Below are 461,373 nucleotides of genomic sequence, written 5' to 3' on the forward strand. Positions count from 1 at the left end.
TGGATGACTTGTGGATAGGGGTGAAAGGCCAATCAAACTCGGTGATAGCTGGTTCTCCCCGAAATATATTGAGGTATAGCCTCGGGAAATTGTCTTGCGGAGGTAGAGCACTGACAGGGCTAGGGGTCTCACCAGATTACCAAACCCTTTCAAACTCCGAATGCCGTAAAGATGTACCCCGGGAGTCAGACGGCGGGTGCGAAGGTCCGTCGTCAAAAGGGAAACAGCCCAGATCGACAGCTAAGGTCTCCAAATCCATGCTCAGTGGTCAAGGTGGTGGAGTTGTTCAGACAGCCAGGACGTTGGCTTAGAAGCAGCCATCGTTTAAAGAAAGCGTAATAGCTCACTGGTCTAATGACTCTGCGCCGAAAATGTAACGGGGCTAAGCATGGTACCGAAGCTTCGGGATCGCTTCGGCGATCGGTAGGGGAGCGTTCCCTGCGGGCAGAAGGTGTGCCGGAAGGCATGCTGGACTGCAGGGAAGTGATTATGCTGACATGAGTAACGATAAAACAGGTGAAAAACCTGTTCGCCGTAAACCCAAGGTTTCCTGGGTAAAGGTAATCTTCCCAGGGTTAGTCGGTCCCTAAGGCGAGGGCGAAAGCCGTAGCCGATGGAAAACGGGTTAATATTCCCGTACTTGCGCGAGTGTGCGATGGAGGGACGCAGGAAGGTAGGCAGGCCGGCTGTTGGCTTAGCCGGTGCAAGCAGGTAGGCTTGAGGGTAGGCAAATCCGCCCTCTTCAAGGCCGAGACGCGAGTCCGTGACCGCAAGGTCTGAAGCTGTTGAGCCTCTACTGCCTAGAAAAGCTCCTAAGTTTAGCGCGTGCGAACCGTACCGGAAACCAACACAGGTGGGTGGGGTGAATAACCCAAGGCGCTCGAGAGAACTCTGGCCAAGGAACTCGGCAAAATAACCCCGTAACTTCGGAAGAAGGGGTGCTCTTATGGGTGAAAGGATTTACTCTCCAAGCCCGCGAGAGCCGCAGAGAAATGAGGGTGGCGACTGTTTACTAAAAACATAGGTCTCTGCTAAGTCGCAAGACGACGTATAGGGACTGACGCCTGCCCGGTGCCGGAAGGTTAAGAGGAGAGGTCAGCGCAAGCGAAGCTTTGAATCGAAGCCCCGGTAAACGGCGGCCGTAACTATAACGGTCCTAAGGTAGCGAAATTCCTTGTCGGGTAAGTTCCGACCTGCACGAATGGCGTAACGATCTCCCTACTGTCTCGGCCAGAGACTCGGTGAAATTGAAGTCGCGGTGAAAATGCCGTGTACCCGCAGAAAGACGGAAAGACCCTGTGCACCTTTACTATAGCTTGACATTGGGTTTTGGGCTTGCATGTGTAGGATAGGTGGGAGGCTGTGAACTCTGTACGCCAGTATGGGGGGAGCCATCCTTGAAATACCACCCTTGCAAGTCTAAGGCTCTAATCCATGCCCGTTACCCGGGATGGAGACAGTGTCTGGTGGGTAGTTTGACTGGGGCGGTCGCCTCCCAAACAATAACGGAGGCACGCAAAGGTTCCCTCAGCCTGATCGGAAACCAGGCGTCGAGTGCAAACGCATAAGGGAGCTTGACTGCAAGACAGACATGTCGAGCAGGGACGAAAGTCGGCGTTAGTGATCCGGTGGTTCCGCATGGAAGGGCCATCGCTCATTGGATAAAAGGTACGCCGGGGATAACAGGCTGATCGCGCCCAAGAGTTCATATCGACGGCGCGGTTTGGCACCTCGATGTCGGCTCATCACATCCTGGGGCTGAAGCAGGTCCCAAGGGTACGGCTGTTCGCCGTTTAAAGTGGTACGCGAGCTGGGTTTAAAACGTCGTGAGACAGTTTGGTCCCTATCTTCTGTGGGCGTAGGAGACTTGAGAGGGCCTGTCCCTAGTACGAGAGGACCGGGATGGACGCACCCCTGGTGGTCCTGTTGTCACGCCAGTGGCACAGCAGGGTAGCTATGTGCGGAAGGGATAACCGCTGAAAGCATCTAAGCGGGAAGCCTGCCTCAAGATAAGGTCTCCCTCTCTTCGGAGCTGAAGGGCCCGGGTAGACAACCCGGTTGATAGGCTGGAGGTATACATGCGGTGACGCATTCAGCTGACCAGTACTAATAGCCCGTGCGCCTTGTTTTCTTCTCTACACTTCCTTTCCACCCTGTTTGATTACATCTTTCGGTCCCGGCCGATGTGGCGGCGCTCAATAGCCAGCCTTGCCGGACGGTGACCAGAAATTTGTGCTGGTGTCCATGGAGGAGGGGGTACACCCGATCCCATTCCGAACTCGGAAGTTAAGCCCTCCATCGCCGATGATACTGCGTACTCTTGCGTGGGAAAGTAGGCCGATGCCAGCACTTATTTTCAAAAGGGATGCAACAAACCGCATCCCGACCCATCACGCGAAAGGCCCCGGTGAGAAATCACCGGGGCCTTCGTGCGTTTGCGACAGGGGGGAAGCCGAGAGAGACGGGAAAGGCGGGAGCGGTCATTGCGGTCATCGCGGCCGTCACCATTGTCGTGCGCAAGGCCCCTTGCCTCCCCTGTCTTGACGCTGCTACGCCGCCGGTGCTAGCACCGGGCCTTACCCATTTCATTCCGCGCGACTGGCGAGAAAGTGGAGCAACACCACGAGGGAGCGCGGAATTGGTCAGCGCCGCTCGCCTGGGCCGCATCGGACACGATGCCGACATCGACCTTCCCCGTTCGAACGGGGAAGCCTGTCCGGAGGCCCCCCATGTGGCCATTCATGGTTTTTCGCCCACTTTGTTCCCCTTCATGCAGCGGCGGTGAGGCCGCAGGCGGCCGCAGCGCGCCCGCGCTTGCGGCGTTCCGTGCTGGCGCGTCGTGTTGCGCGGATGGCGGCTTTGGCCGTGACGGCGCGAGCCGACTCCTGATCCGCGTTTCCTTCGCGCATCTGTTCGCAGGCATCTCCTCTGCCCTCTCCAGTTCCGTTTCCGACCCCGACTGCAGGAGGTCCGCATGCTGAAGCGCACCCTGTCCGAATCGTCGCTCTCCGCGCTCGTGGCGGGCCTTGTGGCGGTCATCGTCTCGTACGCCGGACCCGCGGCGCTGATGTTTCAGGCCGCCGACGCGGCGCATCTGTCGCAGGGCCAGCTTTCCAGCTGGATCTGGGCCATTTCCATCGGCAGCGGGCTGACGGGCATCGGCCTCAGCCTGCGCTACCGCGTGCCTGTGATCACCGCGTGGTCCACCCCCGGCGCGGCGCTGCTGGCCGCCGGATGGACCGCCTACAGCTACCCCGAGGCCATCGGAGCGTTCATCGCCGTGGGCGTGGGCATCACCGTGTTCGGGGCCACCGGGCTGTTCACCGCGTTCATGGACCGCATTCCCAAGCCGGTGGTGTCGGCCATGCTGGCGGGCATTCTGTTCCGGTTCTGCGTGGACGTGTTCACCCGGGCGCAGGCCGCTCCGTTGCTGGTGGCCCCCATGCTGCTGGTATGGCTGGCGGCCCGGCGACTGGCCCCGCGCTATGCCGTGCTGTTGCCGCTGCTGGCGGGTCTGCTGGTGGCGGGGCTGACCGGGCAGCTGTCATTCGGTGCGGTGAGCGCCGCGCCCGCCATGCCGGTGCTGACCGCGCCGCACTTCACCGTGGGGGCGCTGCTGGGCCTTGGCGTGCCGCTGTTCGTGGTGGCCATGGCCGGGCAGAACGCCACCGGCCTTGGGGTCATGCGTGCGGCGGGCTATTCCACGCCGGGCAGCCCGCTGGTGACGTGGACCGGGGTCGCATCCACCCTGCTCGCGCCGTTCGGCTCGCACGGGGTGAACCTTGCGGCCATCACCGCCGCCATCTGCACCGGGCCGGAAGCCCATGCGGACCCGGCCCGCCGCTACTGGGCGGGCATCTTCTGCGGCGGTTTCTACGTGCTGGTGGGCACCTTCGGGGCCACGCTGGTGGGGCTGTTCACGGCCCTGCCCCAGGCGCTGGTGGCCGTGGTTTCCGGCCTTGCCCTGCTGGGCGCGTTTCTGGGCGGGCTGACCCAGGCCACGGAGGACCCGGTGTACCGTGAAAGCGCCATCGTCACCTTTCTGGTCACCGTGTCCGGGGTGAGCCTGCTGGGCGTGGGCTCGTCGTTCTGGGGGCTGTTGGCGGGCCTGCTGACGGCCGGGGTGCTGGTGGGGCCGCAGGCGCGGATGCAGGCGGCCATGCAGGTGGCGGCAAGGAAGTAGGCCGGGATTGAACGGGCGGGGCTGGAGGCGGAAACGCTACGCCCCTGCGTATGCCGCACAAGATGAAATGATCGGCGGCGTGGACGGGAACACCGTGCACGCCGCCGTGGTATTTGCGGGAAGGGAAAAAACGGGCGAAGTGAGCGGGTTGCGGCTGGAGTGCGTGCGGCCTGTGGCGCGGGGCCACTCCGGCTCCGGGGCCGCGCCGCCGGTCAGGACGCCTCGTCTCCGAACAGGGCCTGCTCCATGGCCTCGGTGTCGGCCAGCACGTGCCCCACCAGCGAGGAAAACGCCGCCGGGGTCAGCGGCAGCCGGTCCAGCGCGCCGAGGGCGGGCGGCCGCAGCAACTCGTCGCCCGGCATGTGGTGCCCCAGGGCCACGGCCATGAAGTCGCCCAGATGCACGTGCACGGTGATGTCGCTCCAACCGGCGGAATCCGGCTCGTGGTGCAGCCCGGCGGCCTCGGCCACGGCATCGCCCAGCCGCCAGTGGTCCAGCAGACGGCGGCCGATGTCGCAATGGTCGTAGCCCAGCAGTTCGCGTTCCGCCGCCTGGATGGGGACGCCCCCTTCAAGGGCGCGCCGCGAGATATGGGCGGCGATGTCCGGCAGGTTGCCCATCAGCAGCAGATGGCCGATGTCATGCAGCATGCCCGCCACGAAGGCCCTGCCTGGATCGCCCCCGCAGGCCAAGGCCAGGGCGCGGGCGGCGGTGGCCGAACAGGCGGCGTGCCGCCAGAAGGTACGCCGGGCGGCCGCGTCGCGGGGGGACATCAGGCGCATCAGCGACGCGGCGGCGACCAGGCTGAGAATCTGGCGCATGCCCAGCAGCATCACGGCGCGCCGCACCGACTCCACCGGCACCAGCGGGGCGTGCAGGGGGCTGTTGGCGATGCGCAGCACGGCGGCGGTAAGGTAGGTGTCGTGCTGGATGATTTCGGCCACGTCGTCCGGCGTGGCGTCTTCGGAGCTCACCACGGCGCTCAACCGCTGCACCACCTCTGGCGGCGTGGTCAGGGCCGGGCGGCGGGCCAGCAAGGCGGCCAGCGACGGCGTTTCCGTCAGGGGCGCGGGGGGGCGTGATGGCCGCGTGACGGCGGGTGTTACGGCGGATGCACCGACTCTCGCAGCTCCCGTGGTCCCCGGCATGCCTCCCGGCGGCGGCGATTCGCCCTGCCGGGCGGCTGCCTCGGCGTCGCGCAGCAGCCGTATGCGGGCCCAGGCGGCCAGTTCGGCCAGCAGCGGATGAGCGCGGTCCACCCTGGAGAAGCGGCGCGCCAGCACATCGTCGGCCCATGCGCCATGGACGGACGCGCTCTCGCCCTGGGGGCCTGGCGCACCGGGCGGGCTTGCCGGGCCGTTGCCGGGCCGCGCGTCAGCATCCCGCCCGTGGCCGGGCGAAAGAGTGGCGGCGTCCGACCCGGAGGCGGAAACAGTGGTATTGGTAGCGGAAGCGCGGGGCGCTCCGCTGCGGAAGAAACGCATGCTATGGCCGGGCGTGCCGCGCGGGGCGCGGGCAGAGTGTGTCCGTCAGACTGACGGATATCGCAGAGTGCGTTGCTTGAAAAGTATGTCCGTAGGGTATGGCGGGGCACACAACGCAGAACGGCTTGCGGACCGCCCGCAAGCCGATTTCTGCGTCATGCAAAGAAAGGAAGGATGTCTTGTTTAATGCACGCAGCGTGCCAAAGGTTGCGGGAGGGCCATGTTTTTGTATAACATGCTGATGCGAATGATGTTTTTCGCTTCTTGCATTCTCGCCGACATGCGGGCTGCGCGTGCAGGAAGTTGAACCTGCCGTGCCGGACCCTGCGGAGCGGCCAAGAAATTTGACCACCGCTCCGGCCCGGCGCGTGTCCACCCCGTGCCTGCCCCGCGTCTGCCTGTCTGGTAGCCTGTATGGCCGCCTACTGCTCCACGTACAGGTAGCGCTTGATCTTGTGGGTGGGCGTCTTCTCGAAGGGTTCGGTCTGCTCGATGACCTTGTGCAGCCGCGCGAAGGTGGACACCTTGGTGTTCACGTCGTTGCGCAACTCTTCCAGCAGGGCCTCCACCTTGTCGCGGGCCTTGGTGGCGGGCAGGCCGCCGAACTCTTCGTCCAGCCGCGCGTAGTCCAGGTGGATGCGCGCCGCCAGCCGCCCGTCCAGTTGGAACACCAGCGATTCCATGACGTAGGGCGACTGCTGGATGACCGCCTCCACCTCTTCGGGGTAGATGTTCTCGCCGCTGGGGCCGACGATGACGTTCTTCAGCCGCCCCTTGATGTACAGGTAGCCGTCGCGGTCGAACTTGCCGAGGTCGCCGGTGCGGAACCAGCCGTCTTCGGTGAAGACGGACGCGGTGATTTCCGGTGCCTTGGCGTATTCGCGCATCACGTTGGGGCCGCGCACCAGTATTTCGCCCTCGCCCGTGGCCTGGTCCGGCGCGTCGATGCGCACCTCTACCCCGGTCAGGGGCCAGCCGGTGGCGGTCAGGCGGGTGTCCGCCGGGCCGCAACCCGCCACGAGGGGAGACGTTTCGGTCAGGCCGTAGCCGATGGCGTACGGAAAGGACGCCTCGCGCAGAAAGCGTTCCACGTCGGGGGCGATGGCCGCGCCGCCGATGCAGAAGATGCGCAGCGCGCCGCCAAAGGTTTGCAGCAGCTTCTTGCCCGCCATGGCATGCAGCTTGCGGCGCACGAAGGGCAGCGCGTACAGCCGCCGCTTCAGCCAGGTGTCGGTGAACTTGGGCAGCACTGCGGACTTGAAGATCTTCTCGATGACCAGCGGCACCGACAGCATGGCCGTGGGCCGCACCTGGGCCAGCGCGGGCAGCAGGGCGCGCGCCGTGGGCGGCTTGTCCATGTAGTGCACGTGCGCGCCGTTCAGCACCGGCAGCACCAGGCCCAGGGTGCATTCGTAGGTGTGCGACAGCGGCAGGATGGACAGCATGCGGTCGCCAGGGGCCAGTTGCACGATGGTCTTCACCGTGTCCGCGTCCCACACGATGTTGCGGTGGGTAAGCACCACGCCCTTGGAATGGCCGGTAGTGCCCGACGTGTAGATGATGGCCGCCACGTCGTCCTCGCCGGGCTCTTCGGCGGCCAGGTGGGTAAAGCGCATGGCCTTGTCGCGCAGGCGGCGGAATTCGCGCAGGCCGCGTTCCTTCAGGTCGCGCAGCTTGTCGCGCGTGGCTCCCTGCTGGACGGGGTGGAAATTCTCTATCTGGATGAGTTCCGGCGGGGTGTCGAACTGGCCGTCTTCCAGCTTGGTGAACAGCCGTTCGGACACGAACACCACCTTGGATTCCGAATGGCGGATGATGTGGTGCACGGCATCGGCGTGGAATTCCGGCAGGATGGGCACGGCAACCGCGCCCATGGCGGTGATGCCGAAATAGGCGATGCCCCAGTTGGGCATGCTTTCCGAAAGGATGGCCACCCGGTCGCCGCGGGCCACGCCTTTTTCCGCCAGCAGGGCGGAAACCGTGGTGGCGTGTTCGAGCAGTTCGCGAAAGGTTATCGGCGTGCCGCCAATCTGCGACAGCGCGGGCTGGTCGGCGAACAGTTCGGCGCTGCGTTCCAGCACCCGCCTGAGGGTAAGCGTCTGCAACTCCATGCAAGCTCCTTCATGTGGGACTTCACGGATGTACGGCAAAGCCGGATTCGCCGCAATCCCATGCGACGCGGCAGGGCGCGCGGGGTGCGGCGTGCCGCCGAAACGTCACGCGGGCGAACGGGCGGCACCATGAAGGGGCGGGCAGAAATTGGCCAGGGGCTGGGCGGCCGTGTGCAAGGGGAGGTTGCGAACGCGCTTTTTCTGGATGGGGCGTGCGCAGCCGTACGCTGCGGTGCGCACGCATGCCCGTGCCGGTTGACCGCGCAGCCCGTCGTGTCGCATACCGGAAGGACCATCCAAACCCCAACGCCGCACGAGGTTTCCCATGCTCAAGCACATCGTCTGGTGGACCCTGAAGGACGAGGCCGAAGGCGCCTCCGCCGCCGAGAACGCCGCCAAGATGAAGGCCATGCTCGACCCGCTCATGGGCAAGATTCCCAGCCTGAAGGGGCTGGAGGTGAGCACCACCTTCCTCGGCACCACCACCGAGCCGGTGCAGATCATCCTGGTGTCCACCCATGACGACGCCGAAGGGCTGAAGGCCTATGCCGAACACCCCGAGCACGTAAAGTGCGTGGACTTCATCAAGAAGATCGTGGCCAGCCGCAAGGCCATCGACTTCACGGTGTAGCCGCGCGGGCCGGGCGTGCCCGGCGGTGCTTTTTTCGGGGCGGAAGAGCGCGGGCTCTTCCGCCCCGTGCCGTTTCGGAGGCGGGATGACCAACGGCGGCCTTACCGGGTGCCCGAGGCGACGAAGATGGCGATGCTGGCGCTGTCGCACCCGCAGGCGGATGTGGCGCAGCACGCGCCGCCCGCGTCCTCCACGCGCACGTCGCGCAGCCCGGCCTCGCGCAGCCAGCGGGCCATGTCATCGCGCCGGAAGCCCGGCCAGCGGTCGTGGTGTTCGCGCAGCAGAAAGGCGTTGTCGTGCAGGTCGAGGTCGGTCAGCACCACCCGGCCGCCGGGCCGGACGATGCGGGCCATTTCGCCCAAGGCAGCGCCGGGGTCGTCGGCATGGTGCAGGTACATGTTGGCGAAGGCGTGGTCCACCGCGCCGTCGGGCAGGGGCAGGGCGTTGCCCTCGCACACCCGGCAGTCCACCGGGGGCAGGCCGGGGCCGCCCGCCGCGAAGGGCTTGCGCCGCAACACGTCCAGCATGGCCGCGTTGGCGTCCAGGGCGATGACGCCCACCCCGCGCGCCACCAGTGCCTCGGTGACGAAGCCGGTGCCCGCGCCCACGTCCGCCGCCGTCTGGCCGGGGGCCAGCGGGGCGCGCGCGCAGGCGGCCTCGCGCACGGCCTCGGAAAAGAACCCCGCGCGCAGGGTGTCCCAGTTGTCCGCCACGGCGTCGAAATAGCCCTTGCATCCCATTTGCGTCCTCCTGCATGTTTCGTGTGGCCGTCGGATGCCGGAATGTACGCCCTCCCCGACCGAGCGGCCATTCGCATGTTCCGGGGGCGGGTTCGGAAAAGCAGAAGACGGGCTATGGCACGGGCCAGGCCCAGGGGGATGCATGGAACTCTATCAGCTGCGCACGTTCGCCGTGGTGGCGGACACCGGCAACCTGACCCGCGCGGCGGAACGGCTGCACGCCAGCCCGCCCGCCGTCAGCGCGCACATCCGCGCGCTGGAGGACGAACTGGGGGTGGCCCTGTTCCGGCGCACCCCGCGCGGCATGGAACTGACCGACGCCGGGCGCGACCTGCGCGAACGGGCGGGGGCGGTGCTGGCCGGGGCCGAGGGGTTGCGGGCGCGCGCCCTGGCCCTGCGCGGCGAGCCGGAGGGCGAGGTGACCATTGCCCTGCACGCGGCATCGAACCTTTTGCGGGTGGACGCGGCGCACGCCCTGCTGCGCGCATCCGCGCCCCGCGTGCGGCTGCGCCTGTCCCGCGCCATGAGCTGGGAAGTGGTGGACGCCCTGCGGACCGGGGAACTGGACGCGGGGTTCCTGTACCTGGCGGATCAGGGGGCGAATGACGGAGGCGCGCCAGTGCCGGAAGGGCTGGCCGTGACGCCGCTGGCGCGGGTGGGGCTGCACGTCATTGGCCCGCTGGAATGGGCGGATTTGCTGCAAGCGGGCACCCTGGCCGAACTGGCGGCCCTGCCGTGGCTGTGGGTGCCGTGCGAGTGCCCGTTCTGCCCGGTGATGGAACGGCTGTTCGCCGCTGTGGGCGTGGAGCCCACCGTGGCCGCCGTGGCGGAGCAGGAGGACGCCCTGTGCGCCCTGGCCGCTGGCGGAGCGGGGCTGACGGTGATGGTGGAGGCCGAGGCGCGCGCCGCCGTGGCCGAAGGCCGCCTGGCCCTGCGCGAACGGCCCGTGGCGCACGTGACGCTGGCCTTCGCGGTGCCCGCCGCCCGGGCCGAGGAGCCCGCGCTGGCCGCACTGCGCGACGCGGTGTGCGCCGCGTGGGATGCGGGACGTGGGGACGCCGCCCCTACAGCACGCTGACGTAGGAATACATGACCACGAAGTGGCAGAAGCTGCCCGCCATCACGAACAGATGGAATATCTCGTGGAATCCGAAGTGCCGGAAGCGGTTGGGGCGCTTGCGCGCATAGATCACCGCGCCCACCGAGTAGAACGCGCCGCCCGCCACCAGCCAGGCCAGGGCCCCGGCCTGCAGGTTCATGACCAGCGGGTAGATGCCGACCAGGGCCATCCAGCCCATGCCCAGGTAGATGCCCGTGGACACCCAGCGCGGCGCGTGCAGCCAGAATACCTTGGTGAAGATGCCCGCCACGGCCACCGCCCACACGCAGCCGAACAGCGACCAGCCCCATGGCCCGCGCAGCGGGATGAGGCAGATGGGCGTGTAGGTGGCCGCGATGTAGACGAAGATCATGGAATGGTCCACGCGGCGCATCAGGCGCACGCCCCGTTCCCGCAGCGGCAGCCAGTGGTACAGGGTGCTGGCCGTGTACAGCAGCACCATGGACACCCCGAAGACGGAAAACGTCACCACATGCCACGGCAAGAGGGGCGAGGCCGCGCGCACCACCAGCAGCACCGTGCCCAGCACGGCCAGCAGCGCGCCGATGCAGTGGGTGAGGCCGCTGACCGGGTCGCGCAGGCTGGATGCCATGCGGCGCAGCAGCGAGGCGGTGGGGGAGGGATGCAGGGCTGCGGTCATGCGGGTGTCCTCCTGGCGGGGGCACGGGGGAAGGGGCGCGGCGCGCGCCGAAACGGGCCGGACCTGACGGGCTGAAAATGGCGGGCGGACCACGCCGCCCCGTGCAGTTGGCATAGCCGGTTTCCGGCCCGCCGTCACGTGGGACGCGCGGGGGAAACGAAAGGGCGGAACGCCCGCGCCCCGTACCGGGTTTGCGTGCATTCCGCCCGAAGATGCGTTGCGGGGAGGCTTTCGGGCTATTCGGCCCCGGCTTGGCCTTCGTCGCGGCCCACGCCCAGCAGGGCCAGGGCAAAATCGCCGCCGTCGAAGGGGCGCAGGTCTTCCATCTTTTCGCCAAGGCCCACGAAGGTGATGGGAATGCCGAACTGCATGGCCACCGCCACCACGATGCCGCCCTTGGCCGTGCCGTCCAGCTTGGTCAGCACGATCTCGTCCACCCCGCAGGCTTCGTTGAACAGCTTGGTCTGCGAAAGGGCGTTCTGGCCGGTGGTGGCGTCGATGACCAGGATGGAGCGGTGCGGCGCGCCGGGGTGCTTGCGCTCCAGAATCCTGCGGATCTTGTGCAACTCTTCCATCAGGTTGACCTTGGTGTGCAGGCGGCCCGCCGTGTCCACGAACACGATGTCGTAGCCGCCCGCCAGCGCCACGTCCATGGCTTCGAAGGCCACCGCGGCCGGGTCGGACCCGGCGGACTTGGCGTGGAAGTCGGCCCCCACGCGCCTGGCCCACACTTCCAGCTGCTCGATGGCCGCCGCGCGGAAGGTGTCCGCCGCGGCGATGAGCACCTTCTTGCCCTGCATGCGGGCGCGGTGGGCCAGCTTGGCGATGGTGGTGGTCTTGCCCACGCCGTTGACGCCGATCATCAGCACCACCTCGGGCGGGGTCACGGCGGCGATGCGGCGAGGCGCGCGGAAGATGTCCTGCAATTCCTCGCGCAGCAGGTCGCGGAAGGCGGCGGGGTCGTCGGTGCCCGCCTTGCGGGCGCGTTCCTTGAGCCGCGTGGTGAGCTGCGTGGCGGGCTCGAAGCCCACGTCGGCCATGATCAGGATTTCTTCCAGCTCTTCCCAGAACTTCGCGTCGATGCGGCCATGCGAGGCCAGCAGGGCGTCGATGCGGCCGGTGATCTGCTCGCGCGTGCGGGCCAGGCCTTCGGTCAGCTTCAGGAACAGGCGGTTGCGCTCGTCTTCCTCGTCTTCCAGGTCAAGGGCAAGGGCGAGGCGGTATTGCAACTCGGAGCGAAAGTCGCGGACGTACTGGTAGTCCATGGCGGCAAGCCAGCGCCGGAAGTCGGCGATGAAGGCGTCAGCCTCGGCCTCCGGGGTTTCCAGCGCGGCGAACAGAAAGCGCAGCCGTTCCCACAGCGCGTCGCCGGCTTCGTCCACACCCGTCAGCACGTGGCCCAGCCACACCGACAGGCGCGGCTCGGACTGGCGCAGGGCGCGGGCCAGGTCGGCCCGCCACGGGGCGTCCTGTGGGGCGCCGGGCGCGGCGTCTTGCGCGGGCGCGGCTTCCGGGGCCGGTGTGGCCGGGGCCTGGGCCTCGGCTGCCGGGGTTTCCGGCGTGGGCGCGTCCGTCTCGCGGGGCGTCCACAGTTTCTTGATGGCGCTGAAGAAACCCATATGTCGTCCTCCAGATGCGGGGGAAGTGGCGGTGGGAAGCGTTGATGCCGCAGGGTCCGGCTGGCCGGGGGCGTGCCGGTTGCGGGGCCGCCACAACTTTGCCCAGAACCCCCGGCGAGTCAAGGTTGATGGGGCGCGCGGCAGCGTGCCCGGCGGGCGGGGCCTCGTCCCGTCCCGTCCCATCGTCGGCCCCATCACGTCATGCCCGGTTCAGTCCGGAACCATGCCGCCCCCTCCGGTCTCATCCGGGTTCGCCGGTACAGGCGCGCGCATCGCCCCACCGTGCCGCCCCCCTTGGCCGCGCGGCCCGCTTTCCGCTGCGGCGCGGGCCATCCGCATTTCCGCCCCGTCGTTGCCCTGCCGCTCTTTCCATCGCATGTCGCATCGTGTACGTTGTGGGAAACTGGAAGGCCGATGCGCCGCCGCCCGCGTTCCGGGCGGATGCGGGTGCGACAAGGTCTGGAACAGGCGACGGGGACGTGACGCGCGCATGAGCAACACAACCACCAGCAAGGGGCTTTCCGTCCCGGACATCATCAAGGGGCGTTCGCTGTCACGCGACCTCACCGTGAGCCTCGTGGTGATGGTGCTCGTGGTGGTGGCGGCGCTGTTCTCGTTCGTCTACGTGCAGATTTCGCGCGACATGCTGCACGAGGTGGACCGCAAGGCCGACGAATACATCACCCGCCTGGCGGACATCCTGTCCATACCCATGTGGAACTTCGACGCGCGCACCATGGACCAGATCGGCTCGGTGTTCGCGCAGTACGAACTCATCAACGAACTCCACATCGAAGACGCGCAGGGCAACACGCTGTTCCGCGTGCGCAAGGGCGCGGACCCCGACGCCACCGTGTTTCGCGACCGGGCCGTACGCTTCGAGTCCGAGACCATCGGCCGCGTGTCCATGGTGGTCACCCTGCAGGACTACCGGCGCAGCCTGGAGCGGCTGCTGAAGGCCAGCGCCCTGATCATGGGCAGCGTGCTGGTGGTGCTGCTGGCCTCCACCGGGGTGCTGTTGCGCGTGTTTTTGCGCCGCCCGCTGGAGGCGCTGCAATCGGGCATGGACCAGATAGCCCGGGGCGACTTTGCCTACGACATGCGCACCATCGCCCATGCCGAGCTGGCCCAGATCGCCGAAAACTTCACCCGCATGTGCAATCAGGTGGAGCAGCGCGAGAACGAACTGCACGCCATCAACACCCAGTTGCAGGGCGAGATACAGAACCGCCGCCAGACCGAACGGGCCCTGCGCGCCAGCGAGGAACGCTACGCCCTGGTGGTGGGCGGCACCAGCGACGGCATCTGGGACTGGGACCTCGTCGCCAACACCGTCTATTTTTCGCCCCGCTGGAAGTCCATCATCGGCTACGACGACCACGAGGTGCCCAACCGGCTGGACGAGTGGAAGACCCGGGTGCACCCCGACGACCTCGATACCGTGCTGCACGCCCACGACGACTACCTTGCGCGCCGCCTGCCCGAATTCCAGGTGGAATACCGCATGCGCCACAAGGACGACAGCTACCGCTGGATTCTCGGGCGCGGCGCGGCCCTGTGGGACGCCAACGGCGTGCCCGTGCGCATGGCCGGGGCCCACACCGACATCACCACCCGCAAGGAAGTGGAGCAGGAACTGCGCGAGGCCAAGAACAACCTCGACAACATCCTGAACGCCATGCCCTCGCTCATCGTAGGGGTTGACCAGTCCGGCAGCATCGCCCTGTGGAACCGCACGGCGGAACGCATCACCGGCCAGTCGCGCGACGCGGTGCTGGGCCGCCCCGTGGTTGATGCCCTGCCCGATTTCGGCTTTCTGATGGACGAAATCCGCCGGTCCATCGCCGAGGGCGGCACCATTTCGCTGGACAAGACCCCCGTGCCCGGCCCCGGCGTCACCCGCTACTTCGACATCGTCATCTATCCCGTGGTCTCGCGGGGCAGCTTCGGCGCGGTGGTGCGGCTGGACGACATCACCGGGCGCATCCGCATCGAAGAGATGATGGTGCAGACCGAGAAGATGCTTTCGGTGGGCGGGCTTGCGGCGGGCATGGCCCACGAGATCAACAACCCCCTCGGCGGCATCCTGCAGGGGGCGCAGAACATTCAGCGCAGGCTGGACCCGGACTTTGCCCCCAACGTGGTGGCTGCGGAAGAGTCGGGCTGCTCCATGGACGCCATCCGCGCCTACCTCGACAGGCGGGGCATCCTGCGGTTTCTGGACGGCATCCGCGAGTCGGGCAACCGCGCGGCCAACATCGTCTCCAACATGCTGGAGTTCAGCCGCCGCAGCGAATCGCGCTGGCAGCGGGTGTCGTTGCCCTATCTTGTGGACCGCACCCTGGAACTGGCCGCCAACGACTACGACCTGAAGAAGAAGTACGACTTCCGGCATATCGACATCGTGCGCGACTTCGCGGCCGACCTGCCCGACCTGCCGTGCATGCCCACCGAAATCGAGCAGGTGCTGCTGAACCTGTTCAAGAACGCCGCCCAGGCCATGCACCTGCGCGGCGAACGGTCCGACCCGCCGCGCATCTCGGTGGCGTTGCGGCGCGAGGGCGGCATGGTGCGCATCGACGTGGCCGACAACGGCCCCGGCATGGAAGAGGACGTGCGGCGCAGGGTGTTCGAGCCGTTCTTCACCACCAAGAGCGTGGGCGAGGGCACCGGCCTTGGGCTTTCGGTGTCGTACTTCATCATCACCACCAACCACGGCGGCACCTTTACCGTGGATTCGGAGCCGGGCCGGGGCACGGTGTTCACCCTGCGGCTGCCGGTGGATCAGCGCCACGTGACCACCTAGCGCGCAACCGCCGTCTTGCCCGACGCCCGTTTTTTTAGCGTCTGCCCGTTCCCGTTTCCCCGTCCTCGCCATTTGCCGGTCACGCCGCGCCTTCACGCGCGGCGTTGTGCGTTGCGCCGCCCACACCTGCCGGGCATCGGGCTTTCGCTTGCCCGGCGGGGCGGCGTCTTCTCGCCCTGTCCCCGCTGCAACGCCGCGCCCGCCAACGCCTTCTTCCTTGCCATCACGGGCAAATGTTTCTACATGTTTCCGCTCGGCACAACATGATGTGGACAGGGGCGGCGCAGGCCGCCCGCCTTCGGCGCGCGAGGGAACGCGGCCCGGTTTCGGGCGGCGTGCGCGCCGGGCTGTCGCACGGCCGTGTCCGGCCGCATTCCAAACCGGAGGCTACGTGTTCCGCGTTCTCTTGGCCGCGATGCTTTGCGTCGCGGCATGGTCGTCTATTGCCCAGGCCGCGGGCTTCGCCATGTACGAATTCAGCGCGCGGGGCAATGCGCTGGGCGGCGCCATGACCGCCCGCCGCGCCGACCCCTCGTCCATCGCCTTCAACCCCGCCCTGGTCACCCAGCTGGAAGGCACCCAGACCCTGGCCGGGGTCACGGTGGTGGCCCCGCAGGTGTCCGTGGACGTCAACGGAAGCACCACCGATGCGGAGTCCAACCTGTGGACCATCCCGCACGCCTACGCCACCACCCAGATCAACGACAACCTGTTCCTGGGCGTGGGCACCTTCTCGCGTTTCGGCCTGGGCACGGAATATCCCAGCGACTGGGCGGCCCGTAACGACCTGCAGTCGGTGAGCATAAAGTCCATGTCGGTGAACCCGGTGCTGGGCGTGCGCCACGGCAACTTCGCCCTGGGCATGGGCATCGAGGCCATGTGGTTCGACTACGACCAGCGCCAGGCCACCACGGTGGGGGCCACCGACATCGACGGCCGGGTCCGGGGCGACGCCACCGGCTTCGGCCTGAACGGCGGCGCGTGGTGGAAGGCCACCGACAGCGTGGCCCTGGGGGCCAGCTTCCGCACGCCCATCAAGCAGGACCTGGAAGGCCGGGCCACCTTCGACAAGAACGGGGCGGCCGTGCCGTCCACCTGGTTCAACAGCACGGGCGCGGAAGGCTCCGTGACCCTGCCGGGCGAAGTGCGCTTTGGCGTGGCGTGGGAGCCGGACAACCGCTGGAGCGTGGCCGTGGACGTGACGCGCACCTTCTGGAGCAGTTACGACGAGTTGCGCATCCGCTACAATGAGCCCGTGACCCCCGTGACCACCGAAAGCCTGAAGACCACCGAATGGCGCGACGTGTGGCGCTTGGGCGCGGGCGTGGAATACCGCCTGACCGACATGGTGGATCTGCGCGCGGGCTACGTCTACGACTGCGAACCCGTGAACCCCGACCGTCTGGACTTTCTGGTGCCCGCCAACGACCGCCAGTTGTACAGCCTGGGCGTGGGCGTGCACGACGGCCCGTGGCGGGTGGATGTCTCGTACACCTACCTGTGGATCAAGGGCCGCGACGGCGAGGTGGAAGGCAAGAACACCATCTACGACGTGCGCTTCCACGACGGGGATGCGCATCTCGTGGGCCTCTCCGCTGGCTGGGAATTCTAGGGGGTGCGTCACGAGCGTCCTTTTGCCCTCTGCCTGTGTCAGAACAGTTTTTTATTCCGGTCGAGTACGAGAAGAGTACACTCCCTCCATAAAAAACTGTTCTTCCTTGGCAGAGAACAAAATTCCTGCTTGTGACGCACCCCCTGCAAACAACCAGCACGACGGGGTTTCCGAGTCTGGTGAAAAGTGATGTATCCCTTGGAAATGAAAAGGGGAGGAACCTTACGGTTCCTCCCCTTTGTCGTATCGTGCGGTGCTAGGGGCTGATTGCAGCCCGAGCCTAGATCAATTTGTCGAAGATCAGCTTGTACGTGGCGCGGATGTGCAGGGCCAGGCGCAGGCGCAGGGCCTTGGCCTCGGCGTCGCCCAGCGAGAGCAGCGACACCAGGTGGTGCGCCGCCTCGGAGAAGTCGGCGTCGCCCTTGTGGTCCAGCATGTCCACGTAGGCGCGCACCTTTTCCACCATGGCGGCGGCGTCCTTGCGGGCGGAATCCCGCGAAGGGTTCTGCTGGTAGCGCTCCAGAAACGTTTCGAAGATCACATCGCCGTCGTCCGGGAATGACTTGCGCAGGGCCAGCCGCCACAGGGCGATGAACAGGGCCCGCAGGTCCTGCAGCGCGCGTTTGCGCCGCAGGAACTGCATGCGTCCGATGCCCATGGCGTCGATCTCCGGCGTGAAGTCGAAGGAACCGAGCAGGGCGGCGAAGTTGTCCAGCACCTCGTCGATGGTGTAGGCGGGCGATGCGCTGATGCCCGGCAGTGGACCGGCGCTCATTCGGCGTCGGCCTCCGTGTCGCGCGCTCCGGCGGTCTTCTCGCCATCGGTTGCCCCGGCGGGCTTCTTGCGGCGGCGGCGTCTGCGGCGCTTGGCGGGCGCGGCCTCGTTGCCGGGCATCGCGGTGTCCCCGCCATCGGGACCGTCGAATCCGTCATCAAGGTCGTCGTCCGGGTCGTCGAAGGCGTTCAGCGCCTCGGTCAGCACGGGCTGCACGGGCTGCACGGTGGTTGCCTTGGGCTTGGCCGCCGCGCGGGACCTGGGCTGGGGCTGCGGCTTGGCCCCCGTGGGAAGCCGTTGGCCGAACACGCTGCCCACCGCCGTCGAGGACCCGCGAACGTCGTCCAGACGATCGTCGTCGTCTTCGTTCAGGTAGTCCTCCAGCAGCAGGGGCATGGCGTCGTCATCGTCTTCCACCGGCTTGCGGGCCGGGGACTTGGCCTGCGAGGGCTTGGCGGATGCGGGCCTGGCGTTTTTTCCGGCCCTGTCGCCCTTGCCGCCCTTGTCCGCCTTGTCTGCCTTTTCAGCCTTTTCAGCCTTGTCGGGGGCATCGGCCTTGCCGCCCCTGCCGCGCCGCCTGCCGCGCGCGGGCGCGGATTCGGCGTCGTCATCCTGTGCGGCGGCAGCGGGCGTGGCTGCGGGCGCATCGGCATCCGCCGCTTCGTCAGCCGCCACGGAGGCCTTGGCTGCGCGGCCCGAGGCCTTGCCCCTGGCCGGGCGCTTGCCCTTGCCGGTGGATTCGCTGGCCGGGGCGTCTTCGTCCTTGGGGCCCTTGGGGGCCTCGGGGGTCTCGGCTGTCTCGGACGCGGCGGCTTTCGGCGCCCTTGGGGCGACCGGAGCCGTGTCCATGTCCGTGTCCATGTCCGGGATCATGTCGGGGACGTCGAACTGGTCGTCGTCCGCGGCTTCGGCCGCTTCGCCGTCATGCAGGGCCAGTCCGGCATCCTGCCCGGCGCGGGCTTCCGCCTCGCGGCGGCGCTTGCGCCCCCGGCCTCGCCGCGAACGGCGGCGGCCTTCGCGCGGGGCCTGCCCGTCTTCGCGCGGTTCCGCATGGTGTTCCGGGCTTTCAGCGCTGGCGGGGGCATCCGGTGCGGCCACGGCGGGCGCGCGTTCGTCACGCCGTCCGTCCGGGCGTTCGTCACGACGCTCGTCCCGGCGGTCGCGGCCGCGGCGGTGCCCGTCACGCCCATCGCGCTCATCGCGTCGGGCATCACGCCTGTCATCGCGCCGTTCGTCCCGTCTCCCGTCGCGTTCGTCCCGTCGGCCTTCCTCCCGGCGTTCGTCGCGGCGGCGGTCCGTGCGCGGGGCCGGGGCCGTTGCGGGCATGGGCGGGGCCGCGTGCAGGCTTTCCTGGTAGTACTGGTCCAGCAACATGGCCAGCAGCGCAAGCTGCTCTTCGTCACCGGCCAGGGCGCGGGCCAGCGGCGCGAAGCGCTGCTGCCGTTCGCGTTCCAACCCGGTGCGCGCGCGCAGGCGCGCTTCCAGCAGGGCGGTCAGCCGGTCACCGGCGATGCGCGCCACGGATTCGTCGTCGGGCGTGGGCCGGTGCTGGATGTCGATCTTGTAGTGCTTGGCGATGCGCTGCAATTCCAGCTTCTGGATGATGTCCACCAGCGAGATGACCGTGCCCGCCGAACCGGCGCGCCCGGTGCGGCCCGCGCGGTGGATGTACGATTCGCGGTCTTCCGGCGGCTCGTACAGGATGACGTGCGAAAGGTCGGGAATGTCGATGCCGCGCGCGGCCACGTCGGTGGCCACCAGAAAGCGCACCGCCCCCTGGCGCAGCTTGCCCAGCACCTGTTCGCGCTTGACCTGGGTAAGGTCGGCCGAAAGTTCGTCGGCGTTGTAGCCGAAGCCCTGCAGCACCGCCGTCACGTAGTGCACGTTGGCCTTGGTGTTGCAAAACACGATGGCCGCCGTGGGGTTCTCGGACTCGATGATGCGCACCAGGGCCCGATCCTTGTCCATGGGCTTGGTTTCGCAATACAGGTGCTGCGTCTGGGCCACGTGCACCTGCTGGTGGCTCAGGCTGAGCATGCGCGGGTCGCTCAGGAACTCGCCCGCCAGGTTCAGCACGTGCGGCGGGTAGGTGGCCGAGAACAGGTACGCGGAAATGCGGCGCTTGGGCATGTAGCGCTGGATTTCCTTCATGTCCGGGTAGAAGCCGATGGACAGCATGCGGTCGGCTTCGTCGAACACCAGTACCCGGATGCGGTCCAGATTCATGGTGCGGCGCAGCAGGTGGTCCAGCACGCGGCCGGGGGTGCCCACCACAAGGTGCGCGCCCTCGCGCAGGGCGTCCATCTGCTTGCCGTAGCCCACGCCGCCGTACACGGCGGCCACGTTCAGGCCCGTGCCCTCGAACAGCATGCGGGCCTCGTATTCCACCTGCAGGGCCAGTTCGCGCGTGGGCACCAGGATCAGGGCCTGCACGGCGGGCTCGTCGGGGGACAGGCGTTCGAGCAGCGGCAGCAGGAAGGCCCCGGTCTTGCCGCTGCCCGTGCGCGACTGCACCATCAGGTCGCGCTTGGCGAAGATGTACGGCAGGGCACGGGTCTGCACCGGCATCAGGTTGGTCCACCCGGCGCGGGCGGCGGCCTCCTGCATCATGGGCGGCAGGTCGGTCAGCGCCACCGGGGGCAGCGCGTCCTCGGGCTCGTCGATGCGGGTGACCTCTGCGGCAAGGCGCAGGGCGGGGTCCTCGTCATACGCGAGGTCGGCGGCGAGGTCGGCGGCTGGCTCGTCGGCAGACGTGTCACCGGGCATGGCTTGGGGCGCGGAGGCGGAAATTTCGGCGGGGGCGACGGTTGGGTCGGGGGTGCCGGGGGTAGCGGACGTTTCTGGGGCGTCGGGCGCTTCGGGCGCGGCTGCGACGGCGGATGCGTCAGTGACGGCAGGGGCGGGCACGTCGGTGGCGGAGGGAGCGGCCTTGGGCGTTTCGCCCGTGTCCGCAGCCGAGTGCGCGTCGCCCTCAAGGCGTGGGTCGTGGGTCATGCAGATTCCTTGTTGGACCGGCTGTGCCGGCGCGGTGTGGCCTTCGTTCCGGCGAGGGAACGGAATGCCTGTCCGCCAGAATAGCAAATGGTGCACCGGTTGTGCAAGAACGTGCGGCGGGGAACCTCGGGCCGTTCCCCGGCGGTGCGGCGCGGCCCGTTATCCCCGCCCGCGCAAGGCGATTTCGGCCAGCGCGTTCACCGTGGCCGCCGCCAGGGGCGATCCACCCTTGCGGCCGCGCAGGGCGAGGCAGGGCAGCCCGTGCGGGCCAAGGTGCGTCAGCAGGGCGGCCCGTTCCAGGAACAGCGCCTTGGATTCCTCCGCGTTGACGAAACCCACGGGCATGGCCACCACCAGCGCCGGGGGCGGGCCGCCCGCCGCCAGGTGGTCCAGCAGGGCCAGCAGCGCGGTGGGCGCGTTGCCTACGGCCACGATGGCCCCGCCCAGCCGGTCCCCGGCCAGTTCCATGGCCGCGCGGGCGCGGGTGGTGGCGCGTTCCTGCGCGCGTTCCGCCGTGCCGGGCAGGGCGTGCAGGCAGGCCACGGTGCAGCCCAGCGGGCTGAGGCGGCGCAGGGGCATGCCCGCGCGGGCCATTTCCGTGTCGGTGTAGATGGCGCAGCCGCGCGCAAGGGCGGTCACCCCGGCGGCGATGGCCGCGTCCGGCAGGTGCAGGTGGGGCAGGATGTCGAAGTCGGCGCAGGTGTGCACCAGCCGCCGCGCGATTTCCCACGCATGGCCGGGGAAGGGCTTGGGTTCGCCCGCTTCCGCGTCGATGATGGCGAAGGAGCGGGCCTCTATCTCGCCGGGGGTGAAGGCGGGTTGCAGGCGCGGGTCGGCGTCTATGGATGGCGGGGCATTCCCGCGGGCAGGGTCGGGGGTCAGGGGCATGCGCTGTCTCCGTATGCGGCATCGAAAATGGGGTCCGGCGCGGCGCAGGCGGCCACGAAGGCGCGCGCCACGGCGGGGTTGGAGCCGAAATGCAGGTGCACGTAGCTGCCGGACACCGACCCCGCGCACACCCCTTCCCGCCCCAGTGGCGCGCCGTTGCGGTCGCGCAGGGTCCAGACGGAAAGGGCGGAAGGGGCGGGGCGGGCGGCCTCTGCCGCTTTTGCCGTTTCAGCCGCTCCGGCCAGTCCGGCGGTTACGGCGGGGTCCAGGTGCGAGTAGTGGAATTCGTGGCCGCGCAGCACCGTGCCCGCCGGGCCGAAGGGCGACGGGCGCAGGGTTTCCGCCTCTCGGTAGCCCAGGGCGCGCAGCCGGGCATCCATGCGGCAGGCGGCGGGCAGGCAGCCGGTCATGGCATGGGGCGTGCCCTCGGCATCGGTGATGGACCGCATCAGGTACATGAACCCGCCGCATTCGCCATGCACCGGGCGGCCCAGCGCGGCGAAGGCGCGCACGGCGGCCAGCATGGGGGCGTTGGCGGCCAGGCGCGCGGCGTGCAGTTCCGGGTAGCCGCCGGGCAGCAGCAGGCCGCCGATGTCCGGGGGCAGGGCCGCGTCGGACAGGGGCGAGAAGAATGCCGGTTCGGCCCCGGCCGCCTCCAGCAGGAACAGGTTTTCCGGGTACAGGAACGAGAACGCCGCGTCGCGTGCGATGCCGATGCGGATGCGGCGCGGCGCGCCCTCGGAAAGTTGCTTCGCGGCACGGGGAACGGCGGCGGTGCCGACCGTGGCGGCGTGGTTGCCGGACGCGGGGGTGGCCAGGTCTTCCGGCGTCGCAACCATGTCGTCCGCCGGGGCCATGGCCGCGCAGCGGGCCAGCAGGCCGTCCAGGCTCTGCCCCGCCGCGTCCAGCCCGGCCTCGAACCAGTCGGCCAGCCGGGCGGACAGTTCCGGCCAGGCGGCATGCTCGTGCGCCTGGGCCAGGCCCAGGTGGCGCGAGGGCAGGCCAAGCGTTGCGTCGCGCGGCAGAAGACCCAGCAGGGGAATGTCCGGGCAATGGGCGGCCAGCGCCCCGCGCAGCAGGTCGCGGTGGCCGGGGCCGCCCACCCGGTTGCAGACCACCCCGGCAAAGCGCAGGGCCGGGTCGAACCGGGCGTACCCCCCCACCAGCGCCGCCGCAGAACGCGACATGCCGCGCACGTCGGCCACCAGCAGCACCGGGGCGTGCAGCAGCGCGGCCACTTCCGCCGTGGAGCCTGACGGCCCGTCGCCCGACGCGCCGTCATGCAGGCCCATGACGCCCTCGATGATGGCGATGTCCGGCGTTCCGTGCGGTTCGCCTGCCCGCACGGCGCGGGCGAACGAGCGGCGCACCCCTTCCGGGCCGCACATCCAGCCGTCCAGGTTCCAGCCGGGGCGGCCGGTGACGGCGGCATGCAGGCCGGGGTCGATGTAGTCCGGCCCGGCCTTCATGGGTTGCACGCGCAGGCCGCGCCGGGTCAGCGCGGCCATCAGGGCCAGCGCGGCCGTGGTCTTGCCGCAGCCGCTGTGGGTGCCCGCAACCACCAGCACGGGCAGGGGCGCGGACCGCGCCGGGCGCGTCATGCGATGTCGGCCTCGCCGGGCAGGCGGGGGGCGAACTTGGCGGCGATGACGGCCGCGTCCTCCGGACGGGCCGAAACCTGCAATTCCGGCGCGCCGCCGTGGCAGCGGAACGCGCCGTCCACCATGTCCACGTAGCCCGCGGAAAGCACGCGCGTGTAGGGCAGTTGTTCGCGCATGTCCGCGTGGTCCACCCGGTGCGGAAAGATGAACGGCACGGGGTGGCCGGAAAAGTCTTCGAAGATGATGTATTTCATGCGGGACTCCCGTCGGGTTTGCCGCATGGTACGGGCTTTGGCGGCGAAGGTCCACCGGGCACGGCCTCGGGCGCGGGCGGCGCGCGGCATGCGGAACCATGCGCATGCCCGGTGACGGGCGGCCGGGGGCGCAGTGCGAGTGCGGCGTCGTCCGGCGGGACCGTGGCAGCGGTCCGTGCAGATACCTGCACATGCCGCAAGCCTGCATGCGTCACTGCGTCAGTGATTGCTCTGCATCATCCAGGCGACGCGGTGGGCGATCCTCCATTCCGATGTGCGTCTTGCTGCACCGCATGCAAGCGCATCCGATTGTAGTTGACCCTGAATGACGTGTTGACGTAGGTTTGGAACGAGTTTCGTGCACGCCTCATGTTCATCATTCATCAAAGGAGCGGCAATGACGGATAATTATCTGAAGGAAGCGCTTGACATCGTGAAGGCCCAGGCCAGTGTCCGGACCATGACCGAAGACGAGATAACCACCATGGTTCGGCGCCTTGCGGAAGGCATCCGGACCTTGAGCGAAGGTGGTGCGCTGCCTGAAAGCGCCGATGGCGCGGGCATGGACCCCAAGAAGGCCATCAAGGAAAAGTCCATTACCTGTTGCGAGTGCGGCAAGTCCTTCAAGATCCTGACCAAGAAGCATCTGGGCACGCACGGGCTGACCCCCGAAACCTACCGTGAAAAATGCGGTTACAAGAAGGGCACGCCCCTGGTCTGCAAGTCGCTGCAGCGCGAACGGCGCAAGAAGATGCGCGACATGAAGCTGTGGGAGCGGCGCGGGGCCTAGCCCTGACCAACCCCTCGGGCTGGCAAGGACAACGCGGGCGATTTGCGGCGCCCGCGTTTTTTTTGGTCGGCCTTTTGCCGTACTGCTGATCGCGCTCCATGCGCCGCCACCCGTCTTGCCCTGTCTTGCCCCTGTTTCACGCCGTCGTCCGAGGGCGTCCTGCGCAGAGGTCTTCGAGCAACCTCGCCGCTTCAAGCGTCATGTGAAATCCTTGCCGCCGACTAAAGTTTGTGTGGGCAACCTGCCGATAAGCACCCATGGAAACAGGCTCTTGCAGGAGGCATGCGGTGCATGACGTCGGCGTGCTTGTTGACAGTGATTCCTGATAGAGCTAGGTCCGCGTGAGGCGCGCCGAAAACACCCGGCGCGCATTGTTTCGTCATCCCTGGGAGGGGCTATGTTTCGCGATCTCAGCCTGAAATGGAAAATCCTCATCGTGGCGCTTGTCGGGCCGGTCATCGTGGCCGCCATCATGGCCTGGCAGCGCGTGGACGACATTCGCACCGGGGCTGAAGAAGCGATTCTCCAGAAAAGCCGGGCCGTGGTGCTCATGGCCGAGGCCACCCGCAACGAGATGGGCCGCAAGCTCGAAATCGGGCTGATGCGCCCCCTGGCGGAACTGCCCCGCGACAAGATCATGGACGCGGTGCCCGTGGTCACCGCCATGCGCATGGCCGCGCAGAACGCGGCGCAGGCGGGGTACGAGTTCCGGGTGCCCAAGGTGCAGCCGCGCAACCCCGCCAACACCCCGACGCCGCTCGAGCTTTCCGCCATGCAGGAAATGGAGCGCGGCAACCTGCCGGAAAAGGTCATCCACACTCCGGACAAGATTTATTATTTCAGGCCCATCAAGCTGACCCAGGAATGCCTGTTCTGCCACGGCGACCAGGCCGGGCAGCCCGACGTGGTGGGCGGCACCAAGGAAGGCTGGAAGGTGGGGGAAACCCACGGGGCCTTCGTGGTCATCAGTTCGCTGCAAAAGGCGCACGAGCAGGTCACGCAGGCGCGCATGGCCGTGGCCGGGTGGACCCTGCTGGTGCTGGCGCTGCTGTTCGCGGCGATCTGGGTGATCCTGAACCGGGGCGTCATCGGCCCGCTGTTGCGCATCCGCCAGTTCGCGGGGCAGGTGGCCGCCGGTTCGCTGGACGCCCGCGCCGAGGGCGACTATTCGGCCGAACTGGGCGAGGTGAAGGGCGCCATCGAAACCATGGTGGGCAACCTGAAGCAGAAGATGCACGAGGCCGACCAACGCCGAGCCGACGCCGACGCCCACGCGGCCCGCGCCGAAACCGCCCTGGCCGAAGCCCGCGAGCAGGAAGCCAGGGTCAACGAGTTGTTGCGGCGCATGACCTCGGTGGCCGGGGAGGCATCCACCATCGCCCAGCAGGTTTCGCTGGCGGCGGAAGCCCTGTCCGCGCAAGTGGAACAGGTTTCCGCCGGGGCGGAGCAGCAGTCGGCCCGCGCGGGCGAAACCGCCACCGCCATGGAAGAAATGAACGCCACCGTGCTCGAGGTGGCGCGCAGTTCCGGCAGTTCCGCCCACAGCGCCGAAGAAGCCAAGTCCAAGGCCCAGGAAGGCGAAAAGGTGGTCGGCGGCGCGGTGGAGGCCATCAGCCAGGTGCACGAGCAGGCCCAGACCCTGCAGGGCGAAATGTCGGCCCTGGGCAAGCAGGCCGAGGACATCGGCCGGATCATGGACGTGATCAGCGACATCGCGGACCAGACCAACCTGCTGGCCCTGAACGCGGCCATCGAGGCGGCCCGCGCCGGCGATGCCGGGCGCGGCTTTGCCGTGGTGGCCGACGAGGTGCGCAAGCTGGCAGAAAAAACCATGAACGCCACCAAGGAAGTGGGCCAGGCCATCCAGTCCATCCAGGCCGGGGCCCGCAACAACATCAAGGGCATGGAGACGGCGGCGGCCGCCGTGGACGAGGCCACCCGCATGGCCCGCCAGTCGGGCGAGGCCCTGCAGCGCATCGTGGCCCTGTCGGAGGAAAACTCCGACCAGGTGCGCTCCATCGCCACCGCTGCCGAGCAGCAGTCCGCCACCAGCGAGGAGATCAACCGCGCGGTGGATGACATCAGCCGCATCGCCTCGGAAACGGCCGAGGGCATGAACCAGGCCGCCGGGGCCGTGCTGAAGCTGGCCGGGCTGGCCAAGGCGCTGGAAAAGCAGATCGACCAGCTGACGGCGGGCTCTGCCGACAAGGCCTGACGCCCGGCGCGCCGTGGCGGCGCGCCCCGCCGGATGCGTGAAGACATGAACACGGCCCGCGCCCTTTTGGGGGTGCGGGCCGTTTGCGCGTGACGGCGGCCCGTCTGGCGCAGACGGACGGACGCGCGCGGGGGGGCGTGCCGGGCTTGGGAGCATGGCGGGAAACGCCCGTCCCGTGCGCATAAACCCGTGGCGGGTGCGGGAGAAACCGTGTAGGGGAGGAGCCATGTCGCACGTGAAGACCATCCGCGCCATCCGCCGCTTCTGCCTCGACTGTCAGGGCGGTGTCGCGCGCGAGGTGCGGCTGTGCCCGGACACGGGCTGCGGCCTGTATGCGTGGCGGCTGGCTGGCATCGTGGCGGGCGGCGTCAATGCCGGTAAGCATGATCCGACCGGGGACGGCGATGCCGACGCGAATCCCGCGGCCGGGGATCCCGTCGATCCGTCCGCCGGAGACCCGCTGCCGGGCGCGCTGCCGCTCATCGCCCAGACCCTGCCCGACGAACGCCCGGTGCGGGCCATCCGCCGCTACTGCGTGGCCTGCTGCGGTGGCGAGCGGAGCGAAGTGCGCACCTGCGACGCGCGCGACCGCTGCGCCCTGTGGTCCTACCGCTTCGGCGTGCTTCCCGAAACCTACCGCCGGGTCAAGGCCCGCCTTACCGGCCCCCGCGCGCTGGTGCTGCCGGGGCTGCCCACGGGCTAGGCCGACGGGTTCCGGATCGCAGCGCCAAGGCGCGTTGCCCCATTTTTTTCGGCCGGTTCGTCCGGGACCAGGTCGTCTTTCCTCCGGCTTTCCGCCCGTGGAAGCTGGCCTTCACCGTCCCGTGTTCACGTGCCGCATCCCCCGCCCTTCCTTGCTCGGGCCTTTCTTTGCCCGCGCGTTGCATCGCCGCGCGAAACGCGCCACAACGGCGGGAACACCGGAGGTGCCCATGCCCGCCGCCTACCTGTCCCTGCCGCCCGGAGAGTTGACCCGCCGCGCCCATGCGCTGGTGGCGCGCCTTGCCGCCTGCGACATCTGCCCGCACCGTTGCGCGGCCGACCGCCAGCACGGTGAGCACGGCCTGTGCGGGGCCGGGCGCATGGCCGAGGTGGCCGACTACTGTCTGCACCACGGCGAGGAAGCGCCGCTGGTGGGGGCCACCGGCTCCGGCACGGTGTTCTTCGCCCATTGCAACCTGTCCTGCGGGTTCTGCCAGAACCGCGACATCAGCCAGCCCCCGCAAGGCTACGAACGCGAACAGCCCCCGCGCGCCCACCGCGCAACGCCCGAGCAGCTGGCCGCCGTGTTTCTGGACCTGCAACGGCAGGGGGCCGCCAACATCAATCTGGTTTCGCCTTCGCACGTGGCCCCGCAGATCATGGAGGCGCTGGCCGTGGCCGTGTCCGCCGGGCTTGCGCTGCCGCTGGTGTGGAACAGCGGGGGGTACGACGCGCTGTCCACGCTGCGCGCCTTCGACGGGGTGGTGGACATCTACATGCCCGACGTGAAGTTCTGGGATCCGGCCGTGGCCGCGCGGTGGTGCGGCGCGCACGACTATCCGGAGCGGGCGCGCGAGGCCGTGGCCGAGATGCACCGCCAGGTGGGTGATCTGGTGCTGGCCAAACAGGCCGGACAGGACGAAGGGGCCGGACAGGCCGGGCGGGGCATGGCCGTGCGTGGTCTGCTGGTGCGGCATCTGGTGCTGCCGGGCGGCCTTGCGGGCACCCCGCAGTGGATGCGTTTTCTGGCCGGGCTGTCACCGCGCACCTACGTCAACGTCATGGGGCAGTACCGGCCGTACGGCCGGGCCGTGGGGAACGCGGAAATGGGCCGCCACCCCACCGGGGCGGAACTGCGCGCGGCGCGGCAGGCCGCCAGCGACGCCGGGCTGACACGGCTGGACCGCCTGGACTGGCGGGAAGAGGACCTGGCCCGCCATCTGTACGAGCGCCTGACGGGGGGCGATGCCCCGGACTAGCCCTTGGCGGTCAGGCCACGGGCGCGCCCCGGCGCAGCCGGGCGCGGATGTCGGAAAGCTGGTCCTCCATGGCCGCAACGTGCGCCAGCAGGCGCGCTTCTTCGGCAGTGCGGCGCAGCGCCGCGCGCACGGCCCCGTGCTCGAACACCAGCCGCCGGTCGGCGGACAGGGCCAGCACCGGGTCGTGGGTGGCGATGACCACGATCTTGTCGCTGCGCAGCAACAGGTCCAGCGCGCGCCGCTTGTCCACCCCGGCGTTTTCTATCTCGTCTATCAGCAGCACCGGCGACCAACTGAGCAGGGCCGCGTCCGCGATCATCAGCGCGCGCGACTGCCCGCCCGAAAGCTGGGTGAGCTGTGCGTCGTCCCCGAACGGTTCGCCCGCAAGGTCGTTGGCCGCCGCCAGCACCGCGCGGGCCGTGGCGTCCGGGTCGGGCACGGCGCGGCTTTCGGCGTGCATGCGGATGAACGGCAGCACGCGCATGTCCAGCACGAAGTTCATGTTCTGGGTCAGCTGGGCCACCAGTCGTCCTTGCAGGGCAAAGCGGCGGTCGGCGTCGGGAACCGCGTCGTCCAGCAGGATGCGCCGTCCCGAGGGGGTGTCCGCGGCGGCCAGCGATTCGATGTCGTGCAGGAAGCGGCTCTTGCCCGATCCCGTGGGGCCGAGCAGGGCCGTGACCTCGCCGGGGCGGAAGGCCACGTCCGCCTGTTCCGCGCGGCCCGACTTGTCGTGCCCGGCCAGCACGGTGAGGGTGCGCAGCACCGGGGCGTCAGTTGCCATGGGGATGCTCCCTGAACGTTGCCGTGCCCGCGCCCGCGTCGCCCTCTCCCCCCGCCGCGTAGGCGGCCTCGCCCTCCGGGTCGCGCGGGGGCGTGGCGGCGAACTCGGCCTTGCGCACGTTGCCCTTCTGGTAGCGCGCGCCGATGCGGGTCTCGCTCAGGCAGTACGAGCACACGGCGGCGGGCATGGCGAAGCGCAGCCGCATGTCCGTCACCGTGGCGATGTCCGGCGCGCGGGACAGCACCGTGGCCAGTTCCTGGCAGCCCTGCCCGGTCAGCCCGTTGATGTGGCGGATCAGCGCGCGGCCGTTCATCTGGCGGATGCGGTGGCGGTACACCTCGCGTTCGGCCTGCGAGACCAGGTCGCCCTTGGTCACCAGCACCATGTCGGCCAGGCGCAGCATGGGGCCGATCTTTTCCGGCGCGTCGATGCCCATCAGGTTGTCCACCACGCACAGGGCCAGCGCCCCGCGCAGATGGGGCGAGCAGCGGTTGCACAGCCCGGCCGTTTCGATGACGCAGCACTCCGCCCCTGTCCCGGCGGCCCAGTCCCAGGCTTCTTCCAGGTTGGTGGCGAAGAAGTGGTCCGGGCACAGCCCGCCGGACAGCGCGGCCACGGCGGTGATGCCCGCCGCCGCGTAGGCGTCGGCGTCGCGGGTTTGCAGGCAGTCGAACTTGACGACCGCCGTGTGCATCCCCTGCGCGGCCAGCAACCCGCAGGCGCGGGCAAGCACCGATGTCTTGCCGCACGAGGGAGGCCCGGCCACGGTCACGAGGCGCATGGGGCGCCCCCCGTGCCCTGTTCCGCGCGCGCCTTGACCAGCAGGCGGAATTCGCCGTTCAGCCGGTCGCGCAGGGCGGTGATGTCGGTGGCGCGGATGTAGTCCCAGCCGATCCATTTGATGGCGGCCCCCGGGGGCAGGCTTTGCGGCAGCGGCCCGGTGAGCGGCAGGAACCAGCGCGCGCTTTCTATCTGGCCGAACCCGGTGGCGAAAAAGTCGATCAGCCGGTTCAGCCGGGGCCGGGCGGTGCGCTTGGCCAGCATGTACAGGGGGCTGGCCGCCGCGCCGTCTTCCGGCCAGACGGTCTGCATGTGGTCTGGCTGGCGGGTGGTTTCCGCGAAGAAGTACGGCAGGATGTAGATGCCCCCGGCCTGCGGCGCGCCGCCCGACTTGGCCATGCGCGAGGAATGCATGAGCCCGCGCGTGTTGGCCGCGAACCGGGCGATGCCCTGCATGCCGAAATCCTTGTGGATGGACAGCAGCACCGCGTCGGCCATGTCGTCGCCGTCGCCGCACATGTTCACCTGCCCGGCGTAGCAGGGGTCCAGCAGGTCGGCCCAGCGGCGCGGCACGGGCAGGTCGCCCAGCCGCTTGCGGTCGATGAGGAAGATGTACGGGGTCAGCCCGTAGACCAGGTAGCGGCCCGCCGGGTCCACGATGCCCGCCGCGCGGTGCATGGGGGTGACGGCGGCGGGTTCCGGCGCGGCGAACACCCCAGCGTCCACGAAGCGCTCCACGAAGCCGTGCCGGAAGAAATCGCCGAAGCCGATGGAGGCGATGACCTGCGGCAGGAGGTCGGGATCGGTTTCGCGGTGCAGCGGGTCGTACGGGTCCACCGAGGTGCATCCCATGGGAATGTGCACGGCCAGCGTATCACCGTCACCAGCGTGCGCGTGAGCCAGCGCGTCCGCCAGCGCGTCGAGGGCGTCCTTCACCGCCAGTTTCACCGGGCAGGGGGCGTAGCACAGCAGGTCCGTCGGGGGCGGGGGCTGGCGGTCTTCCCCGTCCATGTGGCCCATGCGGCTCACTGACAGGATGAGGTCGTCGAGGCTTTTCATGGGGCGGCTCCTGATGTCGGAAACGACAAAAACGGCGCGCGAAACGCGGAATGTCGCGCCATGCGACGAAAGTGTCGCGGCGTGGGGCAAAAGAACATGACAGCAAGGGGCATGCCGCGGGGCGACAGGGCGACAGGGTGACAGGGCGGTGGGGTGGCGGGTTGGCGCGGCCTAGCGTCCTGCGTCCTCGCGGCGGCGGGCCAGCACCCCCACCAGCAGGGCCACCCCCAGGGCGGCCAGCCACCCCAGGCGCAGGGCGTGGAATTCCACGGCGCGCGGCGTGGGGGCGGGCTGGCCGGGTGTGCCCGGCGCGGCCGCGCCTGGCGGCGCCGCATCCGCCGGGGCCCATGCGCCCAGCCAGTAGTCGGTGCCGGGCACGGCCAGGGTGTAGGCACGGCGCGCCTCGGTGCGGCCGTCGCCAAGGTCCGCCATCCATTCGGTGAAGCCGCCGCCCGCGCGGGCCGTGTCCATCATGCGCCGCACGAAGGGCGCACCGTGCACGTCGGCGGCCCCGCCAAAGTCCACGCCGCCCGCATCGGGCAGGGTGGGGGTGTGCACGTTCACCGTGCCGCGCGAAAGGAACACGTAGTCCCAGTGGGCGGCGCTGGTGCGCACCGGGTCCACGGCGCGCACCAGCAACTCGCGCCGGGCGGCCTCGTCGGGCTGGGTGGCGGCCAGTTCGCCTAGGGCCTGGGCCAGCGCGGTCACCGTGGCGGCCAGGCGGCTGTCGCGGGACTCGGCCAGCAGGGCCTGCTCGCGGGCGGCGGTGACGTTGGCCAGCGGGGCCATGGTGCACTGGGCCAGGAACAGCCCCGCGGCGGCGGGCAGCAAGGCCCGGAAAAAGGCCCGGCCCGACACGTGGCGCGCCAGAAAGCCGCCCGCCCGGCAGGCGATCCGCCGTGCTTGGGCGGCCAGCCGGTGGGCGACTTCCAGCAATTGTTCCGGAAAGGGTGGGGGAAACGACGGCGTCGGCGAAGGTTGGGGCATGGCGGCCTCCTGTCGGCCTGCACTGTAGCCGGGATGGGCCGCAAGGTGAAGGTGCGGCGGAAACAGAAGGGCAAACCGCCCCGCGCGGCAGGTGCGAAAACTCATGCGGCCGGAAACGCAACCGCCCCGCATCGGTCCGGGCCGTACTGGCAGTACGGGGTGGAACGATACGGGGCGGGAGAAAGCGGAACGAGGACGGTTGCGGCAGCCGGTGCGCGTCTTGGCGCGGGGCGCCCGCTATTCGCCCTTCTTCTTGTGCGACGAGCGAAAACGCACCCGCATGGGCGCGTGCTCGATGCGGAACATCTTGCGCAGGGCCTTTTCCACGTAGCGGGCATACGGCGTCTGGATGCGGTCGGCATCGTTGACGAAGAACACGAACGTGGGCGGGTTGGTCTCCGCCTGGGTGAGGTAGAAGAACTTGGGCCGCAGGCGGCGCACCACCGGGGGCTGGTGGCGGGTGAGCACTTCTTCCATGGCCCGGTTGAGCTGGCCGGTGCCCACGCGCACGTGGCACTCGGCGCGAATGCGCTCGGCCATGGCCAACACCGGGGCAAGCCCCTTGCCCGACTTGGCGGAAACGTACAGCAGCGGCACGTGGGAGCAGAATTCCAGCATGCCCTTGAACGACGCCTCCAGGTCCGGCATCAGCTTGCGCGGCACCAGGTCGATCTTGTTCACCAGCACCATGAACGGCGTCTTGCGTTCGTCCAGCAGGTCCACCAGGCGCTTGTCCTGCTGGGTGACGCCTTGCAGCGCGTCGAGCACCAGCAGGGTGACGTGGGCCTTGGTGGTGCTTTTGAGCGAGGCGTTGACGCTGAATCGCTCCACCGAATCGGTGATGCGCGAGCGGCGGCGCACCCCGGCGGTGTCCACGAAGGTGATGGTTTTGTCGCCCGACTCGAAGCTGACGTCTACGCTGTCGCGGGTGGTGCCCGCCAGATCGCTGACGATCATGCGCTGCTGGCCGGTAAGGGCGTTGACCAGCGACGACTTGCCCGCGTTGGGGCGGCCCAGCATGGCCAGGCGCAGGTGGGCGGGGTCGTAGGGAGGGCCTTTGGGTTCTGCGGCGGGTTCGCCGCCTTCTTCACCCTCGGCGCTGTCCGCGTCGTCTTTTGCACCGGAAAGGCCGAAATCGTCCTCGTTATTTGAATCCACGCCGTCGCCGTCTTCCGCGCCTTCTTCTTCAGGCTCGTCGGGCAGCATTTCGCGCATTTCGTCTTCCAGCACGCGCACGTTGTGCCCGTGCGCGGCGGAAACGGGCAGCAGCGGAAAGCCCAGGGCGTGGAATTCGGCGAGCATCTCGTCTTCGCGCTCCACGCCGTCCACCTTGTTCACCACCACCAGCACGGGTTTGCCCGCGCGGCGCACGTGCGCGGCCAGGTGCTCGTCGAAGGGGGTCAGCCCGTCACGGCCGTCCACCACCAGGCAGATGCCCTCGGCCTCGGCCATGGCGGCTTCGGCCTGGCGCAGGATTTCCGCCTCGAAGCCGCGGATGCCTTCCGGCCCTTCGGCCACGGCGGCGTGGGCGTCCAGGGTGATGCCGCCGGTGTCCACGATGGCGAAGGTGCGCTTGCCGCGCGAGCGCACCTGGCCTTCCATGCGGTCTCGCGTGACGCCGGGCCGGTCGTGGGTGATGGCCCGGTTGGCGCGGATGAGCCGGTTGAACAGGGTGGATTTGCCCACGTTGGGGCGGCCCACCAGCGCGATCTTGGGCAGATGCGTGGTGACGGGCGCGGACGGGGCGGGGGGCTGGGCTATGGGCATGGCGTTCTCTGACTGTGGGATGACATGGGATGACAGGAGGGCGGCAGGGCCGCCGCTGGGGCACAGCGTAGCCCGGCGGGGCGCGTCGCGCAATGCGGCACACGGGGCCGGGCGGGTGCGTGCGGAAATTTTCGATGTGCCGGCGGTTGCAGCCGGGGCGCGGGCCTTGGGCGGCGCCTGCGCCGCTGTCTGGCGGGCGCGTTTACGATCGCCCGGCGAACTCTTGGCGAACGTTTGGCGATAGTTTGGAATGCCGGGCGCGTAACGGGAGTGTGCCCATTACCCCAAGCCCGGCATGATGGCAAGGACTAGATGCGGCGCGGGTGACGGCGCGCCCTGATGCCGCATGATGCGGTGTCGCCGTGGCGGTGCCGCGCTGCGCGGGATGGCTGGGGTAGCGGCGGGGCGGCAATCCGGCCCCATGCGTTGCACCGTTGGCCGAGTGCGGCTACATTGGCCGCCAAGGTGGCGCGGCTTCGAGCCCTGCCGGTAAGGTCTTGGGCCTTGCCGGGCAGGTCTTGTTGGACCGCGCATCGAACTCCCTCCGCTCCCCGTCCGCAAGCCCGCAGGAGGCGCATCCGTGAAGCAGCTGCTTTCCACCCGCGAGGTGGCCAAGGTGCTCGGCGTCAACGAGAAGATGGTCTACAGCCTGATCACCGAAAAGGGCCTTCCGGCCACCAAGGTGACCGGCAAGTGGCTGTTCCCCGCGCATCTGGTGGAACAGTGGCTGGAAAACAACACCGTGAACCATCCGGAGCGCGCGGGCGGGGCGGTGCAGCCGGGCGGCGGCGTGCTGGTGCTGGCGGGCAGCAACGACCTGCTGCTGGACAAGGCCATGGGCCTGTTCGCGGACTTGAACCCCGGCCACATCGCGGCCTTCGCCAACCTGGGCAGCCTGGGCGGCATCCGCGCCATGCGCGAGGGGCTGTGCCACATGGCGGCCAGCCACCTGATGGAGGGCGACCCCGGCGCGGACCACGCGGCGGAGCCCGCCCTTGCGTCTGCTGATACCCGGAGCGAAACACGGGGTGACAACCGGAGCGGCCGGGGCGGCGGCAAAGCCGTCCGCGACTATAATTTCAGCCATGCCCGGCGCGAGTTGGAAGAAGCCCCGGCAGTGGTCAATTTCTGCATCCGCGAGCAGGGCTATCTGGTGGCCCCCGGCAACCCCAGCGCCGTGCGCGACGCGGGCGACATCGTGCGCAAGGGTCTGCGGGTGGTCAACCGGCCGCTGGGCACGGGCACGCGGCTCTTGTTCGACACCGAGCTTGCCCGCGTGGGGGCGGACCCGGCCCGCATTCCCGGCTACGGCATCGAGGTGCGCCGCCATCTGGACGCGGGCATCGAGGTGCTGGCGGGCCGGGCCGCCGCCGCCCCCGGCATCCGTGCCGTGGCGGGGTTGCTGGGTCTGGGCTTCGTGCCGGTGCAGCGCGAGCGGTTCGACCTGCTGGTGCCGCGCGCCCGGTACTTCGACCGGGGGGTGCAGCTGTTTCTGGGCATGCTGGTGGACGCGCGTTTTCGTGCCTTGGCAGACGGCTTCGAGGGGTACGACCTGGCCAAGGCCGGGCGGGTGGTGTTTCCCGGCGACGCGCCCTAGGGGGGACGGGACGCGGCATCGCTGGCGGGGGACGATCTTGCCCCGCGTGGCGAGGGCATGTTCCGCAAAACGCCAAGGGGCACTCCGGCTGTTGCCGGGGTGCCCCTTGTTTTTTGGATATGCGCGAGATTATGCGTCGTGCTCGGCATCCGTCGTGAAAGCGTCAGGCGTGTCGGTGTCGCGGGCAGCGGTGTTGGAAGCTTCGGCTTCCAGCCCCTGGCCGCCGCGCGGACCATGCGGGCCGAACCCGTCGTGGCGTCCCCGGCCGCCCTGTCCGCCTTGCCCGGCCTGCCCGGCCTGCCCGCCATGCCCCCGCCCTCCGTGCCCGCCCCGGCCATGGCCGCAGCGTCCACCGCGCCCCTCTTCCGCATCGGCGCGGGCTTCGGAACCATGCGCCGCGTGGCGGCAGCCCTGGCCGTGCGGGCCGTGCCCGTGGGGACCATGCCCATGGCGTCCGCCGTGCCCGCCTTCAACCTCGGTGTCCTCGCTCCCGCAGCAACCATGACGCCCCCGGCCCCGGCCATGTCCATGACCGCCCGTGCGGCGGCATGCGCCGTCATCGCCTTCCCTGGCCTCCAGCGAGGCGATGAGCTTGTCCAGCAGCCCGGAAAGGGCCGCCTGCTCCTCGTCCGACAGTCCGGCCAGGGTGGCCTCGGCCGCGTCCTTGCGGGCCTGGCGCACCTCGTCCACCATGGCCCGCCCCTTTTCGGTCAGGAACACGGCGCTCATGCGCTGGTCTTCCTCGTGGCGGCGGCGTTCGATGCTGCCGTCGCGCGAGAGCTTGTCCAGCAGTTCGCTGAGCGAGGGGGGCTGCACGCGCAGCAGGGCGGCCAGGTCGCGCGGGCTTTGTCCGTCCTGCTCGGCCAGCAGGGCCAGAACCCGGCCCTGCCCGCGATGCGCGCCGCCGCGCCCCCCGTGTGGGCCGTGCGGGCCGTGGCCCCGGTGCAGCAGGTTCATGCAGTAGTGCAGTTGGTGGAACAGCTTTTCGGTGTTGGAAATATTCATGTGCGTCTCCTTGATTGCTTTTTGTTAGGTGCCTAACAAGCTGGATATAGGCACCCGGCGGGCGAGGTCAAGGAGAATTTGTTAGGTGCCGAAACATTTTTGCGCGGCGCAGGGAATGCACGAAGCCCCCGGCTGTCGCAACCGGGGGCTTCGTGGAGTTCTTCAGGGTGTTGCAGAAAGAGGCTAATACCCCAGCAGGCTTTCCCGCCCGGCCACCGACGGCCGCATGTCGCGCTTGCCGGGCTTGGCCCCACCTTCAAAGCGCACCAGGATCATGCCCGCGAACTTTTCGCCCCGGTACACTTCCACCCGGTAGATGTTGCCGGACTTGTCGATGGAAAAGCGGTTCTGGAAGTCCTTTTTCTTGATGGGCACGTTGCATTCGCTGTCGTCGCGCGCGTCGGGGCGGGCCACCTGCGCGCCGATGGCGTTGACGCGAAAGCCGTCCACGGGGTGCACGGTGAAGGTGTCGCGTACGGTGACCATCCGGCCGAAGGGCACGGTGAGCTTGCGGCCGTCCACGTCCAGCGAGAGCGCGCCGGGGCCGTCGGTGTATTCGCGCCACTCGGGGGTGATGCGCGTCAGCGCCCGGTTGCCGTAGAACACCCGGTAGCCGTCGTCCTCGTCCACCACGGCCAGGATGGGCTTGGTGGCGGTGAAGGAGACCTTTTCGCCCTTCTTGAGCGGGATGTACCCCAGCGATGCGCGCACGTCGTCCAGCGGCAGGTACAGCCGCTGGTCGAAGAAGGCCACGGCCACGTCGCTTTCCAGCGCGGCCAGCACGCCGCGCGGGGTCATGGCGAAGTCGCGCCGAAAGCCCACGCCCATCTGGCGCAGGAACGATTCCAGCACCCGCAGGTGGTAGTAGGCGCGCTGTTCGGTGGAAAAGTCCTTGCTGGCCTCTATGCCGAAGGCGGGCTTGCCGTGGCGGATGGCGAAGAAGGTCAGGGTCTTCTCCATCTCGTGGTCGCCTTCGGCGGTGCGGGTGTTCTTCAGGTGGTATTCGTGCATCGGGCTCAGCAGGCCGCCGTTGGCCTCGCGCACGGCTTTCTGGCCCATGGCGGCAAGGTCTCCGTGGCGTGCGCCGGGCAGGGATGCCTGGTCGATGATCACGCTTTGCCCCCAGCGCATGGGATTGCGCATGGGGCCTTCGTTCTTGGGCCGGTAGAACCCGCTGCCGTCGTGCAGGTTCAGGATGATGTCCACCTGCTTGTCGAGGATGATGTCCTTGATGCGGCAGACGGTGTCGTATTCCGGGTCGTCCTTGCGCAGGGCGGCGAACTTGCGGTTCATGTCGCCGCTGGGGCCGCGCGAGCGCTTGACCATGCTGGGAAAGTTGAGGTTGGGCACCACCCACACCGAGCCATTGGTGATGGCGTAGTGGGTGACCAGCAGCGACGCGGCGGAAAAGCCGCCCGGTTCGTCGCCCTGGATGCCGCCCACCACCAGCACGGTGGGGCCGCTGCCGGTGCCGAGCTTGTACAGGGTGAAGTCCAGTTCGGTGTGGCGGGCCGGGGCCTTGGCGAGATCGGCGGCAGTGCTGACGGCGGGCACGGGGCTGGCCGAGGCCACGGCCTGCGTCGTGGCGGGCCGCTTGGCCTGGGCGGGTGAAGTCGCCAGCGCGGGCGCGGCATGCAGGCAGAGCAGCGCGGCAAGACAGTACAGCCAGGGGCGGACGCCGTGGCGGTGCGCGGTGGAGCGCGGTGCGGTGCGGTGCGTCATCATGCGGTGGCGACCTTGATGTGCCAGGGCTCGAAGCGGACCCCCAGCATGTTGTCCTGCGGGTAGCGCAGGGTGATGTAGCCCAGTTCCTCCAGCCGCGCGAACACCGGCGTGGTGGTGAATGCCGAGGTGAAGTTGCGCGCGCCGTAGCCGCGCTGCCCCACGTCGAAGTCGCCTATGCCGTGGAACGAATACCCCGGCGGGGCCAGCGAGCGCGAGGCCAGCGACAGGTTGCCGCCGTTGGTGGCGGCCTTGGTGAGAAACAGGTGGAACTGCTTCATGATGCCGCGCACGCCGGATGTCAGCACCACGTCCTCGCCCAACAGGCGGCGGATGGTTTCCCAGGTGGCGCGCGACTCGCCCTGGTAGACGTAGTTGCCCATGCCCGGCACCTTGTACACCTCGCGGGCGGGGATGGTGGCCGTCAGCGAGTTCAGCGGCTTCATGCCCATGAACCCGTAGGCGGATGCGTCGGCGTGGAAGAGTTCGTCGATGAGGGCCAGTTCCTGCGGGCTGAAGGCCCCCACGGCCGGGTAGCCGCGCGCGATGCGCACCGCCTCGTCGAAACCGAGCAGGTAGAAGAAGCCGTGCCCCACGGTGCGTTCCAGTCGGCCCAGCCTGTCGGTGGCGGCGCGCAGTGCGGGCATGCGCTGCGGCGGCAGAAGGATGTCGCTGGCGTGGGGACTGTCGAACCGGCGCATCTTGGAAAGGTAGTCGCGCAAGGCGGCGTCGAGGTTCGGCGAGGTATCGGCGTCGTCGGCCACCGGCATTTGCTGGGCGGCCAGGTCGTCGTCGAGGGGGGGGCTGGAACCTTTGGCGCCGGGCACGGGCTGGCCGGACGGGGCATGGGAAGGCCCGGCGCCCGATGCGCCCGATGCGCCCGATGCGATTGGCGGGGACGTGGCGGACCCCAGGGGGCCGCCGCCGCGCCGCAGGGCGGGGCGTACGGTTGGCCCGGCAAGGGCGGAACCCATGGCGGCCAGGTGCAGCGCACACGCGCACGCGGCGATGAGAAACCGTCGTCTGTTCATGTGCCCGTTGCGTATCCCCGAAAGTATGTCCCCGATGCCCAAGGCATAACGCGGCGTTGTCCCGGCGCGGCATGGCCGTCCGGTGGCTTTGGCGACTGCGGCGTCTTCGGCGGGCGCAGTCCGGTTTGGTCCGGTCCCCTCCGGTCTGCGGCGGCCCGCACCGGGGGAACCGTATCCGAAAAACGGGCGGAACTCAAAGGGCGGGCGTGGTCCCGTGCGCGCCGGACGCACGGCGGCCGTCATGCCGGAACCTTTCATCCGCTCCCCGTCCTCCTGCCCCGCCGCGTCTTGACCTTGCCGGGTGGCTTGATTAGCGTGGCACGTCTTCACTCCACGCGGCGCGCCGGGGGCCCGGCGCGCGAGAACCGTCACCACCAAGGCGCGGCCGTGCCGCCAACGCTGGCCGCAACGCGCCCGCCAGCGCGGCCCGCCAACATGCCCTGACACACGCGGGGCGCATCATTCCGAGAGGTAGGAACAATGGTCCAGAAAGCGGAAACCATCTGGTTTGACGGCAAGCAGGTGCCCTGGGACGAAGCCAACGTGCACGTGCTCACCCACACCCTGCATTACGGCGTGGGCGTGTTCGAGGGCATTCGTGCGTACAAGTGCGCCGACGGCGGGTCCGCCGTGTTCCGCCTGCGCGAGCACATGCAGCGCCTGCTGAACTCGGCCAAGATCCTGCGCATGGTCATTCCCTACACCGTCGACCAACTCGTGGACGCCGTGGAAGAAACCCTGAAGCGCAACAAGCTGGCCGAAGGCTACATCCGCCCCCTGTCGTTCGTGGGCGCGGGGGCCATGGGCGTGTACCCCGGCGACAACCCGGTGCAGACCATCATCGCCACCTGGCCGTGGGGCGCCTATCTTGGCGCAGAGGCGCTGGAACACGGCATCCGCGTCAAGACCAGCTCGTTCTGCCGCCACCACGTCAACGCCATGATGACCAAGGCCAAGGCCTGCGGCAACTACGTGAACTCGGTGCTGGCCAAGATGGAGGCCAAGGCCGACGGCTACGATGAAGGCCTGATGCTGGACACCCAGGGCTATGTTTCCGAGGCCACGGGCGAAAACATCTTCATCGTGCGCGGCAAGCTCATCAAGACCACCCCGCTCACCTCGGTGCTTGACGGCATCACCCGCAACAGCCTGATCACCCTGGCCCGCGAACTGGGCTACGAAGTGGTGGAACAGCAGTTCACCCGCGACGAACTGTACATCGCCGACGAGGCGTTCTTCTGCGGCACCGCCGCCGAACTGACGCCCATCCGCGAGGTGGACCTGCGCGTCATCGGCCAGGGCACCGCCGGTCCGGTGACCAAGCACCTGCAGGGCGAGTACTTCAAGGCCGTGAAGGGTGAAAACCCGGCCTACGCCCACTGGCTGCACCGCTATACCATCTAGGGTCCGTCCGTGTATGATCGCCGCACGCCGGGCACCCGTCCCGGCGTGCGGCGTGCGTTACGGCCCCAGCTAGCCCGGAAAACCTGGAATCGCCCGTAGCGCACCGCGTTTACTGCCCCACGGCACGCACCAACCCGCGCCCCGTCCGGCGTCCCGTCCTTCCGCGCGAAGGCGGGCGGGACAGGTGGCGCAGCAGGCCCGCACTTCATGAGCAACGCCCCCCTCACCGCCAGATACCGCCCGCAGACCTTCGCCGAGGTAGCCGGGCAGGAGACGGTAAAGGCCATCCTTTCCCGCGCCGCGGCGGAAGACCGCGTGGCCCCCGCCTACCTGTTCAGCGGCACGCGCGGGGTGGGCAAGACCACCATCGCCCGCATCCTGGCCAAGGCGCTGAACTGCGAAAAGGCCCCCACGGCCGAGCCGTGCAACACCTGCGAGCAGTGCCGCAAGGTGGTCATGGGCAACCACGTGGACGTGGTGGAAATCGACGGCGCGTCCAACCGGGGCATCGAGGACGCCCGCCGCCTGCGCGAGGCCATCGGCTACGCGCCCATGGAGGGCCGCTACAAGGTCTTCATCATCGACGAAGCCCACATGCTGACGCGCGAGGCGTTCAACGCCCTGCTGAAGACGCTGGAGGAACCCCCGCCGCGCGTCACCTTCGTGCTGGCCACCACCGAGCCGCACAAATTTCCCGTGACCATCGTCAGCCGCTGCCAGCACTTCACCTTCAAGCGGCTGCCCGAGAACGAGCTGGAAGCCCACCTGACCGGCGTGCTGACCCGCGAGGGGCAGGACTTCGACCCGGCGGCCGTGCGGCTTATCGCGCGGCGTGCCGCTGGCAGCGTGCGCGATTCCATGTCGCTGCTGGGCCAGGTGCTGGCCCTTGGCGGCGAGCGCCTGACCGTGGAGGGCGCGCGCGGCGTGCTGGGCCTGGCCGGGCAGGAACTGTTCTTCGAAGTGATGCAGGCTCTGGCCTCGCAGGATTGCGTGGCGGTGTCCGCCGTGGTGCGCGACCTTCTGGACAAGGGCGTGGACATCGGGTTCTTTCTGCGCGAGCTGGCCTCCACCTGGCGCAACCTGTTCATGCTGCGCCAGGCGGGCGAGGCCGCCCTGCCCGCGCTGGACCTGCCGGAAGAAGAGGCCCGCCAGTGGCTGGAATGGGCCCCGAAGTTCGAGATTTCGCACATCCACGCCTGCTGGCAGATGACCCTGGAAGGCCAGCGCCGCGTGCTGACCAGCCTGGAACCGGCCATGGCGCTGGAGCTCTTGCTGTTGAACCTGGCCCTGTTGCCGCGCCTTGTCTCGCTGGAACAGCTGTCGCGCGGCGGCGGGGCTGGCCCCGCTGGCGGGCGCGGCGTGCCCGGCGGGAGCGGAGGGGCTGGCGGGCAGCCCGGCGGCGCCGGTGGCTACGGCTCCATGCCGCCCCGGCAGGCTGGCGGCCAGGGCGGCCCCGGCGGGTATGGCGCCCAGTCCGCCCAGTCCGGCCAGTCCGGCCAGTCCCCCCAATTTGGCCAATCCGCTCAAGCTGGCGAATCGTTCCCGCAGGCCCAACCCCCGCAGGGGAGGTATCCCGGTCCCGGGCAGGCGCGGCCCCAGGCTGCGTCGTCGGCGTCGGCGTCGTCCGCATCCTCCGCAGTCGGCACGGCCTTCGGCTCGGGCGGCTTTCCCCGTTCGGAGCGTTCCGCGCCCGTGGCGGATGCCGGGCCCGCGCGCGGCGGTGCAGACACCTCGCTGCCGTGGGACGACGTGCCATATCCCGCGCCGGGCGCTGCGGCCGCCACCCCGGTGGCGGAGCCTGTGCCGGTCCCCCAGGGTCCGCAGGATGCGCCGCAGGACGGGGCCTTTCCCGTTGCGGGCGGCACCGGCACCTGGGACGGCTTCGTGCAGTATTGCGCGGAGCGCAGCAACGGCGGCAACGGGCTGTCCGTGCTGGGGCAGGCGCGCGGCCGCATGGCCGCTGGCCGCCTGACCGTGGAGACGCGGTACCGCACCCAGTACGAGCACCTGTGTTCAGCCAACAACCACAATGCCCTTGCGGAATACGCCCGCGCCTACTTCGGCGCGGGGACCACGGTGGAGGTGCTGCCCCCCGCCACCCGCATCAAGACCCCCTCGGAACTGCGCGCCGAGGCCGAACGGCATCCCGCCGTGGGCCTGCTGCGCGAACAGTTCGGGGCCACCATGCTGTCCTGCAGGCCGCTGGCCGACGGGCAGCCCCAATAGAACCATCCGGAGGAATCCATGCGCGGTATGAACGACCTCCTGCGCCAGGCGCAGGTCATGCAGACCAAGATGAGCAAGCTCCAGGCCGAAATGGCCGACCGCACCCTTGAAGCCACCAGCGGCGGCGGTATGGTCAAGGTCACCGTTTCCGGCAAGCAGGAAGTGAAGGCCATCGTCATCGACCCCAAGGCCGTGGACCCCAATGACGTGGAAATGCTCCAGGACCTGGTGCTGACCGCCGTCAACGAAGGGCTGCGCCAGGCCAAGGACATGATGGAGAAGGAGATGGGGGCGCTCACGGGCGGCCTCAAGATGCCCGGCCTCTTCTAGGAGACGCCGCCACATGGGGGCTTTTGCCCTCTGCCTGCGTCAGAACGCCTTTTTGCTCCGGTCGAGTACGATAAGAGTACACTCCCTTCACAAAAAGGCGTTCTTCCTTGGCAGAGAACAAAATCCCCTCTTGTGGCGACGCCTCCTGCGGCGTCCCCTGCGCATTCTGTCGCGCGGGGAAACTACGCCACACCATCACTCCCTTCGTCTGACAGATTCGGATTGATTTTTGGACCACAACCCGGAGTGTCCGTGCAGCGACTGCCCGAACCGTTGAAGGCGCTGGTGGAGCAGCTCTCCCGGCTGCCCGGCCTTGGCCCCAAGTCGGCCCTGCGCCTTGCCATGACCCTGCTGAAGTGGCCCGCCAGCGAAACCCGCCGGTTGGGCCGCGCCGTGCATGACCTGCGCGACAACCTTCACCTGTGCGGGCGCTGCGGCGCGCTGACCGACGTGGACCCCTGCGGCATCTGCACCGACCCGGCCCGCAGCGGGGAGACGCTGTGTCTGGTGTCGGAGTGGGATTCCCTGCTCACCCTGGAAGAGGGCGGCTTCTACAAGGGCCACTACCTCATCCTGGGCGGCCTGCTGGCCCCGCTGGACAACCTGCACGCCGATTCACTGGAACTGGAGCGGCTGACCAGGCGGCTGGCAGAGGGCAACGTGCGCGAGGTGGTCATGGCCCTTGGCACCACCGTGGAGGCGGAAAACACCGCCACCTACATTCGCAACATGATCGCCCGGCAATACCCGCAGGTGCGCGTGACCCGGCTGGCCCAGGGCATTCCGCTGGGGTCCGAGGTCAAGTTCATGGACCGGGAGACGCTCAGGCAGTCGATGCAGTACCGCCAGGATCTCTAGGCTCGAAAAGAGGATTTTTGCCCCCCGGCGTCGTCAGGCTCGCTCCGTGCGCGGGTCGAGTATGCCTGAATACACTCCCCACGCTCGGAACTCGCCTTCCTTGCCGGGGAACAAAAATCCTCTTTTCGAGCGGCTTCCGCCCTTGTCGCGAGCAAAGGCGGAAAGAATTGAAGTTCGCAAAAATATCCCGCCCGTCTTCGCAGTGAAGGCGGGCGGGGTTTGTTTTGTACGCGGTGTGGACGTTGTGGGAGCGCTTGGCCTTGTTCGGGGTGGCCGTCAATCAAGGGGGTCCGGGGGAAGATGTTCCCCCGGCGGGGTACGGGGCGGGGCCCCGTTTCCCATTTGTCGCGGTCTTGCCCGGCGGCAGCCGTCTACAATTGCCGTGCGGGCCTACGCCGCCGTGCCCTTGGCGTCGGCGTCGGGCGTGGCGTTGCCCGTGGGCGGCAGACACTGGGTTTCGATGCGCTGTGCGGCGCACTGGGCCAGTTCGCCCACGGTGCACAGCAGCACGCGTCCGCGTTCGAAGTGTTCCACCGGGGCGTCGCAGGTGCGCAGTTCACGCAGTGCGGGCAGCGCCCCGGGCGCGGCCAGCACGCCGAGCGACCAGGCCGCCGTGCCGCGCGCGGGCAGGTCGCAGTCGGCAAGGCCCGCCAGCAGGGCGGGCACGGCGGTTTCGACAAAGCCGGGCAGGTGGGGCCGTTCCTGGGCCAGGCGGCCGATGGCCCAGTACACGCCGCGCCGCAGGGGGGCGTGGTCGCAGTAGTTGTCGTCCTTGCCCGTCTCGCGCACGTACGAGACGAGGATGCGGTGGTATTCGTCGGCCAGGCGGGGGTGGCAGGCCAGTATTTCGCCGAAGGCCTCGGGGATGCCCCAGCCGATGTTGCCTGATTCCTCGTTCATGTGCCACATCAGGCGGCGCATGATGATGCGGGCGTCTTCCATGTTGGCGTCGGCGATGCGCGCCACCACCCGGCCCAGGGCCACCACGGCGCGCCATTTGGCCTCGCCGCCCAGCAGCAGGAACGACAGCAGCGGGCCCACGGCCCCCTTGCCGGGCAGGGCCACGATGTCGTCCAGGTGTTTTTCCCACTCGGCGGAAGCGAGCAGCGCGCGCAGTTGGGTCTTCAGCGATCTGAAGCGGGGCATGCTCTCCTCCTTTCCCGTTTCGTGGTGGGCGACGGCTTCGCCCACCCATGCAGCGTTCACCATAACAAGGTGAGCGCATGATGCAACCCCGGGTTGCCGTCCCCGGCCGGGCGCGTTCCTTTCCTTGCCGACGCGGCGGCTCCAGGCCCGCCCCCCGCGCGTGGCTGCGGGTTTCGCCTCGTTGCGCGGCCCGTGGCGATTGGCTATGCTGCACGCCTGTCTGCTTCCCGGCGGCAACGCCGCCCCCAAAGACGCCGAGACGCCGCCCGAGGCTCCGCATGTCCAGCGCCGCAGCCCACCACGCCATCCCCGTCGCGCAGCGCGCGCGCCGGGTGGCGTCCCGTGGCGGCGGGGGGGCATGCCCGTGGCGCGTGCATCCCGCCCCGGCCTGGTCCGATGGAGCGAAGTCCGGGATTCCGTCCGGACGCTTTCCGTTCGGGCGCGCGCCGTCCGGCTCGCCCCGCGTGTCCTGCCTGCCCGGCGCGGCGCGCATCCTTCCCTCCCGTTCCCCTTCCTTTTTCGTTTGGTCATGATCGGTCGACTGCGCACCGCCCTTGCGCGCTGCCTGGCGTGTTTTCCCCTGCGGCATCTGCTGTCGCGCGCGGCGCCGCCCACGCCGGGTCTGCGCCTGCGCCTGGTGGGGTGGTGCTTTCTGGTCTGCCTGTTGCCGCTCGGCATCGTCAGCGCGGTGTTCGTGCAGGTGACCACGGTGCAGACCGACAGTTACCTGCATGCACAGGGCCGCACCTTGGTGGACGCGGCCTCTTTGCAGCTCACCCGCCTGTCGCGCACGGCAGATGCCCTGGCGCGGGTGGTGGCCGGGCTGCGCGCCGAATACGACGGCGACATGCCCGGCCTGCGCCAGCGGCTGTCCGAGTTGCACGGCCTGTGGCCGCGCGCCTGCATCGAGGTGTTCGATATGGGGGCCGAACCCGTGGTGCGGTTGCTGCCCGCCGGGGGGCCGCCGGACGGCGTGACGCTGGATGGGGCGTTGGTGGTGCGGCAGGCCCTGCGGGGGCTGTCGCGGCGCGACGTGTTCCGTTCCGCGGACGGGCTGGCCATCAAGGCGGTGGTGCCGGTCATCGTGTCCCAGGGGGACAGGGGCAGCGCCGGGGCGGAACGCAACCGCCCGTCGCCGCTGCCCGCGCCCATGGGCCCGGCCGCGCTGCCGGAATCGTCCATGTCCACCGTGCCCCAGATGTCGCAACTGTCGCCGATGGCCACCTTCGCGCCGTTTGCCCCCTTGGCGTCGGACGTGGAGGACATGGCCGGGCGGGTGGACATGGAGGGACTGGCGTCACGCCAGCAGGGGCGCATCGTGGGGGCGGCGGTGGTGTCGTTTCCCATGAACAGGGAGCTGTTGCGCGGGCTGGGCGACGCCGTGCGCGCCGACGTGGCGGTGTTCGACCTGGGCGGTCAACGGCCGCGCGGCACGCTGTTTCCAGGCGACGGCACGGCCGACGTGGCCGATTGGCCGGATCGGCCCGATCTTGCCCAGGGGCTGGGCCAGAGTATGGGCCAGGGCGCGTCGCCGGTACCCCGGTGGGGGGGGGCGGGGCCGGGCCGGGGAGGTGCAGGGACGTCGTTTTTCCCCATCGGGTGGCCGGGCGGGCGGTCCGGGGCGTCCGGCCTGTTGCCGGGCGGTACCGGCCAGGGGGCGGAACTGCCGTTCCTGCAACGCTACGAACAGGTGGCGGGCAGGCCGTACCTGGTCAGCTACCAGCCCCTGCCGGGCGGCAGCGGCATTCCGGCCGGGGCGCTGGCGGTGTTCGTGGACGTGGAGCCGCAGCGCTCGCGGTTGCGCACCGCCGTGGAATACACCCTGCTGGCGGCGGCGGTGGCCCTGGGGCTGTCCATTTGCACGGGGTTTCTCATCGCCGACCGGGTAGTGCGGCCGCTGCACGAACTGCTGCACGCCCTGCGCCGCATTTCGCTCGGCAACTACAGCGAGCGCCTGCCTCCGGCGGGCATGGCCGAAATCGGCCAGTTGGCCCAGGCCGTGAACCACATGGCCTCCACGCTGGAGGAAAACCGCACCAGCCTGCTGGGTGCGTTGCAGGAAAAGGTGGAGTCCGGCGAACGCCTGGCCCGCGCCAACCGCGAACTGGAACTGCTGAACTGGGAACTGACCCGCGCCCAGGCCAACTACCGGCGCATTTTCGAAGAATCGGCCCAGGGCATCTACCAGTCCACGCCGCAGGGGCGCTTTCTGCGGGTGAACCCGGCCATGGCGCGCATGTTCGGCTATTCCTCGCCTTACGAGATGGTATCGTCGGTGACGGACATCGGCGAACAGCTCTACGTGCGCCCCGGCGAGCGCGAGGAACTGCTGCGCCGCCTGCGCCACGAGGGACGGGTGTCGGTGGAGACCTGCCTGCGCAGGCGCGACGCCAGCGTGGTGTACGTGGCGGTGACCGCGCGCGCGGTCACCGGCGAGACCGGTGAGCAGTTGTACTTGGAAGGGGCGGTGCACGACATCACCGAGCGCGTGGAGCGCCACCGCGCCGAGCGTGAACGCGAGGCCGCCGAGGCGGCCAGCCGGGCCAAGACGCAGTTGCTGGCCCGCATGAGCCACGAGGTGCGCACCCCCCTCAACGCCCTGCTGGGCATGGCCGACGTGCTGGATCGCACGCCGCTGGCCCCGGAGCAGCGCGGCTACCTCGACGTGCTGCGCAATTCCGGGCATTCGCTGCTGGCGCTTCTGAACGACGTGCTGGACTTTTCCCGCCTGGAGGCGGGGCGGGTGGTGCCGGAACGGGTGGGCTTTCGGCTGGGCGAACTCATGGAGCAGGTCTGCCGCCAGATGGAGCCCGCCGCAGGGGTGGACGGATCAGGCGGGCGCGACCTGCGCCTGAACTGGGCCGTGCTGCCCGGCGTGCCGGATGCGCTGGTGGGCGACCCGCTGCGGCTGCGGCAGATTCTCGGCAACTTGGTGTCCAACGCGGTAAAGTTCACCCCCGCAGGGCGGGTGATGGTGCTGGCCCAGCCCGCCGACGGCAACGTGCCGGGCCGCGACGGCCCGCTTTCGCCAGACGGGTGCGGACCGGACGGGTGCGGTGAGCCTGCTGTCGGTGCGGTCTGCGGCGATGCGGCATGTCGTGCGCCGCAGGGGCGGAAGGTGGCGGTGCTGTTTTCCGTGGCGGACACGGGCATCGGCATTCCGCCGGAACACCAGGAAGTGGTGTTCGAAAGCTTCATGCAGGCGGATTCGTCCATCACCCGGCAGTATGGCGGCACCGGCCTTGGGCTGTCCATCTGCCGGGCACTGGTGGAGATGCTGGGCGGGGCCATCTGGCTGGAAAGCGCCCCCGGCCGGGGCACCACCGTGTATTTCACCCTGCCCATGCAACCCGCGCAAGAGGCGGCGTGCGGGAACGCCGCCGGCGTTGCCGGGGATGCGGAAACGGCGGGCGCGGCGGGTGCGGACGGCGGCGGGGCAACCGATGGACGCGGCGCCCCCGCGCGGGCGGGCGTGCCCGACATTGCGGGCGATGCGCCGGATGGTCGGGCAGACGTTCGGCCGGACGCGCGGGCGGACATTCGTGAAGACGTGCGGGCGGATGCCCCCGATGCCGGGGGGAGCGGGGAATGCTCCCCTGCGGCGCGGCCCCTGTCCGTGCTGCTGGTGGAAGACAGCCCCAGCAACCGGCTGCTCTTTTCGCTGTACCTGCGCGGGCGGCCCTGCGCCATCACCGAGGCCCACAACGGCGAAGAGGGCGTGGCCGCCTATGCCGCCGGGCGGTTCGACCTGGTGTTCATGGACATCGAAATGCCGGTGATGGACGGCTACCGGGCCACGCGGGCCATCCGCGCCCTGGATCGCGAGCGGGGGCTGCCGCCCGTGCCGGTCATCGCCCTGACGGCGCATGTGGTGGGCGAATTCCGCGACGATTGCGCGGCGGCGGGCTGCACCAGTTTTCTGGCCAAGCCCTTCTCGCGCGGCGAACTGCTGCGCTGCATGGCCCTGTATGGGCCGGATGGCGAAAGGAATGGCGAGGCCGCCTTCGCCGGTGCTGCTGGCAGGCCCGCCGGAGATGGCGGTGCGGCCGGGCCTGATGGACTGGACAGGGGGGATGATGCCGAAGCCGCCGAGGCCGCCACAACCGGCGACGGCGGGGCGCACGAAGGACGCGCGACCTGATGGGGAGCGGGCGGACGCCCGATCCCACGGGAAAGGCTCCGGTCTTCGGGGGCGCTTCTAGCCCAGCCCGGCCACGGACAGCACCAGATCCGCCGCCATGCGGCCGCCGCCCCGGCGGGGGGCCATCCATTCCTCGAAGCGGCGGCACACCCCGTCACGCTGCAGGGGGGTGCGCAGCTGTTGCAGCAGGGCCTCGGCCAGCGCGTCGCCGTCGGCCACCTCCGTCAGCAGCCCTGCTTCGGCCAGGCCGCCGCCCACCCACGCGAAGTTTTCCCGCGACGGCCCCACGCAGGGCGCCACGCCGTGCGTCAGGGGTTCCAGAAAGTTCTGGCCGCCCAGCCGCGCCAGCGAACCGCCCACGAACACGGCGGTGGCGCTGGCGTACAGCGCGGCAAGCTCGCCGAACACGTCCCATACCAGCACCATGCCCCGCGCGGCAGGCTCGCCGCCGGGCGCTCCCGTGCGCCGCGAGCGCAGTTCCCACGGCAGACCGGCCTGTTCCAGCGCGTTCACCCAGGCGGGCACGCGGTGCATGTGGCGGGGGGCCACGGCGATGTCCGCGTCGGGCCGCTCCTGCAAGAGGCGCTGGATGACCGGCAGCAGGGCGGTTTCCTCTTCCTCGCGCACCGAGCCCAGCACCACCAGCGGGGCGGACGGACGCAGCACCGTGCCGGGTAGGGTCGGGGCCGGGGTGGGAGAGGGCGCGGGCGACGTCTGGGGTGACGCTTGGGGCGACGGTTGCCCGGCAGGCGGGGGCACGGCCCGGTCGAACTTGATGTTGGGCATGATCGAGGTCAGGTCGTGCCCGAACAGCAGGCCGAAGCGCTGGGCGTCGTCGGGCGAGATGGCGGCGATGCGCGCCGGGGCCATGGACCGCCAGAAGTCCGGCGTGAGCAGGTACCCGGCCAGGGTGCGCGGGGTCATGCGGCCGTTGACCACGGCCACGGGAATGGACCGCGCGGCGCAGGCGGACAGCAGGCCGGGCCACAGTTCCGTTTCCAGCAGGGCCACGGCGCAGGGCCGGGCCTGGTCCAACGCCCGGCGCATCAGGTGCGGTTCGTCAAAGGGAAAGTAGCGCACCTGCACGTGCAGCCCCGGCCGATGCTCCGCGGCCCAGTCCCGGGCCTTTTCCAGCACGTCCACCCCCTGCCGGGTGCACGAGGTGAGCAGCACGGACAGCTTTCCGTCAGCGGCAAAGGGCGGGCAGGACCGGGAGCAATCCCCGGCGGCCGGTTCGTTGTCGGCGACAGCGGCAAGGCCGCCGTCCAGATGGCGCAGCAGTTCCCACGCCAGGTACGCCTCGCCGCCCGAGGCCGCCTGCACCCACAGGTGGGCCTCCTGGGTCCAGCCATCGGGCGCCAGACGCTGGTCGTAGCCTTCGGCCAGGCGGGCGTTGCGGCGCAGCAGGGGGCGCGCCATGCGCCACACGCCGCCGTAGACGGCCAGCAGCGCCGCGTGCAGATGGTCGGGCTTCATGCGGGAACCTTTTTGCGGAACAGGAAGAAAGAGGTGTTCGGGGAGGGCGCGTTCAGCCCGCGCTCAGTCCGCGTTGACGGCCAGTTCGCCGTCGCGCGGCGCGGCGTGGTGCAGGGCAATGCCCAGCCGCTCGGACAGGGCGCGTTCGATGTCCACGGCCTGCTCGTGCGATTCGCGGATGCGTTCGCGGACGCGCTCGGTGCGCCCGTACCGCTCGACGAGGTCGTCGAAGCGTTCCTCCAGCGTCACCAGCCGGTCGTGCTTCACGCGCTTGTCGGCGTAGATGATGATCAGCGGCAGGAACCATTCGGTCACGGTCACGTCCACCCTCCACGGCCAGTGCACGTGGTGCATCACCCCCTGGGCGATGTGCGGGTTGCCCGTCTCGTGCAGGGTCCACGCGCCGCCGAGCTGGGCGTGGTTGCCCCCGTGGCGGATGGTGTAGTCCTTGGCGATGTCGTGCAGCAGGGCGCTGGCCAGCACCGAAGGCAGGTGCAGGTCCGCCCCGCCACTGCTGGCCAGGGCCGCGCGGGCCAGCGCCATGGCCATTTCGGCCACCATGCTGCTGTGCGCGCGGATATGGTCGGGCATGGCGTAGCGGTCCCACAGGGCGTGGCAGGCGGCCACGTCGGGCACGGGCCAGGCGTGCGAGGGCGCGAAGCTGATCGGCGGCAGGTCGTCCACGGTCATGCAGCGGCGCGCCGCCGCCTCGCGCGGGGTTTCCGCGTCGCCCGTGAAGGACATTTCCACGGTGGCGGTCATGCAGTCTCCTCTGGCGGGGCGCGGGCGGGGCGGACCGCAGGATGCCGGTCCCGTGCGATGCGCCGCGCGTCGCCATACCCACAACCATAACCACTGGCCGGGCAAAAGGCAAAGCGCGGGCCGTCATGCTTTTCCGGGTGTCGGCGGGCGCTTCCGCCGCCGGACGTGGCCCCGTCTCGTTGACAGCAGCCCTTGGCACGGCGTAGCACCATCGGGACACGGTGCGGAGGGCATGGGGTTGCCCGCGCGAAACCGTGCGGGCGGCGGGCCATGCCCCAGGGGCGGTTCCGCCGTCGTGTCGCGCCGCTCCGGCATGCAGTGTCCGGCGGCGCATCATCGTCCGGCGGGCGGCCCGCAGGGTCCGGCCCACAGCGGCCATCCGGAACCATCCGGGTTCACCGCCGACGCATCGAGAGGCAGGAAGACCAACGTGAGCGTGAATTTCTCCACGGCCTTCAAGGACCCGGACCTTTCCCGCAGCCTCGTCGAGCGGCTGCACCGTGAACTGGACCGCCCCCTGCGCTTCATGGAAGTGTGCGGCACCCACACCGTGGCCATCTTTCAGAGCGGCATGCGCCCGCTGCTGCCTGCCGGGGTGAAGCACCTGTCCGGCCCCGGCTGCCCGGTGTGCGTGACCCACGAAAGCGAGGTGGCCGCCTACCTGCAACTGGCCGAAAAGCCCGGCGTGATCATCGCCACCTTCGGCGACCTGATGCGCGTGCCCGGCCCCGGCGGGGCCAACCTGAAGCTGGCGCAGGCCCAGGGCGCGCGGGTGGAGATCGTCTATTCCGCCCATGACGCGCTGAAGCTGGCCGCCGACAACCCCGGCGACACCGTGGTCTTTCTCGGCATCGGGTTCGAGACCACCGCCCCCACCGTGGCCGCCACCGTGCTCATGGCGCGCGAGCAGGGGCTGAAGAATTTCTGCGTGCTCTCGTTCCACAAGCTGGTGCCGCCCGCGCTGCGCGCCCTGCTGGCCGACCCGGACTGCGCCGTGGACGCCTTTCTGCTGCCGGGGCACGTGTCCACCATTCTCGGCGTGGAGCCCTACCGCTTCGTGGCCGACGAATTCCACACCCCCGGCATCATCGCCGGGTTCGACCCCGTGGACATCCTGCAGGCCCTCTTGATCATGGTGGAGCAGCGCAAGTCGGGCCAGTTCGCCATCGTCAATTCCTACCGCCGGGCCGTGGACGACGCGGGCAACCCCCGCGCGCGCGAGATTCTGGATACGGTGTTCCAGCCTGCGGACGCCCTGTGGCGCGGCATCGGGTGCATTCCCGGCAGCGGGCTGGTGTTCCGGCCCGAATTCGCGCAGTTCGACGCCATGGCCCGCCTGGGGCTGACGCTGCCCGAGGCCAAGCCCATCGCGGGCTGCAAGTGCGGCGACGTGCTGAAGGGCAAGATGCAGCCCAGCGACTGTCCGCTCTTCGCCAAGGCCTGCACGCCCGCCAAACCCGTGGGGCCGTGCATGGTTTCCACCGAGGGCAGCTGCGCCGCCTACTTCAAGTATCACGTGGAGGCATGACCGCATGGCCGGGGATACGCTACTTCTCGACTACGGCAGCGGCGGCAAGGCCGCGCACCGGCTTATCGGCGAACTGTTCCTGAAGCACTTCGACAACCCCGTGCTGCGCACGCTGGACGACGCCGCCCGGCTGGAAATGACCGGCCCGCTGGCCATGAGCACCGACAGCTACGTGGTGGACCCGCTGTTCTTTCCCGGCGGCGACATCGGCACGCTGGCCGTGCACGGCACCGTCAACGACGTGGCCATGCTGGGCGCGCGGCCCCGTTACCTGAGCTGCGGGTTCATTCTGGAAGAAGGGCTGGACATGGAGGTGCTGGAACGCATCGTCACCTCCATGGGCAACGCCGCGCGCGAGGCCGGGGTGTGCATTGTCACCGGCGACACCAAGGTGGTGCCGCGCGGCATGGCCGACAAGGTGTTCATCAACACCACCGGCATCGGCGAGATCATCGTCAATCCTTCGCCCAGCGGGCATTCCGCCAGGCCGGGCGACGCCGTCATCATCAGCGGCACAATGGGCGACCACGGGCTGACCATTCTCTCACACCGCGAAGGGCTGAACTTCTCGGCCGACGTGCGCAGCGATTCCGCCGCGCTCAACGGGCTGACCGAACGGCTGCTGCTGGAGGTGGGCGACATCCATGTGCTGCGCGACCCCACGCGCGGCGGCCTGGCCACCACCCTCAACGAGATCGCCGGGCAGTCGGGCGCGGTGCTGCGCATCGCCGAGCGGGACATTCCCGTGCGCGACGCCGTGCGCGAGGGCTGTTCGTTCCTCGGTCTGGACCCGCTGTACCTCGCCAACGAGGGCAAGCTGATCTGCATCCTGCCGCAGGAAAAGGCCGACGCCGCCCTTGCCGTGCTGCGCCAGAGCCCCCTTGGCGCGGACGCCGCGTGCATCGGCACCGTGCTGGCCCCCGATGGCGCGGGCCCCGGCCGGGCCGGGCAGGTCATTCTGGAAACGCCCATGGGCGGCCACCGCCTGCTCTCCATGCTGGAGGGCGAGCAGTTGCCAAGGATCTGCTGACGGCGGCGGGCTGATAGATAAGAGAAAAGAGTTTGAATACGAGAGAGGGGGGCTTTGAAAAGCCCCCCTCTCTCGTGCTCTCACCCCGCAAACTTTTTGGTTGGGGGTGCGCAGCATATGCGGCGGATGCCGTCACGTCCGGCAGGTGTCCGAGAACGGCGTCAACTCCACTTCCTTCTTGCCCGGCAGTTGCGCGGTGATGCGCAACGTGCCGCCAAGGGCGCGCACGATCTGGCACAGGGTGCTGATCTGCATGTCGCCGCTGCGCTCCTGCTTGGAGACGGTGGCCTGGGAAACATCCAGAGCGGCGGCCAAGTCCTTTTGCGAAACGCCAAGTTCCCGGCGCAGTTCTCGCAGGTTCATTTCAAGGCGCAACTCGTCGGTGCGCTTGCGGATGGCCTCGCGGCGGGCCTCGGGCAGCGCCGCGATGATCTCGTTGAGCTTACGGGCCATGGTTGCCCTCCTGCGGTTGCAGCGTGGCAAGATGTCTGTCGTACCGGTCATCGGCAATGGGAATGAGCCGTTCGTAGAACCGGGCGTCACCAGCCTTGCTCCCGCCGACCAGCACCACGGCATTTCGCAGCGGGTCGAAAGCGAACAGGAACCGGTAGGGTTGCCGACCAAGACTGAAGCGCAGTTCCTTCATGTTGGGATGCCGGGAACCCTTCAGGGTATCCACGTGGGGACGGCCCAGCGATGGGCCGGTTTCCCCGAGCAAGGAAAGACGTGCCAGCAATTCGTTTTGAAGCGGAACGTCGAATTCTTGGAACTCGACATCGAATGCATCGCAGAAGCTGACGTCCCATTTCATGTCCTGAAAATATAGATTTAAATGCATATCGTCAAGCGGGTGCGCAAACGAAAAGGCCGGCCACCCATGGGTGGCCGGCCTTTGGCGTTCTGAAGGCTGAGCCGCTTACCGCGCCCCCTTGGGGAACAGGATGACCCCCACGGTCTTGAGCACGATCTTGAGGTCGAGCAGGGGCGACATGTTCTTGATGTAGTACAGGTCGTACTCCAGCTTGTAGCGGGCGTCCTCCACCGATGCGCCATACGGGTAGCACACCTGCGCCCAGCCGGTGACGCCCGGCTTCACGGTGTGGCGCACGTAGAAATAGGGGATGACCTTTTCCAGTTCGCGCACGAATTCCATGCGCTCGGGGCGCGGGCCGATGAGCGACATGTCGCCGCGCAGCACGTTCCACAGCTGGGGCAGCTCGTCGATGCGCACCTTGCGGATGAACTTGCCCACCTTGGTCACGCGGGTGTCGCCCTTCTGCGCCCACACCGCGCCGTGCTTTTCCGCGTCCACGGTCATGGAGCGGAACTTCAGCACCGTGAATTCCTTTTCGTGCAGGCCCACGCGCTTCTGTTTGTAGATCACCGGGCCGGGCGATTCCAGCCGGATGACGATGGCGGCAATGGCCATGATCGGCAGGGTAAGCACCAGCAGCACGAACGACGTCAGCACGTCGAACACCCGCTTCAGGCGCTGCATGGACCCCTGCGTGTTCAGGTTGAAGCCGTCTTCCATCAGCAGCCACTCGTCGCGGATGAGGCTGACGGGAATGCGCCCCACCACGTGTTCGTACAGGGTGCGGATGTCCACCACCATCAGGCCGCCCAGCTTGGCGCGCAGCAGTTCGCGGGCGATGTCCTCGTCCAGGGGGGCGTCGGGCAGCATGATCAGCATGGTGGCGTCGTGGGCGCGGGCCACCCCCAGCGGGTCGTACGAGGGGCCAAGGCACGGCCCGGCGTCGGCGTCCATGTCGCCCTCGCCCACGTAGCCCAGGATTTCGGCGTGGGGCATGCTCTGCGCCAGCAGGCTGCGCACCTTGCCCGCGCGGTCCACGCCCACCAGCACCACCCGCTGCCGGGTGACGAACCGCTTGCCGATGCGGTGCCACACCACGCGCCAGGCAAGGCACAGGGCCACCACCAGCACCAGCAGCAGCACGAAGGTGGACCGGTCGAAGCGCCAGCTTTCAAAGGAATAGAAGGTGAAGCCGGTGGCGATGACCCCCAGCACGGAGGCCACGCCCACCCGGGCCACGGAATCGCGGAAGTCTTCCTCGCCCACCGAGTAGCAGTCGAGCACGTAGAACGACAGCAGGAAGAAGAAGGTGGTGAAGAACGAGGCGCCCGTGTAGTCGATGAGCACGCTGTACTCGTCGGGCAGCATGGTTTCGCCGACCACGTACAGCGCGATGAGGATGCACAGGGCGTCCAGCAGGCGGAACAGGCTGTTGCGGATATTGTCGTTCACGCATTCCTCCCGGAATGGATGGGAAATCTTTCGTGGCGGGGGGCTGTCGCACCCAGGCTGGTCCCAGGGGCTGTTTCCAAATTAGGATTTTCGTTCGTTGGCAAGGAAAACAAGCCCGCCATGAGGGAGTGCCCTAGCCGTTAGGTGAGCGGAGCGAACCTTACGGATAGGGACCGCAGCGCGTACTCTTATCGTATTCGACCGACATGGTGGGCGAAGTTTGACGTAGCCACCGGGCGAAAGGACAATTTGGAAGCAGCCCTTACGCCAGCCGCATAACCCGCAAAATATGCTCGCTCACCTTGTCGGCGTCGAATTCCGTTTCCGCCAGCCGCCGTCCGGCCTGCCCCATGCGGGTGATCAGGGTGCGGTCCGCGATGAACCGCTCCATGGCGGCGGCCAGGGCCTTGGGGTTGCGCAGGGGCACGCGGAAGCCGTTCACCCCTTCCTCCACCACCTCGCGGCAGCCGGGGGCGTCCGTGACAACGGCGGCGCGGCCCATGCTCATGCCTTCCATCACCGAGCAGGGGGTGCCTTCGCGCCACGAGGGCAGCACCACCACGCTGGCGTTGGCCACATACGGGCGCACGTCGCGGGTCTGGCCAAGATACTCTATGATCCCCTCGCGCGACCAGCCCTCCACCTCGTCCAGCGGTACGCTGCCCGGCCCGGTTTCCGGCGGGCCCAGCACGCGGAAGCTGGCGTCGGGGTGCTTGGCCTTCAGCAGGCGGGCGGCGTCGGCGTATTCGCGCAGGCCCTTGGCCTCCAGCAGGCGGCCCACCAGCAGGAACGAGGGCGGGTCCAGCACCGGTTCGGCCTGGGCGAAGTGGTCCAGCGCGACGCCGGTGCCCCGGCACATGGCCACGGAGGTGGAGTGCGGGATGATGTGGTTGTCCTCGAACACCCGGCGGTCTTCCATGTTCTGGAAGAACACCGTGCGCACACAGGAGAGGGCCACGCGATAGAGCAGGGCGGCCACCTTGGTCAGCACGCGCTTGACCGGGGTGTCCGCCTCGAACATGTAGCCGAGCCCGGTGATCATGGCGTAGCGGGCGGGCACGCGCGCCAGCGCCGCCGCCGTGGCCCCGTAGATGACCGGCTTGATGGTGAAGCAGAAGGCCACGTCGGGCCGTTCCTGCCGGAAGACGCGGTACAGCGCGGTGAAGGTGGCGGCGTCGCGTACGGGGTTCAGCCCCTTGCGGTCCAGCGGGTAGCCCGCCACGCGGGCCCCCATGGCCTCGAGCGCGGCGCGGCCCTCGGCGTCGGTGTCGGCGTCGGGCACGATGCACAGCACTTCGTGGCCCAGCGAACGGAGCCTGCGGATGAGCACGCTCCAGAAATTGACCATGGCCCGGGCCTGATTGCCCAGAATGGCGACCTTCATCTGATGCCTCGCTGGCTGCGCGCCCGGTTTGGTCCGGGCGCTGGTCCCGGCAGGGCGCCGGGGGGTGGTTCGTGCCGCGCGGCGCGGAACGCCGGGGCGGAAGAACGCGCACCTTGTAACAGGACGGCAGGTTGCTGAAAAGGGGGCCGGGGGCCGCGCGCCGCCGTGGCCTTGGGAGCCTGGTCCCGGCGCGCGGCGGGGGGCGTCATCATCCTGTCGTCATTGGATCATGGCGGAAAATCCATTCACGTTCCGTGCCGGGCGGCGCGGTCCCGTGTCGCCCCTTTACAGGGTTGGGCGTTGGGAGTAGAAGCGCGCACGTTGCGGTGGTGCGCGGCGACCCTGGCCTCAAGGCCGGGGCATCACCCAGGCCAAAAGGCCGAGACATCACCGACCCGCAAGCCCGACGTCCCGTTGTCCCGCCTTGCCGCACCCCGGCCCGCAGCCCATCCTTTGACGCCGTGCCCCGGCGCACGTACAATACCCGCTCCATCAGAAACCACCACTCCCTTGGGAGGATGATCCATCATGACCCGTTATACCGCCCTGTTGCAGGAACTGGAAGCCGCCCCCCGCACCTGGCTCGTCACCGGGGTTGCGGGCTTCATCGGCTCGAACCTGCTGGAAACGCTGTTGCTGCACGGGCAGAAGGTGGTGGGGCTCGACAACTTCGCCACCGGCTACCAGCGCAACCTGGACATGGTGCGCGAAATCGTGGGCGCGGACCTGTGGCGCAACTTCCGCTTCAAGGAAGGCGACATCCGCAACCTGGACCACTGCCGCGAGGTGTGCGAGGGCGTGGACCACGTGCTGCACCAGGCCGCCCTGGGTTCCGTGCCGCGCTCCATCGAAGACCCCATCCTGGCCAACGAGAGCAATATTTCCGGTTTCGTGAACATGATGGTGGCCGCCCGCGACGCCAAGGTGAAGACCTTCGTCTATGCCGCGTCCAGTTCCACCTACGGCGACGAGCCCACCCTGCCCAAGGTAGAGGACAAGATCGGCAAGCCGCTGTCGCCCTACGCGGTGACCAAGTACGTCAACGAACTGTACGCCGACGTGTTCGCCACCTGCTACGGCATGAAGGCCATCGGCCTGCGCTACTTCAACGTGTTCGGCAAGCGGCAGGACCCCTTCGGCGCGTATGCCGCCGTCATTCCGCAGTGGTTCGCCTCGCTGCTGCGCGGCGAGACCGTGTACATCAACGGCGACGGCGAAACCAGCCGCGATTTCTGCTACATCGACAACTGCGTGCAGGCCAACCTGCTGGCCGCCGTGGCCACCGACGAGGCGGCGCTGAACACCGTGTACAACGTGGCCTTCGGCGAGCGCACCGACCTGAACCAGCTGTTCGACCTGATCCGCGAGGAAGTGAGCCGTCACAAGCCCGATGCGGCCAACGCCAGGCCGGAGCACCGCGAATTCCGCTTCGGCGACGTGCGCCACTCGCTGGCCGACATCAGCCGCGCCCGCACCCGCCTGGGCTTCGAGCCCGCGTACAACGTGCGCCAGGGCCTGCGCCTGTCCGGCGACTGGTACGCCGCCAACCTGTAGGCCGCCGTGCGTGCGGCGGGCGTTGCCCGCGCCCGTGCCGTTCGCCAGATTCGTCCCCCTCGCCCCGCCGCAGCCCCTGCGGCGGGGCGCTTTCTTTCGTCGCGGGGCCTTGCCTAATCCGGCCCGAAGGAGTATTTGGCGAAACATGCAAATGATTGCACCGGAACATGTCGCTGCCCACCGCAAGCTCATCGAGGCGCAGGCGGACATCTTCAAGGCGCTGGGGCATCCCAGCCGCCTGCTGATGGTCGAGGAACTGACGCGCGGCGAACGCTGCGTGTGCGAGTTGCAGGCGCTGGTGGGGTCGGACGTGTCCACCGTGTCCAAGCACCTCGGCATCCTCAAGGGCGCGGGCGTGGTGCGCGACGAGAAGCGCGGGGCCAACGTCTACTATTCGCTGGCCTTGGGGTGCGTGCGGTCGTTTCTGGATTGCACGGGGCACCACATCGACAACGCGGCCCACGATCTCGCCCGGCTGGTGGCGCTGCGGCCCAAGGGGTAGGCGGCGGTTGCGCCGAAGCCGACCGGGGCGGCAGCCTCGCGGGCTTTTTTTTGGAAACCGAATTTGCACATTATGCCAAATAGGCAATTAAAAAGATCCGGGGCGGCTGCCCCGCGGTAAAAGGACGACAACATGGCTCACGGGCACGACGACACAGGATCGGGCGCGGTTGTTTCCGCCGTTGTCACGGACATGCGCAGCGGGCAGGACGTGGATTACGAGGCGCAGAGGGCGGCGTCCGGTGACGAATGCGGGGGCGCGTCTTCCGGCTGCGCCTGCATGGCGGGCGCGTCGACCGTGCCCCACGGCGGCCATGCGGCCGGGCTGCGGCCGTTGCAGCCCTTTGCCCCGCAGCCCGCGTCCGGCGGTGGCGGCTGTGGGTGTTCCGCCCCTTCCGTGTCTGCCGGGGCGTTGGGCACGGCGGGCGCAACGCTGACGCCCCTTGCCCCGCGCGCGTCCCTGTCCGGCATCGACGCCTCGCCGGGGGGCGGTTGCGGCTGCGCGGCGTCCCCCACCTCCTCCGACCTGCCTCTTGAACAGGAGCGCGCCGGGCTGGCGCGCCGCCTGGCGGTCATGGCCGTGGCCCTCGTGGCGTGGTGGGCGGTGTACCTGAACCTGCCCGCCGCCTCGCGGGCGTTGACCTACGACGTGCTGGGGCTCACGCCGTCCTCGCATCTGGGCGAGGCGGTGGAGTTCTTCCTGTACGACACGCCCAAGGTGCTGATGCTGCTGGCGCTGGTGGTGTTCGGGATCGGGGTGGTGCGCTCGTTCTTTACGCCGCAGCGCACCCGACGGTTGCTGGCCGGGCGCAACGAGGCCGTGGGCAACGTGCTGGCGGCCCTTTTGGGCGTGGTCACGCCGTTCTGCTCCTGCTCGGCGGTGCCGCTGTTCATCGGCTTCGTCTCCGCCGGGGTGCCGCTGGGGGTGACCTTCTCCTTCCTGGTGTCCGCGCCCATGATCAACGAAATCGCCGTGGTCATGCTGTACGGGCTGCTGGGCTGGAAGGTGGCCGCCCTGTACGCGGGCACCGGCCTGGCCATCGCCATCGTGTCCGGCTGGGTCATCGGCCGGCTGGGCATGGAACGCCACATTGAGGGCTGGGTGTTGCAGGTGCGCGCCGACGCCGAACAGCAGCACGACATGGACCTGTCCTGGTCCGGGCGTATCGACTACGGCGTGCAGGCCATGCGCGACATCGTGGGCAAGGTCTGGCCGTGGGTGGTGCTGGGCATTGCCGTGGGCGCGGGCATCCACGGCTACGTGCCGGAGGGTTTCATGGCCTCGATCATGGGCCGGGGCGCGTGGTGGGCCGTGCCGCTGGCCGTGGGCATCGGCATTCCCATGTATTCCAACGCGGCGGGCATGATTCCCGTGGTGCAGGCCCTGCTGGGCAAGGGCGCGGCGCTGGGCACGGTGCTGGCGTTCATGATGGCCGTCATCGCCCTGTCGCTGCCAGAGGCGGTGATGCTGCGCCGCGTGCTGAAGCCCCGGCTGGTGGCCGTGTTCTTCGGCGTGGTGGGGCTGGGCATCATGCTGGTGGGGTACCTGTTCAACGCGCTGGTCTGATCCACGCAGGTTCCGCGCGGCAAGGGCCGGGCAGAGGGCGTCCTCCCCCTCCTGTCCCGGCCCCTGTCCCTGTTTCGGCCCACGTTCGGCCGCCACCGTCAAAAAAGGTGACGGGCGCATGGCGCTCCCCGGGGGAGCGCCATGCGCCCGTACTGCGTTTCCGCTCCCTCTCGCCGTCCGAGCGTTGGCAGAATGACGGCGAAAGGTGATTTTCCGGCCCCTAGCGCCAGCATCGGGGCCGGAAAATCGTATGGGGAGGGGAGTATCTTGCCGTGACTTGCCGCGTGTGGGCGGCGTTGCCCCGGCTACCCGAGCAGGGCGTACATTTCGCGGGCGTCGGCGTGGTCGGGCGTGCGGTCGAGAATGGTCTCGAGTTCGGCCCGCGCCTCGTCCTTGCGGCCAAGGGAGATCAGGCACCCGGCCAGCGAGAAGCGCACGTTGTCCTTTTCGGGGGAAAGTTCCAGGAACGCCCGCAGGTGGGCGACCACTTCGTCGATGCGGCCAAGGTGGTAGCCAAGGCGCAAGAGGCCGTTCATGGCCACCAGGTTGCCGGGGTTCATGCCCAGCGCGGCCACGAAGTGGTTGAAGGCCTCGGCGTGCGCGCCGGTTTCCATTTCCACCAGGCCCATGCCCGCCAGCGACTTGTCGGTGGCCTCGATGGCGGCCGCCTTGCGGTACAGCACCAGGGCGGCATCGAGGTTGCCGCGCTGCACGGCGATGGTGGCGAGGCCCAGGTACGGGTCCGGGTGCACGCCATTGCTGCCGGCGGCCTTGCGGTAGTACTCCTCGGCCTTTTCAAGGTCGCCCATGAAAAGGTAGCACTCGCCCAGTTCCTTGTTGATTTCGTAATCGAGATGGTTGCTCATGTTCTCCCCTCCATGCCGTAAGGCATTGCGCTTCTGTGTCGCCCCGCGCTGCGCGGGGCGGGCGCCGTGCTGGCGGCGCCGGAGCGGTTCGCGGGATGGTTTCGCGAATGCTCCCGGGAAAGCTGTGCCCATGCCCTCCGTAAGCACGATGCGTGCCATTGCTGGCGACGGAGTTTTCGTGGGCGCAGCGAGCATAGCAAGCCCCATGCCATGCCACTTTTGCAGAACCTGTGCATGGCCGCAATATATGAATATATAAGATGTATTTTTGAAGGTTAAGGCGCCCGCCGGGTCTTCACCGTGCAGGCCGCCACACCCGGTGGGGGCACAAACCGCCGGTTTGCCGTCTCCACCCACCGAACCGAGGGGGCAAAACCTGCCGCCGCCCGGCCCATCGCGAGATGGTCGGGCGGCGTCGTCATTCCGGCGGCGGCAGGAAGGGTGAAAACAGGATTTTTGCTGGCAATACGCTGAAACAAAAAATCTTCCTTCGGCTGGAACGTCTCTTGCTCAACCGGGGGTGCATCCACGGCCTGCATCGGCGGCCACCACCCCCTGCGCGGCGCACGCCCCAGGGGCGAACGGGGAGGAATCCCGCATGAAAAGCCTGTACGAACCGCATGTGAACCTTGTCGGCAAGGTCATGAACATGCAGCTCCAGCGTCAGAATGTCGTCATGAGCAACATCGCCAACGTCCGGACGCCCGGCTACAAGCCGCGCGAACTGGAGTTCGAGAAGCAGTTGCAGGCGGCGCTGAACCTGGACGCCAAGGGCCGGATGACCCGCACCGAGGATAACCACATGCCCGCCGTGTTCGACCCGGAAGGCTTCAACGCCGATTGGGACAAGGCGGCCAAGCCGCGCATCGTGCACGGCGAAGACCGGGTCAACCTCGACAAGGAAATGGCCAAGATGGCCAAGAACTCCATGCATTACACCGCCCTCTCCACCGTCATTCGCGGCAACTTCGAGGGCGTCAAGACCATCATACAGGAAGGGCAGAAGTAATGGACTTCATGACCGCCATCGATATCGGCGCTTCCGCCCTCAGTGCGGAACGCACGAACATGAACATCATTTCCATGAACCTCGCCAACGTGAAGACCACCCGCACGGAGAACGGTGGTCCTTACCGGCGCAAGACCACCATCATGGCGGCGCAGGACGTGGACGACCCCTTCTCCAAACACATGCAGGGCGCGCTGGACCGCGAACTGAAGGGCGTGCGCGTGATGCACGTGGCCACCGACTCGCGCCCCATGAAGCGCGTGTACGAACCCGGCCACCCCGATGCGGACCAGGACGGCTTCGTGGCGTACCCGGACATCAACGTGGTGGAGGAAATGGCCAGCCTGATGACCGCCCAGCGCGGCTACGAGGCCAACGTGACCACCATCGACACCGTCAAGGCCATGTACACCAAGGCCTTGGAAATCAGCCGCTAGCATCCGGATGGTGCGTTCGTCGGCTGACCGCGTTTAGGCGCGTCTGGGCGCGGCGCGGCACCGAGGTCACATGCGAAAAGGCATGCTCCCTCGTGCCGATCACGCCCCCCTCGCCAGCCGACGAAACTCCGCATCCGGCAAGAACACCAGGGAGACACGGCCATGACCATCCAGGCGGTAGGGCTGAAGGCGTACTCCAACGCCCTCGGCAACTTCACCAAGGCCGAACAGGCCACCCGCGCCACCGCGGCGCCCACGGCATCCGGCATTCAGGCCAAGTCGTTCACCAGCACGCTTTCCGAGTCGCTGACCAAGGTCAACGACATGCAGGCCGAAAAGGCCCAGATGATCCAGTCCTTCGCCGCCGGGGAAACCCAGAACGTGCATGAGCTGATGATCACCCTGCAGAAGGCCGGCCTTGCCGTCAGCATGACCTCCGCCGTGCGGAACAAGGTCATGGAGGCGTATAAGGAACTCAGTCGCATCCAATTCTAGGCATTCGGCCCTTCCCGCCGCTGCCTTCGTCAGCCGGCACGGTTCATTCGGTCACGCACGGAAGAGTGCGCTCCCTTCATGAACCGCTTGGCTTCCTCGGCAGACAGCGGGAATCATCCGAATGCCCCGGCGCGTGACTTTGCCGGAGAACGAAAATCCGACCGCGCCAGGCGCCCGGCAGGCGACGGAAAGCACCGGATGCCCCGGCGCGGTGCCTGAAGAAACAACCCGCACGCGCACCGCCCGACATCACGCATCACGCCTCGCAGCCCAGAGACCACCCGGAGGAAGAACACATGGCTCCCGCTCTCGCAGACGCCGTCCAGAAGGCCAAGGGATTCTGGTCGCGCATTTCCACCTCGCAGCGCATCTTCATCGCCGGGCTGTCCGTGGCCGTGGTGGGCGTGTTTTTCGGCCTGGTGTTCTGGATCAACCAGCCCGACTACCGCGTGCTGTACTCCAACCTGCCGCCCGAGGACGCCAGCCGCGTGGTCAAGCTGCTGCAGGCCGACAAGGTGGCCTACAAGCTGGAGAACAACGGCGCTTCCGTGCTGGTTCCCGCCGACAAGGTGTACGACCTGCGGCTGAAGGTGGCCGGTGAAGGCGGCCTGGTGGGCCAGGGCATCGGCTTCGAGATTTTCGACCAGATCAAGGTCGGCCAGACCGACTTCGTGCAGAAGATCAACTACCAGCGCGCCCTGCAGGGCGAACTTTCGCGCACCATCTCCGAATTTCCCGGCATCGAGAGCGCGCGGGTGCATCTGGTCATTCCGCACCGCAGTCTGTTCATCGAGGAACAGCAGAAGCCGTCCGTCTCGGTGGTGCTGAAGCTGCGCGACAACAAGAAGCTGGAGCCCAAGGACGTCCAGGCCATCGTCAACCTGGTGGTCATGGCCGTGGAAGGGCTGGACAAGAACAAGGTCTCGGTCACCGACACCAGCGGCAAGATCCTGTACGCGCCCAACGAGGACGGCAGCGTCGACGGCATGACCTCGACCCAGCTCGAGCACAAGCTGCGCATGCAGCAGAACCTGGAGCGCCGCATCGAGGAGCTGCTCTACCCGGTCATCGGCGCGGGCAAGGTCATCGCCAAGGTCAACGCCGACCTCGACTTCAGCCAGCGCACCATCCGCAAGGAACTCTACGACCCCGAAAAGACCGTGGTGCGCAGCGAAAGCCGCAGCGAGGAATCGCAGCGCGGCCGCTCGAACCTCGAGGCGGGCTCGCCCGACGCCAACTTCCGGGGCGATTCGCCCACGGGCGGCGCGTCCACCCAGGAGGGCAACCGCGAAACCCGCACCACCAACTTCGAGATCAACAAGGAAGAGCAGAACATCGTGGCGCAGGTGGGCGACATCTCCCGCCTGACCGTTGCGGTGATCGTGGACGGCACGTATGAGAAGGGTGCCGACGGTCAGTGGACCTTTGTGCCCCGCAAGGCCGAGGACATCGAGCGCATCCGCCAGCTGGTCTCCAACGCCGTGGGCTTCGACCGCGCGCGTGGCGACACCATAGAGGTCAGCAACATTTCGTTCGGCGGCCCCGACGCGCCGCAGGAATCGAGCCTTGCCCAGTTGGTCATGGATTACGCCCTGCGCCTTGGCAAGCCGCTGCTCAACGCGCTGCTGGTCTTCCTGTTCCTGCTGCTGGTGGTGCGGCCGGTGGTGCTGGCCATGATCCGCCCGCGCGTGGAAGGCGAGATGATCGAGGGCCTGGAAGGCCTGCCCGCCGGCGAAGAGCGCCTTGCGCTCATCGAGGGCGACGAGGAGATGGACGCGCTGGACGCGCTGAAGAAGATCGAGGACATCAAGGCTCACGCCCTGCAGATGGCCGAACAGAACATGGACCAGGCCGTGAGCATCATCAGGAGTTGGCTGAAGCATGCCGAAGGATCCAAGGTCGGAGCAGCTTAAGGGCCCCCAGAAGACGGCGATCCTGCTTCTCGCGCTGGGTGACAAGTTCACCTCGGAAGTCTTCAAGCGCATGGAGCGGCAAGAGATCGCCGCCGTCTCCAAGGCCATCGTGGAACTGGACACCGTGCCCAAGGAGCTGGTGGAGGAAGTCCTGCGCGAATTCCACACCGCCCTGGTCACCGGCCAGGACATGATCGCCGGCGGCGCGGAAGCCGTGAAGCGCATGCTCATGAAGAACCTGGACAGCGAGACCGCCAAGTACATCATGGACTCGCTGAACCTCGACTCCGGCCCCGCGCCCTTCCGCGAGTTGGGCAACGTCAGCCCGCGCCTGCTGTCCCAGATCCTGCGCAACGAACACCCGCAGACGCTGGCGCTCATCCTGGGGCACATGCACCCGGACAACGCCGCCGAACTTCTGACCAACCTGCCCGCGGGCGTGCGGCCCGAGGTGCTCATGCGCCTCGCAAGGCTCGAAGCCGTGCCCGAGGACATGCTGATGGAAGTGGACAAGGTGCTGCAAAGCCAGCTCATCGCCATGGGCGGCAAGGAAGGCAAGAAGGTGGGCGGCGTGCCCGCCGTGGCCGAGATCCTCAACGCCGTGGACCGCGCCACCGAAGAGGAAGTGCTGGCCGAAATCGAGGAAGAATCCTCGCAGATGGCCGAAGACATCCGCAACCTCATGTTCGTGTTCGAGGACGTGAAGGCCCTGGACGACCGGGGCATCCGCGAACTGCTCAAGGAAATCTCCAACGAGGACCTCACCATGGCCCTGCGCGGGGCATCCGACGACCTGAAGGAGAAGTTCTTCAAGAACATGTCGGAACGCGCGGCCACCATGATCCGCGAAGACCTCGAGATCATGGGCCCCACGCGTCTGTCCGACGTGGAGGGCGCGCAGCAGAACATCGTCAAGACGGTGCGCAGGCTGGAAACCGAAGGCCGCATCATGGTGGGCCGCGGAGGCGGCGATGTCTTCGTCTGATGCCGAAAAGCCCGACCGCTGGGGCACCATCTTCATGGGGCCCGGCCCCCTTGGCGAAACCACGCTGACCGGCATGGAGGGCGCTTCGGCGCGCCCGCTGTGGGACGAGCACACCGAAGAGGAATACATGGAGCGCGTGCGCGCCAAGGCAGAGGCCAAGGCGCGCGAGATGCTGACCCAGGCCCGCATGGAGGCCGAGGTCATGCGCGCCGCGGCCCATGACGAGGGCTACAACGCGGGCATGGCCCAGGCCCACCGCGAGCTGGAGGAATTCCGCGCGGCCATGGGCGAGTCGGTGTCCGCCGTGCTTTCCGCCATCCAGGGGCAGTGTTCGTCCATCTTCGCCGGGTGGCGGGCCGACCTGGTGGGGCTGTTGCGCGCGGCGGTGGAGCGCGGGGTTGGCCTGGTGGTGGACGCGGAGCGCGCCGCCGTGCTGGAAACGCTGTTCGTGAAGTCAGTGCAGGCGCTGGAGCAGCGCCGTACCCTCACCGTGCGCGTGAACCCCGAGGACGAGCCCGCCGTGGCCGACATCATCGCCGCCACCAAGGAGCGCTTTCCGGGCCTGGAGGCCTGGACCGTGCGCGGCGACGCCGCCATCGGCCCCGGCGGCATGGTGGTGGAAAGCCGCGACGGCATGGTGGACAACACCATCGAGACCCGCCGCCGCATCGTCGAAGAAGTGCTGGCCGGGCTGACCCTGCCCGAGGACCGCCCGTGAGCCCGGCCGAAAGCGCCATGTCCGGGCTGGACCCGGCCGCCTGCCTGCGCCTGCTGGGCGAGGTGCAGGCCATGCAGACCTACGGCAAGGTCACCAAGGTGGTGGGCCTGGTTGCCGAAGGCTGCGGCATAAAGGCCCCGCTGGGCGCGGTGTGCCACATGCTGCCCGAGGGCTGCGAATCCGGCGCGGGCGGCGCGCCCGAACAGGCGGACCCCGCCTCGTGCGGGGGCATCGCCGCCGAGGTGGTGGGCTTTCGCGACGGCAACCTGCTGTTCATGCCCTATGGCGACCTGCGCGGCATCCGCCCCGGCAGCCTCATCCGCAACACCAGCCTGCCCCCCGTGTTTCCCGTGGGCGACGCGCTGCTTGGCCGAGCCTTCGACGCCTTCGGCGTGCCGCTGGACGGCGGCGCACCCGTGCCCACCGTGGATTTCGCCCCTCTGTACGCCTCGCCGCCCAACCCGCTGGCCCGGCCGCGCATTTCCGACCCGCTGGACGTGGGCGTGCGCGTCATCAACAGCCTGCTCACCCTGGGCAAGGGGCAGCGCGTGGGCATCATGGCCGGTTCGGGCGTCGGCAAATCGACGCTCATGGGCATGATGGCCCGCTACACCGTGGCCGACGTGAACGTCATCGGCCTCATCGGCGAACGCGGCCGCGAGGTGGTGGAGTTCATGGAAAAGGACCTGGGGCCGGAGGGGCTGGCCCGCTCGGTGCTCATCGTGGCCACGTCCGACCAGTCGCCGCTGGTGCGCATGCGCGCCGCCTATGCCGCCACCGCCGTGGCCGAACATTTCCGCGACCAGGGCAAGGACGTGCTGCTGATGATGGACTCGGTGACGCGCTTCGCCATGGCCGCGCGCGAGGTGGGCCTTGCCGTCGGCGAACCGCCCACGACCAAGGGCTACACCCCCACCGTGTTCGCCCAGCTGCCCAAGCTGCTGGAACGCGCGGGCCGCAGCGAGAAGGGCACCATCACCGGCATCTACACGGTGCTCGTGGACGGCGACGACTTCAACGAGCCCATCGCCGACGCGGTGCGCTCCATCCTGGACGGGCACATCGTGCTCACCCGCGACCTTGCCGACCTGGGGCACTTTCCCGCCATTGACGTGCTGCGCTCCATCAGCCGCCTGCGCAGCGACATCTGCGCGCAAAACGTGGTGGACGCGGGCCGCGTGATCACCCGGCACATGGCCACCTTTCGCAAGGCCGAGGACATGATCAACATCGGGGCCTACGCGCCGGGCAGCAACCCGGACATCGACAAGGCCATTGCCATGAACGGCCCCATCAATGCCTTTCTGCGCCAGGACGTGACCGACGCCGCGCCGCTGGCCGATTCGTTCGCGCAGTTGCAGGGCTTGGCCGCCGGGTAGCGCGGGCCGCAAGGGTGTCGGCAATTTTTCGAAACGAAGCGGGCGGGGCAGCAATGCCCCGCCCGCTTCACATGATGGCGATGTGCGTTTCAGGATGCCTCCGGCGACCAAGGACGGCAGCCGTTATGCGAGGCTTCGAGCATTACGGATGGCGATCGCAGCGCGGCTGTCGCCCCTTGGCCCCCCGCTTCAAAGCGGCCGCCTTGCAGCGCGAGAATCTTCGTCAGGCCGGGCTGTTGCGTTGCCCCGTGGCCTTCCGCCACGCCCACACCGCCGCGCAACCGGCAAGCAGACCCACCAGCCAGCCGCCCAGCACGTCGGAAGGGTAGTGCTTGCCAAGGTACAGGCGGGAATAGCCCACCATCAGCGGCAGCAGGAAGACCAGCCGCAGCGCCGGGGACGGGCGGGGAGCGGCGCATGCCGTGGAACCGGCGGCCGGTGCGGCCGGTGCGGCCGGTTGGGCCAGGGCTTCCCGTTTCCGGGCCGCGCCAAGGCCCGGCAGCATGGCGTACAGCGCCACGGCCACGGCCATGGTGTTGGCCGCGTGGGACGAGACGAAGGAATCCCCCGTCGATTTGCCTTGCGCGAAATCGGCGGGGTTCTGCTTCCATGCGCCGTCGTCGCGGTGGTGCACCAGCGGCAGGGCGTTCAGCGGGCGCACCCGGTCCGTGGATTTCTTGAACACGTTGCCCGCGCCGTCGGCCAGCCCGGCGGCCACGCCCACCACCAGCAACAGGGACAGCAGCGGCCGCAACCCGGGCTTGCCCGTGCGGGCAAGGTACAGCGCCGCGCAGGCGGCGATGGCCACCCACAGCAGCAGGGTGCTGGAAACCAGCGGCATCAGCAGGTCCAGCGGGGTGTTGCGCCAGTCCACGTTGACGCGCAACAGCCATTCGATGTCCCACTCGAAGGGGGTGTCGAAGATATGCAGCATGGGGTGGGTGCGGAAAGAGGGTGGGGGACCCGGATGGGCTGGATGTCGCTGGCTGCGGGACCGAAGCCGTGCGTGCGTCTAGTTCAGGATGTAGCGCATGGGATTCACGCACACCCCGTTCAGCCGCACCTCGTAGTGCAGGTGCGGGCCGGTGCTGCGCCCCGAATTGCCGATGTAGCCGATAAGGTCGCCCCGGTTCACGCTCTGGCCGTCCCGGATCACGAATCGCTGCATGTGCGCGTAGCGGGTGGACAGCCCCCCGCCGTGTTGCAGCACCACGCAGTTGCCGTAGGCGCCGTCCACGGCGGCGAAGGTGACGGTGCCGCGCGCGGGGGCATAGATGGGCGTGCCGGGGCGGTTGATGACGTCGATGCCCTTGTGGAATTCGCCCTTGCCGGTGAACGGCGAGACGCGCATGCCGAAGGTGGAGGAAATGTAGCCGTCGGCGGGCCAGATGGAGGGGGTGGCGGCCAGCACCTCGCGGTTGTCGCGCAGGGCGCGCACCAGTTCCTGCTGGCGCACCTCTTCCAGCCGCACGTCGGTGGAAAGCTGCTGCAAAAAGCTGTGCATCTTGCGGGCCAGCAGTTCCTGGCGGTGCAGGGGCAGGTAGCTCTTGGAGAAGTCTTCCGAGCGGGAGCCGCCCATGGAGGCTGCTTCGCCGGGGTCCTTCTCCATGTTCATCATCAGGCGCAGCTTGGAGTCGAACTGCTGCACGCGGCCAAGGTCGGCCTGGAGGCTGCGCACCTTGCCCACCATGTTCAGCATCTGCCCGTTCTGTTCCTCCACCGTGCGCTCGGCCTCGGCCAGGCGGCGTTGCAGGTTCAGGTTCTCGGTGTAGAAGCCCCACAGCCACACGTTCAGCCCGGCCAGCGCCAGCCCCAGGCAGACCACGGCGAAACCGAACCACCCGCGCATGCGCAGGTTGCGGTGGGCGCCGTCGCGTTCCTTCAGGATGACGATGTGGTACTTGCCGAGCAGCATGTGTCGCGTGCGGTCCTGCGGGTTGTGGCCGGTCAGGCCGGTCCTGTGGAACCGGTGGGTCCGGTGCGGCCGGAGAGTGCGGTCGGTGCGGAAGATGGCGTCCGGGCCGCGCGTTGCGGCTGGCGCTAGAGCCTATCGCGTTGTCTAGCGTTATTGGTCCGAGGGTGTCAACCCAAGCTGCCAACGAATCAACCCGTTGAAAATATTTGCCTTCGCGAATTTGCTGCCCTTGCACAGTTCCTTCACTTCGGCGGTCATCTCGCTGCGGCGCGAATCGGTGGCCGACGGGCAGGGGTTGGACCACACGGGCAGGTTCCACTGGTTCACGGCGCGGGCGATGACCGGTTTTTCCACCAGCATCATGGGACGGATGACCGTCAGCCTGCCGCCGAAGAAGGCTTCCTTCATGGACATGCCGTCCACCCGCCCGGTCTGGACCAGGTTCATGAAAAAGGTGGTCACCAGATCGTCGGCATTGTGGCCGAAGGCCAGGTGGGTCAGTCCGTACTGCTTGCACAGTTCGAACAGCCGGGTGCGGCGCAGCTTGGCGCAGTAAAAGCACGGCGAATTGCGCAGGTTGGCGGGCGAATGGGCCACCGGCCCGTGGTCGGTGACCTCGATGTGCGAGGCCACGCCGTTGGCGCGCAGCCAGGGCAGCAGCGGGGCGTGGTTGTGCGGGTCGAAGCCGGGGTTCACGTGCAGGGCCATGATCTCGAACTTGAAGGGCACGATGCGCTGTCGCAGCTTCAGCACCTGCAACAGCACCCAGCTGTCCATGCCGCCGGAAACGGCCACGCCGATGCGCGCGCCGGGGTGGATCATGGCGGTCTGCTGCATCAGCTTGCCGGTGGCGGTGACGCACTGCTTCTGGGCGTAGGAAAGTTTTTCGCGGGGCATGGAATTCTCCGTCGGACGGGATCGGGCCGCGGCCGGCCGGGACCGGTCGGGGCGGGGTCGGCGCGCATCCGCAGGGGCGGGTCGGCCGGGTGCCCAGGCAAAAAAGCGGGATGAAGGACCGCCGGGCCGCCCCCCGATACCCCGGCGGGCACGCGGAAGCAACCGCTGACAGGCCGAGTGCGCCACGCCCCGTGCATGGGCCGCGCGCGTGCATCAACAAACAGTGTGCGTTCTTGCCAGACGGGACCAGGTTGTTTGCGGTTCCGGCGGCGTTCGGTCGGCGCGGCCCCGGTGCTGGCCTGGCGTGGGGCTGGTGCTGGCCGGGGGCGGACAAGTCGCGGCGGCATGCCCGCACGCAGGGTGACGTTTGACGCCCCTCGTGAAGTCCCCCGCGAAGTCCTCTTGACGCCTCTTGACGGGACGGGTATGTTGCGCAGCTTGGCGTGGTGCGTCCTCGTGCCGCCAACGTGCCGGAAGTCGATCGCCGCCCCCCGGAATCCGGGTGGGGGCTGGACAACCGGCCCTGCCGCATTACCTGAAAGAGGCGTTGCGCGCACCCGCGCCGCTGCGCCCATCATCCTTCCGCAAGGAGCTCCCATGGCCCGCATTACCGTTGAAGATTGCCAGGAACGCGTGGACAACCGCTTTCTGCTGGTGCAGATGGCCATCAAGCGCGTGCACCAGTACCGCGAAGGGTACGAGGCGCTGGTCGATTCCCGCAACAAGGAAGTCGTGACCGCCCTGCGCGAAATCGCCGCCGGCAAGGTGCTGCCCGATGAAGAGGCGCGCTACGTGGAGACCGAGGACGACTTCCGGGCCGAATAGCCAGCCATGAGCCAGCGCGACTATTACGAAGTGCTCGGCGTCGCCCGGGACGCGTCGGAGGACGAGATCAAGCGGCAGTATCGCAAGCTTGCGCTCCAGTACCACCCCGACCGCAACCCGGACAACCCCGAGGCCGAGCAGAAGTTCAAGGAAGCCGCCGAGGCCTACGACGTGCTGCGCGACGCCGACAAGCGCGCGCGGTACGACCGGTTTGGTCACGCGGGCCTCAACGGTAACGGCGGCGGTCACGGGTTCGACAACGCCGAGGACGTGTTCGCGCATTTCAGCGACATTTTCGGCGATCTCTTCGGCTTCGCCACCGGTTCGTCGCGCATGCGCGGGCCGCGTCCCCAGGCCGGGGCCGACCTGCGCTACAACCTGTCCATCACCTTCCGCCAGGCGGCCAAGGGCGACGAAGTCACCCTGCGCCTGCCCAAGAAGGTGGCCTGCGACGAATGCAACGGTTCCGGCGCGGCCCCCGGCACGCGGCCCGAGGCCTGCCGCCACTGCGGCGGCAGCGGGCAGATCCGCCAGAGCCAGGGCTTCTTCCAGATCGCCGTGCCCTGTCCCGTGTGTCGGGGCGAAGGCCAGGTCATCCCCACCCCCTGCCCCAAGTGCAAGGGTTCTGGCATCCTGCAGCAGGTGCGCGAGCTTGCCGTGCGCATTCCCGCCGGGGTGGACACCGGCAACCGCCTGCGCCTGCGCGGCGAGGGCGAGCCGGGTCTGCACGGCGGCCCCCCCGGCGACCTGTACGTGGTTGTCAGCGTGGAGCAGGACAAGACCTTCCGCCGCCAGGGCCAGGATCTGGTGATCACCCACGAGGTAAGCTTCGTGCAGGCCGCACTTGGCGACCGCATCGAGGTGCCCACCCTGGACGACCCGGTGACCCTGGACATTCCCAAGGGCACCCAGAGCGGCGAGGTGTTTCGCCTGTCCGATCAGGGGTTGCCCTACCTTGGTCACCACCAGAAGGGCGACCTGCTGGTGGAGGTGCGCGTGCTGACGCCCGTCAGCCTGACCAAGAAGCAGGAAGAGCTGCTGCGCGAATTCGCCAAGCTGGAAGAAGGCAAGCCCTTCGAGAAGGTCAAGAAGGTGGCGCGCAAGATCGGCAAGGCCATGGGCATGGAATAGGGCGAAGGCGGCGGGGTGATACACCCCGTGGCCGAGGCTGCGTTCATGCTGCCGATCCGCATGTTTCATCCGCCCCCGGCGCAGTTGCGCCGGGGGCGGACGTTTTTTCGGGCGGCGGATAATTCTTTGCAATTTTTTAGGTAGGGATTTACCTACCTGTGTGTGCGGGTTGCGGGGAAATCCCCTTCGTAGCCCTCCCTGAACAGTCTTGACGCCTCGCAAAAAGGCATGTCAGAACGCACTGGCGCGCGCCGGGTTTGCAGCGGAATCCGGCGTTCGACGCAGAAGCGCCCGACAGCATGCGACTGCCGACGCATCCGGGCTGTTGCATCGCGCCGAAGTGGCCGTTTTTAAAATACTCATTCAGCAGGGCTGTACCAGCCGGGGGGCGTTGCGCCGATGGACCATGCACGAGAGTGGTGCGACAGTTGCGTGCCGTGATTGCAGTATTCAGCCGCGAACACGGCCCGCGTGACGTGAAGCGCTCACGCTCGTCCGTCACTGCGCCATGGTCTGGCTGGCCGATGCACCCAGGCCGCATCACCGCCATACTGTTGGCGGTGCTGCCGTGGCTTGCGCTGGTCATGGCGTACCCGGCCATGGCGGCGGACACCCCGCAGCCGCTCACCCTTCCCCAGTGCATCGCCATCGCCCTGCGCGACAACGCCGCACCGGCCGCCGCCCGCGAAGGACTGGCCATCGCCGAGGCGCAGCACCGCCAGGCCCTGTCCGCCTACTGGCCGCAACTCAAGCTTTCCGCCACCCAGACGCGCCTGGACAGCGACCCGGTGTTCGTCTTTCCGGAAGAAACCTCGGACTACACCGTGGACATGGGCGGCGGCCCCATGACCACGCGCACCACCGTGCCGGAGCGGCGCATCCCGCTCATGGACCGTGACCTTGGCGAATACCGGGCGGAGCTTGGGCTGCTGCTGTACGACGGCGGCCGCCGCGAGGCCCGCGTGCGCGAGGCCGGGGCGGGGCGCGACGCGGCAACGGGCGAGGCGCGCCATGCCGCGCTGCAACTGGTGCACGATGTGACCACCCGCTACCACGGGGTGGTGCTGGCCCGGGCCCTGCGCGACATCGGCCATGAAACGGCGCAGCGCCTGGAGGCCGCCCGCGACGTGACCGAACATTTCTACAAGGGCGGATCGCAGCGGGTGCGCAAGACCGATTGGCTGCGCGCCAGGGTGGCCGCGCTGGGCGTGCGGACCATGCTGGCGGAACTGGATTCCAACGTGGAACTGGCCGAGGCGGCCCTGGCGAACACCATGGGCCTGCCGTGGAACGCCGACATGCGGGTGGCCGACACGGAACTGCCCGCCGCGCCGGAGCCCGGTCCGTTGGCGGAGTCCGTGGCCGGAGCCTACCGCCTGAACCTCGACCTTGCGCGCTTCGACGCCGGGGTGCGGGCGGCCGAGGCGCGGCTGGACGACGCCACCGGCGAATACCTGCCGGTGGTTTCGCTGTTCGGCACCCTGTCTACGGTGACCAACACCTACGATGGGGGGCTGGTGGCAGAAGATGAACGCACCCACGGCGCGGCCGGACTGACCGTGGAACTGCCGCTGTTCGAGGGATTTCGCACCCAGGCCCGGGTGGAGGAGATGCGCGCCCGGCTGCGCCAGTTGGCCCACCAGCGCGTGCTGCTGCGCGAAGGCGTGGCCCTGCGCGTGAAGGACGCGGTGCTGCGCGAGCGCCGTGCGGCCCGGCAGGCCGCGCTGGGCGCGGAAGCCGTGGCCGTGGCCGCAGAAAGCCGCGCCCTGACAGAGCGCGCCTACCGCGAAGGGCTGGTGGACACCCGTGAACTGCTGGAAACGCAGGTGTACGAGGCCCTGGTGCGCGCCGCGCGCCAGCGGGCGCTGTACGAGGCCCAGGCCGCCGTGGCCGCGCGCAACCTTGTGGCCGGTACGGAAATTCTCGACCGCTTGCGTGAGGTGGGCTATGGCGCCCGCGCCCTGCCCTGACCTTGGAACCGGCATGATCCCCGCCCCGCCCGCGCACGGCGCGTGGCGGGCCACGGCGCGCGGGATGGCCGCCGCGTTGCTGGTGCTGCTGGCGAGCGCATGGCTGCTGCCGACCGCACCCGCCGTGGCCACGGAACTGCGCCTGGGCTACGTGGAGTATTCCCTGCCGGGCGTGGACCGCAAGGACGTGGCCCTGGCCGTGGAGCTGTGGGCGCGCCGCTACGTGGAGACGGAACGCGGCCTTGGCGTGCGGCTGACCGGCTACCACTCGCGGAACGAGATGCGCAAGGCGCTGGCCAAAGGCCAGGTGGACGTGGTGCACCTGCCCACCGTGGATTACCTGCTGCTCTCGCGCGAAATGGACCTGAAGCCGTTCGGCGTGCCGGTGACCGACGGCGAATACGGCGAACGCTATGTGCTGGTCGCCGCCAAGGGGTCTGGCATCACCCAGGTCAGCCAGTTGCGCGGCGCGCGCCTGCTGGTGCAGGCCATGTCCGCTGGGCCGGAAAGCCTGCCCCTGCGCTGGGTGGAGCGGCAGTTGCGCGACCAGGGGCTGCCCGTGGCCGCCAGACATTTTTCGGGCGTGGAGTTCGAGGTGCAGGCCTCGCGCGTGCTGCTGCCGGTGTTCTTCGGGCAGGCCCCGGCCTGCGTGATCACCGAGCGTTCGCTGCGCACCATGGTCGAACTCAACCCCCAGGTGGGCGCGCAGTTGGAGCGCATCGCCGTATCCCCGCCGCTCATAGATTTCGTGATGTGCCTCGCCCCGTCGGTGGATCCTTCGCTGGCGCCGCGTTACGCGGAGCTGGGCCTGGGGCTGTCCGACAACCCGTGGGGCAGGCAGATGCTGCTGTTGCTGCAACTTGACGGCATCGCGCCGTTCCGCGCCGAGGCCATCGAACCCGCGCGCCGTCTGGTGGAGCAATGAGCACCCCCCCTCCCAGCTGCTTGGAGCCCGGCGCCGTCGCCGGGACGGAAGCCGCCTGTGCGGCGGGGGCGGCGGCCGCTGGCCCGGGCGTTGCCGACCGGCCTGACCGACTTGGTCGTACTGACCGGCCTGATCGCGAAGACGCCCGCCCGCGCCGCCCACGTCGCCGCTTCGGCATCGCCTTCAAGGCGGGGGGGCTGGCCTTCGTGGCGGGGCTGGCCATCATCGCGGCCATCCTGGGCATGATCATTCCCTACCAACAGGGCGTGCTGCGCCGGGGCCTGGAATCGCAGGCCGACAGGCTGGTGGCCTCGGTGGGCGAGGTGGCGGCCAGCGCCCTTGCGGCAGAGGATTACGCCGCGCTGGTGGATCATTGCACCGGCGTGCTGCGTCGCCAGCAGGGGCTGGAATATCTGGTGGTCACCCGCGCCGACGGCTCCGCCTTCGAGTTCCGCCGGGGCGGCTGGGCGTTCCGCCCGGCGCTGCCCGGCCACGCTGCCCCGCCCGATGCGGGCAACGGATTTCGCGACGGCCCGCAGGATGCCCCGCGGGGGGGGGCGCAGGGTGCGCCGGACCCCGGCGCGCCCCTGCCGGAATCCGCCGGTCCGGGCGTCTATCACCACTCCGCCCCGGTGGATCGGGCGGGCATTACCATCTGCACCGTGTCCGTGGGCATTGCGCTGGACGGCTACCGGGCCGAACAGCGGGCCGCGTGGTGGCACATCGCCGCGCTGACGGTCACGGCCCTGCTGGTGGCGCTGGGCACCGCGCTGCTGCTGGCGCGCACAGTGACCCGCACGGTGCTGCGCCTGTCGGGCTGGGTGCGCTCCATAGGCCCCGGCAACATGGGCCAGCGCATCCGTATCGACACCGGCGATGAACTGGAAGGGCTGGCCAACGCCTTCAATGGCATGCTCGACCTGCTGGAAGCCTCGCAGCGCGAACTGAACGAGATCCACCGCGACCTGGAACGCCGGGTGCGCGAGCGCACCGCCCAACTGTGCGACGCCAACGCCAAGCTGCACCTGATGGGCGAGGTGTTCACCCACGCGGTGGAGGGCATCTTCATCACCGACAGCGCGGGCTCGGTGGTGGCCGTGAACCCGGCCTTCGAGCGCATCACCGGCGTGGACGCGGGGTCCATGGTGGGCCGCCCCTCGCCGGTGCTGGGCATGACGCCCATGGGCGGAAGCCGCAGCGTGTGGGACGAGATGCTGGAGCACGGTTCGTGGATCGGCGAGACGCGCGGGCCGCACCGCGACGGCTGGCAGATTCCGCAGTGGCTGAGCCTTGTGTCCATCCGCGACGAGGCCGGGGCGATCCTGAACTGCGTGGGGGTGTTCTCGGATATTTCCGACATCAAGCAGAAAGAGGCGCAGATCACTTACCAGGCCAACCACGACGACCTGACCGGCCTGCCCAACCGCAAACACATTTTTGAACTGCTGCGCGAGGCCATCGGCAAGGCCGCCGTGCGCGAGCAGCAGCTGGCCGTGGTGTTCATCGACATGGACGGCTTCAAGTTCATCAACGATTCCTATGACCACGCCACCGGCGACCAGTTGCTGTGCGACGTGGCCCGGCGGCTGCGCGCGGCCCTGCGGCCCGGCGACATCCTGGGGCGGCTGGGGGGCGACGAATTCGTGGCGGCGGTGGGCGGCATCACCGACAAATCGCACCTGGACGGCATCATGCGGCGGCTGTTCGCGACCTTCGCGGAGCCGTTCGCCTACGGAGGCATGGGCTTTTCGGTCACGGCCAGCTTCGGGGTGTCGGTGTACCCGGACGACGGCCAGACGGCCAACGAACTGCTGTCGCGCGCGGACATCGCCATGTATCGCGCGAAAGACATGGGCAAGAACGCCATTGCCCTGTTCTGCGAGGAACAGTGCCTGGAATTCACCCGGCGCTACCGCATGGACCAGGAGATCAAGGCGGCCATCGCCGGGCGGGAATTCCGGCTGGTGTATCAGCCCATCGCTGACGCGCGCGCCCTGCGGGTGCGCAAGGTGGAGGCGCTGCTGCGCTGGGAGCGCGACGGCACGGTGGTGGCCCCGCCCTCGGTCTTCATACCCGTGGCGGAAACCTCCAACTCCATCCGCGAAATCACCAAACTGGTGGTGGAAATGGCCTGCGCCCAGCACGCCGCGTGGCGGCTGGAGGGGCTGACCCTGCCGGTGGCGGTGAACATTTCCTCGCGCTGCCTGACCAGCGACGAGACCATCAGCCACATCGCCGCGTGCCTGAACGCCTACGACGTGCCCGCCGACGCGCTGGAAGTGGAGATTACCGAAACCTCGCTGATGCAGAACTACGAGCGCGGCAACGCCATGCTGTGCACCCTGCGCGACCTGGGGGTGCGGGTTTCTCTGGACGACTTCGGCACCGGGTATTCCTCGCTGCAATACCTTGCGCGCATGCCCATCCACGCCCTGAAGATAGACCGCACCTTCGTGCAGGAACTGCTGGACGAAGGGGGCAGCCTGGAGATCGTGGAGACCATCCTGGGTCTGGCCCGCAGCCTGCGCCTGGCCACGGTGGCCGAAGGGGTGGAGACGGCGGCCCAGCTTTCCGCCCTGCGCGGCATGGGCGTGGACTACCTGCAGGGCTACTGCCTTGGCCGCCCGCTGCCCGCCGACGACATCCTGACCCTGTGCCGCCGGGGCATGCGGCTGGTGCCCAAGGACGTGGAGAGATAATCCGCCAGGGCGCGCGGGCGGCGGGCTCCCCCGTCTGCCCGAACTGGCCCGAACTGGCCCGAACCGGCCTGACCCGCTCTGGCCCGGCGCGACTTGGCCCGACTCAGCCATGTCCCCGCAGTCCGGATTCTTCCCTCGGCGGCCATCCCCCGCTTCTCGTGACCTTTCGACGGACGCCGCATTGGCGTCCGTTCTGTTTTGGGCTACAGCGAAGGGGTATGGGACAGCCCGCGCGGGGCCGCGCGAGCGCCATCCCTTTGTCTTGTTCCAAGATCGGCAGGAGGTTATCCCCATGTCTTCCGATATGCCCAAAATGCCCGATTCGCCTGACTCGCCCAACTCGCCAGACGGGGGCGCGCCCACCGTCCGGCTTGACGATATGCCCGACCCCCTCGACTACGACGAAGACGGCCCGGACCTGCCCAACACCGGGTGCGGCTGCGGATGCGGCGCGCCCTCCGCGCTGGAATGCACCGGCGGGTTGGGCAAATCCGTGCCCGAGTCCGACGACGCGGAGGCCGCCTTCAGCCACATGACCGAGGACGGCAGCGTGACCATGGTGGACGTGGGCGCGAAGGCCCCCACCCAGCGCACCGCCATCGTGCGGGCCGTGGTGGAGGTGAACGCAAGCACCCTGGATCTGCTGAAGCGCCGCGCCCTGCCCAAGGGCGACGTGCTGACCACCGCCAAGATCGCGGGCATCATGGCCGCCAAGCGCACGGCGGAGCTGATTCCCATGTGCCACCCGCTGGCCATCAGCTACGCGGACGTGCGCTTTGCCGTGGTGAATGCGCCCCCCTCCATCGAACTGGAGGCGGAAGTGCGCACCACGGGCCAGACCGGCGTGGAAATGGAAGCCATGGTCGCCGCGCAGGTGGCCGCGCTGACCATCTACGACATGTGCAAGGCCGTGCAGAAGGACATCGTGCTGCGCGACTGCCGTCTGGTGTTCAAGTCCGGCGGCAAGAGCGGCACGTTTCGGGCGGGGTAGGGCGGCTGGCAGTTCCCTTCTTTCCTGAGACGTTAGGGAGTACAAAGCAGAGAGGCCGCATGGGCGGCCTCTCTGCTTTTTTTGAGGTACGCAGTTCCCGTCCGGTTTTCAGCGGCTGGCATCCTCCAGCCGGGCGGCGATGAACCCGTCCACCGCGTCGGTGTAGGCTCCGGGCAGGCCCAACAGGTGGTTGATCTCGCCGTGGGTCAGTGCTTGCGGCAGCACCGGCGTGTTGCGGCCGGAGCGCGCGGTCTTGGCCGCGAAGGCCTCGGCGGCCACGCAGGGCTTGTCGGCCCGCTTGGTGGAGCACACCAGCAGCATGGGCACGGCCTTGGGCGACCACTGGTCCTGCGGCGAGGTCTTGGCCCAGTAGGCGGGGTTCTTGCCGAAGGCATCGTCGTAGAAGCCCGGGTGCCGGTGCTTCATGATGGCGGGCACGTCCATGGCCGCCGAATCCAGCACCACGGCGCCCGCCACGGGGCGGTCGAGCAGGGACGGCGCGGACGCCGCCAGCGCCACCAGATGCGCCCCCGCGGAATGCCCCATCAGGATGATGCGCGACGGGTCCGCGCCCCAGCCGGGGGCGGCGTCCGCCACGCGGCGCACGGCGGCGGCCACGTCCTCGGCCTGTTCCAGGGCCATGGCATCGGGAAGCAACCGGTAGTTGATGCTCACCAGCACGAACCCCTTGGGCAGCCAGCGGGCCAGCTTGTTGTCCATCAGGCCGGGGTTGGCCTTGTCGCCGATCTTCCACGCGCCGCCGTGCACCATGACGATGACGGGCGCGTGTTGCGGGTTGGGCGGCAGGTACACGTCCATGACCTGGGCGGGGTGCGGGCCGTAGCTTTCGGCCAGCCTGCGGCTGCCGGGCACGATGGCGGCGGGGTCCGGCGGCGTGCTGCCCCGGCGGGCGGCGGTGGAACCTGCCTGCCGGGTAGACGTGCCATTGCCCGAAGCCGTGTTGCCCGATGTGGTGCTACCCGACGCGGACCGCTCGGCGCGGCGTTCGCGCAGCATGTCAAGGATGGGACCGGCGGCAGCGTTGGGCGCGGGGCAGGCGAGGACGGCGGTCAGCAGGGTGGCCAGCAGCAGGAGCAGGACGGGAAATCTGGTGCGACGGGCAGGCATGGGGTGCCCTCCGGATGAGGGGCGGTGGCGGTGTTGCGGCGTGGCGGGCAGAGTGCGGCCAGCCGTCGCGGCTGTCGCCTCTTGGAATTCCATTCTGTGTGTCCTCGTAATATGCAGGTAATATGAATAAAAGTTTTGGGGGGAGGGGGCGCGGGGGAGGAGACCCTTTTCCAAAAGGGTCCCTCCCCCGCAAGAAGGAAATCTTTCAGCAGGCTGCCAACGGGCAAAATACCCGGTTGGCTACCAGACCATGCGCAGCTTCGCCCCCATGCCCGAAATCTGCCGCTTCAGGTCCGGGATGGTGTACTGGCCGTAATGCACGATGGAGGCGATGAGCGCGGCGGTGGCGCCGCCCTTGGTGATGGCGTCGTACATGTGTGCCGGGCTGCCCGCGCCGCCGGACGCGATGACCGGAATGGACACCGCGTCGGCGATCATCCGGGTAAGGGTCAGCTCGTAGCCGTCCTTGGTGCCGTCTGCGTCGATGGAGTTGACGCACAGTTCACCGGCCCCCAGCGCCTCACAGGTCTTGGCCCATTCTATGGCGTCCATGCCCATGAACTTGCGGCCGCCGTGGATGACGATCTCGTAGCCCGAGGGGATGGTTTCGGACTTCTCCACCTGCTTCACGTCCATGCCCACCACGATGGCCTGCGACCCGAAGGCCGCCGCGCCCTGGCTGATGATGTCCGGGTTCTTCACCGCGCCGGAGTTCACCGACACCTTCTCCGCCCCGGCCACCAGCACGGCCCGCATGTCTTCCACGGTGTTGATGCCGCCGCCCACCGAGAAGGGGATGAAGATTTCCGAGGCCACCCGCTCGACCACGTCGAGAAAGATGCCCCGGTCCTCGTGCGAGGCGGTGATGTCGTAGAACACGATTTCGTCCGCGCCCTGTTCGTAGTAACGGCGGGCGGTTTCCACCGGGTCGCCGATGTCCACGTTGCCCTCGAACTTCACGCCCTTGGTCAGCCTGCCGTTGCGGACGTCCAGGCAGGGGATGATGCGCTTGCTAAGCACGGCTGGCCTCCTTGCAGTAGGCGTAAAAGTTGCGCAGCAAGGCAAGGCCGGGGCGGCCGCTCTTTTCCGGGTGAAACTGCACGGCCCACAGGCCGGGGCCGCCGTGGATGGCGCAGAATTCCTCGCCGTAGGTGCACGTGGCGATGACGTAGCTTTCCGGCGGGGCGGGGTAGTAGCTGTGCACGAAGTAGAATTCCGCCTCCGGCTCGATGCCCTTCAGCAACTCGCAGGGGCGCTTCTGCACGATGCGGTTCCAGCCCATGTGCGGCACGCGGATGGGCCTGCCGTCCTCTTCGGTCCAGGCGGGGTTGAACAGACGGCATTCGCCGGGCACGATGCCGAGGGCCTTGGTGTCGTTTTCCTGGCTGTAGTCCAGCATGATCTGGCAGCCCACGCAGATGCCCAGCAGCGGCTTGCCCGCCTGCACCTGGTCCTTCAGCACCTTGTCGAGGCCCGTGGTGACCAGTTCGTTCATGGCCTGCCCGGCCGCGCCCACGCCCGGAAAGATCACCCCGTGCGCCCCGGCGATGACCGCCGGGTCCGCCGTGATGGCGCAGGGAATGCCCAGGTGGTCCAGCGCGCGGCGCACGCTGGTCTGGTTGCCTGCCTTGTAGTCGAGGATCGCGAGCATGTTCCTGTCCCTCGTGTTGCTTGGCGGCTGGGCCGCCGTCCGCGTGCAGGCCCGTTGGTCCCGTAACTGTCCGGGTGACACTATTCGGCTGTCACTGTCCGGGTGACGGAATCCGCATGACAAAATTAGGAAAACAACCCGCCGGGGCCGGATGAACGGTGCGGGGCGGCGGCCGGAAGTGGCGCGGGGCGCGCCCGCGCGGCCTGCCGCCCCTTTCGGCCGGGGCATGGTGAAGGCAATGCGGTAGCATCAGCGGGTGGTGGGGCGCAAGGGGCGGCGCGCGGCGAGGCGCGGTGCGGGGTTTGGCGGCGACCCGTGCGCGGGGCGGGACGGGGAGGAGCGGATGCTTCCTCGCGTGGTGGCGCGTGCTGCCGTTGGGGGAATGCGGCGTCCTGCGGGTTCGGGGCATTTCGCCTTGCCGTTTCCCATCAATGTCAAAAAGCGGGGTCCCGGCCCCTTCGCCACCCCGCGCGCGGCTTGCCAAGCGCGGGGGTGCGCGATATAAGAGCCGGATTGCTGACGGCGCGTGGGTTCAAAGACGCATGTTCCGCAACAATCGCGGGTGGATGGCCGTTCCCCCGCGCCTCGCCGCGCCGGAACGCCCCGCACATTCCTCCCGCCTTTGTCCCGGTCGACTTCCCGTCTCCCGCCCCTGCGGGGCAACCCTGTTACCAGACAGAGTCCAATGCCCAAACGCACCGATTTGAAGCGGATCATGGTCATCGGTTCCGGCCCGATCGTCATCGGGCAGGCGTGCGAATTCGACTATTCCGGCACGCAGGCCGTGAAGGCCCTGAAGGAAGAAGGCTACGAGGTGGTGCTGGTCAACTCGAACCCCGCCACCATCATGACCGACCCCGGTCTTGCCGACCGCACCTACATCGAGCCCATCGAGCCCGAGACGGTGGCCGCCATCATCCGCAAGGAGCGGCCCGACGCGCTGCTGCCCACCCTGGGCGGCCAGACCGGCCTGAACACCGCGCTGGCGCTTGCCGCCATGGGCGTGCTGGAAGAATGCGGCGTCGAACTCATCGGGGCCAACAAGCAGGTCATCGAAAAGGCGGAAAGCCGCGAACTGTTCCGCGAGGCCATGGCCAACATCGGCCTGAAGGTGCCTGCCAGCGGCATTGCCCGCACCATGGAAGACGTGCGCCGCCTTGGGACGGAAATGCCCTTCCCGCTCATCATCCGCCCCGCCTTCACCATGGGCGGCACCGGCGGCGGCATCGCCTACAACATGGAGGACCTGGAAGAGATCGCCGCGCGCGGGCTCGCCGCCTCCATCAAGCACGAGGTGATGATCGAGCAGTCGGTGCTGGGCTGGAAGGAATTCGAGATGGAGGTGATGCGCGACAAGGCCGACAACTGCGTCATCATCTGCTCCATCGAAAACTTCGACGCCATGGGCGTGCACACGGGCGACTCCATCACCGTGGCCCCGGCCCAGACCCTGACCGACGTCGAGTACCAGATGATGCGCGACGCCTCCATCGCCATCATGCGCGAAATCGGCGTGGAAACGGGCGGCTCCAACGTGCAGTTCGGCATCAACCCGCTGAACGGCGACATGGTGGTCATCGAGATGAACCCCCGCGTGTCGCGTTCGTCCGCGCTGGCCTCCAAGGCCACCGGCTTCCCCATCGCCAAGATCGCGGCCAAACTGGCCGTGGGCTACACGCTGGACGAGATTCCCAACGACATCACCCGCGAGACGATGGCCAGCTTCGAGCCGTCCATCGACTACTGCGTCACCAAGATTCCGCGCTTCACCTTCGAGAAGTTTCCCGGCGCCAAGGACGAGCTGACCACCTCGATGAAGAGCGTGGGCGAGGCCATGTCCATCGGCCGCACCTTCAAGGAATCGCTGCAGAAGGGCCTGCGCTCGCTGGAAGTGGGCGCGCCCGGCCTTGGGTCCGCCTTCCGCTGCAAGGGGCCGGAGCGCGAGGACATCATGCGCAAGCTGCGCACGCCCAACTCGCGCCGCATCTTCTACGTGCGCCACGCCATGCTCGACGGCATGACCGTGGAGGAGATCCACGAGGCCACCGCCATCGACCCGTGGTTCCTGCGCCAGATGAAGGACCTGGTGGACATGGAAGCCGAACTGCGCGATTTCGCCCTGGGCAACGCCATGACCGTGGACAACGCGGAACTGGTGGCCCTGATGCGCCGCGCCAAGGAATACGGCTTTTCCGACCGCCAGCTGGCCGAAATGTGGAAGCGCCCCGAATCGGACGTGCGCACCCTGCGCAAGGCCATGGGCATCGTGCCCACCTACTACCTGGTGGACACCTGCGCCAGCGAGTTCGAGGCGTACACCCCGTACTACTATTCCACCTACGAGACCGGCCACGAAGTCACCGTGGACGACCGCAAGAAGGTCATCATCCTCGGCGGCGGGCCCAACCGCATCGGCCAGGGCATCGAGTTCGACTACTGCTGCTGCCACGCCTCCTTCGCGCTGAAGGAAATGGGCGTGCAGGCCATCATGGTCAACTCCAACCCCGAAACGGTCTCCACCGACTACGACACCTCCGACCGCCTGTACTTCGAGCCGCTGACCTACGAGGATGTCATGAACATCATCGAGGCCGAGCGCCCGGACGGGGTCATCGTGCAGTTCGGCGGGCAGACCCCGCTGAACCTGGCCGTGCCGCTGATGCGCGCGGGCGTCCCCATTCTGGGCACCTCGCCCGACTCCATCGACCGCGCCGAAGACCGCGAACGCTTCCAGGCCCTGCTGCAGAAGCTGGGCCTGCGCCAGCCCGCCAACGCCACGGTCATGTCCCTGCCCGAGGCGCGCAGCGCCGCCGCCCGCATCGGCTACCCGACGGTGGTGCGGCCCAGCTACGTGCTGGGGGGGCGGGCCATGGAGATCGTGTACGACGAGGAACAACTGGCCGAATACTTCGCCAATTCGGTGGGTGAAAAGCCCAAGCACCCCATCCTCATCGACAAGTTCCTGGAAAGCGCCATCGAAGTGGACGTGGACGCCCTGTCCGACGGCACCGACGTGTACGTGGCGGGCATCATGGAGCACATCGAGGAGGCGGGCATCCACTCCGGCGACTCCGCCTGCGTCATTCCGCCGCACACCCTGCCCGAGGCCATCGTCAACGAGATCGCCCGGCAGACCGTGGAACTGGCGCGCGAACTGCGCGTGGTGGGCCTGATGAACATTCAGTTCGCGGTCAAGGACGGCCTTATCTACATCCTTGAAGTGAACCCGCGCGCCTCGCGCACCGCGCCCTTCGTGTCCAAGGCCACGGCGGTGCCCCTGCCGCGCCTGGCCACCCAGATCATGCTGGGCGCCACGCTGAAGGAACTGGACCCGTGGTCCATGCGCCGCACCGGCTACTTCTCGGTGAAGGAATCGGTGTTCCCGTTCAACCGTTTCCCGGGGGTGGACATCCTGCTCGGCCCCGAAATGCGGTCCACGGGCGAGGTGATGGGTATTGCCTCCAGCTTCGAGGAAGCCTATCTGAAGGGCCAGCTTGCGGGCGGGCAGCGCCTGCCCGAAAGCGGCAAGATCTTCATCTCCGTCAACGACCGCGACAAGCTGCTGATCACGGAAGTGGCCAGCATGTTCGCCGACCTCGGCTTCGAGGTGCTGGCCACCAGCGGCACCGCCAAGCTGCTGCGCGAAGGCGGCGTGCCCGCCACGTCGGTGCACAAGGTGTACGAGGGGCGGCCCAACATCGTGGACTTCATCAAGAACGGCGACATTGCCCTGGTGCTCAACACCGCCTCGGGCAAGCGCACCGTGCAGGATTCCAAGTCCATCCGCCAGGCCACGCTGATGTACGGGGTGCCCTACAGCACCACCGTATCCGGGGCCAAGGCCATCGCGCAGGCCATACGGGCCAGCCGCTGCTGCGGGGTGAACGTGAAGAGCTTGCAGGAATACTACGGAACCAACTAGACAACCGATAACGGGACCGGGCCTAAAGCCCGGTCCTGCGCTTTGGGGCCACGCGCAATGTGGCGGGCGACAGGCATATGGCTGGGCACATGGCGGCACATGGCTGGCGCACGTGATGACCACGACATGACCATACTGGGCGCGTAACGGACCGTCTGCATCGAGGTAGAGCATGATCAAGCATTACTGCGGCATCTTCGGCATCTACAACCACGTCGAAGCGGCGCGCATGGCATATTTCGGCCTGTACGCCCTGCAACATCGCGGGCAGGAAAGCGCGGGCATTGTCACCTGGGACGGCCAGAAGCTGCGCGAACATCGGGGCATGGGCCTGGTGCCCGACGTGTTCAACGAACGGCACCTGGGCAAGGAGCTGAAGGGCAACATCGCCGTCGGCCACATCCGCTATTCCACCACCGGGGCCTCGCTCATCCGCAACGCCCAGCCGTTTCTGGTGCGCTTCAAGGGCATGGAAATCGCCATCGCGCACAACGGCAACCTGACCAACACGGTGGAACTGCGCGACGAGTTGGAGCGCAAGGGGTCCATCTTCCAGACCTCCATCGACAGCGAAGTGTTCGTGCACCTCATCGCGCACAACATGAACGGCAAGACCTTTGAGGAAGCCGTCATGGCCGCGTGCAAGCGGGTGCAGGGCGCGTATTCGCTGATCATTCTCGCCAACGACAAGCTCATCGCCATGCGCGACCCGCACGGCATGCGCCCGCTTGCCCTGGGCCGCCTGGCCGGTTCGCCGGTGCTGGCCAGCGAAACCTGCGCCTTCGACCTGATGGAGGCGGAATTCATCCGCCCGCTGGACCCCGGCGAAATGCTGGTCATCGAAGGCAACAGCGTGAAAAGCTACAGCCTGATGGACGAGGACAACAAGCCGCCCACGCGCCAGTGCATCTTCGAGCTGGTCTACTTCGCCCGGCCCGACTCCATCGTGTTCGGCGAAGACGTGTACCAGTGCCGCAAGGAGATGGGCCGCCAACTGGCCATGGAATCGGCCCCGGACGTGGACTTCATCATGCCCTTTCCGGATTCGGGCATCTACTGTGCGGTGGGCTTTGCCCAGCAGTCGGGCCTGCCGTACGAGCACGCCATGATCCGCAACCACTACGTGGGCCGCACGTTCATCCAGCCCTCGCAGGACATGCGCGACTTTGGCGTGCAGGTGAAGATCAACCCGGTCAAGAGCATGATCAAGGGCAAGCGCATCTGCATCGTGGACGATTCCATCGTGCGCGGCACCACCATCCGCACCCGCGTGAAGAAACTGCGCGAACTGGGCGCGAAGGAAGTGCACTTCCGCGTCAGCTGCCCGCCCATCAAGCACCCGTGCTTCTACGGCATCGACTTTTCGTCCAAGGGCGAACTGATCGCGGCCAACCATTCCATTGCCGAGATCGAACGGTTCATCGGGTTGGATTCGCTGCACTACCTGTCCATCGACGGGCTGCTGCGCTCGGTGTCGCACCCGGAAAAGTACTGCCTGGCCTGCTTCAACGGCGACTACCCCATCCCCTGCGCGGGCGACGGGTGCAGCCGGGCGTGCCTGGAAGTGACGGATTAGGGCGAGAGAAAGACGCGTGCCGCGCACCTCGCAAGCGCGGGAGCTGTGACCATACTGTGATTCAAAGGGGGCCTTGCAAAAGGCCCCCTTTTCCATTTCACAGTTTCCTCATCATGCCCCCTGTTGACCCGCCCCGCGTTTCGGGGGAAGAGAAGGTCGCCGCGCCCGCGCGGCCCATCCGCAACATCCACAGGATTTCCACGGCATGAGCGATTGTACCTGCGGCGAACGCCGCACCGACTGGATACCCCTCGGGCGCGACGTGCTCGATATCGAAATAGAAGGATTGACGGCGGTACGCGACAGGCTTGGCCCCTCGTTCGAGGCGGCCTTGGCGCTGCTGGCGGGCTGCCGGGGCCGCGTGGTGGTCACCGGGCTTGGCAAGTCGGGCCTGGTGGGCCGCAAGCTGGCGGCCACCCTTTCCTCCACCGGCACCCCGGCGTTCTTCCTGCACCCGGTGGAAGGCGCGCACGGCGACATGGGCAGCCTGCGGGCGGAAGACGTGGTCATCGCCATCTCCAATTCCGGCGAGACGGACGAGCTGAACGCCATCCTGCCCAGCCTGCGGGCCATCGGCACGGCCATCATCGCCATGACCGGCAAGGCGCAGTCCACTCTGGGCCGCGCCGCCGACGTGGTGCTGGATTCCGGCGTCCCGCGCGAGGCGTGCCCCCACAACCTGGCCCCCACGGCATCCACCACGGCGGTGCTGGCCCTGGGCGACGCCCTGGCGGTGTGCCTCATCCACTGGAAGGCGTTTACCGAAAACGACTTTCTGCGCTACCACCCCGGCGGTTCGCTGGGCCAGCGGCTGCGGTTGCGGGTGCAGGAACTGATGCACACCACCGGCATTCCCGTCACCCAGGACGACGTGGGCCAGGAAGAGGCCGTGCGCGTGCTGGACAAGGGCGGCTTTGGCGCGGTGGCCGTGGTGGACGGCAGCGGCAGGCTGATGGGCATCCTGACCGACGGCGACGTGCGCCGCGCGGTGATCAAGGGCGATTACGCCCCGCGCACGCCGGTGACGGCCATCATGACCCGCAACCCGCGCAGCGCCCGCAGTGACCAATCGGTGGCGGAACTGCTGGACGTGATGGAGCAGAAGGCCATCACCGTGCTGCCCATCGTGGACGACGCGCACCGCCTGGTGGGCCTCATCCACCTGCACGACCTGCTGGGCAAGGGCGGCGTGCGCTTCGCCGGGTAGGCCCGGCAGCCGCCATTCCGCACCGCCCTCCCTTTCAACCCGCCCGGAGCCAGCCGCATGGACGCCAAGCGCGTGCACGACAGTGAAGTGGTGATGACCCACCGCCCCCTGCCCGAGGATGCCAACCCCGCGGGCAACGTGCACGGCGGGGTCATTCTGAAGCACATCGACCTTGCCGGGGCAGTGGCCGCCATGCGGCACTGCCGCACCGCCGTGGTGACGGCCTCCATCGACCGCATGGACTTTCGCGCGCCGGTGCACGTGGGCGAGCTGATGCAGCTGAAGGCCAGCGTGAACCTTGCGGGCGGCACCTCCATGGAGGTGGGCGTGCGGGTGGAGGCGGAAAACCTGCTCACCGGCGAATCGCGCCACGCCGCGTCCGCCTACCTGACCTTCGTGTCCATGGGGCCGGACCGCAAGCCCACGCCCGTGCCGGAGCTGCTGCTGGAAACCCCGGCCCAGCACCGCCGCAACCGCGAGGCGCAGCGCCGCCGCGAACAGCGGCGCGACGAGCGCAAGCGTGAAAAGGCCGCGCAGGAAGCGCTGGCCACGGCCACCGTGGAAGAGGTGGAACACTATTACTGACGGGCGCTCCGCCCCCCGTGGATGCAGCCACGGGGCAGCGCGCCGAATCCCTTTTCCGCCGCCGCATGCGGCGGCGTCCAACGCGACCGCACAAGCCAGGTCGCATCCGTTCACATCCGGCCCGTGGTAGTGCGCCACGGGTCGTCGTGTTTCCGGCGTCCGCCTGCGCCACGGGCGCGGCCTGCGCGCGCGCCATCCCGTGATAACGCTGGCCTGCGGCGCGCCGGTCGAGGTATGCTGAACGGAAGTAGCCGCGCCCGCTTCCGCACGCGGGGCGGCAGTCGGTATCCCCCCCCACACACCAAGGAGGCATCATGCGATACGGGCGATGGTTGGCCGCACTGGCCGCGTGGCTGTTCCTGCTTTCGGCGGGCCTGCCCGCGCACGCCGCCCCGGCGGCGGAGGACAAGGATGCGCCCCTGTTCATCAACCTGACCAGCGACGAGGGCCACCGCACCCTGATGGCCATCGGCTACGGGGCCAACCAGTTGCAGCGCGGCCACCCGCTGACGCTGTTCCTCAACGACCGGGCCGTGGTGCTGGCGGCCAGGGGCAACGAGGCCAGGTACCCGGAACAGCAGCGCATGCTGGCCAAACTGGTGGGCAGCGGGGCCACGGTGTACGTGTGCCCCATGTGCATGAAGCAGTACGGCGTGCAACAGGCCGACCTGCTGCCGGGGCTGGCCGTGAGCACGCCGGACCTGACCGGCGCGGCGCTGTTCCGCGAGAATACCCGCACCCTGTCGTGGTAGGGCCGGGCTGAACGCCCACGCGATACATGAAGACAAGGGGGATGCCGCTGGCGCGGCGTCCCCCTTTTGCCGTGTGGACCGGTCTGCGGGAAGGCGGCGGGGAGCGCACCTGCACGGGGTTCAGGGGCCGTGGCCGGATGTCAGGCCGTGCAGGTGGGCCGGGACTGCGCCGAATGCTGGCCCGAATGCTGGCCCGAATGCTGGCCCGGACGCTGACCCGGACGCTGGGCCGTCAGGGGGCGCGGCGTGCGGTGGTCCGGCGTGGGCGCGCCATGCCGCCCCAGGCGCATGTGGTCCATCACGACCCATGCGCCGCCCACCGCGAGGCATGCGGTCAGCAGCCACAAGGTGGCCGTGATGGAGGGCGCGTCGGTGGACAGCATGTGCACCAGTGGCCGCAGCAGGTCCGCCAGGGCGGCGGCGTCGGGCGCGCTGGCGTCTGCGGGGCTGGCGGCAAGGGCGATGGCCGGGCCGGGCACTTGCCCGGGCATCAGGCCGGACATAAGGCCAAGGACAAAGCCGGATATGGTGGAGGCGGACATGGAACCCCCTGCCCATCAGGCTGGATGCTGGTGGGGCTTGTCCCATATCTAGGGCTTCAAGGCGACGGATGCGTGGCGATGGGGTGACGAAGCGGTGTCGGCGCGTCCGCCCGCCCGGCCCGTCCGCCCGGTCCATCCGTTCGGTCGCGCGGGACGGGCACGAGCGGCATGGGGACGCTGCCGGATCAGGGCGTGCGTTCCAGCAACTCCAGCACCGTTTCCGCCAGCCCGGCTCCATTGGTGGCCGGGTTGGAACCCGCGTCCGCCCGGTCGCGGTAGGTGTAGCGCACCCGCAGCCACGGGCGCTCGATGCGGATCAGCCGGTCGAGCCGCACCGGCGTGCCCAGCAGCACCAGATCGCACGGGGTGGCGTTGATGGTGGCCTCCAGGTCTTCCAGTTGACTGCGCGAATACCCCATGGCGGGCAGGGCCTTGCCCAGGTGGGGGTAGTTTTCGAAGACCTGCTTCAGCGAACCCTGGGCGTAGGGACGCGGGTCGGCCATGCGGCCCGCGCCGTGCATTTCCGCCGCCGCCTGCGCCGCGCCGAAGGGCAGCCCGCCGTGGGTCAGGGTGGGGCCATCCTCCACCAGCAACACCCGCGCCCGGCGGATGGCGGCGGGGTCGTCCACCTCCACCACCGAATCGGCCAGCAGCACCCGCGCCGCGGGATTGGCGGCGGCGATGCTGGCGCGCACCGTGGCCACCTGGTCCGGCGTGGCCGTGTCCACCTTGTTGATCACTGCCACGTGGCACATGCGCAGGTTGGTTTCGCCGGGGTGGTAGGTCAGCTCGTGCCCGGCGCGCAGCGGGTCGCACACGGTCAGGTGCACGTCGGGCCGGAAGAAGGGGGTGTCGTTGTTGCCGCCGTCCCACAGCAGCACGTCGGCCTCGGCCTGCGCTGTCGCGAGGATGCGCGCGTAGTCCACGCCCGCGTACACCACGATGCCTGCGTCCACCAGGTGCTCGTATTCCTCGCGCTCCTCCACCGTGCAGTCGGCGGCGTCCATGTCCGCGTGACTGGCGAAGCGCTGCACCGCCTGTTTTGCCAGGTCGCCGTAGGGCATGGGGTGGCGCACGACAACGGGACGCATGCCCCGTTCGAGGAAGGCCGCGCACAGGTGCCGGGTGACCGGAGACTTGCCGCAGCCGGTGCGCACGGCGGTGACGGCCACCACGGGCTTGTCCGCGCGCAGCATGGTGGCGGCGGGGGACAGCAGGCGAAAGTCCGCTCCGGCGGCCAGCGCAAGCGAGGCGGCGTGCATGACCGCCTCGTGCGCAACGTCGCTGTAGGAAAAGATGACTTCGTGCACGCGGTTGTCGCGGCACAGGGCGGCCAGTTCGCGTTCGGCCAGTATGGGCACCCCGTCCGGGTAGCGCGGCCCGGCCAGCGCGGCGGGGTAGCAGCGGCCGTCGATGTCCGGAATCTGGGCGGCGGTGAAGGCCACCACGTGCACGGCCGGGTCGTCGCGCAGCAGCACGTTGAAGTTGTGGAAGTCGCGCCCGGCCGCGCCCATGATGACGACGTTGCGCACCCCGGCCCCGTCGGCGGGGGCGGGCGCGCGGCAGGTGGCGGGCAGGCGCGCCGGGGAAGCCGGGGCGGATGCGGTGGGGGGCGGGGCAGAGGTGGGCGCGGCGCTGTGGGGCGAGGTCATGCGGGCGGGCCTCCTGTGGTGGCGGTGCTGCGCAAGAGGGAAAGCGGGCGCTGACGCGTGGTGATGCTGCGTGACATCCCGCATGGGTTCATGGGGGATTTCCCTTATGCTATGGCAGGGTGCCGTGGCGGAGTCAACCCGGCTGCGGGGCCGGGCAGCCGGATGCGCGGCGGCGGCCACGCCGACCGAAACGGCTGAACGTTTGGGGGCACCGTGTGTCCGTGCCCGGAACGCGCCCGGCCCGATGCGACCAGATGCGACCAGATGCGGACGGCCCGAGTGCCGCAGCTGTTCAGGCGGTGGCGGTTATGGCCCCCCGTTCCACGGTGAACAGGGCGGCGTCCGGCGCGGCCGTGCGCAGCATGTCCACGGTATGCGGGTGACAGGTGAAGAACAGTATCTGGTGCGGCTTTGCCGTGCCGGGGGCTTCCGGATCGTCGGGGGTGTCTGGGATGTCGGGGGCATCCGCTTCGGCTGCGTGGCCGGGCGCTTCGCCGGACTGTCCGCCGGTCCCGGTCCCGCACAGGGCGGCCAGCGCGGCGGCGGTGCGGGCCGCGCGTTCCGGGTCGAAGTTCACGAGGATGTCGTCCATGATCAGGGGCAGCGGCTCGGCGTGCAGGGCATGGGTGCGCACGTAGCCCAGGCGCAGGGCCAGGTACAGTTGCTCGCGGGTGCCCCGGCTGAGGTGCTCGTGCGGCACCGGTTCGCCGTCGGCGGGCACGGCGCGGGGCACGCCGTCTTCCAGCGAGGCGGCGATGGACTGCCAGCGTCCGCCGGTGATGGTCCGGAAGATGGCGGCCGCCTCGCGGATGACGTGGGGCTGGCGTTCACGCTCGAAGCGCCGCCGCGCCGTGTCGATGAGGTGGCGGGCCAGGGCGTTGCGGCTCCATTCCAGGGCCATCTGCCGGGCCGATTCCAGCAGGGCGGCCTCCTGTCTGCGCAGGGCGGCCACCTCGTCGGCAGAGGCCACCTGCTCGCGCTGCACGCGCAAGGCGGCGGCCTTGTCCACCAGTTCCGCCTCGTGCGCGGCCAGTGCGGTGAGTTCCGTGGCCAGTTCGTCGCAGCGGGTCTGCATGGCCTCGCGGTCGGCGGCGGCCAGTTCGGCGCGCAGCAAGGCCAGCGGGTCCGCCAGGCGGTCGGCGGACGCCTCGCCGGGTGTGTCGGAAACCTCGGGCAGGGCGGCGGCCAGGTGGTCGGCCAGGTCGCCCTTGCGGCGCAGCAGGTCCTGCCGTTCGGCGAAGAACGCGGCGCGGCGCAGGAAGTCTTCGGCGTCGGCCGCGTCCCCGGCGGCCAGCAGTTCGGCCATGGCTGCTGCTGCGGCGGCGTGGGCGGCATCCGCCTCGCGCAGTTCGGCCTGCAGTTCTCCGTGCCGGGCGGCCAGTCTGTCCCGTTCGGCGGCCATGTCCTCGGCGGCCTTGGCGGCGGCGGCAAGCCCGTCCAGCGTGGCCACGGGGTCGCCGGAGCGGATGCCCTCGGGCAGCACGCTGGCGCAGTCGGCGGCAATGCGGGCCAGCGGGGTTTCCAGCGCGGCCAGTTCCGCGTCCAGCGCGGCGCGGCGCGCGGCCAGCCCGGCGGCCTCGTTGTCCAGGCGCAGCCAGTCGTCCATCACGCCAAGGGCATCGCGGGCCGTGGCCGGGGTAAGGTCCGGGGACAGGCCGCGTTCGGCCAGCCAGGCGCGCCATGCGGCGCGTGCGGCGTCGGATGCGGCGGCGGCGGTTTCAAGCGCCGCGTCGGCCTCGGCCAGCACCGCGCGTGCCTGCTGCTCCCGCTCCCGCCGGGCGGCCAGTTCCGCCGTGGCGCGTTCCCGTTCCTGCCGCCGGGCCTCGGCGGCGCGCAGGTCGGCCAGCAGGCGGTCCACCCCGCTCAGCAGGGCGGAGGCGGCCTTGTCGGTGATGTCCTCTTCCGGGGGGCACAGCGTGGCCAGGGCGGGCACGGCGCGGGCGGCATCGGCCAGCGCCGCCGTTTGCGCCGTCAGCGCCGCCACGCGGGCGGCCAGCGCGTCGGCCTGCGCCGCGCGGGCCGCGCAGGCCTCCACACGGTCGAACAGCCCGGCCGCCGCTTCCGGGGCGAAGGTTTCCGGCAGGCCGAGTCCGTTGCAGCATGCGGACCAGTCCGCGCGGGCCGCGCGCAGTGCGTCGTCGGCCGCTTCGCGGGCTTGCAGGGCCTGGAGATGGCGGGCACGCTGGGCGGCGCAGTCGGCCTCGCGGGCGGCGGCCTCGGCATCGGCCCGGTCGCGCCGGGCGCGGTCCTCGCGGGCGCGTTCCAGCGCACGCTCGGTCATGTCCACGCGGTCGGCAAGGGCGGGGCCGTCAAGGCCAGATACGCCAGGGGCAGATCCGTCAGGGGCGGCATAGGCTTCGGATATTCCCGCCTCGCGCAGCAGCCGTGCCGCGTCGGCGCGCAGACCGTCGCGGTGGTCCGCAAGTTCGTCGCGCCGGGCGGCCAGTTGGGCGGCGCGGGCCGCGTGCGCCGCCAGTGCGGCGGCATCGCGCCGGGGCAGGCCCGCCACCAGCAGGGCGAGGCCGCACAGCGCGGCCACCGCGCACAGGTACACGGGCGCAAGGCCCATGGCCGTCAGGGGGGCCAGCCCGGCCAGGCTGGCCAGCCCAGTGAGCGGCGACGCGGCGGAAATGTCCAGCGCACCCCGCAACGCCGCCAGCAGCAGCCCTGCGGCAATCGCGCCCGTTGCCAGCAGCACGCCGCCAAGAAGCAACAGTGTTGTTGACTTGCGGACCAAGGGCGCGTTGGCGGCGTGGTCGCGCTCGGCGCGGGCGGCTTCGGCCGTGCGTTCGGCCTCCAGGGTCAGCCCGTCGGCCACCCGGCGCAGGCGGCGCACGGCCTCGGCCCGGCGGTCCAGTTCCTCGCGGGTGGGCGCGGCAATGGCCCGCGCGGCCAGGATGGCCTGATTGCAGCGGTCGGAAAGGTCGTCCAGTTGCGCGGCCAGTTCGTCGACGCGGCGGGCGGCGTCGCGGGCGGCCTCGGCGGCGTCGGTGACGGTGCGGGCGCGTGCGGCCAGCGCCTCGCGGGCGCGGGGCGACGTGTCGAATTGGCGCAGGGTGTCCGGGGTCCAGCCGGGGGAAATGTCCGTCAGCGACCGGACCAGCGCGGCGGCCTGCACGCCCAGTTCGGCGCGCAGCCCCGGCAGTTCCGCCAGCGCGGACCCGGCCTGCGCGCGCAGGGTGCGCAGCCGTTCGGCCTGCTCCGCGTCCAGGGTGGCGGCGGGGTCCGTGCCCAGCGCATCGGCCTGGGCCTGGGCAAGTTCCGCCGCGTGGCGGGCGGCCTCGTGCTCGGCGGCGCGGCGGTCGCGTTCGGCGCGGGCCTGGCGCAGGTCGGCCCCAGCCGTTTCCATGCCCGCCTCGTGGGCGGCCACGGCCTCTCGCGTGAACAGTGAACGGTCGAACCCGCGCACCCGCTCCGGGGTCCAGTCCGCGCCAAGGACGGCCAGCAGACGTTCGCGGTCGGCGCGGTTGCGCTCCATGTCGGCCAGCAGGGCGGGCAGGGCGGCGCGGGCGTTGCGATGGCTGGCCTTGCGTTCCAGCAGCGCGCGCAGTGCGGGCGCGGCGGCCAGCAGCCGGGCGTCGGGCGCGTGCCCTGCCAGCGCGGCTTCCAGCGCCGTCAGTTGGTCGCGCAGCCCCTGCGCCCGCAGCCCTCGTTCGGCGGCGCGTTCGCGCTCGCGCTCGAAGCGGACCTTGCCGTCCTGCGGAAAGCGTTCGACCACCACCTCCAGTCGGGCAAGCTGCCCTTCCACGGCCACCAGTTCCTGCCACTGCCGCCATACGCCCAGGCGGCGTTCCAGCGCGCGGTGCTCGGCCTCGCGGGTGGCGCGGTCCGCGCGCACCCCGGCCAGCCGGGCGGACAGGTCGTCCAGTTCGGCCGACAGGGCGTCGTAGCGGGCGGTGTCCCGCTCGTGGGCGCGCAGGCTGGCGCGCAGGGTTTCCAGTTCCTTCAGCGCGTCGTTGAGCGGCGGCTTGCGGCCGTCGGGCAGGAACAGCGCGGCCATGCGGCCGGAAAGGTCGTCCAGCAGTTGGCTGGGCGGGCGCAGCCCCTGCCCTGCCCCGGCCCCCAGCAGCACGTTGCGTGCGCCTTCGGCGGAGAGCGAGGAAAATTCCTGCAATTCCGAAAGGCTGAATCCGTAAATATTGCGGTAGAGGTCGGGCGTCACGCCGTGCAGCAGGGCGGCGGCCAGTTCCGCGTCCAGCGGCGTGCCCTGGGCGTCGGTGAGGGTCAGCGGGCCGCCGTGCGCGCCGGGGCGGCGGGTGAGCCGCACAACGCCGCAGCGGTCGGTGTGCAGGGTGAGCGTGCCGCCCGCATCCGCCGCGCGGCCCGAAAGGGGCACGCGGTGCGCGGCGCGGCTGCGCGGGTAGCCCGCCAGCATGGCCCGGAAGAAGTCGAGGCAGGTGGATTTGCCCGCCTCGTTGCTGCCCAGGAAGATGGACAGCCCCGGCGGCAGTTGCGGAATGGTCTGGCCCGCCAGAACCCCGAAGCCGTCGATGTGCGCGCGCTGGATGTACATCAGTCGGCCTCCAGCATGTCGCAGCAGATGCGTTCGGCGTCGTCCAGCAGGGCGGCCAGGTCTTCGGGCGTCAGGGCGTCGGTGGGGCCCAGGAAGCGGCGGCCGCGCGGTCCGTCGTACAGCGGGGCGAGCACGGCGGCGGCCAGGGCGCGCAAGGCGGCTGGGTTCGGTTGGGGGGGCACGTCGGGTGGTTGCCCGTTCGTGGACGCGGCGGCAAGGCCCCCCGCAGGGCAGGCTGTCGGGTCGCCCGCAGGCGGTTCCGGCAGGCCCCGCGCGGCGGCGGCCACGCGCAACACCTCGCCCAGCAGGTCGTCGCGCTGGCGCAGCGCGTCCATGTCCACGTCGGGCCGGGTGCGCAGTTCGATATCCTTGACCCAGGCAAGGGGGGCCAGCGAGGCCCCGGCCTCGCGCAGCATTTCCAGCAATCCTTCGACGACGCCGGGGCGGCGCAGGTGGCGGTCCAGCGGGCCGCGCCCGTGCAGGACGACCCGGAACAGGGTGGCTTCCACGGGTGAGAACGCGGAAGGCATGCCGGACGGCGCGCCCGCTGCCGCATCGTCCCCGGCGGCGCGCTCCATGGCTTCAAGGATGCGGCCGTGCAGCGTTTCGAGGGAGGCAGCGCCGTTGCCGTCGTCGTCATTGCCGCCATTGCCGCCAGTTCCGCCATTGCCGATGGTTACCTCCACCACCTGCCAGCGCACCGGGGCCAGCGGCCGGAACTCCAGTTCCACCTCGCCGTCGTCGTGCACGGTGACCAACTGGCAGCCGCGCGGGCCATCCTCGTTGATGTGCAGCCCCTGCGTGGAACCGGGGTAGACCACGTGGGGCCGCGTGCGCAGCACCTGCGGCAGATGGATGTGCCCCAGCGCCCAGTAGTCCAGGCCCGTGGCGGCCAGGTCGTCCAGGGTGCACGGGGCGTAGCGGCCCGCGTCGCGACTGCCCGGCGTGGTGCCCACGTTGCAGTGCAGCACGCCGATCTGCGGCGCGCCGGGGGGCACGTCCATGTCCTGAACCGTGCCCTGAAGCAGGGCCTGAACCGTGGCGGCGCGGGCAAAGCGTTTGGCCAGGTTGCGGCCTTCGCGGTCGGTCTCGTGGCTTACGCCGTGCACCACGGCCACCACGCGGCCGTCGCGGGTCACGGGGTACGCCTCCGCCTGCGGGCCGAACACGGTGACCCCATCCGGCCAGCGCAGCGATTTCACGCGCGAGGTCAGGGGGTCGTGGTTGCCGTGGGCGATGAACACCCGCACGCCCGCTTCCGCCAGCCGCGCGCAGCCGTCGCGCAGGGCCACCTGGGCGCGCAGGCTGCCGTCCTCGTGGTTGTGCACGTCGCCCGCGATGAGCAGCGCGTCGGGCAGCTCGGCAAGGCACAGATCCACCAGCCGTTCCCACGCGGTGAAGGTGGCGCGGTGCAGCCGGTCGGCCAGGCGGGGCGGAAGGTCGCGCGAGACGCCCGCGAAGGCGGCGTCGAGGTGCAGGTCTGCGGCGTGGACGAAGCGGAATGCTGGCATGGGTGACCGATGGTTGGGGTGATGCAGGAAATCCGCGTGGCGTGGCCCGTGTCCGGGGCGGCGGTCGAAACGATGCGGCCCGCGCCCGGCCCCGCGTGATGGCGGCGCGCGTACCTGTCTAGCACGGGGAGCGGCGGGCCGTCACCGTATCCGGCGCGTATGGGCCGGGGCATGGCGGAAGCGGATGTCGGCGCTACCCGCGCCGTTCCGCCGCGTACACCCCCGGCGAAATGCCCATGAGCCGCCTGAAGGCACGGTTCAGGTGGCTCTGGTCATAGAACCCCGCCGCCTGGGCGACCTCGGGCAGGGGCAAGGGGCCGTCCAGCAAGGCGCGCGCGTGGCGGATGCGCTCGCCCTGCTGGTACTCGTGCGGCGAAAGGCCGGTATGCCGCTGGAAGACCCGCTGGAAGTGGCAGGGCGACAGCCCGGCCAGCGCGGCCAGGTCGGCCAGCCGCAGCGGATCGGCATGGTGCGCGCGGATGTGGGCGGCAACCCGGTTGATGGCCGACGCGTGGCGTTCCGGCGGCAGTATCTCAGGGGGGGCGATGTCGGCATGGCGCAGCAGCGCGACGAGGAAGGCCAGCAGGGCCTCTTCGCGTTCCAGCGTCGAGGCGGGCCGGGTGAGCACGCCCAGCAGGCGGCGGAACTGCCGGGCCAGGGGGGCGTCATCCAGCACGGGGGACGCGAAGCGCGGGTGCGCGTTCGTCGTGCCCGTCAATTCGGAAGCCAGGGCGTGCACCCGTTCCGGCGGCAGGCTGAGCACGCGGTAGCAGTGCGGCCCCGTGGCCTCGCAGGCATGGCGCTGGCCGGGGGCGATCACGAACAGACCGTGCGCCGGAATGACGCACGACATGTCCGGCAGGCGCAGCACCCGTTGTCCCGCGTCCACCACCCCCACGCAGTAGCTGCCGTGGGCGTGGGCCGGAAAGCGCGCCTCCACGCCCCGGCCCAGCACGAGCTGCACGTCCGGCAGGTCCGGCACGCGCGGAAAACGGATGTGGGGATGTTGCGGCGTCATGCGCCTCCGGAGGCGGGCATGGGGTTACAGCAGCGCCGGAAAGAACTTGGCCAGCAGCCACAGGCCCTCGTCGCCTGCCTGAACGCGGTGGGCCGTGCCCATGGGAATGACGTTGACCGAGCCGGGGCGGTATTCCATGCCCTGTCCGGATACCTCGGCCCGGCCGGACCCGTGCATGACCTCGTGCAATTCCCATTGGCCTTCGTGGGCGTGCGTTTCAAGGGTGCACCCCGGCGCTACCCGCACCATGTGGCAGGACAACCGCCCCTCGGTGGACGCGCCGCGCACGAGGTGCTTCATTTCCACGCCCCGGAAGGACGGGTGTTGATTCCACGCCATGCCGTCGGCGTCGCGCCGGCCTTCGGGGCAGCCGATTTCCGCGTGGTCCATGCACTCGCCGAGATTTTCTGCCGTCTTCATCCGGTATTCTCCCGTGTATGGGCGCAGGGCGTCTTGCCCGCACCGGGGAAACCATACGTTCGGCGTGTGCGTGCGTCTTGGACGATCATGCGATCTGGAACCCTCCGGCAGGTTCCGTGTTGCCTGCCACATTCCGCTCCGTCCCGTCCACCGCCCGTCCCGCGGCCTGACCCGCGCCAGCCCTGCCAATCCTGCCAATCCTGCCAGTCCTGGCGGTCCTGGCGGTCCCGACGTCCGCGCCCCGCTTCCGGCCCCGCCCCCCCTCTGCTAGAAGATGGGCATGGCGCAACGCTGGATCATGCATATCGACATGGACGCCTTTTTCGCGTCCGTGGAGCAGATGGACGACCCTTCCCTGCGGGGCAAGCCGGTGGCCGTGGGCGGCTCGCACCGGGGGGTCGTTTCCGCCGCGTCGTACGAGGCGCGGCGCTTTGGCGTGCGTTCGGCCCTGCCCATGAGCACGGCGCTGCGGCTGTGCCCGCATCTGGTCGTGGTGCCGGGGCGCATGCGCCGCTACGCCGAGCTTTCGCACCGCATCATGGATGCGCTGCGCGAATTCTCGCCGCTGGTGGAGCCCGCCTCCGTGGATGAGGCCTATCTGGACGCAACGGGCCTGGAACGCTTGTTCGGCCCGGTGGAGACCATGAGCATGGCGGTGAAGGCCCGCGTGCGCGACGTGACCGGCGGGCTTACCTGTTCGGTGGGCGCGGCCCCGGTGAAGTTTCTGGCCAAGATCGCCTCGGACGTGAACAAGCCGGACGGCCTGTTCATCCTGTATCCGGAAGACGTGGCGGAATTTCTGCGCACCTTGCCGGTGGGACGCATACCGGGGGTGGGCAAGCGGTCGCTGGCCGCGCTGGAACAGCTTGGCGTGCGCTGCGCGGGCGACGTGTTGCGCTATTCGCGCGAGTTCTGGGAACGGCGCTTCGGCAAGGGCGGGGCGCACCTGCACGAGCGGGCCAGCGGCGTGGACCCGCGCGGGGTGGAGCCGTATTCCGAGCCCAAGTCGGAAAGCGCGGAAAATACCTTTGCCGAGGATACGAGGGACCGCGCCGTGCTGCGGCGCTGGCTGCTGGCGCAGGCCGAGCGGGTGGGGGCATCGCTGCGGCGGCAGCGGCTGGCGGGCCGCACCATTACGCTGAAGGTGAAGTACGCCGACTTCCGGTCCATAACCCGCAGCCACAGCCTGCCCGAGCCCACGGCGTCCACCGAGACCATCTTCGACGAGGCGTGCCGCCTGCTGGACGCGCTGGAACTGGCGGACAAGGTGCGGCTGATCGGGGTGGGGGTGTCCAACTTCGGTCCGGCCAATCACGGGCCGCGCCAGCTCACCTTGCCGCTGGACATTCCCGGCAGGGGAAAGGGTGGGAAGGAGCCTGGCAGGGACGTCGTGGTGCGGGGCGCGGCCGGTGCATGCCGCGTGGGGACATCCGCCGAACATGATGAACTGGATGGGCCAGATGCGTTGGACGGGCCAGGTGGGCCGGACGGGCAGATCGCCTCCACCGTCGCAATTCCCACCGAATTCATCCCCGCGCCGGACGAGAACCGCCGCAAGAAACTGGACGCTGCGCTGGATGCCCTGCGCGACCGGCATGGACGCGAGGCCGTGGTGCGCGGACGCCTGTTCGGGTTCGATCCCCGAAAGAAGTAGATCGCGCCCGAGCGGGAAACAGAAGTGACCCTGTGGGGGCAGTGCGGCTGCATCGCGGTAACATGCAAGGTTTTTTTCAGTATAGCATCATTGAGAACGTTTTGGGGAAGATGGGAGGGGGTGCGGGGGAGGGAAGGAACCCCTTTTCCAAAAGGGGTTCCTTCCCTCCCCCGCATTGTGTTCATTCCCCAAGCAACACCGGGTTGCACCGCTGGCAGGTGGCGAAATCGGGCGCGAAGGCGTGCGCGCCGATGACGGTCACCGGGCGCATGCCTTGCAGCGAGTTCAGCAGGTAGGCGTGGCGGAAGGCGCGCAATTCCCCGGCGCGCACGGTGCAGTCGCGCACGGGCAGCAGGTCGCGCGCGGCGGCCAGGGTGGTGCTGGGCAGGCGGCAGCCGCCAGTGGGGGTGCAGAAGCATTCGCCGTCGCCGAACAGCAGGGCGGCGGTGGTGGCCTCCACCACGATGCCGCCGGGCTGGGTGAGCACCGCATCGTCCTGCCCCAGGGCGCGGGCGGCCCGGCGTTCCAGATAGCACAGCATGTAGTTCATGGATTTGTGCACCGCCAGCGAGCCTTGCGTGGCGGGCGCGGCCAGGCGCAGGCTGTAGGTGCGGTCCGGCGCGGGAGGGTCGTAGGGGGCGGCGGTGACGATGGGCGCGACGGCGGCGTCCTCTTCCTCCACCGGGGCGAAGATGTTCACCCGGGCCTGCCGCCCGCCAAGGCCGTTGGCCTGCACCACTTCCGCGATGACGTAGTCGTAGTCCACGGGCTGCGCGGAAAGGCCGAAGTGGGCCAGGCTGGCCTCCAGCCGCGCCACGTGCGCCGCAAGGCGGCTGGGCGCCCGGCCGTTCCACAGAAGGGTCTCGAAGAACCCCGCCCCGTACCGGAAGGCCGGACTGCCGATGTCCAGCCGCACCCCGCCCTCGTGCAACGCGCCGCCTTGCCAGTGGATCATGCGCATACCTCCCGGAAGTTGGCCCCCTTGGCCCATGTCTCCTCGTATTCGCTTTCCGGGTCCGAGTCCACGACGATGCCGCTGCCCGCGCAATGTTCGAGGCGGCCCGTGGCCGCGTCGTGCCAGCCGGTGCGGATGGCGATGGAGGCGTCCATGGCGCGGGCGTCGGCCATGGCCAGCAGGCTGCCGCAGTATACCTCGCGGCTGTGCGGCTCCCCGGCCTCGATGATCTCCAGCGTGCGCCGCTTGGGGCAGCCGGTCACGGAGCCGCCGGGAAAGGCGGACAGCAGCAGGTCCAGGCAGGTGCGGTCGGGCCGCAGGGTGCCGGTGACGTCGGAATACATCTGCACGAGGCCGCTGGCCGCGCCGCCCACCCGAAAGGTGGCGCAGTGGCGGGCCACGGCCACGCTGCCGTAGGCGCAGTCGGCCGAGATGTCGTTGCGCACCAGGTCCACGATCATGGACAGTTCGGCGCGCTCCTTGGGGGTGGCGGCCAGCAGGCCGGGCAGGCCGGAATGCCAGACAGGATGCGGCGTGCCGGGGCCGAAGGCCAGGGTGCCCTTGATGGGCTGCGAGAGCACGCGGGCCGGGCCGCCGCCCGGTGCATCCACGCGCAGGAAGCGCTCCGGCGAGGCGGAAACCACGTGGCGCGCTCCCACCCGGAACAACCCGTGGAAGGGGGCGGGCCGGGTGCGCCACAGGTGCAGCGACAGGGCCGCCGGGTCCAGCCCCGGCGCGTGCAGGCCGAAGCGGGTGGACAGGTTGCACTGGTAGGTGTCGCCCGCGCGGATGCGGCGCAGCACCTCGCGCACGCCCGCCGTGTATCCGGCGCGGTCCAGCGAGGGCGGCAGGGCGATGCAGTCGGTGGGGGCGGTAAAGGCGGGCGCGGGGCCGTCGGCCAGCAGCCGGGCGCAGCGGGCGGCAAGGTCCGGTGGCGCGTCCGGGTGGACGGAAAGGGTCAGCGCGCCGGTGGCCGGATTCCAGCGGGCCATGCCGTGGTAGCGGCGCAGCAGGGCATGCGGCAGCACGCGGGGCTTGGCGCTGCGGATGCCGAAGCGCGGCAGGCCGTAGGTGTAGGCCAGAAAGCCGAGGGCGATGTCGTGGTCGGCGCGGGCGGGCTGCCAGGGGAGGGAGGCGTCGTGGCGGCCACGGGCGGTTGCCCGGCCATCGCCGGGCGGCGAAAAGCCGAGAAAGCTGGCCAGCGCGGCGTCGGTGTGCGGGCCGGGCTCGTGGTCCGGGGGGGGGGCGCCGGACGTGGGGCCAGCCGTGTCGCCGGATGCGGGGTCGCCCAGGCACAGTTGCTCGCGCGGGCCGATGCCGACGAGGCAGCACGGGCCTTCACCCTCGCCGCCGGGCCAGACCGTCCAGCCGGGGGGCATGGCGGTGTGGACGTGGGGGGTGGCTGGCGCACCGGGGAACTGGGCAGAGGGGCCGGCATCCGCCGCGCCGGGGTCCGCGTGGTCGGGGTCCGGGTGGCACAGCAGCAGGTCCGCACCCTGCCGGGCGCAGGCCAGGGCAAAGGCCGCGAAGGCGTCGGCGTCAGCGCAGGCCGAGAGCGTGCAGCGCATGGCGTATCCACCACACCCCGTCCGGGGTGAGGAACGATTCGGGGTGAAACTGGTAGCCCAGCAGGGGCAGGCATTCGTGCCGGGCGGCCATGACCGCTCCCTGCCCGTTGCGGGCCAGCACGCGCATGCCCGCGCCCATGGCGGACAGGTGCAGCGAATGGTAGCGGGCCACGGTGCGGACCTGCCCGGCGTAGTGCAGCGTGTCCGGCTTGCCGTGCACGCAGCCCGGCAACGGCGCGGTGGCCCCGCCGAAATGGGCGTTGATGATCTGCAGCCCCAGGCAGATGCCCAGCACGGGCACCGGCACGGGACAGGGGGCGGCGCACGGGGGAGACGCCGGGGCTGCGGACGAGGCAGCGGCCGGTACGGCTGGCGGACGGGCGTCCCCCCCTTCGTCCGTGGCGCAAGGCGCGCGCGCCACCCGCGTGGTCTCGCCGCCCAGCAGTGGCCCGTACTGCGGATATTCCTCGGGCGTGCCGGGACCGGGAGAGATCACCAGCAGATCCCAGCGGACGGCGGGATTCGTCTCGCCGGGGACATGGGGCCAGCCGTCCGTGATCTCTTCCAGCCGATCCACCGGCACGACCATGGGCACGCAGCCGGTGGCGCCCACCAGCAGGTGTTCGAGATTGCGCGTGAAGCTGTCGTGGTTGTCGGCAAGCAGGATGCGCATGCGGTGGTGGTGCGGCCTCCGGTGGTGGCGGGCCGGTCTACCCCTCCATCCAGATGATGGACGCCTGCCGCCCGGTGGTGGCGGCGCGGCGGTAGGAGAAGAAGTCGTCGGCCAGGGTGTGGGTGCACAGGTCCAGCCCGTAGATGCGCTCCGGCAGCAGGCCCGCTGCGGCAAGCTGGTGGCGGGTCAGGGTCCACAGGTCCATGGTGCGGCTGGCCGAGCGGAACCAGCGGGCGAAGTCCTGCCCCCATTCCGAGGCGAAGTTGACGAATTCCGCCGCCGCCGGGCCAAGGCTGGGGCCGCGCACGGCCAGCACCTCTTGCGGGGGAAACCCGTAGCGCTCGCAAAAGGCGCGCACGCCCGACTGCGGAAAGCCGATGCGGTTGCCCCGCCACCCGGCGTGCAGCGCGGCCACGTACCTGCCGCTTTCATGCGCCAGCAGGATGGGTTGGCAGTCCGCCGTCTTGATCACCAGCCCCACGCCGGGGCGCGCGGTGGCAAGGCCGTCGGCCTGGGCCACCGGGGTTGCGGCCAGCGCGGCGGCAAGCTGCACCGGTTCCGGGTCGATGATCATGGCATCGCCGTGCACCTGCTTGGCCTCCACCCATTCGGCCAGGTCCAGGCTGGCGGCCAGGGCGGCGCGGTTGGCGGCCACGGCGGCGGGGTCGTCGCCCACCTCGTAGGAAATGTTGCCCCCGGCCCACGGCCCGTCAGAGATGCCGCCGCGCCGGGTCTGGAAGGCGCAGTGCACCCCCGGCACGCCGGGAAAGGCGAAGCGGATGCAGCGCGGGGTGACGTTATCAGGATTGGCGGCGGGGCCGCCGGAACGGGAAAGCGGCGGAAAGGCCAGCGACGGAGTGGTTACAGCCATGTCAGTCCCTCCTCGGTGCACAGTGCGTGGACGGGGCGGTCCCATGGGGCCACGGGCAGCGCCGGTACGATCTGGAACGCGTAGGCCAGCCCCACCAGCGCGGTGCGGGCCATGGCCGGGTGGGCCAGGAAACGGTCGTAGTAGCCAGCGCCGTGGCCAAGGCGGTTGCCCTGCCTGTCGAAGGCCACGCCGGGGATGACGGCAAGGTCGGGCGCGAAGGAGGACGCGGAACCGGACTCGGCGTCCATGTCGATGGCCGGGCAGCGGTCGGGGTTCGGCTCGGCGATGCCGTAGCGTCCGGGTTTGAGATCCGCCGCGCAGGCGCAGGGGGCCAGGCACATTTCGTTGTCGCAGTTGGCGGCGGGGGACGCGGAGCCGGATGTGTGGCCGGATGCGGGAGAAGATGTCACGCAGCGCGGCAGCAGCACCTGCTTGCCATGGGCCCAGGCGGCGTCCAGCAGGCGGGCGGTGGCGGTTTCGTTGCGCACGGCCACGTACAGCAGCACCTGCCGGGCGGCCTGCCACGCGGGGGATGCCAGCAGGGCTTCCTGCGCGGCATGGCCCAGGCGGGCGGCCTCTTCGGGGGGCAACGCGGCGCGCCGGGCCAGCATGGTGCGGCGCAGGGCCTGCCGGGCTTCGACGTCTGGCGGGGTGGAGTGCGTCATGATGGGTGCCAGGTTGGTGCCGCGCTGGTGCGAGGGGTTGGTGCCTGCCGGGCGGTGTGCCGGGTGCGTGGTGGAAACCGGGTGGGGCGGTGGACCGGAATCGCCGCCGATACGCCCCCGCAGGGTGTTTTGTCAGGTGGCGGGTGCGTGGTGTAGAGTGCGGGCGCGGGCGGTACCCGCGTTCCACTTCCCCCTCCCCGTCGCGCAATCTAACAAGGAAGGCACCGCATGCAAAGCGCACCCTACTGGATAGCGTTCGGCGACATCCACGACGACGTTTCGCCCCTCGCGGACATTCCCGGTCTGTCCGAGGCGGCGGGCGTGATCATTACCGGCGACATCACCGTGGTGGGCGGCGTGCGCCAGGCCGAGCGCGTGCTGGCGGCCGTTGCCGCGCGCAACCCGGCCATCCACGCCCAGATCGGCAACATGGACAAGGCCGAGGTGACCGACTGGCTGGACGGGCGCGGCTGGAACATCCACCGCGCCGCGCGCGAGCTGGCCCCCGGCGTGGGCCTGCTGGGCGCGGGCCATTCCACGCCCACCCCCTTCGGCACGCCAAGTGAGGTGCCGGAAGCGCGGCTGGCCGAATGGCTGGACGCGCTGCGGGCCGAGGCGGGCCGCTGGCCCCGGTTGGTGCTTGCCATACATACCCCTCCGAAAGACAGTCTGTGCGACAAGCTGGGCAACGGCGCGCACGTGGGCAGCCCGGCGGTGCGGGCGTTCATCGAGGCGGTGCAGCCGGACGTGTGCCTGTGCGGGCACATCCACGAATCGCGGGCGGTGGACCGCATCGGGCGGACCGTGGTGGTGAACCCCGGCGCGCTGGGCGCGGGCGGCTACGCCGTGGTCACCGCCCCGGAAGATGGCCCGCTGACGGCGGAACTGAAAGTGCTGCGGGGGTAGGCGGCCAGAGGCAGGAGGGCGGCGGGGACGCGCAGATTGTGCCGGTTGCCCCGGCGAAACGGCAGGGCGACCGGGAGCGAATGCCCGAGCCGGTGATTGTGCCGACATGCTGGCGCTGGCGGCAGACCGTTGTGAAGATTTTTATTCTGTGACACCAGTGTGTTGTCGCTCGTCGGCAGTCTTTTTTCGATTTTCTGTTGACACCGGGGGGCGACGGGCATACTTCTAACGACCCGACGGCAAGGCCCTGCCTACGCCGCCGGACCCGAATTCCGCAGGTGACGCGGGGTGGAGCAGCTCGGTAGCTCGTCGGGCTCATAACCCGAAGGTCGTCGGTTCAAATCCGGCCCCCGCAACCATATTTGAAGGCCCTGAAAGGCAACTTTCAGGGCCTTCTCCTTTCTCGTTTTTCACAAAGCATTCGGGTGCGGAGAATATGCAAGGTTATCTCCGCAATATTTGCGGTGAATCTCTTGTCCCTGCGGCGAATCTCCCCTATATTCTCCGCACGAGGTGCGGTGAATGTGCCCTTTTATCCACGAACTTCTTGATTGGCCCGACTTCCGTTGGGATAGCGAGCGCCTGGCCGCGCCGCTGGCTGCCGTGCGGCATCGGCAGGGGCGGCTTTTGGGGCGCATGGAAGCGCTCGGCTTTGCGTTGCGCGAAGAAGCCGTGTTGCGGACGCTGACCGAAGACGTGCTGAAATCCAGCGAGATCGAGGGCGAGGCCCTGGACCGGGAACAGGTGCGGTCCTCCATTGCCCGGCGGCTGGGCATGGATGTGGGAGCGCTGCTGCCCGCCGACCGGGACGTGGAAGGCGTGGTGGAAATGATGCTCGATGCCACACAGCAGTTCGGGGCCGCACTGACCGAGGACAGGCTGTTCGGATGGCATGCCGCCCTGTTCCCGACCGGGCGCAGCGGCATGCGCAGGATTGGCGTGGGTGCCTGGCGCACCGATGCCACCGGCCCCATGCAGGTGGTGTCCGGCCCGGTGGGGCGCGAGCGGGTGCATTTCGAAGCCCCCGCCGCCGCCCGGCTTTCCGCCGAAGCAGCGGCGTTCCTGCACTGGTTCAATGATGGACCGCCGCTGGACCCGGTGTTGAAGGCAGCCGTCGCGCATTTGTGGTTCGTCACCCTGCATCCGTTCGATGACGGCAACGGGCGCATGGCCCGCGCCATCGCGGACATGCAGCTTGCCCGCGCGGAGGGCAGCCCCCAACGCTTCTACAGCATGTCCGCGCAGATACGGCAGGAACGCAACGCCTATTACGCCATTCTGGAAAAGACCCAGCGCGGCGACATGGACGTTACCGGGTGGGTGCTGTGGTTTCTGGAGTGTCTGGGCCGGGCCTTTGACGGCGCGGAGCGCATTCTTTCCACGGTGCTGGGCAAGGCGCGGGTATGGGACGCGCTGGCGGGGCACCCTCTGAACGAGCGCCAGCACAAGGTCATCAACAGGCTGCTGGATGGATTCGAGGGCAAGTTGACCACGTCCAAGTGGGCGGCGCTGGCCAAGACATCGCCCGATACGGCCTTGCGCGACATCAGCGATCTTGTGGTGCGCGGCATTCTGGTGAAGGATGCGGCGGGCGGGCGCAGCACCAGCTATTCGCTGGTGGAGTTTGCCGACGGGTAAGCCAGTGATGTGTTTTGGCGATGCAATGTGAACGGGCCTTGCGGTTGATGCCGCAAGGCCCGTTGCTTTCGCATACCAGCGTGTGGGGTTGATCGATCGTGAGGCAGGATTGTTGCGCACCCCCTCGGCGGTATGCCCCCCCTGCCCCCGGCCGCACTACGCCCGGAACAGCTTCACCACGCTGGTCAGGTTGGCGTCGCCAAGGCCCTCGTCCATGCCGCGTTGGAATACCGAGCGCGCGGCGGCGATGGTGGGTGCGGCATCGGGCGAACCGGCGGCCTTGAGCGCGTAGCCGAAGTCCTTTTCGATCAGTTCCACCGGGAACATCACGGGGGCCTCGCCCGAAAGCAGCGCGCCAATGGCCCGCTGGGCGTAAGGGCTCCACACCGCCGTGGTGGCGATGATGCCCATGATCTTCTGCGCGTCCGCGCCGTTGCGGCGCAGCATGCCGATCAGTTCGGCGATGGCGGTCACCTGGATGCCCAGCAGGGCGTTGGTGGCCAGCTTGGTCAGCGCGCCCGTGCCGATATCCCCCGTGTGGTTCACCGCGCTGCCCATGGACAACAGGACAGGCTCGGCCTTCTGGCAGGCGTCCGCGCTGCCGCCCACCAGAAAGATGAGCTGCGCGGCGTCGGCCTGCGGCAACGACCCGGAGACGGGGGTTTCCAGCAGGGGCACGCCCCGGCTGGCCGCCTCCGTGCCCAGTTTCTTGATCCAGTCCACCGACAGGGTGGAACTGTCCATGGCGAGGGCGCCGGGCCGCATGCCCGCGAAGGCTCCGGTTTCGGCGTCCAGCCAGACCCTGGCGGATGCGGCGTCGTCGCGCACCATGGCCAGCACGAAGTCCGCCCCGGCGGCGGCATCCCTGGGAGTGGCGGCCTGCGTGGCCCCCAGGGCAATCAGCGGTTCCGCCGCCTTGGCGGTGCGGTTCCAAACAGTGACCTGATGCCCGGCCTTCAGCAGGTTGGCGGCCATGCGCCTGCCCATGGCTCCAAGGCCCAGTACGGCGATATGCGACATGATGGTGCTCCTTGGCTCGATGATGATTGGCCGCGCCCGTGCGGGTGGACGGCATGGACGGGGCGGGCGGACGGGAGACGATGACAAGTGCCCGTGGCGTGCCGCCGCATCGAGTAGCGGCCTTCGTTCAGTATAGGACGCCTGACGCGCTTTACAATACGAAAAGGCGGACCGTGCGACTTTGTGCCCGTATGAACGGGGGGAAGCCGTGCGGTCCGCCTTGTGTGCGTGTGTGGTTGTCGCCGGGATGGCGGTGGCGAGGGCCATGCCGTCTCGAACGGGCAGTGCGTTCTGGCTGTGGCGTGCGCCCTGTGCGATTTATGCCGTAGTCGCGCCGCGTCCGGCTGACGGGGCGTGGGCCGTCCGCCGCGCGTGCCGTTCACGGTCCCGCAAGTGCTGGAGCAGGGCCAGGGCCTCTTGCGGGGGGCGCTGTTCCACGCGGCGGTACTGGCGGCCATCCGGGGTGCGGGTGGCCATGCCCAGGTCGCACAGCCAGCGGCGCAACAGGGCATGGTCGCCGAAGTGATGGCAGGCGCGCAGGGCGTCGTCCATCTGGGTGCCGGTCAGCTCCTGCCCGGCGGGCAGGCGCGACCACACCCACCACAGGCAGAGCCGTTGCAGGCTGACCTTGCCGGGCCAGCGGGCCAGCAGCCCGTCCGGGCCGAAGTGGCGGGCGGCGCGTTCCACGCGGCGCAGGTCCACCGGTTCTTCCGGGGCGGCGGGTTCCGGCGCGGCAAGGCGCTCCAGCCGTTCCTGTGCCGCGAACTGGGCGCGATAGTGCTGGAAGTTGCGATACCCCACGGCGCGGACCAGCATGTTCAGCAACAGGACATGGCTGACGGGGCTGACGTGGCCGGGGGCGCGGGGGGGGGTATGGGCCGGGCCGGACGCGCCAGATGTGGGGGGCGCATCCGGTGCGTCAGTTGCGCAAGGCGCGCCGAGTGCATTCGCGGGAACGCACGCGGCATCACCGGCGGAACCGACAGTGGGGCCGCCAGTGACATCGTGGGCGGGGCTGCCGCACGCATCGTCAGTCGGGCGGGCACCACGGCCTGCCTGTTGCGACGACATGCCACAGGCCGCCAGTTCGCGGTGCAGCGAACGGGCCAGCGCGGATACGTCCTGGGCGATGAAGGGAAAACGGGGTCTGGACATCACCTATCCTCTCGACGTGCCGATCCGGATGGGGTGTCGATGGTCACTGGCTTTCGACGCGGCACGAGGCAGGTGCGTGTCGGGATGGAGAGATGGCAGGTTTAGCTTCCCGCAGGGGGACAGTGACGCCTTGGTGAACTGCCGACCGGTTCACTGTCTACACCGGGGCGCGGGGTTTTTCAAGCGGGGGATACGCCACGCGCCAGTTGGCCGGGGGGAGCACCTCGCTATGGTTGCAGGTCGGACGTCCATGAGAGGATATCCTGGGAAGCAGTCACCTCGTGCGTATCTTTTAGCTCTTCTTCAAGCCGTTTATATAATGAGAAACATTCCTGATGAATCGCCAGATCAAGGGTTGTATTTGCTTGGGCATCTGAAAAGCCGGAATCCGGAGGGTATCTTTGGTCAAGCATTGCCTGGTATATTCTGTCAAATTTCATGATGTCATGCTTGAGGTTTGCGCTGATGGGCAGCGAAGCTGGGGCAATGGGTTCATATATTCCATTTGGAGTGTCTTCCAGCTTCCATATGGGCCATGTACACCATTCCGGCATGAACTTGATGCGAATACGCTTTGAGTTGTTCAGGATAGTGCCATTGTTTGCTTCATCTTCATTTTCATATTGTTTTTTGTGGAAATAATGCCTTAATATGTATTTTATCATGGTTTTAATTGTGCGGTCTTTTATATAATTCTACTGTATAGTTCTAGATCTATTCTGTTCTTTACACGAAAGAAAAGGCGATGGTCTTGCTCTTCGTATTCATTTATTCCATAGTAGTGCTTAATGCTGCATGTAAGTTCATGATATCCGATCAAGCAAGTTATTTCACAGTGTTCGTAAAGATGATAGTAATCACTGTCATACATAGGATTGCATATTTGAAATTCCTTTGGAAGTGTCGGCTCTGTGATTTCGAAGAACTTTGACGGAACGAAGCATGGTGACCATCCAGTTCTGCATATGAGGTATTCGACACGGTTTTTTATGAACAATATTCCGTATACTCCGTATGGCACGCCATCCCTCTTCAAGAAATAATACATGCCCGTGTCGTCGGAAATTTTGGGCATGGGTGGCGTTCGCGTCTGTGAATAGTGCAGTGCAGTTACAAGCATGTTTTATCCTTTTTGACGTGTGCTTCGCATTGTACCCCGTGATGGGTGGCTGGGGCGCGGGGCGTGGCTGGCGAAGTGCCGCGTTCGGCGCGCCCAGCCTATCCGCAAGGCGCGGATAGGCTGGGAGGCAGCCGGTCATTTTCTTGGGGAGTAGGTGATGCGCTGCATCCGTTCCACGTTGGCGGCCAGAGTGGCCTCGTCAGCGGGCCAGGCCGGAGTGCCCCTGTCCTGGCTGGGGGCACGCCATGCCTGATAGACCCTGACGTATGAATTGCCGGTGCGGGTCATGAGCAGGACGCCGCTTTCGCTGTCCTTGCCGTCCTTTGCCAGTCCGTCGGCCAGGGTGTCGCAGTCGAACGTCGCGATGGCCTTGTCCTTTTCGGCGGTTACCTGCTTGATGCGCGCCTGCGTCTTGCAGCCCTTGGCCAGGGCGTCCGTCGACTCGGCGATGAAGTGCGGCATGTCGTATCCGGCCTTCTGCCATCCGTAGACACCGTAAAGTGTGGACCAGTTCTCGAATTCCTGATCCTTGGGAATCTGTTCAAAGGTGTAGCTGCTGGCGCTCTGGTTGCGGAACGTCTTGATGTTGGCGAGATCCTTGATGGTGGTTACCCAGTGCGGCGTGGGAAAGGCCAGAACCCCTTCATAGATGGCCATGGTCATCATGATCGAGAAGGGGGCGTTAGGGGTGGTTGGGGCCGCGCTTGCCGTGGCGCCGTTTTTCTGGGTGTTGGCCACGCAGGCGGAAAGCAGCAGGCATGCCGCCGTGGCAAGGCACAGGATTGTGCGCGGCATGCGGAGCGGATTGCGTAACATGGATATCTCCTTGCGGCAGGGTGAAGGCTGGCCGGAGTACGGCCTGGGTCGCTTAGTTGTTTTCTGGTGAAGCCGTGTGTAAGCGATTACTTTTGTGTGTTGCTAAATGTCAAGGCTGTGCGATATTTCATTGCATTGATCTATGTTCAGGGGTGACGTAGGCGGAGACCCGTCAATGCCAGGATGCAATTTTCGTAATTGCATGGTCTGATGCCGTGCGGTTCAGCCCCACTGCTGTAATTAACGCGCGGGGCATCCGGCATGCTTGGCCCACCCTTTCAGTTTCAGAAAACACAACACGGGGCATGCACCCCCAATGGCGCATGCCCGTGCATTCGTGGTGCTGTGGCGGTGCGTGGCGCGCCGCCGCTCCTTTTTCTGCTCTTTCCTTCCCCCTCCCCGCTACTTGGCGTTCGCGGGGGCCAGCGACGCCAGCGGCGCGCCGTAGTACGCCTTCAGGTACAGCTCGCGGATTTCGGCGATCAGCGGGTAGCGCGGGTTGCCGCCGGTGCATTGGTCGTCGAAGGCCTGCTCGGCCAGCAGGTCCACCCCTGCCAGAAAGTCCGCCTCGATGATGCCCGCCTCGCGCAGCGAACCGGGCACGTTCAGGTCGGCCTTCAGTGTTTCTATGGCCTGCACCAGCCGGGCCACCTTGTGGTCGCGGTCGTCGCCGCAGCCTTCGGTCAGTCCCAGCATGTCGGCGATGCGTGCGTAGCGCCCCTTGACGAAGGGGTAGCGGTACTGCGGCATTAGCCCCTGCTTGGTGGGGGTGTCGGTGGCGTTGTACTCGATGACGTGCGAAAGCAGCAGCGCGTTGGCCAGGCCGTGCGGCATGTGGAACGCGGCCCCCAGCTTGTGCGCCATGGAATGGCACACGCCCAGGAAAGCATTGGCGAAGGCCATGCCCGCAATGGTGCCCGCGTAGTGCATCTTTTCGCGGGCCATCACGTCGCGCGCGCCATCATTGTACGCCCGGCGCAGGTACTTGAAGATCAGCCGGACGGCCTCCAGCGCGTTGCCGTCGCTGAAGTTATTGGCATAGGTGGAGGTAAAGGCCTCCACCGCGTGGGTCAGGGCGTCCAGCCCGGAATGCGCGGTAAGCGTCTTCGGCATGTCCATGACGAATTCCGGGTCCACGATGGCCATGTCCGGCGTCAGTGCATAGTCGGCGATGGGGTACTTCATGCCCGTGGCGTCGTCGGTGATCACCGCAAAGGGCGTCACCTCAGACCCGGTGCCGGACGTGGTGGGCACCGCCACCATCACCGCCTTCTTGCCCAACGCTGGGAAGGCGTAGACACGTTTGCGGATGTCCATGAAGCGCATGGATATTTCCTCGAACTTCAGGTCCGGCTGCTCGTACATCAGCCACATGATCTTGGCCGCGTCCATGGGCGAGCCGCCGCCGAGCGCGATGAACATGTCCGGCTGGAACGAGCGGATGGAATCGAGCACGGCATAGGTGCTCGAAAGGTCGGGGTCGGGCTGCACGTCGCTGAACACCCGATACTGGATGCCCAGCTTTTCCAGAACGCTCGTCACCTTGCCCACGTGACCCAGGGCTTCCATGGTGCGGTCGGTGACGATGAAGGCGCGCTTTCTGTCGCGCATGTCTTCCAGCGCCAGGCGCAGCGCCCCCATCTTGAAGTAGATTTTCGGGGGCACCCGGAACCACAGCATGTTCTCGCGCCGTTCGGCCACGGTCTTCACGTTCATGAGATGCTTCACCCCGATGTTTTCGCTGACGGAATTGCCGCCCCATGAACCGCAGCCCAGCGTCAGTGAGGGCGCCAGCTCGAAGTTGTACACGTCGCCTATGGCCCCCTGCGACGAGGGCATGTTGATGAGTGTGCGCCCGGTGGTCAGCACGTCCTGGAAGTGGACGATGCGGTCGCGGTTGGCTTCGTCGGTGTACAGCACGGATGTGTGCCCGGCCCCGCCCAGTTCCACCAGGCGCTGGGCCATGTCCACGGCGGTGGCGAAGTCGGGCGCGCGGTAGAAGCCCAGCACGGGCGAGAGTTTTTCGTGCGCGAACGGGTCCAGCGGGTCGATGGCGTCGCGTTCCGCGATGAGGATCTTGGTGGCTGGCGGCACGCTGATGCCCGCCATGGCCGCGATTTCCGCCGCAGAGCGGCCCACGATGGCCGCGTTGAGCCTGCCGTCGGTGAACACCACGCCCGCAAGGGCCTCCGCTTCCTGCGGCGAGGCGAAGTGGCAGCCGCGCGCCGCGAATTCGGCTTTCACCGCGTTCGCCGCCGCGTCTTCCACGATCACCGCCTGCTCGGAGGCGCAGATCATCCCGTTGTCGAAGGTCTTGGACAGGATGATGGAATTCACCGCCATCTTCACGTTGGCGGTGGCGTCCACCACCACCGGGGTATTGCCCGCGCCCACGCCGATGGCGGGCTTGCCCGAGCTGTAGGCGGCATGCACCATGCCCGGCCCGCCGGTGGCCAGAATCAGCGCCACGCCCCGGTGCTGCATGAGCTGGCGGGTGCTGTCGGGCGTGGGGGCATCCACCCAGCCGATGACCCCGTGCGGCGCGCCCGCGGCCACGGCGGCCTCGTGCACGATGCGCGCGGCCTCCACGGTGCATTTCGCGGCGCGCGGATGCGGCGCGAAGATGATGCCGTTGCGCGTCTTCAGCGCCAGCAGGGCCTTGAAAATGGTGGTGGAGGTGGGGTTGGTGGTGGGGATGATGCCCGCGATGACCCCGATGGGCGCGGCCACCTCGCGGTAGCCGTTGGCCGGGTCGTCGCGGATGACCCCGCAGGTCTTGTCGTCCTTGTACTTGTTGTAGATGTACTCCGAGGCGAAGTGGTTCTTGATGACCTTGTCTTCCAGAATGCCCATGCCCGTTTCCTGCACGGCCATGCGGGCAAGGTGGATGCGCTGCGCCGTGGCGGCGGCAGCGGCGGCGTGGAAGATGGCGTCCACCTGCTGCTGGGTGAAGGTGGCGAAGGCGCGCTGCGCCTCGTTGACGCGGGTGACGATGTCGTCAACTGAGATGTTGTTTGGTGAGATGTCGTTTGGGGAGGTGGCGTCCGGCGTAGCGGCCGGTTCCGGGTGTCGTGCGTTGGGCTTCTTGCTCATGGGGGCTCCTTGCCGACGGAAAGGGCGGCGCCTGCCCGGCGGATGGGTTCCGGCGTCCGTTGCGCCGCTTGCGGGTTGCCCGTTGCCGCCGCCGAATTGGGATGGCGGGGGCTGCGTCTATATTTGTGCATGCAATCACTCTTGGGCAGGGGCGTCAAGACCGTCATGGTCCGGAATGGGCTGCGTGTCGGCGAGTGCAGGCTTGCCAGTTGGGAGTTGTGTAACCGTTTTGTGAATTGCGCTCCTTGCGGTATGTTTCGCGGGAGAGGCGCAGAAAATTCAGTATGATGAAATATGCACACGGTTGGCTGGCACCTTCCGCTCCGGATGGGGACAGTCCATTTTTGCTCGACGGGCGGGCGCGGGTTTGGCATGCTAGATGTGTGGATTCACGTTTTCGGCAAGTGGTGACGATGGGCGCATATAACCTGCCTGCCGTGCGGAATGCCCGCGTTTTAGGGCGGCCACGGGCCATGAGAGGCGGCAACGAAACAGCCAGGGAGGCCACATGAGCAACCATCAGACAGCGCAGCCGGATGTCACGGCGTTTCCGGGCGCGGTGGTGCAGTGCCTCCATCCGGGCGGCAGTCCGGCCGAGGTGCTGTTGGAAGTACGGATCGAACTGCCCACTCCGGCGGGCGTGCTGGTGCCCCAGTACGAGCCGGAAGACCCCCGCAGGCAGCGGGTGCAGCCGGTGGAACTGCACCCCGGCGGCGGGCTGAAGGCGGTGTCGTTGCAGGAACCGGCCGTGGTGGAAACACCCGTGGGCCCCATGACGGCGGAGCGGGTCACCTTTCACCCCGGCGGCGAGCTGCGCCGGGTGTTTCCGCTGGACGGCAAGATTTCCGCCTACTGGAGCGTGGAGAACGAAACGGCCCTGGCCGGGCCGCAGCGCATGGAAACGCCCATCGGGGTGGTCAGCGCGCGGATCATTTCGGTGCACTTCTTTCCGTCCGGGGCGCTGCGCAGCGTCACCCTGTGGCCGGGCGAGCGGGTGACCATCGCCACCCCGCAGGGGCTGGCCAGCGTCAGCGTGGGGTTTTCGTTCCACGAATCGGGCGCGTTGCGCTCGTTCGAGCCGGACGCACCCTTCGAGGCCAAGACCCCCGTGGGCACCGTGCTGGCCTTCGACACCGACCCCGAAGGCGGCATGGCCGCCGACCTGAACTCGCTGCAATTCGACGAGGCAGGCAACGTGACGGCCCTGACCACCGCCACCGACAAGGTGGTGGTGACCTGCAAGGCCGTGGCGGATGCAGTGCCGGATGGGAATGGTGCTGGCGGGAAGGGCCCGAACGGAATTGGCGCTGGCGGGGCCGGTGGGGACGCCTGGCCCGTCTGCTGCCCGGACTGCGCCCGCTGGGCCGCCGCCACCGGCAAGCCTGTGCGCCAGCCCGGACGGCTGGCCCTTGGCCCCGGCTTTCGTGAAAGCCTGTGCGGCACCACGCCCACCGATCTCGTGCCCCTGCGCATGGGCTTTACCGCCGATGCCGTGAGCCTGGACGGCCACGTTTTTTCCCGCGTCGGGCACGGGTTTTCCGTGTTGCGCGGGCTCATGCCCGTGGCGCGCACCACCTATTCGTGCTGAAGGGGCAGGCACCGGACAGGTCCACCGGAAGTCGCCCGGCAACATTCCGGTATCAAGCGAGATAGAACATGACGCGAGGCCAAGCTGAAGAACATCGCTTCGCCCCGTTGCGTGGTGCTGCTGCCCGCGGCACGGCGTGGTGTGCGCCCGCCTATTCCGCCAAGCCGCGCCGTGCCTGCATGGCGCGCAGGATGGCCCGGCGCAGCATGTCCATTTCCACGGGTTTGGCCACGTAGTCGTCCATGCCTGCTTCCAGAAAGGTTTCGCGGTCGCCCACCATGGCGTGGGCGGTCATGGCCACCACGGGGATGGCCGCGCGGGCGGCGAAGGCCGGGTCGGTGCGGATGGCGCGGGTGGCGGCAAGCCCATCCATGACCGGCATCTGCACGTCCATGACCACGCAATCGAACGTGGCGCGGCGCAGGGCGTCCAGCGCCTGCTGGCCGTCGGTGGCCAGGGTCACGGTCATGCCCGACTTTTCCAGCATGCGCTGCACGGCCAGCTGGTTCACGGCGTCGTCCTCCACCAGCAGCACGTGCAGTTCGGTGGGCGTTTCGGGTGGGGCGGCTGCGGCGTCCGCATCGCCCGCCCCTTCGGCCGGATGCCGGGTCCGCGCTGCAACACCCCGCGTGGCCTTGCGCCGGGCCGGATTCCGGTCGGGATGCGGCCCGGCGCCGGGCAGGGCCGTGGCGTCGGCGTGGCGGGCGGGCATGCCCCTGTCATCCCTGTCATCCCTGTCATCCCCATCATCCTTGCCGTGCCCGTCAGTCCTGACCTTCCCGGAGGGGGCATCGCTCCACAAGGCCTCGAAAGGCAGCGAGACGAAGACCGTGGTGCCCGCGCCTTCGACGCTTTCGAGCGAAAGTTCGCCGCCCAGCAGCGCCACCAGCCGCCGCACGATGGACAGGCCAAGGCCCGCCCCGCCGTGCCGCCGCACGTGCGAGCCGTCCAACTGGCTGAAAGGCTCGAAGATGCGCTCCTGGTGCGATTCCGGAATGCCGATGCCGGTGTCGCGCACCTCCAGCAGCAGGTGCAGCCTGGCGGGCCGGGGGACGTCCTGCGCGCCGCCGGGTCCGTTCGCGGCGGGCAGGCCCAGCGGGGTCAGCTCCACGGTCACCGAACCCGTGTCGGTGAACTTGATGGCGTTGCCCACCAGGTTGAAGGCGATCTGGCGCAGCCGGGCCTCGTCGCCCACCAGCCGCGCGGGCAGGCGCGGGTCGAGCCGGATGTCCAGTTCCAGCGATTTTTCGCGCGCGGGCAGCAGGAAGATGTCGCGGATGGACGCCGCCACCCCTTCCAGTTCGAAGGGCGCGCTGCGCAGGGCCAGCCGCCCGGCCTCCACGCGCGAGAGGTCCAGCACGTCGGACAACAATTGGGTGAGCCGCCGGGCAGAGGTGATGGCGCTGGTCAGGTAGTCCTGCTGCTCGTCGTCCAGCGCGGTGGTCTGCAGCAGTTGCAGCATGCCCAGCGCCCCGTTGAGCGGGGTGCGGATCTCATGGCTCATGTTGGCCAGGAATTCGGACTTGGCCAGGTTGGCGGTCTCGGCGGCGGCCTTTTCGCGCAGCAGCGCGGCCTGGGCCTCCTTGCGTTCGGTGACGTCCACGGCCATGCGGATCACCGCGCGGCGGCCGTCGGGCAGCGATCCCAGCGGCGCGGAGCTGAAATCCCACACCCGCGCCGCGCCATCGGCGCAGAGTACCGGGTGCTCGCCGTCTGCCCGGCGCGCGCCCAGGGCGTACAGGCTGTCGGTGTCGGCGGTGGCGTGGCCGGACGCCCTGCCCGCCATCCCGCCCGACAATGCCCCCCCCGCGCCCTCCACGCCATCGGACGCCCCGCCGCCAGGGGCGTGCACCGGGTCGTTGAGCATGGCCAGTGCTTCCCAACGGGCCAGGGTGGGCAGGCTTTCGGGGGGATAGCCGGAAAGTTCGCACCAACTGCGGTTCAGCGCCAGCACCGCGCCGTCTTCGTCATGGATCATCACCGGCACGGGGGCTTCCTCGATGGCGGCGCGGAACTGCCGCTCGCTGGCCAGCAGCCGCTGGCGCGCGGCGTACTGGGCGCTGACGTCGGTGAACACCAGCACCGCGCCGGTGATGTCGCCCGCCGCGTCGTGGATGGGGGCGGCGCTGTCCGCGATCTGGTACTCCGCGCCGTCGCGGGCCAGCAGCAGGGTGTCGTTGTGCAGTTCCACCACCTTGCCGGAGCTCACGGCGCGGGCTACCGGGTCCGCCACCGGCTCGCGGGTGCCGCCCGCGACGATGACGAACACCTCGCCGATGTGCCGCCCCCTGGCCGCGCTGAAAGGCCAGCCGGTCAGCCGCTCGGCCACGGGATTCATCAGGGTGATCCGCCCGGCGCGGTCGGTGGCCATCACCGCGTCGCCGATGGAACGCAGGGTGACGGAAAGGTTCTCGCGGCTGACGCGCAGGGCTTCTTCGGCCTGTCTGCGGGCGGTGATGTCGGAATGGGTGCCCACGAAGCGCAGGGGCGAACCTTCTGCGGTGACCGACATCACCTTGCCCCGCGCCAGCACCCAGATGTACGAGCCGTCCTTGCGGCGCATGCGGTATTCCGACTGGTAGACTGGGGTGCTTCCGGAAAGGTGCAGGTCGATTTCCGACTGCACGCGCGGCCTGTCGTCGGGGTGCACGCGGCCTTCCCACTCGCGCGGGGAGTTGCCGACCTCATGCTCCTCGTGGCCCAGCAGCCCCTTCCAGCGGGGGGACACGAACAGCTCGCCGGTCTGGAGGTTCCAGTCCCACACGCCGTCGCCCGGTCCTTCCAGGGCGAACTGCCAGCGCTCCTCGCTTTCCACCAGTGCCATCTCCGCCGTGCGGCGGCGGTCGGCGGCCAGCTTGAAGAGCAGGGTGAGCCCGCACAGAAAGCCCATCCACAGCACGAAGACAACCCGTGTCAGGCGGCTCTGGCGTTCGGTGTCCTCCACGAAGCGGGAAAAGACGCTGCGCTCCAGCGCGTCGCCCAGCCTGTCCAACTCCGTGAAGGCCCTTCGCTGCTCCAGGGCCAGCAGGGGGTGTTGCTGTTTTGGCGCGGCGAGGCGGGCGGTGGTGGCGCGGTCCAGCGCGGCGATGCCGTCGGCGTAGATGCGCAACTGGGCCACCAGCATTTCCGGCCCGTCCCCATGCAGGCCAAGACCGTCCAGGATGGCGCTGTCCGGCACCAGCAGTTCGTCCACCGCGTCGTACAGCCTGCCCGCGCCCTGTTCGAAATAGGCCCCGTGGATGCCTGGGGGAAGGCCGGAATCGCCCGCCAGCTGGCGTTCGGCGGCCAGTTGGCCCTTCAGCAGGTCCGCGCGGGCGATGCGCAAGGCCTTCACCACCGGCAGAAAATCGCGCAGGCTGGCGTGCCAGCCGTGATTCACCCACAGCAGCAGCATGCCGGAGCACACCAGCGCCAGGATGCCCCCGGCGATGGCGATGTTGCGGCTTTGCGAGATGGCGGGGCGTCTGGTCATGCCGTTGGGTCCTGTGGTCCCCGTGCTGCCCTTGCTGCGTGTGGGGCCTGCGGGTCTGGAGGTGCGGCGGGACGTCCGGGACGTCCGGGGTGGTCGGGGCGCCTGGACACGGGGGCGTCAGTCGCCGGGGTTGCGCCCGTCCCGGATGGCCCAGGGGGGCAGGGCGTGCTCGTCGAAACCGAAGGGCCGCACCAGTTCGAGGTGTTGCGGCGTGCCGATGAAGGAATGCAGTTGTTCGTTTACCTTTGCCGCCAGTGTGGTGTCGCCCTTGCGAAAGCCGAAGGCGCACAGCCCCGTGGCGGGTTTGCCCTCGATGAGCGGCTGGGTGAAGGGCTGGGCCGCCTCCAACTCGTCCGGATGCTGCCGCGCCAGCAACACCACCGTGGGGCCGGAGAGTGCCAGCCCGTCCACGCGGCCCTTGCGCACCGCGTCCATGCCGGCGTGCGCGTCGGACACCATAAGCAGCCGGTCCGGGGGCGTGCCCAGCAGCAGCAACTGGCGGTGTTCCACAGCGCCGTCCAGCACGGCCACGGTCACGTCCGTGCGCCCGGCCAGCCCGGCGTAGTCGTGCAGGCCGCGCGGGTTGCCCCGCCGCACCAGCATGCCCTGGCCCACGACGCTGGTGGGCTGGGAAAAGGCGATGCGCGCCTCGCGCTCGGGCGTGATGAACATGCCCGCCGCGATCATGTCGATGTGTCCGGCCAGCAGGTCGGGAATCAGGGCGTTGAAGTCGCCGAGCACCCAGCGAATGCGGGTGACCCCGGCGCGGGTAAGCACCGCGCGGGCCACCTCTGGGGCTTCGCCCGTAACGATGCCCTCGGGCGTGCGGTAGGCGTAGGGGGGTTCCAGCGCGTAGCCCACGCGCACGGTGCCTTCCCGCCATGCCGCGTCGGTGGGGGCGGGCAGTTCGACCAGCACGAAGAGCAGCGACGCCAGGGCGCAGGCCAGGGCGACGAAGCCGAGCAGGGAGGGGCCGGGGCCCGGAAGTCTGGGCATGACGTTTGCCGTGTCCTTGTAAGGGGCGTGCCGCGCGCGGCGTCGGCCGGAGCCGGTGATGCCGCCGCTGTGCCATACGGTGCCGTGCCGGAACATTATTCTTTGCCGCAGCAGGGGGCGGCGTCAATTGGGGTTTGCGCGTCTTTCCCCCGTATGCGCCCATGGGGTGGGTAGGGATAGCCCGACATGTGGCATGGGCTTTCCCGTAATGTTGCGTAACGGCCTTGACACAAGGGGTAAGGCAATGAAGTATGCGACAATCCACTGCCCCGGGGAGGGCAGTACACCGGGCGCGCGTGGCGCGCCGCAGGGGAGAATGCGTGCACGACGAACAGTATCCGATCATACTTGGCGTCTATTCATTGCAACAGGATGCCGTGGTTGGCATAGGCGGCACCGCGTCGCAGCAGCGGCAGGTTACCTATTGGTATGCACGCAAGCTGGACGCGAACACCTGCGAAGTGCAACCGCTCAACGTGCATCACGTACCCTCTGGCATCCGCAAGCACATGGAAGAGTTGGAGTTCTTGCGGGCGTACATGCCCGAGCCGCTGTACTACAAGAACCACACGGTGCCCGCGCTGGCGTCCCTGCACCGCAAGCTGGGCGAAGGGGAAGCCTGCCTTTCCGCGTTGCGCCTGGACGATGCGGAAAAGGCGTTCATCAAGGCGTTGATGATCGACGACCTGAACGTGCCCGCCAACTTCGGCCTGGGCGAGGTATACGCGGAGAAGAAGGACGCGGCCCGGCTGCGCAAGGTGCTGAACGTGCTCATGGGCAGCGACGAGGCGTTCCTGATGGAGCACCGGGTGCGCTTCAACAAGTTCGGCATCAGCCTGCGCAAGAACGGGCATTTCGACGATTCGCTGCGCTTCTACCACAAGGCGCTGGAATGCCGCGAGGACGAGCACCTGCATTTCAACATCGCGCGGGTGCACTTCGACAAGGGCGACACCGGGGCCTGCGTGGACCACCTGACCAGGGCCCTGGCCATGCGGCCCGACTTCACCGAGGCGCAGCGCTTCCTGACCTTCTGCGGCGGACGGGCCTACCCCGGCATGTAGCGGGGCGCGGCAGCGCCCAATTTTTTGCAGGGAACGGCAAAGGCCGCCACATCATGTGGCGGCCTTTGTTGCGTTGCGGGGGGGCGGTTTAGCTTCCGTTTTTGATGCGAATGTGCAGGTCCATGTTGCCGCTTGGGCGGGCCAGGGTCGCAAGTTCGAACTGGCCAGGGAAGGCGCGCACCAGTCCTCCGAACTTGGCGTGGCGGTACAGGCGCGCGTCGAACTGGGGATAATTCTTTAGAATATTCTGTGCTACGCTAGGAAGCACTGCCCATCCGTTTTCATCCGATGTGGCCTCTACCGCCTGTCGGATAAGCTGCACGGGATCGGGAAGTTCGTCTTGTTGCGGGGTGTTCCCTTCCGTCCTCCCCACGGCGTTGGTCTGTTTTCGGGTGGTGTTTTTGACTGTGGCGTCGGGCAAGGGAACGATTTGCTGCGCGGCCTCGGGGAGCAGCAATTCTACGTATATGAACCGCGTGCAGGCTTTGACGAAAGCTTCAGGGGTATGTCGGCGGCCAAAGCCGTAAACAACAAGTCCTTCCTCGCGCAGGCGGGCCGCCAGTCGGGTGAAGTCACTGTCGCTGGACACCAGGCAGAAACCGTCAAAGCGCCCGGTATGCATCAGGTCCATGGCGTCGATGATCAGGGCGCTATCCGTTGAGTTCTTGCCCGTGGTGTACTGGAACTGTTGGACAGGCAGCAGGGAATGGGCGTGCAGCAGGGCTTTCCAGCCAGTTAGGTTCGGTTGCGTCCAATCTCCATACACACGGCGGACACAAGCAACGCCGAACTTGGCAATTTCGACCAGCAGGTTTGGTGTGGCGGAGGGCTGGGCATTATCGGCGTCGATGAGCACTGCAAGTTTTCGCTGGGGCGCGTCCTCGGACAACGGCGTGAAGTCACAGGCTGCCCGTTCCGCGGGAAGAGAAGGCGTCATGCATACCTCGCATGGCATCGGCGTGTTGTGTATGTATTATTCTGTCATGGGGTGCGAGGTAGGGCAAGGTGCGATTGCGCGCGCTGTGTGGCACGGTTGAAGGTGATGTTCCGGTCGTGTCGCATTGGGTTGGTCGGTTCGGAGTAGGTTGGGGGGCAGGCTCAGTCCTCGGCGTCCCACGGGCATTTGCCGGACCGGGTGCCGCCAGGCGGCAGGTGGCGGCGTATGAACCGGGTGTCGATGGCCCGCTTGAGCAGGAAGGCGAGACGGCCACTAAAGCACAGCGCAGGAACGCCGGGGAGCGCAGGGATTGGCCGGTGCAGCACGCCTGTGCCCGCGCCGGTGTCCAGCACCAGCAGGTAGCCGGGCCGGGGGATGTACGGGGCGAGGCCGGGCTGGCCTGAAGCCCGTGATTTCCCGGTGGTCCGCCGCGCATGGCCATCCAGGCGCGCCGCCAGGTTGGCGGCCAGCACCGGTCCCTGGCGCACGGCATGCACGCCCACGCGGGCAAGTGGCGCGGGGGTGAAGTGGATGCAGTCGCCGCCGCCGAACAGGTCCGGGTGGTCGATGGATTGAAGGTGAGCATTCACCGCAAGCCCGCCGTCCGGTCCCACGGGCAGGCCGGATGCAGCGAACAGCGGCGGCGGGGCCACGCCGGTGGCCAGCAGGATGACGCTGGCGGGCAGGGTGCGGCCGCCGTCCAGCAGCAGGCCGTCCTTTGCAACGCGCACGGCGCGCGCACCCTCGATGATGCGCACCCCGCGCGCTGCGGCCGCGGTCCGGCACAGCAGCCGTGCCCGTTCCGGCAGGCGGGGCAGCAAGGTGCGCCCGGCGACAAGGGTCACCGAATCTCCTTCAGGCACGGTGGCTGCTCCATGGCCCCGCGCCCGTCCAAGACACACGGCGGCGTTGCAGGCCACCTCCAGCGCGGCCGGGCCGCCGCCCGCCACCACCACGTGCACCGGCCCGTGCGCGGCCTGACGCAGCAGCGCCTGCCGGGCGCGGTACAGGTTCTCGATGGGTTTTACCGGCAGCACCAGTGGGCCCCCGCCCCCGTCGCCGTCAGGCTCGCCAGGCCCGCCAAGCTCTTCAGAATTGTCAGGGCCGTCATTAGCCTGCCCTCGGCCGCCGGGAAGGGCGCGCGCCACCACAGACCCCACGTTGCACGAGCAGACGTCGTAGTCCAGCCGCAGGCCGGAGGCGAAGCGCACCGCCTTCTCCGGCGCGTCGATGCGCACGGCCGTGTCGGTGACGAAGGTTCCCCCCGCCGCCTCCACCATGCGCCGCACCGGCAGGGCCATGGCCTGCGGCGGGTACGTGCCGCCCAGCACGCCGGGGCCCATGCCGGAATAGCAGTGGCAGGGACCGGGGCCGACCACGGTCACCGCATGCCCGCGCGCCGTCAGCGTCGGAATGGCGCGGATGGCGTCGAGGTGGGCGTGCCCCGCGCCGAGCAGCAGCAGACGGGCCATGGAGCCTCCTTGGATGGCATGGGAAGGACTGCCCGACCTTAACAGCGGACGCCGGGCGCGGCAACGCGATGCATGGGGGCACGCCGCGCTGCACATGCCGCCTTTCCCCGCCAGTTCCCCGCCGGTCCCGCGTCGGCCCACGGCAACGCGACCGCCCCGCACTCCATGCGGAATGCGGGGCGGCGTGCGGGAGGGTGCGGGGATGCGTGGAGGCTACGGAAACAATGTATGCCTATGCGGCGTCGCGGTCGCGATACATGGCCCACTGCTGCAAGAAGGCCGCCTCAAAGGACCGGCTTTCGGCGTAGGCGCGGGCGTCGGCGCGCATGGCGTCCAGCCGGGCCGGGTCGGCGGCCATGTCCAGCATGGCCTGGGCCATGGCGGTGGCGTCTCCTTCCGGCACGATGGTCCCGGTGCGGCCGGGCAGCAGGTTTTCCTGCGGCCCGCCCTTGTCGGTGACCACCACCGGCAGGCCCGATGCCTGCGCCTCCAGCACCACGTTGCCGAAGGTGTCGGTGCCGGAGGGAAACACGAAGATGTCCGACGAGGCGTAGGCGTTAGCCAGGTCGTCGCCGGTGAGGTACCCGGTGAAGGTCACCGGCAGGCCGCGCAGGGTTTCTTCCAACTCGGCGCGGGCCGGGCCGTCGCCCACCAGCACCAGCCGCAGGTGCGGGGCGCGGGCCGCCACCAGCCGGTAGGCGTCGGCCAGCACGTGCAGGTTCTTTTCGCGCGACAGACGCCCCACGTACAGGAAGCGTACCGGCTGGGCCGCGTCGCGCGTTGCCGCCCGGCCTGGTCCTGCCGCCCTGGCCTCTTCGCTGTTCAGGAAGGTGCGCGGCAGGGTCACGGTGTTGCCGTCGTAGCGGCTGAAGAACCCGTTACGCCGCGCCGGGGTGAAGGTTTCGGTATCGATGCCGCGCGGGTAGAAGGCGATGCGCTCGCGCGCGATGCCCCGTTCGGCCAGTTCGTCGCCGGTGGCGTGCGAGGGCACGTACACCCGGTCCATCTGGTTGTAGTACCAGATCATGTACCGCCACATGGCTTCTTCCAGCCCGGCGTCCTCGGTCAGCATCATCACGTACTGCGGGAAGGCGGTGTGGTAGGTGGCGTGGATGGGCAGGCGCAGGATGCGCGCCGCAGCCAGCGCCACCAGCCCCACCGGGCCGGGCGTGGCCGAGTGCAGGTGGGTGAAGCCCTGGCGGTAGCAATGGTCCAGCATCTTCAGCACCGGCGGGTAGTACAGGGCAAGGCCCGGGTACTCCGGCATGGCGAATGAGCCGATGGGCGAAAAGGTGAACACGTCGGAGCGGTCGGCCAGTTCCGGGTCGGCCACGCCGTCGGGCGCGCAGGTGATGACCTGAAGGCGCTTGTCGTTGCGGCGGGCGATGTCCAGTTGCATTTGCAGGGTGCGGGCCACGCCGTTGACGTCGTAGAAGGTGTCGGTGAAGTGGCCCACGTTCAGGCGACCGGAGGCGTGCCACTCGTCCGTGTCCATGGAAAGGGGGACATGGGGGCGGCTGCCGGATGCGGCCCCGGCCTGTCCCAGCGGCCCCAGCGCCGCCTCCGCCTCGTGCGGCAGGAAGTGGTCGCGGCAGGCGCGGGCAAAGGCGCGGTCCTTGGTGAACAGGGTGTACCCCACGAAGTACGGGGCCAGGATGGCGTAGAGCGACCCGGCCGAGCCCACCACGTTGAACACGCTGAACAGGTCCGCGCCCATGGCGTTGTCCAGCAGGGTGTCGGCGAAGGTGCGCAGCACCTTTTCCGATGCCTGGTCGGCAAAGCGCATCCAGGCCTGTTCGGTGCGTTCGCCGGTGATGTCGGCGGCGGGGCCGTCCAGCAGCCCGCGCAGTTCCGGGTCGCGGCGGATGATTTCCGCCGCCTCGGTTTGCAGGTGGTCCTGCACCGTGCGTGGGGTGGTCGCGGAAAAGGACAGGCGCGGGCGGCGGTACCCGATGAGCCCGTGCAGCCTGGTCAGCAGGCCGCCCTCCGGTTCCGGCGCGCCGGTCAGCACCCTGTCGGCGAAGCGCAGCACCGTGTCGCGGTTGACGTGGCGGGCCAGGCCGAAGCGCTGTTTGTAGAACTGGTAGGCGATGGAATACAGGTTGTGGGCCATGGTCACCGGGGTGGCGGCGCTGCCCTGCGGCGTGCCGCGCCCTTCCATCACCCCGCGCAGGGCGTCGCGCACGCGGCCATGCCCCACGCCGGAAACCCCTTCGATGATCGTGTGGCTGCGGGCGATGTTCAGCGAGGAATGGTCGTCCGACCCGGCCATGAGGTGCTTTACCCACGCCCGCTCCATGCGCGGGGCCATGTCCTGCCGGTCGGCCATGGCGTCCATGTCCGCCGGGGTCAGCCCCTGCACGATGGCCCGCAGAATGCCGTTCTGGAAATCGTCGCGCGAGCCGTTCAGCTCGAACACCCGAAACAGCAGCAGCAGCCGTTCCATGTGGTCCAGCGTCAGGCGCTCGTTCAGCGAGTACATGGCGTGGGCGCAGGCGTGGGGAATGCCCGAGACGGTCAGGTAGTCCACCAGGTCGTAGATGTTCTCGCGCAGGCGGGTGATGTCGGCGTGGTGCGTCTCGGTCAGGTCCCAGGCCAGCACGTGGATCTTGCAGCGGTCTTCGGGGAAATAGGCGGTGATTTCCTCGCTGACGAAGGTGTTGTCGAGGTGGGCGATTTCAAGGCTGCCCGCCAGGGTGTTGTGGTCGGTGATGGTGACCAGGTCCATGCCCCGGCGGCGGGCGATGTCGTACAGCGCCTTGGGGTCGGTGTAGCTTTCCGCGCAGCCCAGCTTTTGCAGAATCCACTGCGAGGGGCGGGTGGAGTGGCGCGAGTGCACGTGCAGGTCCACCGCCAGGGTGGAGCCGCGTGCGCCCGCGCGGGGTGTGGATGCGTCCGCGCCAGCGGATTCCGACGATTGGTCGGCGGGGGCGTTGGCTGCGGCCGTGGCGGTGCGGGACGCGGAACGGGGTGCGCCAGAGGATTTTCCGGTGGCCATGGGGGCGACCTCCTGCGGGTTCCGGGGCCGCGCGGGCGGTGCGAGCGCGCTGGCGCGGCGGCGGGTTGGGCGATTCTGGAGTTTTTCTACAGATCGCCTGTAGGTGTTGCAGGAGATTCGCGTCCCACCGATGGCGCGTGCGTGACGCTGCGGTGAATCTTGCGCACGGTTGGGTGACGTTGCGGCGGCGGGGAGGGGGGCGGTGGGTGCGGCGCGCCGGAGGCTGCCAGGCTATGCCGCCAGAATGTAATCCCGGCCCTGCACGTAACCCGCGCCGTCCAGGAATTCCGTCAGTTCCTCGGCAGCGCCGTGTCCGGCCAGATAGGCCACCAGAAACCCCTTGCCCGGCGCGGGCATGGCCTCGCGCCCCAGCACGGGCAGGCCGTCCACCCGGTTGCCGATCTTGCGCGGGTCGATGTCGATCCATGCCCGCACCGTGATGCCCTGTTCCATCAACTGGTGCGCCCGGCGGCGGCTGGTGCGGCCCGCGCCGACCACCCACACCTCGGGGTGGCGGGGGTTGTGCCGGGCCAGCCAGCGGGCCAGGTACAGCCCCTTCAGGGTGTAGAAGCCGTCTTCCGCGTAGTTGGGGTGGGTGCGCGAAAGGCGGCCCGGCGGGTCGTTCCAGGTCAGCAGGGTGTGCGGCAGCTTGGCCATGGCCACGCCCGCGTCCATCCAGCGCAGCCACAGTTCGTAGTCTTCCGGAAAGGGGCCGTCGCTGTACGCGCCGTGCAGGCCGGGCAGTTGTGCGCGGAACATCACGGACGGGTGCGCGAAGGGCGATTCGCGAAAGCGGGCCAAGGCGATGTCCGTGGGGTCCAGCAGGGTGTTGGTCCAGTCCACGTGGCGGGCGTAGCCGCCGCAGCGTTCGCGGTCGCCGCCGAAATCCACGCGGCAGCCCACCAGCCCGATATGCGGGTGGGCGTCCAGGTAGGCGCATTGCAGGGCCAGGCGCTGCGGGTGGCAGGTGTCGTCGGCGTCCATGCGGGCGATGTGGCGGCCACGGGCAAGGGCAAGGCCGTGGTTCAGCGCGGCCACGATGCCGCCGTGGGCGATATGGGCCGGGCGGATGCGGGCGTCCCGCGCGGCAAAGGCGGCGAGCAGGGCGGGGGTGGCGTCGGTGGAGCCGTCGTCCACGGCCACCACCTCGAAGTCCGCGTCGGTTTGCGCCAGCAGGCTTTCCAGCGTGGCGGGCAGGGTGGCGGCGGCGTTCCAGACGGGCAGCACGACGCTGACGGCGGGGCAGGGCTGGGGCATGGCGGCGCGGGTTGAGGTGGAAATATCCGGGAGGGGGAGTTGCCGGGGGAAGGAACCTTTTGGAAAAGGTTCCTTCCCCCGGACCCCCATCCTCCCAAACTTTTTCAGTGTGGGGGAAGCGATGGGGCTATGAGGGGAAGGGAACGCGGATTCTTCCGCACTGTGTCCGTCTATTCCGCCCCTGCCGCCCCATCTGCCTTGTCGCGCAGGGCGTCGCGGATGCGGCACACCCCGCACACCTCGTTGGAGGTGGGGTAGCCGCAGCGGGTGCAGCCGCTCAGGTCCACGCCGTCCTCGTTGTCGGCGCGGGCGAACACCGGGCGGCCGCGTTCCAGGAAGCCCTGGTAGAAGTCCAGCTTGCGGCCGGGCATTTCTTCCTCAAGGTCGGTCCACAGCTTCTTGTAGAAGGTGAAGCTGGCCCCGCCGGAATAGGGGCAGGGCGCGTAGTGGTGCTCGATGCCCATGAGGAAGGCGTAGTTGGCGGTCTCGAATTCCGACAGCCGCCACAGGGGCTTCACCTTGCGGGCAAAGCCGCCGTCGGCGGCAAGGTCCGGGCCCTGGTCGCTCAGGTAGGCCACGTCCCAGCGCAGGGTGTTGCTGAACAGGCGGGCGATTTCGTCGTCCAGGTTGTGCCCGGTGGCCAGCACGGTAAAGTTTTCGTCCAGCGCGGTCTTGTTGAAGAAATAGCGTTTGATCTTGCCGCAGGCCGAACACACCGGCCGGTTCAGCCGGGCCTTCACATCGGGAATGGCCAGCCCTTCGGCCCCCATTTCCTTCACGATCAGGTTCAGGCCGTGCTTTTCGCAGAAGCGTTCCACCACCCCGCGCGCGACGGGCGAGGAACCGGGAATGGCCAGGTCGATGTGCAGGCCGGTGACGTCGTAACCCAGCCGCGAAAGTTCCAGCATCAGGCCCAGCGAATCCTTGCCGCCGGAAAGGGCGACCAGGATGCGGTCGTCATGAGTGAACAGCTTGCGTTCCTTGATGCCGCGCTCCACCTGCCGGGTGAAGAACAGCAGGAAGCATTCGGCGCAGAAACCGGTATGGTGGCTGGGCAGGGCGACGACGGCCGTCTCCTTGCAGCGTTTGCATTTCATGGTGTGTGATCCTTTGGGGTTGCGGTGCGTGCGGTGCCCGTTCTGAAGGGCGCCGGCCACAGCCTGAGAAGTAAAGACGGTTCCAGTCTATCGGAAGCGAAGGCGCGCCGCGTGCGGAAGGGCTGTTGCCAAATCAGGATTTTCGTTCGTTGGCGAGGAAAACAAGCCTGCCATGAGGGAGTATGCGGCAGCCGTTATGCGAGTTTTCGAGCATTACGGATGGCGACCGCATCGCGCTCTTGTCGTATTCGACCGAGTCTTAGCCGTTAGGTGAGCTTGCGAACCTTACGGATAAGGACAGCAGAGCTATGACAGGCGGCGTTTGACGAAGCCAACGGGCGAAAGGACGATTTGGGGACAGCCCTTACCCGCTGGAAGTGACAATGCGGATCAGAAGCTCATCATCGGGCAGCACTTCGCGGTCGGGGGTCAGCAGGCCGCCGTCGCGCACCACGATGGCCGTGGTAGGGCGGATGCCCAGCTTGCGCAGCACCTGCAGCACGGTCTTCTCGCGCGGCATGGTCAGCAGCTGTTCCTTGGGTTGCAGGCGCACCGTGATGGTGCGCGGGGCGAACGCGCGGCGTTCGCGGGGGGCGGTTTCCGGGGTGTGTTCCATGTTCCGTCTCTTGGTGAAGGTTCGTGGGAGGGGCGCGGCCGCAACGTTTTCCACGGCGGCGCCCGGGCCGCGTACCGGAAGGGCACCATACCCGTTTGCGTCCCGATGGCAAGGCGCGGCGCGGGCTGGCGGCCCGGCGGGGGCGCAGCCCGTCCCTTCCCCCCGTCCTGATGTGAAGATGCCGCGCTGCCTGGGCGGATTGCTTGTCTTCATCGCGCGCGTGTACTATTGTTGACGAAGGTCCGGGGATGCCCCGCCGCCAGCACGCGCTGTGCCCCCAAGGCCATGTCGCGTTTTGGCCGGGCCCCGCAGCCTTCCGTCCCCCAGCGCACCAGCCTTCGGAGGTGAACCATGTCGGCCAAGAAGATTCTTGTGGTGGACGATGAAAAGCACATCCGCATGCTGTACCAGGAAGAACTGGAGGCCGAAGGCTACACAGTGGCCGTGTCCGACGGGCGCGAACCCATTCTCGACGTGGTGGCGCGCGAAAAGCCCCTGGTCGTCGTCCTGGACATCAAGCTGGGGCCGGACCTCTCCGGGCTCGACCTGCTGCAGGAAATCCGCCGGGGCGACCCCAAGTTGCCGGTCATCCTCTCCACCGCCTACGATTCCTTCCAGCACGACCTGAAGTCCGTGGTGGCAGACTTCTACGTGGTCAAGTCCGTGGACCTCGCGGAGCTCAAGTCCAAGGTCGCCCTGGCCATCGCAAAGCGCGTCTAGCCGCGTTCCGTTCCCACCTTTCACGCCCCGTCCGGCCCGGCCCGCGTCGGGGGCGTGGCGTTGCCCGTGCAACTGCGTTCTTCGCGCAGATGGCATGCCCCTTGCTTTTGTCTGGTGGGGGCGGGCCGTGGCTTGCGCGATATTGCGCGATAGCCTTGCGCCGCCCGGCCGTCACGCGGTTTGCGTGCCGCGTGCGCCTGCCCGCGCCGGTCGGCGTGGCTCGCCCCCCGTTTTTGCATGTCTTCCGATGGAGGGCATCGCGCCGCCCGCGCCTTGCGCCGTCGCCCGGTGGGGGGCAGCGCCAACAACGAGGTCCGCATGCAAGATTCCCTGTTCCCCGTCGGCCGCCGCGTCGCGCTGAACCGGCTCATCTACATGGGCATCCTGGTGGCGTCGGTGTTGCCGCTGGTGCTGATACTGGGGGTCATGAACCTGCACCTGGGGGTATCGTTCCGCGAGATGGTCTTTGGCCAGGTGCGCGAGATAGCCGACCGGCACAGCCAGAAGATCGACGACTTTCTGCACGAGCGGCTGGCCAGCGTGCAGATGCTGGCCGAAGCCCAGGGCGCGGGGCTGCTGGACGCGGACACCCTGAACCGCAAGCTGGCCGCGCTGCGCAACGCCTACGGCGGGGTGTACGTGGACCTCGGCATGGTGGACGATGCGGGCATCCAGCGGGTGTATGCCGGTCCCCATCGCCTTGAGGGCACGGACTATTCCCACGAAAACTGGTTCCTGCAGGCCGGCGCGCGCGACGTGTTCATCAGCGACGTGTTTCTGGGCGTGCGCAAGTCGCCCCACTTCATCGTGGCCGTGAAGCTGCTCGTGGACGGCAAGGCGTGGATACTGCGCTCCACCATCGATTTCGCCAGCTTCGTTTCGCTGGTCGAGGACATTCGCGTGGGGGCCACCGGGCAGGCCTGCATCATCAATCGCGGCGGTGAATTCCAGACCTCGGGCGGCCGCCATTCCGCGGGCGACGGCACCCTGCTCGCGGAATACGCCCGGCGGGTGTTTGGCGGCGGCATCGGCGGCATGGAGCAGGAGCGCGCCTTCGAGGAAGGCGAAATGATCTACGCCATGTCGCGCCTGAAGGGCGGCGACTGGGTGCTGGTGTTCCAGCAGTCCACGCGAGAGGCGCTGCAAGGGCTGCACGCCGCGCAGCGCACCCTGTTCCTGGTGCTGGGGCTGGCCTCCATCGCCGTGCTGGTGCTGGGCATGTTTCTGGCGCAGCGCATCATCGAACGCATCGACGGGCTGGAGCGTGAAATGGCCGCCCTCAACGCGCAGGTGGTGGAGGCGGGCAAACTGTCCGCCCTTGGCGAGATGGCGGCGGGCATCGCCCACGAGATCAACAACCCCGTGGCCATCATGATGGAAGAGGCGGGCTGGATAGAGGACGTGCTGGGCGAGTTGCAGGAACAGGACGCCGTGCGCGAGATAGGCGACAGCGCCCGGCAAATCCGCACCCAGGGCGTGCGCTGCCGCGACATCACCCACAAGTTGCTCAGCTTCGCCCGCCGTTCCGACCGCGAGGTGCACGCGGTGGACATCAACGCGCTGGTCATGGAAATGGTGGAGCTTTCCGGCCAGAAGGCGCGCACCGTGAGCGTGCACGTGGTGACGGCCCTGGCCGAGGGGCTGCCCCCGGTGGCGGCCTCGCCTTCCGAATTGCAGCAGGTGTTCCTGAATCTGTTCAACAACGCCTTCGACGCCATGGAAGGCTCGGGCGGCACCCTGAAGGTGGCCACCCTGATGAGCGACAACGGCATGGTGGCCGTGAACGTGGCGGACACCGGCCCCGGCATGCCGGAAGCCATCCTGCAGCGCATCTATGATCCGTTCTTCACCACCAAGCCGGTGGGCAAGGGGACGGGGCTCGGGCTGTCCATCTGCTACGGCATCATCAACAAGATGGGCGGCGAGATAAAGGTGAGCAGCATCGTGGGGGTGGGCACCACCTTTCAGGTGCTGCTGCCGCCGTTCGACCCGGCGGTACACGCGGCCCATGCGGCGCAGCACTCCGGCAGGCTGGCGGGCGGGGCAACGGGCATGGCCTCATGCCCCGCGCCGCGCGCCATGCAGCCCCGCGCCGCCGAACCGGCCAAGACCCCCGGCATGCTGGCGGGGGGCAACGGTTCCAGCGCCAATCCCCCCGGCGACGGGGGCAGGGAGGATACGGCATGAGCGATGCGCACTCGACCTCTGTGCCGCCCGGTTCCCCGTCAGGTCCGCCGTCTGGCGGAGGTGCGGGCAACGGGCCGGATGGCGGCCCCCCGCCCGTCCGCCTGCTGCTGGTGGACGACGAGGCGGGGTTCATCCGGGTGATGCAGAAGCGCCTTGCCCGGCGCGGCTACGTGGTGGACACGGCGGGCAGCGGCGGCGAAGCGCTGCGCACCCTGCGCGGGGCCACCTATGACGCGGCGGTGTTCGACCTGAAGATGGACGACATGGACGGCTTCGAACTGTTGCGCGTGGTGCGGCGCATGGCCCCGGAAATGGCCGTGATCATGCTGACCGGCCACGGCGGCGCGGAAGAAGCCCGCGAGGGCATGCGCCTTGGCGCGGCCGGGTACCTGCTGAAGCCGTGCGAGATGGAAGACCTGGTCTGCGCCATCGAGCGCGCGCTGGGGCGCCAGGCCGCCGGGTAGCCCCCCATTCGCGGGGAACGGCCGTAAGCCCGGCGGTGGAGGTCCGCCCTGGCGGCCCGCCGGTGCGGCGGTCTTTCGCCTCTCCGGTGGCTCGCCTCGCCACACCCTTGCCCGTATCGCCCGCCGCACGGCTTGCCCGGCCGAGCGCCCCTTGCCCTGCCCCCGCCTTCGTGGTAGCCGCAGGGGTCATGTTTGAAACCGACATCGCCGCGAAAATAAAGCTGTTGGCCGCCGCCTTCGTGCCCATGCTGCTCGGCATGGTCTGCCACGAGGTGGCGCACGGCTGGGCCGCGTGGAAGCGCGGCGACCCCACCGCCAAGATGCTGGGCAGGCTGACCCTGAACCCCCTGCCGCATCTGGACGTGATGGGCTCGCTGCTGTTCGTGTTCACCGCCCTCACCAGTCCCTTCATCCTCGGCTGGGCCAAGCCCGTGCCCGTGAATCCCCGGTACTTCAAGTCCATCCGGCGGGACATGGCGCTGGTCTCGGTGGCCGGTCCGCTGACCAACATGCTGGTGGCCCTTGGCTTTGCGGCATGCCTGCGCCTGCTCACGCTCGCGCTGCCCGTGGAACAGTGGGGCGGCCACGGCGCGTACGACTTTTTCCTGTACATGTTCTTCATCGGCATCAAGGTGAACTTCATGCTGGCATGGTTCAACCTTATCCCCATTCCGCCTTTGGACGGCGGCAGCATCCTGGCGGGTGTCCTGCCGCGCTCCATAAGCTGGCACTATCAGAAGATGGAACGCTACGGGCTGCTCCTGCTGGTGGTGCTGTTGGCGACCGGGGTGCTGTTTCCCGTATTGTCCCCGCTGGTGCAGCATTCGCAGGCGTTCGCCCTGTGGCTGGTGGGATTGGATTAGCCTTTCCGCCGTCCTGAACCGCCGCCGCCCCGCCGCTGCCCGCGCATGGCCGGGCGGCGCTGTTTCCGACGGTTGGCGGGCGCGCCACGCCGCCCGTTCACCCCATATTTCGATATTCCATTCCCTCCCGGAGGAGCGATAGACCATGACCACTCCCGACAAGCGCACCGTTTCCGGCATGCGGCCCACCGGGCCGCTGCACCTTGGCCACTACTTCGGCGTGCTGAAGAACTGGGTCGAGATGCAGCATGAAATGGAGGCGTTCTTCTTCGTGGCCGACTGGCACGCCCTGACCAGCGACTACGCCGATCCTTCACGCATCCGCGAGTTCGTGCCCGAACTGGTCACCGACTGGGTGGCCGCCGGGCTGGACCCGGAAAAGTGCGTGATGTTCCAGCAGTCCCACATCAAGGAACACGCGGAGCTGCATCTCATCCTGTCCATGATCACCCCGGTGAGCTGGCTGGAACGCAACCCCACCTACAAGGAACAGAAACAGGAAGTGGTCAACAAGGACCTCGGCAACTACGGGTTCCTCGGCTACCCGGTGCTGATGGCCTCCGACATCCTGATCTACCACCCCAAGTGGGTGCCCGTTGGCCAGGACCAGCTGCCCCACCTGGAGCTGACCCGCGAGATCGCGCGCCGTTTCAACTTCCTGTACGGCGAATACTTCCCCGAGCCGGAAGCGCGCCTGACCCCGGCGGCCAAGTGTCTCGGCCTGGACGGTCGCAAGATGTCCAAGAGCTACGGCAACTCCATCTACCTGCGCGACACCATGGAGGAAATCACCCCCAAGGTGCGCGGCATGTTCACCGACACCAACCGCCTGCGCAAGAGCGACCCCGGCAACCCCGACGTGTGCAACCTGTTCCCCTACCACGAACTGATGGCCACGCCGGACCAGCAGGCCGAGATCCGCAAGGGGTGCACCACTGCCTCGCTGGGCTGCGTGGATTGCAAGAAGATCTTCCTTGAAAACCTGGGGGCGTTCCTTGGTCCGCTGCACGAACGCCGCGCCGCGCTGCTGGCTAACCCCAAGGGCATTCAGGACATCCTGGATGCCGGGGACGCCCGCGCCCGCGCCGAGGCGTCGAGGATCATGGGTGGTGTCCGCGACCGACTCAACTTCTAGCCTACCCTCGGGCGACGCACGCCGCTGCAAGGCGGGGCGCGTCGCCCGGTGCTGCGTTGCGCGGACAAACCCCTTCCTTGACGTAGCGCTGCTGCGCCTGCGTCGGCGTTTATCCACGCGCCTTGCCCCGAACACCGCGTCCGCCTTTCGCGTGGCGCGCGCCGCCCTCGGGCAGGCTGTGGGAGGGCGGGTCGGGTATCCTGCAAGAAGTCAAAAGGTGTTGATGCTTTTGGAGCCAGACATCATTTTGTGAGTTTTGAATGACCGCGCCGGACATCCGACGCACTGCCCAAGCGAGGCGACGATGACCGGCGAGATGAACGACTGTAGCGGGTGTGGCGGTAACGCTGCGCAGGGCGACGAAACGCAGAATTTTCTGGAAAGCCTGCCGGAACTGCATGCGGGCCAGATGTTCCGGTTCGCCTGTCACCCCGGCGTGCGCTGTTTCAATGCCTGCTGTTCCGACCTGAACATGCCGCTCACGCCCTACGACGTGTTGCGGCTGCGCCGCAACCTAGGCATGGGCAGCGAGGAATTCATCAATGCCCATGCCCGTGTGGGCCAGTACCCGGACACCGGCTTTCCCGCCCTGTTCCTGCGCATGAGCGACCACCCGCTGAAGCTGTGCCCGTTCGTCAGCGACAAGGGCTGCACCGTGTACCCCGACCGTTCCGGCGCGTGCCGCACCTACCCGCTGGGCCGCGCCACCAAGGAAGACGAGCAGGGCAACGTGGTGGAACAGTTCTTCGTGGTGCGCGAGGAGCACTGCCGTGGCTTCGACGAATCCGGCGAATGGTCCAGCGCCACATGGCTGGCCGACCAGGGGCTGGAGCCGTACAACGCCTCCAACGACCGCTACATGCGGCTCATGGCGCGCTGCAAGCGCCAGGGCGCGAGCATCAGCCCCAAGCAGGCCACCATGGTGCTGCTGGCGTGCTATCAGGTGGACCGCTTTGCCGATTTCATCCGGGGCGTGAGGCTGTTCGAGCGGCTTGATATCGACGCGGCCCGCCAGCAGCGTGTGCTGGACGACGAGGAAGCCCGGCTGGACTTTGCCTACGATTGGGCGGAACTGGTGCTGTTTGGCGATTGCGCCGCGCTGCGCATGAAAGGATAGCATGGCGTTCGCAGCCTGCCGGGCCGCGCCCGTGGCGCCACATTGGCGTGTATTTGGGAGGTGGGGCTAGTTCGTTCTGCCTTGTTTCCGCACCGGTCCAATGTTCAACAAATGTCCAATGTCCGCCAGGCCTGTTCGCCACACGCCCGGCGGTCAACCGGAGTCATCCATGGACGCGCCCCATACTGACCTGCCCCATCCCGCCGTGGTGGACCGGCCCGCGTTGCCCGGCCTGCTGGCGTCCCGCCGCGCCGCCGGGCAGCGGGTGGTGTTCACCAACGGCTGTTACGATATCCTGCACCCCGGCCACGTGGACCTGCTGGCCCGTGCCCGCGCCGAGGGCGACCTGCTGGTGCTGGGCCTGAACTCCGACGCCTCGGTGCGCCGTCAGGGCAAGGGCGCGGACCGGCCCGTAAATCCCTTCGCGGTGCGGGCCTACGTGTTGGCGCACCTTGCCTCCGTGGACTATGTGGTGGAGTTCGACGAGGATACCCCCCACGCGCTTATCGCGGAAATCCAGCCCGACGTGCTGGTGAAGGGCGGCGACTGGTCCGTGGACCGCATCGTGGGGCGCGACATCGTGCAGGCCCGTGGTGGGCGGGTGCTCAGTCTGCCGCTGTTGCCCGGTTTTTCCACAACCGGGCTCATCCAGCGTATCCGGTCCGGATTGTCCGCCTGCGCAGCCGGGGAATAGCCCCGGCGCGCATTTCTTTCAGTCATGTGCATGGCGCAAACAATAAACTCCTGATGTTCCAAAGGAACGTCAGGAGTTTATTGTTTTGTGCAAGTCATTCGCGCAAGAAAGAAGTCCGCTGTCGCGTCTCGCGTGATCGCGCAAAAGCATGCGCGATCCGGGCGCGCTAGTGGTAGCGGCCGTGCAGGAAATTGTCCGCGAAGCGCTGCACCGCCGCCTCGTCCACCATCAGCATGTCCAACTGCCGGGTGACGATGAGCAGCCGCCCCAGTTGCACAAGCCGCTCGGCGATCTGCGCGGCCGCGAATTTCTGGAAACGGGCGGTGACCATGTCGCCGCGAACCTCCACGTGAAAGCCCAGGGCCTCCAGAATGATGCCGATGCAGCGTACCCGACGGTTCTTGCGCGTTTCGTCCGCCGCCCCGCCCTTGAATTGGAAGGTAATGTAGTTCTTGTTCATGGTCTGGCCGCAGTAGGCATCCAGCACCCCGTAGTGGTAGCCCACGCGCGAGCTGAAATTCAGGTACTTGTCAGAGACCAGGGCGTAGCTGCGGTCTCCGAAGCGCTGGCCGTGCATGGTGGGCGGCTCGATCAGGTGGCGGCTCATGACGGACAGAAAACCGCTCATGTCCACCGGGCGCGGGCCGCGCTGGTGCACCGCCGGGTCCAGCATGCCTTCCAGCAGGGCCTTGAACGGCGCGGAAGACGCCTGTTCCGGCCACACATAGGGGCCGTCAACATCCACGAGGCCGCCGCCAAGGTCGATGACGTGCAGATCCAGCGGCACCGGGGCCTTCATTTCCACGGCAACGGCCCCGGCGTCGGATACCGTGTCCGACAGCCGGAACATGTGGGCATAGGACAGTTCGTGCACGAAGCGCATCACGTCGTGGATGGTGCGGCAGGATTTAGGCGCGAAGTCCGCGGCCTTGGGGTCGTGCAGGTTCAGCGGTGATATGCGGGCGGCCACCTGCTTGAGCAGGTTGTGAATGGGCGTGTCGCGCAGGCACACGGCGCGCTCCTCGCGCAGGGGCAGCAACTCCTCCACCCGTCCCGCGTAGACCCGACAGGAAAAGGCGTCCACGGTCACCTGTTGGCCCACGGACAGCGCGGCCATGGCCCCCGGAGCATTGACGATGGTGGGCACCCCGAATTCCCGCGCCAGCGAGGCCATGTGCCCGGTGATGCTGCCCGCCTCGGCCACGATGGCCTGGGCGCGCTGCATGACCAGCACGTAGGACGGCGAGGAATGCGTAGCCACCAGCACGCCCCCTTCGGGGAACTGGGCCAGTTCTTCGGCGTCCTTCGGTTGCAGCACCGGCCCGCAGCCCACGCCGGGACAGGCGGGTTCGCCGCCATGCAGCAGCAGCGGGTATCCTTCGATCAGCGGGGTGGTGCGCGCGTCGCCGCGCGGGGTGGTGGTCAGCGGCCGGGCCTGCAGCAGCAGCAGCCGTCCGTCTGTGTCCAGCGCCCATTCCACGTCCTGCGGCACGCCGTAGTGCGCTTCCACCTGCATGCCGATGCGCGCCAGTGCGGCGGCCTGGACATCGGTCAGGCAGGGGGCGTCGCGCTGGGCCTCGGGCACGTCTTCCTCACGCAGGCGGCCGTCGTCGCCGGGCAACAGCCGGTGTGCCTTGCAGACGACATTGCGCGATAACGGGCGGGGCTCGTTCTCGCGGCTGAACAGCCACGTGTCCGGCTCCATTTCCCCGTCCACCACGGCCGCGCCCAGCCCCCAGGCGGCGTTGATGACCAGTGAATCGGACAGCAGGTCCACCGGGTGGCGGGTGAACAGCACCCCGGCGGCCACCGAGTCCACCATTTCCATGCAGGCCACGGCCATGGCGCTGGCATCAAGCGTGATGCCCTGGTGCAGCCGGTACACGATGGCCTGGGGCATGAACAGGCTGGCCACCACCCGCTTCCACGCGTCCACCACGTTGTCGCGGCCAACGTTAAGCACCGAAAGGTACTGCCCGGCGAAGGATACGTGACTGTCCTCGCTGAGGGCGCTGGAGCGCACGGCCAGCCGCAGGTTGTGGCCCATCCCTTCCGCGTGCTTGCCGTTCGCGCCTGCAGGGCCGAAGGCCTCGTCGCAGGCCGCGCGCAGGGCGTCCGCCAGGTCTGGCGGCACGCTGGCGGCGGCGAACAGGTCCTGTATGTCCTCGGCCACGTCCAGCACGCTTTCCGGGTCTTGCGGGTCCACTTCGCGCAAGCGTTTGCGTATTTCGCCCATGAGCCCGCCGTGCTCCATGAAGGCGTAGTAGGCGCGGGTGGTTATGGCGAAGCCGCGGGGAACGGGCGCGCCCACGCGCGAGGTCAGTTCCCCCAGGTTGGCGCACTTGCCGCCCACCCAGTCCACCATGTCCCCGTTGATGTCGGTGAAGGGCAGGGCGTAATTCTCCACCGTGGCTTGGGGGCGGCTTTCGAGCAGTTCGGTGATTTCGCCGTTGATGCGTTCCACGATGGCGGGCAGCGTCGGGTACGCATCGTTGGATATGGCGTTGAGGCCGGTGACCATGCGCATGGCGTGGAACACTGAGCGCGTAGCTTGCGAGCGTAGCCAGGTGGCCCCGAAGATGGTGCACCCCGCGATTTTTTCGTCGATGTCTGCAAGGATGCGCGCCAGTTCGGCGTTGGAGTCCAGCAGGTCCTTGAAATGCGCGTAGCGAGAGCGAAACACGCGCATGACCCGTTCGCGCGATTCGGCATCCACGGCGCGTCGGCCCCCGCCAAAGAGCGAGCGCAGGCGCTCCAGCAGCGATGCGGGGGGCGGCGCGGCCAGCATGGCGTTACCTCCGTGACGGGGCCTGGGCGGCGCCGTCGGTCAGCACATACCTGGTGGCGGGCCCCTTGCCCACCTTGCGGATGAAACCCTTGCGCACCATGTCCTGCAGGTCGTACTGCGCCGTGCGGATGGGTATCTCGTTGCCCACGATGTCCTGGTACTGGGTGCGGGTGATGCCGCCGTTGCGGCTGATGAATTCCCATGCGGCGCGCTGGCGCGGGTTCAGCGCGGACAGGGGCGGCATGGCCTCCGCGCCCGGCCGGGCATTGCGGCCGTTGGCGCCCGGCGCGCCGGAAACATCAGCCCAGTCCGGGCCGCCCGCGCCGGAGGCGGCGGACACGATGCGCCCTGTCACAGGGTCGTACACGGTGCCGCCGGGCGCGCCATGCGATGCGCCGTCAACCGGGGCAGGAGGAGGCGGGGCCGACGGCCCGTAGCCCTGCCCCCCGGCGGGTGCGGTGGGCTGGCCCATGCCGGGCTGCATGGCCGGGGAAGGCGGCAGCAACGCGCCGTGGGACAAGGTGGGATCCAGTTCCGCGCCAAAGCGCAGATCCTCGGCGTACAGGGTGTCGCCTTCGGCGAAGGCCACGGCGCGGGTGATGCAGTTCTTCACCTCGCGCACGTTGCCGGGCCAGTCGTAGGCCAGCAGCTTTTCCAGCGCCCCGCGCGAAAGGCCCATGGCCGGACGCTTCAGGGTTTGCGCGGCCTGCTTCAGGAAGTAGTCGGCCAGGGCGGGGATGTCCTCGCGCCGATCACGCAAGGGGGGGGTGTTGATGGTGATCACCGCCAGCCGGTAGTACAGGTCTTCCCGGAAGGTGCCCTGACGCGCGCAGTCCTTCAGGTCCACGTTGGTGGCCGCGATGATGCGCGCGTCGAAGGGGATTTCGTCATCGCTGCCCAGGGGCCGGATGCGCCGCACGGAAAGGGCGCGCAGCAGCGCCTGCTGCACCTTGGGCGAGGCGTTGCCTATCTCGTCGAGGTGCAGCGTGCCGCCGTCGGCCGCCACGAACGCGCCCTTGCGTTCGCCCCGCGCCTCGGAAAAGGCCCCCTTCACGTGCCCGAACAGGGCGTCCAGCAGCAGGTTTTCATCCAGCGCCCCGCAATTGATGGAGATGAACGGCCCGCCCGCGCGGTCGCTGGTCATGTGGATGGCCTCTGCCGCCAGTTCCTTGCCGGTGCCCGTCTCGCCGATGATCAGCACGTCCGCTTCCACGCCGGATGCCTTGCGTATCAGGCCGCGCAAGCCCCGCACGGCCTCGCTGGTGCCCACGATGCCGGGCATGGTGTCCTGCGGCGAAAGCTGGCTCTGCGGCTGCTGTTGCGCGATTTCCGTATCCAGGCAGACCCGTTGCCGTCGCCGGGCGGTCTGGAAGTGCTCCTCGCGCTGGCGCAGGTCTTCGTTGCGCACGCGCAACGCCGCGAGCAGGTCATTGGTGGTCTGGCGCAGGGCCTCGGCCTCGGGGTGCACCCGCCCGAGTTCGATGGGGGTCATGTCGCCCGCCTCCAGCTTGCCGCTGGCTTCCTCGGCGATGTGGTGCAGGGGCCCCGCGATGCCGCGCCCCAGCATGCCCAGGATGAACGCCGAAACGGCGCTGGCGCACAGCCCGAACACGAACAGCGCGCCATACAGCTTGTACGACGCGGCCATGGCCAGGAAGCTGGTGTCCGTATAGGCGATGCCCCCCACCACCACGGTGCTGGCGCCCGGCCCTTCGCTGAAGGTGACTGGCGCGTAGCTGATGTAGAAGGCCCGGTTCATGGGCGAGGGGTCTTCCAGCATGGTGCCCAGGCGGCTCTGGCCGGAATTGCCGGACTGCACCTCGGTGACCATGCCCCAGTAGCGTTCCTGCTCCGGATTGGGGCGGAAGGCCGCCTCGAAGCCGGGGCGGCCGAAGTCGCCGCGCATGCCCGAGCGCACCGTGTCGGTGGAAAGTTCCAGGTTGGGATGTTCCGGCGATTCCGACTGGAACAGGATCCACCCGTGCGCGTCGAAGAAGAAGCTGCGGTGCTTTTCCGTCTCTTCCGGAAAGATGTACAGCGGCGACCTGCGCGACGCATACACCGAGAGCACGTTGCGCAGGGCCAGCATGTCCACCGAAAGGGTGAGCAGCCCGGTCTGGTTGCCCGCGGCGTCCAGTACCGGGGTGGTCAGCCGCAGCACGTGCATGGACAGCCCTTGCACCGTGCCCGCCGTGGGCACGGAAGGGTAGACCACTTCCGTGGGCGCGGAAATGCGCACGAAGCCGGATTTCGGCTCTTGCGCGTTCTGGCGGGTCAGCGGGCCGAAACGGGTGGCCAGGGCCTGTTCCAGCGGCACCATCCACACATCGCGGCCGGTGTTCAGCAGCACCATGCGGTTGTCCGGCGTGGACCCCTGGTAGGCGATCTCGCGGTACAGGGTGCCCATGGTCTCGGCGCGGGTGCGCAGGTGGTGGGCCAGGGACGCGGCGGAAATGTCGGTGCGGGCGAGGTACAGCAACTCGCGTCGGGCCTGCTGCAGCACCTGCTCCATCTCGTGGGCCTGCGCCAGCGTGGCCAGCAGCGAACTGCGCCCCAGCGCGTCGTGCAGGAAGTTCTGGGAAATGCGGTGAGCGATGACCCCGCTGATGACCAGCAGCAGCATGAACGCGGGCAGCGCGGCGAAGAGCAATCGCTTGGCGATGCTCCATTCCGCGAAGTTGCCTTCCAGCCGAAAGAGGGTGCCGAACAGCGGTGGCCTGTAGTAGCGCATGCCATCTCCCTGTGTGGGTGGTGGCGGACGGGTGTCCGGGGTGAAAGGCGGGCCGCCGGGCGGGCGCACCGCAATCGCGTGGCTGCTTCCGCCCGCCTCGCCGGGGGCCGGGCCGTGCGGAAATTGCGGTGGCGGGTGCGCCGACGCACGCCGCGCCTCGTTGGTGCGAGGGGGTACGGTATTGCTTATGGGCGCTTCCTCTGCCTTTCGCAACCTGTCGTCGCCAACGGCGGGTGCGGCTGAAAGCGGAGGCGCCCCGTTGCGGCATCGCTTGAGAAATTAGGTACAATGCTTTGCGCAATCATGCAAGCGCGACTTGCGCGAATGTCATTTAGTTAATTAAAATAAGACAATTGAAAATAATGGCACGCGGGTTGCTATGTCCTTTTCGCGCGGCGGCTACCGCGCAACGGACAGGACCAAAACCGCACTCCAAGGGGGGGTGCGGGTGGACGGAAAGGCGGGCTCCACCGCCGGACGGGATCGCGAAAGGCGAGGACGGGCCGGAGGCGGAAGCCGAAAAGGGCGGCAGGGGCTGCCCGCAACCTGGAGGATGCACATGAGAAGGATCAAGACGCTGTTCATGTCGCTGCTGACGTTCGTGCTGGCCATTCCCGGCCTGGCGCTGGCCGCTGGCGGCGGTGGCGCACCCGTGGTCATCGTGGCCGACACCCGCAAGCTGGACGGCATCATGGCCTGGTGGGCCAACCTGTACAACGAAAGCCACGTGCAGTTCACCACCCTCACCATCATTCTTATCCCGCTGGTGGGCGTGATCTTCGGCGTCATCGCCGACATCGTGATGAACTGGATCGGCATCGACCTGAAGTCCCGCGAACTGGCCGAGCACTAGGCCGCGCCCGTACCAAAGGAGAACAACGATGGAATGGCTCTATATCCTCATGCCCATCGCGGGCGTTAAGATCTTCTGGCCCGGCCTGATCATTCTCGGCGTGGGCGTCGGCATCATCGGCGGCTTCTTCGGCATGGGCGGCGCGTGGATGGTCACCCCCGGCCTGAACATTCTCGGCTTTCCCATGGCCTTCGCCATCGGGACGGACATCGCCCACATGGCGGGCAAGTCGCTCATCTCCACCATGCGCCACGGCAAGTTCGGCAACGTGGACTACAAGCTGGGGATGATCATGCTGGTGGGCACCGTCGTGGGCTTTGAAGTGGGCGCACAGATGGTCATGTGGCTTGAGCGCGTGGGCAACGTCGAAAAGGTCGTGCGCTGGATCTACATCGCCCTGCTGACCATGATCGCGTGGATGGTCTTCCACGACGTGGCCAAGCGCCGTGAAAAGGAACGCCAGGCCGCCGCAAAGGGTGAAACGCTGGCCGCCGGCACCACCGGCGTCGAGTGGCACAAGACCCTGCACAAGATCAAGATTCCCCCCATGGTGCACCTGAAGGAAGCCGGCATCTACTGCTCCGCCTGGCTGCCCATCATCGTCAGCTTCGCCACCGGCTGGCTGGCCGGCATCCTGGGCATCGGCGGCGGTCTCATCCGCATGCCCGCCCTCATCTACCTCATCGGCTGCCCGACCCACGTGGCCGTCGGCACCGACCTTTTCGAAGTCATGATCTCCGGCCTCTACGGCGCCGCCACCTACACCTACAAGGGCCGCACCGAACTCGTCGCCGCCATGATCATGCTGGTGGGCGCTTCCGTCGGCGCGCAGGTGGGCGCGGTGGCGACCAAGTACATCAAGGGCTACGGCATCCGCATCGCCTTCGGCCTCGCCGTGGTCGGCTGCGCCATCTCCATCCTCATGAAGCTCGTGCAGCCCTGGCTGCCGCAGTTCAAGAGCGTGCTCGACGCTGGCGCCACCGTGCTGGTGCTGGGTCTCGTGACCTGCATGTCGCTCTACATCTTCGTGCGCATGGTGCAGGGTGTGAAGGTTGAACTGGCCCGCAAGAAGGCCGCCTAGCCGTATCGCACGAGAGAAGGAGAAAACATATGAGACGCTTTCTGCTGATGCTGCTCGTGGTGGCGCTGCCCCTCGGCCTCGTGGGCTGCGGCGAATACGGCAAGGTGGACCAGGGCCGGGTGATCGCATACGACAAGAACGCGAAAACCGTCACCCTGATCCAGGACAAGGCCATGGAGCCGCTGAACCCGGACTACTCCATTCTGCCCCCGCACACCTACAAGCTGCCCACCGACCCCGCCGAAATGGGGCCGGAGCCCAGGGCTGGCCAGCGCATGAAGCTGGACACCAAGGCCAACATCATCCGCATCTTCAACACCAAGACCCAGGCGTTTGAAGACATTGCCTTCAAGATGGTGGACCTGCAGGAGAACATCGACCGCAACCATCCGCTGGTGTACGACAAGGCCACGGAAACCGCGAAGAAGTTCCCCATGGTGGACCGCGACAAGAAGACCGTGACCATCTACTCCGGTCGCCAGAAGATGCTGTGCACCATCTCGATGCCTGACGAATACTTCGCCCTGCCCGATTCCACCTGGGACGCCGGCGACGAAGTGCGCGTGTACTACAAGGTCGAGGGCGTGTCCCTGCGCTTCATGAACATCACCAAGACCGACATCTTCAAGAAGTAGCCAGACGGCGGCGGGGCTGGCGACAGCCCCGCCGCTTCCCCCCCTTCCGCCCCGCCATCCCCCCCGCACGGGGAGTGATGATGGCGGGCCGGAACGGGCGGAAGAAGCCCGGCGGACATCAAGACAAGGAGCGACACCGTGGAAGACCAGATGGATTACGCAACCACCGTGGCCCACAAGCTGCTGGTGCTGACCATGAACCTGCTGGCCATCGCGGCGGTGTGCGCGGGCATGTACCGCGCCTCGTTCGCGCCGGACGAATTCACCCCGGTGTTCTTCAAGACGTTCTTCGCGGTGCTCGCGCCCTCGCTGGTGCTTGGCTGGTGCTGCAAGCGCTGGCTGCGCGCCCGGGGGCAGGCGTGACCAGATCGGTGCATCTGGCGCGCCTGCACCGGCGTTCCGGAAAGGTGGCGTTGCTGCTGCTGCTGGTCTGCGCCTTCAGCCTGGTGGACGGGCTGGCGGGCAGGATGCAGCAGGGCTTCAACAGCACCAGCGCCCTGCCCGGCGGCGAATACCCGGTAAGCGGGCCGCTGCCGCCACAGACCGAAACCATAGAGGACATGGTGATCGAAGGCGGCACCGATGACAGGCAGGTGCGCCTTGTGCCCTATGAGATCTATTCCGGCTACTGGCTGGGCGGCAAGATGTGGCGCGGGGCCATCAAGGTGGGGGCCAACCCGGCCTCGGGCGAATACGTCATTCGCGTGCGCGACAAGTTTGGCGAAAAACAGAACCCCACACTGATCTTCGTGGTGCAGGTCTGGCCCGACGAAGCCACCATGAAGGCCAACGCGCCGGAACGGCTTACCCGTTGGTTCGGCATAGATCCCTTCGGCCTGGCCGTACTGGTGCTGCCGTTCGCCCTGCTGGCCGGGTTCGGCAACTTCATGCTGGGCCGGGCCTGGAGCCGGGCGCTGCTGGCCGAACGCAGCGCGGAAATCTACAAGCTGCTGCCAGCGCCCGACGGCGGCGGCAAGGACGTGACCTTCGGGCTGGGGGTGCAGCACGGGGCAAGCCCGGGCATGCGCTGCCGCATCCGCAGGCCGGACGGCGCCCCGGTGGGCGAGGCGCGGGTGGTGGAATGCACCGCGCGCGACTGCGTGGCCCGCGTGCCGCATGAACTGGACGTGCGGCCCGGCGACGTGGTGACCCTGCCCGAGTTGGCGGAGCCGCCCGTGGCAACGCTGGGTGCGTGACGGACGCGGCGACCTGGCCAGACCGGCCACCGTGGCGGCCACGATGGCTGACGGACGAGGAGACGAGCATGGATTGCCCTGAACTGCTGAAGCGTTGCCGCATCCTGCTGGTGGACGACGAGGACGGCTTTCGCGACGCGCTGCTGCGCCGCATGCGCAAGCGCGGCGTGACCATGGACGGCGTGGGCAGCGGCCGCGCGGCGCTGGATTGGCTGGCCCGCCAGGCCGTGGACGTGGTGATCCTGGACATCCAGCTTGGCGACATGGACGGCCGCGACGTGCTGCGCGAAATCCGCAAGTCCGGCGGCGAAGACCCGGCGGTGATCATCCTGAGCGGGCACGCCTATACCGACATCGCCCTGGACGCCATGCGCGCCGGGGCCAGCGACTACCTGCTCAAGCCCTGCCCGGTGGAGGAATTGCTGGAGCGCATCGAGACCGCGTTCGAGCAGGTGCTGGAGCGGCGCGCCGCGCAATAAAGGCAGGGGGCAGAGGGAACAGCCTCAAGGGGCAGGCACATGAATTTCGCCGGGTAACCCCGGCACGGCGGAAAGCCGCCGCACGTGTTCCACGACAGCAGCATACGCCCATCCCCCCTCGCGGTCCGGGGCGGAACCTTCGCAGCAGACGGTTCCGCCCCGGACTCATTTTTCGGGGGCGGCGTCTGGCCCGGAGTGGAGGTGGCGGGGGGAGCAGTGCGGGAGGGCGGCGGGGGGATACGGATACGCGGCGCGCCATCCGCCCCGGTGGTGCGGATGGCGAAATGTCATGGGGGCAGGGTTGGGACAGCCGGCGGGCATGCGGGCGCGCCGCATGCGCGGGGTCAGTCGCGCAGCAGCACCCAGGTCAGTTCGTGCTTGTTGTGGGCAAGGTGCAACAGGCGCGACCCTGGCACCGCCGCGAAGGCGCGGGCCGTGGCGTGGTCCGTTTCCGCCTGGAACTTCAGGGTGCACACGAAGTTGCGGCACTGGCCCAGTTCCAGCCAGCGGCCCACGGTGGCCAGCAGCCTGTCGGGGTAGCAGATCACGTCCGAGAACAGCCAGTCCACGGCCCCGGCGTGGCGCGGGTCCAGCCCGAAGGCGCTGCCGGTGCAGAAGTTCACGTTGGGGTGGCGGGCGATGTGCGGGGCGATGTCCGCCTTGTCCACGCTGAACACCCGCGCGCCCAGTTCCGCCAGCACCCAGGTCCAGCCGCCGGGGCAGCTGCCCAGGTCCAGGCACAGTTCGCCGGGGCCGGGCCGCTTTCCCAGGATGGTGAACAGTTCCCACAGCTTCAGGTAGGCGCGGGTGGGCGGCACGGTGCGGTTTTCCTCAAAGCGGGGTTCACCGTCGGGAAAGGGGCTGGAACACCGGGCGGAGGCCAGCACAAGGTCCGGCTCCCACAATGTCCACGAGCCCAGCGGGGCCGTGGGCGGCGCATCGCCAAAGGCCACGGGGCGGGCGGCCACCCGGGGCAGCTGCTCCTGGACCAGCGCGGCCCGGCGGTGGTGGCCGGTGGCGTGCAGGTGCCAGTTGCGCTGGATGGCCTTCAGCTTGCGGGCCGCGTCGCCGATGGAGGCCACGGGCATGGACACGGGCTCCAGCCACACGTTCTGGGCCCAGGCCGCCGGACGGGGCGGCCCCTGCGCGACGACCAGCCGCCCGCGCACATCCAGCACCCGCGCGCCTTGCAGGTCTTCGAGTTCATGGACGAGGTCGTCCGTGAACCCGGCGGCGGCGATGTAGATGGTGCGGTCGGCGAGCGGCGTGGCGGTCATGGGTGTCCTGTGGCGGCGTTGGCGATCGGTGCGGGTTGCAGTATGCGGGAATGGCCGCGGCAGGTTCGGAATGGGCCAGGCGCCCTGCGGCGGCGTGGGCGTGGCTGTAGCGCGGCGCGGCGCGTCTGGCAAGCCGTGGGGCATTGGCGAGGCCGAGCGCGTTACAAGACGCCGCCGACGGGCGGGTGCATGGCGGCTGCATGGCGGATGGTGACCGGGGCTCTTACCCCACCCAACGTTCGCGGATGGCTTCGATGGCGTCCAGATTGTCCAGAAAGGCACGCACCACGGCGGGGTCGAATTGGGTGCCGGAACCGGCCGCGATGGCGTCGCGGCATTCCTCGCGCGAAAAGGGGCGCTTGTAGGGGCGTTCGCTGCGCAATGCGTCGTATACGTCCACCAGCGACACGATGCGCGCCTCCAGGGGCACGTCGGGACCCGGCAGGCCGAAGGGATAGCCGGTGCCGTCCCACCGTTCGTGGTGCAGCAGGGCCAGGGTGCGGGCCAGGGCCAGGAAGGGGTTGCCCTCATCCTCCTGCGCCACCCGGTGCGACGTGCACGAGGCGCGCGCCTCGCCCCGTTCCAGCGGGCCCAGCAGTTCGCATCCGAAGGAACAGTGGCGGCGCATCAGCTCCCATTCTCCGCTGTCCAGCGCGCCGGGCTTCAGCAGGATGCTGTCCGGGATGCCGATCTTGCCCACGTCGTGCAGCGGCGCGCACTGGCGCAGCATGTCGCAGCGGTCTTCCGGCAGACCCAGCGCCCGGCCCAGCAGCGCGCTGATCTCGCCCACCCGGATGACATGCATGCCGGTCTCGTTGTCCTTGTATTCGGCGGCCCGGCTGAGCCGCTGGATGATCTGGCGGCGGGTGCGCTCTATTTCGGCGGTGCGTTCGCGCACCATGGATTCCAGCCGCTGCTGGTAGGCGCGGTTTTCGCGCAGCAGGCGTGCCCGCTCCAGCACCTTGTCCAGGGTCAGTTGCAGGATGTTGAAATCGTGCAGGGGCTTGGTGATGAAGTCCCACGCCCCGGCGCGCATGGCCCGGATGGCGTCATCCACCACCCCCACCCCGGAAAGGACGATGGTGGGCAGGTCCGGGGCGCGTTTGCTGGCATGGGCGAGAAAGGCGTACCCGTCCATGACCGGCATGTTCAGGTCCACGATGACCGCCTCCACATCGGGCAGGTGGGTGTCCAGCACCTCCAGCCCCAGGCGGCCGTCGGCGGCTTCGAGCGTTTCGTAGTCCATGTCCTCGAGGTACGCGCACAGCGAACGCCGCAGGCCCTCCTGATCATCAATGACCAGCACGCTCATTCGGGTATCCTCTCGCGGGTCGGCGGCTCTCCGGGGGCCGGGCCCTCCGCGTCTGCCACGCCCTGCCCGCCGGAGCCGTCGCACATGCCCAGCACCCGGTGGATGCGGCGCAGCAGCAGGGCGGCGTCGTGGGGTTTCACGAACACGTCCTCCGGCCCCACCCCGGCCGCGCGCAGGGCCTTGCCCGGCGTCATCGCCACGGACCCGGTGTGCACCAGGAAGTGGCGGCACAGCCCCCGGGCGGTCGCCGTGAGGATGAACTGTTCCCCATTGATGCCGGGCAGGCGCATGTCCACCACGCACAGGTCCGCGTGGCGGGCGGCCAAAGCCTCCAGCGCGTCTTCCCCGGACGCGGCCGTGCGCACCAGGAATCCGTCGAGGTCCTCGAAATAGGCCGCCAGCAGACGGCGGATGGGTTCCTCGTCGTCCACGATGAGCACTTGGCGGGGGGCCGGGGCGTGGCAGGGGGGCATCAGGGCGAAACCTCCGGCGTGCTGTCGGCGGGCGGGTCCACGGGCAGTTCGATGATGAAGCGGGTGCCCTGGCCCGGCGACGATTCCACCTCCATCCGGCCGCCGTGCCCCTTGGTGACGATGAAATACGAGACCGACAGGCCAAGGCCCGTGCCGACCCCTGGCGCCTTGGTGGTGAAGAACGGCTCGAAGGCCCGGTGCAGGATTTCCGGGGGCATGCCGGGGCCGTTGTCGGCAATGACGATGCGCACTCCCCCCGGCAGGGCGGTGACCTCGATGTCGATGCGCGGGGCTTCCACGGGCGGGTCGGCCGTGGCCATGGCCTGGGCCGCGTTGCGCAGCAGGTTGATGGCCACCTGCTCGATTTCCGTTTCCGTGCAGTTGATGGGCGGCAGTTCGTCGTCCATGCGCAGCGAAACATCTATCTTTTTGAAGTCGTAGCTTTTCTTGAGGTCGTAATCGCTCTGGGCCAGGCTCAGCGCGCGGTGCAGCACGCCCGGCAGATCGCAGAGTTTGCGCTTGGATTCGCTGCGCCGACTGAATTCGAGCATGTGCCGGATGATGGCCGAGGCGCGCAGGGCGGCGGCCTGGATGTCCGCCAGGAACACGTCCAGCTTGCGTTCGCGCATGTAGCGGGCCAGCAGTTCCATGTCGAGGCCCATGTCCTGCGCCACGGCCACGTTCTTGGCGAAGTCGGGCCGGGTGCGTTGCGCCATGTTCTGCGCCGCCTGCAGCACGATGCCGAGGGGGTTGTTGATTTCGTGCGCGATGCCCGCCGCTATGCCCCCCAGCGAAACCATCTTTTCGGTCTGGATGATCACTTCCTGCATCTTCTTGATCTGCGTGATGTCGCGCAGCACGGCCACCACGTGGTCTTCGCCGTCGATGGGCAACAGCGCGCACGACAGCAGGCAGTTCATGGGCGTGCCATCCTTGTGTCGGGCGGAAAACTCGTGGTTGCGCACCGCGCCGTCCCGCCGGGCCTGTCCGTACGGGGCGCGCAGCGTGGCGCCGGGGGGCACGATGGCCAGTTCGCTGGCGGGGGTTGCCAGCACCTCGTCGCGGGTGAAGCCGAACATGTGGATGAACGCCTGGTTCACGTCGCGCACCGTGTCGTCGGCCAGCCGGGCCACCACGATGGCATCGGGGCTGAGATGGAACAACTGGAAGAACTTCTGTTCCGACTGGCGCAACTGCTCTTCGGCCTGCTTGCGGATGCTGATGTCCTCTATGGTGCCGTCGAGGAAGGCGGGGTTGCCGTCCGCATCGGACTGGAGCGAGGCGTTGATGATGGCGTGGAAGGCCGACCCGTCGCGGCGCAGCAGTTGACATTCCATGCGCACGCCCTGCGGGGTTTCCCGCAGCATGTCCAGCAGGCGCTGGCGCTGTGCCGGGTGGGGGTGGAGGGCCAGCGCGCGGTTTTCGTTCAGGCCCAACAGTTCCTCGCGGGCGGCGTAGCCCAGCATGCGCGCCAGGGCCGGGTTGGCGTCGAGCAGGCTGCCGTCGTACCGGGTGCGGAAGATGCCGATGGGGGCGTTGCTGAAGATGGCGCGGTACTTCTCCTCGCTGGTTTTCAGGGCTTCTTCCGCGGCCTTCATCTCGGTCACGTCCACGGTGATGGACAGGATGGCCTCTTCGCCGCCAAAGGACACCGGAACCGAAGAGAAGATGATGTGTCCGTACGTTCCGTCGCCACGCAGGATGCGGGTTGCCACGTTGTGCAGGCCGCCCTGGTTGCGGACCGCGCGGCGGAAGGCCGTTGCCTCTTCGGGCGACGCGCCCGAAAAGCGCAGGGGATCGCCGCGCCGCGCCTCTTCCCGGTCCACGCCCTGCGAAGCCAGAAAGGCCCGGTTCACGTCAAGGTAGGCCCCGTCGGACATGCGGTTGATGACGATGGAGTACGGGGCGTTCTCGAAAATGGTGCGGAAGCGCCGCTCGCTCTCCAGCGCGGCCTCACGGTGCTGCTTGAGGTTGTGGATGTCCATGTTCAGCCCGATGACGCGCGTTGGGCGGCCGCTGTCGTCCCATGCCACGGTCTGGCCCTTGCCCAGCACCCAGCGCCATTCCCCGTTGGCATGGCGCATGCGGAATTCCGACTCGTAGTCGCCCCTGCTGCCGGATGCCATATACGCCTCGAGCCCGGCGGTCGCGCGTGCAAGGTCGTCCGGGTGCGTCAGGCTGGCCCACCCTTCGTAGGTGTGGGGGGGGGCGTCGGGCTGCCGCCCCAGCATGGTGTACCATTCCGGGCTGTAGTAGATGGACCCGGTTTGCGGCTCATAGTCCCAGATGCCCGCGTTGGTCGCCCCCAGCACCAGGGACAGGCGGGTGGCCTGTTCATCGGCCTTGCGGCGGGCATGGTCGAGGGCTGCCACCTTTTCGCGCAGCCTGCGCCGCAACACCCAGGTGACCAGGGCAAGCCAGGCCACCATCACTGCCGCTGCCACGGCCGCCACGCGCAGCAGACGGCGCTGGTCGGGGCTGAGCAAGCCCCCGGTGTCCAGGCGTATCCAGCGTGCCCTGGTGCGTTCCATTTCCTCGGGTGGAATGGCGGAATATGCCTTCAGCAGTGCGCTGCACAGCAGGGGATATTTCCTGCTGACGGCGAAACCGAGGGGGTAGGCGAGGTCTGTCATCCCCACCACCTTCAGGTTGGGCAGCTGTTCACTGTCGATGTAATGGGCCGCCACTGCCAGGTTTTCCACCATGGCGTCCACCACTCCGAAGGACACGTCGCGCAGCCCGGCCTGCACGTTGGGTACTGTCACGACCTCGATGCGGCCATCCCGCGAGCGCTCGCGTACATATGCCTCGCTGACGTAGCCCTTGACCACGGCCACGCGGCGGCCGACGTAGTCGTCAAGCTGCCTGTTTCCCGGTTCGTTGCGCCTTCCGATGATGGCGGTGGGCACGTCGCTGTATGGCGGCGTGAACTGGGCGTAGCGTTCGCGCTCGGCGGTGCGCACGATGACGGGCACCACGGGGGTTTCGCCGCTTTCCAGCATCCGGAGTTGCGCGGGCCAGTCGGCGGCGGGGATGGCCGTCAGGCGCGCGCCCATCCGCTGCTCGACGAGGTGGAGGATGTCGGCGGTAAGCCCGCTGAATTTCCCGTCCGGCGAAAGGAACTCGAACGGCGGAAAGTTCCGGTCGAAACTGAGGGTCAGCTTGTCCGGATTGGCGGCCAGCCAGGCCTTTTCCTCTTCCGTCAGCAGGGCCTGGGCCGGGGCGGGGGAGGGATGCAGCAGGCACAGCGCGGCGATCGCGAGCAGCAGCGCGGCCGCCAGCACGCCACGCTTGCGGGGGTGGCTGTCGGGCCGGGCGGTGGGCGCGACATGACAGGTGCGGAGCATCTGTGATCCTGTGTTGCGCCGTCGGTTTTCCGCGCGGCGGCATGGTGGACGATGCTGCCAGTATGACCAAGTTGGCGGGGCCGCGCAATGTCCGGAAGGCCCTAGCGTTTCTAATGCGGTCGCGGGTCCGGCGAACATCGGCGGGTGCAACGGCATGCCGCGGGCTGGACGGCGCGGGGACCGGAGAGCGGAAGGGAACGGTCCGCTTGCGAACCATCTGTGCTTGGCTGTACACCTGCCATACCTGCCCACCAGCCTTCAGGAGTCCCCATGCCCCCGCGCGATCACAACCTCGATGCCGCCGCCGGTTCCGGACGCCGTCCCGCGTTGGCGGTGCGCACGGCCGCGCTGTGCCCCCTGCTGGTGCTGCTGCTGCCGTTTCTGGCAGGCGTGGCGCTGACGGCGGCCCAGTCCGTGGGCTGGCTGCTGCCGGTCCAGTACGGTCCGGAGCAGGCCGAGAGTGGGATTGTTTCACCGGATGCATGGGCGGGCTGGCGGCAGCTGGCGCAGCCGCACATGTTCGGCTCGCTGCTGCTGGGGCTGCGCGTGGCCGGGGCGGCGGCCCTGTTTTCCGTGGCGGGCGGCACGCTGCTGGCCTACGGGGTGTGGCGGTTGCCCGCCCGCATGCAACTGGCGGCGCTGGTGTTTCGCGTGCCGCTCATCCTGCCGCACATCGTGGTGGCCTTTCTGGCCATCGTGTTCTGGAGCCGTTCGGGCCTGGTTTCCGCCGCGCTGCACCATGCCGGGCTGATCGCCGGGCAGGCGCAGTTTCCGGCGCTGCTCTGGGGCGGCGACGGCCTGGGCATGGTCATTGCCTACACCTACAAGGAATTGCCCTTCGTCATGCTGCTGGCCGTGGCCTCGTTGCGGCGGCTGGACCCGCGCCTGACGGAGACGGCCCGCATGCTGGGCGCCGGGCGCTGGGCCGTGCTGCGCGACGTGGTGATCCCCCACCTTGCCCCGGTGCTGCACGCCTCGTTCCTCATCCTGTTCCTGTATGCCTTCGGCGCGGTGGAAATTCCGTTGCTGCTCGGCGAATCCACCCCGGCCATGCCGGGGGTGGCGGCCTACGACCTGTACTTTCTGCGCTCGCTGGAGGACCGCCCGGCGGCGGCCGCGCTGCTGACACTGCTCTTGTTGTGCTGCGCCGGGTTCGTGGCGGCCTACGTGCGGCTGGTGGCCGGGCTGCGCGGCCGGGAGCGGCAGCTGTGACCCCGCGCGCCGGAGTGCGGGCGAATGCCCGCCAGCGCGATGCGCGCACGGGCTCCCGGCTGTTCCTGGGCCTGTTGTGGCTGCTGTTCGGCCTGCCGCTGCCGGTGCTGGCCCTGTGGGCCGCCGCGCCCGGCTGGGCGTGGCCCGACCTGTGGCCCGCCGCCCTTGGCGGGCGCACGGCGGCCTTCGTGTTGGCCAACCGGCAGTCCATCGCCGGGGCGCTGGCCTCGTCCACCCTGTATTCTCTGGCCGTGGTGGCTGTGACCCTGTGCGCCTGCCTGGCCCCGGCGCGGCTGCTGGCCTTCGGCCGGTTTCGGGGACGGGGGGCGCTGGAGGGGCTGCTGCTGGCCCCGGCCCTGCTGCCCGCCATGGGCTGCGCGCTGGGGCTGTACGGTACTCTGGTCCGCCTGGGCCTTGCGGACACCCCGGCGGGCGTGGTGCTGGTGCTGTCGGTGGTGTCGTACCCGTACATGCTGCGGGCGCTGGCCTCCGGCTTCGAGACCGTGGGGCAGGAGTATGGCCGCTGCGCCGCCAACCTGGGCGCGGGGCCGTGGACGCGCCTCGTGGTGGTGGAACTGCCGCTGCTGCTGCCCGCCGCCGTGGCGGGCGGCTCCGTGGTGTTCCTGGTGGCCTTTTCCGACTATTTCCTGGTGCAACTGGTGGGCGGCGGGGTGGTGCCCTCGTTCACCGGGTATCTGTTCCCGGTGTTGCAGTCGCCGGACAGGGGCCTTGCGGCCATGCTGTCGCTGGTGTTCCTGCTGGTTCCGGTGGCGCTGTTCGTGCTGGCGGAGGGGCTTGTGCTGGCCGTGTACCGGCGGCGCGGCATGTAGCGGCGTGGCCGGTTGCGGGGGGCGGAACGCCATGCCCCGGTGAAGTGATGCCTTGCAGACGTCATGCCGCGTGCAATCGGTTGCGCGGCATGATATGCTGCATCATGGCCGTCTGTACCCGCCGTGCTCCGGATGCCGCCGGACGCCGAAGGGAGGGGCCACTGCGAGGGCGAGGCCCGCGCGAGGCGCACATGACGGGCCATGGCCATGGCCGTGGTCTGTGCGGCCTTGCGGCAGGGGGAAGCCGGAACGGCACGCGGGTGCGCGCGAGGGGGGAACGAGTATGGACTTCATTAATATCGGCGAACGGACGCAGGCCCGCTGGCAGCAATCGCTGGACACCCTGGCGCGCGTGCTGGGCATCCGGGTGGCGGCCATCATGCGGCGGCACCCCGGCGGGCTCACCGTGTTGCTTTCCAGCAATACGGCGGGCAACCCGCTGGCTCCGGGCATGCGCATTGCCGCCACGCCGGGCGGTTCCTACTGTGACGCGGCCATCGACGCGCGCGAGCCGGTGTACGTGCGGAACGCGCTGGACGACCCGCGCTGGCGCGACAGCACCATGGTGCGGGCGGGGTTCGTCTCGTATCTCGGCTACCCGCTGCTGCTGCCCGACGGGCAGGCGTACGGCACGCTGTGCCTGCTGGGCACGCGCGAATGGCCGCTGCCCGAGGTGCACCGCGCCATCGTGGACGACTTTCACAGCCAGGTCGAGGACACCCTGGCCCAGGCCTACGAGAACGCCCTGTTCGGCGCGCAGCAGGACACCCTGCCGTCCGCCGCGCTGACCGTGGACGCCAGGGGCGCGGTGGCGCGGGCCAACCGCCGCTTTCCGCAATTGTGGGGCATCGAGGCCGACGCCGCCAGCCTGGCCGGCCGCCCGCTGGAAGAGGTGCGCGGGCTGCTGGCCTCCCGACTGCGCGACCCCGCGGACATCGACGACGCCCTGCCGACCGACGTCCCCGGCCATGGCGCGGAAGTGCCCGCCCAGTCGGCCCGTGGGCCGGGCAGCCGCCCGGTGCCGCTGGCCGATGGCCGGATGCTGCGGCGCACCTATCGCACCCTGCGCGACGAGCACGGCCGACCCTGGGGCAGCGTGTGGCTGTTCGAGGACGTCACCGCCGAGGTGCGCGCCCAGGAGGCCCTGGCCCGCAGCGAGGAACGGCTGAAGCTGGCCCTGGACGCGGCCAGCGAGGCCCACTGGGACTGGAATTTCGAGACCGGCGAGCTGTATTGCAGCCCCCGCTACTACGAGATGCTGGGCTATGTGCCGGGCGAGTTCGAGTGCACCCACGAGGCCCTGCGCGACCTGATGCACCCCGAGGACATGCCCGAGGTGGCGGCCGCCCTGTGCGTGCCCGAAACCGGCCTGGCGGTGGCGGGCATGGCCACGACGGACCCTGCCATGGCGCATGCGGTGGCGGGGGAGTGCGGCGTGGGCCAGTTCGAGGTGCAGTTTCGCCTGCGCACCAAGGACGGCGGCTGGAAGTGGATGCTGGCGCGGGGCCGCGTGCTGGCCCGGCGTGAAGACGGTTCGCCCGCGCGGGTGGTGGGCACGCACATGGACATCACCGCCGCCGTCAGCCAGCGACTGGCCCTGGGCCGCAGCGAGGAACTGTTCCGGGGCATCTTCAGCACCGCCTCCGTGGGCATCGTGCTGCTGGACCGCTTCGGCCTGCTGGTGCGCGTCAACGACGCCTGCGCGCGCATGCTGGGCTACGCCACCGACGAGATGCGCGGCCAGCACTTCAGCCGCTTCATGCACGAGGACGAAACCACCCTGGCCGCCACCACCCTGACCCGACTGCTGGACCGCACCCAGACCACCAGCCGCCTGCAGCACCGCCTGCGCGGCAAGGACGGCGGCTACCTGTGGACCGACATCAGCGCCTCGCCGCTGGAAGGACCCAACGGCGAAGTGGAAGCGGCGCTGGCCATCATCGTGGACATCAACGAGCAGCGCAGCGCCCAGCAGGCCCAGGAGGACAGTGAGCGCCGTTATCGTGCCCTGTTCGAGAACGCCCAGGTGGGCATTTTTCGCACCCGCATTTCCGACGGCAGATTCCTGGAGGCCAATAGCCGGATCATCGAAATGTACGGCTGGCCGGACCGCGCGGAATTCATGGACAAGATGCGCTCCACCGAATGGTACGTGGACCCCGAGGCGCGTGGCCGCATGGTGACCACGCTGCTGCGCCGGGGCGAATTCCGCAACATGGAAGTGGAAATGCGCCGCCGCGACGGCAGCACGGTGTGGTTCGAGTATTCCGGCAAGCTGGACGGCGACACCATCGTCGGGGTGGCCCAGGATGTCACCCAGCGCCGGGCGGCGGAGGCGGCGCGACAGCGGTCAGAGGCGCACTACCGGCTGCTGTTCGAGGCCGCCGCCGACGCGATCTTCCTGCACGACCCCGAGGGACGCTTTCTGGACGTCAACGAGGTGGCCTGCCGCCGCCTGGGGTACACCCGCGGGGAACTGCTGGCCATGACCCCGGAAGAACTGGAAGCGCCGGAGTTCGCCGAGCACGTGCCCGAGCGCATCCGGCGGTTGGACGAGGAAGGCTCGCTGACCTTCGAATCGGCCCACCGCACCCGCAACGGCATGACCCTGCCCGTGGAAATCCACGCCAAGATACTCGACTTCGACGGCAGGCCCGTGGTGCTCAGCATCGCTCGCGACATCACCGACCGCAAGCGGCTGGAACAGGCCCTGATGCGAGAGGCCACCACCGACCCGCTGACCGGCATCCGCAACCGGCGGCAGTTCTTCGTGGAGGCGGAGCGCGAAATGGGCCGCGCCGCGCGCTACGGCCGCCCGCTGGCCGTGTTGATGCTGGATCTTGACCGGTTCAAGCGCATCAACGACCGGTTCGGGCACCACGCGGGCGACGCCGTGCTGCTGGGGTGCGTGCAGGCCTGCCAGCAGTCGCTGCGCGACACCGACATTCTGGGGCGGCTGGGCGGCGAGGAATTCGCGGCCGTGCTGCTGGAGACGGACCTGGACGACGCCCTGGCCGCCGCCGAACGGCTGCGCAGGGCCGTGGAGGAAATGGCCGTGCCCTTCGGCGGGCAGGACCTGCGCTGCACCGTGAGCATCGGGCTTGCCCTGCATGTGCCGGGCGATACGGCGTTTGACGACATCCTGCGCCGGGCGGACGCGGCGTTGTACGCGGCCAAGGAGGCGGGCCGCAACCGGGTGGTGCTGACGCGCGCCGCCAACGGCGGCGTGGAGGATCAGAATCGCCGCTGGAGCAGCGGCGGAGCGCCCCGGCAGGAGGGCTGAGCGCGGTTTCCGTTGCGCCGCGAGCAAGGACGCGGTGGAGCGGTGTTGCGGTGGAGTTGTCGAGAGATAGCGAAACGGGCGCTTTCCGGAGGGTTTCCGGAAAGCGCCCGTCTGTTTTGCGAAAGAGCAGGCCTGGCGGCGGTTGCCCGGAGGCGGCCGGGAAATGGCCGGGGTACGGGTTACGGCGCGGCCGGGGCGGCAGCGGCGGCGGGCGTTTCCGGGCTGGTGGGCGCTGGGGCAACGGGGACCGCCGGAGGGGCGGGCGTGGCGGTGGGAGCCGGGGGGCCTGGGATGGAAAGCGCCTTGGGTGCGCCCTGCGTTTCCGGCGTGCCGCCTGTCGTGCCGCCAGACGTGCCACTTGTCCGGCCGGGCGCGGCCCCGGAAGTTGCGCCATCGCCGGGTTGCGCGGTCTCGCGCGGGGCGGTGGGGGCGCGGACGCCCGCGTTTGCCGCGGGGGTGGCGTCCTCCGCCTTGGTCCCCGTGTTTTTCGCCTTGCGGGGCAAGGGTTCTGCGGCGGGTTTCGAGCCGGGCGAGGTCTTGGCGGGCAGGGGGGAGGCGGCCGGTGCTTCCGTGCCGGAGGTTGGCGCTGCCTGTGCCGGTGCGGCGGAAGCGGCTGGCGCGGCGGGCGCATCGTCCTTGCCGGGCGCGCCTTCGGTCCCGGCCTTCGCGCCCGTTGCTTCGGCAGCCGGGGGCGGGAGGGTTATCCCCGTTGCGGCGTTGCCGCCGGTGTCGGCGTCCGTGGTCGCCGCTGGTGCCGTCCGCTCGTCCTGGGCGGCGGTTGGCCCGGTCTGAGGGGCTGGCGTGGCGGCATCCGTGGGCGTGCCCTGCGCGGTTCCCTTGGCGCGACCGGCGCGCTGGAAGCGGTTCACGGCGCGGTTGTGTTCGTCCAGCGTGGCGCTGAACTGGTGCGAACCATCGTTGCGCGAGACGAAGTAGAAATAGCCGTGTTTTTCCGGCGTGGTGGCCGCGCGCAGCGATTCCATGCCCGGCGAGCAGATGGGGCCGGGGGGCAGACCGGGGCGGCGGTAGGTGTTGTACGGGTTGGCGGCGTCCTGCAGATGCGGGCGGCGCAGGTTGCCGTCGAAGGTTTCGCCCAGGCCGTAGATGGTGGTGGGGTCCGCCTGCAACAGCATGCCGGTGCGCAGCCGGTTGGCGTACACCCCGGCCACGCGGCCGCGTTCGGCGGGCAGGCCGGTTTCCTTTTCCACGATGGAGGCCAGGGTGATCAGCCGCCGCAACTCGTCGCGGGCGGGGCGGCCCTCGGGCCAGACCTGCGCGGCTCGCCGCCAGAAGGTGTCCACCATGCGTCCGGCCACGGCGCGGGCCGATTCCCGGTCCGGCACGGGGGGCTTCTTGATCAGGTAGGTGTCCGGAAACAGGAAGCCTTCCGCCGTGTCGAAGGGGATGCCCCAGTGGCGCAGGAAGGCCGGGTCGGTGATCACCGCGCGGAAATCCTCGACGGTGACGAAGCCCTCGGCCTCCAGCAGGCGGGCGGTTTCCCACCAGGTCAGCCCTTCGCGCAGGGTGATGCGCGACAGCACCGGCTGGCCGTTCACCAATTGGTCCAGCACGCGCAACGGCGTCCAGTTGCTGTGCACCAGAAAGCGCCCGGCCTTCAGCGAATTTTCCCAGCCATGGTAGTGGGCCAGCAGCTTGAAGCGCCAGTCGCTGGTCACCGCGCCCTTGTCCACCAGTTGCTTCGTCACCCTGTCGAAGGTGGCGCCGGGTTCCACGTCCACGTAGACGTCCGCACCAGGGGACGCGGGTGGGGTGCGCAGAAAGCGCCAGGCATCATAGCCTGCGTAGCCGCCCGCCAAAAGGCCCAGCAGGGCCAGCGCCGCCAGCGCGCGCAACAGGATGCGCAGCATGGGGCGGCCGGAGGCTGAAACGGCCGGGGACGGCGTGCCCGACACGGGAGACGGCTCGGGGGACGCCACGGGAGTGGCGGCGGACGGCGCGGGGACTTCGGGAGTGGGCGGCGCAGGGGCGGACGGGGCGGACACGGGGGCTGCCGTGGAAGATGCGGGTGCTGCGGGATCGGATGCTTCTGCTTCCGTGGCGGGGTGCGCCGGGGGAGTTTCCGCTGCCGTTACGCTGGCGGCGAGGTCGGACGCCGAGGCAGGGGAAGCGCTGGCCTCGTCCTTGGAGTTGGAGCCACCCGACGCGGCCACGGGCGTATCGGATGGCGCGGCGGCTTGCGCGTTCGTGGAATTTGGGGGGACGGGAGAGTCGGCGGAGCCTGCGGCGTCAGTGGAGCCCGTAGAGTCCTTGGGATCTGGGGTCTTCGGGATCGCCGCGCCTTCGGGAGCCGACGCCGCAGGGGCGACCGTTGGCGTGTCTGTCGCCTCGCCCGCCCGCGCCGTGGGGGTGGCGGCTGTGTCCGCCGAACCGGTCGTCGCGGTCACCTCGGCACTGTCGCCAGTGCCAGACAACTGCGCGGTGTCGGCGGCGCTGGACTCACCGGTTTTGCGTTCGCCGTCCGGCGGTTGCGGGGGCACGATCGTGGACGCGTCAGAAGCCGCGTCAGAAACAGCATGGGGGACAACGCTGTGGGCAGCGTCCTGGGCCGCGTCCGGGGGGGACGCGGGCTGCGCGCCCTGCTCTTGTGGGGACGTTTTGGGGGAAATTTCCGGGGATGCTTTGGGGGTATCGCTCATGCGGTGATGCTATCCGGTCAGGCGGGGGTACGCCGGGATTCGGGCTGGTTGAGGAACGATTGCAGGATGCGCACGGCCGCCTGCTGATCCACCACGGCCTCCAGCGCCCTGCCGGAAAGCCCGGCATCGCGCAGGTCGTCCTCGGCCTCGTAGGAGCTCAAAAATTCCTCCATGAGGTAGACGGGCAGGGTGGTGCGGCGCTTCAGCCGCTCCACGAAGTTGCGCACCTGCCGGGTGGTCAGGGTGTCCGTGCCGTCGTGCAGCAGGGGCAACCCCACCACGTAGGCCTCGGCGCGCTCTTCCTCGGCCACGGCCAGCAGTTCGGCAAAGAACCGGTCGCGGGTGGTCATGACGATGGTGCGGCGCGGAAAGGCCATGCTGCCGCCTGTGTCGCTGGCCGCGATGCCTGTGCGCCTGGTGCCATAGTCTATGCCAAGGTACTTCATGGGTGGCCGGATGCTACGCCAGCGGGCGCGGCTGGGCAAGCTGCGGGGTGGTGGAGAGTATCGGGGGAGGGAGGAAGGAACTTTTGAAAAAGTTCCTTCCTCCCTCCCCCGAACCCCCTCCCTTCTTCCTCAAAACGTTTCAACGGTGGGGCGCAGGGGCAAGAGGCTGGGACGGTTTTGTTCAGAGCGGGATGGACCCTCGTCGCGTCAGGGCGTGGTCCCTATTGAAAAGTTTGAAGGGGTGGAAGGGGTCCGGGGGAGGAGGGGAAACTTTTTAAAGTTTCCCCTCCTCCCCCGGTTCGTTCTTTCAGTCTTTCGTTGCTTCTTACAGCGTGGAATCGTCCACCACGCGCACGCCGCCGTCGTCTTTGGCCTGGTCGGCGGCCTTGCGCAGCAGCTTGCGCCAGTCCGCGCCCTTGGCCAGTTCCGCCAGCCATTCCAGGGTATGCAGCACGGGGCGCTTGTCCTTCAGGGCCATCATGGTGCGCTTGATGCCCACCTTGCACGAGGGACAGCCCACGATGACGGGCGCGCCGTCGGCGTAGGTCATGAAGTCCGCCTCAAGGCGCATGCGCTTGCGGGCGCGCAGCTTGTTGTAGATGGCGGGCGAGGTCATGGCCCCCATGCCCGATTCGCCGCAGCAGCCGGGGTTGACGCGCACCTTGGCGCCGGTGAAGGCGGCCACGGCCTGCGCGTAGATGTTGGCGGCCTTGCCCTTGTGCACGCCCACCCATTCCGCATGGCACGAGGGGTGGTAGAGCACCTCGGTTCCGGCGGCGGGCGTGACCGCGCCGGTCAGGGCGTCTGCGGACAGGGTGCTGGGGGGCAGCCGTTCGAGCAGGAACTGCACCATGTCCTGATGGCGCATGGCCGGGGCGTCGCCGCGCGCGGCGAGCAGCTCGTGGCGCTGGATGCCGTCGCGGCACGAGCCGCAGGCGGTGATGACGTGGGTGACGTTAAGGCCCGCCGCGCGCGCCTTGTCCAGCGAGTGCTGGATGGCCTGCACGTTGCGGTCGCGGTTGGCGGTGAAGGCGTTGTCGGCCCCGGCGGACAGCAGCGGGTAGCCGCAGCACAGGTGCTGTTCCGGCATGACCACGGCCACGCCGGACTTCAGCATCAGCATCAGCCCGGCTAGGCCGATGTTGCGGTAGAACAGGCCCGCGCCGCAGCCGGGGAAGTAGAACACCGCTTCCACGGGTTCGCCGGTGGCCGCCGCGCGCTGTTTGGCGCTGGCGGGCACGAAGATGCCGCCCTTGCCGAGGTGCAGGGTTTCCGCAAGGTTCTTGTAGCCAACTTCGGGGCCGGGACCGGCGAACAGCGGGCTTTCAAAGCGTTCGCGCCACCCGGCGGGCACAAGGCCCACGAAGCGGTTCTGAAAGCGCTGGCCCATGGACGCGGCCTTGGCCGCGCGGGGCGCGCGCGACGACGGATCGGCGGACAGCCATTCCAGCACCTTGCGCTTGATGGGGTGGCCGCCCGCGTTCTCCGATTCCAGGAAGGCGCGCATGGCCAGCGCCACGCCGGACGAATCGATCTTCACCGGACAGACCGAGGTGCAGCGGCCGCAGCCGGTGCAGTGCTCCATCATGGTGCGCAGCTCGCCCAGCAGGAACGGGTCGGGCCGACCCTTGTTGACCTGCGAATAGTACACCGCCTCCACCAGCGCGCCGAGGGCGATGTTCTTGTTGCGCGGGTGGTATTGCAGCGACTGTTCCGGGTAGAACATGGGGCAGACCTGCTTGCACTTTCCGCAGCGGGTGCAGATCTGCACGTTGGCCAGCAACTGGATGAGCCGTTCCTTGTCGGGCAGGCCGCTCTGGCGGATGTCCTCGATGAGCCGGTTGAACGAGAAGGTGAACGGGCGCACCGGCAGTTCGCGCTGGGTCAGCTTGGCCGGGTTCAGCACGTTGCGCGGGTCCACGCGCTCCTTGAAGGCGCGCAGGGCGTCCATCTTCTCCTTGCGCAGGAAGGCGATCTTGGTGATGCCGATGCCGTGCTCGCCGGAAACCTCGCCGCCCACCTCCTGGGCTTTCGCCATGACGCGGTGGGCCACCTGCTCGGCATTGTGCAGCATGACCGGGTCGTTGGAGTTGACCGGTATGTTGACGTGGCAGTTGCCGTCGCCCGCGTGCATGTGGCTGGCCACCTCGATGCGGGTGGCCTGCATGTGGTCCTTGATGCGCTCTATCTTGCGGGTCAGATTGGGGTGCACGTTGCCCAGTTCGCCCAGAAACACCACGGAGCGGATCTGCATTTCCTCGTCCGAGATGTCCTTGGCCGAAACCTCGCCCTTGGCCACCTTGGAGGCGTAGGTGAACTCGCGGTTGAATTCCTTGTCGTCCAGCGGCATGCCCGCCAGGCGTCCTATTTCCTGCAGCGCCGTGCGGTAGGCGGCGGCCGCGCATTCCAGGTTCACCTGCTCCAGAAAGTCGGCAAACTCGGGCACGCCGTCGATGGGGATGACCACGTCCTCGTTGATCTTGAAGCCCGAGGTGCGGCGGGCGATGGCGGACAGCTTGTGGCGGTCCTCCCAGAAGGCTTCCGCCTCCTTCTCGTCGCGCGCGGCAAAGATGTCCGCCCCGTCATAGGGGTTCACGATGTCCAGGATCTGGTGCACGGCGCGGTCCAGATGGAACTCGTCGTCGCCGTCCAGTTGCACGATGAGCACCGAAATGGGGTCGCCCTCGTACTCCGCGGACTTCTTCTTGTATTCTATGGCCTTGACGTACTTGGAGTTGAACTCCTCCAAGGCCGATATCTTCACGTGGTCGCCTTCGCGGCGGATGGTGTCGCGGTAGCCCACCACGTCCTTGATGACCTGCATGGCGCTGTTCATGGAGCGCCCGAAGAATTCCAGCACCAGCACGCGCGAGTGGGCGGGCTTCTTGTGCAGCACGAAGCAGGCCTCGACGATGATGCCGTCCACGCCTTCCTTCTGCATGCCGGGCAGGCCGCCCAGGGTCTTGTTGGTAACGTCCTTGCCAAGGCCGGGCAGGCGGATTTCGTCGCCGCGCAGGGAAACCACGTTGCGCACGCCGCCGCTCAGGTCGCGGATCTCGAAGGTGGCCGTCTCGCCGGGCATGATCTTGTGGCGCGGGTGGTTCACCCGGGCCACGTCGATGATCTCGCCGGTGGGGGTGACCATGCGCCACGAGAGCAGGTTGTCCAGGGTGGTGCCGTACTCGAAGGCAAAGGGGCCGCCCGCGTTTTCGGCGATGTTGCCGCCGATGGACGAGGCCAGCTTGGAGGCCGGGTCCACGGTGAACAGCAGGCCCTTCTTGCCCGCCGCCGCGATGGCGTCGTTGGTGATCACCCCCGCCTCGCAGCACAGCACCCGGTTCTGCTCGTCGATGCTGACGATGCGGGTAAGGCGGCCAAGGCTGAGGATGACCGTGCGCTTGCGGGCGGGCACGGCCCCGCCGGTCAGGCCCGATCCGCCGCCGCGCGGGATGATGGCGAACTTCATCTCGTTGGCCAGCTTGACCACCGCGCTGACCTGTTCGGCCGTGGCGGGGCTGACCACGAGCATGGGCAGTTCCATGCGCAGGTCGGTGGCGTCCGTCGAGTTTTCCACCAGCGCGCCGGGGCGGGTGTCGATGCATTCGCGCGGCATGACGGCGGCCATGCGCTTCACCAGTTCGTCGCGGAAGGCCACCTCGGCCTCGTGCGCGCTCCAGAACATGGTGATGCCTTCGCCGATGCTGGTGGCGTAGTGGTGGGCCAGTGCCGCCTTTTCGCCCTCGAAACGCGCGCGAACGCTCGCTTTCACCGTTTCCGCGTCGATGAACGGGTTGTACACGACGAGAAACAGTTCTTCCGCGATTTCAATGGCGAGATGGCGCACGGATTCCGGCCAATCCTCGAACTCGTCGAGGTTGATGCGCAGGATCCGGTTGACGACGAAATCCGCGGAAATGGAGATGTGCGGGCCTTTATGGGGCATGGGCGGGCTCTCTCTCGGGTTGCGGTGAGAGGAAGCCGTTGACTATAGGCGCGCGCGGCCCGGTTGGCAAGTTGAGTGAGCGCACGATTCTGCGGCGGGGGCCAGCGGGGGCCGGTTGGGACCGGTTGGGGCCGGTTAGGGTCGGTTCGAAAAGGACGGGCGGCGAAACGGGGGTGCGCGGGAATGCATCGCCCGGCTGGTCGGTGCGTTGCCGACAGGTGCGCTGCCGTGCCGGATGCGGTGGGGGCAGGGCTGCTCGGCGCGCCGCCGAAAAAAATTGCCGGCCTTTGGGGCGTTTGCGGGGCTATCATCAGGCGGATGATGCTACGTTAGTACATGGATACTCTCTTGTGCATCAATGTGTTGTCTATAGTTTGTGCAAACGAACAATGCATGAGAGCAGCATCGTACGGGGAATGTTAACTGTAAGATCAATCAATTGATTGTAATTGACACTTCAGCGCGATTGGTGTGTAGCGTGATGCAAGCTCCAGGAAAGGAGGGACGTCATGTCACACGCACTGCCACGCGCCGATGTCATGGGACGCCTTGCCGCGGACAATCCGTGGTGGTCGGACGAACTGGCCCGGCCCTTTGCGGCGGAATTGCCGCAGCGCGACCATTTCGCGCCGTTTTTCGAGCTTGCCGCAGACTGTGCGCTGCACCGGGCCGTGGTGCTCATGGGGCCGCGCCGGGTAGGCAAGACGGTGTTGCTGCACCAGGTGGTGGACAACCTGCTGAAGCAGGGGGCGGAACGCCGCCAGATTCTGTTCGCCACTCTGGACGCCCCGGCCTACACCGGGCTGGAACTTCTGGAATTTGTGGAACTGGCCGCCGAGTTGGCCGGTTTCGACCCCTCCCGGCCGGGGTGGGTCATCTTTGACGAAATCCAGTACATGCAGAACTGGGAGCATGGACTGGATGCGCTGGCCGCGCGCTGGCCCGCCCTGCGCTGCACCGCGTGCGGCTCCGCCGCGCCCGCCCTGCGCCGCATGGGCGACGCCGAGGCGGCCGGGCGCTTTGCCGTGTACATGCTGCCCCCGTTGTCCTTCGCCGAGTTCCTGCGCCTGTCCGGCGGGCAGCGCCGCGACATGAAGCAGCTGTTCACGCCGGAGCGCATGGGCGAGCTGAACGAGTTGCTGGTGCGGTACATGAATTTCGGGGGCTACCCCGAGGCCGTGGTGTCCGAGCGGGTGCGTTCGGACATGACGCGCTTTCTGCGCAGCGAGATCATCGACCGCGTGCTGTGCAGCGACCTGCCCGGCCTGTACGGCATCTCGGACGTGCAGGAGCTGAACCGCCTGCTGGCCGTGCTGGCCCTGAACAGCGGGCGCGAGGTGACCCTGGAGGACCTGCGCGGCGAATCGGGCATCGCGGTGAACACCCTGAAGCGCTATCTCGACTATCTGGAAGCCGCCTTCCTGGTGGTGCGGCTGCGCCGCATCGACGACGCGGGCCGCCGCTTCCGGCGCGACCGCAGCTTCAAGGTATATCTGGCCAACCCCTCCATGCGCACGGCGCTGTTCGCGCCCATCACCGGTCCGGACGACCCGGCCCTGCAACCGCTGCTGGAGACCGCCGTGGTGGGGCAGCTCTTGTGCAGCCCGGCCCTGTCCAGCAACACCTGCTACGCCCGCTGGGACGGCGGCGACGTGGCGCTGGTGGGCCTGCACCCGGTGCACGGCAAGCCGGTGCTGGCCTTCGACATCCGCTGGAGCGACGAGGGCATCGCCACGGGCAACGGGCGCTGCGGCGTGCGCAACGACGCGGCCGCAGCCGAGGACGCCACGCGCGCTTCGCGCAAGGCGGGCGGCAACGGCAGCGGGGCCGCGCCCCTGCGGCCGCTGTTCGAGTTCGCCCGGCGGCACAACGTGCGCAAGGCCTACGTGACCACCCGCTCCACCTTCACCGTGGGCGTGCAGGGGAATACGGAGTTTTCGTACCTGCCTGCGGGCATGCTGGCGTTCACTCTGTCCAGCCAGGCTGCGGAGCGGATTTTCGCCAAGCTGGTGACGGTGGAGTAGGGGGCGGAAAAGGGCAGGGAAGATATTCGGGAAAGGGACAGGCAAGAGCGGAGTACGGGTGCCCGTCGCCCTCCCCATCGGCTGTGGGGCGGCGGCGGGACGAAAGCACGAGTACGGGGCGGTGCGCCGGTGGTGGAGCTTCTGTGGGGAAGCGATGCCGCAGGCGCACCGCCCGCATTTTTTGGGGGGGAGGGGAAAGCGTTGGCGATGGGGGGCGGCGGGGTTACCCCCGTCCCGCTGGTGCTTGTCTGGCCAGGACCCGGCGCGCCCAGGCGGCCTGCCCCAGCGAGATGCAGCCGTCGCCGGGGGGCAGTTCCGCGTGGGTCAGCACGGTCAGCCCGCGCGCGGCAAGGGCCTGCGGCAGGTGCACGGACAGGGTGAGGTTCTGCATCACCCCGCCGGACAGGGCCACCACGGGCACGTCCATCACCCCGGCCACGGCGGCGGCCATGTCGGCCAGGCCCGCCACCAGCCCGGCGTGGAAGCGGCGGGCCACTTCGCCGGGCGGGGTGCCGCGCGCCCAGTCGTCGTGCACGGCCCGGAACAGCACGTGCGTGTCGAGCACCAGCGTGTCGCTGCCGTCACGTGCAGCGCGCAGGGGGCAGGGGTAGGCGTGGGTGAAGAAGGCGTCGTGGTCGCCGCCGTGCGGGGCGATTGCATCCTGCGCGTGTTCCAGTCGGATGGCCGCCTGCCCTTCGTAGGTGATGGTGTCGCACAGGCCCAGCAGGGCGGCCACGGCGTCGAACAGCCGCCCGCAACTGGAGGTGAGCGGGGTGTTCACCCCCCGTTCCAGCACGCGCGGCAGGAAGGCGGCGGCCTGGGCGTGGCGGTGCAGCCACGGCCACGGGCGGCCGCCGTCGCTGCCGGACTCGTGCAGCCCCAGCCGCCACAGCAGGCCCTGGGCGATGCGCCACGGTTCGCGGATGGCGGCGTCGCCCCCCGGCAGGGGGATGCGGGCCAGCCGCCCCAGCCGCTGGTGGTCCAGCGCCACGTTGTCCACGTACAGCAGCTCGCCCCCCCACACCGTGCCGTCCTCGCCGTGGCCGGTGCCGTCCAGGGCAAGGCCCAGGGCCGGGCCGTCGTGGCGGTTTTCGGCCAGCACGGCGTGGATGTGCGCGAAATGGTGTTGCAGGGTCAGCACGGGCAGGCCGCTCTGTTCCGCCTCGGCCGTGGTCATGTAGTCGGGGTGCAGGTCGCGCGCCACGGCCTGCGGGGTTACCTGCAGGATGCGCGGCAGGTGCGCCGCGATCTCGCGGTGAAAGCCCAGGGTTTCCAGGTTGTGCATGTCGCCGATGTGCTGGCTGACAAAGGCCTTGTCGCCCCGCGTGACGCACAGGGTGTTCTTGAGCTCCGGCCCCATGGCCAGCACGCACGGGCCATCATCCGCAAGGAACACCGGCCGGGGGGTGAAGCCGCGCGCCCGGCGCAGGAACTGCGGTTGGCCGGTGGCCGGGTTGATCCGCGTCACCGAGTCGTCGGTGCGGATCAGGATGTCGCGGTCGTGCAGCAGGAACACGTCGGCGATACCGGGCAGGCGGCGCAGGGCTTCGCGGTTGCCGAGGCAGATGGGCTCGCCGCCCGCGTTGCCGGAGGTCATCACCAGCGCGGCCGCACGCCCTTCGGGCAGCAGTTCGCCGTACAGGCGCAGCAGCACGTGGTGCAGGGGGGTGTAGGGCAGCATCACCCCCACGAAAGGGGTGTCGGGTGAGACAAGCGGGGAGATGGGCGGTGGGGCGCAGCCCGCCTCTGCAACACCTTCGGATTTCACACGATCGGCCGTTCCGGCCAATCCGCCCACCAGACCTTCTGCCAATCCGCCCGCCAGCCCGCCAGCCAGACCGGCCAGCGCGCGGCACAGCACGATGGGCCGTTCGCGCCCGGCCAGCAGGGCTTCTTCTTCAGGGGAAACATGCACGATGCGCCGGGCCGTGGCCAGGTCCGGCACCATGATGGCCAGCGGCTTGTGCGGCCGGTGCTTGCGGCGGCGCAGTTCGCCCACGGCGGCGTCGCTTGCGGCGTCGCAGGCCAGATGAAACCCGCCCAGCCCCTTCACGGCGGCGATGCGCCCGGCGGCCAGCGCTTTTGCCAGGGCCAGGATGGCCGGGGTGCCCGCAGGGCGGCCCGCGTCCTGCGTCGCATTGGGGTGGGTTTCGGGCGTGGGGCCCAGCGGCGCGCCGTTCACGTACCACACGCGCGGCCCGCACACCGGGCAGGCGTTGGGCTGGGCGTGAAAGCGCCGGTCCAGCGGGTTTTCGTACTCCGCCGCGCACTCCGGGCACAGCGGAAAGCAGGCCATGGAGGTCTTGTCGCGGTCGTAGGGGATGAACCGGGTGATGGTGTAGCGCGGCCCGCAGTTGGTGCAGTTGGTGAAGGGGTACAGGTGGCGGCGGTTGGCCGGGTCGTTCATGTCGGCCAGGCAGTCGTCGCAGGTGGCCACGTCGGCGCTGATGAGCACTTCGTGTCCGGCCCCGCCGTCGCCGCTGGCCACTATGCGGAATCCCTCCTCGTCTCGCACCACGGGGATGTCCTGGTGCGTGCACGAGACCACCCGCGCCAGCGGGGGCAGCTTGTGGGCCAGGTCGTGCCCGAAGGCGGCGACCGATTCCGGCGGCCCCTGCACCTCTATGAACACCCCGGCGGCGGTGTTGCTGACCGTGCCGGTCAGCGCATGGTCGGCGGCGATGCGGTAGACGAAGGGGCGAAACCCCACCCCCTGGACCTGGCCGGAAACGGTGAACTTGCGGCGCGCGAGAACGTCTGGCATGCGGCGACCATAGCGGAAGACCCGGTGGGTGAAAAGGCGTGCGGCGGTATGGGCCGCAAGGACCGCAACGACCGCGAACATCGGGCCTGCCGCCCTGGCCGTACCGGCTCCGTCCGGCGACGCGGGCGACGCGGGCGACGCGCGACCGGGCTGCCCGACGCGCGCCATGTCGGCCGCGCACTGCCGCGCCCGCACCGGTTGCGGTGCGCGCCTTCATAACGCGGTTGTCATGGGGGCGGCGCTCTTATAATGTGCCGCAACGGTCGCGCCGCTTCCGCGCGCCACGGTCACTTTGCGTCACGTGGCCCTGGCCGTTCCGGGGGGCGGCGCGGCCGGGCCCCCCACACGGTGGGTGCGGGGGCGCGTGGTTCGTTTGGTCCGTTTGGTTCGTTTGGTTCGGGCGGATGCTGTTCGCGCGCGCAGTCCGGGGCATTTCCCTTGTACAGCGCGCGCCGGTCGGATAGGTAGAACGATTCCCGCCACATTCAGTCGCAGGAACGGCGGCGCAGGCAGCGCCGCCCGTCCCGAGGGCGCGGGCGAGGCCGTGTTTCGCCGCCGGATATCGCCATGGGTCGCCAGGGGACGCGTTGCAAAATCAATCGCTGCAAGGAGGAGCCATGGGCGCTGACAAGCTTGGCGCGCGCGTGCGCAAGTACAGGGAAGACCGCAGCCTGACCCGCGAGGAACTCGCGGACGCGGCCGGTCTGAAGACGGAATTCATCGCCGCCCTCGAGGACGACAACCTGTATCCGTCCATCGGGCCGCTACAGAAGCTGGCCCGCGCCCTGAACGTCCGCCTTGGCACCTTCATGGACGACGCGGTGAGCCGCGACCCCATCGTGAGCCGCCAGGGCGACCGCGAGGCGGACCTGACCATGCAGAAGGCGCGCAACAAGTGCGCGGCCTTCCGCTTCCACTCGCTGGGCAAGGGCAAGAGCGACCGGAACATGGAGCCGTTCTTCATCGAGATCTGTCCGGAGCCCGTGGAGGACCGCAAGCTGTCCTCGCACCAGGGCGAGGAATTCATCCTGGTGAACAAGGGCACCATCCGTGTCGTGTACGGCAAGGAAGAGCACGTGCTCGGACCGGGCGACTCCATCTACTACAACTCCATCGTGCCCCACTACGTGGGCGCCGAAGGGGAGACCCCGGCCGAGATCTACGCCGTCATCTACTATCCCTAGGAGTGGAAGGGGCATGGACGAATTCGCAGTGCGCGAACGCACCCTCGGCCAGATTCTGGACGAGACCGTCGCAAAGTATCCGGACAACGACGCGGTCATCTACGTGGACCGCGACTACAGGCAGACCTACCGGCAGTTCGCGGAGGTGGTGGACGACCTGGCCAAGGGGCTGATGGCCCTTGGCGTGCAGCATGGCGAAAAAGTGGCCGTGTGGGCCACCAACGTGCCCTACTGGGTGGCGCTGCAGTTCGCCACGGCCAAGATGGGGGCCATCCTGCTCACGGTGAACACCAACTACCGCGAGCACGAAATCCGCTACCTGCTCACCCAGTCGGAGTGCGAGAACCTGTTCATCATCGACGGGTTCCGCGACCACGACTACGTGCAGACCATCTACAACATGATCCCCGAGCTGAAGACGCAGCCGCGCGGGCAGTTGCGCTGCGCCACGCTGCCGCATCTCAAGCGGGTCATGTTCCTGGGCGCGGAAAAGCACCGGGGCATGTATTCCGTGCCAGAGATCATGAGCATGTCGGCCATGGTCTCGGACGAGGAATACGCCGAGCGCCAGCGCGCGCTGGACCCGCACGACGTGGTGAACATGCAGTACACCTCGGGCACCACCGGGTTTCCCAAGGGGGTCATGCTCACCCACGTGAACATCGGCAACAACGGGTACTGGATCGGCAAGAACCAGCACTTCACCGAAAAGGACCGGGTGTGCCTGCCGGTGCCGCTGTTCCACTGCTTCGGCTGCGTGCTGGGGGTGCTGGCCGCCATCAACCACGGGGCCGCGCTGGTGATCCTGGAAAGCTTCAGCCCCATGCACGTCATGGCCTCCGTGGACCAGGAAAAGTGCACCGCCCTGTACGGGGTGCCCACCATGTTCCTGGCCGTGCTGGAGCACAAGCTGTTCGAGCGGTTCGACTTCAGTTCGCTGCGCACCGGCATCATGGCCGGTTCGGTCTGCCCGGAACCGCTGATGCGCCGGGTGGTCGAGAAGATGTACATGCGTGAGATCACCATCTGCTACGGCCTTACCGAAGGTTCGCCGGTGATGACCCAGAGCCTGGTCACCGACCCCTTCGAGCGCCGCGTGCAGACCGTGGGCCGGGCCATGCCGTGCATCGAGGTGCGCATCGTGGACCCGGAAACCAACGAGGAAGTGCCTCGCGGCGCTCAGGGCGAGGTGGTCTGTCGGGGTTACAACGTGATGAAGGGCTACTACAACATGCCCGAAGCCACGGCTGCCGCCATCGACACGGAGGGCTGGCTGCATTCCGGCGACCTTGGCGTCATGGACGAGGAAGGCTACGTGGTCATCACCGGCCGCATCAAGGACATGATCATCCGGGGCGGCGAAAACATCTACCCCCGCGAGATCGAAGAGTTCCTGTACGGCATGGACGGCGTGCAGGACGTGCAGGTGGTGGGCGTGGCCAGCCGCAAGTACGGCGAGGAAGTGGGCGCGTTCATCATCCCCAAGCCGGGCGTGGAACTGGCCCCCGAAGACGTGCGCGACCACTGCCGGGGCCGTATCGCCTGGCACAAGGTGCCGCGCTACATCAGCTTCATCGACGCCTATCCCATGACCGCCAGCGGCAAGATCCAGAAGTTCAAGCTGCGCGAGATGGCGGCGGAGTTGTTTCCCGAAGCCATGAAATAGGGCCTCGAACGGTCTTTTCGTCCGCTGGCTGCGGCGCATCGTAGCCGGACGACGGGCGGGAAACATTCAAGCATGCATTGTCAGCGCCCTCGAAGCCTCGGCTTCGGGGGCGCATTGCGTATGGCTGGCACGCTTGATTTCCGGCGCGGTTCCACGCACAGTAAAAATGACCTTCAAAGCATCCCTCGGCGGGGGCGAGATTTTTCGCCCGCCAGCCGTGGCCGCCCCCGCGCGCTAGGTGCGGTGCGGGGCACGAAACGAACTGCGCAGCGGGCTGCGCACCAAGAGAGAGCCGCATGTCGCTGGAAGCGGATGTCCTTGTTGCAGGGGCCGGGTTTGCCGGTTTGCGCGCCGCCATCGCCGCCGCCGTTTCGGGGCGCGGCCTGCGCGTCATCGTGGTGGCCCCGCACGAGGGACCGGGCGGTTCGTCGTTCGCGGGGCATGCGGGCTCGCTGGGCGTGCTGGCCCCGGACAGTGACGAGGAACGCGACGCCATCTACGAGCGCGCCCTGACCATCGCCCACCCCGGCACGGCCGACCCGGCCCTGGTGCGCCTGCTGCTGGAGCACGGCGAGGCGCGCCTGCGCGAATTGTCCGAATGGGGCGTGCCCCTGGCCACCGGGCGGGGGGGCGAGCGGCTGCGCCGCGCCGCCTGTTTTCTGCCCGAAATGGCCGTGGCCGCCGTGATTCCCGACTGCGTGTCCGCCCACGCGGCCCTGATGCGCGTGGCCCTGGCCGCCGGTGTGGAGGTGCTGCCGGGGTTCACCCTGGCGGCGCTGGGCGTGGAGGGCGGCCCCCCCGGCAGCGCGCTGTGCCTCGACGCCTTCGGCGGGGTGGTGCCGGTGCGCGCCCGGTCCGTGGTGCTTGCCGTTGGCGGCCCCGCCGCGCTGTTCGCCGGTGACGTTTCCGTGCTTGCACGAACCGGCCCGGGCCAGACGGATGCCGGGCAGACCGGCGCGGGGCTGGGCCTTGCGCGTTCCTGCGGGGCGCGCACGGGCAATGCCTCGTTCCTGCAGTTCCTGTGGTATGAGGGGGCGCAGCCCTTCGCGTTTTTGCCCGAACGGGCCCACGAACTGGAAGTTGCCGGGCAGGACGGCGTGCCCGCCCCTCTGCCGCGCGCACAGCGCGAGCACATGGCCGCCCGCGCCAGCCACGCGCCGTGGGGATGGGGCCTGCCGGACGCCGCGCTGGACTCCTACCTGCTGTCGCTGATGACGCCAGCCGGGGTGGTGCCGGTGCGCTACCGTGGCGAGCGGGAGCCGCGCCTGCTGTCGCTCATGGCCCATGCGGGCAACGGGGGCGCGCTCATCGACGGGGACGGGCGGACCACCGTTCCGGGGCTGTTCGCGTGCGGCGAATGCGCCACCGGCATGCACGGGGCCAACCGCATCGGCGGGGCCATGGTGCTGGCCGCGCAGGTGTTCGGCCACCGGGCGGGCATCGCGGCGGCCCTGCACGCCCACTCCGCGCTGCTGCCCCCCCCGCCCGGCGTGCCCGACGGCACGGAACGCCAGCCTTCCCACCACCCCCTGCGCCTGCGCGAAGCCATGCAGCGCAACTGCCTGCCGGGCTTTCCCGGCGAGGCGCTGTCGGCCGCGACGTCCGCAACGCCCGGAACGTCCGTTGTATGCGGTGCAGAGCGGCAGCTCCGTGAACTGGAACTTTTCGTGGAGCGGCTGAAGGCCCTGTTGCTGCTGCCCGCCGTGGATCTGCTGGACCGTGTCCGCGTGCTCTCCGCCCTGACCGTGGCGGAACACCGCCTGCGCCGTCTGCGTGCCGAGTGCGCGGCGGCGGTCACGGCCGTGTCGCCCGCGTGAATGCAGGGTGGCACCGGCCGTTCTGCCCGCGTCCGCATCCGTCCCACCTCGCCCCGTCCTGTCCTGACCTGTCCTGTCCCGCCGCGGATTTTTTCATCGCCCTTCATGCGTCCGGCGCGTGGCACGCAGTCATGCCGTATCATGTGCGGTTCCGCACTGGGATGCCGCGCTCCATGCCTCCCCTGCCAGTCGGCCGTAGGCGCGCAAAACAGCAAGGCCGCCCCCGCGAACGGGAGCGGCCTTGAAAAACAGGCTGTACCGGAAACTACTTGATGATCTTGAACTCGCCGCGGCGGTTCTTCGACCAGGCAGCTTCGGTGTGACCTTCCACGGCGGGACGTTCTTCGCCGTAGCTGATCATTTCCAGCTGGCCAGCGTTGACGCCGGACATCACCAGGTACTCGTAGGCGGCGCGAGCGCGGCGTTCGCCGAGGGCCAGGTTGTATTCCTGGGTCCCACGTTCGTCGCAGTGGCCTTCCACCAGCACGCGGATCGAGGGGAACTTCTTCAGCACGTCGGCCTTCTGCTTCAGGACTTCCTTGGATTCGGCCTTCAGGTCGAACTTGTCGAAGTCGAAGTAGACTTTGGCGTCGGTGATGATCTGCTGGGCCCGGGCAAGGGCTTCCAGCTGGGCACGACGAGCGGCGTCGTCCTCGGTGGCCATGGGGGCACTGGTGCCCTCGGGGGTGGCGGCGACCTGCTTCTTGGCGCAGCCGAAGCCGGTGGCGAGAACCAGGGCCAGAGTCAGGACAAGCCCAAAGCGCTTTGCGGTGTTCATTTGATTCCTCCTAGACAGCTCTTCGCTCCAATAGAATTATGCAGAGAACGGTTCCTTTCCTTTATCCCTTTCCGTCGGCTTCGGCCGCAACCCTACACCCCCGGAGTGGGACAGCAGTAATGGTATCTCTACGCCGTTTTTTGTCAAGATGGGCGATTGCGGTATCTCCACTTTCCTGCACGATTTTTTCCGGTTTGGGCGATTCGGGCGAGGCCATGCCCCTTCACGAATGTTTCCCGTCGGCATCAGGCGTCACGAATTCGTGAAACACCAAGCCCGGCGGCAGGCCGGCAGGCTGGAAAGCGGAGGCCAAACGCAGGCGTCCCATTCTTTCGTGCGTCCTTCTAGTCTGGAATCATGCCCCAGTCCGGAAACGAGGCGTCGCCCGCGCCCGTGGGCACACGCTTGGCGTCGCCGCCGTGCCGGGTGATCAGGTATATCTGCTTCGCGCCGCTGCGGGTGGAGGTGAAGGCCAGAAAGTAGCTGTCGGGGGCGAAGGACGGGGTTTCGTCGGTGCCGGGCCCGAAGGTGACCTGGCGTTCGGACTGGGTGACCATGTCGTACACGAAGATGCGGTGCCCGTAGTCGGTCATGCGGGCAAAGGCGATCAGCGTGCCGTCGGGGCTGATGGACGGGGCGGTGTTGTAGTTGCCGGAACGGCTGATGCGCGTCACCTGCCCGGTGGTCAGGTCCTTCAGGAATATCTGCGGGCCGCCCAGGCGGCTGGAGCAGAAGGCCATCTTGGTGCCTGTGGCGTCGAACGAGGGCGAAACGTCGATGGAGGCGCTGTCCTCCAGCGGGCGTTCCTTCTGGAACACGTGGTTCAGCAGGAAGATGCCGGGGTTCTTGCCGGTGGAAAGACTGACCGCCACCTTGTTGTCGGGCATGAAGGTGGGCCCGATGACCGTGTTGCCCGGGAACTTGATGCGCTGGGTCTGGCGGGTCAGGCGGTCCCACACCCCCAGGGCGTGGGTGCGGTCGTCCATGTGGCTGAACACGATGAACCGCGAATCGGGCGACCACGACGGGGACAGGGCCTCTCCCGGCAGGTTGGTGATCTGGCGCAGGTCGCGGCCGGTGGGCTTGCTGAGCCACACGTCCTTCTTGTTCTTGCCGCCGGCCTTCACGAAGGCCAGGGTGGACTTGAAGAACTCGCCCCGGCCGGTCAGGGCCTTCATGAGGTCGGAGCAGAAGCGGTCGGCCACGTCGGCCAGCTGCGCTTCCTGGATGTCGTAGTAGCCCTTGCCGAACACGAGCTTGCCCGAATACGCCTCGTACACGCGCAGTTCCACAAAGGGCTTGCCGGGGGCGTCGCCCTGGGGCCAGCCCGCCGTGACCACGAGGTCGGTGCCCGCGATCTGGAAGCGCTTGAAGTCGATGTCCGGGGCCTTGTAGCTCTGCAGCACCGAGCCGCCCAGGATGGCCTTGGGGTCGGTCAGGCGCAGGAAGGGCAGAAAGCTCAGGTTCTCGCGGATGATTTCGTTGAGCTTCGCGCCCTGCCCGGTCACGGGCGTGCCGGGGGTGGGGCCCAGCGGGTCTGCCAGGGCAAGGTTCAGGCTGCCCTGGCCGGGGCCGTAGATGTCGATCTGCACGGGGCCCGCCGCAAGGGCCGGGGCCGCCAGCGCGCAGCACACGATGAGGCACACTGCCGCCAGAAGGCGGTGGATGGCATGATGCTGTCTCATCTTTTTCCGATCATTTCCTGAAGGTTGAAGTTGAGCAGAAGGTCCTGGAATTCCGGGCTGGGCGGCGGCGGCAGCATGCCGGTCTTGCCCAGCGCCTTCAGGGTCGACGAGTCGAAGTCGGCCCGGCCCGAGGACTGCTCCACGTTGAAGTCCTGTATCTGCCCGTTGGGGGCTATCTTCACCCGCACCCGTACCTGAAGGTTCTCGCGGTTGGCCAGGGCGGGGAATTCCCAGTTGCTGCGCACGATCTGCATGACCTGCATGGTGTACACGCCAGCGATGCCGACGCCGCCGGAGCCTTCGCCCCCGCTGCCGTCGCCGCCGCCCGCGGCACCGCCGCCCCCGCCGCCCTTGACGGTGGCCTGCAGGGCGGACAGGGCGTTGGCCACGTCCTTGGCCCCTGCCGCGCCGGATGTGACGCCCGCCTTGGCCTTGCCCTGTTCGGGCGCGCCGCCAGCCTTGGTCTGCACGTCGGCCAGGGCCTGCTTCAGCACGTCCTTGGGGTTGGGCGCGGGTTTCTCGTCCTTGGGGGGCGCGGGCTTGGCCGGGGCTGCCGCCGTGGCGTTCTTGGAAACGTCCTTGGGAGGTTCCGGCTTGGTCGGCTTCTCGTCCTTCTTTTCGCTGATGGCCTTGGCGTCCGGTTCCGGCTTGGGCTTGGGCTCTGGCTTCGGTTCCGGCTTGGGTTCCGGTTTCGGCTCCGGCTTGGGTTCGGCCTTGGGCGCGGGCTTTTCCTGCACCTCGGGCGTGGCCACGGGCGCGGCCTTGGGCGAGGCCGCCGTTGGCGCGGGGGCCGGGGCGGCCTGCGGCTGCGCGGGGCCTGGGGCGGGCGCGGGCGGGGCCTTGGGGCCGCCGGGCGCGCCCAGGCTCACCAGGTCCACCTGCACCACGGGCATGTCCAGACGCACCGGCGGCGACGAGGGCCAGAAAAAGACCAGCAGCACGATGGCGCAGTGCAGCGAGAGCGACAGCAGAAAGCTTGTGTAGCGCATGTCGACCCCGGCCTACCGCGCGGCCTTGCCGCGAGTGATGTGGAACCGGACCGTGCCGTCCCTTCGTGATGACGGGCTCATTTCTTCTTCGGGTCCTCGCGTTCCGCCACGACGCCGAGCTTTTCGATGCCCGCCGCCTTGATGTGCCCCATCACGTCCACCACCACGCCGTAGGGCACGGCCTTGTCGGCCTGGAGGAAGAGCAGCTTGTTCTTCTCCTTGACCAGCCGTTGCAGGTAGCCTTCCAGTTCCTCGATGGTCACCTTGTACTCGTCGAGGTACATCACCCCATCCTTGCGTATGGTGAGCAGCAGATGGTCGCTGTCCGCGGGCAGCACCTGCACGGTACGCGTCTGGGGCAGGTCCACTTCGAGACCTTCGGTCATCATGGGGGCCGTGACCATGAAGATGATGAGCAACACCAGCATCACGTCCACGAAGGGCGTGACGTTGATCTCGGCGACGAAGCCGCCCTTGTTGCCGACGGAAGCGCCCATGGGCTAACCCCGATCGGCGCGGCTGGCGGGCTGGGCCGCCCCGCGATGGGCGTTGATCTCGCGCTGCACGCGGTTGAGGAACGCGCCCGCGAAGTTGACCAGCTGCACCTCGATGCCGCTGATCATGCCCAGAAAGACGTTGTAGCCCACGGTGGCCGGGATGGCCACGAACAGGCCGATGGCCGTGGCGATGAGCGCCTCGGAGATGCCGGGGGCCACAGTGGCGAGCGAAGCGCTCTTCATCTGGCCGATGGCGTGGAACGAATTCATGATGCCCCACACCGTGCCGAACAGGCCGATGAACGGGGCGGTGTTGGCCGCGGTGGCCAGGAAGGACAGCGAGCCGGAAAGGCGGGTCATCTCGTTGCCCACACCCTGGCGCAGCGAACGGCGCACGTTGTCGGCCACCACGTCGCCCGAGCTGCCCGCCTCTTTCAATCGGTTGAATTCGGCCACGCCCTGCTGGGCCACGTGGTACAGGGGCGAGGCGGCGTCGCCGCCCAGCGACTGCACGGCCTCGCGCAGGTCGCGGGCCTTCTGGAAGCGGTCCAGGCCGTCGGCGGCCTTGCGCTGCGCGGCTTTGAGGGCAAACCACTTCTGGAACATCAACGTCCAGCTGCCGATGGACATGAGCACCAGAAGGACGAGCACGAACTTGGCCACCAGGGTGGCCTGGGCAAGAATAGAAAGAATATCCATGACGTTGGGTGTCTCCACCGTGAGTTGAGTTGTACAGTGCGGCTGGCTGGCGGCAGGGCGTCGCGCGCCATGCGTGGCCGGGGGGGTGGGGGGCGTGCTGCGCGGCGCCGCGGGCATTGCGGCTTGCGGCACCGTGGGCGCGTCCGGCACCCCGCCCTCCATTTAGTCGTCTCGGGCCAAGGATGCAATGGGATTCCGGGCCCCGGCCGCGAAAAGGGGCGCACTTTTCGGCCAGCGGCTGCGGCGCGGCGCGCAGCGGAACCCCGGCGGCCAGCGCCGCCGCCATTCCGGACGTGCGCAAGCGCACCGTGTATGGCGGGGGCGCGGCAGGGGCGCGGCGGGGTTCGCCCTCTGGCGTGCGGGGTTACGGGGCGATGCGCAAGGCGCGCCCCGCTCGCGGAGCAGGCATGCACAGTGTTGCAAGTGCGCCCCGGCCCGGCTACACTTCGCCGCGTATCCGCTCCGGCATCATCGCAGCGGCCCCGCCCCGTTTCCGTCACGTTCAGGCGCCTTCCCCGGCGCACGCCGGACACACTCCCCACTCCACGAAGCCTCCGCAAGGAGTATCCATGCATCGCACCCACGTCACTGGCCCGTCGATGACGCCGTGCCGCACGCGCCGCCCCGGACGCGCGGTCCTTTTGCCCCTGGCGCTGTGCGCGGCCCTGTCCGTGTCCGGCCTGATCGCGCCGGGCTTGCTTTCGCGTGGCCTGGCCGCCGACGCGGCGTCCGCCATGCCGACGGAGGCCGTCGGCAGCCCCGCTTCGCCATCGGCCGGGGAACAGGCCGCCACGGCCAGGGGCGGCGAGTACGACATGCGCCGCGCCGTTGAATCGGCCCTGCGCGACAACCAGGGCGTGGTGGCCGCCCGCGCCGGGCGCGACGCGGCGGAAGAAGGCCGCAAGTCGGCGCGCGGGGCGTTCGGCCCGGCCGTGTCCACCACCTACGGCTACGACCGGCTGAACGAAAAGCCCACCTCCATGTCGCGCGAGCTGGACGACGACACCTATACCTGGACCGTGGGCGTGAGCCAGCCGCTGTTCACCGGGCTGCGGCTGCTGTCCACCTACCAGAAGGCCGCGCTGGAAACCGAGCGCCAGGCCCTGACCCTGGACAAGTCGCGCCTGGACCTTGCCGTGCAGGTGCAGGAAGCCTTCCTGGCCTACCTGAAGTCGGGCGAGAACGTGCGCAGCGCGGGCGACGCCCTGAGACGCCTGCGCGAACAGGCCAAGGTCACCCGGGCCTTCTACGACGTGGGGCTGCGCCCGCGTCTGGACGTGCTGCAGGCCGAGGTGGACGTTTCCAACGCCGAATCGCTGCTGATCACCGCCGAAAGCAACCATGCCACCCAGCATGCCCGGCTGAACACCCTGCTCACCCTGCCCGTGGCCAGCAATGCGAGCTACGTGGGCAGCCTGGTGCCCGTGGGGTTCGACATGACCCTGGAGCAGTGCCTGGAGCGCGCCTACCGCAACCGGCCCGACGTGCGCATTGCCGGCAAGGCCGTGGAGATCGCGGGCAAGGACGTGCGCATCGCCGACAGCGGGCTGTACCCGCAGGTTTCGGCCAATTTCAACTGGGCCACGGAGGGCGACCGGCCGGAGGCGTCGGGCAGCACCCTGAGCCCCACCGGGTTCAGCCAGTGGTCCACCGGGCTGAAGGCGGAGTGGAGCGTCTTCGAGTGGGGCAAGACGTGGTATTCCGGCCAGCAGGCCCGCCAGGTGGAAACGCAGGTGCGCGCCGAAGAGGCCAACCTGCGCCACGAGGTGGCCTACGAGGTGCAGTCGCGCCTGCTGACCCTGACCGATTCCTCCAAGCGCATCGTGGTGGCCACCAAGGGGCTGGTCCAGGCAGAAGAGGCCTACCGCGTGGCCGTGGCCCGCTACCAGGCCCAGGTGGGCACCAACACCGACGTGCTGGACGCGCAGGCCAAGCTGACCGCCGCCGAGGCCACCCTGACCGGGGCCAAGGCCGAATACCTGGACGCGTTGTCCAAGCTGTGGGCGGCCATGGGTGAGCTGAAGCCTTCGCTCGTCGACGGCTAGCGCTGCCGCGCTCGCGGAAATTCCAAGGCCGCCGGGGGTGCCCCCGGCGGCCTTCGTCGTGCCGTGCGCACGCTTTTTACGGCTTTTTCCAAAGGGGTCTTGACATGGGGCCATCCAAACAGTAACCATTACCAATAAACCATGTGAGGTTCCACATGCCCCAGCAGTCTCCACAGACCCGTATGACCAAACAGCGGATGGTCATCCTTGAAGAACTGCGCCGCGTGCATACCCACCCCACGGCGGACGAGATTTACGGCATGGTCCGGCAGCGCCTGCCGCGCATCAGCCTGGGCACCGTGTACCGCAATCTGGATCTGCTGGCCGAATCGGGCGACATCCTGAAGCTGGAATCGGCCGGGTCGCAGAAGCGCTTCGACGGCAACGTCACCCCCCACCAGCACGTGCGCTGCACCCAGTGCGGCCGGGTGGGCGACGTGGTGGAGCCCGTGCGCGTTCCGGACATTTCCGCGGCGCGCGCCCCCGGCTTTCTGATTCTTGCCGGGCGCATCGAGTTCGAAGGGGTGTGCGAACAGTGCGCCTCGCGCAACTGAGCCTTCGGCATCACCAAGGCCAGGACTGCCCGGACGCCCTTGCGCCGGGCGGGCAGTAACGGTACGTCACGCATGGGTAAGCCGCTGCATGGCGACTCGGTGCGTGCTGCCCCCCCCTACGGATTGAGGGCACGAACCGCGCACACAGGTGGTGCTTGCGCGCCAGGCGCGCGGACATGGCCGGGCTGCCCCCGGCACGGTATTGCCTGTCTGCGCGAGTCCGATCCCCGCACAGAATCCCAGTGTTCAGGCGCGCGCCCCCGGGCGCGACGCTTCATGTCTTACGGCGCACCGGCCGCGCGGCCGTGCGTCTCTGGCTACCTCCCCTTTTCACCCGGAACGAAACGACACACAAGGAGCAGTCATGAAGGCCCTGAAAGGCACCAAGACCGAACGCAACATCCTGACCGCCTTCGCCGGCGAATCGCAGGCCCGCAACCGCTACGACTATTTCGGCGCCCGCGCCAAGAAGGACGGCTTCGTCCAGATCGCGGACATCTTCGCCGAAACCGCCAGCCAGGAAAAGGAACACGCCAAGCGCCTGTTCAAGTTCCTGGAAGGCGGCGAGGTGGAGATCGTCGGGGCCTTCCCGGCCGGGGTCATCGGCGACACCCACGCCAACCTCATCAGTTCGGCGGCGGGCGAAAACCACGAGTACACCGAGATGTACCCCTCGTTCGCGCGCATTGCCCGCGAGGAAGGCTTTGACGAGATCGCCAAGGTGTTCATGAGCATCGCCGTGGCCGAGGAATTTCACGAACGCCGCTTCCTGGGCTTTGCCAGGAACGTCAAGGAAGGCCGCGTGTTCGTGCGCGAATCGTCCGTGGTGTGGCGCTGCCGCAACTGCGGGTACCTGCACGAAGGCAACGAGGCCCCGCACCTGTGTCCCGCCTGCGCGCATCCGCAGCCGCATTTCGAGCTGCTGGGCATCAACTGGTAAGTCGTCGCGCGGTGGGCGCGGGCGGCCGCGAACCAGCGTTACCGGCGCGCCAGGCGCGCCGGAGTCAGTACGGGCCGAACTCCGGGGGGAAGGAGGCGCAATGGCCGATCCGAAAGACATGTGGCGTTGCCAGACCGTCAACTGCGGCTATGTCTACGATCCCGACCGGGGCGACCGGAAGGGCAAGGTGGCGCCGGGGGTCCGCTTCGAGGACCTGCCCGATGACTGGCGCTGTCCGGTGTGCGGCGGCACCAAGCGGTGCTTCCGTCCCATGGCCGGGCCCGGTTCGACTGAGCAGCCTAACTGCGAACTGCCCACGGACAAGTAGGGCCGACCAGGCGAACCTCCTCGGCAAGGCCGGGCTGTCCCGTGCATGCTCGTGTCGGGCCGCCCCCAGTTGAGGGATGCAGCCGTGGGCCGTTTACGCCCAGCGTATTGAAGACCCCGCCGGACCATGATGCTCCGGCGGGGTCTTTCGTGTCTCCCGCACCCGTTGCCGGACGCCAACGTATAATCATCGTGTCCCGGTACCCTTCTTTTTATCATGGTTCAGGCTTGGAAATTCCAGGGAGGGCAAGCAGCCCGGCGTACCCGCGCGGGCGGACCATGACGCGGCATTGCCGCAGGGAGGTTGCATGCGTGACGACATGATACCGGCCGCCGTTGCGCTATGGCGGTCGCGGCCCGTCTGGGCCGCGGGGTTAATGCTGATGGCATGGATGGCCGGGGTGTTGCCCCCGCTCCCCGCCCTGGCGGGCACGACCCTGCCGACACCCAAATCCGGGGCGGTGCTGAAGGCCCAGGTGGCGGAGGGCAAGCAACTGTTCGCGGAGCACTGCGGCGGGTGCCACACGGTGGGCGCGGCGGGCAACGACATCCTGCCCCTGACCGGGCACATATCCACCCTGGGCATGGAGGCGTACATTGAAGGGCAGGGCAAGGTGCTTGATCACATGCCGCCCTTTGCGGGGACGCGGACCCAGCGCGACGCCATCGCGGCCTATGTGGCCGTGGGGTTGCATGGCAAGAAGCCGGACCGTTTCGACGAGGTGCGCATCCGGCCCCTGCGGCACGAGGTGCCGCCCTTCGACCCGGCCACGTCGGCTCATGTGTTGCTGGCCTGGAACACCCTGGGCATGAAGTGCATCACCGACTGCGACGTGGCCTATTCCAACCTGCCGCCCGGCAACGCGCTGGTGGCCCTGCTCATCCGCCGGGGAAGCGGCGACGGCATGGGCGAGGGCAGGCCGCGCATCGTGTCCGAAGGCGTGCAGATGTCTTACGCCGCGCCGCCGGACATGCGCCGCCCGTCCACCCAGGTGGAATACTGGAAGTACGCCAGATCCATTTCCGGCAAGGAGTTGCCCCCCGACGTCTCGGTGACCGGCAGGGGCATGCTGGGCAACATGGACCTGAACCCCAAGACCGGGGCGCTGGAGGCCCTGGGCATACCCCTGACGCCCTATACCGACACCGGCGGGCTGAACCCGTACCCGGTGTTCTCGGTGCTGGCGCGCGATGCGGCATCGGGCCGCGAACTGGCCCGCACCGGGGCGGTGCTGCCCAACGGCACGGAGATGGGATGCTGGCGCTGCCATGGAGGCAACTGGGGCAGGCTGGGGGTTACCGGCATCTCGCCGGTGACGGCCCGTTCCATCCTGGCCACCCATGACAAACGCAACAGTACCAACCTGCTGGCCCGGTCCGATGCAGGCGTGCCGGAGCTGTGCCAGTCGTGCCACCCCGACCCGCTGCTGAACGCCAAAGGCCGCGAAGGGGTGGTGAACCTGCCTGCCGCGCTGCACGGCTTTCATGCCAACTATCTGGCCGGGCGCGGGGCGGAGGTCTGTTCCTTCTGCCATCCGGACAGCCCCATCGGCGTCACCCGCTGCCTGCGCGACAGCCATGCCGCCAAGGGGATGACCTGCGTGACCTGCCACGGGCATCTCGAGGACCACACCATCTCGCTGCTGAAGCGCGAGGTGGAACTGGGCAAGCCCGCCGCGCCTGGCCTGCTGCGCAACCTGACGGCACAGGGGCCGCAGGGCACGGCGGCCATCCTGCCGCGCACCCCGTGGACCCAGGAGCCCGACTGCATGACCTGCCACAAGGGCTATACGCGGCCCACCATGCCGGTGAGCGCCTTCAACGTGTGGACCGAAGGCGGGCCGGGCCTGTACCGCAACCGCATGGACGGCACCGGCAAGGTGCCGTGCGCGGCGTGCCACGGCAGCCCCCACGCCACCTACCCCAGCCGCAGCGACTACGGCGCCGGGCGCGATTCCATCCAGCCCTTCCAGTATCAGAAGGTGGACGCGCCCATCGGCGCGCGCGGCAACTGCATCGTCTGCCACGGCCCCACGGCCCGGCTGGACGCGGCCATGTCGCCGCACCACCCCATGCGCTGAAGCACGGGAAAACAGCAACGGAAAGGGGCCGGTCCACTGGACCGGCCCCCTCGTGCATGCTGGCGTATGAGAAGCCGAGCGCCGCGCCCCATGGCCGGGGCGTGGCGCCGATGGCTATTTGCCCATCTGGCGGGTGGCGAATTCCAGCATCTTGCGCGCCTCGTCGAAGTCGGGCTTCAGTTGCAGCGCGGCCGAGGCGGCCTTGGCCACCTTGTCCCACTTGCCCCAGTCCACGTACAGGCGGCCGATGTTGAAGAACAGGTTGGGGTCGCGCCCGGTGTACTGGGCGGCCTTGAAATAGTACTTTTCCGCCACGTCGAACTTGCCCAGCTTGCGCAGGGCGATGCCGATGCGGTTGTACAGGTGGACGGATTCCGGGCTCTGGTCCAGGGCCTGGGACAGGTAGTCGAAGGCTTCTTCGTACCGCCCGGCCTTCAGGAACCGCTCGCCGATGTCGCCCTTCAGCGCCGGGTCGTCGCTGAATTCCACCACCAGTTGCCGGAACACTCCGTTGGCCGCGTCGTAGTCCTTGTCGTCCAGCAGTTGCTGGCCGCGTTCCAGTTCGGCGGCCTTGCGGGCGGCCAGCAGCCTCAGGTGCTCCTGCGCCTCGTTCACGGCGGCCTCGTTCACCGCCTTGACCAGTTCGCGCACGGTGTCCAGCACCTGGCGTTCCGCGCCGGGCTTGTAGTCGATCTTGAGCGGAAAGACCTTGCGCAGTTCCGGGTCGTTGTCGAGGTAGGCGGCGGCGTCGCCCAGCATGCGCTCGAATTCCTCGCGCTCGGCCTTCATCAGCGGGTTCTTCAGCACCAGCACCAGCGCTTCGTGGAAGGACTGCGCGGCGGGCATGACCTTGCCCTGGCGCAGCAGGGTGCGCACCTGGGTAAGCAGTTGGCGTGCCTTGGTGAGATCGTTGGACATGCATCGCCCCCGGAATGGCGTCGCGTGGAAGGCACGGAGGCTGGTATGCGAAGGGGCGCGGCGTGCCTGTACCGCGCCCCCTGCGTCAGATCGTCTCTCTTGGTGGCGGCAGGCCCGCTAACGGCCCACGGCCTCTCGCACCATGTTCCTGAACCGGGCAAAGAAGTACCGGCTGTCGGTGGGGCCGGGGCTTGCCTCGGGGTGGTGCTGCACGGCCAGGATGGGCCTGGTCTTGTGGGCGAACCCTTCCAGCGTGCCGTCGTTCAGGTTCACATGGGTTATTTCTACGTCGGGCAGGCTTGCGATGTCCACGCAGAAGCCGTGGTTCTGCGAGGAAATTTCGATGTGCCCGGTCACCAGGTCCTTGACCGGGTGGTTGCACCCGTGGTGGCCGAACTTCAGCTTGTGGGTGGTGCCGCCAAGGGCGTGGCCCAGCAGCTGGTGGCCAAGGCAGATGCCCGCCACGGGCATGCGCTCGGTCATCACGCGGATTTCGCGCACCTCATCGGTAAGGGTGGCCGGGTCGCCGGGGCCGTTGGAAAGGAACACCGCCTCCGCGCCGCTGGCCGCCACCTGCACCGCCGTGAACGACGGGGGCACCACGAGGAGGTCGAAGCCCTGCTCGGTGAGCAGGCGCAGGATGTTCCACTTGATGCCGTAGTCGTAGACCACCAGGCGCGGGCCGGGGCCGGGCCAGGCGTACGCGCCGTCGGCGGCCAGTTCCACCGGCCGCGGGCGCGTGCCGTCCCAGCGGTAGGGAGCACCGGGGGCCACCCTGGTGACCAGGTTCTGGCCTTCCATGGTGGGCAGTGCGCGGGCGCGGCGCACCAGTTCCTCGCGGTCGTCCGTCTCGGTGGAGATGATGCCGCGCATGGCGCCGTTGATGCGCAGATGGCGGGTAAGCGCGCGGGTGTCGATGCCCTCGATGCCCATGACGCCGTGCTGCATCAGGTAGTCGGGCAGCGACATCTTGGCGCGCCAGTTGGAGGGCGTCTTGCAGCATTCCTTGACGATGAAGGCCTCCACATGGACCTTGCCGGACTCCATGTCCTCGGCCGTCACGCCGTAGTTGCCGATGAGAGGGTAGGTCATGCAGACCATCTGCCCGGCGTACGAGGGGTCCGTCAGGACCTCCTGGTAGCCTGTCATCCCGGTGTTGAAGATGACCTCGCCGCCCGATTCACCGCGACCGGTGAACGAGCGTCCCTCAAGCACGAAGCCGTCTTCCAGGGCCAGGAAAGCTCTCATCCTTCGTTCTCCCCAAGCAGGTTGATGATGATGCCGATGTCTTCGGGCCGGTCCACCCCGTGGGTACGGTAGGTGGTGGGCACGACCCGGATGGGAATGCCGTTTTCAAGCAGCCGCAGCTGCTCCAGTCTTTCACGCCGCTCGAGCCGCGAGGGCGGAAGCTGCGTGAAGGCGCGCAGCGCCTCCAGCCGGAAGGCGTACAGCCCCACATGGCCAAGATAGGCCGGGCCTTCGCCGTTTTCTCCGGTGTGCGCGCCGCCGTCCCGTGCGAAGGGGATGGCCGCGCGCGAAAAGTACAGCGCGTCGCCGTTGGCCGCCGTGACCACCTTCACCCGGTCGGGGCTGGCGGCCTCTGCCGCGCTGATGGCCATGGCCAGGGTGGTCACGCGCACCTCGGCGGAACCCGGCCCGGCGGCGAACGGGGCCACCAGCTGGCTGAGCATGCGCGGGTCCAGCGCGGGTTCGTCGCCCTGGATGTTCACCACCACCGCGTCGTCAGGCAAGGCCGCGTTCCCGCCCAGCAGGCAGGCCGCCTCGTACACCCGGTCGGTGCCGCTTTCGTGGTCGGGCCGGGTCATGACGAAGGGCACGTCGAGCGTGCGCGCGGCCTCCGCGATGCGTTCGTCGTCCGTGGCCAGCACCACCCTGGCGAATTCCGGGCAGCGGGCCGCGCGGTGGTACACATGCCAGAACATGGGCATGCCCGCGATGTCGGCCAGCGGCTTGCCGGGAAAACGGGACGAGGCGTAGCGTGCGGGGATGATGCCGTAACAGGTGGGGGATGCCGTCATCTCGTCGGGGGCAGCCTGCGGGTCGGCCTGCGGTTGGGGGTGCGGAGCGGTCGGGTCGGTGCTCCGGTCGCGAAACTTTCGGAGAATAACCGAAAACATCCAGCCGGGAAAGCATGTTGTGCGGATTTTCGCATCACCCCGGAATGTCTGACGAAAATGTAAAACAAGCAGTGGTGCCCGCGCGCAGTTCGCCTCAGGGGCCGTCCGGCGTGGGCCGAGGAGAGGGTGGCGGGCGTGGCCTTGCGGGGCGGGGCGGTTGACCGCTCTCTTCAGGTGTAGCATAACTCCGCTTCTCGCGCGGGCAAGGCCCATCCCCCTTTTTTGTCGCGCCGCCGCCTGTTTTCGTGGGGGCGCGCCGCCCATGCCCGTGCCGCACTTGCGTCCGCCAGCCCGGCAGGACGCCTGTCCAGCCCCCGGCCGCCGGACCACCGGGCCGGACCCGCGTTGTACATTTCGGCACATTGCCGCAAGATATCCCCGACTCATCCCCAGATCCATCCGAGGACCATCGCCGTGAGCAGCAGACTGGAACGCGAGGCCGCGCGCCGCCGCACCTTCGCCATCATCAGCCACCCCGACGCGGGCAAGACCACCCTGACCGAAAAGCTGCTGCTGTTCGGCGGGGCCATCCAGATGGCCGGTTCGGTCAAGGCCCGCAAGGCTTCGCGCCACGCCACCTCGGACTGGATGGCCATGGAGCGCGAGCGCGGCATTTCCGTGACCACCTCGGTGATGCAGTTTCCCTACCGCGACCGGGTGGTGAACCTGCTGGACACCCCCGGCCACCAGGACTTTTCGGAAGACACCTACCGCGTGCTCACCGCCGTGGACTCGGCCCTCGTGGTCATCGACGCGGCCAAGGGCGTGGAAGCCCAGACCCGCAAGCTGATGGACGTGTGCCGCATGCGCGCCACCCCGGTCATGACCTTCATCAACAAGATGGACCGCGAGGCGCTGCACCCGCTGGACGTCATGGCCGACATCGAGCAGCACCTGCAGATCGAGTGCGCCCCCATGACCTGGCCCATCGGCATGGGCTCCACCTTCAAGGGCACCTACGACCTGCTGCACAAGCAGTTGCACCTCTTTTCCGCCACCCACGGCGGGCGCATCCAGTCGGGCATCGTCATCCACGGCGTGGACGATCCCCAACTGGACGAATATCTGGGCGACCAGGCCGAGCAGCTGCGCATGGACCTGGCCCTGCTGGAAGAGGCGGGCACCCCCTTCGACGAGGCGCGCTACCTGAAGGGCGAACTGACCCCGGTGTTCTTCGGCAGCGCCATCAACAACTTCGGCGTGCGCGAGATGCTGGACATGTTCGTGGAGTTCGCGCCCGGCCCGCAGCCGCGCCCGGCCGCCACCCGCGTGGTGGAGCCCGGCGAGGAGGCCTTTTCCGGCGTGGTCTTCAAGATACAGGCCAACATGGACAAGGCCCACCGCGACCGCATGGCCTTTCTGCGCATCTGCTCCGGCACGTTCACGCGGGGCATGCGCCTGAAGCACCACCGCACCGGCAAGGACGTGACCGTGGCCAACGCCACCATCTTCATGGCGCAGGACCGCACCGGCGTGGAAGAGGCCTTCCCCGGCGACATCATTGGCATTCCCAACCACGGCACCATCAAGATCGGCGACACCTTCACCGAGAAGGAAGTGCTGAAGTTCGTGGGCATTCCCAACTTCGCGCCGGAGCACTTCCGCCGGGTGCGCCTGAAGAACCCGCTGAAGGCCAAGCAGTTGCAGAAGGGGCTGGAGCAACTGGCAGAAGAGGGCGCTGTGCAGTTGTTCCGCCCGCTGGTGAACAACGACTACATCCTGGGCGCGGTGGGCGTGCTGCAGTTCGACGTCATCGTGGCGCGGCTGGCCGACGAGTATGGCGTGGATGCCGTGTACGAGGGCGTGGGCACGCATACCGCGCGCTGGGTGCACTGCGAGGACAAGAAGATTTTTGCGGATTTTCAGGATTACCATCGCGGCGAGCTGGCCGTGGATGCGGAGGGCGCGCTGGCCTATCTGGCTCCCAACCCGTGGCGGCTGGAATCGGCCATGGAGCGGTATCCGAAGGTTGAATTCCGCACGACGCGCGAAATCAGTTAGTTTTTTTGCGGGGGAGGGACCCTTTTGGAAAAGGGTCTCCTCCCCCGCGCCCCCTCCCCCCAAAACTTTCAATTGTCTTTAGGCACGCCCCGTGTGTTGAAAGCGGGCATTTCGGGTGGGCAGCCCACGGTTGGTTTTGTGGTTGCGGGAGGCGTTCGGAAACGGACGTTGGCAGTCCCCACAACGCACGAAGGCCCGGCATATGCCGGGCCTTCGTGCGTTGTGGGGAAAGTGCGGGAAAAGGGGGAATGCGCGCGGGCCGCCAACGGCTATGCCGCGCCCGTGGAGCCGCCCGTGCCGTGGCCAGTGCCGCCGCGCTTTTCGCGATAGCGTGCCACCTGGGTTTCGATGGCCGCGAACAGGGCGTCGCGGTTCACCGGCTTGGCCACGAAGTCGTCCATGCCTTCGGCCAGGAAGCGGTCGCGGTCGCCCTGCATGGCGTGGGCGGTAAGGGCGATGACCGGCACGTCGGCCCATGCGGCCCCCTGGGCCGCCGCCTCGCGGATGCGCCGGGTGGCTTCCAGCCCGCTGACCACGGGCATCTGTACGTCCATCAGCACCACGTCGAAGGGGACGCGGCCCGCCGGGCCGTCCGCCATGGCATCGGGAGCGGCTTGCACCATGCCGCCCACTGCGTCCTTTACCATGCTGCCAACTGCGGCTCCTCTCATGCCGCCCATTGCGGCTTGCGCCGGGCAGCCCTCGCGCAGGCGGTCAAGGGCCTCCTGCCCGTCGATGGCCAAGTGCACTTCGTAGCCGTGTTCCTTCAGGAAGAAGGTAAGGAATTCGCGGTTCAGGTCGTTGTCTTCGGCCAGCAGCACGCGCAGGGGGCGGGCCTCGTCCGGTGAGGGCGCGCCATCCGCCGGGTGCGGGAAGTGCAGTTCGGTGGCGGCGGGCGCGCCTTGGGGCGCGTCCTTGTCCATGGGCAGCGTGAACCAGAACCGGCTGCCCTTGCCGGGAGTGCTTTCCACCCCGATGTCCCCGCCTTGCAGGCGCACGATGTGCCGCGAGATGGCGAGGCCCAGGCCGCTGCCGCTGTGCCGCCGGGTGTGCGAGCCATCGGCCTGGGCAAAGCTTTCGAACAGCAGGGGCAGCTTGTCCGCCGCGATGCCGGGACCTGTGTCCTCCAACGTGAAGCGCAGGCAGCCGCCCGGCCGGGGGCAGGCTTCGTTGCGGCGCACGTCCAGGCGCACCCAGCCCGCGTCCGTGAACTTCACGGCGTTGCCCGCCAGGTTCACCAGTATCTGGCGCAGCCGCAGCGGGTCGCCCTGCAACTGGGTGGGCGCCGCGGCGTCGATGTGCACGGTGAGCGACAGGCCCTTGCGTTCGGCCTGCACGGCCAGCGGGGCCAGCGCGTCGTTCACGGCGGAGCGCAGGTCGTATTCTACCCGGTCCAGCCCCAGCCGCCCGGCCTCCATGCGCGAGAAGTCGAGCAGGTCGTTGATCACGTGCAAGAGTCCCTCCGACACGTTGCGGATCATGGAAAGGTAGCGGGCCTGCTCCTCGTCGCGGGCGTTGGGCGTGGCGTCGTGCAGGCGCGAGAGCGCAACGTCCGCGATGCCAAGGATGCCGGAGAGCGGCGTGCGCATCTCGTGGCTGATGTTGGCCACGAACTGGCTCTTGAGTTCGTTGGCGCCCTCGGCCTCTTCCTTGGCCCGTTGCAGGGCCTGCTCCGCCTCATGCAGGCGGCTGATGTCCTGAAAGGCGCCGCGCGCCCGCACCGGCCTGCCGTCCGGACCGCGCTGCACCACGGCCTTCATCTGGCCCATCATCCGCCGCCCCTTGGCCGTAAGCAGGGGGATGTTGTCCCAGAAGACGGATTCAGGCTCGGCGGCGGGTTCGGTGATCATGCGTTCGAACTGCGCGGCGTAGTCCGGCGCGTAGATGCGGCAGCCCTCCAGGGGGCGGGGCAGGGGCGTGCCGGGCTCCACCTCGAGCAGGGCGTACAGCCCCGGCGACCAGTAGGTGGCCACGTCGTTGGCGAGGTCGAAGTCGAAGCTGCCGATGCCCGCGATGAGCTGCGCCTCCAGCAGCCGGGCCTCGCTGTCGCGCAGGGCTTGTTCGGCTTCGTGCAGGCGGGTGATGTCCTGGAAGGTGCCGCGCATGCGCACGGCCGCGCCGTCCGGCCCGCGCTCGATCACGGCCTGCATGTGGGCCACGCCCCGCCTGCCGGTGGCCGTGATGTAGGGCACGGTCTCGGAGTGGATGGTTTCCGGCGTGGTGTCGCGCGAGGTCCGCAACTCTTCGAACCATGCGGCGCGCTCCGGCGAGTGGACGGCGCTGCCCCGCGAGGGCGGCGGCGGGGGCAGGGCCGGGTCCAGTTCCAGCAGGGCGTACAGGCCGGGCGACCAGTAGTCGGCCCTGTCTTGCATCAGGTCGAGGTCGAAACTGCCCATGCGCGCGATGCGCTGCGCTTCCTGCAGGCGGGTTTCGCTGGCCCGAAGGGCCTGTTCGGCCTCGTGCAGGGCGGTGATGTCCTGGAAGGTGCCCCGGATGTGCTGCGGCAGCCCATCCGCGCCGTGGCGCGCCATGAGCTGCAACCGCCCGAAGCCCCGCCGCCCCGTGGCGGTGACGTAGGAGAACGAACGCTGGATGGTGGTTTCCGGTCGGTCGGCGGGGGTGGCCAGAAACGCCTCGAACCACGGGGCGGTTTCCGGCGCGTGGCGGCGGAAGGCCTCGCCCGGCACCAGCGGGCCGTCCTGCGGGTCCAGGTCCAGCAGCCGGAACAACCCGGGCGACCAGAACGCCTCGCCGTTGCGCAGGTTTACCGAATAGCTGCCCATGCGGGCGATGAACTGGGCCTCGCTGAGCCGGGCTTCGCTGTCGCGCAGGGCCAGTTCCGCCTCGCGCTGGCTGGTGATGTCCTGAAAGGTGCCCCTGGCGTGCAGGGGCAGTCGGTCCGGTCCGCGCATCACCCGGCAGCGGAACTGGCCCCAGCCCTGACGGCCGGAGAGGGTGCGGTAGGGGAAGACTCGTTGCAGTTCGGTCACCGGCTCGTCCGAGACGATGGCCACGTGTTCGTGGTACCAGCCCAACTCCTCCGGCGCGTGGATGGCGAACACCTCTGCCGGGGGCGGGGGCGGCAGCGACGGATCGTGGCCGAGCATCTCGTACAGCCCCTCGGACCACAGGAACGTCCCGGTGTCCAGGTGCAGTTCGAAGCTGCCCATGCGGGCGATTTGTTGCGCCTCCTGCAGCCGGGCCTCGCTTTCGCGCAGGGCGTGCCGGGCCGCCTCGCGCAGGGTGACGTCCTGCAACACGGCCATGCACCGGGCGGGCATGCCGGTTTCGCACTCTTCGCGCAGGGGGCGCAGGCGCACCTCGTGGATGCGCTCGCCCACGGCCATGGTGAAGGTGGTCTCTTCGCCGTCGATGGCCGCCTGCAACTGCTCCTCGAAGGGCAGGGCCGCCTGCGGGGGCAGCACGTCGGAGGGCATGGCCCCCTCCAGCCGTTCGCGCGGGGCCACCAGCCCGGCCAGTCCCAGCCCGTCGGCCAGCAGGCAGCGCATCCGCTCGTCGAACAGCATGATGGCCCCGTCCGGGTAATTTTCGGCCAGGGTGCGGTAGCGGGCCTCGCTGCGGCGCAGGGCTGTCTCCGCCTCCAGCCGCCGCCCGCGCTGGCGGCTGGCCGACCAGGCCAACAGCGCCACGGCCGCGCACAGGGCCAGGGTCAGGCCCGCGTTGGCCACCGCCTGCCGCCGCCAGGTCGCCAGCACGAGGTCGAGCCGGGTGTGCATGGTCATGCGGAAGGGAAAGTCGCGCAACTGGTACACCGCCACCAGCGCTTCCGGCGTTTCCACGATGCGCAGGCCCGACTCGGTGGCGTCGTCGTCGGGCGCGTCGGCCATGGGCATGCCGTCAAGGCTCGCCTCCGGGCGAGCGGCGGCGTGTTCCCGTCTGTCCGGAGGCCGTGGCGACCCCGATGGCTGGGACGTCTGGGGCGACTGGGGCGACTGGGACAAGCGGGGTCCCCCGTCATCGCCGACGGCACTGGCGGCCGCCGCGATGGAGGCGCGCACGCAAACCGCCCCGGCGTCCAGCGGCCACGAGACCAGCGGCGCGCCGTCCTCGCCGAGCAGGAGGGTGCATTCGGCCTCGTTGGGGTCGTAGTCCTGATAGCGGTCGTGGAAGGATGCGGGGGCAAGCAGGGCCACCAGCGCACCGGCAAAGCTGCCGTCGGCGTGCGAGACGCGACGGCTCAGCAGCATGCGGGGCGGTGCCGCGCCAAGCGGGCCATGAAGGGCGTCCGACAGCCGGACCACGTGGACGTCGCGCAGCAGGTCGCGATGGGCGGCCAGCACGGAGGTGGCCGGAAACGGGGCGGGCAGTTGCCCCGTGGCGGCCACGGGACGCCCGTCCGCGCCGAACCAGGCCAGTTCCACGGCGTGGGGCCGCAACAGGTCCAGCCTTCGGCGCAGAATGGCCGCGAGGGCCTCCGGGCCGTCCTGCCGGTGCTCATCCATGTCCGAGGCCAGGGCCGCCAGCGAAAGGTCCATGTCGTGCAACACGCCGCCCACATGTTCGCCCATCAGGCGCAACTGCCCTTGCAGACGCAGGCTGGCCAGTTCCATATGGCGTTCACGCTCGCGCAACACGTGGGTGGCGCTGGCCGCCACCACCGCCGCCAGCACCACCAGCAGCACCCAGCCGAGCATGCTGTCGCCGAGGTGGGTGGCGGGCACGCGCGGCCGCGTATCGCGCGGGGCGGGCTTGCCGGGTGGCGGGGCGGCGGGGGCGTCAGTCATGGCCGTGGCCGTTGTCGGGGGTGGGGGGCGAGGCGGAAGGGACGGAAGGCGAGGGCGCGGCAACGTCGTCCACTGCGTCATCCCGGCTTGGGCGGTCGGGCTTGCTGGCCCCGCCCAGTCCGGTCGGGGCTTGTGGCGGTGTATCGGCGGGCAGGGCCATCAGCGCCTCGGTGTCCTCGAACAGGCGTTCAAGGATGGAATTGGAAACCAGCATGCCGTTGCGGGTCAGCCGCAGGTAGCCGTCGCGGATGCGCAGCAGCCCTTCGCGGTGCAGCATGTGCACCAGCCGCTTGTGGTCACGCAGGAAATCGCGGCCCGTCAGTTCGCGGTAGGCCTTCACCCGCAGGCCGCGCGCGGTGCGCAACCGCAGCATGATCAACTCCAGCACCCGTGTCTGGGGGGTCAGCCGCTCGGCCTCGGTGCCCACGCGGCCCTCGTCCACCTGGCGCGTCCAGGCGGCGTGGTCCTCCGGATTGCTCCAGCGCAGGCCGCCGATGGTGGACGCCGCCGACGGGCCAAGGCCAAGGTAGTCCTCGCCTTCCCAATACCCCAGGTTGTGGCGGCACTGGAAGCCCATGCGGGCGAAATTGGAAATTTCGTAGTGGATATACCCTTGCGATTCCAGAAATTCCGCCCCGTCCAGAAACATGGCGGCCTGGGCGCGTTCCGGCGGCAGGGAAAGCCGTTCGGCCGCGCAGTCGTCTTCCAGCGGGGTGCCCGGCTCCAGCGTCAGCCCGTAGCACGAAAGGTGGTCCGGCCGCAGCCGCACCACCTCTTTCAACTGGTTGGTCCACTGGCGCAGGGTCTGGCCCGGCAGCCCCCATATCAGGTCCATGCCCACGTTCTGGAACCCCGCCGCGCGCACGGCGCGGAACGCGTCCAGGGCCTCGCGCGCGCGGTGGGGCCTGCCCAGGGTGTGCAGCAGCGCATCGTCCAGGCACTGCACGCCCATGGACAGCCGGTTCACCCCGGCGGCCAGCAGGGTGCGCAACTCCCCCGGTTTCGTCAGCGATTCCGGATTGCCTTCCATGCTGATTTCCGCGCCCGGCTGCACCGCGAACGCCTTGCGCACCCGGTCCAGAATGGTGCCGATGGTCCGCGCGGGCAGCAGGCTGGGCGTGCCCCCGCCAAAGAACACCGAGGTCACCGGCACGTTGCCCATGCGGTCGCCCCACAGGGCCAGTTCGCGCAGCAGCGTTTCCACGTAGTCGCGCACGGCCGACGCCGCCCCCATCTCCAGCGAGTGGAAGGCGCAGTACCGGCACTTGCGGCGGCAGAAGGGCACGTGGATGTACAGCAGCATGGTGGTGGCGGTGTTTTGTATGCCTCCGGCGGGCAGGGGGAGTTGCCCCCTGCACCCCCGTTCAGCTTTGCACGCCTGACGGGATAATGAGCCAGTGGACCCATGTCCTGTGCAGTCCCCCCGATTGAAAAGTTTGGGGGGATGGGGGTGCGGGGGAAGGAGACCCTTTGCCTCAGCCGTTATGCGAGTCTTCGAGCATTACGGATGAGGACCGCAGAGCGTAAAGGGTCCCTTCCCCCGCGGATTCGTTATTTATTGCCCCGCTCTTCTTTCACCCCCGTAACCTTGGCGAAGTCGCGGGCGAAGCGTTCGGCCTCGCTGTACAGGCAGCCGCAGTAGTTCTGGCGGTGGATGCCCCATTCCTTGGACGTGTCGATGCCTTCCTGCCAGCCGGTACGAAAGTCGCGGTACAGGAAGGGCACGGGGCCGCTGGAGGCGATACCGTGCCCCACCTCGGCGATCATCTCGTGGCGTTGGCGGCGCGAGTAGAGCAGGCTGGTGCTGAAGGCGTCGTACCCGCCGCGTTCGGCGATGGCGCGGGTGCGTTCAAGGCGGGTGGCGTAGCACACCCGGCAGCGCACGCCGGGTTGTTCGCGCCAGGCCATCTGGCGCATCCACGCGGCGGGGTCGTACTCGGCGTCGCGCCAGATGACGGGCAGGTCAAGCCGCCGCGAGACCTCAAACATGGCCTCGCGGCGGCGCAGGTATTCCTGCATGGGGTGGATGTTGGGGTTCAGGAACAGGGCCGTTACCTCGTGTCCCTCGTCGCGCAGCATCCGCACCGTGGCGATGGAGCACGGCCCGCAGCAGACGTGCAGCAGGACGCGCATGGCGTTACCGGGCGGGCCTGATGTCGATGTGCACGCCGAACTGGCGTTCCATGTCGAGCAGGCGTTCGCGCTTGTGGTTCAAGAGGTGCATGGCCAGCTCGGCCCCGGTCTCGAACATGAACACGGGCGTGCCGTGCGGCAGGGCGCGCAGCTGGCGGTGGATTTCGCGCAGGGCCTGCAACGACTGCCATTCCATGTTGCGGCGCAGGCCGGACCCCTTGCAGCAGGGGCAGGTTTCCATGGTGATGGACAGCGCGGACGAGCCGGTGCGCTGGCGCACCACCTGCAACAGGCCGAAGCGGCTCATCTTGCCCACGTCGTGGCGGGCGCGGTCGTTCTTCATGGCGTTGCGCAGGATCTTTTCCACCTCGCGCCAGTGGTTGCGGTCGCGCATTTCGATGAAGTCGATGACCACCTGGCCGCCGATGTCGCGCAGCTTCAGTTGCTGGGCCACGGTTTCGGCCGCTTCCATGTTGGTCTTCAGCGCCATGGATTCGAAATTGGTCTTGCCCGAGATCTTGCCCGAGTTGATGTCGATGGCCATCAGCGCCTCGGTCTGGTCGAACACCAGGCGGCCGCCGGAGGGCAGGGTGACCTCGCGCGAGTAGATCTGCTCCAGCTGGCGCTGGATGCCGAAGCGCTCCCACAGGGTGCGGGTCTGGTCCTTGTAGACCTTGACCAGGCTGCCCTTGCGCGGGAACAGCAGCGAGGAATAGTCCTCGATGAGCTTGGCGGTGTGCTCGTCGTCCACCCACACTTCGGCCACGTCGTCGCTCAGGTAGTCGCGCACCGCGCGCGAGGCGAGATCGGGCTCCTTGTAGATCAGGCAGGGGGCGGATTCTTCGGTGCCCTTCTTGCGGATGTCCTTCCACAGGCGCTTCAGGAATTGCAGGTCGCGCTGCAGGGTGGTCTTGCTGGTGCCCGCGCTGACGGTGCGCACGATGACGCCAAGGCCGGGGCCGGGGTTCAGCCCTTCCAGCATCTCGCGCAGGCGGCCGCGTTCCTCGTCGTCCTCCACCTTGCGCGAAACCCCGATCTGCTCGCGCCCGGGGGTGAGCACCAGAAAGCGGCCCGGCATGGAAAGGTAGGTGGTCAGGAACGCGCCCTTGCTGCCGGTGGGTTCCTTCACCACCTGCACCAGCACTTCCTGCCCGGCCTTCAGCACCTTCTGCATGAGAGGGTACTTCTTGCCCTTGGTGGCGTCGTGCGGGGTGTTGTAATATTCGGGGTGCACCTCGTCGATCTGCAGGAAGCCGTTCTTTTCGGCCCCGTAGTTGACGAAGGCGGCCTGGAGGTTGGTGTCGACGTTGTTGATGATGCCGCGGTAGATGTTGCCCTTGGTCTTGGCCTGGTGGACCATCTCCACGTAGTATTCCTTGACCTGGTTCTCTTTCGCGCCTTCCTCGGCAAGGGCGACTTCCACCTGCTCGCCGGGCAGCACGCTGATGAACATTCTCAGCTTGCTCTTTTTCGTTGTCATGCAGTCCTCTGCGGGAAAAAAGTGTAAAATTTCAAAAATTCCGAAACATGCTGCCGTGCCTGCGGCGGGCCCGCGCGATTTCTCGCGCGGTGTACGCAGCGCATCCGGGGCGGTGCGGACGCGGGGTGCGCGTCTCTTCCCTGAATCGGGCGCGCATGGGCGCGTTCCCTTCCGGGCGGGCGGTTGGTGCGCCCGTGCACTTCCGGTGCGGCGGAATGCCCTTTCTCGCGGCATCCCCCTGCGACGCCCCGTCTTGCGACACCCTGTGGCGGGGTTCCCCTATTCGGGGCGGGGCCGTTGCGTCGCCGCGACAGCGGCCGCCCGGCGCTACCCGTTGCGGGGTGAGCGCCCGGCGTGGAAAATTTCGCCATCCGTATCGCGCGGCAGGGCCGTTTCGGCCACGGGTGCGCATGCGCCCCGCGCCGCCAGTTCCGCCAGCGCCGCGCGCACCGCATCCAGCGGGGCCCCCAGGGCCTTGGCCAGTTGCGGCGCGGTCTGCGGCCTGCGCGTTATGGAGCGCAGCACCGCCTCTTGCAGGTCATCCGGGTTCGCCACGGTGTCCGGGCGTTGCGGCTGGCTTGCGTCTCGCGCACGGCGGGCTCCGTCGTCCGGCAGCGCCGTCGTGCGCAGGTGGTCCGCCGCCGTGTGTCCGGAGCATCCGGCGGCCGCGTTCAGTTCGTCGCTCCAGCGGGCCAGCACGTCCCTGTCCACGGGCAGGGCGCGCGGGCTTGCGCCCGGCCGCGACAGGGTGGTCACGTCCACCCGGTGGGGGGCCAGCCGGCGCACGTAGTCACGCAACAGGGCGAGGTTTTCCGCCGTGTCGTTGATGCCGCGCGCAAGCAGCACCTCAAGGTAAATCCGCCCGCCGAACCCGCGCGCGAACCCCAACAGGCCGTCGGCCACGCCGCGCGCGGTCACGCCCTTGCACGGGCGGTTCAGCACGCGGAACTCCGATTCGACCAGCGAATCCAGCGAGGGCAGCACCACGTCCGCCCCGGCAAGGTCGGCGCGCACGTCGTCCCGGTGGAGCAGGGTGGAGTTGGTCAGCACCGCCACGGGCACGCCGGGCAGGATGCCCCGGCAGCCCGCGATGATGCGGGCAAGGTCGCTGTTCAGGCAGGGTTCGCCCGAGCCGCCCAGCGTCACGTGGTCAAGCAGGACAGGAGCTGGCAGGACAGCAACCGGCCGCGCGGCAGGCGTCTGGCCGTCCGGCATGGCGTCATGCTTCGCGGCCTCGGCGTCGCGCCAGCGGGCCAGTTCGTCCAGCAGCACGGGGGCCGGGACATAGGGAGCCCGTTCGCAGGTGTGCACGTCGGTCGCGCCCACCTCGCAGTACAGACAGTCCATGGAACACACCCGCCCGCCAAGCAGGTCGAGGCCGAGCGAACGACCTAGGCGGCTTGAGGCCACCGGACCGAACACGTGGGCAAGGGGCATGCTGTCCAGAAAAACGTCCTTGTGCGAGAAAGCGTGCGATGTCGAATGCACGGCGCGGCGTGGGCCGCACCTTTCACCGTGGGGTGCATCAAAACGGGTTTTCAGGAAAAAAGCAAGCGGGGGCGGGAAACCGGTGGGGTTCTCTGGCCATTTTTGCGGGCAAGGGGCGCACTACCACGCGCCGGACCTGTCGTCCATTGATAATGTTGCATGCGGCGGCGACGCCGCCGACGACACGATGCGCGCGCATGGCTGCCGACGCCCCGCGCCCTGCACGCGCGGTCGTGGCGTGCGGACCCGCGCGGTGGTCCGTGCGACGGTTCGGGCCATGGCCCGGGCGGAGGTTCGCGAGGGCGTGCCGCCTCGTCGCCGGGTGTTTCCCCGGCCCGTTCCACCCGGCTGGTCGGGGCCGCCTTGACACCGCACCCCCGGCCCGGTAGGCCCTTCGTTCCATAGGGCCGGGACCGGGTCTGCCATTGGCGGCAGGCGCGGCCCCGGGCGCGCGCATGGCGCGCGCCGCCCGGCTTCGCCCGCGCGATGCCGGTTGCCGACGAACCATCAGGAGGAATTCCCATGCCCGCATACGGAGATCTGGTCATTCTGCAAAGCCCGCGCGGCAAGCGCTACCTGCGCCGCGTCGAAGAGGGCAACGACCTGCACTGCCAGGAAGGCGTGCTGCCCATGGCCGACTTGGCCGCCGCCGAGTACGGCACCGAAGTGCGCACCCGGCAGGGCGTGCCCTTTCGTGTGCAGCGCCCCACCATCACCGACCTGGTCAAGGGCGTGAAGCGCCAGACCCAGATCATCTATCCCAAGGACATCGCCTACATCTGCATGCGCCTTGGCGTGGGCCCCGGCCGCACCATCATCGAGGCGGGCTCCGGTTCCGGCAGCCTGACCGTGGCGCTTTCGTGGTTCTCCGGCCCCACCGGCCGCGTGTGCACCTACGAGGCGCGCGAGGAGTTCTACAAGCTCTGCCGCCGCAACCTGGAATGGGCGGGCGTGGGCCAGAACGTCACCCAGTTCAACCGCGACATCATTGATGGCTTCGAGCAGACCGACGCCGACGCCCTGTTCCTGGACGTGCGCACCCCGTGGGACTACCTGCACCACGTGGTCCGCGCCGTGAAGCCGGGCGCGGCCCTGGGCTTTCTGGTGCCCACCGTGGACCAGGTGTCCAAACTGCTGCACGGCATGGAAACCGGCCCCTTCGACGACATCGAGGTCTGCGAGATCCTGGTCCGCCGCTGGAAGCCCGTGGCCGACCGCCTGCGCCCCGAAGACCGCATGATCGCCCACACCGGGTTCCTCATCTTTGCCCGGCACCAGGAACGCTCCGATGAATGGGACTCGTTCCGCACCCTGGGCACCCGCGAACGCAAGCAGGAAGCCGCCCGCCAGGAACGCCTGGCCGCCGCGCGCGGCGCCGTGGACGCCGCTGATGCCCCTGCCGACGATGAAGCCGGGTTTGAAGAATAATATCTGGATATAACGGGGAAGGGGCACCCTTTGACGCTCTGCGGTCCTCATCCGTAATGCTCGAAGACTCGCATAACGGTTGAGGCAAAGGGTGGCCCCTCCCCCGTACCCCCGCTTTGCTGTCGCCATCCGTAAGGTTCGCGCAAGCGCTCACCTAACGGCTGCCGCTCCCCTCCCAAACTTTTTGGTTGGGTGGTGATTTGCGCAGGCTGGCATGTGTTGCTATCTGCATGTCACCCCAATTGAAAAGCTTTGAAGGGATGGAGGGGGGTGCGGGGGGAGGAAGGGGAACTTTCCCGAAAGTTCCCCTTCCTCCCCCCGCATAATATTCCAGTTTTCATAAATTTTATGTCGGAACCGTAATGAACTTCACCATCCAGAGTCTCAGCAAGTCCTACAACGGCCAGGATATCCTGTCCGACTTCTCGCTTGAGGTGCAGTCGGGCGTGCGGCTGTGCGTATGCGGCCCCAACGGGTGCGGCAAGTCCACGTTGCTGCGTATCATCGCGGGGGTGCAGTCCGCGGACAGCGGCAAGGTGCTGCTGCCCAAGGGCTGCCGCCTGGGCTACGTGCAGCAGGAACTGGGCGACGACGTGCTGGACCGTCCCCTGCTGGACTGGGTGCTGGACGTGCTGCCCGCGTGGCATGACTTCTGGGCGGAGTGGGAGGCGGCTACCCGCGCCGGGGACGAGGCGGCCATCCGCAGGCTGGGGGCCAGGCAGGCCGAACTGGAGCAGGTGTATGGGTACAACCCGGAACACCGCGCGCGGGCGGTGCTGTCTGGCCTGGGGTTCGCGGAGCGCAAGTGGAGCCTGCCCATCCGCAAGTTGTCGGGCGGCTGGCGCGAGCGCGCCAAGCTGGCCCGCGTGCTGACGGCGGGCGCGGACGTGCTGCTGCTGGACGAACCCACCAACCACCTGGACCTGGAAGCGGTGGAGTGGCTGGAAGCCTTTCTGATGGACTACAAGGGCGCGCTGGTGTTCGTGGCCCACGACCTGGTGTTCATGGACAAGGTGGGCACGCACGTCCTGTACCTGGGGGCCAGCAAGCCCATGTTCCGGCGCGGCACGTTCAGCCAGTTCGTGGCCCTGCAGGAGGAAGTGGAAGGCCAGCGCGAGCGCGAGGCCCAGCGCCTGCAAGAGGAAATCGCCCGCAAGATGGATTTCGTGCGGCGCTTTCGGGCCAAGGCCACCAAGGCGCGGCAGGCCGGTTCGCGCCAGAAGATGGCCAAGAAGCTGGAAAAGGAACTGGAAAACTACCGGCCGGAGCAGAAGCGGCGCGAACTGGGCTTCTCGTGGCCGGAACCGGCGCGGGCGGAAAAGACCATCCTCAGCGTGGTGGACCTGGAATACACGTTTCCGGATGGCACGGCCCTGTGGCCCAGCCTGACCTTCAACCTGTACCGGGGTCAGAAGATCGCGCTGGTGGGGCCCAATGGCTGCGGCAAGTCCACGTTGCTGAAGGTCATCGGCGGCAGGCTGGAGAAAAGCGGCGGCTCGGTGGTCATGGGATCGCTGGTGCGCATGGGTTTTTTCAGCCAGCACCAGTTGGAGACCCTGAACCCCTCGGGCACGGTGCTGGGCGAAATCCGCCGCCTGTCCGACCCGCGCACCACGGAAGAGGAGCTGATGAGCGTGCTCGGGCTGTTCCTGCTTGGGCAGAACTACTTCGAGCGCGTGGTGGGCGGCCTTTCCGGCGGCGAGAAGAGCCGCCTGATCCTGGCCACGCTGTTCCTGGCGCGGTGCAACTTCCTGGTGCTGGACGAACCCACCAACCACCTGGACCTGGAAAGCCGCGAGGCGCTGGTGGAGGCGCTGCAGAGCTACGAAGGCACCATCCTGATGGTGGCCCACGACCGGCACCTGCTGTCCACCGTGGCGGACGAGGTGTGGGCGCTGTCGCCCACGGGCGTCACGGTGTACGAGGAAGGCTTCGAGCAGTATGACGCGGCGCGCCGCCAGCAGGGGGATGCGGGCGTGCTGACGCCGGGCGCGGGCGAACCGAAACGCGAGACGGCGTCCCTTTCGCGCGACGACATGAAGCGCATCAAGCGCGAACAGGCCGAGCAGCGCAACGCCCTGTACAAGGAACTGAAGCCCCGGCAGGACGCCTACGCCAAGCTGGAAAAGCAGCTGGAAGCGTCGCTGGCCGAGCAGGCCGAGGTGGAACAGACCCTGGCCGACCCGGCGGTGTATGGCGATTCCGCGCGGGCCACGGAACTGCTGAAGCGCTTCGGCGAGTTGCAGCGGCAGGGCGAGGACCTGTTCGAGAAGATGAGCGAACTGGAAGCGGTGATCGCCGATCTTGAGGCGCGGCGGGCGGCGTTGACCGTGGAGGGTGCGTAAGATGGGTGAGGCAGGGGCCATTCCCGCGTCCATTCCCGCATCGGACTCCGCATCGGGCTCCGCCCGGCGCATCGCCGTGGTGGCGGGCATCCTGTGGGACGGCGAGCGGTTTTTGGCCGTGGAACGCCCGGAGGGCAAGCCGCAGGCGGGGTTCTGGGAATTTCCCGGCGGCAAGATCGAACCGGGCGAAGCCCCGGCGGACGCCCTGGCCCGCGAACTGCGCGAGGAACTGGGCGTGACCCCGGTGGACGCCACGTTCTGGCGCATCGTGCGGCACGACTACCCGCACCTGTCGGTGGAACTGCACTTCTTTCACGTCACCGGGTTCACCGGCACGGTTACCGCGCTGGAGGGCCACCGCTTTGCGTGGCTGACCTGGGACGAGGCCATGCGCCTGCCGTTTCTGGAGGCGGACCTGCCGCTGGTGGCCGACCTGCGGGACGGCCCCGTTCCAGGCGGCGGGCCGGGCTAGGGCGCTTCCGAAAACTGTCCGGACGGAACACTGTTTTTCGGGGGAACGGGGCGCGCGGCGCTTCGTTCCCCCGCAACGCCTTTTGCGGAACTTGCTGGTAGAATGGAGCGTGGACGCCCGGCGGCGTCCAGCGGCATTCGGGGACGTCCGGGAACATCGGGGACATCCGGATGCATCGGGGGGCGGCGGCGTCGCGTCGCGGCCGTTCAGGGTTGCATCAAAAGACAGACACACGCCGGGAGGGCGTATGGAACAATTGTTGTGGATCGTGCTGGCCCTGCTGGCGGGGGCGACCCTGCCCACGCAGGCGGGCATCAATGCGGCATTGCAGGCGGATTGGGCGCGCCACCCGGCGCTGGCCTCGCTGATTTCGTTCACGGTGGGCACGGCGGCGCTGGGGCTGTACGTGCTGGCCTCGCGCATTCCGTTTCCTTCGGTGTCCTCGTCGTCGGCGTGGCAGTGGACGGGCGGCCTTCTGGGGGCGTTCTTCGTCACCGTGGTCACCTTCCTGGCCCCGCGCCTGGGGGCCACGGCCATGATCACGCTGGTGCTGGCCGGGCAGATGGCGGCATCCGTGACGCTGGACCACTTCGGCCTGCTGGGCTACCCGGAACGCCCGCTGGGGCTGGTGCGCTTTGCCGGGCTGGTGCTGGTGGCCGTGGGGGTGTTTTTGGTACGCAGATTCTAGCTGGGGATAGGCTCCCGCGCCCTACCCCGCGAGGTCAATTGCGTTCCGCCGCGCCTCGGCATATGGTGGGCAATTCCGGCTGCGCGGCAGGCCCCGTAACGGGCAGCGCGCGGCAGGTGCAAGCATTCCGGCAGGGTGATGGCAGGGGTTGCCGGGCCTTTTCCGAGGGGGAAGGCCCATGCGGCGGGTTGCTGCATCCGTTGCCGACATGGCGGGCGGTCGCCATGCACGGCGCCCCGGCGCGGGCTGCGCCAGGGCAGGGAAGTCGAGGGAAGCGAAAGAGGACGGGCCGTTGCCCGACTCCAAGCGCAAGGAGTGCATCATGTCCAAGGAAAGACTTGTCGTCGCCGTGTGCGGGGCCACCGGGGCGGTGGGCCGCGAAATGCTGAACACGCTGGAACAGCGCGAATTTCCCGCGGCGGAGGTCATCCCCTTCGCCTCGGCCCGTTCCGCGGGCAACAAGGTGCCCTTCATGGGCGGCGAACTGACCGTGCGCGAACTGACCGAAGAATCCTTCCGGGGCGTGGACATCGCCCTGTTCTCGGCCGGTGGTTCCACCTCCGAGAAATTCGCCCCTCATGCCGTGCAGGCCGGGTGCGTGGTGGTGGACAACTCCAGCGCGTGGCGCATGGACGAGCGCTGCCCGCTGGTGGTGCCCGAGGTGAACGCCCACGCCCTGGACGCTCACAACGGCATCATCGCCAACCCCAACTGCTCGACCATCCAGATGGTGGTGGCGCTGAAGCCGCTGCACGACGCGGCCAAAATCACCCGCGTGGTGGTTTCCACCTACCAGGCCGTTTCCGGCACCGGGCAGAAGGCCATCGACGAGCTGGAAAAGCAGGTGCGGCAGATGTTCAACATGCAGGAGCCGGACGTTGCCGTGTACCCGCACCGCATCGCCTTCAACTGCCTGCCGCAGATCGATGTCTTCATGGACAACGACTACACCAAGGAAGAAATGAAGATGGTGCTGGAAACCGTGAAGATCATGGAGGACCCCTCCGTGAAGGTCACCGCCACCTGCGTGCGCGTGCCCGTCTTCTACGGCCATTCCGAGTCGGTGAACATCGAGACCGAGCGCAAGCTTTCCGCCAAGGAAGCCCGCGCCATCCTCGCGCAGGCCCCCGGCGTGCGGGTGTATGACAACCCCGCCCAGAAGATGTACCCCATGCCCATCGACGCGGCGGGCGAGGATGACACCTTCGTGGGCCGCATCCGCGAGGACGAGACCATCGCCAACGGCCTGAACATGTGGATCGTTTCCGACAACATCCGCAAGGGCGCGGCGCTCAACGCCGTGCAGATCGCCGAGGCGCTGGTGGAGCGCGACCTGTTGAAGGTGCGCGACCCGCAACTGTTCCTGCGTTAGGGCCAACGTCCGACATCGCAAATCCATCACGCGGCCATCCGACCCCGGTATTGCAGACCGGACGGATGGCCGCGCGTCCGCCCGGCGCAGGGTGTTTCCCCCCGACGCGCGGGCACATCGCCATCCACCGCAATAAGGAGTGGTCACGCCGTGATCCCCGTGCTGGATACCGACGACTACGTCACCCGCCTGCTGTCCCGCGAACGCCCCGGCGAAGCGGGCATCATCGCCTTCTACGAGCACCGCGTGGGCGCCATATGCCGCAACCCCCGCCTGATGCTCATGCCCCTCGACGACCATCTCGCCCATCGCGGCGACGGCATCTTCGAGAGCATGAAGTACCTGCACCGTCGCATCTACCAACTGGACGCGCACCTGGAGCGCATGCGCCGCTCCGCCGCCGGGCTGTACCTGGCCCCGCCGTGCACGTGGGAGCGCATGCGCGAGATCATCATCGAGGTGGCCCAGGCGGGCGGCGAGGCCAACGGCTCCATCCGCGTGCTGGTGGGGCGCGGCCCCGGCGGTTTCGGCATCGACCCTGCCGAATGCCCGGAACCCAGCCTGTACGTGGCCGCCTACCATTTCACCCCCAAGCCCGAGGCGTGGTTCGACAAGGGGCTGACGGCCTTCCGCAGCTCCATCCCCGCCAAGCAGGGCTACCTTGCGCGCATCAAGAACGCCAACTACCTGCCCAACGTGCTCATGACGCGCGAGGCGCACGAGCGCGTCATGGACGTGCCCTTCTCGTTCGACGACGAAGGCTGCCTGGCCGAAACCGCCATCGCCAACGTGGCCCTGGTGGACGAAACCGGAACCCTGGTGGTGCCGGAGTTCACCAACGCCCTGGCAGGCACCACCGTGCTGCGCGCCGTGGAACTGGCCCAGGGCGAGGTGCCCGTCAGCTTCCGCAAGGTGCGCGAGGAAGAACTGCACGCCGCCCGCGAAATCCTGGTGCTGGGCACCAGCTCCGACTGCGTGGCCGTGGTGGCCTACGAAGGCCGCCCCGTGGCCGACGGCCGCCCCGGACCGGTTTCGCGCCGGTTGCGGGCGCTGTTGCAGGCGGATTTGATGGAGAACGGGATTCCATTTTGAATTCGTTGAGAATATGAACGCATGTGGGGGGGCAGGAGGGAAACTTTTCGCTCTGCGGTCGCCATCCGTAATGTTCGCGCAAGCGCTCACATAACGGCTGCCGCAAAAGTTTCCCTCCTGCCCCCCCACACCCCCCCTCCTCCCTTCAAAACGTTCCATTTGGGGTGGGTGCTGGGCGGAGCAATTCGGACAGGCCCCCGTTGGCCTCCATGTCTTACCAATCGAAAAGTTTGGGGGGATGGGGGTCCGGGGTAAGGGACCCTTTTCAAAGGGTCCCTTACCCCGGTCGCCTTTACCTGAAACATCAGTGGGATCCACGTTGCCATGACCACCGACACCGCCATGCACATCATCCTGCTGGACCTGGGGCGCGAAATGCGCGGGGGCCAGTTGCAGGTGTTCTACCTGGCGCGCGCGCTGCACCGCAGCGACGAGTTTTCGGTGGTGGTGGCCTGCCCGGCGGGCGCGCCGCTGGCCCGCGAGGCGGCGGCGGCGGGCATTGCCGTGCTGCCGCTGCCGGGCCGTCGCTCGTGGAGCCCTCGCGCCCTGCTGGCCCTGCGGCGCGAGGCGCGCGGCCATGCCGCCGTGGTGCTGCACACCCACGACGCGCGCGCGGCGTCCTTGGGCGCGCTGTGCAAGGGCACGTGGGGCGGCAGCGTGCCGCTGGTGCACACCCGGCGGGTGTCCTATCCCCTTGGCCGGGCGCTCAGCCGCCGCAAATACCTGGCGGCCGACGCGGTGGCGGCGGTCAGCGCGGAAACGGGCGGCGTGCTGGCGGCGGCCGGGCTGGACCCGGCGCGCATCACGGTCATCCATTCCGGCATCGACCCTTCCCGCTACTACCCCCGGCGTGAGCGCGGCGACGGCCGCTTCGTGTTCGGCATGGTGGGCGCGCTCACCCCGCAGAAGGGGCATGCGGTGCTCATAGAGGCGCTGTCGGTCCTGCAGGCGCGCGAGGCGGGTGACGCGGCGGGTGAAGCCACTGGCGGTGCGTGGAACGGCGCGCCCCTTCCCCCGTGGGAAGTGCGCGTGGTGGGCGAAGGACCGCTGTTCGGCATTTTGCTCGACCGCGCCGACGAACTGGGCGTCTCGCCGCGCCTGGCCTTCCTGGGGCGGCAGGACAGCCGCCGCATTCTGCCCGATTGCGACGCCCTGCTGGTGCCGTCCGTGCATGGCGAAGGCAGCAGCGGGGTGATCAAGGAAGCCTGGGTCACCGGGCTGCCGGTGATCTGCTCCGGCCTTGCCTCCAACCTCGAGCTGGTGCGCGACGGCGAGAACGGGCTGGTGGCCCCCCCCGGAGACGCCACGGCCCTGGCCGACGCCATGCGCCGCGTCGCCACCGACCTCGCCCTGCGCGCCCGCCTGGTGCGGGGCGGTGCGGTCAGCGTGGCCCACTACACCGACACCCGCATGGCCGAGGCCTACATGGCCCTGTACCGCCGTTTGCGGTAGACGCCGCCCGGTTCGCCGGTTCTCTGGCCTCCCCGTACCCCGCCTTCCCTGTCCTTCCCCGCCTGTGCCCGCGCCGCCAGCGTGTGGGTTTTCATCTCGCGGTGTCCTCCCCCCCCCGCCTTGTGCCTCCGGAAGAAACTCCCCCGTGCCTGGGTTGACGTGCCCACGGCAACTGTCATGGGTGATGGGCGTGCGTTGCATGGTCGCCGTGGGCATGCAACGAGTGTTCGCGCCAATGTCGTGCCGCGTTCGGAACGGGTGTCGCGCTGCCGCACCGTGAGGCACGGTGCGCTTCATGTTGCATCTTTGCCCCGGTCGGCGCGGCTCTGGCTTTACATACCTTGACGGCATGCGCCAAAGGTAGGGTTTTCCCGCAGTGACAGGAACGCGCCGCGCGGTATAGAAAATCCGCAAGTGAGCCGCGAGGGGGATTCTCCATGACCTGGGTGTTCATGATCGTGGCGCTGGCGGTGCTGGTCATTCTCATCGCCCGCGACCGGTGATGTCCCTGCGGCAGCCGTGCGCCAGCGGCGGAACGGAAGCAAAGGGGCTCAGCCCGAGAGAAAGGGGCCGGACGACGTATCGTCCGGCCCCTTGGTTTTGGGCGTTCGGGTTGTTTTGGGCCTGATGTCCCGGCGTCAGGCTAGCTGGCCGGGGTCGCGGCGGGCGCGGGCGGCGGCACAAGACGCTTCTGGCCGTCCCACACGCGCGGGGCCTTGGGAGTGACCGGCAGGTACTTGAACCACTTGTGGGTGGCCATGTGGGCCGGGTCCATTTGCAGTTCGCGGCTGTGCTTCAGGATGGGCGGGACGAGCTTCTTGATGTCGCCGTCCAGGTCCTTGGCGGTGGTGAAGGCCGCCGCGCGGATGGCCACGTCCACGGCCTTCTGGCTGTACTGCTGCGACTGGGCCAGGGTGTTCAGGGCCTTGGTGGGGTTGTGGAAGCCCACGCTGTTCTCGGCGGAGATCAGATCCCAGAAGAACTGGCCCTTGCGGCACATCTGGCGCGCCTCGATCATCAGGTCGTCGTAGTCGGCGGGCTTGGGCCCGGCGTATTCGGCGGCCATGCGGATGGCCTCGTGCGCCTTCACCGAGATGTCCTGGGCCACCATCAGCTGTTCCCACACCTTGTTCTGGGTGAACAGCACGCGCTGGCGCAGGTAGTCGGGGGTCTTGTCGGTGTGGCACTGGCGGCAGGCGCGCAGGTCCGGGTCCTTGAGCGGCGACGTCCAGTGGTGGGTGGACATCTTCTTCTTGCCGTCAAGCCGGACGTACGACATGTGGCAGTCCGCGCAGGTTACCCCGGCAGCGCCGTGCACGCCGTTGATCCACGTTTCGTATTCCGGGTGCTGGGCCTTGAGCATGGGGGTCTTGGACACCGGGTGCACCCAGTCCACGAAGTTGCCCTCGAAGCCCTTGGTGGTCGTGTTGCCGTGGGTCTTGTAGTACTCGAACATGTCTTCGGGGTCGAAGCCGTTGGCCCAGGGGAACACCGGCTTCTTGGCCGCGCCGAATTCCTTGTCCTGGAAGTAGTATTCCACGTGGCACTGCCCGCAGACCAGCGCGCGCTTTTCGTTGCGGGGCAGGTTCTTGAATTCCTTGTTCTGGGTCTTCAGGTAGTCCTTCAGCGGTTCGCTGTACAGGCGCAGTTCCATGGTCTGCGGCTCGTGGCAGTTGGCGCAGCCGATGGTGTGGTCGTCCACGTCCAGCTTCTGGCGAAACTCGTGGAAGTCCTTGGCCCAGAAGGCGTCGCCGTTTTCCTTCACCCATTCCATCATCTTGGGCGTCTTGCAGTTCCAGCAGGTGGAGGGCAGCCCCGCCTTTTCGCTGTAGTTGTTCAGCCGGTCGATGTGCAGGATGTCCTTCACCGCGTAGGTGTGGCCGCGCGCGGCGCGGTATTCGTAGCTGAAGGGGTACCCCAGCCACAGGTTCTTCAGGTACGGCTGTGCGTGCTTGTACCCTTCGGGCAGGGGGGTCACGTTGTCGTTCTTGTTGTACGCAACGGACCCGTTGTACTCGGTCATGATCTGCGATTCGTTGTTGCGCAGGTAGGTTTCGTAGTGCAGCGGGAATTCCGCCTTGAAGGCGGAGTTCTTCATTTCCTCTGCGGAAAGCTTGGTCTTGTACGTGGGCGTCATGGGTTCCGAAACGTCGGAACAGCCCGCCAGCACGGCGAGCGCCATGGCCACCAGCGCGACGAGGGGGCGACGGCTAGACATCGGCGGCACTCCTTCTGGCGATGGGAAGCTTGGGGGTGTGGGGCACGTGACGGTGGCAGTCGGTGCAGTACTTCTTGGTTTCCATGGACACGGTCATGGTGGTGGCCACGTGGCAGCGCCGACAGTTGGCCTGTACCACGTCCCTGGTTTCCCCGCCGGGGTGGATCAGGTCGGGGATGGTGCCAAGCGTGGTGGCATAGATGTCGCGCGCGCCTTCCTTGGCCTTGAACGGCAGCTTGGCGGCCAGGTTGTGCGGCGCATGGCATTCGTTGCAGGCGAACTTCGCGTGCGGCGAGCGCTTGTGGGTCAGCGCGGCCTCGGACATGGAGTGGCAACTGCCGCAGAACAGGGCCTGGTCCGTGGCCGTCATGGCCAGGGCCGCGCCCACGGTTACTGCAACGCCCGCCAGTGCGGCCACGAGCATGATGCGCCATGGTCGCCCCGGGGAGTTGCTCCGCAGTGCATGCATGGTTCCTCCTCCTGTTGGTGTGTCATGCGTCTGCCCGGCGCGAATGCCCGTGCGGCATCCCCGGAGGCTCGGACATGTCGTTTGGCCTTTCGCGCCGGACTCGGCAAGGATTCCCATCCCATTTTATGGGAAAACAACATCCCGTGATACAATGATTTTTTGGTTGAGCGAAGAAGTTGGAACTTTTACAATTTTCTGATTAACAGCGTAGCATGCTGTTTTGGCAGGATAAAAAATGCGACTTTGGTGCGCCGCACAATGCGTGGCGCTTCGAGTGCGCCGTTGCCCGCGCCTGACGAAAGTGGCGGCAGGCGTGGCTCAAGGGGGGATTTGGGGTGTTGTGCGGCGCATCCATCCGGAATGGAAAGGGAAAGCTGTGTGAGTGAACAGCCTGCGGCATTCGGCGCAATACGGCGCACGGCGTGCCGCCCGCGAAGCGTGGAGGCACCCTGTACTTGTCGATTTTTTTGTGGAATTATCCTGCTATAACAGAACATTAAATATCATCTAATTCCAAAATTGTTATTTTCAGCATGACGAATATGTAATAAAAAATTCAATGTGACTGCCGTCAAACTCGTTATCTTGCCGTTTTTGGAATTTTCCGCTATCGCACGTGGACCCGCTGCGGATTGCGCATTCGTGTCATTCCGGGGCGGAGTCCACGCCATCCGGAGAACGCGTCCATGTGTCGATTGTTCGCCTTGACTTCGACAGAGCCCGTCTCCCCCATGGTGGCCATCAATGCCCTGAATGTAATGAAGGAAGGGCATGACGGCTCCGGGGTCGGGCTCTATCTATCCGGTCTGTCGGGACCCTTCGCGGAGCATCCCGAATATCCCATCCTTTCCGGCATCTTCACCGAGAAGGGCCTGAAGCGGCTCGACGGGATCATGGACGACCTGGGGTTCCGGCCGTTCCATTCGGTGTCGATCATCAAGTCCACTCCGCCCGCGGGCACGCCCAAACGCGGCGTGTACCTGGCCCGCGCCTACGAGCCGCCCAAGGCCTGGGCCGACCTGCCCGAGGCCGAGCGCACCGCGCAGCTGGTGCAGGCCCGCGTGGCCATCCGCCAGCAGGGCGAGGCCGAGCGCGACATGATGGCCTTCTCGTTCTGGCCGGGCGTGGTGATGATCAAGGAAGTGGGCGATCCGCTCACCGTGGGCGAGTACCTGGGCCTTGACCGGCCCGACCTGCACGCCCGCCGCATCCTGTGCCAGGGCCGCCAGAACACCAACTACGCCATCAACCTGTACGCATGCCACCCGTTCTTCATCGAGGGCGTGTGCACCATGACCAACGGGGAAAACACGGCGTTCATCCCCATCCGCGAATATCTCTCGTCGCGCAACGTGCCCGGCTACATGGGCTACCAGTCCGACTCCGAGGTGTTCACGCACATCATGCACTTCACGCACTACAAGCTGGGCCTGCCGGTGGAGGCGTACAAGCACGTCATCACCCCGCTGTCCGACGCCGAAATGGCCGGTCACCCCGACCGCGACATGCTGGCCCGCCTGAAGGTGCTCTGCCGCAAGATGATCATCGACGGTCCCAACTGCGTCATCGGCTGCCTGCCCGACGGCACCATGTTCATGGCGCAGGACCGCAAGAAGCTGCGCCCCGGCGTCGTCGGCGGCAAGCCCGGCATGTACGCCTTTTCGTCCGAGCTGTGCGGCCTCGACGCCGCCATCCCCGACCGGGACAAGACCCTCGACTTCCAGCCCATGCATCTGGACACGGCCTACGTCCGTCCCGAATGCCAAGAGGTGACCATATGCAGCCAACTGCAGGCATTACCCCGTCAACGCTGAGCGTGAAGGACCTGCCCTGGCAGGTCGAGTGGAACAAGGACACCTGCACCCTGTGCGGGCGGTGTACCTCCGTGTGCCCGGTGAACGCCATCGAGCTTGCCGTGCACAGGAAGCGCGTGGTCGAAACCACCACCGGCCTCTTGCAGAAGCCCAGGAACGCCTATTCGGTGTTCCACGGCATCCGCCAGCGCACCGACGCGGCCTACGCCTGCATCGGCTGCGCCATGTGCACCATGGTCTGTCCCAACAACGCCATCCGGCCCATGCGGCTGGACGAAGGCACCGCGCTGCGCTTTCACAACAACCGGGGGGGCCACGCCCGTACCCGTGGTGGTCGCCGCAACGCGCCGGACAGCCTGCTGGACCAGATCAAGTTCATCCGCATCTCCATGCTCACCGACCCCGCGCTGGACGCCGGGCGGCACGAGTTCGAACTGCGCACCCTGCTGGGCCGCGTGCTGCCGCCCGAACAGGGCCTGAAGGCCTTCCAGGAAAACGGCTGGGTGCCTGCGGTGCGCGAAATCTACCCGCTGGTCATCGGCTCCATGTCCTTCGGCGCGCTGTCCCCCAACATGTGGGAAGGCCTGCAGATGGGCGTCGCCTACCTGAACGAGGAAATGGGCATGCCCGTGCGCATGTGCACCGGCGAAGGCGGCTGCCCGCCGCGCCTGCTGCGCTCGCGCTTCCTCAAGTACGTCATTTTGCAGATTGCCTCGGGCTACTTCGGGTGGGACGAAATCCTGCACGCCATCCCGCAGATGAAGGAAGACCCCTGCGCCATCGAGATCAAGTACGGCCAGGGCGCCAAGCCCGGCGACGGCGGCCTCTTGATGTGGCACAAGGTCAACAAGCTCATCGCCACCATTCGCGGGGTGCCGCCGGGCGTGTCGCTGCCCAGCCCGCCCACCCACCAGACCCAGTATTCCATCGAGGAATCCGTGGCCAAGATGATCCAGTCCATGAGCATGGCCTGGGGATTCCGCGTGCCCGTCTACCCCAAGATATCCGCCACCACCACCTCGCGCGCGGTGCTGAACAACCTGGTGCGCAACCCCTACGCGGCGGGCCTTGCCATCGACGGCGAGGACGGCGGCACCGGGGCGGCCTACAACGTGTCCATGAACCACATGGGCCACCCCATCGCCTCGAACATCCGCGACTGCTACCACGACCTCGTGCAGCAGGGCTGCCAGAACGAGATCCCGCTCATCGCGGGCGGGGGCATCGGCAAGAACGGCAACCTCGCGCACAATGCCGCCGCCCTGATCATGCTGGGCGCCAGCATGGTGCAGGTGGGCAAGTACGTGATGCAGGCCGGGGCCGGGTGCGTGGGGTCGGAAATCGACCGTTGCAACATCTGCAACCTGGGCCGCTGTCCCAAGGGCATCACCTCGCAGGACCCCCGCGTGTACCGCAGGCTGGACCCGGAAAAGGTGGCCGAACGGGTGGTGGACTTCTACCTGGCCTTCGACACCGAGCTGCGCAAGATCTTCGCGCCGCTGGGCCGGTCCACCTCGCTGCCCGTGGGCATGTCCGACGCGCTGGGCATTGCGAACAAACACGCTGCCGACCGGCTCGGCATCCAGTACGTCGTTTAGCATCCGGGGCCTTTCGCCTTCGGGCTTCGTCAGGCGGTCTTCTCCTTCGGGTCACGTACCGAAGAGTACGCTCCCCTCGGAAAAGCCCCGCCTTCCTCGCCGGAAGGCGAAATTCCTCCGGATGCCGGATGCCGGAAGCACCGTGTGAAGAAAAGATTCCGCGCGGCAGACAGGAAATGAAGCTGCGGCGCGGCGAATGAAGATAACGCCGGAAAGGCAACCATACAGCAGCGGAGTGACGCCATGTCCCCCAGCGAAGTGGTCCGCGTAAGCGGCATGGAAGACGGAAAGCGCATCGAATCGCGCATTCTCGAAGAGCGCCTGCAAGGCGTGGTGCGCGACGGCGCGCGCAACGTGGAAGTGGATGCCTGCGGTCAGCACGGCATCGGCGGGCGTTTGTGGATATCGGAACAGGAGCCCGTGCACGTCACCGTGCGCGGGTCGTCGGGCCAGCGGCTGGGGTCGCTGGGCAGCACCGGCACCACGGTGGAAGTGTTCGGTCCCGCGTCGGACGACGTGGGCTGGCTGAACGCTGGCGCCAACATCGTCGTGCACGGCAACGCCGGCAACGGCGCGTGCAACGGCATGGCCCAGGGGCGCGTGTACGTCGGCGGCAACATCGGCTCGCGCGGCATGACCATGACCAAGCACAACCCGCGCTTTTCCGCGCCGGAACTGTGGGTGCTGGGCGGCGTTGGCGACTACTTCGCCGAGTTTATGGCGGGCGGCACCGCCGTGGTCTGCGGCGTGGGCGCGCAGAACCCCGCCAACGTGCTGGGCTACCGTCCCTGCGTGGGCATGGTGGGTGGGCGCATTTTCGTGCACGGCCCGCACGAGGGCTTTTCGCAGGCCGACGCCAAGCAGGTGGCCATCGACGATGCCGCTTGGGCGTGGCTGACCGAAAACCTGGCCGGGTTCCTGGCCGCCATCGGCAAGTCGGACCTGCTGGCCGGGCTTTCGGTGCGCGAGGACTGGCAGTGCATCGCCGCGCGCGGCCCGTTCGAGAAGACGGGCAAGACGCGCCGCGCCATCGCCGATTTTCGCCGCAACGTGTGGGAGAAGGAACTGGGCATGGGCGGCCTTGTGGGCGACCTGACCTCGGTGGACCGCAGCCCCATTCCGCTCATCACCACCGGTGAGCTGCGCCGCTTCGTGCCGGTGTGGGAAAACGGCCAGCACATGGCCCCCTGCCAGTCCAGCTGTCCCACCGGCATGCCGGTGCAGGAGCGCTGGCGGCTGGTGCGCGAAGGCCTCATCGACGAGGCGGTGGACGTGGCCCTGGCCTACACCCCCTTCCCGGCCACCGTGTGCGGCTATCTGTGCCCCAACCTGTGCATGCAGGGCTGTTCGCGCAGCCTGCAACGCATGAAGCCCGTGGACATCACCCAGATCGGCAAGGCGGGCGCTGCATCGCGCGCGCCCAAGCTGCCCCCGCTGACCGGCACCAAGGTGGCCGTCATCGGCGGCGGCGCGGCGGGCATTTCCGTGGCGTGGCAGCTGCGCATGCGCGGCATCGCCGCCACCGTGTACGACATGGACAAGGAACTGGGCGGCAAGATCAGCTCGGCCATTCCCGGCAGCCGCATCCCGCAGGACGTGCTGGACGCGGAACTGGCGCGCGCCCGCGAGGTGCTGCCCCATGTGCACCTGCAACAGCGCCTGGGCAAGGACGAGTTCGCCCAGTTGAAGTCCGACAACGACTTCGTGGTGCTGGCCACCGGGGCCAACACCCCGCGCATGCTGCCGGTGCCCGGCAAGGAACTGGCGCGCACCGCGCTGGAATTCCTGAAGTCGGCCAAGTCCGGCTCCGGCACCGTGGGCAAGCGCGTGGTCATCGTGGGCGCGGGCAACGTGGGCTGCGACGTGGCCACCGAGGCCGCGCGGCTGGGGGCGGAATCCATCACCCTCATCGACATCCAGACCCCGGCGGCCTTCGGCAAGGAAAAGGAAGAGGCGGAACACGTGGGAGCCACCTTCCGCTGGCCCTGCTTCACCAAGGAGATCACCCCCGAAGGGCTGGTGCTGACCACCGGCGAGCTGCTGCCCGCCGAAACGGTCATCTTCTCCATCGGCGATGCGCCCGGCCTCGACTACCTGACTGACGACATCGCCGTGGAGCGCGGCCACGTGGTGGTCAACGACATCCAGCAGACCACCGACGCGCGCGTCTTCGCCATCGGCGACGCGGTGCGCCCCGGCCTGCTCACCCAGGCCATCGGCATGGGCCGCAAGGCCGCCGAAGCCATCGTGGAGATGGCCGAAGGCAAGCGCCCCGTGTCCGACACCCGCAAGATGATCGACTATTCCCGCGTGAAGCTGGAATACTACGACCCGCGCATCGACAACTTCCAGGACCTCGGCCAGTGCGGCGACGCCTGCGCCAGTTGCGGCGCGTGCCGCGACTGCGGCATCTGCGAGACCATCTGCCCGCAGGCGGCCATCAGCCGCCGCGAAGTGCAGGGCGGTTGCGGCTTCGAGATGGCCGTGGACGCCGAAAAGTGCATCGGCTGTGGTTTCTGCGCCGGGGCCTGCCCGTGCGGCATCTGGAACCTGGTGGAGAACACCCCGATGGAATAACCGGCCTCGCGGTCGGTTTGCCTGAAAGAAAACGGGCGGTCCTTCCTTGCGGAAGGGCCGCCCTTAAATTTGCCGACAAAGGTTTTTTTCGTGAAGAGTGGGGGTCTGCCCCACGCCCCGCAAGGGGGCCGCGCCCCCTTGACCCCTTTTGGGGTAGAACTGCCTGGGGGGGGGCGGTAATCTCAGGGCGATCCTTCCGAAGGGAGGATCGCCCGTTTTCATTGCGGACGGGGCGGACGGGGAACTGCGCGAAGGGGGAGGTTCCCGGTCGGCTTTCCTGCCGGTTGGCAGTGGTCCCTACCGCAAGATGAACCCCATGGCCTTCAGGTCCTTGGCCCAGCAGCCCCACGGCCCGGTCAGGAAGGTGGCCTGCATGGTCTTGGGGTTGAAGCGCACCTTGGCGTCCTGGTCCAGGTGGCACTGGCGGTCGTAGTTGGTGTGGGTGATGCGCAGGGTCCACGTGCCGTCCTTGTTGGGGCAGGTTTCCTCCACGTACACCGGGTGGCCGGTGGGCATGCCCCGGCCCTTGTTGGCATCCAGCACCATCACCGATCCCGGCGTGGGCGTGCGGGTGGTGGCCCCGTTGCGCTGGGCGCAGGTGAACCACTGCACCGGGCTGGTATCGCCCAGGCGGCAGGTGTCGATGCCGGTGCGGCAGCGGGCGTAGATCAGGCTTTGCGGCTGACAGCGCCCGGCGACCTTCACCGTCTTGCCCTTCTTGTCCCTTTTGGTGGTGGTTGCGCCGGGCCGCAGCGAATAGCACTGGCCGCGCACCTTTTCCTGGTTCATGGACACGCACTGGCCTTGCAGTACGCCGGTCAGCGGATCGCACGCGGCGTCGTCGGAAAGGGGCGGCGTGGTGGGCGAGTGGGGCTTGCTGGCCGTCTCGCGCATTTTGGCGGCCTCGGCGTCCTGAACGGAGCCGGGCGCGGGTTGCGTCTGGGCCGTGGATGCAGGGGGCGTGGCATCGGCCACGGGTGCGGGCTTGGCGCACCCGGTGAGCAGGAGCGCCGCCAGCAGCAGGGCGGAAACGGCGGCGGACACGGGGGCAGGCAGGGAATGGCGAAGAGCGAGTGTGCCGGGCACGGTTCCTCCGGTAATGCGTGTAAGGGGCGGGCCGTCTGGCCCGTGCGCGTGGCGGCGGGGGCATGCCGGTGGCGCGCCATCCGTTGTTGTCGTCTATCCGGGAGGGTGGTGTGCGTCAATGTGACGGGGGGGGTGATGATGGGTGATGATGGGCGATGCGGACAATGGAGGCGGGGAGGGGGATGGGGACAGGGCGCGGCGGGCCTCGACCCGATTCCGCCGGTTTCTGGGACTCCGTGGTGCGGCGGGGGGTTGCGGCTGGCTGCCACTGCGGTATGGTGGAGACAAGTACCGCAAGGCAACCGACTGCATGGGGTGAACGATGCACGGAACGGAGCAGACAGGCCGGATGGACGGGGGAGGCGGGGCGGAACAGCGTCTGGCGTGGCAGGAGCGGGGAACGGTATGCGCCGCGCGCGGCCTGTTCCGGCTGCCGGTGGCCCTGCTCGTGCCGGTCGTGGTGATGGGGCTGGTGGCGTTGGCCGTGCCTGCCCGCGCGCTGGACGACATCGCCAACCTCAAGGGCATGGGCGTGGTGGCGGCCGGACAGGTCAAGCGAATGGACTGCCCGGCCTCGGGCCGCTTCAACTGCAACTCGTGGCCCAGCAATTTCCTGAAGTTCGAGTACGAGAGCATCTGCTTCGCCACCGACCCCGGTGTGTGCGGCGCGTACTGCAAGGGGATTCTGGCAACGGATAAAAACAAGTCCGTGTATTTCTTCGAATCCGTTCCGGGGGGCGATCTGGCCCAGCGCCGGGCGCGCGGCTACGAGTGCCCGCCCGGCTTTTAGGGCGGGCGTGACTCCTCCCCGTCGTCCGCCTCGTTTCGCGGGAGCTCGAAGTGATGGCGTGAACGGCTCGCCGCCCGGCAGTGGCGGTGGCTGCGGCGGTTTGCCCCATCCACTCCTTTTTTTCGCCTGGCGGACTCCCGTTGTCCGGCCCGTCGCGTTCAAGCTGCCCGATCCCTCTCCGGCCCCCCTGCCCAACGGTCCTGCCCGGCGCGTGCCGCCAGCGCGGGCCGCTTTGCCCGGGGCGGCGGATGTGCTACGGAACCCGCACATCCTGCCCGTTCCGCACACCCACCGGAGGTTCCATGCCCGCCACCGACGCCCCCCTCGCCAAATGGATGTTCCTGCACCTGCTGCACGGCTTCAGCCAGTCGGGCTACGCCATGGCCGGGGCCAACGAACTGCTGGGCGAACTGGACAAGCTGCACCCCCAGCAGCGCAAGGCGCGGGTGCTGTTCGGCACGGGGCTGCTGCGCCAGGCGCTGCTGCTGAACCCGCTGGATGCGGGCCTGCGCGGGCTGGTGGGGCAGCTGGGCGGCATGTCGCCGCAGTCGCCCGCCTACGCCGCGTGGCTGAAGGCGTCCGCCGCCGTGCTGGACGGCCAGCCACAGGTGCCCGCCAACGAAGCCTTCGGCCGGGCCTGGGACCTGCCCGCCGACCCGGACGCGGTGCTGGCCGCGTGCCGCGAATCCACCGCCCCCGGCGACGTGTTCGCCTGCCTGATGCGTCTGTGGGAAATGGGCGTGTGGGAACAGACGGCGGCGGGTATCGCGCAGTTTCTCGCATCCCCGGCGGCCCCGGCGGGCGCGGGCGTGCTGGCCCACGCCGCTCATGCGGCGGGTGACGCCGTCCTGCGCGACGAACTGCTGGCCAAGGCCCTGCCCTGCCCGCTGGTTACCCTGCTGCGCGCCCGCATGGTCGAGGCCGCCGCCGATCTTTCCACGGCCCGCGCCCTGTACATGGAAGCGCTGGACGCAGAGCCCGCCCTGCTGTTCCTGGTGCGCCACCTGGCCCAGATGGGCAGGCCCGAGGCCCCGGCCTCGGTGCTGGAGGCGCGGCGCATCGGCGTCGGTTTCTACACCTGGAACAAGTTGCAGGTGACCCTGGACACCCTGGCCAGCCTGCTGGCCTCGGACATCGGCGGTGCGCATGTGGCGCTCATCAACAACGGGTCCACGGCCTTTTCCCGCGACGAGTTCGAAGCGGGCGTGCGCGCGGTGGCCGCCGGGCGGCAGGTGGAACTCATCCAGTTGCCCATCAACATCGGCGCGCCTGCGGCCCGCAACTGGCTGTGGCACCTCGACTCCATGCGCGACAGGGACCTGTTCGCCTTCCTGGACGACGACGTGCTGCTGCCGCGCACATGGCTGCGCAACTACGTGCAGGACATGGACGAGATGCCCGGCACCGTTGTCGTCGGCCCGCAGGGGGTGAACCCCGGCACGCTGCCCACGGTGCAGTACGTGGCCCGCTTTTTCGAGAAGACCGGCAAGCACCTCATCCGGTTCACCAACAATGCGCCGCTGGTCATGGATTTCGGCCAGTACGGGCAGCGCCGCCCGTGCCTTTCGGTGATGGGCTGCTGCCATCTGCTGGACAAGGCGGCCTGCGCCCGGCTGGGCGTGCCCGATTTCGACCTGCGCTTCTCGCCCTCGCAGGTGGATGACCTGGAGCACGACATCCAGGTGTGGAAGGCGGGCGGCCGGGTGGTCTACGACGGCCGGGTGCGCGTGGTGCACCGCCAGGACGCCGGGCGCGCCGCGCCGCTGTCCGAGGCATCGTGGGGGCACGTGTGGGGCAACCATTACAAGATGGAGCGCAAGTTCACCGAACAGGAACTGGCCAGCGTGGACAAGGCCACCCGCGCCGCCGACGTGGCCGACCTGGTGGACGCCTACGAGGCCGTGGCCGCGCAACTGCCCCCGGCCGCGCGGTCGTACGTGGGGCTGTGCGTGCGCACCCTGCAGGCGGCGGCCGCCGAGAACGCATTGTAGGCAGGCCCCGCGTCACGTCGCGGAACGTTGAAAATGACGGCGGCGCGCTCCGGAAGGGGCGCGCCGTTCCTGCGTCGGGCGGGGTGAGGGAGCGGGGAGGCCGAGCTTCTATGCGTACCGGGCGCGTACGGCCCGGAACACTTCGGGCATGCGGTCGTACTGGTGCACCATGACGGCGGGCACGCCCGCGTCGTTCAGGATGTCGCCGTGGGCATCGGCGGCGGGCGGGGTGGCCTTGTAGCCCAGGGTCAGGATGGGCCCGGCGTTGTCGTGCACGGTGACCTCGGGCAGGTGGCCGCCGTGCAGCAGGTGGTTGTGCACGCCCTGGTCGTACCCGGCCATGCCGGTGGGCGGCGGGGGCGTGCCGTCCGGTACTGGCGGGGGCGGCGCGGGGGAGAACGGCAGCAGCAGCCCGGTCAGCCGTTCCAGATAGTCCAGCATGGCCGCGTGGCCGCCCACGGTGGTGCCGGAGCAGGATATGCGCCGCCCGGCCAGCGCCCGCCACGCCGCCTCGCCCAGGTGCCCGGTGGTCCAGCGGGTCATGTACGGGCACGCGCCGATGGTCATGCGGGCGTCTTCCAGAGTGACGTTGAGCCCTTCTGTCCACGGAAAGGAGAACGGGTCGCGCTGAAAGATCACGTCGCGCACGTCGGTGATCAGGACCCGCGCGTACGGGCGCGGGGCCTGCCGCAGCAGGTCCAGGTACAGGAAGTAGCGCAGCGCGTTGTAAGGCAGGTGGGCCAACGCGGGCGGCCGCTCGAAGGGCAGGACGTCCGCGCCCATGTCGGCCATGCGGCCGGTGTCGCGGGTGGTGGGCGAGGCGAACAGCACGCACCGCCCCGCGAAGCCGGTGGCCCGCAGGGACGCGAGGAACGGGCGTACGTCGCCCGCGTGGTATCCGGCGGCAAGGCCCATGACCAGTGTGGGGCCGGGCGTGGAATCGGGCTGGGGGCCAGCCGCGTCGCGCGTGGGCGCGTCTTCCGGCCCGGCGGAGGGGGCGTCCGGCAAGGCGTGGGAGATTTCGGGGGCGAGGGGCGTGGTCACGCCACAGGCTTGCCCCGCGCAGCGCCAAATTGCAAGTGCGGCGCGGCAAGGGGGGGGCGGGCCGTGACGGGGGGGCGGGGGCGAAACCCGTCCGCGTCCGCCTACACAGGCACGGCCACGATGCCGGTGATGTCGTTCTCGTAGTCGCCGGAATTCTTGTATTCGCGGTACCCGCACGAGGGGGCCGCGCCCAGGGCATGGCGCCGCCCCAGCATGTCGTGGATGCAACTGACCCCGGCCGGGTCGCCGGTGCGGGCTTGCGGCGGCAGGGTCAGCATGTGGCCGGGCAGGATGTCCGGGCTGGTGGAGGACACCACCGTGCCGCCCGCGTCCACGTACAGGCCAAAGGCCCCGCGCAGGGGGGCCTGCGCCGCGTCGCGGGGCAGGGCGTCCGCCAGCATGGCCTCGAACTGCGGCCCGGAATCGAACACGATGCCGATGCCGCCCACCGTGGTGCGCTCGTCGTCGGGGTGCATGATGGCGGCGTTGTAGATGTAGGTGGGCCGCCCGCCGTACAGGTCGGAGGGGGCAAAGGGCGACACCCGGTATTCCTGCTGGTTGCGGATGGATTGCACGGTCTGGCGCACGAAGTCGCACCCCGAAAGGTCGCGCCCCACGCAGCCCTCGTTTTCCGGGTTGGAGACGGCCACCACCACCCCGGCGGCGTTGTACACGCACAGGTCGTGGTACACCGTGTACAGGCCGTGGATGTAGCGCAGTATTTCCGTCATGCCGCGCCGGGCCGCCTCGGGCGGCAGGGCCCGGCCGTGGCCCGCGGCAGCCAGCACCTGGCGGAAGGCGGGCGTCAGCGCCCACCAGCGGCAGTCGTTGGCCCGCTCGTACAGGTTGCGTTCCATGATGTCGCAGGCCAGCGCGGCCTTGAAGCGCAGGTCGCTGAGCAAGGCCGAGGAAACCGTGGCGTACAGGTCGTCGATGGACTTGACGAACATGTCCTTGGTCTTGTGGCCGATCTTGCGGATTTCGTCGAGCACCGGCAGGAATTCCTGGGCGTTGCGCTGCACGGCGATGATCTGGCCGTTGATGACCACAAGGCCCAGATCCTGGTTCACGTCCTCGGACGTGGCGGCGATGTCCAGCAGGTCGTCCGAGAAGATGCACGAAGGCTCGGCGCTGTCGTCCTTCCGCGTCCCTCTGTCGCCGTCCGTTACGCCCTCCCTGTCGGCGGGCGGGTGCAGCCCCTGGGCCATCCGGGCCAGGTTCGCGCCGTCGCCGGTGCCGCCGTCCTCTCCGTCACAGGCAAAGGCGGCGTGCGGCGGAGTGGCCGCGCAGCCGCGCCAGCCCAGCCCCAGGTACCCTTGGTAGCCGTTGGTGGGGGTGCTGAAGGCCAGGTATTCCTCGCTGCCGCTGCCCAGGGATGTCAGCGCGCCGGGAGCCCGGTTGCCCAGGCACGAGCCCACCCGGAAATCGCCGGGCGCGCTTGACGCGATGACCGTGCCCGCCTCGTCGGTAAGACAGAGCACCACGTCTTGCCGACCGTTGACCAGCTTGCGGAAGATGCCCTCCATTTCGTCCTCGAAGCGGAAGCACAGACACAGCACCCCCAGCGGGCGGCCCGTCTCCGGGTGCAGGATGCGGTGCGAGAAGATGTGGGCCGCGGGTCTGCCGGGGCGCAGGTCGGACGGGCGGAAGGTTTCCAGGTAGCCGTCGTCGGCCAGGGTTGCGGCCACCAGCGGGTCTGCCGAGGCGCGCACCGGGGTGGCCTCGTCAAGCTGGGCGCGCACCCGGCCGTGCGTGTCGAGCACGAGGATTTCGTCGTAGACGGTGTACTTGGCGCGGTAGTCGCGCAGTCGGCGGCGCACGGCGGCGCAGGCGTCGTCCCCGGTGACGGAGGGCATGAGGGGCATGGCGGTCGGGGGGGCTGCGGGGGAGGGTGGGGGCGCGTGCTCGTCATTCCCCATGCCCGCCGCGCAGGTGTCGGTATCGCCGTCGCTGGCGGCCAGAAAGTCAACCAGCACCCCGTCGGTGGCCAGAAACCCCACGTCCGCTGTGCGCTCGAACAGGTTGCGCACCACGATGTCCACGGCCACCTGGGCCATGGCCCCCAGTTCCAGCGCCACCTTGCGGGTGTTTTCGCGGGCCAGGCTGTCGATGAGCCGTTCCTGCAATTCCTGGAACTTGCGCTGGGCCTGGTCCATGGAATCCAGCAGGGTGGCGGCCACGGAAAGGCTGTTGATCTTGCCGGTCAGGGAGACGCGGGTCCACCATTTGGAGAGTGAACTCAGCGAACTGCGGTATTCGCCTATGCCGGGCATGTGGTGCAGGTACTTTCGCAACTCCGCGTCTATGCTCATGTTTTTGTTCCGCTGGTGTTATTTTTACGAGAACGCAAAAAAGCGGGCGATAATTCTAGCGTCATATCCCTTGTATTGCCATGATTGTAAATATCATTATTCCCTTGACTGCTGCCAGATTGCAGTGTGCACTCGAATAATGCTTTGCAATCACATGGCTTTCCTGAAGCTGAAAAATGTAAAAAATCCCCCAGGCGAGCCTGGGGGTGGGATGAAGACGGGTAGGGTTGCCGGTTCGTTAGGTGGGGAGGCCCGTGGGCGCGCACGGGGAATCGTCGCAAGGAGGCGCGCGCCTGCATCACGGGTCGCCCTGCGCGGCCCGTGGGTGCGGGGCAAGGCGCGCCGCCCGACCGCCCGGTCGCGTGGTTGCGGCGGGCGGCGGAAGGCCCCGTTACAGCGGCGCGTCAGCTGGCATGGCGGGCAGGATGGCCGCGCGCAAGGCATCGAAGGCGGCCTGATGCGGGGCTTGCCGCGCGCAGGCATGGCCCCGGGCGTGCATGTCCACCGGGGCCACGCAGCCCTCCGTGAGCACGGCGGCCTCGTCGCAAAACAGCGGGATGAGACGCACGTCGTGCGTGACGAACAGGTAGGCGGTACCGGTGGCGCGGCGCAGTTCGGTCAGCAGGTCCAGGATGCGGGCCTGCACCAGCATGTCCAGGCTGCTCAGGGCTTCGTCCAGCAGGATCAGCCGGGGCCGGGGGGCCAGCGCGCGGGCTATGCACACCCGTTGCAGTTGCCCGCCGCTCAGGCGGTGGGGCAGCCGGTCCAGCAGGGCCGGGGAAAGGCGCACCTGCTCCAGCAGTTCACCAGCGCGGGCGCGGCGCTGGCGGCGGTCGAGCGTGGTGAAGTTTTCCAGCGGCTCGCCGATGATGCGCTCCACGGTCAGGCGCGGGTTCACCGCGTTCACCGAATTCTGGAAGACCACCTGCACGTGGCGGCGGTCCTTGCCGAGTCCGTGGCGGGTATCGCGCCCCCAGGCACGCCCCATGAAGCGCACCTCGCCGCCATCGGGCCGTTCCAGGCCCAGGGCGATGCGGCACAGGGTGCTCTTGCCCGCTCCGCTGGGGCCCACAACGCCGGTGCACCCGCCTTCCCGCACGGTCAGGTCCACGCCTCGCAGCACCTCGCGCACCTGGCTCGGGGCAAACCACCCGCCGGTGCGATAGCTGCGGGTGACGCCCCGCAGTTCCAGCAGGGGCGGGGCGTCGTTGCCGCCGGTGACGCCGGGGCGGTTGGGGAGCACGGAAGGGGCGGTGTCGGCGGGATGCATGGTGGTGTCCTTCATGGGCGGCCTGCGGGGGCGGAAGGAGGGGCAGGATGCTGCTGCACGCTGCCGTCCCCCTGCGGCGGGCACTGGCCGTACAGCCGGTGGTGCGCGGCCAGCAGGGCCTGGGTGTAGGGGTGGCGGGGCGCGGCGAACAGGGCGCGCGCGTCGCCCTGTTCCACCACGCGGCCATGGCGCATGACGGCCATGTGGTCGGCCATGCGGGCCGCCACGCTGAGGTCATGGGTCACCAGCAGGATGGCCGTGTTCCGGGTGCGCCGCACCTGGTCCAGCAGGTCCAGCACGAGGGCCTGCGAGGGCAGATCGAGGTCGGTGGTGGGCTCGTCGGCAATGAGCAGTTCCACGTCCAGCATCAGCGCCAGGGCGATCATCACCCGCTGGAGCATGCCGCCGCTCATCTGGAACGGGTAGTGCCGCAGGATGGCGTCCGCATCGGCAAAGCCCACCTCGCGCAGGGCGGACAGCGCGGCCTTGCGCCAGCCGGTCCGGCTGTCGCCCGTGGCTGCGTCGGGCAGATGCGCGGCCAGGGTTTCCTGGAAATGCGCGCCAATGGTGAACACCGGGTCGAAGCAACTGGCCGGGTTCTGCAGCACGTAGGCCGCGTTGCGCCCGCGCAGCAGGCGCAGCCGTTCCGGCGGCGCGCCGTCCACGGCTTGCCCGGCCACGCGGATGGAGCCCGCCGCCCGGACCACCCCTTCCGGCAGCATGCCCAGCAGGGCCATGCAGGTCAGCGACTTGCCGCACCCGCTGGGCCCCACCAGGCACACCACCTGGCCGCGCTCCACTGTCAGGTCCACGGGGCCGACCAGCGGGGGTGCCGCATCCGTGACGCCCGATCGTGGGACGGCGCGGCGCAAATCCAGCCCGCGCACGGCCAGCGCGGGGACGGTGACGGGAGTCCCTGCGCTGGCGGGAACCTCTGGTGTCATGCCGCTCATGCCGCCTCCTCGCGTGCGCCCGTGCCGATGCCGCCGAAGTCCGGCGCACCGGGCTCCGCATCCTCATGCTCTTCCATGCCGTCCATGCCATGCGGCCCGGCGGGGCCCTGCGGCGCGCAGTCCGTCTCGCGCGCGGCGGCGGGGTCCAGCGCGTCGCGCAGGGCGTCGCCCAGCAGGTTGAATGCCATCACCGTCACGAAGATCATCAGGCCGGGGTACAGCAACAGCTCCGGGTGGGTGCCGATGTATTCGCGCGCGTCGCCGATCATCACCCCCCATTCCGGCGTCGGGGGGCGCACCCCAAGCCCCAGGAAGGACAGCCCGGAGACGTGCAGCAGCATGTGGCCCACGTCCAGCCCGGCCATGACCAGCATCTGGGCCAGCACCGGTGGCAGGATGTGCCGCAGCACCAGCCGCGCGGGTCGGGTGCCCGCCGCGCGCGCGGCCAGCACGTATTCGCGCTGCTTCAGCCCCAGCACCAGCCCGCGCGCGAACCGCGCGTACCAGGCCCAGTGGGTGCAGGCCACGGCGATGACCACGTTGCTCAGGCCCGAGCCCAGCAGCCCCACCAGGAACAGCGCAAGGATGAAGGTGGGAAAGGTCATGAACACGTCGCAGGCGCGCATGAGCAGGCCGTCCACCCGGCCGCCCGCGTAGCCCGCCACGCAGCCCGCTGTCAGCCCCACGGCCACGATGCAGGTCAGGATGGCGGCCACGGCGAACAGCGAGACCCGCGTGCCGTGACACAGCCGGGCCAGCACGCTGCGGCCCAGGTGGTCGGTGCCCAGGGGTTCCTCCAGGCTGGGGGCCTCGAACTTGCGGGTGATGTCCACGTCGTCCGGGGCGCGGGGAGAGAAGGCGGGCGCGAACACGGCCATGGTCAGGATGATGCACAGCAGGGCCAGCGCGGCCAGGGCCGTGGGCCGCGACAGCAACTGGCGCAGCAGGGCGCTGCCGGGGGGGGTGTCGAAAGCGGCCGGGGGGGCCATGGAGGGCGTTTCGGCGGCGAGGGTTTCCGTACTCATGCGCGGTCCTCCCCCAGGCGGATGCGCGGGTCCGCCCATGCGTACAGGATGTCCACGGCCAGGTTGCACAGCACGAAGATGGCCGTCATCAGCAGCATGAAGCACTGCAATATGGGGTAGTCGCGGTTGTACACGGCGGACACGGCATAGCGGCCCACGCCCGGCCAGGCGAACACCGTTTCCACGATCACCGCGCCGCCCAGCAGTTCGCCCACGTGCATGCCGAGGGATGTCAGCACCGGGATCAGCGAGTTCTTGAACATGTGCCGCCACACCACGCCGCGTTCGGAAAGGCCGCGGGCCCGTGCATACATGATGTGCCGGGCATGCATGTTTTCGAGCAGGCTGGTGCGGATGAGCCGGGTGTTGATGCCCATGGACATCAACGACAGGGTGACGGCGGGCAGCGCCAGATGCTCGATGCCGCCGCGCCCCAGCGCGGGCAGCCAGCCCAGCTTGACCGCGAACAGCCACACCAGCAGGAAGCCCAGCCAGAAGTTGGGCAAGGATACGCTGGTGTAGGACAGGGCTCGGGCCGCGTTGTCCAGCGGGCGGTCGCGGTGCAGGGCCGCGCCAACCCCCAGGGGCACGCTGACGGCCAGGGTGAGCAGCAGGGCCGCCCCGGCCAGTTGCAGGGTGGCGGGCAGGTAGTGCAGCACCTCGCCCAGCACCGGGCGGCCGGTGACGTAGGAGTTGCCGAAGTCACCGGTGACGGCGCGGGCCAGCCAGCGGGCGTACTGTTGCCACAGGGGCAGGTCCAGTTCCAGCATGCGGCGGGCGGTGGCCAGGGCCTCGTCGGTGGGGGGGATGCGCGAAAGGCGCAGGTAGGCCATGGCCGGGTCGCCCTGGGCGGCGCGCAGCAGCAGGAAGACCACCACCGAGACCAACAGCAGCAGGGGAATGAGCGCGGCGAGGCGTTTCAGGATGTAGGCGGGCATGCGTGGTTTCCGGGGCTGGGGGAGCAGCGGTATCGACTGTTGGGGGGACGTGTTCGCGCCAGTCGGCCGCATCAGCCATCCGCGCCGGAAAGACCGGCGCGGAGTATAAGGACGAAAGGCCTATCGATTGATTGGAAAAGGGCCTTCGGGGTGTTGGCGGGGTCTGTAGCGCGCCCCCGGCGGCAGGAAAATGGGAAGGCGGCGCGTGGCCGCCCTCCCGCTTCTCGCTTCTATTTCAGGCGCATGTCCTCGAAGGGGATTTCCGTGTCCATGGCGCCGAAGTGCACCCCGTTCACGCGGGCGGTATGCACCACCATGCTGGTCTGGTAGGTCAGCGGCAGGTACACGGCCTGCTCGTGCAGGGTGGTCAGGATGTCGCGGTACAGGTTCTGGCGCGTGGTTTCGTCGGTGGTCAGCAGCACCTTGCCGATCTTGGCGTCGATGTCGGCCTTCATGGGCAGGCCGATCTGGGCCTGGTAGTCGGCGTGGGTGGGCACGCGCATGCCGCTGACGAAGGAATGCGGGTCGTAGGGCGCGCCCCAGGTGTCTCCGAAGACCATGCCGAACGCGCCGCTCTTCTGTCGTTCGCCGATGGCGTCTTCTTCCTCGCCGATCAGGTTGGCCTGCACGCCAACGCGCGCCAGTTCCGATTGCAGGAATTCGGCGATGGCCTTTTGCAGGGCGTCATTGCCCACGAAGCACAGGTCGACGGACAGCAGCTTGCCGTCCTTCATGCGCGGACCCTTGGTATCCTTGGGGTTGGCGCGCTTCCAGCCAGCCTCGTCCAGCAGGGCTTCCGCCCTGGCGGTGTCGTGGGCGTAGGGGGGCAGCTTCAGGTCGCAGTAGGGGGACGTGGGCGGGAACAGGGCGTCGGCGCGCGCCTCCGCGTTCAGGAAGATGCCCTTGACCATGGCGTCCTTGTTGATGGCGTGCAGGATGGCCTTGCGCACGGCGATGTCGGAGGTGGGGCCGCTCTTGCTGTTCAGCGCGATGACCCGGCTGGCCTGCGGCGGCGAAAGGTAGGTGGCGTAGGTGCCGCCCTTCTTCAGGGCGCCGAAGGCTTCCAGGCTGATCTGGCCGCCGCCGTGGCCGCCGCCGCCAAAGACCAGATCAAGCTCGCCAGCCTGCAGGGCCACCAGGCGGGTGTTGGGGTCCGGGATGACCCGGACCACGATGCGCTTGATGGCGGGCTTTTTGCCCCAGTAGGCGTCGTTGCGCTCCAGCACGTCGTATTCGCCCTTGCGGGTTTCCACCAGCTTCCACGGGCCGGTGCCGATGGGGGCCTTGATGCCGTCATTGGTGTTGCCGGACGCGGGGAACGCCGAGGGCGACAGGAAGCGCACGGGCCGGATCAGCGCCAGTTCCTGCAACGTGGGGTAGTAGGCGTTTTTCAGCACCAGGCGCACGGTGCGGGCGTCGGGCGTTTCCACCTTGTCGATCTGGGCCACCAGTTCCAGCCAGTCGTGCCGGGCGCGGTTGGCCAGCACCGTCTCGAAATTCATGCGCACGGCCTTGGAATCGAAGGGCGTGCCGTCGGAAAAGGTCACGCCCTTGCGCAGCGTGAAGGTGTACACCTTGCCGTCGGGCGAAGTGGTCCAGCTTTCGGCCAGCCAGGGCTCGATGGCCCCGCCCTTGGCGTATTTGACCAGCGGTTCGTACACCATGCCCTGCGCGAACATCTGGTTGGGCGAATACTTGTGCGGATTCAGCTCGCCCACGTTGGAAGGCCAGGAATAGCGCAGGGTGTCCGCCGGGGTGTCGGCGGCGTGCGCGGCAAAGGGGGCGGCCAGGCCGCCCGCCACCATCAGGACGGCGAGCAGCGGCAGCAGAAGCGCCCGCAGCCAGTGGCGCGGGAACGGGGCGACAGCGAATGGCGACCGGGTCGGCATGTCGTTCTCCGGAATTTGAATGTGTATTTCGGATAAAAAAAAATAAAGTGTGCCACTCCGAATGCCAGAGTGGAAAATTCATGTCAACGATACAGCGGGCAGATTGCTGTTTCATTTTGTAATCCTGATGAATTTACTTGGTTTATTGCGTGCGCGGTCGCGTTGAGGCCAGCGAGGGAGATTGCACGACTGGGGGCCGGGCGTGCCTGGGGGGCGGACGGTATGCGGATGTCTTGCCGGGCTAGGGCCATCCGCAGAGCCGGTGCGGTGGGGTGTGCCCTGCGGGCACGGCTGCGCCGAGCCCGCAGGGCGGGGAAGGGGGACATGATATTTCCGCCAGAGGATGCGGTAACGCGTTCATACGGTGTGCGGCAGATGTACAATGGGGCACAGTAAAACGCAGAAACAGTCACGAATTTTCAGGACGCACGACAGTCACGATAATTTCATTTTGCATGACTCTTCACAGGTGGTATCTTGTACGCATGAATTCCCCTGCGACGAACCGTTCGCGCAGGAAATTGCATATCCACGCACAGTCATGACAGGAGAACCATCATGAAAGTCAGCGCTCGCAACCTGATTCCCGGCAAGGTCAAGGAAATCACCGTCGGTGCCGTGAACTCGGAAGTGATCATCGAAGTGGCCCCCGGCATCGAGATGGTGTCCATCATCACCAAGCGCTCTGTGGAAGACATGGGCCTCAAGAAGGGCTCGGACGTGAAGGCCATGGTCAAGGCCTCCAACGTCATGATCGTCACCGACTAGCACGTTCGGCGGGGAGAGCGCGGCATTTCGCCGCCAGGCCCCGCCAGCATCAAGCGGCGCTCTGCGGAACGCCAAGTTGACCCGAGGCGTGCCCGCTGACGCCTGATATCCTCTGATGCAAAGACGGCGAAGCCCCCGCTCCGAACGGAGCGGGGGCTTTTGCGCGTGCCGGGTAAGGTGCGCTACCGTGTCAAACGTCGCGCGCGTACACCACGGGCGGCCGATGCGCCCGGTGTCGCGATAACGCAAAAAAGGGTTGGAACGTCTGTTCCAACCCTTTGCTGTCTGCGTGGTGCCGAGGGAGAGACTCGGAAGTCTCCCCAGTCAACATTATGATTTTTCGAGGCTTCTGCTCTTTGCCAGTTCGCTTTCCTCGAACTTTGTACGTGGGAAATGTACCATTGAGCACCCAGGGGCGCAACACGGTGAATAGTGCAGAGAGAGTGTGGGAGGGGCAACGGTGCTGAGCCCAAACGGTTCGAAAGGGCGAGGCCGGTGGTAGCGAGCTTACCCGTGTGGTTGCGCATCGAATGCGCGAAGTTTTTCTTTTAGCATGGCGTTCTCCGTGTATGCTTCGGCAAGCAAGCTCTTGAGAACGACTATTTCATTCACTGGCGGGTTAGGGGGAGTGTGAGGAGTTTTGCGTGCTGGAGTATCTTTTGCAACGCTTTCCCTTGATATGCAGAATCCATACACAGCTAGGCCAAGGAAAAAGAGAAACCACAGCGTCATGTATGTATTTGGGGACATGACTTCCTCCTGGATTACATAGCGTGGCGGCTGGGATTGAGTGGCGGGAGGTGAGGCAGCTTGGAAGTCGGCCAGCGGGGCTCATTCGCAAGCTACTGCTATTCAAGGTGGTGGAGGCGGCGGGAGTCTATGTACCCGTTCATCTCTACTGTAACACCTGAATGCTAAGGAGATGCCAAGGAGGTTGTATCCCCGGTTTGTATCCGCATTTTGTACCCATTTGGGTAGCCGGTTCATCCCCGAAATGCAAGAAGGGGCAGGGTAGAGATAAGGGGAACAGCGATCCCCAGGCTGAGTGACCTGCCCCACCCCTAAACCTGTGAGCCATGGATTTTGTTAGTCTCTGGCCAACGGAGGGAAGGCAATGGGCAGGAAGGGGCAAGCACCGTGAGCGGCAAGAATATAACACGTTCAGGCCGCATAGCTCACTGGGGCAATGTCCGCCAGCGCCGGTCGCCACCCTGCCCCTGGAGACCACCTCTGGACTCAAGCAGACATCACAGGCTAACACAGTGAGTGGTACAACTCGTGGGGGGGGCAGTCAGCGGCTTAACGCAAACCTGTGTCCAGAAAACCGGGTACGGTACAATCTGTGCTATTGTCGTCTGTTTGCGAGCCATTAGTCTGAATCTGTATATAAGGGGGATTGCATGGCATACCAAGATGTCTCAAGAGACGATGTGCTTCGGGCTATTGAGGAGTGTGATAGGCGCGGCGCACAGAATTTTCTTGAAACGTATGGTTATGAACCAGCGCGGCAATATCATCTGTCGTACAACGGCAGGCTCTATGCTTCCAAAGCAATAGTGGGGGTGGCGCACAAGTTTTCGCACAACAAGCCGCTTTCCCCCTATGATTTCAGTGGAGGAAGACAGACGGTGCAGCGCCTATTGGAAGGCCTCGGCTTCACGCTGGTGGTGGCGAATGCTTCCGGGTTTGCCCGTACGTCCTCCGGCTTGAGGCAAGGTGAAATCTATTCCAGAGATCAGCTCAAGGCGATGTTCGGGATAGCCGATGCGACCATCAACACCGGAATTTTCATTCCCAAGGGGCATCACTCCATTTGGCTGTTCGTCACGGAGAATAAGACGGCAGATCGGACCCCATATCTGGATCGGTTGGAAGGGGATACGCTGACCTGGCAAGGTCAAACAAAGGGCCGGAAGAACGGCTTGATCGTCACGCACGCTCAGGAGGGCTTGGAGCTGCTCCTTTTTTACCGCAAATCGAAGAACGAACACCCCCACGGTGGATTCCGGTACGAGGGGGTGTTCAAGTATGTGAGTCACTCAGGTGCGACCCCCGCAACCTTTGTTCTGCGTCGGGGGCAAGCCGGAGAGGCCATAGACGCTGTCGAGGCGAAGATTGAGGGTGATCCTAATTTTTCGCTTGCAGACCTTCCTAATGAGCGGGAGAAGGTGCTGGCCACTATCGTGCAGCGGCGCGGGCAGGCGGCTTTCAGAGGCGCTTTGCTGCGGGCGTATGGCGGGCGATGTGCCGTGACTGGCTGTGATGTCGAGGAGGCCTTGGAGGCAGCGCACATCCATCCTTACCAGGGGGAAGAATCTAACGCTGCCCAAAACGGGCTCCTGCTGCGCGCGGACATCCATACGTTGTTCGACCTAGGCCGCTTGACCATCGACCCCAAGACTCTGGCCGTGCGGCTATCGTCCGATGTGCGCCAGGGGCATTACGGGTCACTGGATGGCCGCGTGATCAGCACGCCAGGCAATACGCCCCCCAGTCGAGAGGCGCTCAAGTGGCATAATGACAACGTGTTCCGAGGATAGGGGATGATTGTCAGGTCTTCGACGTTTACTGCGGAAATCCTCCGTTCAGAATATCTGCGATGCCCCCCCCCTATCAGGTAGATAATGGTGATGAAAGTGGTCACGTTCCGATAAGCCCCCGGCCCGCGAACGGACAGCCTGAAAGGGGCCATTGAGGCCTTCCATTCGTGCGCTTGAGGGTAGGGAGCCCCATCTCTGCAGGATTCTCGGCAAATGCTCCTGAAACGTATTCAGCGCTTTGCGAACCGGTTCGAGCAGAGCTGACTCTGTTTTATTGCCCTGAAAGGCGCGATGCTTCCGACATATTACCTAGGTTTAAAATCCCTCTCCCTCACGGCTGTGTGGGTTCAATCCTCGCTCCGGGCACCAGGGAATGATAAGGCCCCACTGGCGAACGATAGATTTGCGTTGGTTTTTGATGGAGGGGCTCCAGCGTGCAAAACGTCTGTGCCCGCCTTTCTTTGTTCTGCCGTGCCTGAAGTGGATGGCCAGCACTCAAATAGAGTCGCGATTAAGGTAACGATGGAGTGCGCGCCAGTATAATAAGCTAGTGTGGGGGCTAGCTCCCTACGCTAAGGAGTTCCTCGATTTCATTTTTACAAACACCTGGAATGTTGAGGCTTGTGATGTTTGTTGAGGCGAGTAGCCCTAAACAGGTTTCGGGAGTAGGGCTGTCCGGAAATTTTACCTTTCCTTTAAGCATAAGCGCCGTTGTACGTGTCAGCCCTATACCCATTAGGCTTAAAATGATTGGGTTTGAAGATCCACATTCCAGGTATAAGTCGATCGGGATAATCTCAGCAGCCTCTTTGTGTTTTCCTGTGTTTATAAGTTGGTGTGTGAGAATTTGTTTGTAAGCGCGTATGTTTTTAACATATTTAAAGCGTATTCTCTGCTGAAGTGAGTCTAAAATTGAGTTAATTTCAATTTTAGTTACTGGTGGTTCTTTATTTTCTCTTTGTGCTTTTTGTGTAAGATATGTGATGCGTTGATCGATTATCGATTTAAGTGGTGTGTCGTGTAGCCATGAATTTGCCAGCCAAGAATCAAATTTAAAAGAATTGTTATCTTCTTTTTCCAAGTAAATCGATATGATCCTGAATATTTCTTTAAGTCTATCGTTCGCGCCTTTATTTTGAGGATAAATTGGCAGTAAATCGATTGGATTTTGCTGAATCATGTGATTGTATAAATTTTGAAGACGCACGGGATGAACGCTTGGATTTAGAGAGAGAATTTCTTTTGGAATTGTAAAATCTGTCTTCTTGCATTCATTCTGAAGATTTTCGAGAATAAGTGCAGCTTCTGGTGATTTTGCATATGCTGAAGGAAGGTTAATGCCAGGAATTATAAACTCGCTGAATAACTTACAAATTGTTGCAACGCCCAATTCGAAGCTTTCTTTGTCACCAGAATGGCTGTCTCGTAGTATGTTTAGCAGCAATTCCCCGTCGTTGCTTAAGGATTCAAAGAAAGACATCTTGATGTCCTGGGTGTCCGCACCCCTGAAGCAGGGATCACTGACGCCTTCAGGGGTGTCCCATGTATCGGGTCGTAAGCACCAGACGTTGCCTTGAAATTCGTGCAACAATCGACCGGCACGCCCTGCTAGGTTTAAAAAGTCTGCCCTGCCCATTGGCTTGGTTTTGCCTTTTCGTGGGCGATCAATGATGATGTGTTTTGCAGGTAAGTTTATGCCTTGCAAGAGTGTGCTTGTGCAGCAAATATACTTCAGTTTTCCTTGTTTGGCTAATTGCTCAATGCGCGATCTGACAATGTTTGGCATTGATCCATAGTGGTACGCAACTCCTTTTGGCAGAGTGTTAATCAGAGAATATTCTTCGTGAATGTGCTCTCTTATGAATTCTAAAAAATCATATACATCTTGATCCGCGTCATCTTCTGACGTTGAGCATATTTCAAGTGCTGTTTCTTCTGTCTGTGATGGAGTGTTGCAGTATATTATTGCAGATTCATTGTGCTTTGTGACATTCTTTGCAAAGTTTGATTTTATTTCCGATAATGTGCCTCGGAATTTAAAGCTTAGAACAGCTCTCCCTATGCTGTGCTCGCCAATATCGTCCAGAACGAAGAATTCGGCTTGTTTGACCTCCCTGTGTACGTCTCTTGCGAGAATGATATTTTGTAGAACTGGAGAGTGTTTCTCTTCAAGAATTTTTTTTGATACTCCTGTGCCGAAGTGGTCTAGGAGAAGGCCTGGGTTTCGTGTAAGAGGGCTTGCAAAAAAAATGTTAACCTGAGGATTTAGGCGTCTTACACTTTCTATTGCTGTTTGTAGTAATACACCGCGAGACCCGTCTCCAACTGATTGAGCTTCGTCAACGATCATTATGTTTATGGTCTGGTTTTTTGTGAATGATTGTAAAAGACTGATTAGGCGTTCCTGTGTCAACACATATATGCATCCAGATTTTGCTTCTGGGTCAAGAGGTATTGGAACACAGCGAACTGGTGTTGATAGTTGTGCTTTCTTGAGCAACGCTAATAAGCTTCTTGTGACCTGTCCCAATAGTGCTCGTGTTGGTACTACATATACTATGTTAGAGTTATTATTCTGTGATACTTTTTTTATTATACCTAAGGAGAGGACAAATGATTTTCCAGCAGACGTTGGCGCAGAAACGCTGGCAGAATCGGAGTTTTCAAGCAATTCAAAAAAGTCCATTTGGAAGTCAGTTAAGACTTTGGACTCGCCAGCCACGTGAACGGTATTTTCCATTTCTCTTGCAAAAGATTCAATGTCGAGTAGAGGGTGCTGGGGTTTGTCTTGCGCGCCACTGGCGTATCTATTTGCAACTAATTGCCTGCCTGGAAAGTTGCCGAGCCTGCTCATGATGAATGACGCGGCAGGTATGAGGCTTTGATCATTGGATGTGGTTTCAACGATTCGGGCTGCAATCTCGTATGCAAGACTGCGTTCTTCTGGAGCGTCGGATAGTGCCAAAGTCGCCGCATGGGATATTAACTGGAGTTGTTTTTCTCGTGCGAGTGGGGCTGGTGGCGCAACGAGTTGACCTGGGAGTTGGGCTGCAATGTCCAGGCGTAAGAGTTGGAGAAGTGCCTCGCTGATGGCTTCGTTAGTAATTTTCATTGCTGTTGCCTATGATGTCGCGCGTATGAATTCGTCCCGGAAAGCCTGAACGCTTTCAAAGGGGAGTAAGAAAATTTCAAAACGAAGGTGTTTAAGGTGAAAATTTTGAAATTTGTTGTTTATGAGCCGTGCTATTCCGGATGCTCTTAGTTTGTATATATCTTCGAAATTTTTGATGAAGGCATCTCTGGCTTTTGTTTGGAGCTTTTGGTATTTGGACCAATTCCAGCCAATGAGGCATGCGTGATTGTAGCGACAATCTTGATCTGGACTATGCTTGTCTATGTATTTTAAAACTTCTGACTTTAATTCATCACTTGCCCATTTAAAGTGTCCAGTTACCATTGCAAGTTCATGCTCATCTAATCTGTTTTTATGAAAATCTTTAATGCTTATTAGAGCATGATCAATTGCATCTGATAAATTCCTTTCGAGCTTTGATTCGCCAAAATATATATCAAGTATATTTTCTTTTTCATCCCACTTGAAATGTATGCCATCGGAGCCATTTATTTCTAGTGATGGATTTGTCTTTAAATCCATTTTTGCTACAAGTTGTGGCGCTTTGAGAACAGCCTCAATTAGATAGTAAAGAAGAATTTCACCTGACTCTCCGCTAGTGGCTATGCGGCGTAGAAGGTTTTTTGCTTCTCGGTTGAGTCGGTTGTAGTCGGCGAATGATTGAGGATTTCTTCTTCTCTGGATCGAAAAGCAGAACTGTGTAATGTGGTCGGCGAGGACTTCTGCAAGAGTTGTGAATTTCGGGCACCCGTTCCCGTCAAATTTGACGTATTTAAAGCGTAAGTTAGCGGAAACACCTTCAACTTCGAAGTTTGTGTCTAGGCGTTTGATGCACGCGTTGTACTGGGGCTCGCTGGCTTCTAGATAGGCATTGAGGGTTTTGATGGTGCCACCTCTCGATTGCGTTTATTAAGCACTCTAAAGCAGTCGGGCGCTTCGTACAAGTATTGCGTACTCATCATGAGATATTGGGACAGGGTGTTTCGCCGTGGTAGTATGGGTGTACCCTAATTGGACAGCTGGAGTTTGCTCCAGCTGTGTCATTTTAGGGTTATTTTCCTCTTTGTTTGACATGTGTCCGGCAATCTCTTAGAAGCTTTTTTGACAATTCACTTCTAGGAGGGCACCGCCATGGCAATCACGGGACATGATGTAGGCTACCTGCGTGTAAGCTCTGTCGACCAGAATCTTGAGCGACAGCTGGAAGGGGTGAGCCTGGATGAGCGGTTTGAGGATCACGCCTCAGGCGGGTCCACAAACAGGCCGGGCTGGAAGGCATGCTTGGCGCATCTGAGAGCCGGAGACACGCTCCATGTCCATTCGATTGACCGGCTCGCGCGCAACCTGAATGACTTGCTTTCTATTCTGACGGTGCTTCTTGAGCGTGGTGTGGCGGTGAGGTTCCACAAGGAAGGTTTGCACTTCACGGGCAAGGATGAGCCATTCCAGCGCCTCCAATTGCAAATCATTGGGGCGGTGAGCGAGTTTGAGCGCTCCATGATCCGTGAGCGTCAGCGTGAGGGGATTGCCCTGGCAAAGGCCAAAGGCAAGTACAAGGGCAGAAAGCCCGCCCTGAGCGATGAACAGGCCCAGGTGATCAGGAGCAGGATAGAGCAGGGCGACAAGGTTTCGGCGCTGGCCGCTGAGTACGGTGTCTCACGCCAGACGATCTATGCCCGTGTAATCGGGATGTAGCCGTATGTTCAGTTGCCGCTTAGCTTGAAATTGTCGTGGTTGTTTGGCTGGTTGCAGAAGGTGAGCGCCTTTGAGTGTGTCGCGGGGGTGGTTGCGTATGTGTAAATTTCGCACCAGGATCGATCCTGAGGCGCGATCAAGCTTAAGGGTAGCCTCGCGTATGTGTTGAAATCTTTCGCGCCTTAAATTCAATCCTAGTGCGTTTTTTGCTTTTGTGCAGTGCTAGGTGAGAATTTTCATGGTTGCTGTAGCGAATTATCGCTGAGGCAAGTTCAGTCTGTATGAGTAATGATATTCCCTCCCTTTCCCGCTTCAAGAAGAACAAGAGTATTTAAAGTAAAAATACACTTCTTTGTTTTCAATCGTTTGGTAAAGGTCAGTCAGAGACGAAGTCCATGGCTCGGCGCGATAAATCAGCCTTCTTTCCGTGCCCCATAGCCAACCACCCAAACATCGTAAAGAGAGAGCTTGTTTAGCTGTGTCAGACGCCGCATCCTACCCAAGCATTCCGTTTGATATTCTCAAGTGGTCAGACCATCCAGAATCAAACCCGCTCGTTGAGTATGTTGGAATGCTCATCTGCGAAGGCGACGAGAAGCGATACCAAAAGCTTCGACCTACAATCAAGAATGTCCTCTTGAACCTGTACGCCTGCTGGCTTCGTTCCCCTGAAATGTATGTCGCATACTCACGCGACAAGAATCATTACAGCAAGGGCAAGAGATACAATAAGCTGTTCATAAAGTATGAGAGGTTGGTCAGTGTTGTTGATCGACTCGCAGAATTTGACTTCATTGAACACGTGGCGGGCTTCTATGACAGGGGGTATGGCGCTGGAAAGCGTTCTCGCATGCGTGCCAGTAGCAGACTGCTTCCGCTGTTCAAAGGGATTGAAGGGATTGAACTCTCGCCGCCAGAGGATGCTGAAGTCATCATTCTCAAAAAGGATGGCCAGCAGGTAGACTATGACGACACTGCCGCTACGTTGAAGATGCGTGAGCGTCTGCGCATTATTAACAAGACCCTGAAGGCCAGCAAGATTGAGCTTGGTGTGTCACGAGAGGAACTGGAAGCGCTCCAGGCTGAATCGGTTGCGCGTCAGCTGGAAGGGGACGACGAAGACTCACGGGCGTTTGACTTGCACAGCAAGACTCTTGTCAGAATTTTCAATGACAAGTTCACGCGGGGTGGTCGTCATTACCGTGGCTGGTGGCAGGTCATCCCAAAGCAGTTGCGGGCAAAGGTTCTGATTGATGGCGAGGGCGTCGTTGAGCTTGACTACAAAAGCATTCATCCCAACCTGCTCTACATCAAGGAGACAGGCGCACCATGCCCAGGTGATCCCTATGTGTTGCCTGGATCAGAGGGTGACAAGCTCATGCGGGATGTCTGCAAGTTCGCCTTGCTGGTGCTCATCAATGCCAAGACGCTCTCAGAAGCGAAGGCGAGCATTAAGCGCGAAATTCGCAACAAGGTTGCCCCTGAGTTCCATGAGCGCCTGAGAGTCATCGACATGGATTCAGTCATCGCAAGGTTGTTGGAGAGGCACGAAGTCATATCCAAACACTTTGGGGCTGGGGCGGGCTTGCGCTTGCAGAAAATGGATGCCGACATAGCGGACGAGATCATGTCCAGGCTGGCCGCCCAGGGGGTGACATGCTTGCCTGTGTTTGATTCCTTCCTGGTGAAGCGGAGCGAGGTGGAGAAGCTGCGCTATGCGATGGCCGAGGTGGTCAATGCAAAATATGGGTGCTACATCCCCGTCGAGGCTAAATAGGCTGACTCTAAGCCTCCAGTGGGCAGTATCTGGAGCCTGAAGAGTGCTCTTTCCCCGTTCCTAGGATTCATGGCCCCCCATTTCTTTGAAAATGGGGGGCCAAAAATTTGCCCACCATATCTCGCCTGTTAGTCCATGGTCATTTTTTTACAGGGGGGGTAGGCGCTGAAGTCTACAGGGAAGGACAGCTTCGATATGACGTCGCGCATTAAAAGCCTTGGGTCGTGTTGTTGTTTGTAGTTCTGAGGGATTGGCCCAGTATCAAGACCTTTGTGGCCTGTTGCGGATGCAATGACTTCGTTCATGATTCCCTGGTTGCGAAGGTTCATGATGAAGGTGTGTCGAAAGCTGTGATAGGATTTTTTCTTAAACTCTCCGAGGGTTGCGAGGTAGTCGCTGAAATATTGTGAAGGCTTGCCTGATCTTCTGAAATTTCTATACGGCAATTGGGGGAATATGAAGTTCCCGCCGTTGTCTTTTACATCTTGAACGTAGTTTGCAAATCCGAGATCTATGATCGTCTGATGAACAGGGACAATCCTGCATGTATGGTGGAGTTTAACGCTTTGTTCTTCATCTTCTTCTGTGATGTCTATTACAAGTATTCCACTTTTTTCGTATACATCAACTGTTCTGATTTGGCTAAGTTCGTTTAATCTGGCCCCAGTGAACAAACCAAGGATTGGTAGCCAGTATTTCGCTGAGTCACCTGCGCAAAATGTGCTGTATGTAGATATATCAAATATTTGTTTGAGGTCGTCGTCTGTAAAAGGATCGCGTTTGCGGTCTGCCGAAACGTCATCTGCTATTGTGGTGTTTTTGAATATGTTAACTGTAGCTTCCCTGCGCGTTACGGCGAATTCAAAGAGGGAACTCGCCATTATTAACTGGTCATTAATTGTCTTTATGCTAGGCCGCGCCTCGCCTTCAAGGGCAATGAGTTCTTCAATTGATTTGTTTTGAAAGCGCTTAGCATCCAGCCTGAGAGGAAGTTTCAGCATGATGTCGCGCGCGCGAGTTGCATCCGTATGATCAAGACCTGCAACTGGTACATTGCCGAGGATTCTTTTGAGCCGGTCAAATTTGCGAGCTGACTCAGTCAGTCCGCGCCGCTTCCACAGCTTTCTCTCAATCCTGTCTGTGCAGTAGGCGTTAATCAGGTCGAACAAGAGGGTAGGTTTTTGCTTGGTGTTCGAGTCTGAGGTGTCTTGGCGCTGTGGCGTTGCATATGCCGCCATAATGTTTTCTTCGTCTCTGTGGTTGCCCTTGAGGCGGAGAAGCAGGACTTCAGCGACATCAACATACACCTTTAGAGCTTCGACTCCCATTCGTGTGTAGTCTCTGCTGTTTTTTTCTATATCAAGGTCGTTTGTAGTGATAATCTCATCAACAGCCTTGATTGCAGATTGCGTATTTCGCAGCGCATAATTTGTTTTTGCCTGATTCTTGAATTGAGTAACGTTTTGGATTGTCTTCTCAAGTTCGTCCGTGCTTGAATGAGGCTTGTCAAGTAAGTCGTCCCACATGCTTTCAAGAATCTTGTTGAAATACGCAGATATGTATTCTTTCATTTCATATGGGGTGAGGTCAGCCATAATGTCACTTCTTATGATGTTGAAAAGCTTGTGCTTTGAGGCATCCAATGAGGTTGCGTATGCAGACGCAATTCGCGCATAGCCTGTTCTCAGGCTGAGCCGTACTTCCCTTTTGCCTGAACGGTTGCGGATGTCGGCTGGCAAGGCCAGCCGGAAATACCAAATGCCCGCCTTCAAGAGAAGGTGCTTTCCATACCCTCTTTGCGCAGCCATGAGCCCCTCTGGTGTGCGATTGGACCAGCAGATTGGACCAGTTTGTACCCAGAGCGAACAGAGCGCCGTGGCAGGGGCCTGAAAAATCAAAAAGAAAAAGGCTTCAGCTGTTTAGCTGAAGCCTTGAATTCGTGGTGCCGAGGGAGAGAATTGAACTCCCGACACGGGGATTTTCAGTCCCCTGCTCTACCAACTGAGCTACCTCGGCGTCGCGGAGAACCTGAATAGGCAAAATGGATGGGCTTGGCAAGCACTTTTTGGCTCGGGGATGATTTTTGTGACGAACGGGGAGCGGGGGGCTGAAAATCCTCGGTTTGGGTAGCGCGGGAGGTCACGCGAACACCGCGTTGCTCTTCTCGCTTGGCAGTCGTTGCCTATACTCCTGCCGTGGTTGCGCCGTAAGGTCGGTAGTTGTCCCTGCCTGGCTAGGCTTGTGCGATTTTTGCCAGAATTTGTTTTGGCACGTCACGCCCCTGCGCGTCTTGCCTCAAGGCCATCAGGAATAATGCCTTCCTATCGCTTTTTGCCTCCCAGAGAGCCCCAATGCTTTCTTTTTCCTTGGTGTCGGTTCCGCTGGCAAGGTGCTCGCCTTTGTACTCCACGACAAGAAGCCGACCGTCTTTGAGCTTTGCGACGAAATCGGGATAGAATTTTCCGTTGGAAAGCGGAAGGCTGAAAGACCCCGGTTGTCGGTCCACGTTGCGGACCCACCATTCAACCTGTGGGGTTGCGTCGATCACCCTTGCGCATTCATATTCCTCGCCCGTGTTTTTCAGGCCCCGCACATGGCGGTAGAAATGTTTTTTGAATGTATATCCACCAGAGTACGGTGGAATGCTATCCGCATAACCGGAAGGCGGAAACGTGTGCGGGTAGTCGAAGCGGGTCTCTACCTTGGATTGGTTGCCAAACAGCAGGAGCTGATACCCGTCTTTAAGACCAAGCTCACGAAGGCGGTTGAGTTTTGCTTTGAGCGCGGCGGCAAGGCCGTATTTTGCACGGCAGAGCGTGGACAGGTGAAACGCCTTGCGCTCAAGTAGCGCGGCGATGCAGCGGCGGCAGAATTCCAGCATGTCCGCCTGACGAACGTCATCGCGGCGGCATTGCCTGTCGAGCCACCGTGCCAACTCCAACTCGCCCCACGCGGGCGGTGTTGCCAGCAGGGAAAGTTGAACCTGGGTGTCCGCCAATTCGTACTTCATCCGTTCGCCTTCCAGATCGAAGCGGAAGGTGCGCGCGGCCTCGTCATAGTCGAATTCTCCCGGCTCCATGCGCACGGGGTGCTTCAAGGGCGACCATTCCGTTGCCAGAAGAATGGTTTCCGGCTCCGGAATCTCCAGGGCTCCCCATATCTCGACCATAAGCCGGGGAACCGCGAATGCCTTGCCAAGCTCGGCAGGGTGTGGCGGCAGAACGGCGCGTACCTTCGCCTGATGCAAGGCGACGCGGCGGCGGATTTCTCCTTCCTGTTTCGGGGCTGCGGCAACCATCGCCTCCGTCAGCTCCACGGGGACCATGCCGGAACATTCCACCACAATCGATCCGTCGGCATTCTGCGTCACGGTCACGGACTTGCGGGTGTCCTCGTCAAGTACGGTCAGGTCCGGCACCGCAGGCAGCACCATGGTGAGGGGCGGTGGTGTTTTTTCTTCTCCCCTGAAAAGCGGCAAGGTAGAGATGTCAACGCCCGGAAGCGGCATTTGCGGCTGAATGATGTTTGCTGCTGCCTCGTCCTCATGAAAGCCCATGTTCATCAGCCGGGCGTGCATCCCGTCTGCGGCTTCCGCGAAGGAGGGTGAAATGACATGGGCATAGGCGTTGTTGAGTTCCGCGATGGTTCTGCGTTTGGCGTACGGCATGCGCATCACGCGGCCCAGAAGCTGCTCCACATCCGTCGCTGAACGAATATTCGCCACAGAGCAGAATACATACGCGAAAGAGCAATCCCAGCCTTCTTTCAGGGCTTCGATGGTGAGCACAAAGTTGATCGGGCAGGTCTTGTCGAAAAGATTGATGTCGTCCAGTTCCCGCTGTTCACCCGTGGCGATGGCTATTTCAGCCTCTGCCACGCCTTCGTTTTCGATAAGGTGTTTTTTTATCACCTCGATAGTGTGGGTCTGGTTGCTTTTCTCGGCCTGAATGAGCACCAGCGGGCGGATGTAGTTGTCCGGATCTTTTGCGGCGAGTTCAGTGAGTCTGTTGCGGGTTTGTACCGCGCCGTTGATGGCCTGCTCCCAGTTTTCATGCTCTGTCAGCATGAAGGGCAGCTTGACCATTTCCTCGGCCTTCAGCTCAGAGGCGAACACCCTGAACAGCACGTTGCTTTCAACGGGCGTGGCCGTCAGTTCCAGCACGCATGCAGGGTTGATGCGCTTCATCATTTCGCCGGTCAAACCGGTTACGGCCTTGTGCGCCTCATCCACGATGACCAGCGGCTTGAGCTGATGCAGGATGTTGACGAAAGAAAACACCACGCTGCCGTCCTTGCGGTCCAGACCCGGCGCGGTGTTGGGCAGTGCGGTGAAGTGCGGTTCGAAGTTCTCGTTGTGTTCGTATACCTTGCGAGCTTCCTTGTTGCCTTCGGCTACGCGCAGGGTCTGCATGGTGGCTACGATGATGCAGGCTTTTTCGGAAAAGTCCTTCGGGCGGATGCTCTCGACCTGCGAAATGTCGAACACGGCAACCCGATCCTGCCCGTACGCGGCGTCCAGTGCCTCGCGGTAGTGGTGGGCGCGATTGGAGAGAGCTTCCAGGGTCTGCTGCCGAATGGTGTTCGTGGGGACAAGCCACAGAACAAGAGGGTAATCCCGCTCCATGAAGGTGCGACCGGCAATGTCCACGCTGTGGGCGGCCAGCAGGGTCTTGCCGCCGCCGGTAGGCAGTCGCAGGCAGACGTAGGGTACGTCCGTCAAACCCCAGCGGTGGGCGTATGCCTGGCTGGTCGTATCCGTGGGGGTTGCCCGCACGAACCGCTCGAAGGCTTCCTTGGGGCCGATGACCCGCGCCAGGGTGAGGTACTGTTCAAGGGCGGACAGGGTGCGTTTCTGGTATTCCTTCAGGGTGAACATGGCGACGTTCCTTACCGGCCCTTGATGTCGTAGGGAGTGTGCTTGAAGGTAATCCGTTCGTCCCGCAGGCGGTCGCCCCCGAAGAGGCAGCGTTCGCCGTAGATGACCCGTGGGCCGTCATGGGGCGGCAACCCTTCCAGGATTTTTGATGTAAGCACGTTGCCGCCGCCCACGCTTTTGTCCTTCAGTATGCCGTTGAACAGCAGGTAATAGGCGGTGCCGTCGTGGACGCCCAAAAGTGGCGATTCCGGCTTGCCGGTCAGGGGCGTTTTGGTTTCCGAGAACCAGACGTGGGCGGCAAGTTGGGCAAAGGTGATGCCTGCGCGGATGCTGCCGTCTTCTTCGAAAATGGGGTCGCCCAGCCTGAAGAAGCGGAACCCGCCGCCGCCGTGCCAGTTCATGGCTTCGGAAATGCCGCCCTGCTCACCGTCCACCACCTTGCGGAGCCGGGGGGCGCAGTGCGTCACGGCATGTTCCCCCATCTCGATGCCGATGAAGCGGCGCCCCATCTTTTGGGCAACTGCGGCAGTGGTGCCGGAGCCGAGGAAGGAGTCGAGAATCAAATCGCCAGGATTCGAGGCGATATGAAGAACGCGTTGGATTAGTCGCTCTGGCTTTGGCGTGCCGAAACTCACATCGGCACCAAAGATTACGTTGCATTCTTTTTTGGATTCGTCCGTGTGGCCGACCTCTTCATGTGGCCACCATGTCCACGGAACCATGCCGTCAACTTCTGATAAGTATCGGATGACGCTGGGCTGGGCGTTGCCGTTTTTTCCCCAGTATATTCGTCCAGATCGGAGTAGTTTTTGAAATTCTGATTCGATCATAGACCAGCAGCGTCCCTCGGGGGGAGTATGCAACCTGCCGTTGGGTGCAGTAATCGTATACATTTGATTTGGGCGATAACCTTGGGCTGTCATCGGCAAACCGCGCCACCGTTTAGTAGGATCTGTTTCGCGGGGATTTTCTGGGTTTTTATATATTTTTGCTTGTTGAACATCCACTGGGAGGCGATTTCTTGACGCTTTGAAAAGATCTCGATTTCTGGTGTAGATCAAAATGTATTCATGCACATCGCCAATTGCTTCTCTGTTCTCCCGGGAATATCTCTTCTGCCAAACTGGAGACGCGATAAAACAACCCCGTCCAAAAATTTCATCCATAACGACTTTGAGATAATGGGCTTCATGGTCATCAATGGATACCCATATGGAACCATCTTCCGCCATCAATTCTCGCAGAAGTTCAAGGCGTGGGTATATCATCGACAACCATTTCGTGTGCTCAAGATTGTCGTCATAGTGTTCGAAGGCGCTGCGGGTGTTGTACGGCGGGTCAATATATATGCACTTCACCGCGCCTGCGTAGTAGGGCAGCAGGGCCTTCAGGGCATCCAGGTTGTCGCCTTGGATGAGCATGTTTCCGGTGGACAGATCGCCGTAGGAAAGCTCGTCCATGGTTTCAAGCAGGCGATAGGGGGCGTTGCCGGAGAGCTTCAGATCGGTTTCGCGCGTGAGCCAATGCAAAATGGGCATCTGTTCCGTTCCTCTTGAGTGCCAGACTGCGCTGCGGGTCTTGTCGAAGCCAGCGGCGGGGTTCGGTCAGAACTGTATAGAAACCGGGGATGTCTGGCTAGAGACGGGGCGGGTCCCCGTTATCGCGGGGGCGGGATACAGGCAGCCTAGACCAACCCGCACAGTGCCTTGGTGAGGCTGTTTGCGCCGCTGGGTTCCGTGTGGTGTACAGGGAATATGGCGGAGGAGGTGCTGGGAGTGTTGGTCAGGCACGCAATGGGGCGGAGGCCCTGTGTTGTCACAGTGCGCGCCCCGTCTTTGCCGCCCTACAGCAGCATGCGCTTGGCCTGACGCATGGCGTTGCGGCAGTCGCACACGAAACGGAAGGCCGCCCGGTGCCGGGGCGTTGCGTCGCGCGGCAGCGCGCCCGCTTCGGCCCACTTGAACAGGTCGTCCATGGGCGCGGCCACGCTGAACCAGAAGCCCTGCTCCATGGGCACCGGGCTGTGCGCGTAGTGGCCGAACAGGATGCGGTCGTCCACGATGACGCACGGCGCGCAGGGCAGGGCGTGGGTTTCGTACACCTCCACCAGGCCTTCGTGGCGGGCGGCCAGCCGCACAATGAAATCGCGCGAGGCGGCGAACTCGTGTTCCATCTGCACCGCCGTCAGGTCCGGCCGCAGGGCGTGCAGGAATTCGTCCACCCAGTTCCGGCGAGAGGACAGCGGCACGGTGATCACCTGCAACCGCCGGAAGGCGGGCTGGGTGAGGGCGGTGTGCAGCGCCTCGGCCAGCGCGGGCATGCGGCCGAATTCGGCGTACAGGGCCATGTGCAGCACGATGCGCTGGCGGGCCTCCGCCAGTACCTGCGGCAGGCTTGCGGTATGCAGGCCGACGTACATCCGTCGTTACTCCTCGTAGATCATCCGGCGGGTCATGCCGCCGTCCACCAGCCAGTTCTGCCCGGTGACGAACCCGGCGTCGTCCCCGGCCAGAAAGGCCACCAGCGCGGCCACGTCGCGCGCCTCGCCCACGCGGCCCACGGAGTGCTGGGCGCGGTCTGCGTCCGAATGCACCGGCGTTTCGCGTTGCGCCGCCTTGCGCAGGTGGCGCACTTCTATCCAGCCCGGCGAGATGCAGTTCACCCGCACCTCGGGGCCAAGGCTCACGGCCAGGGCGTGCGTCAGGGCCACAAGCCCCCCTTTGGACGCGGCGTAGGCTTCCGTGTGCGGCTCGGACTGCACGGCGCGGGTGGAGGCGATGTTGACCACCGCCCCGCGCGCGGCCCGCAGGTGGGGCGCGGCGGCGCGCACCATGCGCATGGGGCCGGTCAGGTTCACGTCCAGCACGCGTTGCCAGCGGTCCATGTCCATGGTGTCCACGGCCCCGGAATGGGGATTGGCGATGCCCGCGTTGTTCACCAGCAGGTGCAGCCCGCCGAAGCGGGCCACCGTGGCGGCCACGCAACGGTCGGCATCGGCCTGATCGGCCACGCTGCCGTGCAGGGTCAGCAGGGGAGGGGCTGGGGGACGGGGCGTTGCCGGGGCATCTGGACGTGCGGGAAAAGGTGCGCCGTTGTCAGCGAGCAACTCGGGGGCCAATGCGTCAGCCAGTTCGGCCAGCGCCTCGGCGTCGGCGTCCATGGCGGCCACGCGCATGCCGCAGGCCAGCAGGTGTTCCACGATGCCCCGGCCAATGCCCTGCGCGCCGCCGGTGACCAGCGCCACGCGGCCCGCCAGCGCATGGGCGCGGGCGAAGGCGTTGGGTTTCGGAGAAGGGGCGGGGCGTTTCATGGGGCTCCTGCGGCGGCGGGCAGGTGCGGTCCATGCGGTGCATTCCTTGTGGACGGACGCGACGCGCCACCGGCGCTCGAACATTCTAGCCCGCCCGCGCGGCCGTGGCAACCGCGCGGCCCGTCACCATCAGTCACCACCAGTCACCACCAGTGCCGGGGGTAGCGCCGCCCGCGCGGAATGTTGTTCACCAGCAGGGCCACCACCAGCAGGGCGGCGGCCCCGGCGGCCACCGGAACCACGGCGTACTTGTAGCCCAGCGCTTGTATCTGCGGGCTGCCGGTGACGGCGATGAGCGCCGTGGCCCCGCCCGGCGGGTGCAGGGTGTCGGTAAGGTGCATCAGCGCGATGGCGGCGGCCACGGCCACGGCCGGGGCCAGCCAGGCGGCGGCGGCTGTTTCGGCCCCCGGCATGCCTGGCACGCCAAGGTTGCGCCCCACGAACACCCCCACCAGCGCGGACAACACGTGCCCGCCCAGCAGGTTGCGCGGCTGGGAAAAGGGCGCGCCCGGCGCGCCGTAGGCCAGCACCGCCGATGCCCCGAACGAGCCGATGAGCACGAAGCCGTCGCCCGGCGCGGCAACCCGGTCGCACAGCCACGCCACCACGCCGATGCCGCACAGCGCGCCGATGAAGGACCACAGGGTTTCGGAAACGTCGGGTCTGGGCAGCAGGCCCAGCAGGCCGGGGCGGCAGCCGTCGCGGCCGCAGCCGCACATCTTGCGGAAGTAGTCCATGGTGTCGCCGGGTGGGAGGGTAGGGGATGCAGGATGGGACGGGGCAGGCCAGGGGGCGCAGTGCCGTGGCCGCCGCAAAGGGCATGGCCGCAGACTATCCGGAACCCGCCGCGCCCGCCGTGACCGGCGTCACATCATCGGAGATGGGGGCGGGTTGCGCCGTATCACCATGAAAAGGAACAAGTTGTCGTGACAATGTGCAGGCAGCCCCCGGCAACCCGTCGGGCGCGTGTTGATAACCTGCCGGATAGCGGGCTTTTTTTCTTTCTGCCGCGAGGGCTGTGTTTTCCACAGTTTTCATCAACATGTGAATTTTTGTGCATCATGCCGACATGAAACAACTTTAAAAAATATTCTTGCCAACCCGCATCGCGCGGGCTATGGCCGAATCCTGCAAATCCATCGGGCGTCGCGCCCCCCTCGCACGGGGCCGCGCACACCGCACGCCACGATACCAAGGAGCCCACCACATGACGCGCAAGGACCGTACCGAAGGCATCTACAGCCGCCGCGAGGTGCTCGACGAGAGCGAACGCAGGCAATACTACCTCATTCAGCTGAAAGACCTGCTTTCCTACGCCTACCGCTATTCCGAGGACGTGAAGAAGCGCTTCGACCGCGCCCAGTTCAACGTGGAGAAGTTCAAGACCCTCACGGACCTCAAGCACATTCCCATCCTCAAGAAGAAGGAACTCATCTTCCTCCAGTCCATGGGGCCGCGCCTTGGCGGGCTGCTGACCAAGGACCTTGGCGAGCTGAAGCGCGTGTTCCTGTCGCCCGGCCCCATCTTCGACCCCGAAGACCGCGCCGACGACTACTGGGGCTACACCGAGGCCTTCTATTCCGTGGGCTTCCGCCCCGGCGACGTGGCCCAGATCACCTTCAACTACCACCTCGCCCCGGCGGGCCTGATGTTCGAGGAACCCCTGCGCAACCTTGGCTGCGCCGTGGTGCCCGCGGGCCCCGGCAACGCGGCCACGCAGCTTGAGATCATGTCCAAGCTGCGCGTGTCCGGCTACGTGGGCACGCCCAGCTACCTCTTGCACCTTGCCCAGAAGGCCGAGGAAAAGGGCATGAACCTGCGCAAGGACCTGTTCCTTGAAGTGGGCTTCGTCACCGGCGAAAAATTCTCCGAAAAGCTGCGCGCGCAGCTCGAGAAGAAGTTCGACCTCATCATGCGCCAGGGCTACGGCACGGCGGACGTGGGCTGCATCGGCTACGAATGCTTTCACAAGACCGGCCTGCACATCGCCAACCGCTGCTACGTGGAAATCTGCCATCCGGACACCGGCATTCCGCTGAAGGACGGCGAAGTGGGCGAAATCGTGGTCACGGCCTTCAACAAGACCTACCCGCTGATCCGCCTGGCCACCGGCGACCTCTCGTACATCGACCGTTCGCCCTGCCCCTGCGGCCGCACCAGCCCGCGCCTTGGCTCCATCGTGGGCCGCGTGGACACCACCGCGCGCATCAAGGGCATGTTCGTGTACCCGCACCAGGTGGAACAGGTCATGTCGCGCTTCGAGGAAATCAAGCGCTGGCAGATCGAGGTCACCAACCCCGGCGGCATCGACGAGATGACCCTGTTCATCGAGGCCAGCAACTTCAAGCGCGAGGACGAACTGCTCCACCAGTTCCGCGAGAAGATCAAGCTGCGCCCGGAACTGAAGATCCTTGCGCCCGGCACCCTGCCCCCGCAGATCCGTCCCATCGAGGACAAGCGGGTATGGGACTAGCCGGAACCCGGCATATGGCCCGGCCTATCGGCGGACGCGGGGCGGGAGTTTTCCTGCCCTGCGTGCCGCTGCTTCTGCTCGTGCTGCTTGCGGGCGGCTGCGCCGTGGCGCGGCCGTCCGACAGCGGCGGCACGGGGCGTGCGCCCGTTGCCGCTCCGGTGACCGCAGCATCAAACGCGCCGGTTACCGTGACAGCCACCACACCGGGGGACGCGCGCATGGGCATGACCACTCCCCGCCTGCCCGACGGCACGCTGTTGACGGTGGCCGCGTCCGGCGAAATCCGCACCCTGGACCCGGCCGACGCCGCCCGTCAGGCCCTGCGCCACGACTACATCCTGCTGGGTGAATCGCACACCAGCGCGTGCGACCACCGGGCGCAGGCCGCGTTCATCGCCGCCATGCTGGCGCAAGGCGCGCGCCCGGCCATCGGCTTTGAAATGGTGCCCCGCGACGGGCAGCCCGCGCTGGACGAATTTTCGCGGGGGGCCACCCCGCTGGCAAAGCTTCCCGACACCCTCGACTGGGGCAAGACGTGGGGCTACGACTTCGAACTGTACAAGCCCGTGTTCGCCGTGGCCGACTGGGCGCGCTTGCCCGTGCACGGTCTGAACGTGCCGCAGCGCGTTGTGCGCCAGGTGAGCCGGGGCGGGCTGGAATCCGTGGCCGAGGCCGACCGCGCCTGGCTGCCGCCGTCCATCATCGCGCCCGCGCCGGAGCAGCGCGCCACGCTGACCGCCATCTTCCGCGAGCATGCGGCCATGCGGGCCGGACGCGTCGGGCAAGGCGCAGTTCAGGGGCAGCAGCCCGCCGCGCCGACAACCGCCACCGGGGTGAGCCCGGCGGCTCCGACGGTCCCTGCCGCCACGCCATCCCCTGCGCCATCCGCCCCCCCCTCCGTCCCCATGGGCAGCACCGACGAAGCCCTCGAACGCTTCCTGCTGGTGCAGTCGCTGTGGGATTCGGGCATGGCCCACCAAGCCGTGCGGGTGCGCGTGGCCCACGGCGGCCCGGTGGTCATCCTGGCCGGTGGCGGGCATGTGGAATTCGGCTGGGGCATCGCCCGGCGCATCCGGTTGCTGGACCCCGACGCCCGCGTGCTGCTGGTGATGCCGTGGCGCATCGCCCCGGACGCGGAGGGTGCCTCTCCGGCCGCCGGGAACAGGCCCGCAGCAGCGGCGGACGCCCCGCCCGATGCGGCGCAGGCCGATCTTTTCTGGGTGTGCCGGGCCGAGCCGGAACCCCCGCGCCCCATGCCCGGCATGCCCGTCATGCCTGACGGGGGCGGCCCCGCGCGGCCCCGTCTGGGCCTGCTGTTGCAGCAGGAAGCGGACGGCGCGCGCGTGCAGCAGGTGGAGCCCGGCTCCGTGGCCGAGCGCGCCGGATTCCGCCCGGGCGACCTCATCCTGCGTGTGGGCGACCGCGTGGTGGACAGTATGCGCGTGCTGCACGAGGCAGGCGCTGCGGCCGTGGCGGCCGGGCAGGACGTGCGCTTCACGGTGCGCGGCCCCGGCGATGCCGACGGCGAACGGGTGCTGACCGTGCCCGGCCTGAAGTAGGAATTTTCCGCGTCCGCCCGCGTTGTCGCGGTGCCTGGCCAGTCCGGGCGCGCGTCCGCGCATGGGGAGGGCTGCGTCGCGGAATCGGACGGATTGGAGTTTGATCGCTCCGCCCCGAATGCCGGTGCACTGGAGCGAGATTGTCCGGCGCACCGGCGCCATCACGAGCAAGAGCAAGAGTACGAGCATACGCCGGAAACCCCGGCCGGAGGATAGAATGCTGTATTGCGCCGTCCTGACCCCCCTCGGCGATGATGGATTCGCCGTGGCCTTCCCCGACTTTCCCGACGCGGCCCCCGACGACGTGGGGGCCGACACCCTGTGCGAGGCCTACGGCATGGCCGAGGAAGCGCTGGCCGAACATGTGCGCGGCCTGCTGGCCCGTGGCGAAACCCTGCCCGAACCCACCCCGCCGGACCAGTTGCCCGCGGCCCCGCCCGCCGGAGCCGCCCTGTTCATGGTGCCCGTGCGCCTGGAGCCGCGCCGGGTGGTCAAGGTGACGCTGACCATGACCGAACAGGAAAAGGACACGCTGGACGCCGTGGCCGCCGACTGGAACATGAGCCGGTCGCAGGTGGTGGTGGCGGCGATTCGTGATCTCTGCGACCGCATGGGCTGCCCCTGACGCAGGCGGCGCCTTGCGGCCGATGACTGCGTCAGGCGGCCCTTTCGCTCCGGTCGGGTACGAGAAGAGTACGCTCCCGTCGCGAAAGGGCCGCCTTCCTTGCCCTCGACACACAATTCGCCGCCTGCGCCGGTTGTGCCGTGGGCCGGTAAATGCAATGTCCTGGGGACAAACGCCCTCACGTCAGGGCCGCCTTCCTTGCTCTCGGCACGAAATCCACGGCAAACGCCGGGTTGTGCCGGAGGCCGGAAAGACGATGGCAGTGGGGCAAATGCCCTCGCGCGCGATGTCATGCGAGGGAGTGTCACCTTCCTTGTTTCTCCCGCCAATCCCGCCCCGTCATGCACGGGCCTGCTGACAGGCCGCGTCGGCGTGCCTATGGTGTGCCGATGCGGCGTTTTTTGTGCATCGCACGTCAGTCACGCGGAGTTGCCCATGCCTGAGTTGCCAGAGGTGGAGACCATTGCCTGCGGTTTGCGGCCCCAGTTGACGGGGCGGCGCATCGTGTCCGTTTCGGTGCGCAACGAAGGGACCGTACAGGGTGATGCGGCAGCGTTTGCTCGGTGCGTGCCGGGGCGCGTCATTTCTGGGGTGGGTCGGCGCGGCAAGTTGCTGCTGATGGAACTGGCCCCGCCGGACGGCCCGGACAGCCCGGACGGCCCGAACAGCCCGGACGGCCCGAACAGCCCGGACGCCGCAGACGGTGGGGCGCGTGGGGCCGCCGGGGCAGGGGCCGATGCTTCGTCCGAAGCGCCGCCCGACGCTGCCGACCTGATGGCCTGCCGCGACGCGGCGGGAAAGGCAGCGGGAACTGGCGGCACGGGCGGCAACCGCGTGCCCCATCTGCTGGGCGTGCACCTGAAGATGACCGGGCGGCTTTTCGTCTACGGGCCGGAGGTCGCGCCCAACGCGCACACCCGCGTGGTGTTCGGGCTGGACGACGGCAACCGGTTGTTCTTCGACGATGCGCGCAAGTTCGGCTACGTGCGCGCCCTGTCCGATTCGGATCTGGCTACGTGGGACTTCTGGCGTTCGCTGGGGCCGGAGCCGCTGGAAATCGCCGCGCCGGGCTTCGCGGAGTTGTTCCGGGGGCGGCGGGGGCGCATCAAGGCGCTGCTGCTGGACCAGACGGTCATTGCGGGCATCGGCAACATCTACGCCGACGAATCGTTGTTCCGGGCATCCATCCGGCCGGATGCGCAGGCTGGGGAGCTTTCGCCGGATCGGCTGCGCGTGTTGCACGGCCATCTGGTGGACGTGCTGCGGGAATCCATCGCCGAATGCGGCAGTTCCATCCGCGATTACCGCGACGCCCACGGCGATGCCGGGGCCTTCCAGAACCGCTTTCGGGTGTACGGCAGGTCCGGGCAGCCGTGCGTGGCCTGCGGGCGCACGCTGGCCACGGGCAAGGTGGCCGGGCGCACCACGGTGTACTGCGAGCGCTGCCAGAAGCCGAAGTAGGTCGGGAGTACGGGCCGTTACTGCCCGCCGTCCGCGTCGTCGCCATCCGTGTCGCGGGCCGTGGTGACCGTGGCGGGGCCGGGCCATGCGCCCGTTCCGCTCACGCCATGCGCCCCCGCCGCATCCCAGCGGGCCAGCACCTGGCCCGATTCCGCCGTCACCAGCAGGGGAATGAACCGTTCCGCCAGCGCGGCGCGGGTGTCCGCCACGGGAAAGCCCCAGCGGTTGCGGTAGCCCGCGCTGGCGATGGCCACGCGGGGGCGCGCCGCGTCCAGCAGTTGCGGCAGCAGCTTCCGTTTGCCGCCGTGGTGGGGCAGCACCAGCACCTCCGCAGAAAGGTCCGCGCCGGACGCCAGCAGCACGCGCAAGGCCGGGTCGCCCGCATCGCCGGGGATCAACGCCAGGCCGCGCCGGGCGCCGTCGCCGTCCCGCGTGGTCAGCCGCAACACCAGCGAGGCGTCGTTGTCCTGGAAGGCCGGGCCAGCCGCCTCCGGCAGCGGCGGGTGCAGCACTTCCAATTCCAGCCCGCCAGCGAGGGGAATGCGTTGCCCGGCATGCCAGCGTTCCTCGCGCAGGCCGGTACGGCTCAGGATGGCGGCCAGCCGCGTGCCGTCCTCGCCGTGCGGCTGGTCTCCGTTGCCCGCCACCCGGCGTACGGCGAAGGTGTCGATGACGTACAAGAGGCCTCGCAAATGGTCGCGGTCCGGGTGCGACCAGGCCACCGTGTCCAGGCGGGGCGGGCGGTTGTCGGTCAGTGCCGGGGCCACCACGCGGCGGCCCGTGTCCCATGAGCGCGAGGCCGTGCCTCCGCCGTCCACCAGCATGCGCCCCTGCCCCCAATCCAGCGCCACCGATTGCCCTTGCCCCACGTCCAGCACGGCCAGCCGCACGGCAGGGTCCGTGGCGGCGGCAAGGCGCGGCCACACCGGGCCCAGCACCAGCAGCACCCCGGCGGCCAGCAGCAGGGCGGCGCGGCGGCGTGCCTCGCCCGTCTGGTGCAGAACCGCCGCGCCCAGCAGCACCCACAACCCCAGCATGGCGGCGGGGTGCGGGCGCAGCAACTGGGGGTTGCCCAGCAGGCCCGCGCCATCCAGCCAGCGCAGCACGACCAGCAGCAGGTCGAACGGCCAGCGGGCTACCAGCAGCAGCCATCCGGCCGCGTCCGGAAGGGCCGGGGCCAGGGCCATGCCCGCGAGGCCCAGCGGCAGCGCCACGCCGTCGATGAGCGGCAGGAACAGCAGATTCAGCGCGAACCATGGGCTGGACGTGCCGAACACGCGCGCGGACAGGGGCAGCAGGATCAACTGGATGCACAGGGTCACCCACAGGGTGCGCGCGGCGAACATGACGAGGCGGGTGCGCCACGTGCGGGACGTCGCGCGGGTGGCGGAGCGGGATTGCGGTGCGGCCCCGGCACCGTGTCCGGCCGTTTGTCCGGCCGGGTTCCCGTCCCCACGCCCATCCTGGGGCCACAGTTCCCCGATTTCGCGCAGCCGCCGGGGCAGAAGGGCGGCCAGCGGCCTGGCCAGGGCGATGCCCGCCACCGCGCAGGCGGAAAGCTGCAACGACAGGTCGTCCGCCGCGCCGGAGTCGAACAGCACGATGACGCACACCGCCCACAGCAGGCCGTCCAGCAGCACCTGGGGCCTGCCGCGCCAGTACAGCCACCCCCAGAACACCAGCATCAGCGCCGCGCGCACCAGCGATGGCGGCGCGCCGCCCAGCCACACGTAGGCCAGCGCGGGCGGCAGGGAACAGGCCAGGGCCAGCTTGCGGCGGGGAACGCGCAGGTACACGCCGGGGGCCACGCGCCCGGCCAGCAGCGCGGCACCGGCCCCCAGCGCCGCCGCCGCGCACAGGTGCATGCCCGACAGGGCGATGGCGTGGATCAGCGAGGCGCGGGCCACCAGGTCCAGGTCGCGGCTGTCCAGATGAAAGCGGTCGCCCAGCACCAGCGCGGGCAGGAAGGCTCCGGCCGGGGTGGGCGGTTCGGGCGCGTCGGCGGGAGCGGCATTGGCGGCGCTGATTTCCGTCCGTGGCCCTGAACCAGCAGGGTCGGCATCAGTGTTAGGCTCGCCATGCAGGGCGATGGCCCGCAGCATGGCGGTGCGCAGGTTTTCGCGCAACGTCCATCCCGTGGACGGCTCGCCTTCCACGCGGGGCGCGCCCTTGGCGTGGGTGGTCCAGGCACGGAAGCGCACCTCGCGCGAGGCCCAGAACGCCGCGCTGTCGTCCCCGCCGGGGTTGGCCAGCCCGCGCATGGGAGCCACGGCGGCGGTGACGGCCAGGCGGCTGCCCGGCGCGGGACGCAGGGGCGGGTTCTGCCACGAAAGGGCCAGCAGGCCGGGCAGGGGAGAAGGGGCGGGAAGAGCGTCGGAGAAATGCGGGGATGCGGCGGAGCCCGCCGTCCCGGCGGGATTGCCCCCGCCTTCGGCGTGTCCGCCATCCGGCCGCACATCCGCCAGAAGCAGGCGGATGCGCCCGTCGGTGGTGGGGGTGCATTCGGCCACAGTGCCGGTGAAGCGCACCGGGCGGCCGGTGTCGGCCCAGGCAGGAGTTGGCGGTGGCGGGCCGGGTTGGCGCAGCCAGGCCGCCCCCAGCCCCGCGCCAAAGCACAGCGCGAAGACGGTTACCCGGGCAAGGCCGCGCGCCCGCGCGCCCATGCCCAGCCACAGCAGCGCGGCCGCCGTGGCGGCCCATACGGGTTCGCCCCGTGGCGGCAGCGCGGCCAGCCCGGCCAGCGCCGCCAGCAGGCAGGCCTGCCGGAACAGCAGCGGGGGCAGCGGGGAGAAGGGCAGGGGCTGCGGAGATGGCTGGGGCATGCGGCCCGCCGGACCTGCGGCGCAGGCGTGCGTGGGGGTGAAACGAAACGGGCGGGACCGCGGCGTGGCGAACCCGCCCGGAGGCGCGCGTCTATTCGGGCATGCGCGTGATGCGCGCGCCCACGGCGTTCAGTTTTTCCTCGATGCGTTCGTATCCCCGGTCCAGGTGGTAGATGCGCTGGACGTGGGTTTCGCCCTGCGCGGCAAGGCCCGCCAGCACCAGCGAGGCGCTGGCCCGCAGGTCGGAGGCCATGACCGGTGCGCCGATGAGCCGCTGCACGCCGCGCACCATGGCGGAGTGGCCGGACAGCTTGACGTCCGCGCCCATGCGCACCAGCTCCGGCACGTGCATGAAGCGGTTCTCGAAGATGGTTTCCTCCACCACGCCCGCGCCGCTGGCGATGGTCATCAGGGCCATGATCTGGGCCTGCATGTCGGTGGGAAAGCCGGGGAAGGGGCGGGTGGTCACGTCGCGGGCGCGCAGGTGGCCGTTGTGGGTCACGCGCACGTCGCGCGCGCCTTCGCGCTCGATGATCAGCCCCATGTCGCGCAACTTGGCGATGACCGCCTCCAGTTCCTCGAAGGGGCAGTCGGTCAGCAGCAGGTCGCCGCCGGTGATGCCCGCCGCCACCATGAAGGTGCCCGCCTCGATGCGGTCGGGCATGATGCGGTATTCGCATCCGCCAAGGCGCGGCACGCCCTGCACCTTGATGATGCCGGAGCCGTGCCCCTCGATCTTCGCCCCGCAGGCGATGAGGAAGTTGGCCAGGTCCACCACCTCCGGCTCGCGGGCGACGTTTTCAAGAACAGTTTCGCCCTCGGCCAGGGTGGCGGCCATGAGCAGGTTCTCGGTGCCGCCCACGGTGGGGAAGTCGAAGTGGATGTGCGCGCCGCGCAGCTTCTTGCAATGGCCCTGGATGTAGCCGGATTCCAGGTCGAAGGTGGCGCCCATCTTTTCCAGCGCGGTCAGGTGCAGGTCCACGGGCCGCGCGCCGATGGCGCAGCCGCCGGGCAGTGCCACGCGGGCCTCGCCCAGGCGGGCCAGCAGCGGGCCAAGGCACAGCACCGAGGCGCGCATGGTCTTCACCAGGTCGTAAGGGGCCTCGGGCTTCAGGTCGCACGGGGTGACGGTGACGGTGTGCCCGTCGAATTCCGCCGGACAGCCCAGGATGGCCAGCAGTTTGTTGGTGGTGAAGATGTCGCGCAGGCGCGGCACGTTGGTGTAGGTAATGGGTTCTTCGGCCAGGATCGAGGCCATCAGGATGGGCAGCGCGGCGTTTTTGGAACCGCTGACGGCGATGGCGCCGCGCAGGGGCGCTCCGCCGTGGATGACAAGCTTGTCCATGTGGTGAGGTGTGTCCTTTTACGGGTGTTCGCTGTGCGTATGTTCGCGGCGGAACGTGATCCGCGCTGGTGATTGCTGTGTGCCGCCGGGCTGACGGAGCCGGGCGGCAAGTCCGGAAATCGGGCGTTGACGGGGAAATGGGCCGATTGCCTCTTGACCGGTCCCGACGCCGGGTGTATATGCGCTCTCTCTTACGGCGGATGTAGCTCAGTTGGCAGAGCACCTGGTTGTGGCCCAGGTGGCCGTGGGTTCAAGTCCCATCATTCGCCCCATTGATTCCGTGCCCCGCGAAAGCGGGGCTTTTTCGTTTCCGGGACCCGGCGCGGGGTGGGATGGCCAACGATTTCACGGCGTGCCGGAGCATGGACGGGCGGGCGTGTTTTCTGTGCGCGCGCCGCGTTCATGGAGGCCGGACCATACCCTTCCCGGCCCGGAAACGGAACCCCCCCGCCTTGGGTGGCGTCGGTCGGCGCTGCCGCCAGGCCGTCGCCCCGCATCCATGAAACCGGTATGAAATGTGGTGGTTTCTGCCATGGCGGCGAGCCGCCGTCACTGCCCGTGGGCGTCGAGCAAGGTGCGGATGCTGCGGCAGGCGGTGCGCACCGCCGCGTCGAAGCGTTCCACCAGCCCCTCGACGGCTTGCGGCCCGCCCTGTTGCTTCGCGCCGCCCGTGGGCATGCCGTCGGGCGCGTCGCCATGCCCGTCTTCGGGCAGTTCCCCGGCCAGGATGAGGGCGGTGCGCTCCAGTTCGCGGGCGGCCATATACACCTCGGTGGCGGAAATGCTGCCCGCCGCGCCAGCCACGGCGTGGGCTCGTTCGGACAGGGTCCGCCATGCCGTCACCGGGCTGGCCGCGCCCTTTTGCGCGGTCGTGGCAAGCCCGCGCAATTCCTCTCCCGCCTTCGCATAGGTAGCCACGAAGCTGCCCAGCACCCGCAGGTACAGCCAGGCCTTGCCGTTCATGCGGCGCACGCCGCCCGCCACGTCCAACCCGGGCAGGGATGCGGGCAGGTCTTCGGGCGCGGGGCGGTGGTCCCGCGCGCCACGGGCGGCCTGCGAGTTCGGGACGTCATGAACGGCCGGTTCGGGGCGGTGCGGCATGAACCGGCGCAGGGTGGACAGCAGTTCCCCGCGCTCCACCGGCTTTGGCAGCCGCGTGGCGATGCCCGCCTCGCGCAGGGCGTCCTCGTCCTCGCCCTCCACCCGCGCGGTGAAGGCGATGACCGGCGCGCCCGGCCGCAGGCGCAGGCCGTTCGCCGCGCCGCGCTCGCGAATGGCCGTGGCCACCTGATAGCCGTCCATGCCGGGCATCTGGATGTCCAGCAGCACGGCGTCGAAGGGCGCGTCCATCGCCGCATCGGGCCCTGTCGGAGCCCCGATGCCGTGGACCAGTGTCGCCAGCGCCTCTTCACCCGAAGGGGCAGTTTCCACGGCCACCCCCGCCGACGTCAGCATTTCCAGCGCCACGGCGCGATTGATGGGGTTGTCGTCCACCAGCAGCACCCGCGTCCCGAGCAGGGCCGGGTCTGCCTTCTCGGAGGACGGGCCGCGCGCGGCGGGATCGCCCGCCGGGCTCGCGAGCGGACCGGGGACGGATGTGGCTGCCGCCGCGCCCGCGGCGGTGCGGTGCGGCCTTGGCGTGACGGCAACAGCTGGGAAAACCGGGGAATCGGGGGGCGGGGAGGGCGTTGCCTCGCCGCATGCCGCCGTGGTTTCCTCGGGCCTGGCGACGGCTCGCAGGGCCGCATCGCGCAGGGCGTGCAGCTTCACCGGCTTGATGAGCACCGCCAGCACCCCGAGGCGGGCGGCGGTGGCCGCATCGGGTTCGCGGCCCATGGCGGCCGCCACCAGCAGCGGCGGCACGGCCACGCCTTCTTCGCGCAGCCGCATGAGAATGGTGGATGCCGCGCAGACGCTGGGTATGTCGTCCTGTCCGGGCGTGCAGTCCGGGGGCGCGTCGGCCGGTGTGGCCAGCCCCTCGTTGGTGGCCCCGATCAGCGGCAGGTACAGGCCGCAGAGCACGAAATCCCAGGATGCGGCCCGTGCCGCGCTTCCATTGGGGGCGGGTTGGCCGCTGGCGTCCGCGCCGTCTGAATTCGTCGGGTCATGGCCGCCTTGCGGGCCGAGCTGCGCCGTGGGGCCGTCGTGCAGCGCGGCCCGCAGGGCGGCCACGTCCGGGGCCACCTGGCAGCGCACGCCCAACTGGGCCAGCAGCCGGGCCAGCACGCGGGCGCAGGTGGGATTGGCCTCGGCCACCAGCGCCAGCCGTCCGGCCAATGCCGGGTGCGGCGTTTCGGCCGCTTCCTGCTCCGGCGGCAGGCCGAAGCGGGCGGTGAACCGGAAGGTGCTGCCCCGGCCAGGCTCGCTCTCCACGTCCACGTCGCCGCCCATGAGGTGCACCAGCGCCCGGACGATGGACAGCCCAAGGCCGGTGCCGCCGAAACGGCGCGACACGGACGCGTCGGCCTGGCTGTAGGATTCGAACAGCCTCGCGCGCGCCTCGGGCGCGATGCCGATGCCGGTGTCGCGCACCGAGAAGGCCAGCGTCGCGTCTGTCCGCGCGTTCGGCCCTTCCCCCGGTCCGGCTTCCGTTGCGGGCAGGGCCACGCGGATGACCACCTCGCCCCGTTCGGTGAACTTGAAGGCGTTGGCCGCCAGGTTCACCAGCACCTGGCGCAGGCGCAGCGGGTCGCCCACCAGCACCGGGGGCACGTCGGTGTCGATGTCCACCACCAGTTCGATGTCCTTGACGGCCAGCCGGTCGTGGAAGAGATCAATGACCTCCTCCAGCAGGTCGCGGGTGCGGAAGGGAATGGCTTCCAGGGTAAGCCGCCCTGCCTCCAGCTTGGAAAAGTCCAGCACCCCGTTCACCACCCCCAGCAGTGAACGGGCCGAAGATCGAACCAGATTCAGGTATTCCCGCTGCTTGGGCGAAAGGTCCGTGCCAAGGGTGATGTCCACCATGCCGATGACGGCGTTCATGGGGGTGCGTAGTTCGTGGGTGACCCCGGCCAGGAATTCGCCCTTGGCGTGGCTGGCCCGCTCCACGCGCGCCCGCGCCGTGTCCAGGGCGGCCGTGCGTTCGCGCACCGCGCGCTCCAGTTCGCCCTGCTGGACGGTAAGCTGGCGCTCGTGGCGTTCCACCTGTTCGAGCATGGCGTTGAAGGCGTCCACCAGTCGACCGATCTCGTCGCGGCCGTGGCGGGCGGCGCGAAGGGAATAGTTGCGCTCTTCCGCGACCTTGCGGGCGATGAGGGCAAGCCCCGCCACGGGCATCACCACAGTGCGCCGCAGAATGAGGATGATCAGCACAACCAGCGTCATGCCGATGACCGTGACTCGCACGGCGTTCTCGCGCACCATGGCCGACAGGGCGTCGTTGACGCCGCGCGGCGAAACCATCACCAGCACGCTGCCGATTTCCTCGCCCTGGTGGGCCAGCACCTCGCGCTCGATGATGAAATCGTCGCCCGTGGTCCCGCTCCACGGCACGGCCCGCCAGTCCTCGTCGCGCTGCATGCCGCCGAGCAGGGTTGCGCCATCGCGCTCGAACAGGGCCACGGCGTATACCCGCTGGTCGTCCATTTCCGCCTCGATGACGGCGGCCATGGAGGCGGCGTCCAGGTTCCACGCGGGCGTCTGAAGCTGGCGCGCCGCACGTACGGCCAGGCGGCGCGCGAAATCCTCGATCTCGCGGTGCATCTTGCGGCTGGCGGCGCTGTAGTCCGTGACCATGAACACCAGCAGCATCACCGTGGTGACCAGCGCGATGAGCAGGCCGAGGCGGGTCTGGATGCCGGTGAGGGGGCGGGGAGCCTTGTCGGGCATGCGGCGTCCTTTGTGGGGGCTCCGGACGGGGGTGCGGCGGCGGTTTTCCGTGCGCTTGCCGCAGTGCGCCCGTGCCCGGCGCACGGGGGCGAAGACGCGGGGCGCGTGCTCCGGCCAGCCTACCCGGTTTTGCCGCCCCGCACAACGCGCAGCAGGGCGATGGCGTCACGGCTGCGGCAGCACAGGGAAAGGCCCAGATACAGCCCTGCGGCCAGGGGTACGCCCAGGGCCAGGCGCGCGGCCGGGGGCAGCGGGGGGGGCGCCCACGCCGTTTCGGCGAACGCGCCTGCAAGCCACCACGCGGGCAGGCAGGCCGCGCAGGCCAGCGCGGCGTGCAGCAGGGCGGAACGGCCGTGCAGATCCACGGCGACGCCCGCGCGCCGCAGGGCCAGGACCAGGCAGAGCGTGTTGGCCCAGGCCCCGCAACTGGCCGCCAGCGCGGGCCCGGCAACCCCCATGGGCCGCAGCAGCAGCGCGCCGAGCCCCAGCGTGACCAGCACGGACGCAAGACCAGCCGCCACCGGCACGCCCGTGGCCTGCCGGGCATTGCAGGCGGCCAGCAGGGGGCGGGTGACGGCAAAGGCGGGGATGCCCGGCGCGTAGGCCAGCAGCGCGGCCACCGTGGCGTCCACGGCCTGGCGGTCGAAGGCCCCGTGTCCGAACAGCAGGGCGACCAGCGGCACGGCCACGGCGGCAAGGCCCATGGCCGAGGGCAGGCTGATGAACAGCGAAAGGCGCAATGCGTCGCCCAGCACCCGGCGGAATTCGTCGTGGGGGTGGCGGGCCGCGCCGGGGGCAGGGCCTGTGGGGCCGGGCCGCGCGTCCGCGCTGGCGGAAAGCGCGGGCAGGGCGGCCACGCCCACGGCCACGCCGAACACCCCGAGGGGGAATTCCATCAGCCGTTCCGCGTAGTAGAGGGCGGTGACGCTGCCCTCGGACAGGAACGAGGCCAGCAGGGTGCAGGCCAGCACGTTGAGTTGCTGGGCGGATGCGCCGAACACCCCTGCGGGCAGGGCGCGCGCGGCCTCGCTCGCCTGCGGGTCGCGCACGGGCAGGGGGGCGCGCCAGCGCAGGCCAAGGCGGGCCAGCGCGGGCAGTTGCAGGGCGAGTTGCGCCACGCCCCCCGCCAGCACGCCGCAGGCCAGCAGGGTGGCGGCGTCGCCGAATCCGGCCAGGGCCAACCCCCCGGTGGCCATGACGGCCAGGTTGAGCACCGCCGGGGCCAGGGCGGGCGGCAGGAAGCGCCCGTGGGCGTGCAGCATGCCCGCGCACAACGCGACGCATGTGGCGGCCACCCCGTAAGGCAGGCAGATGCGCAACAGGCTCGCGGCGCGCTGCGCCACGCCGGGCGGCGCGCCCGCCGCGCCGAAGCCGGGGGCCAGCAGCAGGGCAAGCGGATGTGCCAGGGCCATGCCCAGCAGGCACAGCAGGGCCAGCGGCAGCAGCGCGCGCCAGAGTACCCCGCGCCCGAAGGCGAAGGCCCGCGCGTCGCCTTCCCGTGCCCGCAGGCGGACGAAGGCGGGGGTGAAGGCCAGCGACACCGCGCCTTCTCCGAGCAGGCGGCGCATCAGGTTGGGCAGGCGGAAGGCCACGAAGAAGGCGTCCGCGCCCGCTCCCGCGCCCAGGATGTGGGCGGTCAGCGCGTCGCGGGCGTAGCCGAGCAGGCGCGAGGCCAGCGTGGCCCCGGCTACCGTGGCGGCGTTGCGGGCAAGGCCATCGCGCGTCGCGTCGCCGTGCCCTGTCCCGGCGGGCGGAGGCGGCGTGGCGGTGTGGTTGGCGGGCGGGGGCGTCATGCCGGGGCCTCGTGCGGTGAAAAATGCGGGGCACGACCGCCCCGCGCGCAGTGTAGCGCAGCGCACCCGGCCTGGGAACCCGGCACGGCGGGCGGATTCGGGACCAGTCGCGCCCGGCCGTCCCTTGCAGGCACTGTTGGCCTCCGCCCCGCGCGCCGGTTCCGGCGGCGTGGATGCCGACGAGGTCGGGGCCGTGATCGGGGCGGCGGATACCGGAAAACCGTCCGGAAATTCCGGATCACGATGCACGGCCTGCCGGGCAGGGTATCGCGCGCCTGTGTGAAATCAAATAAATATGAAATGTTATGAACGTATTGCGGGGCCTGTCGGTCCCGAGGCAGGAGTTGTTATTTCCGGCGGCTTGTATTACGCCCACGTGACGGGTCGCTGCGGCCCGGAGAACACTCATCCTTCGGCCGCCCGCGTGGTGGGCCGCACGCGCGAGGCACGCGCGGCAAGCTGGCATGGCATAGGGGGTATGCCGCGTGAGCGACCAGAAGGGACAAGACGCCGCAGGGAACATGCGGCGAGGCGCAACCACGGGCCAGGGCCAGGAGCCGGACCCGCAGGATGCGCACGCCCCCCGGTCCGGGGCCGCGTCGCCGGGCCAGGCCGCTGCGGCGCACGCTCCGGAGCATCCCGCCGGTCCGCCCACTTCGCCCACTTCGCCCAGTCCGTCCGGTTCGTCTGGTCCGTCTGGTCCGTCCGGTCCGGCCCATCAGGCGGAGCGGGAACGAGACGCCCTGCCCGACATTCCGCCGCCCGCCGCGCCACTGGGGCCTGCCGCCAGCGAGCGCCCCGCGCCCGCCCGCCCACGGATTTCCCCGGTGTCCGCCACCCTTGGCACCCCTGGCGCCCCTGGCGACCCTGGCGACGCCGCAGACCCGGACGCGGCGCCCACCCGCGCCCGCCACGCCGTGCCCTTTCCGCATTCCCCGGCCCCGCTGCCGGATGGCGACGCCGCGCAGAGCTTTCGCGTGCTGGCCGAACACCTGGCCGATTGGGAAAGCTGGGAGGACGCCAGCGGCAAGGTGGTGTTCGTCACCCCCGCCTGCCAGCGCATCACCGGGTATTCCCTGGAATCCTTCCGCGCCAACGCCCGGTTCATCGAGGGCATCATGCACCCCGAGGACCTGCCCCTGTGGCGCAAGCACCGCGAGATGGTGGCCTCCGGGGCCGAGATGGTCGAGGTGGAGGTGCGCGTGCGCACCCAGGACGGCCGCGAACGCTGGCTGGCCTGCACCAGCCGCCGCCTGCACGAGGAGGACGGCGCGCCCGGCGGCATTCGCTTCAGCGGGCGCGACGTCACCGACCGCAAGATCATGCTCACCCAGATGAAGCACCAGGCCTGGCACGACCCGCTCACCGGCCTGCCCAACCGCGCCCTGTGCCTGGACCGCATCGACCGTTCGCTGCACCGCGCGCGGCGCGGTTCCGACAACGTGTGCGCCGTGGCCTTTCTGGATCTGGACCGCTTCAAGGTGGTCAACGATTCCATGGGCAACCCCGCGGGCGACCAGGTGCTGCGCGAGGTGGCCCGGCGTCTGGCCGAGAACATCCGCACCATCGACACCGTGTCGCGCCTTGGCAGCGACGAATTCATCCTGCTGCTGGACGAGGTGCGCTCGGAAGAAGAGGCCCTGGTCACGGTGCGGCGCATCTGCACCTCGCTGGAACCGCCGCTGGAGGTCGCCGGGCGGCAGATCCGCATTTCCGCCAGCGTGGGCGTGGTGGTGACCCGGGGCGGCGGCTGCGCCGACGAGATGCTGCGCAACGCCAACATCGCCATGCACCACGTGAAGGAGCACGGCGGCGACGGCATCGCGGTGTTCCAGCCTTCCATGCTCGAACAGGCCATGAACCTGATGCAGCTGGAAATCGACCTGCACCGGGCGCTGGACAACAGCGAATTCTTCCTGGTCTACCAGCCCATCATGTCGCTGCATGACCGCAAGCTGACCGGGTTCGAGGCGCTGGTGCGCTGGAACCACCCGGAACGCGGCATCGTGGGGCCGTCGGAGTTCATTCCCGTCTCCGAGTCCACCGGGCAGATCCACCAGGTGGGCCGCTGGGTGCTGGCCGAGGCGTGCCGCGCGCTGGCCGCCTGGCGCGCGCAGCAGGCCTCCATGCGCGGCGTGGTCATGCACGTCAACCTTTCGGCGCGCCAGCTTTCGCAGCCGGGCCTGGTGGAGCAGGTGGCCGCCGTGCTGCGTGAAACTGGCCTGCCCGCGCGCTGCCTGAAGCTGGAAGTGACCGAAACCATGCTGATGGAGAACCCGGACTACGCCAACCTGGTGCTGCGCAGGCTCAAGGAGATCGGCGTGCGGCTGTGCATCGACGACTTCGGCACCGGGTATTCCTCGCTCAGCTACCTGCAGCAGTTCCCCATCGACACCCTGAAGGTGGACCAGAGCTTCGTGGCGCGCATGTGCCGCGAGCCGGGGCATTTCAAGATCGTGCAGGCGGTCGTGGCGCTGGCGCACAGCCTTGGCCTGGACGTGGTGGCCGAAGGCGTGGAGGAAGAGGAGCAGCGCATCATGCTCTCCGAGCTTTCGTGCGAAGGCGGCCAGGGCTACCTGTTCTCGCGCCCCATGCCGGGCGAGGACGTGCCCGCCATGTTCGCGGACCGGCCCAAGGGCCACTAGCCACGGGCCAACGCCCGCCCGGCTCATGAAGGTTCCCGGCCACCAACGGGGGGGCGGCCCCCATGCGGCCCCCATGCATCGGAAAGGCGGCTAACCCCCTTTCGCTGCGGCTCCCCCAGGGTGTATGCTCGCCGGACGCGGGAAGGCCCATGCGCCCCGCGCCACGCATCCCAAGGAGCCCTCATGCGTCACGTGGAGTGGTCGAACCGGTTCAGCGTGGGCGTGCCGGAACTGGACGCCCAGCATGTCCGCATCATCGAACTGCTGAACGACATGGCCGAGGCCGCCGCCTGCCCCGATGACGGCAGCCGCCTGCGCGCCGTGCTTTCGGGGCTGAAGGCTCACGCCGCCGCCCATTTTTCGGCCGAAGAGGCCGTGGTGCGCCAGGTTGCCCCGGAACTGCTGGCCTTTCATCAGGGCGAACACCTGAAATTCCTCGCGCAGGTGCGCGAATTCACCCTGGCCCTCGACGCGGACGACCATCCGCCCATGCTGCCGCTGGAGATGTTCCATTTCCTGAAGTCGTGGTTCGAGGACCACATCGGCGGGGTGGACATGCACTACGCGGCCCGGCTGCGCCACGGCGGCGTCACCGCCCCCACGGGGCAGCCCGGCGGGCCGGAATAGCCTTTCCCGGCTGAGTATCCTGTTGGCGGGAGGGGACCGCCCGCGCCGCCCGCCGTCACGCACATTTCCCGCACCATCGCGCGCGGCCCCGCCTGACGCGCCTTACGTGACTGGCGCGCCTGACGTGGCTGACATGGCTGACGTGACTGTCGTCATGCCCGCCCATCCGCACACTCCGGAGGATACGTGCTGCTCAAACTGTATTCGTGGAACGTCAACGGCATCCGCGCCTTGAGCGGCAAGCCGGAATGGAACTGGTTCGCCGGGTGCGACGGCCACATCGTGGGCCTTCAGGAAACCAAGGCCGAGCCGGAACAGGTGGCCGCCGCCCTGCGAGAGCCCGAGGGCTGGCAGTCGTGGTGGCTGGCATCGCGGGTGAAGAAGGGCTACTCCGGGGTCGCCACGTTCAGCAGGGTGCAGCCGCTGGCCGCGCACCTGGACATGCCGGACCCCGCCTGGCAGGGCGAAGGCCGGTGCATCCATCTGGAATTTCCGGCCTTCCACTACTTCAACATCTACTTTCCCAACGGCGGGCAGGGCGAGCAACGCCTGAACTACAAGCTGGGCTTCTACGACGCCTTCCTGAACCACGCCGAAGACCTGCGCCGCCACAAGCCCATCGTGGTCTGCGGCGACTTCAACACCGCCCACAGGCCCATCGACCTCGCCCGGCCCAAGGACAACGAGGACGTCTCCGGCTTTCTGCCCATCGAGCGTGCGTGGATGGACCGCTTCACGGCGGCGGGCTACGTGGACACCTTCCGGCTGGTGCAGGGCGACACGCCCCACGCCTATTCGTGGTGGTCGTACAAGACTCGCGCCCGCGAACGCAACGTGGGCTGGCGCATCGACTACTTCTTCGTTTCGGAGGAACTGCGCGGCGCGGTGCGCGACGCCTGGATAGACATGCACGTCATGGGGTCGGACCACTGCCCGGTGGGGCTGGCGCTGGACGTGGACATGTAGCGGCCGCAAGGGCGCGTGGGATTCGCGCGCGGCCGGGGCCGGGGCGATGCCCGTGAGAAAGGCTCGCGTCAGGAGCCCGCGCCAAAGGGGCGCGGCACGCCCGATTGTACCGGTCGCACCCGTTCGCCCCGGCGAACGCCTGTTCGGCGGGGGGTGCGGCGCGTACGGAAAATCAAGGGGCATGCCCGCCATGATGGTGGCGGGCATGCCCCTTTTCGCGTGCGCTATTTCGTGCAGGCGGCCGGAACGGCAACCCCGCCGAGCCCGGCGAGGATGTGGTTCAGCGCTTCGCACAGGTCGGGCGAGAGGTGCGTGTCGCTGCCAAGCAGCCGCACCACCTCGGTGACCGAGGCGTCGGGCGGAACCGGAATGCCCGATTCGCGGGCCAGCCGGATGAGTTCTTCGCGTATCTCGCGCATGAGGACCCCCCTCAAGGAAGATATGGCCGCCGGAGCGCCGGCCGGTGCAGGGCCGACGGTTGGAAGGGACGGCGTGTGGCTGGCGTTGGCTGAACGCCCGCTGGCCATGCCGTGCCGCCCGGCGGTGTCGGGAAGTTTCCCCCCTATCCGCACCGGCCGCGAATTGCAAGCGCGGGCGCATTCCGCCCGTGGCGGGGTGTGGGGGGGGCACGCCGGGCCTGGGGGCGCTTTCAGGTCCGGTTGTTTGAAAAACGCCCGCGTTTTTGTCCATCGCGTTTTGGTCCATCCGCGCGGAGCAGCCGGACAGGCCCCCTCCTGCCTGTTTCGCCCCCTGCTCCGCGCTGTTCCGTCCTTGCTTCTCGCCCCTGCCGTTCCCGGCCCCGGCTGCCACGCCCCCCGAATTTTTCCGCCAGACTGCGCAAACCCCTTGCCCCGCCTGCATGTTTGACATGCGGGTGCGTGTCGGCCATAGTCCCCGCACAGGAAAAGGTATGGAATTTGGGTGGTTGGACGTTCAATCCGTCGCCCCGCGACAGGTGAATTCCAACCCGGACCGTGGCGCGCCCGCTTCGCCGCATGCCTTTCGCCGCCCGGCCTTTCCGCACGTTGGCCCCTTTGGCCGTCCGCCCGCCCGGCTTGCCCCGTGCGGCGCTGGTCGGCGTCGTGCCGCGCGCCCGCTTCCATGCCCCGCCGCCCGTCATCCCCGGCCCGGCTTTGCCCGGCTCTGACCGCTTGTGTTCGCAAGGAGGCTCAATGGAAACGGACTGCATCGCCCCGGCCCGGCCGCGCTCTCGTGCCGATGGCCTGCTCGACTGGGTGCAGATGGGCACGGGGGCGGCGCTGGCGCTGTTCGCCTGCATGCACATGATCTTCCTGTCCAGCGTACTGTTTGGCGCGGGGGCCCTGAACGGGCTTTCGGCCGTCATGGACGCGCTGCACATCGAAACTCTGGGCGGCATCGGCATTGCCGTGGTGTTCTGCATCCACGCCACCGTGGCCGCCCGCAAGATTCCCTTCAAGGCCGCGCAGGCCGTCACCGCCTGGCGGCACGCCCGCCTGCTGCACCACCCCGAGACCTGGGCGTGGGTTGCCCAGGTGGTCACCGCGTTCATCCTTGCGGTGTTCATCACCATCCACATCTGGACGGGCCTTACCGACCTGCCGGTGCAGGCGCTGAAAAGCGCCGTGCGCGTGCAGCTTGGCGGCTGGTTCTGGGCGTTTCTGCTGGTGCTGCCCGCGCTGGCGCTGCATCTGGTCATCGGGGCGTGGCGCGCCGGGGTGAAGTGGGGCCTGATTACCCGCGAAAACCGTGCGGACATCACCCGCAAGGGCCTGTACCTGCTTGGCGGGTTCCTGTGCCTGTCGCTGCTCACCCTGCTGCGCTTCCGGCTGCTGCCGCTGGAATAGGAGACGCACGCCAATGCAGATCATCCACACCGATCTTCTGACCATAGGCGCGGGCCTTGCCGGAGAGCGCTGCGCCATAGAGGTGGCGGGCGCGGGCTTTTCCGTGGTCTGTCTCTCCCTGGTGCCCGCGCGGCGCTCGCATTCCGTGGCCGCGCAGGGCGGTATGCAGGCCGCCCTTGGCAACGCCATCATGGGCGACGGCGACAGCCCCGACGTGCACTTTCTGGACACCGTGAAAGGCTCCGACTGGGGCGCGGACCAGGAAGTGGCCCGCATGTTCGTAGAGGCGGCCCCCATCGAAATGCGCCGCCTGGCCCACTGGGGGGTGCCGTGGAACCGCGTCGTCGCGGGCACGCACACCTACTGGAAGGGCGGCAAGCCCTTCGAGGCCACCGAAAAGGCGGAAAACCACGGCCTCATCCACTCGCGCGCCTTCGGCGGCACGGCCAAGTGGCGCACCTGCTACGCGTCGGACGGCGCGGGCCACGCGGTGCTGTACACCATGGACAACCGCGCCGCGCAGCTTGGCGTAACCGTGCATGACCGCTCCGAGGCCGTTTCCTTGATCCACGATGGCGAAACCTGCCACGGGGCCATCGTGCGCTGCCTGCGCACGGGCGAGCTGCGCGCCTATCTCGCGCGGGCCACGCTTGTCGCATCCGGCGGGTACGGGCGCATCTACCGCGCCTCCACCAACGCCATCATCTGCGAGGGGACGGGCCTGTCGCTGGCGCTGGACACCGGCGTGGCCAAGCTCGGCAACATGGAGGCCGTGCAGTTTCACCCCACCGGCACCGTGCCCACCGACATCCTGGTCACCGAAGGGTGCCGGGGCGACGGCGGCACCCTGCTGGACCGCGACGAATACCGCTTCATGCCCGACTACGAGCCGGACAAGGCGGAACTGGCCTCGCGCGACGTGGTCTCGCGCCGCATGATCGAGCACATGCGCACCGGCAAGGGCGTGCAGAGCCCCTACGGCGAGCATCTGTGGCTGGACATCCGGCACCTGGGCGAGCAGCACATCCGCACCAAGCTGCGCGAGGTGGACGAAATCTGCCAGAACTTCCTGGGCATAGACCCGCTGCACCAGCTCATCCCCGTGCGGCCCACCCAGCACTATTCCATGGGCGGCGTGCGCACCGACAAGACCGGCGCGGCTTACGGCCTGAAGGGGCTGTTCAGCGCGGGCGAATCGGCCTGCTGGGACCTGCACGGCTTCAACCGGCTGGGCGGCAATTCGCTGGCCGAAACCGTGGTGGCGGGCGGCATCGTGGGCCGCAACATTGCGGAATTCCTGCAGGGGTATGACACCACCTTCTCCACCGCCCACGTGCGCGAGGCGGCGGCGCGGGACGATGCGCGCATCAAGCGCATCGTTTCCGGCGCGGACGGCAGGGAAAGCGTCTACGCCGTGCGCGAGGCCATGTACGACATCCTGGAGCGGGCGGCCTACGTGTTCCGCAACGGCACGGACCTGACCTGGGGCGTGCAGGCTCTGCAAGAGGTGCACGAGCGGGCGCAACGCATCGGCCTTGCCTCCGACGGGGTGGGGGCCAACGCGGAACTGGCGCTGGCCATCCGCATGCCGGGCATGGTGCGGCTGGCGCTGTGCGTATGCCACGGCGCGCTGATGCGCACCGAAAGCCGGGGTTCGCATACCCGCGAGGACTTCCCGGAGCGCAACGACCGCGACTGGCTGAACCGCACGCTGGCCTCGTGGCGTCCGGGGGCGGATTTGCCGCACCTCGACTACGAACCGGCCACCAGTTACGTCGAACTGCCCCCCGGTGACAGAGGGTATGGCGGCGGCAAGATCATCAGTGCGTGACGCACATGGGGCCTGTCGCCCGATTGCGTCGTCAAACGCGCATTGTTTCTCGGTCACGTACGAGGGGAGTACGCTCCCTTCGCAACAATACGGTTTTCCTCGCACTCGGGACGACATTCCCGCATGTGCCAGGTCGATAGGGAGCCCGACATGCAACGCTCGCTGACCTTCAACATCTTCCGCCACAACCCGCAGGACCCGGCGTCCGTGCCGCACATGGACACCTACCGGCTGGACGAAACGGACAGCATGACGCTGTTCATCGCCCTGCACCGCCTGCGCGAGGAACAGGACCCCTCGCTGAAGTTCGACTTCTGCTGCCGCGCCGGTGTGTGCGGCTCGTGCGCCATGGTCATCAACGGGCGGCCCGGCCTTGCCTGCCACACCAAGACGCGCGACCTGCCGGACACCATCACCCTGTTGCCCCTGCCGGTGTTCAAGCTGGTGGGCGACCTTGCGGTGGATACGGGCACGTGGTTCCGCGCCATGTACCAGCGCACCGAATCGTGGATTCACACCCGCGCGGAATTCGACCCCGCCGCGCAGGAAGCGCGCATGGAAAACGAGGTGGCCAACGCCATCTACGAACTGGACCGGTGCATTGAATGCGGCTGCTGCGTGGTAGCCTGCGGCACGGCCAACCTGCGGCCCGACTTCCTGGCCCCGGCCGGGTTCATCCGCGTGGCGCGCTTTGCCGCAGACCCGCGCGACCAGCGCACCGACGCGGACTTCTACGAGATCATCGGCTCGGACGAGGGCATCTTTGGCTGCATGGGCCTTTTGGCCTGCGAGGATGTCTGTCCCAAGCATCTGCCGTTGCAGACCCAGCTGGGGTATTTGCGGCGCAAGATGGGGCTGACCGTGCTGAAAAGACTGCTGCCGTTCGGGGGGTAGTGGGGCAGGGAAGGATAGGGATGGGGCCGACGCATGGTCTGAAGCCCTTGGTAACGAAGGAGCGCGCGACTCGGCATGGTTGGGCCGCCTCCGGCGTGGGGTAGGGGGGCCTATAGCGAGGCCCCCCTACCAACCCCCGCGCTTCGGGGGCTGCGCCCCCGATCCCCCGGCCTCATGCGCGCATTCCCCGTGCCGGGCAGCTTCCCTGCGGCGCAGTGCGCCTTCGGGTGATCTGTCCGGCGGGAATGCCATGCGCGCGGTGCTCCCGCCGCCTTGGCCGCACGCGTGCGCGTGCCCTGTCCGTAGCGTTGTTCCCGGTGCGCCCGCTAAGCCGGAGCTTCCGCCGCATGCGCGGCGGCGATCTCCGTCGGCGGGCGCAATCCGTTCGGTGGTTGGCACTGTCGGGTGACGCGGGAAAGGCCGCATACCCGCCGGGGCTTGCGCTGTCGTGCGGTTGCGGTGTTGCGTTGCGGGTGTTCCGGTCCTTGGTCACGCGGGCATCCGCACCGGCATCCGGCTGTTGCCGCAGGGCCGCGCCGCTTGCTAGGGTGGCGAGGCGGCGGCAGACCGGCCCGCCGGTCGCCCATCCGCAACCGAAGAGAAAGTCAGGAGGAACGGGGCCATCCCCCGGTTTCTCCCCCGTTCATACCGGACAAAGGAGCCAGACATGCGCCGCATACCGGCGACACGAGTTGTGGAGGAAGTGGCGCGGCTGTGCGTGGAGTGCAACCGCTACCTGCCCAAGGACGTGCGGTGGGCCTTCAGCCGCGCGCAGGCCGAAGAAGACAGCGACGTCGCCAGGGAAGTGTTCCGGCAACTGCTGGAAAACGCCGACCTTGCGGCCACCACCGGCCTGCCGCTGTGTCAGGACACGGGGCTGGCCGTCTTTTTCGTGGAGCTTGGCGAGGACTGCCGCGTGGACGGCATGACCCTGCGCGAGGCCATTACCGAGGGCGTGCGCATCGGCTATGCCGAAGGCTACCTGCGCAAGTCCGCCTGCGACCCCATGACCCGCAAGAACACCGGCGACAACACCCCGGCGGTCATCCACATGGACCTGGTGCCCGGCGACCGGCTGCGCATTGCCTTCATGGCCAAGGGCGGCGGCAGCGAGAACATGTCGCGCGTGACCATGCTGGCCCCCGCGCAGGGGTGGCAGGGCATCAAGGACTTTGTGGTGCAGCGCGTGCGCGAGGCGGGGCCGAATCCCTGCCCGCCCACCATCATCGGCGTGGGCGTGGGCGGCACCTTCGACTACGCGCCCATCCTGGCCAAAAAGGCGCTGCTGCGCCCGCTGACGGACATCCACCCCGACCCGGACATGGCCGCCAAGGAAGCGGAGCTGCTGGCCGCCATCAACGAACTGGGCATCGGCCCCATGGGCCTTGGCGGCAAGACCACCTGCCTTGGCGTGAAGATGGCCTTTGCCCCGTGCCATCTGGCCAGCCTGCCGCTGGCCGTGAACGTGCAGTGCCATTCGGCCCGGCACGGCGAGATTGAACTGTAGCTAGGGCTGCGGGCCGGGCCGGGAGCCGGGCGGGACAGGCGGACGGACTAGTCGGGCAGAACAACCCGGCGGACGCTTTCCGGCAAGTGGTCGGCAAGCTGCGCAACCGTTGCGGACCTGTTGAGGCCCAATCGCGACACGGTCGTGAGCCAGTTGCGCTGGCGATGCGGCCTGATTGCGGTGATGGTGCGACCCGGTTGTTGCCCCTTCGTTGCGGGATGGCGCGGCGATGCGAACCGACTTGGCACGGGTGACGAGCACGTGCGGATGCCCGCACCTCGTTGCCCGGCGAGGGATGTCCCCCGCAACCGTCCGTCATCCTCAATAGCCCCATTGCGGTCCCGCTTCGGGACATGTACGGAAATACAAGGAATCAGATATGGCTACCCACCACCTTACCACCCCCCTGACCGACGAGGCCGTGGCGCAACTGCGCAGCGGCGATGTGGTCTTTCTGTCCGGCGCCATCTACACCGCGCGCGATGCGGCCCACCGCCGTCTGGCCGAATCGCTGGACCGGGGCGAAGACCTGCCCTTCGACCTGCGCGGCGCGGTGATCTACTACGTTGGCCCCAGCCCGGCCCCGCCCGGACGGCCCATCGGCTCCGCCGGTCCCACCACCAGCTACCGCATGGACAGCTACGCCCCGCGCCTGCACGCGCTGGGGCTGAAGGCCACCATCGGCAAAGGGCGCCGCAACACCGAAGTGCGCGACGCCCTGAAAGAGCATACCGCCGTCTACCTGGGGGCCACTGGCGGCGCGGGCGCGCTGCTTTCGCAGTGCATCACTGCCGCCACCGTCATCGCCTACGACGACCTTGGCCCGGAAGCCATACGTGAATTGACCGTGAAGGATTTTCCGCTGTTGGTGATTAATGATTGTGTGGATGGGGAGTTGTACGTGTAAATTATTCGATGGAGTGTGGGATGATTCTAAATGAAATAATTGCTTGGGCTAAGAGCAAGCTGCCGGATTGGCAATTTAACGTAGTTGTAAATCTTGCCTCAAATCAAAGTGTCGACATTGATTTTGTTTTTGATGAATGTCTTCGGCATGTTGTTTTGGGTGGTGATGCGAAATGTGAATGTGATTTAAGTGCGTGCTGTGCTGAAAGTGTCATGGCTAATCGTGTTTCACTATTAGAAATTAAAGATATTAAAAATGTTAACGCGCTTGCAGCAATTTCAAGGATTAAGTTTTTGGAGTCAGGTGTATCAGTTGTATATGGAGATAACGGGTCGGGTAAAAGTAGTTATTCGAGAATATTTAAGAGTGCCTGTCGGTGTGTCGGCCCTAAGGAGAGAGTTCTTGGAGATGTTTTCAGTGAAAATTGTGGCGGAGAATCTTCAGCGGCTATCGTGTATAGGTGTGGAGATGATGTTAAAAATTTCAAATGGAGTGACGGATCTTCTAATGTTGATTTGGCGGCGATTGGTGTCTTCGATTCTAAGTCGGCATCCGTATATGTGACGAAAGAGAATAAAATTGCTTTCACACCGTTTGGTATAGATATATTGCCTCGGTTAGCTGAGATATGTGACGAAGTGTCTTGTAAAATTAATGATAAAATGAAGCAGTACAGGATTGATAGGATTAAGTTCCCAGATTCATGTGCTAAATCAGATGTTGCAGAGTGGTACGGGAAAATTTCTGGAAGTACATCTAGTGATGATTTAACGTTAAATACTGAGTTTTGCGGAGAGGATGATGAAAAGATTGACAGGCTAACACGGGCGCTTAACGATAGCGACCCTGAGCGCGCGATAAAAAGGCTTCGTGGTGTAGCTGAACGTGTAATGTTGATGAAAAATTCATTCGAAGAAGCTTATCTTCATATTTCACAGGAGGGTGTTGATAGTATTTTTAGCGCATATAGTGAATATTGTAGTTCAAAAAAGGCGAGAGATGCGCTTTCTATGTTTTTTTTGGATGGTAGGTTTATTCCTAATACGGGAGGAGATGAGTGGCGGGCGCTTTGGGTGGCAGCTCGAAATTTTTTTGATTCTGCTTATGGGGATGGGGCATTTCCTCTTGGCGGTGATACGCGGGTGTGTGCATTGTGCCAGCAAGATTTGAGTAGTGTCGCTGTTAACAGGTTTGAGCAATTTGAAGCGTATGTGGCAAGTGATGTTGAAAAAAGTTTTTTATATTATGAAAAGGTGTATAAAGATAAAATTTTAAATTTAGAGAAACTTGCAAAGTATTCAATCGCCATGTATCCAGTTCTGTTGGAGCTTGACGATGAATATTCAAGAGTGTTTAGTTCGTTTATAGATGAAGTTGCTGGTGTCGCAAATAGTGTGATGGATGCCTTAAATCGTGGTGAAGTTATAAGTGTGGCGGGGATTCATGATTTTAAGAATTTTTATTTTGAAAAATTGAAACGTGATATTGAGCAAGAAATTTCAGAGTATGTAGGAATATCTGACGGTGAAGTGCGACGTCAAGTCATAGCAGAGCGTGCGAATCTTGAAGCGCGTAAGATTTTGTCGGTAAACAAAGATCATGTATTCGAAATCGTTCAGAAGTTAAATATGAAGGCTGCTCTTGAGGCGGCTCTTGAGTCTGCAAAAACACACGCAATTACAAGAGCTGCGAATAGTTTTACGGAAAAGTATATTACAACCCCTGCCACGAAGTCATTTGATAGATATGTTGGTATATTGCTTGGTGAAAGGAAAAAAGTTGTTTTAGAAAAGGCTAAAACGAATAAGGGGGTCGTTTATTTTCGGGTAAAATTAAAGGATATGCGGCTTCCCGCTTCTGTTGAAGATATAGTGAGCGAAGGTGAATTTCGTGCCATCGCGTTGGCATGCTTTTTGGCGGAAATTGATCAATCACGTGAGAAGCATGCCGTGATTTTTGATGATCCAGTTTCGTCGCTCGATCATAAAATTAGGAAAAGTTTTGCTGAAATAATTGCAACGCTTGGTTCCGACAGGCAAGTCGTCGTTTTGACGCATGATATTTATTTCCTTGCGCAAGTTTTGGCTATGGCTAAAACGAAGGCGGTTGGTGTTTCAGAATTTCAAACTAAACAACTGGGAAATAAATTTGGGTATATTGTTGATGGTGTTCCTGTTTCCGCAATGCCACTTGACGATAGGCTTAATTCTATTGAGTTGAAGGCAAAAGCTGCAATTGCAGCGTATAGTAGTGGTAATGCTGTTGAGGCTGAAGCCTTATCATCTTCAGCTGGCGTATTTATGCGTAGAGCGTGTGAACATATCGTGGAAAAGGTACTTCTTGGAGGTATCGTTTTGCGGTTTGATGAGGCTATCCATACAGGAGTTCAACATTTTGAAGAATTTGGCTTGCTAAAAATAAATAGAGGCGACATTTCTATGATAGTTGAAATGATGACTGAATATTCAAAATATCTTCACGATTCCGCGCCTGCTAGTGATGTAGTCACTCCCGATCCTCATGCAATTTTAAATGATGTTGTAAAGATCCGAGATTGGAGGCGTGAATTTAAGAAGAGGGCTGTTCCAAGTGTCGCAGATTCCAGTTAATCTTGTGGCAGTAGCTATTGCCCCCGCCGACGGCGTAGCCCCCGACAACTATCATGCCACGTCCATCTATCCGGAGTTCGTGCAAGTGGAGCCGGGGCGCTGGGTGCTGCTTGCGGAATCGCGCATGGATTGCGTTATCCGCAAGAACCCGGAGGGCACGCTGGAGGTGGTGGAGTTCCGGCGGCTGAAAAAGGGCGATCTGGTGGCGGTGGGCCGGGGCGAAAACGGCGAGGACGGCATCTACGTGCATGCCGGGCCGCTGGACCAGTTGCCGGATTTTCTGGCCGGGTGGACCCCGGCCAACGTGCCCGCTGAGATGGCTTCCGTGTCCGGCTTAACCGCATCCGGCGCAACTCCGCGAACCTCTGCCGGTCCTGCTCCCGAAGCAGCCGCCGCCCCTGCCGACAAGTTCGCCTTCCGTACCGGCGTCAGCCGCGAAACATCCTTTTCGCTCGATTACGACACCCTGTATCAGGTGCTGCGCCACGACAGGGACAACGGCCACATCGTGTGGGTGGCCGGGCCAGCCGTGGTGTTCGATGCCGACGCCCGCCGCGCCTTTGCCGGGCTGATCGACGCGGGCTACGTGCATGCCCTGCTGGCGGGCAACGCCCTTGCCACGCACGACCTGGAGGCCGCCCTGTACGGCACCGCGCTGGGGCAGGGCCTGTACGACAAGCGGCAGGCCCCGCGCGGGCACTACCACCATCTGGACGCCATCAATACCATCCGGGGCTGCGGGTCCATCCGCGCCGCCGTGCAGTCGGGCCGCGTGCGTGACGGGGTGATGCACGCGCTGGAAACGCGCTCCGTGCCCTACGTGCTGGCCGGGTCCATCCGCGACGACGGCCCCCTGCCGGAAGTCATCGCAGACGTGTACGCCGCGCAGGACGCCATGCGCGCCCACGTGCGCCGCGCCACCACCGTGGTGGCGCTGGCCACCGCGCTGCACACCATCGCCACCGGCAACATGACCCCCTCGTATCAGGCCGGGCCGGGGGGCAGCCTGCGCCCGGTGCATTTCTTCATCGCGGACATTTCGGAATTCGCGGCGGGCAAGCTGGCCGACCGTGGCTCGCTGACCTCGCGCTCCATCCTCACCAACGTGCAGGACTTCGTGGTCAACGTGCACCGGGCGCTTACCGGTGCGTGCCGCACGGAGTAGCCTGCCGTTCTGGGCCTGTTCTGGGCCTGCTCTGGATTGTCGGGGCGTGTTGGCGGCCCGTGCCGTCCGGCCCGTTGCGGCGGGGGGGGGCGTTGTCGTTCCGCCGCGTTCGCCGTGCCGCCCGCTCGTCTCCTGCTCCTTCCCTTCCTTCCAGGCCCCCGCTCGACCCTGCCCTGCATTTCGCGCGGGCCGCGTGTTTCCGGCGTGTTTCCGGTTCGTCAAGCCGCTTGCAAAGGTGTGGTCCCGCTTTGCGTGGGGCTACGCTTCTTGATGCGTATTTCACTATCATTACGCGTAGTTATTTAAGCGTCTCGCACGCCGCGCCGATAGGAAGGGTGCAATGCAACGCATTTCGCGTTGGAAGGAGGCACCATGATGGAAGGCATCGGCACCGCGCAGGGGCTGTTGGGCCTTGGCGGCTTCACCGAGGCAACGGGGACCATGGGAATGGGGGGAGCGGGGGGGACGGCAGCGACCGGCTCCACCACGTCCGGCGCAACTACGTCCGGCACGCAAACAACCACCACCAGCAGCGGCGACACCGTGTCCATCTCGGACGAGGCGCGTCGCAAGGCGGCCCTGCTGGGTGGGTCGGGAAGCTCCGGGGGCGAATCGCAGTCCTCGGGCAGTTCCGACGCAACGCAGACCCTGCAGGACGACGTCTCGCAGTCGGACATCTCGGCGGCGGAATCAGAGGTGTCGGACCTGCGCCAGAGCCTTAGCGATGCGCAGGACGAACTGGCCGAACTGCAGGATGACACCGACATGGACGAGGAAACCAAGCAGGAGCAAGTCCAGCTTATGCAGGCCAAGATTTCCATGCTGGAAAGCCAGGTCTCGCAGGCCCTGACCGAAAAGGCCAACCTGGAAAAACAGCAGCAGGAAGCCGAAAACAGCGGCGGGGACGACGCCACTGCCACCAGCACGGCCGAGGCGGAAACCGGCGAGGAATAGCGGGCCAGCGGCCCTGCCGCATGCCGCGCGGCGGGCCGACACGAGACGGGATACGCATTTTCCGTGGCGAGGGCCACGGATGCAGCGCGGCAACCGGACCAGACACATGACATGTGCACGCTCAAGGACGCGGCCCATGCTTCGGCGGGGCCGTGTTCGCGTTTGCGGGTGCTCGCGTGTGGTTGATATGCGGCTGGCGTGCAGAGGCTGAGGCAGAAGGGGGAGGAGAGCAATATTCAGAAATCGCAAGTAGTGTTGTGGTGTGCAACGAAATGTGAGTGCGTGCCATAAACTCTTCATGTGCTGCGCCGATAGGTTGACTGAAGGTCGCGCACCCGCGCGAAAGGAGGTCCCATGGTCGAAGCACTGGACGGAACCCAGGTCGGCACCGCCTACAGCACCTTGCAGGTGCAGGCGGGCACGGAACGCACGGGCACGTTGCGCACCGCGTCCACGGATGCGGCGGAAAGCGGCGGCGACACCGTGTCCATCTCCGAGGAGGGGCGGCAGAAGGCGGCGGGCATGGCCAGCAGTGGCGCTGGCGGCTCGCAATCCACCGAGGAAACGGACGACAGCGACGAATTGGCATCGTTGAAGGAACAGATTCAGAACCTGCGCGAACAGATCAAGGAAAAGCAGCAGGAAATGGAAGAAATCCAGCAAGATGCCAGTCTTGATGACGAGCAGCGGCAACAGCAGGTGGCCATGAAGATGTCTGAAGTCTCCATGCTCCAGAGCCAGTTGACGGAATTGCTGGACCAGAAGGCCAAGCTGGAGGCGGCCAGCGGAGATTCCGGCTCGTCCGGCGGCGCTGCCGGGGTGAGCATCAACGTGTAGCGCGGGCCTGCCCGGCGCGTGGTGAAGGGGCGCGGGCACGGCGCGCCCCGGATGTGGCGGCGGATGTCGCGGCGGATACCGCCCCGGAGTCGCGGCGGCTGTAGCGGCGGGTGCTGCGGTTGCGGCTGGTTTCGCGCGCCCGAAAGGCGCGGAGCGGGGCGGGGTTGGCGCGGGCCAGTCCGGTCAGTCCGGCAAGCCCGGTAGCCCGGCAAGCCCGAAAAGTCCCACGGACGAGGGATGCACGGCGACAGGCCGGGCATGGGAAGGAATGTACGGATGCGGCCCCGGCCGCACGGCATGGACGCGGTTTCCGCCACGGCGGGGACCGCGTTCGTCGTTTGCGCGCGGGGCGGGGCGGGAAACGGCGGGCGAAGGGGTGGGGACGGAGAAGGCGCAGGGCGGCGAGGGCGCGGGATGCGGCAGTTGCGGCGTGCTTACTTCCACACGGCGCGGGCGGCCTCCACCAGGGCGCGCAGGGCCGGGTCGTCGCTGCGGTCGGTGCGGTGGGCGATGCACAGCGGCACCACCAGCGGTTCCGGCCACACGTACACCCCGTGGTCGCGCACCATCTGGGCCGTTTCATCGGCGCGCAGCACGGCCACGCCCTTGCCGGTGGCCACCAGCTGCTTGACGATGGGCTCGTCGATGGCCACGGCCGCCGTGCGCGGGCGCAACCCGTAGGGGGCCATGCGCGCGGCCACGGTGCGGTGGAAGGGGCAGTCGCAGGTGGGCCAGATCCACGGCAGTTGCGACAGGGCGTGCCAGGCGCTGGCGTCGTGCACGGGCAGGCGGGGCAGGTCGGCCGGGGCGTAGTCCGGCCGGGGTGCGGGCATGCCGCCGCAGCGGGCCAGCAGGGCGGAAAGCAGGCCGGTGGCGGCTGCGTCCGCCGGGGGGGCTTCGGGCGGCGTTCCGTTTCCGCCGGAAAGGGGCGCGGCAGGGGGGACGGCAAGGGCATCTGACGCGTTGGCGGACTGCGGCGCGCCGTGACGGCGCACGGCGTCGGTCCATTCCGGGCGTTCCGGCGGAGGGTGGGCGGCGGCGCGGGCACGTCCCTTGCGCCGGGCGGGTGCGGAAACCGGGGCGGCAGCCGCTTGGCCGGGCGGCGCGGGCACCATGCCCGCCGGAATCACGATGCGTATTTCCACCTCGCGCAGGGGGTGCTCCACGATGTCGGGGGCGAAGTCCTGCCCGTAGCGGTAACCCGCGTCGATGACCGATTCGCGCAGCAGTTCGGCGGTGGTCATGGTCTGGGTCATGGTGAATTCCAGCGCCACGTCGGGGCAGGCCGCGCCAAGGGCCTCGTGCAGCGCCACCATGCGCAGGAACGAAGGGTCGGTGTTCAGGCCCAGCACCAGCCGCCCGGTGGGCTGGGCGCGCAGGCGTTCTGCCTTGCGGCGCAGGGCCGTGGCGGCGTCCAGCGCCTTCTTTGCCAGGGGCAGCAGGTCCGCGCCCGCGTCGGTCAGGTCCATGCCGCGCGCGCGGCGGCGGAACAGGGTCACGCCCAGAGCGTCTTCCAGCGCGCGAATCTGCCCGCTGAGGGCCGACTGGCTGAGATGCAGCTCGGCGGCGGCGCGGGTGAGCGTGCCGGATTCGGCCACGGTGGCGAAGGCGCGGAGCAGGTGCAGTTCCATGTCGGTGCGCGGGGTTGCGGAAGGGGAAGGGGGCCGGTGTCGCCGGTTGTGCCGGTTGCGCCAGTTGCGCCAGTAGCGCGGGGAAGTCAGCGGGCCAGTGGCCGGTAGGGCGGTCGGCCGGATGCGCGGGCTGGTCGCGGCGGGTGCGCCGCGCGGACCGTTCGGCCCGGCAGAACGCTGCCTTCGGGAAATACCGTTGGATTTCCGGGCGCTATGGGGCCAAGGATGGCACGGAAACAACAGGAGGGCAACCCCATGCGCAACGCGCAACTTGGACCGTGGCTTCTGGCGGGGCTTATCGTGGGGCCGGTGCTGGGATCGGGCATCATCATCCTGCCGCCCGTGGTGTTGGGCGTGGCCGGGGCGTGGGCGCTGCCCGCGTGGCTGGCCATGATCGCCGTTGGGGTGGTGTTCGCCCTGGTGTTCGGCGAGCTTTCCGTGCTGTTCCCCGGCGACGGGGGCGTTTCGGTGGCGGTGGGGCACGCCTTTGGCCCGGAAGGGCGGCGGCTGGCCTCGCTGTATCTGGTGGTGGCGGTGCTGTTCGGCCCCGTGGCCGTGCTGCTGACCGGGGTGCGCTACCTGCCGCTGGGCGGGCTGCCCCCGGTGGGCGTGGCCTACGGGCTGCTGATGGTGTGCGCCGGGTTGCTGCTGCGGCAGGTGGCCGCGCTGGGCCGGGTGGCGCTGGTGCTGTCGTCGGTGTCGGCGGGGCTGCTGTTCGCCGGGGGCGTGGCCACGCTGGGCGATGCTGCGGGGGCGTTGTGGCGCGGTGCGGGCGGCGGGGCTTTGCCCGCCCCCGGCCTGTCCGCCTTCGGTCTGCCCGCGCCCGACTGGGACATGCTGGGCCACGCGCTGCTGTTGCTGTTCTGGATCGTGGTGGGCTGGGAGGTGGTGGGCAACTATAGCGCGGAAGTGCGCAACCCGCGCCGCACCATCCGCAAGGCCGTTGTCCGCGCGGTGGCGGCGGTGACGGCGGTGGACCTGGCCGTGGCGGGCGGCATGCAGTGGGTGGCGGTGCGCGACGCGGCCCCGGTGGGGGATGGCGCGGGCGGCATCCCCGCCGCGCTTGCCGCGCCGCCGGACGGCGTGGCCGCGCTGCTGACGCCGCTGTTCGGCGCGTGGGGCGGCCCGGTGCTGGGGGCGCTGGCGCTGGCCCTGTGCGCCACCACCTACCTGATGTTCGTGGGCGGGGTGGCGCGGCTGGCGGCATCGCTGGCGGCGGACGGCATTTTGCCGCGCGTGGTGGGCCTGCGCGCCAGCAGTGGCGCGCCCGCCGGGGGCATCGGGCTGCTGTGGGGCGCACACGCTGTTGTGCTGGCCGCCGTGGGGCGGGGCGTCATCGACGTGACCGGGCTGGTGGCCCTGGCCGACGGCTTTCTGCTGGCCAACGCCCTGTGCGGCGTGCTGACCGCCGTGCGCCTGCTGCGCGGGCCGCTGCGATGGGGGGCCGCCGGGCTTGCGCTGGTGCTGGGCGCGGTGCTGGCCCACGCCGCGTGGTGGGTGCTGGCCGTGGTGGCCGGGCTTGCCGCGTGGCTGTACCGGGCACGCCTGGCGGGCTGGCTGCGCGCGGCGTGCTCCGCGCGGGGGCTGCGGTGCCTGTGCGACTGGCTGCTGCCCGACCCGCGCCGCACGCCGCTGCCGGATGCCCGTTCCGTCGAGCGCTCGCTGAAGTAGGTCACGGGCTGCATGGGGCGGGATGTCGGCGATGCTGCCCGATGCCCGGCGGTGTGCCACGCCAGTGCGAAGAAAACGATGAAGGGGAGGCCCATGGGCCTCCCCTTCCAGTTGTCATTCTTTGCGTCCCTTGCCCTGCCATTGGCTATCCCGTGTGGGCCAGCGGGCAAGAAGACAATTTAGAGCGGCCTAGTAGGCGTGCTCGTCTTCCAGGTCTTCGTCGGTGATCTTGTGGGTGAACACGGAATACACCCAGGCCTGGTACGCCAACACGATGGGCACGAAGATCGCCACCACGGTGAGCATGATCTTGAGCGTCAGCGGGCTGGACGCGCCGTTGGCGATGGTGACGCTGAAGGCCGGATCCATGCTGGACGGCAGCAGCGCCGGGTACATCCCGAACACCCCGAAGAAGGTCACGCACACGATGAACACCGCGTTGCACACCCAGGCCATGCCCACCGAGTTGGAGGCGATGAAGAACCGGGTGGTCAGCAGCGAGGCCACGGCCAGGATGGGGAACACCAGCAGCGGCGGCAGCTTCAGGTAGTTGGCGTAGAGGTTGGTGTACACGGCGGTGGCCGCCAGGAAGGCCAGCGCGGCGCACAGCAGCAGCGGCCAGATGCCGCGCGCCAGGGCCACGGCCCGGTCGTGCAGATCGCCCGTGGACTTGATGGCCATCCACAGCGCGCCGTGCAGGGCGAACATGAGCACGAAGAACACCCCGCCCAGCAGGCCGTACAGGTTCAGCAGCTTCAGCAGGTTGCCGTGGTACACGCCGTTGCCGTCGATGGGAATGCCCATGAACAGGTTGGCGAAGGCCACGCCGAACAGCAGCGCGGGCACGAAGTTGCCCAGGAACTGGAACACGTCCCACACCTTGCGCCAGCCGGGGCTGTCGATCTTGTTGCGGAACTCGAAGGACACCGCGCGAAAGATCAGCGCGAACAGCAGGATCAGCAGCGGCGCGTACAGCGCGCTGAACATCACCGCGTACGCCTTGGGGAACGCGGCGAAGGTGACGCCGCCCGCAGTGATCAGCCACACCTCGTTGCCGTCCCAGAAGGGACCGGCGGCGTTGTAGATGGTGCGGCGCTCGGCTTCGTTGCGCGCGGCGATGGGCAGCAGGGTGCCCATGCCGAAGTCGAAGCCGTCAAGGACGAAGTATACGGCCCACAACAGGCCCCACAGGACGAACCAGATTGTCTCCAACATGTTTCCGATCCTCTCGGTTAGCTGTTCATGCGGCTATGCGGCACGTCGTGCGGGCTAGGCGGCAGGGCCTTTGCGCGCGTACTTGCGAAGCAGGTAGATGTCGAGCACGCCGAGCAGGGTGTACACGGCCCCGAACGCCAGCAGCGATATGGCCACGGACGATGCGGGCACCGGCGACACGGCGTCGGTGGTGCGCATCATGCCGTACACGATCCACGGCTGGCGGCCAATTTCGGCCACGGCCCACCCGGCCATGATGGCCACGTAAGGCAGCGGGATGGCCCAGGGCAGCGCCTTCAGCAGCCACGGCTTGTCCTGCAGGCGGTTGCGGAACAGGAAGGCCGCGCCGGCCAGCAGCGGGAACAGCGTGCCAAGGCCCACCATCACGCGGAAGTTCAGGAAGGTGAGCAGCACGGGCGGGCGGTCTTCCTTGGGGAAGTCCTTCAGGCCCTTCACTTCGGCGGAAGGATCGTTGAAGGCCAGCAGGCTGAGCACGCCGGGAATGCCGAAGGCCTGGATGGCGTTGCCTTCCGCGCTTTCATTGGGCACGGCCAGCAGGTACATGGGCGCGGACTTCTGGGTTTCCCAGTGCGATTCCATGGCCGCCAGCTTGGCGGGTTGCAGCTTGGCCACGGTGTTGCCGTGGTTGTGGCCCTGCACCGCCACCAGAAGGGCCAGCACCAGGGTGAACCCGGCGGCCAGCTTGAACGAGCGGTTGAAGAAGTCTTCTTCGTTGCGGCGCAACAGGTGCCAGGCCGAGATGCCCAGCACGAAGAAGCCCGCCAGCATCCACGAGGCGAACATGTTGTGGAAGAACTGGCCCCATGCGTAGGGGTTGCTGAGCACGGTGAAGAAGTTGTCCAGTTCCGCGCGGTTGTTGCGGATCACGTAGCCCACGGGGTTCTGCATCCAGCCGTTGGCCAGGATGATCCACAGGCCGGACAGGTTGGAGGCGAACGCCACCGCCCAGATGGCGAACAGGTGCATCTTTTTGGACACCCGCTCCCACCCGAACACCCACACGGCCAGGAAGGTGGATTCCAGAAAGAAGGCCAGGGTGGCCTCGATGGCCAGCAGCGAACCGAAGATGTCGCCCACGTATTCCGAGTAGCGCGACCAGTTGGTGCCGAACTGGAATTCCAGGGTGATGCCGGTGACCACGCCCAGGGTGAAGTTGATCAGGAACAGCTTGCCCCAGAACTTGGCCATGCGTTTGTAGGTTTCGTTGCCGGTGCGGTAGTAGATGGTCTGCATGACCGCGATGAGCACCGAAAGGCCCAGTGTCAGCGGCACGAAGATGAAATGGAAAAAGACGGCTACTGCGAATTGCAGCCGTGACAGCATGACGACATCCATGCTTTCCCCCTTTGCGGGTCCGGCGGTGTGGCCGCCCGGAACCCCGGCAAGGTTAAACGGTGAAATCGGCGCGCCGCCCGGTCTGCTTCCGCCGAAGGCCGGGCAACGTGTGTGCATCAAGCGATAATGGTTGCTACTACCACTTTCCCGCCAAGATGCAAGCATTTTGGGGGAATTTTTACATGTGGAAAGGGAGAGACTGTCGGGAATCTAGCACGGTTACGCCGAAACTGTCAGCAAAAAATACATGGCGGCGGCAAGTTGCCGGTGTTGGCCGATTTCCGAGGGGGGCGGTGGGCCGGGGGTCGTGCGGGGCAGGCCTGCGGGAATGGGAGATGGGCGCGCGGGGCGGGCGATGGCGCTCACACGTTCGCGGGGCGTGAAGCATCGCAAGGCCACGGGCGTATGCATGCCTGATCGATGGCGCACCCGAAGGGCCATCGGTGGGGAAACAGGGCTTGCGACGCAAGACGGGCGCCGACCTCGCGGTGGGCGCCCGTCCGTTTGTTGCGGCAATGCGCGCGGCTACGGCTTGCCGAAGCCGTACTTGTCCAGCACGGCCATGCCTTCGGGGCCGGTGACGAACTTGATGAACGCGGCGGCGGCGGCCTTGTCTTTCGAGGCGGCAAGGATGGCGATGGGGTAGGTGATGGGGGCGTGACCCTTGACGGTGGCCACCACCTTCACCTTGTCGCCCGCGATCCTGGCGTCGGTCATGTACACGAAGCCAGCTTCCGCCTCGCCGCGCGCCACGTAGTCCAGCGCCTGACGCACGCTTTCGGCCAGCACGGCCTTGCCGGAGATGGCGTCCCACGAACCGGCGGCGGTCAGGGCGGCCTTGGTGTAGCGGCCCACGGGCACCGAGTCGGGGTTGCCCACGGCGATGCGGGTGACGCCCGCCTGCTTCAGGTCGTCCACGCCCTTGATGGTCAGCCTGGAGTCGGCGGGCACGATGAGCACCAGGCTGTTGGACACGAAGTCGATGCGGGTGGCCACGTCGATGAGCTTGCTTTCCACGGCCTTGTCCATGGTGACCTGGTCGGCGGAGGCAAACACGTCCACCGGCGCGCCTTCCTGCATCTGCTTCAGCAGCGGGCCGGAAGCGGCAAAGTTGGTCTGCACCTTGCTGCCGGGGGTGGCCTTTTCGAACATGCCCTTGATGTCGGTAAAGGCGTTGGTCAGGCTGGCGGCGGCGGACACGGTGATCTCGCCCGCCTGGGCGGCCAGGGGAGAGCAGACCAGCGCCATGAGGGCCAGGGCGGCGAACGCGCGGCGGCCGGTGCGGAAGGAACGGAAAGCAAGGGTCATGAAGCGCCTCCTGTCTGGGGTTGAGTGGTGTCTGCGGGGATGAAGCGGTCGTCGGCCCTGCACTGCACGGCGTTGTCCGCCACGGTGGCGAACCAGCCCGTCCTGTCGGCGTCCCAGACGTCGAAGGTGGGGACGTAGGGCTTGATATCCAGCACCGGGGTGCCGTCCAGCATGTCCACGTTCTCCACGTGCAGCCGGTTGCCGCGGACGCCGGTGAGCCGCAGTACGGAAATGCCGATGGGGTTGGGCCTGCGCGGCGAACGGGTGGCGAACACGCCGTGCTCGTCGTTGTCCAGAAAGGGCTTCACGCGCAGGGTGAAGCCTTGGCATTCGTGCAGATGGTAGATGACCAGAAGGTGCGAAAAGCCCTCGATGTCGGCAAGGCCAGCCGCGAACTCAGGCAGCACGTCTATGCAGCCCGCCACGCCGCGCGCGCCCACGGGCTGGATGGGCATGCCGCGCACGTCGGTGAACGGGGTGCGCATGTGGGCCACGGGCGCATAGGCGATGCCCGGGACGGCCGTGGTCTGGGCGGACGTGGGTTGGGCGGTGGGGCCGGTCATGGCGTGGGCGACGGCGGGGGCGCGCAGCAGACGCAACGCGGCAGCCACGGCCAGCAGGGTCACCCCGGCCTCCGGTTCCGGCCACAGCAGGGGCAGGCCCAGCCCGACCAGCATCAGGGCCAGCGGACCGCCGCACACTTCGCGCACGCGCAGACGCAGGCCAGCGCCGCGCCCCGTGGGCAGGGCCAGTTCGCCGTCGTGGGCGTTACCCTGCGGCGTCAGGGCCGTCTCGAAGGCCAGCAGCATGGCCAACGCCACCAGCGCGGCCAGCGCCACGAGGACGAGCAGGGCGGGGAGGAAGGAAAATGGGAGCATGGGCTTCTCGTGCAGGGCGCAGGGAAACGGGCGGGGGGGAACCTGTCGGCAACCGGGCTGGACGGGGTCGGACATGCTGCGGGCGTTGCCCGGTCGCGGCCCGATAGTGCTCCGGATGGGAAAGGCGAAGGAACGAGGTGCCGGCCCGGTGCGCATTCCGGGCCGGACTTCGTCGGGGCGCCGGCGCGGCAGGCACGTGCGTCCGGGCTCCTTTCATCTTTCGCGTAGCCCTTGGCCATCCATGGCGCAACACGGTCACCTGGGTTGTTTTTTTCGTGACTGTATTCCCTTTCCGGCCAAAACCGACCAAGACTTCCGGCAGGGTGGCGGCGGCAACGACACTGCGGAGGCAGATGGATCATGCATGCTCCTTTGGCCGGTATCGTGGGCGCGCTGGACGAGGCGCAACTGGAATTGATGCGGGCCTGCATCGAGCGGGAACTGGAGGCGCGGCTTGGCGGCGGCGCATCCGGCACGCCCGCCGTCGATCCCGCAGGTGCTGATGGTCTTGGCGCGGCAACGCTGCACTCCATCGTCACCGCGCTGTCTGGCGTGCCGGGCATGGGCGGCGGCGCCGCCTGCCCGCGCGGCGCGGCCAGACCGGGGGGTGAAGTCTCCCTCTTGCCCGCGCCGAAGGCGGCAACGGACGCGCCCTGCCCGGCGCAGAGCTTTCAGGTGCCCGAGGGGGTGAAGCATCTCACCTCCGAACAACTCGACGAACTCACGGCCACCTTCCACGCCTGGTTCGGCGCGGCGTCCACGCCGGTGCAGCGCCGTTCGCGCGGGCGGCTGTGGGTGGCGTTCCTGATGATGCGCCACGGCGCGCTGCGCCTGGGCGAGGTGCTGGCCCTGGACGACGGCACGGACCTGGACCCGCTGCGCCAACTGGTCATCGTGCGCGGCCATGGCGGCCGCGAGATCCAACTGCCGGAACCGGTCATGCGCGAGGTGCGGCGGGTGCTGGACGACCCCATGCTGTTCGGGCTGCGCGGGCGCGTGTTCCGACTGGACCAGGGATACGTGCGCCGCAAGTTCTACGAGCGCGCGGCGGAATGCTCCATCCCCAAGGAATACCTGAACCCGCGCGTCATCCGCCATTCACGGGCCGTGGAACTGTTGCGCGGCGGCGTGCCGCTGAAGATCGTGCAGGGCATCCTGGGCCACCAGAGCATGAACCAGACGGCCAACTACCTGCGCTTTTCGGACGATGAGGTGCGGCGTATCGTGCATCATTACCTGAACAAGGAGACCCGGATGAAGACCAGCGCACGCAACGCGTTCACCGGCAGGGTGACCTCCATCGTCAAGGATGGCCTGCTGGTGGAGGTGGAACTGACCACCAACAGCGGGCTGAAGGTGGTTTCGGTGATCACCGAGGAAAGCGCCCAGACCCTTGGGGTGAGCACCGGCAAGGTGATGACCGCCACCGTGAAGGCCCCGTGGGTGATCCTGGCCCGCGAGGAAAACCGCCTGAAGACCAGCGCCCGCAACCGCTACGCGGGCAAGGTGGCACGGGTGAACCTTTCCGAGATCGCCGCCGAGGTGGTGGTGGACCTGCCCGAAGGCACCACCGTGTGCGCCCTGCTGACCGTGGAAAGCGTCAAGGCGCTGGACCTCGCGCCGGGTACGGACATCCTGGTGATGTTCAAGGCGTTCTCGGTCATCCTGAACGTGGAATAGCGCGGCGGAAAGCGTCCAGCCGTGCGAGCATGCCGCCTGCCTGCGGAAAGGGCCGCCATCCTTGCGGGGATGGCGGCCCTTTCACATGGAGGGGCGGACGAACGGACGGGCGGAGGATGGTCTCCGAAAGCCCGTGGAGAACCGGACGCGCGAGGCGGGCGCGCCAGGTGGAGCACCCGCCCGGCCATGGTGACGCGCATGGCCCGGCGGGAAATGACGTGCAGGAAGGAAAAAGCGCGCTGCGCTAGCTCATCAGGGCCATCAGCAAGCCCAGCGCGGGACGCCCTTCCGCGCGCAGTTCCCGGAAGTTCAGGCGGTGCCGGATGCGGCCGTCCTCGTACAGCACCAGGGTGTCGGCGAAGGCGTCCACGTCGTCCGGGTCGTGGGTGATGATGATGGCCGGAATGTCGAAGTGCGCGAAGAGCCTGGTGAATTCCTTGCGCATGCGTACCCGCAGCAGCGGGTCCAGGGCAGAGAACGGCTCGTCCAGCAGCAGGGCGCGCGGGTTGGTGGCCAGGGCGCGGGCCAGGGCGGTGCGCTGGCGCTGCCCGCCGGAGATGTTGCCCGGCAGGTTGTGCGCCACGTGGTCTATCTCGAACAGCGCCAGCAGTTCGTCCACCCGTTGCCGGTCGCTGCGTTCGCCCTTGCCAGCCCCAGTCCCGGCCCTTGCGGCAGTGTCCCCCGCGCCGCCGCCGTTGCCCGCAACGGATGCGTGACGGCCCGCGTTTAGCCCGAATTCCACGTTGTTGCGCACCGACAGGTGCGGGAACAGGGCGTAATCCTGAAACACGTAGCCAAGCCCCCGGTTGCGCGCCGGAATGTCGATGCCCGCCGCCGTGTCCAGCAGGGTGGCCCCGTTGATGACGATGCGTCCTGCGCGGGGGTGCATCAACCCGGCGATGGTTTGCAGGGTCAGGGTCTTGCCGGAACCGGAATGGCCGAACAGCACCAGGGTGCGGTCTTCGGTGGAAAAGGACACGTCGAGCTTGAAGCCCTTGCCGCCCGAACCCTTGGCCGGGGGCAGGCGGTGGGTGATGGAAACGTCGATCATGCCGTGCCCCCCCTGCCGAAGGACAGGCCGCCCGTGGCCAGCTTGTCCGCCAGGATGAGGATGCCCATGCACAGCAGCGAGGTGACGATGACCAGCGTCAGCGCCTGCGCGTCGTCACCGGCCTGGAAGGCGGAATAGATGGCCAGCGACAGGGTTTGCGTGCGGCCCGGCAGGTTGCCCGCGATCATCAGGGTGGCCCCGAATTCGCCCATGCCCCGCGCGAAGGCCAGCATGACCCCGGCCAGAATGCCGCGCCACGCCAGCGGCAGCGAGACGCGCACGAACACCTTCCATTCCGACGCGCCCAGGGTGCGGGCCGCGTTCTCCAGGTTGTGGTCCACCGCTTCCAGCGCGGCGCGGGCGGACTTGTAGATGAGCGGAAAGACCACCACCGTGGCCGCAACCACCGCGCCCTGCCAAGAGAACATCAGGTTGATGCCGAACTCGGCCAGCCACGGCCCGACCAGGCCGCGCCGCCCCACCAGCAGGATGAGGTAGTAGCCGATGACGGTGGGCGGCAGCACCAGCGGCAAGGCGCACAGGGCGTCCACCCAGGTGCGGCCCGGAAAGGGACGGCGCGCGATGCACCACGCCGTCAGGATGCCGAGCACCGAGGACACCACAGTGGCGATGCCCGCCACCTTCAACGTGAGCAGGATGACGGAAAGGCGCAGCGTGTCCGCCGCGAGGAGGGGGGAAAGGAAATCCATGGCCCGACTGTGGCGAAAAGGCCGAGGGGCCGCAACAGAGGCACGAAAACTTACGTCTTGGTGACCGTGACACGGGGCACTGACACGGTCATCGCGACGGCATCGGCCCCGTAGCTTCCATGAAGTCTCCCTGTCCCACGGCTACGAATATCCGGTGCAGGGAGGTTTTGGCACCAACGGCCAGCGGCATGCCATATATGGCGTATTCCTGCCCAGCTTCTCCACGCAATGTGTGGGGCGGGCCGGAAAGGATGCGTATACGCATCATGCCCAATGCGCGGTCCTCTGGCGTGGGATGCCGGGCGTCCGGGAGTCCGGCTGTGTCTGCAAGCAGCCTGTGGATGGCTTTTGCGAATCGTCCGTTTGGCGGCGAGGGTGCGGCCAGAACTCTCAGCTCCGTCTGTGGAAGGGGGACGGGGGAGCGGAGGAACAGCCAGAAATCCGCGTAGGTGGGGTTGGGGCCCGGCACGACGTGGGGGGGTAACCATACGGCCAGTTCCGTCCCGGACAAGGGGTGCCATTGGGGTTCGCCCGTGCGGGCGGTTGTTCGGGCCAGTTCAAAGGCCGCCCCCGCGCTGAAGGGCTCTGCAGCGATGCTGCGCAAGCCGAAGAGAGTGGCGATGTCCTTACCGGGCCAGATGTCGGCGGCAACCGGGATGGGGTCGCCAACGCAGGCCGGGAATGGGCACAACCCCAGCGGGGCGACGCGCACGTCTTCTCCGGTGCCCTGCTGCAATGTCTTCATGCGTAACAAGCTAAAACATTTGTACTTTTCAAAGCCTCCGGAAACGATGCCGTGTGCCGTCCCGTGCAGGTTCTGTGATGCCATGGCCGCCAGAAGGACGGGCATCAACAGCAATTCCACCCGTACTGCCGCGAGTCGCGTGCGCAACGGCCCCAGCAGGCTGATGCAGAGAAAGGAAATGGGTAGCGCCAGCAGCAGTTGCAGGCTGGCGACAAGTTTTTGCACGCTGGTCAGCGGGACATCACTGGCGGCATGGATGGCGATGATGCCCACGGCCATGCACAGAAAGACCAAACATCCGGCAAGCGCCATTTGGAGTCGGGGAATGCTCTCGGTCAACGGGTGCCGGGTGGGGCTGACGATCACGCCCGCCAGTACCGAGAGCAGCGCTGGCAAGCCCGTGAAAGCGGGCAATGCCGCTACGACGAACGTGTGGTTCATCGCCAGAAGCTGTTCAAGCATGGAGACTGAAGATACGCCCCGCAGCCGTTGTCTGCGGAAGTTGCCCGGTGCCAGGAACGAGAAGAAAAAGCAGGTCAGGCTGGCGCCGAACACAAGCAGAAACCTGCGTCTGGCGGGATGGCCGCTGCGGTATGCCATCCACAGTGCGGCCGTGGCGGCACACAGGGTGGCCAATGCCGCATGCTCGTAACAGCCGATGGCAAAAACCGCAGCGCCGACGGCCAGGCCCGTATCGCGCGTTTCGGTTCCGGCGCAGTGCCATAACCTGCACAGCGCGAAAACGAACCAGAGTACGGCAGCGTTGCCAATGCCTATGCCCAGCGCGTCTGTGAGCAGGTAGTATGTGCCGCCAAGTGCCCGGTGTCCGCAGGCCAGCGCCACCAGCCCTGCCAATGCGAACAGCAGGCGCAGACTTGGGGGAAGGTCGCGCGCGATGGAACTCAGGATTCCGTAGAGTGCCCCGCCGTAGGACAGGAAAACGACAAGCAGGACGGCCGTGTAGGCCGGGCGGTTCAGGGCCGCGTCGCCCAGAAAGACCACCAGGAAATGGTGCGTGTACCGCCCGCTCCAAAAGAACCAGCTTCGGGCGCTATCGAGAACTGCCCCTCGCAGATCGAAGAGCCCGTTGGCAAGCAGGGCGCGGGGAAAGTCGTCACCGAGCGGAAACGTGAAGGCCATGGCATACAGGAATGGAAAAAGCACGATACTGCACGCCACAAGCAGGGTGATGCGGAGTTTCATCGTTGCCACATGGGGGATTGGCGGGCGGGGTGAGTTCATGATGTTGCCTGGTCCAGGGGGCGTATTTCCGCGCAGCCCGGTCTTTTTCCGCAGGTTCAGTCATGACGAAAGGGTGCATGAAACCATGCACCCTTTCGTTTGTTGCCTGTATTCGGGGGGCTATCCCCCGCACTTGGCGGTCAGCGCGGCGGCCACGGCCTTGCCCAGCTCGAAGCACTTTCCGTAGGTGTCGTGGGTGGGCACGTGCTTCACCTTCACCGGTTCGGCGGGCAGTTCCATGCCCATGGATTCCAGCCATTCGGTGATGGCCTTCACCGATTCGCCGGACCAGCCGAACGAGCCGAACGCCGCGCCGATGCGGTTTTGCGGGCGCAGGCCCTTCATGTAGGTGAGCATCTTGGCCACTTCGGGCAGGATGCCGTTGTTGTGGGTGGGCGAACCCACGATCACCGCGCCGCAGTCGGCCAGTTCGGTCATCACCGCGCTGTGGTGGTTGGCCTTCAGCCACATGATGCGGGTGGGCACGCCCCCCGCCTCCAGCCCGTCGGCGATGGCGTGGGCCATCTTCTCGGTGGAGTGCCACATGGTGTCGAACACGATGACGGCGCGCTTCTGGGGCTTCTGTTCGGCATAGCGGCGGTAGGTGTCGAAGGCGAATTGCACTTCGTCGTACCCGCGAAAGATCAGCCCGTGGTCGGGGGCCAGCATGTCGATGTCCAGCTTCAGCTCGGCGATGGCGTCCAGCGTCTTCAGCACGATGGGCGAGAAGGGCAGCACGATGTTGTGGTAGTACTCCTTCATGGCGTGGAGCAGCGCGGAACGGTCGATCTCGTCGGCGTAGCGCTCGGTGCTGGCGATGTTCTGGCCGAAGGCATCGTTGCAGATCAGCAGCTTGTCTTCGGGAATGTACGACACCATGCTGTCGGGCCAGTGCAGCATGCGCGTTTCCACGAAGGTCACGGTGCGCTTGCCGAGGCTGATGGAGTCGCCCGTCTTCACCACCTGCACGGGCCAGCCGGTGATGTCGAAGTGGGCTTCCATGGCCTTCAGGCCCATGGGCGAGCAGAATATCTTCTCGGGCTTGCAGCGGGCCACCATGTCGGCCAGGGCGCCGGCGTGGTCGGGCTCCAGGTGGTTGCAGACGATGTAGTCGATCTTTTCGGGCGCCACCACCTGCGACAGGCGGCAGAGCATGGTGGGCAGGAATTCGTGCTTCACCGTGTCGAACAGGGTGACCTTTTCGTCCATGACCACGTAGGCGTTGTACGTGGTGCCCTGGGGCGACAGCGAGTAGCCGTGGAAGTCGCGGCTGTTGTGGTCGACAACGCCGACCCAGTGGATGTCCTTTTTTATTTCAAGGGCGTGCATGTTCTACCTCGCGATGCGGGTGCGGTGGGTGTGCGCGGGGGGCGCGGCATGCCGGCGAGCATGCGCAAGAGGGCTGACCAAAGGAGTAAGGAAATTCCGCGGGTGGGGCAAGGGGGGCGATGCCTGATGTGCGCTGCGGGCTGACGCGCAGTGCGTGTGGACACCCGGCTGCCGTCCGGACTGCCTCGCCGTGCCGGACCCGGTACCGACCCCCGACGCCGGAATCCGGAAAACGGCGCGGACGCAAAAGGGAGGCGCACCACCTCGCGGCGGCGCGGCCTCCCCTGATGGTCGAAAGCTCGAACGCCCTAGGCGGGTTCGAATTCGGACTTGGGCGCGCCGCAGATGGGGCACACCCAGTCGGCGGGCACGTCTTCAAATGCGGTGCCGGGCTTCACGCCGTTGTCGGGGTCGCCTTCGGCGGGATCATACTCGTAGCCGCAAACGGTGCAGACGTATTTCTTCATGATTCGGTCCTCGTTGTCGGGTGGTTGCGTTGCGGGCGCGCGCCGCTGGCCTGACATCAGGCTGCCGTCCGCCGGGTGCGGCGGGGGGGGCGGTTGCCGGCGTGCGGCGCGGGGACGGGCTTACGCCTTCCAGTGCCCGTGCAGGTTGCAGTATTCGCGGGCGGAAACCTCGGTGGCCTGGATGCAGAATTCGGCCTCGGGAGCGTCACCGGGCTTCAGGAACTTGGTGTAGCTGCGGCCGTCGGCGATGAGTTCGATCCACTCGATCCAGTGGGTTTCCTCCATGGGGTGGGCCACGGAGCCGACCTTCACCTTGTAGCCGGTGGCGGTCTTTTCGATGACCGGCACGTGCTTTTCCTTGGCGCCGTCGCTGGTGCCTTCCTTCATGAACTTCATGGGTTCGCCGCAGCAGACCAGGTCGCCGCCGCCAGCGTGCATGACTTCAACGATGTTGCCACAGTGGATGCACTTGTAAACTTCGAGCATGTTCGGCACGGAAGGCCTCCTTGGTGGTCCGGGGATGGACCGTGTGATGTTCGTGTGGTGTCGGCGAGCCCGGCGGCACTGGAGGATGCGCCCGCCGGGGAGGCCGGGGTGTCTCGCTGCGCCGCGCGTCTTCGGCGGCGACATGGCCGGTCGGAGAAGACACGCGGTATTGCCACCTATACATCAGGTCGATGGACTGTTCAATCATTCTCCGCGAAACGGCGGGAAGATTGCGTGAAATTCCCGGGGTGGGTCCGGCGGGTCCGGAGCGTCCGGCATTTCGCGGGTGCGTCAGGCCGTGCCCGCAGGCTACTGGCGGAAGCGTTCCACCAACTGGCCCAACCGCCGGGCCATGGACGACACCTCGCGGATGGATGCCTCGGCCGTGCGGATGCGGTCGGCGATGTCGCGCGACAGGTCGTTGATGCGCGTGACGTTGCGGTTGATCTCGTCGCTGGTGGCCGACTGCTGTTCGGAGGCCGTGGCGATGTTGCGCACCATGTCGGCGATGCTCACTGCCCGCCGCACGATGCGCCCCAGCGCCTCGCCCGTGGCCCCGGCCTTGTCCGCCGTGGTCTCCACCTGGCCCTGCGTGCGGGTCATCTCGTCCACGGCCAGGGCGGTGCCCGACTGGATGTCCTGTATGGCGCGCTCCACTTCCTTGGTGGCGGTCATGGTCTTTTCGGCCAGCTTGCGCACCTCGTCGGCCACCACGGCGAATCCCCGTCCGGCGTCCCCGGCGCGGGCCGCCTCGATGGCGGCGTTCAGGGCCAGCAGGTTGGTCTGGTCGGCGATTTCGTTGATCACGTCGATGACCCGGCCGATGTTGTCGGCCCGGGCGGCCAGGTCGTTGAGCGATGCGGCAAGGCCCGCCGCGCGGTCGGCCACCTGGCGCGTTTCCGCCACGGTGGACTGCATTTCCTCGCCGCCCTGCTGCGCCTCGCGGTTGGCCAGGTCCGCCGCTTCGGCCGTGGCCGAGGCGTTGCGGGTCACCTCCATGACCGTGGCGTTCATCTCGTCCATGGCCGTGGCCACCTGGGCGGTTTCGTCGGTGGATTCCACCACGTTGCGCGCCAGTTCCTCCATGCGCACCGAAAGTTCACCGGCCGCGTCGGACAGGGCGCGGGCCACCCCGGTCACCTCTTCGGCCACCTCCAGCAGGTTGCGCCGCTGCGCCTCGATGTGGGCCTTGTCCTCTTCTTCCTGGGTCAGGTCGATCATCACGGCAATGACGCCCACGACCATGCCGTCGGTGTCGCGCAGGGGTGATGCCTCGTAGTGCAGGGGAAAGGCCACGCCGTCCCGGCGGACGAAGCGCAGCATGCCGCTGGTGCTGGCGCCCGTGGAAAGCACCTGCGCCACCGGGTCGCATTGCAGGTGACAGTCGCGCCCGCCCTTTTCCAGCACCTCGCGCAGCGAAAGCCCCATCAACTCCTTGCAGGGGGAGCCGAGGATGGCGCACATGGGCTGGTTGGCGAATTCGATGCGCCCCGCCTTGTCCATTACCGTCAGCGGCACGATGATGCCGCCGAGGACAGATTTGTTGTATTCCAACTGGTTGCGGATGGTGGCGACCATGGCCGCCAGGTTCGCGGACAGCACGCCCAGTTCGTCGCGGGAATCGTCGGTGAAGGACACGGCGTAGTTGCCGCGTTCGATCTCGCTGCTCACCTGGGCGATGGTGCGCACTCTGCCCACCACGGCCCGGCGCATGAACAGCGAGAGCACGGCGGTGAGGGCCAGCATGCCGCCCAGCGAAAGCGCGCCGCCCTGCCACTGGCGCGTGCGCAGCAGGGCCGCGTCTGCCGAGATGTCCTGCAACATGACCATGGCCCCCAGGATGGGCTGGCTGCCGCCGTGGCAGTGGTGGCATTCCGGCGCGTTGGGGATGGTCTTGAGTTCGGTGTAGTAGGGGGTGCCGCCCATTTCCAGCAACTGTCCGTCGTTGATGGGCTTTTGCAGCGCGGCGTCGAACAGCGCGGCAAAGCGCGCGTCGCGCACCACGTCCTTCACGGGTTTGCGGATGGCCTCGTGCCGGGTGGAATAGGTGATGGAGCCCCGGAAGTCGGTAAGATGCACGCTGACGGTGGGATAGCGCGCTGCGATGGCGTCGAATTTTTCCTCGGTGCCTTCGTCGTTGCCCTTGGACATGGGGTCGCTGATGGCTTCGAGCAGGATCTGGGCGGTGCGCGCGGAGGATTCGTGGATGAGGTGGAGGGTGGTTTCCCGTTGCCAGTACGAGTTGGCGAGGAACAACGCCGCGAAGACCATGATGGCGGTGCCCACGACGAGCATTTGCACCTTGGCGCCCAGCGAACGGGTGAACAGCATGCGACCCCCCGGTTTGTCCTGCGGCGCGTGCGCGCAGGGAACCCGCCCCGGTGTTTCGGGGCTGTATGCCAATGGGCCTGACGCGCGGCGGCGGTGCGCGGATGCTGTCGCGCGCCGCTGTGTGGAGGCAGGCCGAGTCCGTCCCCTGGCCGTGGCCTCCGCATGCCGCAAGACCCGGTATGACGCCGTTCTTGTTTGCTATCGCTGTACCCAAGGGCAGGGGTTGCGTCAAGCAGGGGCGGGAAAAAATGCAGGTTGTGCGTACAGTTGGAACACGCTTGTCGTCGCGCTTCACCTTTCTTCATTGTTCTGTACGCGCGTCGCGCCATCTCCCTTTCCACGGCGTTCGTCCCTGCAAGGCCGACGCGGCGGCATGCCGCGCACGGCGCGAGCGGCAGGGAGCGGGGCACGGCACCGATGGCGCCGTACGTCCACAGGGGGGTCAGGGGGGCGTTGGCGGGGCGCGGCAGCCGCCAACAACGGGCGGGATCAGGCCGTTCCACCACCCGGAGTTGGAGCCTGGGCCAGGGCGGTGCGCATGGCCGCGTGCAACTGGTCGATTTCAATGGGCTTGGCGAGGTAGTCGGTCATGCCTGCGGCCAGAAAGCGTTCCCGGTCGCCCAGCATGGCGTGGGCGGTCAGGGCCACCACTGGCACCCATGGCGGCGTGGCCTGGGGGGCCATGCTCTCGCCCATGCGGATGCGCCGGGTGGTCTCCATGCCGTCCATTTCGGGCATCTGGATGTCCATGAGCACGGCGTCGTAGCGCGTGCGGGCCAGCATTTCCAAGGCCTGCCGCCCGGACGCGGCGCGGTCGGCCGTGTAGCCCAGGCGCGTCAGCAGCCGCTGCGCGGTGATCAGGTTCACCTCGTCGTCGTCCACCACCAGGATGCGCTGCGCGCCGTCGCGCGGCTTCGCCGGGGGCGTTTCGCCCGCGCGGGTGCCCGCCGTTCCCGCTGCGGACGCGTCGGCAGCTCCGCCCGACCCGCCTGTTCCGGCCGCCCCGGCCGTCGTGGCGGCCGTGGCGGCCACGGTGTTCGGGCCGTGCTGTGCCGTGTCGGCGGGTCGCGTCGTATCCCCCCCGGCCGCGCTCCGCCGTCGGGCGGTTTGCCGTTGCTCGGTGCGCAGGGGCAGGGTGATGTGGAATTCCGACCCTTCGCCGGGGGCGGTGGCCACGCAGGCGGTGCCGCCCATGAGCAGGGTGAGCCGCCGCACGATGGCAAGGCCAAGGCCCGCTCCGGCGGCCCCGGCGGTGGCCGCGTCGCCTGCGGCGTAGCTGTCGAACAGGGTGCGCAGCCGTTCCGGCTGGAAGCCCGTGCCCGTGTCGGACACCGCCATGTGGATGTTCACCCGGTCCGGCCGCCCGCAGCGGGGCAGCGGGTAGATATCCACGCGCACGCCGCCCGCGTCGGTGTTCTTCACGGCGTTGGACACCAGGTTCACCAGCACCTGCCGGATGCGGCCCGCGTCGCCCATCAGTTCCTGGGGCAGGGCCGGATCCGCCGCCACCTCGAAGGTCAGGCCCTTGGCGAGGGCCTGATGGGCCAGCATGGCGCGCAGGGGTTCCGTCACCTCGGCCATGGAGAACGATTCTTCCATCAGCGGCAGCGCGCCCGCCTCCATGCGTGAAATGTCCAGGATGTCGTCCAGGATGCGCAGCAGGTTGCGGCTGGCGCCCAACGCGGTTTCCACGCAGTCTTCCTGTTCGGCGGAAAGGTGGGTGCCGCGCAGCAGTTGCAGCATGCCCATGACCCCGTTGATGGGGGTGCGCACCTCGTGGCTCATCACCGCCACGAATTCCGATTTGGACCGGTTGGCCTTTTCCGCCCCATCCTTGGCCTGGCGCAGTTCTTCCTCGGCGCGGGTGCGCCGGGTGACGTCGGCGAACATCACGGCGATCTGGCGGTTTCCGGTGCGGAATACCCACAGGTCGGCAAAGGTCCACCCGGCGGGCAGCCAGCTGGAACTGGCGTGGGCCGAAACGCTGAACGCCCCGCCCTTGCTGGCGATGCCGCCGAAGATGGTGGGCAGGTTGGTGGCGGCGATGCCGGGCAGGGCCTCGGTCAGCCGCCGTCCCAGCATGCCCCGCCCGGTGATGCGCAGGGCCTCGTCCGCCGTGGGGTTCACCGCCTCTATGCGCAGGTGCTCGGCCTGGTCCAGGGTGAGCAGCAGCACGCCGAAGGGCGCGCCCTCGACGATGGAGCGGAAGCGGGCCTCCGCCTCGTGCAACTGCTGCTCCGACTGCCTGCGTTCGGTGATGTCGTGAAACATGCCCACGGCCACCTCACTGTCGCCCACGCGCAGTACCCTGGCCTTCACCAGCATGTTGCGCTCCACGCCTTCACGGGTGCGCATGGGCATTTCCACGGGCAGTTCCAGGGGCTGCTCGCGCAGGCTGGCGAAACGCCCGCCAAAGCCGCCCTGGTGCAGCCGTTCCGGGTGCAGGAGACGCTGGTGCATGCCCACCAGTTCCTCGCGGGAGTAGCCGAACACCTGCATCGCCGCCCGGTTGGCGTCCAGGATGATGCCGGTTTCCGCGTCGGCCAGCAGAATGGCGTCCATGGCGTTGTCGAACACGGTGCGGTAGCGGGTTTCGTTGTCGCGCAATTCCGCCGTGAACGCCTCGCGCTCGCGCAGGCGGCTGGTGAGAATGGCGGCCATGGTGTCCACGCTGAAGGCCAACTGGCCGATCTCGCCCCGGTCATGGCTGATGCCGGTGCGCGCGCCTAGCTGGCCCTCACCGATGCGGTTGGCCGTGGCGGCGATGCGGGAAAGGGGCCGGGCCACCAGCCTGCCGCCCGCCAGCGAGGCCACGGCCAGGGTCACGGCCATGGCTCCGCCCAGCAGAACCAGCGCGCGGTTGCGCGCGGCGCGCACGGGGGCCAGCACGGCGTCTTCGGGAATGCCCACGATGACGTTCATGTAGGGCGCGGCTTGCGGGTACAGGCGCAGGCGGGTGAATCCGTACAGCCGGACAGTGCCGTCCGAGCCTTCGTGCGTGAGCAGCCCTTCGTCGCCCATGGCGCGCAGGGCCTCCCACACCCCGCTCCGGATGGGACTGCCCACGGGGTTGCTGGGGGCCTTGGGATGGAAGGACAGGCGGATGCCGCGATGGTCGGACAGGCTGAGCACCGATCCGGGGGGCAGGTTCAACTTGTCGAACAGCGTGTCGTAGTGGTCGAGCCGCACGGGCGCGGCCAGAACGCCGTAGACCCGCCCCTCGCCGTCCACGAGCGGCAGCGCGAAGTGAAAGGTGGCCTCTTGCAGGGTGCGCGCCACCACGTATTCGCCGCTGCTGAAGCGCCGGTCGCGCGTGGCGGCGCGGAAATACAGGCGGTCGGCAAGATTGAACGGGGCCTGGCCGGGGTTGGGCACGGGCTGGCGGCCGGAGGCCACCAGGTCGCCGTTGGCGTCCAGGGCCAGCAGGTTCAGCAGGGCCGCGTCATCGGCCAGCACTTTCCGGAACACGGCCTCGCAGGCGGCCGGATCCAGCCGCCGCACGTCGGGCAGGGCGGCCAGGGTGGTCAGGGTCTGGCGGGCGCCGTCGGTGACGCGCGCCTGCAACGCGGCGATGCTGCTGGCCGCGCGGGAGACGGACGCCTCGGCCTCGGCCTGCAGTTGCGTGGCCAGGCGGTACGAATCGTACAGGATGACGCCGAACGCGGGCAGGGCCGCCAACAGGGCGACCCAGACCAGGGTGACGCGGATGGAGAACATGTGCGGCCGCATGGCGACTCCGGGCACGGAAGGCTTGTCGGCCGGTCTGCGGCCGTTGGAACCTGCCATCAGAATGGCACGCTTTTCTGCGGTACGCCACCGCAAAATCGCGCCCGGTCGGCATCTTTGCGCGGCAACCACGCGAAACGGGGCGGACCATGCAGCCCGCCCCGTTTTGGAAAGCACGTGTTTTCGGGGTATTGCTACCAATCAAAGGTGGCCTTGAACGACCGGGCCAGGCCCTCCACGCCTTCCGCCAGCAGGGGCGCGCCCGCCGCCGTGACGGTGAGGGTGGCGTCCGCCGTCACCTCGCCGATGCAGGCGCAGGCGGAACGGGCGAAGCGCGCCTCGAAGGCGGCGGCGTTCTCGGGCTTCACGGTGACCAGCAGGCGGCTGGCCGATTCGGAGTACAGCAGTTCCGTGGGCGTCATTGCGCCGCCATGCGAGGGCGCGGGTACTGCCGCGATGTCGCAGCGCGCGCCCAGCCGTCCGCCCACGGCCATTTCGGCCAGGGCCACGGCAAGGCCGCCGTCGGACAGGTCGTGACAGGCGGTCACGAGGCCCGCGTTGATGGCCCCGTGCAGGGCGCGGTAACGGTCCATGGCGGCCAGGGCGTCCACCTGCGGCACATGCGCGCCCACGGTGTTCAACTGGTCGGCGACTTCGCTGCCGCCCAGTTCGCGCAAGGTGTCGCCCAGCAGGTACACCTTGTCGCCGGGCCGCTTGAAGTCGGAGGTGACGGCCCGGTTCACGTCATCCATGACGCCCAGCACCGAGTACAGCACCGTGGGCGGGATGGAAATCTTCACCCCGCCGCCGAAGTAGTCGTTCTTCATGGAGTCCTTGCCGGAAACGCAGGGCACCCCGTAGGCAAGGCAGAAGTGGGCCAGGGCCTGGTTGGCGCGCACCAGCTGGGCCAGCTTGTACTGGCCGTCGGGGGTCTTTTCCGACTGCACCGGGTCGCACCAGCAGAAGTTGTCGGTGCCGGCCATGCGGTCGGGGTCGCCGCCCACGGCCACGGCGTTGCGCACCGCCTCGTCGATGGCGTTGGCCATCATCCAGTAGGTGTCGTAGTCGCTGAACTTTGGGCAGATGCCGTGCGAAAGCACTATGCCCGCCTGGCTGTCCAGCAGGGGGCGCACCACGGCGGCGTCCGCCGGACCGTCGCGCTTGACCCCGACGAGGGGCTTCACCACGCTGCCGCCCTTCACCTCGTGGTCGTACTGGCGGATCAGGTATTCCTTGCTGCAGATGTTCAGGCGGCCCAGCATGGCGTGCAGCAGCGGGCCCTGTTCGGCGGGGGCCGGGTTCAGCCTGCATTCGCACTCGGGGGCGATGGACGGGCGTTCCCACACGGCGGAAAGCTGCATCTGAGGCACCCCGTCATGCAGAAAGTCCATGTCCAGGCAGGCCACCTGCCGGTCGCCGTAGACCACGTGGAAGCGGCCCGAATCGGTGAACTCGCCCAGCGGGGTGAGCTCCACATCCATCTCTTTGGCCAGGGCCAGGAAGGCATCCAGCTTTTCCGGCGGCACGGCCAGGGTCATGCGCTCCTGCGCCTCGGACAGCAGGATTTCCCACGGGCGCAGGCCGTCGTACTTCAGCGGGGCGCGCGAAAGGTCCAGGCGGCAGCCGCCGGTATCCCCGGCCATTTCGCCCACGGACGAGGACAGGCCCCCCGCGCCGTTGTCGGTGATGGCGTTGTACAGGCCCATGTCGCGGGCGCGCATGATGCAGTCGTACATCTTGCGCTGGGTGATGGGGTCGCCGATCTGCACGGCCGTGGCCGGTGAGCCTTCGTGCAGTTCTTCCGACGAGAAGGTGGCGCCGTGGATGCCGTCCTTGCCGATGCGCCCGCCCGCCATGACGATGATGTCGCCGGGCAGGGCCTTCTTGTACCAGCCGGGGCGGCCGTGAATCTCCTTGGGCAGCATGCCCACGGTGCCGCAGTACACCAGCGGCTTGCCCAGGTAGCGTTCGTCGAACACGATGGAGCCGTTGACGGTGGGGATGCCCGACTTGTTGCCGCCGTGCTCCACCCCTTCGCGCACGCCTTCCATGACCCGGCGCGGGTGCAGCAGGCGGGGGGGCAGCTCCCCTTCGTGGAAGGGCGAGGCAAAGCAGAACACGTCGGTGTTGCACAACAGTTCCGCGCCAAGGCCGGTGCCCATGGGGTCGCGGTTCACGCCCACGATGCCGGTCAGCGCGCCGCCGTAAGGGTCCAGCGCCGAGGGGCTGTTGTGGGTCTCCACCTTGATGCACACGTCGTGGGTGTCGTTGAAGGCGATGACCCCGGCGTTGTCCTTGAACACCGAGCGGCAGAAGTCGCGCTCGCCAAGGCGCTGGCGGATGGTCTTGGTGGAACCCTGGATGTACGTCTTGTACAGGCTGTCCACCACCTCGCGGCGGCCCGTTTCGCGGTTCTCGTAGTCGATGCGGGCGGAAAATATCTTGTGCTTGCAGTGCTCGGACCAGGTCTGGGCCAGCACCTCGATTTCCGCGTCGGTGGGGTCCGCGGGCAGGCCCATGGCGGCGCGGCCTTCGCGCACGGCGGGGTCCGCGTAGTAGGCGCGGATGGCGTGCAGCTCTTCCAGGCTGAGGGCCAGGGTGTTCTCGCGGCTGAAGGCCAGCATGGCCGCGTCGTCCATGGAGGACAGCGGGATGATGGCCACCTCGTCGCTCGATGCCCCGGTCACCTGCGCGGCCTGCGGGACGAAGCCGGGTTCGGCGGCCCATTCGTCGCGGCTTTTCAGCATGAAGCGCTGGATGAGCTCGTTGGCCAGCAGGTCGCGGGCGATGTGCTCCATGTCCGCGCGGGACAGGGGCGCGTCCTTGGCGCAGGTCACGTGGAACTGGGCCGAGGTGTACACGGCGATGGACCGGCGGTCGGCGTTCAGCACCAGGGCCAGGGTGTCGCGGGCGGTGCGGCCCTCGTTGTCGGTGACGCCGGGGCGAAAGCCCACTTCCAGCACCCAGTCGGCCGGGGCCGCGCCCTGCGGGGCGGGCAGCAGGTCCAGCGCGGCGTCCTGCAGCACGGGGTCGTGCAGCACGCCCTGGGCCACCATGCGGGCGAGATCGTCGCCGGAAAGGCCATCCACGGTGAACACCCTGACGAGGCGCACGGACTCCACGTTCAGGCCCAGCGAGGCCCGGATCTTGGCGGCGACGTTGCGGCCCACGGTATCGGTGACCTGCGGCCGAAGCCCAACTTCTATGCGCCGAAGCATGACTGACTCCTGAGGGTGTTTGGGGGTGGCGAGCGGTTGGCTCTCCATAAAGGCAAACGGCGTGGTTTGCAAATACGTGAAGGGGGCTCGTGGCGCGGGGGATGGAGGCGGGATGCCAGGGCCGCGCGGGGCGTGTACGGCGCGGCGGCATGCACGGATGGTTTCCGTACATGCCGCCTGGTGTCCCGTGATGTTCCGGATGGCGGCGGGCGCGGCTGCCTATTCCGCCCAGCGCACCTTCACGCCGTCCATCTTCTTGGCGGTGTAGCTGGCCCGGTCGGCCCGCTGGACCAGGCTTTCGCCCGTGTCGGAGGGGGTCAGCAGGGCAAGGCCCATGCTCAGGTCCACCGCGCCCTTGCAACTGGTCACCACGCCCTCGCGAATGCGCTTGGCAAGCCCTTCCATGGCCTCGGGCGAGACCTCGGTGACCACCACGGCGAATTCGTCGCCGCCGTAGCGGCAGGGAAAGTCCATGCCCTTGCGCACCACCGCGCTGATGCCCGCGGCCACCCGGCGCAGCACGGTGTCGCCCGCCTGGTGCCCGTAGGTGTCGTTGATGGACTTGAAGCGGTCGAGGTCGAAGAAGATCAGCCCCAGCTGGCGGCCGGTGCGGCGGCTGCGCTCCATCTCGCGTTCCAGGATCATGTGGAACTGCGAATGGTTGAACAGCCCGGTCAGGCCATCGTACATGGCCTGCTGCTTCACCTTTTCCTCCAGACGGCGGATGCTGGTCAGGTCGCGTCCCACCACCAGGAAGGCCGGGCCATCGTGCTCGCGCGAATCCAGCGCGGAAAAGACCAGTTCGAACAGGCCCATGCTGCCGTCGCCCAGTTCCAGCACCGCTTCCACCGGCGCGGCTGGCGACGCGCCGGACAGGTAGGCCGTGTCCCATGCCTCGGTGAAGGTGGCCGTGGGGCGCGAGACCGCGAACAGGTTCTTGCCCCGCAGGCCCGCGCAGCGGCGTGACGCCCACGAGACCAGGCCCGCCCGGTCCACGGTGAGCACGATTTCCTGCATGGAGTCCAGCAGCCGTTCCAGAAAGTCGCGCTGGCGCAGGTTCTGCACGTCCACGTCGGAGATTTCCGTCACGTCCTCGATGAGCAGCAGGGCGTCGTCGTGGGTGGCGTCGCGGCGGCGGTGCAGCGAAACGTAGGCGCACGGGGTCTCCGTGCGCGCGCTCGCCGCGCCGGAGGGGCAGAACAGGCGGCTGATGAAGGCGGGGCCGTCGTCGGCGGTGAAGGTCTGCCATTCGGGGCCGAAGTCGAAGCCAAGGGCCTCGGCCAGCAGGGGGCGCACCGGCGTGCGGGGGGCCAGTTCGTCGCGGCCCACGTAGTCCAGGAAGCGCCGGTTGGCCTCCACCAGCAGGCCTTCGCGGTCCAGTCGGGCCACGCCCAGGGGCAGCGCGTCCAGGGTGTCGGCCTTGGCTTCCAGCACGGCCTGCTGGCGGTAGTAGTTTTCCAGCGCCATGGCCATGAAGTGGCAATACACCAGCAGGGCAGACTTGCGGGCCGGCGGCAGGGCGTCCTTGGGCAGGCGCAGCTGGCCCCAGTCGGTGCCGGAGGCGGACAGGGGCACCCGTTCCTGCCCGGATTGCCACGGCAGTTGCGCGAAGGGGCCGGGACCGGCCTGGCGCGGGGTGGGGGTGGTTTCGTCCGCGCTGAACAGCAGATAGTCTTCGCCGCCCGGCACGCGCAGCGCCACTTCCCAGCGCTGCACGTTCCAGTACCAGCGCAGCTGCCGACCCAGGGTGGCGGCCAGCGAGGGCAGCCCCCCGGCCACGTGCGACAGTTCCGCCCCCAGGAAATAGAAGGATTGCAGCGTTTCCAGCGACTGTTCGTACAGCCGCGCCCCCACCGGGCGGTCCTGGATGGCCAGTTGCGCCAGCATGGACTTGAAGCGCTGGGCGCAGGATTCGCGCAGGTTTTCCAGAGCCTGGTCGTCCAGCGCGAGGCGGGCGCGCAGCAGCATCTCGAACTGGATGATCAGCGCGGGGTGGGTGGCCTGGCCGTGCAGCAGGTCGGCCCACTGGGTGCCCAGGATCACCGCCTGGGTCAGCGGCGGGTGGTGGGGCACGCCGTCCAGATCGTGGTGGTTGGCGATGGCTTCGGCGATGGCCTCGGGCAGCCCCCACCTGTGGATGATGTTGCGGGCCATGGCCGCGTGGTCCGCGCCCCAGCAGGTGTTTTCCAGCGAAAGCTGGTCGCGTTCCAGGCTGGTGATGCAGGCCTTGCCGCTCAGCACCGGGTCTTCGTCGGCGGAGCACAGGTGCATGAACAGGGCAAGGTCTTTCAGCAGGGACGCGAGATAGGCCAGGTGGGCCATGTCGGGCTGCACGCGCAGGGCGATCTGCTCCGCCGCGATGGACGACCAGACCACCAGCCGCCAGTCCTGGTACATGGCCTGCTGGGGGCGCTTCAGCTCGCTGCTCACCCGTTTCTGGAACGACAGCGACAGGGCCAGCTTGAGGATTTCGCGGGTGCCCAGCACGGTGGCGGCGCGTTGCAAGTCCGCCACCTTGGTGCCCAGGCCGTAGTACGGCGAGTTGACCAGGTTCAGCACGGCGGCGGCCAGCATGGGGTCCATGGCCAGGATGCGGGCGATGGTGGAAAATTCCGGGAACGGCGCCACCAGCGCCTGCACCAGTTGCACCATGACCGGGGGAAAGGTGAGTTGCAGGCAGCGGTTGATGGCTTCTTCGTCGGCAAGCGGCCGACCCTGCGGAACATTCATGCGCCCCTCCGGCTGTGGGGTTGCGTGGAGCATGGCGTGGCGCGCGGGGCATGCGGCGAACCGCGAGTCGGCCACGCTGGTTCGGTCAAGTGGCCCCGCCGTGTGGTCCGGCCGCGTGGTCGGGGCCGTGTGGCCCAGCGGCGGCGCGGGGTGCGCTATGCGCCGCGATTCAGGACGTAGTCGATGCTTTGCCGCAGGATACGACGTTCCGGGGTGTCGGGCAATGCATCAAGGCACGCCGCCGCCTTGTCCAGGTACGTTCCGGCCAGTTCGCGGGCTTTCGCGTCGCAGCCGCGCGCGCGCAGGTCGGCGGTGACGGCGGCCACCGAGGCGTCGTCGAAGGTTCCCTGCCGGAAGCGCGTCACGAAGTCGTCGCGTTCCTGCGGAGAAAGGGTTTCAAGGTAGTAGATCAGCGGCGGGGTCAGCTTGCCCTCGCGCAGGTCGCCGCCCACGGGCTTGCCCGTGTCCTTGGACGAGGCGGCGAAATCCAGCGCGTCGTCCACGATCTGGAAGGCGATGCCGAGGTTCAGGCCGAACCCGGCGGCGGCCGCCACGGCTTCCGCATCGGCCTGCGCGGCCAGGGCGCCGAGCTCGCACGAGGCGCGCAGCATCCATGCGGTCTTGCCGGTGATGATCTCGATGTAGGCGTCGTGCCCGTGGTCGGTGGAGCGCTGGTGGGCGATCTCCACGATTTCGCCGGTGGCCGTCTGCACGATGGCCTCGGCGATGGTTTCGGTAAGCCGGGCGTCGCCGTAGCGGGCCACGATGCGGTTGGCCAGGGCCAGCAGGGCGTCCCCGGCCAGCACGGTTTCGGTCTGGCCGAACACGGTGTGCGCGGCGGGCAGGCCGCGCCGCAGGTCCGCGCCGTCCAGGATGTCGTCGTGCAGCAGGGTGGCCGAGTGCAGCAGTTCCACGGAACACGCCAGCGGGTACAGGTCCGTTCCGGATTTCTTGCGGAACAGCCCGCTGCCTTCCGCTCCCAACGCCCGCGCGGTGAGCAGGGTCAGCAGGGGGCGCAGCCGTTTGCCGCCCGCGCGCAGCACATGCTCGGCCACGGGGCGCACCAGCGGGTGGAGCACGGCCACCTCGGCGTCGAGCGTCTTGTTGATGCGCGGCAGTTCCGTGGCCAGATAGGCTTTGAGCTTCAGCATGGGAATGTCCGTAGGGCTTGCGGCAGGGCCGCCGGGTATGTCGCGCGGCGCTGCCGCCGCTGTCCAGAACGTCAGTCGGTAAGGAAAAGTTCTCGCGCCAGGCGCCCCAGGGCGTCCAGCGCCCCTTCCAGCGCCCAGTCCTCCGCCGCGCGCGAGCCCACGATGTTGGACATGGTGCGCGCCTCGGCAAAGGGCAGGCCGTGGCGCAGGCAGGCCAGGGCCAGGGCAAAGCCTTCCATGTTCTCCATCAGCGGGCCGTGGCGGCGGCGCATGGCGTCCGCCCGCGCCGGGGTGCCGGAAACGCCGGCCACGGTCAGCGAAACGCCGCTGCGCGCGGCCTTGGGCATGGAAAGATGCCACTGGCCGAACAGCGCTTCCGGCGCAAGGTCGATGCGGTCCCAGACCGGCCCCGCCGGGCCTTCGGCCTGCGGAAAGGCGATGCCCCGAGGGTCCACGCCGTCGTCACCGGCCAGGCCGTATTCGGGCCAGACTTCGGCGGACGCCAGCACGGCGCTGCCCAACGGGGCGCGCAGCACGTCGAAGGTGCCCGCCACGCCCAGGTTCAGCACGCCGCGCACGCCGCGGTGCGCGCCCAGCACCCGGCCCAGCGACAGGGCCGCGTTGACCGGGCCCACCCCGGTGACCACCAGCAGACAGTTGCGCCCGTTGACGGGCGACGGGCAGGCCTCGCCCGGTCCGGGCAGGGCGCAGCCCACGCGGCCACGCCCGTTGAAGCCGGTGAGCACGGCCTTCATTTCACGGGTGGTGGCGGTGGCTATGACAAGGGTCATGCGTGAAGGCTGTCCATGAACGGCGCGGGTGCGCCGGATGCGTCGTTGGTTCGTTTCTCAGGGGCTGTTTTCCAAATGAGGTTTTTCGTCCGTTGGCAAGGAAAACGAGCGTGCCATGAGGGAGTATACTCTTGTCGTATTCGACCGATATGGCAGGCGAAGTTTGACGCAGCCAACGGGCGAAAGGACAATTTGGAATCAGCCCCTATCGTTTGCGCAGCAGCAACCGCAAATGCCCGTCGGCTGTGGCGCAGGGCATGCCCAGCACGTCGGCCTGGCGCACCCGGGCGATGTGCCGGGCGCTGCCCATCTGGCTGGGCGCGATGTCCAGCAGCAACTGCCCGCCGGAAGGCATGGACCGCAGAAGCGAACTCGCCTCCTGCAGGCCCCGTCAGCAGTCGTCCCAGCACAGCACCACCGGCACGTCGCGGGGGGGCAGTTCGCACAGCAGGGTGCCGCGCGGAATGCCCGGCATCAGCGCGCAGGCGGGGCCGGTGGGAGAGTCGTCCGTCTTGCCCAGGCTGTCGTCGGCCTGTTCCTTTTCCGCGGTGCGGCGCAGGGCCGCGCGCAACATGGCGTCGTCCGGCGGGGGGGGCAGGCGTTTGCGGCGTTGGCTGGCTAGCATGTGCGTCCCGATGTCCTTTGGGGCCGGATGTGCGTGGCGAGGCCCCGTTACAGTCGCCAGTAGGCGAAGAACCCGGCCTCTTCCGCCGTCCGCGCGTCGTGCAGGCCCTTCAGGTCCAGCAGCAGGGCGCGGTCGGGCGTGGCGAACCAACCGCGCATGGCGGACAGGGGAATGGCGCGGTACGCCTTGTGCCCCACGGCCAGGATCAGCGCGTCGAGCTGCGTGAAATCTTCCAGCGCGGCAAGGTCCAGGCCATACTCGTGCTGCGCCTCTACTGCCTCGGCCATGGGGTCGTGCACCAGCACCGTCACCCCGTATTCGCGCAGTTCGGCCACCACGTCCACCACCCGGGTGTTGCGCAGGTCGGGCACGTCCTCCTTGAAGGTCAGCCCCAGGATGCCCACCCGCGCGCCGTCCACGCGGCAGCCCGCCTTGATCATCTGCTTGATGGCGGTTTCGGCCACGTGCTTGCCCATGCCGTCGTTGATGCGGCGGCCCGCCAGGATCACCTGCGGGTGGTAGCCCAGTTCCTCTGCCTTGAAGGTAAGGTAGTACGGATCCACGCCGATGCAGTGGCCGCCCACCAGGCCGGGCCGGAAGGGCAGGAAGTTCCACTTGGTGCCCGCCGCCTCCAGCACCTCCAGGGTGTCGATGCCCAGGCGGTCGAAGATCAGCGAAAGTTCGTTCATCAGGGCGATGTTCAGGTCGCGCTGGGTGTTCTCGATGACCTTGGCGGCCTCGGCCACCTTGATGCTGGCGGCGGGGTGCACCCCGGCCGTGACCACGCTGCCGTACAGGGCGCACAGCAGGTCCAGGGTGGGCGCGTCGCTGCCGGAGACCACCTTCATGATGGTTTCCAGGGTGTGCACCTTGTCGCCGGGGTTGATGCGTTCGGGGGAGTAGCCCACGGTGAAGTCGCGCCCGAAGGAAAGGCCCGATTCGCGTTCCAGGATGGGCACGCAGACGTCCTCGGTGACGCCGGGGTACACCGTGGATTCGTACACCACCACGCACCCGCGCGACATGTGGCGGCCCACGGTGGCGGAGGCCTTTTCCACGGGCGTCAGGTCGGGGTTGCGGTGGCTGTCGATGGGCGTGGGCACGGCCACGATGATCACCCCGGCGGCGGCCAGAGCGGCCCCGTCGCAGGTGAAGCGGGCGGTGGTGGCGGCAAGGTCCGCGTCGGCCACCTCGCCGGTACGGTCGTGCCCGGCGGTCAGTTCGTCCACGCGGCCTTGGGAAATGTCGAAGCCGATGACGTCGAAGCGGCGCGCCAGGGCCACCGCCAGCGGCAGGCCCACGTACCCCAGGCCCACTACGGCCACGGGGGTTTCGCGCCGCGCGATTGCATCAAACGTTGTCATGTCGTTCTCTCGGATGGGTATCGTGTGCCCGGGGCGTGCTGGCGCGTGCCAGATGCCGCTCCGGGCCGGTTCATTGTCGTCTTCTGCCGTCCGGGCAGGCATGCCTGCATGCCCCCGCCCCGGCGTGACCCAGCGTGTCCCGGCGCGTCCCGCTGGCCCGTCCTGTCTCATTCAGTCTCGTCCTGCCTCATGCGGCGGGCGGCCTGCCCCTGCGCTTGCCGACGCACGACCCATGGCGGCAGGGGCTTGCCACGGGCGGGGCCCCCGTGTGAGAAGGCCCCATGCACATCGACTGGAATACGCTGCTCTGCGCCCTAGGCCTTGCCTTCGTCATCGAAAGCGTTCCCTACGTCCTGTTCGCCGAACGGATGCGCCCCGTGTTGCGGTCGCTGTCCGACCAGCCCCCGGCGGTGCTGCGGGCCATGGGCCTTGCCGCCATGTGCGTGGGGGTGCTGGTGGTCTGGCTGGCCCGGCGCGCCCTGTCCTGACGCACGCCGGATCCGGTTCGCCCGTCCGTTCCCTTCGGCCTGCCTGTCCGTTTCTTGATGCCTGTCTGCCCGCCACGCCCGCGCCGGGCTAGCGGGCCTTATTGCCTGCCTTCGCGCCGCCCGTGGCGCGTTTCTTTTTGGTTGCATCCTTCGCGGCCGCGCCGGGCAGGGTGGCCTGCACCGCGCTCCGCGCGGCGGCCGTCTTGCCGCCCCTGGCCTTGCCGGTGACGGCGGGCGCGGTGGTCGATGCGTCCGATTTCGCGATGGGCGCGACCTGCGTAGCCGCGACTGGAGGCGCGGCCGGGGGCTCGGCGGTGGTGGGCGTTTCCAAGGTCGCCACGGGGGCTGCCTGGGGCTTCGCGACGGTTGCCTTCCCGCGTGCCTTGCCGGTGGAGGGGGCCGCCCCGGCCGTGCCGGAACCGGCCCGCTTGTCCACGCCGCCCGAGCGGGGTTTTTCCGCCACGTGCAGGCGCACGATGCCCGAGGTCAGCGGCAGGTGGAACACCCGGCCAAAGCCCGCCGCCGTCATTTCCCCGGCCAGTTCGTCCGCCGTGGGAAAGGCCATGATGGTGTCGGCCAGGTAGCGGTAGGCCCCGGCATCGCCGGAAACGGCCTTGCCCACCAGCGGCAGCAGCCGGTTCAGGTAGAAATTGTACAGTCCGCGCCACACCGGGGTCTTGCCGGTGCCGAATTCCAGCACGCACAGCCGCCCGCCGGGAACCAGCACCCGCAGGATTTCGGCGAAGGCCTCCGCGCGGGGCACGATGTTGCGGATGCCGAAGGCGATGGTCACGCAGTCCACGCTGGCGTCGGCCAGGGGCAGGCGGCGTCCGTCGGCCGTGACGGGCCAGATGGCGCGCGCCGTTTCGCCGAACAGCTTGCCCCGCCCCCGTTGCAGCATGGGGCGGCAGAAGTCCAGCGCGGGCACGCGCACGCCGGGGTGCTGGCGCATGATTTCCAGCGAAACGTCCAGGGTGCCCGCCGCCAGGTCCAGCACGCGGCCGGTGGGGCCGGGCGTCACGTGGCGCACCAGGCGGTGCCGCCAGTACATGTCCAGCCCGCCGCTGAGCACGCGGTTCAGCAGGTCGTACCAGTCGGCGATGCGGCCGAACATGCCGGAAACGCTGCGGGCGTGCCCGCACGGGTCGGGCGCGCGGGGGGCGTCCTGTGCGGCGTTTCCGGCGGGCGCGGAACTGTCGGCGGCGGGGGCGCCTTGGCAGGTGGCGGCGGTGCGGTGCATGCGCGGCTACTCCCGCTCCGCGCCCGTGGAGGGCGCGGGGGCCACGGGGGGCTGGCCGTCGCGCGCGCCGTCGGTGGCGATGGATTCCAGCACCACGCGGTAGATGGAGGGGAACACCTCGCCCAGGCTCGCCGGGGAAACCCGCTGGGTTTCGATGAATTTGACCACGATTTCCTTGGTCACCTGCAGGGCTTCCTTGCGAATCTTGTCCATCTGCGGTCCTTTGGGCGCTCGCGCGGCGGGCGCGGCCGGGAAAAGGGAAAACCCGCCCGTGGGGGAATGGTCTCGACCACGGCGGACGAAGACCGGACGGGTGAAAGAGGAATAACCGGTAAGCCATCCCTCTTTTTTCAGGCGTCTATAGCATTGCGGCCCGCGCCCGTCGAGGCCCGGCGCGGGGGCCGGGGCGGGCCTCGACGGGCGCGGGCTGGCTGGTCCCGGCCGTGGCCGTGCGCTGGCCGGTATTCCGGTTCCGGCAGCTGTGCCTGCCGTGACAGGGGCTTGCTTGGCCAACCGGCGGGTCCGACCGTGGTCCTGCCTGTCTTGTCCTGCCCAGCCTGCCCCAGCCTGGCCCGGCCCAGTCTGGCCCAGTCTGGCCCGGCCCGTTGCGGCGTTTTCCGTGGGTGCGGCCTTCCGGACACGCGAAAGGGCGGAACCGGCAAGTCCCGGTCCCGCCCCGCGGGTGTCATGATGTGTTGGCGATGGCCGCGCAGATGGTGCTGAAGACGTTCCGCCCCGCGCCAAAGCGTGCCCGACAGGGCGCGCGCCGTCAGCGAACGGGAGCGGCCGCCGGGCTACAGGGCTTCTGCCAGTGCGGCGATTTCCTCGCGGATGATCCGCGCGGCGGCGGAGGCCGCGGCCTTGTCCGTCTCGGCCAGCAGCGCGGTGCGCAGGTCGGCGGCCATCATGTCAAGGTCGGCCCGGGTCACGCCTTCGGCCTGTGGGGCTGCTTCCGCGCGGTCGCGCAGCGGGGCCAGATGCTCTTCGATGCGCGCCTCCAGGTCTTCAACCAGGGCGGCGCGCACGCGTTCCAGCAGCGGGGCGAACGGGCCGTCCTCGCGGGCCAGCAGGGGCTCCAGCAACGCGGCCAGACTGTCCTCGGACAGGGATGGCGCGGCGTCGGCCAGCGATTCGATGGCCGAAAGGCGCGTTTCCAGGGCCTCGCGGGCGGCGCGCTCCTCGTCGTTGCGCTCGGCCAGGGCAGCCAGGGAGCCTTCCAGCGCCTCGATGCGCGCGGCGTACCCGGCGGGGGTGTCCCCGGCATCGGGCGCGTCAGTGGACTCGGGGGACTCGGGAGACTCGGGGGCCTCGGGGACCACGGGCGCATCCGGTGTGTCAGGCGCGCCCCCGGGCATGGGAATATCGGACGGCACGTCGGGTGCGTGCGCGGCTGCGGCCACTGGCGCGGCCTTGGGCGCGGGCCTGGGCGATTCCGGCGCGGCGATGGCGGCGGCGGTCGCCGCTGCCGCCAGGGCGGCCTCGAACGGGTCGCCATCGGCCGGGGGCTCGTCGGGCGGGGCCACGGAAGGCTGCGCGGCGCTGGCGGCCAGGGCGGCCTCGAAGGGGTCCAGTTCTTCGGGGGCGGCGGGCGCGGGTTCCGGCGCGGGGGCGGCCTTGGGGCCGGAGCCCAGCATGTCTTCCAGCAGGGCGTCCAGGTCGGCCACGTCCACCATGTCGGCGGGTTTCTGCGGGGCGGCCTGCTCCGTGGAAGCGGGCGGCGCGGTGGCCGCAGGCGTGGCCGGGGCCTTGGCGTCCAGCCCGGCGATGAGGTCGTCGATGTCGTCGTCGCCCATGGTCCGTCCCGCGCCGCCTGACGTCAGGTCGGCGGCGGTGGGTGCGCCAAGGTCGCCGAGCAGGGCGTCCACGTCGGTCATGTCGGGCATGCGCAGTTCCTCGTCGGGGTCGACCGGGCGTCCGGTGATGGCCGAGGGCGTGGACGAGACGGGCTTGGCGGACATGGAGGTGGCCTCCTCTGCGTCGTTGTGGGCGGCTGTAGCCGGGGCCGGACGCGGCGCGGGCGCGGGCTCCGGAGTGTCCGGCAGGTCGCCGATGCTGTTGAGCAGGGCGTCGATGTCGGCGTCCATGCTCGCGTCCATGTCTGCACCTGGGCCCGCACCGGGGCCCGCATCCATGGAGTCGTCGGGCGCGGATGCGGCGGAATCGGCAGGGACAGGGGGCGGGATGTCGGCGTCGAGGGAATCGAAGCCCTTCAGCGATTCAAGACCGCCGCCGTCGGAAAAGAGGTCTTCGAGTTCCTTCTCGAAGCTCGCGGCATCGGATCCGGGCTGCGCTTGCGGCGCGGTGCCCTTCTCGATGATGTCGGTAAGCTCGATGATGTCCTCGTCGGCCGTCAGGTGGGCATCGTCGGTGGGAGACATGACAGACCCTTGGGCAAACCTTCGGTAACGGTTGCGGCGCGGCGCGCGCACCTGCCGGAAAAAGGCCCGCGCGACCACGGCGGGCGCTTTGCGTGTTTCAAGGCATCAATACTACACACAGGTGCGGGCATGGCGCAAGCGCGTGCGGCACGACACGGTGTCGCGGGGCGCGGCGGCCGTGCGGGGGGCAGCCCGCCCGGAAACGCAAAGGGCCGCCCCCGAAGGGACGGCCCAGAAAGCCGGGAGAATGACGGCAGCGCCTAGCTATGGCACTTCGAGCCCTTGCAGCCCGTCAGGTCCTTTTTCTTGGCGGCGTCGGCGCCGGCGGCTTCAAGGTGGCAGCCCACGCAGGTCTTGAACTTGGTGCCCTTGTCATGCATGGCGTGGTAGTAGCCCTTGGCGGACTTGTCCTTCTTGTCCATGCTGTCGTGGCAACCGGCGGTGGCACACTTCTGGTAGTCTTCCTTGCCGTTGACCGGATGGTGGCAGTCGCCACACTTCACGGCCTTGTGGGTCGAGTGGTTGAAGACCACGGGCTGCTTGGTCTTGTCCATCTTCAGGCCATCGGCGGGGGCCTTCGGAGCAGCGGCAAGGGCGGGCATGGCAATGGCGACGGCCAGCGCGAGCACGCCAGTGAGGAACATTTTCTTCATTGCTGAAATACCTCCTTCACAAGGCATGTTAAGGATTTCCCAAGCGCCATGGTAGTAGGTCGCGTTCGCGGTGTCAATACGGGCCGGGAAAATGCCGCGAACTCTGGTGGGTTAGGGGGAATCGCCGTCCCATTCCGAAGGCGTCGCGCGTGCCGTGCGACACAAGGTGACGGCGACGGTCCATGAGATTCAACTGCGGCGGCCCGGAACATTCCGGGCGAAGCAGCCATGGAGGTCGCCTTTTTTCTTATATCAGAGCAGGTTCTGCATGATGTTCGCCGCAGCCCCTGTGTGGGCGCGGCGTTATTTTTTTGCCTCGCCCTTCCTGCGCGCGCCATCGGGCGCATATTTATCCATGTAGCCGCGCGGGGTGACCATGCGGTTTCCCACCATGCCCGTGGCCCCGTTGCCGATGATGACGATGGACAGCATGTCCACCGTTGCCGGGTCGAAGACGGCAAGCGGCGTCACCGACACCTGCTGGTCTGCCCGGTAGGCCTGGCGCACCAGGCCCACGGGGGTTTCCGGTCCCCGGTGGCGGGCGGCGATGGCCAGCGCCTTTTCCAGGTGGTCGGCCCGGCGGCGCGAGCGGGGATTGTAGATGACCACCACGAAATCCGCGCCAAGGGCGGCTTCCAGGCGGCGCTCGATGACCGGCCACGGGGTCAGCAGGTCGCTCAGGCTCACCGAGGCGAAGTCGTGCATCAGCGGCGCGCCCAGCAGGGCGGCGGCCCCGCACAGAGCGGGCACGCCGGGCACCACCTCCACCGCGTCGGCCAGTTCGGCCAGATCGGGCAGTTGGGGCAGGCCGCGCTGTGCCAGCAGTTCGAAGACCAGACCGGCCATGGCGTACACGCCGGGGTCGCCGGAGCAGACCACGCAGGTGGCGCGCCCGGCCAGCGCGGCGTCGATGGCGGCATTGCAGCGTTCCACCTCGGCCATCATGCCGGTGGCCAGCACCTCGCGGCCGTGGCGCAGTTCTTCCGGCACCATGTCCACGTACAGGGTGTAGCCGACGATGCACTGGGAACCGGCGATGGCCGCGCGGGCCTGGGGAGTGAGCAGGGCGGCGTCGCCCGGGCCGAGCCCGACGATGCGCAGGGGGGCGATGGTCATGATGGGGTCTCGCTGGATGCGTGTGGGAAAGGGGTGCGGGGCCGGGCGGAATCGGCGTCGGGCACGGCGGCCACAGCCACGGTGACGCCCCTCGCGGCGGATTTGGGAAGCAGCAGGGCGGGCGTTCCACCCAATTGCCGGGCGGACAGCAGGGCGGCGGCCTCGGCCACGCCCACTTCGGGCACGCCCAGCACTTCGGCGGCCTTGGGGGATGGATGCGGCACCGGCACGGCGGCAAGGCTGGCGGCGTCGAAAAAATGCAGGGGTGCGGCCAGCGCGGCTGCGGCCTGAAGCAGACCCGGCTCGTCGGCCTTCAGGTCCGCCGAGGCCAGCGCGGCGACGGCGGCGGGGGCAAGGTTGGCCCCGGCCAGCGTTTCGCGGATGCGCGATTCGATGACCGCTCCGTCCACGCCGCGCCGGCAGCCCACGCCCACGTGCAGCACCCGGGGGTGCAGCACCAGGCGACGCGGGGCGGCAAGGTGGGCGTGCGGGGTGACCAGCACCGTGGCGGCGTCGGGCGGGAGGTCGCCGGGGGCGTCCACGAAGCGGAAAATGGGGGCCGGGCGGGCGGGGGAAGACGCGCCGCCGTAGGCATCGCCTGCGGCATCCGCTTCGGTCTGGTCAGGCGCGGAGTAAATGCCGCGCAGGCCCAGCCGGTCGCCGGGGTCGCATATCCACACCGTTTCCCCGGCCAGCAGCGCGCCGTTGACGTGGCGGACCATGGCGATGTCGGCCATGGACAGCCCGGCCCGCGCGGCCAGCAGGTCCAGCGAGGGCAACCCCTCGGTGTCCGTGGCCGTGGTGATGACCGCCGTGCCGCCGGTGGCGGCGGCCACCCGCAGGGCAAGGTCGTTGCCGCCGCCGAGATGCCCGGACAGCAGGCTGATGGCGTGCACGCCGCGCTGGTCGCAGACCACCACGCACGGGTCCAGCGACTTGGAGGCGATGTGCGGGGCGATGCAGCGTACCACGATGCCCGTGGCCGCCACGAAGACATGGCCGGGATGTTCCCGGAAGGTGCGCGCCACCAGTTCCGCCAGCGTGACGAAGGGCTGGGCGCTTGATGTGTCCGCCACTCCGTCCGCGTCCGCTCCGCCCGCGCCCGCCGTTGCGACGTGCGCTTCGCACAGCCTTTCCGGCAGGTACAGCACCCCGCCCAGCGCCCCGGCAATGCGCCGTGCCAGCGCCGCCCCGCCGGGGGTCAGCGCGTAGACGGCCAGCAGCCGCGCGGATACGTGGGGGGGCGTGTGGGGCATGGCGGGCAGACGGGGTTGAGGTGGAGCGGCCTGAAGGTTTCAGCCGTTGCCGTTCGGGAAGGGCGGCTGGGTGCCGTGCGGGCGACCCTTGCCGGAATCGCCCGGTTCCATCCGGTTCCATCCGGGGGCATCCGGCCCGACGGCCCGACGGCCCGACGGCCCTACTGCCCAACGGGGAACGGGGGCAGGGCCGGGCTTCGGCTCCACCCCCGTGGTCGATGCAATGGACCGGGGTTGCGCCCGGCGCGTGGTGCGTTACGCCGAAAGGGTGATGGCCCTGGCGGCGTCCAGCAGCGCGGCGATGTCCGCGTCGGTATGGGCGAACGAGACCATGGCCGCCTCGAAGGGCGAGGGGGCGAGGTAGATGCCCTTGTCGCGCATCTGCTTGTAGTAGCTGGTGTACAGGGCCGCGTTGGCGGTCTTGGCGCTGGCGAAGTCGGTCACCGGCTGGTCGGTGAAGAACACCGTGAACATCGACGCCAGGGTGTTCACTCGCACCGGCACGCCCTTGGCCGCCAGGATGTTCTGCAGTTCGCCTGCCATGGCGGCCACGCGGGCCTCCAGCGCGTCGTAGTCGGATTTCTTCAGCTCGGCCAGGGTGGCGATGCCCGCCGCCATGGCCAGCGGGTTACCGGACAGGGTGCCCGCCTGGTACACCTCGCCGCAGGGGGCGATGCGGCGCATCAGGTCGGCCCTGCCGCCGTACGCGCCCACGGGCAGGCCGCCGCCGATGATCTTGCCGAGGGTGGTCAGGTCGGGCGTGATGCCGAAGCGCTTCTGCGCCCCGCCGTAGTTCACGCGAAAGCCGGTGATCACCTCGTCGAAGATCAGCAGCGCGCCGTGCTCGGTGCACAGGTCGCGCAGGCCCTGCAGAAAGCCGTTCGCCGGCAGGACAAGGCCCATGTTGCCCGCCACCGGCTCCACGATGATGGCGGCGATGTCCTTGCCGTGCAGGGCGAACAGTTCCGCCACGGCGGTCAGGTCGTTGTAGGGGGCCAGCAGGGTGTCGCGCACCGTGGCTTCGGGCACGCCGGGGGTGCCGGGAATGGACAGGGTGGCCACGCCCGAACCGGCGCTGGCCAGAAAGGCGTCCGCATGGCCGTGGTAGCAGCCCACGAACTTGACCACCTTGTTGCGCCCGGTGACGCCGCGCGCAAGGCGCAGGGCGCTCATGGTGGCCTCGGTGCCGGAGTTGACCATGCGCACCATTTCCACGCCGGGCAGGGCGTCGATGACGGCTTCGGCCAGGACCACCTCGTCCTCGCAGGGCGCGCCGTAGCTGGTGCCCCGGTCCACGGCGGCGTGGATGGCGCTGGCGACGGCCGGGTGGGCGTGGCCCAGCAGCATGGGGCCCCAGGACTGGACGTAGTCGACGAAGGTGTCGCCGTCCACGGTGGTCAGGTGGCTGCCCTTGGCGTGGGCCACGAACAGGGGGTCGCTGTCCACGCCCAGGCAGGCGCGCACGGGGCTGTTGACCCCGCCGGGGATGAGTTGCTGGGCGCGTTCGAAAAGTTCCTTGGAGCGGTGGTCCATGCTGCGTTCTCCGTGGTGTCGCCGAATGAGGTGGCGGTAGTTGGCGAAGCGTGCGGTGGCTTGCGGGGTAGATTGGTGGCGTAGTCTGCGGTTACCGCGGTGGCGTTGCCAGCAGAATCCGCCTTTTGCCGCCGGGCTGCGTTGGCTCGGCATTTTTGATGCTCACGTACACGAGTACGTTCCGCTCAAAAATGCCGATCCGCCTTGCCCGGCGGACAAAAATCGTAATTCCTTGCACCGCCCCCGCACTAGCCATCCGCGCCGGAGGAACGGCGCGGAGTATAAGGAAGAAAGGCAGTTTCACTGGATGGGCGGGGAAAAGAATCGGACAGGCGGCAAGGCCGAGAGCCGATCGTACGTTTTTGCCTACTCCGGAAAATAGACCATGGAGGTCTTTTTCAACTCGCGCAGCGATTCGAGCACGGCGTATTCGTCGAGCACGGTTTCGCGGCGCAGTTGTTCGATCACTTCCAGGTGTTCCGTTTCGTGGCGGCCGTGGATCATGGTGTACAGTTCGTACGGCCAGTCCGGCGCGGACGAGGGGCGGTAGTAGGCGTGCGAGATCAGCGGGTGCTCGGCGGCCTGTTTGCCCGCCTCTTCGGCCTGCTGCTCGGTGACGCGCCAGGCCACCATGGCGTTGTGGGTCCACCCGGCGCGCTGGTGCTTGATGCTGGCGCCGAAGCGGCGGATGGCCCCGTCTTCCTTCATGCGGCGCAACAGGTCGAGCACGGTGGCTTCATCGGTGTCCGCTGCGGCGGCGATGTCGGCGTAGGGGGTGGCGCTGTCGGGCAGGTTCTTCTGCACGATGGCCAGGATGCGTCGCTCGGTTTCGGTGAACCGGGGCGATGTTTCTTCGGGACGGCTCATGCGGTGGCCTCGTTCGGTTGCGGTTCGACACACGCTGATACCCCGTCCCACCGGCCGACGCAACCCGCGGGCGGCCGTGCCGCGCACGGTGCCAACGCTGCCGGTTGCCATCGGGATGACGGCGGGAAGGGGGATGGCCGCCCGTTTGCATGGTGTGTCACGCATTCGCCACGCGGTTGCCGTATCCCTGTCGCCCGGCGGCATGCGGCGGGTGTTCGCCCGTGGTCTGCCGCGCGCGGCGCACGCCGCCTTGAACCACGCCCCGCTTTGCCATATCCTTGCGGAATGCAAGACACACAGCGCGCCATACCGGCCATGGAGCAACGCATATGACCAGCGACGCCATGCGCATCGCCGTCATCGGGGGCGGCAGTTGGGGCACGGCCCTGGCCCACCTGCTGGCGGGCAAGGGCTACGACACGCGGCTGCTGCTGCGTGACGCCGAGGTGGCCGAGGCCATCAACGTGCGCCACGAGAACCCGCGCTACCTCGCGGGGCTGGCCCTGCATCCGGGCGTGCGTGCGCACGTGACGGCCCAGCCCGCGCTGGACGGCGCGGGCGTGGTGCTTTCCGTGGTGCCCTGCCAGCAGGTGCGCGGCGTGTTGCGCACCCTGCGGCCGCTGCTGCCGCGCGAGGTGGTGTTCGTCAGCGCCAGCAAGGGCGTGGAGACGGGGAGCATGCGCACCATCGCCGAGATGGTGGAGGAGGAACTGGCCGGGCTGGACCCGCGCTACGCGGTGCTTTCCGGGCCGTCCTTCGCGGCGGAGGTGGTGCGCAACCTGCCCACGGCCGTGGTGCTGGGCTGCGTGGACCCGGACCTGGGCGCGCGGCTGCGCGAGGTGTTTTCCACCCCCGGCTTCCGCACCTATTCCAGCACCGACGTGCGCGGGGTGGAGCTTGGCGGCGCGGTGAAGAACGTCATCGCCATCGCCGCCGGGCTGTCCGACGGCCTCGGCTTTGGCAGCAACGCGCGGGCCGGGCTGATCACGCGCGGGCTGGCGGAAATGTCGCGCCTGGGCGAGGCGCTGGGGGCGCGGGCATCCACCTTCATGGGGCTTTCCGGCCTGGGCGATCTGGTGCTGACCTGCACCGGGGATCTTTCGCGCAACCGACAGGTGGGGCTGCGCCTGGCCGAGGGGCGCGCGCTGGCCGACATCGTGGCCGAGATGCGCATGGTGGCCGAAGGGGTGAAGACCACCGAAGCCGTGCACGACCTTGCCGCCGCCATGGGCGTGGACATGCCCATCACCGACGCCATGTACAGCGTGCTGCACGACGGCGCGAACCCGCACGACGCGGTGCGCGAACTGATGACGCGGGAGCTGAAGGAAGAGTGACCCGTCCGGTTGGCGCGGCTACCCCGGCAGCCACTGCACCCACAGCTTGCGGTCGCGCGGGCCGTCGAATTCGCAGAAGTACACCCCCTGCCATGTGCCCAGGCGCACCCGCCCGCCATCCACGATGAGCAGCAGCGACGGCCCGAACAGGCTGGTCTTGATGTGCGCGTCGCTGTTGCCCTCGGCGTGGCGGTAGTCGCCGCGCCGGGGGACAAGCGTTCCCATGTTCACGGCGATGTCGCGGGCCACGTCCGGGTCGGCCGCCTCGTTCACGGTCACCGCGCCGGTGGTGTGCGGGCAGAACAGCACCAGCGCGCCGTCGGTCCAGCCCTTGCGGGCCACCAGTTCCTGAAGTTCTTCAGTCACATCCAGCAATTGTTCGCGCGTGGTGGTGCGCAGGGACAGCGTTTCCATGGGTGCTCCTTGGGGGCTGGCGGGGGCGGCCGTGCCGGAAGCCTGCGCGGGGTGCCGTGCGGGGCTACCGTTGGTTCAAGACGGGCGCATTTTCGTCGTTTCGTCAGGGGGCGCGGCGTGTTGCAGGCGTGCCCGCCGCCTGGCCATCTTGAGTCCGTGCTGCTTTTTGCCTACAACCACATGACGATGCAAGGCAAGTGAGGTGCGCGGCTGCCAGCCGTCGCGTTTCGTTCGCCGGGCATCCGCCGCCCGCCAACTCCCGGCCCCGACCAGAAATATGGAAGGGGTGCAGGGGACATCGTCCCCTGCCCGCCGGAGGCGAGCAAGAAAGCTCCCGGCTGTCGGCGCAAAGACAGGATTCTCCGCCCGGCACATACCAGAACAGGCCGCGCCCGCGCGCGACCGCAGGAGTACACGCATGCCTGTCGTCATGGGCACCGCAGGACATATCGACCACGGCAAGACCTCGCTGGTCCGCGCGCTGACCGGCATCGACTGCGACCGGCTGGAAGAGGAAAAGCGCCGGGGCATCACCATCGAGCTCGGCTTCGCGTTCTGCGACCTGCCGGGCGCCGGGGCTGAAGGCGGTCGGTTGGGCATCGTGGACGTGCCGGGGCACGAGCGCTTCGTCAAGAACATGGTGGCCGGGGCATCGGGCATCGACTTCGTCATGCTGGTCATCGCGGCGGACGAAGGGGTGATGCCCCAGACCCGCGAGCACCTGGAAATCTGTTCGCTGCTGGGCATCCGGCACGGGCTGGTGGCCCTGACCAAGGTGGACATGGTGGACGCGGACTGGCTGGAACTGGCGCGCGACGACGTGGCCGGGTTCCTGGCCGGGACGTTCCTGGAGGGCGCGCCCATCTTTCCGGTGTCGTCAACCACCGGGCACGGCCTGGACGCATTGCGCGAACATCTGGTGACGCTGGAGCGCGAACTGCGGCCGGTGCGCCGCAGCGACCTGTTCCGCCTGCCCGTGGACCGCGTGTTCACCATGAAGGGGCATGGCACGGTGGTCACCGGCACCATGATCTCCGGCAGCGTGAAGGTGGGCGACGAGGTGCTGCTGTACCCCGGCGGCACGGCGACGAAGGTGCGCGGGCTGCAAAGCCACGGCGGCCCGGTGGACGTGGCACCGGCAGGGCGGCGCACCGCCGTCAACGTGCAGGGGCTGGACGTGGACGAGGTGCAGCGCGGCGACGTGCTGGCCCACCCCGGCACGCTGTTCCCGTCCCTGCGCTGGATGACCCGGCTGACCTGCCTGTCCTCCGCGCCCACCCCGCTGAAGAACCGCACCGAAGTGCACTTTCACCACGGCGCGCGAGAGGTGCTGGCCCGGCTCTACTTCCCCGACCGGGACAAGCTGGCCCCCGGAGAAACCGCCCTGTGCGAGGTGCGCTTCAGCGAGCCCATGGTGGGCGTTGCGGGCGACCGCTGCGTGGTGCGCTCGTTCTCGCCGCTGCGCACGGTGGCGGGGGGGGCGGTGCTGCACCCGCTGGGGCTGGACCTGCGCCGTCGCGACCCTGATTTCGCGGACAGGCTGGCCCTGCTGGAGGGGCTGCCCGATGTTCACGAGGCCGGTGAAGCCGCCACGCAGGAGACGGCCACCCAGTCCCTGCTGCGGCTGGCCGGGTCGGCCGGAGCGCGCTTCGCCCAGCTTTCGGTGCTGACCAACCTGGAGTCCAAACGGCTGGACAAGGCCCTGCAATCCCTGGGGGCCAAGGGGCAGGTATTCTGCTTCGACCGCGAGGAACGTGCCTACGTGGACGCGGAAACGGTGCGCCGCCTGGCGGCGGGCTGCCTTGCCCGCGCGGCGGAATTTCACGCCCGCGAACCGCTCAAGCCCGGCATGGCGCGCGGCGCGTTGTCCGCCGGGTGGGGCCGGGGGCTGCACCCCAAGCTGGTGCATTTCATCGTGGAGCGCTTGCTGAAGTCGGGCGAACTGGTGGCCGAAGGCGACGTGCTGCGCCTGCCGGGGCACAAGGTGTCGCTGGCCTCGGACCAGGAAGGGCTGCGCGCCACGATACGCGCCGCCTATGCCGAGGGGGGCAGCAGCCCGCCCAACGTCAAGGACGTGCTGGACCCGCTGGGGCTGGAGTTCAAGGAGGCGGCGGCGGTGTTCAAGCTGCTGCAGGACGCCGGGGAACTGGTGAAGGTGAAGGACGGCCTGTACTATCCCGGCCCGGTGATGGCCGACCTGAAGGCCCGCGTGGCCGCGTGGTTCGACACCCACGACGACCTCGATCCTGCGGGCTTCAAGGAACTGTCCGGCGGCCTTTCGCGCAAGTACGTGATCCCGCTGCTGGAATACTTCGACAAGGAGCGCGTGACCATCCGCGTGGGCGACAAGCGCCAGTTGCGGGGGCGATAGCCCGCGCGGCCAGCGGCGGCGCGAGGGGGCTGCCGCCGGGGCGCCCGCGCCGCCGGGGGGCAGGCGCACTCCCCTTTCCGCAGTTTCATGGGACAAATGCAGAACGTCACCATCGGGCATTCCGGTGGTGACGTTTCGTTTGCGGCGGGCGCGGAATCAGAACAGCAGCGCGCGCAGGCTGCCCAGCAGGCCGCCAAGGGTGCCCTGCGAGGGCCCGGCCATGCCGGGCGGGGGCGGCAACACCACGTCCCCGGCGTCGGGGTCCGGCTGTGCGGCAAGGCGCTGGCGCAGGGCCGCGTAGGCCTGGTCCAGGCGTTCCTCGTCGTGGCGGCGTTTGCGTTCGGCCTCGAGCATGGCGCGCTCGTGGCGTTCCATGGCGGCCTGGTGCCGTTTCAGCAAATGTTCGACATCGTCATGCATCACGAACCTCGCTGTGCCGGTCCCCGCTGCATTCCCCCGGGCGGTGGGCTGTCATGGCGGCCGCTTGGAGCGGGCTGTGCCATGGGCTCGTCGTCCTGTGCGCAGGTCGCGAATATCTTTAGAAAAACAGAGAGTGGAAATATAGCGCCGCCGTGCGTTTTCTGTCAATCGCGGGATAGGTGAAGGGGAGGAGAAACCTGCGGCCCCGTGCCGGAACCGCAGGTTTTCATGTCATGCCGGGGGGATTCGCGCGGGATCAAATCCGGCCGCGCCCGCCGTTGGTTTTCCGTCTCGTGCCATTTCGCACACGGCGTGCGCGATGGCTCACCGATTGGCCGTGCATTCGGGTGATGCGAACCCCATCAGGCAACGGGGGTGGCGTCCGCCAGGGTGAACAGCGCGCGCCAGATGCCCTCGAACAGCGTGCCTTCGGCATGCGGCGCGAATTCCGGCACAGAGAGCCCGGCGAACTGCGCGGCCATGAACACGGGCGAGTGGGGCAGGCTGCCGAGCAGGGGCAACGCATGGTCGTGGCAGAATGCCTCGATGTGGCGTGCCATGCCCGGGTGGATGTCCGCCTTGTTCAGCAGCACGGCGGCGCGGACGCCGAAATGCCGGGTAAGGGCATGCACCCGCTCCAGGTCGTGCAGGGCGGAGACCGTGGGCTCCGTCACCAGCAGCGCCGTGTCCGCCCCGGCCAGCGAGGCGATGACCGGGCAGCCCACCCCCGGCGAACCGTCGATGAGCACGGTGTCCGCCCCACGTGCCTCCGCGATTTCGCGAGCCCGGGTGCGCACCATGCTCACGAGCTTGCCGGAATTTTCCTCGCCGATGCCGAGGGCCGCATGCACCATGGGGCCGAGGCGGGTGTCGGAAACGTACCATTCGCCGCAGTGCCGTTCGTCCAGCACCACGGCCCCCTCCGGGCAGACGTGGGCGCACGCGCCGCAACCTTCGCACATTTCGCGCGCGACGCACGGCGGCGCGTGCAGCGCACCATAGCGGCAAGCCGTGGTGCAGACGCCGCAGCGCGTGCAGCGGGCCGGGTCGATGCGGGCCACCACCCCGCTGTGGAAGTCGTGCCGTTCACGCACCACGGGCGACAGCAGCAGATGCAGGTCGGAGGCGTCCACGTCGCAGTCTGCAAGCACCAGGGCGGGCGGGGGCGCTGCGTCGTCCCGCCCGGCCGGGACAGGGTGGGCGTGTGCGGCCGCCACGGCCGCCAGTGCCGCCGTGACGCTGGTCTTGCCCGTCCCCCCTTTTCCGCTGAGGACCACTATCTGTCGCATGTACGCTCCTTGGCGCCGTTGGTGGCCGTGGTGTTTCCGGCAGGTTCCGTGCGTCCCCGCGGGCGGCGTGACTCCTCTTTTTCACGGGCCATGCCCTCAATGGCGTCGGCCAGCCGGGTATAGGCGGCACGGACCTCGGGGGCGGCGTCATGCACCAGGCTGCCGGAGGCCCCGCATTCCGCCGCAGCGCGGCTGAAAGGGATGACTCCCAGCAGGGGAACGCCTTCGCGGGTGGTCCAGTCGCGCACGGGGTCGGCCTGGGCCTGCCCCGTGCCGGGCTGGCCCATCCCGGCCCCCATCCCATCCCTGTTCAGCGCAACGGCGTGCGGCAGGCCCAGGTGCCGCGCGAGCGCCACGGCCAGACGCAGGTCGTGCAGCCCGAACGGCGAGGGTTCGGCCACCAGCAGCATGAAGTCGGCGTCGTGCACGGCGTTGATGGCGGCGCAGGCGACACCGGGCGGGCAGTCTCGGATGTCGATGGCGCATGGTTGCGGTGTTGCCCGGCCCGTCGCGCAGGGCGCGGCCGGGAGCGGCGCATCCTTTACCGCCTTGATCAGCGGCGTGGCCATGGCCTCGCCGATGCGCAACACCCCGTCCCGAAAGCGCAGGGTGGGCATGCTCCCGCCAGGTTGCGCGCCAGCGGGGCTTTCCGCGTTCTTGCCATCGCCCATGGCCGGGCGGATGCGGGCGATGCCGCCGCGCACTTCACCCACCAGGCGTGTTGCATAGGTCATGGCGCCCGTGGGGCAGACCAGGGCGCACAGCCCGCAGCCGTGGCACAGGTCCGGGAAGTCCAGCACCGCATCGCCCATGAACGCCAGCGCCTTGAAACGGCAGGCATCCACGCAGCGGCGGCATGCTGCGCCAAGGCACAGGGTGTCGTTCACCTTGGGCACGGGCAGGGTGCAGTTTTCCCGCGTTTTCCATTCCACGGGCAGGAAAAGATGCGCGTTGGGCTCCTCCACGTCGCAGTCGGCAAGCGACACGCAGTGCCCGCGCGCGGCAAGCAGGGCGGCAAGGTTCACGGCCACGGTGGTTTTGCCCGTGCCCCCCTTGCCGCTGGCAATGGCCAGTTTCATGCGGCCTCCATCGCCGTTTCGCAGACATGCAGGCCGCCGGGGACGGCGTTTCCCGGGCGGCCTGTTCGATTCCGGGCCGTTACTGGACGTCGCCGGTGGCGGGTGGAATGGCGGGGCCGCGTCCGCGCCCGCGCCCGAATCCGGCGCCGCGCCCCTGGCCCCGCCCCAGGCCGCGTCCCTGACCGGGCCCCTTGCCGAAGCCCCTGCCGGAGCCCGGCCCAGCGCCCGGTCGCAGGGCGTCAATGACGTCCCGCGCCGTGTCCAGCACGTTGCCGAGGTTGGCGGCCAGTTCGTCCAGGGCGGAAGCTTCGGCGTTGGCGGCATCAACCGTTGGCGGGCCTTCCTGTCCGTGCCGCGCCCTCGCCGCGCCGCAGCGGCCCATGCCGCGTCCGGTGCCGGGGCCGCGCCCCATGGGGCCTGTTCCGTTCATGCCAGGCATATGCGCCTCCTGGTTGCAGGTGAAACAGTGGCCATGCGAGCCACGCCAGCCGGTGAGCACGAACCGTTCCAGCCAGTTCCAGCCAATGATGCCGGGCGATTAGACAGTCGCGGAAAAGAGTGGAGAAAAAACGGGCGCGAAATGCGCCCGCGTGATACGTGAGTGCTTGCATACATGGCGATGCCGGATTGCGCGGTATCGTCCACCTTGAGGCTGCTCACCGACGCTGCTCACCCCGACGCCGTCTGGCGGGAGAAGGAAGGGACCATGGCCCTGCCGCGTGACATATCCTGCGAAACCATCATGGAAAGCGTGGCCGACGGTGTGTTCACCGTGGACCTCGACTGGCGCATCACCTCGTTCAACCGGGCTGCGGCCGAGATCACCGGGGTGCCCGCGCACGAGGCCCTGGGCAGGCGCTGCCGCGACGTGTTCCATTCCAGCATTTGCGACGGGGCCTGCGTGCTGCGGGCGTGCATCGAGCAGGACATGCCGCTGGGCAACCGGTCGGTGTTCATCCTGCGCCCTGACGGCCGCAAGGTGCCCGTGAGCATCAGCGGCGCGCCCCTGCGCGACCGGCGCGGCAGGCTGATGGGGGGGGTGGAGACCTTTCGCGACCTGTCCGCCCTGCATCTGATGCGCAAGCAACTGGACGGGCAGCACACGGTGGAGGACATCGTCACCCGCAGCGCGGCCATGATCCGCCTGCTGGGCATCCTGCCGCAGGTGGCGGCCAGCGACGCGCCTGTGCTGGTGCTGGGCGAATCGGGCACCGGCAAGGAACTGTTCGCGCGGGCCATCCACAACCTGAGCCCACGGCGGGGCAGGCCCTTCGTGGGGGTGAACTGCGGGGCCCTGCCGGAGCACCTGCTGGAATCGGAACTGTTCGGCTACAAGGCCGGGGCGTTTACCGACGCGCGGCGCGACAAGCCGGGCCGCTTCGCCCTGGCGGACGACGGCACCATCTTTCTCGACGAAATCGGCGACATGCCGTTGCCATTGCAGGTGAAACTGCTGCGGGTGCTGCAGGAGAAGGTGTACGAGCCGCTGGGCGGGGTACGGCCCCAGGCCGCGCCCGCGCGGGTCATCGCCGCCACCAACCGCGACCTGGAACGCCTGGCGGGCGAGGGGGGCTTCCGCAGCGACCTGTACTACCGGCTCAACGTGGTCATGCTGCGCCTGCCCCCCCTGCGCGAGCGGCCAGAGGACATTCCCCTGCTGCTCGATCACTTCGTGGCGCAACGCAACCTGCTGCACGGCAAGGAGATCGAGGGCGTGTCCGAGGACGTGCTGCACCTGCTGCTGCGCTACCCCTTTCCCGGCAACGTGCGCGAGATGGAGAACATCGTCGAGTACGCGTTCATCCTGTGCCAGCGCGGGTTCATCCAGCTGGAACATCTGCCGGAATACCTGTTGGGCGCGCAGACGTTGCGGCCCTCCGGCCAGGCGGGCCAAACCGGGGAATCCGGCTCCGCCGGAGCGCAACCCAAGACGCCGTGGTGGGGCGCACAGCCCGCGCCAGCCCAGGCCGTGTCCGGCAGTCCGCGCACCATGGCCGCCGCCAAGCTGGACGCAGCGCGCGAGGCCCTGCGGCGGCATGGCGGACGGGTGATGGCCGCCTGCCGCGAACTGGATATCTCCAAGGACACCTTGCGTCGCATCCTGAAGGGCAGCGGGGCGGATTGAGGCAGCAGCCCGCCAGAAGAGCAGGAACAGGATGCCTTGCAGATTGTTGATAGATGATTCCGGGGGGTTGCGGGTGGATGCGGTCTGCCGCGCCGCCACCGCCGGGCCAAAGACGGGCGCGAAATGCGCCCGTTTTTCATTGCAGGCGTGTTTTGCGTCCATATTGTGGGGTTTACCGGGTGCGTCGAGGGAGAGCTTTCATACAACACACTGTGATTGCATCATGTTTCCGAATGGCATCATGCATGCTTGATGGGGGCACGGCCGCCGCGCCGTGGGGACACCATGAATGCCCATGTCTGCCTTGCCTGCTACGAGGATCGCCTTGCCACGCTGCTGGAGACGGCCGCCGAACTGCGTTGCGTGCGCATGACCGGCGGCGTTCCGATGGAACGGACCGTCCTCTCCGTGCCGGATGGCGGTCCCACGCCGCTCATCGACGTTCTGTCGCGCCATGGGGTTTCCCTGTTGGTGTGCGGGGGCATTCGCCCATGTTGGCGGAGCGCCGTTGAGATGGCCGGGATCGCCGTCCTGCCGTGGCTTTCGGGCAGCGAGGCGGACGTGCTGTCCGCCCTTGCCAGGGGCAGGCCGGACGCACTTGCCATGCCCGGATGCCGCCCGCACCGGGCAAGAGGCGTCGGTGCACGGCGCGGCGGCCCATGCAACACAACGGACACCGCCTGCATTCGGCGGCGGCGTCGCAACACAGGAGACTGATTTCATGCAGGTTCTCATCACCGTGCAGGATGCCGTGCCGGGCGCCCCGCCCAGCTCGGCAGGGGGCGACGCGCTTCTCGATGCCCGTCTGGACCCGCGCTTCGGGCGCGCGCAGGGCTATCTGTTGTGCGATACGGCCACGGGGGCGGTGCGCAGGCTGGATGCGGCCTCCAACATGTCGCTGGCCCAGGGCGCGGGCATCCAGGCCGCGCAGGCCGCCGCCGACGCCGGGGCCGAAGCCGTGATCACCGGCCACGTGGGACCCAAGGCCTTCAGCGCGCTGCGCCGGGGCGGCATCGCCATCTATCTTTCAACGCACGCCACCGCGCGTCAGGCCCTGAAGGCCCTGACGGACGGCAATCTGGCCCCGGCGGCGGAGCCGGACCGGGAAGGGCACTGGTAGCCATGGGGACGGACACGCACGAACAGGAGCCCCGCTGCGGTTGCGGCGGGGCCGGTTGCGGCGGCGAACAGCACGTGGAGGTCACCGGGGGCTGCACCGGAGCGGGCTGCGGCGGGCATGGTGATCATGCCGGGCATGATGTCGCCGGGCCGGGCGACGGTACGGAGACGCCCGTGTGCATGGCCGGGCGAGTGGGCGCGAAGCTGGTGGTGTTGAGCGGCAAGGGCGGCGTGGGCAAAAGCACCGTGGCCGTGAACCTGGCCGTGGGGCTTGCCCGCACCGGGCGCAAGGTGGGCCTGCTGGACGTGGACGTGCACGGGCCCAGCGTGCCGCGCATGCTGGGTCTTGGCAGGGCCCGGCCCGTGGCGGGAGAAGGCTGGATGGCGCCGGTGAGCGGTGGACCGAACCTGCGGGTGATGTCGCTGGGGTTCTTTCTGCCCGACCCGGAAGTGCCGGTCATCTGGCGCGGCCCGGTGAAGATGGGCATGGTGCGCCAGTTCCTGGTGGATGTGCGCTGGGGCGACCTGGACGTGCTGGTGGTGGACTGCCCTCCCGGCACCGGGGACGAACCGCTTTCGGTGCTGCAACTGCTGGGGCCGGACGCACACGCGGTCATCGTCACCACTCCCCAGGGCGTGGCGGTGGACGACGTGCGGCGGTCCGTGGGGTTTTGCCGCCAGTTGGGCAACCCCATTCTGGGCATCGTCGAGAACATGGGCGGCTACGTGTGCCCCAAATGCGGCGAACTGACCCCGCTGTTCCCCGCCGGGGGCGGCCAACAACTGGCCGAAGAGACCGGCGTGCCGTTTCTGGGCAGCATTCCCCTGCACCCCGATCTTACCAGCGCCGGGGATGCCGGGCGCAGCCTGCTGGAGACGGACTTGCCCGCCGGGCAGGAACCGGCACACCCGGTGCTGCGGGCCTTTTTGCCGGTGGTGCAGGCCGCCGGGGCGGTATGCCCGTCTGGCGATTCGGCAACGCCAGACCGTTCCGCATCGGAAATCCCCGCCAAGGACAACGGCGGCCCAGCGCCGCAAGGAGCATCAGACATGAAGATCGCCATACCGCTGGCGGCGGGCAGGCTGTGCCAGCATTTCGGCCATTGCGAGCAGTTTGCCGTGCTGACCGTGGACCCCGGCAACGGCACCGTGATGGGGCAGGAACTGCTGACGCCGCCGCCGCACGAGCCGGGCGTGCTGCCCGCATGGATCGCGGACACGGGAACCCGGCTGGTCATCGCCGGGGGTATGGGAGCACGGGCGCGCCAACTGCTGGAGGAGCGGGGCGTGCAGGTGCTGGTGGGCGCTTCCGCCGCGGAACCGGCAGACCTCGTGGCGGCATGGTTCGGCAACAGGTTGGAGCTTGGGGCGAATACCTGCGACCATTGATGCCAAACCGCCGGGCGTGCGGGCGTTCCCCCCGCCGGGGCCGCGCGGCGCGGCAATGAAAAACGGGCGCGGGGAAATCCCCGCGCCCGTTACTAGTGCGCTGTGTTGCGGCGTGCGCCTAGCGGCGGTCGCCGCCACGGCCACGGTCGCCGCCACGGCCACCGCGATCGCCGCCACGGCGGTCGCCGCCCCGGTCACCACGGCCACCGCGATCACCCCGATCACGCGGCGGGCCGGAGGGGCGGGCGGTGTCTTCGGGGTTCCATTCGATGCCCTGTTCTTCCAGCAGCACGGCCTTGCGGCTGGCGCGGATGCGGTCGCCATTGATCTCGATGACCTTCACGGTCATGTCTTCGCCAAGGCGCGCCACGTCGCCCGCCTGTTCCACGCGGTTGGTGTCCAGTTGCGAGATGTGCACCAGGGCTTCGAGGTTGGGCAGGATTTCGACGATGGCGCCGATTTCCAGCACCTTGCGCACCTTGCCCACGTAGTTCTTGCCCAGGTCCGCGCGCTGGTCGTAGTACTGCACCATTTCGCGGGCCATTTCCATGGCCTCGAAGGTGGGCGCGAAGATGGAGACCTTGCCGCTGTCCTCGATGTCGATGGACGCGCCGGTGGCGGCGGTGATGGCCTTGATGTTCTTGCCGCCGGGGCCGATGATGACGCGGATGACGTCGGGGTTGACGAACACCTCGGCATGCTGCGGCGCGTACTTGGAAAGTTCGGTACGCGGGGCTTCCAGCACCTTGGCCATTTCGGCCAGGATGTGCAGGCGCGCTTCGCGGGCCTGGGCCATGGCGCGGGCCATGACGTCGGTGGGCAGGCCGGTGATCTTGATGTCCATCTGGACGGCGGTGATGCCTTCGGCGGTGCCCGCGATCTTGAAGTCCATGTCGCCGAGGGCGTCTTCATCGCCAAGGATGTCGGTGAGCACCAGGTACTCGCCCTCTTCCTTGATCAGGCCCATGGCCACGCCGGCCACCGGGGCGGTGACGGGCACGCCCGCGTCCATCAGCGAAAGGCTGCCGCCGCACACGGCGGCCATGGACGAGGAACCGTTGGATTCCATGGTTTCCGCCACCACGCGCAGGGTGAAGGGGAAGGAATCGTCAACGGGCAGCACCGGCTTCAGAGCCTTTTCGGCAAGCGCGCCGTGGCCGATTTCGCGGCGGGACACGCGCGACATCTTCACTTCGCCTACCGAGTAGGCGGGGAAGTTGTAGTGCAGCATGAACTTCTTGGTCACGTCGCCCACCAGCGAATCCATGCGCTGGCTGTCGGTGGAGCTGCCAAGGGTGGCAACCACCAGCGACTTGGTTTCGCCGCGCGCGAACAGGGCGGAACCGTGGGCGCGGGGCAGCAGGCCCGCTTCGATCAGGATGGGGCGCACGGTCTTGGTGTCGCGGCCGTCGATGCGGGTGCCTTCCTTCAGGATGCGGCGGCGCACCAGCACCTTTTCCAGCCCGCTCAGCATGTCGCCCACTTCGCGGCCAAGGTTGGGGTTTTCGGCCAGGGCCGGGTCGGCCAGCAGGGCTTCGAGAACCTTTTCCTTGACGGCCTTGCGGGCGTCCTTGCGGGCCATCTTTTCGGGGATGCGCAGGGCGACTTCCAGTTCGGCGGTGGCCAGTTCCTCGACGCGGGCCTTGAGGGCGGTGTTTTCCACCGGGGGCGTCACGGTCATCTTGGCCTTGCCCACCAGTTCCACCAGCTTGAGCTGGGCGTCGATGAGGGGCTGGATTTCCTTGTGGGCCCATTCCAGGGCGGCCACGATGACGTCCTCGGGCACGAACTGGGCCTCGCCTTCCACCATCACCACGGAATCGCGCGAGGCGGCGATGACGATGGCGAGGTCGCTGGCTTCCATTTCCTTCAGGGTGGGATTCAGCACGAATTCGCCGTTCACGCGGCCAATGCGCGCACCCGCCACCGGACCCTCGAAGGGAATGGGCGAGATGGACAGCGCGGCCGAGGCGCCGGTAAGGGCCAGCACATCGCTGTCGTTTTCCTGGTCGGCGGAAATGACGTTGGCGAGAATCTGCACTTCATCGCGGAAGCCCTTGGTGAACAGGGGGCGCACCGGGCGGTCGATGAGGCGCGAAACCAGGGTCTCGCGTTCGCTGGGGCGGCCGATTTCGCGGCGGAAGAAGCTGCCGGGGATGCGGCCGGCGGCGTACATCTTTTCGGAGTAGTCCACGGTCAGCGGGAAAAAGCCCATGTCGCGTTCCATGGGCTGGGTGCACGCGGTGACCAGCACCACGGTGCCGCCGCACTGCACCCAGACCGCGCCGTGCGCCTGGTTGGCGAGGCGGCCGGTCTCAAGGATGATTTCTTTTCCGCCAACCATGGCGGAGACGCGGGTAGCGTTGAAAACGCTCTGCATTGTTGCGTACCTCTTCGGTTCAGCGAAGGGGATTCCGGGGAGAAGGCCATGCCGCGTCCATGACGTTTCAGTCGGGTGCGTCATGGAGAGGCCGGAGCCGACGGTTGCGGCTTCCGGCATGGCGCTCTTCCCGGACCCCCCTTCACGCTGCGTGTTGGGGGCGACTCGGCGCCCATGCGCATCGCGCAGGGCCCGCCGTCACGCGACGGCGGGCCCTGCCGATGGCGGATTACTTTCTGAGGCCGAGCTTTTCGATCAGCGCACGGTAGCGCTGAACGTCCTTGGCCTTCAGGTACTTGAGGAGCTTGCGACGCTGACCGACCATCTTCAGCAGGCCGGTACGCGAGTGAAAGTCCTTCTTGTGCGTCTTGAAGTGCCCGGTGAGCTGTTCGATGCGGGCGGTGAGCAGGGCAACCTGCACTTCGGGCGAGCCGGTGTCGCCTTCATGCTTGGCGTGCACATCAATGATGCTCTTCTTCTGATCGACGTCCATGACCACAGCTGTATCCTCCAAAGTGGATGTTATTGACTCCACAGTCCCCGAAGCACGGTCCAGACCGGCTGCGCGTTCACGATGCGCGTCTCGGCCAGGGCCACGGGCGTGTCGTCCGGAGCGAGCATGATGGCCTTCAGACCCTCGGCGAACGGCAATGCCGCCATGGCCTCGGGAATGTACGGCACGGTCATTCCGTTGCGCACCCCTGCTTCCTGCGCCGCGTCTATGCGCAGCTTGGGCCAGTGGGGCAGGGCGCGCGTCACGGGTATGACCCGCTCCGGCAACCGCTCGGGCTCGGCGAGCACGGCATCAAGCTCGTGCGCCTCGTCAAGGCCGAACGGGTGACTGTACTCCCGGGTGAGTTCCGTCAGCATTGCGCCGCACCCTAAACGCATCCCCAAGCTGTGGGCCAGGGACCGTATGTAGGTGCCGGAACTGCACGTTACCCGGAAGGTCGCGAACGGCAGGTCGCACGATACGACCTGTGCCCGCGAAATTTCGACGGTCTTCGTCTTTACCGGCGTCTCGCGCCCTGCCCGGGACAGCTTGTAGAGGGGCTGTCCCTGATGCTTGGCGGCGGAGTAGGGCGGCACCTCTTGCTCGGTGCTGCCCAGCCAGCTTTCCACCACGCCCCGGATGTCGTCGGGGGTCACGTGGTCGCAGGGGGCGGTGGCCGTCACGCTGCCTTCCGCGTCCCACGTGTCGGTGGTGGTTCCAAGGCGAAGGGTGGCAAGGTACACCTTTTCGCCGTCGGCCATCAGGTGGCCGGAAATCTTGGTCGCATGCCCCAACAGCACAAGGAGCACCCCCCTCGCCATGGGGTCGAGGGTGCCCGCGTGTCCGATCTTCTTCTGGCCGAGCCGCTTCACCTTGGCGATGCATTGCGCCGAGGAAGGACCCTTGGGCTTGTTCAGCACCAGAAGGCCGTGCTGCTGCGCTGGCAGGACAGCCATATACCTTATGCCTCTTTGCCGCAGGGCGCAAGCTGCGCGGGAATGGCCGCCAGCACGGCGCGCGCGGCCGCGTGCGGTTCCATGTCCAGTTCCGCCCCGGCCGCGTTGCGGTGCCCGCCGCCGCCAAAGGCCGCCGCCACCACGCGCACGTCATCCGTGCCGCTGGACCGCAGGCTGATCTTGCTGCGGCCAGCGCCGTCGCCGCGCACCATCAGCGAAACCCGCACCCCGGCAAGGCGGCGCAGTTGCGAGGCATATCCTTCCAGGTCGTCTTTGTCCGCCCCGTGCAGGGCGAACATGTCGTCGGTAATCACCGACACCGCCACCGCGCCGCCGCACTGCAGCTCTATGCCCTGCATCAGCGCGCCCCACAGCCGCATGCGGCCGATGGACCAGTTGTTTTCCAGCCGGTCGTGGAACAGGCCGGGCTTCAGCCCCAGCCGCACGATCTCGGCCGCCAGTTCCAGTACGTCTCCGCTGGTGCTGCCGTAGCAGAAGTTGCCGGTGTCCGTGCACAGGCCAAGGTACACCGCCTCGCCCAGCGGGCCGGAAAGCGGTACGCCCAGTTCGCGCGCGAGAATGCCCGCCATCTGGCAGGTTGCCGCCAGGTGCGGCTCCACCCAGTTGCCCGCCGTGCCGAACAGGGGATTGCCCAGGTGATGGTCGATGTTCACGCTGCGCAACTCCGGCAGTTTTGTCTGCAGGTCGCCGCCCACGCGGTGCGCGTCGCCGCAGTCCAGGATTACCGCCAGGCGCGGCGTGAAGTCGCCAAGCTCCGCCAAGGTGCGCGCCACCGGGCCGCCCATGTCCACCCAGCCGTACTGGTGCGGCACCCCGCTGGTGTTGTACAGCCGAAACCGCTTGCCCAGCGTGCGCAGCATGTGCGCCAGCGCCGCCACAGACCCGATGGCGTCACCATCCGGGTTGGCGTGGCTGGCCACGAGGATGTCGTCCTCTGCACGGAGGATGGCTGCTATGCTGGCTGCGGTGTCTGTCATGGTGGGGTTCCTGCGGGGAGCGTTTTCAGGGGAAGTGCCGGGGAGGGAACCCTTTGAAAAGGGTCTCCCTCCCCGGACCCCTCCCCCCCAAACTTTTCAAATGGGGGCGACGTTGCTCCAAGGGGGGCACCTGTCTTTAGCGCGGCGGGATTTTCGTTTGCTGGCAAGGAAAACAAGACAACCGGGAGGGAACGTACTCTTTGGTACGTGACCGATCCGGGTGGCGACGTTTGACGCAGCCAGCAGGCGAAGGGCCCGTCGCGCCTATTCGGCGGCGAAAAATTCAATATCGCTGTACGTCATCTCTTCGGGACACACGGCTTCCATCATGGCCAGGCACTTGTCGAGCCGGCTTTGCAGGTGCCGCTCGCTGTTGCTCACCGAAACCACGGCCAGCGACAGCCGGGTCAGGGAATCCTGGTTGCGCACCTCGGCGATGGACACGTTGAAGGTGTTGCGCACCTTCGTTTTCAGGCTGCTGGCTATGCGCCGCTTCCCTTTCAGGGAATCGTTGCCGTGCAACTCGAATTCCACCGTGAGCACGCCGATTATCATGGGGGGCCGCGCCGCATGGCGCTTCGTTGATAAGCCTCGCGGGCAAAGCCCGCGCCGGTAAATCGGTGGGGCAGGAGGCTTGCGCCCCCTGCCCGCCGGAGGCAATCGTTGTCTGTCTAGGCTTACAGCGTGGCGGCTTCTTCGACCATCTCGAAGGCTTCGATGATGTCGCCGATCTTGATGTCGTTGAAGTTTTCAAGGCCCACGCCGCATTCATAGCCCTTCATGACTTCCTTCATGTCGTCCTTGAAGCGCTTGAGCGACGTGATCTTGCCGGTGTAGATCACCACCCCGTCGCGCAGCAGGCGCACGCCGGCGTTGCGGGTGATCTTGCCGTCCGCGACGTGACAGCCCGCGATGGTGCCCGCCTTGGGCACGCTGAAGGTCTGCCGCACTTCCACCTGGCCCAGATACACTTCGCGCTGGACCGGGGCGAGCATGCCTTCCATGGCGCTCTTCACTTCATCCACGAGCTTGTAGATGATGTCGTAGAAGCGGATGTCCACGTTTTCCTGCTCGGCGATGTCCTTGACCTTGGCGGTCGGGCGGACGTTGAAGCCGATGATGATGGCGTCGGAGGCCGATGCCAGCAGGATGTCGGATTCGGAGATGGCCCCGGCCCCGCCGTGGATGATGTTGATGCGCACCTTTTCGGTGCTGAGTTTGCGCAGCGCCTCGGAGATGGCTTCCAGCGACCCCTGCACGTCGGACTTGACGACGAGGTTGAGCACCAGGGCTTCCTGGTCGTCGACGCGGCGGGACAGGAACGTTTCCAGGGTAACCTTGGATTCGCGGGCCAGTTCCTTTTCACGCTGTTTCACGGCGCGGGTTTCCGCGATGCGGCGGGCGAGCTTTTCGTCCGTCACGCACACGAATTCCTCGCCCGCTTCGGGCACGCCCTCGAAGCCCTGCACTTCCACCGGCATGGCGGGGCCGGCTTCCTTCACCTTCTTGCCCTGGTCGTTGAACATGGCGCGCACGCGGCCGCTGAACACGCCGCACACGAAGGTGTCGCCCTGGCGCAGGGTGCCTTCCTGGATGAGCACGGTGGCCACGGGGCCACGGCCCTTGTCCAGCTTGGCTTCCACGATGTGGCCGCGCGCGGGCTTGTCGGGGTTGGCCTTCAACTCCAGGATTTCGGCCTGCAGGGCCAGCAGTTCCAGCAGTTCGTCAAGGCCCTGGCGGGTCTTGGCGGACACATGGCTGAACACGGTGTCGCCGCCCCAGGCTTCGGAAACCAGGCCGAGTTCGGCCAGTTCACGCTGCACGCGTTCGGGGTTGGCGCCTTCCTTGTCCATCTTGTTGACGGCGACCATGATGGGCACGCCAGCGGCCTTGGAGTGGTTCACCGCTTCGCGGGTCTGCTCCATGACGCCGTCGTCGGCGGCCACCACCAGCACCACGATGTCGGTCACCTGGGCGCCGCGGGCGCGCATGGCGGTGAACGCCTCGTGGCCGGGCGTATCGAGGAACACGATCTCGCCCTTCTTGGTGGTCACGTGGTACGCGCCGATGTGCTGGGTGATGCCGCCCGCTTCGCCCATGGTCACGTTGGTCTTGCGGATGGCGTCAAGCAGCGAGGTCTTGCCGTGGTCGACGTGGCCCATGATGGTGACCACGGGCGGCCGATGCTGCATGGTCTCGGGCGCGTCCTCTTCCTTGGGGATCAGGTAGTCGGCTTCCGAGAAGCCCACCTTTTCCACCTCGTAGCCGAATTCCGAGGCCACCAGGGTGGCGGTTTCGATGTCCAGCGACTGGTTGATGGTCGCCATGACGCCGAGGCCGAACAGCACCTTGATGATCTCGGTGGACTTCAGGCCCATCTGGTGGGCCATGTCGGCCACGCGGATGGCTTCCTCGACCTTGATCTTGCGCTTGGCGGCCTTCAGCGGCTGGGTAGCGGCGGGCTTGATGTCGCGGCCCTTGCGCCCCTTGCCGCGGCGGGCGCCGCCGCGCGGGAAATCGTCGTCCTCGCGGCCACGCGGGCTGCGGTCGGCACCGGCCTGGAAGTCCACCGTGCGGCGGCCTTTCAGGCGCTTCTTCTTGCTCTGCCCTTCGTCACTGGAGGGGGGCTGGCCAGCGCCGGGGCCACCAGGGCCGCCGGGACGGGGCCCGTAGCCGCCGGGGCCGCCCGGACCACCGGGACGGGGGCCGCCGGGACCGCCCGGACGATAGCCGCCGGGGCCGCCAGGACCGCCGGGACCGCCGGGGCGGGGCGAGTAACCGGGACGGTCGCCGCCGGGTCCGCCGGGGCCGGCGGGGCGGGGAGCATAGCCCTGTCGGTCGCCTGCATAGGCGGGGCGGTCACCGCCGGGGCCACCGGGGCGGGGCGCATAGCCCTGCCGGTCGCCGCCGGGACCACCGGGACGGGGCGCATAGCCCTGCCGGTCGCCGCCGTAGCCGGGACGGTCGCCACCGGGGCCGCCAGGACCGCCGGGGCGGGGCGCGTAGCCCTGCCGGTCGCCGCCATACCCGGGACGATCACCCTGACCGCCTTCACGCGGCGGGTAGGGGCGCGGGGCCGGGGCGGAAGGATCGGGACGGGAAATGACGCGGACCTGCGGCCCGGGCACGTCGGGCGTGCGCTTCTTTTTCCTGCGGCGGTTGCCGTCGGCGTCGTCCTCGTCGCCGTCCATGCCTTCACCGCGCGGGGCGGCTTCGCTCGCCACGGGGGGCAGGATGGAGGGCTGGGGGGTGGCGTCGGGCATGGCCGAGGCGTCGGGCCGGGCCGGGCGGATGATGCGCGCGGTGGGCGCGGCGGCCTTTTCGGCCTTGGCTTCGGCGGGCTTGTCGCCAGCGTCTGCAGCCACGGGAGCGACCGGGGCTGCCTGGGCGGCGGGAGCGGCTTCGGCCGGGGCTTCAGCGGCAGCCTGCACGGGTTCGGCCGGAGTTTCGACCGCCGGGGCCACGGGCGCGGCTTCGTCGGGGCGGCGGATGATACGCGCGGCAGGCGCGGCGGCACGTGCCTCGGGCGCCGCGGGGGCTTCGGCGCGGGCGGCACGGGTGGGCCGTTCCTCTGCGACGGGGGCGTCACCCGATGCGGGAGACGCCGGGGCCTCGGCTTCGGCGTGGGCTGCCTCTGCGGTTTCGCGCTCTTCGGCACGACGACGCACGGGGGCTTCGCCCTCCTCGCCGTCGCGGCGGCGGCGGCGCACGATGACGCCGGGCTGCACCACCTTGCGGTCAACGCCCGCTTCGGCGGTCTGGCCCTGATGGCGTTCGCGCACGCGGGCGACCTCGTCGGCGGTGAGCGTGGTCATCACGCTCTTGGCCGGGATGTCGAGATCGCGCAGCGTGTGGAGCAGATCTTTGGTGGACACGCCCAGCTCCGTGGACAGGTCCTTCACCCTGGTCTTGTCGTCGGTCATTCCTGAACCCCCTTGCGCTTCCTCCGCCAGCCTCCGAACTTCCGGAATCGCTCCCGGCATTCGGGGCTGTCGCATACGTAGAACCCCCGTCCAGGCAGTACCTGCCTTTCGTCCGGAACGGGGGTTGCCCCCGCCCCGGCGGCGTCCGTCGGGGGGACGTACCGCAGAAGCTCGCGCTTTGCAAAGCGGCGCCTGCATATGACGCAGGTGCGTAATGGTATGTGCTTCCCGCGGATGGCGTCATCCATCCGCGTACTATTCCTTCGCTTCGGCTTCGGTTCCTTCGCCCGCGTTCCCGGCCGCCTCCTCGTCGCCGTCCGGGTCGGCGGCCGCATCGGCCTCGTCCGGCGCCTGGGGCGCAAGGAAGTTGATGGCCGCGCGCAGGTCGGCGATCTTGCCCGGCGCAAGGCCCAGCGCCGAGGAAAGTTCCTCGTCGTCGGCTTCACGCAGGCGCTCGATGGACTGGAACCCTGCCGCGATGAACTGTTCGATGGAGATTTCGGCGACGCTGGCGATCTGCTCGAGCCCGCGTCCGATGGCGTTGGCCTCGTTGTAGCGGGTTTCGGTGTAGATATCTATCTTCCAGCCCAGCAGCTTGGCGGCCAGCTTCACGTTCTGGCCCTTGCGGCCGATGGCGTTGGTGAGCTGGTCGTCGGGCACGATGACTTCGAGCAGGTTTTCTTCCTCGTCCACCACGATGCGCGAGATCACCGCCGGAGACAGCGCGTTGCGGGCGTAGGTGGCGATGTCCGGGCTCCAGACCACGATGTCGATGCGCTCGCCGCGCATTTCCTGCACGATGTTCTGGATGCGCGAACCGCGAATGCCCACGCACGCGCCCACCGGATCCACGTCGCGGTCGCGCGACATGACGGCGGCCTTGGCGCGGCTGCCGGGGTCGCGCGAAACGCCCATGATCTGCACGGTGCCGTCGTCCACCTCGGGCACTTCGCGGCGGAACAGGGCGGCCATGTAGTCGCGGTGCGCGCGCGAGACGATGACCTGCGGCCCGCGTCCTTCCTTGCGCACGTCGATGAGGATGGCCTGCACCCGGTCGCCGCGCTTGTAGTGCTCGCGCGGGATCTGTTCTTCCTTGGGCAGCAGCGCCTCGGTGCGGCCAAGGTTGATGATCCACCCGGCCTTGTCGCGGCGCTGGATGATGCCGCTGACGATCTCGCCACGGCGGTCCTTGTATTCTTCGTAGATGATCTCCTGCTCCGCGTCGCGCATGCGCTGGATGATCACCTGCTTGGCCGACTGGGCGGCAATGCGGCCAAGGTCCTCGATCTTCACGCGAAAGCCCATTTCGTCGTCCAGCTGTACGCTGGGGTCGTGGGTGCGCGCGTCCTCGAGCGAAATTTCGCTGTTGGGGTTCTCGACCTCTTTCACGACGATCTTGAACTGGTAGACGTCGATCTCGCCGGTCTCGTCGTTGTAGCTGACTTCGGCGTCCATCTCGTCGCCGAACTTGCGGGCGACGGAAGTGCGGACCGCTTCTTCCAGCGTGTCGATCAGCATGTCGCGGTCAAGGCCCTTGTCCTTGCTGATCTGGTCGATGGCCTTCTTGAGTTCCAGGCTCATGGGTACTCCTCCGGATCGGTGGCCTAGTCCGTGGTGTCGTCGTGCGGCGCGCCGCCCCGTGCGGGCTTTTTCGGCTGCGCCTTCTTGCGCGGGCCGGTCTTGCCGCCGGGCTGGGGCCGGGTCGTGTCGGGAAAGATGTGGACGAGGTGCGCCTTCTTCACGTCCTCCCACGCCACGGAAAGGGGGGCGGGGGCTGCGTCGGGGCTGGGCGCGGCATCGGGCAGGAAGGTGAGGGTGTCGCCTTCCACCCGCACGATGTCGCCCCGGAACTTGCGGCGGCCCGGCCATTCCGGGTGGGGCAGCGCAAGGGTGAGTTCAATGGTGCGCCCCGCGTAGGGGGCCATCTGGGCGGCCTCGAAGAAGGGCCGTTCGAGCCCGGGCGAGGACACTTCAAGCACGTAGGCGTCGCGGATGACGTCTTCCACTTCCAGGGCAAGGCCAAGCTGGCGCGAGAGGCGGGCGCACTGGTCTATCGTGACACCCTCGGGTGTGGCACCTTCCGGGGTGACACCTTCGGTGGTGACGCCTTCGTCGTCGGACCGTTCGGCCCCGGCCAGGGGCGCGCCCGGCTTCGCGTCCACGTACACGCGCACCACCATGCGGCCCCCGACAAGTATCTCGATGCCCCACAGGGCAATGCCCAAGGCGTCGGCAAGGGGCGTGGCGATGGCGGCGACGGCGTCGCGAAGGGGATGCATGCTCATTCGTCGTTGTGTTCCGTTGTCGTGGGCGGCGGGGCCGCAGCAAAAAAAAAGGGGGCCGAAAGGCCACCCGGAATGGCCGCGTACGGCCCTCAGGATGTCGAAGCGGCGTTGCCGTGGAGCGGTAAGGCGTGGCGCTCCGTGAAGCGATTCCAGGGGAATATCGGCAGCCGCTTCTGTCAAGACGTGAGTGTATAGTATGGAACCGGAGGCCTGTCAACACGCGGCGGTGCGCAACGCGGTCCGCCCGCTGTATATCCTGATCGTCCCGCGCCGGGCGCGGGCGACCGCGCGGGGCGGGACAGCGTCGTGGTTCCGTCGGTGATGCCCCGCGCGAAGGTCCCGCGAGAGCCTGACGAGCGTCGCGCCGCACCGGCATGGTTGAAGTTTCCTGGCATGGCCCCTGGTTTGCATTGCCTTTGGCGCGGGTACCATGCCCGCAAGGAGGCACGCATGCAGGAAGGCATGTTGTCGAGCCTGTTCGGCGCGCTCACCAACGAGCACCGCATGAACAACATCTCGAACAATCTCGCGAACGTGAATACGACGGGCTACAAGCGCGACGTCATATCCTTCAAGGATACCATGCAATTGTTCGCCCATGATCAGATCATGGAGCCCATCGCCAACGTGCGCTCGAAAAAGCTCTTTCCAGAGCCGCTGCACGTGGCCCGGCCCCGCATTGCCGTGGCCCACACCGAATTCGAGCAGGGCAGCATGCGCTACACCGGCAACCCGCTGGACGTGGCCATCTCTGGCAATGCCTTTTTCAAGGTGCGCACGCCCGAAGGCGAATTCTACACCCGCAACGGCAATTTCCTGCAGACCGCCGACGGCCAGTTGGTGACGCCCATGGGCCACGCGGTGCAGGGCGACGGCGGCGACATCGCCCTGCCGCCCGGCGAGCAGGTGGAAATTTCCGACGACGGGCAGATATTCGCGGGCGGCGTGCAGGTGGGGCAGCTGAACCTGGTCACCGTGAACGACCTGACCGCCCTGGAAAAGCTGGGGGGCAGCATGTACCGGCTGCGGCCGGGCTCCACAGCGGGCGAGGTGCCCGCCGAGAAGGCCTACGTGGCGCAGGGCTACCTGGAGGCGTCCAACGTCGAGGTGGTTTCCGAAATGGTGAACATGATCGAAGCCCAGCGCCAGTTCGAGGCCTACCAGAAGGTGATGCAGACCTCGGATTCCATAGACCGGGAGGCCACGCAGAAGGTGGGCAAGAAAGTCTGACGGGTGCGCCATGAGTGTCTTTTTGCCCTCTGCCTTCGTCAGAAGGGCTTTTTACTCCGGTCAAATACCATCAAAGTATATTCCCTTCATAAAAAGCCATTCTTCCTCGGCAGAGAACAAAAATCCTACTCACGCCGCCACCCGTCGAAGAAGCGCACCGCCATTCCCACTGACAACCGCCGCCGCGCGGGCATGCGTGGCCGGTGCATCCGGCATCCGGTTTGCAAACACCTGGCTGGCGGGCAAGCACCGCCGGACAACTGACGGAACCAAACTCCTCGCAAGGAGACAACAGCCATGATGCGTTCTCTCTGGACGGCCGCCACCGGCATGGTGGCCCAGCAGCTCAACATCGACGTGATCTCCAACAACCTCGCCAACGTGAACACCACGAGCTTCAAGAAAAGCCGCGCGGAGTTCGAGGACCTCATGTACCAGAACATGCGCATCGCCGGTTCCGCCACGGAAGGCGACAACCGCATTCCCACCGGCATCCAGGTGGGCATGGGCGTGCGCCCCACCACGGTGCACAAGTTCTTCACCCAGGGCGACTATTCCAACACCGGCAACTCGCTGGACCTCGCCATCGAAGGCGACGGCTTTTTCCTGGTGCAGGTGAACGGCGAGGACGCCTACACCCGCGCCGGGGCGTTCAAGCTGAACCAGGACGGGGTGGTGGTGACCGCCAACGGCTACACCCTGCAGCCCGAATTCACGGTGCCCGCCGAAACCAAGAACATCACGGTGACGGAAAACGGGCACATCTCGGCGCTGGACAGCAATGGGGCTGAACTGGCCGCCGCGGACATCCCCCTCTACACCTTCATCAACCCGGCGGGCCTCGAAGCACGCGGCCGCAACCTGTACATTCCGTCCGAAGCCTCTGGTGAGGCGGTGGAAGGCGTGCCCGGCGAAGACAACGTGGGCACCATCGCCCAGGGCTTTCTGGAAATGTCCAACGTCGAGGTGGTGGACGAGATGGTGAACATGATCGTGGGCCAGCGCGCCTATGAAATGAATTCCAAGGCCATCCAGACCTCGGACACCATGTTGCAGACCGCCGTTCAGTTGAAGCGCTAGACCGGGGAGATACCGCATGACCGCCCATCACCGCACCGCACCGCTCCACCGCTCCGCCGTCATGGTGTCCGCATTTGCCGGGCCCATGGCCTGGCTGGCGGCGCTGGCCCTTGCCATCGGCCTGCTGGCGTTCGGCCTTGCCCCGGCGCGCGCGGGCACCGCCGACGCGGGCTGGCGCATCCGGCTGCTGGACGCGGCCGTGGTGTCCGGGGCCACGGTGACCCTGGGCGAAATAGCCGAACCGGTGGGCCCCATTCCCCCGCAGACCTGGCGCGAACTGGCGGCCACGCCCCTGTGGCCCTCGCCCGCCGAGCCGGGCCGCCCCATGAGCGTCAACCGTCCGCGCCTGCAACAGGCCCTGCGCGAAGCCCTGCGCGACACCGAATCGCTGTGCCTGTACCCCGGCACCCTGGTGCTCCAGCGCGGGGGCGCGGTGCTGCGCGAGGGCGACCTGCGCGCCCTGGCTGTCAGCGCTTTGACGCCCGCCATGGGCGCCTTGCCCGGCGAGGCATCCATGCAGGATTACCGCTTGCCCCCCTATGTCTTTCTGGCCCACCCGCAGCAGCAGGTGGTGGTGGAGAACACCGCCGCCGCCCCCGGCCGCAACACCCTGCGCTTTGCCGTGCGCGAGGTGGACGGCAGCACGGTGCGCAAGTTCACCGGCTCCGCCTTCATCGACGTGTGGGCCGACGTGCCTTGCGCCGCCCATCCCGTGAACAAGGACGAGGTGCTGACCCCCGACAAGGTCACTCACGTGCGCAAGAACCTGGCCTACCTGCGCGAGCCCGCGTGGGACGGCCGTGGCGGCCCGTGGCGGCTGGCGCGGCCCGTCGGGGGCGAGCAGGTGATCTACCAGAGCGATCTTTCCGGCGTGCCCACCGTGCGGCGCGGCAGCGTGGTGATGGTGCTGTACGAATCCGGTTCCGTGCGCCTGCAGGTGCAGGGCGAGGCCATGGCCGACGGCGGCCTTGGCGAGACCATTCCCGTGCGCAACATGCAAAGCAAGCGGCAGATTTATGCCGCCGTTAAGGATGGGGGGACGGTGGTCGCCCGGTAAGGGGCACGAACCTTGCCGGACTGAATCCCCCTTCGCAAGCCCAAGGAGAACCGTCATGAAACGCAGACTGCTCGCCGCCGGGTGCGCCATGCTGCTGCTTTCCGGATGCAACGCCGCCCGCAAGCAGCCCTCGCCGGTGCCGCCCGTCACGCAGCCGCAGGCCTACGCCGAGCCCGAGGACAGGGCCGCCAACCCCGGATCGCTGTACAGCGAATCGGAGTCGGAGTTCCTGTTCTCCGACAACCGTGCCCGCCGCGTGGGGGACATCGTGCTGATCAAGATCGTGGAAACCAACAAGGCCAAGAACAAGGCCGATACCAGCGCGGACAAGACCACCACCAACGAGCTGGGCGTCAGCGCCTTCTTCGGGCAGTCCAGCGCGTCCATCAACCCCATGAACCCCACGGGGCCGTTCGGGGGGCTGGTGGGCACCAACCCCATCCTGGGCACCAGCTCCACCTCGAAGCATGACGCCACGGGCGAGACCACGCGCGAGAACACCGTTACCGCCACCATCGCCGCCCGCGTGCTGCGCGTGCTGCCCGGCGGCCTGATGGAAGTGGAAGGCGCGCGCGAAACCCGCGTCAACGACGAGACCCAGTACATCGTGGTCAGCGGCCTGGTGCGCGCCCGCGACGTGGCCTCGGACAACTCCGTGACCTCGTCGCAGATGGCCGACGCGCGCATCGAGTACTACGGAAAGGGCGTGCTGGCGGACAAGCAGAAGCCGGGGTGGTTTAGCCGCCTGATGGACAACGTCTGGCCCTTTTAGGAAATGCGCCGGGCTGGCCCGGATGCTTCGTCAAGCGGGGCCGCCAACGAGGTCGAGTACCAAAGAGTACACTCCCTCGTCGGCGGCCCCGCTTTCCTTGCCTGCGGAAGGACTTGCCGCGTTCGCGCCGCGCGGTGGACGTTGCTGGCAGGCTAGGTCCAACGCGGGCACGCTGTCGACGAAATCCGTCTTTTGCCTCCGGGCTGCGTTGGCTTGTCGTTTTTGATGCTCACGTACAAAAGTACGCTCCGCTCAAAAACGCCAATCCGCCTTGCCCGGTGGCAAAACTCGTAATTTCTCACATCGTGCCCGCACAGCCCCCCGCGACGTAAGACCGCCGCGGGTATTAAGGAGTATAGCCACAAGAATGCGGGATGAAGAGGAGCCGGTGCATTTTCCCAGTTATAGGCATAGCGTAGCGCGAAGGCGGCGAGTCCGTTCGCAGGCAAGGAAAACGGGATGTTCGCGACGGGAGTGTACGGGTTGGTACATGACCGGAGCGAACATCCCGTTTGACGATGCATGCGGGCGGACTCGTCGCCTTCGCACTGGCACGGTGTTGGCAATAGCCATGGGCAGCGCCGGAATACCGTCGGATACCCGTCGGTGCCCGCGCCCTGCGGAATGCCTATCCATTGACCGTCAGCAATCCGCGCGCCCTTTCCCGCCATACCGGGGGGCCGCGTAACGGGCTGCCCCGCGCAGCCGGATTTTTGGAGAGACGCCATGTCGCCCAGCCTTCGTATCCTCACTGCCCGCCTCCTGATTGTCCCGCTGCTTGCGGCCCTGTGGCTGCTTGCCCTGCCGGGCGGCGCGCAGGCCGTGCGCATCAAGGACATCGCCAGCTTCGGCGGCGTGCGCGACAACCAACTGGTGGGCTACGGCCTGGTGGTGGGCCTTGGCGGCACGGGCGACAAGAAGGACTCCACCTTCACCATGAGCTCCATGGTCAACCTGCTGGAGCGCATGGGCGTGGCCGTGGACCAGGCCAAGCTGAAGCCCAAGAACGTGGCGGCCGTCATGGTCACCACGCGCATGCCCGTTTCCGCAAAGCCGGGCACCCGGCTGGACGTCACCGTGTCGTCCATGGGCGACGCCACCAGCCTTCAGGGCGGGGTGTTGCTGATCACGCCGCTGAAGGGCGTGGACGGCAAGGTGTACGGCCTGGCGCAGGGCCCGCTGGCTCTCGGCGGCTTTTCGGTGGAAGGGCAGGCCGCCCGCGCCCAGAAGAACGTGACCACCGTGGGCACCATTCCCGGCGGGGGCATCGTGGAGCGGGGCATTCCCTTCCAGTTCAACAGCCAGGAAACGCTGACCCTGCACATGACCAGCGCCGACTTTTCCACCACCATGCAGGTGGTGGAGCGGCTTAACCGGGTCATGGGCGGCAGCTACGCCAAGGCCCAGGACGCCTCCACCGTGGCCCTGGACGTTCCGCCCGCCTACCGGGGCAACCTGGTGCCGCTGATGGCCTCCATCGAGAACATCGAGGTCACCCCCGACGGCCCCGCCAAGGTGGTGGTGGACGAAAAGACCGGCACCGTGGTGCTGGGGCGCGACGTGCGCATATCCCGCGTGGCCGTGGCCCACGGCAGCCTGCAGGTCACCGTGCAGGAAGGCATGGATGTTTCGCAGCCCGGCCCGTTCAGTTCGGGGCAGACCGTGGCCACCCCGCGCACCGACATCAACGTGCGCGAGGAAAACCGCCGCCTGATGCTCATGGAGGGCGCGACCCTGCAGGAACTGGTGGACGGGCTGAACGCCATCGGCGCCACCCCGCGCGACCTGATATCCATCCTGCGGGCCATGAAGACGGCGGGGGCGTTGCATGCGGACCTCGAAGTCATTTAGGGCGCGCGTGCAAATGGTTCTTTCGCCCGTTGGCTTTGTCAAACTTCGCCTGCCATATCGGTCGAATACGATAAGAGTACGCGCTGCGGTCGCCATCCGTAAGGCTCGCAAACTCGCCCAACGGCTGCCGCACTCCCTCATGGCAGGCTTGTTTTCCTCGCCAACGAACGAAACTCCTCATTTGCAAGCGCGCCCTGAAAGACAGTGCCAGCGCGGCCCCTCGTAATTTTTCAGCATGCTGAAACGATGAGAGATTTGCCATGACCGCTCCCGTCGATCCCAAACTCGCCACCGCCGCCTCGGCCCAGCACGAGCTTACCCAGCGCAAGCTTGAGATGGACGCCCTGCGCAAGCGCCTGCGCAACGATCCGTCCAAGGAACAGAAGCTGCGCGAGGCGTGCGAGGGGTTCGAATCCATCTTCGTGCAGAAGATGTGGGAGCAGATGCGCGCCACGCTGCCCAAGGAAGGCTACCTGCACAGCAAGGAAGAGGAAATGTGGCAGTCCATGTACGATCAGGAGTTGGCCAAGAAGATGACCTCCGCCGGGGGCATCGGCCTGGCCGACATGATCTACGAGCAGCTGTCCACCCGCCTTTCCGACGCCAGCCGCACCACGGCCCCCAGTTCGGTGCGCGAGCCGGTGCCGGTGAAGCCGGTGTCGATGATGCCCCGCGTGGTGACGCCCAGTGCCGATGGCGTGAAGGGCGGCGCGCCCGCCAAGGGTTCGTCCATGTACGAGCCCGCCAGCCCCGAGGCCCCCGTGGTGTCGGATGCGTCGGAGGCGCACGGCGATGCCCCGGCCGTGGAGGGCGGCGCGGGCGGGCATGACCTTGTGCGGCAGCATCTGGCCGAACTGGAACGCCAGGTGGCCGCCGCGCCGGAGGCCGCAACCCCGGCGTCCGCCGCGACCGGGACGGCGGCCCTGGCCGGGGTGCCTGCTGCGGGTGTTGCGGGCACGGGTGGCGCGGCAGGCGCCGCCCCCGCATCGGCGGTCGCGGCAGCTGCCGCATCCGGCGCATCACCGGTCGCCCCGAATGCTCCGAATTCCCCAACGTCCCCAAATCTCCAGAATCCCGTGGACGCCGCCGGGGCGGCGCAGGCCGTTGCCGCGCCCCAGCGCCGTGCCTCGCGATCCGGCAAGGACGGGCCCACGCGCGGGCTTCCCGCCGCCTCGGTGGCGGGCGAGACCACGCGCAAGGTGCGCAGCCCCATGCGCGACGCCCAGTTGGGTCCGCCCATCGTGCATCGCACCGGGGCCATGAAGCGGGTGGCCTCGCCCGCGGCAACGCGCGCGCTTACCGTGCCCTCGGGTGCGCCCTCGGCCGCCGAATTGCAGTCCGCCGCAAGCGGCAGCCCCGCGCAGGGCGCGGGAAATGCGGCGGGTTCCGCGCCGGAAGGCCCGGCGGGCGTCACTGTTTCCCCGCCGTTGTCTGGCGGGAATCCGGCTGCGGCCACGGGTTCCCCTGTCGGTGCGTCCCCCGCCACCTCGTCTCCCGCATCTACCGTATCGGGCGTCAAATCTTCGCCCACGGGCGGTCCGGCGGTGGCTTCGGGCGCGCCCGGCCCCATGGCCTGGCCGCATGAGGGGCGCATCGCCTCCGGTTTCGGCTGGCGCAACGACCCCCTGACCGGCGAGCGGGCCTGGCATCCGGGCGTGGACATCGCCGTGGCAGAGGGCGACCCGGTGCGCGCCGCGTGGGACGGCAAGGTGGTCTTTGCCGGAGATAGGGCCGACTACGGCAAGCTGGTGGTGCTGGAGCACCCCGGCGGCTGGCGCAGCTTTTACGGGCACAATGGCAGCCTGGACGTGCGCGAGGGCGACACGGTTCGCGCGGGCACGGAAATTGCCAAGGCAGGGGGGACGGGACGCGTTGCCGGGCCGCATCTTCACTTCGAGGTGCGGCAGGGCGAACTGGCGGTGAACCCGGAATACGCGGCGCGCAGCCTCGCTTCCGGCGGGCCGTCGGCGCGGCTGACCCGCCCTGGAGGATAACCCCATGTACGAACAGATACGCGGCAATCTTGTCCGGCAGACCAAGGGCCTTGAGGTGCTGGCGCTGCTGCTTGAGGAAGAGTTTGCCCACCTGCGCGGGCGCGACCCCGACGCCGTGAGCGCGGTGGAATTCTCCATCCACGAACTGATGCGCCAGCTGGCCTGCGAGCGCGTGGACCTGAAGGCGGTCATGCAGCGCACCCGGCTTTCGGAATACGCGGACATGCTGCCCGAGGAGCAGGGAGCGGAGGTGCGCGCCATCATCGCCCGCATCGACGCGCAGGAGCAGCATTGCGCCCGCCAGGCCTCGCTGAACGCGGACCTGGCCCTGGCCCTGCTGGACCAGAGCCAGGAGTTGCTGGACTTCCTGCATCGCCGCCTGGTTCCGCCCAAGCAGGAAACCTACGGCCGCAAGGGCGGCATGACCACCGCCCGCGCCGAGGCCGCGCTTATCCGCGGGAGGCTCTAGCATGGCCGGCGTCACCTCGCTGCTCAACATGGGGCAGATGTCGCTGCTGGCCAACCAGACCGCCATCCAGACCACGGGCAACAACATCGCCAACGTGAATACCGTGGGGTATTCGCGCCAGGCGGTGCGCTTCGAGGAATATCCCGCCCTCGACGGCGTGCCCGGTCAGATTGGCAATGGTGCCTATGCGGCCGAGGTGTATCGCTATTTCAACGGCTTCGTCGAAAAGTCGTACCTCGACAAGGCCTCGCAGCAGTCCCGCTGGGACGCGCAGTACGAGATGCTGCAGAGCGTCGAGAGCCTGTTCAACGAATCGTCCACCCCCGGCATCAACTCGGCCATGTCGCAGTTCTTCGCCGACTGGCAGGCCCTTTCGCAGCGGCCCAACGACAAGGCCAGCCGCGACGCGCTGCTTTCGCACACCGACAACCTCGTGAAGCTCATGCAGAATGCCGAGTCCAACCTGCGCGTCATGCAGCAGCAGATGGACCAGTACCTGAAGCAGGAGGTGGACGAGGCCAACAGCCTGATCAAGCAGATCGCGGAGCTGAACCGGCAGATCGAGATGCACGACGAGCCGGGCAAGAACAACGCCAACACCCTCATCGACAACCGCAACCTGCTGGTGCGCGAACTGTCGCAGAAGCTCGACGTGGATGTGGTGGACAACGGCAGCGGCAAGTTCACCGTGGTCACCAAGGCCGGGCATACCCTGGTGGACGGGGTGAACGCCTTCTCGCTGGACTACCAGGGGCCGCAGTCCAACGTATCGCTGACGCCCAATTCGAATTTTGACGGCGAGGTGCACTTCGAAGGTTCGGACGAGTCCGAATACACCCTCGAAGTGGTGCAGTCCGGCGCGGTGACCAGCGGCGCGGGCGCGGCCATGTTCCGCGTCTCGCTGGACGGCGGCAAGACCTGGCTCAAGGACGAGAACGGCAACGACCGGCTGTTCGCCGCGCGCCCTGAAGACCAGAAGGTCAAGGTGCAGGACATCGACGTCTACTTCAGCGGGGCCACCCAGAACCTCGAAGTGGGCGACCAGGTCATCATCACGCCCAAGAGCGGCATCTACTGGGTGACGCCCACCACGTCACCGCTGAACATCTCGCCCCAGACCATGGCCGACGGCACCGACAACTCCCGGCGCATCACCGGCGGCACCATCGGCGGGTACATGATCTTTCGCGACACGCAGGTGGGCCGCTACGTGGACCGCGTGAACGCCCTGTCCGAATCGCTGATCTGGGAAGTGAACCGCCTGCACAGCCAGGGGGCCGGGCTCGAGCACATGTCGGTCATGAGCGGCACCTACGGCGTGGCCGACCCCACCATCGCCCTGGGGTCGGACAGTTCCGGCCTGGCCTGGCTGGACAGGCTGCAAGCGGGCAACTTCAGCGTCTACGTGTACGACGCGGCCAGCGGAACCTACGTTTCCAACGCCTCGGGACCCGTGGACTTCGATTCCGTGACCCCCGGCATCCAGAACTTCGACCCGGCCGTGCATTCGCTGAACGACGTGCGCGACGCGCTCAACAACACCTTCGGCACGTACCTTACCGCCGACATCGTGGACAACAAGCTGGTGGTGCGCGCCGACAGCGGCTACGAACTCGGCGTGGGCAACGATTCCGCAGGGCTGCTGGCCGGGCTTGGCCTGAACACCTTCTTCCAGGGTTCGGACGCCTCCACCATCGCGGTGCGGCCCGACGTGCGCAGCGACACCAATTTCATCAATGCGGGCAAGGTCAACGGCGGCAGCGAGGCCAACGAGGGCGACAACGACACCGCCGCTGCCATCGGCGGGCTGGCCACCAAGGACGTGACCATTTCCACAACCTTCGAGCGGGCCAGTTCGCAGACCCTGTCGGAATACTACAGCGCCATCGTGGCCACCGTGGGCGCGGACACCGCGTCCACCAAGTTCAACGCGGCCTATACCGCAACCTTGGCCAAGGATCTTGACGAACGGCAGAGCGCCTCGTCCGGGGTGAACCTGGACGAGGAGATGGCGAGCCTGGTCAAGTTCCAGCACGCCTACAAGGCGGCGGCCAAGCTGGTGACCACGGCGGACCAGATGATGCAGACGCTGCTGGGCCTCAAGCAGTAGCGGCGGAAGGAGGCTTTCATGGCAGGGCGCGTTTCCCAGCGGACCATGTTCGACAACTACATCTCGAACATGAACTACGCGTTGTCCAACCTCATGGAATCGAACATGCAGGCTGCCAGCCAGAAGCAGGTCAACCGCCCGTCGGACGATCCCGTGGGCATGGCCCGCATTCTGAACTATCGCGCGTCGATAGCCTCCAACGAGCAGTACCAGAAGAACGTGGGCGAGGCGGAAAGCTGGCTGAGCCTCGCGGACAAGACGCTGACCCAGGTAAGCACCGTCATCACCCGCATCAAGGCCCTGGCGGAACAGGCGGCCACCGGCACGGTGAGCCCGGAGAACCGCAAGGAAATCAGCTACGAGATGCGCGAGCTGTACGGGCAGCTCATCAACCTGGCCAACACCGAGAACGAAGGGCGGCACATTTTCGCCGGGCACAAGATCGAGAACTCCGCCTACGTTGCGGGGCTTGCCGTCACCGCCAACGACCCGGCCCTGTCCAACACCACGTTCACCGTGGAAGGCGGGGCCAGCAACACCATCGTGTTCCAGTTCCTGGAATCGGGCACCATCGGCACCGACGCCCTGGACTACCGCTATTCCGAGGACGGCGGCTCCACCTGGAAGACCGGCACCCTGGCCTCCAATGCCGCGCCGGTGATGATGGGCGGGGTGCGGCTCACCATGTCGCCGGGCGACACGGTGACCGCCGTGGACACGGCCAACGCGCATGAGGCGGACAACGGAACCTGGCTGTACATTCGGCCCACGGCCATCTACAAGGGCGACGACTTCAATTCGACAGGGCTCACGGCGGAGCGGTACGGGGCGGAGAACATCGCGGCCACGGCCGACGGCTCGTTCTCGCGCGACGTGATGGTGCGCATCGACCAGGCGGGCACGCTTGCCGGGCCCATCAGCTATTCGTACAGCATGGACGGCGGTTCCTCGTGGATTCCGGCCGTGGCGTCCGGCACGGGCGGCCCCGTGTCGCTGCTGGTGCCCGGCGGCTTCCTGACGCTGGCCTCCAACGGGGGCAACGCGCTGGCGGCGGGCGACCAGTTCGTCATCCGGCCGCACCGGGCCGCGCTGGAATTCGAGATTTCGCCCGGCGAATACATGTCGGTGAACAACGTGGGCAAGGACATCTTCGGCGGCCTGTACCAGGCCCCGGGACAGTCCAGCGCCACGGCGGTGTACGACGGCGACGGGCGCAACCTGTTCGAGGTGGTGGGCAGGCTGATCGCCTACACCGAAACCAACGGCCAGAGCGGCATCCAGGAAGCGCTGGACGAGCTTGGCACCGCCTCCAAGGTCATCCTGACGGCGGCGGCGCGGGTGGGCGGCAAGGAAAACCGGCTCGACGTGGTGCAAGGCATCCTCGAGACGCAGGAAGACGACCAGACCATGCGCATGAGCAACATAGAGGACGTGGACGTGGCCAAGCTTATGACGCAGCTCGCGCAGCAGCAGCTGACCTACAACAGCGTGCTCAAGTCGTCCTCCATGATCATGCAGATGAACCTCACGAACTTCCTGTAAGGGCCGGCGGAATCCATGCTCATACTCACGCGTCGGCCGGGCGAAAGCCTGTACCTTGGCGACAACATACGCATCACCATCCTTGGCATGCAGGGAAAGCAGGTCAAGATCGGGCTCGACGTACCCGGCGACATGGTCGTGTACCGAGAGGAAGTGTACCGGCGCGTCATGGAGGAAAACCGCATGGCGCTCGAAACCAGCAACGCTGACCTGCTCGCGGCGACACAAATATGGCACGACAGAACGAAAGAGTGATCCAGACCCGGCTCGGCCGCCAGACGGTGGCGCTGGACAAGGTGCTGTATTTCCCCCGGGGCATCATGGGCTTCGAGGACAAGCACGAGTTCACGCTGCTGCAGCTGCGCGAGGGCGCGCCGTTTTTGATCCTGCAAAGCATGGACGACCCGCGCCTGGGCCTGCTGGTGGGCGACCCGTACAGCTTTCTGGAGGACTACCCCATCCGCATCGGCGATGCGGAGCAGAAGCTGCTGCGGTTGCGCAATATCCGCCAGGTGGCCGTGCTGGTCACGGTGTCCATTCCTCCGGGCCGACCCGAAAAGACGGCGCTGAACCTCACCGGCCCCATCCTGATCAACCACGAGGCCCGGCTGGGCTTGCAAGTGCCCCAGACCGACGGGCGCTTTCCGTCCCAGTACTACCTGCACGAGCAGGGCGGCTGCCCGGCTGGCGACGGGGCGGGCGATGGGGCTGGCAACCGGGAAGTCGGGCCGTCCGGCAACGGGAATGGAAACGAATCCGGCAACGGGGCTGAAGGCGGGGCGTAGGCCCCGGCGGTCCGAAGCCGCCAGATGTGACGCATGCGAAAGGGCGGCCCCATGGGGCCGCCCTTTCGCATGGCGACGACAGGCGCGACAAAAGGCGCGACAAACATGCCGGGCACGGCAGGCTCCCGAATTGCCCGCGTGGCCGGTGGAGGATGGCGGCGCGTCAGTCGCCCCGGCGGGCGCGTTCCCCGGCCACCAGGCCGGAAAGGCCCATCTTGCGGATGCGGTAGCCCATCTGGCGCGGGGTGATGCCCAAAGCGGCGGCGGCGCGGTGCTGCACCCAGCCGTTGCGGCGCAGGGCGGCGATGATTTCGGTGCGTTCGATGTCGCGCAGGGTGGTGGGGTGGGCGTCGCCATCGGCAATGCCCGCGTCGTCGTATCCGGCGTGCGGGGCGTGGCCGTCCCCAGGTGCGTGCAGCCCGTTGCCCCCGTTCCCCCCGTTCACGCTGGCCAGGGTGGGAAACTGCCCGTCGGACGGGGTGTTTTCGCTGGCGGCATGCTCCAGCAGCGGTTCCAGAAATCCCCGGTCGATCTGCCCGGATTCGGACAGGATGGCCAGCCGCTCGATAAGGTTCTCCATCTCGCGCACGTTGCCCGGCCAATCGTGGCGGCGCAGCAGGGCCAGCGCGTCCGGGGCCAGGGTGATCACCCGGCGGTAGTCGCGCGCGGCCTTGGCCAGAAAGTGGTTCAGCAGCCGCTCCACGTCGTCGGGCCGTTCGCGCAGGGGCGGCACCCGGATGGGAAACACGCACAGCCGGTAGTACAGGTCCTGCCGAAAGCGCCCCTGTTCGGAAAGCTGGGCCAGGTCGCGGTTGGTGGCGGCCACGATGCGCACATCCACGCGGTGGGTCAGGTTGCTGCCCAGCCGCTCGAACTCGCGGTCCTGGATCACCCGCAGCAGCTTGGCCTGGATGCCGGGCGGCAGTTCGCCGATCTCGTCGAGGAAGATGGTGCCCCTGTGGGCTTCCTCGAAGCGGCCCGCGCGCACGGCGGCGGCCCCGGTGAAGGCGCCCTTCTCGTGGCCGAACAGTTCCGCCTCCAGCAGCGTTTCCGGAATGGAGGCGCAGTTCACCTTCACGAAGGGATGCACCATGCGGTCGGACAGGTTGTGCAGCAGCCGCGCGATGAGCGTCTTGCCCACGCCCGATTCGCCCAGCAGCAGCACCGTGGCCTTGGTGGGGGCCACGCGTTCTATCTGGCGCTGCACGTCGAGCATGGCCGCGCTGCGGCCCACGATGTAGTCGCCCCGTTCGTCCAGCACGCGGGTGCGCAGCTTGACGTTCTCGCGGCGCAGGGTGTCCACCCGTTCGTGCATCTGTTCGTTCAGGCTCAGGAAATGGGCCACCAGGGTGGCCACGATGCCCAGGAATTCCACGTCCTCGGAGGTGGATACCTCGTCGCTGAACAGGCGGTCCACGTTCAGCACGCCGATGGGTGCGCCCTGCTTCAGGATGGGCACGCCGAGGAAGGAAATCTTGCCCTTCTCCACCTTGCGCGCGCCGGTGCGGTCGAGAAACAGCGGGTCGGTGCGCACGTCGCGCACGATGTACGGGCGGGCGGTCTGGAAGATGGTGCCTGTCACCCCCTCGTCCAGGCGGTACACGCCCCGGCTGCGCTCCTCGGGGGTGAGCCCGTGCGAAGCGGCGATGACCAGCTGGCCCGTCTCGCGGTCGGGCAGGGTGATGGTGGCGCGCTTCATGGAAAGTGTTTCCGAAAGCACGCGCAGCACGTCCTCCAGCGACTGTTCGAGGTCGAGCGCCCGGTCGAATACCTGGCTGATGGCGTAGAGGGCCTTGAGTTTCAGGCTTTGCAGCGTGCACGGCATGCCCGGCACGTTGCAAGGATGGTTCCGCAGCGGCGACGCGCGGAATATCGGAAAATAGCCGTGTGATTCCTGATGATTGGATGTTGAATGCTGGACAAGGCGGGGGCGGGGCGGGCGCTATTGTTTTGACAATAAAATAAAAAAGTGCATTGAAAAAATATCATTTTTGCAAATAAGCTATTGCGTCGGGGTCACCCTGGACGGGCCACTCCGGCGAGCGCGCGGGGCATGCGGATACGGCCCGGTGACCTGCCGCGCCCGCCTTGCCCGTTCTTTCCGGCCCACCCATCCCCCGGCGGCGGCCGCCCCGCGTGCCCGGAGCAATGGGCGGCACGCGGGGCGGCCGATGCAGAAAGGCAGGCTTCGGCGAAACCGGGGTTCAGGCGGCGTCACACGTTGGCGGGGGCGGCGTTCTCGCCGTCGTCCGCGTCCTTCGTGGGGGGGGGTGCTCCGCCTGGCGTGGATGCGCCCTTGGCCCCGGTCGCCCCGGATGCGGGGAGCGCGGCGGCCGGGGCCGGGACGGAGCCGCCGGGCAGCCCCTCTATGCCGCGCACGTGCACGTCCATCTGGGGGAAGGATATCTCGATGTCGTGTTCGCGGAACAGCCGGTCGATGGTCCGGCGCAGGTCGGAAGCCGTGGACACGCCGTGGTTCAGGTCGTCCACCCACACCCGCAGCACGAAGTCGAGGCTGCTGGGACCGAAGTCCTGGAACAGCACGTTGGGCGCGGGATCGCGCAGCACGCGGGGGTGGTCGTCCGCCGCCTGCTTCAGCAGTTCGGTCACCTTGTCCACGTCCGAGCCGTAGGCCACGCCCACGGCGATGTCGCGGCGCATGCGCAGGCTGTTGCGGGTCCAGTTGGTGAGCCGGTTGGACACGAACTCGGAGTTGGGCACGAAGATCACGGCGTTGTCGAAGGTTTCCACCGTGGTGGAGCGGATGCTGATCTTGCGCACCGTGCCCCACGTCTCGCCGATCTGGATGATGTCTCCCTCCAGCAGCGACCGGCCGAAGATGAGGATGAGCCCGCTGAAGAAGTTGTTGAAGATGGTCTGCAAGCCGAAGCCCAGGCCCACGCTGAGACCACCGGCGATGACCGTGAGGCTGGTCAGGCTGACGCCCAGGGCGTTCAGCACCACCAGGCCGAACAGCGCCCAGAGTGTATAGGTGAGCCCGGTCTGCAACGGCGGAATGACCCCGCGCTCCACCCGGGGCAGGCGCGCGGGCAGGTTCTCGAGAAACGAGCTGCCCACGGCGATGGCCGAGCGGGTGAGGTAGAACAGCAGCACCAGCCCCAGCACCCGCAGCGAGTTGAACGACACCGAGCCCACGTTGACGTTCAGTTCCAGCGCTTGGCGCATCATGTACGGCCCGCCGGGGAAGGCGGACATCCACGGCAGCAGGGTGGCGGCGGCCACCAGCCACATGGCGGGCGCGCCAAGGCCCAGCACCAGGCCGCGCAACAGGGCGCGCATGCCCGTTTCCGGCAGGCGTTCGGCCAACATGGTCACGAAGGCCACCAGCACCGCGCCCAGTTGCACGGCCACGGCCACGGCCAGCCACACGAGGAAGAACGGGATGGCCAGCCGCGCCCAGCCGAACACCGCCGCCAGCAGCGAGATGACGCACAGCGCGGGCTCGCAGGCCAGGAACACCTTTTCCAGCAGGGGCAGCACGCGGGGTTTGCCGCGCCGGGCGCGCGCGGCCAGCACCGCCACCATGCACAGCGCCCACACCGGGGCCAGCAACACGGCGGGCGGGTTCAGGAACAGCAGCAGCACGCCGATGGCGGCGGGCGCGAACAGCAGCGACAGGGGAGAGCGCTGCGGCACCCCGGCAAGACCGGCGGAGCGCAGGTTCCACACCAGGGTCAGCTCGCCCCACAGCAACAGCAGGTGCGCGGGCACCACCACGGCCCGGTACACCTCGCCGCCGCGCGCCCACGAGGCGAAGTGCAGGGCGATGCCGACGGCCAGCCACGGCCAGCTGCGCGCGGCCACGTTGCGGCAGCTTTGCGCCCAGCTGCCCGGCAGTTGGCAGCCCCGCCGCAGGGCCAGCCTGCCCAGCAGGAACAGCGGCACGCCCAGGAAGGCGAAGCGCAGCAGCAGCGCGCCCCAGTCACGCGGGGTTTGCGGAAACTCCGTGGCCAGGCGCACCTCCACGGTGTCGGACCACGCGGCCAGGCTGGCGGGCAGCGACTGCCACACCGCAAGATCCATCAGTGAACTGGACGCCACCAGGTAATAGGTGCGCCACAGCGCGGGCAGTTGCGCGTCGATCTGCTCCAGCGCCTGCTTGAGCTTGGCGTCCACGGCGCGGCCGGGGTCCAGGGCGCGGGCCAGGCGGGTGCGCAGGGCGGTCAGGTTCTTGCGGCCTTCGGTGAGTTTGGAGAGGTATTCGGAAAGATCCTTGGAAAGTTCGCTGGACCGTTCGGCGGCGAGGTGCTCGGACAGTTCCTTGTCCAGCGCGGTGAAATCTTCCAGACGCTGGCGCACCGTGGCGTCCAGGGTCTCCATGGGGGCCAGGCGGCCCTGCAGCGAGCGCTGCACCGTGGAAATCTGGCGGCGGATGGCGGCCATTTCGCTGGGGTGATTGCGGCTCAGTTGGTACAGCGCGAACAGGCGCTGGTAGTCGCGCTGGATGGACGCCACCTGCGCATCAAGGGCTTTGGCCATGTCCGGCAGGGTCTTGCGCAGGCGGTCGGTTTCCTCGACCAGGGAGGACAGTTCCTGCCCGCGCGTCTGCCAGATGAGGTCCATGGAGTACTGGCCCTCGGGGGCATCGGGCGCGGGGGCGGCGGCGTCGCCCGCCTGGGCGGCCAGCGCGGGGCGGGGGGCGAGAAAACCCACGGGCCCGAAAGGTGCGAAAATGGTTCCGGCAAGCCCGGCGAGCAGGCAGGCGCACAGCAGGACAGGCAGCGCACGGGCGCGGCGGGGACGGGCTATGAAGGCATGGAGCATGGTGGTCGGCATCCTGTGTTTCGTGTCGTGGGCGTGTCCGCACGGGGGGGCGCGGTTCTGCGCGGTGTTCGCAGCTCTGCACGGACGGCGCGTCTTGGCGGCGCGCGGATGGCGGCGCGCGGATGATGGTCCCCGAAGCGGGGCCGGGCGCGCGGCGGACTTCATCGTATACGCCGCCCCCGCGCATTCTTCAACGTGGCCGCGCGTGCCCCGCCCGTTCCGGCCCCGCGCTGCCTGATTTTCCATCGGAACAGCTTGCCCGGTTAGGGAAATTGAGGGACAATGCAAGTATTCACGTCAGCCATCGGTCGTTTTCGGCACGCGTTCCAGGGGAATCGTGTCGCGCCCGCGCAGCGGCGGGCCCCCCCGGACTTCGCCGTACGGGGCATCCGGCGGATGGCCGACGAATCAAGGAGGAACCCGGCATGACCCCGGTTTTGCCGCCCGCCGCGCTGGTGCCCACACCCGACCCCATTCCGGGGCCGTGGGGCTGGTTTCAGGCGCTCTTGCTGCTCACCTTCGTGGTGCACCTGCTGTTCATGAACGTGGTGCTCGGCACGTCGGTGATCACCCTGTTCCGTTCGTGGCGCACCCCCTTTTCGCCCAACGACCAGATCAACGTGGACATCCGCGAGACGGCGGCCTGGGTGCCGCGCGCCATGGCCCTGGCCGTGAACTTCGGCGTGCCGCCGCTGCTGTTCCTGCAGGTGCTGTACGGGCAGTTCATCTATGCCAGTTCCATCCTGATGGCCGTGTGGTGGTTGGGCATCGTGGGCTTCGTGATGCTGGCCTACTACGGCTTCTACCTGTACGGCCTGGGGCACGCCGTGCTCGGCCCGCGCCGCACCCTGGTGGCGGGCATCAGCGTGGCGCTGCTGCTCGTCAACGCCTTCGTGCTCACCAACAACGCCACCCTGATGCTGGACCCGGCCCGCTGGACCGGCTACGCCGCCTCGCCTGGCGGCACCCTGCTGAACTGGGGCGAACCTTCGTTGTTGCCGCGCTACCTGCACATGGTTGTGGGCGCGGTGGCCGTGGGCGGGCTGTTCGTGGCCGGGCGCGCGCTACTGCTGCAAACGGCGGGCGGCCCAGTGGCCTCGGGTCCGCAGGGCCCGCAGGACTGGGAACTGCGCATCACCGAGGGGCTCGCGTGGTTCACCCACGCCACCTACGCCCAGTTCGTGCTGGGCACGTGGTTTCTGTTCAGCCTGCCCGGTCACCTGACAAAGCTGTTCATGGGCGGGCACGGGCTGGCCACCGGCGCGTTCGCGCTGGGGCTGGCGGGCACGGTGCTGGCCCTCTTCGCCGCGCGGCGGCGCAGGGTGTGGCTGGCCGCCGGGGCCACCACGGGCGTCATATTCCTGATGGCGGCCATGCGCGCCGTGCTGCGCGACGCGTGGCTGGCCCCGCACCTGAACGAGTCCATGGCAAGGGCGGCCGCCGCGCCGGTCCATCCTCCGATGCTTGGACAGGACGGCGCGGCCGCGCTGTTCGTGGCGTCGCTGGTGGCCGGTGCCGCCGCCGTGTGGTGGCTGGTGGTCATCGCCCGCCGCAGCGGGAAGGAGGCGTAGACCATGCAGTACCCGGTCTGGCAGCTGCCGGTGAACGGCGGCCTGCTCATCGCGCTCATTTCCGTCATCCACGTGTTCGTGGCCCAGTTCGCCGTGGGGGGCGGGTTTTTCCTGGTCATGGCCGAACGCAAGGGCCACGCTGAAGGCTCCAACGAAATATTGCAATGGGTGAAGCGGCACAGCCGGTTCTTCGTGCTGCTGACCATGGTCTTCGGCGGCGTGACCGGGGTGGGCATCTGGCTGATCATCTCGCTGGTCAGCCCGGCGGCCACCTCGCAACTGGTGCATCTGTTCCTGTACGGCTGGGCCACGGAGTGGGTGTTCTTTCTGGGCGAGATCGTGGCGCTGCTGGTGTACTACTACACCTTCCAGCGCTGCATCTCGGGCCGCATGAGCAGGAAGGACCACATGACGGCGGGCTGGCTTTACGCGCTGTTCGCCTTTCTTTCGCTGTTCATGATCAACGGCATCATCGGGTTCATGCTCACCCCCGGCGAATGGCTGCGCACGGGCGACTTCTGGGACGGGTTCTTCAACCCCACCTTTTGGCCCGCGCTGGTGTTCCGCTCCGCGCTGTGCCTGTTGCTGGCGGGCCTGTTCGCCATGATCACCGCGCTGCGCATCCCCAACCCGGAAACGCGCGAAACCATGGTCCGCTGGTCGGCCAAATGGGTCTGCCTGCCCTTCATCGGGCTGCTGGCGGGCGCGGCATGGTACTTTGCGGCGCTGCCCCCGTCCCAGCAGGCCATGATCCTGCGCCGCACGGAGGACATCCGCCCCTTCGCCCTGGCCTGGCCGGTGGTCACCCCGCTGCTGTTCCTGGGCGGGCTGGCCTTTTTCGTGAAGGCAAGCGGCAGGGCGCGGGCCGTGCTGGCGGGCGTGGTGCTGCTGCTGGGCCTTGCGCAGGTGGGGGCCTTCGAGTGGGTGCGCGAGACGGGCCGCCGTCCGTGGGTCATCCACGGGTACATGTACTCCAACGGCATCCGCGCGGCGGACGTGGAACGCATGCAGCGCGACGGCGCGCTCTCGCTCACCGCATGGGCGGGCACGCGCGAGGTGACCGACGCCAACCGGCTGGACGTGGGCCGCTTCTTGTGGGCGCAGCAGTGTTCCAGTTGCCACGGCATGGGCAACCCCATGCTGGACATGGTGCCGCGCGCGGCCAAACGGGGCGTGCCGGGCATGGAGGCGCAACTGGCCGGACAGGGCAGGCTGCTGTCCTACATGCCGCCCTTCTGCGGCACCCCGGCCGAACGCAATGCGCTGGCCGTGTACATCGTGCACGAGGTTGAACGCCGCACGGGCCGATAACCCCCACCTGAAGCACCCGGTAATGCCTTTGTGATCCTACGGCAGCAACGACGCAGGGAGATGCGACGATGAACAAGACCGACAACCGCCTGACCGAGAACCTGTTCCGCGTGTGGCTGATCGTGGTGGCCGCGTTCGCGGTGGGCTTTCTGGGCGCGCAACTGTTCGCGCCGTCCATGCGGCCCGCCCCCAGGCAGACGGTTCCGGCCCAGAATGGCACAGTCCCGCAGGGCGAGGCCAAGGCGGGCCCCGGCTACGGCCAACTGGTTACCGACGTGCCCCCGTTCGACCCCGGCAAGGACGGGCATGTCCTGGTGGCCTGGAGCAGACAGGGCATGCAGCACGTCACCGACGCGGAACCCGCGTGGACCCTGCTGCCCCCCGGCTCCACCCTGCGGGCGCAACTGGTGCGGCGCGGCCCCGGCCCGCAGGCCGTGACCGAGGGCGCGACCCTGACCTGGCGGCTGGATGGCGAGCCCAAGGCCTCGGCCGTGCAGCCCGCCGCCGTGGCCGATTCGTCGCTCACCCCCGCCGGGCAGGCCGCCACCACCCCGGCCGCGACACCGACGGCCAAGGGGGCGGAAGGCGCGCAGGACAAGGCATCGCAACTTTCCGGCGAACTGAAGCTGGTGGAAGGCTCCACCGTGTACGAGGCCACGGGCATTCCCGTGCTGCCGTATGCGGGCAAGGACGGCTTCAACCCCTATCCCACGGTGACCGTGGAGGCGCGTGACGCCTCGGGCGCATTGCTGGCCGCCACCCGCTGCGTGCTGCCCGTGTCCACCGAGATGGGCTGCCGCAACTGTCATGGCGGCGCATGGAAGGTGGGCGGCGTGGCGGGCATTTCCCCGGCCACCGCCGCCGACGTGCTGGAAGTGCACGACCGCATCAACGGCACCGACCTGGCCAGGCGGGCCAGGTCCGGCGCCACCGTGGTCTGCCGGGCGTGCCACGAGCCGGGTGCGGCGGCTGCCAAGGCGGGCGAAAAGCCTTCCGGCAAGCCCATGCCTCCCAACATGTCCGCCGCCATCCACGGCTGGCACGCTGCCTACATGGCCGGTCGCGGCGCGGACGCCTGCAATTCCTGCCATCCCTCCGCGCCCGAAGGGGCCACCCGGTTCTGGCGCGACTACCACCTGACCAAGGGGCTGGACTGCACCCGCTGTCACGGGGCCATGGAAGACCATGCCCTGTCGCTGCTGCGCAAGGAGCAGGAGGCGGGCAACCCCGCCGCCGAACGGCTGATGGCGGCCATCAGCCCCGTGGCGGTGCAGGACGTGAAGGACATCGCCCCGCGCACCCCGTGGGTGAACCTGCCCGACTGCGCGGGCTGCCACGACTTTGCCGAAAAGCCCAAGTCGTCCACGGCCAGCGCGTTCAACAAGTGGACCGCCGACGCCGCCGGGCTGTACGCCGAGCGCGCCGACGACACCACCATGCTGCGCTGCCCGGCCTGCCACGGCGCGCCGCACGCTGTGTACCCGGCGCGCAACCCTCTGGGGCGCGACCGCGACAACATCCCCCCCGTGCAGTACCAGCAGCACGCCAGGGCCATGGGAGCTTCCGGCAACTGCCTTGTCTGCCATGGCGAAACGCCGGAATTCTCGGTGCACCACCCCCTGGTGGAACGCAAGGCGGTGACGGTCACCGTGCCGCAGGGGGCCAAACTGGCCAAGCCGCGCGTGCCCTTCCCGCACGAGGCGCACACCCCCACCGTGGATTGCGGCACCTGCCACCACAAGGGCTACGTGGACGGCGGCCCCATGAAGTGCGCCAGCAAGGATTGCCACGACGTGGTGGTGGACGCCGAAACCGGCAGCCCCAAGGACCGCGAGAACCCGCGCTACTTCCGCAACGCCTTCCATGGCGAAGGCCCCAGCTGCAACGCCTGCCACGCCAAGTTGCTGGCGGCGGGCAAGGCGGCGGGGCCCACGGAGTGCCGCGACTGCCACAAGGTCAAGTCGTAGGACGCTGCGGGCCCTCTGCCCCCTGCCGACCGCCAGAAGCGGCGTGCATCGCCGGTTGGCGATGGCGGCACGGCAGCCCTTGATCACCTCAAATACCCACCGGGGCGCGCGGAACCAACCGCGCGCCCCGTGCATTTTTGAGGGGTTTCATCCCGTCATTCTGTCAATATAGGCATATATAGCTGATAACGTGGGAAAAAATGCCTTCCCAAACCGCCGGGGTGTGGTATGGATGGAATGTCGGGCGTCAGCTTCGGCAGCGGGCCGCGTCATGCTTGGGCATCGGCGGCCATGCCCGACGCGCAGTTCCGCGCGCAACCTGCATCCTCACAAGGAGGCACACCATGAGGATGAACAGGCGAGGCTTCATCAAGCTCGCGGCCACGGGCGCCGTGGCCACCGCGTTCGGGGGGCTGGGCATCAGCCTTGCCCCGGTCGCGGCACACGCGGAAGGGCTGGCCATCGACAAGGCCACCCTGACCACCTCCATTTGCTGTTACTGTGCCGTGGGCTGCGGCCTGCTGGTCTGGACCGACCCGGCCACCGGTCGCGCCATCAACATCGAGGGCAACCCCGACCACCCCACCAATGAGGGCACCCTGTGCCCCAAGGGGTCGTCCATCTGGCAGACCACGGAGCAGAGCCAGCGCATCACCAAGGTGCTGTACCGCGCCCCCGGCAGTGACAAGTGGGAGGAAAAGTCGTGGGACTGGGCGCTGCCGCGCATCGCCCGCAAGATCAAGGACACCCGCGACGCCTCGTTCGAGGCGGTCAACGACAAGGGACAGCCGGTCAACCGCACGCGGGCCATCGCCTCTGTCGGGTCCGCCGCCATCGACAACGAGGAAGGCTGGCTGCTGCAGGCCATGCACCGGTCCCTGGGCCTGGTGTACATGGAGAGCCACGCCCGCATCTGACACAGTTCCACTGTGGGGGCTCTGGCAGAGTCCTACGGACGCGGCGCGATGACGAATCACTGGATCGACCTCAAGAACAGCGACGTGTTGCTGATCATGGGCAGCAACGCGGCGGAAAACCACCCCATCTCGTTCAAGTGGGTCACCCGCGCCCAGCAGCGTGGGGCAACACTGATCCACGTGGACCCGCGCTTCACGCGCACCTCGGCCAAGGCCGACATCTACGCCCCCATCCGCTCGGGCACGGACATCGTGTTCTTTGGCGGGCTGATCAAGCATATTCTGGATAACGAACTGTATTTCAAGCAGTACGTGGTGGACTACACCAACGCCTCGTACCTCGTGGGGCCGGACTACGACTTCAAGGACGGCCTGTTCTCGGGCTTCAACCCCGAAACGGCCAGCTACGACCGCAAGAAGTGGAACTTCGTCACCGACGACAAGGGCGTGACCCTGAAGGACCCCACCCTGAAGGACCCGCGCTGCGTGTTGCAGGTCATGCGCCGTCACTACGCTCGCTACGACCTGAAGACCGTGGTGGACGTGACCGGCATGCCCGAGCCCAAGGTGCTGGAGGTGTGGAATTCCTTCGCGTCCACCGGCAAGCCGGACAGGGCGGGCACCATCCTGTACGCCATGGGCCAGTGCCAGCACACTGTGGGGGTGCAGAACATCCGCGCCCTGTCCATGATCCAGATGCTGCTGGGCAACATCGGCATCGCGGGCGGCGGGGTGAACGCGCTGCGTGGCGAATCCAACGTGCAGGGCACCACGGACATCGCCCTGTTGTGCGACAACCTGCCCGGCTACCTGCCCATTCCCCGCGCCATCTGGGCCGACTACGACGCCTACGTGAAGGCGGGCACCCCGGTCACCAGCGACCCGCAAAGCGCCAACTGGTGGTCCAACCTGGACAAGTATGCCGCCTCGCTGATGAAGGCCATGTACCCCGCCGTGGACCACAAGACCGCGTACACTTGGCTGCCCAAGATCGACGACACCAAGGTGGTGGAATACTCCTGGCTGTCGCTGTTCGAGCGCATGTACAACGGCGGGTTCAAGGGCGCGTTCGTGTGGGGGCAAAACCCCTGCGCGGGCGGGGCCAACGCGGGCAAGAACCGCAAGGCCATGGCCAAGCTGGACTGGACGGTGGTGGTCAACCTGTTCGAGAACGAGACCTCGCTGTTCTGGAAGGGGCCCGGCGTCAATCCCAAGGACGTGAAGACCGAGGTGTTCTTTCTGCCCGCGTGCATGAGCGTGGAAAAGGACGGCTCCGTCGCCAACTCCGGCCGCTGGCTGCAATGGCGCGAGAAGAGCGCGAAGTTCATGGGCGATTCCATGAGCGACGGCGACATCGTCATCCGGCTGTTCGAGGAAGTGCGCAAGCTCTACAAGGCCGAGGGCGGCAAGCACCCCGAGCCCATCCTGAACCTGGACACCGCCTATCTGAAGGACGGCGCGTACGACGCCAGTGCGCTGGCCAAGCGCCTCAACGGCACCTTCCTGAAGGACGTGACCATCGCGGGCAAGGAGTGGAAGGCGGGCCAGCAGGTGCCCGGATTCGCCGCGCTGCAGGCCGACGGCTCCACCGCGTGCGGATGCTGGATATTCTCGGGCAGCTACACCGAGCAGGGCAACATGATGGCCCGGCGCGACCGCACCCAGACCCCGGAGCAGACGGCCATCGGCCTGTTCCCCAACTGGTCGTACGCCTGGCCCGCCAACCGGCGCATCCTGTACAACCGCGCCGGGGTGGACCAGTTGGGCAAGCCCTTCGACCCCAAGCGCGCGGTCATTGCCTGGAACGGCGAAAAGTGGACGGGCGACGTGCCCGACGGCGGGTGGAAGCCCGGCGAGAAGCTGCCGTTCATCATGGTGCGCGAGGGGCGCGGCCAGCTCTATGGCCCCGGTCGCGTGGACGGCCCCCTGCCGGAACACTACGAACCCTTCGAAAGCCCGCTGGCGGGCAATCCCCTGTCGCCGCAGCGGGTGAACCCCACGGCCCTGCACTTCGCGCACGAGGAAAAGGCCGTGCGCGACCCGCGCTTCCCCTATGTGTGCACCACCTACCGGGTGACCGAGCAGTGGCAGTCGGGCACCATGACCCGCAAGACCGCGTGGCTGAAGGAAATGCAGCCCGACGGCTTTTGCGAGATGAGCCGCGAACTGGCGGCGCAACTGGGCGTGCAGAACGGCGAACAGGTGGTGCTGGAATCGGTGCGCGGCAAGGTGCAGGTGGTGGCCATCGTCACCCCGCGCATCAAGCCGTTCACCGTCATGGGCGAAACCGTGCACCAGGTGGGCATTCCCTGGCAGTTCGGCTGGGGCCAGAAGAAGAACGCCACGTTCGACTCGGCCAACCTGCTGTCGCCCTCGGTGGGCGACCCCAATACCGGGATTCCCGAGACGAAAGTCTTCATGGTGAACGTGAGAAAAGCCCAGCCCGGGAAGCAAGGGTAGGTGAGTCATGAGCGAGAACAAGGGCAAGACCTTCTTCATCGACCAGACCCGCTGCACCGCCTGCCGGGGCTGCCAGGCCGCCTGCAAGCAGTGGAAGAAGCTGGCCGCCGACGAAACGGTGAATATCGGCAGCTACCAGAACCCGCCGGACCTCAACGGGCACACCTTCAAGCTGGTGCGCTTCAACGAGGTGGAGGTGGACGGCAAGCTGAAGTGGGTGTTCTTTCCCGAGCAGTGCCGCCACTGCCTGGAACCGCCGTGCAAGATGATGGCGGATGCCTTCATTCCCGGCGCCATCATCCAGGACGAGGCCACCGGAGCGGTGCTGTACACGGAAAAGACGAAGGACCTGGACTACCAGACCATCCGCGAGGCGTGCCCCTACGACATCCCCCGCAAGGAGGAATCCACGGGCCTGCTGACCAAGTGCAACATGTGCATCGACAGGGTGCGTGCGGGCATGCTGCCCGCCTGCGTGAAAACCTGCCCCACGTACACCATGCACTTCGGCGACCGCGACGAGATGCTGACCATCGCCCGCGCCCGGCTGGCCGAGGTGCAGAAGACATCCCCGGCGGCCCTGCTGGCCGATTCCGACCTTGTCCGGGTGCTGTACCTTTGCGAGGTGCACCCCAGCCACTACCACCACCACATGGTGGCGGACGCGGGGAGTACCGGTGACCGCATCGGCCCGTTCAGCCGCCGGGCGCTGCTGGCCATGCGGCCGCTGCGCACGGGGTAGGGCCTGTCCGGTCTCCCCGGGCCGGTAGCCGCATCCGCCCTTGTGGACCATGGAAAAAAACGGGCCGCCCGCAATCACGCGGGCGGCCCGTTCCGTTTGCATGAACGCAACCGGCTATGCGGCGTAGGCAGCCAGAAAGGCGGTGACGGCCGCTTCCACGGCGCGCTCGGCCTCGTCGGCGCTCACCTCCGTCTTCACGCACAGCATCACCGGCATCTGCACGGTGGACTGGCACAGGGCCAGGAAATGCTCGGCGGCCACCTCGGCGTCGGGGATGCGCAGCACGCCCAGCGCGTCCGCACGGGTCAGATACTCCGCCAGCAGCCGCCTGCCGCGCAGGATGCACGTTTCATAGAAGATGCGCCCGATCTCGGGAAAACGCGGGGCCTCGTGGTAGATCACGCGCAGGACGGCCTGCGGATCCTTGTCCGTGATGAGGTTGATGTACCGCGTGCCCAGCAGGCGCAGCACCTCGCGCAGGTCGTCCGCGTGAGGCGGCAGGTCGAACACGGCGGCCCCGCGCACGCGCACCCGGTCTTCCATGTAGGCTTCGAACAGGGCTTCCTTGCTGTCGAAATAGGAATACAGCGTGCCCTTGGAGCCTCCCAGGGCGGCGGCGATGCGCGACATGGACGTGCCCTGGTAGCCGTGTTCGAGGAACAGCGGCCCGGCGATTTCGAGAATTTCGGACCTGCGGTCACGGGGGGGGCGGCCTAGCGCCATATGCGTCTCCTGCCTTTGCGATGATTTTTTGCAGCATACCCGACATGGGGGGGAGTTGACAGCCGGGCTCTCAAACCGTACTGTACGGTCAATAAAGTATAGGGCACGGACGCAGGAACGCAAGCCCCAATTCACGGGGGGTGTCATGCTCCTAGTCATAATGCCGTAACGAAAGGATTTTTTCTTCGATGGGCGCCGGATGTCCGGGTGTCCAGGGGGCGCAGGCCATGCCGCAGCCCCTTGCGCATGCAGGCGGACGGCACACGACATGCCGGTTCCGGCCAAGGCCGGGAACCGGTTTCGATCACACTCCGCGGCGGGGTGTGATGATTTTTTGGGGTGGCGTTTCCGGACGCAACCAACCAGCGCGGCAGACCCGCGCAGCCGGAGGAAGCATGCGCGACCCGCAGGATGAAACAACGCGAACCCGCCTGTTGCACGCGGCCAGGGTGGTCTTTGCCTCCGACGGGCTGAAGCGGGCCACCGTGCGCAAGATCAGCGCGCTGGCGCGCGCCAACATCGCGGCGGTGAACTATCACTTCGGCAGCAAGGAAAACCTCTACGTGGCCGTGCTGCGCGACCATCTGGAACAGAAGCTGCGCCGCAACCCGCGCGATGCGGGGGTAAACGGCCTCACCTCGCCCCGCGGCCGCCTGCGGGCCTACGTGCGCAGCATGCTGGCCGAGTACGCCTGCGACGGTGACGCGGTATCGGCGCGCCTTGGCAGGCTGCTGTCGCAGGAGTTCGTGCAGGCCTCGTCGCGGTGCTTCCACACGGTCATCGAGAATTACTGCGGCCCCTCGCACGCCATGCTGCTGGACATCGTGCGGCAGCTGCTGCCCGGCAGCGACCGCCAGACGGTGTCGCGCTGCGCCTCGAGCATCGTGGGGCAGTGCGTGCTGTACGGGCACGCCAGGGAAGTGATCAGCCTCATATCGCCCGACATGGCGCTGAAACCCAGCAACGTCGAAGCCATGGCGGACTTCATCGTCGAGTTCACCCTGGGCGGCATCGAGCGTCTGAACGCCAGCCGACCCGGACACGCCTTCTCCTGAAAGACGGAGCAACAGTCAGCATTCCATGAAAGGTTCAGCAAATCCCATGCGCAACAACACCAAGATCACACTCGCGCTTCTGCTTGCCGTGCTTGCGGCGGCGCTTTCCGGCTGCGGCCAGGATCACCCCGCCGCCGGACCTGCCCCGGAACCGGAAGCCACGGTGGTGACCATCCAGCCAAGGCCCACGACGCTTTCCACCGTCCTGCCGGGGCGTACCTCTGCATTGCTGGTTTCCGAAGTCCGTCCGCAGGTCGGCGGCATCATCCAGAAGCGCCTGTTTCGCGAAGGGGCGGACGTGAAGGCGGGCGAGGCGCTCTACCAGATAGACCCCGCCACCTACCAGGCCGCGTTCGACAGCGCAAAGGCCGCCCTGGCCAAGGCCGAGGCCGCCGTGGAACCCGCCCGGCTCAAGGCCGAGCGCTACGCCGACCTCGTGAAGACCAACGGCGTGAGCCGACAGGACAACGACGACGCCCAGGCCGCCTACAAGCAGTATGTGGCCGAGGTGGCGGCGGCCAGGGCCTCGCTGGAAACGGCGCGCATCAACCTGGGCTACACCCGCATCACCGCGCCCATTTCCGGCCGCATCGGCCGGTCGTCGGTCACGCCCGGCGCGCTGGTCACCGCCAACCAGGCCGACGCGTTGGCCACGGTGCAGCAGACCGACCCGGTGTACGTGGACGTCACCCAGTCCACCGGCGACCTGCTGCGGCTCAAGCGCGCCCTGGCCGAGGGCAGGCTGCGCAAGGCCGGGGCCGACGGGGCCAGGGTGAAGTTGCTGTTCGAGGACGGCAGCGCCTATCCGCTGGAAGGCACGTTGCAGTTCTCGGACATCACCGTGGACGCCAACACCAGCGTGGTGACCCTGCGCGCCCTGTTCCCCAACCCGAAGCAGGACCTGCTGCCCGGCCTGTACGTGCGCGCGGTGCTGGAAGAGGGCGTGAACGAACACGCCATCCTGGTGCCGCAGGCCGCCGTGTCCCGCGATTCCAAGGGAAACCCCACGGTGCTGCTGGTCAATGCCGACAACGTCGTGGAGCGCCGGTCCATCACCGTGGACCGCGTGTTGGGCGGCGACTGGCTGGTTGGCGACGGCCTTGCCGAAGGCGACCGGGTTATCGTGGAAGGCCTGCAAAAGGTGCGGCCCGGCGCCAAGGTGCGGGCCACCGAGGCGACTTCCGCATCCGGCGCGACTTCCGCATCCGGCGCGTCCGCAGAGCCCTCCGCGGCAGCGGCACCGGCAGCGCGCCAGTAGGCGCGGGGAGCATTCGTCATGGCAAGATTCTTCATAGACCGCCCGGTGTTCGCCTGGGTCATCGCCATCATCATCATGCTGGCGGGGGCCCTGTCGATACTGAGCCTGCCCATTTCGCAGTATCCTAAAATCGCCCCCACGTCGGTCACCATCAGCGCGTCGTACCCCGGCGCTTCCGCCAAGACCATGGAGGACACCGTCACCCAGGTCATTGAGCAGAAGATGAAGGGCATCGACAGCCTGCGCTACATGGCGTCCACCAGCGACTCCACCGGCCAGACCTCCATCACCCTGACCTTCGATGCGGACACCAACCCCGACATCGCCCAGGTGCAGGTGCAGAACAAGCTCTCGCTGGCCACGCCCCTGCTGCCGGAAGCCGTGCAGCGCCAGGGCATCACGGTGAACAAGAGCACCTCCAGCTTCCTGATGATCATCGCGCTGGCCTCGGACGATCCGTCCATGACCGGTCGCGACCTCAGCGACTATGCCGCCACCTACCTGCTGGACCCCATCAGCCGCGTGGACGGCGTGGGCGAAACCCAGCTCTTCGGGGCGCAGTACGCCATGCGCGTGTGGCTCGATCCGCACAAGCTGCTGAACTACAAGATGACCCCGGCGGACGTCAGTTCCGCCATCACCGCCCAGAACGCCCAGCTTTCCGTCGGCCAGATCGGCGGCACCCCGGCCGTGCCGGGGCAGGGCATGAGCTTCACCATCCTCTCGCAGTCGCTGCTGCAAACCCGCGAACAGTTCGAGCAGATCGTGCTGCGGGTGAACCAGGACGGGTCCACGGTGCGCCTTGCCGACGTGGGCCGGGTGGAACTGGGCAGCGAAAGCTACGACGCGGTTTCGCGCTTCAACGGCAAGCCGTCCACCGGCATCGCCCTCAAGCTGGCCACCGGGGCCAACGCCCTGGACACGGTGAAGCGCGTGCGCGCCACCATGGAGGAACTGGCCAAGAACCTGCCCGAGGGCATCCACTGCGTCTTTCCCTACGACACCACCCCCTTTGTACGGGTGAGCATCGAAGAGGTGGTCAAGACGCTGGCCGAGGCCATCGTGCTGGTGTTTCTGGTCATGTACCTGTTTCTGCAAAACATGCGGGCCACCATCATTCCCACCATCGCCGTGCCCGTGGTGCTGCTGGGCACCTTTGGCGCGCTGGCGGCCTTCGGTTTTTCCATCAACATGCTGACCATGTTCGGGGTGGTGCTGGCCATCGGCCTTCTGGTGGACGATGCCATCGTCGTCGTCGAGAACGTGGAGCGCATCATGACCGAAGAGGGGCTGCCGCCCCGCGAGGCCACCCGCAAGTCCATGGGCGAGATCACCGGGGCGCTGGTGGGCATCGCGCTGGTGTTGTCCGCCGTGTTCATTCCCATGGCGTTCATCAAGGGCTCGTCGGGGGTCATCTACCGGCAGTTCTCGCTCACCATCGTTGCGGCCATGACCCTTTCGGTGGTGGTGGCCCTCGTGCTTACCCCGGCCCTGTGCGCAACCTTTTTGCGGCCCATGCACAAGCATGAGCACCAGGCCCAGCGTGGGTTCTTCGGCTGGTTCAACCGCGCGTTCGATCGCACCAGCAAGGGGTATCGCCGCCAGGTGTCCGGGGTGGCCGGGCGCGTGGGCAGGATGATGGGCATCTACCTGCTGCTGCTCATCGGAACGGGGTTCCTGTTCCTGCGCCTGCCCACGTCGTTCCTGCCCGAAGAGGACCAGGGCACCATCTTCAGCATTGTGCAACTGCCCACCGGTGCGCCGCAGGAGCGCACCCTGGAGGTGCTGCGGCAGGTGGAGCACCACTACCTGGTGGAGGAAAAGGACACGGTGAACTCGCTGTTCACCGTGGCGGGCTTCAGCTTTGCCGGGCGCGGCCAGAACGCGGGCCTTGCCTTCGTGCAGCTGAAGCCGTGGGACGAGCGCAAGGGCGAGGGCATGAGCGCAGCGGCGGTGGCCGGGCGCGCCATGGGCGCGTTTGCGCGCATCAAGAACGCCGTGGTCTACGCCTTCACGCCACCGGCCGTGACGGAACTGGGCAACGCCTCGGGCTTCAACCTGTTCCTGCAGGACCGCGCGGGCATCGGCCACGAGGCCCTGATGCAGGCCCGCAACCAGTTGCTGGGCATGGCCGCGCAGAACCCGGCCCTTGCCGTGCTGCGGCCCAACGGCATGGAGGACACCCCGCAGTTCCAGATCGACATCGACCAGGCCAAGGCGGGCGCGCACGGCCTGTCCATGGCCGACGTGAACTCCGTGCTGTCCACGGCGCTGGGCGGCACCTACGTCAACGACTTCATCGACCGGGGCCGCGTGAAGAAGGTCTACCTGCAGGGCGACGCGCCGTTCCGCATGATGCCGGAAGACATCAACGACTGGCACGTGCGCAACACGCAGGGCAACATGGTGCCGTTCTCGGCGTTCTCGTCCAGCCGCTGGACCTACGGTTCGCCGCGCCTGGAACGCTACAACGGCCTGCCCGCCGTGGAACTGTTGGGCTCGGCCGCGCCCGGCCGCAGCACCGGCGAGGCCATGCAGGCCATCGAGGAAATGGCGGCCAGGCTGCCCGCCGGCGTGGGCATCGAATGGACCGGCCTGTCGTACCAGGAACGCATGAGCGGTTCGCAGGCCCCGGCGCTGTACGCCATCTCCATTCTGGTGGTGTTCCTGTGCCTGGCCGCGTTGTATGAGTCGTGGTCGGTGCCCACGGCGGTGATCCTGGTGGTGCCGCTGGGCGTTCTGGGGGCGCTGGCGGCCACCTACGGGCGGGGGATGAACAACGACGTGTTCTTCCAGGTGGGGCTGCTGACCACCATCGGCCTTGCGGCCAAGAACGCCATCCTCATCGTGGAGTTCGCCATGCACCTGGTGAAGGCGGGCAAGCCCCTGCTGGAAGCCACGGTGGAGGCGGCGCGGCTGCGGCTGCGGCCCATCCTGATGACCTCGCTGGCCTTCGTGCTGGGGGTTCTGCCCATGGCCATCAGCACGGGCGCGGGGTCCGGCAGCCAGCGGGCCATCGGCACCGGGGTCATCGGCGGCATGCTCTCGGCCACGGTGCTGGCGGTGTACTTCGTGCCGGTGTTCTTCGTGCTGGTCTACCGGCTGGCCACGCGCAAGCGAAAGGGGGCGACCCCGCAGGCCCCGGATTCCGGAACGCCCGGCAATCTCCTGCCTTCCAACGACAATCCTGCCGGAACCCCCGGCGAGGTGACGCGATGATTCGTCCGACATACCTGCGCAAGGCGACCCGGATCGCGGCGTCGGCGGCGCTTGTGGCGCTGACCATGACGCCGCTGACCGGCTGCTCGCTGATCCCCGAATACCACAGGCCCACGCCGGAACTGCCCGCCGCCTGGAACGTGGGCGCGGCGGGCGGCCAGACCGTCGATCAGACCGTCGGCCAAACCGCCGCACAGCCCGCAGACATGCCCCAGGACTGGCGGCAGGTGGTGACAGACGCGCCCATGGCCCGGCTGATCGACCTGGCGCTTTCCAACAACCGCGACCTGCGCGTGGCCGTGCTGCAGATAGAGAAGGCCCGCGCCCAGCACGCCATCGCCCGGGCAGACCTGTTCCCGCACATCGACGCCAGCGGTTCGGCGGACATGGGCCGCACCTCCGCGCCGCTTTCGTCCACGGGCCGGTCGTATACCTCGCACGCGTACTCGGTGGGCGTGGGGTTCAGCTCGTTCGAACTGGACCTGTTCGGGCGCGTGCGCAGCCTGAAGGAACAGGCGCTGGAACAGTACCTGTCCACCGACGCATCGGCCCGCAGCGTGCAGCTGACCCTGGTGGCGGAGGTGGGGCAGGCCTACCTGACCCTGGCCGCCGACCGTGAGCAGTTGGACCTTGCGCGCGAGATACTGGACACGGAGCGCGCCTCGTTCGCGGTGGTGAAAAGCCGTTACGAAAACGGCATTGTCGGAGAACTGGACGTGGCCCAGGCCCAGACCACCGTGGATACGGCCCGCGTCAACGTCGCGGCCTACGAGGCCACGGTGACGGCGGACGAAAACGCGCTGGGCCTGCTGGTGGGCGCGCCTCTGACGGCGGACCTGACCCCGGCCCGCAAGCTGTCCGACATCGCCCCGCTGGCGGAGGTGCCCGCCGGGCTGCCGTCGGAAGTGCTGGCCCGCAGGCCGGACGTGGCGGCGGCGGAGCACACCCTGAAGGCGGCCAACGCCAACATCGGCGCGGCGCGGGCGGAATACTTCCCGCGCATCGGGCTCACCGCCAGCTACGGCAACGCCAGCACCGAAATGAACGATCTGTTCCGCGCGGGGTCGCGCACCTGGAGCTTCGTGCCCCAGGCCACCCTGCCCATCTTCCACGCCGGGGCCATCCGCGCCGGGGTGGAATCCGCCGAGGCGGACCGGGACATCCAGGTGGCCCAGTACGAAAAGGCCGTGCAGACGGCGTTCCAGGAAGTGTCCGACGCGCTGGCGCAGGGCACGTCGCTGGCGACCCAGGCCGAGGCCCAGGCCTCGCTGGTGCGGGCCACGGGCAAGAGCTACGAGTTGTCCACCCAGCGCTACGAGCGCGGCGTGGATGGCTACCTGACCAAGCTCGACGCCCAGCGCTCGTATGCCACCGCCCGGCAGAGCCTGGTGTCCGTCCTGCTTTCGCGGCAGAGCAACCGCCTGACCCTGTTCAAGGCGCTGGGCGGCGGCTGGAACGGCGAACCCATGCCCGGCGTCGGGCACGCGAAAGCGGAAGAAACCGGTGCGGCAGCGTCCGCCGGGGCAAACTGACGGAGTTGACCGGACAAACCCCAGCCTGGTCAGTTCCTTCCGGCTCCTCCCCCGGACGGCTCCTCCCCGGACGGCGCATCCCCCGGACGGCTCCCGGCGGCGCTCACACGAAAGCCCCCGCGATTTCGCGGGGGCTTTCACGTTCCGGGGGGGGGCGGGAATGCCCTGCCGAAACACGGAGGCTAACGCAGCTTGCGCAGCAGACGGTAGAACTGGGCGCGCGAAAGGCCGGAAAGCTGCTGGGCCCTGGTCATGTCGCCGCCCGCATAGGCCAGCAGGTTCTGGAAATAGTCCACGGCGGCTCGTTCCAGCGCCACGTCGCGGTAGGTCATCCAGGTGGGGATGGCCAGCCCCGCCAGGGGGGTGTCCGCGAAGTCGGCGCTGGCGTCATGTCCGGCATGTGGTCCGGCATGTGGTCCGGCATGTGGTCCGGCATGTGGTCCGGCATGTGGTCCGGCGTGCGGCCCCCCGTTCGATCCGCCGTGCTCGGGCCGCCCGCCGCCCGCCGCCGCGCGCACGTGGCGCACCCGGATGTGCGCGGGCAGGTGCACCGGTTGCAGGGTGCGCACGTCTCCGGCGAAGGCGATCATGCTTTCCAGGGTGTTGCGCAGTTCGCGCACGTTGCCGGGCCAGTGGTGCGCGCCCAGGGCGTGCAGCAGTTCCGGCGTCAGGATGCGCGAGGGCAGGTTGTTGCGTTCGCAGTACTGGTGCACGAAATGCTCGGCCAGCGGGCGCAGGTCATCCGCGCGCTGGCGCAGCGCGGGCAGGGCGATGTGCATGGCCCGCACCCGGTACAGCAGGTCCTCGCGAAACTCGCCCCGCCGGGACATGACCGAAAGATCGCGGTTGGTGGCGGCCACCAGCCGGAAATCGCACTCCACTTCCTGTCGGCCGCCCACTGGGCGGAAGCGCCGTTCCTGCAACACGCGCAGAAAGGTTTTCTGCAGGGCGGGGGGCAGCTCGCCTATCTCGTCCAGAAACAGCGTGCCGCCCGACGCCTGGCGGATCAGCCCTTCGGCGTCGCGGTCGGCCCCGGTGAAGGCCCCGCGCACGTGGCCGAAGAGCACGCTTTCGGCCAGGTTTTCGGGCAGGGCGGCGCAATCCACCACCACGAAGGGATGACCCGCCCGGTCGCTGTTCTCGTGGATGGCCCGCGCGGCCAGCTCCTTGCCGGTGCCCGTTTCGCCGGTGATCAACACCGGCACGTCGCTTCGCGCGGCCTTGGCCACCAGGTCCAGGCACTCCCTGAAGGCGGGGCTGCCGCCCACGATGCCAGAAGGATTGAACGGGCGTCCCTGCGGGGCGGACCGGGCCAGCTTTTCGTTGCGGAATTCCAGCGCCCGCAGGATGGCCAGGCGGATGGCGCTTACCGGCGCGCCCTTGGTGATGTAGTCCCATGCGCCGTTGCGCACGGCCATCTCGGCCGACTGCTCGGCGTCGGCGCCGGTGATGATGATCACCTCCGGCCGGGGCGGCGAGGCCACGAAGCGCGGCAGCACCTCCAGCCCGTTGCCGTCGGGCATCATCACGTCCAGCAGCACCACGTCGCCGAAGCCCGCGTCGGCATGGGCCAGCCCGTCGGCCAGCGAGGCGGCCCGCAAGGCTACGTGGCCCATGTCCTCGGCGAGATCGGCCAGGGTTTCCGCCACCAGCGGATCATCGTCGATGATGAGGATTTCAGGCATCCCCTAGTCTTTACGCCTTTTCCAACAATAAACGCAAGCGTCGGGATAATTCCTCGCCCGTGAACGGTTTGCCGATCAGGGCCATGCCCGTTTCCTTCAGTTCTTCCGCAGAGATGTCGCCTTCGTTACCGGTGCATAGCACCAGCGGCAGGGCGTGGCCCCGCGCGCGGATGATCCGCGCCAGTTCCGGACCCGAGATGCCGGGCATGCGCAAATCCAGCAGGGCCACGTCGTAGCGGCCCGCCGCCAGCAGGCGCAAGGCGTCTTCGGCGTCGGCGGTGCCGGTGGCGCGGTGGCCGATGCCGTGCAGCATTTCCGCCACGGACTGGCGGAAGTCGTGTTCGTCGTCCACCACCAGCACGTGCAGCGGCCGAGGGGGGGGGTGGGAAGGGGCATCGGGTTCCGGACGCGTTGCCGGGCCTTCGGGCCGGGCGCGGCGGGCATCGTCCGCCTGTGCGTGGGGCTGCGGGCCGCCGCCAAGCGGGCCATCCTTCCGCGAACCGGTCCGTGAAGGGACCGCGTCCGGCGATGCAACGTCCGGCAAGATGTGGTCCGGGGGGCTGGCCTCGGGGTCCAGCAGCGGCAGCAGCACGTCGAACCTGGCCCCCTGCCCCGGTTGCGAGTAGGCGCGCACCGTGCCGCCGTGCTTGCGGACGATGCCGTGCACCATGCTGAGGCCAAGCCCCGTGCCCGTGCCCTGCGGCTTGGTGGTGAAGAACGGCTCGAACACCCGTTCCAGTTGGGCTGCGGTCATGCCCAGGCCGGAATCGGCCACGGAAAGCAGCACGTACCGGCCCGGCGAGAGTTCCGGGTAACCCCGCAACACCTCGTCGCCGCCAAGGTTCAGCGTATCCACGGCCACGTCCAGCAGCCCGCCGTCGGGCATGGCGTGCAGGGCGTTGGTGCACAGGTTCAGCAGCACCTGGTGGATCTGGGTGGCGTCGCCGTGCACGGGCAGGGGGGAGGCGGGCAGCAGGGTGCGCAGGGTGACGCTGGCGGGCATGGACGGCCTGACCAGTTGCAGGGCGTCGTCCACGGCGCGGCACAGGTCCAGCCTGGCGTAGGGTTCGTCCGCCGGGCGGCCGAAGGCCAGCAACTGGCGCACCACCTCGCGCGCGCGCAGCGCGGCGCGCAGGATGCGGTCGGCCCGGGCGGCGGCGCGGCCGGTAAGGCCCGTATCGCGCAACATTTCGATGTTGCTCATGATCACGCCAAGGATATTGTTGAAGTCGTGGGCGATGCCCCCGGCCAGGGTGCCCACGGCCTCCATCTTCTGGGCCTGGCGCAGTTGCCGTTCCAGGGCCACCTCGTGGGCCACGTCCTCGGCCAGCCAGGCCACCCGGTGCACCCGGCCCGATGCATCGGCGATGGGGTACAGGGAATGGTCGAAAATATGGATGCCGCGTGTGTCGCGGAACGTGGCCGGGGTTGCCGTGGCCACCACGCTTTCCAGTGCGTCGGACCGTCTGCGGCGCAACTCTTCCGGAATGAATTCGCCCAGCGTGCGGCCCAGCATGGCGTCCGGGGTCATGCCCAGGCGTCCGGCCCCGGTGGCGTTGCAGGCCAGCACCCGGCCCGAAGGGTCGACCAGAAAGGCGCTGAGGCGCGGCGCGTTGAGCAGGGCGCGCAGGTTGGCCTCGCTTTCGCGTAGCGACTGTTGTTGCAGAATGCGGGCAAAGGCGCTGCCCCCTTGCGCGGCCACGGCCTCCACGTGGTGGCGGGCCGCCTTGCGCATGGCCCCCGGCCCCCGCGTGCCCACCAGCAGGCAGGCCACGGCCCGGCTTTCGTGCACTACCGGCAGAAGATGCGCGCAACTGATGCCCGAGGCGGCGGCCAGCGCGTCCAGCTCCGCGTCGCCGGTCAGCATGCAGCAGGATTCCTGCTCCGGCGGGGTTTCCGGCACGGGGCGGCCCGCTTCCATCAGGCGCGTGGCGGGTGTGCCCATGGGCAGGCGGCGCACCCTGGCCAGCACCACCGGGTCGAACCCCTGCGCGGCCACCAGCCGCCATTCGTGCCGGGCAGGCGGGACGGGCGTATCGGGCGTGTCGGGCAAAGAGGGCGCGCGGGGCATGCCGGTCAGATCCACGCGCAGCCAGGCCGCCCCCGCGTCCACGCTTTCGGCCCGCAGGGCGGTGCGCAGGCACAGCCCCAGGCAGTCCTCCACGCTGGTGGTGATGCCAAGGGCAAGCAGCAGGTCGCGTTGCAGCCGCAGCAGTTCGTCGCGCTGGCGCTGTTCGGTCACGTCCTGCACCATGCCGTGCATGGCCACCGGGGCCTTGTGCCCGGTGCGGGGCGCGTTGTCGAAGGCCACCTGCTGCCGTGCGTGGCGGTACAGTCCGCCGGGGACCTGGTAGCGGTATTCCACCAGGGCGCCGGACCGGGTTTCCATGGCGCGGTGCAGTTCTCCGGCCACCCGGACGCGGTCGCCGGGGTGGATGCGGTCGAAGAACCGCGCGAACGAGGGGGACTCTGCCGTCGGGGGGAACCCGAACATGTGGAACAGGTTGTCCGACCATTGGCCGCGCCCTGTCTCCACGTCGCGCCAGTAGCTGCCCAGACGGCCGATGCGTTCGCCGTGCTCCAGCAGGTCGCGGCTGCGGCGCAGGGCGGATTCCGCCTTGCGGCGTTCGGCCACCTCGCGGCGCAGAAGCAGGTTGGCGTGGCGCAACTGGGCCGTGCGCTTGCGAATGCGGCTGTCCAGCCCGCGCAGGGCCCGGCGGGTGGCGTCGGCGGTGCGGGCCGCCTGCAGCAGGTGCCCGGCGGTGTGCGCCAGCCCCTCGAGTTGCATGTCGGTAATGGGGTCCAGGGAGGGCAGATGCACACCCAGCACGCCGCCGGAAATGCCTTGGCCGATACGGATGGCGTAGGCGGTGAACACGCCGCAATCGCAGGACAGGGGGGCATCGGCCTCTGGCGATGCGTGCAGCACCGGGCGTCGGGTGCTGGCCGAGGCGGCGCGGCCCACGGGGCCGTGGCGGAAGGGAATGCGGGCAAGGCGAGGGTCGGGCTCGGCCCCTTCCGCCCTTTCAGCCCCTTCCCGGGGGACGGGCCGACAGCACGGAGATGGCGGCTCTTCCACCACCAGGTGCAGGCAGGTTGGAGCATTGCGCGCGGCCGTGGGGCATGGCGACCCGGCATGCGGGCACTGGCCGCATCGGTCGCCCTGGCGGGCCAGCCAGATGCGGCAGGCCCCCGCCCCGAAGATGGCCATGATCTCCCGGGCCAGCAGGCGCAGCTTTTCCTCGGGCGCGCCGCCCCGGATGAGGGCCGCGCGCAGTTCGTTCAGCCGCTGCACCCGCTCCACGCGCCGTTCCGAGTCGTGCAGCGCCGATACGTCGTGCACCACAGAATGCAGCAGAGCGCGGCCGTTCAGCCATACCGGCCCGCTGTGCACCTCCACCTCGCGCACCAGGCCAGACGCCATGCGATGGCGAAAGCGTAACGCCGAACGGTCGCAGCAAAAGGCCTCGTTCATGCGCAGGGCCAGTTCGTGGCCGTCCAACGTGTTGAGGGAAGCGATGGGCATGCCCGCCATGCGTTCACGGGGGTAGCCGTAGAAACGGCAGGCGGCGGGGTTGGCGTCCACTATGGCCCCGTCGGCCGGGTCCACCAGCAGCATGGGGGCCACGCTGTGCTCGAAGAGCGGAATGGAGCCGCCCGCGTGAAGGCCCGTGGCCTGCGCTTCCGCCTGGGACGGCCGGACTTCAGCACCACCGCCAGGCTCACCGCCGGGCGCGGCATCGGGTGTGGCGCCGGACGCCACCGTGGGCTGCCGGTGCGGCCGGGGTGATGACCGGGTTTTTCGAGGCATGGCGACCTCTCGGGACTATCCGTGATTCTTCGGGGCGGGCCATGCCGGGCCGCTCCGCGAGGCGACCGGGAGCCATCCCGGATACGGGGCTTCGCGACGCGGCGGGGAATAGGGCCTGTCTCACCCCGCGACACGCGGTCTCATTTCATGAGACGCGTTTCTCACCTTCAGATACAGCATGAGGCATACAGTTCCCCGTCGAAAAGAGCAACACCAGCAGATACGGGGTGTTGCACGCGCGCTTTGCGCCGAAACGGCCATGCGGCCAAGCAAATTCCCCGGCATGCTTTTTGATATTGTGTTTCCTGTCGGCCGACGACGGCCGCAGGAGGGAACATGTCCGAGAAGTGGATCACCAGAATGGTGCAGGGGGCGGTGCTCAGCAGCAGAAGCCAGGCGCGCGAGGTGGCGCGCACCATTGGCAAGCCCTATCCCACGCTGATGCGTGAACTGAATCCGTTCGACCTCGGGGCCAAGCTGGGCGTGGAGACGTTTTTCCAGATACTGCGCACCACCCGCGACGTGACGCCCCTGGAGCAGATCGCGCAGGAGCTGGGCTACCGCCTGGCCCCGGTGGACGGCGGCGATGATGAGCGCGGCCGTGGCGCGCATGTCAGCCCATATCTCGAACAGTAAGGCTGGCATGCCGTATCGCGATGACAACGCGGCGGCGGGCCGCGCCAACGGAAATGCCGGACCCGGCGGGGTGCGCCTGCCCGCCGTCGTGCCGCCGTTGCTGCTGCTTCTGCTGTTGCTGTTGCCGCAGGGCGGGTGGCCCGGCCGCGTGGCGGGGGCCTTTTCGTGCAGCGCCTGGGCGGCGCAGGAGGCCGCGCACGGGCGGCAGGAGCGGGAGTTGCCTGGCTCTGTCGGCAAGCCCGCCGTCGCCGACGCGGGGGCGGACGGGCTGGCACCGGATGCCCCGGCCCTGCGCATCGGCCTGCTGACCACCTACCCGCCGCTCAGCTACATGGTGGAGGGCGTGCCCGCCGGTTTCGCGCGCGACCTGGCCGATGCCATGGCCAGGTCGGCGGGCCAGCGCGCGGTGTTCGACGCCGATGACAGCGGCATGTCCCTGCAGGGCAAGCTTGCCGTCGGCGACCTGGACGTGCTGTCCCTGGTGGCCGAGACGCCGGAGCGGTTGCAGCGGCTGGAGTTCAGCGAGCCCGCCGTCGTGATGGCCGAGCGCATCTACGTGCGCCGCGACAGTACCGCGCGCCCCAGGGGCGTGGCGGACCTTGCGGGCATGCTGGTGGCGGTGGTCGAAAACCATGCCAGCCACCAGTACCTGCGCGGCATGCCGGGGCAGCGGCTGCTGCCGGTGGCAACGCCGCTTGACGCGGTGATGGCCGTTGCCTGGGGCCGCGCCGACGCCCTGGTGGCCCCCGGGCCGGTGGTGGAGCACATCATCCGCCGCCTGTCCACCGAGGCTCCGCTGGAATCCTCCGGGGTGCCCCTGCGCACCCTGCGCTATTCGTTCGGCGTGGCCAAGGGCAACACCCATCTGGTGGCGGTGATCAACGAAGCCCTGCACCGGCTGCGCGCCTCGGACGAGTACGACATCCTGTACCGCCGCTGGTTCGGCGGCAACGCGCTGTCACGGTACTCCGACCGCGAACTGCTGCTGGCCGGGGCGGCCGTCATGCTGCTGATGGTTTTCGTGGGGGCTTCGCTGATGCTCCTCTGGCGCACCGTGCGCCTGCGCCGCGACGTGGAGGCGGGCACCGTGGCCACGCGCGAGGCGCGCGCCTCCATGCTGCGCGAGGCCATCAGCAGGCAGCGCGCCGAGCAGGAGGCGGAACGCTTCTTCGCCCTGTCGCTGGACCCCGTGGCCATCGTCACCCAGCAGGGGGCGCTGCGCCGGGTGAACCCGGCCTGGGAACGGCTGTTCGGCTACCCGGCGGAAGAGACGGTGGGCCAGCCGTTCCTGGATTTCGTGCATCCCGACGATGCGCAGGCCAGCCAGCGGGTGATGGGCGGCGGGACGGTGGATGCCGTGATCGAAAACCGCTTTCGCTGCAAGGACGGGGTGTACCGCTGGCTGTCCTGGACCTTCGTGGCGTTGCCGGAAGAAGGCTTGGTCTACGCCTCTGGGCGCGACGTGACCCAACGCAAGGAAGCGGAACTGCACCTGGAACGCCAGGCCGAGGAATTGCGCCGCTCCAACGCCGAGCTTGAGCAGTTTGCCTACATCGCCTCGCACGACCTGCAGGAACCGCTGCGCAAGATCGCCAGTTTTCTCGACCTGCTGGCCAAGCGCTACGTGGGTCGGCTGGACAGCGACGCCGACGAGTTCATCGGCTTTGCCGTGGATGCCGCCCGCCGCATGAAGGACATGATCGAGGATCTGCTGGCCTATTCGCGGGTCAGCACGCAGGGGCGTGAATTCGCGGATACGGACATGGAAACGGTGCTCGACACGGTGCTCTCCGACCTTGGCCTGATGCTGGATGAAGCCGGGGTCACCGTGGAGCGGGGGCCGCTGCCCCTGATACGGGCCGACAGGGTGCAGATGGAGCAGCTTCTGCGCAATCTGGTGGGCAATGCCGTGAAGTACCGGTCGCACGCCGTGCCCCGCATTTCCGTGAGCGCGGAACGGGCCGGGGGAGCGTGGCGCTTTCTCGTGAGCGACAACGGTATCGGCATGAAGGCCGAGCATTTCGAGCGCATCTTTCGGGTGTTCCAGCGGTTGCACGGGCCCGGCAGGTATCCCGGCACCGGCATCGGCCTTGCGGTGTGCAAGAAGATCGTCGAGCGGCATGGCGGCGGCATAGACGTGGAATCGGCTCCGGGCCGGGGCAGCACGTTCAGGTTTGTCATTCCGGACAGGCCAGACAGCCCAGACAGGCCAGACAGGCCAGACTGGCCAGAGCGGCAGGATGGCTAGCGCAATATGGGGCCAAACGGGGCCAGACAGGAACGGGCAGGTAACGTCGAGGAAGGGCAAGGACGGTAAGGAGGGGACATGAGCAGCATGCAACACGCAAGACTCATCGACATCCTGCTGGTGGAGGACGACCCCGGCGACGTGCGCCTGACGCGCGAGGCCCTGAAAGGCAACCGCGTGTCCAACCGGCTGTTCGTGGTCGAGGACGGAGAGGAGGCCATGGCCTTCCTGCGGCGCGAGGGGCAGTACGCCGAAGCGCCCCGGCCGGACCTGGTGTTGCTGGACCTGAACCTGCCGCGCAAGAACGGGCGCGAGGTGCTGGAGGAAATCAAGGGCGCGCCCGACCTGCGCACCATACCGGTGGTGGTGCTGACCACCTCGCGGCAGGAACGGGACATCCTGAACGCCTATGACCTGAACGCCAACTGCTACATCGCCAAGCCGGTGGGCTGGGAACAGTTTCTGGAGGTGGTGGGGCAGATCGAGCATTTCTGGATGGGCATCGTGACCCTGCCGGTGAAGGGAGACTAGAAGGCGGGCTGCAGGCCCGGCGGCGCGTGGGGCCGGGCGGCGATACGGAGGGACGGGGAGGCGGCGCGCGGACGGCGCGCCGGAGGGAGCATGGAACAGGAACCGGTGCGCATTCTGCTGTTCGAGGACGATCCCGGCGACGCCAGGCTGTTCCGCCTGCTGCTTTCCGGTGCGGGCCTGCGGCACGCCATCGAGTGGGCGGAAACGCTGGCCGATGGTCTTGCGCGGCTGGACGCCGAACCGTTCGACGTGGCCCTGCTGGACCTCAGCCTGCCGGACAGCCAGGGATGGGACACCCTGGCCAGCCTGGTATCCCACGCGCCTGAACTGCCGGTCATCGTGCTGACCGGGCTTTCCAGCCCCACCTTCGCCGAAGAGGCCGTGGCGCGCGGCGCGCAGGACTACCTGCGCAAGGGCGAGGTGGCCGAGGGGCTCATCGGCCGCACCATCCGCTACGCCATCGACCGCAAGCGCACGGAAGGCGCGCTGCGTCTGCACCGCCAGCAGTTGGAGACCATCATCAGCGCCAACCCCGACGGCATGCTGGTGGTGGACGCCGAAGCCGTGGTGCGCTTCGCCAACACGGCGGCGCTGGCCATGCTGGGGCGCGGTCTGCCCGGTCTGCCCGGTTTGCCCGATCTGCCCGATCCGTCAGACATGCTGGGCCAGCCCTCGCCCGTGCCGGTGCGCGACGATGAACTGGACCTGTGCGCCAACGCCGATACGCCGTGCCTGGTGGAGGTGCGCACCGCACCGGTGACCTGGGACGACGGGCCCGCCACGCTGGTGGCCCTGCGCGACATCACCGCCCAGCGTCTGGCCGAGCGTGCCCTGCGCGAGGCGGAGGTGCGCTACCGCACCATCTTTGAACATTCACTGGACGGCATTTCCGTCTACGAGCACTCCGCCGACGGTCGGCCGCCCCGTCTGGTGGACTGCAACCGGGGCTACGAACGCATGGCCGGGCGCACCCGTGACGAACTGCGGATGGTGGACGACGTGCGCGACTTGCAGGTGTATCTGGGCGGGCGCAAGGCCACCGATCCCTTTCGTGACGACGGCGGGCTGCGCGGCCCGCAGAGCGCCGTGTATTCCTGGCTGCGGCCCGACGGGCGCGAGAATTGGATAGAGTCGGTCTCCGTGCCCGTGCGCGACGGCGACAAGGTGCTGGTCTTCGGCATCGGGCGCGACGTCAGCCGCCGCCGCAAGCAGGAAGAAGCCTTGCAGCAGAGCGAGGCGCGCTTTCGCGCCGTGTTCGAGCATGCCCCCCTTGGCGTGTTCATCGCCGACCATGACGGCAGCCTGGTCAAGACCAACCGGCTGTTCAACGCGCTGCACGGTTTCGCGGCGGCGGAACTGCCGCTGGGGCATTTTTCGGAACTGGTGCACGGGCACGAGGCGGGCGACGTGCGTGCCCTGTTCGCGGAACTGCACCGGGGCGAGCGCAACGGGTTTTTCCTGGAAACGCAACACCTGCGGCGCGACGGCGCGGTGTTTCCGGTGCGGCTGGCGGTAGCGGCCATCCGGGGGCGCAAGGGCGACATGCAGTACGCGGTGGGCATGCTGGAGGACATCAGCGAGCGCCGCGCCGCCGAGGCGGAATTGCAGGGCTATCGCGCCCGGTTGGAGAACATGGTGCTGGAGCGCACCCGCGACCTCGAAGAGGCGCTGCGCACGGCCGAATCGCACCGCGAGAAGATCGACCTCATCCTGCGCTCGGTGTCGGAAGGGCTGCTGGTGACGGACCCCGCCCACAGGGTGGTGCTGACCAACCCGGCGGCCGAGGAAATTCTGGGGCTTGCCGCCCCCGGCGACATGGAAGGCGAGGCGGTGGCCGACCTCATCGAGGACGAGACCCTGAGCAGGCGCCTGGTGAATTGCCTGGACGACACCCTGGGCGGCGCGCCCTGCCAGTTCGGCTTTTCGCGTCCCACAGAGGCGGGGACCACCCACCACTACACGGCCAGCACCTCCGAGGTGCGCGACGCGCGCGGCGGCAGCGCCGAGCGCATCGACCGCGCCGGGGTGGTCACGGTGCTGCACGATGTGACCAACGAACGCGAACTCGACCGCATGAAAAGCGAATTCCTCACCACTGCTGCGCACGAGTTGCGCACCCCGCTCACCACCATCCTGGGCTTTTCCGAACTGCTGGTCACCGGGCCGGACATCCCCCCGGCGGAACAGCGCCAGTACCTTGGCTACATCAACGACCAGGCCGCGCTGGTCACCGGCATCGTGGCGGACCTGCTGGACATCTCGCGCATAGAGATGGGCCAGGGCTTCAGCCTCAAGCGCAGGCCGTGCGACCTGGTGGCGCTGATCCGCCGCAAGGTGGCCGCGCACATCGTGGGCACCCGGCGGCATTCGTTCCGGCTGCTGCTGCCGGAGGCGCCGGTGACCGCCGTGGTGGATGCCGACAAGGTGGCGCAGGTGCTCGACAACGTGCTCAGCAACGCGGTCAAGTATTCGCCCGGCGGCGGCGTGGTGGAGGTGCGGCTGCGGCCGGGCGAGGGCGCACACGAGGTCAGCGTGCGCGACAACGGCATGGGCATGAGCCCGGAACAGCTCGCCCGCGTGTTCGAGAAATTCTATCGGGGCGACGCCTCGAATACCGGCATACCCGGCACGGGCCTTGGCATGAGCATCGTGAAGCATCTCATCGAGGCGCACGGCGGCGAGGTGGCGGTGGAAAGCGCCAAGGACGTGGGCACCACGGTGCGCTTCACCCTGCCCGCCGGGGCATGACCGGCCCGCCGGATGCAAAGGGGGCCGCGCGGCCCGAAGGAGAGTCATGACCGTGGGGCGTGGAACGTTCGGCATCAAGGCGAAGATACTGGCCATCGCCGTTCTAGGGCCGGTGTGCATCGCGGGCGTCATGGCCGCCCAGCGCATCGACGACATCCGCGAGGGCGCGCACGAGGCCATCCTGCAGCAGAGCCGCGCCGTGGTGCTCATGGCCGAGGCCGCGCGCGGCGAGATGTCCCGCAAGCTGGAGGCGGGACTGATCCGCCCGTTCGCGGAACTGCCCGCCGACAAGGTGGTGGACGCCGTGCCGGTGATCACCGCCATCAAGATGGCCAGGGCCAACGCCGAAGCGCTGGGCTACGAGTTTCGCGTGCCCAAGATGCACCCCCGCAACCAGGCCAACGAGCCCACGGAGCTTGAGCGCGGCGTGCTCGACCGGCTTTCCGCGTCGGGCCAGCAGGAGATGGTACTGCGCGAACCAGACCGGATACGCTATTTCCGGGCCATCAAGCTGACCCGTGAATGCCTGTTCTGCCACGGCGACCCCAAGGGCACGCGCGACGTGACCGGCGGGGTCATGGAGGGCTGGCGCGAGGGCGAGGTGCACGGCGCGTTCGAGATCGTTTCGTCGCTGGACGCGGTGAACGCCCACGTGCGCATGGCCGCGCTGGCGGTGACGGGCTGGGCGGCGGGCATCGTGGCCGTAGTGGCGGGTTGCGCGTGGCTGCTGGCCAGCCGGTCCATAGCGCGGCCGTTGCAGGGCATCCGCGACGTGGCCGGTCTGGTGGCCTCTGGCGACCTGACGGCCGAGGTGGCCGTGACCAGCCGCGACGAGGTGGGCAGCGTGGCCGAGGCCATTCGCGCCATGACCGCCAACCTGCGCCGGGTCATCGGCGAGGTGATGGAAGCCACACACGGCGTCACGGCGGGCAGCCGCGAACTGTCCGAGACGGCGGTGGCCATGGCCCAGGGGGCCACGGAGCAGGCCAGCGCGGTGGAAGAGGTGTCCGCATCCGTCGAGCAGATGACCGCGAACATCCAGCAGAACGCCGAAAACGCGGCCGAGACCGACCGCATCGCCCTGCGCTCGGCCGAAGACGCCCGCGAGGGCGGGACGGCCGTGGCCCAGACGGTGCGGGCCATGAAGACCATCGCGGAGAAGATTTCCATCGTGCAGGAGATCGCCCGGCAGACCAACCTGCTGGCCCTCAACGCCGCCATCGAGGCGGCCCGCGCGGGCGAGCACGGCAAGGGTTTTGCCGTGGTGGCCTCCGAGGTGCGCAAGCTGGCCGAGCGCAGCGGCACGGCGGCGGCGGAGATTGGCGAGCTGTCGTCGTCCAGCGTGGCCCTGGCCGAACGGGCGGGCAACATGCTGGGCACGCTGGTGCCCAGCATCCAGAAGACGGCGGAACTGGTGCAGGAGATCGCGGCGGGCAGCAAGGAGCAGAGCGTGGGCGCGGAGCAGATCAACAAGGCCGTGCAGCAGCTCGATTCGGTCATCCAGCAGAATGCCTCGGCTTCCGAGACCATGGCGGCCACGTCGGAGGAACTGGCCGGGCAGGCCACGCAACTGGCCCGCACCGTGGCGTTCTTCCGGCTGCCGGGGGGCGCGCCGGGGGCATACGGAACACCGGCGGCTTCGCCGCCGATCCTGCCGCCGGTCGCGCTTGCGCCTTCGGGCGGACTGGAAATCCGCCGGTCCGTCCGGGGTGGCGGGCCAGCCCACGGCGGGGCGCTGCACGGCGAGCGGGAGGAGCCCGCCCCTGCCGCGAAGACCGGCAAGACCGGCCGGGCCGGTGTGACCCTGAATCTTGACGACGCGGCCGTGTCCGACGCCGATTTCGAGCGGTACTGATGCGCCGGCGGCGCAGCGCCACCGGCCCGTGCTTCCGATCATGCCGTCACGCAAGGGGAATGCGCCATGAAACGAATACTCATCGCCGAAGACCAGTACGAGGTGCGCGAACTGGTGCAGGCCACTCTTCGCATCGGCAACTATCAGATATTGCAGGCTGAAAATGGCGTGCAGGCTGTGGAAATGGCCCGTCTGCACCGGCCGGACCTGATTCTGATGGACGTGATGATGCCCGGCGAAATCGACGGGCTGGAAGCCACCCGGCGCATCCGGGCCGACCCCGCCACGGCGGCGTGCCGGATCATCATGCTGACCGCCAAGGGCCAGACCCAGGACCGCGAGGAAGGATTGCGCGCCGGAGCCGACGACTACTTTCCGAAGCCATTCAGCCCATTGGCGCTGATCCGCAAGATAGAGGAGTTTCTGGGATGACCCACGCGCCTGATGATCCCTGCGCGGGCGCCACCGCGGATGCCGGTCTGGCTGCCCAGCCCGCCGCCGCTTGCGGCGAGGTGTCCATGCAGACGGTGCGCTACGCCGAGGACCTGGCGGCGCTGTATACCGTGGAGCGGGCCCAGCGCGCGGAGTTGCAGGCCGTCAACGAACGGCTGCGCGCGGTCATTGATTCCATGGCCGACGGCATGCTCACCGTCGATGCGTCGGGCGTGGCCGTTACCGTCAACAGGGCGGCGTGCGCCATGCTGGAGCACCCCTGGGCCGACGTGGAGGGCAGGCCGCTGGCGGAGTTGCTGGGCGTGGCCGGGGCCGCCGCCGTGTTGCCGGACCCGGCTGGCGGGGGCGGGGGCAGAGGGGGCGTTGCGGGTGCAATGCCGCCGGGCGGGCAGGGCGGGGGGCGGCTCCATGAGGGTGGGCCGGACATGGACGGGACGCGGGTGGTGGAACTGGAACTGCCTGCGCCCGAAGGCGGGGCGCGGCGCGTGGTGCGGGTGGCCACCTCGCCCATGCGCGACGGCGGCCGGGTGCTGGTGTTGCACGACATCAGCATGCAGCGGCGGGTGCAGCACCTGAAGCAGGATTTCCTGGCCATCATCTCGCACGAGATGCGTACCCCGCTCAACGGCATCCTTGGGCTGGGCGACGTGCTTCTGGACGAGGCGCGCCGCCGGGGCGACGCCGACGCCGAGGAACTGCTGGGGCATCTGTTGCAGGCCGCGCGGCGCATGCACGCCATGGTGCGCGAAGTGGTGCGTTTTGCAGAGGTGCAGGGCGGGCGCGTGGAGGCGGCCGACGCGCCGGTGGACGTGCGCCGGTTGCTGGGCGGTGTGCGGGAAGAGCTTTCCGCCCTGGCCGCCGCGCATGGCGTGGTGCTGGGGCCGACGCCCCTGGGCGTCGTGCCGGTGACGGTGCGCGGCAACGCCGCGCTGCTGCGGGAGATGTTCCTGCATGTGATGCACAACGCAATCCGCTTCAACCGGCAGGGGGGCATGGTGACCGTGCGCTGCCAGCCGCCGCGCGGCGTGGCCGGGGACGGGGATGCGTTTGGTGATGAGGGGTGCGCTGGCCGCGAGGTGCAGGTGGAGGTGGCGGACACCGGCATCGGCATCGGGGCGCAGGAGCGCGAACGGGTGTTCGAGAGTTTTTATCAGGCGCAGGGCTACCTGACGCGCAACCGTGAAGGTTTGGGCATTGGGCTTACCCTGGCGCGGGCCATCGCCCGGCTGCACGGGGGAGAGGTGACCCTTGCCAGCGAGGTGGGCCGTGGCACCACGGTGACCGTGCGCCTGCCAGCCAGCCTTGAAAGGGCCGGGGGGGAGGCGGGGGAATTCGCCGCACGCTGAATCTCCGGGCTCGGCGCGCCGCGCATGGGTCCCATGCGCGCGGGCCGATGGCCTGCTTCGGGGCGGGACGGAGGATTGGGGGATCCCCGTGCGGCCCACCCGCTCCGGAGCTGTCCCCACCCCCAGGCCGCGCCGGGCCCCGCACGGGCGCAAGCCCGATCCCGGCGCGGCCCCTGGGGTTGGGGGCGACGCTGTTTCCCAGCCCCCGGCGCGGCCCGGTTCCGGGCATATTTCGGCCGGGCATGGCCGGTTTTTTCGCCCCCCGGCCGGACCGCAACGTACGGGAGAGCCACATGACGCACGACACCACTCATGGCAAAGGAAACGTCGCCGCAGGTCAGGTGCAGGAGGCGGCGGAGGCCGCCTGCTCCGCCATGGAGGAGACGCGCGAGCAACTGCGCATGGCCCACGGGCAGTTGCGCGCCTTCGCCGACGATCTGGGGCGCACCGTGCTCGACCTGCGCGCCTCGCGCGCGGAACTGGAACGGTCGTACCTCGACACCCTGAATCGGCTCACCCTTGCCGCCGCCTACAAGGACGACGACACCGGCGATCACATCCTGCGCATGGCTTTCTACAGCGAGGGCATAGCCGCCGCCCTCGGCATGCACGCCGACGGGCTGCGCGACTTGCGCGTGGCCGCGCCCATGCACGACGTGGGCAAGATCGGCACGCCGGACGCCATACTGCTCAAGCCCGGCAGGCTGACGCCCGAGGAATTCGCCGTCATGAAGCACCACACCACCATCGGCGAGAAGATGCTTGCGGCTTCGTCGTCGCGGGTGGTGCGCATTGCCGCCACCATCGCGGGCACCCATCACGAGCGCTGGGACGGGTCCGGGTATCCGCGCGGCCTGTCGGCCGAGGGCATTCCTCTGGAGGGGCGCATCGTGGCCGTGGCCGACGTGTTCGACGCCCTGACCAGCAAGCGGCCCTACAAGCCCGCCTTCGAGTTCGACACGGCGCTCGCCATCATGCGCGAGGGGCGGGGCACCCAGTTCGACCCCCGGCCCCTGGACGCCTTTTTTGAAATCTCCGGGGAACTCTGGGCGGCGCGGGACAAGGTGAGCTCCGGCCTGCGCACCGGCGAGGGCACGTGCTGAAGCAACCCTTGGCGATGGGCTTCCGTATGGCGACGGCGCAACACGTGGGATGGGTCTGCCGCTGGTACGATGGTGAAGCATTGTTGGATGTTTCAGAAATAGGTCCTCGGTGAAACGCTGTTTCGGAGTGAAGATATCCAGGATGAATGCACTCCGATACGAAGAGGGGGGTGGTGCATGCCCTCCGGAACAGGAGCGGTCCATTTCCGACTAATGCGGTTGAATGCCGTGCGGGCATGGTGTAGGTGTACCGCAGTGGACGGCGCGCACTATCGCGCGCCGCCGCAACGGGAGACCACGAAACGGCATGAAGCTCACCGCCAGAACACGCTATGCGGCACGGGTGCTGGTTGCCCTTGCGGTGCATGGCACCGAGGGGCCGCTGACCACCACCACGTTGTCGCGGCACACCGACATCAGCGTCCAGTTTCTGGAGCAGATACTCAAGGATCTGCGCCGTGCCGGGCTTACGGCCAGCGCGCGGGGCGCCATGGGCGGGCATCGCCTTGCCCTGCCGCCCGCAAAGATAACCCTGGGCGCGGTGGTGCGGCTCATGGAAGGGGGCATCCGCATCGCGGAGCACTGCACCCTTGCCGATACGCCCGGCGACAAACTGACCTGCCTTGGCTGGACCCGCGCGGCTGACGCAGTGGAATCGGCCCTTGACGCCATTACCCTGGACGACATGGCCAAGGGTCTGCCCGACGCGACGGAGCACGACCCGTACCATGACGGCGGCATGACGTCCGACATGGCCGACAGGTCAGGCAGGCCCGGCGTCTAGCCGGGCCGCCTTCCGCTTTCCGCCGTTTTTCTGCCCCTTCGCTTCTTCCCGCCCCGCCACCCGGCCCCTTGGGCACGCTCCGTCCGCCGCGCCTTTTGCGCCTCGGAAGCCCTGTGCTGCACCTTCAGGACGCGCCCCTGGCCATCCCTTTCCATGTCCGTTTCGGCGTCCCTTCCGTACAGGAGGGGACGCCTTCTGTTTCATGGCGTCGCAACGGATGCGGCATGGGCCGTTTCTTGTGGTGCATCTCCATTTTTTGAAAAGTGTCTTCGCAACATGGAAACATTTTAATCCAGATTGGAATAATGCGGAGTGAACATGTTAGGTGTCTGGTGTTGTTGAATATACCAATGCGGTATGGTATGATGTGGTGAAGTGCATGAAATGTCCGTTGCTGGAGACGGCGTGTGGAGATGGCGGATGCTTCCTGCATGGGCACGGCAGGGCGCGGGGGTGTGGGTTCCCGTCCCTTGCCATGGCATGGCCGTCAACCGAGGGGGCAGGGCATGCGATTGCTGACCAACAGCCGCTACGGCACGCGGATGATGCTGGACATCGCCCAGCACAGCCGTCTGGGGCCGGTGCTGATGCGCGACGTGGCGCGTCGGCTGGATGTCTCGCAGAAGTATCTGGAAAAGATCAGCCGGTCGCTGAAAGAGGCGGGTCTGCTGGTGAGCCAGCGCGGGCCCAACGGCGGGCACCGCCTGGGGCGCTCGCCCGACGACATTTCCGTGGGCGACGTGGTGCGCGTGCTGGAAGGCGGGGCGGAAATGGTGGGCTGCGGGCGCGACGAAGAGCACTGCACCCACGCCCCCGGTTGCCTGACGCGCATGGTCTGGAAGGAGGGCAGCCGGGCCATGTTCGCCCGGCTGGACGCCATTACCTTTGGCGAACTGTTGCGCTACGTGGATCAGGGGGTGAAGTTCGGCGATTGGTGCACGGGCACCGTGGCCGAGCACCGCGAGGAGGCCGAACGGGAACTGCGCGCCCTGGCCGGGTTTGCTGAATCATCCGGATATGTGGATACGGCGCGATTCCATGGGCCGGGAGAATCCGCGCCCGCGGGTGGCACGATATCGGGTGGCTGTCCAGCCCGCTTCATCCCCGCGACGCCCCGCGTCCCGCCGTCCGTATCGGAACCGTGCGAACCGGAAGGCCCAGTGGGATTGGACGGATTGGACGGATTGGACGGACGGGACGAACGGGACGGGCCGGACGATGCGGAAGGCGTCGGCACTCCGCGTACCCGCCCGGCCCGCGTGTCCTGACCGTGGGTGGCCCGGTGTGTGGGGCGTGCGGGGCGGCGGCACGGGAGGTTGCCATGACCGCGATGACCGGCGGGACGGGCGGCACTCCCCCCCCGGACACGGGCACGGGAGCCGGCGGCGGTAAGGGCGCAAGGCCCGGTTCCGCCCATGCCGGGCGCCCCGGAAAGCCCGGATGGGGACGACGCCTGCGCTTTCTGTCGGGCGCCAGCCTGGCCGCCAAGGTGGTGGCGGGCAGCGGTGCGGCGCTGTTCCTGGGGGTGCTGGTGCTGTCGCTGGGCAGCATCCGCTACCAGCGCGAACACCTGCACGAGGAATTGGCCGCCGGGGGCGACCGCCTGGGCACCACCATCCGTCTGGGCGCGCGCTACGCCATGATGCTGAACGCCCGCGACGAGATCAACCAGATCATCAGCGACGTGGCCCGCCAGAAGGACATCGTCTCCATCCGTATCTACAACAAGGAAGGCGTCATCAAGTTTTCGGGCGACCCGGGCGAGGTGGAGCGCCGCACCAACATCCGCGACGAGGCCTGCGCCGCCTGCCACCGCACGGCAGAACCCCGCAAGTGGCTGGCCCTGCACGAACGCACCCGCGTGTTCACCGACGAGGGCGGACGCCGCCTGCTGGGCAGCCTTACCCCCATCATGAACGAGCCCGGCTGTTCGGGCGAACCCTGCCATTTCCACCCGGCGGACAAACTGGTGCTGGGCGCGCTGGAGGTGGGTCTTTCGCTCGAAGCCGCCGAAGCCGAGGTGCTGTCCTTTCAGACCCGCGTGGTGACTCTGGCGGCGGCGGTGTTCCTGCTGGGGGCCACGGCGGTGCACCTGTTTTTGCGGCGCTTTCTGACGCGGCCGGTGGCCCGGCTTATCGAGGGCACCCGCGCCGTGGCGCGCGGCGGCACGGTGGACCTTTCCGACGTGCGCCAGCAGGACGAGATAGGCGAACTGGCCGGGGCCATCACCCGCATGGCCCGCGACATCAGCGGCAAGCAGGCGGAGCTGAACCGCCAGCGCGATGAATACCAGCGCCTGTTCGACCAGGTGCCCTGTGCCATCACCGTGCAGGACAAGAACCTGCGGCTGCTGAAGTACAACCGCATGTTCCGCGAGAACTTCACCCCGAAGCCGGGGGACTTCTGCTTTCAGGCCTACAAGGGCCGCACCGGCAAGTGCCCCAACTGCGCGGTGGAAATGACCATGCAGACCGGCCTTGCCCATTGCAGCGAGGAAAGCGGCTTTCATACCGACGGCAGCCGGGCGCACTGGATCGTGCACACCTCGCCCGTGTTCGACGCCGAAGGCCGGGTGACGGCGGCCATGGAAATGACCCTGGACATCACCGACCGCAAGGAACTGGAAGAAAAGCTGCGCCGTTCCGAGCTGAAGTACCACGCCATCTTCAACCACATTCCCAGCGCGGTGTTCGTGCTGGACCAGCAGACCCTGGAGGTGGTGGACTGCAACTCCACTGCCGAGAAGGTGTACGGCTGGCCGCGCGAGGAAATGAAGGGCCGTTCGTTCCTGGACCTGTTTCCGGCGGACGAGCGCGAGCGCTACGCCTCGCAGCTCAAGGCCTTCACCGTGCTGAACCGCGCCCGCAACGTGGCGCGCGACGGCAGGCCCTTTCACGTGGACATCATGCTTTCCCCGGCGGAATACCTGGCCCGGCAGGTGCTGCTGGTGACAACCACCGACATCACCGAACGGCTGGAGGCCGAGCAGAAGGTGATCCAGGCGGGCAAGATGGCCACCCTTGGCGAGATGGCCACGGGCGTCGCCCACGAACTGAACCAGCCGCTGACCGTCATCAAGACCGCCGGGGGCTTTCTGCTGCGCAAGGTGACGCGCGGCGAACCCATCGACCCGGAAATCCTGGCCACCATGGCCCGCGAGATAGACGGCCATGTGGACCGGGCCAGCCGCATCATCGGGCACATGCGCGACTTCGGCCGCCGGTCGGACCTGGCGCTGGAGCGGGTGGACCTGAACGCGGTGCTGCAAAGCGCCACGGAATTCTTCAGCCGCCAGCTTTCGCTGCGCGGCATCGACATCGACTGGCGGCTGGCCGAGCCGCTGCCCCCGGTCATGGCCGTGGCCAACAGGCTGGAGCAGGTGTTCATCAACCTGCTGCTCAACGCGCGCGACGCCATAGAGGAGCGCAGCGAGAAGGAGCCGGGCGCGCCGCGCCGCATCAGCGTCGAAACGTCCGCCGACGACCGGCGGGTGACGGTGGCGGTGTGCGACACCGGCGGCGGCATACCCCCGGCGCTCTTGCCGCGCATCTTCGAGCCGTTCTTCACCACCAAGAAGGTGGGCAAGGGCACGGGGCTCGGGCTTTCCATAAGCTACGGGCTGGTGCGGGAGTTCGGCGGGTCCATCCAGGCGTCCAACCTGCCGGAGGGCGGGGCCTGCTTCACCCTGCGCTTTCCGGTGACCTCAGGAACGGTGGGGGCCGCGCCAAGGACGGCCGGTGATGCGGGGAGCGCGCTTTCCGCCGCGTCGGGCGCATCGGGCGCATCGGGCGCGCCGGGAGCGTCGGAGCCGAATGGTGCCCCTGGCGCGGTCGCTGACGGTGGCGGTGAAGGGGACGCGGCATGAACGCGCCCCAGCTCTTGTCCCTGCTTCTGGTGGACGACGAGGAAGGCATCCGCACCGTGCTGTCGCTGCTGCTGGCCGACATGGGCTGCGCGGTGCGCACGGCGGCCTCCGGGGCCGAGGCGCTGGCCATGGTCCGCGTAACCCCCCCCGCCGTGCTGCTGACCGACGTGCGCATGCCCGGCATGGACGGCATAGATCTGCTGCGCGCGGTGAAGGCGGAATTTCCCGGCGTGGAGGTGCTGGTGCTCACCGGCCATGGCGACATGGAACTTGCCGTGTCCAGCCTGCGTCATGGCGCGGGCGACTTTCTGACCAAGCCGGTGGCCCCGGAGGCGCTGGAAGTGGCGCTGGACCGCGCCCGCCAGCGCATGGCCCTGCGCGAGGCCCTGCGCCGCCATACCGAGGAGCTGGAACAACTGGTGGCCCGGCGCACCCGCGAACTGCTGCACGCCGAGCGCCTGGCCGCCGTGGGCGAGACGGCGGCTGGGCTGGCCCACGCCATCAAGAACGTGGCGGGCGGGCTGGAGGGGGCCATGTTCGTGCTGGAAAAGGGACTGGAGCTGGACCGGCGCGACTACCTGGAGCAGGGCTGGCGCATGGTGCGCGACGACGTGGGGCGGGTGCGCGACCTGGCCATGCGCCTGCTGGACATGGGTCGGGCGGCGGACCTTGCCCCGCGCCCGTGCGACCCCGACGCCCCCCTGCGCGACGTGGCCCGCCTGCTATCCCCGCGCGCGGCGGCGGCAGGGGTGACGCTGGCGGTGCAGGCCGATGCCGGGCCGGGGCCGGTGTCGATTGATCCGGACGCGGTGCATCGCTGCCTGATGGATCTGGCGGTCAACGCCATCGAGGCGTTCGAGGGGCAGGCCGGAGGCGCGATGGATGCCGACGCGGACGGGATGGCCACGGGCGTCGCGGGCGAACCCCGCCGGGTGATCTTGCGCAGCCGCCGCGTGGAGTTGCCCGGCCCGATGGACGAGGAGGGGGAGGTATCCGGCGCGCCCGGCATCGAATACGTGGTGGAGGACAATGGTCCCGGTCTGCCGGAGCAGGCCGGACAAACTGGACAAACTGGACAAACTGGACAGGCCGGACAGGTTGAGCAGGGCGTCCATGCGGGCGCGGACGGCTTTGCCGCCTTTGTCTCCGCCAAGCCGGGCGGCAGCGGCGTGGGCCTGATGGCCACGCGCAAGCTGGCCCGGGAGATGGGCGGGGAACTGGAGCTGGAGGCGGGATCGCAGGGGCGCGGCGTGCGGGCGGTGCTGCGGGTGCGGCCCCTGCTGCGGCCCCTGCTGCGGCCCCTGCTGCGGGCGGACTAGCCGCCGTTATCCGTCCGTTCGTCGCAGGCGGATTCCCCCTGTCTCACCGCTTCCGGCAGGCGGCGCGGCAACGACACGGTGAAGGTGCTGCCTTCGCCCCTTTCCGAGGCCACGGCGATGTGCCCGCCATGCTGCCGCACCACCTGGCTGGCCACGAACAGGCCGATGCCCGTCCCGGCGCTGCCCTTGGACGAGAAGAACAGGGTGAACAGCTTCTCGCGGGTTTCGCGGTCCATGCCGGTGCCGTTGTCGATGATGGTGAAGGTTACTTCGTCCGGCGCACCGCGCACCCGGAAGGTGACGGCGTGGTCCTGCTTGCGGGTGTCCGCCGCGCAGGCCTCCACTGCGTTTTCCAGCAGGTTCACCAGCGCGGAGGACAGCGCCCCGGCGTCGGCCTCGAAGGTGCCGAGGTCGGCCCCCCCGCCGTCGCCCCCCGTCGCCATCCCCGCCTCCGCGAAGTCCCGCACGAAGCGCACCCCGCGCTCCGTGGCCTTGGCTTCCACCAGCGTGGCCGTGTCCTCGGCAAAGGCGCGGGCGACCACCACTTCCCAGTTCAGTTCGCGGTTCTTGGCGTAGTACAGAAGGTCCAGCACCATCTTGCGCAGCCGGTCCACCAGGTGCCGGATGTCCTGGTGGCTGTCCTGCACCCGCGCCGCGTCTCCGCGCGCGATGCCGCTGCCCAGGCGGTACACCCCGCCGTCCAGCGCGGTGAGCAGCCCCTTGATGCCGTGGGCCGTGGAGCCCAGCAGCAGACCCAATTGCGAAAGCCGGTCCTGCAACCGGCGCAGTTCGGTGATGTCCGTGGACATCTCCATGACCTCGGCGATTTCGCCCGCAGCGTCGCGCAGGGGGGCCGTCCACACCAGCACGTTCACCTGCCGCCCGTCGCGCGCGGTGACCACGGTTTCCGCCTGGTGCGGCCGCCCGTCCTCGAAGGTGCGTTGCGCCGGGCAGCCGGAGCAGGGGGCCATGCGGTGGGCGAAGGCGTCGTGGCAGCGGCGGCCGGTGGGATCGCCGAAATCTTCCCGGTACCGCCGGTTGGCCTCCACCACGCCGAAGTCGCGGTCCATGACGGCCACGTAGCAGGGCGATTCGTCGAACAGCTGGCGGAACCGCTCGCGGGTCAGGCGCAGATCTTCACGCAGGCGGCGCACCTCGGAAACGTCCACCGAAAGTTCCAGCACCAATTCCACGTCGCCGTCGTTGCCGTAGATGGGCGCGGTGTTCACGATGACCGGGATTTCCTGGCCGTTTCTGCCCAGCAGCACCTCGTTGGAGCGGAAGCCCTCGCCCGTTTCCAGCACGCGGACCACCGGACACAGTCTGTCGCCCGGCCCGCGCCCGGCGTAGGCCTCCCAACTGCGGCTGCCGATGCGGTGGCCCAGGCGTTCCTTGTACAACTGGTTGGTGGAAACGATTTCGAGGTCGGCGTTGTGCACGGCCACGAAGCAGGGCAGCTCGTTGAACAGCCCGCCATCGTCCAGGGCGCTGCACAGCGACCGGATGCCGCTGGCGATGCCGTCCATGGTCTGCAGGGCGGCAAGCTGGCGCTCTGCCTCCACCAGGCGGCTGGACTGGTCGCGCACCATCTGTTCCAGGTTTTCGGTGTAGCCGCGCAGGCGGCGGCGCATGTCGATGCGTTCGCGCGCGCGGCGCAGGGCCACTTCGAGCATGTCGTCGTTGACGGGCTTGGTGAGGAAGTCGGTGGCGTCGCGCTTCAGGCTTTGGATGGCCAGGTCCATGTCGCCGTGGCCGGTGAGCATGATGACCTCCACCTCCGGGTCGGCGGCCTTCAGGCGTTCCAGCAGATCCAGCCCGGAGAGGCCGGGCATCTTGATGTCGGTGAGCACGATGTCGGGCTTGCGTTCGGCGAACCGGGCAAGGGCCTCTTCGCCGCTGGCGGCGGTGGTCACGTGGTAGCCCGCGTCGGCAAGCGAAATGCCGAGCACGGTGCGAATGCCTTCCTCGTCGTCCACCAGCAGGATCGATGCGCCCATGCGCGGCTCCTCGGAATCCGGTTCACGGTCGGGGGCACAGTCCCTGCGTCGTGTGTGCGTGCCCTTGCGCGGCCATCTGGAAAGAGAGGGGGAAGGCCCCGGTCATCGCCGCGCCGCTGGCGCGTGGGACGGGCGCGGGGCGGGAACCACCCGTGGCGCATTGTTTCATGCTGTGCATAAAAGAACAAGGGCGGGCCGCCGGGGAGGGCATTGCCCGCCCCGGCGGTACGTGGCGTGTGGCATGTGGCGCGCGTGGCCCGGGGGGCGACATGCGTCGCCGACGCAGGCCGGGACGCCTGCCGTCGGCGCGCTGCCGCCGCCTGATACCCGCCGTGCGCAGGGCTATTGCACGGCTTCGGACGCGCCCGCCGCCAGTTCCCCGCGCTTTTCCAGGGTCTCGCGGATGATCTCCAGCAGGCGGTTGGGGTCGAAGGGCTTTTTCAGCGAGGCCACGGCGTTGCGGATGGCCAGGTGAATGCCCGACAGGCCGCTGATGACGATGACCGGGGTGTCGCGGAAGGCGTCTTCCTTGGTCATCTTGCGATAGAAACGCGGCCCCCACTCGTTGGGCATTTCCAGGTCCAGCGTCACGAGGTCAGGCCGCTCGCGCTTCAGCACCTCCAGCGCCTCAGAGCCGTCGGACGCGGAACAGGTGGCGTACCCGTTGTCCGACAGGATATCCACCATGTACTTCACGATGTAGGGGTCGTCGTCGACGACCAGTATCTTGTACGGCATGCGCTCATTCTCCTTGGCGTCGTTCGTGGCGGCGCGTGCCGCCGCTCCTGTCCGCCCCGTCCTCTGGAATCGTGCATCCGGGCCTTCTGGCCCGGCCTGTTTCCTTGCTGTCGTTCCGTTGCCCGCGCGGGCTCCGTCCAGGGCCGCATGCGCCAGTTCCAGCAACCGATCCGGCCTGGGGGGTTTTTCCACGTAGGCGAAAGGCTCGTCCACTTCCTCTCCCGCCGCCGCGCACAGGGACAACCCGTGCGCGAAGGTGCCGCCCCCCACGCCGGAGAGCATGATCACCGGCACTGTCCGCAGGGCGGGGTCGGCCTGCATGGCGCGGTACATGGGCAGCCCGCCGCCGCCCGGCATCATCACGTCCAGCACCACCAGGTCGGGGCGACGCCTGCGGGCGGCCGCAAGGCCCTCGGTTCCGTTGCGGGCGGCCACGGCCTCGTGCCCGTCGGTCTCGAACAGGGCCTTCAGGAAGAACCGGAACGACAGTTCGTCGTCCACCACCAGCACCAGCGCCATGTCGTGCCCCGTCCTTGATCATCACCCCGGGATCGTCACCCGTGGTCGTCGCCCGCCGTGTGCCGGTAGCGCGCCGGTCATGTCCCGGCCGTGCCCCCGGCTGCGGGGCAGCGTGCGTGCCGCCCCGCGCCGTCACTGTCGCGATGGTTGCCGTCCCGCATGCCCGCGGCGCGGGCGGGGGCGTCAGGCCACCTTTTCCGCATGGGTCACGCTGGCCACCGGGCAGGCCGAGCGCAACACCACCTGTTCCACGGTGGAGCCGATTTCCGCGTCCTCGCTGGGCACATCCTTGGCGTGGTGGGCCATGACGATGAGGTCGGCCTTGCGGTCGCGGGCGTACTTCAGGATTTCCACATACGGCGTGCCTTCCCAGATTTCCACCTGGTAGTTGTCGTAATCGGTCATCTTGCTCACGTACTTGTCCTGCATCTGCTTGCGCGCCCGCTCCAACTGGCGTTCGATTTCGGCCTGGCTTGGGTACAGCCCCGTCCCGCCCAGGTCGCAGGCGTGGAAGAGGTACAGCTTGGCCCCCACCTCGCGCGCGGTGCGGTAGGCGAACTGGAACGCCGCGTCGGCGGGCTTGGAAAAGTCGGTGCTGAAGATGATGTTCGAGAACATGTGCCAGCAGGTATTGCACGGCCGGTTCACGATCAGCACCGGGCAGCGGGCGGACTTGGACACCTTCTGCATGGTGTTGCCGATGATGGAGCGCACCCGCGAAGAGGCGGCGTCCTCCTCGCGCCCGTGCGCGCCCATGACGATCAGGTCCACCCCTTCCTGCCGGGCAAAGCGCAGGATTTCGGTGTGCGGTACCCCAACGGCCAGTTGCAGGGCGGCGTTGGGCGGGCCGAATTCCTTGAACTGGGCCTCGTAGACCTGCTTCAGTTCTTCGGTGACCCATTCGCGGTAGTCCGCGTCGGCCACTTCTTCCTCACCCGACTTCAGGTCGCGCACGTAGTGGCCGAAGCCCCGCGTGGGCACCCCCAGCACGTGGAAGACGTACAGGCGCGCTTCGTTGCGCCGGGCCAGTTCGAAGGCCACCTTGGCCGCGTTGTCGCATGCCGGCGAGGCCGACGTTGCAAAGAGGATCTTACCGAACATGGCGTTTACCTCCGTAGGCTGCAGTGTCTGGCGCCGCCCTGGAAGCCGAGCTCCCAGGCGAGGCCTTCGATGACTTCGAACAGGCTGAAGGTGGTCTCGCAATCGAGCACCCGCGTCCTGTCCCCGAACACAACATGTCGCAGGCCGCCCAGCGAGAGCGGCAAATCCAGCAGGGCATCGAGCGGTATGAATCTGATTTCGTGTTCCGTTTCTCCGTCGCGGCCGCAGGGGCTGTTTGCCCCCGGCGCCAGCGCCCGCAGCGAAAGGTAGATTTCCGCGCGCGGGCCGCCAGGGTAGCCGATGAGGTCCACGGTCTTGCGCAGCGCAAGGCCGGTCAGCCCGTCCGCCCGGCAGCCTTCGCCGGGGCAGCGGGCCGCCTCTGCCACGGCGGCGGGCAGAAACGGGCCAAGGCGTTGCAGTTCGGCGTACCGGGTCAGCAGGGCGAAGAACGAGCGCAGCGTGCAGCCCGCGTCCAGCACCGCCGCCAGCCGCAGGCAGGGCAGCGGGTCGGCGTGGGTGGTTCCGTCGGGGGCGCGGAGCGTTCCGTCGGGGGTCAGGTGCACGCTGTCCATAGGGGTTCCGTGGGGCGTTCGCCGGTTTGCCGAGTGTTGTCCGTTGCGTGGCCGGGGGCCATGCCGTGTCGCGTGCCTACCGTTTGGCGTGGCAGCCGCCGCATGCCGTGGGGCCCTTGGCCTGCTGCTTGTGGCAGCCCATGCACTGGCGGTGGTAGGCGCGCTCCAGCGGCGTGCCCTTGCCCCTCGTGCCATTGTCGGCGGCGTGGCAGTCGGCGCAGGGCGTGCCCTCGGAACTGGGGGCGGCCGGATCGCGGTGTCCATCCTCGGTGGTGCCGTGGTGGCACACGCCGCAATCCTCGATCTTGGCCTTTTCGTTGTGCGTGTCGTGGACGAAGCTGGCGGCGGGCCGCGAATGCGGGGCCAGCGCCTCGGGCGCGAGCGTGGTCATGTCTTCCTGGGCCGGGGCCGTTGCCACGGGCGGCAACAGCAGGAGCAGCAGCGCGGCCGCCAGGGTCGCCAGCAGGACCGCCATTTGGGCCGCAGCCACCGGCAGGGAACGTCGTGCCTTCATACGGGGTGCTCCTTGTCGTCGCCTACGCGGCGCCGGGCTTTTCCATGCAGTCGTAGATCAGGTCGCCCAGGAACTTGGTGTGCATGCCGAGCTTGTAGTGGTGGATGATGTCTTCAAGCCCGCCGTGGCAGTTGTGGCAGGGGGCCACCACCGTGTGCACGCCCGTGGCGGCAAGCTGGTCGGCCTTGGCCTTGTTGCCCGCCAGGCGCACGCCCTTGAAGGGCGGGCCGCAGTTGATCACCCCGCCGCCCGCGCAGCAGCACAGGTTGTGTTCGCGCGTGGGGGACATTTCCACCACGTTGGAACACAGGGCGTGGGTGACCTCGCGCAGCTTGTCCATCAGCCCGCGCCCCCGGATGATGTTGCACGGGTCGTGGATGGTCACGGGTTCGTCGAACTTCTTGGCCAGCTTTATCTTGCCCTCGGTCAGCAGTTCCCAGAAGAACTCCACCGAATGCACGATGGGCACGGGGTGGCTCTTCCAGCCCAGCCAGCGGTTGCCCACGTCGTACACCGAGCGGAAGGCGTGGCCGCATTCGCCCATGACGATGCGCTTGACCTTCAGCTTCTGGGCCATCTCGAAGTGGCAGCGCTTGAGCCGCCCCATCATTTCATAGTCGCCGGTGAACATGCACATGTCGCTGTTGTCCCAGCCGGGGGAGGAAGGCATGGTCCAGTCCACCCCGGCTTGGTCGAAGATCACCGCCGCCTGGTAGATGAGCTGGGTGCGGAACTTGGGTTCGGGCGCGATGACCGAGTACAGGAAGTCCGCCCCTTCCTTGTCGAAGGGGATGCGCAGCGCGGGAATTTCGCCGCGCGCCTCGTCTTCCTGCCACACCAGGCTGTCGATCCATTCGTCGTCCTTGACCCACATCTGGTTCATGGTGCCGGAATGGCTGTGCGCCGTGTCCTGGATGTACAGGGGCACCACGCCCAGGCGATGGCAGATGCGCCGCACAAGGCCCATGACGTAGCCGGTGTCGATGCCCACGGGACAGTAATGCACGCAGCGGCGGCACAGGTTGCATTCGGTGTAGGCGATCTGGGCCATGCCGTAGATGTCGTCCGGCTCCACCTTGCCGCCGGTGCGCAGCAGCTTCCACATGGTCTGTTCCATCTTGCCCACGGGCGAATAGGTGGGGTCGCCGTCGTGCGAGAGGCAGTAGTGGCAGGCGTCGGCGCACATGCCGCAGCGCATGCAGGTTTCGTGGTAGACGGCAAGGCGCGCCCCGGCTTCGCCCTTTGTCACGGCCTTGACCACGCGTTCGATGCGTTCACGCGTCAGCGCGGCCACGCCCCGGATGAGGTTGGCGTCTTCTATGCGGCGTTCCGCGATGCCCGAGAATTCCGTTGCGCTCATGTAATTGTCTCCCGTGGGATGGCGTCGTGCGCCCTTCCGATGGATTGATCAGCCTGTGGCCTGCCTGCCGCGCCGTGTCGCGGGCCGCGCCTACCAGTCGGGGCAGTGGCGCACCCCGCCGAATTCCGAGCCCATGTAGGCCCGGGTGAACGGCGAGAACAGCGCATGCGACAAGCGGGTGAAGGGCAGCGCCATCAGCGTTGCCTCGCCCGAGAGCACGTGCAGGGTGCTCATCAGCAGGTTGTCGCCGATCTGCTGCTTGGCGAGAAACGCGGTGACGACAGGCACGGCCACCAGCGCCAGCACCAGCCAGTCCATGGGCCGGGTGACGTAGCGGACCGTGGGCAATTGCAGCCTTCTCCACGCGAAGAACCCGCACAGCAGGATGACCAGCACGGTCAGCACGTCGGCGATGCCTTCAGGCAGTGACCAGACGTTGACGCCGAAGGCGTAGTCCCACAGCACCGCATGCCCCGGCGCGAAAAGCAGCAGCAGGGCGAGGGCGGTGTGGAAGGCGAAGGTGGCCACGGTGACGGCGGGGTTGGCCCGCCAGCCCAGGGTGGCGAAGGGGGTGGCCCAGCGCGCCATGGAGCGCGCGGCGAAGCGGACGTCCATGTAGGCCACGGCGTTCATGTCCTTCTTGCGGGCCAGCGCCCACATGGAGGCGATGCGCCAGACAGACCCGCCCAGGAACACGGCCCACGCGACCCAGGCCAGGGGGCCGACGGCGAAGTTGTAAAGTTGTTGCATGGCTGTCACCTCCCCTGATCAGGTGATCAGGCCTTGAAGTCGTCAATCGTGGCCACCCACCGCTCGCACGCGCCGTCGCGCACGCCGCGCAGCAGCACCGCGCCGCCCGGTCCGAAGGCCGGGTCCCATGCCGTGGTGAACGCGTCACGCCAGGGCTTGCCGTCCACCAGCACCGTTTCGCGGCCCCTATCCCGCACGCGCACCGCCACGTGTTGCCCGCACGGGCTGAACACGGGCCGCCAGGCCATTTCCCACCGACCGGGCCAGGCCACGCCGTCCACCACCACCTGCCAGTCGCTGTTGTCGTTGCTGGCAAGAGCCGCGGCACGCGTGCCGTCGGGCGAGAGGACAAGGTCGGTGACCACGGGGGCGGTGAAGGACCACGGCGCGGCGTCGCGGGCCACGGTGAACCGTCCGTACTGCGGGGCCACGATGGCCCACAGGTGCCGCCCGTCCCGGCTCCATGCGGGCGACCAGCACTGGAAGAAGCGGGCGTCCCACAGCAGGGTGCCGTCCAGCGCCATGCCCCAGCGGCCCTCCTTGCGCACGGGCGCGGCCACGGCTCCGGTGGCCGGGTCGAAGCAGGGCTCCCACACGCAGGGGAAGGTGGCTGGCCACGGCGCGCCGTTGACGGCCACGGTGTACTCGGTGTGGGAAAGGCGCACCTGCGCGGCCACCCGGTCGTTGCGGTTGTCGAACACGGGCGTCCAGACGTTCATGAAATTCTGTTCCCATGCCTCGCCGTCCACGGCCACGCTGTACACGCCCCGCACGAAGGTCTCTATGTCCGCCTGGCCCAGCGGCACGGTCTGCACCACGGCGGCGGTGCGGCGGCCGTCGGGGCTCAAGGCGAAGTTGTTGGCGTTTTCGTACAGCGTTTCCCAGATTTCGCCGTCCATGATCATGCCGTAGCGCGTGTCCTGCTGCACGGCGGCGGCCAGCCGCCCGGCGGGGCCGGAGCACAGCGACCATATGAACCCGTAGGTTTCCGGCCATGTCTCGCCGTCCACGGCCACGGTCCATTCCCCGTCCTGCTGGACGATGGCCGCCAGGCGTCCGTCGGCCAGGAAGCGCGGCGACCACACCTTGTCGAAGCCGGCATCCCAGACGCCGTCGTCCACCCGCATGGTGAAGCTGTCGTCCTCCTGCCGCACCACGGCGGCCACGTGCATGCCGTCGGGCGACATGTGCGGTTCTTCCTGCCACTGGTGGCCGGGCAGCGGCGCAAGGGAAGGCGCGATCACCCGTCTGCCCGGTTCCCAGTCCCCGGGGGCGGAATGCGGTGGGCCTGCGGCGGCGTTCGCGGCGGGCGGCGCTTCCGGCATTCCGGGGGAGGGCTGTAGGGGCGCGGTGGATGTCGACATGCGGACCTCCTGTTCTGCGCCGGGCATGCCTGGCGCAGGAGAATGATCGTTGCACTACATATTGATGTCGCAACTGCGGTTGTATTTGAAGATAATCTACCACATGAAAGACTACCGGGGAAGTGGTGTTGCAAAAAATAGTAGTCTACCCGCGTGGTAGAATGGGTTGTATACTTCTTTGGTATAGTATTAATGCAACCGCTCAAGTAGAAAATTCATAATGTGACATTCGTATCACGCTGCAACGCTATGGCGGGGCAGACATTGGCCGGGCCATGGTGTGTGTCATGCGCGGAACATGTTTCATGATGTTTCGACGGGGAAACGGAACCCGTGATGGAGCGCGCGCGGGCGTGCTGGATGGGGGCGTTGTTTGATGTGATATTGACTCTGAAAATCATTTTCAGTATTCGACACGGAAACGTCCGCCGCCCCCTGCGCGGCGCGACGCAGCACGGGACCGCGTGGCGCACTGCCGCCTGGTCCGCATACATTCCCGCAAGGAAGGAAGGAGAAAACATGAAACGTCTGATCACGCTGCTGCTGGGCGCGGCGCTGTTGTGCGGCGCTGCATCCCCGGCAGCCGCCGCGACCATCGAAGCCAAGGGCGAGTGGGCCTTCGACTTTTCGTGGACCGACGGCATGAACTATCGTTCCGCCGATGACGGCGGCGAGGGCGAAGACGACTTCGCGGCCCACCAGCGGCTGCGCACCCAGATCGACATCGTCGCCAGTGAAGCGCTGCGGGGCGTGGTGTTCCTGGAAATGGGCACCACCACCTGGGGCCAGGAAGACGGCGCGCTGGGCACGGACGGCAAGTCGGTGAAGGTGCGCCGCTCGTACATCGATTGGGTGGTGCCCAATACCGAACTGCAGGTGCGCATGGGCCTGCAGGGCATGGACCTGCCCGGCGCGACCTTTGGCGCCAGCCCGATCCTGAGCGACGAGGACGTGGCCGCCCTGGTGCTGAGCTACACCGTCAGCGAGAACCTGGGCCTGACCGCCTTCTGGGCGCGCCCGTATGACACCTCGGCCGGGGAATCGTCCGGCGACAATTCGTTCGATGAAGTGGACGTGTTCGGCCTGACCGCCCCGTTGACCCTGGACGGCGCCAGCGTGACGCCGTACCTGGTCTACGCTTCTGTGGGCAAGGACGCGGACGGCAGCGGCGCCAGCTACAACACCGATTCGTTCGACACTTTCACCGACGGCATGCAGAGCCTTGGCCAGCGCATGGGCCTGGCCGGCGACGACACCACCGTCAATGACGCGTGGTGGGGTGGCGTGGCCCTGGAACTGTCCATGTTCGACCCGTTCACCGTGAAGATGGACGCCACCTACGGCCGCAAGGACGCCGACGAGGACTACGCCACCCGCGAAGGCTGGCTGGTTTCGGCCATGGTGGAATACAAGATGGAAGCCGCCACCCCCGGCGTGTTCGCCTGGTACGGCAGCGGTGAAGACGACGACATCGACAACGGCTCCGAACGCATGCCGTCCATCTCGCCCAACGCCTGGGCGCCCACCAGCTTCGGCTTCCCGGGTTCGGCGTTCAACCAGGACAGCCAGTTCGCCCTCAACGGCGCGGGCCTGTGGGCCGTCGGCGTGCAGGTGGCGGACATCTCGTTCATCGAGAACCTGTCGCACCTCGTGCGCGTCACCTACATGCGCGGCACCAACGATTCCGAACTGGTCAAGGAAACCGCTGGTATCTCCGACGAACTGGCCCCGGCCAGCGGCGGCGTGTTCCTGACCGACGAGGACAGCGCCTGGGAAGTGAACGTCGACCACACCTACCAGATTTACGAAAACCTCGCCCTCATCGTGGAGATGGGCTACATCCGCCTCGATCTGGACGAAGATGTCTGGGGCGCCGCGGGCGAAGACCTGACCGCCGCCAAGAAGCTGACCTTCAACCTGGTGTACGAGTTCTAGCGGCGCAGCCCATCCCGCCGCGCGGCGTGACCGACGCAGGGACGCGGCCGGAGGGGAGATGTCGCGCACCGGGCTGACGGTGCGGAATGCAACGGAGGGCATGGCCTTTGGGCCATGCCCTCTTTGCGCGTGCGCGTGCGGAAAGATACCGAAGACGACGTGACGTGTCACGGCACCGCGATGCGGTGGTGCATCATGCTGCGAGTGCGGGTGGCGGTGATATTGAGGCAAAAGGAACAGTACTCATGCGCTGGTGCGTCAAGATTGCTGTGTACACCACGTGAAGCGCCGTGTTAGGCGTGGATGCAGTATTCTCGGCAGAAGGCGTCGCACGCTGCGTGGAGCATCGGGCGTCGCCCTGCCGTCGTGCTGTCCGATGCTTGCGGATGCAGGGAGGGCAGTGCGTTTCGGCACCCTCGCAAGATGTCTTCCCCCTGCCGTTTCATGTCCCACCATCCGCAAGGTGCTTCCACATGCCCATCGAAGGGTGGCTCGATACGCTGCCGGGTCCGGAGACCGGCGGCGTGGACCGCGACCTGGCCCTGCTTGCCGGGCAGGACTACCCCCTGCTTTCCCCGCGCGCCGTGCGCCGCCAGGTCACCCGGCTCAGCGCGTATCTGGGCGTCATGGACGACGCGCTGCGCGGCGCGCTCATCGGCTATTCCCTGTACACCCGCCAGTTGGACATGCTGCAGGACCGCGCCACCAAGCACATCTGCCGCGACGACTGCGCGCGCCCGCCCCTGGGCTGCTGCAACCGCAGCCACAACGTGGTGTTCAGCCTGTCCGACATCATGATGCGCCAGCCCACGGGACTGGCCCTGCGCATGGGCGACGCGCTGGCGCGCCTGCAGGCCGAGGAGGGCGCGCATCACGCCGGGGGCGCGGCCATGGGCGAGCGGGGCTGCCCGTACCTGACGGCCACCGGCTGTCCGTTGCACCTCTTCAAGTCGCCGCTGTGCGCGCACTATCTGTGCGCGACGGTGACCGACAGCCTGGGGGCCGCGCATGGCGCCGCCGCCGCGCCTTTCGTGGCGGGCATGCGCCGGGGTGCGGAGCGGCAGATAGAGCGCAGTGCGGATTTCACGGAGCCCGGCCTGATCGAGGCGGCGGTGGAGATGTTCGCGGCGGAAGGATGCGGAGAAAGGGCTGGGCGGGCCTGACGGCGCCGAACGCGGCAAGGTGGGGTGCCTGCGGTGCCGCTGCGCACTGCCCCTTGGGTGCGCTAGCGTTTGCCGATTGAGGTGTAGGGGCGAAAGAAGAATTCGACGCGGCGGTTCAATGCGCGGGTATCGGTTTCCTCCGGCACAAGGGGCCGGGTGTCGGCGTACCCAACGGCCTTGACCCGGCGCGGGTTCAGGCCCAGTTCCAGAATGCCCCGCAGCAGGGTTACCGCCCGGGCCGACGAAAGCTCCCAATAGGTGGGGTAGGCGCTGCCGAGGGGTTCGCGCGAGCCGGTGTGCCCTTCCACGATCAGGTCGTATTTGTGTTTCAGCAGCAACCCATGCACCATGCGGCAGATTTCCACCCCGGCGGGCGAAAGTTCGGCCGTGCCTTCGGCGAACAGCACCCGCGAGTTCACCCGCAGGGTCACCCCGCCGTCTTCGGCGCTGACGATGGCGTTCTGGGCGATGGGCGCACGTTCGTTGATCATTTCCTTCAACATGCGCGCCACTTCCAGCAGTTCCTTTTCGGCCTTGACCAGGTCCGATTCGTCCAGGGCCCGCGTTTCGGGCGCGGGAGAAAAGGCGGCCTGCACGTCCTGCTGGCGTTCGCGCTGTACTCCGAATGCCTCGCGGATGGACCCCATGGTGACCTGGAACTTGGCGATGTCCGTCTTGGCGAAGGACAGCAGCAGGATAAAGAAGCACAGCAGCAGCGACATCATGTCCGCGAAGGTCACGATCCACTCGGGGATTTCGCTTCCCGCTTCGGCACCATCGTCGCCACGGTTCGGCGGTGCGGGGCGCTGTTCCTGGTCGTTGGTCGCCGCCACGGGCTAGCCCTTTTCGCGAATGTTGGGGGGCAGGAACGCCATCAGCTTTTCGCGGATCAATTGGGGGTGCTCACCGTTCATGATGGAAAGCACACCTTCCATTTTCAATTGCAGCAGCAACTGCTCGTCGGTGGACCTTTCCTCGAGCTTCTTGGCCATGGGCAGAAACAGCAGGTTGGAAAGGACCGCCCCGTAGAAGGTGGTCAGCAGGGCCACGGCCATGGCGGGGCCGATGCTGTTTGGGTCGGACAGGTTCTGGAGCATGTTCACGAGACCCACGAGGGTGCCGATCATGCCGAACGCGGGCGCCGCTGATCCCAACCCCTTGAATACGGCCTGTCCGCGCCGGTGGCGTTGCTTCATGAAATTGATTTCTGCGTCCAGCAGCGACTGCACCTGGAATTGCGACGATCCGTCGGCCACCATGCGCACGCCTTTTTTCAGGAATTCATCAGTCAGGGCCACCTTCTCCAGCGCCACCAGGCTTTCGCGCCGGGCCTTGTCGGCCAGGCCGCATATGTCGTCCACCACGCGCAGGGGGTTTTCCTTGCGGAAGCGAAAGGTGCGCACGGCAATGCGCACGGAACCCAGCACCACCTCCATGGGAAACATGACCAGAATGGCCGTGATGGTGCCGCCGATGACGATGATTACCGAGGGAACGTCCACGAAGGCCAGCAGTGAGCCGCCCATCATGATGGCCGTGACGATGAGGGCAAGACCCCCGACGATGCCGAGCAGCGTTGCGAAATCCATGTCAGGTGTTCTTCATTGCGGGCTGGAGGGTGTGTATGGCGCCGTCGTGCCACTCGAAACGTACGTTGCGAAGAAAGTCCTGGATCTTCAGCACGGTTTGGCCCATGCGCACCTGCACGCCGGGGCGCACCTCGCCTGGCACGGCGATGGAACATGACGAGAGGGTAGTGGTGTCCGCGATGCGGCGCAGCAGCGCGTTCTTGCAGTCGTTCAGACGGCGTACGGCGTTGGCGTAGCGCTGCGCGCGCGCGGTGGCGTTGCGGCCAATCATGCCGCCGCGGCCTGCCAATTTGGTGCATGCCAGCAGAATGTCTTCGGTCTGTTGCAGCCGGGCGTTGACGCGTCGCAGGGTATCCACCAGGAACGGTTCGGACCCCACCTGAACCCGTGTCAGCGTGGAAAGGCCACCGCCGAGGCGTCCGTGCACTTCTATGCGGGTGCGGGCGGTGGCCCGTCCGCCTACCAGCCGGTCACCCACGGTCAGTGAGGTTCCGGCCAGCAGATAGTTGTGCATGGCCGATTCAGCCACCACCATGGCCCCGCCTGCCGACAGCCGGGCGTTTTCCACGAAGCTGGCGTGCACGTCCCCCACGGATCGGATGTCGCCCGCGCCCCCGGCCTTGATGCCGCCCGCCGCGTCCAGGGTGTGGCAGCGCACGTAGGCCCCTTCCAGCAGCCCCGTCAGGCGCAGGGAACGGGCATGCAGGTGAAAGCCCTGACGCACCAGCCCGCTGACGGTCACGTCGCCGGGGTAGCGAATGTTGCCCACGTGGTAGGTAACGTCTTCGTCCACCAGCAGGAAGTCCGGCACGGACAGCCGCCCGCCGTCCCACTCCATGTGGCCGTCTCGGGTGGCGCGGACCATGCGGGGATGGTCGGGATCGACGGAACAGCCTTCTCCAAGCAAGGCGGTCGGGTCTTCGGTCCCCAGCCGACCCGGCGGGGTGGGGATGATCTCGGCGATGACCATGCCCGCGCATACGGTCTGCACGTAGCCGAGTTCCCGGTAGTCGACCCGACCGTTGGAACTGGGGCGGGGAATGCATTGCCGCATGGCGCATGTGGGGTCGATGAGGTTCAGGCTGTATCGCATGGCAACCAAGAGGAATGGGAAGCCGGGCGCGGGATGCGGCGTCGGCACCCGGTGGCGGATGGGGCATGCCGCCCGGAGGAGCAGTGCAACATTCAGGCGGCCGTCGGAAAAAGGTTCGCAAGATGGGCGATTCACGAATGATGAGGCTGTGGATGACTCTGGTCAACATACAACGCTTACGTGACGCCGCGCAAGCGAAGTATTGGAGTCGTCAGGCGGGATGTGCGTGGGGTGATGTTGTGTGGGCATTGTGTTGGTCATCGAGCGTGAAGTAGGCGCGTAATGGCGGAAAATGCAGGCTGCGGGGCATTGCCGCCATGGCCGGGTGCGGCTAGGCTTGCGGTCCGTGCGGGCGGCGAACCACCCGCAACCGCACGGCAATGTCACCCCAGGGAGTCTTCATGACGCAGCCCCCGCGCACCGTGGTGTTCGTGCTCTACCCCGGTTTCGTGTCGCTGGATCTTGCCGGTCCGCTCGACGTGTTTTCCTGCGCCACCAGGCTGGCCGAACGGCAGGGCCGACCCGCGCCGTACCGCTGCCGTTTCGTGGCGCGGGAGGCGGGGCCGGTGGTTGCGTCGTCCGGGATGTCCGTGCTGGCGGATGCGCCGCCGGATGCCTTCGACGAAGCGGCCGCCGGGGCTGAAACGGTTGTTCCGCATACCCTGCTCGTGCCCGGCGGCGTTACGCCGGGGCGGGAAGGGGAAGATCCTGTCCTGCGCCACATGGTGGCCCGGCTGGCCTCCCGGTCGCGGCGGGTTGTCTCCGTCTGCACCGGCGCGTTGCTGCTGGCCGCCTGCGGGTTGCTGGACGGACGGCGCGCCACCACCCACTGGCAGGCCTGCGCCCGGCTGGCCGCCGCCTACCCGGCGGTGCGGGTGGAGCCGGACGCCATCTTCGTGCGCGACGGCGGGGTGGTGACCAGCGCCGGGGTGACGGCGGGCATCGACCTTGCGCTGCACCTGGTGGAAGAGGATCTTGGTCCGGCCATGGCCATGGAGGTGGCCCGGCTGCTGGTGGTGTACCGGCGGCGGGTGGGCAACCAGAGCCAGTTCAGCGCACCGCTGCGGGCGCAGGCGCGGGCCGGGGCGCGGTTCGGCGCGCTGCACGCGTGGATGGAGGCCCGCCTTGGCGAGGACCTGGGCGTGGAGCGGCTGGCCGGGCAGGCTCACATGAGCCCCCGCCACTTCGCACGGGTGTTTCCGCAGGAGACGGGCATGAGCCCGGCCCGTTACGTGGAGCAGCTGCGGCTGGACCGGGCGCGCGAACTGCTGGAATCGGGCGAGGCGCACATGCAGACCGTGGCCGTTCAGGCCGGGTTCGGCAGCGAGGAGCGGTTGCGCCGGGCCTTCCAGCGGCGCATGGGGGTCACCCCCACCCAGTACCTGGAGCATTTCAGCGGCTGACGTGGCGCACGCTGCCGCAGGCATGGCCGCGTCCTTTTCCGGACGTGGCGACGCCCCGCATTTTCCGCCCATGGCGCGAATTGCGGGGCGTGCGTCGTTGTGGCGGCCGCGCGGCCGGGTGCATGCTGGCGGGGTCCGCCACGCCGTCCGCAACCTTGTGCGGCGCTCTTCGGCGGACGCCGGGCCAGGCCCGGCCCACCATGAACCGCATCAACCGGATTAGGGAGCACCCATGACAACCTACGGCCTGTATATCTACGAGCAGGTGGCGGAGCAGGACTTCGTCGGCCCCCAGCAGGTGTTCGCCGCTTCGCGTCACATGGCGGGCACGGGCGACACCATCGCAACCATCGCCGCACGGCCGGAGCCCCTGCGGGGCGCGGGCGGCCTGCGCATGATCCCCGACCACGCCTTTGCCGACGCGCCGTCACTGGACGTGCTGGTGCTGCCCGGCACGGCCGAGGTGGCCCGCCATGCCCTGTCCGACCCCGGCCTGCTGGACTGGGTGCGGGCGCAGGCGGCCACGGTGCGCTGGCTGACCGCCGTGTGCACCGGAACGCTGATCCTGCACGCGGCGGGGCTGCTGCGCGGGCGCAAGGCCACCACCCACTGGGCCTACGTGGAGGAGTTGGCGCGCGATCCGCAGGTGACCCTGCTGCCCGACATGCGCTACGTGCGCGACGGCAACATCGTGACCTCGCAGGGCGTTTCGGCGGGCATCGACATGGCCTTGTGGCTGGTGGGGCAGATCCATGGCCCGGACCATGCCCGTGCCGTGCGCAGGCTGATCCAGTACGACCCGGCCCCGCCGTACACGGCGGAGGTGTAGGGAAGGGGCGCAGAAGACGCGCGCAACCGCGCGGCCATACTGTAACTATGTGGGGAAAAAAGAAAAAGGCGTACGCGATGCGTACGCCTTTTGGCTTGCGGTGGCGTCCCCAAGGGGATTTGAACCCCTGTCGACGGCGTGAAAGGCCGTTGTCCTGGGCCAGCTAGACGATGGGGACACCCTGTGCGCCTTGCAGCGCGGAAGAGACGGATACTCCGAAGGCGCGGGGTGCGTCAAGCGAAAAAGATGGCGGCGCGGCAGGATGATGCCGGGCCGATGGCGCGGCGGCTCAATTCCGGCGGCCGGGCTTGGCGTCCTTCGGCCTGGCGGCGTCGTCGTCCAGTTCCCGGAACATGCGCACGTAGCTGGCGTAGGCGCGGCCCACGGGCGATTCCGGGTCGAACGCGCCCAGCAGACCGCCCAGCTTTTCCGGCCTGGGGGGCACGCGCGGCGGGGGCGCGCTGCGTTCCACGCGCACCTGGTCCAGCGGGGTGCGGCGTTGCAGCAGATGCACCTCCACCCGCTCGAAGTACGGCCCGTCGGACACGTCGGCCATGAAGGCGTTGACCCGTTCCAGGATTTCCGGCGTCAGGAAGGTCAGGTCCTGCATGGCCATGTTGTCCTCGGCCCCCACCAGCAGGATGCGCTTGCGGTGCCCCAGCGGGTAGGCCAGCACGGCGATGTCCACCCCCATGACCATGTCCCAGTTCTCCCACAGGCGGACAAGGCGCATGCGCTCGGGCGCGCCGCGTTGCTCCAGGAAGCCGCGCAGGGCGTCGCCGATGGCCTTCACAGGGGCCTCCGGCGGGCGACCGGGGGGTGGGGTGGATGGGAGGGCACGCGCGTCATGCCGGGCATGTAGCATGCCCGGCCGTGAAACGCACCGTGCCCGCGCGGGGGGAGGCCGGGGGGGGGCGGCAGGCCCCGCCCCGTGCGATTGGCGAGGTTCGCATGGTGAAGCGCGCCGCGAAAAGCGCGCCGCCTCCTGCGATATAACGTAGTGGCCTTGGTCGTTTCATAATACGGAATGAAATTCAAGAGCGCCCGGTTTCGGCCGGGCGCTCTTCGTTGGTTTGAGGGTTAGCTCGCCGCCTCGGCGTGGGCGGCCCGCATCCGGTCGGTAGCGATGCGGTGGTACTCGGGGGACAGTTCAATGCCGAGGAAGCGGCGGCCGGTGGCCATGCAGGCCACGCCGGTGGTGCCGCCCCCGGTGAACGGGTCGAGCACGAGTCCGCCGGGCTGCGTCACGGCCAGCAGGTCGTGCAGCAGGGCCACGGGCTTGCCGGTCAGGTGGACCTTTTCGGCAGGGTTCACGCTATGCCGCAGCACGCCAGGCAGGCAGTTCCGCGTGGCCGGGTTGGCCTTGCGCTTCACGGCGTACACCATGAACTCGGCATCGCGCCGGAACTCACCGAGCATCGGGCGGGCGGACGGCTTGTGCCAGACCACCAGCCCTCGCCACAGCCATCCTGCGGCCTGTACCGCGTCGGTGGTGGACGGCAGTTGCCGCCAGTCGGTGAAGACCAACAGCGGCGCGCCGTCGCGCGCCATGCGCCAGCACTCGGTCAACCACAGAGTGGCCCACGTGGTGAAGCTGCGCTGGTCCTTGTTGTCACCCAGCATGGCCGGGTAGCTGCGCTTTGTGCCGCTGGTCTGGTACTTGACCGCCGGGTCGGCCTGCCTGGCCGTCAGGGTCATCCCCCCGCTGGAGTACGGCGGGTCGGTGATCACAGCGTCCACGGATTCTCCGGGCAGTTCCCGGAGCACGGTCAGGGCGTCGCCCTGGATGATGGTGGCCACATCGCCAATGCGTTCAATCGGTCGGTCCATGCGAGGTCTCTCTTGAGGCTCGCTGGCCTTCCGTGCCGGGGGTCGTGCCCCTCACATGGTTTAGCGTCCCGCAGCGCGGGCATTTGATGGTGAGGTCGATGGCCTCTCCCTTGGCCAGCAGGCGGCGGCAGTTGCCGCAGCGCACTTCCCGTTGCGTGTGTCCCGTCATGTCGTGCTTGGTGGTGGCGGCCACTGGCGTCTGCTACAACCTCGGCACCCCTGATCAGGGCCAAGGAGCAGCGGAGCGAACCGGCGGGTGGCAACCCGTCGGGGGCCGTGTTCCGGCGTGGTAGCGCCGGGGCAGTGGGGGCGCTCAACGCCCCCGCCTGTTCCTCTCGGCTTCGTGCCCGGTCGCGTCGTCATGCTTGGCGGATGCGACCGGGCATTTCCTTTCTCGCCCTATTTGATTGTCGGAGAGCAGGCCCGGCGCGCCGGGCAGTTGCGGGACTAGCCCGTGGTGCCCCAATGGGAGCCGCCGAACAGCCGGACGGCGGCCCAATACGCCCAGGCACGGACGGGGTAGCCCATGGCCAGCATGCAGTCGCGCAGCAGGGCGTCTGCCCAGGCGCGCCATTCGGCGGGGCCGCCCTGCTCATAGGCCAGATCATGTTCCGTGCAGCACCGTTCCCAGGGCGGCAGTTTGCCGGTCACCCGCCGCCAGACCCTGCTGATCGTTCCCGCGCCGCCGCATCCGTTAGGCATTGGCGGCCTCCGGCAGCGTGTAGACCGGGACAATGGCCGCGATGGCCGCGCGGGCCTCGCCCTCGTCAGACAGGGCTGCGGCCGCGTCCAGCGCATCCTGGTAAGCCAGACGCTGGCCGACGACGTGGCCGGAGATGGACACCCACGCGGCGCGGTTGGCCCGGATGCGCGCGGCCAGCGCGGCGGCGTCCATGCCCCGCGCGGCCGCGATGGCACGCACAAGCGGCGCGGGGGCGTCGGGGTTGCCCTCCAGGGCGTTGGCTTCCTCGTACTGCTGGTCCCAGGATGCGATTTCCGTCGGCCCGTACTCCGCCTTCATGGGCGCGAGCACGGCCTCTGCCCCGTCGCGGATCTGCCCCTGCTTGGCGGCAACGACACTGGCCAGCGGCTGGGGGGGCTCTACCTCGCTCCAGCCTTCAGGCAGCGGCCCCAGGTCAACCACGACATGCGGCGCGCCACCTGGCAGCCACCCCTCCTTGCCCCTGTGGTCTTCGACGTACTCCCAGCCATCCCCCGTGGCATTCAGCACGCGGGCGTAGCCATCACGGGTAGGCGGCAAGGGCGCGTCCGCAGCGGCAACGGCGTGCGCCGGAATCAGCCAAGCTCCATCGGTCAGCGGGTCGGGGTCGGCGACGCCCTGCCCCAGAAGTTCGCGCGTCACGCGGTCATAGTGCAAGATTTCCACGGGTAGGCCTCCTAGTACTTGATGCACGCCAGGAGCGCACGGTTGCGGGGACGGGTTTCAGAGCCGCCGCGACGGATGTCGTAAGGGGTGACCGGGTTGTCCACCATAATGGAGTACGTGCTCCCCGCAAGGTCTGCGGTTTTGACCCCCATGGTGTTGTCGGCATTGAACCCGTCGTTGTGGTTGTGCTGCTTGAACTCGTCAGCCTGCCACGTTCCCGCGCCTCGCCCGGCGTCAACCCCCCGGCCGTCGTCCCAGCCGCGCCGAAACTCGCCGCGCAGGTCCGGCACGTTGAAGGTGGTCGCGCCGTCCCCCAATCCGTACAGCGATTGGGTATAGCTGTGCGTTCCGGACTGGGTTCCGCTGGTGTTCACCCTGCTGCCGCCCTCGGCCGACAGCAGGTAGAAGGTGTTCGCGTTGATCACCTCGACGAAGTAGTCGGCGCTGGTGGACAAGCCCGTCGGCAGCGCCCCGGTAGTGGACAGGCGCAGCCGCTCCCCCCCCGTGAACCCGTGGGATGCCTTGGTGCAGACCGCAGGGCTGGCAAGGGTCACGGTAAAGGTCTGCGCGCTGAACCCCAGGTCGGTAACCAGCTTGGCATACAGGCTCGCATAGGTGGTGCGGCTGACGGCCGCGCCGTTGCATTTCAGGAAGCCCGTGGGGGCCACCTTCCCGGCCACGTCAATGATGGTGCCCACGGGCATCAGGGCATTGGCAAGGGCAGCAACGAGGCCGGGAGGGGTGACGGCCATGTCGCCGACGCCTGCAATGGCCTCGGCCGTCGTGGCCAAGCGCACGAGGCCAGCTTCCACGGTGGTGGCCATGTCCGGAGCCGCGCCCGCAATCAGCACGCCAATGGCCGCCAGCAGCTGCTCCAGGTTCTCCTCGTCCGGCGTTAGCCCTGCCCCGGCGATGACGGCCAGAATCTCACGCATGGGGTGTTCGATGGCCTCGGCGGCCACCGGACTGCCCTCAATCCCGGCCGCCAGGTTCTCGGTGATGTAGGGGGCGTTCGGGTCTGTCGCCCCGATGGGGGGAACGTATTTCATATGGATGCCTCCTCGTAGGCGATGACAAGTTCCAGGTGAGCAGGGTTCAGGCGGCGCAGCAGGCATTCCAGGTCGGTGGCGCGCACGATGCGCGTCAGCCTGTCACCGGCGCTGGATGAGCCGCACCGGAAGCGTTGGACGCGGGGGCCGTGGATGGTCACATGCCAGACAAGCCGCTCCTCGTGTCCGCCGCCCACCTGGTGGCCGCAGCGGGAACGCCCGCAGATGAAAGGACGGCCCCGCCCCACGATGGTCACGGTGTAGCCAAGCCGCGTCGCCAGCCGTTCAAAGAACAACAGCGTCAGGCCGGACTTCTGCACCAGGGCGGACCACAGGGCGCGCCGCCGTTCCCCCAGGGAGATGGCCGTGTCCTGGGTGCAGACGTCGGGCAGGCCCGCGAAGGTCTCCCACTCGCCCAGCAGTTCCAGCGCGGTGCGGGGGTCGGTTTCCTCGAACAGGTCGGCACTCCGCCGGTCCGCGCGGGCCATGTCCTCGGCCAGGCCGCGCAGGGTTCGCGTCACCAGGGCGTCGGGTTCGCGCGGCCATGCGTCGCCGACAGGCAGCAGGGCCTGCAACTGGATCAGGTATTCGGCGGCGCTGGCCATCAGCTTTCACTCCAGGTCGTGCCGCCGTAGGTGGCGATGACCCCTGCCGCGTGCGCCACGTTGGCCGTGGGGTACAGCAGCACGTGGTCATACTCCCCGGCCGCCGTGGAAATGACCTCGCGCACGTGGCTGATGAGCAGGGTTCCGCCCGGCTCGGCCTCGCGCAGGACCAGTTCCTTCAGTGCCGCCTCAATGGCCAGCCGCACGCTGGCCTGTGCGGGCGCGAGGTCCGCGAGCTGGAAGACCAGCGGCGCGGGCGTGGGGGCGAACACCAGCGGTTCGCAGCCGGGCGGGCAGCGGTCGGGATGCTCCAGGTACGCCTGCACGGTGGCCACCATGGCCACGTCGGGAATGATGGAGTCAGACGCGTTGTCGCACACGAACGCCAGCCCCACCGTGCCGCGCCCCACGTAGCGGGGATAGGCCCAGGCGCGGGTAACGCCGGAAACCTGCAACGCCCAGGTCACCCAATCGTTGGTGGCACCACCCTGCGGCGGCTCCTGCACGTAGGCACGCAAACGGGTGCGCAGCGCCTCCACCGTTTCCTCTTCCGTGCCGCCAGCCAGCCCGGCAGCCCCGATGGTTGCGGCGGACTGCACCCCGGACATGGTGGTGGTCAGCCGCAGCGCAAGGCCAGCCGCAGTATTGCCCGCCGTCCCCGCCACCACGGCCTCGACCGGGGCTACGGCGCTGCCGCTGGCAATGGCCACGTCGGCCATGGTCTGGAACTCCGTGCCGTCGGTTCGCTGCAACAGGGTTCCGGCGGGGATCGGCGTGCCGGAGATGCCGGTGAAGGTCACGGTGCCGCTGGCTGCCTCGGCCGCCTTGCGCGCCACGCCCCACCAGTTGGCCCAGCGCAGCAGGTGTTCCTCGTCGGCGGTGTCGGGCACCACCTGCGCGGCCAGATAGTCGAGATAGCCGTAAAGTCCGTGCTGGGTTCCGGCCACGGCCCGCGCCAGCACGGCCACGTCGGCGGCGGGCAGGCGGGCGTCCGCCCCTTCCATGCGGGTGTCGATGTCGCTTTCGATGCGCGCGACCAGCGCGGCAAGCGTCGGCCTGTTGAAGCTCACAGGGGCCTCCTGAAGATTTCGGTAACGCTGGTGCCGTCAGCCAGGGTGATGGAGATGGTCAGCACCAGCACCCCGGTGGCGTCCGCAGCCCAACTGGCGTCAACGCTGACGGTGGCCGCCCACCCGCCAGCGATCAGCCATTGCAGGGCCTCTTCCGCGTACCCGCGTGCGCGGCGCGCCGTTTCCGCCGTCTGCTTCTCGCGCGAGAGCAGCCACAACCGGCTGCCGGTGATCCACGATGCGCCGGTCGGGGCCTGCGCCGGGGATACGATGTCACCCCACCATCCCCGCCTGGCGTTCAGCCCTGCCGAACCGGCGGGCAATTCGTCATCGGCCCCGGCCCGCGCGTCGGTGAACAGGCTGATCACGATGGCCCGGCGCAGGCCGCCGTCGGCAGCCAGCAGGCCACGCTCCAGCGGCGCTTCCAGGGTGTAGTCTTCGGCCATCTAGCCTCCCACGGGCGACCCGGTCGGGCCGCCGCCGTCGTTCTCGGGGTGTACGTGTTCACGCAGCGAAACACTGCCCGCCTGCACGTCCGCATCGCTGGTCACGTCGCCCGTGACGTGCATGGACCCCTCGAAGGTGGCGGCAGACACGCCGCCCCCTGCGGCCCGCGCGGTGAAGCTGGGCGTCACGTATTCCACGCTTTCTGACGCCTCGACGGTGTACCGCTTGGTGACCACGGCCACGTCCTCGTCGGCGGTGATCTGCGCGTGCAGGGTGGTCAGCTCGACGTTGCGCCCCCGCTTGAACACCAGCGAATCCCCCTCGTCGGTGTACAGGGCAACCTCGCCGGGTTGCAGGCCCTGCAAGCGGAACATGCGGTCGCCCACGGCCACGATGACGCCGGAAGACCGGTCGCCGCCCACGAACATCACGGCGGCCTCCATGCCCGGCAGCGGGCACGAGGTGAACCCGTAGTGCTCGAACATCTCCACCGAGTCGCGCGCCTCGCCCTTCAGCAGGCCCACCTGGGCCGCCTGCACACGACGCGAGGAGTCCACCAGGCGGACCACGGCGCGGGCCACCATCAGGCGCACCCGCTGGATCAGGGGGGCCGACATCCGATTGAAGTCGTCGCGGTTCATCAGTCGTCGTCTCCCGCGTCCCAGCCGCGTTTTTTCTTGGGCTTTTCCGGCTCTGCCAGCACGGCGAAGGCCGCCGCGCGCATCACCGTCAGCTCCGTCACCGTGCCCTCGCGCGAGGACTGCCGGAACTGCGCCTGGGTAATCACCCACAGGCCGGACAGTTCCACCAGATCGTCCCGAAGCTCCACCGTCTGCCCCGGTCGCCACAACGCGCCCTGCGCGTTGCGCCACCCCGGCAGGGTGTAAACGGCCTGCCTGCCCCGCGCGGCGCGCGTCTTCGCCTCGTGCGCGGCGCGGCTGGCCAGCGAAGGCCCGCCGCCCTGCGTTTCCGCCACCAGCACCAGGGGGCGGTGCCGGGTGACGCCGGGGTCCGTAGCGCTGCCGCTGGGGCTGGTGATGGTTTCCGCGTCGTCGCCGTCGTCAGGGTCGGCCCCGCCATCGGCATGGGCCACGGCGGTGTAGTCCGAAAATCGTTCCGCCATGCTCCGCACGCCACGGCCGGACAGCACCGTGTCACCCGGCATGATGGTGGCCACCGGGCTGCCCTCGCTCACCGTGCCGATGACCAGCCCGCCAAGCCCGTCGGACCATGCCATCAGGCCGCGCTGGCGCAGCAGCCGCTCCAGGGTTGCCGCCACGGTGTCGCCGGGGTTGGTGGAAAAGCGGGGGAACGCGGCAGAGGCCGCAGTCGCGCGCGCCTGCACAGAAATGCCGAAGGGCGCGCACAGGTCCGCCGCGATGGCGGACAGGCTGCGCCCCTGCCAGTCCTTCACCGGTGCCGAGCAGTCCACAAGGTCGCCCGCCTTGTCCCGCCCCGTGATGCTCGTCTCGCGGCGGCTGGCGTCATAGTCGGTGGAGACATCATCCACGTAGCCGGTGACCACGGTTTCGCCGTCGATGCGCACCACGCACGGCGTCCCCTCGGCCACGCCCAGGCGCACCCGGCTGCCCCCGCTCACCCATTCATCGGTCAGGCGCACGTCGTACTCGCCGGACAGCCTGTCCAGGGCCAGGGTGATGGAAACATCCGTCCACCCTTCGTGAATCTGTCCGCCCACGTGCAGGCTCACCACGTTGCTACTCATCGCGGACCACCTTCAGGGTGTTGCCGCCGGGCACGAAGCCGGGGTGCCGGATGACGGGGTTGCGGGACAGCACGTCCGTTTCGCGCGCGGCGTTGCCGTAATAGGCATAGGCCACCACCAGGGCGGGCAGCGTCGCGCCGGGCGTAAGATCGTCCAGCCTGGCCAGGTCCGCGCCGCGCACGGTGATGTCGCGCACCACGGCGGTGCGCAGGGCGTGCAACGCCTCGTACAGGGGGTCCGCCGCCGTGGCCATGGCCTCGTCCAGGTCGGCGGCCACCTGCTGGCGCACGGCAACGGCGTCCTCGTACACCTCGAACTCCATGTCGGTGGTGGCGCGTGCGGCCTGCACCACGGACAGCCCGGACGTCAGGTCGGACAAGGCCGCCTGGTTGACGGTTGCCTGCGAGGAAGAGGAGGTGACCAGCGGGCGTTCAGGGGCCATGGCTGCCAGCTCGCGCGCCGCCGTGTAGCGGCTGTTGCCGCCGCTGCCGCCGGTGGAGACGCCCCCCACCAGGCTGCTGATGGTCGAGCGGATGGAGTCGGCCAGCGAGGAGGGCTTGTCCATCAGTGCGGTGGATTGGCGGCGCAGGTTCAGCAGCGACCGGGCGGCCGCAGGCGTGCCCCACGAAACGGAACCGGCGCGGTCCATCCAGCCTTCCGCCTGTTCCAGCGCCTCGGACCGCACAAGGTCCGGCCCGATGACGCCGAACCGGTCGGCAAAGTCCGCCACGTAGGCGTCCTCGGCATCATCGGCCGCGTTCGATGTCAGCGCGGCCGTGTCGGTGCGGCTGGTGTGCCCGCCGCCCTCGGTGTCTTCCACGAAGTCCAGCCGCCACGCGACATAGCCACCCATGTCCAGCCGCTCGGATGCGGTGAACTGGCGCACCCGCACGGTGTGCGAGAGGCCCCACGGGTCCACGTACTCGCCGGGGCCGTCCTTCTCCAGCGCCTCCAGCAGGCGGTTGCGCGGCCCCAGGTACTCCCGGCCGAACTGGAACGCCTCCACCGACAGCTGCCGAGCCTTGCGGCCCATGTCCTCGTTGGTGGGTTCGTCGCGCTTGGGGTACTCGTGCGTGGCCAGCCGGCGGCCGCCCGCGTAGTCGCGTGTGGCCACCTCGAACTTCACGCCCCGGAACGATGCCGGGCGCATGTCCTTGCGCCAGGTGCTTTCCGTCGCCATGGCCGAACCCCGCTAGTTCGCCCCGGCCATCATCGGGCCGGTGCGGGCGTTGATGGTGACGCCGGGGCTGTCGGATCGGGCGGCCACGCTGGACCCGGCAGGCAGCCCGCGCACGGTCAGCTCGATGACATGGCGCAGCACGCCCTTGCCCTGGGCGTCGGTCTGCTGGGTGGCCCGCGCCCCGGCGGCCGCGCCGCGTTCCTCTGCCGCAGCGGCCCCCGCGCCCATGCGCGGCAGGGGCGCGCCGGGCTTTCCCGCACCGGCGGCGGAACCGGGGGCGGCAACCTTGCCCCCGGCTGCACCGGGAGCCTCCGCGCCCTGGGTGCCGGGTCCAGCCTTCGGAGTGGCGGGCGTGCCTGTGGTGGCGGATGCGCCGATGCCCATCCACTTGCCCACCGTCTCGAACATGGGCCGCAGCTTCTCCCACACGCCGCCGACCCAGCCGACAAAGGCGTCCCAGTAGGGCTTCACGGGTTCCCATATGCCCTTGAAGAACTCCTGCACCGGGGTCCAGTGATCAATGAGGTAGGCCGCACCCAGCCCGATCAGGGCAATGGCAGCTCCTATCGGCGTGGCCACCATGGACGCGGACATGACCCGCCAGGCCATGCCGAGCAGGGCAATGGCGGGCGGCAGCACGGTCAGCGCCGCGCCCATGGCCAGCAGGGTGAAGGTGAACGTGGGCGAGGTGTCCGCAGCATCGGAAAGCAGGTTCACCAACGGGGTCAGCATGGACACAACAGCACCCAGCGGTGCCAGGAACGAACGGCCCACGGAATCGCCCAGCTTCTCGACCGAGGCGCGGAAGGCCGTGGTCTTCTCGTTGTACGTCGCCATCATGGTGGCGAACTGGCTATCCACGGTTCCGCCGCTTTTCGTCATGATGTCGTTCTTCAGGGCCTTCATTTCCTCAAGATCAGCCAACACCGGCTTGAGGAAATTCTGAACCTGCGCGTCGCCAAAGATACGTGCAATCTTGAACGGGTTGGTCCCTAGCTTCTTATGCAGAGCGTCAAGCACATCCTCCAGCGGGTTGCCCCCCTGCTGCATGGACTTCTTGATGATGCGCTCAATGTTGATTCCGGCCTTTTTGGCTTTGGCCAAGACGTCCGGGGCGTTCAGCGCTTTGAGGAAGTTGCTCATGTTGTTGGCAGCTTCTCCAGGTGTTGCGGCCCCCTTCTTGGCAATCTGAAGAGCTGCGGCAAGAGTCCCGACGGCCTCACTCCCCTGTAGGCCAAGCATCTTCGCGCTTGCCCCAAGCTGGGGGAAGTACTGTGCCATGTCCTTCAGCTCGAATGCACCCTTGTTGCCCGCGTAAGCCAAACGATCCATTTCGGCAGAGAGGGAGCCCGGCGCAACCTTCAAGGTGTCGACAAGGACAAAAGCCGTGGCAGACAGGTCGTCGATGGCAGCGCCGGTGGCGGTGGCAGTGCGCCCGATGGAATACAGCGCCGTCTGCGCCTTGCCCGACTCCATGCCCGCGCTGACCAGCTTGTTGAACCCGCCTTCCAGCTGGTCCACCGACTGATTGGTGGATTCCGGCACGGCCAGTTCGCGCAGCCGGTTGCGCAGTTCGCGCACCTCGGCTGCGGTCAGGTCTGCCGTAATGCCGGTTGCGGCCAGCCGGTGTTCCAGGTCACCCGCCATGTTCACCGCGCTGCGGATCATCACCAGCGAGGCCACCGCCTGACCCACCTGGGCAAGGTTGCCCTGAAGGTCGTTGGCGCTGCCGCTCATGCCGTGCATCTTGCGGTCGGTGGCATCCAGCGCAGCGCCCAGGCGTGTCGAACCGTCGGCAAGGCGGGTCATTTCCGACCGCGCCCCGCTGAAGGAAGACCGGAAGCCGCCCGAAAGAGCGGCCCCGATCATTATGTTGAGCGCCATCTGGCCGGAACCCAGCACGTCAGCCTCCTATCCTTCTCCAGAGATGTCCCGCGCCAGGCGCAGCGCCTCGGCGTGGTATGCGATGAACTCGGATACCCGCATGTCCTCTATTTCGTGCCTGCCCCATCCGGCGACGTGTCCGAGTTCGAGCGCGGCGCGGCGGATGCGGCCGCCTGGGGCGAGATGAAACCCATCAGCGCCCGCTGCAACTGCACGTAGTCGCACACGGGCAGTTCGCGCAGGGCTTCCGTGTCCAGGCCGCACAGCCGCCCGATGAGGCGCACTTCCATTTCCGCCTGGGTCTGGCCGGGCTCGTCCACGGCCAGTTGGTCCTTCACGAAGGGCTCGCGCATGGACAGCTGTTCGTACTTCGCCTCGCCCACGAAGAGCGGGCGGGACAGCCTGATCACCTTGGGTTCGCGGGGCTGGGTGGTCGTGGTCATGGTGCCTTCCTATGCTTCGTCGGCGGGGTTGCCGGTGAGTTTGACCTTCATCTTGCCGCCTTCGCCCTCGGACAGCTCCAGCACGTCCTCCACGAACGCCTCGCGGATCACCCAGGTGCGGCCGATGTCGCCCCTGAAGGTGACCGTGGCGTTGGTGATGTTGCGGATTTCTTCCACCGGGGTGTCCTTGGTCACGTTCACCTCGCATTCGAGGGTGGCGGGCACCAGTTCTTCGGCAAAGCCCACACTGTTGGTGCCGATGACCGGCTTGCGCGACTGCCCGCCCAGGTTGAGTTTTGCCGAGCGCTGGGTGTCCAGCGTCTTGCCGTCGTAGGCGATGACCGCCCTTCCGAGATATTGAGACATGTCGTTCTCCTGCGTGTTGCGGGCGTGGGGTTAGACGCGGAACTGCACCAGCGCGGCGAACACGCGCAACTGGTTGACCAGGTCGGGCGGCAGCACGACGTCCACGCGGGTGGGATCGTCGGCGTTGCGTTCCACCACCAGCTGATCCTTGAACGCCGTCAGGTTTTCCACCCAGCCGCGCTCTTCCCAGGCGCGGGCCAGGGCGATGAGTTCGGCCCGGATGATGCTGGGCGTGACGATGGCCTGCCCGGCACCGAACCGGGTGCCGTCGTCGGCCAGCTTGTGCCGGGGAAACTTCTGGCTGATGCGGGCGCGCAGCGTGCTGCGCAGCACCGAAAGGGTGGCCAGCGTTTCCACGTCCAGGTAGCTGGGGTCCGGCAGGTTGTAGGCGTTCACCTGGTAGGTGGTGATGGCCCGTTCGATGGACACGGTGCCGTCCACGGCCACCATGAAGGTGCTGACGCCGTCGTACAGCAGCAGGTTGCGCTCTGCGCGGGTGAACCGATCCGGCTCGGCCGGGGCGAGGATGCCGGGCAGCTCCAGGGTTTGCAGCGGCCGGGCGGGGTCGATGCCCAGCTGGTAAGCCGCCACCGCGCCGTAAACGGCCGCCCACAGCCACGGCGGCGTGGGGCTGCGCTGCGCGCCCATGATGGAGATGACTTCGGAATTGCGGGCGCTGCCGATGGTGGCCAGCGCCGCGTGCGTGCCCGAAACGGACGCCCACGCCTGCCCCTCTATCTGGCGGGTGGCGGACCAGCGGTCCTCCAGTTCCTCTTCCAGAGCGGCAAGGTTGGCGGTGTCCGTCCACGGGGTGATCACGTGGTGGTACTGCACGTCGCCCAGGGCGGCGAGGGCGGTGGTCACGTCGGGGTTGCCGGTGCCGCCCGACATTCCGGAAGGGGCGGCGATGGTCACGGTCAGCCCGGCGGGCACGGCATCGCCCTGCCAGTAGGTGGTGCGCAGGTCCAGCGCGTTCATGGTCTCACCCTTGTGGCGGGCGGTCAGCGTGACCACGGCCCCGGTGGCCGACGCCGTCACCGGCAGGTCGGGCATCTCGCCCACCGCGTCGGCAAGGTCGGCGGCCACGGCGGAGGCCAGAGCGCCCACGGCCACGGCGGCCTGCACCTTCACCCCGCCCACGTAGAGCAGCAGCGTACCAGCTGCCGTGGCGGTACCGGCAATGGTCACGGTGCCGGTGGCGGCCTGACCGGCGGCGTTGTCGGCCACGGGCACGGCCCACAGGTCGGAATCCTCGTTGGCTTCCTTGAAGGCGTAGGCCATGGCCGCCAGCATGCTGCCGCGACCGAACAGCGCCACGGCATGGTCGCCGGACAGCACCCGCACGGGCACGAGGGGTTCGGCCGAACCGGTGGACAGGCGCTGCCCCAGCAGCAGCACGCGGGTGATGTCCCGCACCAGGCCCTTGTTGGCCAGCGAGTTGTCGAACTCCGCGTATTGGCCCGGCGTGCGGATGGTCACCGGGATCTGCGAGAAGCTGATGGTCATGGGCTACTCCTTCTTGCCCGGCTTGGCCGGTGCTGTGTCGCTTTCGGTCACCTCCACGACATCCCCGGCAGCCAGGCGGCGCAGCCAATGGCTGTTGCGGGGCTTGGATTCGCCACCCTGCGCCAGGGGCTTGCGAGTCTCGGGGTCGCGCACCATGTCGTCGGGCCGCGCGGGCCGGATGACGAACGTGGGGACGGGGACTTTGGAAGCGCGGTTCTTGGCGGTCTGTGCGGATTGTGTGGTCATGGGGGGGTTACTCCTGGTGGAACTCCACGACATCGCGGAGCGGTTGGCCGTCGAAGAGGGGCACGGGCGCGCCCCAATCCCCGGCATAGAGCGTGAAGTCGGTAATGCCTGCGGCCTTGGCCACCGCCTCGGCGGGGGTCGTTGCCCCTTGCGTGTTTTCGGGCAGCGCCGCCTGGGGTGCGTCCGCCGGGACCGGGTGGTTCCAGTTGGTGGCAAACTCCACGGACACGACGGAAATGGCCTGCGTGCGCAGCTTGCCGTTGAACAGGATGCGGGTGCCGTGCGGCACCAACGGGGAAATGTGTTCGCCAAGGCCCAGCGTCTGGCCGCACAGCAGGGCCAGCACGTCATCGCGCATCTGGTGGGTGCCGACCTCGCCGGGCTTGCCGCCGTGGCGGGTGGCCTGCTCGTTGCGCAGCGACCGGGCAACGCACAGCACGGCAAAGGTGCCCCGCTCGGTGTAGTGGCTGCCGTTGTCGTCGGCGCGGCCCACCCCCGTACAGGTAACCAGGGCGCAGGGCAGCACGTTGGCGATCTTGGCCAGTTCGTCTTCGGCCTCCAGTTGGCCGCCATAGCTGTCCACGCGCCGCAGCCCGTAGCCCAGCACATCGCGGGGGGCAGAGGAGAGGCGGGCGATGATGGCGTTTTCGATGGCGGAGATCATGGCTAGGCCCCTTCCAGGTAGTGTTGGATGATGTCGAGCACGTCGGCGCCGTCGTCGTCGGAGATGCCCAGGAACGGCCGGGGCGGAATGGTGCCCCACGGAATGGGGCCGCCGCGCCGGGTGCGGCCCGATGCGCCGCGCAATATCCCCAGCTGCAAGGCGCGCGCGTAGGGCCAGTTGGTGCCCAACTCCACATGATCGCGGCCGGGCCGGTAGGAGACGCTGCGGTACAGGTCGCCCGAGATGCGCAGGATGGGTCCGGCGTCGCCGCGCCGCTTGACCGTCACCGGCGACAGCGCGGGCCAGTCGGAGCCGTCCGGCCCTTGCTGTTCTTCAAACCGGCGCTGCGTGCGCTGCAACATCTGCGAACCTATCTCGTCCATGGCGGGCAGCAGGTTGTCCGCACGGGCGGCCAGCCTTGTCAGGGCGCTTTCGATGGCGTCCAGCCCGCCGGGCCGGACGGTGAAGGTCATGCCGCCAGCCATCAGAACCCCCGCATGCTGCCGTCGGTGAACACGCGCCCACCAACGGTCAGCACCGTTTCGCCGGATGCGCCGGGGGTTTCCACGCCGGTGGCCTGCAACTGCACAACGCCACGCGCCACATCGCGCAGGCCCTGCAAGGCAGACTCGTGCCCGGCCTTGACCACATCAGGCACGCCCGCCTTGTGCAGGTAGAAGCGGGCGATGTCGCAGCACCAGCGGCGGACCATGTCGGGCACGGGAGACAGCGGCACCCGGTAGCGCGCCGCCACATAGCCGTTGATCAGCTCCGTGGCGTCGCCCAGGGCGGTTTCCACCACGGCCTCGACAACGGCCCCGGTCAGGTCTGTGTCGGTCAGTTCCACCAGCTCCTGCTGGCCGAACCGCGTTTCCATGTCGCCGATGGTCGCGTACATCGCCCGCTCTCCTTACTGGCCGCCGCTGGCGGGGGCGTCGCCGGTGTTCTGGGGGGCGGCGTCGCCCGAGCCGGTGGCGGCGTCGGCCTTGTCGTTCTCGCTCTTGCCGCCCTTGCCTCCCCTGGCGGCCTTGGCCGGGCTGGCGGGCTTGGCGTCGGCGTCGGTGGCTTCGGCATCGGACAGGTCGGGAACGTCCACCTCGTCAACAACCAGCATGGGGTCGCCGGTCAGGGCTTCCAGCTGCTCGTCGGTAAACGTCCCGGCGGGGTAGTCGCGGGTGCCGCTGTGGGCCATGCCCGCCCGGCGGAACCCGTCACGCTTCGAGGTGATGCGGATCATGGTCGGCATGCGGCACCCCCTACAGCCACGGCGAAACGAGGATGTCCGCCGAGTTCTGGTAGACGTTGGTGGCCCCGCTGGCCTCGCGTTCGCGCTTGACCACTTCCAGCGCCTGCTGTTCCAGCGTGGTGGGCACCACAAGCAGCGACGCCTTCACGCCCAGCGGGCTGCCCTTGTCGCCCTTCATGCCCTGCATGGCTTCGCGCGCCGCCGCGTAGTTGGCGGTGGTCAGGTCCTGCTTGCTGGCATAGGCCAGCTGCCACAGGCCGAAACCGGCGTTCACCCGGCAATCGACGCCGTAGCGGTATTCCTTGCGGGTGAACACGGCCTCGTCGGTGGGCTGGTCCATGCGCACGAAGGTGTAGTCGCGCCGCTTCTGGAAGATCAGCGGCTTGATGGCACGGGTAACGTCCAGCAGGTACCACGCGGTCCCGGTGCCGCCGCCGAAGTTGCTGACGCTGGTCTCGTTGCCGTTTTCGTCCAGCACCGGGTGGTCGGTGTCGAAGAAGTACTGGCCGTCGTAGCAGCGGCCGGTGAACCCGGACGCCAGCAGGCCGAACACCAACCGCGAGGGATGTTCAGCGGCGTCCTGGCCGAGCTGGGCGAAGAAGGGCGTGTAGATGCCCAGGGTGTCGTCTTCGAAGTCGTCGCGGTCCACGCCCACCGTGTTCTCGAACGACTTGTTCTTGATGGTGAAGTCGTGGGTCTTCAGGTTCTGGATCACGCGGTCGCCGATCCACTCGCGGAAGCCGGTGGACTTGCCCAGGAAGGGATAGGTCTCCTGCTTCGTCGAGCTGTTCACGACCATGGCGATGCGTTCGTGCTCGGACTTCACGCCCGCGAAGGCGTTCTGGTAGACGACCTTGAAGCCGGTAAAGGCCGCCTGAAGGCTCTGTGCGTTGATGTTCATGGTGTCTCCTAGAACCCGACCCACACGCCCGAGGCGTCCAGGTCCTTGATGATCCCGGCGGCGGGGCGCGCCCCGCTGCCGTCGGTGGCCGCCACGGTCTGGTCATCCACGGCGTAGGCCTTCTTGCCCACGTGGGCGCGGGTGATGCTGCCGTCGTTGGCCAGCTTGATCGCGCCGCGCGTCTCGGTAAGCACATTGATGTCGCCATCCGCGCCGGTGCTGTTGTCTGCCGGGGAGACGGACCAGCCCATGACGGTCAGCGTGGGCACGGCGGACGCGGGCACCGCAAAGCCGCTGGCGTTCAGGGCCACCAGGCCACCCGCGTGCAGCCTGGTGGTCGCGGCCACGGGATACTCGTAGCGCGCGTCATCGCGGCGCAGGGTGTCTCTGTCCTTGGTCAGGGCTGCCATTTACGCACCCTCCTTGCCGATGTTCTTCACGTAGTCCTCTTCCGAGAGGCCCAGCTGCGCGCAGATCGCGCGGTCCGTGTCGGTCAGCTTGCCGCCGCCCTGGGGCGGACCACCGGCGGTCGCGTCGGGTCCGGGCGTCACCACGGCGACGGATGCGGACATCCACGCCTTGAACCCCTCGGGGTCCTTGGTGGCGTAGTCGGACGCCCATCCTTCCATGGCCGGGGTGACCTTGTGGGCCGCCTTGGCCTGGTCCACCAGGTCCTTGGCCTTGGTGGCGGCCACCTCGTTGCGCAGGCTCGACAGGTTGTTGGCCGTCTCCTGGTACATGGCGATGGGCACGAACTTGGCCGGGTCGGGGGTGGCCGCCCGGCTGGCCACGGCGCGCACCTGGTCGGCGATGACGCCGGGTGCGGCATCGTCCGGCACCTCGACGGCCTTGGCGATGGCAACCAGCCCCGCGTTGGCGCTGTGCGCTGCGGTGACGAGGCCCTGTACCTTGGCCGCCACGGCATCGTCGGCGCTGTCCGGGGACAGGCCGAGAATGCTGGCAAGCGTTTTCTTGAGGTCCATGTCTTCTCCTCTGGTGGGGGGTTGAGCCTCTTCGCCAATGCGGCAGTCGTCAGGCGAGTCTGCGAACCCTGCGGATGGCGACCGCAGCGCGCGGCGGGAGGCTATGGCGGTAATCAGCAAGTTGGGCTGGTTGGTCAGCGCGACCGATTCGATGCGGCTGATGCGCCCGTCCTTCCGGCCATGCTCGAACACCGGGGACAGGTAGCGGTACTCGCGGCTGGCCACGTGGGCAGCGGCCTTGTCGGTCCACGTCACGCGGCCCCACACCTCGCCGTTGCGCGCTTCCAACTGGCTGATCCAGGCGGCGGCAATGGCGGGCTGGCCGTTCACTTCGGAAAAGACCAACTGGTGGTCGTAGTCGATGGGGATGTCGGCACCGGCCTGATAGGCCATGGTGGCCCGGACGATGCCTTCGGGGTCGTCGTTGCGGTACGGGCCACGGCCGTCACGGCCACGGAAAACACCAGCCGGGAGCAGTTGCACCCACTCCGGGGGAGTGACCGTGCCGCCGTCCGACGGCTGGCCCATGGCCACGGCGTGGCATGCCAGCATCTGGGGGGTATCGTGTGTGGTGTCCATGCGCCCCTTCTAGGGCGCATGGCGTAGCGGCGTCTTTTAAAGCCCTTTACAACATGAGGCGGAGGGGAAGCTGCGGGGGGCGGGGCCGCGCATGCTGCCCGAGCACGCGCGGGATGCGTTCATGAACGTTCATGAACGCTATTTGCGGCGCGATGCCCTGTCAGGCCGGACAAGCGGCCACATCGAAAAAATCAGGGGCGCAGGGGCCGTTTTCGCGCGATGCGCTCTTGCGCAGGGTTTCGAGCCGCCGTATGTAGTTCATACAGGTACCGCGCCCGGCGCTGGCCGCGAAATCGCTTCGGCCCGCCATACTCCGCCCAGGCAGCGGAGACGCGAAAGGGGGGTGGCGTTCCCCCGTCGGCGCGGCCTGCATCATCACACATCCCCCTCCACCAGGTCATAACGGCCCCTGTTGCGCAGCTCGGCGGCGCTCGTCGTGCGCCCGCTGCGCACGCTGTTGGTCGTCACCTTCTGCCGGGCTACCCGCGTGGCGTAGTTCACCTTCACGATGACCTTCTCTGCGGCATCGCCCGCGCTCCACACGTAGACCAGTCCGGGGTCCTGCCTGTCCCACAGCACGGCCTGCGGCCTGGCAAGCATGCCGGGCAGGCTGGCCAGCGTGGCGGCAGGCAGCTTGCTGCCCTTGGCGCTGCGCTGCATGTGCAGCACGTCGCCGTCTGCGATGGTGATGGCCCCCGACGCGGGCGTGATCTCGCGCTCCTGAAGGAACGACAGGACACCTGGCGAGAGCGCCCCGACCACCCGGCGCTCGCCCGTGGCCCTGAACGCGCCGCTACCCGCCCGCTTGCCCACCTCGCCAATCCATGCCGCATAGTCCTTTTCCAACGCGGGCAGCACGAACCCTGCGGATTCTGCCATGGCCCACGCCGCGACGGTCGGCGGCAGCGGCGCCAGCTTGTCCATCAGGGTTCGCGCCGCATGATGTTCCAGGGCGGCCTTGCCGGGGTTGTAGGCCCAGCCGGGGTCGATGCCCTTGGGCACCATCACCCGCTCACCCGTGCGCGGGTTCTCCCAGGGCAGCATGGGGCGGGGCGGTGCTTCGCTTACCGTGTAGCCGTAGCGGTCCATGTCCCGCTGCCCCAGTTGCTGGACGGTGCACCGGCAACGCCAGCCGTTGGGCGGGTAGTGCGTATCCCACCACGGATCATCAGCCGGAAGCACCACGCCGTGCCACCCCCGATGGTCCGGCCTGGTGCGTCGGTCCAGGATGGCCACGTACCGCAGGAAGGGGCGGCGGTCCTTGGTGCGCTGCACGCGCGCCCACGCTCCGGACGCATGGGCCGTGCGCAGGTTCACGTCGTAGATGGTGCGCAGGCGGCGCGGGCTGCCCAGCTGCACCTCGCGCACCTCGCCGGTTGCCGGGTCCGGCAGTTCCTTGCGGCCCCACCAGCCCTTGGCCTGCAAAAGGGGCGTCAGTTCGCGCTGGAAGTCGCGAAAGGTCTGGCCCTGCTCCAGCGACTTCAGCACCTGCCCATGCACATCACCCAGAATGTCGAACCCTGCGGACTTGGCCACGGTAAAGGCCGTGGCGTGCGCCTCTTGCCACATGTCCTGCCAGGCCCATGTTGCAGGCAGTTGGTAGCCCTTGGCCTTGAAGTAGGCCACGGCCTCCTCGGGCGGCAGCGGGCGCATCTCAAGCATTACCGCCACCCGCATCCCCGTCACCGCCGATGGCCTGGACAGGCGCGCCGGTAAGCCCTGCCAGCTTGGCAACAAACAGCGCCCGCGCCAGCGCTTCTGTCAGGGCTGCGGTGTCCTGTGCGGTGACGACTTCGGGCAGGCGGCGCAGGAACTCATCGTGCGTGGCGCACTCGTCCAGCAGTTTCCGGATCGGGTCCACCATGCCCTGCACCAGCGGCTGCCAGTCCGCCAGGGCCTCGTCAGCCAGCATGTCCAGCGCGTCCGTATCTTCGTTGCCCCCGCCCGGCCGAGCCGCGTGCGCTGCCCGCTGCGGGGCCGCTTCCTGTTCCGGTGCGGGCTGGGCGATGGCCTGGGGCATCAGCACCTCGGCACCTTCGGCGGGTTCAGGCAGGCCGAACTTGTCGCGGACCACGCTGGCCTCAACGCGCAGGCCAAGGGGCACCAGTTCTTTCAGCGCCACCACCAGCGCGGCCATGTCCTCGGCATCCTGCCGTGCAATGCGCAGACGCGGATACCGCAGGCGCGGCCCCAGGTTCAGGTCCACCAGCGGGCGCACCAGGTCGCGGTTGAGCGTGGCGGCCAGCTGGGCCGCGTCGCTCTGTTCGATGTCCTCGCGCACCTGTTCGTGGGCATTGGCCGTGCCCACGTGCTGGCCGGTGTCCGTGGTGCCTGTCTGGCCCAGCACCGCCTTGGAAACCTGCCGGTCAAGGAACGCGGCCAGTTTCTCGAACAGGTCGATGTTGCCGGACATCTTGGCTTCGATGAAGTCTATCTGCATCGAGGCCGGAATGATGGCCGCCGCGTCGCGCGCGATGTTGCGCACTGCACGCAGCAGAGCCGCCTTGTCCGATTCGCTTGCGGACCCGTCGTACTTGCCCACCCGCAGCGGATGCCCGAACACCTCGGCGAACTGCACCCACGACTTGATGTCGAAGTTCTTGAACAGCCACCCCCACGAGATGGCGTAGGCCAGCCCGCCCCGGATGGGCAGGCCGCTTTTGGTCTTGTGTATGTGGGTGATGTACTTGAAGGGCGTCAGGGGCAGCAGTTGCCCCCCCGCGTCCAGCAGGCGCAGCGTGTGGCCGTCGGCGGGGTCGAACCGGAACCAGCGCGGGTCGCGCCATATCAGCGCCTTGGGCATCCAGTGCCTGCCGCTGGTTTCCCACACGATCTCGGTGCAGCTGAAGCCCTTGCCGATGCCGTCCAGCACGTCGAACAGGGCGAACTGCGCCTCGTCCCATTCCAGCCATTCGCGCACCAGGTCTGCGGCGGCCACGTCGGCCTTGTCGTCGCTGGCGGCCACCACGGTGATGGGCAGCCCGGAAACCTGCAACCGGCGGGTGCCCAGCACCGACCGGTAGTGCATGTCCTTCTCTTCCATCTCCTCGGCCAGCTCCAGGTATTGCAGCGGGTCGCCGTTTTCCGCGTCGCGCAGGATGGCGGCCAGCCGTTCCGGGGTCATCCCCTGAGCGGGGTGGCCGGATATGATTTGCCGCACGCCGGTAAGCGTCGGCCCTGCTTCCTCGTCGCGCAGCCTGCCCGTGTCCACGGCCCTGCCCAGGTGATCGTACAGCATCAGTATGCCCCCTTGCCGAAGCGCGCGCGGGGTGCATCCCGCGCATCGTCCGGGTCGTCGTCGTATCGGGGGCCAGCCCCCGTGGGTTGTGCGGGTTCGTAGGCGTATTCCATGACTTCGGCGCAGGTGGCGGCATAGGCCAGCACCCCAGCTATGCCGCTGTCGCCGTGGCGCTTGGCTTTCTTGCCCTTTGTCTTGTCGTTCGATGTGTCCGCGTCGGGCAGCCTGCCCACGCCACGCACCAGCTTGAAGGCCCGGTGGTCGGCAATCACGTTGGCATCGCGAGGGATGACTATCGTGCCATCCTCGAACGCTGCCTTGTAGCGGGGCATGTTCTCGCGGTACCAGTTCTCCGTCATCTTCACCTGGGCGATGCGGCCAAGCCCGTACTCCTGCGCGGTCAGTTCCGCCACATGCGCCCCGTTGCCCGAGGCGTCCATGGCCCCGGCGGTAAACAGGGGCAGGCGGTCTATCAGGTACCACAGCGCCTGGCGCTGCTGGTCGAACGGGACGTTACGCACCTCAAGCACGAACGGAGCGCGGCGCACCAGCTTCTGGTCCACGGCCAGCGGAAAGACCACGGTCAGGTCACCCGAGCGGGCGAAATCCTGCCCGAAGTAATGCCGCAGGTTGGGGTCGCACCGGGCCAGCAGCGGGGCCAGCACGCCGCTACACCAGTCCCGGCACTCCGCCACGCGCAGATGCTCCGGCCATGCGACGTAGCTGTCGGGCATTTCCCAGCACACCACGGGTATGTCCGGGTCGGACCGCAGCTCGAGCAGGGCCAGCGGCAGGTATGCGCCTTTGCCCCGGCTGGGGATGCACATCAGTTCTTCGTCCGCGCCGTCTCCGTATTGGGCAAAGATGCCTTTGCGCCATTCGGCCTCGGCCTCCGGCGACCACTCCTTGCCGCGCATCAGGCAGATGCGCTTGTACAACCCCTCGGACAGGGCACGGTCGAAGTCGATGCGCACCAGCTTGTACGGCTTTCGCCCGGCGCGGATATCGTTGCACAGCGTGTTGAACGGGTTTTCGTCGCCGTCGTGGGTGCTGATGATGCACACCTTGCCGCCCCAGATCAGCAGGGCCAGGGCGGACTTCAGCACCTCGTCCAACTCGTCGTGGAAGGCCGCCTCGTCGCCGATGACGAAGCCCTGATAGCCGCGCAACGAGCGCGGGCGGGATGTCAGGGCCAGTATCTGGAAGCCGCTGGCAAAGGTGATGCGGAACGCCTTGATGTCTTCCGTCTCGCCGTTGGGCTTCATGGACCGGAACAGGCACTCGTCCACATCGGACGCGGCGGGCATGAATGCCTTGGCCCACATGGCGCAGGTGTCGATGAACTCCCTTGCCATCTCGTGCGAATAGCCAATGTACAGGGTATCCATGCCCCCGGCTGACCGGGCCGCACCGGAGATGAGCACCGCAGCAGCCCCGACGGCCCAGGTGATGCCGGTACGCCGCCCCTTTTCAACGACGGTGACGTCGTTTTCGTAGATCGCCGCCACCGTCTCCTGCTGGTACAGCAACAGCACGTCGGGCAATTCCTGTCCGGCCAGCACGTCGGGCATGGCCTGCCGGGACTGCTCGCGGTGCTTGCGCCACTCCTCGGCCGTGACCGGACCGGCGGGCGGCCCCGCGATGGCCGCAACCGTGGCGGTGTGCTGCGCGCTGGCCGCCATCATGCCGGTGCCCCCTGCGGGCGCACCCCAAGGATGCGCGCTTTGATGGCCTCTACCGTTTCAAGGGAGAGGCCCTTTTCACGCCCGGCGACTTCGGCTGCCTTTGCGGCATTTGCCGTGGCCACCTTGGTGGCTTCCTCACGGATGCGAGCGATAAGGTCCGCATCGGTGCGGGACGCCTTGGTCAGGTGGTCCAGCGCTTTGGCCAGCAGCATGGCCCCCATGGGATTCAGGGGGGAGTTGTCATCGCTGCCGCCCTCCGCGTCGCCTTCCGTGCCGCCTGCCTCCGCATTGGACACGATGTCCAGGATCACCGAGTGCATCAGCTCCACGTTCATGCGGGCCGTCTTGCTTTCGGGGGCGTCGCCCAGCCGCTGCACCAACGCCTCGGCCACGGCGCGACTGCGGTCGATGCGCTCACGCACCTTGTCGATGCTCTGCTTGTAGCGGTGCAGGGCGCTGCGGCTGACGTCCACGTCCAGGGCGGCCAGCGCCTTCAGTATTTCGTCCAGGGTGCGGCCCTGTCCCAACAGCACGCCGATGCGCTCGCGGACCTCGGGCGGCAGGCGTTTGATGGTGGACTTGCGCGGCATGGTGGCCTCCTAGTCGTCGCCCGGCAGCGGGCGCCTCACGCCGGGCACCACGGCCACGCCTTCGGCCACGTCATGGCCGCGCCCGGTCAGGGCGGCCACGGTCAGGTCGCCATCCTTTCCTGCGCCGGTGGTGGACACGAGTCCCTGTTCCTCCAGCCACGCGAGGTCGGACAGCACCACGTCATGGCTGACGGCGTGGCCCAGGTCGCGCAGGGCGGTGCGCAGCACGAAGTGATTGGCCTCTCTGCCGGGCGCGCCGGACAGCAGGCGCAGCACGCACAGGCGGCGGTCTTCGGTAAGCAGTTTCTGAAACGACATGGACACTCCTATCGGTCACGCCCGTTCTTGGTGACGTGGTAATCGTTCAGCATGGACACCTGGCGGGACACGGATTTCAGCAGTTCCGCCTGACCTTCGGCGCGGGCGTTGGCCGCCTTCAGCTCGCCGCTGATCTCGGCTAGCTGAACCATGACGGTCTGCATGTCCTTGGACGTGGGGGCTGCTTCCACTGCCCCCTCCAGCCCTGCGACGCGCGTGTCCACTCCGGCCAATTGCGCATCAACCTTGCCGTGGCAGGCACCGCAGTCCGCCCTGGACACGTATTCCCGCCGCAAGGACCACATCAGCCAGGCCAGCAGCCCCTGCACCAGCAGCACCACCAGCGGCACGATGACGCCCGCCCACTGCACAACCAGATCAGCGTTCATCCGCGCCCCCTTCGTCAGCCTGCCCGGCCTGGGCCTGCTGATCGTAACAGCGCAACGCCGCCTCCAGGAGTTTGACGTGGGTGCGGATCACCTGGTGGCGCGCCGTCAGCGCGTCCACATTGCCCTGCCCGTCGAACGGCGCATTGCCGTCCACGCGCCCGGCCATGGTGGCCAGCTGGTCCGCCGTCATGTCCGGCGGGTGGGGGCACGGGGTCATCACGTGGCGCACCGTCAGCACGGTGGGGGCCTGCGGCGGCGCGGTGGCGCAGCCCGCCGCGCTACCAATCGTTAAGCATATCAGCAGCAGCGCGGCGCGTCGCATTGTCCACCACCTTGGCGGTTTCTTCGGGGGTTCGGGGGCGCGGGGTGGCGCTGGCCAGCATGGCCCGGCGCGCGGTCTCGCGTGTCACGTACTCGCGGTGCAGCGCCTGCGTGGCGTTCACCTGGCCGGACAGGGCGGCAATGGTGGAATTGCTCATGCGCTGGTCGGCCAGCAGCAGGTTGTTTGCGGTGATCTTCGTGGCCAGCTCCGCCCGGGTGGAGTTGTGCGCTGCCTGCTCCACGGTCAGGTCTGTGCGTGCGGCTGCCAGATCGCCGCGCAGCCACAGCGCCCAGCCCAGCAGGGCCAGCACCACAAGCAGCGCGCCCCCCGCGCAGATGGCAACCAGGTGCGCCTTCAGGGTGTCGGGAATGGGGATCATCTAGAAACCTCCGGTGTCCATGTCGCGCGGGGCCGGTACCGGCTCCTGCGCGGGTGCGGTGGCGTCAACACCGGGCGAGGGAAGCGCACCCCAAACCCCTCCGGAACCCAACTCGAAACGGCTTTGCGCGGCCTTGGCCCCGCAGGCCATGCCGATCAGCGAGACTTCCGGCCATCCGATGGGCAGGTAGCGCCCTTCCGCCAGCATGCCGATGATCCACGCGCCCAGCACGATGATGCAGACCAGCACGGACATGATCCGCATGCAGCTGGTGCCGCCCGTGTGGTCGCAGAAGGCATCGCCCACCAGGGCGGCGGCGTGGGCAAGGGGGCGCATCACGCCCACCCCTCGGCGGCCAGTTGGTGGCACCACCCGCGCAGGCTGCCGGTGCGGGACAGCCAGCCCCGCAGAAAGGCGCGGTAGTCCACCACCTGGCCGTCCGCCAATCGCTTGGGCGGTCGGCTGGCCAACTCGCGGTAAAACTGTTCGCGCGCGGTGATGACGATGTCGCAAACCGCAAGCTGCCCACCGCCCATGGCTCCACACAGGGCCTGCACGCGGGCCAGAGTCTTGCCGCCCAGGTCGCCATCCACCATCAGTTGGTCACGGCTCACGGTGTTGCACGCGGCCTGCATCTGGCGCACGGCGCGCGGCGCACCCTGGTTGACGGCGGCGTCGTAGACCGCCACGGCCACCAGCGGTGGCAGCAGATGCACGCCGGGCGCTGCCCAGAAATGTTGGTGGAACAGCTGCGCCGCCACTTCGGGCGTAACAGCGCGGATGTCGTCCTGATCGATGTCGCCGTCGCCGTCGATGTCCGCGCCAATGGAGCGCAGCCAGCGCAGCGATACCCCCCGGTTGGTGATGCCGCCGGGGTCGGACGGGTGGTCCACCAACCCGCCTTCCCAGCGAGCCACAAAGGCTTGCGCCCTGTCGAAAATGTCTTGCATGTCTCCTCCCTTGTCTGCCCTTCGGGCATGACAAGGCCCACCTTAGGTGGGCCTGTGGGAGCGCGTCTTTTAAAGGGTATGAAAACAAGAAGCCCCGCCGGAGCGGGGCTTGAGGGTGGGAATCAGTTCAGCGGTAGGTGTAAAACTGGTCCGGCTTCAGGGGTTACCCTATTCAGGCATAGAGCCTGACATCCACGTTTTGGAATTATCAAGCCTTTCCCATCGTCAGTCACCCCGAAAAAACAGGTGTGCCCGAATACCATGTAGTCTACCGGAACAGAGGACTTCTCCATGGGTACGGAGAACACGAGATTCGCATAAACCCCGTTGAGTTCAGGGAAACCCATCTCTACACCTTTGAACGTCAATGCGTCATAGTATCTATCAAGGCCCGGACACGCCTTAAGCATCTTCGGCCATGCCTGTGCAAGCCGCTCGCGGGCTTCCTGCGGCACGCTATCCGCAAGTTGCGGCAACGTTGGGGGCTTCCTGCTCCGCTCTGCCACCTGCCCTAGCAAGGCGACGATGACAAGAAAAGCGAACGCCCCCCAGACCAGTTTCCGAGCCTTTGGCGACTGCCAGCTATTTTCCATGTCAGCCTCTCCAAAAACAGCCGACCGTCGGCTGTTTTACTTTTTCGCATTTAGCATTTTCAGTGCGTTGCAAGAATAGCCTACCTGTAAAACAGCCGACGCGTCGGCTACTTCGCCTCCCGGCACCACCATATCACTCTGCCGATCAGCATAAGGCAGCATATTAGCGGGTGCGCTTGGCCCTTCGAAATTCCCACGGTGGCATGGGGGCTGGTTCGCTCCACAATCCGGCACGGGCAGATTTGGCGCGCATCTCATCCTGCTTCCACTCAGCACACCACACCGCGCGACAATATCTGTCGTAAACCCACGCCATCCCGTTGATCACCAGCGCGCGGTTAAGGCTTGTCCCGTCTACGGTTTCGACAACACCAACCACGCGCCCGTAACGGTCGATGTCCATGTCCTCAACCGTGACCATTTTCCCATAAACGACCGAACTTGTGTATTGCTTTGCTCTCGTTCCAAAGGGCTGCGACGATTCCGGGCAATCCACACCGTACAACCGCACCTTCACGGTCGCCATGTCCGCATCCAGAACGGTAACGGTGTCGCCATCGCTAATGCCGATCACCTTACCCGTCCATGCACTGGCATCACCAGCACCAAGGATAAAGAGCAGTAAGACCACAAGTAGATTGGGCATGCCGTCACAACCCTTCGCATTCAAAAACAGCCGACCGTCGGCTGTTTTGTTTTTTCGCGCCCAGTATTTTCAGCGTGTTGCAAAAACAGACCGCCTAAAAACAGCCGACGCGTCGGCTGTTTTGCGTCGGCTACTTCGCTTCCCTACACCACCAGATCACCCTGCCGATGACGCGCACCGTGTCGGCCAGATCGCCGCGTAACGGTACTTCAATGGGGCTATAGGTCGGGTTGATGCTGGACAACACCAGCGTGCCGGGAACCAGGTCCAGCCGTTTGACCAGGACGCCGTCCTCAATGCCGACAGCGTAAATGGCTCCTGGGACAATCCGTTGTTGCGACTGGTCAATCAACACCATGTCACCGTTGCGGATCTCCGGCTCCATGCTGTCGCCGACCACATCCATAAGGACCATGCTGGAGACTTGCCCCTTGTGCGTCAGCCAATCCGACCGAAAGGCGTAGGCCCCGACGCGATCTCCGTTAGTCTCCAGGCTTCCTCCGCCTGCGCTGAGGGTCGCCCGGACCTTGGGGATCATGACCACATCGCAGTCGGTGCAGACAACGGAAACAGGTGCCGGGCGCTGCACCTCTCGCGCTTCTGTCGGGCGCAGTCCCTTTTCATCCCCAAGCAACAGCCATGCGGGGGATGCACCCGTCTTGGAACAAACGAGCGCCGCAAAGTCAACATCAGGGGTACGTTCGTTCCTTTCGTAGTTTCCCAAAGCCCGCTGGCTCACGCCAATGCGTGCCGCGAACTCCGCCTGCGTCTCGTTGCCCCGAAGCTGCTTGAGCCGGTCACCAAAAGTCATAACGCCCCACAGGCACGAACGAGAAAAATACTCGAACGTGCTTGACTGATTTTCTCGTTTGTGCCAATTCTGGAGGCACGGACGGGGTAACAAGTTCACCTGACATGAGCACTGTACCCCGCCCCACCAAGACGGGTCAACGTCGCTAGCCGGAACTGTTCGGACAGAACTCCGGGCAGGACGGCACCACTTCGGACGGTGTGACCAAGGGGAATGGGACGGTGAAAACGCCTCTGCAACTCTCCCTCTTCGAGGAAGCCAACAGCCGCACCATGCAGGTGGCTGGGTTTGTTTCCGCCATCAAGGCCGCCATGTTCCGCGCGGCCCGCGATAGCGCCATGTCGAGAGAGCAGATCACGGACCGCATGAACGACGTCGCGCTTGCCGCTGGCGTGCGCATGACGCAGGGCCGTGCCCGCACCATCTCCCAAGACACCTTGGACAAGTGGCTGTCCGCAGACGACCGCGAGCATGTGCCCTCCATGCTCGCGGTGCATGTGTTCTGCGCGGCCCTTGGCAGCATCGCACCCTTGCGGGTGTGGCTGTCCTCATTCGGGTGCGACGTGATGACCCCGGCAGATCGGAAGCTGCGCGACTACGGGCAGGCCTGCATCGAGGGCAAGGTGCGGGCCAAGTCCAAACGGCGGCTGGAAGATGAACTGTTGGACCAGGAGGCTTTACGATGATCACCCAATCCGGCCTGGGCAAAGACCGCGATCCGTGGGCGCTGCGCAAGTTCCTTGCGGAGACGGGGCGCAGCATGGCCGACGTGGCGCGGGCCGTGAACACGCCGCGTCACAAGGTGACCGGCACGGTGCGCGGGGTGGAAAACCACCGGCGCACGCTGGCCCACCTGCTGGCGCTGGGGTGCCCGCCCGAGGCGCTGTTTCCCCTGCTGTACCGCGACCCGGAGACACACCGGGCCACGGCCGAACGCCTGTTCGATGAACTGCGCGAGGCGGGCGCTCCGGAATCCGCGCTGCGCATACCCGTGCGCTCCGCGCACCGGAGGGCCGCCTGATGGAAACCCGCACTGACCACACCACCCCGTGTGCGCCCGGTCATGCCGTCCACGGCATGGAGCCGATGCGCCTGTACACCTGCCCCTCGTTCACCCCCGGCCACGTGATGATCCGCGTGCGCGGTGTGGCGGGTGAGGTGACCGTGTTCGCCCCGCGCGACAGCAGGGGCAACGCCCTGCGCGCCGCCCTGCAACTGGCCGGGGGTGCGGCATGAGCACCTTCTGCGTCATCGACGCCAGCCGCACCCGCCAGACCGGCTTGGCCGTGATGGTGTCGCGGCGGTCGCACTGGACCATGGACGTGGACGATGCCGCCCGCATGGGCCTGTCCGAGGCCAACACGCTGTGCGCCCGGCTGCACACCGACACCCGTGTGGTGGGGGCCGACGCCCTGCATGCCGCCGCCGTGCGCATGGTGCCCGTGGGCACGCACGCCGTGGCCGACCTGGGCCACCTGCTGGCCGACGCCGAGGCCGTCATCATCGACGTGGATGCGAGGGTAGCAGCATGACAAGCATCGTCCTGATCGGCGGCCTCGACCGCCTGCACGGCAAGTACCGCGATGTCGCCGCCGAACGCGGCGTGGACCTGCGCTGCTACACCGGCCGCGAGGCCGACCTTGCCTCCCGCGTGGGATCGGCCACCGCCGTACTGGTGGTCACCAGCGTCATCAGCCATCGCGCCGTCAACATCGCCAAGGCGCGGGTGGATACCCCCATCATCCGCCTTCGCGGCGCGGGCGTGGGGCACGTGCGCCGGGGCATCGGCACGGCCTTGCAGCAGTTGTCCGCGCTTGTCTGCCTGCTGCTGGTGCTTACCGGCTGCGCGCCGGACGCCCCCAACCAGCCCGACACCCCCGCCACCGTCACCCGCCTGTGCGAGGGCGGAATCCAGCACGTGGCCGTGCGGATAGGCTCCGCCTCGGCCCTGGTCCCCGTCCGTCTGGCGGACGGCACCCCGCAACCCTGTCCGGCCCTGTGCGCCGCGCGCTAGGAGCGCCCCATGGAAATGAGCCTCTGTGATGAACTGACGGAGATCATGTACGACGCCGACCTTGAACTGCGGGAGGCGTTGCCCTTGGGGCTGTTCCAGAACGCCCCGGAAGCGCTGGTGGACCTCTGCCATGAGCAGGAGCCGGAAGAGCTTTGCAGCCTGTTCGCCCTGCCGGAACTGGCCGAGGGGGTGTCCACCAGTCTTCTGCCCGACATCATCATCGGCAGCCGTTCCGGCCTGCTGCTGACCTTCCACCTTGGCATCCCCGAGGACATCGCGTTCGACGCGGATGGCGAGGTCGAATCCTATGGGACAGGCTGCTGCTCTTGGGTCATTCGCGTCTACGCGGACACCATGACCGACGGCGTGGCCCTTGCGCTGCGCGAGGCGGGCAAGCTGCTGGACGGGGCCTTTGATCGCGCCCGCAAGGAACAGGGGGCCTAGCCATGGCCGCCGACATCAAGACCTTCATCGCCGACGTGGACCGCATGCGCCAGTTGCAGCGCACCTACTTCCGCACCCGCGACCTTTCCGACCTGGACGCAGCACGCACGGCGGAGCGGCTTGTGGACGCCCAACTCGAACAGCTGACCGGGCGTCGCCAGCCGACCCTGCCGGGCATGGGAGGCCGCCATGGAAACGCCTAGCCCCTACGGCCACGACGAGCACATGGAAAAATACAGGGCCGACCGCGAAGCCCGCGAACAGGCCGAGCGCGACAGGCTGGCCGCTGCCCTTGGCAAGGATTGGAACCCCGTCCGCCCTGCGGATGTCCGCGCGTGGGAGGTGGTCGAGCCGCCCCGCTTCAAAAAGGACTACGTAGGTTCGTTCGTCCGCGTTCTGGACGTGCCCCGCCACCAGTACGGCGGCAACGCGCACGACGCGGTACCGGACAACGCCGTCATGCAGATTCGCACGCGCGTCACGGGGTACAGCAGCAGTGGCAAGGTGGTCCTAAACTGCGACTGGCACTGCCCCTGCTGTGGGCGGTCCCACGAAAAGATCATCGACGAATCCGCCATCGCCGAGGGCAAGGTGCACTTCCTCTCCCCCGGCGTGGAATCCAGCGGCCTGCGCGTGGCCTTCTATCTCGCGGCACCCTACACGCACGACGATCCGGCCATCCGCCAGCAGCGCTGGCTGGACGCCACCCGCGCCGCCGTGTGGTTGCGCCAGCAGGGGCACATGGTGCTCTCGCCCATTTCCATGGGCCATCCCATGGCCGTCATGGGCGTGGATGGTGATTGGCAGGCGTGGCAGGACACGTGCCTTGCCATGCTGGAAGCCTGCGCCTCCATGGCCATCCTGCAAACGCCCGGATGGGAACAGTCTGTCGGCATCGCGAAAGAAGCCGACCACGCCCACAAGATCGGCATGCCGTTGTGGCGGCTGGCACCCACGGATGATGGCCAGTACCGGCTTGAAGCCGCTGGCAAGGCGCGGTGGTGGTAGCCATGAGCGAACCTCTCCACCTCGCCCCCATTCCTGGGTTTGACGGCTACCAGGTGACGCAGGACGGCACGGTCACCGGCCCACGCGGGCGGGCGCTCAAGCCCAACCGCAGCGGATACGTGGGCATCTACCGCGACGGCAAGCAGATATGGACGCCCGCCTCCGAGTTGGTGGCCCTGGCATGGGGTACGCCCGCGAAAAGCGCCGCGCCGCAACCGGAAGCCGACGCGGCCCTGCTGGCGGAACTGGACCTGCTGCGCGAGGCCGTCGCCACCCTGGAAGCCGACCTGTCCACGGTCACCCGGCAGCGGGACAAGGCCCTGCGCCAGCGAGACGCGCTGGCCGCCACCCGCCTGATCGAGGTGGCGCAGCCCACGTCAAGGACGCGGAGGGTGCGCCAATGACCACGCAAACCACCGCCAACGCCGCCACCCGGCGCTGCCTGCGCATCGTGGAAATCCTTGCCGGGCGCGTGCTGGACGGCTTGTCCAACAAGGAACTGGCCGACGCCCTGGGCGCGCCGCCCCCCACCATTTCGCGCGACCTCGCCGTGCTGGCCGACATCGGCTGGGTGCAGCGTCTGGAAAGCGGCCGGTGGTCCCTGTCGGCCAAGCCGTTGCAGATCGCCCAAGCCTACTCGAACCACGTGGAGCGCACCACGCTCCGCATTTCCGAACTGAATCAGCGCATCGTGGCCGGTGCGCTCGCCCTCGGCGGCAACCAATAAGGAGCACGACATGATGACGCCCGAATCCATGACCGACGCCCTCAACGACGCAGCAGCCCCCAGCGCCCGGCGCGGCCGCCCGTCCACGGCAACCACCCCGGTGGAGCCGCTGCCCGACCTTCCCGGCGCGGTCACCGCATCCATCGAAGCCACCCGCACGGTGGCCACCACGCTGGCCGAGGCTGTCACCGCGCAGCAGGTGGAGGTGTCCGACATCATGGGCCGACTGCGTGCGTTCGACTACATGCACCAGTTTACCGGCCTCGCCCGCCTGAAGTTCCTCGCCGAGCTTAAAGAATCCAAGGCATACCGGGGACAGAAGGCCGTGACGCCTAAGGGCGAACTGGTGGAAATGACCAGTTTCGAGGACGTGTGCGCCGTTTTGGGAATCAGCGTGTCCAAGGCGAAGGAAGACCTTCAGAACCTTGCCATATTCGGCGAGGAGTTTCTGGAAGCCTCCCAGCGCCTGGGCCTCGGCTATCGCCAACTGCGCCAACTGCGGGCGCTGCCCGAAGACACGCGCCAACTGGTCATCGAGGGCGAAGAGGTGCGGTCAAACGATCCCGAAGCGCTGAAAGACCTTCTGGAAGACCTCGCCGCCCGCAACGCCACCGTCCGCAAGGAAAAGGAAGACCTGGCCGCAGACCTTGCCGCCCGCGACAAGGTGTTGGCCACCAAGAACAAGGCGTTGGACGAGGCGCAGACGGAGCTTGCCAAGCTCACCAGCCTGCCCCCGGACCAACGGGTGGTGCTGGAAATGGAGCGCGAAGCGAGCGCCCGCAAGGAACTGGACGCGGCGCTGCACGGTTTCATGGGCGCGGCGGTGCAGGGCTTCGCCGTCGCAAGGGCGGTGCTGGAAAACCGCGAAGCCAACGCGGCCACGTGCGCCTACATGCACGAGGCATGGAGCAACGTGTGCCTCCGGCTGGCCGATCTGCTGCACGAAAACAGCATCGACGTGGATTTCCGGCAGGTCGTGTACCCCAAGTGGCAGGGCGACGTGGACGGTAAGCGCGGTGACGCGACGGGCGACGACAGCGCCGAATAGGGGGGATGGACATGGACGCGCCGCGCCTCGAATACCTCATGCGCCTGAAGGCCAAGCTGCACGCAACCCCCGCCGAGAGCGGTGCGCTGGTGGACGCCGCCAGCAAGGCGCTGCGGTGCAGCGTGCAGACGGTCTATCGCCAGCTGCGCGCGGTGGGCTGGGAAAGCGGGCGCAAGACCCGCGCCGACCGGGGGCGCATCAGCGTGCCAGAGGAACTGGCCCGCGATGTCGCGGGTCTGGTCAAGGTGGCTACCCGCGCGCACGGCAAGCGGACCATGACCATCACCGGGGCCTGCGACATCCTTGGCGGCAACGGCTACGGGGTGGTCAACCCGAAAACAGGAGAGATCGCCATGCCCAACCCCACCACGGTGGCCCGCGCCATGCGCCTGCATGGGTGCCATCCGGATCAACTGGAACGCGGCAACCCCGCGCAAGAGTTGCGTAGCCTGCACCCCAACCACGTGTGGGCCATAGACGCATCGCTGTGCGTGGTTTTCTACCTGCCGCGCGGCAAGGTCCGCGTGGTGGATGACAAGGCGCTTTACAAGAACAAGCCTGCCAACCTGGAGAAAGCCGAGCGCGACAGGGTGTGGCGCATCGTGATCGCCGACCATAACAGCGGAGCGCTGTTCTTCCGGTACGTGCTGGGCAGCGAAGACGCCATGTCCGTGTTGGATACCCTGATACGGGCCATGGTGTACCGAGGGCCGCACGACCCCATGCACGGCGTGCCCTTGGTTCTGCTGTCCGACAAAGGTGCGGGCAACTGCTCCGGCCTGGTTACGCGCTGGCTGCGTTCGCTGGGCATCCAACACCTAACGCACATGGCGGGCAACCCGCGCGCCAAGGGACAGGTGGAGCAGGCGCAGAACCTCATTGAAACGCAGTTCGAGGGGCGGCTGTCGTGCATGCAGATCGCCGACCTCGACGCCCTCAACGCCGCCGCCGAACGGTGGCGCATCCACTACAACGCCAACGCCATTCACGGGCGGCACGGACGCACCCGCAACGAAGCGTGGCTGGCAATCCGCCAGGAACAACTGCGGGTTGCCCCGTCAGAGGAAATGCTGCGCGACCTCGTGGCCACCGAGCCGCGCGAGGTGAAGGTGACGCCAAAGATGACCGTAAGCCACGCCATCAAGGGCCAGAAGTCGCGCGACTACGACGTGCGCTACGTGGATGGCATCGTGGTGGGGCAGACGGTCAAGGTGGCGGTCAACCCGTACCGCGCCCCGGCGGTGGACGTGATCGTCACCAAGGCGGACGGCTCGGAAATCGTCACCACGGTGGAACCCATCCAGCGCGACGCGGCGGGCTTCAGGGTGGACGCACAGGTGATTGGCGAAGGGTACGCGGCTCTGCCGGATACCCGCACCGACACGTTGCTCAAGGACATCAAGCGCGAGGCCTACGCGGCCGACACGCTGGCCGATGCCGACAAGGCCGCCAAGTCCCGCACCCCTGCCTATGCGCACCTCGACATGCTGGCCGACACGCAGGACGCGCCCACCTACATCCCGCGCCGGGGCACGGCGCTGGACGTGGACGCTGCCCGCCGCGAGGTCGCGCCCCTGTCCCACGTCGAAGCTGCCAAGCAGCTGCGCGCCATGGTGGGCGAAAAGTGGGGGCCGGATGCCATGGCCTGGTTGCGCCAGCGTTACCCCGACGGGGTACCGCAGGACGCGCTGGAAGACATCGCGGCCCGTTTCGCAACCCCGGCCCCGGCGGCAGCCCCCGCGCCGCTGCGCCTGGTTGCCGCAGGAGGGATGTAGATGCGGCTGAAGCAACTGCTGGAAGGATTGGGACAGCCCCAGCGCGCAGTGGCCGACGCGGTGGGCATCAGCCCTGCCGCGCTCTCGGCCATCGTCACGCGGGGCGTGTGGCCCCGCCGCGACACCGAAGGCGTGAAGGCCCGGCTGCTGGACTGCCTGACGGATAACGGCGCGAGCAAGGCGGCGGCCCTTGCGGCCCTGAACGAAACCAAGCCGGGCAAGCCCGGCACCGAATCAATGGAGGATGACACCATGCTGATGCGCAAGCAGACCTTGACCCCCCAGGCAAAGCGGCAGTTCTCGCTGGTTAGCAATCCGTTTTCAGATGACCTGAATGGCCCCGAAGACGTGTGGCTGTCCGGCGACTTGCGCTACGTGCGCGAAACCATGCTCAGTACCGCGCGCCATGGTGGCCTGCTGGCCGTCATCGGCGAATCCGGCAGCGGCAAGAGTACGCTCCGGAAAGACCTCGAAAACCGGGTCCAGGCGGACGGCCTGCCCATCGTGCTGATCCAGCCCTACGTGCTGGCCAGCGAGGACAACGACAAGCAGGGCAAGGCGCTGAAGTCCATCCACCTTGCGGAATCCATCCTGTACAGCGTGGCCCCGCACGCCAAGTGCATGAGCAGCCCGGAGGCCCGGTTCCGGCAGGTCCATCAGGTGCTCCGCGACAGCGCCCGTGCTGGCCAGCGCCACTGCATGATCATTGAGGAGGCTCACTCGCTGTCGCACGCAACGCTGAAGCACCTGAAGCGGTTTCTGGAACTGGAAGACGGGTTCACCAAGCTGCTGTCCGTGATCCTCATCGGCCAGACGGAACTGCGCACCAAGCTCGGCGAGGCGGACAGCACCGTGCGCGAGGTGGTGCAGCGCTGCGAGGTGGTGGACATCAACCCGCTGGGCAACGACTTGCCCGCCTATGTGGCCCATAAGTTCCAGCGCGCAGGCGTGGATATGTCGAAGGTCATCGCTGACGACGCCCTGAAGGCGCTGGCCGACAAGCTGTCCGGCCCGCGCAGCAAGGGCGGGCGCGCCGTGTCGCTGGTTTACCCGCTGGCCGTCAACAACGCGCTGGTCGCATCCATCAATATGGCCGCGCACATCGGCGAGGCCCGCGTGACCGCCGACGTCATCAACAGCATATAAGGAGAGGGACGATGAACGCGATGGACGGGTTCATGGAGAACGCCCAGGGCCACATGGTGCCCAGGGAACAGGTGAAGGAAATCGATTTCGAGCGCCACAGGCTGGTCATGGAAAAGGTCGCCAAGGTGCAGGCCATGCGCGCGGACTTGGCGAAGCTCAAGGCCGAGATCATGGATGATGTCGGCGCGTTCGTGGAAATGTCCTGCGAGCAGTACGGGGCCAAGCTGGGCGGCAACAAGGGCAACGTCACGCTGACCTCGTTCGACGGCAGGTTCAAAATCCTGCGGTCCGTTGCCGAGCACATCACCTTTGACGAGCGCCTTCAGGCGGCAAAAGCCCTGATCGATGACTGCCTGCGCGAATGGACCTCCGACAGCCGTACCGAACTTCGGGCCATCATCAATCAGGCATTCCGAATGGACAAGACGGGCAGGCTCAACACGGGTGCCATCCTGGCCTTGCGCCGTCTCGACATCACCGACGAGCGCTGGGCGCAGGCCATGCAGGCCATCGGCGATTCCATCCAGATCACCGGCACCAAGGCATACGTGCGGGTCTACCAGCGCAACGACGCGGGCGGATACGACAACATCCCGCTGGATATCGCGGCGGTCTAGGGAGGAGCGCAGCATGGCCAGACAAACCAAGAGCACCGACGCCAACGCCGGACTGATCAAGGTGATCCACGTCGGCAAGCGCCAGCTCGGGCTGGACGATGACACATACCGGGCCATGCTGCGCGCCGCCACGGGCAAGGAATCCACCAAGGGCATGCGGCGCGGCGAACTGCTGGCGGTCATGTACGCAATGAAGCGGTCCGGGTTCAGCGTGTCCAAGCCCGACGTGACCGACTACTCGCCGCAGGCCAGCAAGATTCGCGCGCTGTGGCTGGAACTCCACGCAGCAGGCGTGGTCCGCAACAAGAGCGAACGGGCGCTACTGACCTACGTGAAGCGGATCACCGGTGCGGAGAAGATGGAGTGGTGCACGCCCAAGCAGCTTCAGGCGGTCATTGAAACCCTCAAGGCATGGGGCGACCGCGTGGAAGACGAGGCCGCCAGGGCGAAGATCGCGGCCATCGCCGAGGAGGCAGCATGAGCAGGTTCACCCAACGCGGTTGCGAACTCCTGAAGGACGTAGAGGATACCGTGGAGGCCACTACCCAGCGGGAATTGCGCATCCGTGGCCTGCTGGAACGCAAAGACTTGGCCGGTCTTCCCAAGGACCTTGGGCGCGTCATCGCTGACCGCCTGGCCGAAGAGTGGGGCGGCCAGAACGTCTACATCCCGATGGACTCCGCGCGCCGCAACGCCCGCCTGTACAACGAGTTCACCGGCGACAACGTCCACGACCTGGCCAAGAAGTACCGACTGTCTGTCGCCCGCGTGTACTCCATCGTGGCTGACGAACGCACCAAGCGCCGCATGCCGCAACTCCGCCTGCCGATGTCGAGTTGACAGGACCACGCCAGACCGTGCAGGAATGGGCCTCATCGGCCCAAAACGATAGGGGGCTTTCGGCCCCCTTCGTTATTCCGCGATGCGGAAGCATATTCCATGCGTCTCGTCCCGATATGTCCCGGATGGTCCCGACTCATCCCGGTTATATCACACCCACTGCCCTAGTTATCTCACACGTCGTCACCCTCCCCCGCAAGAATGTGGATTTGCCAACAGTCTGAACCAGGGTTGGCTTGAACCTGTCTTTAAAACCCGTTGTAGCAGACGCGGTCGTCGTATTCGACCTGCTTGCCCTTGTTCCACTGGGACACGGGGCGGTAGTAGCCCACGATGCGGGTGTACACTTCCGTGGCCTGGCCGCAGTCGGGGCATTCATGCTTTTCGCCTTGCAGGTAGCCGTGGTCCTTGCACACCGAAAAGGTGGGGGTGACGGAAAGGTACGGCAGGCGCGTCTGGGTAAAGGCCTTGATGATGAACTTCTTCAGGGCCTTGGTGTCGGCCACGGATTCGCCGAGGTAGGTGTGGAACACCGAGCCGCCGGTGTACAGCGGTTGCAGCTTGTTCTGGTGATCCAGCGCGGCGAACACGTCTTCGGTCATGCCCACGGGCAGGGCGGTGGAGTTGGTGTAGTACGGGGTGCCGTTGCCGGAGGCCTTGATTTCGGAATAGAGCGACTTGTCGATCTTGGCCAGGCGGTAGCTGGTGCCCTCGGCGGGGGTGGCTTCCAGATTGTACAGGGTGCCGGTTTCTTCCTGAAAGCGCGCGGTCAGGTTGCGCAGGTGGTTCAGGGTGCGCTGCATCAGCCGCACGCCCGCCTCGGTTTCGATGCCCTTGCCCAGCAGGTTCTGGCAGGCCTCGTGGCCGCCCACCAGCCCGATGGTGGAAAAGTGCCCGGCAAAGCCGTTCTTGAGGTACCGGCGCGACCACGGGAACATGCCGCGCTCAAGGTTGGCGGTGACCAGCTTGCGCTTGAATTCCAGCGAATCGCGGGCCAGCTCCGCGTATTCGGTCACCATGTCCAGAAAGTCCTCTTCGCCCTGGGCAAGGTAGGCCAGCTTGGGCAGGTTCAGGGTGACCACCCCGATGGACCCGGTCAGGTCGCCCGCGCCGAACAGCCCCCCCACCTTGTTGCGCAACTGCCGCAGGTCCATCTGCAACCGGCAGCACATGGAGCGCACGTCTTCGGGGTTGAGGTTGGAATTGATGAAGTTCTGGAAGTAGGGCGCACCGTACTTGGCGGTAAGCTTCAGCAGCAGGTCGCCGATCTCCGAATCCCACGGAAAGTCCTTGGTGACGTTGTACG

General features: G+C 67.7%; 359 protein-coding genes, 4 tRNA genes, 2 rRNA genes, 3 pseudogenes and 1 riboswitch (2 of these 369 cut by a window edge). Of the genes and pseudogenes, 165 read left to right on the forward strand and 203 right to left on the reverse strand.

Going from position 1 to position 461,373, the window contains the following annotated elements:
• The 3 genes from RVX_RS00930 to RVX_RS00940 form a co-directional block, all read left to right on the forward strand.
• Nucleotides 1-2,131: ribosomal RNA gene (locus RVX_RS00930) — 23S ribosomal RNA — on the forward strand; it begins 797 nt to the left of the window's first position.
• Nucleotides 2,132-2,234: 103 nt separating this feature from the next.
• A 5S ribosomal RNA gene (gene rrf, locus RVX_RS00935) occupies nt 2,235-2,349 on the forward strand.
• A gap of 235 nt (nt 2,350-2,584) precedes the next feature.
• Nucleotides 2,585-2,669: riboswitch (ZMP/ZTP riboswitch) on the forward strand.
• A gap of 305 nt (nt 2,670-2,974) precedes the next feature.
• Nucleotides 2,975-4,183 carry a benzoate/H(+) symporter BenE family transporter gene (locus RVX_RS00940; protein ID WP_116307101.1) on the forward strand — a complete coding sequence of 403 codons (1,209 nt, stop codon included), beginning with the start codon at nt 2,975-2,977 and terminating at the stop codon, nt 4,181-4,183.
• Nucleotides 4,184-4,395: 212 nt separating this feature from the next.
• Here the strand turns inward: RVX_RS00940 and RVX_RS00945 are convergent, their stop codons facing one another.
• Nucleotides 4,396-5,667 (reverse strand): HDOD domain-containing protein, encoded by a 1,272-nt coding sequence (locus tag RVX_RS00945; protein WP_116307099.1) that lies wholly within the window; start codon nt 5,665-5,667, stop codon nt 4,396-4,398.
• Nucleotides 5,668-6,089: 422 nt separating this feature from the next.
• Nucleotides 6,090-7,778 carry a long-chain fatty acid--CoA ligase gene (locus tag RVX_RS00950; RefSeq protein ID WP_116307097.1) on the reverse strand — a complete coding sequence of 563 codons (1,689 nt, stop codon included), beginning with the start codon at nt 7,776-7,778 and terminating at the stop codon, nt 6,090-6,092.
• Nucleotides 7,779-8,103: 325 nt separating this feature from the next.
• Between RVX_RS00950 and RVX_RS00955 the strand changes: the two genes are divergently transcribed.
• Nucleotides 8,104-8,409 (forward strand): Dabb family protein, encoded by a 306-nt coding sequence (locus RVX_RS00955; protein ID WP_007525771.1) that lies wholly within the window; start codon nt 8,104-8,106, stop codon nt 8,407-8,409.
• Between the two features lie 101 nt (nt 8,410-8,510).
• Here the strand turns inward: RVX_RS00955 and RVX_RS00960 are convergent, their stop codons facing one another.
• The gene (locus RVX_RS00960) at nt 8,511-9,149 is read right to left on the reverse strand and encodes a class I SAM-dependent methyltransferase (RefSeq protein WP_116307095.1); all 639 of its coding nucleotides are present in this window, start codon (nt 9,147-9,149) and stop codon (nt 8,511-8,513) included.
• A 142-nt stretch (nt 9,150-9,291) separates the two neighbouring features.
• On the opposite strand from RVX_RS00960, the gene RVX_RS00965 reads away from it, so the two are divergent.
• Nucleotides 9,292-10,227, forward strand: a complete 936-nt coding sequence (locus RVX_RS00965; RefSeq protein WP_116307093.1) for a LysR family transcriptional regulator — start codon at nt 9,292-9,294, stop codon at nt 10,225-10,227.
• Here RVX_RS00965 and trhA read toward each other — a convergent pair.
• Both trhA and ftsY read right to left on the reverse strand, forming a co-directional pair.
• Nucleotides 10,214-10,861 (reverse strand): PAQR family membrane homeostasis protein TrhA, encoded by a 648-nt coding sequence (trhA, locus tag RVX_RS00970; RefSeq protein ID WP_116307815.1) that lies wholly within the window; start codon nt 10,859-10,861, stop codon nt 10,214-10,216. The two genes, RVX_RS00965 and trhA, sit on opposite strands and share 14 nt — an antisense overlap.
• 284 nt (nt 10,862-11,145) lie before the next feature.
• Complete coding sequence (gene ftsY / locus RVX_RS00975; RefSeq protein ID WP_116307091.1) at nt 11,146-12,528, reverse strand: signal recognition particle-docking protein FtsY; 1,383 nt, start codon at nt 12,526-12,528, stop codon at nt 11,146-11,148.
• Nucleotides 12,529-13,018: 490 nt separating this feature from the next.
• Between ftsY and RVX_RS00980 the strand changes: the two genes are divergently transcribed.
• Both RVX_RS00980 and RVX_RS00985 read left to right on the forward strand, forming a co-directional pair.
• Nucleotides 13,019-15,334 (forward strand): ATP-binding protein, encoded by a 2,316-nt coding sequence (locus RVX_RS00980; protein WP_116307089.1) that lies wholly within the window; start codon nt 13,019-13,021, stop codon nt 15,332-15,334.
• Nucleotides 15,335-15,749: 415 nt separating this feature from the next.
• Nucleotides 15,750-16,946, forward strand: a complete 1,197-nt coding sequence (locus tag RVX_RS00985; protein WP_268914480.1) for an OmpP1/FadL family transporter — start codon at nt 15,750-15,752, stop codon at nt 16,944-16,946.
• A gap of 280 nt (nt 16,947-17,226) precedes the next feature.
• Here the strand turns inward: RVX_RS00985 and RVX_RS00990 are convergent, their stop codons facing one another.
• The 5 genes from RVX_RS00990 to RVX_RS01010 all read right to left on the reverse strand — a co-directional run bounded on the left by RVX_RS00990 (nt 17,227) and on the right by RVX_RS01010 (nt 23,457).
• Nucleotides 17,227-17,721 carry a hypothetical protein gene (locus RVX_RS00990; RefSeq protein WP_116307085.1) on the reverse strand — a complete coding sequence of 165 codons (495 nt, stop codon included), beginning with the start codon at nt 17,719-17,721 and terminating at the stop codon, nt 17,227-17,229.
• Nucleotides 17,718-20,714, reverse strand: a complete 2,997-nt coding sequence (locus RVX_RS00995) for a DEAD/DEAH box helicase (RefSeq protein ID WP_116307083.1) — start codon at nt 20,712-20,714, stop codon at nt 17,718-17,720. The genes RVX_RS00990 and RVX_RS00995 overlap by 4 nt, the downstream gene beginning before the upstream one ends.
• A 159-nt stretch (nt 20,715-20,873) precedes the next feature.
• Complete coding sequence (locus tag RVX_RS01000) at nt 20,874-21,602, reverse strand: precorrin-8X methylmutase (protein WP_116307081.1); 729 nt, start codon at nt 21,600-21,602, stop codon at nt 20,874-20,876.
• Nucleotides 21,593-23,203 carry a cobyrinate a,c-diamide synthase gene (locus RVX_RS01005; RefSeq protein WP_116307079.1) on the reverse strand — a complete coding sequence of 537 codons (1,611 nt, stop codon included), beginning with the start codon at nt 23,201-23,203 and terminating at the stop codon, nt 21,593-21,595. The genes RVX_RS01000 and RVX_RS01005 overlap by 10 nt, the downstream gene beginning before the upstream one ends.
• Nucleotides 23,200-23,457: a hypothetical protein gene (locus RVX_RS01010; RefSeq protein ID WP_007525783.1), complete on the reverse strand. Its 258-nt coding sequence runs from the start codon at nt 23,455-23,457 to the stop codon at nt 23,200-23,202. Before RVX_RS01010 ends, RVX_RS01005 begins: the two co-directional genes overlap by 4 nt.
• A gap of 397 nt (nt 23,458-23,854) precedes the next feature.
• Here RVX_RS01010 and RVX_RS01015 point away from each other — a divergent pair, with 397 nt between their 5' ends.
• From RVX_RS01015 to RVX_RS01030, 4 genes are all read left to right on the forward strand, one after another.
• A complete protein-coding gene (locus tag RVX_RS01015; RefSeq protein ID WP_116307077.1) occupies nt 23,855-24,247 on the forward strand; it encodes a MucR family transcriptional regulator in 393 nt (130 codons plus the stop codon).
• Between the two features lie 397 nt (nt 24,248-24,644).
• Nucleotides 24,645-26,462, forward strand: a complete 1,818-nt coding sequence (locus RVX_RS01020; RefSeq protein ID WP_116307075.1) for a methyl-accepting chemotaxis protein — start codon at nt 24,645-24,647, stop codon at nt 26,460-26,462.
• Between the two features lie 226 nt (nt 26,463-26,688).
• A complete protein-coding gene (locus RVX_RS01025) occupies nt 26,689-27,165 on the forward strand; it encodes a hypothetical protein (RefSeq protein WP_116307073.1) in 477 nt (158 codons plus the stop codon).
• Between the two features lie 229 nt (nt 27,166-27,394).
• On the forward strand, nt 27,395-28,423 hold the full coding sequence (locus RVX_RS01030) for a radical SAM protein (protein WP_230404710.1): 1,029 nt from the start codon (nt 27,395-27,397) through the stop codon (nt 28,421-28,423).
• Nucleotides 28,424-28,433: 10 nt separating this feature from the next.
• Here the strand turns inward: RVX_RS01030 and RVX_RS01035 are convergent, their stop codons facing one another.
• The 5 genes from RVX_RS01035 to der form a co-directional block, all read right to left on the reverse strand.
• On the reverse strand, nt 28,434-29,204 hold the full coding sequence (locus tag RVX_RS01035; protein ID WP_230404708.1) for an ATP-binding cassette domain-containing protein: 771 nt from the start codon (nt 29,202-29,204) through the stop codon (nt 28,434-28,436).
• Nucleotides 29,194-29,985, reverse strand: a complete 792-nt coding sequence (locus RVX_RS01040) for a GTP-binding protein (RefSeq protein ID WP_116307069.1) — start codon at nt 29,983-29,985, stop codon at nt 29,194-29,196. The genes RVX_RS01035 and RVX_RS01040 overlap by 11 nt, the downstream gene beginning before the upstream one ends.
• Nucleotides 29,973-31,043: an ABC transporter substrate-binding protein gene (locus RVX_RS01045; RefSeq protein ID WP_116307067.1), complete on the reverse strand. Its 1,071-nt coding sequence runs from the start codon at nt 31,041-31,043 to the stop codon at nt 29,973-29,975. The genes RVX_RS01040 and RVX_RS01045 overlap by 13 nt, the downstream gene beginning before the upstream one ends.
• 171 nt (nt 31,044-31,214) lie before the next feature.
• The gene (locus RVX_RS01050) at nt 31,215-32,030 is read right to left on the reverse strand and encodes a hypothetical protein (protein WP_116307066.1); all 816 of its coding nucleotides are present in this window, start codon (nt 32,028-32,030) and stop codon (nt 31,215-31,217) included.
• A 237-nt stretch (nt 32,031-32,267) separates the two neighbouring features.
• Nucleotides 32,268-33,797, reverse strand: a complete 1,530-nt coding sequence (gene der / locus RVX_RS01055) for a ribosome biogenesis GTPase Der (protein ID WP_116307064.1) — start codon at nt 33,795-33,797, stop codon at nt 32,268-32,270.
• A 580-nt stretch (nt 33,798-34,377) separates the two neighbouring features.
• On the opposite strand from der, the gene RVX_RS01060 reads away from it, so the two are divergent.
• On the forward strand, nt 34,378-35,394 hold the full coding sequence (locus RVX_RS01060; protein WP_116307062.1) for a helix-turn-helix transcriptional regulator: 1,017 nt from the start codon (nt 34,378-34,380) through the stop codon (nt 35,392-35,394).
• A 129-nt stretch (nt 35,395-35,523) separates the two neighbouring features.
• Here RVX_RS01060 and RVX_RS01065 read toward each other — a convergent pair whose 3' ends face one another.
• The 3 genes from RVX_RS01065 to RVX_RS01075 form a co-directional block, all read right to left on the reverse strand.
• The gene (locus RVX_RS01065; protein ID WP_116307060.1) at nt 35,524-36,399 is read right to left on the reverse strand and encodes a MarR family winged helix-turn-helix transcriptional regulator; all 876 of its coding nucleotides are present in this window, start codon (nt 36,397-36,399) and stop codon (nt 35,524-35,526) included.
• Between the two features lie 183 nt (nt 36,400-36,582).
• Nucleotides 36,583-38,124, reverse strand: a complete 1,542-nt coding sequence (locus RVX_RS01070; protein WP_116307058.1) for a M14 family metallopeptidase — start codon at nt 38,122-38,124, stop codon at nt 36,583-36,585.
• Nucleotides 38,121-39,152 (reverse strand): M15 family metallopeptidase, encoded by a 1,032-nt coding sequence (locus tag RVX_RS01075; RefSeq protein ID WP_116307056.1) that lies wholly within the window; start codon nt 39,150-39,152, stop codon nt 38,121-38,123. The genes RVX_RS01070 and RVX_RS01075 overlap by 4 nt, the downstream gene beginning before the upstream one ends.
• A gap of 480 nt (nt 39,153-39,632) precedes the next feature.
• Between RVX_RS01075 and RVX_RS01080 the strand changes: the two genes are divergently transcribed.
• From RVX_RS01080 to recR, 4 genes are all read left to right on the forward strand, one after another.
• Complete coding sequence (locus tag RVX_RS01080; RefSeq protein ID WP_007525842.1) at nt 39,633-40,556, forward strand: branched-chain amino acid transaminase; 924 nt, start codon at nt 39,633-39,635, stop codon at nt 40,554-40,556.
• A 207-nt stretch (nt 40,557-40,763) separates the two neighbouring features.
• The gene (dnaX, locus tag RVX_RS01085; RefSeq protein WP_172596622.1) at nt 40,764-42,782 is read left to right on the forward strand and encodes a DNA polymerase III subunit gamma/tau; all 2,019 of its coding nucleotides are present in this window, start codon (nt 40,764-40,766) and stop codon (nt 42,780-42,782) included.
• A gap of 18 nt (nt 42,783-42,800) precedes the next feature.
• The gene (locus RVX_RS01090; RefSeq protein ID WP_012613379.1) at nt 42,801-43,112 is read left to right on the forward strand and encodes a YbaB/EbfC family nucleoid-associated protein; all 312 of its coding nucleotides are present in this window, start codon (nt 42,801-42,803) and stop codon (nt 43,110-43,112) included.
• 252 nt (nt 43,113-43,364) lie between these two features.
• Nucleotides 43,365-43,970 carry a recombination mediator RecR gene (recR, locus tag RVX_RS01095; RefSeq protein ID WP_116307052.1) on the forward strand — a complete coding sequence of 202 codons (606 nt, stop codon included), beginning with the start codon at nt 43,365-43,367 and terminating at the stop codon, nt 43,968-43,970.
• Nucleotides 43,971-44,360: 390 nt separating this feature from the next.
• On the opposite strand, the gene RVX_RS01100 is transcribed toward recR, so the two are convergent.
• Nucleotides 44,361-45,116 (reverse strand): DVU0298 family protein, encoded by a 756-nt coding sequence (locus RVX_RS01100; protein ID WP_116307050.1) that lies wholly within the window; start codon nt 45,114-45,116, stop codon nt 44,361-44,363.
• Nucleotides 45,117-45,645: 529 nt separating this feature from the next.
• Here RVX_RS01100 and RVX_RS01105 point away from each other — a divergent pair.
• Nucleotides 45,646-49,257 carry an ATP-binding protein gene (locus tag RVX_RS01105; RefSeq protein WP_116307813.1) on the forward strand — a complete coding sequence of 1,204 codons (3,612 nt, stop codon included), beginning with the start codon at nt 45,646-45,648 and terminating at the stop codon, nt 49,255-49,257.
• Nucleotides 49,258-49,314: 57 nt separating this feature from the next.
• Here RVX_RS01105 and RVX_RS01110 read toward each other — a convergent pair whose 3' ends face one another.
• Together RVX_RS01110 and RVX_RS01115 are read right to left on the reverse strand one after the other, a co-directional pair.
• Complete coding sequence (locus RVX_RS01110) at nt 49,315-50,733, reverse strand: 3-deoxy-D-manno-octulosonic acid transferase (protein ID WP_116307048.1); 1,419 nt, start codon at nt 50,731-50,733, stop codon at nt 49,315-49,317.
• 63 nt (nt 50,734-50,796) lie between these two features.
• On the reverse strand, nt 50,797-51,495 hold the full coding sequence (locus tag RVX_RS01115; protein WP_116307046.1) for a phosphohydrolase: 699 nt from the start codon (nt 51,493-51,495) through the stop codon (nt 50,797-50,799).
• Between the two features lie 436 nt (nt 51,496-51,931).
• Between RVX_RS01115 and hypD the strand changes: the two genes are divergently transcribed.
• Entirely contained in the window at nt 51,932-53,023 is a 1,092-nt protein-coding gene (gene hypD / locus RVX_RS01120; RefSeq protein ID WP_172596651.1) for a hydrogenase formation protein HypD, read from the forward strand.
• 4 nt (nt 53,024-53,027) lie between these two features.
• Complete coding sequence (gene hypE / locus RVX_RS01125; RefSeq protein WP_116307042.1) at nt 53,028-54,053, forward strand: hydrogenase expression/formation protein HypE; 1,026 nt, start codon at nt 53,028-53,030, stop codon at nt 54,051-54,053.
• 132 nt (nt 54,054-54,185) lie between these two features.
• On the opposite strand, the gene RVX_RS01130 is transcribed toward hypE, so the two are convergent.
• The 4 genes from RVX_RS01130 to RVX_RS01145 form a co-directional block, all read right to left on the reverse strand.
• A complete protein-coding gene (locus RVX_RS01130) occupies nt 54,186-54,506 on the reverse strand; it encodes a helix-turn-helix domain-containing protein (protein ID WP_172596621.1) in 321 nt (106 codons plus the stop codon).
• Nucleotides 54,496-54,864: a type II toxin-antitoxin system RelE/ParE family toxin gene (locus tag RVX_RS01135; RefSeq protein ID WP_116307038.1), complete on the reverse strand. Its 369-nt coding sequence runs from the start codon at nt 54,862-54,864 to the stop codon at nt 54,496-54,498. Before RVX_RS01135 ends, RVX_RS01130 begins: the two co-directional genes overlap by 11 nt.
• A 105-nt stretch (nt 54,865-54,969) precedes the next feature.
• Nucleotides 54,970-56,319, reverse strand: coding sequence for a sugar transferase (locus RVX_RS01140; RefSeq protein ID WP_172596620.1), 1,350 nt, complete (start codon nt 56,317-56,319; stop codon nt 54,970-54,972).
• 262 nt (nt 56,320-56,581) lie between these two features.
• On the reverse strand, nt 56,582-57,703 hold the full coding sequence (locus tag RVX_RS01145) for a glycosyltransferase family 4 protein (RefSeq protein ID WP_116307036.1): 1,122 nt from the start codon (nt 57,701-57,703) through the stop codon (nt 56,582-56,584).
• 528 nt (nt 57,704-58,231) lie between these two features.
• Between RVX_RS01145 and RVX_RS01150 the strand changes: the two genes are divergently transcribed.
• From RVX_RS01150 to RVX_RS01160, 3 genes are all read left to right on the forward strand, one after another.
• Nucleotides 58,232-59,257: an NAD-dependent epimerase/dehydratase family protein gene (locus tag RVX_RS01150; protein ID WP_116307033.1), complete on the forward strand. Its 1,026-nt coding sequence runs from the start codon at nt 58,232-58,234 to the stop codon at nt 59,255-59,257.
• A 145-nt stretch (nt 59,258-59,402) separates the two neighbouring features.
• Nucleotides 59,403-59,759, forward strand: a complete 357-nt coding sequence (locus RVX_RS01155; protein WP_116307031.1) for an ArsR/SmtB family transcription factor — start codon at nt 59,403-59,405, stop codon at nt 59,757-59,759.
• Between the two features lie 573 nt (nt 59,760-60,332).
• Nucleotides 60,333-61,325, forward strand: a complete 993-nt coding sequence (locus RVX_RS01160) for a permease (RefSeq protein ID WP_116307811.1) — start codon at nt 60,333-60,335, stop codon at nt 61,323-61,325.
• A 305-nt stretch (nt 61,326-61,630) separates the two neighbouring features.
• Here the strand turns inward: RVX_RS01160 and RVX_RS01165 are convergent, their stop codons facing one another.
• Nucleotides 61,631-62,191, reverse strand: coding sequence for a tetratricopeptide repeat protein (locus RVX_RS01165; RefSeq protein WP_116307029.1), 561 nt, complete (start codon nt 62,189-62,191; stop codon nt 61,631-61,633).
• Between the two features lie 275 nt (nt 62,192-62,466).
• Nucleotides 62,467-62,730, reverse strand: coding sequence for a hypothetical protein (locus tag RVX_RS01170; protein ID WP_147307532.1), 264 nt, complete (start codon nt 62,728-62,730; stop codon nt 62,467-62,469).
• A 59-nt stretch (nt 62,731-62,789) separates the two neighbouring features.
• Here RVX_RS01170 and flgB point away from each other — a divergent pair, with 59 nt between their 5' ends.
• The 7 genes from flgB to RVX_RS01205 all read left to right on the forward strand — a co-directional run bounded on the left by flgB (nt 62,790) and on the right by RVX_RS01205 (nt 69,127).
• Nucleotides 62,790-63,200 (forward strand): flagellar basal body rod protein FlgB, encoded by a 411-nt coding sequence (flgB, locus tag RVX_RS01175; RefSeq protein WP_116307027.1) that lies wholly within the window; start codon nt 62,790-62,792, stop codon nt 63,198-63,200.
• Nucleotides 63,200-63,637, forward strand: a complete 438-nt coding sequence (gene flgC / locus RVX_RS01180) for a flagellar basal body rod protein FlgC (protein ID WP_116307025.1) — start codon at nt 63,200-63,202, stop codon at nt 63,635-63,637. The genes flgB and flgC overlap by 1 nt, the downstream gene beginning before the upstream one ends.
• A 162-nt stretch (nt 63,638-63,799) precedes the next feature.
• Nucleotides 63,800-64,132, forward strand: a complete 333-nt coding sequence (fliE, locus tag RVX_RS01185) for a flagellar hook-basal body complex protein FliE (protein WP_007525891.1) — start codon at nt 63,800-63,802, stop codon at nt 64,130-64,132.
• A gap of 296 nt (nt 64,133-64,428) precedes the next feature.
• Nucleotides 64,429-66,045 carry a flagellar basal-body MS-ring/collar protein FliF gene (gene fliF / locus RVX_RS01190; RefSeq protein WP_116307023.1) on the forward strand — a complete coding sequence of 539 codons (1,617 nt, stop codon included), beginning with the start codon at nt 64,429-64,431 and terminating at the stop codon, nt 66,043-66,045.
• Nucleotides 66,014-67,030 (forward strand): flagellar motor switch protein FliG, encoded by a 1,017-nt coding sequence (fliG, locus tag RVX_RS01195; RefSeq protein WP_116307022.1) that lies wholly within the window; start codon nt 66,014-66,016, stop codon nt 67,028-67,030. Before fliF ends, fliG begins: the two co-directional genes overlap by 32 nt.
• Nucleotides 67,017-67,748 carry a FliH/SctL family protein gene (locus RVX_RS01200; protein ID WP_116307020.1) on the forward strand — a complete coding sequence of 244 codons (732 nt, stop codon included), beginning with the start codon at nt 67,017-67,019 and terminating at the stop codon, nt 67,746-67,748. Before fliG ends, RVX_RS01200 begins: the two co-directional genes overlap by 14 nt.
• A 17-nt stretch (nt 67,749-67,765) precedes the next feature.
• Entirely contained in the window at nt 67,766-69,127 is a 1,362-nt protein-coding gene (locus RVX_RS01205) for a FliI/YscN family ATPase (protein ID WP_116307810.1), read from the forward strand.
• Nucleotides 69,128-69,350: 223 nt separating this feature from the next.
• Here the strand turns inward: RVX_RS01205 and RVX_RS01210 are convergent, their stop codons facing one another.
• From RVX_RS01210 to RVX_RS01220, 3 genes are all read right to left on the reverse strand, one after another.
• Nucleotides 69,351-70,061 (reverse strand): phosphatase PAP2 family protein, encoded by a 711-nt coding sequence (locus tag RVX_RS01210; RefSeq protein ID WP_116307018.1) that lies wholly within the window; start codon nt 70,059-70,061, stop codon nt 69,351-69,353.
• A 78-nt stretch (nt 70,062-70,139) separates the two neighbouring features.
• A complete protein-coding gene (locus RVX_RS01215) occupies nt 70,140-71,042 on the reverse strand; it encodes a M23 family metallopeptidase (RefSeq protein WP_007525905.1) in 903 nt (300 codons plus the stop codon).
• 150 nt (nt 71,043-71,192) lie between these two features.
• Complete coding sequence (locus tag RVX_RS01220) at nt 71,193-71,939, reverse strand: tRNA lysidine(34) synthetase (protein ID WP_116307016.1); 747 nt, start codon at nt 71,937-71,939, stop codon at nt 71,193-71,195.
• A 597-nt stretch (nt 71,940-72,536) separates the two neighbouring features.
• Between RVX_RS01220 and rpoZ the strand changes: the two genes are divergently transcribed.
• The 6 genes from rpoZ (at nt 72,537) to moaC (ending at nt 80,480) form a co-directional block, all read left to right on the forward strand.
• Entirely contained in the window at nt 72,537-72,764 is a 228-nt protein-coding gene (gene rpoZ / locus RVX_RS01225; RefSeq protein ID WP_007525911.1) for a DNA-directed RNA polymerase subunit omega, read from the forward strand.
• Nucleotides 72,765-72,770: 6 nt separating this feature from the next.
• Complete coding sequence (gene dnaJ, locus RVX_RS01230) at nt 72,771-73,895, forward strand: molecular chaperone DnaJ (RefSeq protein WP_116307014.1); 1,125 nt, start codon at nt 72,771-72,773, stop codon at nt 73,893-73,895.
• Nucleotides 73,896-74,419: 524 nt separating this feature from the next.
• On the forward strand, nt 74,420-75,865 hold the full coding sequence (locus RVX_RS01235) for a TolC family protein (protein ID WP_116307012.1): 1,446 nt from the start codon (nt 74,420-74,422) through the stop codon (nt 75,863-75,865).
• A gap of 13 nt (nt 75,866-75,878) precedes the next feature.
• On the forward strand, nt 75,879-76,790 hold the full coding sequence (locus RVX_RS01240) for a phosphate/phosphite/phosphonate ABC transporter substrate-binding protein (RefSeq protein WP_172596619.1): 912 nt from the start codon (nt 75,879-75,881) through the stop codon (nt 76,788-76,790).
• Entirely contained in the window at nt 76,787-79,489 is a 2,703-nt protein-coding gene (locus RVX_RS01245; protein ID WP_230404706.1) for an EAL domain-containing protein, read from the forward strand. Before RVX_RS01240 ends, RVX_RS01245 begins: the two co-directional genes overlap by 4 nt.
• Nucleotides 79,490-79,982: 493 nt before the next feature.
• A complete protein-coding gene (moaC, locus tag RVX_RS01250; protein WP_268914479.1) occupies nt 79,983-80,480 on the forward strand; it encodes a cyclic pyranopterin monophosphate synthase MoaC in 498 nt (165 codons plus the stop codon).
• A gap of 108 nt (nt 80,481-80,588) precedes the next feature.
• Here moaC and RVX_RS01255 read toward each other — a convergent pair whose 3' ends face one another.
• The 3 genes from RVX_RS01255 to hisH all read right to left on the reverse strand — a co-directional run bounded on the left by RVX_RS01255 (nt 80,589) and on the right by hisH (nt 83,259).
• On the reverse strand, nt 80,589-81,608 hold the full coding sequence (locus RVX_RS01255; protein WP_116307009.1) for an alpha/beta hydrolase: 1,020 nt from the start codon (nt 81,606-81,608) through the stop codon (nt 80,589-80,591).
• 240 nt (nt 81,609-81,848) lie between these two features.
• Complete coding sequence (gene hisF, locus RVX_RS01260; RefSeq protein ID WP_116307007.1) at nt 81,849-82,628, reverse strand: imidazole glycerol phosphate synthase subunit HisF; 780 nt, start codon at nt 82,626-82,628, stop codon at nt 81,849-81,851.
• Nucleotides 82,621-83,259 carry an imidazole glycerol phosphate synthase subunit HisH gene (gene hisH / locus RVX_RS01265; protein ID WP_116307005.1) on the reverse strand — a complete coding sequence of 213 codons (639 nt, stop codon included), beginning with the start codon at nt 83,257-83,259 and terminating at the stop codon, nt 82,621-82,623. The genes hisF and hisH overlap by 8 nt, the downstream gene beginning before the upstream one ends.
• Before the next feature lie 685 nt (nt 83,260-83,944).
• Between hisH and carB the strand changes: the two genes are divergently transcribed.
• From carB to RVX_RS01290, 5 genes are all read left to right on the forward strand, one after another.
• Nucleotides 83,945-87,181 (forward strand): carbamoyl-phosphate synthase large subunit, encoded by a 3,237-nt coding sequence (gene carB / locus RVX_RS01270; protein ID WP_116307003.1) that lies wholly within the window; start codon nt 83,945-83,947, stop codon nt 87,179-87,181.
• 172 nt (nt 87,182-87,353) lie between these two features.
• Complete coding sequence (gene purF / locus RVX_RS01275) at nt 87,354-88,757, forward strand: amidophosphoribosyltransferase (protein ID WP_116307001.1); 1,404 nt, start codon at nt 87,354-87,356, stop codon at nt 88,755-88,757.
• 205 nt (nt 88,758-88,962) lie between these two features.
• Nucleotides 88,963-89,964 (forward strand): KpsF/GutQ family sugar-phosphate isomerase, encoded by a 1,002-nt coding sequence (locus RVX_RS01280; protein ID WP_116306999.1) that lies wholly within the window; start codon nt 88,963-88,965, stop codon nt 89,962-89,964.
• Nucleotides 89,965-90,021: 57 nt separating this feature from the next.
• A complete protein-coding gene (locus tag RVX_RS01285) occupies nt 90,022-90,549 on the forward strand; it encodes an acyl-CoA thioesterase (RefSeq protein ID WP_116306997.1) in 528 nt (175 codons plus the stop codon).
• 314 nt (nt 90,550-90,863) lie between these two features.
• On the forward strand, nt 90,864-91,301 hold the full coding sequence (locus RVX_RS01290) for a DsrE family protein (RefSeq protein WP_116306995.1): 438 nt from the start codon (nt 90,864-90,866) through the stop codon (nt 91,299-91,301).
• 140 nt (nt 91,302-91,441) lie between these two features.
• Here the strand turns inward: RVX_RS01290 and RVX_RS01295 are convergent, their stop codons facing one another.
• From RVX_RS01295 to RVX_RS01320, 6 genes are all read right to left on the reverse strand, one after another.
• Nucleotides 91,442-91,843, reverse strand: a complete 402-nt coding sequence (locus RVX_RS01295) for a hypothetical protein (protein WP_172596618.1) — start codon at nt 91,841-91,843, stop codon at nt 91,442-91,444.
• A 185-nt stretch (nt 91,844-92,028) separates the two neighbouring features.
• The gene (locus tag RVX_RS01300; protein WP_116306989.1) at nt 92,029-93,495 is read right to left on the reverse strand and encodes a cyclic 2,3-diphosphoglycerate synthase; all 1,467 of its coding nucleotides are present in this window, start codon (nt 93,493-93,495) and stop codon (nt 92,029-92,031) included.
• 292 nt (nt 93,496-93,787) lie between these two features.
• Nucleotides 93,788-98,008 carry an AAA family ATPase gene (locus tag RVX_RS01305; RefSeq protein ID WP_116306987.1) on the reverse strand — a complete coding sequence of 1,407 codons (4,221 nt, stop codon included), beginning with the start codon at nt 98,006-98,008 and terminating at the stop codon, nt 93,788-93,790.
• On the reverse strand, nt 98,008-99,519 hold the full coding sequence (locus tag RVX_RS01310; protein ID WP_116306986.1) for a DNA repair exonuclease: 1,512 nt from the start codon (nt 99,517-99,519) through the stop codon (nt 98,008-98,010). The genes RVX_RS01305 and RVX_RS01310 overlap by 1 nt, the downstream gene beginning before the upstream one ends.
• A gap of 193 nt (nt 99,520-99,712) precedes the next feature.
• Nucleotides 99,713-100,537 carry an AraC family transcriptional regulator gene (locus RVX_RS01315; protein WP_116306984.1) on the reverse strand — a complete coding sequence of 275 codons (825 nt, stop codon included), beginning with the start codon at nt 100,535-100,537 and terminating at the stop codon, nt 99,713-99,715.
• A gap of 24 nt (nt 100,538-100,561) precedes the next feature.
• Complete coding sequence (locus RVX_RS01320) at nt 100,562-100,957, reverse strand: cupin domain-containing protein (RefSeq protein ID WP_116306982.1); 396 nt, start codon at nt 100,955-100,957, stop codon at nt 100,562-100,564.
• Nucleotides 100,958-101,255: 298 nt separating this feature from the next.
• Here RVX_RS01320 and dinB point away from each other — a divergent pair, with 298 nt between their 5' ends.
• Nucleotides 101,256-102,611 (forward strand): DNA polymerase IV, encoded by a 1,356-nt coding sequence (gene dinB / locus RVX_RS01325; protein WP_116307807.1) that lies wholly within the window; start codon nt 101,256-101,258, stop codon nt 102,609-102,611.
• Between the two features lie 181 nt (nt 102,612-102,792).
• On the opposite strand, the gene RVX_RS01330 is transcribed toward dinB, so the two are convergent.
• Genes RVX_RS01330 through RVX_RS01350 form a run of 5 tightly spaced genes read right to left on the reverse strand, consistent with a single transcriptional unit; the run spans nt 102,793 to nt 107,343 of the window.
• Nucleotides 102,793-103,566: an aminotransferase class IV gene (locus tag RVX_RS01330; protein WP_116307806.1), complete on the reverse strand. Its 774-nt coding sequence runs from the start codon at nt 103,564-103,566 to the stop codon at nt 102,793-102,795.
• Complete coding sequence (locus RVX_RS01335; protein ID WP_420192394.1) at nt 103,563-105,134, reverse strand: chorismate-binding protein; 1,572 nt, start codon at nt 105,132-105,134, stop codon at nt 103,563-103,565. The genes RVX_RS01330 and RVX_RS01335 overlap by 4 nt, the downstream gene beginning before the upstream one ends.
• The gene (locus RVX_RS01340; RefSeq protein WP_116306980.1) at nt 105,106-105,807 is read right to left on the reverse strand and encodes an aminodeoxychorismate/anthranilate synthase component II; all 702 of its coding nucleotides are present in this window, start codon (nt 105,805-105,807) and stop codon (nt 105,106-105,108) included. The genes RVX_RS01335 and RVX_RS01340 overlap by 29 nt, the downstream gene beginning before the upstream one ends.
• Nucleotides 105,808-105,844: 37 nt before the next feature.
• The gene (locus RVX_RS01345) at nt 105,845-106,678 is read right to left on the reverse strand and encodes a polyphenol oxidase family protein (RefSeq protein WP_116306978.1); all 834 of its coding nucleotides are present in this window, start codon (nt 106,676-106,678) and stop codon (nt 105,845-105,847) included.
• Nucleotides 106,669-107,343 (reverse strand): 5-formyltetrahydrofolate cyclo-ligase, encoded by a 675-nt coding sequence (locus tag RVX_RS01350; protein ID WP_116306976.1) that lies wholly within the window; start codon nt 107,341-107,343, stop codon nt 106,669-106,671. Before RVX_RS01350 ends, RVX_RS01345 begins: the two co-directional genes overlap by 10 nt.
• Before the next feature lie 228 nt (nt 107,344-107,571).
• Between RVX_RS01350 and RVX_RS01355 the strand changes: the two genes are divergently transcribed.
• The 3 genes from RVX_RS01355 to RVX_RS01365 all read left to right on the forward strand — a co-directional run bounded on the left by RVX_RS01355 (nt 107,572) and on the right by RVX_RS01365 (nt 109,887).
• Entirely contained in the window at nt 107,572-108,249 is a 678-nt protein-coding gene (locus RVX_RS01355) for a metallophosphoesterase family protein (RefSeq protein WP_116306974.1), read from the forward strand.
• Nucleotides 108,250-108,531: 282 nt separating this feature from the next.
• Nucleotides 108,532-108,608 (forward strand) — tRNA-Met (locus RVX_RS01360).
• 163 nt (nt 108,609-108,771) lie between these two features.
• A complete protein-coding gene (locus RVX_RS01365; RefSeq protein WP_116306973.1) occupies nt 108,772-109,887 on the forward strand; it encodes a Fic family protein in 1,116 nt (371 codons plus the stop codon).
• Between the two features lie 156 nt (nt 109,888-110,043).
• On the opposite strand, the gene RVX_RS01370 is transcribed toward RVX_RS01365, so the two are convergent.
• From RVX_RS01370 to adhE, 5 genes are all read right to left on the reverse strand, one after another.
• Complete coding sequence (locus RVX_RS01370; protein WP_116306972.1) at nt 110,044-110,907, reverse strand: NAD(P)-dependent oxidoreductase; 864 nt, start codon at nt 110,905-110,907, stop codon at nt 110,044-110,046.
• Nucleotides 110,908-111,225: 318 nt separating this feature from the next.
• Entirely contained in the window at nt 111,226-112,062 is an 837-nt protein-coding gene (locus RVX_RS01375; protein ID WP_116306970.1) for a DUF2087 domain-containing protein, read from the reverse strand.
• A 227-nt stretch (nt 112,063-112,289) separates the two neighbouring features.
• Nucleotides 112,290-112,727, reverse strand: a complete 438-nt coding sequence (locus RVX_RS01380) for a hypothetical protein (protein ID WP_147307531.1) — start codon at nt 112,725-112,727, stop codon at nt 112,290-112,292.
• Between the two features lie 590 nt (nt 112,728-113,317).
• Nucleotides 113,318-113,998: a hypothetical protein gene (locus tag RVX_RS01385; RefSeq protein ID WP_147307530.1), complete on the reverse strand. Its 681-nt coding sequence runs from the start codon at nt 113,996-113,998 to the stop codon at nt 113,318-113,320.
• A 402-nt stretch (nt 113,999-114,400) separates the two neighbouring features.
• Nucleotides 114,401-117,091, reverse strand: a complete 2,691-nt coding sequence (gene adhE / locus RVX_RS01390) for a bifunctional acetaldehyde-CoA/alcohol dehydrogenase (RefSeq protein WP_116306966.1) — start codon at nt 117,089-117,091, stop codon at nt 114,401-114,403.
• Nucleotides 117,092-117,599: 508 nt separating this feature from the next.
• On the opposite strand from adhE, the gene RVX_RS01395 reads away from it, so the two are divergent.
• Nucleotides 117,600-118,679 (forward strand): hypothetical protein, encoded by a 1,080-nt coding sequence (locus RVX_RS01395; RefSeq protein ID WP_116306964.1) that lies wholly within the window; start codon nt 117,600-117,602, stop codon nt 118,677-118,679.
• Nucleotides 118,680-118,830: 151 nt separating this feature from the next.
• On the opposite strand, the gene RVX_RS01400 is transcribed toward RVX_RS01395, so the two are convergent.
• Together RVX_RS01400 and ehuB are read right to left on the reverse strand one after the other, a co-directional pair.
• Entirely contained in the window at nt 118,831-122,151 is a 3,321-nt protein-coding gene (locus RVX_RS01400; RefSeq protein ID WP_420192395.1) for a PAS domain S-box protein, read from the reverse strand.
• A gap of 117 nt (nt 122,152-122,268) precedes the next feature.
• Nucleotides 122,269-123,147 (reverse strand): ectoine/hydroxyectoine ABC transporter substrate-binding protein EhuB, encoded by an 879-nt coding sequence (ehuB, locus tag RVX_RS01405; RefSeq protein WP_116307804.1) that lies wholly within the window; start codon nt 123,145-123,147, stop codon nt 122,269-122,271.
• Between the two features lie 320 nt (nt 123,148-123,467).
• Here ehuB and RVX_RS01410 point away from each other — a divergent pair, with 320 nt between their 5' ends.
• Nucleotides 123,468-124,211 (forward strand): tetratricopeptide repeat protein, encoded by a 744-nt coding sequence (locus tag RVX_RS01410; protein WP_230404703.1) that lies wholly within the window; start codon nt 123,468-123,470, stop codon nt 124,209-124,211.
• Nucleotides 124,212-124,299: 88 nt separating this feature from the next.
• Here RVX_RS01410 and RVX_RS01415 read toward each other — a convergent pair whose 3' ends face one another.
• From RVX_RS01415 to RVX_RS01440, 6 genes are all read right to left on the reverse strand, one after another.
• Nucleotides 124,300-125,148, reverse strand: a complete 849-nt coding sequence (locus RVX_RS01415) for an NYN domain-containing protein (protein WP_116307803.1) — start codon at nt 125,146-125,148, stop codon at nt 124,300-124,302.
• A gap of 161 nt (nt 125,149-125,309) precedes the next feature.
• Nucleotides 125,310-126,620: an NAD(P)/FAD-dependent oxidoreductase gene (locus RVX_RS01420; RefSeq protein WP_116306960.1), complete on the reverse strand. Its 1,311-nt coding sequence runs from the start codon at nt 126,618-126,620 to the stop codon at nt 125,310-125,312.
• Nucleotides 126,621-126,852: 232 nt separating this feature from the next.
• Entirely contained in the window at nt 126,853-129,618 is a 2,766-nt protein-coding gene (locus RVX_RS01425) for a glycosyltransferase (RefSeq protein WP_230404701.1), read from the reverse strand.
• 231 nt (nt 129,619-129,849) lie between these two features.
• Nucleotides 129,850-130,875, reverse strand: coding sequence for a glycosyltransferase family 2 protein (locus tag RVX_RS01430; protein WP_116306958.1), 1,026 nt, complete (start codon nt 130,873-130,875; stop codon nt 129,850-129,852).
• A gap of 170 nt (nt 130,876-131,045) precedes the next feature.
• A complete protein-coding gene (locus RVX_RS01435; protein WP_116306956.1) occupies nt 131,046-131,972 on the reverse strand; it encodes an ATP-binding protein in 927 nt (308 codons plus the stop codon).
• A 364-nt stretch (nt 131,973-132,336) separates the two neighbouring features.
• On the reverse strand, nt 132,337-132,588 hold the full coding sequence (locus RVX_RS01440; protein ID WP_116306954.1) for a hypothetical protein: 252 nt from the start codon (nt 132,586-132,588) through the stop codon (nt 132,337-132,339).
• Between the two features lie 351 nt (nt 132,589-132,939).
• Here RVX_RS01440 and RVX_RS01445 point away from each other — a divergent pair, with 351 nt between their 5' ends.
• From RVX_RS01445 to rfaE2, 7 genes are all read left to right on the forward strand, one after another.
• Entirely contained in the window at nt 132,940-133,308 is a 369-nt protein-coding gene (locus RVX_RS01445) for a response regulator (protein WP_116306952.1), read from the forward strand.
• A 318-nt stretch (nt 133,309-133,626) separates the two neighbouring features.
• A complete protein-coding gene (locus RVX_RS01450; protein WP_230404700.1) occupies nt 133,627-135,495 on the forward strand; it encodes a sensor histidine kinase in 1,869 nt (622 codons plus the stop codon).
• Complete coding sequence (locus RVX_RS01455) at nt 135,492-135,959, forward strand: response regulator (RefSeq protein ID WP_116306950.1); 468 nt, start codon at nt 135,492-135,494, stop codon at nt 135,957-135,959. Before RVX_RS01450 ends, RVX_RS01455 begins: the two co-directional genes overlap by 4 nt.
• Before the next feature lie 188 nt (nt 135,960-136,147).
• Entirely contained in the window at nt 136,148-136,822 is a 675-nt protein-coding gene (locus RVX_RS01460) for a site-2 protease family protein (protein ID WP_007526040.1), read from the forward strand.
• 145 nt (nt 136,823-136,967) lie between these two features.
• The gene (gene trpS / locus RVX_RS01465) at nt 136,968-137,957 is read left to right on the forward strand and encodes a tryptophan--tRNA ligase (protein ID WP_116306948.1); all 990 of its coding nucleotides are present in this window, start codon (nt 136,968-136,970) and stop codon (nt 137,955-137,957) included.
• Nucleotides 137,958-138,261: 304 nt separating this feature from the next.
• The gene (locus RVX_RS01470; RefSeq protein WP_172596616.1) at nt 138,262-139,074 is read left to right on the forward strand and encodes a YkgJ family cysteine cluster protein; all 813 of its coding nucleotides are present in this window, start codon (nt 138,262-138,264) and stop codon (nt 139,072-139,074) included.
• Nucleotides 139,075-139,243: 169 nt separating this feature from the next.
• Complete coding sequence (gene rfaE2, locus RVX_RS01475; protein WP_116306946.1) at nt 139,244-139,768, forward strand: D-glycero-beta-D-manno-heptose 1-phosphate adenylyltransferase; 525 nt, start codon at nt 139,244-139,246, stop codon at nt 139,766-139,768.
• A gap of 166 nt (nt 139,769-139,934) precedes the next feature.
• Here the strand turns inward: rfaE2 and RVX_RS01480 are convergent, their stop codons facing one another.
• Together RVX_RS01480 and RVX_RS01485 are read right to left on the reverse strand one after the other, a co-directional pair.
• The gene (locus RVX_RS01480) at nt 139,935-142,556 is read right to left on the reverse strand and encodes a PEP/pyruvate-binding domain-containing protein (protein WP_116306944.1); all 2,622 of its coding nucleotides are present in this window, start codon (nt 142,554-142,556) and stop codon (nt 139,935-139,937) included.
• A 4-nt stretch (nt 142,557-142,560) separates the two neighbouring features.
• Entirely contained in the window at nt 142,561-145,287 is a 2,727-nt protein-coding gene (locus RVX_RS01485) for a sigma 54-interacting transcriptional regulator (protein WP_116306941.1), read from the reverse strand.
• 559 nt (nt 145,288-145,846) lie between these two features.
• On the opposite strand from RVX_RS01485, the gene RVX_RS01490 reads away from it, so the two are divergent.
• The 6 genes from RVX_RS01490 to RVX_RS01515 all read left to right on the forward strand — a co-directional run bounded on the left by RVX_RS01490 (nt 145,847) and on the right by RVX_RS01515 (nt 149,531).
• Nucleotides 145,847-146,140, forward strand: coding sequence for a DVU0150 family protein (locus RVX_RS01490; RefSeq protein WP_116306939.1), 294 nt, complete (start codon nt 145,847-145,849; stop codon nt 146,138-146,140).
• A 28-nt stretch (nt 146,141-146,168) separates the two neighbouring features.
• On the forward strand, nt 146,169-147,221 hold the full coding sequence (locus RVX_RS01495) for a sulfite exporter TauE/SafE family protein (protein WP_116306937.1): 1,053 nt from the start codon (nt 146,169-146,171) through the stop codon (nt 147,219-147,221).
• Nucleotides 147,222-147,250: 29 nt separating this feature from the next.
• Nucleotides 147,251-147,856, forward strand: coding sequence for a DUF4881 domain-containing protein (locus RVX_RS01500; protein WP_116306936.1), 606 nt, complete (start codon nt 147,251-147,253; stop codon nt 147,854-147,856).
• A gap of 150 nt (nt 147,857-148,006) precedes the next feature.
• Entirely contained in the window at nt 148,007-148,219 is a 213-nt protein-coding gene (locus RVX_RS01505) for a hypothetical protein (protein ID WP_230404699.1), read from the forward strand.
• Nucleotides 148,216-149,052: a hypothetical protein gene (locus RVX_RS01510; RefSeq protein WP_172596615.1), complete on the forward strand. Its 837-nt coding sequence runs from the start codon at nt 148,216-148,218 to the stop codon at nt 149,050-149,052. The genes RVX_RS01505 and RVX_RS01510 overlap by 4 nt, the downstream gene beginning before the upstream one ends.
• A gap of 68 nt (nt 149,053-149,120) precedes the next feature.
• Nucleotides 149,121-149,531, forward strand: a complete 411-nt coding sequence (locus RVX_RS01515; RefSeq protein WP_116306932.1) for a response regulator — start codon at nt 149,121-149,123, stop codon at nt 149,529-149,531.
• A gap of 344 nt (nt 149,532-149,875) precedes the next feature.
• Here RVX_RS01515 and RVX_RS01520 read toward each other — a convergent pair whose 3' ends face one another.
• From RVX_RS01520 to RVX_RS01535, 4 genes are all read right to left on the reverse strand, one after another.
• Nucleotides 149,876-150,808, reverse strand: coding sequence for an SAM-dependent methyltransferase (locus RVX_RS01520; protein ID WP_116306930.1), 933 nt, complete (start codon nt 150,806-150,808; stop codon nt 149,876-149,878).
• Nucleotides 150,809-151,031: 223 nt separating this feature from the next.
• A complete protein-coding gene (locus RVX_RS01525) occupies nt 151,032-152,120 on the reverse strand; it encodes an HD-GYP domain-containing protein (RefSeq protein WP_116306928.1) in 1,089 nt (362 codons plus the stop codon).
• The gene (locus RVX_RS01530; RefSeq protein ID WP_116306926.1) at nt 152,117-152,593 is read right to left on the reverse strand and encodes a response regulator; all 477 of its coding nucleotides are present in this window, start codon (nt 152,591-152,593) and stop codon (nt 152,117-152,119) included. Before RVX_RS01530 ends, RVX_RS01525 begins: the two co-directional genes overlap by 4 nt.
• A complete protein-coding gene (locus RVX_RS01535; protein WP_172596614.1) occupies nt 152,593-155,940 on the reverse strand; it encodes a PAS domain S-box protein in 3,348 nt (1,115 codons plus the stop codon). The genes RVX_RS01530 and RVX_RS01535 overlap by 1 nt, the downstream gene beginning before the upstream one ends.
• A 270-nt stretch (nt 155,941-156,210) precedes the next feature.
• Between RVX_RS01535 and RVX_RS01540 the strand changes: the two genes are divergently transcribed.
• The 3 genes from RVX_RS01540 (at nt 156,211) to RVX_RS01550 (ending at nt 161,265) form a co-directional block, all read left to right on the forward strand.
• On the forward strand, nt 156,211-157,152 hold the full coding sequence (locus RVX_RS01540; RefSeq protein WP_116306922.1) for an ABC transporter permease: 942 nt from the start codon (nt 156,211-156,213) through the stop codon (nt 157,150-157,152).
• A complete protein-coding gene (locus tag RVX_RS01545; protein ID WP_116306920.1) occupies nt 157,149-157,982 on the forward strand; it encodes an ABC transporter permease in 834 nt (277 codons plus the stop codon). Before RVX_RS01540 ends, RVX_RS01545 begins: the two co-directional genes overlap by 4 nt.
• 283 nt (nt 157,983-158,265) lie before the next feature.
• On the forward strand, nt 158,266-161,265 hold the full coding sequence (locus RVX_RS01550) for a PAS domain S-box protein (RefSeq protein ID WP_116306918.1): 3,000 nt from the start codon (nt 158,266-158,268) through the stop codon (nt 161,263-161,265).
• Between the two features lie 179 nt (nt 161,266-161,444).
• On the opposite strand, the gene mltG is transcribed toward RVX_RS01550, so the two are convergent.
• The 3 genes from mltG to RVX_RS01565 all read right to left on the reverse strand — a co-directional run bounded on the left by mltG (nt 161,445) and on the right by RVX_RS01565 (nt 168,311).
• Complete coding sequence (mltG, locus tag RVX_RS01555; RefSeq protein WP_230404698.1) at nt 161,445-163,436, reverse strand: endolytic transglycosylase MltG; 1,992 nt, start codon at nt 163,434-163,436, stop codon at nt 161,445-161,447.
• 503 nt (nt 163,437-163,939) lie between these two features.
• The gene (ruvX, locus tag RVX_RS01560) at nt 163,940-164,368 is read right to left on the reverse strand and encodes a Holliday junction resolvase RuvX (RefSeq protein ID WP_116306912.1); all 429 of its coding nucleotides are present in this window, start codon (nt 164,366-164,368) and stop codon (nt 163,940-163,942) included.
• A 325-nt stretch (nt 164,369-164,693) separates the two neighbouring features.
• Entirely contained in the window at nt 164,694-168,311 is a 3,618-nt protein-coding gene (locus RVX_RS01565) for an FAD-binding and (Fe-S)-binding domain-containing protein (protein WP_116306911.1), read from the reverse strand.
• Nucleotides 168,312-168,820: 509 nt separating this feature from the next.
• Between RVX_RS01565 and RVX_RS01570 the strand changes: the two genes are divergently transcribed.
• Nucleotides 168,821-170,335 carry an ATP-binding protein gene (locus RVX_RS01570; RefSeq protein ID WP_116306910.1) on the forward strand — a complete coding sequence of 505 codons (1,515 nt, stop codon included), beginning with the start codon at nt 168,821-168,823 and terminating at the stop codon, nt 170,333-170,335.
• A gap of 223 nt (nt 170,336-170,558) precedes the next feature.
• Here RVX_RS01570 and RVX_RS01575 read toward each other — a convergent pair whose 3' ends face one another.
• Nucleotides 170,559-173,099 (reverse strand): carbamoyltransferase HypF, encoded by a 2,541-nt coding sequence (locus RVX_RS01575; RefSeq protein ID WP_116307799.1) that lies wholly within the window; start codon nt 173,097-173,099, stop codon nt 170,559-170,561.
• Between the two features lie 617 nt (nt 173,100-173,716).
• On the opposite strand from RVX_RS01575, the gene RVX_RS01580 reads away from it, so the two are divergent.
• The 3 genes from RVX_RS01580 to RVX_RS01590 all read left to right on the forward strand — a co-directional run bounded on the left by RVX_RS01580 (nt 173,717) and on the right by RVX_RS01590 (nt 177,766).
• Nucleotides 173,717-174,283 carry a helix-turn-helix domain-containing protein gene (locus RVX_RS01580; RefSeq protein WP_007526099.1) on the forward strand — a complete coding sequence of 189 codons (567 nt, stop codon included), beginning with the start codon at nt 173,717-173,719 and terminating at the stop codon, nt 174,281-174,283.
• 13 nt (nt 174,284-174,296) lie between these two features.
• Entirely contained in the window at nt 174,297-175,949 is a 1,653-nt protein-coding gene (locus tag RVX_RS01585; RefSeq protein WP_116306909.1) for an AMP-binding protein, read from the forward strand.
• Between the two features lie 296 nt (nt 175,950-176,245).
• Nucleotides 176,246-177,766 (forward strand): FAD-binding protein, encoded by a 1,521-nt coding sequence (locus tag RVX_RS01590; RefSeq protein WP_116306908.1) that lies wholly within the window; start codon nt 176,246-176,248, stop codon nt 177,764-177,766.
• Nucleotides 177,767-178,031: 265 nt separating this feature from the next.
• On the opposite strand, the gene pal is transcribed toward RVX_RS01590, so the two are convergent.
• The 5 genes from pal to tolQ form a co-directional block, all read right to left on the reverse strand.
• A complete protein-coding gene (gene pal, locus RVX_RS01595; protein WP_007526102.1) occupies nt 178,032-178,544 on the reverse strand; it encodes a peptidoglycan-associated lipoprotein Pal in 513 nt (170 codons plus the stop codon).
• 344 nt (nt 178,545-178,888) lie between these two features.
• Complete coding sequence (gene tolB, locus RVX_RS01600; RefSeq protein WP_116306907.1) at nt 178,889-180,229, reverse strand: Tol-Pal system beta propeller repeat protein TolB; 1,341 nt, start codon at nt 180,227-180,229, stop codon at nt 178,889-178,891.
• Nucleotides 180,226-181,218 carry a cell envelope integrity protein TolA gene (gene tolA / locus RVX_RS01605; RefSeq protein ID WP_116306906.1) on the reverse strand — a complete coding sequence of 331 codons (993 nt, stop codon included), beginning with the start codon at nt 181,216-181,218 and terminating at the stop codon, nt 180,226-180,228. Before tolA ends, tolB begins: the two co-directional genes overlap by 4 nt.
• Before the next feature lie 77 nt (nt 181,219-181,295).
• Complete coding sequence (gene tolR / locus RVX_RS01610) at nt 181,296-181,715, reverse strand: protein TolR (protein WP_116306905.1); 420 nt, start codon at nt 181,713-181,715, stop codon at nt 181,296-181,298.
• A gap of 3 nt (nt 181,716-181,718) precedes the next feature.
• Nucleotides 181,719-182,414 (reverse strand): protein TolQ, encoded by a 696-nt coding sequence (gene tolQ, locus RVX_RS01615; RefSeq protein ID WP_116306903.1) that lies wholly within the window; start codon nt 182,412-182,414, stop codon nt 181,719-181,721.
• A gap of 569 nt (nt 182,415-182,983) precedes the next feature.
• Between tolQ and RVX_RS01620 the strand changes: the two genes are divergently transcribed.
• The 5 genes from RVX_RS01620 (at nt 182,984) to RVX_RS01640 (ending at nt 188,361) form a co-directional block, all read left to right on the forward strand.
• Complete coding sequence (locus RVX_RS01620) at nt 182,984-184,459, forward strand: TolC family protein (protein WP_116306901.1); 1,476 nt, start codon at nt 182,984-182,986, stop codon at nt 184,457-184,459.
• Between the two features lie 182 nt (nt 184,460-184,641).
• Entirely contained in the window at nt 184,642-185,013 is a 372-nt protein-coding gene (locus RVX_RS01625; protein WP_230404697.1) for a Fur family transcriptional regulator, read from the forward strand.
• A gap of 364 nt (nt 185,014-185,377) precedes the next feature.
• Nucleotides 185,378-185,953: a rubrerythrin gene (gene rbr, locus RVX_RS01630; protein ID WP_116306897.1), complete on the forward strand. Its 576-nt coding sequence runs from the start codon at nt 185,378-185,380 to the stop codon at nt 185,951-185,953.
• 100 nt (nt 185,954-186,053) lie between these two features.
• The gene (locus tag RVX_RS01635; RefSeq protein WP_116306895.1) at nt 186,054-186,281 is read left to right on the forward strand and encodes a rubredoxin; all 228 of its coding nucleotides are present in this window, start codon (nt 186,054-186,056) and stop codon (nt 186,279-186,281) included.
• A 376-nt stretch (nt 186,282-186,657) separates the two neighbouring features.
• Nucleotides 186,658-188,361 carry a c-type cytochrome gene (locus RVX_RS01640; RefSeq protein ID WP_230404696.1) on the forward strand — a complete coding sequence of 568 codons (1,704 nt, stop codon included), beginning with the start codon at nt 186,658-186,660 and terminating at the stop codon, nt 188,359-188,361.
• Between the two features lie 114 nt (nt 188,362-188,475).
• On the opposite strand, the gene RVX_RS01645 is transcribed toward RVX_RS01640, so the two are convergent.
• The 3 genes from RVX_RS01645 to kdsB form a co-directional block, all read right to left on the reverse strand.
• Nucleotides 188,476-189,279 (reverse strand): tetratricopeptide repeat protein, encoded by an 804-nt coding sequence (locus RVX_RS01645; RefSeq protein WP_116306891.1) that lies wholly within the window; start codon nt 189,277-189,279, stop codon nt 188,476-188,478.
• Nucleotides 189,280-189,396: 117 nt separating this feature from the next.
• Nucleotides 189,397-190,527, reverse strand: a complete 1,131-nt coding sequence (gene carA / locus RVX_RS01650; protein ID WP_116306889.1) for a glutamine-hydrolyzing carbamoyl-phosphate synthase small subunit — start codon at nt 190,525-190,527, stop codon at nt 189,397-189,399.
• Nucleotides 190,524-191,318, reverse strand: a complete 795-nt coding sequence (gene kdsB / locus RVX_RS01655) for a 3-deoxy-manno-octulosonate cytidylyltransferase (protein ID WP_116306887.1) — start codon at nt 191,316-191,318, stop codon at nt 190,524-190,526. The genes carA and kdsB overlap by 4 nt, the downstream gene beginning before the upstream one ends.
• A 513-nt stretch (nt 191,319-191,831) precedes the next feature.
• On the opposite strand from kdsB, the gene RVX_RS01660 reads away from it, so the two are divergent.
• Nucleotides 191,832-193,418 (forward strand): peptide chain release factor 3, encoded by a 1,587-nt coding sequence (locus RVX_RS01660; RefSeq protein WP_116306885.1) that lies wholly within the window; start codon nt 191,832-191,834, stop codon nt 193,416-193,418.
• Between the two features lie 269 nt (nt 193,419-193,687).
• Here the strand turns inward: RVX_RS01660 and RVX_RS01665 are convergent, their stop codons facing one another.
• The 5 genes from RVX_RS01665 to RVX_RS01685 all read right to left on the reverse strand — a co-directional run bounded on the left by RVX_RS01665 (nt 193,688) and on the right by RVX_RS01685 (nt 203,213).
• Nucleotides 193,688-198,163 carry an ATP-binding protein gene (locus RVX_RS01665; protein WP_230404694.1) on the reverse strand — a complete coding sequence of 1,492 codons (4,476 nt, stop codon included), beginning with the start codon at nt 198,161-198,163 and terminating at the stop codon, nt 193,688-193,690.
• Complete coding sequence (gene hemW / locus RVX_RS01670; protein ID WP_116306883.1) at nt 198,156-199,466, reverse strand: radical SAM family heme chaperone HemW; 1,311 nt, start codon at nt 199,464-199,466, stop codon at nt 198,156-198,158. Before hemW ends, RVX_RS01665 begins: the two co-directional genes overlap by 8 nt.
• Nucleotides 199,467-199,714: 248 nt before the next feature.
• Nucleotides 199,715-200,296, reverse strand: a complete 582-nt coding sequence (locus RVX_RS01675) for an epoxyqueuosine reductase QueH (protein ID WP_116306881.1) — start codon at nt 200,294-200,296, stop codon at nt 199,715-199,717.
• Between the two features lie 4 nt (nt 200,297-200,300).
• Nucleotides 200,301-201,776 (reverse strand): Rne/Rng family ribonuclease, encoded by a 1,476-nt coding sequence (locus RVX_RS01680; RefSeq protein ID WP_116306879.1) that lies wholly within the window; start codon nt 201,774-201,776, stop codon nt 200,301-200,303.
• A gap of 327 nt (nt 201,777-202,103) precedes the next feature.
• Nucleotides 202,104-203,213 (reverse strand): radical SAM protein, encoded by a 1,110-nt coding sequence (locus RVX_RS01685; RefSeq protein ID WP_116306877.1) that lies wholly within the window; start codon nt 203,211-203,213, stop codon nt 202,104-202,106.
• 573 nt (nt 203,214-203,786) lie between these two features.
• Here RVX_RS01685 and RVX_RS01690 point away from each other — a divergent pair.
• From RVX_RS01690 to RVX_RS01720, 7 genes are all read left to right on the forward strand, one after another.
• On the forward strand, nt 203,787-204,692 hold the full coding sequence (locus RVX_RS01690; RefSeq protein WP_116306875.1) for a tRNA (adenine-N1)-methyltransferase: 906 nt from the start codon (nt 203,787-203,789) through the stop codon (nt 204,690-204,692).
• Between the two features lie 362 nt (nt 204,693-205,054).
• Nucleotides 205,055-207,037, forward strand: coding sequence for an ABC-F family ATP-binding cassette domain-containing protein (locus RVX_RS01695; RefSeq protein ID WP_116306874.1), 1,983 nt, complete (start codon nt 205,055-205,057; stop codon nt 207,035-207,037).
• 1 nt (nt 207,038) lies between these two features.
• Nucleotides 207,039-207,509, forward strand: coding sequence for a (deoxy)nucleoside triphosphate pyrophosphohydrolase (locus RVX_RS01700; RefSeq protein WP_230404692.1), 471 nt, complete (start codon nt 207,039-207,041; stop codon nt 207,507-207,509).
• 247 nt (nt 207,510-207,756) lie between these two features.
• Nucleotides 207,757-208,197, forward strand: coding sequence for a DMT family transporter (locus RVX_RS01705; RefSeq protein ID WP_116306872.1), 441 nt, complete (start codon nt 207,757-207,759; stop codon nt 208,195-208,197).
• A 322-nt stretch (nt 208,198-208,519) separates the two neighbouring features.
• Entirely contained in the window at nt 208,520-209,569 is a 1,050-nt protein-coding gene (locus RVX_RS01710) for an aspartate-semialdehyde dehydrogenase (protein ID WP_116306870.1), read from the forward strand.
• 150 nt (nt 209,570-209,719) lie between these two features.
• Nucleotides 209,720-210,661, forward strand: coding sequence for an aminotransferase class IV (locus RVX_RS01715; protein WP_116306868.1), 942 nt, complete (start codon nt 209,720-209,722; stop codon nt 210,659-210,661).
• A gap of 324 nt (nt 210,662-210,985) precedes the next feature.
• Complete coding sequence (locus RVX_RS01720; protein WP_116306866.1) at nt 210,986-212,113, forward strand: glycosyltransferase family 4 protein; 1,128 nt, start codon at nt 210,986-210,988, stop codon at nt 212,111-212,113.
• A 643-nt stretch (nt 212,114-212,756) separates the two neighbouring features.
• On the opposite strand, the gene RVX_RS01725 is transcribed toward RVX_RS01720, so the two are convergent.
• The gene (locus RVX_RS01725) at nt 212,757-214,331 is read right to left on the reverse strand and encodes an ammonia-forming cytochrome c nitrite reductase subunit c552 (protein ID WP_116306864.1); all 1,575 of its coding nucleotides are present in this window, start codon (nt 214,329-214,331) and stop codon (nt 212,757-212,759) included.
• On the reverse strand, nt 214,324-214,800 hold the full coding sequence (locus RVX_RS01730) for a cytochrome c3 family protein (protein WP_116306862.1): 477 nt from the start codon (nt 214,798-214,800) through the stop codon (nt 214,324-214,326). Before RVX_RS01730 ends, RVX_RS01725 begins: the two co-directional genes overlap by 8 nt.
• 686 nt (nt 214,801-215,486) lie before the next feature.
• On the opposite strand from RVX_RS01730, the gene RVX_RS01735 reads away from it, so the two are divergent.
• The 3 genes from RVX_RS01735 (at nt 215,487) to RVX_RS01745 (ending at nt 220,789) form a co-directional block, all read left to right on the forward strand.
• Nucleotides 215,487-216,614, forward strand: coding sequence for a glutamate synthase (locus tag RVX_RS01735; RefSeq protein WP_172596613.1), 1,128 nt, complete (start codon nt 215,487-215,489; stop codon nt 216,612-216,614).
• A complete protein-coding gene (locus RVX_RS01740; protein ID WP_420192396.1) occupies nt 216,578-218,212 on the forward strand; it encodes a glutamate synthase-related protein in 1,635 nt (544 codons plus the stop codon). The genes RVX_RS01735 and RVX_RS01740 overlap by 37 nt, the downstream gene beginning before the upstream one ends.
• A gap of 243 nt (nt 218,213-218,455) precedes the next feature.
• Complete coding sequence (locus tag RVX_RS01745) at nt 218,456-220,789, forward strand: FAD-dependent oxidoreductase (protein WP_116306860.1); 2,334 nt, start codon at nt 218,456-218,458, stop codon at nt 220,787-220,789.
• A gap of 297 nt (nt 220,790-221,086) precedes the next feature.
• On the opposite strand, the gene RVX_RS01750 is transcribed toward RVX_RS01745, so the two are convergent.
• The gene (locus tag RVX_RS01750) at nt 221,087-221,875 is read right to left on the reverse strand and encodes a hypothetical protein (protein WP_116306858.1); all 789 of its coding nucleotides are present in this window, start codon (nt 221,873-221,875) and stop codon (nt 221,087-221,089) included.
• Between the two features lie 349 nt (nt 221,876-222,224).
• On the opposite strand from RVX_RS01750, the gene RVX_RS01755 reads away from it, so the two are divergent.
• Together RVX_RS01755 and RVX_RS01760 are read left to right on the forward strand one after the other, a co-directional pair.
• Nucleotides 222,225-222,665, forward strand: a complete 441-nt coding sequence (locus tag RVX_RS01755; protein WP_116306856.1) for a hypothetical protein — start codon at nt 222,225-222,227, stop codon at nt 222,663-222,665.
• A 302-nt stretch (nt 222,666-222,967) separates the two neighbouring features.
• A complete protein-coding gene (locus RVX_RS01760) occupies nt 222,968-224,656 on the forward strand; it encodes a glycosyltransferase (RefSeq protein ID WP_116306854.1) in 1,689 nt (562 codons plus the stop codon).
• Nucleotides 224,657-224,764: 108 nt separating this feature from the next.
• On the opposite strand, the gene RVX_RS01765 is transcribed toward RVX_RS01760, so the two are convergent.
• The 7 genes from RVX_RS01765 to nikA form a co-directional block, all read right to left on the reverse strand.
• Nucleotides 224,765-225,700: a hypothetical protein gene (locus RVX_RS01765; protein WP_116306853.1), complete on the reverse strand. Its 936-nt coding sequence runs from the start codon at nt 225,698-225,700 to the stop codon at nt 224,765-224,767.
• Nucleotides 225,701-225,801: 101 nt separating this feature from the next.
• Nucleotides 225,802-228,012: a cache domain-containing protein gene (locus RVX_RS01770; RefSeq protein WP_116306851.1), complete on the reverse strand. Its 2,211-nt coding sequence runs from the start codon at nt 228,010-228,012 to the stop codon at nt 225,802-225,804.
• 391 nt (nt 228,013-228,403) lie between these two features.
• Complete coding sequence (locus RVX_RS01775) at nt 228,404-229,297, reverse strand: ABC transporter ATP-binding protein (protein ID WP_230404690.1); 894 nt, start codon at nt 229,295-229,297, stop codon at nt 228,404-228,406.
• Nucleotides 229,294-230,235: an ABC transporter ATP-binding protein gene (locus RVX_RS01780; protein ID WP_116306849.1), complete on the reverse strand. Its 942-nt coding sequence runs from the start codon at nt 230,233-230,235 to the stop codon at nt 229,294-229,296. The genes RVX_RS01775 and RVX_RS01780 overlap by 4 nt, the downstream gene beginning before the upstream one ends.
• A complete protein-coding gene (gene nikC / locus RVX_RS01785) occupies nt 230,232-231,260 on the reverse strand; it encodes a nickel ABC transporter permease subunit NikC (protein ID WP_116306846.1) in 1,029 nt (342 codons plus the stop codon). Before nikC ends, RVX_RS01780 begins: the two co-directional genes overlap by 4 nt.
• Complete coding sequence (gene nikB, locus RVX_RS01790; RefSeq protein WP_116306844.1) at nt 231,257-232,198, reverse strand: nickel ABC transporter permease subunit NikB; 942 nt, start codon at nt 232,196-232,198, stop codon at nt 231,257-231,259. The genes nikC and nikB overlap by 4 nt, the downstream gene beginning before the upstream one ends.
• 230 nt (nt 232,199-232,428) lie before the next feature.
• The gene (gene nikA, locus RVX_RS01795; protein ID WP_116306842.1) at nt 232,429-234,087 is read right to left on the reverse strand and encodes a nickel ABC transporter substrate-binding protein; all 1,659 of its coding nucleotides are present in this window, start codon (nt 234,085-234,087) and stop codon (nt 232,429-232,431) included.
• A 558-nt stretch (nt 234,088-234,645) separates the two neighbouring features.
• Here nikA and RVX_RS01800 point away from each other — a divergent pair.
• Together RVX_RS01800 and RVX_RS01805 are read left to right on the forward strand one after the other, a co-directional pair.
• Nucleotides 234,646-234,855, forward strand: a complete 210-nt coding sequence (locus RVX_RS01800) for a TOBE domain-containing protein (RefSeq protein WP_015946036.1) — start codon at nt 234,646-234,648, stop codon at nt 234,853-234,855.
• 1,400 nt (nt 234,856-236,255) lie between these two features.
• Complete coding sequence (locus RVX_RS01805) at nt 236,256-237,395, forward strand: HNH endonuclease (RefSeq protein WP_116306840.1); 1,140 nt, start codon at nt 236,256-236,258, stop codon at nt 237,393-237,395.
• A 68-nt stretch (nt 237,396-237,463) separates the two neighbouring features.
• On the opposite strand, the pseudogene RVX_RS01810 reads toward RVX_RS01805, so the two are convergent.
• From RVX_RS01810 to RVX_RS01820, 3 genes and pseudogenes are all read right to left on the reverse strand, one after another.
• Nucleotides 237,464-237,662, reverse strand: a pseudogene (locus tag RVX_RS01810) (transposase); the annotation flags it as partial.
• Between the two features lie 292 nt (nt 237,663-237,954).
• Nucleotides 237,955-240,507, reverse strand: a complete 2,553-nt coding sequence (locus RVX_RS01815; RefSeq protein WP_420192397.1) for a DEAD/DEAH box helicase — start codon at nt 240,505-240,507, stop codon at nt 237,955-237,957.
• A gap of 9 nt (nt 240,508-240,516) precedes the next feature.
• Nucleotides 240,517-241,413, reverse strand: coding sequence for a DUF1837 domain-containing protein (locus tag RVX_RS01820; protein ID WP_116306839.1), 897 nt, complete (start codon nt 241,411-241,413; stop codon nt 240,517-240,519).
• Nucleotides 241,414-241,665: 252 nt separating this feature from the next.
• On the opposite strand from RVX_RS01820, the gene RVX_RS01825 reads away from it, so the two are divergent.
• Nucleotides 241,666-242,223, forward strand: a complete 558-nt coding sequence (locus tag RVX_RS01825) for a recombinase family protein (RefSeq protein WP_116307793.1) — start codon at nt 241,666-241,668, stop codon at nt 242,221-242,223.
• A 571-nt stretch (nt 242,224-242,794) separates the two neighbouring features.
• Nucleotides 242,795-244,000 carry a hypothetical protein gene (locus RVX_RS01830; RefSeq protein WP_147307528.1) on the forward strand — a complete coding sequence of 402 codons (1,206 nt, stop codon included), beginning with the start codon at nt 242,795-242,797 and terminating at the stop codon, nt 243,998-244,000.
• A gap of 128 nt (nt 244,001-244,128) precedes the next feature.
• Here RVX_RS01830 and RVX_RS01835 read toward each other — a convergent pair whose 3' ends face one another.
• The 7 genes from RVX_RS01835 to RVX_RS01865 form a co-directional block, all read right to left on the reverse strand.
• A complete protein-coding gene (locus tag RVX_RS01835) occupies nt 244,129-245,808 on the reverse strand; it encodes a site-specific integrase (RefSeq protein ID WP_116306834.1) in 1,680 nt (559 codons plus the stop codon).
• Between the two features lie 132 nt (nt 245,809-245,940).
• Nucleotides 245,941-246,016: transfer RNA gene (locus RVX_RS01840), tRNA-Phe, on the reverse strand.
• Nucleotides 246,017-246,233: 217 nt separating this feature from the next.
• Complete coding sequence (locus RVX_RS01845) at nt 246,234-248,876, reverse strand: DEAD/DEAH box helicase (RefSeq protein WP_116306832.1); 2,643 nt, start codon at nt 248,874-248,876, stop codon at nt 246,234-246,236.
• Between the two features lie 11 nt (nt 248,877-248,887).
• Entirely contained in the window at nt 248,888-250,414 is a 1,527-nt protein-coding gene (locus RVX_RS01850; RefSeq protein ID WP_116306830.1) for a site-specific DNA-methyltransferase, read from the reverse strand.
• 305 nt (nt 250,415-250,719) lie between these two features.
• A complete protein-coding gene (locus tag RVX_RS01855) occupies nt 250,720-251,295 on the reverse strand; it encodes a hypothetical protein (RefSeq protein ID WP_116306828.1) in 576 nt (191 codons plus the stop codon).
• Nucleotides 251,296-251,301: 6 nt separating this feature from the next.
• Nucleotides 251,302-252,186 (reverse strand): SDR family oxidoreductase, encoded by an 885-nt coding sequence (locus RVX_RS01860; protein WP_116306826.1) that lies wholly within the window; start codon nt 252,184-252,186, stop codon nt 251,302-251,304.
• A gap of 143 nt (nt 252,187-252,329) precedes the next feature.
• Nucleotides 252,330-252,923, reverse strand: coding sequence for an HPP family protein (locus RVX_RS01865; RefSeq protein ID WP_116306824.1), 594 nt, complete (start codon nt 252,921-252,923; stop codon nt 252,330-252,332).
• A gap of 470 nt (nt 252,924-253,393) precedes the next feature.
• Between RVX_RS01865 and RVX_RS01870 the strand changes: the two genes are divergently transcribed.
• From RVX_RS01870 to RVX_RS01885, 4 genes are all read left to right on the forward strand, one after another.
• Nucleotides 253,394-254,659, forward strand: coding sequence for a phenylacetate--CoA ligase family protein (locus RVX_RS01870; protein ID WP_007526208.1), 1,266 nt, complete (start codon nt 253,394-253,396; stop codon nt 254,657-254,659).
• A 14-nt stretch (nt 254,660-254,673) separates the two neighbouring features.
• Nucleotides 254,674-256,218, forward strand: coding sequence for a ChaN family lipoprotein (locus RVX_RS01875; protein ID WP_420192398.1), 1,545 nt, complete (start codon nt 254,674-254,676; stop codon nt 256,216-256,218).
• Between the two features lie 217 nt (nt 256,219-256,435).
• Nucleotides 256,436-256,843, forward strand: coding sequence for a type II toxin-antitoxin system HicB family antitoxin (locus RVX_RS01880; protein WP_116306820.1), 408 nt, complete (start codon nt 256,436-256,438; stop codon nt 256,841-256,843).
• A gap of 435 nt (nt 256,844-257,278) precedes the next feature.
• Nucleotides 257,279-258,304 carry an Fpg/Nei family DNA glycosylase gene (locus RVX_RS01885; RefSeq protein WP_116306818.1) on the forward strand — a complete coding sequence of 342 codons (1,026 nt, stop codon included), beginning with the start codon at nt 257,279-257,281 and terminating at the stop codon, nt 258,302-258,304.
• A 17-nt stretch (nt 258,305-258,321) separates the two neighbouring features.
• On the opposite strand, the gene RVX_RS01890 is transcribed toward RVX_RS01885, so the two are convergent.
• Entirely contained in the window at nt 258,322-261,126 is a 2,805-nt protein-coding gene (locus RVX_RS01890; protein WP_116306816.1) for a ComEC/Rec2 family competence protein, read from the reverse strand.
• A 91-nt stretch (nt 261,127-261,217) separates the two neighbouring features.
• Entirely contained in the window at nt 261,218-262,471 is a 1,254-nt protein-coding gene (gene murA / locus RVX_RS01895; RefSeq protein ID WP_116306814.1) for a UDP-N-acetylglucosamine 1-carboxyvinyltransferase, read from the reverse strand.
• A gap of 196 nt (nt 262,472-262,667) precedes the next feature.
• On the opposite strand from murA, the gene RVX_RS01900 reads away from it, so the two are divergent.
• Nucleotides 262,668-262,743 (forward strand) — tRNA-His (locus RVX_RS01900).
• Nucleotides 262,744-263,020: 277 nt separating this feature from the next.
• On the opposite strand, the gene RVX_RS01905 is transcribed toward RVX_RS01900, so the two are convergent.
• A complete protein-coding gene (locus RVX_RS01905; protein WP_116306812.1) occupies nt 263,021-266,299 on the reverse strand; it encodes an ATP-binding protein in 3,279 nt (1,092 codons plus the stop codon).
• A gap of 119 nt (nt 266,300-266,418) precedes the next feature.
• Nucleotides 266,419-268,092, reverse strand: coding sequence for a murein biosynthesis integral membrane protein MurJ (gene murJ, locus RVX_RS01910; protein WP_116306810.1), 1,674 nt, complete (start codon nt 268,090-268,092; stop codon nt 266,419-266,421).
• Between the two features lie 521 nt (nt 268,093-268,613).
• Between murJ and RVX_RS01915 the strand changes: the two genes are divergently transcribed.
• The 3 genes from RVX_RS01915 to RVX_RS01925 all read left to right on the forward strand — a co-directional run bounded on the left by RVX_RS01915 (nt 268,614) and on the right by RVX_RS01925 (nt 272,330).
• Nucleotides 268,614-270,737: a putative bifunctional diguanylate cyclase/phosphodiesterase gene (locus RVX_RS01915; protein WP_230404683.1), complete on the forward strand. Its 2,124-nt coding sequence runs from the start codon at nt 268,614-268,616 to the stop codon at nt 270,735-270,737.
• Between the two features lie 183 nt (nt 270,738-270,920).
• The gene (locus RVX_RS01920) at nt 270,921-271,364 is read left to right on the forward strand and encodes a bacteriohemerythrin (protein WP_116306806.1); all 444 of its coding nucleotides are present in this window, start codon (nt 270,921-270,923) and stop codon (nt 271,362-271,364) included.
• A gap of 186 nt (nt 271,365-271,550) precedes the next feature.
• A complete protein-coding gene (locus RVX_RS01925; RefSeq protein ID WP_116306804.1) occupies nt 271,551-272,330 on the forward strand; it encodes an exodeoxyribonuclease III in 780 nt (259 codons plus the stop codon).
• Nucleotides 272,331-272,554: 224 nt separating this feature from the next.
• Here the strand turns inward: RVX_RS01925 and RVX_RS01930 are convergent, their stop codons facing one another.
• Nucleotides 272,555-272,749 carry a hypothetical protein gene (locus RVX_RS01930; protein ID WP_007526235.1) on the reverse strand — a complete coding sequence of 65 codons (195 nt, stop codon included), beginning with the start codon at nt 272,747-272,749 and terminating at the stop codon, nt 272,555-272,557.
• A 753-nt stretch (nt 272,750-273,502) separates the two neighbouring features.
• Here RVX_RS01930 and RVX_RS01935 point away from each other — a divergent pair.
• The 9 genes from RVX_RS01935 (at nt 273,503) to RVX_RS01975 (ending at nt 284,860) form a co-directional block, all read left to right on the forward strand.
• Nucleotides 273,503-274,156 (forward strand): succinate dehydrogenase/fumarate reductase cytochrome b subunit, encoded by a 654-nt coding sequence (locus tag RVX_RS01935; protein ID WP_116306802.1) that lies wholly within the window; start codon nt 273,503-273,505, stop codon nt 274,154-274,156.
• Nucleotides 274,157-274,169: 13 nt separating this feature from the next.
• Nucleotides 274,170-275,987 carry a fumarate reductase flavoprotein subunit gene (locus tag RVX_RS01940; RefSeq protein WP_116306800.1) on the forward strand — a complete coding sequence of 606 codons (1,818 nt, stop codon included), beginning with the start codon at nt 274,170-274,172 and terminating at the stop codon, nt 275,985-275,987.
• 150 nt (nt 275,988-276,137) lie between these two features.
• Complete coding sequence (locus RVX_RS01945) at nt 276,138-276,881, forward strand: fumarate reductase iron-sulfur subunit (protein WP_116306798.1); 744 nt, start codon at nt 276,138-276,140, stop codon at nt 276,879-276,881.
• A gap of 667 nt (nt 276,882-277,548) precedes the next feature.
• The gene (locus RVX_RS01950; RefSeq protein WP_116306796.1) at nt 277,549-278,388 is read left to right on the forward strand and encodes a fumarate hydratase; all 840 of its coding nucleotides are present in this window, start codon (nt 277,549-277,551) and stop codon (nt 278,386-278,388) included.
• A gap of 379 nt (nt 278,389-278,767) precedes the next feature.
• Nucleotides 278,768-279,295: a Fe-S-containing hydro-lyase gene (locus tag RVX_RS01955; protein WP_116306794.1), complete on the forward strand. Its 528-nt coding sequence runs from the start codon at nt 278,768-278,770 to the stop codon at nt 279,293-279,295.
• A 20-nt stretch (nt 279,296-279,315) separates the two neighbouring features.
• Nucleotides 279,316-281,904 carry an AAA family ATPase gene (locus tag RVX_RS01960; RefSeq protein ID WP_172596612.1) on the forward strand — a complete coding sequence of 863 codons (2,589 nt, stop codon included), beginning with the start codon at nt 279,316-279,318 and terminating at the stop codon, nt 281,902-281,904.
• A 4-nt stretch (nt 281,905-281,908) separates the two neighbouring features.
• Nucleotides 281,909-283,069 (forward strand): hypothetical protein, encoded by a 1,161-nt coding sequence (locus RVX_RS01965; protein WP_230404682.1) that lies wholly within the window; start codon nt 281,909-281,911, stop codon nt 283,067-283,069.
• A gap of 372 nt (nt 283,070-283,441) precedes the next feature.
• Nucleotides 283,442-284,023: a FlxA-like family protein gene (locus RVX_RS01970; RefSeq protein ID WP_116306793.1), complete on the forward strand. Its 582-nt coding sequence runs from the start codon at nt 283,442-283,444 to the stop codon at nt 284,021-284,023.
• Between the two features lie 354 nt (nt 284,024-284,377).
• Nucleotides 284,378-284,860, forward strand: coding sequence for a hypothetical protein (locus RVX_RS01975; RefSeq protein ID WP_116306791.1), 483 nt, complete (start codon nt 284,378-284,380; stop codon nt 284,858-284,860).
• Between the two features lie 434 nt (nt 284,861-285,294).
• Here RVX_RS01975 and RVX_RS01980 read toward each other — a convergent pair whose 3' ends face one another.
• Nucleotides 285,295-286,491 (reverse strand): LysR family transcriptional regulator, encoded by a 1,197-nt coding sequence (locus tag RVX_RS01980; RefSeq protein ID WP_116306789.1) that lies wholly within the window; start codon nt 286,489-286,491, stop codon nt 285,295-285,297.
• A gap of 255 nt (nt 286,492-286,746) precedes the next feature.
• Here RVX_RS01980 and RVX_RS01985 point away from each other — a divergent pair, with 255 nt between their 5' ends.
• Nucleotides 286,747-288,162: an APC family permease gene (locus tag RVX_RS01985; RefSeq protein WP_172596611.1), complete on the forward strand. Its 1,416-nt coding sequence runs from the start codon at nt 286,747-286,749 to the stop codon at nt 288,160-288,162.
• A gap of 189 nt (nt 288,163-288,351) precedes the next feature.
• Here the strand turns inward: RVX_RS01985 and cydB are convergent, their stop codons facing one another.
• From cydB to tsaA, 4 genes are all read right to left on the reverse strand, one after another.
• Nucleotides 288,352-289,377 carry a cytochrome d ubiquinol oxidase subunit II gene (cydB, locus tag RVX_RS01990; RefSeq protein ID WP_116306786.1) on the reverse strand — a complete coding sequence of 342 codons (1,026 nt, stop codon included), beginning with the start codon at nt 289,375-289,377 and terminating at the stop codon, nt 288,352-288,354.
• Between the two features lie 54 nt (nt 289,378-289,431).
• Nucleotides 289,432-290,733, reverse strand: coding sequence for a cytochrome ubiquinol oxidase subunit I (locus tag RVX_RS01995; RefSeq protein WP_116306784.1), 1,302 nt, complete (start codon nt 290,731-290,733; stop codon nt 289,432-289,434).
• A 525-nt stretch (nt 290,734-291,258) separates the two neighbouring features.
• Nucleotides 291,259-292,041, reverse strand: coding sequence for a molybdate ABC transporter substrate-binding protein (modA, locus tag RVX_RS02000; RefSeq protein WP_116306782.1), 783 nt, complete (start codon nt 292,039-292,041; stop codon nt 291,259-291,261).
• Nucleotides 292,038-292,919: a tRNA (N6-threonylcarbamoyladenosine(37)-N6)-methyltransferase TrmO gene (gene tsaA / locus RVX_RS02005; protein ID WP_116306780.1), complete on the reverse strand. Its 882-nt coding sequence runs from the start codon at nt 292,917-292,919 to the stop codon at nt 292,038-292,040. Before tsaA ends, modA begins: the two co-directional genes overlap by 4 nt.
• Before the next feature lie 360 nt (nt 292,920-293,279).
• Between tsaA and RVX_RS02010 the strand changes: the two genes are divergently transcribed.
• Nucleotides 293,280-294,599, forward strand: coding sequence for a TOBE domain-containing protein (locus tag RVX_RS02010; RefSeq protein WP_230404679.1), 1,320 nt, complete (start codon nt 293,280-293,282; stop codon nt 294,597-294,599).
• A 244-nt stretch (nt 294,600-294,843) separates the two neighbouring features.
• Here the strand turns inward: RVX_RS02010 and RVX_RS02015 are convergent, their stop codons facing one another.
• From RVX_RS02015 to RVX_RS02085, 15 genes are all read right to left on the reverse strand, one after another.
• A complete protein-coding gene (locus RVX_RS02015; RefSeq protein WP_116306778.1) occupies nt 294,844-295,650 on the reverse strand; it encodes an ATP-binding cassette domain-containing protein in 807 nt (268 codons plus the stop codon).
• A complete protein-coding gene (gene modB / locus RVX_RS02020; RefSeq protein ID WP_116306776.1) occupies nt 295,647-296,360 on the reverse strand; it encodes a molybdate ABC transporter permease subunit in 714 nt (237 codons plus the stop codon). Before modB ends, RVX_RS02015 begins: the two co-directional genes overlap by 4 nt.
• An 88-nt stretch (nt 296,361-296,448) precedes the next feature.
• Nucleotides 296,449-298,308 (reverse strand): hypothetical protein, encoded by a 1,860-nt coding sequence (locus RVX_RS02025; protein ID WP_147307527.1) that lies wholly within the window; start codon nt 298,306-298,308, stop codon nt 296,449-296,451.
• Between the two features lie 159 nt (nt 298,309-298,467).
• Nucleotides 298,468-299,676 (reverse strand): FprA family A-type flavoprotein, encoded by a 1,209-nt coding sequence (locus RVX_RS02030; RefSeq protein ID WP_116306772.1) that lies wholly within the window; start codon nt 299,674-299,676, stop codon nt 298,468-298,470.
• Nucleotides 299,677-299,984: 308 nt separating this feature from the next.
• Complete coding sequence (gene rd / locus RVX_RS02035) at nt 299,985-300,143, reverse strand: rubredoxin (protein ID WP_007526280.1); 159 nt, start codon at nt 300,141-300,143, stop codon at nt 299,985-299,987.
• Between the two features lie 120 nt (nt 300,144-300,263).
• The gene (locus tag RVX_RS02040; RefSeq protein WP_116306770.1) at nt 300,264-300,638 is read right to left on the reverse strand and encodes a desulfoferrodoxin; all 375 of its coding nucleotides are present in this window, start codon (nt 300,636-300,638) and stop codon (nt 300,264-300,266) included.
• A gap of 300 nt (nt 300,639-300,938) precedes the next feature.
• On the reverse strand, nt 300,939-302,960 hold the full coding sequence (locus tag RVX_RS02045; protein WP_116306768.1) for a methyl-accepting chemotaxis protein: 2,022 nt from the start codon (nt 302,958-302,960) through the stop codon (nt 300,939-300,941).
• Nucleotides 302,961-303,449: 489 nt separating this feature from the next.
• Complete coding sequence (locus RVX_RS02050) at nt 303,450-306,689, reverse strand: response regulator (RefSeq protein ID WP_172596610.1); 3,240 nt, start codon at nt 306,687-306,689, stop codon at nt 303,450-303,452.
• Nucleotides 306,690-306,880: 191 nt separating this feature from the next.
• Complete coding sequence (locus tag RVX_RS02055; protein ID WP_116306764.1) at nt 306,881-309,904, reverse strand: AIR synthase-related protein; 3,024 nt, start codon at nt 309,902-309,904, stop codon at nt 306,881-306,883.
• Between the two features lie 219 nt (nt 309,905-310,123).
• Nucleotides 310,124-312,634: an HDOD domain-containing protein gene (locus RVX_RS02060; protein WP_116306762.1), complete on the reverse strand. Its 2,511-nt coding sequence runs from the start codon at nt 312,632-312,634 to the stop codon at nt 310,124-310,126.
• Between the two features lie 155 nt (nt 312,635-312,789).
• On the reverse strand, nt 312,790-313,785 hold the full coding sequence (locus RVX_RS02065) for a polyprenyl synthetase family protein (protein WP_116306760.1): 996 nt from the start codon (nt 313,783-313,785) through the stop codon (nt 312,790-312,792).
• A gap of 71 nt (nt 313,786-313,856) precedes the next feature.
• A complete protein-coding gene (mqnB, locus tag RVX_RS02070) occupies nt 313,857-314,576 on the reverse strand; it encodes a futalosine hydrolase (RefSeq protein WP_116306758.1) in 720 nt (239 codons plus the stop codon).
• A 205-nt stretch (nt 314,577-314,781) separates the two neighbouring features.
• Nucleotides 314,782-314,931 (reverse strand): hypothetical protein, encoded by a 150-nt coding sequence (locus tag RVX_RS02075; RefSeq protein WP_007526303.1) that lies wholly within the window; start codon nt 314,929-314,931, stop codon nt 314,782-314,784.
• A 36-nt stretch (nt 314,932-314,967) separates the two neighbouring features.
• Nucleotides 314,968-315,201: a hypothetical protein gene (locus RVX_RS02080; protein WP_007526305.1), complete on the reverse strand. Its 234-nt coding sequence runs from the start codon at nt 315,199-315,201 to the stop codon at nt 314,968-314,970.
• Nucleotides 315,202-315,248: 47 nt separating this feature from the next.
• Nucleotides 315,249-316,565, reverse strand: a complete 1,317-nt coding sequence (locus RVX_RS02085) for a nucleotide sugar dehydrogenase (protein WP_116306756.1) — start codon at nt 316,563-316,565, stop codon at nt 315,249-315,251.
• A gap of 281 nt (nt 316,566-316,846) precedes the next feature.
• Here RVX_RS02085 and RVX_RS02090 point away from each other — a divergent pair, with 281 nt between their 5' ends.
• A complete protein-coding gene (locus RVX_RS02090; RefSeq protein ID WP_007526308.1) occupies nt 316,847-317,053 on the forward strand; it encodes a DUF2065 domain-containing protein in 207 nt (68 codons plus the stop codon).
• Between the two features lie 448 nt (nt 317,054-317,501).
• Here the strand turns inward: RVX_RS02090 and RVX_RS02095 are convergent.
• The 8 genes and pseudogenes from RVX_RS02095 to ahbB all read right to left on the reverse strand — a co-directional run.
• Nucleotides 317,502-318,167, reverse strand: a pseudogene (locus RVX_RS02095) (ubiquinone/menaquinone biosynthesis methyltransferase); the annotation flags it as partial.
• A gap of 132 nt (nt 318,168-318,299) precedes the next feature.
• Complete coding sequence (locus RVX_RS02100) at nt 318,300-318,506, reverse strand: hypothetical protein (RefSeq protein ID WP_116306752.1); 207 nt, start codon at nt 318,504-318,506, stop codon at nt 318,300-318,302.
• Nucleotides 318,507-319,087: 581 nt separating this feature from the next.
• Nucleotides 319,088-320,671: a hypothetical protein gene (locus RVX_RS02105; RefSeq protein ID WP_230404678.1), complete on the reverse strand. Its 1,584-nt coding sequence runs from the start codon at nt 320,669-320,671 to the stop codon at nt 319,088-319,090.
• Between the two features lie 260 nt (nt 320,672-320,931).
• Nucleotides 320,932-321,324, reverse strand: coding sequence for a cytochrome c3 family protein (locus RVX_RS02110; RefSeq protein ID WP_116306747.1), 393 nt, complete (start codon nt 321,322-321,324; stop codon nt 320,932-320,934).
• Between the two features lie 303 nt (nt 321,325-321,627).
• A complete protein-coding gene (cobJ, locus tag RVX_RS02115; protein WP_116306745.1) occupies nt 321,628-322,440 on the reverse strand; it encodes a precorrin-3B C(17)-methyltransferase in 813 nt (270 codons plus the stop codon).
• The gene (locus RVX_RS02120) at nt 322,437-323,696 is read right to left on the reverse strand and encodes a cobalt-precorrin 5A hydrolase (RefSeq protein ID WP_116306743.1); all 1,260 of its coding nucleotides are present in this window, start codon (nt 323,694-323,696) and stop codon (nt 322,437-322,439) included. Before RVX_RS02120 ends, cobJ begins: the two co-directional genes overlap by 4 nt.
• Nucleotides 323,697-323,951: 255 nt before the next feature.
• The gene (hemL, locus tag RVX_RS02125; RefSeq protein ID WP_116306741.1) at nt 323,952-325,229 is read right to left on the reverse strand and encodes a glutamate-1-semialdehyde 2,1-aminomutase; all 1,278 of its coding nucleotides are present in this window, start codon (nt 325,227-325,229) and stop codon (nt 323,952-323,954) included.
• A gap of 366 nt (nt 325,230-325,595) precedes the next feature.
• Nucleotides 325,596-326,096, reverse strand: a complete 501-nt coding sequence (gene ahbB / locus RVX_RS02130; RefSeq protein ID WP_007526326.1) for a siroheme decarboxylase subunit beta — start codon at nt 326,094-326,096, stop codon at nt 325,596-325,598.
• A 344-nt stretch (nt 326,097-326,440) separates the two neighbouring features.
• Here ahbB and RVX_RS02135 point away from each other — a divergent pair, with 344 nt between their 5' ends.
• Nucleotides 326,441-327,433 carry an NAD(P)H-dependent glycerol-3-phosphate dehydrogenase gene (locus tag RVX_RS02135; RefSeq protein WP_116307789.1) on the forward strand — a complete coding sequence of 331 codons (993 nt, stop codon included), beginning with the start codon at nt 326,441-326,443 and terminating at the stop codon, nt 327,431-327,433.
• An 18-nt stretch (nt 327,434-327,451) separates the two neighbouring features.
• On the opposite strand, the gene RVX_RS02140 is transcribed toward RVX_RS02135, so the two are convergent.
• The gene (locus tag RVX_RS02140; RefSeq protein WP_116306740.1) at nt 327,452-327,847 is read right to left on the reverse strand and encodes a secondary thiamine-phosphate synthase enzyme YjbQ; all 396 of its coding nucleotides are present in this window, start codon (nt 327,845-327,847) and stop codon (nt 327,452-327,454) included.
• Between the two features lie 418 nt (nt 327,848-328,265).
• Here RVX_RS02140 and selB point away from each other — a divergent pair, with 418 nt between their 5' ends.
• A complete protein-coding gene (selB, locus tag RVX_RS02145; protein ID WP_116306738.1) occupies nt 328,266-330,218 on the forward strand; it encodes a selenocysteine-specific translation elongation factor in 1,953 nt (650 codons plus the stop codon).
• A gap of 156 nt (nt 330,219-330,374) precedes the next feature.
• Here selB and RVX_RS02150 read toward each other — a convergent pair whose 3' ends face one another.
• From RVX_RS02150 to RVX_RS02165, 4 genes are all read right to left on the reverse strand, one after another.
• Nucleotides 330,375-330,638 carry a hypothetical protein gene (locus RVX_RS02150; RefSeq protein ID WP_007526351.1) on the reverse strand — a complete coding sequence of 88 codons (264 nt, stop codon included), beginning with the start codon at nt 330,636-330,638 and terminating at the stop codon, nt 330,375-330,377.
• 362 nt (nt 330,639-331,000) lie between these two features.
• Nucleotides 331,001-331,927, reverse strand: a complete 927-nt coding sequence (locus RVX_RS02155; protein ID WP_116306736.1) for an ATP-binding protein — start codon at nt 331,925-331,927, stop codon at nt 331,001-331,003.
• Nucleotides 331,915-333,006, reverse strand: coding sequence for a P-loop NTPase (locus RVX_RS02160; RefSeq protein ID WP_116306733.1), 1,092 nt, complete (start codon nt 333,004-333,006; stop codon nt 331,915-331,917). Before RVX_RS02160 ends, RVX_RS02155 begins: the two co-directional genes overlap by 13 nt.
• Before the next feature lie 79 nt (nt 333,007-333,085).
• Entirely contained in the window at nt 333,086-333,445 is a 360-nt protein-coding gene (locus tag RVX_RS02165; RefSeq protein WP_172596609.1) for a DUF5320 domain-containing protein, read from the reverse strand.
• A 267-nt stretch (nt 333,446-333,712) separates the two neighbouring features.
• Here RVX_RS02165 and RVX_RS02170 point away from each other — a divergent pair, with 267 nt between their 5' ends.
• The 3 genes from RVX_RS02170 (at nt 333,713) to RVX_RS02180 (ending at nt 337,639) form a co-directional block, all read left to right on the forward strand.
• Nucleotides 333,713-335,131, forward strand: coding sequence for a sigma-54 interaction domain-containing protein (locus RVX_RS02170; RefSeq protein WP_116306731.1), 1,419 nt, complete (start codon nt 333,713-333,715; stop codon nt 335,129-335,131).
• A 721-nt stretch (nt 335,132-335,852) separates the two neighbouring features.
• Nucleotides 335,853-336,251 carry a NifB/NifX family molybdenum-iron cluster-binding protein gene (locus RVX_RS02175; protein WP_116306729.1) on the forward strand — a complete coding sequence of 133 codons (399 nt, stop codon included), beginning with the start codon at nt 335,853-335,855 and terminating at the stop codon, nt 336,249-336,251.
• A gap of 2 nt (nt 336,252-336,253) precedes the next feature.
• The gene (locus RVX_RS02180; RefSeq protein WP_116306727.1) at nt 336,254-337,639 is read left to right on the forward strand and encodes an iron-sulfur cluster carrier protein MrpORP; all 1,386 of its coding nucleotides are present in this window, start codon (nt 336,254-336,256) and stop codon (nt 337,637-337,639) included.
• Nucleotides 337,640-337,757: 118 nt separating this feature from the next.
• On the opposite strand, the gene pnp is transcribed toward RVX_RS02180, so the two are convergent.
• The 9 genes from pnp to rimP form a co-directional block, all read right to left on the reverse strand.
• Complete coding sequence (gene pnp, locus RVX_RS02185) at nt 337,758-340,019, reverse strand: polyribonucleotide nucleotidyltransferase (protein ID WP_116306725.1); 2,262 nt, start codon at nt 340,017-340,019, stop codon at nt 337,758-337,760.
• Between the two features lie 229 nt (nt 340,020-340,248).
• Complete coding sequence (rpsO, locus tag RVX_RS02190) at nt 340,249-340,518, reverse strand: 30S ribosomal protein S15 (RefSeq protein ID WP_007526356.1); 270 nt, start codon at nt 340,516-340,518, stop codon at nt 340,249-340,251.
• A gap of 23 nt (nt 340,519-340,541) precedes the next feature.
• Nucleotides 340,542-341,468 (reverse strand): tRNA pseudouridine(55) synthase TruB, encoded by a 927-nt coding sequence (gene truB, locus RVX_RS02195; protein WP_116306724.1) that lies wholly within the window; start codon nt 341,466-341,468, stop codon nt 340,542-340,544.
• A gap of 5 nt (nt 341,469-341,473) precedes the next feature.
• Nucleotides 341,474-342,466 carry a DHH family phosphoesterase gene (locus RVX_RS02200; protein ID WP_116306723.1) on the reverse strand — a complete coding sequence of 331 codons (993 nt, stop codon included), beginning with the start codon at nt 342,464-342,466 and terminating at the stop codon, nt 341,474-341,476.
• A 264-nt stretch (nt 342,467-342,730) separates the two neighbouring features.
• The gene (locus RVX_RS02205) at nt 342,731-343,021 is read right to left on the reverse strand and encodes a DUF503 domain-containing protein (protein ID WP_041728900.1); all 291 of its coding nucleotides are present in this window, start codon (nt 343,019-343,021) and stop codon (nt 342,731-342,733) included.
• Nucleotides 343,022-343,143: 122 nt separating this feature from the next.
• Nucleotides 343,144-346,389 (reverse strand): translation initiation factor IF-2, encoded by a 3,246-nt coding sequence (gene infB / locus RVX_RS02210; protein WP_116306722.1) that lies wholly within the window; start codon nt 346,387-346,389, stop codon nt 343,144-343,146.
• The gene (locus RVX_RS02215) at nt 346,386-346,724 is read right to left on the reverse strand and encodes a YlxR family protein (RefSeq protein ID WP_420192399.1); all 339 of its coding nucleotides are present in this window, start codon (nt 346,722-346,724) and stop codon (nt 346,386-346,388) included. Before RVX_RS02215 ends, infB begins: the two co-directional genes overlap by 4 nt.
• The gene (gene nusA / locus RVX_RS02220; protein WP_116306713.1) at nt 346,645-347,970 is read right to left on the reverse strand and encodes a transcription termination factor NusA; all 1,326 of its coding nucleotides are present in this window, start codon (nt 347,968-347,970) and stop codon (nt 346,645-346,647) included. Before nusA ends, RVX_RS02215 begins: the two co-directional genes overlap by 80 nt.
• Before the next feature lie 23 nt (nt 347,971-347,993).
• Entirely contained in the window at nt 347,994-348,674 is a 681-nt protein-coding gene (gene rimP / locus RVX_RS02225) for a ribosome maturation factor RimP (RefSeq protein WP_116306711.1), read from the reverse strand.
• Between the two features lie 450 nt (nt 348,675-349,124).
• Here rimP and flgF point away from each other — a divergent pair, with 450 nt between their 5' ends.
• The 11 genes from flgF (at nt 349,125) to fliW (ending at nt 361,564) form a co-directional block, all read left to right on the forward strand.
• A complete protein-coding gene (gene flgF / locus RVX_RS02230) occupies nt 349,125-349,904 on the forward strand; it encodes a flagellar basal-body rod protein FlgF (protein WP_116306709.1) in 780 nt (259 codons plus the stop codon).
• A 297-nt stretch (nt 349,905-350,201) separates the two neighbouring features.
• Entirely contained in the window at nt 350,202-350,984 is a 783-nt protein-coding gene (flgG, locus tag RVX_RS02235; protein ID WP_007526373.1) for a flagellar basal-body rod protein FlgG, read from the forward strand.
• Between the two features lie 16 nt (nt 350,985-351,000).
• Nucleotides 351,001-352,041 (forward strand): flagellar basal body P-ring formation chaperone FlgA, encoded by a 1,041-nt coding sequence (flgA, locus tag RVX_RS02240; protein ID WP_116306707.1) that lies wholly within the window; start codon nt 351,001-351,003, stop codon nt 352,039-352,041.
• Between the two features lie 55 nt (nt 352,042-352,096).
• On the forward strand, nt 352,097-352,813 hold the full coding sequence (locus tag RVX_RS02245; RefSeq protein WP_116306704.1) for a flagellar basal body L-ring protein FlgH: 717 nt from the start codon (nt 352,097-352,099) through the stop codon (nt 352,811-352,813).
• Nucleotides 352,814-353,539: 726 nt separating this feature from the next.
• Nucleotides 353,540-354,664: a flagellar basal body P-ring protein FlgI gene (locus RVX_RS02250; protein ID WP_116306702.1), complete on the forward strand. Its 1,125-nt coding sequence runs from the start codon at nt 353,540-353,542 to the stop codon at nt 354,662-354,664.
• Between the two features lie 260 nt (nt 354,665-354,924).
• Nucleotides 354,925-356,658, forward strand: a complete 1,734-nt coding sequence (locus tag RVX_RS02255) for a peptidoglycan DD-metalloendopeptidase family protein (RefSeq protein ID WP_116306701.1) — start codon at nt 354,925-354,927, stop codon at nt 356,656-356,658.
• Between the two features lie 4 nt (nt 356,659-356,662).
• The gene (gene flgN, locus RVX_RS02260) at nt 356,663-357,127 is read left to right on the forward strand and encodes a flagellar export chaperone FlgN (RefSeq protein WP_116306699.1); all 465 of its coding nucleotides are present in this window, start codon (nt 356,663-356,665) and stop codon (nt 357,125-357,127) included.
• Nucleotide 357,128: 1 nt separating this feature from the next.
• Nucleotides 357,129-359,237 (forward strand): flagellar hook-associated protein FlgK, encoded by a 2,109-nt coding sequence (gene flgK / locus RVX_RS02265; protein WP_116306696.1) that lies wholly within the window; start codon nt 357,129-357,131, stop codon nt 359,235-359,237.
• 18 nt (nt 359,238-359,255) lie between these two features.
• Nucleotides 359,256-360,779 (forward strand): flagellar hook-associated protein FlgL, encoded by a 1,524-nt coding sequence (gene flgL / locus RVX_RS02270; protein ID WP_116306694.1) that lies wholly within the window; start codon nt 359,256-359,258, stop codon nt 360,777-360,779.
• A 15-nt stretch (nt 360,780-360,794) separates the two neighbouring features.
• Complete coding sequence (gene csrA / locus RVX_RS02275; protein ID WP_007526389.1) at nt 360,795-361,034, forward strand: carbon storage regulator CsrA; 240 nt, start codon at nt 360,795-360,797, stop codon at nt 361,032-361,034.
• Nucleotides 361,010-361,564, forward strand: coding sequence for a flagellar assembly protein FliW (fliW, locus tag RVX_RS02280; protein WP_116306692.1), 555 nt, complete (start codon nt 361,010-361,012; stop codon nt 361,562-361,564). The genes csrA and fliW overlap by 25 nt, the downstream gene beginning before the upstream one ends.
• Nucleotides 361,565-361,727: 163 nt before the next feature.
• On the opposite strand, the gene nifA is transcribed toward fliW, so the two are convergent.
• Entirely contained in the window at nt 361,728-363,389 is a 1,662-nt protein-coding gene (gene nifA / locus RVX_RS02285; protein WP_116306690.1) for a nif-specific transcriptional activator NifA, read from the reverse strand.
• Nucleotides 363,390-363,778: 389 nt separating this feature from the next.
• The gene (locus RVX_RS02290) at nt 363,779-366,349 is read right to left on the reverse strand and encodes a mechanosensitive ion channel domain-containing protein (RefSeq protein WP_116306688.1); all 2,571 of its coding nucleotides are present in this window, start codon (nt 366,347-366,349) and stop codon (nt 363,779-363,781) included.
• A 425-nt stretch (nt 366,350-366,774) separates the two neighbouring features.
• Here RVX_RS02290 and RVX_RS02295 point away from each other — a divergent pair, with 425 nt between their 5' ends.
• The 5 genes from RVX_RS02295 (at nt 366,775) to RVX_RS02315 (ending at nt 375,317) form a co-directional block, all read left to right on the forward strand.
• Complete coding sequence (locus RVX_RS02295; RefSeq protein ID WP_116306686.1) at nt 366,775-367,920, forward strand: peptidase; 1,146 nt, start codon at nt 366,775-366,777, stop codon at nt 367,918-367,920.
• A gap of 3 nt (nt 367,921-367,923) precedes the next feature.
• Nucleotides 367,924-369,231, forward strand: coding sequence for a c-type cytochrome (locus tag RVX_RS02300; RefSeq protein ID WP_116306684.1), 1,308 nt, complete (start codon nt 367,924-367,926; stop codon nt 369,229-369,231).
• Nucleotides 369,232-369,299: 68 nt separating this feature from the next.
• A complete protein-coding gene (locus RVX_RS02305; protein WP_116306681.1) occupies nt 369,300-371,198 on the forward strand; it encodes a cytochrome c3 family protein in 1,899 nt (632 codons plus the stop codon).
• A gap of 344 nt (nt 371,199-371,542) precedes the next feature.
• A complete protein-coding gene (gene fdnG, locus RVX_RS02310) occupies nt 371,543-374,575 on the forward strand; it encodes a formate dehydrogenase-N subunit alpha (protein ID WP_116306679.1) in 3,033 nt (1,010 codons plus the stop codon).
• A 7-nt stretch (nt 374,576-374,582) separates the two neighbouring features.
• On the forward strand, nt 374,583-375,317 hold the full coding sequence (locus RVX_RS02315) for a 4Fe-4S dicluster domain-containing protein (protein ID WP_116306678.1): 735 nt from the start codon (nt 374,583-374,585) through the stop codon (nt 375,315-375,317).
• A 114-nt stretch (nt 375,318-375,431) separates the two neighbouring features.
• Here RVX_RS02315 and RVX_RS02320 read toward each other — a convergent pair whose 3' ends face one another.
• Nucleotides 375,432-376,040, reverse strand: coding sequence for a TetR/AcrR family transcriptional regulator (locus RVX_RS02320; protein WP_116306676.1), 609 nt, complete (start codon nt 376,038-376,040; stop codon nt 375,432-375,434).
• Between the two features lie 395 nt (nt 376,041-376,435).
• Between RVX_RS02320 and RVX_RS02325 the strand changes: the two genes are divergently transcribed.
• The 4 genes from RVX_RS02325 to RVX_RS02340 are packed head-to-tail and all read left to right on the forward strand — an operon-like array spanning nt 376,436 to nt 383,104.
• On the forward strand, nt 376,436-377,095 hold the full coding sequence (locus RVX_RS02325) for a CerR family C-terminal domain-containing protein (protein ID WP_172596607.1): 660 nt from the start codon (nt 376,436-376,438) through the stop codon (nt 377,093-377,095).
• 46 nt (nt 377,096-377,141) lie between these two features.
• Entirely contained in the window at nt 377,142-378,353 is a 1,212-nt protein-coding gene (locus RVX_RS02330) for an efflux RND transporter periplasmic adaptor subunit (protein WP_116306672.1), read from the forward strand.
• 18 nt (nt 378,354-378,371) lie between these two features.
• Nucleotides 378,372-381,572: an efflux RND transporter permease subunit gene (locus RVX_RS02335; protein ID WP_116306670.1), complete on the forward strand. Its 3,201-nt coding sequence runs from the start codon at nt 378,372-378,374 to the stop codon at nt 381,570-381,572.
• Nucleotides 381,569-383,104 carry an efflux transporter outer membrane subunit gene (locus RVX_RS02340; RefSeq protein ID WP_116306668.1) on the forward strand — a complete coding sequence of 512 codons (1,536 nt, stop codon included), beginning with the start codon at nt 381,569-381,571 and terminating at the stop codon, nt 383,102-383,104. Before RVX_RS02335 ends, RVX_RS02340 begins: the two co-directional genes overlap by 4 nt.
• Before the next feature lie 182 nt (nt 383,105-383,286).
• Here the strand turns inward: RVX_RS02340 and RVX_RS02345 are convergent, their stop codons facing one another.
• Together RVX_RS02345 and RVX_RS02350 are read right to left on the reverse strand one after the other, a co-directional pair.
• Nucleotides 383,287-384,789, reverse strand: a complete 1,503-nt coding sequence (locus RVX_RS02345; RefSeq protein ID WP_116306666.1) for a sigma-54-dependent transcriptional regulator — start codon at nt 384,787-384,789, stop codon at nt 383,287-383,289.
• Nucleotides 384,790-384,799: 10 nt separating this feature from the next.
• Entirely contained in the window at nt 384,800-388,600 is a 3,801-nt protein-coding gene (locus RVX_RS02350) for an ATP-binding protein (RefSeq protein ID WP_420192400.1), read from the reverse strand.
• 336 nt (nt 388,601-388,936) lie between these two features.
• Here RVX_RS02350 and RVX_RS02355 point away from each other — a divergent pair, with 336 nt between their 5' ends.
• The 12 genes from RVX_RS02355 to RVX_RS02410 all read left to right on the forward strand — a co-directional run bounded on the left by RVX_RS02355 (nt 388,937) and on the right by RVX_RS02410 (nt 405,488).
• Nucleotides 388,937-389,236, forward strand: a complete 300-nt coding sequence (locus tag RVX_RS02355; RefSeq protein ID WP_116306664.1) for a phage regulatory CII family protein — start codon at nt 388,937-388,939, stop codon at nt 389,234-389,236.
• Between the two features lie 7 nt (nt 389,237-389,243).
• On the forward strand, nt 389,244-391,484 hold the full coding sequence (locus tag RVX_RS02360; protein WP_116306662.1) for an ATP-binding protein: 2,241 nt from the start codon (nt 389,244-389,246) through the stop codon (nt 391,482-391,484).
• 78 nt (nt 391,485-391,562) lie between these two features.
• A complete protein-coding gene (locus tag RVX_RS02365) occupies nt 391,563-392,015 on the forward strand; it encodes a response regulator (protein ID WP_116306661.1) in 453 nt (150 codons plus the stop codon).
• 90 nt (nt 392,016-392,105) lie between these two features.
• Nucleotides 392,106-394,763 (forward strand): PAS domain S-box protein, encoded by a 2,658-nt coding sequence (locus RVX_RS02370; protein ID WP_116306659.1) that lies wholly within the window; start codon nt 392,106-392,108, stop codon nt 394,761-394,763.
• Nucleotides 394,764-394,809: 46 nt separating this feature from the next.
• Nucleotides 394,810-396,618, forward strand: coding sequence for a methyl-accepting chemotaxis protein (locus RVX_RS02375; protein WP_116306657.1), 1,809 nt, complete (start codon nt 394,810-394,812; stop codon nt 396,616-396,618).
• Between the two features lie 66 nt (nt 396,619-396,684).
• A complete protein-coding gene (locus RVX_RS02380) occupies nt 396,685-397,050 on the forward strand; it encodes a response regulator transcription factor (RefSeq protein ID WP_116306655.1) in 366 nt (121 codons plus the stop codon).
• A complete protein-coding gene (locus RVX_RS02385; protein ID WP_116306654.1) occupies nt 397,047-398,417 on the forward strand; it encodes a sensor histidine kinase in 1,371 nt (456 codons plus the stop codon). Before RVX_RS02380 ends, RVX_RS02385 begins: the two co-directional genes overlap by 4 nt.
• Before the next feature lie 293 nt (nt 398,418-398,710).
• Nucleotides 398,711-399,520 (forward strand): HD-GYP domain-containing protein, encoded by an 810-nt coding sequence (locus RVX_RS02390; RefSeq protein WP_116306653.1) that lies wholly within the window; start codon nt 398,711-398,713, stop codon nt 399,518-399,520.
• Nucleotides 399,521-399,827: 307 nt separating this feature from the next.
• On the forward strand, nt 399,828-400,304 hold the full coding sequence (locus RVX_RS02395; protein WP_116306652.1) for an RrF2 family transcriptional regulator: 477 nt from the start codon (nt 399,828-399,830) through the stop codon (nt 400,302-400,304).
• A gap of 506 nt (nt 400,305-400,810) precedes the next feature.
• Nucleotides 400,811-401,572, forward strand: a complete 762-nt coding sequence (locus RVX_RS02400; protein WP_116306650.1) for an RrF2 family transcriptional regulator — start codon at nt 400,811-400,813, stop codon at nt 401,570-401,572.
• A 53-nt stretch (nt 401,573-401,625) separates the two neighbouring features.
• Complete coding sequence (locus RVX_RS02405; protein ID WP_116306648.1) at nt 401,626-404,169, forward strand: PAS domain S-box protein; 2,544 nt, start codon at nt 401,626-401,628, stop codon at nt 404,167-404,169.
• A complete protein-coding gene (locus tag RVX_RS02410) occupies nt 404,166-405,488 on the forward strand; it encodes a response regulator (protein WP_420192401.1) in 1,323 nt (440 codons plus the stop codon). Before RVX_RS02405 ends, RVX_RS02410 begins: the two co-directional genes overlap by 4 nt.
• Here the strand turns inward: RVX_RS02410 and RVX_RS02415 are convergent.
• The 9 genes and pseudogenes from RVX_RS02415 to tmcD form a co-directional block, all read right to left on the reverse strand.
• A complete protein-coding gene (locus tag RVX_RS02415; protein ID WP_116306646.1) occupies nt 405,485-407,485 on the reverse strand; it encodes a response regulator in 2,001 nt (666 codons plus the stop codon). The genes RVX_RS02410 and RVX_RS02415 overlap by 4 nt on opposite strands.
• A gap of 342 nt (nt 407,486-407,827) precedes the next feature.
• Nucleotides 407,828-408,223, reverse strand: a complete 396-nt coding sequence (gene divK, locus RVX_RS02420; protein ID WP_116307787.1) for a DVU0259 family response regulator domain-containing protein — start codon at nt 408,221-408,223, stop codon at nt 407,828-407,830.
• A gap of 276 nt (nt 408,224-408,499) precedes the next feature.
• Nucleotides 408,500-408,742: pseudogene (locus RVX_RS02425) on the reverse strand (response regulator); the annotation flags it as partial.
• A 183-nt stretch (nt 408,743-408,925) separates the two neighbouring features.
• Nucleotides 408,926-409,843 carry a universal stress protein gene (locus RVX_RS02430; protein ID WP_116306644.1) on the reverse strand — a complete coding sequence of 306 codons (918 nt, stop codon included), beginning with the start codon at nt 409,841-409,843 and terminating at the stop codon, nt 408,926-408,928.
• Nucleotides 409,844-409,848: 5 nt separating this feature from the next.
• Nucleotides 409,849-410,415, reverse strand: a complete 567-nt coding sequence (locus tag RVX_RS02435) for a hypothetical protein (protein ID WP_116306642.1) — start codon at nt 410,413-410,415, stop codon at nt 409,849-409,851.
• A gap of 76 nt (nt 410,416-410,491) precedes the next feature.
• A complete protein-coding gene (gene tmcA, locus RVX_RS02440; protein ID WP_116306640.1) occupies nt 410,492-410,929 on the reverse strand; it encodes an acidic tetraheme cytochrome c3 TmcA in 438 nt (145 codons plus the stop codon).
• Between the two features lie 22 nt (nt 410,930-410,951).
• The gene (gene tmcB, locus RVX_RS02445) at nt 410,952-412,289 is read right to left on the reverse strand and encodes an electron transfer complex ferredoxin TmcB (RefSeq protein WP_116306638.1); all 1,338 of its coding nucleotides are present in this window, start codon (nt 412,287-412,289) and stop codon (nt 410,952-410,954) included.
• 90 nt (nt 412,290-412,379) lie between these two features.
• On the reverse strand, nt 412,380-413,039 hold the full coding sequence (gene tmcC, locus RVX_RS02450) for a TmcC family electron transfer complex membrane anchor subunit (RefSeq protein WP_116306636.1): 660 nt from the start codon (nt 413,037-413,039) through the stop codon (nt 412,380-412,382).
• A gap of 26 nt (nt 413,040-413,065) precedes the next feature.
• Nucleotides 413,066-414,403: an electron transfer complex subunit TmcD gene (tmcD, locus tag RVX_RS02455; protein ID WP_116306634.1), complete on the reverse strand. Its 1,338-nt coding sequence runs from the start codon at nt 414,401-414,403 to the stop codon at nt 413,066-413,068.
• A 519-nt stretch (nt 414,404-414,922) separates the two neighbouring features.
• Between tmcD and RVX_RS02460 the strand changes: the two genes are divergently transcribed.
• Both RVX_RS02460 and RVX_RS02465 read left to right on the forward strand, forming a co-directional pair.
• Nucleotides 414,923-416,338, forward strand: a complete 1,416-nt coding sequence (locus RVX_RS02460) for an outer membrane homotrimeric porin (protein ID WP_116306632.1) — start codon at nt 414,923-414,925, stop codon at nt 416,336-416,338.
• A gap of 473 nt (nt 416,339-416,811) precedes the next feature.
• Nucleotides 416,812-417,501 carry a hypothetical protein gene (locus RVX_RS02465; protein ID WP_420192402.1) on the forward strand — a complete coding sequence of 230 codons (690 nt, stop codon included), beginning with the start codon at nt 416,812-416,814 and terminating at the stop codon, nt 417,499-417,501.
• Nucleotides 417,502-417,563: 62 nt separating this feature from the next.
• Here the strand turns inward: RVX_RS02465 and RVX_RS02470 are convergent, their stop codons facing one another.
• The 3 genes from RVX_RS02470 to RVX_RS02480 are packed head-to-tail and all read right to left on the reverse strand — an operon-like array spanning nt 417,564 to nt 420,183.
• The gene (locus tag RVX_RS02470; protein ID WP_420192403.1) at nt 417,564-418,334 is read right to left on the reverse strand and encodes an OmpA/MotB family protein; all 771 of its coding nucleotides are present in this window, start codon (nt 418,332-418,334) and stop codon (nt 417,564-417,566) included.
• Nucleotides 418,335-418,337: 3 nt separating this feature from the next.
• On the reverse strand, nt 418,338-419,090 hold the full coding sequence (locus tag RVX_RS02475) for a motility protein A (RefSeq protein ID WP_420192404.1): 753 nt from the start codon (nt 419,088-419,090) through the stop codon (nt 418,338-418,340).
• A 1-nt stretch (nt 419,091) separates the two neighbouring features.
• Nucleotides 419,092-420,183: a FapA family protein gene (locus RVX_RS02480; RefSeq protein ID WP_420192405.1), complete on the reverse strand. Its 1,092-nt coding sequence runs from the start codon at nt 420,181-420,183 to the stop codon at nt 419,092-419,094.
• A 401-nt stretch (nt 420,184-420,584) separates the two neighbouring features.
• On the opposite strand from RVX_RS02480, the gene RVX_RS02485 reads away from it, so the two are divergent.
• Nucleotides 420,585-421,586 (forward strand): GlxA family transcriptional regulator, encoded by a 1,002-nt coding sequence (locus tag RVX_RS02485; RefSeq protein ID WP_420192406.1) that lies wholly within the window; start codon nt 420,585-420,587, stop codon nt 421,584-421,586.
• Nucleotides 421,587-421,818: 232 nt separating this feature from the next.
• On the forward strand, nt 421,819-422,415 hold the full coding sequence (locus RVX_RS02490; protein WP_420192407.1) for a DJ-1/PfpI family protein: 597 nt from the start codon (nt 421,819-421,821) through the stop codon (nt 422,413-422,415).
• A 101-nt stretch (nt 422,416-422,516) separates the two neighbouring features.
• Here the strand turns inward: RVX_RS02490 and RVX_RS02495 are convergent.
• The 38 genes from RVX_RS02495 to RVX_RS02680 all read right to left on the reverse strand — a co-directional run bounded on the left by RVX_RS02495 (nt 422,517) and on the right by RVX_RS02680 (nt 450,448).
• Nucleotides 422,517-422,593, reverse strand: a tRNA-Glu gene (locus RVX_RS02495).
• 111 nt (nt 422,594-422,704) lie between these two features.
• Nucleotides 422,705-423,208 (reverse strand): DUF721 domain-containing protein, encoded by a 504-nt coding sequence (locus RVX_RS02500; protein ID WP_007526473.1) that lies wholly within the window; start codon nt 423,206-423,208, stop codon nt 422,705-422,707.
• Between the two features lie 287 nt (nt 423,209-423,495).
• The gene (locus tag RVX_RS02505; protein WP_420192355.1) at nt 423,496-424,245 is read right to left on the reverse strand and encodes a DNA-methyltransferase; all 750 of its coding nucleotides are present in this window, start codon (nt 424,243-424,245) and stop codon (nt 423,496-423,498) included.
• Nucleotides 424,229-424,414, reverse strand: coding sequence for a Com family DNA-binding transcriptional regulator (locus RVX_RS02510; RefSeq protein WP_420192428.1), 186 nt, complete (start codon nt 424,412-424,414; stop codon nt 424,229-424,231). Before RVX_RS02510 ends, RVX_RS02505 begins: the two co-directional genes overlap by 17 nt.
• A gap of 278 nt (nt 424,415-424,692) precedes the next feature.
• Nucleotides 424,693-424,947 carry a hypothetical protein gene (locus RVX_RS02515; protein WP_420192354.1) on the reverse strand — a complete coding sequence of 85 codons (255 nt, stop codon included), beginning with the start codon at nt 424,945-424,947 and terminating at the stop codon, nt 424,693-424,695.
• Complete coding sequence (locus RVX_RS02520; protein ID WP_420192353.1) at nt 424,940-425,632, reverse strand: hypothetical protein; 693 nt, start codon at nt 425,630-425,632, stop codon at nt 424,940-424,942. The genes RVX_RS02515 and RVX_RS02520 overlap by 8 nt, the downstream gene beginning before the upstream one ends.
• Nucleotides 425,633-425,643: 11 nt before the next feature.
• On the reverse strand, nt 425,644-426,681 hold the full coding sequence (locus RVX_RS02525) for a tail fiber protein (protein ID WP_420192352.1): 1,038 nt from the start codon (nt 426,679-426,681) through the stop codon (nt 425,644-425,646).
• Nucleotides 426,678-427,286 carry a YmfQ family protein gene (locus tag RVX_RS02530; protein ID WP_420192351.1) on the reverse strand — a complete coding sequence of 203 codons (609 nt, stop codon included), beginning with the start codon at nt 427,284-427,286 and terminating at the stop codon, nt 426,678-426,680. The genes RVX_RS02525 and RVX_RS02530 overlap by 4 nt, the downstream gene beginning before the upstream one ends.
• Complete coding sequence (locus RVX_RS02535) at nt 427,286-428,356, reverse strand: baseplate J/gp47 family protein (RefSeq protein ID WP_420192350.1); 1,071 nt, start codon at nt 428,354-428,356, stop codon at nt 427,286-427,288. Before RVX_RS02535 ends, RVX_RS02530 begins: the two co-directional genes overlap by 1 nt.
• Nucleotides 428,353-428,802 (reverse strand): phage GP46 family protein, encoded by a 450-nt coding sequence (locus RVX_RS02540; RefSeq protein WP_420192349.1) that lies wholly within the window; start codon nt 428,800-428,802, stop codon nt 428,353-428,355. The genes RVX_RS02535 and RVX_RS02540 overlap by 4 nt, the downstream gene beginning before the upstream one ends.
• On the reverse strand, nt 428,803-429,444 hold the full coding sequence (locus RVX_RS02545) for a phage baseplate assembly protein V (protein ID WP_420192348.1): 642 nt from the start codon (nt 429,442-429,444) through the stop codon (nt 428,803-428,805).
• Nucleotides 429,444-430,529, reverse strand: coding sequence for a phage baseplate assembly protein (locus RVX_RS02550; RefSeq protein ID WP_420192347.1), 1,086 nt, complete (start codon nt 430,527-430,529; stop codon nt 429,444-429,446). Before RVX_RS02550 ends, RVX_RS02545 begins: the two co-directional genes overlap by 1 nt.
• Nucleotides 430,522-431,709 carry a DNA circularization protein gene (locus RVX_RS02555; protein ID WP_420192346.1) on the reverse strand — a complete coding sequence of 396 codons (1,188 nt, stop codon included), beginning with the start codon at nt 431,707-431,709 and terminating at the stop codon, nt 430,522-430,524. The genes RVX_RS02550 and RVX_RS02555 overlap by 8 nt, the downstream gene beginning before the upstream one ends.
• 12 nt (nt 431,710-431,721) lie before the next feature.
• Nucleotides 431,722-433,611 (reverse strand): phage tail tape measure protein, encoded by a 1,890-nt coding sequence (locus RVX_RS02560; RefSeq protein ID WP_420192345.1) that lies wholly within the window; start codon nt 433,609-433,611, stop codon nt 431,722-431,724.
• Nucleotides 433,612-433,700: 89 nt separating this feature from the next.
• Nucleotides 433,701-434,036, reverse strand: a complete 336-nt coding sequence (locus tag RVX_RS02565; RefSeq protein WP_420192344.1) for a phage tail assembly protein — start codon at nt 434,034-434,036, stop codon at nt 433,701-433,703.
• A 9-nt stretch (nt 434,037-434,045) separates the two neighbouring features.
• Nucleotides 434,046-434,402, reverse strand: a complete 357-nt coding sequence (locus RVX_RS02570; RefSeq protein WP_420192343.1) for a phage tail tube protein — start codon at nt 434,400-434,402, stop codon at nt 434,046-434,048.
• Between the two features lie 30 nt (nt 434,403-434,432).
• The gene (locus tag RVX_RS02575; protein ID WP_420192342.1) at nt 434,433-435,908 is read right to left on the reverse strand and encodes a phage tail sheath subtilisin-like domain-containing protein; all 1,476 of its coding nucleotides are present in this window, start codon (nt 435,906-435,908) and stop codon (nt 434,433-434,435) included.
• 3 nt (nt 435,909-435,911) lie between these two features.
• Entirely contained in the window at nt 435,912-436,154 is a 243-nt protein-coding gene (locus RVX_RS02580; protein ID WP_420192341.1) for a DUF2635 domain-containing protein, read from the reverse strand.
• A gap of 7 nt (nt 436,155-436,161) precedes the next feature.
• On the reverse strand, nt 436,162-436,818 hold the full coding sequence (locus RVX_RS02585; RefSeq protein WP_420192340.1) for a phage protein Gp37: 657 nt from the start codon (nt 436,816-436,818) through the stop codon (nt 436,162-436,164).
• Nucleotides 436,819-436,820: 2 nt separating this feature from the next.
• Entirely contained in the window at nt 436,821-437,291 is a 471-nt protein-coding gene (locus RVX_RS02590) for a phage virion morphogenesis protein (RefSeq protein ID WP_420192339.1), read from the reverse strand.
• A gap of 11 nt (nt 437,292-437,302) precedes the next feature.
• Nucleotides 437,303-437,716 (reverse strand): gp436 family protein, encoded by a 414-nt coding sequence (locus RVX_RS02595; protein WP_420192338.1) that lies wholly within the window; start codon nt 437,714-437,716, stop codon nt 437,303-437,305.
• 12 nt (nt 437,717-437,728) lie between these two features.
• On the reverse strand, nt 437,729-438,064 hold the full coding sequence (locus tag RVX_RS02600; protein WP_420192337.1) for an HI1506-related protein: 336 nt from the start codon (nt 438,062-438,064) through the stop codon (nt 437,729-437,731).
• Nucleotides 438,065-438,074: 10 nt separating this feature from the next.
• Nucleotides 438,075-438,965 (reverse strand): Mu-like prophage major head subunit gpT family protein, encoded by an 891-nt coding sequence (locus tag RVX_RS02605; RefSeq protein ID WP_420192336.1) that lies wholly within the window; start codon nt 438,963-438,965, stop codon nt 438,075-438,077.
• Between the two features lie 8 nt (nt 438,966-438,973).
• Nucleotides 438,974-439,375: a hypothetical protein gene (locus RVX_RS02610; RefSeq protein ID WP_420192335.1), complete on the reverse strand. Its 402-nt coding sequence runs from the start codon at nt 439,373-439,375 to the stop codon at nt 438,974-438,976.
• Entirely contained in the window at nt 439,376-440,527 is a 1,152-nt protein-coding gene (locus RVX_RS02615) for a phage protease (RefSeq protein WP_420192334.1), read from the reverse strand.
• Between the two features lie 375 nt (nt 440,528-440,902).
• Complete coding sequence (locus RVX_RS02620) at nt 440,903-442,189, reverse strand: phage minor head protein (protein WP_172596684.1); 1,287 nt, start codon at nt 442,187-442,189, stop codon at nt 440,903-440,905.
• Nucleotides 442,182-443,765 carry a DUF935 domain-containing protein gene (locus RVX_RS02625; RefSeq protein WP_116308278.1) on the reverse strand — a complete coding sequence of 528 codons (1,584 nt, stop codon included), beginning with the start codon at nt 443,763-443,765 and terminating at the stop codon, nt 442,182-442,184. Before RVX_RS02625 ends, RVX_RS02620 begins: the two co-directional genes overlap by 8 nt.
• Nucleotides 443,765-445,450, reverse strand: a complete 1,686-nt coding sequence (locus RVX_RS02630; protein ID WP_216362363.1) for a hypothetical protein — start codon at nt 445,448-445,450, stop codon at nt 443,765-443,767. The genes RVX_RS02625 and RVX_RS02630 overlap by 1 nt, the downstream gene beginning before the upstream one ends.
• Nucleotides 445,447-446,040 carry a DUF3486 family protein gene (locus RVX_RS02635; RefSeq protein WP_116308277.1) on the reverse strand — a complete coding sequence of 198 codons (594 nt, stop codon included), beginning with the start codon at nt 446,038-446,040 and terminating at the stop codon, nt 445,447-445,449. The genes RVX_RS02630 and RVX_RS02635 overlap by 4 nt, the downstream gene beginning before the upstream one ends.
• A 9-nt stretch (nt 446,041-446,049) precedes the next feature.
• Nucleotides 446,050-446,358, reverse strand: coding sequence for an ArsR family transcriptional regulator (locus RVX_RS02640; RefSeq protein WP_116308276.1), 309 nt, complete (start codon nt 446,356-446,358; stop codon nt 446,050-446,052).
• Between the two features lie 8 nt (nt 446,359-446,366).
• Nucleotides 446,367-446,747 carry a DUF2730 family protein gene (locus RVX_RS02645; protein ID WP_116308275.1) on the reverse strand — a complete coding sequence of 127 codons (381 nt, stop codon included), beginning with the start codon at nt 446,745-446,747 and terminating at the stop codon, nt 446,367-446,369.
• Nucleotides 446,737-447,069 carry a hypothetical protein gene (locus tag RVX_RS02650; RefSeq protein ID WP_147307558.1) on the reverse strand — a complete coding sequence of 111 codons (333 nt, stop codon included), beginning with the start codon at nt 447,067-447,069 and terminating at the stop codon, nt 446,737-446,739. The genes RVX_RS02645 and RVX_RS02650 overlap by 11 nt, the downstream gene beginning before the upstream one ends.
• A complete protein-coding gene (locus RVX_RS02655) occupies nt 447,026-447,448 on the reverse strand; it encodes a hypothetical protein (protein ID WP_116308273.1) in 423 nt (140 codons plus the stop codon). Before RVX_RS02655 ends, RVX_RS02650 begins: the two co-directional genes overlap by 44 nt.
• Complete coding sequence (locus tag RVX_RS02660; protein WP_147307557.1) at nt 447,449-447,787, reverse strand: hypothetical protein; 339 nt, start codon at nt 447,785-447,787, stop codon at nt 447,449-447,451.
• Nucleotides 447,784-448,398, reverse strand: coding sequence for a glycosyl hydrolase 108 family protein (locus tag RVX_RS02665; RefSeq protein ID WP_116308271.1), 615 nt, complete (start codon nt 448,396-448,398; stop codon nt 447,784-447,786). Before RVX_RS02665 ends, RVX_RS02660 begins: the two co-directional genes overlap by 4 nt.
• A gap of 122 nt (nt 448,399-448,520) precedes the next feature.
• Nucleotides 448,521-448,991 carry a hypothetical protein gene (locus tag RVX_RS02670; protein WP_147307556.1) on the reverse strand — a complete coding sequence of 157 codons (471 nt, stop codon included), beginning with the start codon at nt 448,989-448,991 and terminating at the stop codon, nt 448,521-448,523.
• A gap of 163 nt (nt 448,992-449,154) precedes the next feature.
• Complete coding sequence (locus tag RVX_RS02675) at nt 449,155-449,637, reverse strand: thermonuclease family protein (RefSeq protein WP_116308270.1); 483 nt, start codon at nt 449,635-449,637, stop codon at nt 449,155-449,157.
• Nucleotides 449,638-449,767: 130 nt separating this feature from the next.
• Nucleotides 449,768-450,448: an XRE family transcriptional regulator gene (locus RVX_RS02680; protein ID WP_116308269.1), complete on the reverse strand. Its 681-nt coding sequence runs from the start codon at nt 450,446-450,448 to the stop codon at nt 449,768-449,770.
• A gap of 221 nt (nt 450,449-450,669) precedes the next feature.
• Between RVX_RS02680 and RVX_RS02685 the strand changes: the two genes are divergently transcribed.
• The 16 genes from RVX_RS02685 to RVX_RS02760 are packed head-to-tail and all read left to right on the forward strand — an operon-like array spanning nt 450,670 to nt 460,067.
• Nucleotides 450,670-451,134: a hypothetical protein gene (locus RVX_RS02685; RefSeq protein ID WP_420192333.1), complete on the forward strand. Its 465-nt coding sequence runs from the start codon at nt 450,670-450,672 to the stop codon at nt 451,132-451,134.
• Nucleotides 451,131-451,469: a hypothetical protein gene (locus RVX_RS02690; protein WP_420192332.1), complete on the forward strand. Its 339-nt coding sequence runs from the start codon at nt 451,131-451,133 to the stop codon at nt 451,467-451,469. Before RVX_RS02685 ends, RVX_RS02690 begins: the two co-directional genes overlap by 4 nt.
• Nucleotides 451,469-451,684 (forward strand): hypothetical protein, encoded by a 216-nt coding sequence (locus RVX_RS02695; protein ID WP_420192331.1) that lies wholly within the window; start codon nt 451,469-451,471, stop codon nt 451,682-451,684. The genes RVX_RS02690 and RVX_RS02695 overlap by 1 nt, the downstream gene beginning before the upstream one ends.
• Nucleotides 451,681-451,980 carry a hypothetical protein gene (locus RVX_RS02700; RefSeq protein ID WP_420192330.1) on the forward strand — a complete coding sequence of 100 codons (300 nt, stop codon included), beginning with the start codon at nt 451,681-451,683 and terminating at the stop codon, nt 451,978-451,980. Before RVX_RS02695 ends, RVX_RS02700 begins: the two co-directional genes overlap by 4 nt.
• Nucleotides 451,977-452,462: a DUF2325 domain-containing protein gene (locus RVX_RS02705; RefSeq protein ID WP_420192329.1), complete on the forward strand. Its 486-nt coding sequence runs from the start codon at nt 451,977-451,979 to the stop codon at nt 452,460-452,462. The genes RVX_RS02700 and RVX_RS02705 overlap by 4 nt, the downstream gene beginning before the upstream one ends.
• Nucleotides 452,463-452,471: 9 nt before the next feature.
• A complete protein-coding gene (locus tag RVX_RS02710; RefSeq protein WP_420192328.1) occupies nt 452,472-452,906 on the forward strand; it encodes a hypothetical protein in 435 nt (144 codons plus the stop codon).
• Nucleotides 452,907-452,908: 2 nt separating this feature from the next.
• Complete coding sequence (locus RVX_RS02715) at nt 452,909-453,109, forward strand: hypothetical protein (RefSeq protein ID WP_420192327.1); 201 nt, start codon at nt 452,909-452,911, stop codon at nt 453,107-453,109.
• Complete coding sequence (locus RVX_RS02720; RefSeq protein WP_420192326.1) at nt 453,096-453,914, forward strand: DUF1937 family protein; 819 nt, start codon at nt 453,096-453,098, stop codon at nt 453,912-453,914. The genes RVX_RS02715 and RVX_RS02720 overlap by 14 nt, the downstream gene beginning before the upstream one ends.
• A 2-nt stretch (nt 453,915-453,916) precedes the next feature.
• A complete protein-coding gene (locus RVX_RS02725) occupies nt 453,917-454,318 on the forward strand; it encodes a hypothetical protein (RefSeq protein ID WP_420192325.1) in 402 nt (133 codons plus the stop codon).
• Nucleotides 454,315-454,641: a helix-turn-helix domain-containing protein gene (locus tag RVX_RS02730; protein ID WP_420192324.1), complete on the forward strand. Its 327-nt coding sequence runs from the start codon at nt 454,315-454,317 to the stop codon at nt 454,639-454,641. Before RVX_RS02725 ends, RVX_RS02730 begins: the two co-directional genes overlap by 4 nt.
• Before the next feature lie 10 nt (nt 454,642-454,651).
• Nucleotides 454,652-455,689 carry a hypothetical protein gene (locus tag RVX_RS02735; protein ID WP_420192323.1) on the forward strand — a complete coding sequence of 346 codons (1,038 nt, stop codon included), beginning with the start codon at nt 454,652-454,654 and terminating at the stop codon, nt 455,687-455,689.
• Between the two features lie 11 nt (nt 455,690-455,700).
• Nucleotides 455,701-457,464, forward strand: a complete 1,764-nt coding sequence (locus RVX_RS02740) for a hypothetical protein (protein WP_420192322.1) — start codon at nt 455,701-455,703, stop codon at nt 457,462-457,464.
• Nucleotides 457,465-458,610, forward strand: a complete 1,146-nt coding sequence (locus RVX_RS02745) for an AAA family ATPase (RefSeq protein ID WP_420192321.1) — start codon at nt 457,465-457,467, stop codon at nt 458,608-458,610.
• 11 nt (nt 458,611-458,621) lie between these two features.
• Nucleotides 458,622-459,227 carry a DUF3164 family protein gene (locus RVX_RS02750; protein ID WP_420192320.1) on the forward strand — a complete coding sequence of 202 codons (606 nt, stop codon included), beginning with the start codon at nt 458,622-458,624 and terminating at the stop codon, nt 459,225-459,227.
• 13 nt (nt 459,228-459,240) lie between these two features.
• Nucleotides 459,241-459,708 carry a gp16 family protein gene (locus RVX_RS02755; RefSeq protein WP_420192319.1) on the forward strand — a complete coding sequence of 156 codons (468 nt, stop codon included), beginning with the start codon at nt 459,241-459,243 and terminating at the stop codon, nt 459,706-459,708.
• Entirely contained in the window at nt 459,705-460,067 is a 363-nt protein-coding gene (locus RVX_RS02760) for a Mor transcription activator family protein (RefSeq protein ID WP_420192318.1), read from the forward strand. Before RVX_RS02755 ends, RVX_RS02760 begins: the two co-directional genes overlap by 4 nt.
• A gap of 248 nt (nt 460,068-460,315) precedes the next feature.
• On the opposite strand, the gene RVX_RS02765 is transcribed toward RVX_RS02760, so the two are convergent.
• Nucleotides 460,316-461,373, reverse strand: partial view of a ribonucleoside triphosphate reductase gene (locus RVX_RS02765; protein ID WP_116307774.1) — the 3' portion only. Its footprint extends 988 nt past the window's final position; 1,058 of the gene's 2,046 nt are visible here — the last part of the coding sequence; its start codon lies beyond the right edge, outside the window; it ends in the stop codon at nt 460,316-460,318.

The sequence above is a fragment of the Nitratidesulfovibrio sp. HK-II genome, from assembly GCF_003402415.2.
Taxonomy (GTDB): Bacteria; Desulfobacterota; Desulfovibrionia; order Desulfovibrionales; family Desulfovibrionaceae; genus Cupidesulfovibrio.

What these genes read in the sequence shown, in the direction of transcription:
- RVX_RS00940 (WP_116307101.1), top strand. Translation starts at nt 2,975, where the DNA reads ATGCTGAAGCGCACCCTGTCCGAATCGTCGCTCTCCGCGCTCGTGGCG.
- RVX_RS00945 (WP_116307099.1), bottom strand. Translation starts at nt 5,667, where the DNA reads ATGCGTTTCTTCCGCAGCGGAGCGCCCCGCGCTTCCGCTACCAATACC.
- RVX_RS00950 (WP_116307097.1), bottom strand. Translation starts at nt 7,778, where the DNA reads ATGGAGTTGCAGACGCTTACCCTCAGGCGGGTGCTGGAACGCAGCGCC.
- RVX_RS00955 (WP_007525771.1), top strand. Translation starts at nt 8,104, where the DNA reads ATGCTCAAGCACATCGTCTGGTGGACCCTGAAGGACGAGGCCGAAGGC.
- RVX_RS00960 (WP_116307095.1), bottom strand. Translation starts at nt 9,149, where the DNA reads ATGGGATGCAAGGGCTATTTCGACGCCGTGGCGGACAACTGGGACACC.
- RVX_RS00965 (WP_116307093.1), top strand. Translation starts at nt 9,292, where the DNA reads ATGGAACTCTATCAGCTGCGCACGTTCGCCGTGGTGGCGGACACCGGC.
- trhA (WP_116307815.1), bottom strand. Translation starts at nt 10,861, where the DNA reads ATGGCATCCAGCCTGCGCGACCCGGTCAGCGGCCTCACCCACTGCATC.
- ftsY (WP_116307091.1), bottom strand. Translation starts at nt 12,528, where the DNA reads ATGGGTTTCTTCAGCGCCATCAAGAAACTGTGGACGCCCCGCGAGACG.
- RVX_RS00980 (WP_116307089.1), top strand. Translation starts at nt 13,019, where the DNA reads ATGAGCAACACAACCACCAGCAAGGGGCTTTCCGTCCCGGACATCATC.
- RVX_RS00985 (WP_268914480.1), top strand. Translation starts at nt 15,750, where the DNA reads ATGCTTTGCGTCGCGGCATGGTCGTCTATTGCCCAGGCCGCGGGCTTC.
- RVX_RS00990 (WP_116307085.1), bottom strand. Translation starts at nt 17,721, where the DNA reads ATGAGCGCCGGTCCACTGCCGGGCATCAGCGCATCGCCCGCCTACACC.
- RVX_RS00995 (WP_116307083.1), bottom strand. Translation starts at nt 20,714, where the DNA reads ATGACCCACGACCCACGCCTTGAGGGCGACGCGCACTCGGCTGCGGAC.
- RVX_RS01000 (WP_116307081.1), bottom strand. Translation starts at nt 21,602, where the DNA reads ATGCCCCTGACCCCCGACCCTGCCCGCGGGAATGCCCCGCCATCCATA.
- RVX_RS01005 (WP_116307079.1), bottom strand. Translation starts at nt 23,203, where the DNA reads ATGACGCGCCCGGCGCGGTCCGCGCCCCTGCCCGTGCTGGTGGTTGCG.
- RVX_RS01010 (WP_007525783.1), bottom strand. Translation starts at nt 23,457, where the DNA reads ATGAAATACATCATCTTCGAAGACTTTTCCGGCCACCCCGTGCCGTTC.
- RVX_RS01015 (WP_116307077.1), top strand. Translation starts at nt 23,855, where the DNA reads ATGACGGATAATTATCTGAAGGAAGCGCTTGACATCGTGAAGGCCCAG.
- RVX_RS01020 (WP_116307075.1), top strand. Translation starts at nt 24,645, where the DNA reads ATGTTTCGCGATCTCAGCCTGAAATGGAAAATCCTCATCGTGGCGCTT.
- RVX_RS01025 (WP_116307073.1), top strand. Translation starts at nt 26,689, where the DNA reads ATGTCGCACGTGAAGACCATCCGCGCCATCCGCCGCTTCTGCCTCGAC.
- RVX_RS01030 (WP_230404710.1), top strand. Translation starts at nt 27,395, where the DNA reads ATGCCCGCCGCCTACCTGTCCCTGCCGCCCGGAGAGTTGACCCGCCGC.
- RVX_RS01035 (WP_230404708.1), bottom strand. Translation starts at nt 29,204, where the DNA reads ATGGCAACTGACGCCCCGGTGCTGCGCACCCTCACCGTGCTGGCCGGG.
- RVX_RS01040 (WP_116307069.1), bottom strand. Translation starts at nt 29,985, where the DNA reads ATGCGCCTCGTGACCGTGGCCGGGCCTCCCTCGTGCGGCAAGACATCG.
- RVX_RS01045 (WP_116307067.1), bottom strand. Translation starts at nt 31,043, where the DNA reads ATGAAAAGCCTCGACGACCTCATCCTGTCAGTGAGCCGCATGGGCCAC.
- RVX_RS01050 (WP_116307066.1), bottom strand. Translation starts at nt 32,030, where the DNA reads ATGCCCCAACCTTCGCCGACGCCGTCGTTTCCCCCACCCTTTCCGGAA.
- der (WP_116307064.1), bottom strand. Translation starts at nt 33,797, where the DNA reads ATGCCCATAGCCCAGCCCCCCGCCCCGTCCGCGCCCGTCACCACGCAT.
- RVX_RS01065 (WP_116307060.1), bottom strand. Translation starts at nt 36,399, where the DNA reads ATGAATATTTCCAACACCGAAAAGCTGTTCCACCAACTGCACTACTGC.
- RVX_RS01070 (WP_116307058.1), bottom strand. Translation starts at nt 38,124, where the DNA reads ATGATGACGCACCGCACCGCACCGCGCTCCACCGCGCACCGCCACGGC.
- RVX_RS01075 (WP_116307056.1), bottom strand. Translation starts at nt 39,152, where the DNA reads ATGAACAGACGACGGTTTCTCATCGCCGCGTGCGCGTGTGCGCTGCAC.
- RVX_RS01080 (WP_007525842.1), top strand. Translation starts at nt 39,633, where the DNA reads ATGGTCCAGAAAGCGGAAACCATCTGGTTTGACGGCAAGCAGGTGCCC.
- dnaX (WP_172596622.1), top strand. Translation starts at nt 40,764, where the DNA reads ATGAGCAACGCCCCCCTCACCGCCAGATACCGCCCGCAGACCTTCGCC.
- RVX_RS01090 (WP_012613379.1), top strand. Translation starts at nt 42,801, where the DNA reads ATGCGCGGTATGAACGACCTCCTGCGCCAGGCGCAGGTCATGCAGACC.
- RVX_RS01100 (WP_116307050.1), bottom strand. Translation starts at nt 45,116, where the DNA reads ATGCCCCGCTTCAGATCGCTGAAGACCCAACTGCGCGCGCTGCTCGCT.
- RVX_RS01105 (WP_116307813.1), top strand. Translation starts at nt 45,646, where the DNA reads ATGATCGGTCGACTGCGCACCGCCCTTGCGCGCTGCCTGGCGTGTTTT.
- RVX_RS01110 (WP_116307048.1), bottom strand. Translation starts at nt 50,733, where the DNA reads ATGAAGCCCGACCATCTGCACGCGGCGCTGCTGGCCGTCTACGGCGGC.
- RVX_RS01115 (WP_116307046.1), bottom strand. Translation starts at nt 51,495, where the DNA reads ATGACCGCCACCGTGGAAATGTCCTTCACGGGCGACGCGGAAACCCCG.
- hypE (WP_116307042.1), top strand. Translation starts at nt 53,028, where the DNA reads ATGGCCGGGGATACGCTACTTCTCGACTACGGCAGCGGCGGCAAGGCC.
- RVX_RS01130 (WP_172596621.1), bottom strand. Translation starts at nt 54,506, where the DNA reads ATGGCCCGTAAGCTCAACGAGATCATCGCGGCGCTGCCCGAGGCCCGC.
- RVX_RS01135 (WP_116307038.1), bottom strand. Translation starts at nt 54,864, where the DNA reads ATGAAATGGGACGTCAGCTTCTGCGATGCATTCGATGTCGAGTTCCAA.
- RVX_RS01145 (WP_116307036.1), bottom strand. Translation starts at nt 57,703, where the DNA reads ATGAAGGTCGCCATTCTGGGCAATCAGGCCCGGGCCATGGTCAATTTC.
- RVX_RS01150 (WP_116307033.1), top strand. Translation starts at nt 58,232, where the DNA reads ATGACCCGTTATACCGCCCTGTTGCAGGAACTGGAAGCCGCCCCCCGC.
- RVX_RS01155 (WP_116307031.1), top strand. Translation starts at nt 59,403, where the DNA reads ATGCAAATGATTGCACCGGAACATGTCGCTGCCCACCGCAAGCTCATC.
- RVX_RS01160 (WP_116307811.1), top strand. Translation starts at nt 60,333, where the DNA reads ATGGCCGTGGCCCTCGTGGCGTGGTGGGCGGTGTACCTGAACCTGCCC.
- RVX_RS01165 (WP_116307029.1), bottom strand. Translation starts at nt 62,191, where the DNA reads ATGAGCAACCATCTCGATTACGAAATCAACAAGGAACTGGGCGAGTGC.
- RVX_RS01170 (WP_147307532.1), bottom strand. Translation starts at nt 62,730, where the DNA reads ATGCAGGCCGTGGATGCACCCCCGGTTGAGCAAGAGACGTTCCAGCCG.
- flgB (WP_116307027.1), top strand. Translation starts at nt 62,790, where the DNA reads ATGAAAAGCCTGTACGAACCGCATGTGAACCTTGTCGGCAAGGTCATG.
- flgC (WP_116307025.1), top strand. Translation starts at nt 63,200, where the DNA reads ATGGACTTCATGACCGCCATCGATATCGGCGCTTCCGCCCTCAGTGCG.
- fliE (WP_007525891.1), top strand. Translation starts at nt 63,800, where the DNA reads ATGACCATCCAGGCGGTAGGGCTGAAGGCGTACTCCAACGCCCTCGGC.
- fliF (WP_116307023.1), top strand. Translation starts at nt 64,429, where the DNA reads ATGGCTCCCGCTCTCGCAGACGCCGTCCAGAAGGCCAAGGGATTCTGG.
- fliG (WP_116307022.1), top strand. Translation starts at nt 66,014, where the DNA reads ATGCCGAAGGATCCAAGGTCGGAGCAGCTTAAGGGCCCCCAGAAGACG.
- RVX_RS01200 (WP_116307020.1), top strand. Translation starts at nt 67,017, where the DNA reads ATGTCTTCGTCTGATGCCGAAAAGCCCGACCGCTGGGGCACCATCTTC.
- RVX_RS01205 (WP_116307810.1), top strand. Translation starts at nt 67,766, where the DNA reads ATGTCCGGGCTGGACCCGGCCGCCTGCCTGCGCCTGCTGGGCGAGGTG.
- RVX_RS01210 (WP_116307018.1), bottom strand. Translation starts at nt 70,061, where the DNA reads ATGCTGCATATCTTCGACACCCCCTTCGAGTGGGACATCGAATGGCTG.
- RVX_RS01215 (WP_007525905.1), bottom strand. Translation starts at nt 71,042, where the DNA reads ATGCTGCTCGGCAAGTACCACATCGTCATCCTGAAGGAACGCGACGGC.
- RVX_RS01220 (WP_116307016.1), bottom strand. Translation starts at nt 71,939, where the DNA reads ATGCCCCGCGAAAAACTTTCCTACGCCCAGAAGCAGTGCGTCACCGCC.
- rpoZ (WP_007525911.1), top strand. Translation starts at nt 72,537, where the DNA reads ATGGCCCGCATTACCGTTGAAGATTGCCAGGAACGCGTGGACAACCGC.
- dnaJ (WP_116307014.1), top strand. Translation starts at nt 72,771, where the DNA reads ATGAGCCAGCGCGACTATTACGAAGTGCTCGGCGTCGCCCGGGACGCG.
- RVX_RS01235 (WP_116307012.1), top strand. Translation starts at nt 74,420, where the DNA reads ATGCACCCAGGCCGCATCACCGCCATACTGTTGGCGGTGCTGCCGTGG.
- RVX_RS01240 (WP_172596619.1), top strand. Translation starts at nt 75,879, where the DNA reads ATGATCCCCGCCCCGCCCGCGCACGGCGCGTGGCGGGCCACGGCGCGC.
- RVX_RS01245 (WP_230404706.1), top strand. Translation starts at nt 76,787, where the DNA reads ATGAGCACCCCCCCTCCCAGCTGCTTGGAGCCCGGCGCCGTCGCCGGG.
- RVX_RS01255 (WP_116307009.1), bottom strand. Translation starts at nt 81,608, where the DNA reads ATGCCTGCCCGTCGCACCAGATTTCCCGTCCTGCTCCTGCTGCTGGCC.
- hisH (WP_116307005.1), bottom strand. Translation starts at nt 83,259, where the DNA reads ATGCTCGCGATCCTCGACTACAAGGCAGGCAACCAGACCAGCGTGCGC.
- carB (WP_116307003.1), top strand. Translation starts at nt 83,945, where the DNA reads ATGCCCAAACGCACCGATTTGAAGCGGATCATGGTCATCGGTTCCGGC.
- purF (WP_116307001.1), top strand. Translation starts at nt 87,354, where the DNA reads ATGATCAAGCATTACTGCGGCATCTTCGGCATCTACAACCACGTCGAA.
- RVX_RS01280 (WP_116306999.1), top strand. Translation starts at nt 88,963, where the DNA reads ATGAGCGATTGTACCTGCGGCGAACGCCGCACCGACTGGATACCCCTC.
- RVX_RS01285 (WP_116306997.1), top strand. Translation starts at nt 90,022, where the DNA reads ATGGACGCCAAGCGCGTGCACGACAGTGAAGTGGTGATGACCCACCGC.
- RVX_RS01290 (WP_116306995.1), top strand. Translation starts at nt 90,864, where the DNA reads ATGCGATACGGGCGATGGTTGGCCGCACTGGCCGCGTGGCTGTTCCTG.
- RVX_RS01295 (WP_172596618.1), bottom strand. Translation starts at nt 91,843, where the DNA reads ATGTCCGCCTCCACCATATCCGGCTTTGTCCTTGGCCTTATGTCCGGC.
- RVX_RS01300 (WP_116306989.1), bottom strand. Translation starts at nt 93,495, where the DNA reads ATGACCTCGCCCCACAGCGCCGCGCCCACCTCTGCCCCGCCCCCCACC.
- RVX_RS01305 (WP_116306987.1), bottom strand. Translation starts at nt 98,008, where the DNA reads ATGTACATCCAGCGCGCGCACATCGACGGCTTCGGGGTTCTGGCGGGC.
- RVX_RS01310 (WP_116306986.1), bottom strand. Translation starts at nt 99,519, where the DNA reads ATGCCAGCATTCCGCTTCGTCCACGCCGCAGACCTGCACCTCGACGCC.
- RVX_RS01315 (WP_116306984.1), bottom strand. Translation starts at nt 100,537, where the DNA reads ATGACGCCGCAACATCCCCACATCCGTTTTCCGCGCGTGCCGGACCTG.
- RVX_RS01320 (WP_116306982.1), bottom strand. Translation starts at nt 100,957, where the DNA reads ATGAAGACGGCAGAAAATCTCGGCGAGTGCATGGACCACGCGGAAATC.
- dinB (WP_116307807.1), top strand. Translation starts at nt 101,256, where the DNA reads ATGCATATCGACATGGACGCCTTTTTCGCGTCCGTGGAGCAGATGGAC.
- RVX_RS01330 (WP_116307806.1), bottom strand. Translation starts at nt 103,566, where the DNA reads ATGATCCACTGGCAAGGCGGCGCGTTGCACGAGGGCGGGGTGCGGCTG.
- RVX_RS01335 (WP_420192394.1), bottom strand. Translation starts at nt 105,134, where the DNA reads ATGCGCTGCACGCTCTCGGCCTGCGCTGACGCCGACGCCTTCGCGGCC.
- RVX_RS01340 (WP_116306980.1), bottom strand. Translation starts at nt 105,807, where the DNA reads ATGCGCATCCTGCTTGCCGACAACCACGACAGCTTCACGCGCAATCTC.
- RVX_RS01345 (WP_116306978.1), bottom strand. Translation starts at nt 106,678, where the DNA reads ATGGCTGTAACCACTCCGTCGCTGGCCTTTCCGCCGCTTTCCCGTTCC.
- RVX_RS01350 (WP_116306976.1), bottom strand. Translation starts at nt 107,343, where the DNA reads ATGACGCACTCCACCCCGCCAGACGTCGAAGCCCGGCAGGCCCTGCGC.
- RVX_RS01355 (WP_116306974.1), top strand. Translation starts at nt 107,572, where the DNA reads ATGCAAAGCGCACCCTACTGGATAGCGTTCGGCGACATCCACGACGAC.
- RVX_RS01365 (WP_116306973.1), top strand. Translation starts at nt 108,772, where the DNA reads ATGTGCCCTTTTATCCACGAACTTCTTGATTGGCCCGACTTCCGTTGG.
- RVX_RS01370 (WP_116306972.1), bottom strand. Translation starts at nt 110,907, where the DNA reads ATGTCGCATATCGCCGTACTGGGCCTTGGAGCCATGGGCAGGCGCATG.
- RVX_RS01375 (WP_116306970.1), bottom strand. Translation starts at nt 112,062, where the DNA reads ATGTCCAGACCCCGTTTTCCCTTCATCGCCCAGGACGTATCCGCGCTG.
- RVX_RS01380 (WP_147307531.1), bottom strand. Translation starts at nt 112,727, where the DNA reads ATGATAAAATACATATTAAGGCATTATTTCCACAAAAAACAATATGAA.
- RVX_RS01385 (WP_147307530.1), bottom strand. Translation starts at nt 113,998, where the DNA reads ATGTTACGCAATCCGCTCCGCATGCCGCGCACAATCCTGTGCCTTGCC.
- adhE (WP_116306966.1), bottom strand. Translation starts at nt 117,091, where the DNA reads ATGAGCAAGAAGCCCAACGCACGACACCCGGAACCGGCCGCTACGCCG.
- RVX_RS01395 (WP_116306964.1), top strand. Translation starts at nt 117,600, where the DNA reads ATGAGCAACCATCAGACAGCGCAGCCGGATGTCACGGCGTTTCCGGGC.
- RVX_RS01400 (WP_420192395.1), bottom strand. Translation starts at nt 122,151, where the DNA reads ATGACCAGACGCCCCGCCATCTCGCAAAGCCGCAACATCGCCATCGCC.
- ehuB (WP_116307804.1), bottom strand. Translation starts at nt 123,147, where the DNA reads ATGCCCAGACTTCCGGGCCCCGGCCCCTCCCTGCTCGGCTTCGTCGCC.
- RVX_RS01415 (WP_116307803.1), bottom strand. Translation starts at nt 125,148, where the DNA reads ATGACGCCTTCTCTTCCCGCGGAACGGGCAGCCTGTGACTTCACGCCG.
- RVX_RS01420 (WP_116306960.1), bottom strand. Translation starts at nt 126,620, where the DNA reads ATGGCCCGTCTGCTGCTGCTCGGCGCGGGGCACGCCCACCTCGACGCC.
- RVX_RS01425 (WP_230404701.1), bottom strand. Translation starts at nt 129,618, where the DNA reads ATGGCCACCGGAAAATCCTCTGGCGCACCCCGTTCCGCGTCCCGCACC.
- RVX_RS01430 (WP_116306958.1), bottom strand. Translation starts at nt 130,875, where the DNA reads ATGCCCCAGCCCTGCCCCGCCGTCAGCGTCGTGCTGCCCGTCTGGAAC.
- RVX_RS01435 (WP_116306956.1), bottom strand. Translation starts at nt 131,972, where the DNA reads ATGAAATGCAAACGCTGCAAGGAGACGGCCGTCGTCGCCCTGCCCAGC.
- RVX_RS01440 (WP_116306954.1), bottom strand. Translation starts at nt 132,588, where the DNA reads ATGGAACACACCCCGGAAACCGCCCCCCGCGAACGCCGCGCGTTCGCC.
- RVX_RS01445 (WP_116306952.1), top strand. Translation starts at nt 132,940, where the DNA reads ATGTCGGCCAAGAAGATTCTTGTGGTGGACGATGAAAAGCACATCCGC.
- RVX_RS01450 (WP_230404700.1), top strand. Translation starts at nt 133,627, where the DNA reads ATGCAAGATTCCCTGTTCCCCGTCGGCCGCCGCGTCGCGCTGAACCGG.
- RVX_RS01455 (WP_116306950.1), top strand. Translation starts at nt 135,492, where the DNA reads ATGAGCGATGCGCACTCGACCTCTGTGCCGCCCGGTTCCCCGTCAGGT.
- RVX_RS01460 (WP_007526040.1), top strand. Translation starts at nt 136,148, where the DNA reads ATGTTTGAAACCGACATCGCCGCGAAAATAAAGCTGTTGGCCGCCGCC.
- trpS (WP_116306948.1), top strand. Translation starts at nt 136,968, where the DNA reads ATGACCACTCCCGACAAGCGCACCGTTTCCGGCATGCGGCCCACCGGG.
- RVX_RS01470 (WP_172596616.1), top strand. Translation starts at nt 138,262, where the DNA reads ATGACCGGCGAGATGAACGACTGTAGCGGGTGTGGCGGTAACGCTGCG.
- rfaE2 (WP_116306946.1), top strand. Translation starts at nt 139,244, where the DNA reads ATGGACGCGCCCCATACTGACCTGCCCCATCCCGCCGTGGTGGACCGG.
- RVX_RS01480 (WP_116306944.1), bottom strand. Translation starts at nt 142,556, where the DNA reads ATGCTGGCCGCGCCGCCCCCCGCATCGCTGCTGGAGCGCCTGCGCTCG.
- RVX_RS01485 (WP_116306941.1), bottom strand. Translation starts at nt 145,287, where the DNA reads ATGCGCTACTACAGGCCACCGCTGTTCGGCACCCTCTTTCGGCTGGAA.
- RVX_RS01490 (WP_116306939.1), top strand. Translation starts at nt 145,847, where the DNA reads ATGAGAAGGATCAAGACGCTGTTCATGTCGCTGCTGACGTTCGTGCTG.
- RVX_RS01495 (WP_116306937.1), top strand. Translation starts at nt 146,169, where the DNA reads ATGGAATGGCTCTATATCCTCATGCCCATCGCGGGCGTTAAGATCTTC.
- RVX_RS01500 (WP_116306936.1), top strand. Translation starts at nt 147,251, where the DNA reads ATGAGACGCTTTCTGCTGATGCTGCTCGTGGTGGCGCTGCCCCTCGGC.
- RVX_RS01505 (WP_230404699.1), top strand. Translation starts at nt 148,007, where the DNA reads ATGGATTACGCAACCACCGTGGCCCACAAGCTGCTGGTGCTGACCATG.
- RVX_RS01515 (WP_116306932.1), top strand. Translation starts at nt 149,121, where the DNA reads ATGGATTGCCCTGAACTGCTGAAGCGTTGCCGCATCCTGCTGGTGGAC.
- RVX_RS01520 (WP_116306930.1), bottom strand. Translation starts at nt 150,808, where the DNA reads ATGACCGCCACGCCGCTCGCCGACCGCACCATCTACATCGCCGCCGCC.
- RVX_RS01525 (WP_116306928.1), bottom strand. Translation starts at nt 152,120, where the DNA reads ATGAGCGTGCTGGTCATTGATGATCAGGAGGGCCTGCGGCGTTCGCTG.
- RVX_RS01530 (WP_116306926.1), bottom strand. Translation starts at nt 152,593, where the DNA reads ATGCCCCCCTGCCACGCCCCGGCCCCCCGCCAAGTGCTCATCGTGGAC.
- RVX_RS01535 (WP_172596614.1), bottom strand. Translation starts at nt 155,940, where the DNA reads ATGCTCCGCACCTGTCATGTCGCGCCCACCGCCCGGCCCGACAGCCAC.
- RVX_RS01540 (WP_116306922.1), top strand. Translation starts at nt 156,211, where the DNA reads ATGCCCCCGCGCGATCACAACCTCGATGCCGCCGCCGGTTCCGGACGC.
- RVX_RS01550 (WP_116306918.1), top strand. Translation starts at nt 158,266, where the DNA reads ATGGACTTCATTAATATCGGCGAACGGACGCAGGCCCGCTGGCAGCAA.
- ruvX (WP_116306912.1), bottom strand. Translation starts at nt 164,368, where the DNA reads ATGAAGTACCTTGGCATAGACTATGGCACCAGGCGCACAGGCATCGCG.
- RVX_RS01565 (WP_116306911.1), bottom strand. Translation starts at nt 168,311, where the DNA reads ATGCCCCATAAAGGCCCGCACATCTCCATTTCCGCGGATTTCGTCGTC.
- RVX_RS01570 (WP_116306910.1), top strand. Translation starts at nt 168,821, where the DNA reads ATGTCACACGCACTGCCACGCGCCGATGTCATGGGACGCCTTGCCGCG.
- RVX_RS01575 (WP_116307799.1), bottom strand. Translation starts at nt 173,099, where the DNA reads ATGCCAGACGTTCTCGCGCGCCGCAAGTTCACCGTTTCCGGCCAGGTC.
- RVX_RS01580 (WP_007526099.1), top strand. Translation starts at nt 173,717, where the DNA reads ATGGGCGCTGACAAGCTTGGCGCGCGCGTGCGCAAGTACAGGGAAGAC.
- RVX_RS01585 (WP_116306909.1), top strand. Translation starts at nt 174,297, where the DNA reads ATGGACGAATTCGCAGTGCGCGAACGCACCCTCGGCCAGATTCTGGAC.
- RVX_RS01590 (WP_116306908.1), top strand. Translation starts at nt 176,246, where the DNA reads ATGTCGCTGGAAGCGGATGTCCTTGTTGCAGGGGCCGGGTTTGCCGGT.
- pal (WP_007526102.1), bottom strand. Translation starts at nt 178,544, where the DNA reads ATGAACACCGCAAAGCGCTTTGGGCTTGTCCTGACTCTGGCCCTGGTT.
- tolB (WP_116306907.1), bottom strand. Translation starts at nt 180,229, where the DNA reads ATGAGACAGCATCATGCCATCCACCGCCTTCTGGCGGCAGTGTGCCTC.
- tolA (WP_116306906.1), bottom strand. Translation starts at nt 181,218, where the DNA reads ATGCGCTACACAAGCTTTCTGCTGTCGCTCTCGCTGCACTGCGCCATC.
- tolR (WP_116306905.1), bottom strand. Translation starts at nt 181,715, where the DNA reads ATGGGCGCTTCCGTCGGCAACAAGGGCGGCTTCGTCGCCGAGATCAAC.
- tolQ (WP_116306903.1), bottom strand. Translation starts at nt 182,414, where the DNA reads ATGGATATTCTTTCTATTCTTGCCCAGGCCACCCTGGTGGCCAAGTTC.
- RVX_RS01620 (WP_116306901.1), top strand. Translation starts at nt 182,984, where the DNA reads ATGCATCGCACCCACGTCACTGGCCCGTCGATGACGCCGTGCCGCACG.
- RVX_RS01625 (WP_230404697.1), top strand. Translation starts at nt 184,642, where the DNA reads ATGACCAAACAGCGGATGGTCATCCTTGAAGAACTGCGCCGCGTGCAT.
- rbr (WP_116306897.1), top strand. Translation starts at nt 185,378, where the DNA reads ATGAAGGCCCTGAAAGGCACCAAGACCGAACGCAACATCCTGACCGCC.
- RVX_RS01635 (WP_116306895.1), top strand. Translation starts at nt 186,054, where the DNA reads ATGGCCGATCCGAAAGACATGTGGCGTTGCCAGACCGTCAACTGCGGC.
- RVX_RS01640 (WP_230404696.1), top strand. Translation starts at nt 186,658, where the DNA reads ATGCTGATGGCATGGATGGCCGGGGTGTTGCCCCCGCTCCCCGCCCTG.
- RVX_RS01645 (WP_116306891.1), bottom strand. Translation starts at nt 189,279, where the DNA reads ATGTCCAACGATCTCACCAAGGCACGCCAACTGCTTACCCAGGTGCGC.
- carA (WP_116306889.1), bottom strand. Translation starts at nt 190,527, where the DNA reads ATGAGAGCTTTCCTGGCCCTGGAAGACGGCTTCGTGCTTGAGGGACGC.
- kdsB (WP_116306887.1), bottom strand. Translation starts at nt 191,318, where the DNA reads ATGACGGCATCCCCCACCTGTTACGGCATCATCCCCGCACGCTACGCC.
- RVX_RS01665 (WP_230404694.1), bottom strand. Translation starts at nt 198,163, where the DNA reads ATGACTGACGCCCCCGCCGCCCCGCCACCCGGCAAGCCCGCCCCGCGC.
- hemW (WP_116306883.1), bottom strand. Translation starts at nt 199,466, where the DNA reads ATGCTGCTGTACATCCACGTGCCCTTCTGCCGCCGCAAGTGCCGGTAC.
- RVX_RS01675 (WP_116306881.1), bottom strand. Translation starts at nt 200,296, where the DNA reads ATGCGCGTCCTGCTGCACGTCTGCTGCGGGCCGTGCTCCATCGCCACG.
- RVX_RS01680 (WP_116306879.1), bottom strand. Translation starts at nt 201,776, where the DNA reads ATGACAACGAAAAAGAGCAAGCTGAGAATGTTCATCAGCGTGCTGCCC.
- RVX_RS01685 (WP_116306877.1), bottom strand. Translation starts at nt 203,213, where the DNA reads ATGCCCCTTGCCCACGTGTTCGGTCCGGTGGCCTCAAGCCGCCTAGGT.
- RVX_RS01690 (WP_116306875.1), top strand. Translation starts at nt 203,787, where the DNA reads ATGCCCGCATACGGAGATCTGGTCATTCTGCAAAGCCCGCGCGGCAAG.
- RVX_RS01695 (WP_116306874.1), top strand. Translation starts at nt 205,055, where the DNA reads ATGAACTTCACCATCCAGAGTCTCAGCAAGTCCTACAACGGCCAGGAT.
- RVX_RS01700 (WP_230404692.1), top strand. Translation starts at nt 207,039, where the DNA reads ATGGGTGAGGCAGGGGCCATTCCCGCGTCCATTCCCGCATCGGACTCC.
- RVX_RS01705 (WP_116306872.1), top strand. Translation starts at nt 207,757, where the DNA reads ATGGAACAATTGTTGTGGATCGTGCTGGCCCTGCTGGCGGGGGCGACC.
- RVX_RS01710 (WP_116306870.1), top strand. Translation starts at nt 208,520, where the DNA reads ATGTCCAAGGAAAGACTTGTCGTCGCCGTGTGCGGGGCCACCGGGGCG.
- RVX_RS01720 (WP_116306866.1), top strand. Translation starts at nt 210,986, where the DNA reads ATGACCACCGACACCGCCATGCACATCATCCTGCTGGACCTGGGGCGC.
- RVX_RS01725 (WP_116306864.1), bottom strand. Translation starts at nt 214,331, where the DNA reads ATGTCTAGCCGTCGCCCCCTCGTCGCGCTGGTGGCCATGGCGCTCGCC.
- RVX_RS01730 (WP_116306862.1), bottom strand. Translation starts at nt 214,800, where the DNA reads ATGCATGCACTGCGGAGCAACTCCCCGGGGCGACCATGGCGCATCATG.
- RVX_RS01735 (WP_172596613.1), top strand. Translation starts at nt 215,487, where the DNA reads ATGTGTCGATTGTTCGCCTTGACTTCGACAGAGCCCGTCTCCCCCATG.
- RVX_RS01740 (WP_420192396.1), top strand. Translation starts at nt 216,578, where the DNA reads ATGCAGCCAACTGCAGGCATTACCCCGTCAACGCTGAGCGTGAAGGAC.
- RVX_RS01745 (WP_116306860.1), top strand. Translation starts at nt 218,456, where the DNA reads ATGTCCCCCAGCGAAGTGGTCCGCGTAAGCGGCATGGAAGACGGAAAG.
- RVX_RS01755 (WP_116306856.1), top strand. Translation starts at nt 222,225, where the DNA reads ATGGACGGGGGAGGCGGGGCGGAACAGCGTCTGGCGTGGCAGGAGCGG.
- RVX_RS01760 (WP_116306854.1), top strand. Translation starts at nt 222,968, where the DNA reads ATGCCCGCCACCGACGCCCCCCTCGCCAAATGGATGTTCCTGCACCTG.
- RVX_RS01770 (WP_116306851.1), bottom strand. Translation starts at nt 228,012, where the DNA reads ATGAGCATAGACGCGGAGTTGCGAAAGTACCTGCACCACATGCCCGGC.
- RVX_RS01775 (WP_230404690.1), bottom strand. Translation starts at nt 229,297, where the DNA reads ATGAAGGACACCACCATGCATCCCGCCGACACCGCCCCTTCCGTGCTC.
- RVX_RS01780 (WP_116306849.1), bottom strand. Translation starts at nt 230,235, where the DNA reads ATGAGCGGCATGACACCAGAGGTTCCCGCCAGCGCAGGGACTCCCGTC.
- nikC (WP_116306846.1), bottom strand. Translation starts at nt 231,260, where the DNA reads ATGAGTACGGAAACCCTCGCCGCCGAAACGCCCTCCATGGCCCCCCCG.
- nikB (WP_116306844.1), bottom strand. Translation starts at nt 232,198, where the DNA reads ATGCCCGCCTACATCCTGAAACGCCTCGCCGCGCTCATTCCCCTGCTG.
- nikA (WP_116306842.1), bottom strand. Translation starts at nt 234,087, where the DNA reads ATGCCGACCCGGTCGCCATTCGCTGTCGCCCCGTTCCCGCGCCACTGG.
- RVX_RS01800 (WP_015946036.1), top strand. Translation starts at nt 234,646, where the DNA reads ATGAAAGTCAGCGCTCGCAACCTGATTCCCGGCAAGGTCAAGGAAATC.
- RVX_RS01805 (WP_116306840.1), top strand. Translation starts at nt 236,256, where the DNA reads ATGGCATACCAAGATGTCTCAAGAGACGATGTGCTTCGGGCTATTGAG.
- RVX_RS01815 (WP_420192397.1), bottom strand. Translation starts at nt 240,507, where the DNA reads ATGAAAATTACTAACGAAGCCATCAGCGAGGCACTTCTCCAACTCTTA.
- RVX_RS01830 (WP_147307528.1), top strand. Translation starts at nt 242,795, where the DNA reads ATGCTCATCTGCGAAGGCGACGAGAAGCGATACCAAAAGCTTCGACCT.
- RVX_RS01835 (WP_116306834.1), bottom strand. Translation starts at nt 245,808, where the DNA reads ATGGCTGCGCAAAGAGGGTATGGAAAGCACCTTCTCTTGAAGGCGGGC.
- RVX_RS01845 (WP_116306832.1), bottom strand. Translation starts at nt 248,876, where the DNA reads ATGTTCACCCTGAAGGAATACCAGAAACGCACCCTGTCCGCCCTTGAA.
- RVX_RS01850 (WP_116306830.1), bottom strand. Translation starts at nt 250,414, where the DNA reads ATGCCCATTTTGCATTGGCTCACGCGCGAAACCGATCTGAAGCTCTCC.
- RVX_RS01855 (WP_116306828.1), bottom strand. Translation starts at nt 251,295, where the DNA reads ATGTACGTCGGCCTGCATACCGCAAGCCTGCCGCAGGTACTGGCGGAG.
- RVX_RS01860 (WP_116306826.1), bottom strand. Translation starts at nt 252,186, where the DNA reads ATGAAACGCCCCGCCCCTTCTCCGAAACCCAACGCCTTCGCCCGCGCC.
- RVX_RS01865 (WP_116306824.1), bottom strand. Translation starts at nt 252,923, where the DNA reads ATGGACTACTTCCGCAAGATGTGCGGCTGCGGCCGCGACGGCTGCCGC.
- RVX_RS01870 (WP_007526208.1), top strand. Translation starts at nt 253,394, where the DNA reads ATGACGCGCAAGGACCGTACCGAAGGCATCTACAGCCGCCGCGAGGTG.
- RVX_RS01875 (WP_420192398.1), top strand. Translation starts at nt 254,674, where the DNA reads ATGGCCCGGCCTATCGGCGGACGCGGGGCGGGAGTTTTCCTGCCCTGC.
- RVX_RS01880 (WP_116306820.1), top strand. Translation starts at nt 256,436, where the DNA reads ATGCTGTATTGCGCCGTCCTGACCCCCCTCGGCGATGATGGATTCGCC.
- RVX_RS01885 (WP_116306818.1), top strand. Translation starts at nt 257,279, where the DNA reads ATGCCTGAGTTGCCAGAGGTGGAGACCATTGCCTGCGGTTTGCGGCCC.
- RVX_RS01890 (WP_116306816.1), bottom strand. Translation starts at nt 261,126, where the DNA reads ATGCCCCAGCCATCTCCGCAGCCCCTGCCCTTCTCCCCGCTGCCCCCG.
- murA (WP_116306814.1), bottom strand. Translation starts at nt 262,471, where the DNA reads ATGGACAAGCTTGTCATCCACGGCGGAGCGCCCCTGCGCGGCGCCATC.
- RVX_RS01905 (WP_116306812.1), bottom strand. Translation starts at nt 266,299, where the DNA reads ATGCCCGACAAGGCTCCCCGCCCCCTCACCGGCATCCAGACCCGCCTC.
- murJ (WP_116306810.1), bottom strand. Translation starts at nt 268,092, where the DNA reads ATGACGCCCCCGCCCGCCAACCACACCGCCACGCCGCCTCCGCCCGCC.
- RVX_RS01915 (WP_230404683.1), top strand. Translation starts at nt 268,614, where the DNA reads ATGCGGCGAGGCGCAACCACGGGCCAGGGCCAGGAGCCGGACCCGCAG.
- RVX_RS01920 (WP_116306806.1), top strand. Translation starts at nt 270,921, where the DNA reads ATGCGTCACGTGGAGTGGTCGAACCGGTTCAGCGTGGGCGTGCCGGAA.
- RVX_RS01930 (WP_007526235.1), bottom strand. Translation starts at nt 272,749, where the DNA reads ATGCGCGAGATACGCGAAGAACTCATCCGGCTGGCCCGCGAATCGGGC.
- RVX_RS01935 (WP_116306802.1), top strand. Translation starts at nt 273,503, where the DNA reads ATGGAAACGGACTGCATCGCCCCGGCCCGGCCGCGCTCTCGTGCCGAT.
- RVX_RS01940 (WP_116306800.1), top strand. Translation starts at nt 274,170, where the DNA reads ATGCAGATCATCCACACCGATCTTCTGACCATAGGCGCGGGCCTTGCC.
- RVX_RS01945 (WP_116306798.1), top strand. Translation starts at nt 276,138, where the DNA reads ATGCAACGCTCGCTGACCTTCAACATCTTCCGCCACAACCCGCAGGAC.
- RVX_RS01950 (WP_116306796.1), top strand. Translation starts at nt 277,549, where the DNA reads ATGCGCCGCATACCGGCGACACGAGTTGTGGAGGAAGTGGCGCGGCTG.
- RVX_RS01955 (WP_116306794.1), top strand. Translation starts at nt 278,768, where the DNA reads ATGGCTACCCACCACCTTACCACCCCCCTGACCGACGAGGCCGTGGCG.
- RVX_RS01960 (WP_172596612.1), top strand. Translation starts at nt 279,316, where the DNA reads ATGATTCTAAATGAAATAATTGCTTGGGCTAAGAGCAAGCTGCCGGAT.
- RVX_RS01970 (WP_116306793.1), top strand. Translation starts at nt 283,442, where the DNA reads ATGATGGAAGGCATCGGCACCGCGCAGGGGCTGTTGGGCCTTGGCGGC.
- RVX_RS01975 (WP_116306791.1), top strand. Translation starts at nt 284,378, where the DNA reads ATGGTCGAAGCACTGGACGGAACCCAGGTCGGCACCGCCTACAGCACC.
- RVX_RS01980 (WP_116306789.1), bottom strand. Translation starts at nt 286,491, where the DNA reads ATGGAACTGCACCTGCTCCGCGCCTTCGCCACCGTGGCCGAATCCGGC.
- RVX_RS01985 (WP_172596611.1), top strand. Translation starts at nt 286,747, where the DNA reads ATGCGCAACGCGCAACTTGGACCGTGGCTTCTGGCGGGGCTTATCGTG.
- cydB (WP_116306786.1), bottom strand. Translation starts at nt 289,377, where the DNA reads ATGTTGGAGACAATCTGGTTCGTCCTGTGGGGCCTGTTGTGGGCCGTA.
- RVX_RS01995 (WP_116306784.1), bottom strand. Translation starts at nt 290,733, where the DNA reads ATGGATGTCGTCATGCTGTCACGGCTGCAATTCGCAGTAGCCGTCTTT.
- modA (WP_116306782.1), bottom strand. Translation starts at nt 292,041, where the DNA reads ATGACCCTTGCTTTCCGTTCCTTCCGCACCGGCCGCCGCGCGTTCGCC.
- tsaA (WP_116306780.1), bottom strand. Translation starts at nt 292,919, where the DNA reads ATGCTCCCATTTTCCTTCCTCCCCGCCCTGCTCGTCCTCGTGGCGCTG.
- RVX_RS02010 (WP_230404679.1), top strand. Translation starts at nt 293,280, where the DNA reads ATGCATGCTCCTTTGGCCGGTATCGTGGGCGCGCTGGACGAGGCGCAA.
- RVX_RS02015 (WP_116306778.1), bottom strand. Translation starts at nt 295,650, where the DNA reads ATGATCGACGTTTCCATCACCCACCGCCTGCCCCCGGCCAAGGGTTCG.
- modB (WP_116306776.1), bottom strand. Translation starts at nt 296,360, where the DNA reads ATGGATTTCCTTTCCCCCCTCCTCGCGGCGGACACGCTGCGCCTTTCC.
- RVX_RS02025 (WP_147307527.1), bottom strand. Translation starts at nt 298,308, where the DNA reads ATGAAACTCCGCATCACCCTGCTTGTGGCGTGCAGTATCGTGCTTTTT.
- RVX_RS02030 (WP_116306772.1), bottom strand. Translation starts at nt 299,676, where the DNA reads ATGCACGCCCTTGAAATAAAAAAGGACATCCACTGGGTCGGCGTTGTC.
- rd (WP_007526280.1), bottom strand. Translation starts at nt 300,143, where the DNA reads ATGAAGAAATACGTCTGCACCGTTTGCGGCTACGAGTATGATCCCGCC.
- RVX_RS02045 (WP_116306768.1), bottom strand. Translation starts at nt 302,960, where the DNA reads ATGCTGTTCACCCGTTCGCTGGGCGCCAAGGTGCAAATGCTCGTCGTG.
- RVX_RS02050 (WP_172596610.1), bottom strand. Translation starts at nt 306,689, where the DNA reads ATGCGGCCGCACATGTTCTCCATCCGCGTCACCCTGGTCTGGGTCGCC.
- RVX_RS02055 (WP_116306764.1), bottom strand. Translation starts at nt 309,904, where the DNA reads ATGCTTCGGCGCATAGAAGTTGGGCTTCGGCCGCAGGTCACCGATACC.
- RVX_RS02060 (WP_116306762.1), bottom strand. Translation starts at nt 312,634, where the DNA reads ATGAATGTTCCGCAGGGTCGGCCGCTTGCCGACGAAGAAGCCATCAAC.
- RVX_RS02065 (WP_116306760.1), bottom strand. Translation starts at nt 313,785, where the DNA reads ATGCTGAAGCTCAAAGCCTATCTGGCCACGGAACTGCCGCGCATCAAC.
- mqnB (WP_116306758.1), bottom strand. Translation starts at nt 314,576, where the DNA reads ATGACCCTTGTCATAGCCACCGCCACCACCCGTGAAATGAAGGCCGTG.
- RVX_RS02075 (WP_007526303.1), bottom strand. Translation starts at nt 314,931, where the DNA reads ATGCCTTCCGGCGGGCAGTTGCTGCTGGACATCGCGCCCAGCCAGATG.
- RVX_RS02080 (WP_007526305.1), bottom strand. Translation starts at nt 315,201, where the DNA reads ATGCTAGCCAGCCAACGCCGCAAACGCCTGCCCCCCCCGCCGGACGAC.
- RVX_RS02085 (WP_116306756.1), bottom strand. Translation starts at nt 316,565, where the DNA reads ATGACAACGTTTGATGCAATCGCGCGGCGCGAAACCCCCGTGGCCGTA.
- RVX_RS02090 (WP_007526308.1), top strand. Translation starts at nt 316,847, where the DNA reads ATGCACATCGACTGGAATACGCTGCTCTGCGCCCTAGGCCTTGCCTTC.
- RVX_RS02100 (WP_116306752.1), bottom strand. Translation starts at nt 318,506, where the DNA reads ATGGACAAGATTCGCAAGGAAGCCCTGCAGGTGACCAAGGAAATCGTG.
- RVX_RS02105 (WP_230404678.1), bottom strand. Translation starts at nt 320,671, where the DNA reads ATGTCTCCCACCGACGATGCCCACCTGACGGCCGACGAGGACATCATC.
- RVX_RS02110 (WP_116306747.1), bottom strand. Translation starts at nt 321,324, where the DNA reads ATGAAGAAAATGTTCCTCACTGGCGTGCTCGCGCTGGCCGTCGCCATT.
- cobJ (WP_116306745.1), bottom strand. Translation starts at nt 322,440, where the DNA reads ATGACCATCGCCCCCCTGCGCATCGTCGGGCTCGGCCCGGGCGACGCC.
- RVX_RS02120 (WP_116306743.1), bottom strand. Translation starts at nt 323,696, where the DNA reads ATGCCCCACACGCCCCCCCACGTATCCGCGCGGCTGCTGGCCGTCTAC.
- hemL (WP_116306741.1), bottom strand. Translation starts at nt 325,229, where the DNA reads ATGGACCACCGCTCCAAGGAACTTTTCGAACGCGCCCAGCAACTCATC.
- ahbB (WP_007526326.1), bottom strand. Translation starts at nt 326,096, where the DNA reads ATGAGCCGTCCCGAAGAAACATCGCCCCGGTTCACCGAAACCGAGCGA.
- RVX_RS02135 (WP_116307789.1), top strand. Translation starts at nt 326,441, where the DNA reads ATGCGCATCGCCGTCATCGGGGGCGGCAGTTGGGGCACGGCCCTGGCC.
- RVX_RS02140 (WP_116306740.1), bottom strand. Translation starts at nt 327,847, where the DNA reads ATGGAAACGCTGTCCCTGCGCACCACCACGCGCGAACAATTGCTGGAT.
- selB (WP_116306738.1), top strand. Translation starts at nt 328,266, where the DNA reads ATGCCTGTCGTCATGGGCACCGCAGGACATATCGACCACGGCAAGACC.
- RVX_RS02150 (WP_007526351.1), bottom strand. Translation starts at nt 330,638, where the DNA reads ATGCATGACGATGTCGAACATTTGCTGAAACGGCACCAGGCCGCCATG.
- RVX_RS02155 (WP_116306736.1), bottom strand. Translation starts at nt 331,927, where the DNA reads ATGCGACAGATAGTGGTCCTCAGCGGAAAAGGGGGGACGGGCAAGACC.
- RVX_RS02160 (WP_116306733.1), bottom strand. Translation starts at nt 333,006, where the DNA reads ATGAAACTGGCCATTGCCAGCGGCAAGGGGGGCACGGGCAAAACCACC.
- RVX_RS02165 (WP_172596609.1), bottom strand. Translation starts at nt 333,445, where the DNA reads ATGCCTGGCATGAACGGAACAGGCCCCATGGGGCGCGGCCCCGGCACC.
- RVX_RS02170 (WP_116306731.1), top strand. Translation starts at nt 333,713, where the DNA reads ATGGCCCTGCCGCGTGACATATCCTGCGAAACCATCATGGAAAGCGTG.
- RVX_RS02175 (WP_116306729.1), top strand. Translation starts at nt 335,853, where the DNA reads ATGCAGGTTCTCATCACCGTGCAGGATGCCGTGCCGGGCGCCCCGCCC.
- RVX_RS02180 (WP_116306727.1), top strand. Translation starts at nt 336,254, where the DNA reads ATGGGGACGGACACGCACGAACAGGAGCCCCGCTGCGGTTGCGGCGGG.
- pnp (WP_116306725.1), bottom strand. Translation starts at nt 340,019, where the DNA reads ATGCAGAGCGTTTTCAACGCTACCCGCGTCTCCGCCATGGTTGGCGGA.
- truB (WP_116306724.1), bottom strand. Translation starts at nt 341,468, where the DNA reads ATGGCTGTCCTGCCAGCGCAGCAGCACGGCCTTCTGGTGCTGAACAAG.
- RVX_RS02200 (WP_116306723.1), bottom strand. Translation starts at nt 342,466, where the DNA reads ATGACAGACACCGCAGCCAGCATAGCAGCCATCCTCCGTGCAGAGGAC.
- RVX_RS02205 (WP_041728900.1), bottom strand. Translation starts at nt 343,021, where the DNA reads ATGATAATCGGCGTGCTCACGGTGGAATTCGAGTTGCACGGCAACGAT.
- infB (WP_116306722.1), bottom strand. Translation starts at nt 346,389, where the DNA reads ATGACCGACGACAAGACCAGGGTGAAGGACCTGTCCACGGAGCTGGGC.
- RVX_RS02215 (WP_420192399.1), bottom strand. Translation starts at nt 346,724, where the DNA reads ATGCGGCCGCCGACCCGGACGGCGACGAGGAGGCGGCCGGGAACGCGG.
- nusA (WP_116306713.1), bottom strand. Translation starts at nt 347,970, where the DNA reads ATGAGCCTGGAACTCAAGAAGGCCATCGACCAGATCAGCAAGGACAAG.
- rimP (WP_116306711.1), bottom strand. Translation starts at nt 348,674, where the DNA reads ATGAGCATGCATCCCCTTCGCGACGCCGTCGCCGCCATCGCCACGCCC.
- flgF (WP_116306709.1), top strand. Translation starts at nt 349,125, where the DNA reads ATGCAGGAAGGCATGTTGTCGAGCCTGTTCGGCGCGCTCACCAACGAG.
- flgG (WP_007526373.1), top strand. Translation starts at nt 350,202, where the DNA reads ATGATGCGTTCTCTCTGGACGGCCGCCACCGGCATGGTGGCCCAGCAG.
- flgA (WP_116306707.1), top strand. Translation starts at nt 351,001, where the DNA reads ATGACCGCCCATCACCGCACCGCACCGCTCCACCGCTCCGCCGTCATG.
- RVX_RS02245 (WP_116306704.1), top strand. Translation starts at nt 352,097, where the DNA reads ATGAAACGCAGACTGCTCGCCGCCGGGTGCGCCATGCTGCTGCTTTCC.
- RVX_RS02250 (WP_116306702.1), top strand. Translation starts at nt 353,540, where the DNA reads ATGTCGCCCAGCCTTCGTATCCTCACTGCCCGCCTCCTGATTGTCCCG.
- RVX_RS02255 (WP_116306701.1), top strand. Translation starts at nt 354,925, where the DNA reads ATGACCGCTCCCGTCGATCCCAAACTCGCCACCGCCGCCTCGGCCCAG.
- flgN (WP_116306699.1), top strand. Translation starts at nt 356,663, where the DNA reads ATGTACGAACAGATACGCGGCAATCTTGTCCGGCAGACCAAGGGCCTT.
- flgK (WP_116306696.1), top strand. Translation starts at nt 357,129, where the DNA reads ATGGCCGGCGTCACCTCGCTGCTCAACATGGGGCAGATGTCGCTGCTG.
- flgL (WP_116306694.1), top strand. Translation starts at nt 359,256, where the DNA reads ATGGCAGGGCGCGTTTCCCAGCGGACCATGTTCGACAACTACATCTCG.
- csrA (WP_007526389.1), top strand. Translation starts at nt 360,795, where the DNA reads ATGCTCATACTCACGCGTCGGCCGGGCGAAAGCCTGTACCTTGGCGAC.
- fliW (WP_116306692.1), top strand. Translation starts at nt 361,010, where the DNA reads ATGGCACGACAGAACGAAAGAGTGATCCAGACCCGGCTCGGCCGCCAG.
- nifA (WP_116306690.1), bottom strand. Translation starts at nt 363,389, where the DNA reads ATGCCGTGCACGCTGCAAAGCCTGAAACTCAAGGCCCTCTACGCCATC.
- RVX_RS02290 (WP_116306688.1), bottom strand. Translation starts at nt 366,349, where the DNA reads ATGCTCCATGCCTTCATAGCCCGTCCCCGCCGCGCCCGTGCGCTGCCT.
- RVX_RS02295 (WP_116306686.1), top strand. Translation starts at nt 366,775, where the DNA reads ATGACCCCGGTTTTGCCGCCCGCCGCGCTGGTGCCCACACCCGACCCC.
- RVX_RS02300 (WP_116306684.1), top strand. Translation starts at nt 367,924, where the DNA reads ATGCAGTACCCGGTCTGGCAGCTGCCGGTGAACGGCGGCCTGCTCATC.
- RVX_RS02305 (WP_116306681.1), top strand. Translation starts at nt 369,300, where the DNA reads ATGAACAAGACCGACAACCGCCTGACCGAGAACCTGTTCCGCGTGTGG.
- RVX_RS02315 (WP_116306678.1), top strand. Translation starts at nt 374,583, where the DNA reads ATGAGCGAGAACAAGGGCAAGACCTTCTTCATCGACCAGACCCGCTGC.
- RVX_RS02320 (WP_116306676.1), bottom strand. Translation starts at nt 376,040, where the DNA reads ATGGCGCTAGGCCGCCCCCCCCGTGACCGCAGGTCCGAAATTCTCGAA.
- RVX_RS02325 (WP_172596607.1), top strand. Translation starts at nt 376,436, where the DNA reads ATGCGCGACCCGCAGGATGAAACAACGCGAACCCGCCTGTTGCACGCG.
- RVX_RS02330 (WP_116306672.1), top strand. Translation starts at nt 377,142, where the DNA reads ATGCGCAACAACACCAAGATCACACTCGCGCTTCTGCTTGCCGTGCTT.
- RVX_RS02335 (WP_116306670.1), top strand. Translation starts at nt 378,372, where the DNA reads ATGGCAAGATTCTTCATAGACCGCCCGGTGTTCGCCTGGGTCATCGCC.
- RVX_RS02340 (WP_116306668.1), top strand. Translation starts at nt 381,569, where the DNA reads ATGATTCGTCCGACATACCTGCGCAAGGCGACCCGGATCGCGGCGTCG.
- RVX_RS02345 (WP_116306666.1), bottom strand. Translation starts at nt 384,789, where the DNA reads ATGCCTGAAATCCTCATCATCGACGATGATCCGCTGGTGGCGGAAACC.
- RVX_RS02350 (WP_420192400.1), bottom strand. Translation starts at nt 388,600, where the DNA reads ATGCCTCGAAAAACCCGGTCATCACCCCGGCCGCACCGGCAGCCCACG.
- RVX_RS02355 (WP_116306664.1), top strand. Translation starts at nt 388,937, where the DNA reads ATGTCCGAGAAGTGGATCACCAGAATGGTGCAGGGGGCGGTGCTCAGC.
- RVX_RS02360 (WP_116306662.1), top strand. Translation starts at nt 389,244, where the DNA reads ATGCCGTATCGCGATGACAACGCGGCGGCGGGCCGCGCCAACGGAAAT.
- RVX_RS02365 (WP_116306661.1), top strand. Translation starts at nt 391,563, where the DNA reads ATGAGCAGCATGCAACACGCAAGACTCATCGACATCCTGCTGGTGGAG.
- RVX_RS02370 (WP_116306659.1), top strand. Translation starts at nt 392,106, where the DNA reads ATGGAACAGGAACCGGTGCGCATTCTGCTGTTCGAGGACGATCCCGGC.
- RVX_RS02375 (WP_116306657.1), top strand. Translation starts at nt 394,810, where the DNA reads ATGACCGTGGGGCGTGGAACGTTCGGCATCAAGGCGAAGATACTGGCC.
- RVX_RS02380 (WP_116306655.1), top strand. Translation starts at nt 396,685, where the DNA reads ATGAAACGAATACTCATCGCCGAAGACCAGTACGAGGTGCGCGAACTG.
- RVX_RS02385 (WP_116306654.1), top strand. Translation starts at nt 397,047, where the DNA reads ATGACCCACGCGCCTGATGATCCCTGCGCGGGCGCCACCGCGGATGCC.
- RVX_RS02390 (WP_116306653.1), top strand. Translation starts at nt 398,711, where the DNA reads ATGACGCACGACACCACTCATGGCAAAGGAAACGTCGCCGCAGGTCAG.
- RVX_RS02395 (WP_116306652.1), top strand. Translation starts at nt 399,828, where the DNA reads ATGAAGCTCACCGCCAGAACACGCTATGCGGCACGGGTGCTGGTTGCC.
- RVX_RS02400 (WP_116306650.1), top strand. Translation starts at nt 400,811, where the DNA reads ATGCGATTGCTGACCAACAGCCGCTACGGCACGCGGATGATGCTGGAC.
- RVX_RS02405 (WP_116306648.1), top strand. Translation starts at nt 401,626, where the DNA reads ATGACCGCGATGACCGGCGGGACGGGCGGCACTCCCCCCCCGGACACG.
- RVX_RS02410 (WP_420192401.1), top strand. Translation starts at nt 404,166, where the DNA reads ATGAACGCGCCCCAGCTCTTGTCCCTGCTTCTGGTGGACGACGAGGAA.
- RVX_RS02415 (WP_116306646.1), bottom strand. Translation starts at nt 407,485, where the DNA reads ATGGGCGCATCGATCCTGCTGGTGGACGACGAGGAAGGCATTCGCACC.
- divK (WP_116307787.1), bottom strand. Translation starts at nt 408,223, where the DNA reads ATGCCGTACAAGATACTGGTCGTCGACGACGACCCCTACATCGTGAAG.
- RVX_RS02430 (WP_116306644.1), bottom strand. Translation starts at nt 409,843, where the DNA reads ATGTTCGGTAAGATCCTCTTTGCAACGTCGGCCTCGCCGGCATGCGAC.
- RVX_RS02435 (WP_116306642.1), bottom strand. Translation starts at nt 410,415, where the DNA reads ATGGACAGCGTGCACCTGACCCCCGACGGAACGCTCCGCGCCCCCGAC.
- tmcA (WP_116306640.1), bottom strand. Translation starts at nt 410,929, where the DNA reads ATGAAGGCACGACGTTCCCTGCCGGTGGCTGCGGCCCAAATGGCGGTC.
- tmcB (WP_116306638.1), bottom strand. Translation starts at nt 412,289, where the DNA reads ATGAGCGCAACGGAATTCTCGGGCATCGCGGAACGCCGCATAGAAGAC.
- tmcC (WP_116306636.1), bottom strand. Translation starts at nt 413,039, where the DNA reads ATGCAACAACTTTACAACTTCGCCGTCGGCCCCCTGGCCTGGGTCGCG.
- tmcD (WP_116306634.1), bottom strand. Translation starts at nt 414,403, where the DNA reads ATGTCGACATCCACCGCGCCCCTACAGCCCTCCCCCGGAATGCCGGAA.
- RVX_RS02460 (WP_116306632.1), top strand. Translation starts at nt 414,923, where the DNA reads ATGAAACGTCTGATCACGCTGCTGCTGGGCGCGGCGCTGTTGTGCGGC.
- RVX_RS02465 (WP_420192402.1), top strand. Translation starts at nt 416,812, where the DNA reads ATGCCCATCGAAGGGTGGCTCGATACGCTGCCGGGTCCGGAGACCGGC.
- RVX_RS02475 (WP_420192404.1), bottom strand. Translation starts at nt 419,090, where the DNA reads ATGGATTTCGCAACGCTGCTCGGCATCGTCGGGGGTCTTGCCCTCATC.
- RVX_RS02480 (WP_420192405.1), bottom strand. Translation starts at nt 420,183, where the DNA reads ATGCGATACAGCCTGAACCTCATCGACCCCACATGCGCCATGCGGCAA.
- RVX_RS02485 (WP_420192406.1), top strand. Translation starts at nt 420,585, where the DNA reads ATGACGCAGCCCCCGCGCACCGTGGTGTTCGTGCTCTACCCCGGTTTC.
- RVX_RS02490 (WP_420192407.1), top strand. Translation starts at nt 421,819, where the DNA reads ATGACAACCTACGGCCTGTATATCTACGAGCAGGTGGCGGAGCAGGAC.
- RVX_RS02505 (WP_420192355.1), bottom strand. Translation starts at nt 424,245, where the DNA reads ATGGACCGACCGATTGAACGCATTGGCGATGTGGCCACCATCATCCAG.
- RVX_RS02510 (WP_420192428.1), bottom strand. Translation starts at nt 424,414, where the DNA reads ATGACGGGACACACGCAACGGGAAGTGCGCTGCGGCAACTGCCGCCGC.
- RVX_RS02515 (WP_420192354.1), bottom strand. Translation starts at nt 424,947, where the DNA reads ATGCCTAACGGATGCGGCGGCGCGGGAACGATCAGCAGGGTCTGGCGG.
- RVX_RS02525 (WP_420192352.1), bottom strand. Translation starts at nt 426,681, where the DNA reads ATGAAATACGTTCCCCCCATCGGGGCGACAGACCCGAACGCCCCCTAC.
- RVX_RS02530 (WP_420192351.1), bottom strand. Translation starts at nt 427,286, where the DNA reads ATGGCCAGCGCCGCCGAATACCTGATCCAGTTGCAGGCCCTGCTGCCT.
- RVX_RS02540 (WP_420192349.1), bottom strand. Translation starts at nt 428,802, where the DNA reads ATGGCCGAAGACTACACCCTGGAAGCGCCGCTGGAGCGTGGCCTGCTG.
- RVX_RS02545 (WP_420192348.1), bottom strand. Translation starts at nt 429,444, where the DNA reads ATGAACCGCGACGACTTCAATCGGATGTCGGCCCCCCTGATCCAGCGG.
- RVX_RS02550 (WP_420192347.1), bottom strand. Translation starts at nt 430,529, where the DNA reads ATGAGTAGCAACGTGGTGAGCCTGCACGTGGGCGGACAGATTCACGAA.
- RVX_RS02555 (WP_420192346.1), bottom strand. Translation starts at nt 431,709, where the DNA reads ATGGCGACGGAAAGCACCTGGCGCAAGGACATGCGCCCGGCATCGTTC.
- RVX_RS02565 (WP_420192344.1), bottom strand. Translation starts at nt 434,036, where the DNA reads ATGACCACGACCACCCAGCCCCGCGAACCCAAGGTGATCAGGCTGTCC.
- RVX_RS02570 (WP_420192343.1), bottom strand. Translation starts at nt 434,402, where the DNA reads ATGTCTCAATATCTCGGAAGGGCGGTCATCGCCTACGACGGCAAGACG.
- RVX_RS02575 (WP_420192342.1), bottom strand. Translation starts at nt 435,908, where the DNA reads ATGACCATCAGCTTCTCGCAGATCCCGGTGACCATCCGCACGCCGGGC.
- RVX_RS02580 (WP_420192341.1), bottom strand. Translation starts at nt 436,154, where the DNA reads ATGACCACACAATCCGCACAGACCGCCAAGAACCGCGCTTCCAAAGTC.
- RVX_RS02585 (WP_420192340.1), bottom strand. Translation starts at nt 436,818, where the DNA reads ATGATCTCCGCCATCGAAAACGCCATCATCGCCCGCCTCTCCTCTGCC.
- RVX_RS02590 (WP_420192339.1), bottom strand. Translation starts at nt 437,291, where the DNA reads ATGACCTTCACCGTCCGGCCCGGCGGGCTGGACGCCATCGAAAGCGCC.
- RVX_RS02595 (WP_420192338.1), bottom strand. Translation starts at nt 437,716, where the DNA reads ATGTACGCGACCATCGGCGACATGGAAACGCGGTTCGGCCAGCAGGAG.
- RVX_RS02600 (WP_420192337.1), bottom strand. Translation starts at nt 438,064, where the DNA reads ATGCCGACCATGATCCGCATCACCTCGAAGCGTGACGGGTTCCGCCGG.
- RVX_RS02605 (WP_420192336.1), bottom strand. Translation starts at nt 438,965, where the DNA reads ATGAACATCAACGCACAGAGCCTTCAGGCGGCCTTTACCGGCTTCAAG.
- RVX_RS02610 (WP_420192335.1), bottom strand. Translation starts at nt 439,375, where the DNA reads ATGGCAGCCCTGACCAAGGACAGAGACACCCTGCGCCGCGATGACGCG.
- RVX_RS02615 (WP_420192334.1), bottom strand. Translation starts at nt 440,527, where the DNA reads ATGGACACCACACACGATACCCCCCAGATGCTGGCATGCCACGCCGTG.
- RVX_RS02620 (WP_172596684.1), bottom strand. Translation starts at nt 442,189, where the DNA reads ATGCTTGAGATGCGCCCGCTGCCGCCCGAGGAGGCCGTGGCCTACTTC.
- RVX_RS02625 (WP_116308278.1), bottom strand. Translation starts at nt 443,765, where the DNA reads ATGCTGTACGATCACCTGGGCAGGGCCGTGGACACGGGCAGGCTGCGC.
- RVX_RS02630 (WP_216362363.1), bottom strand. Translation starts at nt 445,450, where the DNA reads ATGATGGCGGCCAGCGCGCAGCACACCGCCACGGTTGCGGCCATCGCG.
- RVX_RS02635 (WP_116308277.1), bottom strand. Translation starts at nt 446,040, where the DNA reads ATGCCGCGCAAGTCCACCATCAAACGCCTGCCGCCCGAGGTCCGCGAG.
- RVX_RS02640 (WP_116308276.1), bottom strand. Translation starts at nt 446,358, where the DNA reads ATGTCGTTTCAGAAACTGCTTACCGAAGACCGCCGCCTGTGCGTGCTG.
- RVX_RS02645 (WP_116308275.1), bottom strand. Translation starts at nt 446,747, where the DNA reads ATGAACGCTGATCTGGTTGTGCAGTGGGCGGGCGTCATCGTGCCGCTG.
- RVX_RS02650 (WP_147307558.1), bottom strand. Translation starts at nt 447,069, where the DNA reads ATGCGACGCGCCGCGCTGCTGCTGATATGCTTAACGATTGGTAGCGCG.
- RVX_RS02655 (WP_116308273.1), bottom strand. Translation starts at nt 447,448, where the DNA reads ATGATCCCCATTCCCGACACCCTGAAGGCGCACCTGGTTGCCATCTGC.
- RVX_RS02665 (WP_116308271.1), bottom strand. Translation starts at nt 448,398, where the DNA reads ATGCAAGACATTTTCGACAGGGCGCAAGCCTTTGTGGCTCGCTGGGAA.
- RVX_RS02670 (WP_147307556.1), bottom strand. Translation starts at nt 448,991, where the DNA reads ATGGAAAATAGCTGGCAGTCGCCAAAGGCTCGGAAACTGGTCTGGGGG.
- RVX_RS02675 (WP_116308270.1), bottom strand. Translation starts at nt 449,637, where the DNA reads ATGCCCAATCTACTTGTGGTCTTACTGCTCTTTATCCTTGGTGCTGGT.
- RVX_RS02680 (WP_116308269.1), bottom strand. Translation starts at nt 450,448, where the DNA reads ATGACTTTTGGTGACCGGCTCAAGCAGCTTCGGGGCAACGAGACGCAG.
- RVX_RS02690 (WP_420192332.1), top strand. Translation starts at nt 451,131, where the DNA reads ATGATCACCCAATCCGGCCTGGGCAAAGACCGCGATCCGTGGGCGCTG.
- RVX_RS02695 (WP_420192331.1), top strand. Translation starts at nt 451,469, where the DNA reads ATGGAAACCCGCACTGACCACACCACCCCGTGTGCGCCCGGTCATGCC.
- RVX_RS02700 (WP_420192330.1), top strand. Translation starts at nt 451,681, where the DNA reads ATGAGCACCTTCTGCGTCATCGACGCCAGCCGCACCCGCCAGACCGGC.
- RVX_RS02705 (WP_420192329.1), top strand. Translation starts at nt 451,977, where the DNA reads ATGACAAGCATCGTCCTGATCGGCGGCCTCGACCGCCTGCACGGCAAG.
- RVX_RS02710 (WP_420192328.1), top strand. Translation starts at nt 452,472, where the DNA reads ATGGAAATGAGCCTCTGTGATGAACTGACGGAGATCATGTACGACGCC.
- RVX_RS02715 (WP_420192327.1), top strand. Translation starts at nt 452,909, where the DNA reads ATGGCCGCCGACATCAAGACCTTCATCGCCGACGTGGACCGCATGCGC.
- RVX_RS02720 (WP_420192326.1), top strand. Translation starts at nt 453,096, where the DNA reads ATGGAAACGCCTAGCCCCTACGGCCACGACGAGCACATGGAAAAATAC.
- RVX_RS02725 (WP_420192325.1), top strand. Translation starts at nt 453,917, where the DNA reads ATGAGCGAACCTCTCCACCTCGCCCCCATTCCTGGGTTTGACGGCTAC.
- RVX_RS02730 (WP_420192324.1), top strand. Translation starts at nt 454,315, where the DNA reads ATGACCACGCAAACCACCGCCAACGCCGCCACCCGGCGCTGCCTGCGC.
- RVX_RS02735 (WP_420192323.1), top strand. Translation starts at nt 454,652, where the DNA reads ATGATGACGCCCGAATCCATGACCGACGCCCTCAACGACGCAGCAGCC.
- RVX_RS02740 (WP_420192322.1), top strand. Translation starts at nt 455,701, where the DNA reads ATGGACGCGCCGCGCCTCGAATACCTCATGCGCCTGAAGGCCAAGCTG.
- RVX_RS02745 (WP_420192321.1), top strand. Translation starts at nt 457,465, where the DNA reads ATGCGGCTGAAGCAACTGCTGGAAGGATTGGGACAGCCCCAGCGCGCA.
- RVX_RS02750 (WP_420192320.1), top strand. Translation starts at nt 458,622, where the DNA reads ATGAACGCGATGGACGGGTTCATGGAGAACGCCCAGGGCCACATGGTG.
- RVX_RS02755 (WP_420192319.1), top strand. Translation starts at nt 459,241, where the DNA reads ATGGCCAGACAAACCAAGAGCACCGACGCCAACGCCGGACTGATCAAG.
- RVX_RS02760 (WP_420192318.1), top strand. Translation starts at nt 459,705, where the DNA reads ATGAGCAGGTTCACCCAACGCGGTTGCGAACTCCTGAAGGACGTAGAG.